378 protein-coding genes, 1 rRNA gene, 10 pseudogenes and 1 riboswitch (1 of these 390 running past the window's edge) are annotated in these 440,654 nt (G+C 49.8%); of the genes and pseudogenes, 328 read left to right on the top strand and 61 right to left on the bottom strand.

Features of this window, described 5'->3' with window-relative positions; genetic code table 11:
• Both I8J30_RS09505 and I8J30_RS09500 read left to right on the top strand, forming a co-directional pair.
• A 23S ribosomal RNA gene (locus I8J30_RS09505) occupies positions 1-123 on the top strand; the annotation flags it as partial.
• A gap of 290 nt (positions 124-413) precedes the next feature.
• Positions 414-890: a DinB family protein gene (locus I8J30_RS09500; protein ID WP_210657486.1), complete on the top strand. Its 477-nt coding sequence runs from the start codon at positions 414-416 to the stop codon at positions 888-890.
• A gap of 14 nt (positions 891-904) precedes the next feature.
• Here the strand turns inward: I8J30_RS09500 and I8J30_RS09495 are convergent, their stop codons facing one another.
• Together I8J30_RS09495 and I8J30_RS09490 are read right to left on the bottom strand one after the other, a co-directional pair.
• Complete coding sequence (locus tag I8J30_RS09495; protein ID WP_210657484.1) at positions 905-1,384, bottom strand: NUDIX domain-containing protein; 480 nt, start codon at positions 1,382-1,384, stop codon at positions 905-907.
• Positions 1,385-1,477: 93 nt separating this feature from the next.
• The gene (locus tag I8J30_RS09490) at positions 1,478-2,353 is read right to left on the bottom strand and encodes an NAD-dependent epimerase/dehydratase family protein (protein ID WP_210657482.1); all 876 of its coding nucleotides are present in this window, start codon (positions 2,351-2,353) and stop codon (positions 1,478-1,480) included.
• A 288-nt stretch (positions 2,354-2,641) separates the two neighbouring features.
• Between I8J30_RS09490 and I8J30_RS09485 the strand changes: the two genes are divergently transcribed.
• Positions 2,642-4,834 carry an ABC transporter ATP-binding protein gene (locus I8J30_RS09485; RefSeq protein WP_210657480.1) on the top strand — a complete coding sequence of 731 codons (2,193 nt, stop codon included), beginning with the start codon at positions 2,642-2,644 and terminating at the stop codon, positions 4,832-4,834.
• Complete coding sequence (locus I8J30_RS09480) at positions 4,834-5,340, top strand: DUF1854 domain-containing protein (RefSeq protein WP_210657478.1); 507 nt, start codon at positions 4,834-4,836, stop codon at positions 5,338-5,340. Before I8J30_RS09485 ends, I8J30_RS09480 begins: the two co-directional genes overlap by 1 nt.
• Before the next feature lie 55 nt (positions 5,341-5,395).
• Here I8J30_RS09480 and I8J30_RS09475 read toward each other — a convergent pair whose 3' ends face one another.
• Complete coding sequence (locus tag I8J30_RS09475) at positions 5,396-6,394, bottom strand: GntR family transcriptional regulator (RefSeq protein WP_210657476.1); 999 nt, start codon at positions 6,392-6,394, stop codon at positions 5,396-5,398.
• Positions 6,395-7,040: 646 nt separating this feature from the next.
• On the opposite strand from I8J30_RS09475, the gene I8J30_RS09470 reads away from it, so the two are divergent.
• From I8J30_RS09470 to I8J30_RS09390, 17 genes are all read left to right on the top strand, one after another.
• Positions 7,041-10,370 (top strand): S8 family serine peptidase, encoded by a 3,330-nt coding sequence (locus I8J30_RS09470; protein ID WP_210657474.1) that lies wholly within the window; start codon positions 7,041-7,043, stop codon positions 10,368-10,370.
• Positions 10,371-10,415: 45 nt separating this feature from the next.
• Positions 10,416-14,591 carry a S8 family serine peptidase gene (locus tag I8J30_RS33615; protein WP_210657472.1) on the top strand — a complete coding sequence of 1,392 codons (4,176 nt, stop codon included), beginning with the start codon at positions 10,416-10,418 and terminating at the stop codon, positions 14,589-14,591.
• A gap of 89 nt (positions 14,592-14,680) precedes the next feature.
• On the top strand, positions 14,681-15,244 hold the full coding sequence (locus I8J30_RS09460) for a TetR/AcrR family transcriptional regulator (RefSeq protein WP_210657470.1): 564 nt from the start codon (positions 14,681-14,683) through the stop codon (positions 15,242-15,244).
• A gap of 746 nt (positions 15,245-15,990) precedes the next feature.
• Positions 15,991-17,538 carry a response regulator gene (locus I8J30_RS09455; RefSeq protein WP_240548007.1) on the top strand — a complete coding sequence of 516 codons (1,548 nt, stop codon included), beginning with the start codon at positions 15,991-15,993 and terminating at the stop codon, positions 17,536-17,538.
• Positions 17,535-19,256 carry a sensor histidine kinase gene (locus I8J30_RS09450; protein ID WP_210657467.1) on the top strand — a complete coding sequence of 574 codons (1,722 nt, stop codon included), beginning with the start codon at positions 17,535-17,537 and terminating at the stop codon, positions 19,254-19,256. Before I8J30_RS09455 ends, I8J30_RS09450 begins: the two co-directional genes overlap by 4 nt.
• 181 nt (positions 19,257-19,437) lie before the next feature.
• Positions 19,438-20,379, top strand: a complete 942-nt coding sequence (locus tag I8J30_RS09445; protein ID WP_210657465.1) for an ABC transporter permease — start codon at positions 19,438-19,440, stop codon at positions 20,377-20,379.
• A gap of 28 nt (positions 20,380-20,407) precedes the next feature.
• Positions 20,408-21,304, top strand: a complete 897-nt coding sequence (locus I8J30_RS33945; RefSeq protein ID WP_091222792.1) for a carbohydrate ABC transporter permease — start codon at positions 20,408-20,410, stop codon at positions 21,302-21,304.
• Positions 21,305-21,373: 69 nt separating this feature from the next.
• The gene (locus tag I8J30_RS09435; protein WP_240548005.1) at positions 21,374-23,026 is read left to right on the top strand and encodes an extracellular solute-binding protein; all 1,653 of its coding nucleotides are present in this window, start codon (positions 21,374-21,376) and stop codon (positions 23,024-23,026) included.
• Positions 23,027-23,098: 72 nt separating this feature from the next.
• Positions 23,099-25,462, top strand: a complete 2,364-nt coding sequence (locus tag I8J30_RS09430; RefSeq protein ID WP_210657461.1) for a hypothetical protein — start codon at positions 23,099-23,101, stop codon at positions 25,460-25,462.
• Complete coding sequence (locus I8J30_RS09425) at positions 25,459-28,881, top strand: endo-alpha-N-acetylgalactosaminidase family protein (protein WP_210657458.1); 3,423 nt, start codon at positions 25,459-25,461, stop codon at positions 28,879-28,881. The genes I8J30_RS09430 and I8J30_RS09425 overlap by 4 nt, the downstream gene beginning before the upstream one ends.
• 22 nt (positions 28,882-28,903) lie before the next feature.
• Complete coding sequence (locus tag I8J30_RS09420) at positions 28,904-31,501, top strand: GH116 family glycosyl-hydrolase (protein ID WP_210657456.1); 2,598 nt, start codon at positions 28,904-28,906, stop codon at positions 31,499-31,501.
• Between the two features lie 134 nt (positions 31,502-31,635).
• A complete protein-coding gene (locus I8J30_RS09415) occupies positions 31,636-32,337 on the top strand; it encodes a copper homeostasis protein CutC (RefSeq protein ID WP_210657454.1) in 702 nt (233 codons plus the stop codon).
• A gap of 35 nt (positions 32,338-32,372) precedes the next feature.
• Positions 32,373-33,380 (top strand): asparaginase, encoded by a 1,008-nt coding sequence (locus tag I8J30_RS09410; protein WP_210657453.1) that lies wholly within the window; start codon positions 32,373-32,375, stop codon positions 33,378-33,380.
• Between the two features lie 27 nt (positions 33,381-33,407).
• Positions 33,408-34,280, top strand: a complete 873-nt coding sequence (locus tag I8J30_RS09405) for a sugar phosphate isomerase/epimerase family protein (protein ID WP_210657451.1) — start codon at positions 33,408-33,410, stop codon at positions 34,278-34,280.
• A gap of 74 nt (positions 34,281-34,354) precedes the next feature.
• Positions 34,355-35,617, top strand: coding sequence for an alpha-L-fucosidase (locus tag I8J30_RS09400; protein ID WP_210657449.1), 1,263 nt, complete (start codon positions 34,355-34,357; stop codon positions 35,615-35,617).
• A gap of 15 nt (positions 35,618-35,632) precedes the next feature.
• A complete protein-coding gene (locus tag I8J30_RS09395; RefSeq protein WP_210657447.1) occupies positions 35,633-37,132 on the top strand; it encodes an arylsulfatase in 1,500 nt (499 codons plus the stop codon).
• 310 nt (positions 37,133-37,442) lie between these two features.
• Positions 37,443-38,591 (top strand): acyltransferase domain-containing protein, encoded by a 1,149-nt coding sequence (locus I8J30_RS09390; RefSeq protein WP_210657445.1) that lies wholly within the window; start codon positions 37,443-37,445, stop codon positions 38,589-38,591.
• A gap of 326 nt (positions 38,592-38,917) precedes the next feature.
• Here I8J30_RS09390 and I8J30_RS09385 read toward each other — a convergent pair whose 3' ends face one another.
• A complete protein-coding gene (locus tag I8J30_RS09385; protein WP_210657443.1) occupies positions 38,918-40,990 on the bottom strand; it encodes a copper amine oxidase N-terminal domain-containing protein in 2,073 nt (690 codons plus the stop codon).
• 207 nt (positions 40,991-41,197) lie between these two features.
• Here I8J30_RS09385 and I8J30_RS09380 point away from each other — a divergent pair, with 207 nt between their 5' ends.
• From I8J30_RS09380 to I8J30_RS32975, 3 genes and pseudogenes are all read left to right on the top strand, one after another.
• Entirely contained in the window at positions 41,198-42,946 is a 1,749-nt protein-coding gene (locus I8J30_RS09380) for a class I mannose-6-phosphate isomerase (protein ID WP_210657441.1), read from the top strand.
• Positions 42,837-43,835: pseudogene (locus tag I8J30_RS32980) on the top strand (ROK family protein); the annotation flags it as partial. The gene I8J30_RS09380 and the pseudogene I8J30_RS32980, both read left to right, overlap by 110 nt.
• Positions 43,836-43,910: 75 nt before the next feature.
• The gene (locus I8J30_RS32975; protein ID WP_240548004.1) at positions 43,911-44,297 is read left to right on the top strand and encodes a nuclear transport factor 2 family protein; all 387 of its coding nucleotides are present in this window, start codon (positions 43,911-43,913) and stop codon (positions 44,295-44,297) included.
• A gap of 67 nt (positions 44,298-44,364) precedes the next feature.
• On the opposite strand, the gene I8J30_RS09370 is transcribed toward I8J30_RS32975, so the two are convergent.
• Positions 44,365-45,876 carry a peptidase G2 autoproteolytic cleavage domain-containing protein gene (locus I8J30_RS09370; RefSeq protein ID WP_210657438.1) on the bottom strand — a complete coding sequence of 504 codons (1,512 nt, stop codon included), beginning with the start codon at positions 45,874-45,876 and terminating at the stop codon, positions 44,365-44,367.
• A 137-nt stretch (positions 45,877-46,013) separates the two neighbouring features.
• Here I8J30_RS09370 and I8J30_RS09365 point away from each other — a divergent pair, with 137 nt between their 5' ends.
• The 14 genes from I8J30_RS09365 to I8J30_RS09300 all read left to right on the top strand — a co-directional run bounded on the left by I8J30_RS09365 (position 46,014) and on the right by I8J30_RS09300 (position 59,005).
• Positions 46,014-46,703, top strand: coding sequence for a formylglycine-generating enzyme family protein (locus tag I8J30_RS09365; protein ID WP_338044840.1), 690 nt, complete (start codon positions 46,014-46,016; stop codon positions 46,701-46,703).
• A 269-nt stretch (positions 46,704-46,972) separates the two neighbouring features.
• The gene (locus I8J30_RS09360; protein WP_210657436.1) at positions 46,973-47,869 is read left to right on the top strand and encodes a phosphotransferase; all 897 of its coding nucleotides are present in this window, start codon (positions 46,973-46,975) and stop codon (positions 47,867-47,869) included.
• Between the two features lie 167 nt (positions 47,870-48,036).
• Positions 48,037-48,753 carry a hypothetical protein gene (locus I8J30_RS09355; protein ID WP_210657434.1) on the top strand — a complete coding sequence of 239 codons (717 nt, stop codon included), beginning with the start codon at positions 48,037-48,039 and terminating at the stop codon, positions 48,751-48,753.
• Between the two features lie 181 nt (positions 48,754-48,934).
• Positions 48,935-49,750 carry a class I SAM-dependent methyltransferase gene (locus I8J30_RS09350; RefSeq protein WP_210657433.1) on the top strand — a complete coding sequence of 272 codons (816 nt, stop codon included), beginning with the start codon at positions 48,935-48,937 and terminating at the stop codon, positions 49,748-49,750.
• 137 nt (positions 49,751-49,887) lie between these two features.
• The gene (locus tag I8J30_RS09345; protein WP_210657431.1) at positions 49,888-50,427 is read left to right on the top strand and encodes a sigma-70 family RNA polymerase sigma factor; all 540 of its coding nucleotides are present in this window, start codon (positions 49,888-49,890) and stop codon (positions 50,425-50,427) included.
• On the top strand, positions 50,420-51,763 hold the full coding sequence (locus I8J30_RS09340) for a DUF4179 domain-containing protein (protein WP_210657429.1): 1,344 nt from the start codon (positions 50,420-50,422) through the stop codon (positions 51,761-51,763). The genes I8J30_RS09345 and I8J30_RS09340 overlap by 8 nt, the downstream gene beginning before the upstream one ends.
• A gap of 120 nt (positions 51,764-51,883) precedes the next feature.
• Entirely contained in the window at positions 51,884-53,473 is a 1,590-nt protein-coding gene (locus I8J30_RS09335) for a stalk domain-containing protein (RefSeq protein ID WP_210657427.1), read from the top strand.
• 30 nt (positions 53,474-53,503) lie between these two features.
• Positions 53,504-54,421, top strand: coding sequence for an aminoglycoside phosphotransferase family protein (locus I8J30_RS09330; RefSeq protein ID WP_210657425.1), 918 nt, complete (start codon positions 53,504-53,506; stop codon positions 54,419-54,421).
• A 41-nt stretch (positions 54,422-54,462) separates the two neighbouring features.
• Positions 54,463-55,476, top strand: a complete 1,014-nt coding sequence (locus I8J30_RS09325) for a phosphotransferase enzyme family protein (protein ID WP_210657423.1) — start codon at positions 54,463-54,465, stop codon at positions 55,474-55,476.
• 356 nt (positions 55,477-55,832) lie between these two features.
• A complete protein-coding gene (locus tag I8J30_RS09320; protein ID WP_210657421.1) occupies positions 55,833-56,063 on the top strand; it encodes a hypothetical protein in 231 nt (76 codons plus the stop codon).
• 340 nt (positions 56,064-56,403) lie between these two features.
• Positions 56,404-57,237, top strand: coding sequence for a VanW family protein (locus I8J30_RS09315; protein ID WP_210657419.1), 834 nt, complete (start codon positions 56,404-56,406; stop codon positions 57,235-57,237).
• A 37-nt stretch (positions 57,238-57,274) separates the two neighbouring features.
• On the top strand, positions 57,275-57,544 hold the full coding sequence (locus I8J30_RS09310) for a hypothetical protein (protein WP_210657417.1): 270 nt from the start codon (positions 57,275-57,277) through the stop codon (positions 57,542-57,544).
• 154 nt (positions 57,545-57,698) lie between these two features.
• A complete protein-coding gene (locus tag I8J30_RS09305; RefSeq protein WP_210657415.1) occupies positions 57,699-58,229 on the top strand; it encodes a DNA topology modulation protein in 531 nt (176 codons plus the stop codon).
• A gap of 38 nt (positions 58,230-58,267) precedes the next feature.
• On the top strand, positions 58,268-59,005 hold the full coding sequence (locus I8J30_RS09300) for an AAA family ATPase (RefSeq protein WP_210657620.1): 738 nt from the start codon (positions 58,268-58,270) through the stop codon (positions 59,003-59,005).
• 52 nt (positions 59,006-59,057) lie between these two features.
• On the opposite strand, the gene I8J30_RS09295 is transcribed toward I8J30_RS09300, so the two are convergent.
• Positions 59,058-60,068: a LysM peptidoglycan-binding domain-containing protein gene (locus I8J30_RS09295; protein WP_210657414.1), complete on the bottom strand. Its 1,011-nt coding sequence runs from the start codon at positions 60,066-60,068 to the stop codon at positions 59,058-59,060.
• Positions 60,069-60,359: 291 nt separating this feature from the next.
• Between I8J30_RS09295 and I8J30_RS09290 the strand changes: the two genes are divergently transcribed.
• The 10 genes from I8J30_RS09290 to I8J30_RS09245 all read left to right on the top strand — a co-directional run bounded on the left by I8J30_RS09290 (position 60,360) and on the right by I8J30_RS09245 (position 72,517).
• Positions 60,360-60,782 (top strand): MoaD/ThiS family protein, encoded by a 423-nt coding sequence (locus I8J30_RS09290; RefSeq protein WP_210657412.1) that lies wholly within the window; start codon positions 60,360-60,362, stop codon positions 60,780-60,782.
• 18 nt (positions 60,783-60,800) lie between these two features.
• A complete protein-coding gene (locus tag I8J30_RS09285) occupies positions 60,801-65,771 on the top strand; it encodes a DUF4132 domain-containing protein (protein WP_210657410.1) in 4,971 nt (1,656 codons plus the stop codon).
• 64 nt (positions 65,772-65,835) lie between these two features.
• A complete protein-coding gene (locus tag I8J30_RS09280) occupies positions 65,836-66,762 on the top strand; it encodes a phosphotransferase family protein (RefSeq protein ID WP_210657408.1) in 927 nt (308 codons plus the stop codon).
• A gap of 36 nt (positions 66,763-66,798) precedes the next feature.
• The gene (locus tag I8J30_RS09275) at positions 66,799-67,623 is read left to right on the top strand and encodes a GNAT family N-acetyltransferase (protein ID WP_210657406.1); all 825 of its coding nucleotides are present in this window, start codon (positions 66,799-66,801) and stop codon (positions 67,621-67,623) included.
• Between the two features lie 31 nt (positions 67,624-67,654).
• Positions 67,655-67,990 carry a hypothetical protein gene (locus tag I8J30_RS09270; protein WP_210657404.1) on the top strand — a complete coding sequence of 112 codons (336 nt, stop codon included), beginning with the start codon at positions 67,655-67,657 and terminating at the stop codon, positions 67,988-67,990.
• A gap of 21 nt (positions 67,991-68,011) precedes the next feature.
• Complete coding sequence (locus tag I8J30_RS09265) at positions 68,012-68,227, top strand: GNAT family N-acetyltransferase (protein WP_210657402.1); 216 nt, start codon at positions 68,012-68,014, stop codon at positions 68,225-68,227.
• Positions 68,228-68,629: 402 nt separating this feature from the next.
• Positions 68,630-70,081, top strand: coding sequence for a spore germination protein (locus tag I8J30_RS09260; RefSeq protein ID WP_210657400.1), 1,452 nt, complete (start codon positions 68,630-68,632; stop codon positions 70,079-70,081).
• Between the two features lie 10 nt (positions 70,082-70,091).
• Entirely contained in the window at positions 70,092-71,204 is a 1,113-nt protein-coding gene (locus tag I8J30_RS09255) for a Ger(x)C family spore germination protein (protein WP_210657399.1), read from the top strand.
• Positions 71,205-71,216: 12 nt separating this feature from the next.
• Positions 71,217-72,320, top strand: a complete 1,104-nt coding sequence (locus I8J30_RS09250) for a GerAB/ArcD/ProY family transporter (protein ID WP_210657397.1) — start codon at positions 71,217-71,219, stop codon at positions 72,318-72,320.
• On the top strand, positions 72,317-72,517 hold the full coding sequence (locus tag I8J30_RS09245) for a hypothetical protein (RefSeq protein WP_210657396.1): 201 nt from the start codon (positions 72,317-72,319) through the stop codon (positions 72,515-72,517). The genes I8J30_RS09250 and I8J30_RS09245 overlap by 4 nt, the downstream gene beginning before the upstream one ends.
• 56 nt (positions 72,518-72,573) lie before the next feature.
• Here the strand turns inward: I8J30_RS09245 and I8J30_RS09240 are convergent, their stop codons facing one another.
• Together I8J30_RS09240 and I8J30_RS09235 are read right to left on the bottom strand one after the other, a co-directional pair.
• Positions 72,574-73,041: a DinB family protein gene (locus I8J30_RS09240; RefSeq protein ID WP_210657394.1), complete on the bottom strand. Its 468-nt coding sequence runs from the start codon at positions 73,039-73,041 to the stop codon at positions 72,574-72,576.
• 96 nt (positions 73,042-73,137) lie between these two features.
• Positions 73,138-73,407 (bottom strand): annotated as a pseudogene (locus I8J30_RS09235) (aldo/keto reductase); the annotation flags it as partial.
• Between the two features lie 254 nt (positions 73,408-73,661).
• Between I8J30_RS09235 and I8J30_RS09230 the strand changes: the two are divergent.
• From I8J30_RS09230 to I8J30_RS09220, 3 genes are all read left to right on the top strand, one after another.
• On the top strand, positions 73,662-74,192 hold the full coding sequence (locus tag I8J30_RS09230; RefSeq protein WP_210657392.1) for a GNAT family N-acetyltransferase: 531 nt from the start codon (positions 73,662-73,664) through the stop codon (positions 74,190-74,192).
• A 45-nt stretch (positions 74,193-74,237) separates the two neighbouring features.
• The gene (locus tag I8J30_RS09225; RefSeq protein WP_210657390.1) at positions 74,238-75,218 is read left to right on the top strand and encodes an aldo/keto reductase; all 981 of its coding nucleotides are present in this window, start codon (positions 74,238-74,240) and stop codon (positions 75,216-75,218) included.
• Positions 75,219-75,323: 105 nt separating this feature from the next.
• Positions 75,324-75,881, top strand: a complete 558-nt coding sequence (locus I8J30_RS09220) for a DJ-1/PfpI family protein (protein ID WP_210657388.1) — start codon at positions 75,324-75,326, stop codon at positions 75,879-75,881.
• 164 nt (positions 75,882-76,045) lie between these two features.
• Here I8J30_RS09220 and I8J30_RS33610 read toward each other — a convergent pair whose 3' ends face one another.
• Entirely contained in the window at positions 76,046-76,174 is a 129-nt protein-coding gene (locus I8J30_RS33610) for a hypothetical protein (protein ID WP_276316095.1), read from the bottom strand.
• Between the two features lie 257 nt (positions 76,175-76,431).
• Here I8J30_RS33610 and I8J30_RS32970 point away from each other — a divergent pair, with 257 nt between their 5' ends.
• From I8J30_RS32970 to I8J30_RS09185, 7 genes are all read left to right on the top strand, one after another.
• Positions 76,432-76,725, top strand: coding sequence for an MFS transporter (locus tag I8J30_RS32970; protein ID WP_240547919.1), 294 nt, complete (start codon positions 76,432-76,434; stop codon positions 76,723-76,725).
• 352 nt (positions 76,726-77,077) lie between these two features.
• The gene (locus I8J30_RS09210) at positions 77,078-78,583 is read left to right on the top strand and encodes a malate:quinone oxidoreductase (protein ID WP_210657386.1); all 1,506 of its coding nucleotides are present in this window, start codon (positions 77,078-77,080) and stop codon (positions 78,581-78,583) included.
• A 579-nt stretch (positions 78,584-79,162) separates the two neighbouring features.
• The gene (locus I8J30_RS09205; RefSeq protein WP_210657383.1) at positions 79,163-80,005 is read left to right on the top strand and encodes a methyltransferase domain-containing protein; all 843 of its coding nucleotides are present in this window, start codon (positions 79,163-79,165) and stop codon (positions 80,003-80,005) included.
• Positions 80,006-80,019: 14 nt separating this feature from the next.
• Positions 80,020-80,547, top strand: a complete 528-nt coding sequence (locus I8J30_RS09200; RefSeq protein WP_210657382.1) for a GNAT family N-acetyltransferase — start codon at positions 80,020-80,022, stop codon at positions 80,545-80,547.
• 169 nt (positions 80,548-80,716) lie between these two features.
• Complete coding sequence (locus I8J30_RS09195) at positions 80,717-81,199, top strand: DUF2975 domain-containing protein (RefSeq protein WP_210657380.1); 483 nt, start codon at positions 80,717-80,719, stop codon at positions 81,197-81,199.
• Between the two features lie 10 nt (positions 81,200-81,209).
• Positions 81,210-81,419 carry a helix-turn-helix domain-containing protein gene (locus tag I8J30_RS09190; protein ID WP_091222640.1) on the top strand — a complete coding sequence of 70 codons (210 nt, stop codon included), beginning with the start codon at positions 81,210-81,212 and terminating at the stop codon, positions 81,417-81,419.
• Positions 81,419-82,201, top strand: coding sequence for a DUF817 domain-containing protein (locus tag I8J30_RS09185; protein WP_210657377.1), 783 nt, complete (start codon positions 81,419-81,421; stop codon positions 82,199-82,201). Before I8J30_RS09190 ends, I8J30_RS09185 begins: the two co-directional genes overlap by 1 nt.
• A 42-nt stretch (positions 82,202-82,243) precedes the next feature.
• Here I8J30_RS09185 and I8J30_RS09180 read toward each other — a convergent pair whose 3' ends face one another.
• Entirely contained in the window at positions 82,244-82,948 is a 705-nt protein-coding gene (locus tag I8J30_RS09180) for a protein-glutamine gamma-glutamyltransferase (protein ID WP_210657375.1), read from the bottom strand.
• 160 nt (positions 82,949-83,108) lie between these two features.
• On the opposite strand from I8J30_RS09180, the gene I8J30_RS09175 reads away from it, so the two are divergent.
• Both I8J30_RS09175 and I8J30_RS09170 read left to right on the top strand, forming a co-directional pair.
• Positions 83,109-83,738 (top strand): hypothetical protein, encoded by a 630-nt coding sequence (locus I8J30_RS09175; protein WP_210657373.1) that lies wholly within the window; start codon positions 83,109-83,111, stop codon positions 83,736-83,738.
• Between the two features lie 167 nt (positions 83,739-83,905).
• A complete protein-coding gene (locus tag I8J30_RS09170; protein ID WP_210657371.1) occupies positions 83,906-84,148 on the top strand; it encodes a hypothetical protein in 243 nt (80 codons plus the stop codon).
• 228 nt (positions 84,149-84,376) lie between these two features.
• Here the strand turns inward: I8J30_RS09170 and I8J30_RS09165 are convergent, their stop codons facing one another.
• Positions 84,377-84,850: a hypothetical protein gene (locus I8J30_RS09165; RefSeq protein WP_210657369.1), complete on the bottom strand. Its 474-nt coding sequence runs from the start codon at positions 84,848-84,850 to the stop codon at positions 84,377-84,379.
• A gap of 47 nt (positions 84,851-84,897) precedes the next feature.
• On the opposite strand from I8J30_RS09165, the gene I8J30_RS09160 reads away from it, so the two are divergent.
• Positions 84,898-85,401 carry a hypothetical protein gene (locus I8J30_RS09160; RefSeq protein WP_210657367.1) on the top strand — a complete coding sequence of 168 codons (504 nt, stop codon included), beginning with the start codon at positions 84,898-84,900 and terminating at the stop codon, positions 85,399-85,401.
• On the opposite strand, the gene I8J30_RS09155 is transcribed toward I8J30_RS09160, so the two are convergent.
• The gene (locus I8J30_RS09155; RefSeq protein ID WP_210657365.1) at positions 85,356-85,829 is read right to left on the bottom strand and encodes a hypothetical protein; all 474 of its coding nucleotides are present in this window, start codon (positions 85,827-85,829) and stop codon (positions 85,356-85,358) included. The genes I8J30_RS09160 and I8J30_RS09155 overlap by 46 nt on opposite strands.
• 257 nt (positions 85,830-86,086) lie before the next feature.
• Here I8J30_RS09155 and I8J30_RS09150 point away from each other — a divergent pair, with 257 nt between their 5' ends.
• The 4 genes from I8J30_RS09150 (at position 86,087) to I8J30_RS09135 (ending at position 87,841) form a co-directional block, all read left to right on the top strand.
• Positions 86,087-86,242 carry a hypothetical protein gene (locus tag I8J30_RS09150; protein WP_210657363.1) on the top strand — a complete coding sequence of 52 codons (156 nt, stop codon included), beginning with the start codon at positions 86,087-86,089 and terminating at the stop codon, positions 86,240-86,242.
• Positions 86,243-86,404: 162 nt separating this feature from the next.
• Positions 86,405-86,782, top strand: coding sequence for an IolE/MocC family protein (locus I8J30_RS09145; protein ID WP_210657361.1), 378 nt, complete (start codon positions 86,405-86,407; stop codon positions 86,780-86,782).
• A 14-nt stretch (positions 86,783-86,796) separates the two neighbouring features.
• Positions 86,797-87,204, top strand: a complete 408-nt coding sequence (locus I8J30_RS09140; protein WP_210657360.1) for a hypothetical protein — start codon at positions 86,797-86,799, stop codon at positions 87,202-87,204.
• Positions 87,205-87,277: 73 nt separating this feature from the next.
• Positions 87,278-87,841 (top strand): GNAT family N-acetyltransferase, encoded by a 564-nt coding sequence (locus tag I8J30_RS09135; RefSeq protein WP_210657358.1) that lies wholly within the window; start codon positions 87,278-87,280, stop codon positions 87,839-87,841.
• A gap of 197 nt (positions 87,842-88,038) precedes the next feature.
• Here the strand turns inward: I8J30_RS09135 and I8J30_RS09130 are convergent, their stop codons facing one another.
• Entirely contained in the window at positions 88,039-89,229 is a 1,191-nt protein-coding gene (locus I8J30_RS09130) for an MFS transporter (RefSeq protein WP_210657356.1), read from the bottom strand.
• A 108-nt stretch (positions 89,230-89,337) separates the two neighbouring features.
• On the opposite strand from I8J30_RS09130, the gene I8J30_RS09125 reads away from it, so the two are divergent.
• On the top strand, positions 89,338-90,282 hold the full coding sequence (locus I8J30_RS09125; RefSeq protein ID WP_210657353.1) for a helix-turn-helix transcriptional regulator: 945 nt from the start codon (positions 89,338-89,340) through the stop codon (positions 90,280-90,282).
• A gap of 390 nt (positions 90,283-90,672) precedes the next feature.
• Here I8J30_RS09125 and I8J30_RS09120 read toward each other — a convergent pair whose 3' ends face one another.
• Positions 90,673-91,590, bottom strand: a complete 918-nt coding sequence (locus I8J30_RS09120) for a helix-turn-helix transcriptional regulator (RefSeq protein WP_210657351.1) — start codon at positions 91,588-91,590, stop codon at positions 90,673-90,675.
• A gap of 223 nt (positions 91,591-91,813) precedes the next feature.
• Between I8J30_RS09120 and I8J30_RS09115 the strand changes: the two genes are divergently transcribed.
• The 11 genes and pseudogenes from I8J30_RS09115 (at position 91,814) to I8J30_RS09065 (ending at position 106,628) form a co-directional block, all read left to right on the top strand.
• Entirely contained in the window at positions 91,814-92,770 is a 957-nt protein-coding gene (locus I8J30_RS09115; RefSeq protein WP_210657349.1) for a sigma-70 family RNA polymerase sigma factor, read from the top strand.
• Positions 92,771-92,836: 66 nt separating this feature from the next.
• Positions 92,837-93,262 carry an SRPBCC family protein gene (locus tag I8J30_RS09110; protein ID WP_210657347.1) on the top strand — a complete coding sequence of 142 codons (426 nt, stop codon included), beginning with the start codon at positions 92,837-92,839 and terminating at the stop codon, positions 93,260-93,262.
• Between the two features lie 370 nt (positions 93,263-93,632).
• A pseudogene (locus I8J30_RS09105) lies at positions 93,633-94,535 on the top strand (IS110 family RNA-guided transposase); the annotation flags it as partial.
• Positions 94,536-94,939: 404 nt separating this feature from the next.
• Positions 94,940-95,710 (top strand): nucleotidyltransferase domain-containing protein, encoded by a 771-nt coding sequence (locus I8J30_RS09100; protein WP_210657344.1) that lies wholly within the window; start codon positions 94,940-94,942, stop codon positions 95,708-95,710.
• A gap of 163 nt (positions 95,711-95,873) precedes the next feature.
• Positions 95,874-96,851, top strand: a complete 978-nt coding sequence (locus tag I8J30_RS09095) for an IS110 family RNA-guided transposase (RefSeq protein ID WP_240547918.1) — start codon at positions 95,874-95,876, stop codon at positions 96,849-96,851.
• Between the two features lie 880 nt (positions 96,852-97,731).
• Complete coding sequence (locus I8J30_RS09090; RefSeq protein WP_210657342.1) at positions 97,732-98,763, top strand: LacI family DNA-binding transcriptional regulator; 1,032 nt, start codon at positions 97,732-97,734, stop codon at positions 98,761-98,763.
• 115 nt (positions 98,764-98,878) lie between these two features.
• On the top strand, positions 98,879-100,336 hold the full coding sequence (locus I8J30_RS09085) for an extracellular solute-binding protein (RefSeq protein WP_210657340.1): 1,458 nt from the start codon (positions 98,879-98,881) through the stop codon (positions 100,334-100,336).
• Between the two features lie 114 nt (positions 100,337-100,450).
• A complete protein-coding gene (locus I8J30_RS09080) occupies positions 100,451-101,326 on the top strand; it encodes an ABC transporter permease subunit (protein WP_210657338.1) in 876 nt (291 codons plus the stop codon).
• A 5-nt stretch (positions 101,327-101,331) separates the two neighbouring features.
• The gene (locus I8J30_RS09075; RefSeq protein WP_210657336.1) at positions 101,332-102,201 is read left to right on the top strand and encodes a carbohydrate ABC transporter permease; all 870 of its coding nucleotides are present in this window, start codon (positions 101,332-101,334) and stop codon (positions 102,199-102,201) included.
• An 8-nt stretch (positions 102,202-102,209) separates the two neighbouring features.
• On the top strand, positions 102,210-103,688 hold the full coding sequence (locus I8J30_RS09070) for a CehA/McbA family metallohydrolase (RefSeq protein ID WP_210657334.1): 1,479 nt from the start codon (positions 102,210-102,212) through the stop codon (positions 103,686-103,688).
• Between the two features lie 477 nt (positions 103,689-104,165).
• Positions 104,166-106,628 (top strand): discoidin domain-containing protein, encoded by a 2,463-nt coding sequence (locus I8J30_RS09065; RefSeq protein WP_210657332.1) that lies wholly within the window; start codon positions 104,166-104,168, stop codon positions 106,626-106,628.
• A gap of 550 nt (positions 106,629-107,178) precedes the next feature.
• On the opposite strand, the gene I8J30_RS09060 is transcribed toward I8J30_RS09065, so the two are convergent.
• The gene (locus I8J30_RS09060) at positions 107,179-108,198 is read right to left on the bottom strand and encodes an IS110 family RNA-guided transposase (protein WP_240547917.1); all 1,020 of its coding nucleotides are present in this window, start codon (positions 108,196-108,198) and stop codon (positions 107,179-107,181) included.
• A gap of 402 nt (positions 108,199-108,600) precedes the next feature.
• Here I8J30_RS09060 and I8J30_RS34195 point away from each other — a divergent pair, with 402 nt between their 5' ends.
• The 4 genes from I8J30_RS34195 (at position 108,601) to I8J30_RS09040 (ending at position 112,279) form a co-directional block, all read left to right on the top strand.
• Positions 108,601-108,990, top strand: a complete 390-nt coding sequence (locus I8J30_RS34195) for a WG repeat-containing protein (protein ID WP_420831219.1) — start codon at positions 108,601-108,603, stop codon at positions 108,988-108,990.
• 93 nt (positions 108,991-109,083) lie between these two features.
• A complete protein-coding gene (locus tag I8J30_RS09050) occupies positions 109,084-109,968 on the top strand; it encodes an NAD(P)-dependent oxidoreductase (RefSeq protein ID WP_420831218.1) in 885 nt (294 codons plus the stop codon).
• Between the two features lie 85 nt (positions 109,969-110,053).
• Positions 110,054-110,566, top strand: coding sequence for an AAA family ATPase (locus I8J30_RS09045; RefSeq protein WP_210657326.1), 513 nt, complete (start codon positions 110,054-110,056; stop codon positions 110,564-110,566).
• A gap of 216 nt (positions 110,567-110,782) precedes the next feature.
• Entirely contained in the window at positions 110,783-112,279 is a 1,497-nt protein-coding gene (locus I8J30_RS09040; RefSeq protein ID WP_210657324.1) for an aldehyde dehydrogenase family protein, read from the top strand.
• Positions 112,280-112,390: 111 nt separating this feature from the next.
• Here the strand turns inward: I8J30_RS09040 and I8J30_RS09035 are convergent, their stop codons facing one another.
• A complete protein-coding gene (locus I8J30_RS09035; RefSeq protein WP_210657624.1) occupies positions 112,391-112,579 on the bottom strand; it encodes a hypothetical protein in 189 nt (62 codons plus the stop codon).
• Positions 112,580-113,087: 508 nt separating this feature from the next.
• Between I8J30_RS09035 and I8J30_RS09030 the strand changes: the two genes are divergently transcribed.
• The 3 genes from I8J30_RS09030 to I8J30_RS09020 all read left to right on the top strand — a co-directional run bounded on the left by I8J30_RS09030 (position 113,088) and on the right by I8J30_RS09020 (position 115,883).
• Positions 113,088-113,393, top strand: coding sequence for a WGxxGxxG family protein (locus I8J30_RS09030; RefSeq protein WP_240547916.1), 306 nt, complete (start codon positions 113,088-113,090; stop codon positions 113,391-113,393).
• 519 nt (positions 113,394-113,912) lie between these two features.
• Positions 113,913-114,578, top strand: coding sequence for a GntR family transcriptional regulator (locus tag I8J30_RS09025; RefSeq protein ID WP_210657322.1), 666 nt, complete (start codon positions 113,913-113,915; stop codon positions 114,576-114,578).
• A 207-nt stretch (positions 114,579-114,785) separates the two neighbouring features.
• Entirely contained in the window at positions 114,786-115,883 is a 1,098-nt protein-coding gene (locus tag I8J30_RS09020) for a mandelate racemase/muconate lactonizing enzyme family protein (protein WP_210657320.1), read from the top strand.
• A gap of 101 nt (positions 115,884-115,984) precedes the next feature.
• On the opposite strand, the gene I8J30_RS09015 is transcribed toward I8J30_RS09020, so the two are convergent.
• Both I8J30_RS09015 and I8J30_RS09010 read right to left on the bottom strand, forming a co-directional pair.
• Positions 115,985-117,568, bottom strand: coding sequence for an extracellular solute-binding protein (locus I8J30_RS09015; RefSeq protein ID WP_210657318.1), 1,584 nt, complete (start codon positions 117,566-117,568; stop codon positions 115,985-115,987).
• An 8-nt stretch (positions 117,569-117,576) separates the two neighbouring features.
• Positions 117,577-119,895, bottom strand: coding sequence for a helix-turn-helix domain-containing protein (locus I8J30_RS09010; protein ID WP_210657316.1), 2,319 nt, complete (start codon positions 119,893-119,895; stop codon positions 117,577-117,579).
• 280 nt (positions 119,896-120,175) lie between these two features.
• Here I8J30_RS09010 and I8J30_RS09005 point away from each other — a divergent pair, with 280 nt between their 5' ends.
• From I8J30_RS09005 to I8J30_RS08980, 6 genes are all read left to right on the top strand, one after another.
• Entirely contained in the window at positions 120,176-121,105 is a 930-nt protein-coding gene (locus I8J30_RS09005) for an ABC transporter permease (RefSeq protein WP_240547999.1), read from the top strand.
• Positions 121,106-121,114: 9 nt separating this feature from the next.
• Positions 121,115-121,996 (top strand): carbohydrate ABC transporter permease, encoded by an 882-nt coding sequence (locus I8J30_RS09000; RefSeq protein WP_210657314.1) that lies wholly within the window; start codon positions 121,115-121,117, stop codon positions 121,994-121,996.
• Positions 121,997-122,125: 129 nt separating this feature from the next.
• The gene (locus I8J30_RS08995; protein ID WP_210657312.1) at positions 122,126-123,772 is read left to right on the top strand and encodes an extracellular solute-binding protein; all 1,647 of its coding nucleotides are present in this window, start codon (positions 122,126-122,128) and stop codon (positions 123,770-123,772) included.
• Between the two features lie 78 nt (positions 123,773-123,850).
• Positions 123,851-126,100, top strand: coding sequence for a glycosyl hydrolase family 95 catalytic domain-containing protein (locus tag I8J30_RS08990; protein WP_210657310.1), 2,250 nt, complete (start codon positions 123,851-123,853; stop codon positions 126,098-126,100).
• Between the two features lie 247 nt (positions 126,101-126,347).
• Positions 126,348-127,343 carry a Gfo/Idh/MocA family protein gene (locus I8J30_RS08985; protein ID WP_210657309.1) on the top strand — a complete coding sequence of 332 codons (996 nt, stop codon included), beginning with the start codon at positions 126,348-126,350 and terminating at the stop codon, positions 127,341-127,343.
• Between the two features lie 444 nt (positions 127,344-127,787).
• Entirely contained in the window at positions 127,788-128,165 is a 378-nt protein-coding gene (locus I8J30_RS08980; RefSeq protein ID WP_210657307.1) for a hypothetical protein, read from the top strand.
• Positions 128,166-128,302: 137 nt separating this feature from the next.
• Here I8J30_RS08980 and I8J30_RS08975 read toward each other — a convergent pair whose 3' ends face one another.
• Positions 128,303-129,313, bottom strand: coding sequence for a LacI family DNA-binding transcriptional regulator (locus I8J30_RS08975; protein ID WP_210657304.1), 1,011 nt, complete (start codon positions 129,311-129,313; stop codon positions 128,303-128,305).
• A 341-nt stretch (positions 129,314-129,654) separates the two neighbouring features.
• Between I8J30_RS08975 and I8J30_RS08970 the strand changes: the two genes are divergently transcribed.
• From I8J30_RS08970 to I8J30_RS08885, 18 genes are all read left to right on the top strand, one after another.
• A complete protein-coding gene (locus I8J30_RS08970) occupies positions 129,655-130,722 on the top strand; it encodes a glycoside hydrolase family 130 protein (protein ID WP_240547915.1) in 1,068 nt (355 codons plus the stop codon).
• 35 nt (positions 130,723-130,757) lie between these two features.
• Positions 130,758-131,741, top strand: coding sequence for an ABC transporter permease (locus I8J30_RS08965; RefSeq protein WP_210657303.1), 984 nt, complete (start codon positions 130,758-130,760; stop codon positions 131,739-131,741).
• 31 nt (positions 131,742-131,772) lie between these two features.
• Positions 131,773-132,666: a carbohydrate ABC transporter permease gene (locus I8J30_RS08960; protein WP_210657301.1), complete on the top strand. Its 894-nt coding sequence runs from the start codon at positions 131,773-131,775 to the stop codon at positions 132,664-132,666.
• 97 nt (positions 132,667-132,763) lie between these two features.
• On the top strand, positions 132,764-134,494 hold the full coding sequence (locus I8J30_RS08955) for a DUF3502 domain-containing protein (protein WP_210657299.1): 1,731 nt from the start codon (positions 132,764-132,766) through the stop codon (positions 134,492-134,494).
• Positions 134,495-134,601: 107 nt separating this feature from the next.
• Entirely contained in the window at positions 134,602-135,390 is a 789-nt protein-coding gene (locus I8J30_RS08950; protein WP_210657297.1) for a phytanoyl-CoA dioxygenase family protein, read from the top strand.
• 40 nt (positions 135,391-135,430) lie between these two features.
• Complete coding sequence (locus I8J30_RS08945) at positions 135,431-136,378, top strand: DUF1861 family protein (protein WP_210657610.1); 948 nt, start codon at positions 135,431-135,433, stop codon at positions 136,376-136,378.
• Between the two features lie 92 nt (positions 136,379-136,470).
• The gene (locus tag I8J30_RS08940) at positions 136,471-136,833 is read left to right on the top strand and encodes a hypothetical protein (RefSeq protein WP_210657295.1); all 363 of its coding nucleotides are present in this window, start codon (positions 136,471-136,473) and stop codon (positions 136,831-136,833) included.
• A gap of 8 nt (positions 136,834-136,841) precedes the next feature.
• Positions 136,842-137,429, top strand: a complete 588-nt coding sequence (locus tag I8J30_RS08935) for a hypothetical protein (protein WP_210657293.1) — start codon at positions 136,842-136,844, stop codon at positions 137,427-137,429.
• A gap of 16 nt (positions 137,430-137,445) precedes the next feature.
• Positions 137,446-138,081, top strand: coding sequence for a discoidin domain-containing protein (locus tag I8J30_RS32960; RefSeq protein WP_338044837.1), 636 nt, complete (start codon positions 137,446-137,448; stop codon positions 138,079-138,081).
• A gap of 179 nt (positions 138,082-138,260) precedes the next feature.
• Positions 138,261-138,524, top strand: coding sequence for a 50S ribosomal protein L33 (locus I8J30_RS08925; RefSeq protein ID WP_210657291.1), 264 nt, complete (start codon positions 138,261-138,263; stop codon positions 138,522-138,524).
• A 261-nt stretch (positions 138,525-138,785) separates the two neighbouring features.
• Positions 138,786-139,466, top strand: a complete 681-nt coding sequence (locus tag I8J30_RS08920) for a serine/threonine protein kinase (protein ID WP_210657290.1) — start codon at positions 138,786-138,788, stop codon at positions 139,464-139,466.
• 530 nt (positions 139,467-139,996) lie between these two features.
• A complete protein-coding gene (locus tag I8J30_RS08915) occupies positions 139,997-140,956 on the top strand; it encodes an ABC transporter permease (RefSeq protein WP_091222520.1) in 960 nt (319 codons plus the stop codon).
• 40 nt (positions 140,957-140,996) lie between these two features.
• On the top strand, positions 140,997-141,911 hold the full coding sequence (locus I8J30_RS08910; protein WP_210657288.1) for a carbohydrate ABC transporter permease: 915 nt from the start codon (positions 140,997-140,999) through the stop codon (positions 141,909-141,911).
• 69 nt (positions 141,912-141,980) lie between these two features.
• Positions 141,981-143,672: an extracellular solute-binding protein gene (locus tag I8J30_RS08905; protein WP_210657286.1), complete on the top strand. Its 1,692-nt coding sequence runs from the start codon at positions 141,981-141,983 to the stop codon at positions 143,670-143,672.
• Positions 143,673-143,829: 157 nt separating this feature from the next.
• Positions 143,830-143,988: a sigma factor gene (locus tag I8J30_RS08900; RefSeq protein WP_210657284.1), complete on the top strand. Its 159-nt coding sequence runs from the start codon at positions 143,830-143,832 to the stop codon at positions 143,986-143,988.
• Between the two features lie 2 nt (positions 143,989-143,990).
• A complete protein-coding gene (locus I8J30_RS08895; RefSeq protein WP_210657282.1) occupies positions 143,991-144,251 on the top strand; it encodes a hypothetical protein in 261 nt (86 codons plus the stop codon).
• A 102-nt stretch (positions 144,252-144,353) separates the two neighbouring features.
• Entirely contained in the window at positions 144,354-145,229 is an 876-nt protein-coding gene (locus I8J30_RS08890; RefSeq protein WP_210657280.1) for a phosphotransferase enzyme family protein, read from the top strand.
• A gap of 44 nt (positions 145,230-145,273) precedes the next feature.
• The gene (locus I8J30_RS08885) at positions 145,274-145,678 is read left to right on the top strand and encodes a hypothetical protein (RefSeq protein WP_210657278.1); all 405 of its coding nucleotides are present in this window, start codon (positions 145,274-145,276) and stop codon (positions 145,676-145,678) included.
• 20 nt (positions 145,679-145,698) lie between these two features.
• Here I8J30_RS08885 and I8J30_RS08880 read toward each other — a convergent pair whose 3' ends face one another.
• Positions 145,699-146,226 carry a hypothetical protein gene (locus tag I8J30_RS08880; protein WP_210657276.1) on the bottom strand — a complete coding sequence of 176 codons (528 nt, stop codon included), beginning with the start codon at positions 146,224-146,226 and terminating at the stop codon, positions 145,699-145,701.
• A gap of 123 nt (positions 146,227-146,349) precedes the next feature.
• Here I8J30_RS08880 and I8J30_RS08875 point away from each other — a divergent pair, with 123 nt between their 5' ends.
• The 25 genes and pseudogenes from I8J30_RS08875 to I8J30_RS08745 all read left to right on the top strand — a co-directional run bounded on the left by I8J30_RS08875 (position 146,350) and on the right by I8J30_RS08745 (position 178,192).
• The gene (locus I8J30_RS08875) at positions 146,350-146,541 is read left to right on the top strand and encodes a zinc ribbon domain-containing protein (protein WP_210657274.1); all 192 of its coding nucleotides are present in this window, start codon (positions 146,350-146,352) and stop codon (positions 146,539-146,541) included.
• Between the two features lie 378 nt (positions 146,542-146,919).
• Complete coding sequence (locus tag I8J30_RS08870; protein WP_210657272.1) at positions 146,920-147,324, top strand: hypothetical protein; 405 nt, start codon at positions 146,920-146,922, stop codon at positions 147,322-147,324.
• A 59-nt stretch (positions 147,325-147,383) separates the two neighbouring features.
• On the top strand, positions 147,384-147,557 hold the full coding sequence (locus I8J30_RS08865) for a hypothetical protein (RefSeq protein ID WP_210657271.1): 174 nt from the start codon (positions 147,384-147,386) through the stop codon (positions 147,555-147,557).
• A 150-nt stretch (positions 147,558-147,707) separates the two neighbouring features.
• Positions 147,708-147,851: a hypothetical protein gene (locus I8J30_RS08860; protein ID WP_210657269.1), complete on the top strand. Its 144-nt coding sequence runs from the start codon at positions 147,708-147,710 to the stop codon at positions 147,849-147,851.
• A 114-nt stretch (positions 147,852-147,965) separates the two neighbouring features.
• Positions 147,966-148,057, top strand: a pseudogene (locus I8J30_RS34190) (HAD family hydrolase); the annotation flags it as partial.
• A gap of 314 nt (positions 148,058-148,371) precedes the next feature.
• Positions 148,372-148,463 (top strand): annotated as a pseudogene (locus tag I8J30_RS34185) (HAD hydrolase family protein); the annotation flags it as partial.
• 23 nt (positions 148,464-148,486) lie between these two features.
• On the top strand, positions 148,487-149,926 hold the full coding sequence (locus tag I8J30_RS08855) for a serine hydrolase domain-containing protein (RefSeq protein ID WP_240547914.1): 1,440 nt from the start codon (positions 148,487-148,489) through the stop codon (positions 149,924-149,926).
• Between the two features lie 334 nt (positions 149,927-150,260).
• Positions 150,261-151,067: an EcsC family protein gene (locus I8J30_RS08850; protein WP_210657606.1), complete on the top strand. Its 807-nt coding sequence runs from the start codon at positions 150,261-150,263 to the stop codon at positions 151,065-151,067.
• Between the two features lie 527 nt (positions 151,068-151,594).
• Positions 151,595-153,259: a response regulator transcription factor gene (locus tag I8J30_RS08845; RefSeq protein WP_210657266.1), complete on the top strand. Its 1,665-nt coding sequence runs from the start codon at positions 151,595-151,597 to the stop codon at positions 153,257-153,259.
• Between the two features lie 65 nt (positions 153,260-153,324).
• Complete coding sequence (locus I8J30_RS08840; protein WP_210657264.1) at positions 153,325-155,079, top strand: cache domain-containing sensor histidine kinase; 1,755 nt, start codon at positions 153,325-153,327, stop codon at positions 155,077-155,079.
• A 68-nt stretch (positions 155,080-155,147) separates the two neighbouring features.
• Positions 155,148-156,557: an ABC transporter substrate-binding protein gene (locus I8J30_RS08835; RefSeq protein WP_210657262.1), complete on the top strand. Its 1,410-nt coding sequence runs from the start codon at positions 155,148-155,150 to the stop codon at positions 156,555-156,557.
• 183 nt (positions 156,558-156,740) lie between these two features.
• The gene (locus I8J30_RS08830; protein WP_210657260.1) at positions 156,741-158,144 is read left to right on the top strand and encodes an ABC transporter substrate-binding protein; all 1,404 of its coding nucleotides are present in this window, start codon (positions 156,741-156,743) and stop codon (positions 158,142-158,144) included.
• Between the two features lie 75 nt (positions 158,145-158,219).
• On the top strand, positions 158,220-161,192 hold the full coding sequence (locus I8J30_RS08825) for an extracellular solute-binding protein (RefSeq protein ID WP_210657258.1): 2,973 nt from the start codon (positions 158,220-158,222) through the stop codon (positions 161,190-161,192).
• Between the two features lie 28 nt (positions 161,193-161,220).
• The gene (locus tag I8J30_RS08820) at positions 161,221-162,171 is read left to right on the top strand and encodes a carbohydrate ABC transporter permease (protein WP_210657257.1); all 951 of its coding nucleotides are present in this window, start codon (positions 161,221-161,223) and stop codon (positions 162,169-162,171) included.
• Between the two features lie 14 nt (positions 162,172-162,185).
• On the top strand, positions 162,186-163,049 hold the full coding sequence (locus I8J30_RS32955) for a carbohydrate ABC transporter permease (protein ID WP_210657255.1): 864 nt from the start codon (positions 162,186-162,188) through the stop codon (positions 163,047-163,049).
• Between the two features lie 12 nt (positions 163,050-163,061).
• Positions 163,062-164,489 carry an SMP-30/gluconolactonase/LRE family protein gene (locus tag I8J30_RS08810; protein ID WP_210657253.1) on the top strand — a complete coding sequence of 476 codons (1,428 nt, stop codon included), beginning with the start codon at positions 163,062-163,064 and terminating at the stop codon, positions 164,487-164,489.
• Positions 164,486-165,130, top strand: coding sequence for a Yip1 family protein (locus I8J30_RS08805; protein ID WP_210657251.1), 645 nt, complete (start codon positions 164,486-164,488; stop codon positions 165,128-165,130). Before I8J30_RS08810 ends, I8J30_RS08805 begins: the two co-directional genes overlap by 4 nt.
• A gap of 9 nt (positions 165,131-165,139) precedes the next feature.
• A complete protein-coding gene (locus I8J30_RS08800) occupies positions 165,140-167,380 on the top strand; it encodes a DUF5696 domain-containing protein (protein WP_210657250.1) in 2,241 nt (746 codons plus the stop codon).
• A gap of 2 nt (positions 167,381-167,382) precedes the next feature.
• Positions 167,383-168,252, top strand: coding sequence for a carbohydrate ABC transporter permease (locus I8J30_RS08795; RefSeq protein WP_210657248.1), 870 nt, complete (start codon positions 167,383-167,385; stop codon positions 168,250-168,252).
• Positions 168,253-168,271: 19 nt separating this feature from the next.
• Entirely contained in the window at positions 168,272-169,261 is a 990-nt protein-coding gene (locus I8J30_RS32950) for a carbohydrate ABC transporter permease (RefSeq protein ID WP_210657246.1), read from the top strand.
• A 20-nt stretch (positions 169,262-169,281) separates the two neighbouring features.
• Positions 169,282-170,277 carry a Gfo/Idh/MocA family protein gene (locus I8J30_RS08785; protein WP_210657244.1) on the top strand — a complete coding sequence of 332 codons (996 nt, stop codon included), beginning with the start codon at positions 169,282-169,284 and terminating at the stop codon, positions 170,275-170,277.
• Positions 170,274-171,143, top strand: a complete 870-nt coding sequence (locus I8J30_RS08780) for a sugar phosphate isomerase/epimerase family protein (RefSeq protein ID WP_210657243.1) — start codon at positions 170,274-170,276, stop codon at positions 171,141-171,143. The genes I8J30_RS08785 and I8J30_RS08780 overlap by 4 nt, the downstream gene beginning before the upstream one ends.
• A gap of 84 nt (positions 171,144-171,227) precedes the next feature.
• Positions 171,228-173,102, top strand: coding sequence for a heparinase II/III domain-containing protein (locus I8J30_RS08775; RefSeq protein ID WP_210657241.1), 1,875 nt, complete (start codon positions 171,228-171,230; stop codon positions 173,100-173,102).
• Between the two features lie 352 nt (positions 173,103-173,454).
• Entirely contained in the window at positions 173,455-177,663 is a 4,209-nt protein-coding gene (locus I8J30_RS32945; RefSeq protein ID WP_338044836.1) for a fibronectin type III domain-containing protein, read from the top strand.
• Positions 177,664-177,931: 268 nt separating this feature from the next.
• Entirely contained in the window at positions 177,932-178,192 is a 261-nt protein-coding gene (locus I8J30_RS08745; protein WP_210657239.1) for a hypothetical protein, read from the top strand.
• A gap of 518 nt (positions 178,193-178,710) precedes the next feature.
• On the opposite strand, the gene I8J30_RS08740 is transcribed toward I8J30_RS08745, so the two are convergent.
• Positions 178,711-179,607, bottom strand: coding sequence for a LysR family transcriptional regulator (locus tag I8J30_RS08740; protein ID WP_210657237.1), 897 nt, complete (start codon positions 179,605-179,607; stop codon positions 178,711-178,713).
• Between the two features lie 403 nt (positions 179,608-180,010).
• On the opposite strand from I8J30_RS08740, the gene I8J30_RS08735 reads away from it, so the two are divergent.
• The 12 genes from I8J30_RS08735 to I8J30_RS08680 all read left to right on the top strand — a co-directional run bounded on the left by I8J30_RS08735 (position 180,011) and on the right by I8J30_RS08680 (position 194,312).
• A complete protein-coding gene (locus I8J30_RS08735; RefSeq protein ID WP_210657235.1) occupies positions 180,011-180,682 on the top strand; it encodes an O-methyltransferase in 672 nt (223 codons plus the stop codon).
• 168 nt (positions 180,683-180,850) lie between these two features.
• Positions 180,851-181,645, top strand: coding sequence for an SDR family NAD(P)-dependent oxidoreductase (locus tag I8J30_RS08730; RefSeq protein ID WP_210657233.1), 795 nt, complete (start codon positions 180,851-180,853; stop codon positions 181,643-181,645).
• A gap of 11 nt (positions 181,646-181,656) precedes the next feature.
• Positions 181,657-182,097, top strand: coding sequence for a hypothetical protein (locus I8J30_RS08725; protein ID WP_210657231.1), 441 nt, complete (start codon positions 181,657-181,659; stop codon positions 182,095-182,097).
• Complete coding sequence (locus I8J30_RS08720) at positions 182,094-182,324, top strand: RICIN domain-containing protein (protein ID WP_338044835.1); 231 nt, start codon at positions 182,094-182,096, stop codon at positions 182,322-182,324. Before I8J30_RS08725 ends, I8J30_RS08720 begins: the two co-directional genes overlap by 4 nt.
• A complete protein-coding gene (locus I8J30_RS08715) occupies positions 182,308-182,856 on the top strand; it encodes a glycoside hydrolase family 16 protein (RefSeq protein ID WP_210657229.1) in 549 nt (182 codons plus the stop codon). Before I8J30_RS08720 ends, I8J30_RS08715 begins: the two co-directional genes overlap by 17 nt.
• Before the next feature lie 271 nt (positions 182,857-183,127).
• Positions 183,128-184,909: a sensor histidine kinase gene (locus I8J30_RS08710; RefSeq protein ID WP_210657226.1), complete on the top strand. Its 1,782-nt coding sequence runs from the start codon at positions 183,128-183,130 to the stop codon at positions 184,907-184,909.
• Position 184,910: 1 nt separating this feature from the next.
• Positions 184,911-186,536 (top strand): response regulator transcription factor, encoded by a 1,626-nt coding sequence (locus I8J30_RS08705; RefSeq protein WP_210657224.1) that lies wholly within the window; start codon positions 184,911-184,913, stop codon positions 186,534-186,536.
• A 164-nt stretch (positions 186,537-186,700) separates the two neighbouring features.
• The gene (locus tag I8J30_RS08700; RefSeq protein ID WP_240547913.1) at positions 186,701-187,648 is read left to right on the top strand and encodes an ABC transporter permease; all 948 of its coding nucleotides are present in this window, start codon (positions 186,701-186,703) and stop codon (positions 187,646-187,648) included.
• Positions 187,649-187,666: 18 nt separating this feature from the next.
• Positions 187,667-188,629: a carbohydrate ABC transporter permease gene (locus tag I8J30_RS08695; RefSeq protein ID WP_240547912.1), complete on the top strand. Its 963-nt coding sequence runs from the start codon at positions 187,667-187,669 to the stop codon at positions 188,627-188,629.
• 48 nt (positions 188,630-188,677) lie between these two features.
• Positions 188,678-190,255, top strand: a complete 1,578-nt coding sequence (locus tag I8J30_RS08690; protein WP_210657222.1) for an ABC transporter substrate-binding protein — start codon at positions 188,678-188,680, stop codon at positions 190,253-190,255.
• 116 nt (positions 190,256-190,371) lie between these two features.
• Positions 190,372-191,298, top strand: a complete 927-nt coding sequence (locus tag I8J30_RS08685; RefSeq protein WP_210657220.1) for a phytanoyl-CoA dioxygenase family protein — start codon at positions 190,372-190,374, stop codon at positions 191,296-191,298.
• Positions 191,295-194,312 (top strand): beta-galactosidase, encoded by a 3,018-nt coding sequence (locus tag I8J30_RS08680; protein ID WP_210657218.1) that lies wholly within the window; start codon positions 191,295-191,297, stop codon positions 194,310-194,312. Before I8J30_RS08685 ends, I8J30_RS08680 begins: the two co-directional genes overlap by 4 nt.
• Positions 194,313-194,373: 61 nt before the next feature.
• On the opposite strand, the gene I8J30_RS08675 is transcribed toward I8J30_RS08680, so the two are convergent.
• Entirely contained in the window at positions 194,374-195,687 is a 1,314-nt protein-coding gene (locus I8J30_RS08675) for a CBM96 family carbohydrate-binding protein (RefSeq protein ID WP_210657216.1), read from the bottom strand.
• 333 nt (positions 195,688-196,020) lie between these two features.
• Positions 196,021-198,147 carry a heavy metal translocating P-type ATPase gene (locus I8J30_RS08670; protein ID WP_210657214.1) on the bottom strand — a complete coding sequence of 709 codons (2,127 nt, stop codon included), beginning with the start codon at positions 198,145-198,147 and terminating at the stop codon, positions 196,021-196,023.
• Between the two features lie 210 nt (positions 198,148-198,357).
• On the opposite strand from I8J30_RS08670, the gene I8J30_RS32940 reads away from it, so the two are divergent.
• The 4 genes from I8J30_RS32940 (at position 198,358) to I8J30_RS08650 (ending at position 200,830) form a co-directional block, all read left to right on the top strand.
• A complete protein-coding gene (locus I8J30_RS32940) occupies positions 198,358-198,672 on the top strand; it encodes an ArsR/SmtB family transcription factor (protein WP_240547993.1) in 315 nt (104 codons plus the stop codon).
• A 139-nt stretch (positions 198,673-198,811) separates the two neighbouring features.
• Complete coding sequence (locus I8J30_RS08660; RefSeq protein ID WP_210657210.1) at positions 198,812-199,297, top strand: cysteine hydrolase family protein; 486 nt, start codon at positions 198,812-198,814, stop codon at positions 199,295-199,297.
• A 237-nt stretch (positions 199,298-199,534) separates the two neighbouring features.
• Positions 199,535-200,104, top strand: a complete 570-nt coding sequence (locus I8J30_RS08655) for a YdeI/OmpD-associated family protein (RefSeq protein ID WP_210657208.1) — start codon at positions 199,535-199,537, stop codon at positions 200,102-200,104.
• Between the two features lie 138 nt (positions 200,105-200,242).
• Complete coding sequence (locus tag I8J30_RS08650) at positions 200,243-200,830, top strand: RDD family protein (RefSeq protein ID WP_240547911.1); 588 nt, start codon at positions 200,243-200,245, stop codon at positions 200,828-200,830.
• A 22-nt stretch (positions 200,831-200,852) separates the two neighbouring features.
• On the opposite strand, the gene I8J30_RS08645 is transcribed toward I8J30_RS08650, so the two are convergent.
• Entirely contained in the window at positions 200,853-202,100 is a 1,248-nt protein-coding gene (locus I8J30_RS08645) for an ATP-binding protein (RefSeq protein ID WP_210657206.1), read from the bottom strand.
• Positions 202,101-202,250: 150 nt separating this feature from the next.
• On the opposite strand from I8J30_RS08645, the gene I8J30_RS08640 reads away from it, so the two are divergent.
• Genes I8J30_RS08640 through I8J30_RS08625 form a run of 4 tightly spaced genes read left to right on the top strand, consistent with a single transcriptional unit; the run spans position 202,251 to position 204,967 of the window.
• Positions 202,251-202,661: an NUDIX hydrolase gene (locus tag I8J30_RS08640; protein WP_091222993.1), complete on the top strand. Its 411-nt coding sequence runs from the start codon at positions 202,251-202,253 to the stop codon at positions 202,659-202,661.
• A gap of 31 nt (positions 202,662-202,692) precedes the next feature.
• Entirely contained in the window at positions 202,693-203,604 is a 912-nt protein-coding gene (locus I8J30_RS08635; protein ID WP_210657204.1) for a phosphotransferase family protein, read from the top strand.
• 30 nt (positions 203,605-203,634) lie between these two features.
• Positions 203,635-204,081 (top strand): GNAT family N-acetyltransferase, encoded by a 447-nt coding sequence (locus tag I8J30_RS08630; RefSeq protein WP_210657202.1) that lies wholly within the window; start codon positions 203,635-203,637, stop codon positions 204,079-204,081.
• 40 nt (positions 204,082-204,121) lie between these two features.
• Positions 204,122-204,967, top strand: a complete 846-nt coding sequence (locus tag I8J30_RS08625; RefSeq protein ID WP_210657200.1) for a phytanoyl-CoA dioxygenase family protein — start codon at positions 204,122-204,124, stop codon at positions 204,965-204,967.
• Between the two features lie 54 nt (positions 204,968-205,021).
• Here the strand turns inward: I8J30_RS08625 and I8J30_RS08620 are convergent, their stop codons facing one another.
• On the bottom strand, positions 205,022-205,993 hold the full coding sequence (locus tag I8J30_RS08620; RefSeq protein ID WP_210657198.1) for an N-acetylglucosamine kinase: 972 nt from the start codon (positions 205,991-205,993) through the stop codon (positions 205,022-205,024).
• A gap of 281 nt (positions 205,994-206,274) precedes the next feature.
• Here I8J30_RS08620 and I8J30_RS08615 point away from each other — a divergent pair, with 281 nt between their 5' ends.
• The 6 genes from I8J30_RS08615 to I8J30_RS08590 all read left to right on the top strand — a co-directional run bounded on the left by I8J30_RS08615 (position 206,275) and on the right by I8J30_RS08590 (position 210,830).
• Positions 206,275-206,562 (top strand): hypothetical protein, encoded by a 288-nt coding sequence (locus I8J30_RS08615; RefSeq protein WP_210657196.1) that lies wholly within the window; start codon positions 206,275-206,277, stop codon positions 206,560-206,562.
• 160 nt (positions 206,563-206,722) lie between these two features.
• Entirely contained in the window at positions 206,723-207,763 is a 1,041-nt protein-coding gene (locus I8J30_RS08610; protein WP_240547910.1) for a stalk domain-containing protein, read from the top strand.
• Positions 207,764-207,956: 193 nt separating this feature from the next.
• A complete protein-coding gene (locus tag I8J30_RS08605) occupies positions 207,957-208,883 on the top strand; it encodes a phosphotransferase family protein (protein ID WP_210657194.1) in 927 nt (308 codons plus the stop codon).
• Entirely contained in the window at positions 208,880-209,887 is a 1,008-nt protein-coding gene (locus I8J30_RS08600) for a phosphotransferase (protein ID WP_210657192.1), read from the top strand. The genes I8J30_RS08605 and I8J30_RS08600 overlap by 4 nt, the downstream gene beginning before the upstream one ends.
• Positions 209,884-210,117 (top strand): hypothetical protein, encoded by a 234-nt coding sequence (locus tag I8J30_RS08595; protein WP_210657190.1) that lies wholly within the window; start codon positions 209,884-209,886, stop codon positions 210,115-210,117. Before I8J30_RS08600 ends, I8J30_RS08595 begins: the two co-directional genes overlap by 4 nt.
• 140 nt (positions 210,118-210,257) lie before the next feature.
• Entirely contained in the window at positions 210,258-210,830 is a 573-nt protein-coding gene (locus tag I8J30_RS08590) for a histidine phosphatase family protein (protein ID WP_210657189.1), read from the top strand.
• 54 nt (positions 210,831-210,884) lie between these two features.
• On the opposite strand, the gene I8J30_RS08585 is transcribed toward I8J30_RS08590, so the two are convergent.
• Entirely contained in the window at positions 210,885-212,444 is a 1,560-nt protein-coding gene (locus I8J30_RS08585; RefSeq protein WP_210657186.1) for a putative glycoside hydrolase, read from the bottom strand.
• Between the two features lie 96 nt (positions 212,445-212,540).
• Here I8J30_RS08585 and I8J30_RS08580 point away from each other — a divergent pair, with 96 nt between their 5' ends.
• The 5 genes and pseudogenes from I8J30_RS08580 to I8J30_RS08565 form a co-directional block, all read left to right on the top strand.
• Positions 212,541-212,948, top strand: a complete 408-nt coding sequence (locus I8J30_RS08580) for a VOC family protein (RefSeq protein ID WP_210657184.1) — start codon at positions 212,541-212,543, stop codon at positions 212,946-212,948.
• 194 nt (positions 212,949-213,142) lie between these two features.
• Positions 213,143-213,274, top strand: coding sequence for a hypothetical protein (locus I8J30_RS33605; protein ID WP_276316094.1), 132 nt, complete (start codon positions 213,143-213,145; stop codon positions 213,272-213,274).
• A 15-nt stretch (positions 213,275-213,289) separates the two neighbouring features.
• Entirely contained in the window at positions 213,290-214,054 is a 765-nt protein-coding gene (locus tag I8J30_RS08575) for an aminoglycoside adenylyltransferase domain-containing protein (protein ID WP_210657182.1), read from the top strand.
• A gap of 99 nt (positions 214,055-214,153) precedes the next feature.
• Positions 214,154-215,260, top strand: a complete 1,107-nt coding sequence (locus I8J30_RS08570; RefSeq protein ID WP_210657180.1) for a hypothetical protein — start codon at positions 214,154-214,156, stop codon at positions 215,258-215,260.
• A 47-nt stretch (positions 215,261-215,307) separates the two neighbouring features.
• Positions 215,308-215,757, top strand: a pseudogene (locus I8J30_RS08565) (pentapeptide repeat-containing protein); the annotation flags it as partial.
• 72 nt (positions 215,758-215,829) lie between these two features.
• Here I8J30_RS08565 and I8J30_RS08560 read toward each other — a convergent pair.
• Positions 215,830-216,246 (bottom strand): hypothetical protein, encoded by a 417-nt coding sequence (locus I8J30_RS08560; RefSeq protein ID WP_210657177.1) that lies wholly within the window; start codon positions 216,244-216,246, stop codon positions 215,830-215,832.
• A 157-nt stretch (positions 216,247-216,403) separates the two neighbouring features.
• Between I8J30_RS08560 and I8J30_RS08555 the strand changes: the two genes are divergently transcribed.
• A complete protein-coding gene (locus I8J30_RS08555) occupies positions 216,404-216,982 on the top strand; it encodes an LURP-one-related family protein (protein ID WP_210657175.1) in 579 nt (192 codons plus the stop codon).
• Positions 216,983-217,102: 120 nt separating this feature from the next.
• Here the strand turns inward: I8J30_RS08555 and I8J30_RS08550 are convergent, their stop codons facing one another.
• From I8J30_RS08550 to I8J30_RS08540, 3 genes are read right to left on the bottom strand one after another with little or no spacing between them, the layout of a single operon-like run.
• Positions 217,103-218,188 carry a GerAB/ArcD/ProY family transporter gene (locus I8J30_RS08550; protein WP_240547992.1) on the bottom strand — a complete coding sequence of 362 codons (1,086 nt, stop codon included), beginning with the start codon at positions 218,186-218,188 and terminating at the stop codon, positions 217,103-217,105.
• Positions 218,189-218,214: 26 nt separating this feature from the next.
• On the bottom strand, positions 218,215-219,354 hold the full coding sequence (locus I8J30_RS08545; protein ID WP_210657171.1) for a Ger(x)C family spore germination protein: 1,140 nt from the start codon (positions 219,352-219,354) through the stop codon (positions 218,215-218,217).
• Positions 219,351-220,832, bottom strand: a complete 1,482-nt coding sequence (locus I8J30_RS08540) for a spore germination protein (RefSeq protein ID WP_338044834.1) — start codon at positions 220,830-220,832, stop codon at positions 219,351-219,353. Before I8J30_RS08540 ends, I8J30_RS08545 begins: the two co-directional genes overlap by 4 nt.
• Before the next feature lie 263 nt (positions 220,833-221,095).
• Between I8J30_RS08540 and I8J30_RS08535 the strand changes: the two genes are divergently transcribed.
• The 38 genes from I8J30_RS08535 to I8J30_RS08350 all read left to right on the top strand — a co-directional run bounded on the left by I8J30_RS08535 (position 221,096) and on the right by I8J30_RS08350 (position 263,620).
• On the top strand, positions 221,096-222,094 hold the full coding sequence (locus tag I8J30_RS08535) for an aldo/keto reductase (RefSeq protein ID WP_210657167.1): 999 nt from the start codon (positions 221,096-221,098) through the stop codon (positions 222,092-222,094).
• 230 nt (positions 222,095-222,324) lie between these two features.
• A complete protein-coding gene (locus I8J30_RS08530; RefSeq protein WP_210657165.1) occupies positions 222,325-222,660 on the top strand; it encodes a hypothetical protein in 336 nt (111 codons plus the stop codon).
• Between the two features lie 36 nt (positions 222,661-222,696).
• On the top strand, positions 222,697-223,260 hold the full coding sequence (locus I8J30_RS08525; RefSeq protein ID WP_210657163.1) for a DNA-3-methyladenine glycosylase I: 564 nt from the start codon (positions 222,697-222,699) through the stop codon (positions 223,258-223,260).
• 145 nt (positions 223,261-223,405) lie between these two features.
• Complete coding sequence (locus I8J30_RS08520) at positions 223,406-224,155, top strand: phytanoyl-CoA dioxygenase family protein (RefSeq protein ID WP_210657161.1); 750 nt, start codon at positions 223,406-223,408, stop codon at positions 224,153-224,155.
• Positions 224,156-224,642: 487 nt separating this feature from the next.
• Positions 224,643-225,314 carry an ethanolamine utilization microcompartment protein EutL gene (gene eutL, locus I8J30_RS08515; RefSeq protein WP_338044833.1) on the top strand — a complete coding sequence of 224 codons (672 nt, stop codon included), beginning with the start codon at positions 224,643-224,645 and terminating at the stop codon, positions 225,312-225,314.
• A 20-nt stretch (positions 225,315-225,334) separates the two neighbouring features.
• Positions 225,335-225,655, top strand: a complete 321-nt coding sequence (locus tag I8J30_RS08510; RefSeq protein ID WP_210657158.1) for a BMC domain-containing protein — start codon at positions 225,335-225,337, stop codon at positions 225,653-225,655.
• Positions 225,652-227,130 (top strand): acetaldehyde dehydrogenase (acetylating), encoded by a 1,479-nt coding sequence (locus I8J30_RS08505; protein WP_210657155.1) that lies wholly within the window; start codon positions 225,652-225,654, stop codon positions 227,128-227,130. The genes I8J30_RS08510 and I8J30_RS08505 overlap by 4 nt, the downstream gene beginning before the upstream one ends.
• A gap of 30 nt (positions 227,131-227,160) precedes the next feature.
• On the top strand, positions 227,161-227,448 hold the full coding sequence (locus tag I8J30_RS08500; RefSeq protein ID WP_090981122.1) for a BMC domain-containing protein: 288 nt from the start codon (positions 227,161-227,163) through the stop codon (positions 227,446-227,448).
• Between the two features lie 11 nt (positions 227,449-227,459).
• Positions 227,460-228,257 carry a phosphate propanoyltransferase gene (gene pduL, locus I8J30_RS08495; RefSeq protein WP_210657154.1) on the top strand — a complete coding sequence of 266 codons (798 nt, stop codon included), beginning with the start codon at positions 227,460-227,462 and terminating at the stop codon, positions 228,255-228,257.
• Between the two features lie 5 nt (positions 228,258-228,262).
• Positions 228,263-229,099, top strand: coding sequence for a hypothetical protein (locus I8J30_RS08490; protein WP_210657152.1), 837 nt, complete (start codon positions 228,263-228,265; stop codon positions 229,097-229,099).
• 7 nt (positions 229,100-229,106) lie between these two features.
• Positions 229,107-229,400, top strand: coding sequence for a EutN/CcmL family microcompartment protein (locus I8J30_RS08485; protein WP_210657150.1), 294 nt, complete (start codon positions 229,107-229,109; stop codon positions 229,398-229,400).
• Positions 229,400-229,741, top strand: a complete 342-nt coding sequence (locus I8J30_RS08480; protein WP_210657595.1) for a BMC domain-containing protein — start codon at positions 229,400-229,402, stop codon at positions 229,739-229,741. The genes I8J30_RS08485 and I8J30_RS08480 overlap by 1 nt, the downstream gene beginning before the upstream one ends.
• Positions 229,741-230,199, top strand: coding sequence for a EutP/PduV family microcompartment system protein (locus tag I8J30_RS08475; protein WP_210657148.1), 459 nt, complete (start codon positions 229,741-229,743; stop codon positions 230,197-230,199). Before I8J30_RS08480 ends, I8J30_RS08475 begins: the two co-directional genes overlap by 1 nt.
• 9 nt (positions 230,200-230,208) lie before the next feature.
• Positions 230,209-231,669 (top strand): sensor histidine kinase, encoded by a 1,461-nt coding sequence (locus I8J30_RS08470; protein WP_210657593.1) that lies wholly within the window; start codon positions 230,209-230,211, stop codon positions 231,667-231,669.
• On the top strand, positions 231,644-232,210 hold the full coding sequence (locus tag I8J30_RS08465; protein ID WP_210657146.1) for an ANTAR domain-containing response regulator: 567 nt from the start codon (positions 231,644-231,646) through the stop codon (positions 232,208-232,210). Before I8J30_RS08470 ends, I8J30_RS08465 begins: the two co-directional genes overlap by 26 nt.
• Before the next feature lie 12 nt (positions 232,211-232,222).
• On the top strand, positions 232,223-233,761 hold the full coding sequence (locus I8J30_RS08460; RefSeq protein ID WP_210657144.1) for an ethanolamine ammonia-lyase reactivating factor EutA: 1,539 nt from the start codon (positions 232,223-232,225) through the stop codon (positions 233,759-233,761).
• 4 nt (positions 233,762-233,765) lie between these two features.
• Positions 233,766-235,130, top strand: a complete 1,365-nt coding sequence (locus I8J30_RS08455; RefSeq protein WP_210657143.1) for an ethanolamine ammonia-lyase subunit EutB — start codon at positions 233,766-233,768, stop codon at positions 235,128-235,130.
• Positions 235,131-235,151: 21 nt separating this feature from the next.
• Entirely contained in the window at positions 235,152-236,105 is a 954-nt protein-coding gene (gene eutC / locus I8J30_RS08450) for an ethanolamine ammonia-lyase subunit EutC (RefSeq protein ID WP_210657141.1), read from the top strand.
• 213 nt (positions 236,106-236,318) lie between these two features.
• Complete coding sequence (locus I8J30_RS08445; protein WP_210657591.1) at positions 236,319-237,203, top strand: ABC transporter permease; 885 nt, start codon at positions 236,319-236,321, stop codon at positions 237,201-237,203.
• A gap of 13 nt (positions 237,204-237,216) precedes the next feature.
• Entirely contained in the window at positions 237,217-238,092 is an 876-nt protein-coding gene (locus I8J30_RS08440; RefSeq protein ID WP_338044832.1) for a carbohydrate ABC transporter permease, read from the top strand.
• A gap of 150 nt (positions 238,093-238,242) precedes the next feature.
• Entirely contained in the window at positions 238,243-239,847 is a 1,605-nt protein-coding gene (locus I8J30_RS08435) for an extracellular solute-binding protein (protein WP_210657139.1), read from the top strand.
• Between the two features lie 120 nt (positions 239,848-239,967).
• Complete coding sequence (locus I8J30_RS08430; protein WP_210657137.1) at positions 239,968-241,002, top strand: response regulator; 1,035 nt, start codon at positions 239,968-239,970, stop codon at positions 241,000-241,002.
• Positions 240,999-242,864 carry a cache domain-containing sensor histidine kinase gene (locus I8J30_RS08425; RefSeq protein ID WP_210657135.1) on the top strand — a complete coding sequence of 622 codons (1,866 nt, stop codon included), beginning with the start codon at positions 240,999-241,001 and terminating at the stop codon, positions 242,862-242,864. Before I8J30_RS08430 ends, I8J30_RS08425 begins: the two co-directional genes overlap by 4 nt.
• 30 nt (positions 242,865-242,894) lie before the next feature.
• Positions 242,895-243,662: an SDR family NAD(P)-dependent oxidoreductase gene (locus I8J30_RS08420; RefSeq protein WP_210657133.1), complete on the top strand. Its 768-nt coding sequence runs from the start codon at positions 242,895-242,897 to the stop codon at positions 243,660-243,662.
• A 45-nt stretch (positions 243,663-243,707) separates the two neighbouring features.
• Positions 243,708-246,011 carry a DUF4962 domain-containing protein gene (locus I8J30_RS08415; RefSeq protein ID WP_210657131.1) on the top strand — a complete coding sequence of 768 codons (2,304 nt, stop codon included), beginning with the start codon at positions 243,708-243,710 and terminating at the stop codon, positions 246,009-246,011.
• 27 nt (positions 246,012-246,038) lie between these two features.
• Positions 246,039-246,353: a cupin domain-containing protein gene (locus I8J30_RS08410; RefSeq protein WP_210657129.1), complete on the top strand. Its 315-nt coding sequence runs from the start codon at positions 246,039-246,041 to the stop codon at positions 246,351-246,353.
• 240 nt (positions 246,354-246,593) lie between these two features.
• Entirely contained in the window at positions 246,594-247,898 is a 1,305-nt protein-coding gene (locus I8J30_RS08405) for a glycoside hydrolase family 140 protein (RefSeq protein ID WP_210657127.1), read from the top strand.
• A gap of 255 nt (positions 247,899-248,153) precedes the next feature.
• Positions 248,154-249,560, top strand: a complete 1,407-nt coding sequence (locus I8J30_RS08400; RefSeq protein WP_210657125.1) for a glycoside hydrolase family 32 protein — start codon at positions 248,154-248,156, stop codon at positions 249,558-249,560.
• 214 nt (positions 249,561-249,774) lie between these two features.
• The gene (locus I8J30_RS08395) at positions 249,775-250,740 is read left to right on the top strand and encodes an ABC transporter permease (protein ID WP_210657123.1); all 966 of its coding nucleotides are present in this window, start codon (positions 249,775-249,777) and stop codon (positions 250,738-250,740) included.
• Positions 250,741-250,756: 16 nt separating this feature from the next.
• Positions 250,757-251,644 carry a carbohydrate ABC transporter permease gene (locus tag I8J30_RS08390; protein ID WP_210657121.1) on the top strand — a complete coding sequence of 296 codons (888 nt, stop codon included), beginning with the start codon at positions 250,757-250,759 and terminating at the stop codon, positions 251,642-251,644.
• A 93-nt stretch (positions 251,645-251,737) separates the two neighbouring features.
• Positions 251,738-253,501: an extracellular solute-binding protein gene (locus tag I8J30_RS08385; RefSeq protein ID WP_210657119.1), complete on the top strand. Its 1,764-nt coding sequence runs from the start codon at positions 251,738-251,740 to the stop codon at positions 253,499-253,501.
• A gap of 89 nt (positions 253,502-253,590) precedes the next feature.
• Positions 253,591-255,201, top strand: a complete 1,611-nt coding sequence (locus tag I8J30_RS08380; RefSeq protein WP_210657117.1) for a response regulator — start codon at positions 253,591-253,593, stop codon at positions 255,199-255,201.
• The gene (locus tag I8J30_RS08375; RefSeq protein WP_210657116.1) at positions 255,179-256,996 is read left to right on the top strand and encodes a cache domain-containing sensor histidine kinase; all 1,818 of its coding nucleotides are present in this window, start codon (positions 255,179-255,181) and stop codon (positions 256,994-256,996) included. Before I8J30_RS08380 ends, I8J30_RS08375 begins: the two co-directional genes overlap by 23 nt.
• Positions 256,997-257,131: 135 nt before the next feature.
• On the top strand, positions 257,132-259,297 hold the full coding sequence (locus I8J30_RS08370) for an ADP-ribosylglycohydrolase family protein (protein WP_240547908.1): 2,166 nt from the start codon (positions 257,132-257,134) through the stop codon (positions 259,295-259,297).
• Positions 259,298-259,458: 161 nt separating this feature from the next.
• Positions 259,459-261,081, top strand: coding sequence for a spore germination protein (locus tag I8J30_RS08365; RefSeq protein WP_210657114.1), 1,623 nt, complete (start codon positions 259,459-259,461; stop codon positions 261,079-261,081).
• 3 nt (positions 261,082-261,084) lie between these two features.
• Complete coding sequence (locus tag I8J30_RS08360; RefSeq protein WP_210657112.1) at positions 261,085-262,206, top strand: GerAB/ArcD/ProY family transporter; 1,122 nt, start codon at positions 261,085-261,087, stop codon at positions 262,204-262,206.
• Positions 262,175-263,401: a Ger(x)C family spore germination protein gene (locus I8J30_RS08355; protein WP_210657110.1), complete on the top strand. Its 1,227-nt coding sequence runs from the start codon at positions 262,175-262,177 to the stop codon at positions 263,399-263,401. Before I8J30_RS08360 ends, I8J30_RS08355 begins: the two co-directional genes overlap by 32 nt.
• 12 nt (positions 263,402-263,413) lie before the next feature.
• Positions 263,414-263,620 (top strand): CLC_0170 family protein, encoded by a 207-nt coding sequence (locus tag I8J30_RS08350; protein ID WP_210657108.1) that lies wholly within the window; start codon positions 263,414-263,416, stop codon positions 263,618-263,620.
• Positions 263,621-263,709: 89 nt separating this feature from the next.
• Here I8J30_RS08350 and I8J30_RS08345 read toward each other — a convergent pair whose 3' ends face one another.
• Positions 263,710-264,942, bottom strand: coding sequence for an NAD(P)/FAD-dependent oxidoreductase (locus tag I8J30_RS08345; RefSeq protein ID WP_210657106.1), 1,233 nt, complete (start codon positions 264,940-264,942; stop codon positions 263,710-263,712).
• 20 nt (positions 264,943-264,962) lie between these two features.
• On the bottom strand, positions 264,963-265,286 hold the full coding sequence (locus I8J30_RS08340) for a MocE family 2Fe-2S type ferredoxin (RefSeq protein WP_091222235.1): 324 nt from the start codon (positions 265,284-265,286) through the stop codon (positions 264,963-264,965).
• 182 nt (positions 265,287-265,468) lie between these two features.
• On the opposite strand from I8J30_RS08340, the gene I8J30_RS08335 reads away from it, so the two are divergent.
• The gene (locus tag I8J30_RS08335; RefSeq protein ID WP_210657104.1) at positions 265,469-267,766 is read left to right on the top strand and encodes a discoidin domain-containing protein; all 2,298 of its coding nucleotides are present in this window, start codon (positions 265,469-265,471) and stop codon (positions 267,764-267,766) included.
• A 356-nt stretch (positions 267,767-268,122) separates the two neighbouring features.
• Entirely contained in the window at positions 268,123-268,569 is a 447-nt protein-coding gene (locus I8J30_RS08330) for a DnaJ family domain-containing protein (protein ID WP_210657102.1), read from the top strand.
• Between the two features lie 96 nt (positions 268,570-268,665).
• On the opposite strand, the gene I8J30_RS08325 is transcribed toward I8J30_RS08330, so the two are convergent.
• Positions 268,666-268,956: a hypothetical protein gene (locus I8J30_RS08325; RefSeq protein WP_210657100.1), complete on the bottom strand. Its 291-nt coding sequence runs from the start codon at positions 268,954-268,956 to the stop codon at positions 268,666-268,668.
• 102 nt (positions 268,957-269,058) lie between these two features.
• Here I8J30_RS08325 and I8J30_RS08320 point away from each other — a divergent pair, with 102 nt between their 5' ends.
• The 4 genes from I8J30_RS08320 to I8J30_RS08305 all read left to right on the top strand — a co-directional run bounded on the left by I8J30_RS08320 (position 269,059) and on the right by I8J30_RS08305 (position 271,350).
• A complete protein-coding gene (locus tag I8J30_RS08320; RefSeq protein WP_210657098.1) occupies positions 269,059-269,199 on the top strand; it encodes a hypothetical protein in 141 nt (46 codons plus the stop codon).
• A 3-nt stretch (positions 269,200-269,202) separates the two neighbouring features.
• Positions 269,203-269,574, top strand: a complete 372-nt coding sequence (locus I8J30_RS08315) for a VOC family protein (protein ID WP_210657096.1) — start codon at positions 269,203-269,205, stop codon at positions 269,572-269,574.
• Between the two features lie 23 nt (positions 269,575-269,597).
• Positions 269,598-270,371 carry an AraC family transcriptional regulator gene (locus I8J30_RS08310; protein ID WP_210657094.1) on the top strand — a complete coding sequence of 258 codons (774 nt, stop codon included), beginning with the start codon at positions 269,598-269,600 and terminating at the stop codon, positions 270,369-270,371.
• Positions 270,372-270,516: 145 nt separating this feature from the next.
• A complete protein-coding gene (locus I8J30_RS08305; protein ID WP_210657092.1) occupies positions 270,517-271,350 on the top strand; it encodes a phytanoyl-CoA dioxygenase family protein in 834 nt (277 codons plus the stop codon).
• A 110-nt stretch (positions 271,351-271,460) separates the two neighbouring features.
• Here I8J30_RS08305 and I8J30_RS08300 read toward each other — a convergent pair whose 3' ends face one another.
• Together I8J30_RS08300 and I8J30_RS08295 are read right to left on the bottom strand one after the other, a co-directional pair.
• Positions 271,461-273,167, bottom strand: a complete 1,707-nt coding sequence (locus I8J30_RS08300; RefSeq protein ID WP_210657090.1) for a response regulator — start codon at positions 273,165-273,167, stop codon at positions 271,461-271,463.
• Complete coding sequence (locus I8J30_RS08295) at positions 273,164-275,008, bottom strand: sensor histidine kinase (RefSeq protein ID WP_210657088.1); 1,845 nt, start codon at positions 275,006-275,008, stop codon at positions 273,164-273,166. The genes I8J30_RS08300 and I8J30_RS08295 overlap by 4 nt, the downstream gene beginning before the upstream one ends.
• Positions 275,009-275,179: 171 nt before the next feature.
• Here I8J30_RS08295 and I8J30_RS08290 point away from each other — a divergent pair, with 171 nt between their 5' ends.
• The 4 genes from I8J30_RS08290 to I8J30_RS08275 all read left to right on the top strand — a co-directional run bounded on the left by I8J30_RS08290 (position 275,180) and on the right by I8J30_RS08275 (position 279,718).
• A complete protein-coding gene (locus tag I8J30_RS08290; protein ID WP_091222973.1) occupies positions 275,180-276,067 on the top strand; it encodes a carbohydrate ABC transporter permease in 888 nt (295 codons plus the stop codon).
• 2 nt (positions 276,068-276,069) lie between these two features.
• The gene (locus tag I8J30_RS08285; RefSeq protein WP_091222213.1) at positions 276,070-276,903 is read left to right on the top strand and encodes a carbohydrate ABC transporter permease; all 834 of its coding nucleotides are present in this window, start codon (positions 276,070-276,072) and stop codon (positions 276,901-276,903) included.
• Between the two features lie 123 nt (positions 276,904-277,026).
• Positions 277,027-278,367 carry an ABC transporter substrate-binding protein gene (locus I8J30_RS08280; RefSeq protein ID WP_210657086.1) on the top strand — a complete coding sequence of 447 codons (1,341 nt, stop codon included), beginning with the start codon at positions 277,027-277,029 and terminating at the stop codon, positions 278,365-278,367.
• Between the two features lie 142 nt (positions 278,368-278,509).
• The gene (locus I8J30_RS08275) at positions 278,510-279,718 is read left to right on the top strand and encodes a PQQ-dependent sugar dehydrogenase (protein ID WP_210657084.1); all 1,209 of its coding nucleotides are present in this window, start codon (positions 278,510-278,512) and stop codon (positions 279,716-279,718) included.
• An 87-nt stretch (positions 279,719-279,805) separates the two neighbouring features.
• On the opposite strand, the gene I8J30_RS08270 is transcribed toward I8J30_RS08275, so the two are convergent.
• The 10 genes from I8J30_RS08270 to I8J30_RS08225 form a co-directional block, all read right to left on the bottom strand.
• Positions 279,806-280,417, bottom strand: a complete 612-nt coding sequence (locus I8J30_RS08270; protein WP_210657082.1) for a PadR family transcriptional regulator — start codon at positions 280,415-280,417, stop codon at positions 279,806-279,808.
• A 5-nt stretch (positions 280,418-280,422) separates the two neighbouring features.
• Positions 280,423-282,027, bottom strand: coding sequence for an MDR family MFS transporter (locus I8J30_RS08265; RefSeq protein WP_210657080.1), 1,605 nt, complete (start codon positions 282,025-282,027; stop codon positions 280,423-280,425).
• An 889-nt stretch (positions 282,028-282,916) separates the two neighbouring features.
• Positions 282,917-283,141 (bottom strand): hypothetical protein, encoded by a 225-nt coding sequence (locus I8J30_RS08260; protein ID WP_210657078.1) that lies wholly within the window; start codon positions 283,139-283,141, stop codon positions 282,917-282,919.
• Between the two features lie 62 nt (positions 283,142-283,203).
• A complete protein-coding gene (locus I8J30_RS08255) occupies positions 283,204-284,196 on the bottom strand; it encodes a lipoate--protein ligase (protein WP_210657076.1) in 993 nt (330 codons plus the stop codon).
• 15 nt (positions 284,197-284,211) lie between these two features.
• Positions 284,212-285,012, bottom strand: coding sequence for a helix-turn-helix domain-containing protein (locus tag I8J30_RS08250; RefSeq protein ID WP_210657074.1), 801 nt, complete (start codon positions 285,010-285,012; stop codon positions 284,212-284,214).
• 110 nt (positions 285,013-285,122) lie between these two features.
• Entirely contained in the window at positions 285,123-285,800 is a 678-nt protein-coding gene (locus tag I8J30_RS08245) for a C40 family peptidase (RefSeq protein WP_210657072.1), read from the bottom strand.
• A gap of 128 nt (positions 285,801-285,928) precedes the next feature.
• A complete protein-coding gene (locus I8J30_RS08240) occupies positions 285,929-286,669 on the bottom strand; it encodes a phytanoyl-CoA dioxygenase family protein (RefSeq protein WP_210657070.1) in 741 nt (246 codons plus the stop codon).
• Between the two features lie 96 nt (positions 286,670-286,765).
• Positions 286,766-287,065, bottom strand: a complete 300-nt coding sequence (locus tag I8J30_RS08235; protein WP_210657068.1) for a Dabb family protein — start codon at positions 287,063-287,065, stop codon at positions 286,766-286,768.
• A gap of 162 nt (positions 287,066-287,227) precedes the next feature.
• Positions 287,228-288,040 carry a phytanoyl-CoA dioxygenase family protein gene (locus I8J30_RS08230; RefSeq protein ID WP_210657066.1) on the bottom strand — a complete coding sequence of 271 codons (813 nt, stop codon included), beginning with the start codon at positions 288,038-288,040 and terminating at the stop codon, positions 287,228-287,230.
• A gap of 130 nt (positions 288,041-288,170) precedes the next feature.
• On the bottom strand, positions 288,171-289,025 hold the full coding sequence (locus I8J30_RS08225) for a helix-turn-helix domain-containing protein (protein WP_210657064.1): 855 nt from the start codon (positions 289,023-289,025) through the stop codon (positions 288,171-288,173).
• 94 nt (positions 289,026-289,119) lie between these two features.
• Between I8J30_RS08225 and I8J30_RS08220 the strand changes: the two genes are divergently transcribed.
• Both I8J30_RS08220 and I8J30_RS08215 read left to right on the top strand, forming a co-directional pair.
• The gene (locus tag I8J30_RS08220; RefSeq protein WP_210657062.1) at positions 289,120-289,644 is read left to right on the top strand and encodes a hypothetical protein; all 525 of its coding nucleotides are present in this window, start codon (positions 289,120-289,122) and stop codon (positions 289,642-289,644) included.
• 134 nt (positions 289,645-289,778) lie between these two features.
• The gene (locus tag I8J30_RS08215) at positions 289,779-290,711 is read left to right on the top strand and encodes a manganese-dependent inorganic pyrophosphatase (protein WP_210657060.1); all 933 of its coding nucleotides are present in this window, start codon (positions 289,779-289,781) and stop codon (positions 290,709-290,711) included.
• A gap of 728 nt (positions 290,712-291,439) precedes the next feature.
• Here I8J30_RS08215 and I8J30_RS08210 read toward each other — a convergent pair.
• Both I8J30_RS08210 and I8J30_RS08205 read right to left on the bottom strand, forming a co-directional pair.
• Positions 291,440-294,187: an alpha-mannosidase gene (locus I8J30_RS08210; RefSeq protein WP_210657057.1), complete on the bottom strand. Its 2,748-nt coding sequence runs from the start codon at positions 294,185-294,187 to the stop codon at positions 291,440-291,442.
• 125 nt (positions 294,188-294,312) lie between these two features.
• A complete protein-coding gene (locus I8J30_RS08205) occupies positions 294,313-295,461 on the bottom strand; it encodes a LacI family DNA-binding transcriptional regulator (protein WP_210657055.1) in 1,149 nt (382 codons plus the stop codon).
• A gap of 209 nt (positions 295,462-295,670) precedes the next feature.
• Between I8J30_RS08205 and I8J30_RS08200 the strand changes: the two genes are divergently transcribed.
• Entirely contained in the window at positions 295,671-296,207 is a 537-nt protein-coding gene (locus tag I8J30_RS08200; RefSeq protein WP_210657052.1) for a nucleoside/nucleotide kinase family protein, read from the top strand.
• A 52-nt stretch (positions 296,208-296,259) separates the two neighbouring features.
• On the opposite strand, the gene I8J30_RS08195 is transcribed toward I8J30_RS08200, so the two are convergent.
• A complete protein-coding gene (locus I8J30_RS08195; protein ID WP_210657051.1) occupies positions 296,260-296,697 on the bottom strand; it encodes a cupredoxin domain-containing protein in 438 nt (145 codons plus the stop codon).
• A 179-nt stretch (positions 296,698-296,876) separates the two neighbouring features.
• Here I8J30_RS08195 and I8J30_RS08190 point away from each other — a divergent pair, with 179 nt between their 5' ends.
• Positions 296,877-298,145: an alkaline phosphatase gene (locus I8J30_RS08190; protein ID WP_210657049.1), complete on the top strand. Its 1,269-nt coding sequence runs from the start codon at positions 296,877-296,879 to the stop codon at positions 298,143-298,145.
• Between the two features lie 134 nt (positions 298,146-298,279).
• On the top strand, positions 298,280-298,990 hold the full coding sequence (locus I8J30_RS08185; RefSeq protein WP_210657048.1) for a phytanoyl-CoA dioxygenase family protein: 711 nt from the start codon (positions 298,280-298,282) through the stop codon (positions 298,988-298,990).
• 206 nt (positions 298,991-299,196) lie between these two features.
• On the opposite strand, the gene spoVB is transcribed toward I8J30_RS08185, so the two are convergent.
• Positions 299,197-300,744: a stage V sporulation protein B gene (gene spoVB, locus I8J30_RS08180; protein ID WP_210657046.1), complete on the bottom strand. Its 1,548-nt coding sequence runs from the start codon at positions 300,742-300,744 to the stop codon at positions 299,197-299,199.
• Positions 300,745-300,947: 203 nt separating this feature from the next.
• Here spoVB and I8J30_RS08175 point away from each other — a divergent pair, with 203 nt between their 5' ends.
• The 10 genes from I8J30_RS08175 to I8J30_RS08130 all read left to right on the top strand — a co-directional run bounded on the left by I8J30_RS08175 (position 300,948) and on the right by I8J30_RS08130 (position 310,177).
• Complete coding sequence (locus tag I8J30_RS08175; RefSeq protein ID WP_210657044.1) at positions 300,948-301,694, top strand: GntR family transcriptional regulator; 747 nt, start codon at positions 300,948-300,950, stop codon at positions 301,692-301,694.
• Between the two features lie 147 nt (positions 301,695-301,841).
• The gene (locus I8J30_RS08170) at positions 301,842-302,657 is read left to right on the top strand and encodes a sugar phosphate isomerase/epimerase family protein (protein WP_210657042.1); all 816 of its coding nucleotides are present in this window, start codon (positions 301,842-301,844) and stop codon (positions 302,655-302,657) included.
• Positions 302,654-302,950: a Dabb family protein gene (locus I8J30_RS08165; protein WP_210657040.1), complete on the top strand. Its 297-nt coding sequence runs from the start codon at positions 302,654-302,656 to the stop codon at positions 302,948-302,950. Before I8J30_RS08170 ends, I8J30_RS08165 begins: the two co-directional genes overlap by 4 nt.
• An 8-nt stretch (positions 302,951-302,958) precedes the next feature.
• The gene (locus tag I8J30_RS08160) at positions 302,959-303,702 is read left to right on the top strand and encodes a glucosamine-6-phosphate deaminase (protein WP_210657038.1); all 744 of its coding nucleotides are present in this window, start codon (positions 302,959-302,961) and stop codon (positions 303,700-303,702) included.
• Positions 303,699-305,174, top strand: coding sequence for a xylulokinase (locus tag I8J30_RS08155; RefSeq protein WP_210657036.1), 1,476 nt, complete (start codon positions 303,699-303,701; stop codon positions 305,172-305,174). The genes I8J30_RS08160 and I8J30_RS08155 overlap by 4 nt, the downstream gene beginning before the upstream one ends.
• Positions 305,161-306,213 carry a Gfo/Idh/MocA family protein gene (locus tag I8J30_RS08150; protein ID WP_210657034.1) on the top strand — a complete coding sequence of 351 codons (1,053 nt, stop codon included), beginning with the start codon at positions 305,161-305,163 and terminating at the stop codon, positions 306,211-306,213. The genes I8J30_RS08155 and I8J30_RS08150 overlap by 14 nt, the downstream gene beginning before the upstream one ends.
• 47 nt (positions 306,214-306,260) lie before the next feature.
• Entirely contained in the window at positions 306,261-307,868 is a 1,608-nt protein-coding gene (locus tag I8J30_RS08145; RefSeq protein WP_210657032.1) for an ABC transporter substrate-binding protein, read from the top strand.
• A 74-nt stretch (positions 307,869-307,942) separates the two neighbouring features.
• Entirely contained in the window at positions 307,943-308,440 is a 498-nt protein-coding gene (locus I8J30_RS08140) for an Ig-like domain-containing protein (protein WP_210657030.1), read from the top strand.
• Between the two features lie 13 nt (positions 308,441-308,453).
• Positions 308,454-309,341: a carbohydrate ABC transporter permease gene (locus I8J30_RS08135; protein ID WP_210657028.1), complete on the top strand. Its 888-nt coding sequence runs from the start codon at positions 308,454-308,456 to the stop codon at positions 309,339-309,341.
• Entirely contained in the window at positions 309,341-310,177 is an 837-nt protein-coding gene (locus I8J30_RS08130; protein ID WP_210657027.1) for a carbohydrate ABC transporter permease, read from the top strand. Before I8J30_RS08135 ends, I8J30_RS08130 begins: the two co-directional genes overlap by 1 nt.
• 103 nt (positions 310,178-310,280) lie before the next feature.
• Here I8J30_RS08130 and I8J30_RS08125 read toward each other — a convergent pair whose 3' ends face one another.
• Entirely contained in the window at positions 310,281-311,189 is a 909-nt protein-coding gene (locus tag I8J30_RS08125; RefSeq protein WP_210657025.1) for an amidoligase family protein, read from the bottom strand.
• Positions 311,190-311,461: 272 nt separating this feature from the next.
• Here I8J30_RS08125 and I8J30_RS33940 point away from each other — a divergent pair, with 272 nt between their 5' ends.
• On the top strand, positions 311,462-313,711 hold the full coding sequence (locus I8J30_RS33940) for a peptidase G2 autoproteolytic cleavage domain-containing protein (protein ID WP_338044831.1): 2,250 nt from the start codon (positions 311,462-311,464) through the stop codon (positions 313,709-313,711).
• A 562-nt stretch (positions 313,712-314,273) separates the two neighbouring features.
• Here I8J30_RS33940 and I8J30_RS08115 read toward each other — a convergent pair.
• A complete protein-coding gene (locus I8J30_RS08115) occupies positions 314,274-315,254 on the bottom strand; it encodes an aldo/keto reductase (protein ID WP_210657023.1) in 981 nt (326 codons plus the stop codon).
• A 235-nt stretch (positions 315,255-315,489) separates the two neighbouring features.
• Between I8J30_RS08115 and I8J30_RS08110 the strand changes: the two genes are divergently transcribed.
• From I8J30_RS08110 to I8J30_RS07995, 24 genes are all read left to right on the top strand, one after another.
• Positions 315,490-317,316: a sensor histidine kinase gene (locus I8J30_RS08110; RefSeq protein WP_240547907.1), complete on the top strand. Its 1,827-nt coding sequence runs from the start codon at positions 315,490-315,492 to the stop codon at positions 317,314-317,316.
• A 27-nt stretch (positions 317,317-317,343) separates the two neighbouring features.
• Entirely contained in the window at positions 317,344-318,648 is a 1,305-nt protein-coding gene (locus I8J30_RS08105) for a response regulator (RefSeq protein WP_210657021.1), read from the top strand.
• A gap of 140 nt (positions 318,649-318,788) precedes the next feature.
• Positions 318,789-319,661 carry a carbohydrate ABC transporter permease gene (locus I8J30_RS08100; RefSeq protein ID WP_210657019.1) on the top strand — a complete coding sequence of 291 codons (873 nt, stop codon included), beginning with the start codon at positions 318,789-318,791 and terminating at the stop codon, positions 319,659-319,661.
• 1 nt (position 319,662) lies between these two features.
• On the top strand, positions 319,663-320,535 hold the full coding sequence (locus tag I8J30_RS08095; RefSeq protein WP_210657017.1) for a carbohydrate ABC transporter permease: 873 nt from the start codon (positions 319,663-319,665) through the stop codon (positions 320,533-320,535).
• A gap of 130 nt (positions 320,536-320,665) precedes the next feature.
• On the top strand, positions 320,666-322,132 hold the full coding sequence (locus tag I8J30_RS08090; protein ID WP_210657580.1) for an ABC transporter substrate-binding protein: 1,467 nt from the start codon (positions 320,666-320,668) through the stop codon (positions 322,130-322,132).
• Positions 322,133-322,199: 67 nt separating this feature from the next.
• Positions 322,200-324,902, top strand: a complete 2,703-nt coding sequence (locus I8J30_RS08085) for a discoidin domain-containing protein (RefSeq protein ID WP_210657015.1) — start codon at positions 322,200-322,202, stop codon at positions 324,900-324,902.
• Between the two features lie 107 nt (positions 324,903-325,009).
• A complete protein-coding gene (locus tag I8J30_RS08080) occupies positions 325,010-325,612 on the top strand; it encodes a sigma-70 family RNA polymerase sigma factor (RefSeq protein WP_091222139.1) in 603 nt (200 codons plus the stop codon).
• A 286-nt stretch (positions 325,613-325,898) separates the two neighbouring features.
• Positions 325,899-326,951 carry a BMP family lipoprotein gene (locus tag I8J30_RS08075; protein ID WP_210657013.1) on the top strand — a complete coding sequence of 351 codons (1,053 nt, stop codon included), beginning with the start codon at positions 325,899-325,901 and terminating at the stop codon, positions 326,949-326,951.
• A gap of 76 nt (positions 326,952-327,027) precedes the next feature.
• Positions 327,028-328,524, top strand: a complete 1,497-nt coding sequence (locus I8J30_RS08070) for an ABC transporter ATP-binding protein (RefSeq protein ID WP_210657011.1) — start codon at positions 327,028-327,030, stop codon at positions 328,522-328,524.
• Positions 328,521-329,591, top strand: coding sequence for an ABC transporter permease (locus I8J30_RS08065; RefSeq protein ID WP_240547906.1), 1,071 nt, complete (start codon positions 328,521-328,523; stop codon positions 329,589-329,591). Before I8J30_RS08070 ends, I8J30_RS08065 begins: the two co-directional genes overlap by 4 nt.
• Entirely contained in the window at positions 329,575-330,498 is a 924-nt protein-coding gene (locus I8J30_RS08060) for an ABC transporter permease (protein ID WP_338044830.1), read from the top strand. Before I8J30_RS08065 ends, I8J30_RS08060 begins: the two co-directional genes overlap by 17 nt.
• Positions 330,499-330,534: 36 nt before the next feature.
• Positions 330,535-331,209, top strand: a complete 675-nt coding sequence (locus I8J30_RS08055; protein WP_210657009.1) for a sulfite oxidase-like oxidoreductase — start codon at positions 330,535-330,537, stop codon at positions 331,207-331,209.
• Positions 331,209-331,940, top strand: a complete 732-nt coding sequence (locus I8J30_RS08050) for a nucleoside phosphorylase (protein ID WP_210657007.1) — start codon at positions 331,209-331,211, stop codon at positions 331,938-331,940. Before I8J30_RS08055 ends, I8J30_RS08050 begins: the two co-directional genes overlap by 1 nt.
• Before the next feature lie 963 nt (positions 331,941-332,903).
• Entirely contained in the window at positions 332,904-334,784 is a 1,881-nt protein-coding gene (locus tag I8J30_RS08045) for a cache domain-containing sensor histidine kinase (protein ID WP_210657005.1), read from the top strand.
• Entirely contained in the window at positions 334,781-336,187 is a 1,407-nt protein-coding gene (locus I8J30_RS08040) for an ABC transporter substrate-binding protein (protein ID WP_240547905.1), read from the top strand. The genes I8J30_RS08045 and I8J30_RS08040 overlap by 4 nt, the downstream gene beginning before the upstream one ends.
• A 423-nt stretch (positions 336,188-336,610) precedes the next feature.
• Positions 336,611-337,495 carry a GNAT family N-acetyltransferase gene (locus I8J30_RS08035; RefSeq protein WP_240547904.1) on the top strand — a complete coding sequence of 295 codons (885 nt, stop codon included), beginning with the start codon at positions 336,611-336,613 and terminating at the stop codon, positions 337,493-337,495.
• A gap of 28 nt (positions 337,496-337,523) precedes the next feature.
• Positions 337,524-338,633 (top strand): nucleotidyltransferase domain-containing protein, encoded by a 1,110-nt coding sequence (locus tag I8J30_RS08030; protein WP_210657004.1) that lies wholly within the window; start codon positions 337,524-337,526, stop codon positions 338,631-338,633.
• 786 nt (positions 338,634-339,419) lie between these two features.
• Positions 339,420-340,448, top strand: coding sequence for a sulfonate ABC transporter substrate-binding protein (locus tag I8J30_RS08025; RefSeq protein ID WP_210657002.1), 1,029 nt, complete (start codon positions 339,420-339,422; stop codon positions 340,446-340,448).
• A 35-nt stretch (positions 340,449-340,483) separates the two neighbouring features.
• On the top strand, positions 340,484-341,629 hold the full coding sequence (ssuD, locus tag I8J30_RS08020) for an FMNH2-dependent alkanesulfonate monooxygenase (RefSeq protein WP_210657000.1): 1,146 nt from the start codon (positions 340,484-340,486) through the stop codon (positions 341,627-341,629).
• A gap of 12 nt (positions 341,630-341,641) precedes the next feature.
• Positions 341,642-342,439, top strand: a complete 798-nt coding sequence (locus I8J30_RS08015) for an ABC transporter permease subunit (protein ID WP_210656998.1) — start codon at positions 341,642-341,644, stop codon at positions 342,437-342,439.
• Complete coding sequence (locus tag I8J30_RS08010) at positions 342,409-343,233, top strand: ATP-binding cassette domain-containing protein (protein ID WP_210656996.1); 825 nt, start codon at positions 342,409-342,411, stop codon at positions 343,231-343,233. Before I8J30_RS08015 ends, I8J30_RS08010 begins: the two co-directional genes overlap by 31 nt.
• Before the next feature lie 145 nt (positions 343,234-343,378).
• Complete coding sequence (locus I8J30_RS08005) at positions 343,379-344,194, top strand: DUF6492 family protein (protein WP_210656994.1); 816 nt, start codon at positions 343,379-343,381, stop codon at positions 344,192-344,194.
• 48 nt (positions 344,195-344,242) lie between these two features.
• Positions 344,243-344,521 (top strand): hypothetical protein, encoded by a 279-nt coding sequence (locus I8J30_RS08000; protein ID WP_210656992.1) that lies wholly within the window; start codon positions 344,243-344,245, stop codon positions 344,519-344,521.
• Positions 344,522-344,691: 170 nt separating this feature from the next.
• The gene (locus I8J30_RS07995; protein ID WP_210656990.1) at positions 344,692-346,083 is read left to right on the top strand and encodes a sugar phosphate nucleotidyltransferase; all 1,392 of its coding nucleotides are present in this window, start codon (positions 344,692-344,694) and stop codon (positions 346,081-346,083) included.
• A gap of 48 nt (positions 346,084-346,131) precedes the next feature.
• Here the strand turns inward: I8J30_RS07995 and I8J30_RS07990 are convergent, their stop codons facing one another.
• Positions 346,132-347,058, bottom strand: coding sequence for a glycoside hydrolase family 113 (locus I8J30_RS07990; protein WP_210657571.1), 927 nt, complete (start codon positions 347,056-347,058; stop codon positions 346,132-346,134).
• A gap of 248 nt (positions 347,059-347,306) precedes the next feature.
• On the opposite strand from I8J30_RS07990, the gene I8J30_RS07985 reads away from it, so the two are divergent.
• From I8J30_RS07985 to I8J30_RS07970, 4 genes are all read left to right on the top strand, one after another.
• On the top strand, positions 347,307-348,662 hold the full coding sequence (locus tag I8J30_RS07985) for an ABC transporter substrate-binding protein (protein ID WP_210656988.1): 1,356 nt from the start codon (positions 347,307-347,309) through the stop codon (positions 348,660-348,662).
• A gap of 93 nt (positions 348,663-348,755) precedes the next feature.
• Complete coding sequence (locus tag I8J30_RS07980; RefSeq protein ID WP_210656986.1) at positions 348,756-349,640, top strand: carbohydrate ABC transporter permease; 885 nt, start codon at positions 348,756-348,758, stop codon at positions 349,638-349,640.
• A gap of 3 nt (positions 349,641-349,643) precedes the next feature.
• Positions 349,644-350,474: a carbohydrate ABC transporter permease gene (locus I8J30_RS07975; RefSeq protein ID WP_210656984.1), complete on the top strand. Its 831-nt coding sequence runs from the start codon at positions 349,644-349,646 to the stop codon at positions 350,472-350,474.
• Between the two features lie 32 nt (positions 350,475-350,506).
• A complete protein-coding gene (locus I8J30_RS07970) occupies positions 350,507-351,259 on the top strand; it encodes a response regulator transcription factor (protein ID WP_210656983.1) in 753 nt (250 codons plus the stop codon).
• Between the two features lie 54 nt (positions 351,260-351,313).
• On the opposite strand, the gene I8J30_RS07965 is transcribed toward I8J30_RS07970, so the two are convergent.
• Positions 351,314-352,198, bottom strand: a complete 885-nt coding sequence (locus tag I8J30_RS07965) for an AraC family transcriptional regulator (protein WP_210656981.1) — start codon at positions 352,196-352,198, stop codon at positions 351,314-351,316.
• A 144-nt stretch (positions 352,199-352,342) separates the two neighbouring features.
• On the opposite strand from I8J30_RS07965, the gene I8J30_RS07960 reads away from it, so the two are divergent.
• The 6 genes from I8J30_RS07960 (at position 352,343) to lacZ (ending at position 361,225) form a co-directional block, all read left to right on the top strand.
• Positions 352,343-353,122, top strand: coding sequence for a phytanoyl-CoA dioxygenase family protein (locus I8J30_RS07960; protein WP_091222056.1), 780 nt, complete (start codon positions 352,343-352,345; stop codon positions 353,120-353,122).
• Between the two features lie 819 nt (positions 353,123-353,941).
• Entirely contained in the window at positions 353,942-354,658 is a 717-nt protein-coding gene (locus I8J30_RS07955; RefSeq protein WP_210656979.1) for a hypothetical protein, read from the top strand.
• Positions 354,655-356,079, top strand: a complete 1,425-nt coding sequence (locus I8J30_RS33595; protein ID WP_210656977.1) for an efflux RND transporter periplasmic adaptor subunit — start codon at positions 354,655-354,657, stop codon at positions 356,077-356,079. The genes I8J30_RS07955 and I8J30_RS33595 overlap by 4 nt, the downstream gene beginning before the upstream one ends.
• Entirely contained in the window at positions 356,079-356,810 is a 732-nt protein-coding gene (locus I8J30_RS07945) for an ABC transporter ATP-binding protein (RefSeq protein ID WP_210656975.1), read from the top strand. Before I8J30_RS33595 ends, I8J30_RS07945 begins: the two co-directional genes overlap by 1 nt.
• A complete protein-coding gene (locus I8J30_RS07940) occupies positions 356,776-357,948 on the top strand; it encodes an ABC transporter permease (protein ID WP_091222043.1) in 1,173 nt (390 codons plus the stop codon). The genes I8J30_RS07945 and I8J30_RS07940 overlap by 35 nt, the downstream gene beginning before the upstream one ends.
• A 154-nt stretch (positions 357,949-358,102) precedes the next feature.
• A complete protein-coding gene (gene lacZ / locus I8J30_RS07935; RefSeq protein WP_210656973.1) occupies positions 358,103-361,225 on the top strand; it encodes a beta-galactosidase, LacZ type in 3,123 nt (1,040 codons plus the stop codon).
• A gap of 67 nt (positions 361,226-361,292) precedes the next feature.
• Here lacZ and I8J30_RS07930 read toward each other — a convergent pair whose 3' ends face one another.
• Positions 361,293-362,333, bottom strand: a complete 1,041-nt coding sequence (locus tag I8J30_RS07930) for an efflux RND transporter periplasmic adaptor subunit (protein WP_210656971.1) — start codon at positions 362,331-362,333, stop codon at positions 361,293-361,295.
• A gap of 235 nt (positions 362,334-362,568) precedes the next feature.
• On the opposite strand from I8J30_RS07930, the gene I8J30_RS07925 reads away from it, so the two are divergent.
• The 9 genes from I8J30_RS07925 (at position 362,569) to I8J30_RS07885 (ending at position 372,147) form a co-directional block, all read left to right on the top strand.
• Positions 362,569-363,792, top strand: a complete 1,224-nt coding sequence (locus I8J30_RS07925) for an MFS transporter (protein ID WP_240547903.1) — start codon at positions 362,569-362,571, stop codon at positions 363,790-363,792.
• 648 nt (positions 363,793-364,440) lie between these two features.
• The gene (locus I8J30_RS07920) at positions 364,441-364,626 is read left to right on the top strand and encodes a hypothetical protein (RefSeq protein ID WP_210656969.1); all 186 of its coding nucleotides are present in this window, start codon (positions 364,441-364,443) and stop codon (positions 364,624-364,626) included.
• Between the two features lie 130 nt (positions 364,627-364,756).
• Positions 364,757-365,521, top strand: a complete 765-nt coding sequence (locus I8J30_RS07915) for a DUF2087 domain-containing protein (protein ID WP_210656967.1) — start codon at positions 364,757-364,759, stop codon at positions 365,519-365,521.
• Between the two features lie 45 nt (positions 365,522-365,566).
• Positions 365,567-365,983: a GIY-YIG nuclease family protein gene (locus I8J30_RS07910; protein WP_091222029.1), complete on the top strand. Its 417-nt coding sequence runs from the start codon at positions 365,567-365,569 to the stop codon at positions 365,981-365,983.
• 25 nt (positions 365,984-366,008) lie between these two features.
• The gene (locus tag I8J30_RS07905) at positions 366,009-367,283 is read left to right on the top strand and encodes an MFS transporter (protein ID WP_210656965.1); all 1,275 of its coding nucleotides are present in this window, start codon (positions 366,009-366,011) and stop codon (positions 367,281-367,283) included.
• A gap of 223 nt (positions 367,284-367,506) precedes the next feature.
• Positions 367,507-368,442, top strand: a complete 936-nt coding sequence (locus I8J30_RS07900) for a TauD/TfdA dioxygenase family protein (protein WP_210656963.1) — start codon at positions 367,507-367,509, stop codon at positions 368,440-368,442.
• A 234-nt stretch (positions 368,443-368,676) separates the two neighbouring features.
• The gene (locus I8J30_RS07895) at positions 368,677-369,255 is read left to right on the top strand and encodes an RNA polymerase sigma factor (RefSeq protein ID WP_338044829.1); all 579 of its coding nucleotides are present in this window, start codon (positions 368,677-368,679) and stop codon (positions 369,253-369,255) included.
• Positions 369,252-370,802, top strand: a complete 1,551-nt coding sequence (locus I8J30_RS07890) for an ABC transporter substrate-binding protein (RefSeq protein ID WP_210656959.1) — start codon at positions 369,252-369,254, stop codon at positions 370,800-370,802. The genes I8J30_RS07895 and I8J30_RS07890 overlap by 4 nt, the downstream gene beginning before the upstream one ends.
• Positions 370,795-372,147, top strand: coding sequence for an ABC transporter substrate-binding protein (locus I8J30_RS07885; RefSeq protein WP_210656958.1), 1,353 nt, complete (start codon positions 370,795-370,797; stop codon positions 372,145-372,147). Before I8J30_RS07890 ends, I8J30_RS07885 begins: the two co-directional genes overlap by 8 nt.
• A 211-nt stretch (positions 372,148-372,358) precedes the next feature.
• Here I8J30_RS07885 and I8J30_RS32920 read toward each other — a convergent pair whose 3' ends face one another.
• Positions 372,359-372,442 carry a putative holin-like toxin gene (locus I8J30_RS32920; RefSeq protein ID WP_276316109.1) on the bottom strand — a complete coding sequence of 28 codons (84 nt, stop codon included), beginning with the start codon at positions 372,440-372,442 and terminating at the stop codon, positions 372,359-372,361.
• Positions 372,443-372,663: 221 nt separating this feature from the next.
• On the opposite strand from I8J30_RS32920, the gene I8J30_RS33590 reads away from it, so the two are divergent.
• From I8J30_RS33590 to I8J30_RS07865, 4 genes are all read left to right on the top strand, one after another.
• Positions 372,664-372,807 carry a tyrosine-type recombinase/integrase gene (locus I8J30_RS33590; RefSeq protein ID WP_338044846.1) on the top strand — a complete coding sequence of 48 codons (144 nt, stop codon included), beginning with the start codon at positions 372,664-372,666 and terminating at the stop codon, positions 372,805-372,807.
• Positions 372,808-372,893: 86 nt separating this feature from the next.
• Complete coding sequence (locus I8J30_RS33935) at positions 372,894-373,403, top strand: Crp/Fnr family transcriptional regulator (protein ID WP_338044845.1); 510 nt, start codon at positions 372,894-372,896, stop codon at positions 373,401-373,403.
• Between the two features lie 224 nt (positions 373,404-373,627).
• A complete protein-coding gene (locus I8J30_RS07870; protein ID WP_210656956.1) occupies positions 373,628-375,061 on the top strand; it encodes a M1 family aminopeptidase in 1,434 nt (477 codons plus the stop codon).
• Positions 375,062-375,203: 142 nt separating this feature from the next.
• Positions 375,204-375,665, top strand: coding sequence for a DinB family protein (locus tag I8J30_RS07865; protein WP_210656953.1), 462 nt, complete (start codon positions 375,204-375,206; stop codon positions 375,663-375,665).
• A 392-nt stretch (positions 375,666-376,057) separates the two neighbouring features.
• Here the strand turns inward: I8J30_RS07865 and I8J30_RS07860 are convergent.
• A pseudogene (locus tag I8J30_RS07860) lies at positions 376,058-376,466 on the bottom strand (IS110 family transposase); the annotation flags it as partial.
• Positions 376,467-376,595: 129 nt separating this feature from the next.
• Here I8J30_RS07860 and I8J30_RS07855 point away from each other — a divergent pair.
• The 3 genes from I8J30_RS07855 (at position 376,596) to I8J30_RS07845 (ending at position 379,577) form a co-directional block, all read left to right on the top strand.
• Positions 376,596-377,171: a dihydrofolate reductase family protein gene (locus tag I8J30_RS07855; protein WP_210656951.1), complete on the top strand. Its 576-nt coding sequence runs from the start codon at positions 376,596-376,598 to the stop codon at positions 377,169-377,171.
• A 90-nt stretch (positions 377,172-377,261) separates the two neighbouring features.
• A complete protein-coding gene (locus I8J30_RS07850; protein WP_210656949.1) occupies positions 377,262-378,812 on the top strand; it encodes an RNA polymerase sigma factor in 1,551 nt (516 codons plus the stop codon).
• Between the two features lie 42 nt (positions 378,813-378,854).
• Positions 378,855-379,577 (top strand): VOC family protein, encoded by a 723-nt coding sequence (locus tag I8J30_RS07845; RefSeq protein WP_210656948.1) that lies wholly within the window; start codon positions 378,855-378,857, stop codon positions 379,575-379,577.
• Positions 379,578-380,233: 656 nt separating this feature from the next.
• Here I8J30_RS07845 and I8J30_RS34390 read toward each other — a convergent pair.
• A pseudogene (locus I8J30_RS34390) lies at positions 380,234-380,398 on the bottom strand (IS110 family RNA-guided transposase); the annotation flags it as partial.
• On the opposite strand from I8J30_RS34390, the pseudogene I8J30_RS07835 reads away from it, so the two are divergent.
• Both I8J30_RS07835 and I8J30_RS07830 read left to right on the top strand, forming a co-directional pair.
• A pseudogene (locus I8J30_RS07835) lies at positions 380,373-380,633 on the top strand (formylglycine-generating enzyme family protein); the annotation flags it as partial. The pseudogenes I8J30_RS34390 and I8J30_RS07835 overlap by 26 nt on opposite strands.
• Positions 380,634-381,113: 480 nt before the next feature.
• Complete coding sequence (locus I8J30_RS07830; RefSeq protein ID WP_210656943.1) at positions 381,114-385,532, top strand: S-layer homology domain-containing protein; 4,419 nt, start codon at positions 381,114-381,116, stop codon at positions 385,530-385,532.
• A 487-nt stretch (positions 385,533-386,019) separates the two neighbouring features.
• Here I8J30_RS07830 and I8J30_RS32900 read toward each other — a convergent pair.
• Positions 386,020-386,121: pseudogene (locus I8J30_RS32900) on the bottom strand (DNA-binding response regulator); the annotation flags it as partial.
• A gap of 1,695 nt (positions 386,122-387,816) precedes the next feature.
• Between I8J30_RS32900 and I8J30_RS07820 the strand changes: the two are divergent.
• The 9 genes from I8J30_RS07820 (at position 387,817) to I8J30_RS07780 (ending at position 401,259) form a co-directional block, all read left to right on the top strand.
• Positions 387,817-388,080, top strand: coding sequence for a DUF6199 family natural product biosynthesis protein (locus I8J30_RS07820; RefSeq protein ID WP_210656939.1), 264 nt, complete (start codon positions 387,817-387,819; stop codon positions 388,078-388,080).
• A gap of 12 nt (positions 388,081-388,092) precedes the next feature.
• Positions 388,093-388,341, top strand: coding sequence for a restriction endonuclease (locus tag I8J30_RS07815; protein ID WP_210657567.1), 249 nt, complete (start codon positions 388,093-388,095; stop codon positions 388,339-388,341).
• A gap of 329 nt (positions 388,342-388,670) precedes the next feature.
• The gene (locus tag I8J30_RS07810) at positions 388,671-390,977 is read left to right on the top strand and encodes a helix-turn-helix domain-containing protein (protein WP_210656936.1); all 2,307 of its coding nucleotides are present in this window, start codon (positions 388,671-388,673) and stop codon (positions 390,975-390,977) included.
• 204 nt (positions 390,978-391,181) lie between these two features.
• Complete coding sequence (locus I8J30_RS07805) at positions 391,182-392,156, top strand: ABC transporter permease (protein WP_210656934.1); 975 nt, start codon at positions 391,182-391,184, stop codon at positions 392,154-392,156.
• 30 nt (positions 392,157-392,186) lie between these two features.
• Entirely contained in the window at positions 392,187-393,050 is an 864-nt protein-coding gene (locus tag I8J30_RS07800) for a carbohydrate ABC transporter permease (protein WP_240547974.1), read from the top strand.
• Positions 393,051-393,156: 106 nt separating this feature from the next.
• Complete coding sequence (locus I8J30_RS07795) at positions 393,157-394,731, top strand: ABC transporter substrate-binding protein (RefSeq protein WP_210656931.1); 1,575 nt, start codon at positions 393,157-393,159, stop codon at positions 394,729-394,731.
• A 236-nt stretch (positions 394,732-394,967) separates the two neighbouring features.
• A complete protein-coding gene (locus tag I8J30_RS07790; RefSeq protein WP_210656929.1) occupies positions 394,968-398,957 on the top strand; it encodes a fibronectin type III domain-containing protein in 3,990 nt (1,329 codons plus the stop codon).
• 719 nt (positions 398,958-399,676) lie between these two features.
• On the top strand, positions 399,677-400,957 hold the full coding sequence (locus I8J30_RS07785; protein ID WP_210656927.1) for an ArsB/NhaD family transporter: 1,281 nt from the start codon (positions 399,677-399,679) through the stop codon (positions 400,955-400,957).
• A gap of 119 nt (positions 400,958-401,076) precedes the next feature.
• Positions 401,077-401,259: a hypothetical protein gene (locus tag I8J30_RS07780; RefSeq protein WP_210656925.1), complete on the top strand. Its 183-nt coding sequence runs from the start codon at positions 401,077-401,079 to the stop codon at positions 401,257-401,259.
• 80 nt (positions 401,260-401,339) lie between these two features.
• Here the strand turns inward: I8J30_RS07780 and I8J30_RS07775 are convergent, their stop codons facing one another.
• A complete protein-coding gene (locus I8J30_RS07775) occupies positions 401,340-402,029 on the bottom strand; it encodes a hypothetical protein (RefSeq protein ID WP_210656923.1) in 690 nt (229 codons plus the stop codon).
• A gap of 410 nt (positions 402,030-402,439) precedes the next feature.
• Here I8J30_RS07775 and I8J30_RS07770 point away from each other — a divergent pair, with 410 nt between their 5' ends.
• The 26 genes from I8J30_RS07770 (at position 402,440) to I8J30_RS07645 (ending at position 422,705) form a co-directional block, all read left to right on the top strand.
• Positions 402,440-403,798 carry a TrkH family potassium uptake protein gene (locus I8J30_RS07770; protein WP_240547901.1) on the top strand — a complete coding sequence of 453 codons (1,359 nt, stop codon included), beginning with the start codon at positions 402,440-402,442 and terminating at the stop codon, positions 403,796-403,798.
• A 165-nt stretch (positions 403,799-403,963) separates the two neighbouring features.
• Positions 403,964-405,244, top strand: a complete 1,281-nt coding sequence (locus I8J30_RS07765) for an ArsB/NhaD family transporter (protein WP_210656921.1) — start codon at positions 403,964-403,966, stop codon at positions 405,242-405,244.
• 87 nt (positions 405,245-405,331) lie between these two features.
• Positions 405,332-406,267, top strand: a complete 936-nt coding sequence (lgt, locus tag I8J30_RS07760) for a prolipoprotein diacylglyceryl transferase (protein ID WP_210656919.1) — start codon at positions 405,332-405,334, stop codon at positions 406,265-406,267.
• 577 nt (positions 406,268-406,844) lie between these two features.
• Positions 406,845-407,624 carry a sulfite exporter TauE/SafE family protein gene (locus tag I8J30_RS07755; protein WP_210656917.1) on the top strand — a complete coding sequence of 260 codons (780 nt, stop codon included), beginning with the start codon at positions 406,845-406,847 and terminating at the stop codon, positions 407,622-407,624.
• Between the two features lie 10 nt (positions 407,625-407,634).
• Positions 407,635-407,955: a rhodanese-like domain-containing protein gene (locus I8J30_RS07750; RefSeq protein ID WP_210656915.1), complete on the top strand. Its 321-nt coding sequence runs from the start codon at positions 407,635-407,637 to the stop codon at positions 407,953-407,955.
• 18 nt (positions 407,956-407,973) lie between these two features.
• Positions 407,974-408,546, top strand: coding sequence for a sulfurtransferase TusA family protein (locus I8J30_RS07745; protein ID WP_210656913.1), 573 nt, complete (start codon positions 407,974-407,976; stop codon positions 408,544-408,546).
• A 24-nt stretch (positions 408,547-408,570) separates the two neighbouring features.
• Positions 408,571-409,707 (top strand): MBL fold metallo-hydrolase, encoded by a 1,137-nt coding sequence (locus I8J30_RS07740; RefSeq protein WP_210656911.1) that lies wholly within the window; start codon positions 408,571-408,573, stop codon positions 409,705-409,707.
• 12 nt (positions 409,708-409,719) lie between these two features.
• Complete coding sequence (locus I8J30_RS07735) at positions 409,720-409,947, top strand: sulfurtransferase TusA family protein (protein ID WP_210656910.1); 228 nt, start codon at positions 409,720-409,722, stop codon at positions 409,945-409,947.
• Between the two features lie 150 nt (positions 409,948-410,097).
• A complete protein-coding gene (locus I8J30_RS07730; RefSeq protein ID WP_240547900.1) occupies positions 410,098-410,580 on the top strand; it encodes a DsrE/DsrF/DrsH-like family protein in 483 nt (160 codons plus the stop codon).
• A 51-nt stretch (positions 410,581-410,631) separates the two neighbouring features.
• Positions 410,632-410,892 (top strand): metal-sensitive transcriptional regulator, encoded by a 261-nt coding sequence (locus I8J30_RS07725; RefSeq protein WP_090984970.1) that lies wholly within the window; start codon positions 410,632-410,634, stop codon positions 410,890-410,892.
• Between the two features lie 189 nt (positions 410,893-411,081).
• Positions 411,082-411,303 carry a rhodanese-like domain-containing protein gene (locus I8J30_RS33930; RefSeq protein WP_338044828.1) on the top strand — a complete coding sequence of 74 codons (222 nt, stop codon included), beginning with the start codon at positions 411,082-411,084 and terminating at the stop codon, positions 411,301-411,303.
• Between the two features lie 351 nt (positions 411,304-411,654).
• Positions 411,655-411,849: a YgaP family membrane protein gene (locus I8J30_RS07715; RefSeq protein ID WP_210656906.1), complete on the top strand. Its 195-nt coding sequence runs from the start codon at positions 411,655-411,657 to the stop codon at positions 411,847-411,849.
• 332 nt (positions 411,850-412,181) lie between these two features.
• Entirely contained in the window at positions 412,182-412,508 is a 327-nt protein-coding gene (locus I8J30_RS07710) for a hypothetical protein (RefSeq protein ID WP_210656904.1), read from the top strand.
• Between the two features lie 215 nt (positions 412,509-412,723).
• Positions 412,724-413,266, top strand: coding sequence for a cupin domain-containing protein (locus I8J30_RS07705; protein ID WP_210656902.1), 543 nt, complete (start codon positions 412,724-412,726; stop codon positions 413,264-413,266).
• 511 nt (positions 413,267-413,777) lie between these two features.
• A riboswitch (Fluoride riboswitch) is annotated at positions 413,778-413,839 on the top strand.
• A 725-nt stretch (positions 413,840-414,564) separates the two neighbouring features.
• Complete coding sequence (locus I8J30_RS07700; RefSeq protein WP_420831213.1) at positions 414,565-414,912, top strand: ArsR/SmtB family transcription factor; 348 nt, start codon at positions 414,565-414,567, stop codon at positions 414,910-414,912.
• 51 nt (positions 414,913-414,963) lie between these two features.
• Positions 414,964-415,440: an ArsI/CadI family heavy metal resistance metalloenzyme gene (locus tag I8J30_RS07695; protein ID WP_210656900.1), complete on the top strand. Its 477-nt coding sequence runs from the start codon at positions 414,964-414,966 to the stop codon at positions 415,438-415,440.
• Between the two features lie 136 nt (positions 415,441-415,576).
• Positions 415,577-416,008 (top strand): arsenate reductase ArsC, encoded by a 432-nt coding sequence (locus tag I8J30_RS07690; RefSeq protein WP_210656898.1) that lies wholly within the window; start codon positions 415,577-415,579, stop codon positions 416,006-416,008.
• An 11-nt stretch (positions 416,009-416,019) separates the two neighbouring features.
• Positions 416,020-416,334, top strand: coding sequence for an ArsR/SmtB family transcription factor (locus I8J30_RS07685; protein WP_210656896.1), 315 nt, complete (start codon positions 416,020-416,022; stop codon positions 416,332-416,334).
• Between the two features lie 14 nt (positions 416,335-416,348).
• Positions 416,349-417,800 (top strand): arsenic transporter, encoded by a 1,452-nt coding sequence (locus tag I8J30_RS07680; RefSeq protein WP_210656894.1) that lies wholly within the window; start codon positions 416,349-416,351, stop codon positions 417,798-417,800.
• Positions 417,797-418,225 carry an arsenate reductase (thioredoxin) gene (arsC, locus tag I8J30_RS07675; RefSeq protein ID WP_210656892.1) on the top strand — a complete coding sequence of 143 codons (429 nt, stop codon included), beginning with the start codon at positions 417,797-417,799 and terminating at the stop codon, positions 418,223-418,225. The genes I8J30_RS07680 and arsC overlap by 4 nt, the downstream gene beginning before the upstream one ends.
• A 4-nt stretch (positions 418,226-418,229) precedes the next feature.
• Entirely contained in the window at positions 418,230-418,673 is a 444-nt protein-coding gene (locus I8J30_RS07670; RefSeq protein ID WP_210656890.1) for a protein-tyrosine phosphatase family protein, read from the top strand.
• A 121-nt stretch (positions 418,674-418,794) separates the two neighbouring features.
• Entirely contained in the window at positions 418,795-419,103 is a 309-nt protein-coding gene (locus I8J30_RS07665; RefSeq protein ID WP_210656888.1) for a hypothetical protein, read from the top strand.
• Positions 419,104-419,118: 15 nt separating this feature from the next.
• Entirely contained in the window at positions 419,119-419,322 is a 204-nt protein-coding gene (locus I8J30_RS34175) for a Ger(x)C family spore germination C-terminal domain-containing protein (RefSeq protein WP_210657562.1), read from the top strand.
• The gene (locus I8J30_RS34170; RefSeq protein WP_210656885.1) at positions 419,300-419,494 is read left to right on the top strand and encodes a Ger(x)C family spore germination C-terminal domain-containing protein; all 195 of its coding nucleotides are present in this window, start codon (positions 419,300-419,302) and stop codon (positions 419,492-419,494) included. The genes I8J30_RS34175 and I8J30_RS34170 overlap by 23 nt, the downstream gene beginning before the upstream one ends.
• On the top strand, positions 419,487-419,879 hold the full coding sequence (locus I8J30_RS34165; protein WP_210656883.1) for a GerAB/ArcD/ProY family transporter: 393 nt from the start codon (positions 419,487-419,489) through the stop codon (positions 419,877-419,879). Before I8J30_RS34170 ends, I8J30_RS34165 begins: the two co-directional genes overlap by 8 nt.
• A 465-nt stretch (positions 419,880-420,344) precedes the next feature.
• Positions 420,345-422,705, top strand: coding sequence for an immune inhibitor A domain-containing protein (locus I8J30_RS07645; RefSeq protein ID WP_240547898.1), 2,361 nt, complete (start codon positions 420,345-420,347; stop codon positions 422,703-422,705).
• A 122-nt stretch (positions 422,706-422,827) separates the two neighbouring features.
• Here the strand turns inward: I8J30_RS07645 and I8J30_RS07640 are convergent, their stop codons facing one another.
• Both I8J30_RS07640 and I8J30_RS07635 read right to left on the bottom strand, forming a co-directional pair.
• Positions 422,828-424,645 (bottom strand): sensor histidine kinase, encoded by a 1,818-nt coding sequence (locus I8J30_RS07640; RefSeq protein WP_210656881.1) that lies wholly within the window; start codon positions 424,643-424,645, stop codon positions 422,828-422,830.
• Complete coding sequence (locus I8J30_RS07635; RefSeq protein WP_210656879.1) at positions 424,642-426,198, bottom strand: response regulator transcription factor; 1,557 nt, start codon at positions 426,196-426,198, stop codon at positions 424,642-424,644. Before I8J30_RS07635 ends, I8J30_RS07640 begins: the two co-directional genes overlap by 4 nt.
• A gap of 153 nt (positions 426,199-426,351) precedes the next feature.
• Here I8J30_RS07635 and I8J30_RS07630 point away from each other — a divergent pair, with 153 nt between their 5' ends.
• The 12 genes from I8J30_RS07630 to I8J30_RS07575 all read left to right on the top strand — a co-directional run.
• Positions 426,352-427,302, top strand: a complete 951-nt coding sequence (locus I8J30_RS07630; RefSeq protein WP_240547897.1) for an ABC transporter permease subunit — start codon at positions 426,352-426,354, stop codon at positions 427,300-427,302.
• 17 nt (positions 427,303-427,319) lie between these two features.
• Positions 427,320-428,216: a carbohydrate ABC transporter permease gene (locus tag I8J30_RS07625; protein WP_210656877.1), complete on the top strand. Its 897-nt coding sequence runs from the start codon at positions 427,320-427,322 to the stop codon at positions 428,214-428,216.
• Between the two features lie 45 nt (positions 428,217-428,261).
• Entirely contained in the window at positions 428,262-430,049 is a 1,788-nt protein-coding gene (locus I8J30_RS07620) for a type 2 periplasmic-binding domain-containing protein (protein WP_210656874.1), read from the top strand.
• 109 nt (positions 430,050-430,158) lie between these two features.
• A complete protein-coding gene (locus tag I8J30_RS07615) occupies positions 430,159-432,096 on the top strand; it encodes a right-handed parallel beta-helix repeat-containing protein (protein WP_210656872.1) in 1,938 nt (645 codons plus the stop codon).
• Complete coding sequence (locus I8J30_RS07610; protein ID WP_210656870.1) at positions 432,093-432,992, top strand: aldo/keto reductase; 900 nt, start codon at positions 432,093-432,095, stop codon at positions 432,990-432,992. The genes I8J30_RS07615 and I8J30_RS07610 overlap by 4 nt, the downstream gene beginning before the upstream one ends.
• 20 nt (positions 432,993-433,012) lie before the next feature.
• The gene (locus tag I8J30_RS07605) at positions 433,013-434,941 is read left to right on the top strand and encodes a DUF8034 domain-containing protein (RefSeq protein ID WP_210656868.1); all 1,929 of its coding nucleotides are present in this window, start codon (positions 433,013-433,015) and stop codon (positions 434,939-434,941) included.
• The gene (locus tag I8J30_RS07600; protein WP_210656867.1) at positions 434,938-436,536 is read left to right on the top strand and encodes a family 43 glycosylhydrolase; all 1,599 of its coding nucleotides are present in this window, start codon (positions 434,938-434,940) and stop codon (positions 436,534-436,536) included. The genes I8J30_RS07605 and I8J30_RS07600 overlap by 4 nt, the downstream gene beginning before the upstream one ends.
• Before the next feature lie 135 nt (positions 436,537-436,671).
• Entirely contained in the window at positions 436,672-437,031 is a 360-nt protein-coding gene (locus tag I8J30_RS07595) for a hypothetical protein (RefSeq protein ID WP_210656865.1), read from the top strand.
• A gap of 42 nt (positions 437,032-437,073) precedes the next feature.
• Positions 437,074-437,658 (top strand): glycerol-3-phosphate responsive antiterminator, encoded by a 585-nt coding sequence (locus I8J30_RS07590; RefSeq protein ID WP_210656863.1) that lies wholly within the window; start codon positions 437,074-437,076, stop codon positions 437,656-437,658.
• 144 nt (positions 437,659-437,802) lie between these two features.
• Positions 437,803-439,143, top strand: coding sequence for an alkaline phosphatase family protein (locus I8J30_RS07585; RefSeq protein WP_210656861.1), 1,341 nt, complete (start codon positions 437,803-437,805; stop codon positions 439,141-439,143).
• Positions 439,127-439,963 (top strand): HAD-IIA family hydrolase, encoded by an 837-nt coding sequence (locus tag I8J30_RS07580; RefSeq protein WP_210656859.1) that lies wholly within the window; start codon positions 439,127-439,129, stop codon positions 439,961-439,963. Before I8J30_RS07585 ends, I8J30_RS07580 begins: the two co-directional genes overlap by 17 nt.
• A 93-nt stretch (positions 439,964-440,056) precedes the next feature.
• A protein-coding gene (locus I8J30_RS07575; RefSeq protein ID WP_210656858.1) for a 2-phosphosulfolactate phosphatase crosses the window boundary here: on the top strand, positions 440,057-440,654 show its 5' portion. Its footprint extends 113 nt past the window's final position; only the first 598 of its 711 coding nucleotides appear in the window; its start codon is at positions 440,057-440,059; the stop codon falls past the right edge of the window.

Here is a 440,654-nt window from a genome sequence, read left to right as displayed (position 1 = left end):
CCCCTCAAGATGAGATTTCCCAGTATGTAAGACCCCTGAAAGACGATCAGGTTGATAGGTTCGAGGTGGAAGTGCAGCAATGCATGCAGCTGACGAATACTAATCGGTCGAGGGCTTATCCTACGAACATTCAGCTCGGATGTTCAACTTCGGACAAGATCAGCTAAACAAAACCTTCGCAAAGGTTCGTATCCAGTTTTCAATGTGTAACCCTATAGATTTGGAAGCACCCATGCGGGTGCTTTTTTTATATTCTGCTACAAAATTCACGCTTTAAGAAAATACGAGTTACTGATAGTGTTTTCTTATGTCCTATGGCGTACATCTCTATTGTTAGGACGGACTTAGGACAAAGGTAGAGCCGTTATATGCAAATGTCACGGATGATGGGAAGTAGATTGGAGGGGATCGCGATGATTTCAGCAGTAGGTCAAGATCTTATTAACGCCTACCAGAGAGCGCCGTTGGAGCTTGCGCATGCCATTGCAGGATTAAGCGATTCTGATCTGGATCAGGCCAGAGCAGACGGCAAATGGACAATCAGGGAAATCGTCCATCATCTTATTGACTGTGATATGAATTATTTTCAAATTAACCGATATGCTTTGGCGGACACGGGAGCAACCTATTTGTTTAATGATTTTAATGGGGATGTTTGGAGCGCCAAGATGAGCTATAGAAATCGGTCCATTGACATGGAGATGAAACTGTTCGCCATGATGCGAGACTATATCTCCTACCTCTGCAGTACCTTGCCGGATTCATTGGACCGAGTTCTTGTGCATGAGCATGGGAAGGCAACGGTTAGCGATGCCCTGAAACATGATATCCGGCACGCCTCGCATCATATTGGGCAAATCTATGAGACTCGGAGGATCCATAACCTATGAATGGGTTCTAAGTTCTAGTTCACATCGCCAACATAACAACGCTTTGGTTTAGTTCCGTTCGCAATTTCGATCAGCTGGGGAATCAATGAATTTGGATAAAATGGAAAGTTAGCTAATTCATGAAGCGGAATCCAGGCGACTCCGATTTGGTCAGGGTCTGGATTAGGGGAAGATGCAGGGATGGCGGTACCGTCTCCGTCTTTGAACTTGCAGCGAAAAATAGGGCTGATGATATGTAGGCTGCCATTGGTTTGGGCATTATCGTGATTGCTTCCAATAAACTCACGGAGGAATAGCAGCTCTCCGACGTCTACCGCGACTCCCACCTCCTCGAATACTTCACGATAGATCGCCTGCTCCAGGGTTTCGCCAAACTCTTGTTTGCCGCCGGGGAGAATGTAAGAGTCTTCTAATGTGTCGGTGTCCCTTTTATGGATGGTAAGTATAGCGTCGTTTTGAATGATGACGGCTTGTACGCCAACGGTGATTTTCATTTCCTGTTCTCCTCCTTAAGTAATCTCTTCATATTTGATTAAGGGCCGCCTCAAAAGTTGTAACGCATACTTTGGAGGCGGCCCTTGTTATGGTTAAAGATCTGCCGGCAATTCGGATGGTACCCAGAGGCCGGTTACATCGATTCCGCGTTCATCGCGGATCTTGAGATCACGGAGGAACTCTATAAACCCTATTGCCGGTTTCCAGCCGAGCGCTTGCTCCGCTTCGGAAAGGTCGTGCTGCTCGACTGAGCCTGGCAGGCTAATGGCATATTTCTCAATTAGCCGACGTGCACCGGGAACTTGTTCCTCGCACCAATCCGGGCCAAGTTCGTGGAAGTTGTTCACGACTTCCTCCGGCATTCCGTGATTGGTATGTACGATGGTACAGAAAAGCCCGATATCCCGGTTAAGGGCGGCTTTCACTGAGGCTACGGTAGCGGTGGCCACATCTCTGCGATCGATGCCGTTGCGGAGCAAACGTGAGCCGAATTCCAAGTAAGGACGCGGAATGAATTCATGATAGCGGAGCATGGCGATGGATGCGCCGGTCATTTCATGGTAGGACCTGCACAAGTCTTCTCCAATTACTTTCGAAACACTGTATACGGATCCCCAGCCATAGGCCATGGATGAAGCATATACGATGGATTGGATGCCTGCTTGCTTGCAAGCTTCCAGCACGTTGAACGTACCGTCCACATTAACGGCGAAGATTGTCTCGTCACTTACCGGCGGATTATGCGCGCAATGCCATGCAGCCAGATGAACGACGGCATCCATTCCTTCCACAGCACGGCGAACGTCGCCGGCTGTTCTGCTGTCGCAGCGTACAAATTCCACATCGGCGAAATCTGTTCCCGCCGGAGGTGACACATCTGCCATCCGAACCGTGTATCCCTCTTGGATAAGCGCTCTGCTAATCGCTTGTCCGCCGTTGCCTGAAGCGCCGGTAACTAAAACTTTCATATTGGGAATCCCTCGCTTTATGGTCTGATTCTAGCATTATAGCATGAGAGTTACTTTGTTTACCTGGAACTTTAGTTCCGAAGTAGGTAGAAAAAAGTTGGTTGTGTGGTATTGTGCGAAAAGTGGGATTATTTTTGTGCATCGCATAATTCTGGGTAAAGTTTACAGAGAAAGAAGGAATTATAAACCAAATGTAGAACATATATTCGTAGTGGCCGACTCGCCATTGGAATGTCGGGTCCGATTCGAGGTCAGCCCAATACTTGTTTGGAGACACAGGAGGGTACCATGTCTATACAAGACCAGCTTCCCGAAGCGCTGAGGAAGCAACTAACGTCTGAACTGCTGTTCAGCGCTAAGACCGATCTGCTGCAGGATGGCCGATTCGGCGTGCAATGGCTGGCTGTCACGGCACAAGACATCATGGTATGGCAGCAAGACAAGACACTGCTGCTTAAGCAGCCATTAGAAGAGCTGAAGGATGCGCGGGCCGTCAGTGCAGTCGGTGGAGGAACGCTGCTGGCTGACACCGGTAAAGGTCCGGTCGTAATCGCGCGTTATACAGCTGCGCAATCGCCGGTGTTCGGATTTGCAGCGAAGCTGCTCAGCGCAATAGCGAAGAACGAAGAGCGGCCGGTACTATCGGAGCGCGAGCTTCCTCGCAGCTGCCATAGCTGCGGCAATCCGTTATCGGAAGGAACGCAGATCTGCCAGATATGCACGCACAACGGCAAGGTAGCTGCTCGGATGCTGAGCTATACCAAGCCCTACAAGCTGCAGATGATAGCTGCCGCATGTCTGCTCATTACAACAACACTCGTAGAATTGGTACCGCCTTACTTAACGAAGGTCATCATCGACGACGTCCTTGGCCCGAAGGATGTCGGATCGACACTGCTCTATGTTGTACTGGGGCTCGGCGCAACAATGCTTCTCATGTCGCTTATGCAAACGGTTCGCGGTTTAATCGGCGTATGGGTTGGATCTAAGCTGATGGGGGACTTGCGTAAAGATGTCTACAGCTCGCTCATGCGGCTCTCTCTAGCCTTCTTCGACCGCCGTCAAACGTCGCAATTCATCGGCAGGGTCAATAACGATTCAGAAGCGATGCGGCAGTTTATGACGGACGGGGTCGTGTTCATGACCGCGGAGGGACTGCGGATCATTGCGATTTTCATCATTATGTTCGGGCTGGATTGGCAGCTTACGCTGTACGCTATTTTGCCAGTACCGGTCATGGTTGCCGTATCGATGACGATCTGGCCGAAGATTGGACGACGCTGGTATCAGCAATGGCGTTCGATTTTTCGATTGAACACATTGGTCGGTGATTCTCTTCAAGGAATTCGGGTGGTAAAAGCTTTCGGCAGAGAACATGATGAGCTATCCCGTTATGGGGAAGCGAACGTTGAAGTTGTACGACGAAATATCCGCATGGAAGGGCTCTGGTCATTCATGTTCCCGGCCTTTGCCTTCATTGCCGGAATGGGCACGCTGCTCATTTGGTATAACGGCGGAAGCAAAGTACTGCAAGACAACATGCAGCTCGGTGTACTTATGGCGCTTATCGCTTACCTCGGCATGTTATTCGGCCCGCTGCAATGGATCAGCCAAATGATCAGTTGGGCGAGCAATGCCATGGCGGCTGCACACCGTGTGTTCGAGATTATGGATACGCCGCCTGATGTGCCTGACGTGCGTAATCCGGCAGCTGTCGGCGTCATCAAAGGCGACGTCATATTCGAGAAAGTTACTTACGGTTATGAGAAGCATCATCCGGTGCTCAAGGACGTCAATTTGCAAGTGGAAGCAGGCGAAATGATCGGTCTGGTCGGTCATTCCGGCGCGGGGAAATCGACGTTCATCAACATGATTTGCCGATTCTATGACACCGATGAAGGTGCCATTCTTATTGACGGTACGGATCTCCGCGATATTAGCCAGGTTGATCTGCGTAAGCAGATCGGCGTCGTCTTGCAGGAGACATTCCTGTTCGACGGTACGATTGCCGAGAATATTGCGTATTCCAAACCGGACGCAACACCGATCGAGATCATGCGCGCGGCGAAGATCGCCAATGCGCACGACTTTATCGTTCGATTGCCGGACGGCTACGATACTCGCGTCGGTGAACGAGGTCATAAGCTCTCCGGCGGTGAGAAACAGCGGGTTGCCATCGCTCGTGCCATTATCCATGATCCGCGTATCCTGATTCTGGATGAAGCGACCGCATCGGTTGATACCGAGACAGAACGCCAAATTCAAGAAGCGATTTCGCGGCTGGTTAAAGGCCGTACGACATTCGCGATTGCGCATCGCCTATCGACGCTTCGCAATGCCAATCGGCTTGTTGTACTGGATCGTGGCAAAATCGTGGAAGTCGGCACGCATGAACAATTGCTCGAGAAAGAGGACGGCGCATATCGGAAGCTCGTTGACGCGCAGACGGAGCTGTCCAAGATCAAGGGGGTTGAAGGCTGATGACTTCTGAAGTCGACAAGTATGACATTCGCTTATTTACGCCGGATGATGTCTATTTCAGCCGCGGTGAAGGCGGCGTGTTCCAAGGAATTGTAGCAGGCGTAACGTACGAAGAGCTTGAGGTGTACCGCGCGTTTCCGTTTCTCTACACCACGCAATATATTTCCATTCGAAATTCAAAAGGCGAAGAGCTTGGAATCGTTCCGGACATTAAAGAGCTGTATGAAGAGAGTGCACGGGAGCTCGAGAAGGAGCTTCAGTTTCGCTATTTCATGCCGCGTGTGACGCGTGTGGACAGCGTAAAGTTCAAGTCCGACCTCTGGATGTGGGAGCTGCAAACTCATCTGGGCGCGACTCGGATGGTCATGCGGAATCTGCATGAGCATATGCAATATCCCGGTGGCGGCCGAGTCATACTGACCGACATGAGCGGCAAACGTTGTGAGATTACCGATTGGCGAGAGCTGGATGCACACAGCCGTAAGCTGCTGGAAGAAGTATTGTAAGCATAGTAGGAAGAGTTGGGCAGATAACCTCTGCCCGGCTCTTTTTTTAGTTCATTTATGGAGCAAATCCTGTACCGTAGCGGTAGCGCAAGTCCGTGGCAACGAGCTCTCGCAGCATGTTCTCGCTGCTTCGCTCCAGTCGCAGCTTGAACAGTGCGACTTTGTCCGGAGCCAATTGTTTTAGCTCCGAGTATACCGCTTTGGACGTAAAGATTTTCGCCGAGCTATGGAGGGCTTTCTCCAGATTCTCATGTTCATCAATGCCGAGAACCTCCGGGCATAAGTGGGTAATGCCATCCTCGCGAATACGCTGAAGCATCCACTCGCCCCCGGCCAGACCTTGGCTGACAAAGGATACTTGTGAATCTCGTTGAAGCGTGGCTAATTCAAGCACGATGGAAGAATCGACCGTGACTCCGACCACATGAACCTTTTTGTCCAGAGGAGCCAGTATCGCTTTGGCGCGATTCGCCTGATTCAAGCTGGTCACCCAAATATCGTTCGGACGTGCTTCCTTGACCGTACGAGTTCCTTCCAGCAAATCCTCGAGGAAAATCGTACAGACCTCAAGTTCCGTCACTCGCTCGATTTCTTCTTGATAGAAATAGAGATCATGGTCCTTGCTTTCCACGAGCAGAATGCGCGCCGGAACGGTCGGAAGGCCGCTCTGCAGCAGACTATACCCTAGGCCGGCCATGAAGAGCTCCTGCAGATCAAGCTTTTCCGCGCGTGCTCCTTTGATTACACCATCCAGCAGCCTTTTCATGGGGATGCCTTTTCTGCGCAGTCGTTCCGTTGCCGTGCCGCCAAGCACTTGCGTCCCTTTGCCTTTCTGCATGGAGACAAAACCTTCGACTTTCAGCTGGCTATAAACCCCGTTCACAGTATTTCGGTTAAGCCCGAGCAAATCGGCCAGCTGGCTTGCGGCAGGCAAAGGATCGCCGGGCTTTAATTGCCCCGTACCAATCAGCCACTTCAGCTGTTCTTTGATTTGGGTATGAACCCCAAAATTGACTTGATGATCGACAGTTAAACAGAAGCGATTTGAAATCATATGAACACCCTCATTTACCTATATGTCTATGCATGTTGCATATCTCATTTTCTGAAAATGTAAAGATGGAAGACGGGTAGTTAGCAATCGACTTCTCATGTCTTTGGTCGTACAGTCTCTATATTTCTATCAATACGACCATGAACGTAAGATGAATTGCAAGAAAGAAGGGAGTTTAAATGTATAGGCAAGTATGCATTTCTTCCTATACTGGTTTGACTACTCTACGTTAGGTTGATGCCACCTCCGAATCACATCCTCAGTATACAGACGCAAACTTTCTTTAAAAAGTTATAGAAATTTATTAAAATTTAAATAAATAAATCAATTGACTGATTCATTTGAGTAAATATATAATCATCTCAGAATTTGTTGTAATACCAATGTCAGATTAAGTGACATAATCTTTCATATCCATTACATACGACCCGGTGCTCGAATCAGGTCGCAGGAGCGTATTAATGGCAGAAGTGAAAGGGGGCATATGCCAATAAATACGGTTTTATTGACCAAAGGAAGATTGGCATGATCGTTCGCGCTAGTTACCTATCTACTAGTAGATAGACAAGTAAATGAGGATGAATGTAAGCGTTTCCTATGTTTTTTTTATTAACTTTTTATTATTTAAGCGAGGACGTGATAAGGCTTGATCAGAAAAAGTAAGCGAATGGCTTCCGCACTCCTGTCGACGATGCTGGTATTCGGAGTTGTAACACCTGTATTGGCTAAGCAATCGCAGCACAATGATCCGATACGAAAAAGCCAATGGACTGAAGGAGAGATTTCCCTTGCCCCCTCTATCGAAAATCCAACCGCGAATGCCGCACGGCAAGCTTCCATGCAGCTCCCTGCGTTCGGCAGCACGCTGCCTGAAAAACCGGAATATGCCGCTGATCGTGTCATTGTCAGATATCGCACGGAGCAGAAGTCCGTATTTGCCGTATCACTGAGCAATCAAATAACGGGGTCCAGCCCGCTCTCGGTACCCAATGCGGAGCTGTTGAAGCTCGCGGCTGGCGCTGATGTACATAGTGTGATAGAAGAGCTGCTTAAGGATCCGAACGTTCTCTATGCGGAGCCTGATTACAAGATAAATTCTGCATTGGTTCCGCAAATGATCCGCCCGGTCGACTTGTCGAACGAGGCGGCCGTTTCGGCAGCGGACGCGGGACAATCAGCCGCATTGCCTAATGATCCTCTTTTCCATGAACAATGGGGGCTGAACAACACCGGCCAGGATCTCAATGAAGGCTCGGTACCCGGCGGCTTGGAAGATATCGATATGGATTTGCCTGAAGCTTGGGAAATCACGACGGGCAGCAAGGACGTGACCGTTGCCGTTATCGGCACCGGCGTGAAGATGGATGCTCCCGATCTGGTCGGTCAGTTCTGGACCAACGATAAAGAAATTGCTGGCAACGAAATCGATGATGATGGCAACGGGCTCATTGATGACGTGAACGGCTGGGATTTCGCCTACGATGACAACACACTTTTCGATACGAGCGATGGTCTCAATGATACTTACGGCACGACAATTACCGGACAAATCGCCGCTGTTATGAACAATAACGAAGGCATTGCCGGTGTGGCGCCTAATGTAAAGGTCATGCCGCTTAAGGTGGCTTCCGAAGAGCTCGGATACTTCTCGGATGTCGTGGATGCCATCCACTATGCCGATGAGCACGGCGCCAAGATCGCTACGCTCGGAATCGTGTATCAATACAGAAGCAAACTGGTCGAAGATGCGATCAATGCCTCCGACATGTTGTTCGTTTCTCCGGCCGGCGAAAGCTCAGGCTTGACCGGTACCTTAAATACGGATGTTCTGCCGGTGTATCCTGCAGCCTATCCAAGCTTGAACATGCTTTCGGTTACCGGTGTCAATATTCTGGGTGATCCGGCTTTGGGCGCTGCGATCGGGCAGATGTCCGTCGATGTCGCTGCACCGTCCGAACTGGTCATCTCGACAACGCCTGACGTTGATGCCGGGTATGCGGCGCAAATCGATAATGGGATCTATAAAGCGTACTACAACGGAATTGGGTTTGAAGAAATTCCGATTGAGGATCCGCAATATGCCGGTCAACGGCAGGAGATGTTCGATCGCGCGATGGATTATCTCAAGCCGGCGGATGTAGCCGAACCGAAGATCCTACTCGTTAATGACAGTAAGCGCTCCTTCAATAACGGCGATGGAGGCGTAGGTCCAATGTACGAAAGCGATCCTATGGCTGTCTATGAAGGGCTGCTTCAGAAAGCCGGTTATACCTATGAAACATACACGACAGAGGACGAGACCTTTGATGGCCCGGCGCTCACCGGACCGCAAGGGCTGCAGCAGTACGATATCGTGGTTTGGTTCACGGGAACGGCAGCAGTTACCGGTGATAACAAACTGATCACAGATAATGATCAAGCGAATTTGACCGGTTATCTTAACGCCGGCGGCCACTTGATGCTCACGGGACAAGATGCTATTGACCAAAGCCCGAAATCCGCTTTTGTAAGAGATGTCCTTGGCCTTAAGCTCGTCAAGGAAGGCGGCTACATTTTCAAAGGTTGGGGTGTTCCCGGCACGATTTATGAGGATCAAGAATATAGGCTAATGGATTTCTCGTTATTTTACGACACCGTCATTAGCAATAAGCCCGAGATGACTACGGTCAATATCAAGAACAGCAAAGGCAGATACTCCTATTCCCAAGGTACGCTATACGCTGCTGCCTACGCTGCAGGCGTGGCTGCACTGGTTGGAAGCCAGAATCCGGATATGAATGCACTGGAAATCAAGCAGCGCGTTGTAACAAGCGGCAAGCCGATTCCTACCTTAAAAACAATGACAGTAAGCGGTAAGCTAATCAGTGCCTATCGTGCACTGTGGAATAAGGACATCCCGGGGATGTCGTTGATTGATACGTCTGTCACAGGCAAACTCGATCAGGCGAGCGATCCGAATCATGTCTATTCCGTCGAACTGAACGCCGGCGAAACGGCGACCTTCACGCTTACGGGTGAAGAGGGGACGGATTTCGATCTGATTCTATACGATGATTCCGCTACGACCGTGCAAAGCAAAGAAGGCGCGGTAGCCTTCTCCGAAACGGCGGACACGTCATCCGAATCAATCACGTACCGCGCAAGCAAGGCGGGTACGTATTACGTGAACATCTATGCCGTAAAAGGCGCCGGTGCCTACACCTTGAACGTGCAGTACGGTAACTCGTCGAGCCGGGTCGAGGACAGCGACGCATCGCTGATCTACGACGGTAACTGGACCACACTAACGGGCTCTTCCTATTCGGGTGGAACCTTGAAGCAGCTTACCGGAGAGGGCTCCGTCAAGTTTGGGTTTAGAGGGAATCTGTTCGAATGGATCGGTACAAAGAACGATATGCAAGGCACCGCAGAGATCCGAATCGATGGATTGGCTATGGGTTATGCCGATTTGTCCAGCGTGACGCAACAATCGAAGCAATCGTTGTTCAAAATGCTACTGACTAATGGGCATCACGACGTAGAGATTCGATCCGTAAAAGGCGTAAATCAGAAATTGGCAATAAACGTGGATGCGTTCGTGTTCTCCGGATTAATTTCGCCGACACATCCTGCCGCCGATTACGAGGGGCCTTGGGCTATTCGATACGGCAAGAAATATGCTGACGGTGTACAAACCTATACCACGACTCCGGGCAGTTCCGTCGACTTTACATTCACAGGCACGAAGGTTACCGTCTGGTCCTCGACCGGCAGCAACCGCGGCAAAGCGAATATCTACATCGATGGCAAGTCGGTGACGGCAGCGCCTATCGATCTGTACAGTGATAAGATGCGCTATCAGGTACCTGTCTTTACGTCAGGCGAGCTCGCAAATGGCGTGCATCATATCGAAGTTGTTCATGCCGGCGAAGCCAATCCCAATTCGAGCAACAGCATTGTGACCATCGACGGCTTGGATGTCCTGAACTTAAACTAGCCTGCAAAGCAGCTACTATTCTGAACCGAAATGGGGTACCTGAACGTGAAACGATCATTTCTCAAAAAATCACTTTCGCTCGCAACGGTCTCGGTGCTGGCCGGAAGTCTGGTTACGACCGGCTTGCCAGCCGCGCATGCCGCTCCGCTGGACAAGGCATTCATAACAAAAGAAGGGCTGGAAGCCGTAACGCGGCTGCTGCAGCAAGCTAAGCCGGAAGCCGGGATCAATGCGATCCCTGGCGAAGCTTACATTGCCGATGACATCGATACCGCTTCCGCGAAGGAAATGAATGTCATCCTCCAACTAAGCGGCCAACCCGCGGCCGTTGGTATATATGCCGCGAAGCTCGGCTATAAAGCACTGGCAGCGGAAGCAAGTGAAGTTACCGTGCAGTCGGAGCAGCAGGCATTCGTTCGCAGTGCTCAAGCTAGCAGCATTCCGTTTAAGATCAATCGCAGCTTTAATACGGTGCTCAACGGAATGGAGATTACCATCCGGGCTGATCTTATTCCGCAGTTGGCGAAGCTTCCGGGCGTGAAAGCCATTCATAAGAATGTCATCTATTACCCGATTGACGAGCCCGACGGCTATCAAATTGCTGCCGGCTCATCGGATTTCGATCCGGTTCCGCTCGAGCAAATCGGCGTTCTGAAGGCTTGGGATCGCGGATTAACGGGCAAAGGATTGAAGGTCGGCGTTATTGATACCGGCATCGATTACCTGCATCCGGACCTCAAAGGCAATTATGTCGAAGGCGGCTACGATGCCATTAATCAGGACGACGATCCATATGAAGATTTACCGGAAGAAGGCTATGAAGACTCAACAGGCTCTATCCATGGTACGCATGTATCCGGCACGATCGCCGGAACGGCTTCCAACCCGACGTCCGTGCATGTGCAGAAGGGTGTCGCCTATGAGGCGGATCTGTATGCCTATAAAGTGCTCGGCCCGGAAGGCGGCACATCCTCCCAAGTTATCGACGGGATCGAACACGCCGTCGACGACCACATGGACGTCATTAACCTTTCCTTAGGGAGCGATCTGGAGAAAGATCCGGACTCGCCTGACTCCATCGCGGTGAACAATGCCGTCTTAGCAGGCGTTGTAGCCGTGGTCGCGAACGGCAATGCCGGCGGCGGCAATCAGTACTACTACTCCATGGGATCACCGGCCGCTTCGCAAATGGCGATCTCCGTTGGTGCGGTGACAAGCGATAGCAACCGCGTCCAGGGGACGATTCACAGCGCAGTCGGGTCAGAGGTCTATGACACGAATATGAGTTTGATGAGCTGGACGACGGATAAAGAGAGCTTTAACACCATGTTCGGCACCAATCCGATTCAAGGCGTTTACGTCGGCCTGGGTAGGGAAGATGATTATAAAGGCCTTAAACCGGAGTTCCTGGCCGACAAAATCGTATTCATCTCCCGAGGGCTTTCCAGCTTCGACGAGAAAGTGAAATTGGCTGCCAAGCACGGCGCGAAGGCGGCTGTCATCTTTAATGGCAATTACTCTGCCAGCGATCCGAATGTCCCTGACTTATCGGAAGAAATACTGTCTCGTGACGGCGCGATCGGTCCGCTTGCTTTCCTTGGCGACGGCTACGATTATATTCCGACATTCGACATGCCGGGCAAGATGGGGCGTGCATTAGCTCGCCAGCTGAAGGCGCATCCGGATCAAAAGTTGCAGTTCACGATGAAGAACGACTTTAAGACGGTTGTGGTAGCCGGTGACCGAATGGCTGATTTCAGCTCCAGAGGGCCGAACTCGGATGGCAACTACGGCATTAAGCCGGACCTTAGTGCACCCGGCGTTTCAATCTTCTCTTCGATTCCTGCTTATGGACAAGCGAATCCTGACGCTAACTATGACAAAGCCTATGCCAAGCTAAGCGGCACGAGCATGGCTACTCCTCATGTGGCCGGACTTGCTCTGTTGATTAAGCAAGCGCATCCGGATTGGACACCGACCGACATTCGCGCAGCGCTGGCGAATACGGCGGAGGAGATCCAGGACGAGAATGGCACGATGTATGATGTCTACTCGCAAGGCGCAGGGCGCGTCAATGTCATGAACGCCATTGATACGCGTGCCATTATTGAATCGATGGACGAAATTACGCTTCACGACGATAAGATGAACCCGATCGTTATGCCTAGCGAAGGCAGCAGCGTGAGCTTTGGCATGATGAACCCGGGTGCCAGCGAGGCCGTCAAAAAGCCGCTTCGCGTCAAGAATTTATCGAATGTATCCGTTACGTATAAAGCGAAAATCGTGATGCATCCTTCGGTAACGTCCGATCCGCATCATCCGATCCCTACGCCGAATCCGAGCGAGATCATTATGGGACTGGAGGGACTCACATCCAACCAAATCACGGTAGGAGCAGGCGACGAGTTCAATTTCAACCTGACCGCGAAGTCTATCCCGCGCGCAAAGGTCGGCGTATACGAGGGTGAAGTCTTGTTGGAGAGCAATGGACTGCCTTCGCTGCATCTGCCGTTCGTTATTCATATTGGCGATGAGTCCGATGACAACGACTTCCTGATCCAGAACCTGACACTCAGCAATACGACGGTGTCCAAAGACGCGCCGATCGACATTACGGCGTCGCTTCCGACAGGAACAATTAATCACTTCTATGCAGTGATCGTCGACTTAGATAACGAAGTCTTGGGCTTATTGGCCGAAATCTACGATCGGGATGAATCGAAAGACTTCCTAAAGCCGATTCCGTCCAACATCATCATTCCTGAATTCGATGGCTCTTATAATTTAGGTATCCTTGTGCAAGATGGCAATAAATTAAATGAAGATCTTCCGGAAGGAAGGTACAAGCTGGCGGTCGTAGGCACTGTCTATGATAAAAACTACAATGTCCTCGACGAGTCCGTTGCATTCAAATCGTTCTACGTGACGAATGAAGCTGCCGTTGACGAACCTAACCCGCCGACAAATCCGCCATATACAGGGGGACCGATTACTGCTCCTAACGATGAGGCGTACAACAAGGATGTTGCTGCTTCCGTAATCGAGAAGGGGCAAACCGGCATTACGATTGCGCCGCAGTCGAAGCTGGAAGGCACGCAATTGTCCGTGTCCGTCACGGACGCCGATCTGCAGAAAGCGATTGCCGAAGTGAAGCCATCTGTCGCCCTTACCATCGGAGCAGCTTCCAAGGACGCTTCCTCCGCAGAGTTGAAATTAACGGCTGCGCAGGCAAAATTGGTGACCGAATCCGGTCTGAAAGGAACGATCGTCTTTACTTGGAACGATGCATCCGTCGCTTTGCCAATCCCTGCCTTGAGTCAAGGATCCGATGGCTCGGATATCGTTCTTACGATCAAGAAGGATGAAGGCAGCAAATCCGAATTTACGAAGCAAGTGAAAGATGCCACGATTCTGGGAACACCTTATGTGTTCGAAGCAAGCAGCTTGAAGAACGGCGTTGCCTCTCCGCTTAAGCTGAAGGCCGACCAAGCCGTAACCAGATCGTTCCTTGTCGAGAACGGTGTAAGCACGGCAGGCGCGTTGTACCTTGACGGCGACCATGTATATCCTGTACCTGCCAAAGTTACAGCTGCCGGAGAAGGCAAGTCCATCGTAACGATTCGTCGACCGGGCTTCTCGACTTATGCCGCTGCGTCGAGGCATGTGACGTTCTCCGATATCGATAAGTCATGGGCACGCGATCAAATCCAAACGCTTGCGGATAAATTCTTGTTGAACGGCACTTCCGAGCATGCCTACTCGCCGAAGGCTAACGTGACTCGCGCACAATTCGCGTCGATGCTCGCAAGAACATTGGGGCTGCAATCCAAAGCAGCGGTCAATCCGTTCAGCGATGTACGCGGCAGCGACTGGTTTGCTTCCGATGTGACGAGTGCTTACGAGGCCGGACTTGTAACGGGTTCGGATGGCCGGTTCAACCCGAACGCAGCCATCACCCGTCAAGATCTGACGGTCATGCTGGCCAGAGCGATCAAGCTTGTCGGGCTTCAGCAGTCTAGCCAACCTGGCAATCAAGCTTACGCCGATGCTGCTTTGTTCAGCGGCTATGCTCAAGAAAGCATTCAAATGGTAACGGATGCCGGACTGATGAAAGGCGTCGAATCGAAAGGCAAGTTCTACTTCCAACCAGCCGGCGCTACTACGCGCGAAGCTGCGGCGAAAGTATTGTACGAGCTGCTGCTAGCATCCGGTCGTATCTAGGTTTACCTGTATAACGGAAGGAACTGCCGAGATGGTTCGGCAGTTCCATTCCCATTTTGTCTACTTTTACGGATAGCGAGGTGCGCAACATGGAAACCGCAAAACGCAAAGAGCAGCTTCTACATTTGGCCGAATCGTTGATTCGACAAAAAGGGTATACGGCTTTCAGTTACGACGACCTCTCTAAGCATCTCGGCATATCGAAAGCGAGCATTCATTATCATTTTGTGAAGAAGGAAGACTTGGGTCTTGCCGTGCAAGAGCAGATCTATCAAAGACTAGCCGATTTCTCTTCTAAGATGCAACAGTCGGAGGATTCGGTCGAAGCAAAGTTCGTCCAATTCTGCAATCTGCAATCCGAACAGTTAGCCGATAATGAGATTTGCCCGATTTCAGCGCTGCAAGCGGATTTCGAGCTGCTGCCGGAAACGATGAGACAGAAAACGCAGGAGCTCAGCCAATTTGAGCTTTCAGTTATGCATGACGTGATTAATTCAAAGGTGCCTGAATCTCGCGATAAATCCGGGTTTTGTCCGATCGCGCTGGCGGTGTTGTCTGCAATAAAGGGCTCTATTCAATATCGCCGCGTAAGAGGCGGAGATTCCTTGACGGAAACATGGAAGGGACTCAGCCGTTTATTAATCAATCATTAGATCGACGATCCTCCCAATGAATGTCTAAATAACCTCCCATTTAGCAACCTGGATTTTTCAGGGCTGAAGCGAGGTTTTTTATTTGCCCATTCTCCCCCGCGAGGGGGGAAGGGGGGCAGCTATTGCGCTGAAAGTGCAGGCAAGCTCAAGCAGTTGTAAGATGTGTTGACTATGAGCGGTTCAGCTCGGGATGGAGAGGGCGCAGCATCGTGGGGAAAATGCTCTAACGAATCGTAAAGCGCTTATTTCGCTAAAAACACCTCCTTAACAAAAGCTAACGAATCGTAGAAGCGTTATTTGACCGTTTTGGAGTGTTTCGGAGCCATTTGCCCCGAAATAAGACCTCTACGATTCGTTAGATTCTCGGAACCTGCAAATCCGGTCAAATAAGACCTGTACGATTCGTTAGAATTCTCGCGGCACGGAAGGTGGAAAGCGGTATAGTTGGGGATCGGGAAAGTGGAATGCGCAGTATGTAGTTGGAGAGCAGGAAAGTGAAACGAGCGGTATGCACGAATGTAGTTGGAGAGCAGGAAAGTGGAATGCGCGGTATACACGGGATGTAGTTGGGACCACTCAATTGGTTACGATTCATATTGGCGCAAACACGCGATTCAGTTACAATGATGAAATAAGTTTTGGCGCGACCAGCACGGCCATTCAGCGCAGCGATTCAACTCAGCCAGTCAGACAGAAATTTGCCAATAAAGTCTATCCTCACCAGGGGGGCAGTGCCCGTGTTCAAGATGCTCATCGTTGACGACGAACAGTTCGAAAGAGAAGGCGTGAAATTCCTGATCGACAAATATGGCTTGCAGCTTGAAATTCATGAAGCGGACAGCGGAGAGAGCGCGCTTGCGTTCATGAAGCAAAACCATGTGGATATTTTATTTACGGATATCCGAATGAAGGGCATGGATGGCCTTCAACTGGCCGCCGCCGTTCGGGAACTGGCTATCCCGGTTAAAGTGATTTTCATGAGCGCCTACGGCGATTTCGAATACGCGCAGAAAGCTATTGACGTGAATGCGATCCGATATATTCTGAAGCCGGTGCAAGTCAATGAATTTCTGAAGGTCATCTCGCAAGTCATCCACATGTGCGAGAAGGAAAAGCAGGAAGAGGAGCGGCAGAAGCAGCTCGAGGAGGCCTATGGGCAAGGAATCATCCGTCACGAGAAGCAGAGGCTGGTTTCGCAGTTGATCCACGGGGAGAATAACGACCAGCACGAATCATTCGAAGTCCATGCTCCGATTCCGATGTTTAACGGTTCCAAACCGCTGCGCATGGTTATTTTGGACTCCCGCAGTCGTGTCTTCGATTTGTCCGATCTGGATCTCGAAAGCATGATCAGCGAATGCGTACAACGGCAGCATGAAGGGTTCAATCTAAATGAGTATCAGAGCATGCTGTTCATGGAAGTTATGGAAGGGGATACGACTGCTGACATAGAGGCGATAGGCAACCGTATCATACAGCAATTCAAAGAGAAGTACGCTACGGATCTGTTTGCAGCGTTTAGCGGCCCGATTGACAACATTGGCAGCCTTCGGGCCGTCTATAACGAGATTGAATCGATGTTGGAGAGCAAGTTTTTCTACGATAAAGGCGCCGTATTAATTGCAGAAAGCGCGTGGTTAGACGGGCATTCGTCCGACAGCGTGGAAGAGAAGATGTCGGAAATCGCAAGAGATGTGGAGCGCAAAGATTTCCAATCCGCGCGCATGCAATTCGAGAAATTACATGAGCTGCTAAAGGCCGGAAAGCAGATCTCCTCGATCTATTTGAAGTACAGCTGCATGGAAATATTGAAAATGATGTTCGACTATGCGCCGAAGAAAAACACGGAGCAGTTCAAAAAAAACCTCGAACAAATCTATAAATCGAACAAGCTGAGCGAGCTTTGCATGCTGATGATATCCACGCTTGAAAGCTGCGAAACGACGGACGGGCAGACGGCTGATTCGAACAACCGCAAGGTGACGGATTCCATCCTGAGAACGATCCATATGGAGTACAAGCGGGATTTATCCGTCGAAGAGCTGGCGGAGAGCGTTTATTTGTCTCCCAACTATTTAAGTCATTTGTTCAAAAAGCAAGTAGGCGTCAGCATTATCAAATACATCACGTCTACGCGAATGAAGAAAGCCAAGGAACTGCTTGCCGAAACCAACAAAAAAGTGGCCGACATCAGCGAAGAAACGGGATACTCCAATATGGCCTACTTCTGTTCGTTGTTTAAGTCCCATTTTGGAATGACGCCGACGCAATACCGGGAAGAGCTTGGCATATGATCGGCAGAATCGTTCATAAATGGAATGGTCTGCGTCTGAAACCGAAGCTGTTTTTGTCTTATTTGTCGGTCATCATCATTCCGATCCTGGTACTCGGCATCTATTCCTACTGGCAGTCCAAGCAGCTATTGAACACGCAAGCCGAGCAAGCATTAAACCGCAACGTGGATACGATGGCCGGCTATTTTAATTACAAAGCGGAATTGTACAATCATACGGCAAACATCATTCTGAACAACAGCAAGATCCAGCAGATCATTAGTACCCCCTATATGGACTATGTGAATCTGTACTACGACCTGAACCGATACTTCTATCCGAATTTCAACCAAATACGGATCGGTAACAAAGAAATCAACCAATTGACCGTGTATACGGAGAACGACATGCCTGAATCAGGATACGCCATTATGTCTGCTCGGCGATTGCCCTCGTTTGCTTGGTATAAAGAGCTTGGACAAGGCGACGTACGGCCGAAATGGATCCGACACTCGTCCGAGCTGTACTTCATCAGCACGTTTCCGCGTCTGCTCGTGAATGGTCAGAACGACATCCTCGTCATGCAGATCGACATGAAAGATTTATTCGGGCGAGTAGCCGAACTGATGCCGGGGAACGGGGTCATCGTGACCAATGCCAAAGGCGGCGTCCTCTATTCGAATTCCGCGGAATCTGTTAAAGCATTCCGATTAAACGACTTGAACGATATGGATATTATCCATGCGGAAAGCGGAACGGTTGAAATCGGCGATCAGAAATTACTTGTGCTCAAGAAACAAATTCCGGAGTCGGGCTGGTTGATCTACACCTATGTTCCAGTGAAGAACGTTTCGTTAAACGCCGATAAAATTTTGACCGCAACGTCCATCGTCGCCGGATCTTGCATTCTTCTTCTCCTGATCCTCATAACAGCGATGTCCAACAACCTCATGAAGCGGATTCATACGCTCGTATCCTGGATGAAGCGGGTAGAAACCGGGGAGTTGGATCTACAGGTACACACGGGAGCAAAGGATGAAATTGGCGAGTTAATGATCCGGTTCGGGCATATGCTCAAAAGACTCAATGAGGTCATCCAAGAGTCGTATGCGAGCAAAATCATTCAGAAGGATGCCGAGCTGCGCGCATTACAAGCGCAAATCAATCCGCATTTTCTGTACAATACGTTGTCGTTTGTCAATTGGAAGGCGCTGCGAAGCGAGGAGCATGACATCAGTCACATCGTCGTTTCTTTGTCGAAATTTTATCGAACGGCTCTGAACAAGGGCGGGCAGATTATTACGGTCCGGGAAGAGCTTGAGAACATCAGGTCCTATTTGGAAATTGTGCTCATTATGAAAAATTACAGCTTTGATGTCGTGTATGAGATTGATGAACAGGTTTATTCGCATAAGATGATCAATCTCGTCTTGCAGCCGCTCGTAGAAAATGCGATCCAGCATGGCATTGATAAGAAGGAACAAGGCCGAGGCCAAATCAAACTGATTGCTCGTATCGAGGCAGACACGGTCGTATTTACGGTAGAGGATAACGGATCGGGGATTTCGGAGGACATGATCGGAAATTTGCTTACGGCGCAGACTTCCGGCTATGGCTTGAAAAATGTACATGAACGGCTTCAGTTAAAGTTCGGTGACGATTATGGCATCACGATAAGCAGCACAATCGGTGAGGGTACGATTATGAAAGTAACCATACCTCTGTCGGTAGAGGCATAAAGGTTGAAGCATGCTGACTCTGTACCTTTTCCGGGGTACGGAGTTTTTTTATAAAAGTACGTAGAAAACTGATAAGGATCGAAGATATGTGATAATTACGACCCTTGGGCCCGCTGTTATGATAAGTACAAGTAAATATAAGCGCTGTCATGACAACTGGTGCAAGGAGGTTAAGCCCGCAATGGATATCGCCGCTTCGAGGAAATCGGCCGTAAAGAATCAGAAATGGAGCAATTGGAGAAAGTATCGCGTTCTGCTTCTGATGATGATACCTGGAATGATTTATTATGTTGTATTCAATTATATTCCGATGTATGGTGTCGTTCTTGCTTTTAAAGACTACAGATTCATGGATGGGATTCTGGGAAGTCCCTGGGTTGGCCTTAAGCATTTCGATAAGTTATTCGCCGATCCTTATTTTTACACGGTGCTTAAAAACACCCTCATCATTAGTTTTTACAAGCTGTTGTTCGGCTTTCCGGTTCCGATTATTTTCGCATTGTTATTAAATGAAATTTCCAATGTGAGATTCAAAAAAGTCGTGCAAACCGTGTCATACTTACCGCACTTCATCTCATGGGTTATACTCGGCGGTATTTTCTTCTCCATTCTTTCTTGGGAAGGGCCAATCAATACGCTCATCACCTTGTTCGGAGGCACCCCCAGCTTGTATCTGGCCGATGCCCGATATTTCCGGACGGTGCTCGTCGTCACCCATATCTTCCAAAGCTTTGGCTGGGGCTCGATTATCTATTTCGCGGCGTTGTCCGGCATCGACACGCAAATGTATGAAGCGGCTGTTCTGGATGGAGCCGGTCGATTTAAAAGGATGTGGTACATTTCGATACCGATGATTGCTCCTGTCGTAGCGATTATGCTGATTCTGTCCATGTCAGGTATTTTAGACGCCGGATTCGACCAGATTTTCAATATGTACAATGTCAAAGTTTATAATGTGTCCGACATCATTGATACGTACGTTTACCGAAAAGGATTGGTGGATATGAGTTACAGCTATGCTACGGCGGTCGGATTGTTCAAATCCGTAATCGCACTCATCCTCATCTTCGTCGTGAATCGGATCGTAAAAATGATCGGTCAGAAAGACAGCGCGATATGGTAAATGTACGTTGGGTTGGAGGTGCTTCGTTGTGATTGCCGTGAAGAAGACGCCGGGCGAAAAAAGCTTTGATGTCATCCTATATCTGTTCATGTTGGTATTATTGGTGCTTACGCTTTATCCATTCTGGACGCAAGTGATCATTTCGATGGATGGAGGAGGGGCGAAGAGCACAGCATATGCGTCAGGACTCGTGTTATATCCTGCCAAGTTCACGCTTGAAAGCTATAAGCTGGCTTTTCATTACGACGCTTTATGGTACGGTTATAAAAATACCGTTGTGCGTACCGTGCTTGGCGTAGCCTTAGCGGTGGTGTTCACGTCCATAACCGCGTTTCCGCTGGCGAAGAAGGACCTGCCGATGAATCGCATTTTTACCGGGATCATCTTGTTCACCATGTTATTTGGGGGCGGACTTATCCCTTCCTATTTATTGATTAAAGGGCTCGGCATGTATAACACGATATGGGCGCTTGTCGTGCCGGGAATGATCAGCGCGTTTAACGTGCTCATCATCCGCAATTTCTTCCGCTCCCTGCCGGAAGAGCTCGAGGAATCCGCTCGGGTCGACGGAGCCGGATATTTGAGGATATTCTTGCAGATCGTGATTCCGCTATCCAAACCGGTGCTCGCGACGATTGCTTTGTGGGTTGCAGTGGGCCATTGGAACGCATGGTTCGATAGTTTGATCTACATTTCGGATCCGAATCACCAAGTGCTTCAAGTCATCTTGCGCAAAATCATTATTGATAACAATACGTCAGGCTTGATGCTGGCCCAGCAAAATTTAACCCATCATTCGGAATTCTCCGGCAGGCAGCTTCAAGCGACAATGATTATGTTCTCGATTATTCCGATGCTGGTTATCTATCCGTTCGTACAGAAGTATTTCGTAACAGGCGTCATGGTCGGTGCTGTTAAAGGGTGATCCGCTTCTTGCGGATTAAGCCGTTAATAGATAGATAGATACATATCATGGGAAGGGTTGATTGTGAAGATGAACAAGAAATTTAAAGTGCTGGTTTATGGAGGCGCAAGTATTTCTTTGCTGGCGAGTTTGCTGGCAGGCTGCGGTACGAGCAACAACAACGGCGGCGGCAACATCAATAGCAGCAACAACAGCCAGGCCTCGGATTCACCGTCGAACAATGCAGCGGCGTCGAACTCGGCAACAACGGAAGATAAAACGGATCATCTGACCTTCTGGGCGTATTATCCGGATCAAAACAAGGTGGATTCACCCGGAGTAACCGCACTTGCTAAAAAATTCAATGCTGAAATCGAGCTCGTTCCGACAAGCGGCGACACGTACAAAGAAGATGTAAACTTGAAAATCGCTTCCGGCAACATTCCGGACTGGATTAAAGAGCCGGCTCCAACCGACTATATGAAGTTTGTCGATCAAGGCGTCGTGGCGGAAATTCCGCAGGATATGATCGAGAAGTATATGCCGAAATACGTAGAATGGATCAAGCGATTCATCGACAAAGACGATCCGTTCAAATACGTTCGGGTAAACGGTAAAATTTATGGCTTGCCGGGAATTTGGGATATCGGTATCGACGGACAACAGCTGGGATTCCGTGAAGATTGGCTCAAGAAGGTAGGCATTAACAAAATTCCGGAAACGATCGAAGAAGAGGAAGCGGCTTTGACGAAGTTCCGTAACGAAGATCCGGACGGAAACGGCAAGAAGGATACGTACGGCCTGACCGCTACCGCGGAATCGCTGGACATGATGTTTAGTTCCGTATTCGGTGCCTATGACGCTTATCCGGGTATCTTCCGCGAGAAGGACGGAAAAATCGTTCGCGGCGAAATCGAGCCGGGCGCTAAACAAGCTTTGACTACGCTTAACCGTTGGTACGCGAACGGACTGATTGATCCTGAGTTCGTCGTGAATAAGGGTAACAATTTCGAGGATAAAATGTTAACCGGAAAAGCCGGCGCAGCGGATTACTACTGGTGGGTTTATTATCCGGGCAATGCATTCCTCGGAGGCGAAACTTGGTATGACAAGCTTCACAAAGTAGATCCAAACTTCAAATGGCTGACAGAAGGCGGTATCAAAGGACCGGAGGGCAAATTCGGTATTTCCCAATCTTCTCCGAACAATGCATCCGGCCTCATGTTCGGCAAACAGCTTGCGGATGACCCGGAGAAATTAGGGAAATATCTGCAAATTTTCGAAGCGACGCAGTTTGAACCGGAATTCTATGAGCTTCTCAACTTTGGGGTTAAAGGAACGCATTGGCAGCTGAACGAACATGGCGTCGTCGAGTATATTGCTCCTTATGATAATGAAGATGAGCGCAAAAAACTCGGAATCGCAGGCGGATATTCGATGGCCGGATCGTTTAACGATTATGACTTCCAAACCTCGTATACCGCAGATAAAGACCTTCGCCCAATTGCACAAGAAGCAAGAGCGAAAGGCGTAAAAGTATATGACATTCTGAACGCATACCAAAAACCGCTTTATAACGAAAACAAAGACCAGCTTACCCAGTTCACTTTGCAATCCTATATCGATTTCATTACGGGCAAAAAGCCAATCGACGATTTCGATAAATTCGTTGAAGATTGGAACAAAATGGGCGGAGACAAAGTGATGGCCGAAGCTCAGCAAGTTTACGATCAAAACAAATAACAATTGGTTCATGAAGTATGAACGGGCATCGGGGTTCCGGTGCCCGTTCTCTATATTTCGGAAGGGGAATGGATGATGAAAATTAGCGCAGGCGCATGCACCGTTGTACTGAATGAAAGAGGAGAAGTTTCCGGCTTGACCTCAGCGGCATCAAGCAAGACATATATGAACGAGAGTTACGCGTCACCGCTCATTCGAATTTCGATCAACGGTCGGGTTGAACATCCTGTTGCCGTTCAATATGAGGACGCTAAGGCGATGTTTCATTTCGGAGATTCCGGCGTGAAGGCAGAGGTTGAGGTCGTAAACAAAGAGAAATACGTCACATTCGAATTGAAACAACTATTCGGCGATGAAGTGGATGCAGTCATTTGGGGTCCGTTCTTAACGACACTGTCTGAATCGATCGGCGAGTCTGTCGGCGTTGTCCACGATGGTGAGTTTGCCATCGGCATCCAAGCCCTGAACTGGAAAACAATTGGCGGTTGGCTTGTGGAATTAGAGAACCTCGAATTTGCCAATCAACCGTTTGAAGATAGCAAGTTCGAATACGATAAAAGCACCGCATGGCCGATAATCGGAGGAAGCCTCTTACAGGCTTTTACGCGAAACCGCACGAAGGCAGCGCGTCGTCCGGCGTGGAACTTGAAAGAAGTCGAAGTGCCTGCACTAAGCGGAGAAGAAGCGCTAATTTGCGGGTCCAAAATCGCGTTGTTCGGCTGTGCGGCAAGTGAAGTGCTGGATACAATCGAGGCAATTGAGCTTGGCGAAGAGTTGCCGCATCCGATGATTGAAGGCGTCTGGGGCAAGAAGTCGCCGGCGGCGACGCAGTCTTATTTGATTACGGACTTCTCTGAGTCCTCCATGGAACAAGCGGTGAATGCTGCGAAGCGAGCGGGTCTGAATTATGTGTATCACCCGGATCCATTTGCGCAGTGGGGACACTTTGTACTGAAGCCGGGAAGCTTCCCGAATGGCGACGAGAGCATGAGAGCTTGCGTTGAACGGGCTGCAGGGGAAGGGGTTAAGGTCGGCGTACATACACTCTCCAACTTTACGACGCTCAATGATTCGTATGTGACTCCGCTACCGGATCCACGTCTTCAAACAGTCGGTACTGCGCGATTAGTCGAGGCGATTGATGCTTCAATGACGGAATTGACGATCGACAACCCGGAGCCGTTCCGAATGGGTTTGTTTCGGCAAACCGTCATCATTGGCAATGAGTTGATCGAATACGAGAGCGTTTCGTCGTCGGCGCCGTGGAAATTACTGGGCGTTAAGCGAGGTGCAAACGGTACTTCAGCTTATGCACATGAGAGCGGCTCTGAAATCAGCCGGTTGTGGGATCATCCCTATGACGTGTTTTTCCCCAATATGGAGCTTCAGGAAGCATACAGCTTAAGAATTGCTGAGCTGTTCCAGAGGACGGGACTGCGGCAAATCTCATTCGACGGACTTGAGGGCTGCTATGCGACCGGTCATGACGATTATGGCGTGAACCGCTTCGTCAAGCGTATTTATGATGGCTGGAATGATGAAATCATCAACGATGCAAGTATCGTCGTTCCGAATTATTTATGGCATATTTTCACGCGTTTCAATTGGGGCGAGCCATGGGGAGTGTCGACTCGCGAAGGTCAGCTGGAATGGCGGCTTAGCAATCAGCGTTATTTCGCTCGCAACTTTATCCCGTCCATGCTCGGTTGGTTTCTCGTGCGTTCGGCTTCGGATCGGTTTGAGGCGACAACGCCGGACGAAATCGAGTGGGTGCTGTCGAAGGCGGCAGGCTTCAATGCGGGCTTCGCTCTCTCGGCTGATCAGGCGGTGCTGCGGCGCAACGGAAATATTGACGTCCTTCTGAATGCGGTTAAGCAATGGGAAACGGCTCGTCATGCCGGTGCGTTTACGTCGGAGCAGCAAGAGCGGATGCGCGATCCGAAGAGCGACTGGCATTTGGAAGCCTTGGGGGATGGAAGCTGGCAGTTGTACCCTGTCCATATTTCGAATCCACTCGTCTGCAGTACGGAGGAGCTGCAGCCCGGTCAGCCGGGCGGCTCAGATTGGGCGTTTTACAATAAGTTTTCGGAGCAGCCGATGCGGTTCTGCCTGCGCGTATCGCCATCCTATGGCAACGTGGACGCATCGGTAAAACGGCCAACCTTCTATACAGGCGGGGAGTACATGACGTTCGACACCGAGGTGCGCGCGAATCAGTATCTCGTGTGCGACGGGAATCGGACCGGGAACATTTACGATATGAACTGGAATTTAGTGAAGACGGTGGAAGCTTCCGCAGATGCGCCGCTTGTTCGAAAAGGCGGACAGACGGTGTCGTTCAGCTGCAAGTTCGAAGGGGATCCGAAGCCGGTCGTAAGCGTCAAAGTGGTTACATGGGGGGAGCCGGAATCCGTGCGGAGAGGACATACGCAATGATGACAGACACCTTAACTCAAATTGTGCTTGGCAACGGCATCGTATCTCAGCAACCGGATGCCTGCACCTTGGAAGCGAATGGCTCCGATACAGTGGCCCTGGTACAAGCTAGCCCGATCTTGGGCGACGGGGAGCTTGCGTTTACGTTGACACCGCTGAATCCCGCAGGCAAGGTCGGGGCAGTTATTCGCTATATGGCACAGGATAATTGGATCTTCATCGGCTGCGACAAACCGATGGACCCATTCGGCAAAAGCACGTGGATATGGGCGAAGCCTTGCGGCAAGCAAGGGGTGCTGTTTAAAACGGATCCGTTATACGAGGGGAAATCGTATCGGGTAGAGATCCGGTTTGTCGGTACGGTTCTGACGCTCTCCTTGAATGGCTATCCGGAATATCATGGCGATATTCCGGATTTGCATACCGAAGCGGGAGCGATCGGCTTTCGTGCTTGGGCGGACGAAGAAGGAGAAGAAGGGCATGCTCGTCTTCATGAAGTGAACGCGACTGCCCTTGACGACAAGTACCGTTCCGACAGCATCGTACAAGCTGAAGATGAAGAGGCTGCGCCATCCCACACGTTGGTATCCGATCAGCTGGAAGTGGAATTGGATACCGCCTTCCCGCGCGTGCTGCACTATCGTTGGACAACAAACGGCGCCGTACTGTTCGGGCAAGAGGATCGGTTACTCTATGTCGATCTGAACGGAGAGAGGTACACACCTGCCGTTTATTTGGATTCGAAGTCCCGGACCGCTGCTTCGTATCAGCTCGTTTTCGCATCCATTCAGGTCGAAATGACCGTATCTTTCGCTCTGTCCGGCGCAACGCTTGAGATGAAAATAACGGATATCCAAGAAAAGGGCTTGTTCCGCATTCGCACAATCGCCATCCCTAATCACGGGCTCGTTTCGGTTCGCGATACGCAAGCATGCGCGCATGTTGCAGCCTCCGAAGGGATCAAAGGCGACCATTTTGCAGGTGCATCCGAATGGAGCGCGTCGCATGCACCTGCGTATCGCGCCATTGCGATTGTGAACACGAATCAATTGGCGGCGAGCGTAGTCGGAAACATGCTGCACAACCGCAGGCGATTGTGCGTGCAAACCGTGCAGCGCAACGGTTACAAACGGACCGCTGTCTGGAACGCCTATTGGACTTATCGGGGACCGGATATGGAAGTGATAGGCGAGCCTTGGTCCAAGGTCATCCTAACGGATGACCGGAACAGCGATGGCATCGTCGATTGGCAGGACGGCGCGATTGCCACGCGGGACATGCTGGGACCAATCCCAGGGGCCGACCGGATGAGAAGCAGTTACGCGCATATTGTTATGAATTTTGCCAGCATGGCCCAATTTCCGTTTCTCCGAATCTTGGACAATATTAAGAAGTTTTACTTATACACGGATGGATTCGGACAACTCATTGAAGTGAAAGGCTATCAAAGCGAAGGGCATGACAGCGGGCATCCCGATTACGGCAACAACTTCAATGAACGGGCCGGGGGATCGCAGGATTTGAATGTCCTGGCCGAACGCGCTCGTGATTTCGGCGCGGTTATTGGCGTGCATATCAATCATAGCGAAGCTTATCCGGAGGCGCGCTCCTACTCGTCTTCGCTCGTTACGAGCACGCCGGGGTGGAAGTGGCTGGACCAATCCTACTATATCGACAGGGAACAAGATATTCGATCCGGCGATTTCGATCGGCGTTTGGATGAGCTGAACGAACATGCGCCTCATCTTGGTTTCGTTTATGTGGATACTTATCGGGATGAACATTGGGCTGCTTGGCGGCTGGCGAAGAAGCTGCACGGAAACGGGTGGACGATCTGGACGGAGGAAGCGGATGCGCTGGATTCCGACGCCGTATGGACACATGATTCCACCGGCGATAGCCGCATTTCCCGGTTTATCCGTCATACGGACAAAGACGCTTATGCGGAGGATATCTTGTTAAAAGGCGGCTATGCAAGGTACGGGGATAACGGCTTTATGGGGTGGCAGCGGGAGCGGGATTTAAAGGCGGTCATCCGTTCCTTCTTCACGAAGCAGCTGCCATATCGCTACTTGATGCATTTCGCAATCCTGAATTGGAAGAACTCGGAAGAGGTTGTTTTGGAAGGCGGCGTTTCGTCGACGCTGGAGGAAGGCGTTGCGGTTCTGCGCAGAAACGATCGAGTCCTCGCGGTCGGCGATACCGTCTTTATTCCTTGGGATCCGATCGGCGAAACGAAAATTTACCACTGGAATGCCTCCGGCGGGGAAACCGTCTGGCAGCTTCCGGATAGCTGGCCTGTCGACGGGGAAGTGAAGCTATATCAATTAACAAATGTAGGACGGGTATTTGTTCGTAATGTTCGGGTCGTTTCCGGTTCCGTCGCAGTAACAGCCGAGGCTTGTACGCCTTATGTTCTATATAAGACGGAAGCGCCCCCGGCTCCTAAGATGGCATGGAGCGAGGGCAGTCCGGTGAAGGATATGGGCTTCGACAGTCACGGGTTCGAATGGTGGTCGAAATCATCGCAGACGGATAATACGGATCATATCAAGATTGCCGAAACGAGCTACGGTCAATCTTACCTGCGAATTAGCGGGAATAACGGTGCCGATGGACGGGTATACCAATCGCTCTCCGGACTGAAGAAGGGCAGACGTTATTCCGCTTCGGTATGGGTAGAAGTGTCGGCGGGAAGAGAAGCGGGCATTCGCATCGATGGCTACGGGGGAGTGGAACTAATACGCAGCATTAGTCGGACCGCGGTCGTCAACTGCGATGTGGATTCCGACAAGCGGGGCACGCACTATCAGCGGCTGCAGCTTCGATTTGAATTGCCGCATTCCGCAGATGAGCATGTGCCGGTGCTATTGCTTCTGGCAGAACAAGGAGAGCCGGATTCCTTCGTTCATTTCGATGATGTGCGAGTAAGAGAAGTAGAATCGCTTAATCAGACGGATCATTACTTCTACGAAGATTTCGAGCATGTCGACGAAGGCTGGGGGCCGTTTGTCAGCGCCAATCCCAAAATAGGCAAGACGCATCTCGCCCAACTTCATGAGGGTTATACGGAGGATACCCTTGCAGGAGAATGGTCGCTCAAAACGATGGACGAAATCCCCGGAGAGCTGTTACGAACTTTGCCATCCGGGCTGCAGTTCATGCCGAATCGGAAGTATAAGGTAACATTCGATTACCGGTCAGACAATGAAGCTCAATATTCGATTTGCTTACGCACAACGGATGGAGGCCCATCGAATGAAATCTACGCGGAGCCGCTCCGGAAGGGATTGCACCAATTGACGGCCGAGCTGGCAACCGGTCCTTTCACCGATTACTATTTGGCCATCGTGCGCAATGACGCCAATAAAGGTTCATTAGTGATCGATAACGTTACCGTCGATGAGCTAACGGAATAAATATGTAGTAGAAGGTGTATATATGGAACGCTTTAGCTATAAAGACGCCAAATTAAAAGAGATCATCTTTCCTCTTGGAGGGATTGGCAGCGGATCGATCGGACTAGCCGGCAATGGCCGGCTAGTGGATTGGGAAATAAAAAATCGACCGAACAAACAGAGCATGAACGGCATGAGCCACTTCGCAGTCAAAGCGGAGTCGGAGGGGAAAGTGCTGGATGCGCGAGTTCTGAATGGCAAGCTGCTGCCGCCTTATATGGGAAATAAACGAATTAAAAATCATAGCGGGTATGGATTCGGACCGAGCGAGGCTACAATGGGCGGTTTTCCTCATTTTGAGGACTGCACCTTTGTTGGCGAATTTCCTATCGCTGATCTGCAATTTCGCGACAAGCGCTTCCCCGGTGACGTGAAGCTGACGGCTTACAATCCGTTCATACCGCTCAACGACCAGGATTCCAGCATCCCGGGCGCATTCTTCGAAATCGAGTTTCACAATCCTACCGATAGCAGCATTACGTATACGGCATGTTTGTCCGTTGCCAACCCGCACCATGAAAGTCCGCACTGGAATCGGTTCGAACGAATCGGATCCGTTCGCGGCATCCGCATGGGATCGGACGCTTATGGCCCGAATAGGCCGGAATTCGGTGAATTGACCGTCGCGACGGACGCAGAGGAAGTGAACTGCCAATGGTATGAAGGCAGAGAAATGTATTGGCGAACATTTAGCTCTCCGGGCAGATTCGGGAGCAGCTTGAGCGAACCGACTTCTACCAAAGATTTGGGACAGCTATCCGCTCATGTGGAGCTAAAGCCCGGAGAAACGCAGCGCTTCCGTTTCTTGATCACCTGGCATTTTCCAAACTGCCATAACTATTGGAATCCCGAGACAAACGGCGGCTCCGGCGCTTTGTGCCATGCACAGGATGCTAGTCAGCCTGCGATATGGAAGAACTACTATGCCACATTATTTAACGATTCCTTTGCCAGCGCTTTATATGCGTTCGAACACTGGGAACGATTATACCGGGAGACGCTTCTGTTCAAACGGTCTTTATATGCTTCTCATCTCCCTGAAGAGGCGCTGGAGGCAGTAGCGGCAAACCTTTCGACACTGAAATCGCCTACGGTCCTGCGTCTGGAGGATGGCTCCTTATATGGATTCGAAGGCTGCATCGATACGGAAGGCTGCTGTGAGGGTTCATGTACGCATGTATGGAACTATGCCTACGCAGCTCCGTTTCTGTTTCCGAAGCTGGAGCGATCCATGCGGGACTTGGACTATACATACAATATGCGCGCAGATGGACGGATGTCGTTCCGCATTCAGCTGCCGCTTGGCCGGGCCAACGACTTGTATGCCTGCGCGGACGGCCAATTCGGCGGCATTATCAAAGTGTACAGAGAGTGGAAAATATCAGGCGATTCCGATTGGCTGCGATCGCTATGGCCTTCCGTTCAACAATCGCTGGAGTATGCTTGGGCCGAGACGAACGAGCATCGCTGGGATGCGGACCGAGACGGCGTGCTGGAGGGCAGGCAGCATAACACATTGGATGTGGAGCTGTTTGGACCCAACGCCTGGTTGAATGGGTTTTACTTGGCGGCGCTTAAAGCCGGAGCGGAGATGGCGGCTTATTTGGATTACCCGGAGAAAGCGGAGGACTATCGCGCACTGTACGAAAGAGGGAAGTCTTGGACCGATCAGCACTTATTTAACGGGAACTACTATATCCAGAAGATCGACTTGTCCGACAAGTCGCTGTTAGAGACATGCGATGAAGAAGCACTCGAATACTATTGGAATGATAGATGGAATGAGATTAACTACCAGATTCTGGACGGATGCTCCATCGACCAAGTCGTGGCGCAATGGCACGCTAATTTATGCGGTCTGGGCGAAATTTTTGATCCTATCCAAACACGGCAAGCGCTTAAGTCTATTTACGAGCATAACTTTAAACAGATGTCCGATTTCACGAATCTATGGCGATTATATAGTTTGGACGATGAATCCGGACTCATCATCTGCTCATGGCCCGAGGGCTCGCGAAAGCCTGCAATTCCGATTACTTACAATTCGGAGACGATGAACGGATTTGAATATCAAGCCGCGATTCATATGATTCAAGAAGGAATGGTCGAGGAAGGCATGTCCGTCGTGCGAGCGGTTCGTGAGCGATATGATGGCGAGAAACGTAATCCGTGGAACGAAATGGAGTGCGGCAGCCATTATGCCAGGTCGATGGCCAGTTATGCGCTCTTGCTTACTTTCAGCGGCTTTAATTATGACATGGTAAACGGTCATGTCGGATTTAATCCCATCGCTCGTCGCGAAAGTTATGAAACCTTCTGGTCGCTGGAGGCCGGCTGGGGGATCTTTAAGATAGAGACCGGGAAAGCAGAACTGCATGTCCAATACGGCGAGCTGTCCCTATTATCGTTTGGTCTGCCTTTCTTGTCCGAGAACGATATCGCAGAGATCAGAGTCGATGGCTATAAGGTAGATTGGAAATGGGAGAATGGGAATATCGTATTCTCGCAACAACGAACCATTTCGCAGGGGAACAGATTGGAGATTGAACTGAAGCATATAAATGCGATGAGAAAAATGTAGAGCGAAAAATGGTAAATGAGCAAAACAGTCTCTTGGGAGGAGATTGCCAAAGCTGCTAGAAGTTATAGTACAAGCACCGGAGAAGCTGGGCATGCCAACACTTCCGGCGCAGATCGAATTGAAGGAGATTGTCTATGCTACTGGAAGTTATTGCTCTATCGCCGGAAGATGCCAAGCTTGCCGCTAGGGGCGGCGCTGATCGTATAGAGCTGGTCTCGGCCATCGAGGAAGGCGGGCTCACGCCGGCAATGGCTGTTATGGAAGAAATCGCAGCGGAAGCCGCGATTCCGGTTCATGTCATGATTCGTCCGCACAGCAGAGATTTCCACTATTCGGAAGAAGATATGGGGCAGATGGTTCGTGAGATGAAGTCGCTGCGCTTCCCTTGCATCGGGGCTTACGTGCTTGGCGTATTGACCGCAGAGCAGAAAGTCGACGAAGAGAAACTGAAGCGGCTTCTGGATGCGGCAGATGGCGTTCCGGTTACATTTCATCGGGCATTCGATGAGGCGCGCAATCTGGAGGAAGCCTACGAGACGCTCTCCCGTTATCCGCAGATCCGCACGGTGCTGACGTCCGGCGGGAAGCCGAGCGTATTGGCTGCGGTTGATCCCATTAAGGAGCTCGTCCGGCAAAGCAGGAAAGGGAGCGGATCGTCCGGACCGGAAATTATGGCGGGAAGCGGACTGACGCTGGCTTCGGTCTCCGATTTCGTGAAGCAAACCGGCGTGCGTGCCGTTCATTTCGGCTCGGGCGTGAGGCAGAATGGACGGTCTCAAGCTCCGATTGATCCGGCGAGGCTGGCTGCACTTCTGGCTGTTCTTAAACCGCAATAACCACAACAACGCACTAGGGTAGGAGGAGCAAACAGATGTCTGAGGTATTGGTTAACGAGTATCGCGGAGGTTATGTGGAAAATGTACACTACGGCCATATTTGTGGTGTAGATGCCAATGGTATCCGTTACGGTACGGGGAATGTTCGTCACTTGACGTTTCTACGCTCTTCCGGGAAGCCGATTCAGGCGCTTCCTGCACTTATACATGGCGCAGATGAAGCATTCGGGTTGTCGGAGAAGGAAACCGCGATCATGTCAGGCTCCCACTGGGCGGAAACGTTCCATGTGTCGGAGCTGGAATCGATGATGGTGAAAATCGGCATAGCAGAGGAGCAGCTGGTCTGCTCGCCTACTTATCCGCTAAACGGAGCAGCCAGAGATGAGCTGTTCGTCAGCGGCTCCCCGAAACGGAGAATTTATCACAACTGCTCCGGCAAGCATCTTGGCATTCTGTCGTTATGCAAGCATAAAGGCTATGATCTGCAAGGCTACACGGATACCGATCATCCTGCCCAGCAAGAGATTGCGGCAACGCTTGCCTATCTGGCAGCTATGCCGGTGGAAGAAGTCGTGACTGGCGTGGACGGCTGCGGCTGCCCCGTGTTTGCGATTCCGCTCGACCGTCTGGCAACGGCTTATTTGAAGCTGGCTCTGCCTGAGCTTATCGAGGATCACGCGGTACGCCGCGCAGCGATTAAGATTGCGGGGCTCATGAACCGCCATCCCGAGATGGTGTCCGGATCCGGACAAATCTGCTCGATTCTGCTGTTGGACGATAATATCGTTGCCAAAGGCGGGGCGAAGGGCGTCTATTGCTTCGGTTTGCGCGAGGAAGGGCTTGGCTTTGCTTTGAAGGTGCTTGACGGTTCGCAGGAAGAATGGCCGCTCATTATCGCATCCATCTTGGAGCAGATCGGCTATTCCCGTCAGGAAACGATCGACCGGCTGCGCGCCTTGGCGCCTGCCGATATGCTCAATGACAACGGCATCGTCGCGGGCCGCAACGAAGCGGTCTTCAAGCTGCAGCGCTACGAATCATAATTGAACGCAAACGAGGGAGTTAAGAGGATGCAAATCGGATTAAGCACATACAGCTTGTTAAACGCGTTAAAGTCGGGCGAAATGACGGTACTGGACGCGATTCAATGGATAGCGGATAACGGCGGGGAGCATATGGAGATCGTTCCGTACGGCTTTACTCTCGTAGATAATCCGGAGTTGGCAGATGCGGTTCGCAATAAAGCGGCGGAGGTTGGCATTGCATTATCCAACTATTCGATGCCCGCAAACTTCGTGCAGCCGGATGTAGAGTCTTTCGAGGCAGAGATGGCACGCGTGAAGGAGCATGTCGATTTGGTACACCGTCTTGGCATGAAGCATATGCGCCATGACGTGACGGCTTTTACGATTGCGAAGGAGCAAATGACGATTGCTTGGTTCGAGGAGAACCTGCACCTCATGGTCAAAGGCAGCCAAATCATTGCCGATTATGCGGCGCAGTACGGCATTACGACGACCATCGAGAATCACGGCTTCAGCGCGCAAGCAAGCGATCGCGTGCAACGGATCCTGCATGCAGTAAATCGTCCGAATTTCAAAACCACGCTGGATGTCGGCAACTTCATGTGCGTAGACGAAAATCCGGTTATCGGCGTTATGAAGAATCTTCCTTATGCATCGCTCGTTCATTTCAAGGACTTCTACTTCCGTCCGTTCGACGAGCCGCCGGGCGGCGGCAATTGGTTCCGCACGAGCCATGACAATTACTTGCGCGGTGCCATTGTAGGCCACGGTGAAATCCCAATTCGCAAAATTACGAAGCTGATCAAGCAATCCGGCTATGACGGTTATATTACGGTGGAGTTCGAAGGTATGGAAGAGTGCAAAGAAGCGTCGCGGATCGCGATGGATAATCTGCGCACGCTGTGGCAAGAGGCGTAGTAACTGCGGGATACGAGAATCATCAGAGGATCAACAAGCATAAGATCGACCTATTGAGAGAGGCGGTAGTAGAGATGCAAACGATTCAGAAGCCGGTACCTTCAGCGAAGCAGCTGGCTTATCAGGATATGGAATTTGGCTTGTTTCTACATTTCGGACTTCGGACGTTCTATGAAGGGTATGCGGATTTCGACGAGCGCCCGATGTCGCCGGCGGACTTTAACCCCGTAAACTTGGATTGCGAGCAATGGATCCGCACCGCGAAGGAAGCGGGCATGCAATATGCGGTTCTGACGGCGAAGCATCACGACGGATTCTCCAACTGGCCGTCCAAATACAGCTCGTTCTCGGTGGAAGCTTCCCCGTGGAAGGACGGGAAAGGCGATGTCATCCGCGAGTACGTGGATGCCTGCCGGAAGTATGATGTGAAGCCGGGTCTCTACTATTCCCCCTATGACGGTTCGGCGAATTTCTACACTCAGGATGCCAAAGCATACGACGATTATTTCGTGAATCAAATTACGGAGCTGCTCGGCAATTATGGGGAAATCGATATCTTGTGGTTCGATGGCTGCGGTTCTGAAGGCCACACTTACGATTGGAATCGGATCATCGGCGAAATCCGCCGCTTGCAGCCGGGCATTCTGATCTTCAACATGGGCGATCCGGATTTCCGCTGGATCGGGAACGAGGATGGCGTAGCATCGACGCCGACCTGGAATGTGGTGGACTCGACGGACTTCTCGATTTTGACGGACGAGAAAGAGAAGCTTGGCGCGCAAATGTGGCTGCCTGCCGAATGCGACGTGCAATTGCGGTATAACCGGATCAGCTGGTTTTACAGCGATGAGGACGAGCATATGGTCAAAAGCGTGGACGAGCTGATGGGCTTGTACTACTTGTCCGTCGGACGCGGCACCAACCTGCTGCTCAATATCGGACCGAACCGCGAAGGGCTTCTTCCGAGCAAGGATACGCAGCATCTGACGCAATTCGGCGAAGAAATTCGCCGCCGCTTCCAGCGTCCGATCGCTACGTTGTCTGCTTGCACGCAGGAAGGCTCGAAGTGGACATATAAAGCGCAAGAGTCCCATCTAATTGATCATATTATCATTCAAGAGGATCTCACTCGCGGCGAGAGCATCCAGCGTTTCACTGTCTCCGTGATTACTTCCAAGTCTCACGGCCTGATTACGGTCCATGAGGGCAGGAATATCGGGCATAAAGCCATTATCCGCATTCCGGCGATTAAGGCAGCGGGCGTTGTCGTCGAAATTACGGAAAGCGACGGGGAACCGACCCTTCGCGAATTATCTGTGCATTATTCCGGTGAATAGGGAGGGCGGTGCCTCATGAACGGCGGCGGATCCCGGTCTCAGTCTCGGCCCGAGGCAAGGCCTAATATTCTATTAATTACGGTGGATCAGATGCGAGGCGATTGCTTAAGCGCGGCCGGCCATCCGATTGTGGAGACGCCGAACCTGGATCGCCTGGCGCGATCCGGCGTGCTGTTCCGCAATGCCTATTCGGCTACGCCGACCTGCGTACCGGCGAGAGCGGCGCTCCTAACCGGCATGAGTCAGCGCTCGCACGGGCGCGTCGGATACCAGGACTGCGTGCCGTGGGAGTATGAGCATATGCTGGCAGGCGAGCTTGCCGGTGCCGGCTACCATACGCAGTGCGTCGGCAAAATGCATGTCTATCCCGCGCGCAATCTATGCGGGTTTCATAATATCGTGCTGCATGACGGCTATCTGCATCATAACCGCACCAAGCATAATAACACGGTCGATGGACATTTCGACCAAGTGGATGATTACTTGATCTGGCTGCGCCAGAACGCCGGTGCGCAGTACGATATCACGGATAATGGCCTCGACTGCAATGCGTCGGCGGCTGCGCGTCCTTGGCATCTGGCGGAGGAGCTTCACCCGACGAATTGGACGGTCACGCAGTCGATTGATTTTCTGCGTCGGCGGGATCCAAGCAAACCGTTCTTCTTATATACGTCGTTTGTCCGGCCGCATTCACCGCTTGATCCGCCCCAGGTCTACATGGATATGTATAAGGATCTAGAGCTGCCTGAGCCTCCGATCGGGGATTGGGTGGATGTTGAAGCGGCGAAGGCGAACGGCTCTGATCCGACTACGCATTTCGGCATTGTGCCTAGACGCAGGCTGGACCGGGCGCGAGCGGCCTATTACGCGCTAATTACGCATCTGGATGATCAGATTGGCCGGTTGGTGAACGCTTTGCAGGAATATGGTGTATCGCAAAATACGATCATCCTGTTCGCTTCTGACCATGGCGAGCTGCTTGGCGATCATCATTATTACCGCAAAGCGCTTCCGTATGAAGGAAGCGCGAAGATTCCGTTCATCGTCAGCGATTCCGGCGGCAAGCTGGGATTACGCCGAGGCGGCGAAGCTGCGGAAGTGATTGAGCTGCGCGACATTATGCCGACGCTCCTCGATATCGCCAGGGCACCGATTCCGGCTACCGTAGAGGGCAGCAGCGTGCTGCCGCTATGCCGTGGTGAGCAAGCCGATTGGCGGCCGTATCTGCATGGCGAGCATTCGTATGGGGCCTTGTCGAACCATTTTGTCACGGATGGCAAAGAGAAATATCTGTGGTTCTCGCAGTCAGGCGAAGAGCAGCTGTTCGACTTAGTCAACGACCCGCAGGAGCTGGTGAATCTGGCGGATTCTCCGAACCGGCAGAGCCGTTTGGCAGAGTGGAGGCAGCGCCTGGCGGTGGAATTGGATGGACGTGAGGAAGGTTACGTGGAAGAGGGCTGCCTTGTTGCGGGTCGACCGCCGCGTCAGCTGCTAACGAGTGTGTTTCCAGAGTAAGAGGAAGGCGGGGGCTGTCGGGCTCCCGCTTTTTTTGTGCGTAGTTACTGACTACCGGAGATGGAGAGAAGTTAGCGTAATTCATCGCAAGAGAGGTACCAGTTACCACACATGGAGAGAAATTAGCGTGATTCAGCGCAAGAGAGGTACCAGTTACCGCATGCCAACCAATCGTCTTCTAGTAATGTGAATCTCGCATGAGGTAAATTAGTAGCAAGAGACTTATGCTATAATCGACAAAACAACGCAATCCGAGTGCAACATGTGCGGGATGCCGAAGCACCGCCGCGCTATAAGGGGAGATGCAGGAATGAACGGGCAAGGGCGACAAACGATTCAAGATGAATTATGGTTTCTGCAAGATGAAGCGCTTCGGGAAGCGAACCTTGTTGCTGAGCTTCCGGCTGAGGCATGGGATGCTTTGCAGCAGGCAGCGGTTAAGGTAAGGCAGGATGAGAGATTGAGCGCGCTGGCAGTTCGCGGGCATCAATTGCTGTTTTCGGGTGACGCCGGCGAGGCCCCCAGCGGAGAGACGTTCTCCGGCATTCTTGCCGAGATGGGTGAAGGGGCGGAGCTGTATCAGCCGCTTATCCTGCTTAGCGGTTTGAATCGGCTTCAAGGACTCTACGCGGAGCGAGGTATTCCGCAGGACATTCTGAAGCATACCCTCAGCGACATGGCGCTGTGGATGCGCGATTATTACGGCCGGCACAGTCGCTGGGGACTTGGCAACGAGTGGCTCGTAAACCATATGTCCTTCCGACTGTTTCGAGTCGGAAGGCTGCAGTATGAGCGCGGCCGCTTCGGAGGCGGCAGGCAAGTGCTTCGCCACCTTGGCACTCGCGAGGTGGTCGTCTTGGCGGAGAGCGGCATCCGCTTCCGCGGCGATGGTCTTATCGATGGCACGAATGACCGCTTCGATGAAGAAGGAGCATGGGAAGCCGTGCTCGAAATCGGCGAAGGCAGCATTAGCGGACACCGCATCACGGATGGCGGATTCGCCGTTCGTCAGCCGGAGACGTTCCGCGCCGACGAGTGGGAGATCGTGCTGCGCGCCGGCGATCCGGTTCTGGATGTCCATATTGCTGCCGATGGCAAGATGGATCACGCACAGTGCTTGGATTCCATGCATGATGCGGTAGTGTTCTTCAAGCGGTATTTTCCGGAGGAAACTCGACTCGCATTCGTCTGTACATCGTGGCTGCTGGATCCGCAATTCGAGCAGCTGCTGAGCGATTCCGCGAACATCGTCCGTTTCCAGCGCGAGTTCCGGCTCTATCCGGTAGGCGGCGACGGCAAAGAAGGGCTGCGCAGAATCTTCGGCACCTTGTACGACGATTGGACGAAAGCGCCGGCCGATACTTCGCTTCGCCGCGCAGTCCTTGGGCATCTCGCGAACGGCGGCGCGCTGCGTGACATGGGCGGGTTTATTTTGATGGACGATCAGGCGACCGATTAACCTAGGGATGGACAATCAAGTAAAATGCTGCATGACATGCAACATTCTGCCCCGCAGAGTGGGCTAAGACAGCCCGATATTGCTAGAAGTGCAACATTTGGCATTAGAATGGATGCCAGGAGGCTTGTTTGGCCGAAAATGTTGATAGCAAGGCAGCATTTCCTTCGCCAGCCTCCCTATTCGTTTGAAATGATGCGTAAATGGCAACATTTCAATCTGATATAAGGGGTGCCCGCCTGATGAAGTGGCGAATAAAAAATGCCGCACCACGAAGTTACTTCGTAGTGCGGCATTTTTTTGTGCTTCCTGCTGCTCGCCGTCGGCTGCTATTGACGAAGCTGCGGCATTGGCAGGAACGTCATGTTAATCGGCAAGTAGCTGCCGGATGCGAGCGTGAAGACTATGTCGAGCGTTTCCGCTGCGGCACCGGTGCGGTAGAGCACGGCCGTTTCATTTTGCGTCAGGAGCGCGCTGTCGGTCGTAACCGGAACGAGTTTTCCGTTGACGATGAAAGCCCCTGCATAGTGACCGCCTCTGGCATTGATGCCGACAATCGTGTTAGGCGCGACTTGCACCTTCATTTTGTACAAGACGCCGAAGTTGCCATAATCGTACTCGAGCAGACCGGTCATCTCGTCAATGCCATCCACGAGCTTGTCGATCTTGCTGTCTCCGAGTAGGATACTTTGCGGCTTCGCACCGACCGGCTCGGAGGTGCTCAGATCGATCACGCGATCGGCGTAATCGAATGTGCCGCGGACATGCTTATTATCGCGTGGCATAACCGTTAAGGAGTCGAGAATCGGCAGCGGATCTTGTTTATCTTGAACGACAACGATCCGGTAGCGAATGTTTGTCGTCGAAACGACGTCCGCATAAGCGGAGAACACATCCCCCGGCTTAACCGGAACGTTCGACATCTCTGGGAGCAGTATCTTGGATTCGCCCGGAGCGAGTGTCACGTAGGAAGCCGGTACATTTTTGGTAAGTGCATCCATGTAGCGAATCGTGGCCATTTTGCCGGCCATAATGGTGGATTTGTCCGGACCGCCCTTGCCCCATGCGCCGACGCCTACGGAAGCTTGGCCGGTACTGCTTGTGTTAGTTGCAATTAGGTACATTTTCAGCGGGTAGCCTGCTCCGTTCTCGTTATAGAAGAGGAAGCGGGTTGAGCCTGAGAGCTCCGTGTCATAAACAAGACCTGTCGTCATCCAACGTTCAGGACTGTTGCTGTGTACAAGTCTCGCCGGTTCATTCGTGTACGTATAGGAGAGGGTCGGGTAGTTGCGCACAGCCGTGCCATCCATCGTATACTTGCGTCCAACCGGCGTGAAGAGCAGGTTAAATTCATCTTCGGTGTACAGGATTTCCGGAATGACGGTAATCATCTTCGTAACGGTGCCGATCAATTGCCCGCCATCTTTGACTTCAAGCGTGACCGGGAACTGGCCATCACTGAAGAATGCAGGAGAATTTCCCGTGAATTTAGCGGAAATGATGTCATTGCGGTCATCGGTGCTCAGATCGGTGTACGTGACAGGCTCTCCGATGCGATAAGTCGTTTTATCCGTTGTAAAATCAGCTACCGGCGGCTGATTCGGCATCTGCACGTTAACCGTAACGCTGAATGGCTCGCTCCATACGCCGTTCTCCCCTTGAACCCAGTGTGTTACGACATGCATACCGGCTTCCTGGAAGATGGACTCTCGTCCTTCCCAGCGCTCATGGGTGTTCGTTTCATCCACTGCGGTCGGGACGCCGTTTACCAAATAATCCACAACCGTTTGCTGTGCGAAAATTTCAGTAGGCTGCACAGTGAATTCCGCAGATGGCGGCGCTTCCCAGCTAATGACGGTGTCGAGACCGCGCGGAATAATGCGGCTTCCGGTCAAATTCGACCACATGCGAAGCGGTACCATGAGCGAACCCTTCAGGATGAAGGTCGGACCCGGGCCTTTGATCGATTCGCCGTTGCGTTTAATCATGTCGCTGCCCGGCTTGAATCGAAGCTCGATGTCCCCGGCCTTTGCGATGGATTCTTTTGTCTTCGCATCATAGGACAGCTTGTAGCCGAATGGCCCTGCAATCCCGTTCAGCGCGGCGTAAGATGAGCCGTTCTTGATCGTTAACGGCTGCGCGGCTTTCAGCGGCTTCTTGTTGAACAGCATCGCGGTGCTGTTCTTCTTCAGCACAAGCTCGTTGTCCGGCGTGAGCAAGCTGCTAATGGGTACGGCACTCACGATCGGATTAGCGGTCGTTGAGTCGCCCGTCGTCGTTGTAGTTGGTGCATCGGTCGCAGATACAGGTGCATCGACCGTTCCTTCCGCGGATAGCGGCGCTGTTTGAAATAATGTTAGCAGTGCCAAAGTACAGACAACATAGTGCTTAAGTGGTTTCATACGCGACTCCTTCTCTATTTCGAATCGATAATTTAGATGACCACTGTTTAAACGACTATATTTACCATAAAGTTGCGATGCTTGGAAAAGAAAAATTGAAAACGAAAATGGAATAATCGGGAGCAAGGTTCGGCTTGCTGCTTATTTGTGTTAAAATAGGTGAAAAAATCCGGTGGGCTGTAGACGCAAGAAGAGAGGGAGTTAATCATGAAGTCGGGATACAACAAGGAACCGATTGTGACGATTCAGGGCTGGGAGCATGAGGCATGGTCGGGTTATGAAGCAATCGGAAATACAGTACGGGACGCCATCTCAGGCAAAAGCAAATCGAAAGCCGTTGTCGTCGTGGAATGCTATCCCGGCGTAAGACAAGAGGAAATTCTGGCAGGACTGTCTGCGGCATGGACACCTGCACTTATCATAAAAGCTGAAGATGCGGCGCTGGAGCCCGGCGAGATTGACCGCAAGGTCGAGCGCTATATGACGGATGACCGCGTGTTTGGGTATATGGCGCCATTTCGAATGGAAGAATGCTATGATGCGGACAAGCTGCAGCAGCTTCGTGACGACATAGATGCTGTAGCGTCAGGCATCGTTGTCGTAATCGGCTTCGGCGCAACCCTTGTGACAAGCGGCGATGTGCTGCTGTACGCCGACTTGGCGCGCTGGGAAATTCAGCAGCGTTATCGCGCGAAGACGTATAGCAACTGGAGAACGAATATCGTGGAAACGGATATTCTCCGGTTGTACAAGCGCGGCTTCTTCTTCGAATGGCGGATGGCGGATCGACTGAAGAAATCGCTGCTCGGCGGGATCGATTATTATCTGGATACGAATGAGGCGGATGCTCCTAAGATGGTTTCCCGGGAAGCCTTGTTTGCCGGTCTGGCCCAGACGGCAAGTCAGCCGTTCCGGCTCGTGCCGTATTTCGATCCCGGCGTGTGGGGCGGAACTTGGCTGGAGGCCAACATCGAGCTGCCGAAGCGGAACCACCCGTATGCATGGGGGTTCGATGGGGTGCCTGAGGAGAACAGCTTATATTTTCAATACGGTGCGCTTCGGCTGGAGCTGCCTTCGATTAATCTGGTCTTCTTCGAATCCATTAAGCTGCTGGGAGATAAGGTGTATTCGCGTTTCGGGGCTGAATTCCCGATCCGATTCGATTTCCTCGATACGATCGGAGGCCAGAAGTTAAGCTTGCAGGTGCATCCGACGACGGAATACATTCGTGAGCAGTTCGGTATGCCGTACACGCAGGATGAGAGTTATTACATTCTGGAGGCGGTTCCCGGCGCGGAAGTGTACTTGGGGCTGCAGGACAACGTGGATTCGGAGCAAATGATGGCGGATTTGCGCAAGGCACAGCAAGGTGACTTTACGTTCCCGGCCGAGAAGTACGTGAATGTGTATCCGGCCGCTAAGCATGATCATTTTCTCATTCCGGCGGGGACGGTTCATTGCTCGGGTGAGGGCTGCATGGTGCTTGAGATTAGCGCGACGCCCTATATTTTCACCTTTAAGCTGTGGGATTGGGATCGTCTCGGGCTGGATGGCAAACCGCGCCCTGTCCATGTGGACCATGGGGAGAAGGTCATTCAGTGGGAGCGGACGACGGAGTGGACGAAGAGCTGTGTCGGCCGAATTGAACCGGTGGCGGAAGGCGAAGGCTGGAAGGAAGAGCGGACGGGGCTGCATGATCTGGAATTTATCGAGACGCGGCGGCACTGGTTCTCCGCACCGGTTCGCCATGAAGCAAACGGCAGCGTGCATATGCTGAATTTGATCGAAGGGGAAGAGGCGACGGTGGAAAGTCCGGTCGGCGCGTTCGAGCCATTCATCATCCGTTATGCGGAAACGTTCATCGTTCCGGCTTCTGTTGCGGCCTATACGATTCGTCCAAGCGGTCCAAGCGTTGGCCGGACAATCGGCACGATTAAAGCATTTGTCAGAGCTTAGGGAGGCGATCTTTATGAACCCGGGCGTCATTCTGGCATTTGATGTTGGCGGTACGCAGATTAAGGCAGCTGTCATGCGAGACGGTTCCATCATTGAACAGACGATTGGGCAGTATGAGGCAAAATCGAACTTGGGGGCGGATGCCATCCTGGCGCATTTCGTTGCGATTGTGCAGGATATGCTGAAGCGAGGCGGGCTGGATGAGGTTGAGGAACCGATTAGCGGCTTCGGGCTCGCATTTCCCGGCCCTTTCGATTACGAGAACGGAATTTGCCTGATACGCGGGTTGGGCAAATTCGAGTCTCTGTATGGCCTTTCCGTCGGACAGCTGCTCGAAGATAAGCTGCGTGCGAATGAAGGACTTCGGAGGCGGCTGGCGCCGCGGTTCCGCATTGCTTTCGAGAACGATGCCGCGTTGTTTGGACTTGGCGAGACGGCCGGCTCACGGAGCGGTCACGGGGAGCCGGGGCGAGAGCGGGCTGTGTGCCTTACAATCGGGACGGGGCTCGGCTCTTGTTTCTTGGAGAACGGCCGTCTGGTGAAGCATCGCGCAGATGTGCCGGCTAACGGCTGGCTGTATCAGACGCCATACCGAGGTGGGATTGCCGACGCATACATCTCGAAGAGCGGCGTGCTGCGGCTTGCGAAGGAGCTGGGCGTGTTGCCGGACACCGAAGGTGGCAGCGATGTGCGGGAGCTGGCGGAAGCCGCCCTTCGCGGAAATAAGCCGGAGATCGGGCTGTTCGAGGCGTTTGGCGCGCGGATGGCCGTGATTTTGTCGCCTGCGCTGCGGCAGTTTGACCCGGATGTCATCGTCCTTGGCGGGCAAATCTCCAAGAGCGGCAGCTTGTTTATCGAAGCCTTCCAATCGGGGCTCGCAGCGCAGCAGCTGAAGGCACAGGTGCGTATCAGCCGAGATACATTCGCGAGTACGTTTAGAGGCATCTATGAATTTGTAAAGGGGATGATCGCGTTGAATACGGAATTGCTTAAAGAGAAGGCTGTGACGTTTTTAAGTCTGGTAGCCTCGGGAAAGGTGCGCGAGGCCTACGAACGTTATGTAGGACCGGACTTCCGTCATCACAATTCCTACTTCCGTGGCGATGCAGAATCGCTCATGCTGGCGATGGAAGAAAACGCCGCCTTGAATCCGCACAAGACTCTTGAAGTCAAACGCGCCATCGAGGAAGGGGATTGCGTGATGGTTCACTCCCATGTGAAACAAAAGCCTGAAGACCTGGGAGCTGCTGTCGTCCACATTTTTCGTTTCGCGAATGGCCGCATCATTGAACTGTGGGATTTAGGTCAGGCTGTCCCGGAGCATTCCATTAATGAGAACGGCATGTTCTAGCTGTATTACCGGGTATAGAAAAACCGCCAATGGATAGGCGGTTTTTTCTATGCCCACAAATACACCTTTAATAACGGTTGCCCAGCAGCACCAGTATTTGATTGGGGCGCGTTCTTCTCAGCACATAGTACCCTTTGTCTGCGAGAGTGGCGATGCCATTATCGTTCGGCGCACATAATCCGCCAGGCTGGCAGGAACCATCATCGCGTACCAGCAGCTTGCCAACCATGCCGACAGCTACCCATTCCGGACGGCTTGACCGAGGCACGTAGTCTTGAAGCGGGTCCCAATCAGGATTCAGTATAGGCTGCCGTTCTGTGCGTCCGGGTGAGAGCAATTGGCCGGATGCGTCCAGCCGCACCGGAATCTGTACATCCTGATACAGGGTCCGTCCCCACTCATCGGTCATATATTTGCGATGCCAGCCGAGTTCGGCATTTCCGGATAGAAAAGCGGGTTTGCTGCTGGTAATGCCTACGATATAGGGATCCGCAGAAGCAGCGATGCGAACCTTATCTCCTACTAGGGCCAGGAAATAACCCGGTTCGATAGGTTTTCCGTCAGAGGTTTCAAACATCTCCGCATAGTCGGCAGCAGGACTGCTCACCGTTCCGTCGATTTTCACATCGCCATTGCTTAATATTTTCGCTGCTATGCCGGGCGCTTCGTCACTTAATCCATTGGCCAAATACCACGAGTAAGTCAGCTCATTGGCTGAGCCGAATTTCCCCATAATATGAACCCCTTCCAGCAGGTTAGTGGAAGTGTTCAGCCCTTCTGCATGCGAAAACATGCCGTCAGCAACCGTATTAACCCCTTGAGCATGCGAGGAAAATCCGCTTGCGGTCGTTACGGCGCCTTCCGCGTGCGAGGATTGTCCGCTGGCAACGCTTTGGTTGCCTTCGGCATGGGAGACATCGCCGCTTGCAACCGTGCTCTGGCCTTCCGCATGCGCGAACATGCCGGCTGCAAGGTTAAGGTTTCCTTCCACATGCGATGCTCTCCCGCTGGCGGTGTTGCTTTCTCCTTCGGCATGCGCGCATTGTCCGGTAGCGAACGTCTCCATTCCTTCGGCGTGAGCATCCAAGCCGGAAGCTTGGGTCAACTCCCCTTCGGCGTGCGCATTCATCCCATTGGCTATTGTATTCATGCCCTCCGCATGCGAGCGGTCGCCGATCGCCTGCGTCACCTCGCCTTCCGCATGCGAATAGATGCCGGTCGAAGTCGAGCCGCCGCCTTCCGCATGGGAAGCAGGTCCGATTGCAATAGTAAAGTAGCCCTCCGCGTGCGCGGCAAAACCGCTTGCAACGGATAGAAACCCTTCCGCGTGCGAAGCTTCATTGGTGGTAGCCGTTTCTCTGCCTTCGGCATGGGAATAGATTCCCTCAGCGAGTGTACTTCCACCTTCCGCATGGGATGCAGGTCCTTGAGCCGTATTGGCATATCCTTCTGCATGAGAGGCAAAAGCAATCGCCGTTGACTGGAATCCTTCCGCGTGCGAGGCGTCTCCGCTTGCTAACGTATCTAAACCTTCAGCTTCGGAGCATGTCCCCGTTGCTTGCGCATTGCATGGTGCCATGTTGCAACATCTCCTTTGGTAAGACATAATGAGGGTGAATCTATTTCCATATTATTACATGAGAGAAAATATGATTGGATGCTAGAGTTCTTTTTCTGAGCGTATATAGAAATGAGTCATCGTGGGAGGAATTCAGTGTGTCAGCCGATAGACGGAGCAGTATCGAGATTGCGATGGTAGAGATTCCTGCGGGAGAAATGGAGTTAAGGGACGACCGGGTGAAAAAGAAATGGAAAGCGGAGATTAAGCCCTTTCAGCTTGCGCGATATCCGGTAACGGTGGGGGTGTACGGTGAGATTGGATGGGACGCAGCTGTTCCTTCGGATGGCGATTCGAGGCTGCCGGCGGTCAACGTCTCTTGGCTGGATGCCGTGAAGTTCTGCAACCTGCTGTCGGAGAGAGAAGGATTGCAGCCTTGTTACGCTATGCGTCCCTCGGGTGACGTGGATTGGAATCGGGATGCGGATGGTTATCGACTTCCTACGGAAGCGGAGTGGCAGTATGCGTGTAAAGCAGGGACTGCCGGTTATCGGTACGGCGAGCTTGATCAGATTGCTTGGTACGCGGAGAATGCCGGCGGTAAAGTCCATGAGGTAGGTGGAAAGGAACCGAACGCATGGGGATTGTACGATATGTTGGGCAATGTGTGGGAATGGTGCTGGGATCTCTATGATGAGGAAGTGTACGGCCCTTATCGGATTTTTCGAGGCGGGAGCTGGGCCGAAGAGGCCAGAGGCTGCGGAGCCACCTGCCGCCGCCGCAGCCACCCGACCTTTTGCATCGATGACCTTGGATTTCGCCTGGCCCGATCTATTGCGACTAGGTGAATAGGCGGATATACCGCTTACGTCAGCAAGAAGAGGTCGAAGCGGGGCACATAAGCGGATATAGCGCTTAAGATGTGGCACAATCGCCGAAACCAGAGTGAAATTGCTCTTTCGGGCTGCTGTTAGCGGTAATTTTGCTCTCCGCTACCGCTGAGAGTTCACAAATGGAACTCTCAGCGGCGAAATCGCCGAAAGTTCCGGCTGAGAGTACCAGAATCGAACTCTCAGCAGCGAAAACGCCAAATTCCATCTACCGAGGAGGTTCAGCTATGACAACAGACCATCGGCTGCAGCAGCTTTTTGATGATCCCATTGATCAAATTACGGTTCTTGATCCCGGTTATTCCGGGCATGCGAGCGATGTTTGGCTGGTGAAGACCGCGGCAGGGGAATGTGTCGTACGTTCATCCAGATTGAAGGAAGCGCCGACCCATGAGTTTTGGTGGGGGTGTTACGATTTATTCGGGATTGATCCCAGAAGTATGCAGCACTTCGCGGCGAACGCCGCAATGCTGGGTACGCTTGCGGATATCCCGGCACCGCGAATACATAAGCATCAGCTCATTGAGGGCAGAGAGTACCTCGTCGTCGAGAAAATGAACGGGCAGGCATTCGGGTCGTTCGCTACGCAATCCGACGCCCTTCTGCATCAGTTAGGCGTCTGGTTGGCTCGCGTGCACGCGCAGCGATGCGACTATTTTGGCAACCTTGCCGGGGATCCAATCGGACGGTCGGAATCCTTCCATACTCACTTAGCTCGCACTATGAAGCAGCTCGTTGAGCTTGATTGTACAAATGATCCGAAGATAAAGGCGCAGCTTGGTGCGATGCTTCATGCACTGGACGTTCTTTCGGTACCCGCTCATTTCTGTCCTATTTTTATAGATCTGGATTCGTCGCAGTTCCTCATTCATGAGGGGATGTTGTCCGCGGTAGTAGATGTTGAAGCTTATGCGGTAGGCCCGCGCGAACTTGATTTTGTCGGGTTGGAGTATGTGCTTGATGAGCGAGCAGCCATTCCTTTCCTCGAAGGTTATGCCACTGTCCTCGCCCCTCCCGACATAACTGATTATCGCACTGTCTATCGTTATTTCTATCGGCTGTTAGGCGTGCAAGGATCGGCTGATCTGGATCTTTGGCTTGCGCAGCGGGCATTATTTCTCTAAGGTTTTATGAGTAAGCTTTTAGCGGGGTGATCGTTTGCGGATAAGAAGTATGTTTGATACGGGTGATCGAGCAGCAAGAACAATGGTGTTCCTGTTTATATGAACTATGATGGTCGAGGCGGTAATAGAGTCGTATTCAAGAAGTTGCTCTGAAGGGAAAGCATGCCATGAAGAAAAAGAAGACAATCAGAGACATCATCTATGTCAGCCACATGCATCCGAATAACTGCTTCTACTCGTATGGGATAGAGTTTCATGAGTTTATGATAGGCGTGTTTCCCAAACCGGAGAACCTGATTCTGCTCCAGCATCAATTCTCGAATGCGCAATGGAATCCGCGCACGCGATTCGATTATGTGACACGGGAAGAGCTGGATGAGCTGATTGAGGATGATGTTTATGGGTATGGGGATTTTTGTTGGGTGGATCTTGCGAAAGAAGAGGATTTAGATGCATTAAGCAACGATCAAATAGCGGAATTATTATTCTTCGGGCATCTGGCTAGACCTTTGCATCAAGTGCCAAAAGCGAGATTCGCCTATTATGCTCATGATGATGGCTGGTTTAACAAGCTCTATGTAACGGATCTGCACGATTATGAAATGCTTTTGGCTAACGTTATCGCAGAGAAGCTTCGGAAGTTAACAGGTAGAAAGTTCGAGGCTATTCCGAAGGACATCGCAACAGCACTATTGGAATCTACCCGAGATGGATTATTCATCGACTTATCCAAAGCGATCAAGGATGCAGCCGAATATAAGATCCCCCTTACAGCGGTTGGCCACTTCACGGATATGGACAAAATCTATGGCTTGCGAGATGGAATAACGGAATATAACGCTTGGTTGGTCTATTCCGAGAAGGCTTGGAAGCTCGTGAAATAAGCAGATTGAAATGATACCCACTTCCCAGAAACAAGAAGAAATAAGCTTGGCGTCATGACTACGGAGCTCCGCTTCCGGGAAGCCTGCTCCCTGCACGGGATATCCACCGAAATGCCCTATTATCAACCGTCTGCTGCGGATTCAGTCCAAATGAGTTTGTTCGACGATGAGGAGTGTTCCTATGGATGACAAGGACAATGATATGGAGATTGTTCGCAAATTCTACGATGATACGGTGCAGTACGAATGGAGTCGGCTCGAACGGCACAAGGTGGAGTTTGAGCTAAGCAAACGTTATATGAACCGCTATATCAAGCCGGGGGACAGAGTACTCGATCTTGGAGGCGGTCCGGGCAGGTATGCTCTTCATCTGTCGGCGCTTGGCTGCGAGGTGACGCTGGCAGATCTGTCGCCGAACAATGTGAACTTTGCGCTAAATAAAGCAAAGGAGCTCGAGCTGCCGCTTGAGGGGCTATGTGTAGACAGCCGCGACTTATCGGGCATAGCGGACGAGCAATTTGATCATGTGCTGTGCATGGGGCCGATGTATCATCTGAAAGAAGAGAAGGATCGAGCTGCGACCATTCAGGAATGCCTCAAGAAGCTAAAGCCAAACGGTGTCTTATTCGTCTCCTTTGTTTCATCTTACTCCTTCGTCTGGGATTACTTGATCCGGAACCCGGCATTTATCCTGGCAGATGATCGCAGAGCTGAGCTTCATATGATGATTAAGGACGCGAATTTTGCCGGACATGGATTCACGGACAATTATTACATCCGTCCCCGGGATGTAGCGCCATTCTTTGAAGCCTTCCAGCTAGAGAAACTGCATATCATCAACTGCGAAAGCTTCCTGTATCTGCGTGAACCGGAGCTTCTGACGCAGCCGCCCGAAGTGGTATCGGCTTGGCTGGACTTGGCGGAGCAAGTATGCGAACGCGAGGAGCTATTGAGTTTAGCTGAACATTTCATGTACGTGGGCAGAAAGAACGAATAGTTGATCATGACGAGGAGGGCTGCCGACCAGGCAGCCTTTTATCATTTATATCCGTGAATTTGGAATGGACCAAAACCGTTTGCCGTTCTGCAGAGTCTAACTAATAGAAGAAGCAAAATGGCAGGAGAGGGAAACGCATGGAGGATGAATTGCTGGCCCTTGCAGCTAAGCGCGGTGACGATGCGGCCTTCTACAGCCTCATTACGCGACACAAGGATAAAATGTACCGGATTGCGTATTCGTATTTGAAGAATGAGAACGATGCGCTTGAAGCGGTGCAAGAGGTGACCTGCCGGGCGTACATGCAGATACACAAATTGAAGGAACCCGGTTATTTTGGCAGCTGGCTGATTCGCATTCTGATGAACTATTGCGTGGACGAAGCCAAGAGACAGGCGCGCCGGAATGAGAAACAGCAGGTGGCAACAGGCGCCGGGGAGCAGCATGTGGCGAGCGGTGAATCGGCTTTGCTGGAGAGAGTCGTGCTGGAATCCGCGGTGGAACGGCTGGATGCCAACTATCGCACCGTTATTGAACTGAAATATTATCATGATCTGACGATTACCGAAATCGCCAGAACGTTAAGGAAACCGGAAGGTACGATTAAAACTTGGCTGCACAAAGCACTCGGCGGACTGCGGCAGCGGCTGGAGAAGGACGGTGAGCCCCATGAATGAGTTTCGTGATTCGAACGAGCAGGATTGGCCTCAATTGGAGGCGATGAAGGAACAGATTAATCAGATTGTCGTTCCTTCGACGGTCGAGGAACGGATTAGGAATGGCATGCGGGTTGGCCGGCAACGCAGAAGGCGCCGTACAGTAACCAGATTTGCTTCATACACAGCATGTCTGCTGCTTCTGATCATGGTTGCTTCCGTGCGTTTCTCGCCGGTTGTTGCGGCCTATGTGGGTGATCTTCCCGGACTTCGGTCACTTGTTGAGCTGATTAATGATGACAAAGGGCTGGAGCTTGCAATCGAAAATGATTTCATGCAACCGGTCGGCCTATCCGAAGAACATGATGGAATCAAGGTGACAGTGGATGGCGTGCTTGCTGATGAATCGAGGGTGATCGTCTTCTACACCTTGACGAATATGGACGGAAGAAAGCGGGTCGTGAATCTTCAGAAGGTCGATCTGGCGACGAAAGAGCAGATGTCCATCTCGCATGGTTCTTCCGATTTCAGTGAAGAGTGGGTTAGCAAGCAAGGCACGGTCGATTTTAATTTCCATAATGGAGCGGAAGTTCCGGATATTCTCCGACTGGAGCTTAAGGTCGGTAAGGATGAGAAGGCGGTCGCTGGCCTGCCGTTTTGGCAGTTCGCGATTCCTATAGATAAAGCCAAGTTCGAAGGCTTGAAGGAAACCTACGCGATCAACAAAACCGTTACCGTGGAAGGTCAGCGTATTACCTTTGGGACAATGACCGTTTATCCTACTCGGATTGGGCTGGAGGTCGCCTACGATCCGGCGAACACGAAGAAACTGTTCTACTTTGACGATATCCGGATCGAGGATGAACACGGCGAAACGTTCGGGACGATCAATAACGGCGTATCCGGTTCGACCATTGACGAGAACAGGCAAATTCTTTATTTCCAAAGCAACTATTTCCGCAAGCCGGACCGGCTGTATCTGCGGGCAAATAGCATTCGGGCATTGGACAAAAACAAGCTGGAGATTCAAGTGGATCCGGATCAGAAGAAGCTGCTTTCAAGCCCGGACGGCCACCTTACTTTAATAGATGTCGGCACCAGCAAGGAGGATGGTCAGCGCATACTTGTCTTTAAACTGACAAACGATAATCCGCTTGATGAGCACCGTCAATACAACATCCTAGACATGAGATTCAAGGATGCATCCGGAAAATCGTTTGAATCGGGTATGACGGGATCGTCCGGCGATGAGTTCCAATATTTCATTAAGAAGGCGAAATATCAGAGCCCGTTGACGCTCACTATCGTTGATTATCCAACACGAATCGAAGGGGATATTAAGCTGAGAATGAAGTAAACCATCGTTGATAGGCCGCCGGTTATGGCGGTCTTTTTCACCGTCCAGTAACCTTTTTGGAACGTAAACGTCTAAGATCTATGAAGATATCCTAATTCATGGTACTGGGGTGGAGTGGAAGTGAGACATTCACGTTTACTAAAGCTGATCTTGCTCGTTAGTATGGCTGGTTTCATGATTCCGGTAGGCGCTTCGGCGGAAAGCTTGCAGGAGCAGCCGATGGCTTTTGGAGGAAAAGGGATTACGAACGTCAAACAAGTTGCTGCAGGATACGCAAGCACGCTTGCGCTGAAGAATGACGGTACGGTCTGGGCATGGGGAGGCAACCTGACGACGCGCCTGACAACGGCCGCCGTTCAAGTTCCGGGATTATCGGACGTGGAGTCCATTACGTATTCTTCCGCCTATGCGGATACGGCTGCTGTCGTAAAGAAAGATGGGACGGCATGGATGCTGGGGTATTTACGTTATGGCACTTTCGACGGTGTAACTTATTCATCCAATAATACGCTATTCACGAGTGTTCCCAAACAAATTGAAGGACTGCAAGACGTGGAAGATATTCAATTCGGTTATAATGCTGCGTTCGCGCTGAAGAAGGATGGGACGGTCTGGGCATGGGGAAGCAACGAGTATGGCGAATTAGGGAATGGACAAGTCAAAACCCTTGCCGCACCGGCTCTAGTAGCGGGTTTGCCTCCAATTACAGCCATACATAGCGATGGCATTACAGCCTTCGCAATCGACAAGAATGGCAAGCTTTGGTATTGGGGATCGCCGTATTGGTATTATTACCAGACCGGGAAACAAGCTGTCGTTACGAAACCGAGATTATTTGATAAGCTTGATCATATCAAGGCGATTTCAAGTTCGGGGAGTGCTACTTTACTGCTGCGTTCGGACGGTACAGTATGGTCGTTTGGCGATAATTACGGCGGCGTGCTGGGTAGAAGCAAAGATCCGTTGGAAGGGCCGATCCATCTGGAGCAGATCCCGGAGCTCCAATCGATAGAGGAGCTGTCTTGCAGTTATTTGCAATGTTTGGCGCTCGATGAGCTTGACCACGTATGGGTATGGGGTAATAACTCTTACCGCCAGATTGGAGACGGTTTGCAGCCGCATCGGTTTGATCATCCCGTGAAGCTGGCGCATCAGCAGGCAGTGAAGGTTGTCAGCGGCTTTCGGACTTCTTTTCTCATTAAGAAGGATGGTACATTATGGGGGGCTGGGTTAAACGGAGAGGGTCAGATTGGACGTGGGCTGCTAGGTGCATGGGGAGGAGAGGAAGGCTTCGGCGTTCCGCCTTACTCCTATGAACCGTATTCATGGGGGACATTCTCGGTTACAAAATATGAACCCGTATTGGAAGCCCCTCGCGTGGCGGTGAACGGGAAGCAAATTGCCATGTGGTCGATGCAGATTGATGGGACCGTGTATGCCTCGGTTAGAGGGATTATGGAGGCGCTTGGCTATCGAATGACGTGGAACCCAACGGACAAAATAGCGGTTGCTCTCAAGGATGGCAAGGAATTCGCCTTTCATACGGAAGAAACGGGCGGAATTTATAAGAATGGGCAGTCTATCGCCGTGGGCAAGGAAGTATACAATGTAAGAGGGGAATTGCTGGCACCTGTCCGCGAGCTTGGTTCGGCCTTTGGTTGGACTACGGTATGGGAACCTGAGCGTTATACAATACATGTAACGGAGTAGAACCGAGCTAAGTGGAGGAGAAGCCTAACGATGAGCAAGCATTATCAGTTCCGTCAAAATGAAATCGAACAAATCGTGAAGCAGTTTGGGCAAGCGTTCTATGAGAAGGTATTGAGGGATCTCGATACCTTTGCCGAACAATGGTCGCTGAGCGAGCTTCGGCTCATCCCTTCCTACTCTGCGAATCTGGTATTTAAATGTGAATCTGCTAGATTCGGAAGCGCGGTACTGAAGATAGGGAGAATTTCTTCCGCAGAGATAAACACGGAATATAACACCTTGCTCCGGTATGATGGCAGACGTTTCTGCCATGTTTTTGATGCGGACGTCGTTCGGGGCGTGCTGCTTGAAGCGTGCGTTAAGCCGGGAAATCCGCTAAGGGAAGTGACCTCGCTTGCGGCAAGATTGGATGTATTCAGCTCGTTGTTCAAAGGCTTGCACATATCGGTCGATAACGCAGCGCAATACCCAACTTACGTAGACTGGGTCCGTAAAATAACCGACTACATGGCCAAACGTCAGGATTGCAGTGAATTAGCAGCCTATATGAAGCGAGCGGAAGCGATCTGCCTAACCCTATCTGAGGCGTATACAGGGCAAATGCTGCTGCATGGCGACTTCCACCACGATAATATTTTGCTGGGACAGGATGGTATCTATCGCATTATTGATCCGAAGGGCGTAATAGGCGATCCTGTGTTTGATGTTCCGCGGTTTATCTTAAATGAATTTGATGATGATTATTCGGAAGCAGGTTATGCGAAAATCAGCGAGATTATCGCCGTATTGGAGAAGAAGCTGGGCATTCCGAGCACCATCTTAAAGCAATGCCTCTTCGTCGAGACGGCCATGAGCTCATGCTGGAGCATGGAGGATGGTGCGACAGCTGAGGAATATTGGGAGCTGATCAAACCGGTTGCTTTTGCAGAATCGATCATGAATGGTTGATGGCTTACTTGAATGCAGGTTCAGGTTAGGGGGAATTGGTTGTGGAACATATCATTACGGACCTCTTTCATCGTCATGGCGTCCTTGCCCTTGCGGCGGAGAGATATGGGCTTAGCAGCGACGAGGTCACTTTAATCGGTGGATTTCAAAACTTTGTATACGAGTACGAGCGCAATGGCCGCGCTTGTATTCTGCGAATAACGCCGGGAAGCCGTCGGACGGTCGGTGCGGTTAAGGCAGAGCTGGAATGGATTCAATATCTGGTGAGCCACGGGATATCAGCTTCGATGCCGATTCCGTCTGCAGCCGGCGAATGGGCCGAAGTCATTGTGACGGCAGAAATGTTCTTTACTGCGGTTTCGTTCGAGAAAGCTCATGGGCAGAAGGCGAATTATCCGGCGTGTCTGGATGACGACGCATTGTATGAAGCTCTCGGACGCATCACGGGTAACATGCATGCTCTATCGAAGAAGTATAAGCCTGAGGACAGCAGCATCTGTAGGTTGGAATGGCGTCAGAACGATTACTTGAAGGACATCGATCTCCTTCCTCCGACACATCAACGCGTGAAAGACAATTACAGCATGATGGTAGAGAAGCTAAACCAGCTGCCAACGGATCGGGATGCTTATGGACTTATTCATGGGGATATGGGCGTCGGTAATTTTGTCATGGACGGGGATGGGCGGATTACGTTATTTGATTTTGACGAAGCGCAGTACAGCTGGTTTGTTGAAGATATCGCGATCCAGTTGTACTATCTGGTTTATGTCTATGGAGGCGATGACGGACGGGCGTTAAGAGAGGATCAGGCTCGCCGATTTATGCGTTCTTTTATGAAAGGCTATAGTCTTGAAAACACTTTAAGCGAGCAGGATCTGAAGCAGATTCCGTTATTCCTCATGCTGAGAGAATTGATCGTGTACATCGGGGCGTTTCGCAATTATGACGGGGATGAAACGTTCAGCAGCTCGGATAATCAGTGGTTTAAGGATTGGATTGCCGAGAGTAAAGTTCGGTTGGAGAATAACGTTCCTATCGTGGATATTTGGTAGGGGAAGCATTGGTACGGGTGGGAGGAGAGGATTGTTATCGTACATGAACCTGAATTAGTCGTGAAGAATCCCGTGAGAACGAATCCTTGTTTCTGCATAAGCTTGCGGTTCGGCGAGCATATGCAGGAACAGGGTTATCGAGCGAAATGCTGCGATGGGCCAAATCCTATGCGACTTTAGCGGCATAGGTTTGATGGTTCGCTGGATTTCTTCTTCTACAGTCCCACCGATAATACGAATCGCTCTGTTCGATTAACCTACGATCGGCCTTCCTACGAGGAAGAGCGAAACAACCTGCGAAGCCAAAATCACTCCGCGAATTGGATGCCGTATGCAGTCCGGATACCGTGGTATCCGTGAATCTACAAGACGGGGATCTCGTCTATATCCCATTGAACAGTACCAATAAAGCCGACCACGAATCGATTAACAAGGTCTGCCGTATGCTGAAGAAATTCGTTAAGAGCGGCGTCGAGGAAGCTGCTTCCATTGCGGAAGTCGAGACCTTTTTCCATGGGATGTCGATTAGCTTCGCTGACGGGAGCTATTTACAAGTTCAAGAAGCGGGGCAAACAGACTGTCCATAGCAACGGGACGAGGGAAACAGCTTGTACTGGACGACCCGGAGGCTTATAAGGATTTCAAGCACCTGAAAATCCTTCCGCCGAGAAGCTAACTACCATGATCCCCCTGCCATGGAAGCTGAGAGTGCGAAATATGAACTCTCGGCGCCGACAATACAACGAAATGATGCCGAGAGTCTCGAAATAATACTCTTACGAAGCAAAACGTATCGCCCAATTGATAGACCGCCGATGGAAAGTGATCGGTGGTCTTTTTTGCGGTTGCAACTTTTTCCTGTGACACACGTCTTATTTAAGTGTAAAAAAATAGAAGTTGAGATCATATAAGGAAGGTGCAGTGTAGATGAAACCGATTCAGAGATCTAGGCTGCGACTTATGGTGGGGACGGCTTATTTTACATGGCGCAGATATGCTCGGTGGCTCTTCGGAGGTATCTCATTCGCTCGAACTTTCTCAGAAGAACCGCTGGAACATGTTGTTTTTCATCATGCAACGCCGACGCTGCGGAAGCTTAAGGACGTGGATATGTGGCTGCAGCATAATAAAGAGATCAATCTGGCGCTTGCGATAAAGCAACTTCATGGACTCGTCATTGCCCCGGGAGAGACGATGTCTTACTGGAAACTGATCGGGCGAACAACCGCGCGAAAAGGCTATGTGCCGGGAATGGTTTTACACTATGGCAAATTCAAGTCAGGGTTAGGCGGAGGGCTGTGCCAGCTATCGAATTTAATTTATTGGATGACGCTTCACACGCCGCTTACTGTCATGGAACGGCATCGACATAGCTATGATGTATTTCCGGACGCGAACCGTACACAGCCTTTCGGCAGTGGAGCGACTTGTTCCTATAATTACTTGGATCTGATGATTCAGAATCAGACGACAATTCCTTATCAACTAGTGCTTGAGTTGAAAGACCATGTTCTGACGGGGGAGTGGCGCGCAACCGATAAGCCGCTTCATACCTACGAAATCTATGAGAAGGAGCATCGCATTGAGCAGCAGTATTGGGGCGGCTACGTTCGGCGTAACGTGCTTCATCGGCGTGTCTATAATCAAGCTAATGAAATGGTAAAGGATGAGTATATCACTGAGAACCATGCACTCATGATGTACGCACCTTTATTGACAGAGCCTGTATCTCACGGGGATAAGACGGAGGTAACGGTTTGAACAGACATGATGGCTATAAAGGAGGTTCGAACGGTAAATGGGCAGCATCGGCTTGGGGATTTTAATTGTATTCGTGGTCATTGTTACCTTGATGTTTTTTGCGGGGGTCATGTTGGATTTTATCAGGCCCAGTGTTCTTCAAGTACAGCTCTTAGGGATTCAATTCACGTTGTTCGGAATCTTAATCTTATTCGCTTTCGATGGGGCAACAGGATATGGCGTGACGATTGGTATAATCGGATTGCTTACAGGGATCTTCGGGTCATTCCGAGATACGGCAGATGTAACTAATAGCAGCGGCGGGTGATGGTGTGAAGAAGGCAGGCGAGGAGAGCCATCCATGAAAAAATGGTTGCATGCGATCGGATTCAGCGGTGCACTTTTTGCTGTTACAGCGGTCGACGGAGGATTTCATAGCAAGTTCGTCTTAGCAAGATCTGCACGCTTTTGTGGAGGGTAACATGAAGAAAATGATACTAATCGGCTCCGGCGGTTCCGGGAAGTCCACGTTAGCCCGCAAGCTGGGAGAACTTCTGTCAATCGAAGTTCATCATCTGGATGCACTGTTATGGAAACCAGACTGGATTGCTGTCTCTAAAGAGGAGCAAATAACGATTCAAGATGAACTGCTCGGTCGCGACAGATGGATTATCGACGGAAATTATGGCGGCACTTTGGATAGGAGAATAAAGGCGGCAGACACCGTCATTTTTGTGGACCTGTCCAGGTGGATCTGTCTTTATCGGGTATTAAAAAGAAGATTCCGGCACCGACATACGAAACGGATAGACATGGCAGAAGGCTGTGAAGAGAGAATTACCCTCCATTTTATGAGATGGGTCTGGGCGTATCCAAGCAAACATAAGCCGAAAATTATGAAGCAGCTTATGGAACTGTCAAATGATAAAAGCATTATTGTGCTGAAGACGCGAAGCGAAGTTCGAACGTTCCTGGAGCGTATAGAGCGGGAGGCGAGCAGGCGGCAGCACTAGCTTATGTGAACCAAGTAATGGTATTGGAGTTGAAATCGATGTACCTGCGCAGTCTCGAACTGATTAGGAATGAAGAAACAGATCCGAAGCGCTATCCATTCTCGATACCGGCTTTGAAGTATTTGAAGTCATTGTCTTTCCGGACAAACGTGACCTTTCTGGTAGGGGAAAATGGTTCGGGAAAATCGACGCTTCTGGAAGCGATCGCGTTTCAATGTGGATTTAACACGGCCGGCGGTGGACGGAACAACAATTATGATGTGGATGCCTCGCATTCCATTCTTGGGGAACATATTCGATTGTCGTGGATGCCGAAGATTACGAATGGTTTCTTCCTGCGCGCCGAAACGTTCTACCACTTTGCCTCGCATATCGATACGATGCCGGATAGTTTCGGGTCTTACGGGGGTCGCTCTTTGCATAAGCAATCGCATGGCGAAGCGTTCCTGTCGCTGTTTCAGCATCGGTTTGGCAAGAAGGCGATCTATCTGCTCGATGAGCCCGAGGCAGCGTTATCGCCTGCAAGGCAGCTGGCCCTAATGCGAGTCATTAAGGATTTGGAAGAGGATGCGCAGTTCATAATCGCGACGCATTCCCCGATCCTTCTCGGCTACCCGGATGCGCAGATCGTAAACTTCGATGTACATCCCATTGAGGAAATCAAGTATGAGGATACGCTCCATTACATCGTCACAAGGCGGTTTCTTGAAAATAGAAGGACGGTTCTGGACGAGTTGTTCTCGGATTCGGATTCGGATGAAGATGACGACGAGTGATGGCGTTTCTGAACACAAGAAAGAGCTGCCCGTATAGCGGCAGCCCTTCCGTTTAAACTTTAAGAGAAGGAATTTTCAACACATCGCCGGCTTTAATATCGTCGTTGTTCTTCAGATGATTGGTCTGCGCGATGTTTACGGCGTATTTGGTGGAGCCGTAGTGTTTCCGTGAAATGCTGGAGAGCGTCTCGCCTTGCTTCACCGTATGATTGGCAATCGGCTTCACGACAGGAACCGCCGGAATAATTAATGAACTTCCCGCAATCAAATTCTTGTCAGGATCCAGTTTATTTTGCTTCACGATCAACTCTACGTTTTTCTTCGTTTGATAGAATTGCAGAGAAATAGTAGACAGGGTATCGCCTGTGCGAACCAGATAGGTTGCCGGCAGCGTGACCTTGGAGTAGTCCATGTTCTGCGGCTTGGAAGCCGACGATCCGGCAGCCGATGATAGAGCTGGAATCTTGATGACATCCCCTGCGACCATATCATTGATAAACACAATATGGTTGTACTCCGCCAAGCGGGCGACGTACTGCTTGGAATGGTAGAATTTCATCGATATCGAGGAAAGCGTGTCCCCTTCTTTGAGAACATAGGTCATCGGGTATTTTACGGCAGGCTTAGAAGCTGTGCTCGATGAAGGCTTACTAACCGGTTTACTGGCTTGCACGACCTTAATCTGCGGCTTCGAAACGGATGGTTTGTCCGGCGTGACAACAGGCTTCACGGCAGTTTCTTGATCATCGTTGACCGAAGTTTCCGGCTTCTCAGTTGTCGTAGTGCCGGAAGATTTCCCCGGAGCAGGCGCTAACTCATGAACAACCTTGTCTCCGTCATTCTTCGTAGTAGATTCGGTCTTGATCACCTGCATGCCTACGGGATCATTCCCTGTCGCCGCTTGCTTCGGATCGGATCCGGATTGTGCTGCATATATGCTATACAGGATTCCGCTAATCAGTAGGATGCCGGCTGTTGCCTGGACCATTAGCAGAGTGCTTTTCTTCTTTTTCGTACGAGCGGCTCTGGGCTGCAAATCGCTTCTTTTCGAGTCTTTGTTCAAAGCGCATACTTCCTTTCGTGTTCAGAATCTCTTTCATTTCCTATATCTTACTATACTTAACCGTCTCGAAACGGAACATTAGCGAAATCAGGTGATTGGCACTAGAGCGGGGCAGGAGAAAGCACCTAATTGGAGTACGGACCTAGGATTCTGAAGCCGATACTCGTAAGGAGAATGGCGGACAATCGGGCATTTGAAGTAGTTCATACCGTTCATGGGAGAGGAAAATATCTAATCGCTGCGAAATAATTAGAAGGCCAATTTTACGAAAAATGAGACTGGGGCAATGTGATGCAAATACTCATACTGGTAAAGCAAATCGGAAAACGCAAACCAATCCTTGGCGAAATGGCCCTGCCATTGCCTCATTCGCCGTCAACGCTGGAAGAGCTGATTACGCTGATCGTAACGCTCGAGGTAGAGCGGTATAACAGCGGTGATGCTGCTCAATCCAAGGTACTGACAGCGTTGACGGAGGACCAAATCGCGGATCAGCTGGAGTCCGGCAAGGTTGGATTCGGTGCGAGGTATAACCCGAATCAGCAAGACGTAGTCCTGGCCATAGAGAATGCTTGTCTTAGCTACAAGGACGGTCTCTACAAAGCATTTATTAATGATCGGGAGATCGGGAATCTAGATGAACGTATTGAGCTGCAAGACAATGACCGAGTTATGTTTATACGATTAGCGATGCTTGCAGGACGAATGTGGTAGTGAGGGGGAGAGGGAACGATGCAATGGACCAAAGATCGAATAGAGAAAGTGAAGGACTATGTGGCTCAGAAGCGGGATAACTTGAATAGTTTGCCTGCTGCATTACGCGAGATGGCATCCGTCATTATGGATTGTTATAGAAGCGAGTATGTTTCATTCGATAAGTACGCCAAGCTGAGAAAAGTATTGCTGTCAGAGTCGCACACCGAGTTAACGGATGTGTTCTCAGGCGATCAATTTGAGGTGCTGCGTTTTCTGCTAGGTGATGCAAATGCAGCGAATTTCAAGAAAACATGGGACCGCTGCACGCTGTATCCGTTCTCGATGGGTTATCTCAGACGATCATTCCGAACGAACCGGGCATCGGGCGTCTATCTCGAGTCGAATTTGGATCGGTTAGGTTATGCGCTGCGTTTTGTTGGGATGGGCTATTCTATCTCCCGGCCGGAAGTGGCGGCAGTTGATTCGGAGACAGCTGACTATCCGTATCTGCATAACTATATTGCGCTGGAGATTGATGAAGGAAATGCCGCACTGCTGCGGCAACTGAAAGAAATCATATATAGCGACAACAATACGGCTGTCGTTACCCGCAACATCATCAAGGGATTGCTCATGAGCCGTAATCCGGAAGCGCACGGACTCATAGGTGAATTGCTGCTCGCCGCCAAGCTGCAAGAAGGTTTGCGCCAGACGATCACGGAATGTATGGACGAAGCAAGCAGAGAAGGATTTATCTACATACTGGGTTTGATTATCGAGCGTGATTTAAGCCGGTTCTCTTCCATTATTCGCGCGTTCGATGTGTGGACAGGTTTAGCATTGGAAGCGCAAAAGCCGGCCGTCATCAAGAAATGTCTGAAGGCCGCTTACGATTGTTTAACGAACGAGACAGCCCTTCATGAATGTCTGAAGAGTGAAGACAGCCAGCTGCTGTACATCGGTTTGTGGGCGACAGCCGTTGATGAATTGATGGATACCGAAGCGACAATCATGGCGCTGAAGCAATCCGGCTCCAAATACAAACAAATTACGGCTCTGCAATTTGTAGCGCAAACTCAGTTTGCTGCCTTTCAACACCGGATCGCCGCAGCTTTCCTGGACAGTCCGGATTTGGAGGTCGTTGCTTGGGCACTGCCCAATTTATTCAGCCAGGTCTCAAGCTACAGCTTGAACCATCGTCAGCTCGGACCTGAGGATTTTGACATGTATGGCGTCACCGACAGATCGTTGTTTGATCAATTGAAGTACATTCTCGATCGGATGCCGAAGAAGGAAGTTAGCTATTCAAACAGTGCTCTGTCCTTCAGCCGGACCGTGTCAGCCGATCAACTATGCGGCCTTATGCTAATCGTTGCTTATATTCACAATGACCAAGCGATGTTCGACGTCATGCTCGATTACCGGGACAAAATGAATGCAGATACACGTTCCACGCTCGTACATATTTGCCTGGTTAATCCGCAGAGCGAGAAGCAGCGTCAAGCGTTAATTGAGGCGTTAGGCGATAAGGGAGCGGAAGTTCGTCAGGCCGCGCAGCGCAGTGTCGAGAACTTGCAGCTGAGCGATGAGGAATATGTCTGGGTAGAAGGATTACTTCAGTATAAAGCAGGCGACCTCCGAAAAGCGGCCATTCAATTGCTGCTCAAGCAGGAGCCGGAACAGCTGAAGCATACCATCGAGCGTTTGCTGTCGGACAAGAAAGAGGATAAGCGTCTGGGCGGACTCGATATGGTTCTGAATTTGAAGGATGATGAGCAGAGACGGCCTGTTTATGCGCAATGCGTCGCGTTTCTGAAAGAGAACAATGCGATTAAGCGTTCATCGAGGGAGCTTGTTCTGATTGAGCGGATTACGGGGACGGTTGAGGTGGAATATAGTCCGGAGAATGGTTTTGGACTTTATGACCCGCAGCAGCACCAGCAGCTGCCTGACCTAAAGCCTTGGCCGGGGGCGCCGCTTCAGGAAATCTTGACCTCAAGCGCCGAAGAGATTCAATCCGTGCTGCAGAGCTGGAGTGATCTCATTCATGAGTATCGGGAGTATGAATATGAGATCGAGGAGTATGATGGCAGCCGCGGCAAAATCGTACTTGGCACGCAACAGTGGGGCATGCGCGCTCTGGTGAACGCCCATAATCAGGGTCCTGCCGCATTAAAGGATTACCCGCTCGCAGATGTTTGGCGCAGCTTTGCACAGGACAAGGGGCTGGATACGAAACGAATTCTGGAGCTGCTCTTCTATTATGATGTCTGCTCCAGAAGATATCGGATGTCTTTGCGCGACTTTTCGTCCCATTTTCAAATCTCGCATGTCCTTCGGATGCTCTCGCCATCCGTCATGATCGAAGTAGGCAAGTGGCTGGAGGAAATGCCGTATGGGCGCCTCATCCACAGCCTTCTTAGAGTGATGTTCAATGAATGCGATTCGCGGGAACGGTTCGCGCTAACGTACAATGCGTCGCTTGCGTTATATGAAGGCATTCTGATCGATCAACAAAGTGAGTTCGTCAAGCAGCATCCAAGTTTGGAGATTCAGCAGCCTTACATGGTGCAGATTGTGACTTTCGCTGAGATTATGAAGACGGAGGAAGTGTCGTTCTGGTATTCCTCAATGGCCGGCGTGTATAACGACGAGGAGGACATGTTCCGGGCAGGATTTACGTTGCTGTACCGTTATGCACGCTTGGGTGATCAATTGGAGCAGTTGGGGTTAGTTCCTTTTGCAAAAGCCTATGAATCCGGATTCATAACCGCCAATGAATTGTATAAGGAGCTGCTGGGTAGAAAGAGCAGTCCGGATCACATCAACACCGTTACGAATGAACATCGACATCACCGCGAACAGCTGCTTCTATATCCTGGGGCGGAGCTAATCGGCAGATTGGCGGTAGAGCGGATCGTTGAAATCGAGCTGCAGCGCGGGGACAGCGACACAGCAGTCAGCTATCTGGCCCAGCGGATTAATAAATACGAGGGCATGCAGTATTTCGTCGGCTGCCTGCTCAGTTTAGGGAACAAGGAGAAGCTGGCACGCGGGTATTTCTATAGTTGGGGAAGCGGGCAAACGAAGAAGGATATGATCAGCCATCTGCTGAAGTGCTGCTATCCGAAACCGGACGACGACGCCAATACCTTGAGAGGGCTGCTGGAAGGACGCGATATTTCAGATACCAGACTGATAGAAGCGGCCATGTATGCCCCTCAATGGGTGGAAATTATCGCCGACTACTTAGGCTGGGAAGGGTTGGCCGCTGCTTGCTGGTACTTCCACGCGCACGTGAATCAGCATTTCTCCTCGGATAAAGAAACGATGGTCGCGCGGTATTCGCCGATCTCGTCGATTGATTTTAATGAAGGAGCCTTCGATATCAATTGGTTCTTCGAGGCGTACGAGACCTTAGGGGAACAACGCTTCCAGCTTGTCTATGACAGCGCCAAATATATCGCCGACGGCGCAAACCATAAGCGCTCTCAGTTATTTTGCGATGCTGTTCTTGGCAGGTTGGATGCGGGAGTTATCGAGAGCGAGCTGTCCGGTAAACGAAATAAGAATCATGTGCTGTGCTACGGCTTAATTCCGTTCATGACGGATAATCGGAAGGCGGAGCTTATCCGCCGGTACGAGGTGCTGCAGCGGTTTGCCAAAGAGAGCAAGCAGTTCGGGGCACTGCGGCGAGACAGCGAGTCGAAGGTCGTGAGTATTGCGCTGGATAATTTGGCCCGCAATGCCGGTTATTCCGATGTTATTCGCATGACATGGAACGTGGAAGCGGAGAAATTCAAGCAAATTGCAGCCAGCTTCGAGCCGGTTACGATACAAGAGTGGGAAGCTTGTCTTGTGATGGATGAGAGGGGCAAAGCTTCGGTAGCCATTACGAAGGACGGCAAGCCGGTGAAGACGATTCCGTCGAAACTCAAGAACGATGAGACGCTTGCCGGTTTGAAAGAATTGCAAACCTCGTTGAGGGATCAGCATAAACGCGCGCGTTCCGCACTGGAGAGAGCGATGGTGCTGGAAGAGGCGTTCACCGCGGAAGAGCTGAGTCTCATCCAAACCAACAAAGTGATTGAGCCGCTGTTGAAGGATCTCTTGTTTAAGTCTGCGAATGCGATTGGATTCTTCGAGCAGGGGAAATTGCGGGATATTAGCGGGCATGTCATTTCATTGGAGGCTGCGGAGGAAGTGCTGATCGCGCATCCGGTTCATTTGTACGAGAGCGGAGAATGGGCTGCTTATCAGAAGGTTGTGATAGAACGGCAAATCGTGCAGCCCTTCAAGCAAGTATTTCGTGAGTTGTACCGTCCGAATGAGGATGAGTTGCTGGAGGGAATTCGTTCCGGACGTTATGACGGGCATCAAATCCAGCCTAGAAAAGCCGCTTCGCTGCTGAAATCCCGTCAATGGACGGCGAGCTATGAAGAGGGCTTGCAGAAGGTGTACCATAAGCAAAATATTGTAGTGACCCTGTATGCCATGGCAGACTGGTTCTCGCCGGCCGAGGTAGAAGCGCCGACGATTGAAACGGTAGCGTTCTACAAGCGGAAAACAGGCGAGCCGATGCAGCTGGCTGAAATTCCGAAGGTCATTTTCTCCGAGGTGATGCGCGACGTTGATCTGGTTGTGAGTGTGGCTCACGTCGGCGGCGTGGATCCGGAAGCGAGCCTATCTACCGTGGAAATGCGGGCGGCTATGGTACGAGAGCTTGTTCCGATTTTGAAGCTGGATAACGTCGAGATCAAGGGCTCCCACGCGCATATTAAAGGAACCTTGGGCGAATATACCGTTCATCTGGGCAGTGGCATGGCGCATCAAATGGCGAGCGGCAGCTTGCATATCTTACCGGTGCATGCGCAGCATCGCGGCAGGATCTTCCTGCCCTTCGTCGATGAAGATCCGCGGACAGCGGAGATCATGTCGAAGGTGCTGCTGCTTGCTGAGGACCGCAAGCTGAAGGATCCGACTATTTTGGAGCAGATTAAGAGATAGGGAGAGATAGAGGAGGCAGCAGATCGGAAGGATTTGCTGCCTTTTCTTTAAAGGAGGTTGTAACGTGACTGCATACGAAAAGCCAGCTCTGGCTATCGCCGAGATAGAGGAAGTATTGCGAGCGCAGATGGGAGCAGGCGTGAGGGAAATCACGCCGATGTCGGGCGGCAACTTGAGCAGTGTGTTCTCTTTCGTTCATGAAGGAAAGGGATATGTCATTAAATTCAGCGACATGGCAGGGGCTTATGAAACGGACCGCTACATTTCGAACTTGCTCACCAGCCAGGGAATCCCTTTCCCAAGGTTTCTTGGGCAAGGGAAGGTTGGGCATCTGGGCTACGTGATCATAGAGCAGATCGACGGCGGCAATCTCGCAGATTGTTCCACGGAGCAGCAAATTCTCCAGCTTCCGGAGCTGATACGGATTTTGACTCGCCTCAACCATGTCGAGCTGGGCGCAACAATCGGCTATGGGTGGATCAAACCGACCGGAGATGGAACTTATAACACGTGGAAGGACTATCTGGTCGATGTGTTCACGGAGGATCAAACGGGGAACTTCTGGGAGAACTGGTATGACCTCTTTCAAACGACCTGCTTGGAGAAAGAGGTGTTCGACGAATGCTACAGCAGGTTGATGACGTATTCGGTCTACAACGAGCCACATCGGCATTTTATCCATGGGGATGTTCACCAGTGGAATATTTTATCGGACGGCAAGCGCATTACCGGAATCATAGACGGCAACTGCGCTTACGGCGATTTTCTCGTAGATCTCGCCATTCTAGACCGACACATGGCGGGTCTTGAAGTGGTAGAAGCTTATCAAGCTTACCAAGAGCAAGCCGGGATCCTGATTCCGGATTTCAATGAGAGATTGCTGGGGGCGTATTATTTTAAAGGCATGGATGGACTTCGGTTCTATGCGAAAATGGGATGGAACGATGCCTATCAATCGACGCGAGACTTTCTTCTAAACTTGAGTAAGTGATAGCGAGCAAATCTGCGGATAGACAAAGGAGACAACATGTTAACGACCGGACAATTATTGGCTATCGAACAATTGCAGATCGAGTGTGAAGCTCATGATCATGTACAGTTGAAGCTCAACTGGGAAATGCTTAGAGAACGCGATGCCGGCCAACTCGGCTTGTTTCATTATGAAAATGAACGGCTTGTAGCTTTTATAGGCTTGTATGCTTTTGGCTCAACGGTCGAAGTATGCGGCATGGTGAAACCCGGTGAACGACGGAAGGGGCATTTCCGGCGCTTATTCCGGCAGGCGATGGAGAAGGTCAGGCAGAACGGATGCAAGAGAATCTTGTTGAACGCGCCTGCGGGATCAGATACGGCCAAAGCTCTCATGAGAAAACTGGGCGCCGAGTATGCATTCTCGGAGCATCAAATGGAGTGGCAGGAAAGACCCCTTGGCGAAACGGACGGCATTATGTTGAGGCCGGCGACGCCGGAAGATTACGAAATGCGCGTACGCATATCCGTTCTTGCGTTCGGAGATGACGAAGCGGATGCCCGAGCGATGGAGAGTCACGTCTATGCGGGGAACACCGATGTGTTCATGATTGACGTGAACGACGAAGAAACGGTAGGGAAGATCCGGGTGAGTCGCGAAGAGGGGCAAGCGTGGATTTATGGATTTGCCATTTTGCCTGAGCACCAAGGTAAAGGGATAGGCAGCAAAGCGCTGCGCAAAGTCATTCAAGAGCAAAGCGCTGCCGGCTGCTCGATACACTTGGAAGTCGAAACGAAGAATGACCATGCACTACGGCTGTATGAATCGGTCGGGTTCAAAGCGGTGCATGCGCAGGATTACTATAGCTACCACGGCGGTTAGTTAATTAGGCAATTGATTCGGAGGTAGTCAATTGAAGAATGGCCTTCATGTACTTGGTTATGCAGCCTATCTACTCGTATTATCGACCCTATCCTTTTTATTTTACTGGGTCATAAAGATATGGATAGCGATGGGACGCTTCACTGCAGCTGATGCGCCTCCGGGTGACATCGGCGAAACAGAAAAATTATTTTATAGTTACGTTGTTCCTGTCGGATACGGCGTCATGATGACCTTACTTTCCTTTGCGTATCGACAGTTTTTATTGAAATCTCCCGTTAGTCTGAGTGCGCTATTTATAATCGCAATAAATCTGCTCATAACCGTTTATTTCCTTGCGCAATTCAGAAGCTTTTCTTTTAGTTGATATCGCGGCTGTACATGCATTATGTTTGAGGCAGAGTATACGGGGCAGGGAAACGGAACTTCGTTTCTAAGCTTTGTTCTTAGCTCTATGGAGAAAACCTGCGGAAGTCTCCCCAAGCGGCTGACTGTGGCAACGTTTAATAAACGAGCTATACATCTATATGATAAATTCGGATTCTGCCGGGAATCCGAATTCACAAAAGGAATCACCGAATTTACTACTATGATTCAGAAATAGCTATCGTCATGAACATACTTTAACGGTTGTCAGCGTGGCTATTTGTTGAAAACAAGCCCTTTTGAAATTCTAACGGTTGTGACAGACGTTATTTGCAGCAGATTGGTCGATTCCCTGTGGAATACGTTCAAATAAGCGCTGTGGCAACCGTTAGATTATTAAAATGGTAAAATTATTCGAAATAACCACTGTCACAACCGTTAGAGCCGCAATGCGACGTTTCTCGATACACAGAACAGGCCACCAATTCATATTGGTGGCCTGTTGCGTTCTTGAACGGTAGATCGTGTACTGATTGACCAAGATTGCGTCCCGACAATACGCCGTCTCTCCATAATAAGGAATGAATATCCCACTTTCTGGACAACCTGACTGGAGCAATTGCAGGAGGGGAAAGTTTCCATGACGGAGCAAATTCAGGATCTTGCGGATCGGATAACGGAACGGCTGGGAGTCTCTCCGGATGTTGTGCGCCGCCATCTGCGGACAAAGGCGGGGTTCGAGGTATCCTGCTTTTTTCTTACATCGCTGGCCGATCAAAATCAGGTAGACGAAGCGATTATTCGTCCGCTCCTTCACGCTACGCAGGCGATGGATAACGAACAGCTCGAGATAGAGCCTGTTGCTTGGTTAAAGATGAGCATTTCCCATGGTCAAATGAAGGAAACGGAGGGACTGGATGAGTGCGTGGAAGCGCTTCTGGGCGGTCATTGCCTCATTCTTGTCCCGGGGAAGAATCAAGCGCTTGCCATGGATGTTTGCAAGCGGGAACAACGGAGCGTCGAGGAACCTAGTACGGAGTCGACGATCCGTGGGCCGAGAGAAGGGTTCGTGGAGGATTTGATCCGCAACCTGTCCCTTATCCGTAAGAGGGTTAAAAGCGATAAACTGGTATTCGAATCCATGGTGATTGGAACGGAAACGAAAACGATGGTTTGCCTGGCCTATATGCGAGGGATAGCCTCGGTGAAATTAGTGGATGAATTCCGCACGCGGCTGCAGGCTATTCATACTGACAGCATTTTGGAGAGCGCCTATATCGAGGAGTGGATCCAAGACAAGGCTCTGACGCCATTTCCCCAATTAATTGCAACTGAAAGACCGGATGCGATCTCCGCGAAATTGTTGGAGGGTCAAGTGGCGGTCTTAACCGACGGTACGCCGATCGTGCTAGCGGGACCCTTGACGTTTTTCCAGCTGTTCTCCGCTCCGGAAGACTACTACCAGCGGGCCGACATCGCGACGCTGCTGCGCTGGCTTCGGTTGGTCGCCTTTTTTCTCGCCATTTTCGTTCCCGCACTGTATATTTCGGTCGTCAGCTATCATCAGGAATTGCTTCCGGACCCACTCTTGGTCAATCTAGCTGCCCAACGGGAAGGGGTGCCTTTTCCGGCTTTCATTGAAGCGATCATGATGATGGTCACGTTCGAAGTGTTGCGGGAGGCGGGGCTAAGGATGCCGCGGATTGCCGGTCAGGCGATCTCCATCGTCGGAGCGCTTGTGCTTGGGCAGGCGGCAGTGGAGGCGGGTATTGTCTCCGCGGCCATGGTCATCGTCGTCTCGATCACCGCGATATCCAATTTCGTATCGCCCATGTACAGCTTTGGTATCACGCAGCGGATCATTCAATTTGCATTCATGATCCTTACCGGCACGATGGGGCTGTTCGGGCTCATGTGCGGCGTATTTTTTCTGCTGATTCATCTTGCTTCCCTCCGTTCGTTCGGCGTCAGGTACTTCGCGCCATTCGCGCCGATGTACCTGCCCGATTGGAAGGATACGTTCGTACGGGTTCCCAGGCCGAATTTGAAGAGTCGTCCGAAAATGTTTCAACAGGGAAAGTCCGGAAGGTGATCTCATGATAATGAAAGGGTTACAGGTTGCCGCTCTGCTGTTAATGTGCACGGGTTGTTGGGATATGAGAGAGATCAATCATCTGGCCTTGGTGGACATGACCGCGGCGGACATCGATCCTAAAACCAAACGTATAACGGCTTATTACCAAGTCATCAATCCGACGGGCATCTCCCCCCGGCAATCCGGGCCATCCAAAGCGTCCGTCTATACGTATGTAGTCTCGGAACAAAACCCCGGCCTGTTAACGGAAAAAACGGGCACGATCATGTCTCGGATGTTATTCACCGCCCACATGCAGTGCTATGTGTTCACCGAACGCTTCGCGCGAGAGGGGCTGCTCGAATTAATCAATTATTTGGAACTGAATACGGACCGTCGAACCAACGTGTACGCCGTCGTAACGGATGCGCCCATTCAGAATGTCATGGAAAACTTCACGCCACTCGACCGGGTACCTGGGCGTAATCTCCGGTTGTTGATGGACTGGCAAGCGAGTACATTCGGGATGAGTAAAAAACTGACTCAATTGGAGGATATCGTGAAGGGGGTTCCGCTGAGCCGTCCGACGATCATTCCGATCCTGCATTACTACGGAAGCAGTCCGGTAACCGAATCGGATCGAGCGGAGACCATAAAGGCGACAGAAACAGGGTTTCAAATCTCGGGTGGCGCGGTATTCATTCGGGCGAAAATGGTGGGAGAGATCGATCAACACACGAAAAAAATGTATTACGTTCTGAACGGCGATGCCCGCAGATGCTTGGAAAGCATCAAAGTAAACGGCGTCCATGTAGATTTGGAGACAAGGAACATCCAAGTCAAACGAAATTGGGGACCGTCCCGACTCCATATCACCATCCACGTCAACCTTCGAGTTCTGTACAATCAGCAAATGAGACCTCTCACGCTTCAGAATACGCACGAAATCGAGCAGGCCTTCAACAGGACCTTAAAGGAGCAATCGGACCAATTTGTCCGACTCGCGCGAGAAAAAGACTGGGATCTGCTTGGAATCGGGGATACGAAACAAGGACGCGGAAAGTGGCGAGATTTCGACGTTTCGTTCGAGGTGATCTCCAAAGCTTCCTTGTTCGGAAACACGAGAACCCCTTACCAATAAGGAGAGATGGCATTGGAAAAACCGCTACAACTGGGTGGGTGGCAATTATTCGCAATGACTGCCGCGTTCGTCGCGGGGACGTCGTTCATCTTGCTGCCCGTCGGACTGATTTCCGCTGCTCGGCAATTCGCATGGCTCGTCCAATTGTGGAGCACGCTGTTTGGCGTTGTCGCCGGAGCGTTCTGGCTGTACGTGGCAAGCCGATATCCCGGATTGTCCCTTGTCCAAATCTCCCAAAAGGCGCTCGGTAAATACGTGGGAGGCTTCGTAGCCCTATGTTATATCGTATTCTTCGTTCAAATGGCGGCCTGGGTGACGCGAAACATGAGCGACTACATGCAGGTTAACCTGATGCCAAGAACCCCGATCAGTGTGTTTAACATCCTGGCATTGCTTGTATGTGCCTATGCGGTGATCAAAGGAATCGATTCGATCTCTATGGTGAGCGTAGTCATTCTCCCCATTCTAATGATTGCGTACTGGACGCCATTTACAGTCATGCTTAGAGAGTGGGACTGGGGAAACTTTGACTATCCGGGTACCTTTGAATTCATGCCGACCCTGGCAGAGACGAAATACGCGCTCGGCTTTCCGTTCATGGAGACCGTCGCGTTCATGATGGCATTCCCGTTGGTACGCAAAAGGCTCAATATCGCCTTCCTTGGAGGGATCGCCTTCATGGGCTTCCAGCTTGCACTGGGTATTTTCTTTACCGTCGGTATTCTCGGCGTTTACCGGGGTTCACACTTGGCATACCCCATCTATATCATCTTCCGCGAAATGCAATTCTCTAATTTCGTCGAGCATCTCGAAGCGATCATATCGGTGAACGCTCTTCTGCTCGTGTTCCTGAAGCTCAGCGTGCTATTTTATTTCGCCGTTTCGGCGATCTGCCAGCTGTTTTCAATCGAGAACAGAGCCTTCGTCGCTTACCCGCTCGTATGGGTCATCTCAGCCTACGCTTTGTTTTTCGCGAATATCGTCGAGAATGCGGAATGGGTCCAGAATTATTTGTTCGTCTATTACGTTCCGTTTGGAGTCGGTTTTCCCTTAGTGTTCCTTGTCGCCGCTTGGCTTCGCAAAGGGAACGCACGTACGAAGGAGGCCGCGATATGATCTGGCTGATATTATTGTATATCGCTTTCCTAATCTCCGGGTTCATCATTATGAAAGCAGAGAATAGTGGCCGGAAAGAAAAGACGGTGTTCGTCGCGATTACGACAATCGGCTGCATCTTATGGGGGAGCTTGGTTGTGCATCGGCCTCTTGATTTGAACAAATGGATCGGTATGGCCATCGATTTCATATTTTGAGCAACTAAGAAGGGCTGCCATTCGGCAGCCCTTCTTATGCTACTTGGAGCTCGCTATCAGCCCTCGCCAAGTCGCGCGTATAGGATGTAATCCACAGGCTTCGGATCAGCCCCGCTCTGGCGGAGCAGCGTGTTGATCTGGCCGCGGTGGTACTGACCGTGCAAGGCGACGTGGATCAGAATATCCCGAGTCGACGTCTCAAACGGTGCCCCGGCTTGACTGCGGTATGCGACCGGCTGGTCTAGTTCCTCTTCGGGCAAGGCGTCAAGCCAAGCCTGAAATCCACTTCCGTTCGCTTCGATCAAAGCTGCGCAGTCGAGCGAATCCGTATCGTCCACCCACAGCCGGATACCTTCACTGCTCTCGCCGCGCAGCCGGGTCAGCCAGATGCGCTCCGCTTGGAGCACATGCAGAAACAGCAGCGTTGCTTGACTCGCTTCATCCTTCGGCGCAGCTTGCAGCGCCTCGAGCAGCTGGCGGTTCGCCCAATCCATATGCGCGAACATCGTTCGAATCGTTTGCATGAAATCGACCTCCGTAGTGCCTGGTTATCGTGCCACATTCTGCTTCTATTGTATAACAAACGCAGCGAATAATTTTCACATAGAGACGAAAGAGGGTTAAATATCGAGTTTTCTTGTACCGAGGCATTTCACCATTTCGGGATCGCGATGAGAGAAGAACAGGTTCTGCTTCGTATCTAACGCAGCAATCGACTCCATATCCTCCTGACTTAATTCAAAATCAAAGCTGCTTATGTTCTCGACAATTCTATCTTGGCGTACAGACTTTGGAATGACAACGACGTCTCTTTGGATCAGCCAAAATAAAACCACCTGAGCGACGGATTTATTATTCTTCTCAGCTATGGCTGCCAGTTCCGCATTCTGTGAATGTCCACTACGATGTATTATAACGGGTCCATACTAGGAAGGTTATTGGGGAATTGGGGCGGCGGGATCATTGCTCAGTATGCGGGGTTACGCGACGTTTATTTGGTATGTCCTGGCCGTATTGATTGTCTCGCTCTTTATCTTAATGAGAAGCCGGAGAAGTTCGGTGTAACGCTGACAATGAATTGTAATAATGGTACAGTTTGAGGGAGTGAATACCTTAAATCAGCAATGGACCCGGAGGAACGATCATGGAAATCACAGGTGAGAAAGTGTTGCTTAGAGAGTACACGGCGGACGATTTTACTTTTTACAATGAATTGGAACAACACAGTCTTACTTACAAATACGAAAGCAACCGTCCGGATCTTGATCAAATCAAAACCAATTTTCAAACGATTTTGGCCGATAGGGATGCCAGTCCGCGTGTCGTATATGCATTTCTGCTCTGCGATAAATTCGATTTGCGTCCGATTGGCAGAGTCAGAATTCGCTTAAACTGGGCAGAAATAAAGGAATGGGAGATTGGGTGGGCACTGCATCCCGATCATTGGAAAAAAGGCTACGCAACCGATGCGGCAAAAACGCTCATTGGTTTTGCTTATAACGAACTGCATGTTCATCGTATAGTCGCTTATGCCAACGCGGAGAACGAGCTTTCCGAACAAGTCATGATTAGAGCCGGCATGATAAAGGACGGTTTACTGAGGGAGACCAGGTTGTGTAACGAGAAGTGGTGCAATGAAGTGATTTATTCCGTTCTTGAAAGCGATCTGACTTAGGAACAGAAGTCGGAGCGCATAAAAATTAGGGGAGTGGTGAATCAAATGGAATATGTGAAACTTGGCAATACGGGCTTGGATGTATCGAGGCTTTGTCTTGGCTGTATGAGTTTTGGGGTTGCTGAGCGGTGGACGCATCCGTGGATTCTCGATGAAGAGAACAGTCGTCCCATTATCAAGAAAGCGCTCGAGCTTGGCATTAATTTCTTCGATACGGCGAATGTATATGCGGATGGAACAAGCGAGGAAATTGTGGGACGGGCACTCAAGGAATATGCCAATCGAGATGAAATCGTGCTGGCGACGAAGGTTCATTTTCGCATGCATGAAGGACCCAATGGTGCAGGACTTTCGCGCAAGGCGATCATGAGTGAAATCGATAAGAGTTTGAAGCGGTTGGGAACGGATTATGTGGACCTGTATCAAATTCATCGCTGGGATTACAATACGCCTATTGAAGAGACGATGGAAGCCCTTCATGACGTTGTGAAAGCGGGAAAAGCAAGATATATCGGCGCTTCAGCGATGTATGCCTGGCAATTTCTTAAGGCGTTACATGTAGCGGAAACCAATCGATGGACTCGGTTTGTATCGATGCAGAATCATTTGAACCTTCTTTACCGTGAAGAGGAGCGGGAGATGCTGCCGCTTTGCAGAGAAGAGAAAATCGGTGTGATACCCTATAGTCCGCTTGCATCCGGAAGATTGACGCGCGATTGGTCGGAGACGACGCGACGCTCTGAAACCGATCAAGTTCAGAGATCCAAATACGATGCGACTGCAAGCACAGACCGTTTGATTGTCGATCGGGTCGCGGCAATCGCCGAACAACGCGGCGTCCCTCGCGCTCAGATCGCGCTCGCCTGGTTATTGCAGAAACAGCCGGTAGCGGCACCGATTATCGGGGCAACGAAAATCGCTCATCTTGAGGATCCGGTAGCTGCGCTGTCGATTCGATTAACAGCCGAAGAAATTGCGTCGCTGGAAGAACCCTATGTTCCTCATCGGGTGGTTGGTGCAATCTAATCGATGATCATTCAACAGAATTCAACAATTTACGTCCCTTTACAGATATTTCCTCTTCATGGACAATGAATAAGGGTTCTAATATGTTCATGGAGTGTGATCCAGTTGTCGAAGAAGATTCTTATCCTTACCGGTGATGCCGCTGAGTCGTTGGAAGTGTATTATCCTTATTTCCGCGTATTGGAGGAAGGGTTTGAAGCGGTTATCGCTGCTCCAAGCGTGAAGACGCTGCGAACGGTCGTCCATGATTTTGAAGGCTGGGATACGTACACGGAAAAGCCGGGTTATCAGCTGAATTCGCATATCGCATTCTCCGAGGTCGATCCTTCTGAATATGCGGGCCTTATTATCCCGGGCGGCAGAGCTCCTGAATATATTCGCTTAGACGACAACGTGCCTCGTATCGTCAGCCATTTCTTTGAAACGGATAAGCCCGTTGGCGCGATCTGTCATGCGGCGCTAATTCTGGCCGTTGTTAACAACCGCAGCCATTTCGAAGGCCGATCCATGACGGCTTACTCGGCATGTCGTCCGGATGTGGAGGCGCTTGGCGCGACCTACGCGAAGGATACGCTTTGTGTAGACGGCAATATCATTTCAGGTCACGCTTGGCCGGATTTGCCGGGCTTCATGCGGGAATTCTTGAAACAAGTGAAAAAGTGAAATAGCAAATAAACAAGGAGCCCCTGCGGGCACCTTTAATTTATCGAAAAATTAGCTTTCGGCTCGGCATGAGAAGGTTGAGCAGGAATAACCGATTACCTACATCAAGCGGCAGTCCGAGACGATCATTCGTCTAGGACTGCCGTTTGAATTTGAGCTCAGGCTCAAGATTGCGGTAAGAAGGTCAAACGAATCTGTTCCAGAAACAGCTCCGACGAGTAGCCGCGCTCTTCCTTCTGGTAGGAGTACGATTCACTGCTTAGCGCCATTAGGAGCATGTCCGCTTTGAACACGCTGTTCGGCTGCCGGGATGGATCTGCCCTATATTCGGTGGAACCGATTCTTACCGTTTATATTACCCAGTTAACCTACAATTTCAGTCATGTTGCATGGATTGCCGGGATTATATTTTCCGCATCGGGACTTGCCAATATTTTTGCGGCGCCACGGTTGGGTAAGTGATGTTGTTTTCGCTGGTTGCAGCCGGAGTTATTTTCATCCCTCAAGCTTCCCTCAAGCTTTCGTCCGTAATCCGTGGGAGTTAATGATTTTGCGATTCTTATTGGGGCTTACCGCTGCCGGGTTGACGCCTACAGTGAACATTTTGATCAAAAAAATTACACCTGCCGCGATAACGGGCAGAGTGTTTGGTTTTACGATGTCAGCAGGTTATTTGGGCGTATTTGGAGGCGCGGTCCTTGGCGGACAAGTGACAGCCTGGTTTGGCAGCCGCTACGTATTTATAGTTACCAGTGCGCTGCTGTTGATGAATGCGGTGTGGGTGTATTTTAATGTATATAAGAAGCTTCAAGGCCATAAGGATTTGAAACCAATCCAATCGTAATCAGAAAAGGAGCTCCCCTATGCAAATCAAATGGTTCGCAGATACATTTTAACTGCAGCTAAAATGCGGACTAAATTAGACGTGAGAGATGGGCAGAATTGGCTTTGTTATTTGATAAGTAGAAATGGTTAAGCTAATACGGGGATGGAATAAGTTTGTTTTATTGGTACACGAATTTGTAAAGGAATATTGAACCCCATTATTTTAATCTCTAATTAATAGTGATACACTAGGATAGAGAAAAAAATGACCGGAAAAGATGTGTGATAAGGTTTTACCCTGGCTTGCTGTGGCGCTTTAGCAGGAACGCTCACATCCTTTCTGCAAATCGTAGAGTAGAAGGACGGTAAACATGAGCAACAGACAAACGAATACAGACGTTATCTTAATTGGTGCCGGAATCATGAGTGCTACCTTAGGTTCGCTGCTTAAAGAATTAGTACCGGACTGGAACATTACCGTGCTCGAGCGGCGTGCAACCGCCGGTGAGGAAAGCTCAAACGAATGGAATAATGCAGGAACAGGACATTCTTCACTTTGCGAGCTTAACTACACGGTTGAGAAACCGGACGGTTCCATAGATATCAGCAAAGCTATTAAAGTGAACGAAGAATACCAGGTTTCCAGGCAGTTCTGGTCTTATCTGGTGAACAGCAACTTGATTCGTAATCCACAGGACTTTATCGTTCCGGTCCCTCATATGAGTTTTGTTCAAGGGGAACAAGATGTTAACTTTTTGAGGAAACGGTATAAAGCATTGGAGCACAATCCGTTGTTTGACGGCATGGAGTATTCCGAGGATCCGGCGAAGCTGAAGGAATGGATTCCGCTGATGATGAAGGATCGGAAGCTGGATCAACCTATTGCAGCTACAAGAATCGAATCGGGTACAGATGTTAACTTTGGCGCTCTAACTCGCATCTTGTTTGATCACCTGAAGAGCGAGAACGTGGATATTAAATTCAACCATAACGTTGATGATATTAAGCGTGCTAGAGACGGTTCGTGGGAATTGAAAGTCCGCAATGTCGAGACGGGTGCGGTAGAGCGCCAAACGGCGAAGTTTGTCTTCATCGGCGGCGGCGGCGGAAGCCTGCATTTGCTGCAGAAATCCGGCATTCCTGAAGGAAAAGGAATTGGCGGCTTCCCGGTAAGCGGTCTGTTCATGGTGTGTCAGAATCCGGAAGTGGTCGCGAAGCATCGTGCCAAAGTATACGGACAAGCTCCGGTCGGTGCGCCGCCAATGTCCGTTCCGCATCTGGACACACGCGTGATCGACAAGAAAGAGTCGCTGTTCTTCGGACCGTTTGCCGGTTTCTCGCCGAAGTTCTTGAAATTCGGTTCCATGTTCGATTTGTCGTCTTCCGTGAAAGGGCATAACCTCGTTACGATGATGGCAGCGGGCGTGAAGAACGTTTCCTTGACCACTTATTTAATTAAGCAAGTCATGTTATCCAAGGAAAAACGCATGGAAGCGTTACGGGAATTTGTTCCGAATGCAAACAGCGAGGATTGGGAATTACTAGTAGCAGGCCAGCGTGTTCAAATTATTAAAGACACCGCGGCCGGCAAAGGAACACTTCAATTCGGTACGGAAGTTATTAGTGCCGCAGACGGCTCCATTGCAGCATTGCTGGGTGCATCTCCGGGTGCTTCCACTGCAGTATCCGTTATGCTTGAAGTCATCAAGAAATGCTTCCCTGGACATATCAAAGAGTGGGAGCCGAAGATCAAAGAGATGATTCCTTCTTACGGCGTGTCCCTGCTGAAGAACCCTGAGTTAATTCGTCAACATCAGCTTTCAACGGCGCGGGCGCTTGGTCTAAGCGAGAAAGTATCGCTGCAGGCATCGCACTAAGATCCTATCGCACTAAGATCCTATCGCACTAAGATCCTATAATGAAGCAGCCGAGATGGTTCGGCTGCTTTTTTGCGTTGGTTAGGGAGAGTGGGAACGGTATCTCGTTGTGCGTTTGTGGCTGGACAGGTGGACTGCTCTAACGAATCGTGGAGGTCTTATTTGCCTCCTAATAGCCTCGAAAAAATGCTAACGAATCGTACAGGTCTTATTTGACGTTTTTTGTGTATTTAAGTGCCGATTTTCCTGAAATAAGGCTCCTAGGATTCGTTAGATTTTCTGTGCCCCCAAATTCAGCCGAATAAGGCCTCTACGATTCGTTAGAATCTCGGAGCCTCAACATTCAGCCCAACTCCACCAACTCCGCCCAACTCCACCCAACTCCACCAACTCCACCAACTTCGCCCGACTCCACCTCCGGTTCCTTATCTTTTCCGGGAAAGTGAGATCCATGACAGATGTAAATAGGGAATTATAGACAAACAACTTTCTCTTTTTTAGGATATTCATGTAAAGTATGATGGCTGGTAGGAAAGGTCATTCCCTTCCATTATTAATATGGTACTCCTGGAGGTACATATGATCGAGCGGAATTCAACTTACGATATCGAGAAGTCCGTATTGGGTTACACAGGTGAAATGGCGCGCCTGCAGGTTCAGGTGTTGATGGGGTGGGAGAAAGAGTTCCGTAACCTGCAGTGGTTTGGCTTACAGGACGGGATGCGGATTCTGGAAGCGGGCAGTGGCCCCGGGTTCTTCACGGAACAGCTGGCCGGGCAGGTGCCTCATAGTGTAATTACCGCTTTAGAGGTTGATTCCACACTTTTGAACGAAGCCCGTAATCGATTAGATCCACGATTCGCGTCGCAATTGGAGTTTGTCCATGCCTCTGTCTATGATACCGGGCTGCCGGACAATTCCTATGATTTTGTTATTGCAAGACTGCTCTTCCTTCATTTGAAAGATCCGCTGGCAGCGGCCGGAGAACTCTATCGTGTGTTAAAGCCGGGAGGAAAGCTGGTTATCATCGATGTCGATGATGGAATATTTGGTGCGCTGCATCCGGACTTGCCTGTGCTGCCGTCCGTATTACAGAAGGTTGCAGACTATGTAGCTTCGAATGGGGGCAACCGATTGATTGGCAGAAGTCTGCCAAGGCTGTTGAGGCAAACGGGTTTTACCGATGTAGATATGGATTCCATTCTGCAGCATAGCGATTTACTTGGCATTGAAGGCTTCCGATACCAGTTTGATAGCAGACGATTCATGGGTTTATGCCAGAATGGCGTGATTACTCAGGAAGAGCTGGATCAGATGAAACTAGCATCGGAGAGGCTGAGCAATTCATCAGAGGCTTATGCCATGCTGAACTTTGTTATAGCTTGCGGCACGAAACCACGTACTTCATTCATGCAAACTTAGGAGGGCAGCAAGCAATGATTACGTTCAAGCAAATGAAGCTCGAAGATTCATCTTCCATACGCGATATTGACCGCTCGGAAACCATCCATTTGGTCTATACATGCAAGGACGGCGTTCTTAACGCGATCAGATCGGAGCATGAATGTCCCAATTGGGAAGAAGACGATTATGCAGCAATCATTTCTCGCTTTGAATATGAACTTCAAAACGGTGGGACCGCATTTGGCGCTTACGATCAGAATAAACTCGTTGGATTCGGTGTCTTGGCTCATCAGTTCAGAGGCCAGGCAAACAATCAGCTGCAAGTCGATCTGATGTATGTTACACGAAACTACCGGAGGCAAGGAATTGGCCGACGTATCTTGGATGAGCTAAGCAATGAAGCCATCATAAGAGGGGCTGAATATCTCTACATCTCCTCAACCGAAACGGAGTCCGCGGTCAAGTTCTATTCCAGCTGCGGCTCGATGAATACGTTAGAGGTGGATAAGGAACTGTTTGAAAAAGAACCGCATGATATCCATATGGTAAAGAAGCTTTAGCACTCCTAATCGCGAGGGGATTCCCGAGTCAAAAAGGCAGCCGGATTTTGGCGGCCTTTGTATTTTGAGTTAAACAATATAAATAGATCATATAACGATTTATATTTATTGCAAAACGATAAATCTTATGGTAAATTCAATATGAGAATAACGAAATGAGGTGCATGTCATGGAACGAGGCTCAACCCTCTTCTTAAAGGTAACTGTTTTTCTGATTGGTATTCCGGTTCTGGCTATATGCATATTTGTCATTCCCGAGATCGCGAATTATATTGTAGAATTATATCCGGATCATACGTATCTGAAATATTTTGTGTGTATTGATCTGTATGCAACGGTGATCCCTTACTACATTGCTCTGTATCATGCTTTCAAACTGTTAGGCTATATTGACAAGAACCAAGCTTTCTCGGATTTAGCTGTTACTGCTTTGAAGCATATCAAAACTTGTGCGCTCGTAATCAGTGCCTTGTTTGTCTTAGGAATGCCGCTCTTTTACCTCTTTGCTGAGAGGGACGATTCCCCCGGTGTTATTGTAGTCGGGATGGTGTTTATATTTGCTTCGATGGTCATTGCCGTCTTCGCGGCTGTTCTTCAGAAGCTGTTGAAAAATGCCATAGATATCAAGTCAGAAAACGACCTAACGGTCTGAGGTGAATAACATGGCGATCATAATTAATATTGATGTGATGTTGGCGAAACGGAAAATGAGCGTAACGGAGCTTTCGGAGAGGGTCGGAATTACGATGGCGAACCTGTCCATTTTGAAGAATGGGAAGGCTAAAGCGATTCGGATTTCCACTCTAGAGGCCATTTGTAAAGCTTTAGATTGCCAGCCGGGAGATGTCTTAGAATACAAAATGGACGAATAATGAGAAGGGCATTGCTGCAGCTGGTTCGTTTCGGCTGGGAGCAGGCATGGTCTTGTCTGTTCCCCGTTGTGATCTTCGCATCGCTGGCTTTAACGCAGCTTGTTCAGATTCCTTGGCTTCCGAGGTACGATTTGCTGCTGCTTATTTGCCTTACGATGCAGTGGTGGATGGTTCGTTCCGGTCTTGAATCGAGCGATGAAGTTAAGGTCATTACCTTGTTTCACTTGATTGGCTTGGCACTTGAAATCTTCAAGGTGCACATGGGTTCATGGTCGTACCCCGGGGAGGGGTATACGAAGGTGTTCGGCGTTCCGTTATACAGTGGCTTTATGTACGCGAGTGTTGCAAGCTATCTCTGCCAAGCCTGGCGGCGGATGGACGTTGAATTGGTAAGATGGCCGCCGTTCCCGGTGGCGGTCGCACTTGCCGTTATGATTTATTTGAACTTTTTCACTCATCATTATTGGATCGATGCTCGTTGGTGGTTGTCGGCACTTGTTCTACTCGTATTTTGGCGGACTTGGGTCACCTATATGGTTGGCGGTACACGTTACCGGATGCCGCTCGCGCCATCATTCGTATTAATAGGATTTTTTATCTGGATCGCAGAGAACGTCGCAACGTTCTTTGGCGCGTGGGAATATCCGGATCAAGCCGAATCATGGCGGTTCGTACATGTTGGGAAAGTGAGCTCATGGCTGCTGCTTGTCATTGTTAGTTTTCTGATTGTAGCGACTTTGAAGCTGGTGAAGGACCGGCAAGTCCCTAGTGGGACCGACTAATAGAAGGCCGGGAAGAGCATAGCTCTTCCCGGCCTTTGTGTGTTAATGCCGGATGTATCTTCTCACGCCGATGCTTGCACCTACTGCCGCGTACGGGGTTGGCCATTTCGTATTGTAGTACAGGCGGATATCGGCGGGGGCGTATTGGGACAAATGATAGAAATCGGGATAAACGAACCGATCTTCCAGGTAAGCCGATTTCGTTGCATTTTCAATACGGCGTTTGTTTAGCGAGGCTATGATGCCTTCTCCGCTCTTGATGCCAATTCCGTGCCCGAAATAAAGGTCGTCTCCCAGCTTAACGACATTTTCGCCTTGCCACTCCATTTTTTCCGGATTGACATCCGGGTTCTTGAAGTACAACACGTCACCGGGCTGCGATTTTTCGCTTGGAGCGTCTTCCGTAATGAGTCCGAGGTCACTGTCTGCTTGCCAGGAGTGCAGGTACAGATTCTGAAACAACCGATTAAACGGAGTTTCTCCGAGCGTATCCAGAACGGCTTTGTACAACACGATGATGATGGCTGTCGCGCACTCGAAGCCGTATTTTTTCCCATTCGAAAAAATATCCTGTATGGCTTCAGCCGGCATAACGCTGTCCCTGAGCTGAAATCCACCTTCACTCGTCAACGTCCAGTACTTCTCATTGCAAAACGACTTCTTAAACGTAGCGAATCCCGCGGGGCTGCTGTTCAAGTCCCTGGCTGCCGCAATAATATTCGACCTTAAGGTCGGTTCGAACTGCATGTCGGCTCTGCCTCCTCATCATTCTCCATATGCCTATTCCATTGTATGGGCAAAGGAGAATGCTTGTGCGTAAGCGCAACTATAGATGCTTATTTTCGTCTGTAGAGTATGGATGTTTTTGTCATTAATGGGGGGTGTTGTAGTGATTGGAAGGTGCTTATTGCTGGCAATAGGATTAGTGATGATTACGGGATGCGGGAATGGGGAAAATCCGGGCGTACATGCAAGCAATGAATCGAATGCGGATTACATTGATTTTGGAGAGAAGCGTTATCTTAACGCCTGGGAGCTATCCTTGCTTAAATCCACGAAGATCGATAAAATCGGTGTCGTTGAACGTGGCTCGAGGATTTCCGGTAACAACGCCGTGTATGAAATCGAGGGGTATCCCGATCGAGATGTGATTGCTGTTCAAGATAACAGTGCAGCTATTGCTACTATCGAGAATAGAACCGGGTATAGCATTTATGTTTTGTTCGAGGGGGCAGATCAACCCAGTCATTACCCGAATCTATTGGATTTGCCGGTGGAGAAAGTAAATATATATCGCGGAACCTGGTTGCTCCATTCCTATGAAGGGGAGGATGTACGCACGATCCAACGCCTCCTGGACCGGAAGGGGCCGGATAACGAATTTCAAACGGATGCAGCGGCTAAGCTATCCGTCTTATTTATTACAGCTAACACGCTGGGATATAACTATGGGATTACAGAGAAGGACGGAGCGTATGGGTTGGCCCATCGCGAAAGCAAACTGCCTGCGGATATTGCGCGATTCTTTGTTGAATAGGTGTGGGTGAATGAATGCGAACTGGAAAACCGGAGGTTTTGCATGGATACTCAACTAAATACGGGATTGATTAAGATCTTCATCGTAATAGCTATATTATGTGTTGCTTCAGTTCTTTATCATGTGCGAAAAAGCAAGAAGTAGGCGCTTCGAGGAGGAAATTCAGCATGTTCAAGTTAAAAGAGATTATGGTAGGTTTAATCATTTCAGCATTGATCCCCATTTTGCTACTCGTATTCTTAAACTACAACTCGACGACAGTTGTGGAAAATGCGGATGGTTCCGTTACGCAAACGGCTACTTGGGTAAGCTTCTCGGTTACATCTTACTTATTTACCGTGGTATGTATGTTGATCTTGTACATGATTATAAGTACGGCGATTAAGCTGTTAAGGAAGAAGTGGCGTTAACGGTGGATAAGTGGCTAAATACGAAGTAAGTGGAACAATTTGCTTCTATTCCATGTATATCGTTCATTAAGCTAACCGAAACACGATAATTAGAAAAAACACGACGAGGCAGCCGGCATTAACCGGTTGCCTCGTCTATGTTAAAACCAGCAAAACGGACTTAATTGACCATTGTGCCTGGGAATGTTCTCTTGGTAAAATCATACAGAAGAAAATTGCAGCAGGAGATTATTCGCTCCTTTTTGGTCCGAAGCGTAAGCTAAGCAAGACGCCAACCCATAAGGCAAAAGCCAAACCACCAACGAAAGTATATCCATTAAAAAAGAAAGTATTTGTATACTGGTTCAGTAACGAGAAGCGATACAGCTTGGATTCAGGGTCGTCCCAGTCACCTAGTATATTCAGTTGTTGATTAATAAAATGAATCTCCCCATAAATTGAAGTAGAAACAATGCAACAGCTAAATAATACGATCAGCCACCGTATGGCGGCTTTGCGTTGGCGAAACCGGGTATAGCTGAGAGTGACTGTGAGCAGCAGCAAGGGGATATAGACGGAGGAGGCTAACGCAACCGCAATCAGCCCCGGATTTCCGTTTCCCGAACTATGTCTTGTTCCATCCATAGTGAACAAATCTACTCCATAGAAAAACAATGCACTTAGCGCAAGTAAGATAACCAGGGCGATCGGTTTTTGTCTCATCTTAGCCTCCCATTACGGTGATGTTCAAAGAGAAAGGGGTTGTACGATTGAGCAAAAAACAAAAGGTAATAGTAAAGATCTCAGTTGGATTGAATATCGCTTTAATCGCATTAGTGGCATGGGGATATATGAGGATTAATTTTGTTAAACAACAGATACTCGTTACCGAGGTACAAACGAATTTAGTCGAATTGGAAGGCTTAATTTCAAACCAAGTTGCCCATAATTGGTCGGAACCGAACCTGGTGACTGTTGAACTGGGAGACGTATTGAACGGTATATGGCATGGTATCACATCCGGTGGTCAATTGGGAACGCTCTCTAACCATGATAAGAATATCCTTAGTAAATTGTATAACAAATTGAGTCAATTTCCTCATGATGAGCTATATAAATTTGCCGATTTAACCAGTGAGGATAAAGAAAATTATGAAGAATTGCAAAAGAAGCTTCGTGAAGTTGGCTTAGGTTTAAATATTGCAGTCAGCGGTGATCTTTTCATAACTCAGATTGCGGAATTGGTAGAAAAGATAGAGGTTCCATTACAATAGCTTGGCCAATGATCTAAGCGCAGAATCCGACCGCAAACATCGAAACAATTATTGATATGCCATAAAGCATAAAGCCCGATTACTTCAAGTCTTGATTTAACGAAGAAAACCAACTTCGGATGTAGGATTCCGAAGAACAAGAAGATCATGCTAATGAACAATGTTGTCATGGGAATCGAGATGAGGTTCTTCTCAGATGCAAGGTAACCAATAATCCCAAACAGAACTGTAGCAGCAATGAGAATAAACATAGCAACTCTAATGATACGGAACAGGTTAAAACTATTTCTTATTTTCTTCTCATCATAGTAAGTCTTTATGACATCATCTGCGATATAACTGTAAAAAGCAGCAGTTTGAACTTTTGAGGCCTCCCTTTGAACCTTCCTCATCTGTCGCTGAAAATTACGCTGGGTTTTTGTAGTCACTTCGTATTCCTCCTTTAGTCCTATATCTTCAATGATAAGGGAGGAATTTCCTTCCGAATAAGAAAGAATTGTAATTAATTGTTACATTACTTCTGAGATGAGTTTCTAATTTCTGTTAAGGAGCGGTTTACTATTATTAGAGTGATACTGGAGTTACTTCGGATTATTATATTAATTGCGGTTCTTGGTGCGATTTTTGGATATTTGATTAAAGCAATCTACTCTGAGTTAGGTGTCATACGGAAGAGATATTGCCGGTGTTTACGCATGCGCTGCTCATAAGAGGCGGCGAGGTAGTGCGCAGCGGGAGAACGGAAGACGTCCTGACGACGAACGGTCTCAGCGAGTTTTTCGAGGCGCCTGTGGTGGTAGAAAAGCATGGTGATCGGATATATGTGCGCGTTGCGGAGTAACGGAACGATTCATCAATCATGTAAAGAAGGCATCCGATTATATTTAATCGGATGCCTTTATTTATCTATTCAGCCCCAAAACGCAACTTCCATGACTGTATTTCGTCTTATATGGAGTGGAAAAGATTTCATAATTTAAGATGAATAGGAGGTAATAATTTGATGAATAGAATGAACCTGTTCATCCTCTCGATAATTCTATTAGTTGTAACAGTCGCTTGCAATGAAAAAACAAACATAGATATAGGCGATGCAGTCGGGAAAACGGAACACGATTTCAGACAACTCCAGGAGATCGAAACTACAGCGTCATCATTTGACGGTAAAAAGACTGTGAAATTCAGGCTTATGGTTGAGGGACATCCGACAGAAGCTGAAGCCTCCATTTTATTCAATCGTATATTGGACACTGTTGCTAAGTATTCCAATCGTCCAGATGTTTGGGAGTATTATGAGGGTTATTTTGATATCAAGAATTATGATGAAGGTGTCATTTATGAAGGTATAAAGCTAATTGGTGAAGACTTAAAAGTCCAGTAAAGGAGGAGTGAAAAGTGAAAAAACACGCAAGAAAACTTTACTCTGTTATTTGGTCAATCGGAGCGATTTTACTAATCTATTATTCAAGTACGTTACTTGAATTTGCTCATGAATGGTCATCAAATACATTTAATATTCGGGGATATCATTTATGGATTCCGATATTAGTTTCTGTATTCTCTGGCATGTATTTGGCTTTTATTCATGGAATTCCAAAGCATGTTCGTTTAGATAGCGGCAAGCTTGCTGTATTTGCAATCAGTTTTGTTATGTTATTCTATTTTGTTCTCGCATTCTATACTAACTTACCTCTAGTCCAACCATTTCTAAAGGTAATGAGTAATAACGGCCAGTTTTTCGTAGGTTTAATATGCGGATATTCGATGATTTCATGTCTGTTTAAAGTAAGGTATGTGGAATAAGTTTAGCAAATTTTTCGGTGCATTAGGTTATGGGTGTTTTGTATGATAGAAATAAACCAAAGGGGGGGATTTTATGAATCCAATTATGATTGATTTTCCAGATGAGTTTCATACTGATCGATTAGTAATTAGAATGCCGAAACCAGGGGATGGTAAGGTTGTGTTTGAAGCCGTTACTGCTTCGATAGATGAGTTGAAACCTTGGTTGAAGTTTCTACAGAATGAACAATCCGAATATGATATTGAACTTGCAGTTAGAGAGGCGCATGCAAGATTTTTAAGTCGCGAGAATCTAAGATTCCTTGTCTTTTTGAAAGAAACGGGACAATTTGTTGCTACGTCAAGCCTACATAACATAGATTGGGATGTACGTAAATTTGAAATTGGGTATTGGATAGATACTCGTTTCAGTAGCAATGGGTATATGACTGAAGCAGTTAAAGGTATTTGTGATTTTGCTTTTAGTCAGTTGAATGCCCGAAGGTTGGAAATACGTTGTGATACAAAAAACACGAAAAGTAAGTTAATACCTGAGCGATTACACTTTGAACTAGAGGGTACAATCAAGAACGAAGATTTATCGGTTGACGGAAGCGAATTGAGGGACACATTCATTTTTGCAAAGATTCAACGATGACATGTTGTAGTAAACGAACGGACACGATAGTTGAACGAACCAAGGAGTAGTTTGCCGGCGGCAGCTGCTCCTTTATTTATTGAGAGAAACCTGACGTATAAACCGTAGGTTTCTCTACAATTTAAGGGCATTTATTCTTAGAATACCCTTTCTTTTCGCTTCCAATAGACGAGTCTAGCGATCGAATTCCTATTGGCTTAAGAAGCAGAGGCGGACTCCGTGTCTGAACGAACCGTTTTCCTCCCGAAAACGCCGCCTAACAGGAGCGTTCCAAGCGAGAGCGCCATACATACCGCGGAGAACATGCCAATCGACGAATAGCCGCCGAACTGGACATAGAGCAAGCCGGCAACCCAAGCGCCTAGTGTGTTAGCGCCGTTCATCGTCGAGTTGGTCAGACTGGAGATTGTTCCTCGGATGGAAGCGTTGAGCGAAGTGAGTACACCTATAATGATCGGGAAAACGATCCCGAGAGTTGTGAAAATGATCAGATAGACGATTCTCACGGATGTGACGCTCGTTAGCTGGGGCACGACCGCGTACAATGCTACGAGCAGCAGCATTCCCGTGGCAATCGTATTCGTATTGCCCAGTTTTCGAGAGAAATAAGAACTGATCATGCTTCCGAACAGATTGCCAAAGCCGAGGAAGATCACCACGGTACCGATCTGCCCGACTGAAAGCGCGAAGGTATCGGCCATCCATTTACCGACGAAAGCGAACGAGGTGCCGACTGCTAAGTGAAGGAGCAGGTAGGCAACGAAACCGCTCCTTGCCTTGCCGCTTGTGATCAGCGGGACATACCGCCTAAGAATCGATGTCCGCTCCCCCATGGTCGCGCTTGGCTTTATGTCGGGCAGCAATAAGAATGCGAAGACGACGAGCAGCAGCGAAGCGAATCCGATCGTCCAGAACGGAACGGACCAGTTCGAGGTTGCAAGCCAGCTTCCGATCGGCACGCCAAGCGCTTGGGATGCGGCGATTCCCGAAAAGGCAATGCCCATTGTCTTCGCTATTTTGGCCGGAGATACGACGGTGGGGATGGAAGCCCACACCTGCGGTGCAGTAAACGCCGCGCTAATGCCCGCAAGGAAACGGAACAGGCACATCGTCCAGAAACTATCCGCGAATCCGCATAGAGCCGTCGAGATGGAGAATCCGAGTAAGCCGCAAAGCAGAACGGTTCTCCGGTTCCAGCCGTCGGACAGAGGCCCGGCGATTAGGGCGAAGACGGCCGAGCTTAGCGTGTAGGCGCCAAGCATCCATCCGGCGCTCCCCGTCGACACGCCGAATTTCACTTGCAGCGTCGGGAGCAAGGGAGAGATCATGAACGTATCGGTTCCGATCATGAACATGATGAGAAAGAAGAGTACGGTATACTTACTCACTGTAGATCACTCCTATAGATTAGTGTTGCTTTCTGTCATTATCGTAAAACATAATAGTGACAGAATATGTCATTGAATCATTTAAACATTGCTAAGAAGGTGATCAGGATGTCCAAGTCCAAAAGATTGATGGAAATGATGATGACCGTTAACCGGAAGCGGCGGTTCAAAGTTCAGGAGCTTGCCGACGAATTCGGCGTCTCCAAACGCACGATTCTAAGGGATTTGCAGGAGCTTAGCGAGCTGGGGGTACCGCTCTACTCGGAAGTAGGGCCGCATGGAGGGTATCAGGTTGTAAGGGAGCGGGTGCTGCCTCCGATCGCTTTCACGGAGGAAGAGGCCGTGGCGATGTTCTTTGCGGTGCATGCCCTGCGCCATTACTCCTCGTTGCCGTTCGAAGCGGAATCCGCCTCGGCGCTGAGCAAGTTCTACCTTCATATGCCCGGGGACGTCCGGGATCGGATCGACGGCATGAAAAACCGGGTCGACTTCATTACACCGACAAGGCGGGGAGACGCGCCCTGCTTGGCCACTCTTCTTGACGCTGCCGTACACCGGAAGGTACTCGCAGTCAAATACGAGTCGAAGGAAGAAGGGGAGAGCAGTCGCCGGATTCAGCCGGTCTGTATTTACGCAAACAACGGTTTTTGGTATTGTACGGCTTATTGTTTCCTGCGCCAGGGGTTGCGCGTGTTCAGATGCGACCGAATTGGCGAGGCGGCTTATGACGAATCCGGCACTGCGCCGCTCGATCTAGGCGACGTAAGCCTTAGCCGTCGTGCGTCAGCGGAGCCGAGAGAGCCGATACGCCTTCGCGCGGAGCTGAGCAGAGCCGGTGTCCAGCGGTGCGAATCCGAATTGTGGCTCGCTCCTCTGCTCCGCGTGCGCGAAGACGGAAGCGGTACAATCGATAACAAAGTGTCGCGCGGAGACATTTCTTTTTACACGGATTTCTTCATCGGACTAGGAAATGAAGCTGAATTGGAAGAACCGGCAGAATTAAAGAATTCGATTCGGCGGAGGCTCTCGGAGATGTTGGCTCGCTATCAATGAGCGGTTTTTCCCCATTCAGCCTTTTTTCCAACGAAAACTGACACCTGCAAGGAGCAGGTGTCAGTTCACATCACGGCCTCTTCTTTAATTGGCTACTGATGCCGGCGATAAACTCCACACTCTTTATCTCCGAGTAAAGATTTTATAGTTTCCGCTTTTGAAAGAAAGCCAGCAGCGAAATCATATGAAACAGAGGTAGCTTAGGCGTCTTCTGTTCAATCTGATAATACTTCCAAGCATGTTTATCGATTTTTTTAAGCTCCCAATTTCTCAGTCTAGTCTGTTCTTCATAAAAAAAAGAATGATCTAACAACTAAATCACTTCCCTTTAAATAAATGGTGATCGATCGAACGGTTTTATTATAAAAAAAGAAGTATGACAGCATAGTGTCACACTTCTTCATAGCGATTTAACATTTTCCCAATTTTATCTTTTATCCTTTGCCTGAGTGATTGAGGTTCAAGTACAACTGCGTCCTCGCCAAAACTGAGCAATTTCTCAATTAGCCAATCCGTGTCAATTGCCTTAACAATTGTTAACAAAAGAGAACCGTCTTCATTAAACTGCTTCTCATCCAAATAAAATTCATCCAACACGGTTGCAAGCGAGCCAGCAGTGAAATGAATGACGGCATATTCGGTTTGCTCCTGATTCTTGCCGCCGCCGGATAAAATATCCTCGGTGCGGATATTATGATGCCGCTCGAACAATTCCGGTAAGACAGCAAGCTTCGACATTCTCGTTAATTTGAACACCCGATAATCGTCCCTGGAGCGGCAGTAGCCATACAAATACCAGGCGTCGTATTTTAGCAGAAGACTGACAGGCTCGACTATGCGATCCTGACGTTCGTCCTTGGCATTCATATAATGAAAGTGGACAAGCTGGCGGGCATTAATGGCAGAGTGCAGCGTACGGAGATGGGAAGTATAGGATCTCCAACTGCCAAGATCCATCGTCAGGCTCGGTGCTCTGCTGTTCTCAGTCTGAACGGTCTTCAGTCGTTGTATCGTATCATGTGCCCGCACATCTTCAAATACGGTTGTCGTGGACTTGAGCAAGGTGATTAAGGAGGCAATATCGTCGGAGCTGAGTAGGCTTTTATCCATCTTGTATTCCTTCATGATTCCATACCCGCCGTTTACGCCTTGGTAGGAGACAACAGGAATGCCCGCCGCACAGATCGCCTCAATGTCCCTGTAAATTGTTCTTTGCGAAACACCGTACTTGCACGACAATTCAGATGCAGATACCACATCATTATTAAGCAGCATATAGATAATTGATATTAATCTCTCTAACTTCAAGGAAGTCACCACCTTTAGTATTGCACTGTTTTGATAGTAGTGTACATTGATAGGTTCGGCAAGAAATTCTTATTTAACAAACTGGATTTAACTAAAGGAATGCTAAGGTTGCCGTTTTCTCAACTAACGACAGGCGGCGTAGCCGTTTCGCCTTGTGGCTGCCGGATGATTCGAATATGATGGATGGAGGACGTTTCAAGTAGATCGACCTTAGGAGGCGAAGATGAACGAAGCCGCTTTTGATATGAAGTTATTTGAGAGCTACAAGCCGGGGTTAACCTCGTATTGTTATCGAATGTTGGGATCCATTGATGATGCGGACGATGCTGTACAGGAAACCTATATTCGGGCATGGCAGAGCTGGGATCGTTTCAGGCAGGACTCATCCATTAAAACATGGATCTACCGCATAGCGTCGAACTTATGCCTGGACAAGCTGAGGCAAGCGAAGCGCCGTACGCTTCCCGTTGACCTGTCCGATCCGGCGGTCAAGATTGTCGAACCGAACGAAACGCTGCCAGATTCGTCCTGGATTTGGCCCTCACCTGAATTCGGAGAAAATCCGGAAGATGCTCTCGTTCGCAAGGATACCCTTCAGTTCTGCTTTATCGCACTCTTGCAAACCTTGCCGCCTCGTCAACGCGCGGTTCTTATTCTGAGGGATGTCTTTGAATGGTCTTCGAAACAAATTGCGGAAACATTGGGAATGTCGCCGGCAGCGGCGAACAGCGCCTTGCAACGAGCCAGGGAGACGATGGACCGAACGCGGCTTCGCTCCGACGAATTTAGCAAGATGGATGTCAATCCCGACCAAAATCTTCTCTCGCGATATGTGGAAGCGTTTGAGCAATTCGATATCCAAGCGCTTGTGTCGTTGTTCCATGAGGAAGGTTGTATGTCCATGCCGCCTTTCGCCATGTGGATAAGCGGGCAAGAAGATTTGTCCGCGTTTTTTGCGCTTACGCGCTGGCATTGCGAGGGGTCCAAATTTTTGCCAACGACAGTGAATGGTGGTTATCCCGCTCTGGCGCAGTATGTGCCAGGTAAGGAGACATCCGTCCTGGTGCCTTGGGGCATTCACGTGATTGAAGAGAAAGATAATCGGATCTTCCATGTTCAAAATTTCATAAATGCAAAATTATTTTCCCGATTAGGGCTTCCGGAACAAATAGACCGATGAATTCGGAGATTGGCGTTCGTCTATATTAGTGAGAAACAAAATTCCCGTAAAGAGGTGTCCTTCACAATGGAAACAAGCAATCCAACGAAAGTAACCGTAGAGACCGTCGTTCAAGCCCCTGTAGCAAAAGTATGGAGCTATTGGACCGAGCCTGACCACATTACGAAGTGGAATCAACCATCCGAGGAATGGCATGCGCCAAGAGCGGAGAACGACTTGCGGGTCGGAGGCGAATTCCTGACAAGGATGGAAGCGAAGGATGGCAGCATGGGTTTTGATTTTAGCGGAATTTACGACGAAGTGGAGCTGCATGAGACGATTGCCTACACATTGGGAGACGGACGGAAAGTGGATATTGCGTTCGTCGATCAAGGCGAGGCCACTAAGGTCGTTGAAATCTTCGACCCCGAGAGCACTCACCCCGTTGAATTCCAACAGGCGGGCTGGCAAGCGATTATGGATAGTTTCAAACGTTATACGGAAGCATCATAAGAATAATCGAGGCGCCCATAAAGGCGCCTTTTTCACATATAGAATAGAGACGATAAATCAAAAACCTGAAGCAGCTGGCTAGAATGCTCGGCTGCTTTTTCGTTATAGGAAGGGAGATGCAAAAAAGCCGTGCTTCGCTGCTTTTCTAGTTGAGGTAATGAACCTGTAATGCTTACATGCTACTGACGTCTACGCCTGTTTGCCCGTTGTAGCCATGAGAATGCGGGTTGCGGCCATCGACCGTCGTAAAGCCTTCAAACTGATGGTAGTGTCCCCCGCGAGTGTCCGTCGTTCACAGTGGTCATCCCGGACAACGAATGAATATGAACTTGACGAGGGCTGCCGCCCCATGAAGTGATAAAGAGCTTGTGGGCGTTCAATTATGTTTGAAAATAACCTGGCAGGCTTCGAGTTGTTTGTGAGCTGGTATCATAAGATCTTAACGGAACAAGGTTTCCAAGACGTTATTGTTGGCATGGAACCAACCGGTCACTACTGGCTGAACCTTGCTCATTTTCTGAGAGAAAAGCAAGTTAAGTACGGTGTTGTGAATCCGTTGCACGTAAAGAAGAGCAAAGAGTTAGACGACAATTCTCCAACTAAAAATGACATTAAAGATGCGAAGGTCATTGCACAACTGGTCAAAGACGGGAGATACGCCGTACCAAGCCTTCCTCAGGGCATTTATGCGGAACTGAGGGAAGCGATGAAGATTCGCGATCACCTAACGACTGACCTTTGCGTGGTCCAAGCACGTGTCCATAACCGGCTAGATCGGTACTTTCCAGAGTTTCTAACGGTATTTAAGGATTGGGAATGCAAGTCTGCCATCCAAATGCTGAGCCTCTATTTACTGCCGCAGCTTGTTCAAGTGCCGGAAGAATCCTTGCTACAGCACCTGAGAGTAGTTGCAAAGCGTCTCGGTCTAGGTCGGATCAAAATGGAGCTTAAGCTCTTGCTTACCCAGTATGAGTGGCTTCATAACAAGCTCGAAGAGTTGGAAGCAAGATTGGATGAATTACTCATACAGATTCCTCATGTGCCGCAATTACTAGCGATGAAGGGGATTGGAAGAGACACCGTCGCAGGGTTCCTTGCGGAGGTAGGTGACATTAGCCAGTACCGTCACCCCAAGCAGATTTCGAAGCTTGCTGGATTGAATTTGAAAACAAATTCATCCGGCACACACAAAGGACAGACCAAGATAACGAAGAGAGGCAGAAAACGCCTACGAGCTTTGCTCTTTAGGGTAATGATGCCGTTGGTTGCTAGAGGGAGGATTGTTCAATAACTTCGCGAATACTTAAAAATTGATAATTTTCTCGAAGTTCGTAAATACACTGTTAGCCGAAACTTCCTAGGTCAAGAACATATGGGTAAACCCTCAAAGCCAGAAGCATCTAAGGTCAAGTTCGGATAAGGGCATATGAAGGTCAAGGTCGGATATGGGCATATAAAGGTCAAGAATGGATAAGGGCATAAGAAGATCAAGACATATTCGGTGGGTAACTCTAAGAAGAGGAAGCATCGGCTAACACCGCAATCACGCTTCGGGCTACGCCCTCGAAGTTGAGAAGCCAGGTAGTAGATTCAGCCGGACACATCCGACTCCGTCGGACGTCGAGAATTCAAGAACGTTAGCCGAAAGAAGTTCTTACATGTTTAGGAGGAGTCTATATGATATTAGAAAAAGTTATAAATAGAATTGTAATACAAAGTGAATATAAGGATTTTGTTGATAAGTATATAGATAATATACTTACCGAATTTAAAGGTAAGATTCATAGCATTTATATGTGTGGCTCGATTCCAAAAGGAACTGCTAAACCTTTTAAGTCAGATGCAGACTTTACTATTGTATGTGTAAATCCCAAAGATATTGATTACGAAAGATTGTCAAATATTAAAGACAGGCTGTTGGAAGAATATCCATTACTAACTAAGATTGATACGATAATTTGCACGATTGACGATGTATTAAGCAAACCAAATGAGTGGGGTTTTTGGATTAAGATAATTTGTGTTTGCATATATGGTCATGACGTTGGTGAAAAAGTACCACCGATAATTATTTCTCCAGAGTTCATTTTAGACTTAAATACAGAGACCAAGGAGGAAGTAGATCGTGTACGTAGTTCACTTTCTAATACTAGTGATAACACAATGAAAACTAGATATATTAAAGGTTACTCTAAGAGATTAATTCGTGCATTATACTCTTTAATTTTAGAAGATACAGGTGTATGGCAAGATGACATTATTAAGATGAAGAATGCCATATTAAACTATTGTGAGATTGACTCCGCTTTAGTTGATTATCTCTATGCTTGTTACTTGGATAGTAATAATGTACTTGTTGAAGAGTTTCTGGGAATTGCAGATGAAGTATATAGCTATTTTAAGAACGCGTTAAATGCAATGGCTGCTTCCAGAACTTCCTTCGACTAACACCATATTGACGCTTCGGGTCACTCTGAGAAGCGAGTGACCACATTCAGCCCCCTAAGCCCGTAGGGACGTCACTGCATTAGGTGTTTGGCAAGCCTCACAACTATAAGCAGCGGCTCTAAGGGGCCAGGACGTCGTCAATACAAAACTTTAACACGTGGTCATGGTTAACCCTGCCACTACGAAGCGAAACAAAGAAAATAGAGATAACAGTCCATCAAAAAATGACCCTAAAGATGCTCTTGTTATCGCTGACTCCGTCAGTCGGGGGTTCTACTACGAGTACACGCGCCAATCGCTTGAATTCCAACGATTGCGGACGATGATGAGCGATCGGGAGTTCTGGGTGACAAATAGTGTACGACTGCAGAATCGGATCATACGCTGGATAGATATCCGTTTTCCCGAATATCCGTCCGTATTCAAAGATTGGACCTGTAAGCGATCATTGGCGACTCTCAAGACATTCCCTTGTCCACGAGATTTGGAGACGTATACGGTACAGGACATCGTCGATTCATGGCGAATCCATATGCAGCGCGCTGGAGGATACACGGGGATAGAGAAGGCAGCGCAGCTCATTGCACAAGCGAAACGAAGTGTGGGAGAACGAACTGCTGTAGAAGAAGCAAAGGCAGATTTAAAACGGCTCATAGAAGAATATGAGCGCATTACCACCATGCTTGAACAGATTGAAAAGGACATCGAAGTTCTACTTTCTGAGATTCCTATGGCTCAGCAGCTTCGTACCATAAAAGGTCTCGGAAAGATCTTTACCGCGGCTATTTTAGCTGGGACAGGGGATTTAAGGCAGTATGCGCACGGACGTCAGGTACTACGAAAGGCTGGCTTGAATTTGGCTGAAAGTACGTCGGGAAAACGAAAAGGGAGCATTGTTCTTTCGAAACGAGGAGACTCTTCCTTGCGAAAATATCTCTATCTTGCAACCGTTCAGCTCGTTTGGAATAACCCAGTTTTTCGGAAATTACATGAGCACAACTTGCAAGAAAAGAAGATGAAAAAGCAGCAGTCCATATTTAAGTTAATTGGGAAACTAGCGCGGATCCTAGTTGGTATTGTTCAGCGAGGAGAACAGTTTACACCTGAGAAAACTGTCTTGGATTGGACAGAAGCAGCTTAAGTTATGAAGAGGCATCACGTATTTTGACTCATTCGCGGGATTTCACAAAGAAAGCACGGAGGACCGAGTTCGTGTCCCAAAAGGGCTAAGACCCATCCGCTAAACGCTATCGGTCTCCACACCTTGGACAGGTATAACGAAGGAATGTCAGGGCAATGACCCGTCGAGTCGTGGGAGGGTGAACCTCCAGGGATTTGTGGAGTATGCGCGCAGTAGAGACTAACTAGGGAATTTTTCCAGGTGGTTCCTCTGTTTCCGCATGCCCAGCCCACCATCTCAACCGGTATTATCTGTGCCGATTCCATAGAGTCATCTGATCATAGGTGATGAAATCCTGCGAATGAGTGAGTATATGTGAGATAAACCCTTAAAACCGAGGGACGGAGAACGATAGTCCAATATACATCTATGGAAGCTGCCGGCATGATTGGTAGCTTCGTTACGTTAAGGGCTGGTTAGTTTACTAAACAAATGACTTGAGAGGCAACCAAATGAAATTGGTTGTCTTTTTTTATTAGGATGCAGATGGGAATAGGGCTGGGCAGCCTTAAGTCCAACTAACGGAGAGAAAAGCGGAGTTTCATTTGCGCATCCTATCTGTATGATGTTGGCTACTATTTTAACATCGTCATTTCATTTGGAAAGTGATAGCTTTGTTAAAGCGGTTTAATGGGTCTTTATTCCTAATTAGTGGGAAATAGTTACTGGATAAGTTACTTGATAACCGTTGTTAAATAAGAATTAACGAGAAAATAACGACATTTACAATAACTAATCATGAGGTTGAAACGGAATTTACAAAACCGGTTTAAGCTTGTTTTCGGGTCCGGTACCGTTCCCACATCGGATCACCATGGGAGAAAGAGAGGTTTGACGATTCTTGGCAACCATCGACGACGTCGCGAAGGCATCCGGCGTATCCAAGAGCACGGTTTCAAGCGTGTTCAGTAAGAAACGGCCCATCAGCAAAGAGGTTACCGAGCGCGTTCTCGCCGCGGCCCAATCGCTGCACTATAAGCCGAATTATTGGGCGAGAAGTCTCGCCAGCCGCACCACTCGCATTCTCGGATTGAATATTCGGGGCGAATCGCTTGAATTCGGACAGTTTCATCATTCTTTGCTTAACGGTGTTTTGCGCGTCTGTTACGAGAACGGTTATCGCCTGCTGGTCAATACGCTGTCACCGTCTTATCTCAGTCAAGTCGAGAATATCTCCTCGGATCCGGTGGATGGTGAAATCTTGTTGGACCCCATTGAATCGGACGGCAGGATTGAGGATCGGCTTCAGAGCGGCATGCCCATCGTCATTATCGGCCGTCCGCCGGAGCCTTATGAGGCGCAGGTCAGCTACGTCGATAACGATAATGTCGGCATGGCTGCTCAAGTCACCCGTTACTTAATCGGACTGGGGCATACGGAAATTCTGTTTCTGAACGCGCCGATCTCGAGAACCGTGTCGGGAGACCGCGGCGAAGGATTTAGGAGCGCGTTCAAGCAAGCGGGCCTTCAGCCGAAGCCCAATCTGATGCTGCACAAGCCGCTGAAGGGCGAGTCGGCGCATGCTTTCGGCTACGAGTCGGCGCTCGCCAAGCTGACGGCTTCGTCGGACATTACGGCGGTCATCGCCGATACGGACATGATGGCGCTAGGCGTCTACAAGGCGGCGGAGCAGCTGGGGCTGCGCATTCCAGAGCAGCTGTCGGTCTTCGCGTTCAGCGACGACACCGTGCTCTCGCCGGAATTCTCTCCGCCGCTTACCGGCGTACGGCTCCATGCCGATCGGTTAGGCGTCGAATCGCTGAAGCTGCTGCTCGAACAGCTGAATGCGGATCAGAAAAGCGCCAAACGTGTGCTTGTCCCGACGGAGCTCGTAATTCGCGGCTCTTGTGCGGCTCCGGGCGCGCGCGGTTAATTAGGCAGCCATTCCTTCTATATCTCTTTATTTAAAGTTTTTGTACAGGTTGACAGTCGTTTAGTCGCTCCGATCAGTATTCCAAATTACGTTAACATATAGGAGGTTTTAACGAATGAGAAAAGTATGGATGACGATGTCGACGGTTGCCGTCGCAAGTACGATGCTGCTGTCCGGCTGCGGTACGGAGAACGGAACGAATGATGCGGCAAATACGAATGTGCCGGCAGGCAATAGCGCGAACGCCGGTGGCAATGCTCCGGCCGAGACGCCGGCGGCGGACATGAAGCTTCGTATTCTCGACGCCAACGTCGGTGGCAAGACACCGGAAGAGAACGCGAAGTTCGAGGCGGAGATCAAACGCCTGACGGGCATCGACGCTTCTATCGAGAAACCGGCAAGCGACTACGACCAGAAGGTGCTGACTGCGCTTGGCTCCGGCGAGAAATACGATCTGATCGAGCTTAGCGACCTGGGCAAGCTGGCTACCTTCGTGGATCAGGGCGTCGTCACGGATCTGACCGATTTCGTCACCGGTTCCAACGTGTTATCCGATCCGAAGGTCGTCCCGACGGCAGAATGGGATCAACTGAAGGACAAGGACGGCAAAATCGTCGCCGTGTTCAGCAAGTTTCAAGGTGGAACGATGCCGATCGTGCGCAAGGATTGGCTCGACAAGCTCGGCCTGAAGGAGCCCAAGACGCTGGATGAGTATTACAACGTCCTCAAGGCATTTAAGGAGAAGGACCCCGACGGCAATGGCAAGAACGATACGTACGGCCTCAGCACGTCCGATCTTTACGATATTCAAGGCTTCATGAGCGCGGCCGGCCTGAAGGCGCATTATGTGATGAAGGACGGCAAGCGCATGATTCCGTACGCGACGGAAGCAGCCGTTCCGATGTACGAATGGTTCGCGAAGCTCGTGAAGGAAGGCATAATGGATCCCAACTTCGTAACGAACGATACGGGCAAAATGCGCAATCTGTTCCTCTCCGACCGCGTCGGAATGGTCACATACTGGGATGCTTGGGTCGGCATGTTCAACAACACGCGTAAACAAGAGGATTCGAGCACGACATTCCAAGCGAAAGCGCTTGAAAGCATTCCTAGCGCGGATGGCACGATTCTGATGCGCCGCGGAGACCCGGATTTCTGGATCATTCCGGCTAACGCTGAGCATCCGGACGCCGCGAAGAAATTCCTCGAGTTCTGGCATACGGAACCGGGCATTACGCTCGGAAGCCTCGGCATCGAAGGCGAGGATTATACCAAGGAAGGCGACGTGTACAAACTGACGCCGGCCGGAACGGAGCACAACATGGATCACGGGGTGCCGTTCTGGTACAACCAGAACGTGAAATACCCTTTCGGCAAGCTGCCCGGCGTTCAGGAAGCGCAAGATCTCGTAACGAAGAACGCGACGCTCGAATTATCGCTTCCAGGTTGGCCCGATGCGGAGAAGATCGTCAAGAATTACGCGCTCAAAGCGATGTCCGGCCAAATGGATGCTGCGGAAGCCGTGAAGAAAATGCATGATGAGCTGCTCTCCAAAAACCTAATCGACGAGTAAGCCGTTCCGAACGCATTCGAATGACAAGCAGGCAGGGGAGAACGGATCCCCTGCTTGCCTTGTTTTTCATCCAGATAATGGTACCCTTTGCCGGATAAGGACGTGGATAAAAGCATGAGATTGTTAAAGAAATACGGAGCGCTTTACGTCATGATGGTGCCGGTAATCGCCTATTTTCTCGTCTTCGCCTACTACCCGCTCGTGAAAGGGCTGCAGACCAGCTTTCAAGACTATAAGCTGATGGGCGACCGGCCGTACGTCGGGTTCGCGAACTACAAAGAGGTGCTGCACGATTCGCTGTTCTGGGAAGCAATGGTCAACACGCTCGTCATCGGGGGAGGGATTCTCCTCTTCGGCTTCATCTCGCCGCTTGTGATCGCGCTGTCGCTTAATGAAGTGCTGCGAACCTGGTTCAAAAAGATGGCGCAAATGATCCTCTACGTGCCGCATCTGCTCTCATGGGTCGTGGTCGGCGGGATATGGATTTTCATGCTATCGCCCGACAGCGGGATTGTGAATATGATTCTGGTCCATTTGTTTCACCGAACGCCGATCAATTTTTTGGCGGATTCCGGTTATGCGCGCTGGATTATGATTCTCCTCTCGACGTGGAAGGAGATGGGCTACACCTGCATTTTGTTCCTTGCGGGGATCGTTTCGATCAATCCGTCGCTGTACGAGGCGGCACGCATGGACGGCGCGACGCGATGGCAGCAGTTGACGTACGTGACACTGCCGCAGCTTAATAACACGATGAAAGTCGTCTTCCTGTTGAATACGCTCGGCATCTTGCGGATATTCGACCAAGTGTTCATCCTCCGCAATCCTACGATTGCCTCGAAGGTGGACGTACTCATGATGTATACGTTCCAAAAAGGGATTCTCGAAATCAAGCTCGGCCCCGCGGCGGCGGCCAGTTTCTTCGTCCTGGTTTTGACGCTCGCACTGACGCTCGTCGTGCGGCGAATGACAAGATTTGATGAGGTGTAACGACAATGTCCGATCGATTCGAACGGCTCGGCTGGAAGAATAAAGCTTTCGATACGTTAAACGGTCTTTTTCTATTCGCGCTGATGCTGACCATGATTATTCCGTTTATTAACGTGCTCGCGCTCTCTTTCTCTGCGGGCATCGCATCCATGCGACCGGAAATCGTGCTGTGGCCGAAGCAGTTCAGCGTGGAAGGCTACGAGATCGTCTGGAAAAGCCTCGATATTTGGCGGCCGTTGCTGAACAGCGTCATTGTGACCGTAATTGGCACGGTGATGCACGTGCTGCTGTCCAGCCTGGCGGGGTACGTGTTCATCTATCCTCGCCTGCCGGGGAAGAAGCTGATGCTGACGTTTGTTCTAATTACGATGATGGTGCCGCAGGAAGCGATTATGATTCCGCTCTACGTGGTCAACAAAGACTTGCATCTCATCAATACGCTGAGCGCACTCGTGCTGTCGGGTCTCGTGTCCGGCTTTTCGATCCTGCTCATGCGCAGCTTCTTCTTGAATGTGCCGTACGAGATGTCGGAATCGGCGAAGATCGACGGCGCCGGCGAGTTCCGCATTTTCCTGACGATGTACCTGCGGCTGGCGGCCGCGGGCCTTGCGACCGTGACGTTGTTCGAGTTCGTTGGACGGTGGAACATGTTCACGGCGCCGGTTATGTTTATTAACGATTCCATGAAATACACACTTCAGGTCGCGCTGAAAGCGATGATCATCGACACAAGCAGCAATTCCGGCACCTATTTGGTGACGACGAACGTGCGGATGGCGGGTATCGTTATCAGCATCCTTCCGCTGCTCGCGGTGTATCCGTTCGTTCAGAAGTATTTTATGAAGGGCATCCTGCTCGGAGCTAGCAAAGAATAGGAGGACGCATGATGGATATGAAGAAACAGCGGCTCACGCTGCGCAGACGGATCGGCAAGAACGAGGAACGGACTTACTTGGAGGTGCCGTTTTCGTTAGAAGGATCGGTGGAGCGCATCAATATCTCGTACCGCTACGAACGCGGTGGGGAGGAGACGGTCGTCGATATCGGACTACGCTCGCCGGAGCGGATCGTCGGCTGGAGCGGTGGCGCCCGCGAATCGTTCTTCGTTGGCTCAGAGAAGGCGACGCCGGGTTATTTGGCGGGACGGATTGCCGATGGAGAGTGGGCCGTGCTGCTTGGGGCGTACAAGATCCCCGAAGGCGGCTCGGATGTATTCGTCGAAGTGGAGCTCGTCCGGCCGCATGGGCGCTGGATGAAAGGCGACCTCCATATGCACAGCGTGCACAGCGACGGCAGCTATACGATCGAACAGGCGAAGGATTCGTGCAAAGCCCGCGGGTTGGAATTCATGGCGCTGACGGATCACAATACGTCCTCGCAAAATTGCACGGTGTTTGCTCCCGACGAGCAGTTGCTGCTCATTCCCGGCGTGGAGATGACGAGTTATTTTGGGCATGCGAACGTGCTCGGAGCTTCCGATGCGCTGCAGGATTTTCGCGTGACGACTTCAGAGCAAGCGGACGAAGTGCTCGGAGAAGCGCGGGAGCGGGGTGGGTTAGTATCGCTGAATCATCCGTTCTGTCCGTCCTGCCCTTGGGAGCTCGGCTTTGACGTACCTTATGACGCGATTGAAGTATGGAACGGTCCGTGGCGCGCGTTGAACGAGCGCGCGCTGACTTGGTGGCAGGAGCAGCTCTCACAGGGACGCCGGGTGATCGCCTTGGGCGGCAGCGACACGCACCGGGTAGACCGGTTCGTGAAACACGGGCGTCCGACTGCCTCCGTTTGGACGGAAACCGATACGGTGCAAGGCGTGCTAGCGGGTATTCGCGAGGGCCGCGTCGTGCTGCAGTTCGATCCCGACGAAACCTGTATGGCCCTAACCTCGGGCGAATACGGCATTGGTGATACGATACCGCGGGTGGCCGTCGAGGAACTGGGCGGCGTTCCGCTTACCATCGACATCTGCGGCGCCAAAGGCGACCGCGTGGCGTTATGGTCGGACCGCGGTATTGAAGCTGTGTGGGACATTGCCGTTCAGGCGGCAGCTGTCGAGGCTGGCGAGTGGGAGACGGAAGTCGCGGAAGCCGGCGAATGGACCGTTCACCGGGAAATCGCTGCGATCGTGGCCTTCGACGCATCGGACGATAAGAGTTGCATGCCCATGATCTCGACCGAGGCTGCTGCAGAATCCGATGTCGCGCTATATAAGTTGGAGGCGGAGAACGGTCAGGTTCGCGTGCAGTTTCAGGGCTCGGGCGACCGGCTGTTCTATCGGCTGGAGGCACGCCGCGCCGTGGAAGGGCTGGAGCAGACAGTGATGACCTGCATGACGAATCCCATATACATCGCAAGGACTTAGGATACGGGGGCCTGAACGGGAACTAGCCGGTGAAGCAACCGGCCGGCCGCGAGGCGTTAAGTAACCGTTTCTGTGTTTGCCATGAAAATGCGCAGTTCCTCGCAAGCTTCCGGATGGAATCGAATATATTATAATCGACGCCACCGCACCGATCGCGCACGTCGTTGACGAGATCGTCTGTCAAAGCGAAGCAAAACGGAAGACCGCTATCTGGCCGCCATGCGGGATCTGATGGGGCAGACGGCTTGGCGGAATCAGCAGACAACCTAACACTTCGTGAGCGATCGGACTGGGTGGTTCTCTCCGATTCGCAAAATAGGTAAGGAAGGTTTCGCGTCCCGCATGCCTTCCTAGTCGTTGGGGTACCTCGGACTCAAGCAACGTTGGGTCCGGGGTACCTTTTTCTGTTTTAAGGTAAAATAATTCTAAGCATATCCGTTGCAGGGGACGATACAGGAAGAAAGGAGGTTGGAACGGATGAAGAACGGGGTAATGATGTATACAAGAATTGTGTTGGCGTTCCTAATGGCAATGACCGCCTTGGCGGCATTTATTCCAGTCGGTCATGCTCGAGGTGAAGGAACGATGCTCAAAACGGGCAATTATGTCTATAGTGTCTCTCCGGATGGAGGCAATTCACCGGATCTGCTATCGACCGGTCTGATGGCGGCGGCGAAAGGCGTATTGTATGACGGAACAACCGCCTATGCAGGCTGGATGGGGAAAGCGAAATCGCCGATGACGGTGCATGTGGTGATCGACTTGCTCAGGGACTATCCCCTTGATCAATTGCGTGTGGTGATGAACTCACCGAACAAATACTGGGGCTTCAAAGATATGACCGTCAAATACCGCACGGAAGCGGCGACGGGTTATTACATCGCAACCAGGCATATCAGACAAGGCACCGAGCTGAACTATACGGTCAACGTGCCGATGGCGGGCGTGACGGCCAGGTTCATCGTGCTGGACATCACACGCACGCAAGCCTTTCAGCATATCCCTCTGACGGAAGTTGAAATCACGCAAGGCAGCGGCACGCCGGGGCAAAATCCGAAGCCCTCGTTCACCGCGGAGCAGCTAAAGGCCGAGCTGAACAAGGACGCCTTGCTGGCGGATCGTTACGGCCAATGGATAAACGATGCTTGGCCGGGTAAAATCACCTCCGACGCGCAGCTGCGTCAGAACTATACGGACGAAGCCGTCGCCTTGGCGAACGTCGCATATGACCCGGCAATCTACGATCCTTACGGCGGCATCAAGCGTATTGGGAAATACGAGAGTACCGGCTATTTCAGGCTGGAGCAGGTCAACGGCAAATGGTGGTTCATTACGCCGGACGGGTATCCTTTCTTATTGAAAGGGGTGGATGCCGCAAGTTTATGGGAAGCCGGCTACAAGACGCCGACGCAGAAGCCGGACGGCACGCCAAGGCAAATTTTCGAGCAGCTGCCCGACCGGACGCTCTACGCGCCGGCTTATACCAAGGACGAGAACGGCGAGTACGTCAACTTCATAGTCTCGAATGTAATGAAGAAGTACGGCAGCGATTACGAGGCGAAATGGGGGGATATCACGCGCAAACGCCTGATACAGTGGGGGTTCAACGCCTTCAGCAAGTGGACCAAGCCGAAGGGCGTCGCTTTTCCGTACGTTCAGGTGCTGCAGGACCCTGCTAACTTGCGAAGAATCCTATGGTCGTACGACGTGTTCGATCCTCAGACCGCGCCGATCATCGAGAGTTCGCTAAAGACGCAGCTGCAAAACGCGCGTGCCAGCAAGTGGTTAATCGGCTACACCTACGATAACGAAGCCGGCTGGACAACCGATATCGTCAAAGAGCTGCTGATGTACGGGGCGGATTCTCCGGCGAAGGGCGCCTTCGTCGATTATTATGCCACGCGGCACGGCAGTCTCGATAACGTCAATATGCTGCTCGGCATGAACGCCGTTTCGTTCAACGCGCTCAAGGACACTCCGATCGCAATCACCAAGGTATCCTCTGCGGACGTATCCGGCTTTATCACCTTGGCATCCGAGACGTATTACGCTATGATCCGCGACATCCTGAAGCGGAATGACCCGAATCATTTGTTTCTCGGCTCCACTATCGTCCCTACTTGGCGAACGAGCTTGGATTGGGATCGGGGGGCGATGCCGTATGTCGATGCCTTCTCGGTGGACAGTTATACGAGGGATGGCAGCTGGATGGACGAATACGAGGCTTTCGGGAAGCCGCTGCTCAATCTCGAGCATTCCTTCGGCTCGTCCGACCGCGGTTTGTCATATATCAGCGCCCCTACGAAGACGACCAGTACCGTTGAGCGGGGAGTAGCCTACCGGGCATTCGCGGAAAGCCAGGCACAGAATCCGCTGTTCGTCGGCTCAGGCTGGTATGCTTATTTCGATCAGGCCGTCACCGGACGCGTGGACGGAGAAAGCTACAATATCGGACTCGTTAATCAGCAGGATCAGCCATACACGGATATGGTCAGCATTATGAAGATGGCTCACGCGGGATTGGAAAACATCCATCTGTACGGCATTAACCTCGCCGCCGGTGCTGCAGTCGCGGCCAGCTCGACCCATGTTGCAATGCTTGCGCCCGCTAACGCGGTCGACGGCGACGGGGCGACGCGCTGGGGCTCGAACTATACCGACAACGAGTGGATCTATGCCGATCTCGGCGCGGTCAAGACGGTGAACCGGGTTTATCTGAGCTGGGAGGCAGCCTATGCGAAAGCCTACAAGATCCAAGTATCGAATGATGCCAAGACCTGGACGGATGTATTCGCGACCACTTCCGGGGACGGGGGGATCGACGATATCTCGTTCTCAGCCAAGAGCGCAAGATATGTACGGATGCTGGGTCTGAAGCGGGGTTCGGCTTACGGGTACTCGTTATGGAGGTTTGAGGTATTTGCTCCAACTTCTGGTTAGTGGAACTGAAGTGAGCGGAAATAAGGGAAGCCATTTTTTAAACTAAGCCGGAGCTGCGTTCCGTCATTATTTTGAGCAAAAAAAGTAATAGACTGGACCCAAAAACAACAGCAGGCTTTGAACGAGAAACAAAGTCCAAGACTGCTGCTGTTTAATTGAACAAACGTTCCCCGGTAGTTGTTCGAACAACTAAAATCAACTTCGTCATAGAATAGACTAAGCTGAGATCAATCGAAGCACGCGACATTTAATTATTAATTGTCGGGTGACAAGAACATTATCTCATTAAAGGCGGGGAACTTCATGTGGTATGACAATTTAAGTGAAAATACATTTATCAATATGTTATACAGAGATGTACCTCCACTAAACTGAAAAGTATGGGTTGGGATGACGAGGGTTACCAGGGAACTCCAACAAGTTACTTTTATAAGCCTGAATGGCTTAGGAAAGTAGAAAAATTTTTAAAAAAACAATATCAAAGAAAGGTGCAGTTCTTTAGATTTTCAAAGGAGCAGCACCTAGTTAATTAATCCTCGAAAATAGTAGATCAAGAAACCTCTGTGATTGAAACGGAATATCCTAAGCTTTCAAGTCTTCGAACGGAATTCCTAACAACAGCTGCTTGTTTATGCCTTTCAAAATAGTCTTCGCCTAAGTCTACATACATTTCTTTTCTATATAGCAAACAGTAAGCGATTCTTAACATGGCATGAGCAACTATAATAGCGGCTCGTTTCCTGCCTTTTTTAGCGAGTGCTCGGCGATACATTGCACCAAGGTAGTTTTTGGATGCGCCTACTGAATGTGCAGCTTCTGTTAAAGCGGATTGTAAATATTTGTTTCCCTTCTTTCCTTTGGAAGACTTCCGTTTGCCTGCGCTCTCATTATGGCCAGGAACTAAAGCTGCCGAAGAACATAGATGAGCCGCACTAGGAAACTGTTTCTCAATGTTTGTTCCAAGTTCAGCTAAGATCTGTTCCGCCATTCGAGGAGCTATACCTGGTATGGAGTCCAGGCGTTCTACATCTTCCTGAAATGAGCTAACTCTCTTGGCAACCTCTTGATCTAACATCTCAATTTGTTCCGACAGAAAATCGATGTGGGTTAGAATGGTTTTGATCATTAGACGTTGATGAGGGTTTACGTAGCCGCGCAGAGCCAGTTCAAGTTCGGATTTCTTCTTTTCTAGTGTGCGTCGAGCTAGGTTTGCTAGTTTCTCAGGATCGTCTTCGCCATCTGCAATTGCACGAAGCATATCTTTAGATGAGACGCCCATAATATCGGAAACAACGGACCCGAGTTTGATGTTTGCGCCCTCTAAAACCTTTTGAATTCGATTGTGCTGCCTGGCACGTTCTTCAATGATGCTTCGACGGTAGCGAACTAATTCCCTGAGTTCGCGTTGAGTTCGGTTTGGAATAAAACTAGCCTTCAGCAGTCCGTGGCGAAGTAGTTGGGCAATCCACTCCGCGTCTTTGACATCGGTTTTTCGACCTGGAAGTGCCTTCATATGTTGGGCATTCACCACTAAAAACTCAATGTCTTCGCGTTCAATGAGAACATCCATTGAAAGGTTCCTTTCTACGGCTCTGTAATTGGAGCTGGTGCAACAAACCAAATAGGATTAATCTACCATGAGTGCTTCCCCAAAGGGGAGCGACATTCTGTGATGCACCGTGGTCGTCGGAGTCAGACTAACGGATGGGCTCTAACGCACCATAGTTGATCGACCTTCTTCTCCCAGCCGTAGTAGCATTATTGACGGCATTTCTATTTTCATGCTCTGTGGTGCAGCGCTGTTACTTGCGCTGCATGTATGGCTAACGGGACACTATCGCTCAATACAATACGACGGCAGCTGGCTTGATGGTCAGCTGCCGTTTCCATTGAAGTAATGGGGAGGATTTGTTCCAATTTGTGGTATTATGTATCGGAAGATTTTCGGAAAAATATAAAGTGAAAGTGGTGGATTAGACTGAATGCTAAATACGGATTTATAGATGAAAGTGGGGAATTGAAAATAGAAGCAATATATGACTCAACTGGCTATTTTAGTGAAGGTTATGCGCCAGTTGTTCGCAATGATGTTTGTTCTTTAATCGATTACGAGGGGAATGAGGTTCTCCGTACCAATTATTTTTGGCTGCGAGAATTCCAATGTGGGTTAGCTATGTTTAGCCAAAATAATCGATTTGGGTTTATTAATAAAATAGGAAGTGAAGTCATTCAGGCTAAGTTTCTCAGATGCTACGCATTTCGAGAAAATAGGGCGGTTATTTCGAAGGTTTATCGAGCTTTTGCCCAGCTAACGGGACACAATAGCACAACAAAGAAAATTGATCAAATGGCAGCCTGTTGAGCTGACGGCAGTTTAGTTGAATGGAGAGAAATGATAAAATAAAGAAAACTAAGGACGTTTTGACATTCTCTAATTTAAAGGAGCGCACTTATGATGCTTAGTAAAGATAATACTGTAATTGGTTTTATTGGTACAGGCGTAATGGGTAAGAGCATGGCCGGTCATCTGTTGAAGGCAGGATATTCTATAATCGTTTATAATCGGACAAAAAGTCGGTCAGATGAACTGATCACTCAAGGCGCAGTTTGGAAGAATACTGTAGCGGAGGTAGTTTCACAAGCAAATGTTGTTATTACTATGGTGGGATATCCTAAAGATGTGGAAGAAATCTATTTTGGACAAGACGGAATCATATCAAATGCAAAAGCAGGCACATATGTCATAGATATGACAACATCTACACCATCATTGGCGAGAAGAATTTATTTGGAATCGAAAAAGAATGGAATTTACGCAGTTGACGCGCCGGTTTCCGGCGGCGATATTGGGGCAAGAGAAGCCAGATTAGCGATCATGGTTGGTGGAGACGCTTCTGCTTTCGAAGCACTGCTTCCGATTTTTCAAATCATCGGCAAGAATATCCAATTGCAAGGCGATTCAGGTGCCGGACAACATACAAAGATGTGCAACCAAATTGCAATAGCATCCACTATGATTGGTGTCTGTGAAGCGATCGTATATGCTGAAAGAGCAGGACTTGATCCTGATACCGTATTGAAAAGCATAGAAACCGGAGCAGCCGGGAGCTGGTCATTAAGTAATCTGGGACCGCGAATGATCAACGGAAATTTCGAGCCCGGCTTTTATGTCAAGCACTTCATTAAAGATATGGGGATTGCTCTTGATGCTGCCAAAGAAATGGGATTATTAACACCCGGGCTTGAATTAGCCAAATCATTATATGATGAGCTTGCAAGCAAAGGAGAAGAGAACAGCGGCACTCAAGCATTGTACAAGCTTTTGGCAGGAGAGGTTTAATATTGCGAGTACTTTATTTCTGTCGGTTGACAGGAACATTGTCCGAAAATTTATTGTGCTTTTCCAGTCGAATGGAGGGTCTGTCATGGGTATTAGGAATTATCTGATTGAAGGCGTTTCCGGCGCCGGCAAAACTACGGTCTGCAACGAATTGCAGCGGCGCGGCTACCATGCCATTCATGGTGACCGTGAATTGGCTTATCAAGGCGACCCGGAAACCGGTACCCCGACGGATGGCTTCAAACCCGAACACCACATTTGGCATGTAGATAAAGTAAAAGCTTTAGTCGCCAATCAAGATGAGGCGGTAACGTTTTTCTGCGGTGGTTCGCGGAATTTCCCCAAATTCATTGATCTATTCGACAGTGTGTATGTCCTTGAGGTCGACCTGGAAACCTGTCTTCGGCGGATTGATGAGCGAGTGGCACTGGACCCAACTGACTGGGGTGGCAGACCAGAGGAACGGGAAATCGTTCGGCGCTTGCATCAAACGAAGGAAGGCGTTCCCCAAAACGGGATTTTAATCGACGCCACCGCACCGATCGCGTACGTCGTTGACGAAATCCTCCATCAAATCGAAGCAAATGAACGCCAATGACAGTAACTTGCGGGCGCTCAAGGACAGCCCAATACATCAGTGAACTTGGATACGAATAGAACCATCCACTGCGTTAACGGGCATGATATTTCAATGAACAATGGAGCAGTTTGCGATCCGCAGCTGCTCCATTTTCGTTGCGCTACGTTTTTTTGCTCAGTTATTAAAATGGACATTCCCCCATATATTTGTGATTGTAGTGAAAACAAATCTCAAATGGAGGGATGTCAACTGACACAGGAAGTTAAAGTAAACCAAACGATCGAAAATCAACTCAAGCAGCCGCAACAACTGTTCATCAACGGTCAATTTGTACCTTCGGCAGAAGGCAAAACGTTCGTAAGTTACAATCCGGCAACCGGAGAGCTGCTTGCTCAGGTGCATGAAGGCAAAGAAGAGGATATTAACCGCGCCGTTTCTGCGGCAAGACGCGCCTTTGAAAGCGGTCCGTGGCGTACGATGAGCGCCTCTGAGCGTGGTCGCCTCTTGTTTAAACTTGCCGATTTAATTGAAGCAAACCGCGAAGAGATTGCGCAGCTCGAGTCGTTAGATAACGGTAAGCCGATTCGCGAAACTCGCGCAGCCGATCTTCCGCTTGCGATAGATCATTTCCGCTACTACGGCGGATGGGCAACCAAAATTACCGGACAAACGATTCCCGTTGCCGGTGAGTACTTCAACTACACCCGCCACGAGCCTGTCGGCGTTGTCGGACAAATCATCCCGTGGAACTTCCCACTTTTAATGGCAGCATGGAAACTCGGTCCCGCTCTTGCCGCGGGCTGCACCGTCGTTTTAAAACCGGCAGAACAAACGCCGCTGTCCGCGCTTTATTTGGCAAGGCTCATTCAAGAAGCCGGTTTTCCAGACGGCGTCGTTAACATTGTCCCAGGCTTTGGCGAAACGGCAGGTCAAGCGCTTGTCACTCACCCCGACGTGAATAAAATTGCCTTCACCGGATCCACGGAAGTCGGTAAGCTCATCGCGCGTCAAGCGGCGGACCATGTCAAACGTGTCACCCTTGAGCTTGGAGGTAAATCACCGAACATTATTTTGCCTGATGCGGATCTCTCTCGAGCCATCCCCGGTGCGCTTTCAGGCGTGATGTTTAACCAAGGGCAGGTGTGCTGCGCAGGCAGCCGCGTGTACGTTCAGAAAAAAGCGTATGACAACGTGGTTGCTGACATGGCGTCCTTCGCAGCAAAAATTAAGCAGGGACCCGGCATTCACGCTGACACAGAAATGGGTCCACTTGTGTCGCTGGAGCAGCAGCAAAAAGTGCTTGGCTATATTCGCCAAGGACGTGTGGAAGGTGCGGAGCTTGTTTGTGGCGGGGAGGACCGCTTTGATGCGGGCTACTACGTCAAACCGACGATCTTTGCCGCCGTTGACGAGTCGATGACCATTGCCCGCGAAGAGATCTTTGGTCCGGTTGTATGCGCGATTCCGTTTGAATCCATCGATGAAGTGATCGATCGTGCCAATAACAGTGAATACGGACTTGCTGCCGGTCTTTGGACCGAGAACCTCAAAAACGCGCACTACGCAGCCAACCGGCTTCGCGCCGGCACGGTGTGGGTGAACTGCTATAACATGTTTGACGCCGCTTCTCCGTTTGGCGGATACAAACAATCCGGCATAGGGCGCGAAATGGGGGACTATGCTCTTCGCAACTACACCGAAGTGAAAAGCGTTTGGATTAATATGCAATAACAATAAAGCTTTGGCGAAGCCGCCAAAGCTTTTATTCTACTAACTGATTAAGGGCCTTGATTATTAAACAAATGTAACCGGTTAGGATCCGGGCATTTTGCTTTATATTATTTAGAATTCATCCAGAACTTCTTTTGCTGATGCGTTAGCTGCAGCTTCATTCGCTTCAGGGTTGTGCTGCAATACTTCAGCTGATTCCTCGGAAGAAAATTCCGTATCCGCGGCTCCTGCAACTGGAAGTTTATTCAGCTTAACGGATTGCACATCAGCTTTAGACACTTCATGTTGTTCATTTTGCATACTGCATCCTCCTTATTAAATTTAAATGACAACAAAATCTATATTGCCCATGGGAGGATGATAAATATGTATTTACATCAAGAATGTCCGATGATGATGGACGAGCAAACGTCCGATTTACTTAAAAAAACTAAAATAAGGGGCAGTTATCGGGTTATGTAGATCCAAATATTAACGAACTTGAATGGTTAGAGTCTTCCTCCATCGATTGGGCTCTAATGTGATCCCGTGGTAGTAATGGTTCCAGCGGTTCTCAAGGTAGCAACGGTCCCGTGGAAACAATCGCTAAATATAATTGCTATATCTCCTCAAAGGCTCCTTTCTAGGGAGCTTTTGTATTTAACCAATAAAAAAGCTGAATTCTCAGGTGCAGAAGGGAATTATTTACTACCTCGTTCCTGGCAGGATTGTTACATTGTATGATTATTTAATCGATCGAATATTTCACTTACATACAGGGAAAACAAAAGTAAGACAGACCAAAACATCAGCAGAGGAGTTAATTCACATGAGAAATTTGAAATATCTATTCACATTTTTGCTGCTAGGCTGCTTCACCTTAATGATGGGTGCCGGAATCTTAAGCGCTGCAGGCAATATGACCTCACCATCTACACAAAGTAACCAGTCTTATGACAACCGTTCAATAAATACAAATAGCTACAATGCGACATCAACTGCAGCAGGTAACTATCGCGCTAATGCAGTAAATGATGATAATGACATGGATTGGGGCTGGTTAGGACTTTTAGGTCTAATCGGTTTAGCTGGATTGAGAAGTCGTAACCATGACCGTAATCCTGAGCGTTCATAACTAAAGATTGTTATTTTATAACAAGACCGTGGCAATTGCTCAAGCCATGGTCTTGTCTTGTTACTTTACTTAAAATTATTCGAGTTAACAATTTTCGATTTGAAGGGCTCGGCGCTGTCAGGTTTTGAAGGAGGAATAAAGTGTTCTTTTTTAGTAATATATCCGGTAGAGGTTGTTTATATAGTTTGTTTTTTACCATTGTTGTCAGCGGCTTATTCCTACTGATCAGTAAGATGTTCGGTTTTCCTTTTTTTCTCTTCGTTCCTTTCGTCTTTCTGCCCTTCATGTTTAAAAGAAGATAACGGTTTATGGGTTAAAGTTCCACAAGCCCCGTCTCCAAGAAATAATGGAGGTGGGCTTGTTTTGATATCTATTTGAAAAACCGGAGCACAAGGGGCAACCGGAGCACAAGGATCTACCGGACCGCCAGCCTGCATGTTGTATGATTTGATCTTGTCTAATGACCAATCCTCTTATATAATAAATCGTGTATGATATATTAAAGGGTCGGTGATCACTATGAAAAAGGGTTTAAGCCGATATGTGCTTACCGATGAGATTTATGCTTTGCTCAAGAGACAGATTATGAATCACGAAATCCCTCCTGGCGAGAAGATCAATATTGATCAATTGGCTCGCGAGCTGGAGGTCAGTAATATCCCAATTCGAGAAGCGCTGTCCCGATTGACAGCTGAAGGATTAGTTCACATGGTGCCTTTCAAAGGCATGTACGCGACTGAGATGACGCTGCAAGAATTGGATGAAATTTTTGAAATTCGAATGAACCTGGAAACGCTTGCTCTATCTAAAGCAGCACCTCTCATCCCCGACAACAGAATTAGAGATATCGTCCGGGACATGGAAGAATGGTCTAATAACAAGCCAACGGAAAACGAAGAGAAGCTTCAGCGGATTGCGGAAATGAATCGGAACCTTCACGGTTTACTTTTGCAATACTGCGATAACGAAACGCTAAAAAAGCTAATCAACATGTATATCGAGCGCATACATAGATATTTATCGTTTATCCATAAAGAGATGGAGCTTCAAGTCATTGAAGAAGAGTGGGCGGAGCACATGCTTGTCGTCAATGCTTTGGTGTCCCGCGATTTTGATGGTGCAGCAAACCACCTTCTTCAGCATTTGAAAAACTCGCATATACGTACGAGAAACTTCTTCCTATAATTTTTTTGAAATAAATCATACATGATAAATGATTAATTGTTGTGGGGCGATTAGACGAGTTAGTGGGGAAAACGGCTATCGTGACCCGGGGAGGTCCACTCCTCAATCCGGTTTCATTACGGGCGTAGCTCTTCCAGTAGATGGGGGAGCGTCACTCGGTTACTAATAGTTTCATACTTTCATATCCAATGAATGGAGCGGTTACCAATGAAAATTACGAATGTAGAAACGTTTGTCCTGCACGTACCGATCACACCTCCGATTACTGATGCCATTAACGTCGCGACGCATTGGGGCTTAGCCGGTGTCCGCATCTATACGGATGAAGGCTTTATCGGATATGGATATACGGGAACTTGCGCCCATGGCGACGATATGATCGCCGATACAATTGAAAAGTATTACAAACCTCTATTAATCGGTAAAGATCCGTATATGGTAAAAGAGCTGTGGGACGAGATGCGCTTTGGTAAAATGCACTGGATTGGCAGAGCTGGAGTTACGCACATGGCACTCGCGGCGGTGGACATTGCATTGTGGGACATTATGGCAAAAGCATCGAATAGGCCGCTCTGGCAACTGCTTGGCGGAGCGAAGTCCAAGCCGATTAAAGCGTACAACACGAACGGCGGATGGCTCAATTGGTCGAAAGAGCGCCTGCTGAAGGATGTGGCAGCGATCGTCGAGTCGGGCTTTACGGGTATCAAAATTAAGGTCGGAAAGCAGGATCCGCGCGAAGATTACGACCGCTGTAAAGCGGTTCGCAAGTTAATCGGTGACGACATTATATTTATGATCGACGTCAACCAACAATGGAACATCAATACAGCGATGACGTGGGGCAAGAAGCTTGAAGAATTCGATCTGTTCTGGCTCGAGGAGCCGCTCAATCCGGACGATATCATGGGTCATAAGAAGTTGGCCGATGAACTGAACGTACCGATTGCGCTTGGCGAGCATGTTTATAACAAATACGCCTTCCGCGATTATATTCATCAAGGTGCCGTAGAATACTGCCAAGTAGATGTGACGCGCGTAGCCGGCATTACCGAGTGGCTGCAGGTTGCGGGACTGGCTGCATCTTACGATGTACCGATCTGTCCGCATGTCGGAGATATGGGTCAAATCCATCAGCATCTCGTTGCCTCCACTCAGAATGCGATAATGCTGGAGTATATCCCTTGGATTCGTCACATCTTTGAAGAGCCGGCTACCGTCAAGGAAGGATTCTACGTGCTGCCTGAAATGCCAGGTGCTTCAACGACTATTTTGCCGATGTTCTTTGATGAATACCGAGTAAGGTAAAACGAAAGAAAAATGGATAAGTTCCGGATGGCTTCCTTCATCGGGAACTTTCCTAGATGGAAAGAACCCGAACAATGGGAAATTGTTCCGGGTTCTTTTAGTTACCTAATGGTCTTATTCAGCTTTTTCTGATCTTCCGGCAGCTTTGCGAACTTCTCGCGGTACATGTCCAACACGCGTTGGTAGCCCATTCTGCCAAGTTCTTCTTGAAACGAGTTCCAGTCGCTATCCATGTTCAGCTCGCCGGTGACGAACTTGATCAGCTTCCCCGTTATAAATTTGTCTAACGGGGTCATAATCTTCGTAATCGTGTTTAGCTCATCCTGCTTGAACGGAACAGCCGGCCCATCGAAGAAACCGATCCGGCTTGCGTTTTCGTTATAGGACTGCTGCGCTTCGAGCCCCAATGCTCCCCAGCTTCGCTTATACTCCGCATCTTGATCGTAGGGCACCCAAATACCGGTTCGGCCGTCGATACCTAGCTGCTGCGGCGGAACTGTCCCCTTCGGATTCAATTTCGTTTGAATCTTGGACGTATACGTACGCTCCCCGTTAGCCCAAACGAACGTATCTCCTTCGATCCCCCAATTGACAAGCTCCATCATTTCAGCCGAATATTGCGCATCAAGCAAGCGGATCAATTCGTCGATATGTTTGGATTTAGCGTTGATCGCGATGACCCAAGTTCCCTGCGTATTCGGGTACTGAACTTTCTCGAGTGCTTGCAGGCCGGTATCGGTAATGAAAGGGAGGACTGCTTTCAAGTTAAAGAAGGAATCTTGTTTTTTTCCTTTTTCCTGCCACCCGTCCATCTCTATAAAATAATCGTTAAATATAGCGAATGTTTTGCCGGATGTAATGTTCTCGAAATACTGCGACTCCGCGGTCGTTGCAAAATCGGGATCAATCAGCTTCGCCTCGTAAAACTTCCTGGCAAGCTCAACCGCCTTCTTGTAGTTGCTCTCCACAGGTCCGAACTTATAACTCAAATCTTCGTTATTGAAGTAAATGCCGTAATGCGTGTGATAGGCCATGAAGAAGCTTTCCAAGAGCCGGTTCGGCCCCCACCGATTCGAAATCGGCTTCGAATCCGGATACATGTTCTTGAGCTGCTTGAGCGAATCGTATAACTCATCGAACGTCTTCGGCAGCAGCATTCCGTTGCGATAGAAGATATCCGCACGCAGCATATAGCCGACCGGCATTTGCCCATACGTGTTGAAGCCGTCAATCCCATACAGCTTGCCATCCTCGGTGACGATGCTGCGGTAGATTTGCGGGTACTTGCTTATCCAGCGCTGCAAATTCGGCATCCGATCCAAGTAGGGCTGTAGATCGAGCAACATCCCTTGTGGACCGAACCGCTGCACCATATCTTTATCGATGATGAAGATATCCGGTTTCTCTCCGGACGAGGCCAGCAGCTGCTTGATGCGTTTGATATAATCGTTCACCGGAAACTGAATCCAATCGAACTTCAACTGCGTAAGCCGCTCGTACTCGAGGTCGATCATCGTATTCCGTTCCCTAGCGAAGGAAGGGACGGCCGCTTTAATTACGATCGGCGGCTCAGCTTGCTTGCCTTCAGCCTTCTTATCGAATACGACGAACAGACAAGCAGCTGCAAGCAGAAGTACCGCGGTCAGAAAGGATACTAGGATGATTGTTCGATGTCTGTACAGCATATGTCTCATCACCTCTCTGCTGCTGCTTGTTGATGCAGCGCTTGGTTGCCCTTGCGGTACTCGTTAGGCGTCACGGCTTCGAGCTTCTTGAACATGCGAATAAAGGCGTTCGCATTATTGAAGCCAACCTGCTTGCCGATGTCATTTACCGTAATAGCCGAGCCAACCAAGAGTTTCTTCGCTTTATCGATTCTTAGCCCATTAATGTAGTCGGTAAACGTAACGCCTAGCTGCTTCTTGAAATATTGCGAAACATAGTTGGCATTCATGTTGAAACGATCGGCAATCATCGTCAAATTGGCCTCCGGCAAATGCTGCGCAATATAATCCAGCATCCCATTAATCGTCTTCGACGATTGGAGCTGGTTCTGGATATGAACGGATAGCGCGCGATAGATATCTCGGCATAAGGACTCCAAGATCCGGGGATCTTGAACGGTGCCGATGTAAGGGATGACTTCGTCGGCAGGCATGTCAAATAAAGATTGATCGTCTATGCCGCGAACATAGACGATCTCGACCGCGAGATAGAGCAGATCGCTCGCCAGCTGTTTGAACAGTTTAAACGGCATGTCCTGATTGCGCGCCTCCCCAAGCAGCTGTTCCAACAAATGAGCGGCGCCCTCCACATTACCGTGATCCAAATGCTTGTATAGCATTTCTTTCTTGTCTGCCGCGAGATAAGCGCTAGCTCTGCCGCCTCGGGATTCATCCGCGTCCGTAAATAGGACGCCCTCTTTGTTCACGCTTCGCAAATCCAAGACAGCACAAGCTTCTTTATAGGCCTTCGAGGTTTGCTCTAATGGATGAAATATCGGGCTGATACCTACAGCTAGATTTACGCTAGCACGATGATCCTCTAGGAATGCCGCGAATAAATCGCCTAACCGCTGGACACTAGCATGTATGTCCTCCGCGTTATGTTCCTGTAAGAAGAGAACGCTCTCATGCTCTGAAATATCAAGCGCAGGCTTGTTGAAGTCAGCTAAAAGCCGTTTCAAATCTGCAGGTGATCGCTCGCTCCAAGCGGAGAAGCCGACTCTGACGACCGCAAGGGCGAAGCAGTCCCCGCCACGAAAAAAATCGTATTTCTGCTGCAGGCGGTCGATGTCTGCCTGATCAATCTGCTGATTCAGCGCACGGTAAAGCAAGATTTGCAGGAGCGAGGGCATGCTTTCCTGATGAAACTGCTGCAATGACGTCATATTTTCTTTTATATAATCGTATTCTGATCCGCCATGCTCGAAAGGGGACATTGCAAAGCGTTTCATCTGAATGACGATCTCTGCCAGCGGCGAATAGATGCCCCGCGTGAATACGGCCGAAATGAACGTCCCGATCAGCATGAACAAGACCATTACACCGATGGTCCAATATAGAAAATGGTTCGTTGGGCCGGTCAGCATGTGCTCCGGAGTCACGATCAGGAATCCAAGATTACTCCAGGTCGAATGTTGAAAAGACAGCATGTACCGTTCACTGCCGATTTTCACGGTCGATTCGGTGCTGCCGTCGGTCACATTCAAGGGGAGTGACTTTGCATCGAACGTTTCGCCAAGCTTTTTGCGGTCTGTTGTGCTAATAAATCGGTTATGAAGCGTATCGACGAGGTAAATATCTCCCTTTTTCGTAATGTTCATGTCATCAATCAATCGATAGATTTTTTGTTCGTCTATATTAATGGTCATGTAGCTGCGCGCACGAGCAAGGCTTTCGATGTTGAGAAGAAGCGGAACGATGCTCTTATATCGTTTCTCTCCGGAGTCGCCGCTCTGCGTCGTTACGTCGGTAGCGGGGAAGATGGAAGAATCGCTGCCACTCTCGGGCGCGTTGTTCCAGAAGGCTTGCGGGTAGTCCTTGTAGCGATAATGTCGATTGAAATAAAAAGTCGGATCGTAGGATCCGGAACCGGCCAGTACAGTATTAAGGTTCTGGAAATAGATAAAGGCATCATCGACTACATCATCGCTAATATACAGATCGTACAGCTTATTGCTCAATTCGAAAGAGGTGGAGCTATAATTCTTTTGCGATTTGTCCGTCATGGCAACCAGATTGAGAAAATCGGTATCGGAGGCAATGCTATAGCCTTTGTCTTTAAGCTTGTTGAACAAGCCATCAAGCGACGAGGAGACAGCGCGCAAATAGTTCCGGTTCGATTCTTTCGCGTCGTCGATCATCCGGTAGTTCGAATAAACAGCTATCGTGGCGGACGAAACCATCAGCAGCACAGTCAGCACAAAAAAGCGCAGGAAAATGCTAACCAGCGTCTTCTTCTTCATGCTGGCCGTCGCTTTGCGCGGAATCGACTTCAACAGTTGTATCATGGTTTCCTCCTAGGACGAATAAAGGACAGGCATGTAGGTTTCACCTTACATGATAAGAACGGATAGCGTCAAGAAGCTTATTTCGCCTAAGGTACCTAACAAAAGTTATATGGCCGAATCTAACATTTTGATGATGATCTAACATCTTTTAAATTGCGGTTGAAAGCGGTTTCTCCTATCGTTAGGTCAGACAGCGGACGTTCGAAATGAACGATAACGGGTCTAAGCATAGAGAAGGAGGAATCGCGTCGTGAATCAGACGGCATCTGAGAAAGGCATAATGAAAGCGCGTTCCGGCACAAGCGGGCCAAACCGATTTTTGCGTGAATGCATGCAGCAAAAATATTTGTACCTCATGGTACTCCCCGGCTTTTTGATCGTGCTGGTGTTTGCCTACTTTCCAATGTACGGCGTGCTTGTAGCATTCAAAGATTACAACGTGGCAAAGGGAATATGGGGGAGCGAATGGGTCGGTCTCAAATACTTTAAGCAATTTCTGGACAATCCAATGGCGTTGCGAACGATCAAAAACACGCTCATTCTCGGCGCTTACGGACTCGTATTCGGATTTCCGGCACCTATCATTCTAGCGCTGCTGCTTAATGAGATCAGGCATACGGCGTTAAAGAAGTTCGTGCAGACCGTCTCCTATTTCCCGCACTTCATATCTACCGTCATTATCGTGGGGATGCTCAAAGAGTTTGCATCGCTTGATGGCTTGTTTAACCAGATTACGGGGCTGTTCGGCCTAGAACCAATTAACTTTATGACAGAATCGAAATACTTCCGCACGTTGTTCATCGGCTCGGGCATCTGGCAGGGGATCGGATGGGGAACCATTCTATATTTAGCCGCTCTCAGCAATGCGGATCCCACGCTTTATGACGTGGCATCGATCGATGGAGCGAATCGGTGGCAGAAGATCAGGAATATATCGATTCCGGCTATTATGCCTACGATTATCATTTTGTTCATTTTGTCCGTAGGTGGAATTCTAGGTACCGATTTCATGAAAGTGCTGCTCATGTACAACCCGAGTACTTACGAGAAGGCTGATGTAATCGATACGTATGTGTACAGATTAGGGATTGAAGGTGGACGATTCGAGTATGCGGCAGCCGTCGGATTGATGTTATCGGCGGTATCCTTCCTATTCGTCCTCATTACGAATCGACTGTCACGCAAATACTCGGAAACGAGCTTATGGTAGGTGAATCGCATGGTATATAAATCAAGTTTGGGATCCCGTATTTTTGATGCGGTTAATATCGGACTCATGCTGCTGCTAGTGGTTGTAACGGTATACCCGCTGATCAATGTAATTTCGGTTTCCTTAAGTCACTCCGATTATATTTCGCTAGGGAAGGTAACATGGTTCCCAAGAGGGTTTAACACGATGGGATATAGCGTCATCTTCGAGAAGCCGATGCTCTACATCAGCTATCGCAATACGGTGCTTTATGCCGCGGCGGGTACACTGTTGACGCTGTTTCTGACATCGCTGATGGCGTATCCGCTCACGATTTCGAAATTTCAGCTCAAGAAAAGCATCACCGTATTTCTAGCCATTACGATGTTCTTCAGCGGAGGCATGATACCGACCTACTTGATCATCAAACAGCTGCATATGCTGAATACCTTCTGGGTTATGGTCGTGCCTGGCTGCATCAGCGCCTATAACGTCATTATTTTTCGGACATTCTTTCAAAATATTTCATCGGAGCTTCGGGAATCGGCTTATATCGACGGAGCGAATGACTTGGTCGTACTGTTCCGCATCTATTTGCCGCTGTCCAAGGCGCTGCTAGCCACCTTCGCCTTGTTCACTGTCGTGGCGCACTGGAATGTATGGTTTAATGCGCTGATTTATTTGAAGGACGAGAATCGGTATCCGCTGCAAATGTTCCTGCGCTCCATCATTTTCACGCAGCAGGAAGGGCAAAGCTCGCGGGTAAAGGAGATGATCCTGAACCGGCAGATCAATCCGAAAAACATCCAGATGGCGGCGATCGTCATCACCATGGCTCCGATTCTATGCATCTATCCGTTCGTGCAAAAGTATTTCGTCAAGGGCGTCATGGTAGGTTCTATCAAAGGGTAACGAGCTTCATCTCTGATTCTGTTGCATGCCCCATGAAAGGAGGTGAACGTTTCAACGAGGTTTGCGGCAGGGATAGAGAGTTGCATTTGCATTCCAAACCATTTCGTTCAACTTAGAGGGGGATCTAGTATGAAAAAATCGTTTTCGATCTTGAGAGTACTGATACTGATTACGCTAATATCGACTGTATTTCTAAGTGCATGCAGCAAATCGAATGATGGGAATACCTCTTCATCCAATAATTCCGAAGCGAACGCTCCCGCGAACGAAGCTTCCGCACCCGAGGAATTGAAGCTCAAGGTTGTGATCCCGCACTTCGGAGGCGATCCGACGGGAACGCTCATCCAGCAGCAATATGAGACAGAAATCGAAGCCTACATGGGGACTAAAGTCTCGATCGAGTGGACGCGCATTCCATGGGGCGAGTACAGGGAAAAAACGCAAATCATGCTGACAAGCAGCGATATTCCGGACGTTATGCTCGTGCTCGGCAACGATAATATTGTCAAATACGGCGAGCAAGGTCTTTTCCTTGACCTGAACAAATATATCGATCAAGAAGAGAACTACAAAACCTTCGTCGACGCTACCGAGAACAAAGAACAATACTTGATGACCGAGAACAATCAATTGTTTGCCTTCTACGACGGTTATTCGAATCCTTCTGATGTAGAGCCAAGCCAATACGCTGCCGCCTACCGTCTTGATGTATTCGAGAAGAACAACATCAAAGTACCGGCTACGCAAGAAGAAATGTATGCGGCCGCGAAGCAGCTGAAGGCGTTGTATCCGGATTCTTATCCGATCGGTCAAAGCGAACAGTATTTGGGCTACGACGGCATTCTGAACGCCAACCATACGTCGAGCGGCATTTACTGGAATGGCACGCAGTATGTATACGGACCGACTGAAGATGCGTACAAAGAGGGGCTCATGTTCCTTAACAAGCTTTATTCCGAGAAGCTGATCGATCCGGCCTTCTGGTCGGACGAGATCGATCAGGCGAAACCGAAAGCAACGAGCGGCAAAACGTTCATTTATCCGCAGCTGTGGTCTGGTTACGTTGCTGATTTCAATGCGAATAAGGAAGCGGGCGTAACATGGACGCTTGCGATGACGGCAGATAATCCAACATACGGTAAAGCGTGGAAGTACGACAGCGAGCCTAAAGGAAAAGGGCTGCGAAACGGCGCTGGCCTCGTCATTTCCGCGAAGACGAAACATCCGGAACAGGTCGTGAAACTGCTTGATTATCAATACAGCGACCAAATGATCGAGCTGTTGATGTGGGGGATCGAAGGCAAATCATACGAAGTGAAGGACGGACAAAAGCAGTATCTGCCAGCGCTCAAATCCGCTCCGGACTTCGTAGACCAGCTCGCGAAGATGGGGGTTTCCGCATCCATGAGCACGCGTCCTGGCATCGTCTTTACGCCGCAAGAGAGAATCGCCGTTTATACTTCGATTCCGGATGTGCTGTTCTACCACGACGGCAAGGCGCAATTGGAAAACTATTATATGGCGTCGAATAACTATGGCGGCAGCGAATCGATCTCGCCGAATGACAGAGCGCCGAAGGTGATGCTGTCTAAAGACGAAACCGATGAAGTAGCGAATACGATGACGCCGATCGACACGTATGTCAAAGAATCAGCGGTTAAATTTATTAAAGGCGAGATGGGCTTTGACCAGTGGGATAACTACCTGGATACGATCAAGAAAATGGGAGACTTGCAAGCGATTCTCGATTTGCAGAATAGTAAAGTGAAGAAATAATAAGGCAAATAAACCATTTCCTCCTTTGATGCTTCCGAACAAAGAGGGGATGGTTTATTCATACCGGAGGCTGAAGCGATGAGCAAGCATGACTTGATAGTTGATCAACCAATCGCCAGATGGGATGAGGCGCTGCCTCTAGGCAACGGATTGACCGGTTGCCTCTTATGGGGAAATGGGAAGCCGCTCCGATTCAGCTTGGACCGCGGCGATATTTGGGATTTACGGCTGGCGCCTGAGGTGCTGGATAACGGGTTCACCTATGCGGAAATGATCGATTGCGTGCGCCGCGGTGATCAAGAGTCGCTTCTTAACCGGTTCGACAGCTTCTATGAGACTTATCCTTACCCGACGAAATTGCCAGCGGGCAGTCTGGAACTGCGCTTCAGCAAGCACGCTGACAAGATGAGGAGTCATCTTGCCTTAGAAGAAGCTTGCGCGCATGTCCAGCTTACGTTCGGCGATCAGATGGTTGGCGTATCCAGCTTTCTGCACGCCTTGAACGGACTCGGTTATATCAGAATGACCGGGGCTGCGGAAACAGATGGATTTTTGGAAGTTCTGCCTCCGGATTACACGGGAGCGTTTCAGGAAGAAAGCAACGACCCCGTCTTTGCTACAAGCCTTACTCGGCTGGAGTACCCGGCCGCGGCTAAACACTCGGAAGGCAGCTTGCAATGGTTCTATCAGCGGACGTGCCATGAGCTGGAATATGCCATTGTCGTTGCGCAGCGGAAGACCGATGACGGTACGCGGGAATGGGTTTATGCGATAACGGCCAATCATGACGAAGAGAATTGGTTAGAGAATGCCAAGCGTAAAGTAACGGACGCGAGTATGGAAGGATTCGATCATGCGTTCCGCGAGCATGGTACTTGGTGGGGGCGTTATTGGGCGAAGAGCTCTATCTCGCTGCCGGACGCAGAAGCGGAGAAGCAGTGGTATTTGAACAACTATTTATTTGCTTCATGCTCGCGCAAAGGGGCGCCGCCGATGCCGCTGCAAGGCGTATGGACGGCGGATGAAGGGCTTCTGCCGCCGTGGAAAGGCGATTATCATCACGACTTGAATACAGAGCTTTGTTACTGGCACTATTTGAAGGCGAACCATCTGGAAGAAGGAGAAAGCTTTATCGATTTCTTGTGGGATCTGCGGCCTCAGGCCCATCGGTTCGCGCAAAGCTTCTTCGATGCCCCGGGTCTCAACCTGCCTTCGGTCATGACGCTTACTGGCGGAGCAATGGGTGGTTGGCCCATGTATTCCATGAGTATAACGAATGTCATCTGGGTGTGCCAGGCGTTTGATCATTACTGGCTTTATACAGGAGACCATGATTTTCTGCGCGATAAAGCTTATGTCTATTTCAAGGAAACCGCTGACTGCGTGCAGCGATGGCTAGTACCTGGCGAAGACGGCAAGCTGCGTCTGCCGGTATCGAGCTCGCCCGAGGTTCACGACAATTTGCTTGAGGCTTGGTTTGATCCCATGAGCAACTACGACCTTGCGCTTCTGATTTACTTGTTCCGTCGATTGAAGGATATGGCTGATTGGCTCGGTCATGAAGCTGATGCCGACAGATGGGCGAACGTGCTAGCGGGTCTTCCAGAGCTTGCCGTTAATGAGCGTCATGTGCTGATGCTGAATCCGAAAGAATCGCTTCAAGAAAGCCACCGGCACCACTCGCACATGATGGCGATTTATCCGCTGCAGCTGCTTGACCATCGAGGGTCTGAGCGTGATCGCAAAATCACCGATGCAACGATTGCGAACCTAGAGCGTCTCGGCAAAGGTCAATGGGTGGGCTACAGCTTTGCTTGGGCAGCTGCTTTCTATGCGCGGCAAGGCAATGGAGAAGCGGCGATTTATCATCTTCGGCAAATGTGGCAGCATACGTGCTCGCCGAACGGTTTTCATCTGAACGGGGACTACAAGCGAGCAGGCGTCTGCATGTTTCATTATCGTCCCTTTACACTGGAAGGCAACTTCGCTGCCGTTAGCGCACTGCAGGAAATGCTTTTGCATACGGACGGAGAAACGATTCGCGCATTTCCGGCTATTCCACGCGATTGGGCAAAGCGAAGCGTCGAATTCCGCGATTTTCGCGGCGAGATGGGCGTGCTTGTTTCGGCTAGGCTTCATGCAGACAAGCTTGAATATGTCGAACTTCGTGCCGAACGCGAAGGAACCTTCCGCGTACAGAATAGTTTCGCTGGAGAAAGGCTGATGTTGCGAATAGGCTCTAGCGGTCAAGAGGTTCATTGCAGCAGGAACGAGATATTCACGATCGCGCTGGAAGCGGGCGAAACGTGCATGATTACTTCACTCTAAGAGCGTTTGGACTATTTTCAAAATGAGTGGTGGTTTAGGAGTGTAGGTAATGTAGTTTTAATACAAAAATGTTCTGTCAGTGAACTGAGGTCAGATGCCTTTTCTCAACTATCGAGTAGTAAACACGAGGTACGAAGGTTTAAATGACAACAATAATGAATGTGAATTAACTTTGACAGAAACGCTTTGCAATCGTCTTCGAATCGGTTAAGGTGGAGTTATCTGAGAGGAAAAGGGGACTTTACTTATGGCGGAACAACGCATCGTGAAATGGGGCATCATGGGCCCGGGAGGCATCTCGGACAACTTCGCTACGGAGCTACCGCACGCGCCGGGCGCTGAGCTAGTCGCCGTCGCGGGACGCTCGCTCGAGAAGGCGCAAGCATTCGCCGAGAAATTCGGCATCCAGCGCGCTTATGGCAGCTGCGAGGAGCTCGCGGCCGATCCGGACGTCGAGATCGTCTACGTTGGCACGCTGCATCCGATCCACAAAGAGAACGCGCTGACGCTGCTGCGCGGCGGCAAGTCCGTGCTCTGCGAGAAGCCGTTCACGATCAACGCTGCCGAGGCTAGCGAGATTGCGGACTTGGCCCATCAGAAGGGTCTATTCCTAATGGAAGCGATGTGGACGCGGTATCTACCTGCAATCGTCAAGGTGAGGGAGTGGCTGGACAGCGGCGTGATCGGCGACGTGCGCATTGTAAAGGCCGAGTTCGGCTTCGACGCAGGCTGGAATCCCGAAGGTCGGCTGCTGAACAAGGAGAAGGGCGGCGGCACACTGCTCGACGCCGGAATCTACCCGGTTTCGTTCGCGTCGATGGTGTACGGCGGAGAGCAGCCTTCCACGATCTCGAGCTCCGTCCGGATCGGCGAGACAGGCGTGGATGAGCAGTTCTCGCTGCTGTTCGAATACAGCGGCGGCCGCACCGCCAGCCTGCACAGTTCGGTACGACTGTCCATGACCAACGAGGCCGTCATCTATGGCACGAAGGGGCGGATCGAAATTCCGAGATTCCTATTTGCCAAGGCCGCTACGCTGCATGTAAGCGGGGAGGAGCCGGTCGTCTTCAAACACGAGCTCGAGCCGTCGGGTCACTTCTATCAGGCGATCGAGGCGATGGATTGCCTGCGCGAGGGCCGCAAGGAGAGCGAAGTCTTGACTGTCGACGAGACTGTGCGTATCATGGAGACGCTTGACCGGATCCGTGAGCCATGGGGACTTAAGTATCCGAGCGAAGCGTGATAGGTCTAGCCGGATTCGGTCTTTCATAAAGCTAACGGGCACTATAGGACAACAAAAACAGGCTGCCAATATTGGCGGCCTGTTGCGCTATCCAACCCGATGCTTCAATCGGTCGGCTGAACTAAGGGCAAGTTATTTGGAGCCATAGTAAAATTGACAGGTCGCCTTCCTATACTGCTCGTTTGTGGTAGAGGTAACTATAGTCTCATCATGCGATTGAATGATGACTCCTGAGCCTAGAAGTTCGCCTTCTTGGAATATGACGATTGGACGAGTAAATATTCGCATTCTTTCGAAGTCTGCATGTGTATTCAGTTGGCGTATTTTAGGCATAAGTCCTCCATCGAGTATGACAATAGAACCAATGTATATTGTGATGAGATAAGAGTCAAGCGAAGTCTCCTCTGACGACGGCCCATCCATAATTAAAAGACCGAGGTGATCATGATGGAAGAGTTACTTTCAAGAATGAAGCATAAACACGGAAGGATAATTGACGGCAGGCGACATGTCTGGGATGTAGAGAAGCTGTGGGCGTTATCAATGAACTTACCCGTTCAGAAAATCCAGCTTGATTCCATCAAGGAGCTTGATCAGGATTGTTGGTTTACCGGCAGCAGGAATACACCAATCCCATCTATACGGAATGTCGCTCTTCACTGTCAGCGGATTATCAATGCAAACATGGAGTACCCCATATTATTATGTTCAGACGGACAACTCATTGATGGGGGGCACAGAATTGCACATGCATGGATTCATGGGCAAAATGAAATAGATGCCGTCTATCTTGCATTGCCGCCGGCGGATGTAATTCAGTAGTGGAAAAGGTTTACGTGGACGCCCAAACCGGAGAACAAGTGGATATTGAGTATGAACGTAACAACTAAAGCCCTAAACACAGGAAGGCTGCCGAGCAAATTGCTTAGGCAGCCTTCCTGTGTTTAGGGGCATTGCATTTACATCCGTTTAACCGAATCTCGTTCAATTAACTTGCTCTGCAGATACGTCGTCTTGCTATGCGCACTGTCATGCTTAATACGCCACAACATGCGGTGAACGGCTTCGGTCGCAAAATCATGTTTGCTGATATTCATGGAAGTAAGAGCAGGAGTTACGCTCTGGCTGAGGTCCGTGTTGTCAAAGCTGATAAGAGATACTTCGCCAGGCACGGAAATACCTTCCTTCTGCAGCTTGAGCAGCAGCTTGTAGGCAGCCATATCACAGTGACATACGAATGCGGTTGGAAGCTCAGCCGGAAGCTGGAAGTCCATCACATAGGAATTGTTGATATCATTATTTACGATTCGCCAGCTCGGATTAATCTCAAGCTGATGATAGGTAAGAGCTTTAATATAACCGCAGTAGCGGTCCATCACGCTGGTTGTGAATTGAGGATTGCCAACGAAACCGATCCGCGTATGTCCGTTCTGGATCAGGTAGTTCGTTACGGTATAGCCGGCTTGATAGTTATCCGCCAGTATGCAATCCAGAGTCATGCCCGCCTTGTAGAAATCAATGACTACTATGGGAAATGGACAGTCCAGCAGCATCTTCATGTAGTCTGCTTCAACCTCTCCGGCTACGAACAGTCCGTCCAGATCGCTCTGATCTTGAACGAGTGAGAGCGGAAGCGAGGCGCTCTGCTCCTGCTCGGGATCAAGAACATATAAAGATAAGCTGATATCCTTCTTAGCGCATTCCTGATTGGTATAATAATAGATTTTCGTATAGAAGTTATCCGATTCCAGAAAGAATCGCTTGGGTACAATGAGTCCCAGTTTGGAGACTGCAGTAGAAGGTTTGACGTTCCCCTTCTTGATATATCCCAGCTCACGGGCAGATTGAACGATACGTCGCTTTAACTCTTCGCTGACACCCGGCTGGTTGTTTAGAGCTTTAGATACGCTCACTTTCGTAATGCCGAGCTGCGCGGCAATGGTGTCTAGCGTAACTTTACCCACCTGCATGCGAATTTCCCCTAATAATGTCATTTTGACTGCTAACTAGATAGTATAAAAAGTTACTTAACAAGTCAATTGTAAAGTTATAAGTTTCCAGGCGACTTATCGGAATTTCAGCATAAAGTTACAATAAAGTTGGTTTTCAACATTACTTTACTTCATGAAAACCCGCGTATTTACTGGGTTTAATCGGTATTTCCAGCTGTTTACAGTCGCTTTTGACGAAGAATGAAATAACTTTATTTTAACCGTTGACAGGAAATAATAACCTAATTTATAATCGCTTACATAAGGTAATAAATACCTAGCGAAACAAATAGAGAAGTATTGGACAGGAGAGAGTGCCCTTGACGAAACCGAGGCGGTCACCGAGTAATCCTATTATTCAACCTCAAAATGTTAACGCTTCCAATCCGAATATGGAGGTCATCGGAGTATTCAATGCAGGAGTTACCCGCTACCTGGATGAAACGATCCTGCTGCTCCGCGTTGCTGAACGTCCGATTAACGATAATCCCGAGGTTTACGTAGTCCCCCTGTATCATCCTTCCGAAGACCGCATCGTGCTGCAAGAGATTGAACGCAAGCCGGAATACGATTTCTCCGATGTAAGAGTCATTCGCACGCCTGAACGAAATTACTTAACGTCTATGTCGCATTTAAGAATAGCGCGGAGCACAGACGGCATTCATTTCACAATCGAGTCCGAACCTACACTTCTTCCCAGCGGTCCGTACGAGAGCTATGGCATCGAAGATCCTCGCATTACATTAATAGACAACATCTATTACATCACCTACTCTGCAATTTCTGAATTGGGCATCTGCACCTCCATGATTACAACGGAAGATTTCATTACCTTTACGAGACAAGGAAACATTTTTCACCCCGATAACAAAGACGTTGCAATCTTCCCGGCTTCGATCGGAGGCAGTTACTATGCGCTTCACCGTCCATCTTGCTCCCATTACGGTCAACCGGAGATGTGGATTGCAGAATCCGGCGATCTCAAGCAATGGGGCAACCATCGTCACCTAATCGGCGTAAGGCCCGGTTTCTGGGACGACGGCCGAATCGGAGCAAGCGCAGTCCCGTTCGAAATCGAAGAGGGCTGGCTCGAAATTTATCACGGTGCCGATAAGTCCAACCGCTACTGCATCGGGGCGCTGCTGCTGGATAAGCATGAGCCATGGAAAGTCATTGCACGCAGTGTGGAGCCCATCATGGAGCCGGAGACGGACTATGAGCTGGAAGGATTTTTCGGGAATGTCATCTTCCCTTGCGGCGCTCTGCATGAAGAGGGTCTGGCGAAAATCTATTACGGGGCAAGCGATACCTCGATCGGTTACGCAGAGGTAACAATAGAAGCCATTAGAGCCAACCTTGGGCTCAAGCAGCTGAACAATCAACTATGAGTGTACACAAATGATAGACCAGAGGAGGAACAACCATGCCAGCTCCCCTAACGCTTGAGCGGCAAACGCAGTCGAAGCCACCGGCTGAGAGAAAGAAGAAGGACACGTTTTTGCGGGAGATCATGAAGAACCGGTATCTGTACTTGCTCACTTTGCCCGGCATTCTGTTTCTCATTGTGTTCAATTACTTGCCTATGGCCGGTCTGTACATGGCATTCGTGGATTACAATCCGATGGCAGGACTGTATGGACTGAAGAGTGAGTTCGTAGGGCTGATGAACTTCAAGTTCTTCTTTACCTCCAACGATTGGATTACGGTCACGATTAATACGATCTATCTGAACATCTTGTTCATCATTACAGGGCTCGCTGTTCAGATGTTTATGGCGATTGGTCTTAACGAAATTGGCAGCAAGACGGTGAAGAAGATTGCGCAGTCCTTTATGTTTCTGCCGAACTTTATTTCGTGGACGGTAATCTCGATCTTCTCGATCGCACTCTTCTCCACGGATGCGGGTGTTATCAATCATGTACTCGGATTATTCGGAATGGAGCCCGTCAATTACTATCAGGACGCATCTTGGTGGCCGTTCATCCTAGTCATGCTTCGACTGTGGAAAGGCGTTGGCTTCGGCACGGTCATCTACTTGGCAACCATTAGCGGTCTGGATCAAGAGATGTATGAGGCGGCTCGGATTGACGGGGCCAACCGGTTCCAATCGATTACGCGCATTACATTGCCAATGCTGAAGACAACTACACTGATGCTGTTCATCTTGTCAATCGGCGGTATTTTCTATGGAGACTTTGGCATGATCTATGCACTTGTGGGCGATAACCCGGTTCTGAGACCGACTACAGATGTCATTGACACGTATGTGTACCGCGCACTTCGCATGAACAACGATATTGGGATGTCGTCGGCAGTTGGCCTCTTCCAAGCTGTCGTCGGCTTCATCCTCGTACTCTCGGCTAATGGCATCACACGCAAGCTATCGAAGGATTCGGCACTGTTCTAAGCGCTGGCCTTGAAAGGAAGGAGGAATCGCCATGCACCACAAGACGATGGGTGACCGGACGCTGCTTACCGTCTTCTACATTACCATCATCGGATTCGCGCTCATCTGTATGCTGCCGTTATGGATTGCACTTGCCGCTTCGTTCACCAATGAACTGGAGCTGATTCGCAATGGATACAGCTTATGGATATCGCAGTTCGACCTGACCGCCTATAAGCTCATATTCACGGGAACGCAAAGTGTATACCGCGCTTATTCCGTTACCATCATCACGACCATCGGCGGCGTTATACTGACGCTCTTCCTTACGAGCTCGCTGGCTTACCCGCTGACTGTAAGTACCTTAAAGTACCGGCATCGGATTACTTTCTTCACGTATGTAACGATGGTGTTCAATGGTGGTTTGGTCCCGACGTACATTCTAACGACTCGCATGCTGCATTTACATAACAACATTTGGGTGCTGATCATCCCGGGTGCCTTGAACGGGTTCAACGTTTTCCTGATGAAGAATTACTTCTCTTCTCTCCCGGAGGCGTTGTCAGAGTCGGCGAAGATCGATGGGGCAAGCGAAATCTATATCTATTTCAAAATCATTCTGCCTCTATCGGCGCCAATTCTCGCGACTATCGGCTTATTCTCGGCAATGGGCTATTGGAATGAATGGTTCCGCGTTCTCCTGTTCATCGATGATCAGAAGCTGTTTACGCTTCAATACTTGATTATGCGGCTGCAGCAGCAGGCTGAGTTTCTGAACTCGTCGCTAAGTGCCGCGGCAAGGGCGGCGCTTGGCGGTGCGACGGTACCGACCATTGGCATTCGAGTAGCGACAGCGATGGTATCGATTGGTCCAATTGTTTTACTCTATCCATTCCTGCAGAAGTATTTTATCAAAGGCTTAACAGTCGGGGCTGTCAAAGGATAAGTGGAGCTTGACCAGATTCATATAGGCGTTCGTTCAGGCTATTACCGGGAGGCCGGTTAGCATATAGCGTTCCAATCAGATCGAGAGGGGTATACAAATGAGAAAAAAGTTGCATAAAAACGCGGCGCTTCTTGTTGCAGCGACATTGTCTCTTTCAGCATTGGCAGGTTGTTCAGGCAACAATTCGGAGGATAATGCCAATAAGGCCGCAAACACCACGAACAAGGCAGCCGAGACGAATACGGCGGCAACCAACGACACTTCTAACGCAGCAGAAACAACCGAGAGCACGGCTCCCGAAGAAGTGACGCTTGAATTCTACATGCCTTCTCCAACTGCGAACGTCAACGATCTGGAAGCCGTGCTCGACAAGTTCTACGAAGAAACGAAAGATACGCTGAACACCAAGATTCATTTTAACTTCACGACATTTGATGACATCGGCCAGAAGGTTTCCTTGAAGCTGGCAGCCGGCGAGCAAGTGGACAGCGTATTTACGGCGCAGTGGACGAATCCGAATATCAGCGCGATGATTTCGAAAGATCAGCTCGTCAATTTGGACTCTTACTTCAATAATGATAAATACCCGGGTCTGAAGAAAGCTTTTACGCCGGAATATCTCAAGAACAACAGCTTCGCAGACAAAACAGGCAGCTCGCATGTATATGGCATTCCGTTTACGCATGCTTTCAGCGGCGGCGCAACCATCTATTACCGCAAGGACATGGCTGAGAAATACGGCATCGGCGAGATTAAGTCACTTGCTGACTTGGAGAAGTTCTACGATGCAGTACTTGCCAATGACAAAGGGATTGTTCCATTTACGTTCAACGGCAGCACAGATTACGTTTCCGATTTGCTGCTCACGATGACGCAGCCGCTTACATCAAAGCATAACTACATGGTGAACATGGGCGGTACAAGTGTCAGCGTCGCCATTAAGCCGGACGGAACGGCTTATGCAGCAAAAACAATCGATGGCTACAGTGATCCGGAATTCTTGAAGCTGCTTCCTGAGCCGATGAATACAATGGATCCGCTGAAAGGGTTCAAAATGGTTCGCGAATGGTACAAGAAAGGTTACTTAGAGAAGGATATCTTGGCACAGAAGGATCCGGATGGCCAATTTATGTCCGGCAAGGCAGCATCGGTGTTCCGTACGCTTGATATTTACTCTTCGGAAAGCCAACAGCTTGAAACATCCATTCCGGGCGCGAAGATCGGTGCATACGTCATTACACCGGGCCTTATGGATGGAACGGCGAAAGCGGTGGGAAGCGACTTTAAAGCGTGGAACTTCGCGGCTATTCCTGCAAACTCCAAAAACGTTGACCGCACAATTGCATTCTTCGACTGGTTGTTTGCGAACCAAGAGAATCATGACCTGTTCGAGTTCGGCATTGCAGGCAAACACTGGCAGGCAGAAGGTACAACGAAGTACTCCTACCCAGCAACAGTTGATGCAGCAACGAACTACAACTTCCCGGGCTTCACGCTTACTTGGAACCCAACAATGGTTCGTTATGACAGCAAGACACCGGATAACATTGTAACGATGCTGAACAACATGGGCGATACAAACTTCTTCTACAAGATGCCGAATGCCGGCTTTAGCTTCGTGCCTGACAGCGTGAAGACAGAAGTTGCGAAAGTAAGCGAGGTTCGCACGCAGCTTTACACAATCGGTCATGGCGTAGTGGATGATGCAGCAGGTAATCTGACTAAAATCCAGAAGGCACTCGATAAAGCAGGGTACCAGAAGGTAGTCGCTGAAGTGGAGAAACAATTTAACGAGTTCTTGAAAACAAATCCATACGAAGGTCAATAACATAAGCAAATCGCATGAAAAGGCGAATAGGCTCTCGATTCCTTGGGAGCCTGTTTGTTTGTCATTAATGAAGAGGAGCCATGAGCTCTCCAAAGGAGGAGATCGAAATGCTGGAACCCGTCGTCAAACCGGGCGAATTTACGGAGCTTGACCGATTCATGTTTGAATCATGGGGGTATTTTGTCATTCCGAACGTACTGAGCCCTGAAGAAGTTGCCGCATGTCTGGAAGCTTCGCAGCGTCTGCATGCCGATCAGCCGAAGAAAGTGTCCCATCAGGTCGGCGAAGGCTATGCCAGCGAACCGGCATTGGAGCGGCTAATTGATCACCCGGCTGCCATGCCCAAGGTGCGCGGTTTGTACGGATCCGATAACATCATACTTCAATCCGCATGGTGCACGGTTCAGCCTGCAGGGGGTAAACATGGCGGCTGGCATCAGGATGGATCGAGCGCATTTGATTTTAAGCTGCTAGGGCATCCGATTCCGCTTCTTCAGCTCCGAGTATCGTACTTGCTGACCGACCAAAGCGAGCCGGGCAAAGGAAATATGGAAATGATTCCGGGCAGCCATCGCAGCCGTGTCCCCATGCCGGATAGTGTTCGGAAGGGCACGGAGGATTGTCCGCTGCGTCATGTGGTCTGTGCGCCTGCAGGTTCGGCATTGGTGTTTCATAACGCGGTGTGGCATCGTTCGCACGAGCATAATCACGACTATGACCGGTACACGATGCATTATATTTACAGCCCGCCGTGGCTTCGTTATTCCGATCGGTTCGAGAATGATACCGAGCTTATGAATCGGACGACGCCTCTGCGTCGCGGCATTCTAGGCGACTTTGCCAAACCGGATTCGACTTATGCCGGAGGTTACCGGACACCGCCTTACGAAGAGTAGCACTCTTCATCCCCATACAGGAGGTACTATTCGAATGTTCATGTTACACAAACATACAACGGCGCAGAGCTGCGCGGAATTGCTGGAGCAGTTCGAACGGCAGCCGAAGGGGATTCAACCCGGGGTGCAGCTTCAATTTGTAGGCGTCGGTCCTCGGGACGTTTACAATATTTCAGCCCCTTTCTTGGATAAAGGGGAACCCATCATCGCGGGACGCGTCGAGAGCCGCGAAACCGAGCTATCCGAAGTCGTCTTCTTCCATCAGCGGGGTGAATCGTGGGTTCCGCATCCTTCCCATGCGCCATACCAACTGCAAGATCCGTTCTTTACCCGTATTAAGGGGGAGCTGATTTTCGGTGGCGTGAAGCTCGTGATGGATCCGGCTGACCCGGACAAAATCATCTCGTGGGTAACGGAGTTTTATCGGGGGCAGGATATCGCAAGCTTGTCGCTGTTCTTGACGGGACCGGATCATATGAAGGATGTGCGCCTGATCGAATTGGCGAACGGTGAAATCGGCGTACTAACGAGACCGCAGGGCGAGAAGGGCGGCCGAGGCAAGATCGGCTTCTTCAAATGTGCGGAGCTGGAAGACATTACGGCAGAACGAATTGCGGATGCGCCTGTATTTCAAGATCAGTTCTTGGAACTGGAGTGGGGCGGAGCGAATGAACCCCATCTGCTCTCCAATGGTTTAGTGGGCGTGCTGGGGCATATTGCTTCCTTCGAAGGCGAAGACAGGCATTATCAAGCGATGACGTTCGCCATTCATCCGGATACGTTTGAGAAAACACCGATGAAAATCATCGCAAGGCGGTCCAGCTTTCCGGAGGGCGCAGCCAAGCGGCCGGATCTGACGGATGTTATTTTCAGCGGGGGGATTGTAAGGAAGCCGAACGGCCTTGCTGATCTTTATGTGGGGGCGAGTGATGCCGAGGCGTATCGCATTGAAATCGGCGATCCTTTTCTGGAGTACGAACAGTTATAACACTCGATAACCGCTCCGTCTCCTTAACGGTCTTTCCGGATACGACCCATGCCGCTCCGATCGCACAGGCGAGCATCGGTTACGTAGATTCATTGCCGAATCAGCCTGTCAATTACAGTATGATCGATTGGAATCAGCGGGCAAGGGACTTTGACTCCGTTGTGTTTGATTTCGCGTCAACGGGGACTTATAAGCCGCTTGCATTATGGGATGTCGCGCATCTGAATATGACGACGACGACCTTTAAGCTTCCTGCTTATGTTGGACCTGCCAGCGTAATCCCTGATGGCAAACAAGAGGCCATTGCAGGAATGGCAGCTGTTCTGGGCGGCGCACTTACAGGCATTAATAAGAGCAATCAGACCGGCAATGGCTACTCCAATGTCAATTGGGGTATGATTTTACGGCCAATGCTCCTTTTACCGGCAGTCGCACGGAGCCGGATGCAGCAATAGGAGCGGGCTTGCTGCAATATTGGGCTTACAAGAAAATCGGAACGGCGAACTATTTGAACGCGGCAAAATGGAGCATGAACTTCCTGCAAAATCAAACGAGCAATCCATCCTACGAAGCGCTCGAATACTGGGGGCCGCTGCTGGCATCGCGGTTAAATGCGGAGCAAGGCGGAAACTACGATGTGACCAAGCTGATGAATTGGGCATTCGATACGAATTCCGGCCATCGTCCGAGCTGGGGCGGGCTCAAAGGCAGCTTTGGCAGTTATGCGATGGATGGACTGATGGGCTCCAATAATGACAATGGCGGGAATTATGCGTTTGCCATGAACACCTTTGCCGCGGCGATGGGAATCGTTCCCGTAGCGAGATACGACCAGCGGTATGCACGCGCAATCGGCAAATGGATGCTTAATGCTGCGAGTAATGCCAGACTCTACTACGGCGATCAAGTAAGGGCAACTCTGCAAGATAGCGCATTTTGGACAGGCGACCCGAATCATGGCATTCCGTATGAAGGCTTGCGTTACCGGAAAATCGGTGACAGCACGAAGGCACCATTTGCGACGGGAGACCCTTTGACCCGCAACGAGTGACCCGCAATCGATCTATGTGGATTTAGGAGCCCCGAAGACGATAGGCGGCGTCAAGCTGAATTGGGAGGCGGCTTATGCGAGCAGCTTCAAAATACAAGTGTCGACGGATGCCGCGAACTGGACGGATGTTTATACGACAACGACGGGGACCGGCGGGATACAGAACGTCACTTTCAACCCGGTGAATGCTCGGTATGTAAGAATGAATGGAACGGCGAGAGGGACGCAATATGCTTACTCGATCTATGAGTTCGAGGTCTATGCGCCAACTAATCTGGCATTAGGGAAGACGGCAACGGCAAGCTCCGTGCAAAATGGCAATGCAGCGGGCTATGTTACGGATGGAACGACAGCAACGAGATGGGAATCCGCAACAAGTGATCCGCAGTGGATCTACGTTGATCTTGGCTCATCGCAATCGGTAGCGCGGGCCATTATCAGATGGGAAGCGGCTTATGCCAGCAGCTTCAAAATCCAGACATCCCCCGACGGCAGCACGTGGACGGATAAATATTCGACGACTACCGGAACAGGCGGGGGATCGAACATTACCTTTGCCGCGACGAATGCCAAATTCGTAAGGATGTCCGGCACCGTGCGGGGAACCACATATGCGTATTCGATTTATGATTTTGAAGTGTACGGCAACTAGGTCACGGCTTTGCCCATTTGTTCACCCCCATTTATCCCCGAGAATTTGCAGCACTTCGCATATATGCGGAGTGCTGTTGTCAATTTAGACTTTGCAATTCTATGAAAATCCCAAACATCCTCCGGTGCACTTGAATAGAGTAATAGAGTAGTCAAGCTGTTGAGAGGGAGGAATGACGAATGGCTGTCAGCAAACAACAGATTTCAAAGTATTACGGTAAGAAGATCTATGCGGTTAAGAAAGACGGAACCGTAGTTACAGGGACACTGTCGCAAATTCAAGGGAACCGTGTGATCCTTACGCAAGAAAAAGGCAAAACAGTAAAAGTGAAATTTCTTCTCCCATTGTTACTGTTCGATTTACTCGCAATTGGTCTATTCACAGGCTTTGGCGGGTACGGCGGTTATTATGACGGATATGGCGGATACGATTATTTCTATTAAGGTTTGATTGGAGGCTCATCTTTCCGCGCTCGCTGCGGGAAGGTGGGCTTTTGTTTGTTCTTGTGCGTTCATATTAAGGATATAAATATACGACAGATAACTTTATGGCTTTAACTATAAAGATATAAAGAATAGTTTGATAAACCAGGAGATTGGTGAAGAATACAGAAGTTAAAGCTTCTACAGGGAATTCTTTTAAAATTGAGGGGAAGAATGATAGTAGGGATTCATTGATTCAAAAAGTAGAAGGGGAAGATCGGTATGGTAGCTGACTGGAAACAAGTTGAGGAAGCATTGAGGGAAATTGAGGTCGTGGGACATGAGAACAATAAGCCTGTTTCCGTCATTGGTTTTTCGGAAGATTTGCGCTGCATCGGCATCGGCACGGATGCGGCGGTCTTCTATTACCCGAACACTCCTGATTACGCATTTAAAGTCTATTCCGCTCAGTCATTGGAGAAGAAGGAAGTGGAAGCCGAAATATACAAACGCTTAGAAGGATCGCCGTATTTCGCCCACTGCTACGGATCCGGACCTAATTATTTGGTATTAAGTTTCGAACAAGGCATTACCTTATATGATTGTCTTCTGCAAGGCGTCCACGTTTCGGAACAGGTCATACAAGATGTGGAACATGCCCGAGAGTTTGTCCGTAGTCTGGGGCTGAACCCCAGGGATATTCATTTGAAAAATGTTCTTTTGCAAGAAGGTAGAGGGAAGGTTCTTGATGTATCGGAATACATCAAGGAGGGAAACGACAGCCGGTGGGAGCACTTGGTATGGACATACAAACATTTTTATCCCCTGGTCAGCGAAGTACAGATCCCTTTATGGATCTTGGAAACGATAACGAATTGGTATAACCGGATCGATACAGCAAGTTTTGGAATAGAAGATTTCTCTAAACGAGTGAGCCAGCTTTTCTTTGGGAAACGCAAATGAGAAAGAGTTTTCAAATATCCTCTCATTAAAAAGCGCCATATGCTATATAAGCAACCACATTGGTTATAGTCCAATGTGGCTTTTTTTATATGAATTTGAGACGGTATTTTTCAAAGCCCCTACTTTATACCTGGGTGATTCAAGTATGAGTCTCCATCATCGTCTCGATTGTTCGTTGTGAAATTAATTAATATATTGCGACAAAAAAACATATTTAATATGTTTTAATTTTGTAAAAATCCTTAATTCCGTTCGGAAATCTGGGGAATTCGTCCTATTTGGTGCAAAACACAGAAAATAAGTCGCGATTTCGTAAATGTCGAATGCTGACGAAAAGAATTTTCTTAATAAGGCTTGATTAAATATATTAAATATATTATGTTTATATAAATTAATGAAAACGCTTGCTAGACGAAGTGGAACAGGTTTGGCGAACACCAAATGCCTTTGTTCTGCTGGCAGTCCTATCTATCGGTTCATTAGTTGAAAGCGCTTCGCTTGGCAATATCCTGTAGAAGGTGGGAGGAGTAATGATTGCAAAAGATGCAAGAGTCGAAGTCATGCCCGAAGTCGTCCGGTTAAATAAGAACAATGCTTGGGCCAAAGTTTGGAGTTTCAGGCATATCTACTTATTTATGCTCCCAGCTTTTATCTGGTATATCGTTTTTTGCTATTATCCGATGTACGGTATTCTGATTGCGTTCAAAGATTTCAAATACAACCTGGGGATCCTGCACAGCCCTTGGGAAGGCCTGCGGTATTTCAAACAATTCTTAGGCGACTCCAGTTTCTATTCGGTGCTTTACAATACGCTATCCATTAGCTTCCTGAAGCTGTTGCTTGGATTTCCGGCGCCGCTCATCCTTGCTTTGATGTTGAATGGCGTTATGCACAACAAATTAAAAAGGATCTTCCAAACGATTTCCTATCTGCCGCACTTTGTATCTTGGGTCGTTGTTGTGACGCTGATGCAAAAAATCCTTTCTCCTAATGTGGGACTTGTCAATGACATCAGGGATCATATGGGGCTAGAGCCGATTTTCTTTATGGGGATGCCGTCATTATTTTATCCACTGGTTGTCATTTCGGATATTTGGAAGGGCGTAGGTTGGGGCTCGATCATTTACTTGGCCGCTTTGACCAACATCGATCCGCATTTGTATGAAGCTGCGGAAATGGACGGGGCAGGTCGGTGGAGCAAGCTGTTTAAGATTACGCTGCCGTGTCTGACGCCTACTATCGGTATCTTGCTGATCTTCTCTCTCAGCGGCGTTCTGAACGCCGGTTTTGACCAGATCTGGTTGATGCAGACGCCTGCTACACTCAGCGTCTCGGAAATATTGGACACGTATGTATTGAAAACAGGTATTCAGCAGGGGCAATTTGCTTACTCCACGGCCATCGGGTTGTTCAAGTCACTGATCTCCCTTCTTCTCATTGTGGCTGTTAATAAAGTTTCCAAAAAAGTGAGCGACGTATCGCTATGGTAATCAGGCCGAATATAACTTATGAACCTAAGGAGGTGCAGGTATGGGTGTGAGAAAACTGTCGGCAGCTGATAAATTTTATTCCTCAGTGAACTATACGCTGCTGCTCATATTCTGCCTGACGGCACTCTATCCCTTTATCTATTTTTTGGCGCTATCATTCAATGATGGCTATGACGCCATGAAGGGTGGCATCTACTTCTTCCCGAGGGTCGGTACGTTTGAGAACTACAGCAAAGCATTCAATAACCCTCACATCATTCAATCGTTTTGGATCTCCATTTCCCGAACGGTTATCGTAACCGTAGGTTCTACGCTGCTGACGGCCTTACTGGCCTATGGGCTTTCTCGAAAGGGCTTGCCGGGCAGAAAGTATATCGTCTTCTTCTTTTTCTTCACAACTCTGTTCAGCGGGGGACTTATTCCGACCTTCATTCTGTACCGTGAACTGCATATCCTGAACACGTACTGGGTGCTTGTCCTTCCATCGCTGTATAGCTTTTTCAATGCCATCATTATGAAGACGTTCTTCGATGGGATCCCATTAGGTCTATCGGAATCGGCGCGAATCGACGGCGCAAGCGAGTTAAGCGTGTTTTGGAGAATTATTCTTCCGCTTTCGATGCCGGTAATGGCTACCATTGCATTGTTCGTCGGGGTAGGCGTCTGGAACGACTGGTTTACCGGGCAGTTCTTCATCCAGAAAGAAGATCTTCAACCTGCAGCTACGTTCCTGAACAAAATGATCAGTGAAGCATCGTTCCAGTCCATGACGGGTTCGAGCAGCGGATCGTCCATTAAAAACATGAACGAGAACCAGATGGCGCTGCGAGGTGTAACGCCTGAAGCACTCAGGATGACCTTCGTTATCATTATTACGGCGCCGATCATCTGCGTGTATCCATTCCTGCAGAAGTATTTTGTTAAAGGCGTACTGGTAGGTTCGCTCAAGGAGTAGTCGATTACCGAGTATAGAAGGCACTGCCTTTTATATAAAAAAAATTAGCAACAGAAAGGGGCTTGTCTAATGCGTAAGACCAGACTAAAAAGTTCTCTTAGCTTGATGCTTGCCATCCCGATGATTGCATTATCCGTAACGGCTTGTGGAGGAAACAACAATGATTCCGGCACGACCTCCAATACGGAGAACTCGGGGAACAACGAATCCACCGGACCAAAGGAGGCTACTCTATCCTTCCTAAGCGCTTGGAACGGCGGAGGTGCGGGATTTCCGCAGGATCAAGAAAACAATCCGGTTGCCAAAGCGGTTAGAGAGAAAACCGGCGTAACGTTAAAGCTGGAATCGATCACAACAAGCGAAGTTGAGAAACTGAACACGATCTTCGCTTCGGATACGGTTCCGGATATCGTAAATGCGCCGTACTGGTCAACGACAGGCGGGGAAGGACAAGTCATCAAGAAAGCGGCTTTGGAAGGCCAGCTTCTCGATTTAACCCCTTATCTGGATAAATATCCGAACGTGAAGAAACTGATGACGCAAGGTGTAGCGAAAGACTTTGCAGAATTTGATCTGAATAGTCCTGATCTCGAGGGCAAGCAATATGTCATTCCGATGCAGACGCCGGACGGCACGCCGGAGAGCATTCACAACTGGAACTACGGCCTCTATGCCCGTGGAGATATCTTGAAGGCGTTGAATGTAAATGCTGCAGATATCGATACGGAAGAGAAGCTCGCGGAGCTGCTAACTAAGATCAAAAACGGCGATTTCAAAGATATTAGCGGCAAGCCGGTTATCCCTTCCGGTACGATGCATAATGGATGGGACTATAGCCAATTCTTATCCGGCTGGTCTGATTACAACATTTCGGACTTCCGTCAGGAAGATGGGAAGCTGATCCACTGGACGCAATCCAAAGACCAAGAAGCTCGCCTGCTGTATATGAGAAAGCTGATCACAAACGGTCTCTTTGATCCGGAGGCGTTCAGCAATACCGATACGACTGCGAAAGAGAAGCTCGCTACGGGCAAGCTGGCTGTATTCGGCGCTCAAAGCATGATCGGCGATTTGCAAAAAACGCTCTATAAAACGAATCCGGAAATGCAATACGAGTTGCTTGGACCAATGAAGAACAAGAGCGGAAACATCGTGACGCAAGTCGAGAAGCCGGGCCGTTCCGGATTCCCGGTTATCTTCTTGAGCGCGAAGATTAAAGATCCGGACGCGGCGCTGCGTTTGATCGATTACTTGAACAGCGACGAAGGCCGCCTGCTCGCTTATTGGGGTATCGCAGGCAAAACGTATAACATGGTCGATGGCAAGCCGCAATGGGTTGCGGACGTGAAGAAGCAGTTCGACGACAATCCGGATGTGAAGCGCGACGAAGGTCTCAACTATCTCTCCGGCAGCTTCATGGGCGCGTTCTCCTCTGAAGTCACTTGGCCGATTCCGGAGGACCAGAAGACGCAATGGGAGAAGCTCGAGGCTAGCTACTCGAAGAGACTGCCGATCCAAATTATCGACAAGGTCAGCGCGACGTATCTAGTAAGAGATTGGCCTAAATACCAAGAGTTCAGGGATAAAACGGCAAGTTTGAACTTTGACGAAGAATTCCGCAAAGCCTGCTACGCGAAATCCGATGACGAAGCGCTCAAGATGCTGCGCGGCATTCAAGACAAGTTCAAATCTGCCGGCGTAGAGGAAATGGCTGCGTATGTCGGCGAAAAAGCTGCATCGCGCGATGATATCGGCTGGTAATACGAGGTTGATTGCAGGATAAGGAATAAGTTGAACAGACCAAACCGCATGATAGTGCGGTTTGGTCTGTTTTATATATAGGGAACTGCTGCACGGATGGCGACAGGGCGACGGTATTCATGCCTTATTTGTGTCTTATTAACGAAGGGGGACCTCCATGGAAAATAAATGGTTGGTTGAGCGTTTACTGGGCGGTGATTTCGAAGCATTCTCGGTCATGGTGGAGAAGTATCAAAAAGTACTGTATGCAGTGGCTTTCAACGTGTTAGGCGATTTCCATCAGGCTCAAGACATTACGCAGGAGGCATTCATTTGATTATGTCTACGCAAACACCGTCAAAGGCGGTAATAAGCCCGATAATAAAACGCCACCTCACCGCCAAAGCCACGTTTGAGGTTGCTACCGCTTCGGACGCCATTACAATCTCAGACGAACCCGGAGCAGAAGTTTTGCTCGGAAGAGGAGATATGTTATACGAGGCTAACGGTGCAACTAGGGTCCGTTTACAATCCGGCTATGTATCAAATGTAGAAATCGAAGAGCTTGTTGAGAAAATGAAGATAACATATGGAAATTAATCGCAACTTTCCAATCGTTGGAAGAGTATATCCTATCGAACGCATTCAGGATTTCACTGGTATTGTATAGATTAATGAATCTGCTCCAGAAGGGGATGCATAATGGATAACATACCGAACGACGAGGTAACGGAGAAGTTCGGAGTTCGAGTAATCGCTCCGCTGGGTGGAACCAATAATCTGCATTGGCTTGTAGATAATGGAGGAGAACGACTTGTCTTGAGACGGTGGTGGTCCACATCGCCTGCCAATATCGACTATGAGTTACGCCTGCTAACGAGCGTAGCGGCACTGGGATGGCCTGTCGCGCCTGCTGCCCAGGCACCGATCAGGATAGGCGGTCAATTTTGGTGCCTGTTCCCTTATCTTCCCGGTGATCCGCCGTCCGTAGAGGATAGGATTCTCGAACAACGTGCTCGAGGACGACTGCTGGCTCAATTCCACGATGATTTGGCGAAGCTGTCCGGGTTCGGGCAGCGTGACGGTTGGCGGCGCTGCGAGAAGATGCTGGATGACCCGGCATTGGACGATGTGCTGTCCGAGCAAGAGCATAGGCAGCCGGAGGAGATCCGAATCCTACGCTGGCATCTCGAACGAGCGCGTGAGAGGATTGCAGGGCTTAATCTACTGAAACGGACTGGTATCATTATTCATGGTGACTTCACACCGTGGAACCTGCGCTTCTCAGAAGGACGCCTCTCGGGCATCCTTGACTTCGATCTTTCCCATTGGAACCATCGAGTCGCGGATTTCGCACTTTCGTGGCGCGGCATGCATGATGATATTGTCCTTGCGTATAATGAAGTTTCACCGCTTGAGCCGGAGGAATGGGAGCTGCTCACGCCAGCATGGTGGGCATGGCTCATTGAAGGTGCCTGTCAGGATATTTCGAGGGGCATCTTAGTAGACGAATGGACGATAAAGCATATATTGAGACGCACTCCGTTGATGGGACGGGATTCTGTAGAGTTCAGGTAGAAGGAGCTCCATGACGATAAAGCAGGTGGGAGTTGATGGAGTAGATGGCTGCATGTATCGAAATCGAGAGAACATCCCAATGGGTCAATCTCATTCGTGATTATGTTATTCTGTTGAACGACGTTCAGGTGGGGACAGTCAAAGATGGAGGGAAGGTACAGTTCGGTATAGAGCCCGGCGAGTATGAGCTGCGCTTAACCATCGACTGGTGTGGAAGCAACCGGCTGTATTTTACGATTGCCGATGGGGAGAAACTTCGGTTCCTATCTAGCTGCCAAATTAGAGGAATTGACTACTTTCACCCGTTTATGATGCTTTATTATGTTTTGTACAAGAAGGATCAGTACCTTTATGTGAGCCAGGTGCAAGAGCCGGCACCGGAACCGGCACTGCCACGGCAGAACGAGAAGATAGAAATATATATTGCGGGGCAACGTTATGAACCCTAAGTGTGGGATATAAGCGGCTTTTATTCAACCAATAGTGGGAACACGCAAACTTTGGTAAAACCTAAATATCGATATCGAATCGTTACTTCTTGAATGGCTTCTTCGCTGAACTTTATAATAATTCCGTAATGTATTGGAGTACGATGACCCGAGCTCTCTTTGCCAGTTAGAACGGCGTGTACCTCTTCTCCAAATAATTGCGGTGCAATAGATGCGTCGTGCAAATCCATTACTTTAGTGGCAGGGTCTGTCTGATCCCCCGCAAATTGCACCAAATGGTTCGAATCATAGGTAATGCCAAGTTGAGCGGAATCCGGCACCTGTTTGCCATTGACAGTTACGCTTTGAATATCGATATTCGTTTGGCTTTTATTTACAACTTCAATCGTATAATACTTATCCTTGCTTACGGCATCGGTAAATACGGTAAAACCAGTGTTCATTAACGGTTCGGCGCGCTGATACCAGATGGTTCCCGCAACTATAACTAGAATAATGAGAGCGCCAATTATCGGAACAATTCGTGATATTTTCAGAAGTCGCTTCAATGGTACCCCTCCTATAACTTTAGCTTATCAGGGTCGGGAGTGCATGCACACCCCCGTGGTTCTCGGTACTACTTCAAGAAACGGGATTTAGATCAAAATAATAACATCCGGGAGTGTTGGCATATGAGTGAAAAGGGTTGTATCAAATGCGGAAGCAGAGATGCAAAGATGAAAGATATAGCCATACCCGCGACAGGTTTTGCCATTCTTCCTAATCAATTTATCGTAGTGTCCTGTAACAATTGCGGGTATTCCGAGTTCTACAATAAAAAAGTTTCGTCTGGTTCAAACGTGCTTGATTACTTTTTCAGTTGAAATTTGGAGGCGTGCGATGGATTATCAAATTCAGATCGCGAATCGGGTGATGGGCTTGCCGATGCAAGTAGCTCAGAAGGAGAAATCCACGATTAAAGCAGAAAACATTCCTATCGGATCGAGTAAGTTGCCGTTGATAATAAGTTCCTGAATTATGACATGAGCCTGGTCTTAACCAATGATCAAGGTAAGACGAAGGAAGTTAAGATAACAGGTGTACTGACTATGCTCAAAGATAATAAGAAATGGAAAGTTCTTTATGATTGGAATCGCAATCAGAAGGAACTGTCCAATATGGCAAGTTGACGGGGGGAGTCACAACTGGAACTCACACAGCATACTGTTAAAAATCCTTCTGGAAACAGAATCCTATTTTCCATGACGATGATGATTACCCTATCACTTTACCATTTGATCGACTCATTGCATGACCAAGAGAACGTAACTACGATAGCGATTACGGCTGCATATCTGCTCCTGTGCGTAGTTATTGTGCTGACAACCTTGGTTCGTACATTAAAGAAACCAACCGAGCTCTATTTTCAAAGTGAGCAGCTTGCATTGAACGGCCGTACCATTCATGCGAAGAATATTAAGGTTATCCTTATTATGGGGTATTTCAGGCCTACGATTGGAATCAAGCCGCACGGCAAAAACATCGTCCCCCTTCATATGTGTTTTAGGTTCGCTAAGGATGAAGATCAAGGCATCTCGGATTTAGGCAAGTGGGCAGCGCAGAACGATGTGTTGTTGGTCCATAAGCGATTTTTGCGGTGGATATAAGCCGAGGTCCAAGAATGATCAGCTACCTCTACATAACTTACGTTAGGGAGGTGGTACACTTGGCTTTAACCCGGCGGTATACCTTGTCGGACTTGAAAGACGAGGTCTATTACTTTGATAATAATTGGAGAAGAATTTTCGCGAATGGCCGCGCCGTCTGCGTGGCAACGAAGAATAACGCTTCGCTCGGGCTTGCCGTACATTCGCCGCCACATACAACCATAAATTTGTAAAAAGGATAAAGAGACAGCTGATTCGAGATTTCGATCGGCTGTCTTTTTCGTGTTTATAAAGCGGAGGCTTGCCATTGAAGTGAACACCGCAACTTTCCAGTATATTACAGCGTATCAGGGGTGATGAATTTCTAAAGGAGGATGCAAGCGATGAAGGTCCTGATTATCCAACCGAATGGGAAGGTCCGGAACATGGCTGGGATACGTTCCTGCATATTGGTTGGGATGAGCTGGATCAATTTATTGAAGAAGTTCGCGCGAATGGCGGCCATATCGCAGTCGGACCGTTCATAGGGTCGCACGGCGGCTGGGATTTTGAGAATGCGCACATCCTTGATCCCCATGGATACAATCTTGTATTAGGTGCAATGCGAGAGGCAAGGTAGGAGGCATAAAAGGCTGTGCGTTGTAAGTTTTCACGGTTATGTGATGAATGTGCTGGAAGAATCAATGGTTTCCAAGTCAACCGCATGAAGAAAGTAATGGAGCATTACAATTTAGGTGAGGCAAGCCTGTAATGGTCATTTTTGACCGACACAGGTTTTTATCGCTATTAGTCTGACTGTAACGGTCACTATTGTCCATTACAGCTGATTTATCAGTGTTTTGAGCAGGTTTTCGGTTCTAACGGACATTCTTGACAGTTAGAGTTCTTGTTTTGGATTTTCTGGCTTCTAACGGACATTCTTGACCGTCAGGACGCTTTCATCCAAAATCAACATTACAACGGGGTCAAGCGGGTCTTACATACTGGGAAATCTCATCTTGAGGGGGGCTTCACGCTTAGATGCTTTCAGTGCTTAATGCCATCGCGTCCATCGCGTTCGGCGACGGAGGAATGAACTGGATATGTTAGAGCTGGCCGGTCTGGGAATTGCCATGGGAAACGGGGATGGACGGCTCAAGCGCAACGAGAGGGGGCTAATTAAATGGAAAACAGAGTTCAGCTGCCAAGATCGAAACCGGAGGAGCAAGGTGTTTCTTCTAAGGCAATTATGAGGTTCTTAGATGTTATCGGTGAGAACAACTGGGAGGTTCACGGCTTCATGCTGCTTCGTCACGGGCATGTAATTGCTGAAGGCTGGTGGGCGCCGTATCGAAGTGATATTCCGCATGCTTTGTATTCAATGAGCAAAAGCTTCGTCTCCACGGCAATCGGCTTCGCTGAAGCGGAAGGGTTGCTCTCCTTGGACGATCGCATTGTCGACCTCTTTCCCGAAGAGCTGCCGGAGACCGTATCCGAGAACTTGTACGTGTTGAACATCCGCCATCTGCTTATGATGGCGACCGGACATGCCAGCGGAGTGGATTTCTGGGCATGCGCTGACGGCAACTGGGTGCGATATTTCCTTGAAACGCCTATTGAACATGTACCCGGCACGTACTTTGCTTATAATACCTGTGCTACTTATATGCTGTGCGCGATCATAAACCGGGTCACCGGTCAGTCCATTGATGATTTTCTTGAGCAGCGTTTATTCGTTCCCCTCGATTTGTCGAAGGTGACATGGGATGTGTGTCCGCGCGGAATCGCTTACGGCGGGATGAATTTCACCCTAACGAACGAGGATATCGCAAAGTTTGGGCAGCTTTACTTGCAGCGCGGGGAATGGAATGGCAAGCAGCTGCTGCCCGCGAGCTGGATTGACGAAGCCACGGCCTATCACGTATCCAATGGTGACGACGGGGATAACGATTGGACGCATGGGTACGGCTATCAATTTTGGCGATGCAGGCATAACTCGTATCGGGCGGACGGTGCATTCGGGCAATTTAGCCTTGTCATGCCTGAACAAGATGTCGTGCTTGCCGTTTTCTCCGGGACCGAATACAAGCACGAACTGGTCAGCTCCGTGTGGGAGACGCTGCTGCCGGGGATTTCAGAGGGGATATTGGATCCGGACGAAACCGCTTATCAGGAACTGGGCGATCGATTAAAGGACCTTCGAATTGATGTGCGACTCGAGGAAACCCATTCCAAGGTCGAGCGGCTGATCCAAGACAGGTTCTATGCGTTGGAGTCCAACCGTGAGCATATCGAAAGGATCTCTCTGCTGTTCGATAATGGAGAGGCCGCACTGGCCATTCGGAAAAACGCCTTGGACCAATCCATCCGATTAGGGCGTGGCTTCTGGGTCATGAACGATTTGTCAGGCTCGGAACAGGACAAGGCTATGAAGGTCGCGGGCAGTTTCAGATGGAGGGAGGATGCAACGCTGGAGATCAATTTGGCTTGCGTGGAGATTTCGTTCCGATATCGGCTGGTTTGCCGGTTTGAAGAGGAGCGGGTCGAACTCGATTTTTCCGCGAATTTGTATTGGGACTGGCTGCCTCAAGAGGGAGTACTTATTCAAGGGCATTGCCGATGAATCCCTAATGAGAACAGGCTGCCAATCGCCGGCAGCCTTAGAGTGTGTCGAGTTTGTCGCGTTCCTCCGTAAAAAGGCTTATTTTCAGCAAATAGCCATGCGGGCAACCGTTAAAGTTATGTTCATGAAGCATAGACAAGATAAGTGGCTGCCGACGCTTTCTCGGGCGGCCTGTTTCTATGTGCAGCAGCTTAGATTAGTGTTACATATTTATGTTAGTTGGATAATTAGGAAGTGGGCCAATGGATGTGGTATGAATAAAGTTGAAACGTCGCGGTGCTTTTTACAGTATGTATGGCAAAAGAAAAATTCCAGACGAGGTGTCCACTCCATGATGACGAATATAGAAACGGCAGAATATTTAAGAACGGAATTAAAGCAAATTGAACGATGGGAGCAAGATCAGAAAGGGCTTTTCTTCTGGGAGAAGCTCGGCAGGCTGCCCTTTGCGATCTTGGACCGAATCACGCCAAAGTTCATTCAGGATAAAATCGGAACTGCGCTCGATGAGCTCGGAAGCTATGTCCAGAGCGGCGGTCGATATCTGATCAGCAAGGAGCAGATGTACCGCAAATTTTTCCCGAATGCAGAGCGGGATGAGGCCGTTGCCTTAGATCGAATCGGTCATCTTCCGCTAAGTCGAATGGATGAGATGGCCGATCGCATTATCCAATCCGGCAGCAAGACGGCGACGGTGCAAGGTGCGACAACGGGATTCGGCGGGATTTTCACGCTTGCCATCGACATTCCGCTCCTGCTCGGCATTTCTCTGAAGGCATTGCAGGAGGTTGCGATCAGCTACGGCTATGACCCGACCGAACAGACAGAGCGGGTCTTTATCGTCAAATGCTTGCAGTTTTCCTCCGCCGATATCGTCGGCAAGAAAGCGATTCTGGATGATCTCGCCGTGTTCCAATCCGGTGAACGGAGCGGTCAGGTCATGTCCCAGCTGCAAGGCTGGCGCGAGGTCATGCTCACGTACAGAGACAATTTCGGCTGGAAAAAGCTGTTCCAGATGATTCCGATCGCAGGTATGTTATTCGGAGCTTATCTGAACCGATCGACCTTACAGGATGTCGCCGAAACAGGCAAAATGATGTACCGGAAGCGTAGAATACTGGAGAAATTGAGCGAGGGTTGAGGATTTATTCACGAGGATTTTCCTGTTTTTCTGAAGCGGGTAAGTACAAACAAAAGCGGGACATACGCGTAAATGAAATAAAATCCGGCTGATTCATAGAAGTCGGACATGAGTCATCATGGCGTTATTATGCACAGAAAAAATTGGTTAATTCATAGCAGAGCCTGAGCGATCATGCAGACACGTTGTTCAAGAACCCAATAGGGATTGCTTAGCATTCCGCGGAAAATAGCATTGAAAGCTATGTTAGGTCAACCAGGTACTTACCCCGGGTTGGCCTTTTTGTGCTTAGTTTTCGCTAAAGAACACTTCAAGATTCCGACAAATAACGACCTCTTTGTAATGTTATTGTATAATAATGTGATGGGGATTATTTCAATTTAAGGAACTTATGCGGAAGAATCATGCTAGGTAAAAATAATACACCAAATCCAAAAATAACAACCTTAAATTACTTCCCCTGCTTCGGTAATATGAGAGTCAAAGTCCGCTTAGATGTGGGACGTTTGATCGAAGGGGGCAATAAAGTGATAAAACTGATGGTCGTTGATGATGAGCGCTGGATTCGTGAAGGATTGAAACAGACGATCGACTGGGGCTCGCACGGCATTCGATTCATCGGCGATGCCGAGGACGGATGCGAGGCGCTGAAGCTGATCGATTCGAATGTTCCGGACATCATCATCTCTGATATAAGAATGCCCACCATGGACGGAATGGAATTAATCGAGGAAATCGAGCGAAGAGGCTTGGACATAAAGGTTATATTTATCAGCGGGTTTAGTGACTTCGTTTATGCCCAGAAAGCAGTGAAGCTGGGTGCCTTCGATTATATTCTCAAGCCCATTGAGGAAAAGGTGCTCATGGAGATTATTGAGCGATGCATTTACGAGATTTTGAAACAGAGAGAGCTCGTCTTCCGGCTGGAGGAGCTTTCGGGTCGTGTCAGAGAGAGCTTGCCCCTTGCCCGGCAGAAGCACTTGGAAATGTGTTTGACCCAGCCCATGACAGATCAGGATGTAATGTCTACATGGAAGGCGCTTCGAATTGATTTGAACCCGAATCGACTTCTTGTTCTGTCTGCCGTTGTCCATGATTGGGGGGAGCGGGACATGTGCGAGAGAGACTGTTCCCTGCTAAGATACGCGCTTGGAAAGCTCATGGAGGAGGTCTTCCATGAAGCGGGCCTATCATGCGCGGCCTGTCTATTGCAAGAGAATGAGTATGCGGATGTAGCGCTTATGATCTCTTGGGAGAAGGAGACGGCTAACCCGGATAGGGAAGCATACCGCTGCGCAGAGCTGGTTATTGAAGGCGCGCTTGAAGTACTGGGCATTCAAATCAGCATTGGCATCAGCAGCACGGGAGAGAGTAAACAACTGGTTTTCGCTTTTAGGGAAGCGCTTACAAACAGTGCGAAATATGTAATAAACGGTCCTGGTCTTGTTTATGGTCCTGCGGGTTCGGATGTCGGAGCCGCTATAGGAAAACAAACGGTCTTGTTTACCGCCGGCGTACCTTCCATTGCGATGAAAGCCGAGGCTCTCGATGCGGCGTGGATGAATCGTATTCTTCATACCATTAAGCTGAAGGACGAAGGAAAACTGACCGATCTGCTTGACCAGCAGACAGCGCTCATTCAAGAGCTTGTTAAGCAGACGTCCGCCCTTGCCGTTAGATGTGAGATGAACATGTATATCGGAGCACTCCTATCCAAATGGCAAGAGCTGTTCTTGGCGAGAGAGCATGCGGAAGCAAGCATCGTTACCCATCAACAGAAGCTAGAGCTGTACCGCTGTACGCTTGCTAATTGGAAGAATGCGATAATCAGTGCCTTTCTGAAAAGAGACAGAGCTCCGTCCGGATCCGGGCAGCGCAATACAATCGAGATCGCCCTGCGCTACATACACGATAATTACCATCATGGCATCAGCCTCAATAAAGTCGCCGAAACGATCTATATGAATCCGTCCTATTTCAGCAGGGTATTTCACGCTGAGGTTGGCGAAACGCTGAGCCGCTATCTCATTCGCATTCGAGTTGCGAAAGCGAAAGAGCTGCTCGAGCAGACGCCGCTTAAGATTTACGAGATTGCGGAATCGGTAGGCTATAAAGACTTTCGTCATTTTGTCAAAACCTTTAAGGAATCGGAAGGGATCACCCCTGCCCAATTTCGAAACTACGGCGCCTAGAAGCGAGGGATTTCATCATACGGCCACTCATTGGAAAGTTGAAGCTCCCTACTGTGGGGGTGAAAGTGTTTGTGTTATTCGTAGCCAGCGTGCTGATTATTATTACCGTGATGGGCTATCTCTTCTATGATAAATCCGCTGAGCTGATGGAGAACAAAATCGGTGGAATGGCGCTTCAGAACGTGCAGCAGATGAGCAAACGGATCGATAATCTCTTGGAAGGATACGAGGATCGTTCCCTTCAGGTCGTTGGCAACGAGGAGATTCAGAAACAGCTGATCGGAAAGTTCCCGAATGAGACAGAGCAGATCCGGAATAATGATGCGAATACGGCTTTTCTATCGAATCTGGTGAATTCAAGAAACGACGTCAATGATATCTATTTGCTGGGCGAGAAGGGCTTCTCCTATCATTATTCGCCCAAGACTTCTTTTCCCGCGTATAATGCTTACTCGAATAACTTTATGGAGGAAGACTGGTATAAGCAAATTCGGGAGGCTGACGGCGAGGTCGTATATTTTGGCATCCGTCCTTCCCTCATTAGAAGCGGCGACACTAATCCGGTATTCAGCTTTGGCCGAGCGGAGAAAACCTTTACGACCCGCGGCGAAATCATTGGCGTGCTCGTCTATGAAATCGATCCGACGGAGATCATCGAGATTCTGTCGGAAATCGATTACAACGGATCGGGCATGAATGTCATTGTCGATGCAGAAGGGGAGATCATTGGAGATAAGGATGGGAACCGCCTCTCTAGCATGCTTGGTGTTCCGCTGGGGGACGAGAATCAAGGGATAATCAGCACGCCCATGGACGGGGAGCAGATGCTGGTTGTTTACAATCGCTTGGAGTCGAGTAATTGGACGCTGGTTGGCATGCTGCTTGGCGCCGATTTAATAAAGGAAGCAGGCAGTTTGCGGTGGTATATCCTTTCTCTTGGGCTGGCGTTCGCCTGCATCGGCATCTTGCTCGCAATCTTTATTGCTTCGACGGTCCATCGGCCGCTCCAGAAGATGATCCGTGCCATGCGCAGAGCCGAAAACGGTGATTTCGACGCTCGCATCGAAGACAAGCGCGAGGATGAATTTGGCTATCTGTTCACTCATTTTAACCGAATGGTCGCACGCATCAAGGAATTGATTAATGAACTCTACGTGCAGAAGCTGCTTGAGCAGGGGCTTCAGCTCAAGATGCTGGGTTCTCAGATTAATGCTCATTTCCTATACAATACCCTGGATTCGATTCATTGGATTGCCCGTATTCACAAGGTGGACGACATTAGTACGATGATATTCGGATTGTCCAAGTATTTGCGGGTCAGCTTGAACGAAGGCAGGGATGAGGTATCCGTCAGCGAGGTCGTACAGCTGCTGGACAGCTATATCATGATCCAGAAGATTCGCTATCAGGACAAGTTTTCGCTTCATTTGCATGTAGACGATTCGCTTGAGAAGTATACGGTGTTGAAATACATTTTCCAACCGCTTGTGGAGAACGCGATCTATCATGGGCTGGAGAAAAAGTCGGGTAAAGGCCGGCTTGATGTCGCTTTTATCCATGAAGACGACTGCCTGAAGTTTAAGGTAACGGATGATGGCGCGGGAATTGCGGCAGACAAGCTTTCCGATCTGCAGCTGATTCTGGGCGGCAAAGGGTCCGAAGAATACAATAATTTCGCCTTGCGGAACATTAATTCGCAGATTCATATCGCTTACGGCGCTCAATATGGAATCGAGATACAAAGCAAGTTTGGCGTTGGCACCGAAGTCATGATGACGATCCCGCTCACCAAGAGAAATCAAAACAAACATGCCGGCTGAACGCTCGAAGCAATAGGGCAGTGGAAGTAACTGATTTCGCGAGAATGGAAGAGAGGATGTAGGTCACGATGAAAATGCTTTTAAGCCATAAGAAGCTTGTTTCGTTCATGCTTGCCCTCATGATCATCGTCATCATGTCGAGTACCTTATTTATCAAAGGGACCAGATTAAGTTCGGAAGCCATTTCGGGGCTGACGGATTCGCAGCGCGATTCCAAAAGCAACGTAAAGCATGGCAGCGCCCCCGTAACGATAAGCTTCTGGTTCCCCTGGGGAGGGGGATTTCAGCAGGAATTTCACGATACGGTCGTCGTGCCGTTCGAGAAGGCGAACCCGGATATCAAGGTCAAAATGAGGTTTGTCGAGAATTCGGATAATTCGCAGGCATCCGATAAACTGCTAACGGCAATTGCAGGAGGCAGAGCACCGGATGTCGCCATGATCGACCGTTTCCTGGTCAGCGAATGGGCAGCGATGGGCGCTTTGGAGGATTTGTCGAGCGATGTGATTCGCGATGACATGGCTCGGATCTACTATCGGAACATATGGCCGGAAACGCAATATAACAATAAAACGTTCGCCCTGCCATGGAACGTGGACAGCCGAGCGATGCTTTACAATAAAACGATGATGGAAGAAGCCGGCCTTGATCCCAATAAGCCGCCGACGACGATTGCCGAGCTAGATGCCATGGCGGAGAAAATGTTCATCCAAAATAAAAAGGGCACTTACGAGCAAGTGGGTTTTGTCCCTTGGATGGCACAAGGCTTCTTATATGCGCATGGCTGGAATTTCGGCGGTCAATGGGAGAAGAATGGAGAGTTGACACCGAGCGATCCCGAGAACATCAAAGCATTGGAGTGGATGCAGGGTTATGCCAAGAAGTACGACGCGAAGAAGCTGGCAAGCTTCTCGGATGCGATCAGGCAGTCCGGCGCAAATCCATTCACATCCGGCAAGGTCGGCTTCATTTATGAAGGCAATTGGCTGCTTAACGATATGGATGACGTGAATTTCGAATGGGGCATTGCGCCGATGCCTACCGAGCAAGGCGACCAAGCGGTGACTTGGGCAGGAGGTTGGTCGTTCGCCATGCCCAAAGGAGCCAAGCACAAAGAACAAGCTTGGCGGTTTATCAAATATGCGGCGGGGAAAGAAGGAGGGTTTCTGTGGGCAGGCCGCGGCCAAACCTATGATCTGAGCAGCATTCCGGAAGTGAACAAGAAGTTGGGCTTGGACAAGAAGAGTAACCTGGAGGTATTCGTCAATCTGCTTGAGCATGCTTATATTCGTCCGGTATCGCCGATAGGCGGTTACATGTGGGAAGAGCTGTACCTGGTGCAGAAGCTGGCTGTCAATTTGCAAGGGGAGCCGAAAGCGCTGCTGTCTGAATTGAAGCGACGACTCGATGCTCACATGATTGAAGTGAAGTCCGAGGAACGCAGCAAGACGGAGCATCCGGAGCCTAACACGTTATAAACAATTGAACGGAGAGTCTATCGAACGAGATAGCCTCTCTTTTTTTTACTTAAAAAACCAAATGAAGTCAAAATAGTACACCAAATGCAAAAGCTGTCTCGTTACGACCGGAAATAAAAGCGTTTACACTGAGAACGTGTAGCGAATATTCAGTAAAACGAGTTAATAGGAGGAGACAAGCGTATGGAGGCTCTAGCTTTGAAACCGGGCATGATTAAGTTTTTCATTGCTGCACTTTCGGTAAGTTTGGTATTGACAGGCTGCGGGGGAACGAATGGAGAGAATGGAACGGACACCACGAACACAACCGAGGCGAACAACGCATCGACAACAACAAGTCCTGACAATACGGAAAGCCCGGACAATACGGCAAGCCAAGACAGCGGTGAGAAAGTAACACTCGATTTCTGGGGCTGGGGCGGCAAGTTCCAGACGGATTACACGAAGATCGTACTCAGCGAATTTGAGAAGCAGCATCCGAATATTAAAGTGAAATACATTGCCGAGCAAGGAATCGAGAAATTAACGACATTGATTGCCGGAGGCACGCCGCCGGACGTAGCGCTTCTTGATCGTTTCATGGCAGGCGCTTGGGCGGCAAAAGGCTCGCTGGAGAGCTTGAATCCCTACCTTGAAATCGATGGCGAAGTAAGCGCAGACGATTATTATCCGAGCGTCTGGGCTGAAGGCAATTATAAAGGCGAGCTATATGCGATGCCGTTCGGCACGGATAACCGCGCGATGTATTACAACAAAACATTGATGAAAGAAGCAGGCCTTGATCCGGAGAAGCCGCCGACTACGATCAGCGAGCTTGATGCGGCAGCAGAGAAGATCTTTAAGAAAACGAGCAGCGGATACGAACAAGTCGGCTTTATTCCATGGATGAATCAAGGCTTCCTATATACGCAAGGCTGGAACTTCGGCGGAGAATGGGCAAAGGGTGAGGAGTTAACGCCAAACGATCCGCAGATCGTGAAAGCACTGGAGTGGATGGCCGGCTATGCGAAGAAGTACGACATGGCTAAAATCAACAAGTTCAATGACGTAATGGGCAAAACGGGAATCAACCCGTTCTGGACAGGCAAAGTCGGATTCGTGTTCGACGGCAACTGGATCCTGAACGATTTGACCAGTAACGCCAAGGTTAAACCGACCTTTGAATGGGGAGTCGCGCCTATGCCTTCCGAAGACGGATATGCGCAAACCACTTGGGCAGGCGGCTGGTCGTGGGTCATGCCGAAGGGAGCTAAACATCCGAAAGAATCATGGGAGCTGCTTAAATTCATCGCCGGTTACGACGGTACGCTGCTCTGGGGGAAACGCGCAGATGCAGGCAACGATATAACGGCGATGCCGAAAGTGAACGAGGAGCTCAAGATCACGGAAAAAGAAAGATTGAAGGTATTCGTCGGTCTGATGGAAATCGCGCATACCCGTCCGGTTACCCCTGCAGGTCAGAAATTGTGGGATGAGACATTCAAGGCTTCGGATGCGGCGCTAAACGGGAAAGGCGAGCCGAAGAAGCTGCTGGATGAAGCGAAGAAGAATGTAGACAACGAACTCAAGAAACTGACAGGCAAATAGATGCATAGGAACGTTTGGGGCAGGAGCCGGTGCTGCCCCTTCCTATTGAACTGAATGACAAAGAGGTGAGCATTGTTGAAATGGCATTGGAATGATGCACGGAGATGGAAGAAAGTCATGCTGATATGGATCACCTTTCTTGTTCTTTCGGTCACCTTTGGCGATACGATGCAATCTTATGCCAGCGAGCGATTACGGGATCGCAATCAGAATCAGGGCGTTCCGCAAGCGGATTTAACGGATATGTCCGTTGACGATATCTTGCAGCCAACCTATGGAAAAACGTTGGATGTCTATAAGGAGAAAGGCTATAAGCCGGCCGAGTCATTCGAGGTCAGCCTGAAAGCCGATCACTATTCGGCGTTCGGCGGCAGCAAGCCGAGTAATCAAGCGGTCGAAGGAAATTCATCCGCCCTGGTCTGGGAGAAGGATACGGAGTGGCTGGAGTGGACCATTGAGGTTCCGCAGGATGGACTTTATAACCTCGCAGCGAGCTATTATCCGCTAGCCGGGAAGAGACTGCCGATTCAGCGCGAGCTGCTCATCGATGGGCAAAGTCCTTTCCGCGAGGCGCAGCGAATCTATTTTACCCGCAACTGGATGGATCAAGGCAATCCGCTTCAGAACAATCAAGGGGATGACGTTCGGCCGAAACAAATCGAGAAGCCGATCTGGATGGAAACCGCGATTACGGATGGAAACGGTCTGTACTCGGAGCCCTTTCAATTCTACTTCGGGGCAGGCAAACACGTTATTCGCATGAATTATTTGGTTGAAGGTATGGCACTGGACGAAATACGAGTGAAGTCGCCGGAGCAATTACCGGGTTATCACGAAGTCGAGCAGGCTTACGAAACACAAGGCTTAGAGCCGGTCCAGCAAGTAAACGTGAAAGTGCAAGCGGAGAACAATCCGATGAAATCCGATCCGACGATTCGCAGAGAATCCAATGGCGATCCTTTAATGGAGCCCGCCGGAAACGGTACGAAACTACTGAATGCATTCGGCGACTGGCGCTGGAGAAAAGGCGGACAGAAGGCTTCGTGGACGTTCTCGGTCCCGAAGGATGGATTATATAAGATCGGCATGAAATTTGGACAATGGTGGGGCGATGGATTACCGTCTTATCGCCAAATTCTTATAGATGGGAAGGTTCCGTTTCAAGAGCTGGCGGAGTATCCGTTCTCTTACTCCCGAAACTGGCGAATCGAGACTCTTCATCAAGACAATGAAGACGGAGAAGCGCAGCCCATGCTCATGCATCTCACAGCAGGCGAGCATACCATCACGATGGTTGCGGTTGTCGGACCCTATCAGTCGATTGTCGAGAACTTAACGGCGGATACGCAGAAGTTATCCGATCTTTACAGACGCATTATCATGGTCACCGGACCGACGCCGGATCCCAATTTCGAATATGAGCTGGGGAAGAAGATACCCAAGCTTGTTGAGGATTTGAAGACGATTGCCGATGATTTGCTGGTTCAGATGGATGCACTGAATGCCATATCGGAGAAAGAACCGAGTACGGTAAACAGTCTTCGCATGATGAATCATACGTTCGAGAAAATGATCAACAATCCCGATTCGATTCCTAGGCAAATTTCGGAGCTCAGCAACAGTCAGACCAATTTAAGCACGCTGCTGATGGGCTTGCAGAATGTGCCGCTCGTTCTGGACTACCTGCTGATCAGTTCGCCGGATACGAAATATCCGAAGGTGAAATCGAATTTCCTGCAAAAGTCCGTCAGTACGCTTAAGAATTTCATCGCCTCCTTTACGAAGGACTACACCGGCGTCGGCAACGTCTACGACAAGGACCAGCCGGCACAAGAAACAGGCCCGGTTATCGAGGTATGGGTTTCGCGGGGTAAAGAGTGGGCGGAAATTATGAAGGAAATGGCGGAGGAAGAATTTACGCCGAAGACCGGGATACACATCAACGTGAACACGCTCCCGGCCGGACAGCTTAATTCAGGTTCCGTCAATACGCTGCTGCTTGCGGCTAGCTCCGGCAAAGCGCCGGATGTCGCAACCGGCGTCGATTCGCATTTACCCGTTGAATTTGCGATTAGGGACGCTGCCGTGGATTTATCCCAGTTTCCGGATTACGAGGAAGTCAGCAAACGGTTTCTTGCGGGCTCGCTGATTCCGTTCCGCTACAACGGCGGGAATTATGCGCTGCCGGAAACGCAGGATTTCAACGTACTGGTCTATCGCAAGGATATCTTGAAGGAACTTGGCGTGAACGTTCCCCAAACCTGGGATGAGACGTATGCCATGCTGCCCATCCTGCAGCAGAACGGGATGCAGATGTATTACCCGATTTCATCGCTCGGCTTCATGCCGTTCCTCTATCAGAACGGCGGCGAATTCTATCAAGAGAGCGGAGCGAAGTCTGCGCTTGATTCTCCTGAAGCCTTCCAAGCCTTTACGGAATGGACGGAGCTGTACACCAATTATAAATTTCCGGTTGCCGCGAACTTCTTCAACCGGTTCCGTACCGGGGAAATGCCGATTGGGATTGCCGACTACCTGACCTATGTCTTGCTGTCTACGGCAGCGCCTGAGCTAATCGGCCGCTGGGGCGTGGCGCCTTCGCCGGGGCATGTGAATCAAGAAGGCAAGATTGACCGTACGAGCGGCGGGGTTGCGCAATCGGTAGCCATCTTCAAGCAATCCAAGCATCAGAAGGAAGCATGGGAGTTTCTGAAGTGGTGGACGAGCAAGGACAGTCAGGTGCAATTCGCGCAAGAGCTGGAAGCGCTGCTCGGCGTCGAAGCCCGCTGGAACACGGCGAATATGGAGGCGTTCTCGCAGCTGCCTTGGCCGGAGGATGACTTGAAGGCCTTAACGGAGCAATTGAAGTATTACAAGGAACAGCCGTATGTGCTCGGCGGATACTTTACGCCGCGGAACATCGACAATGCTTGGAACCGCGTCGTTCTGGGCGGCATGAATATAAGAGAGTCGCTGGAGCAAGGCGTTAAGGATATCAACAAAGAGCTTAGAGCCAAGCAAAAAGAGTTCGGATTCACGCCGGACTAGCGGTGAAGGCTCGAGAAGGAGGAGCGGTATGCAAAGCAGTGTGGAAGTGAATCGTCCGCTTCAGCTGAAAGCGCAGAAGGTAAGCCGGTTCAAATTAACCTCGGCAGGCAGGAAGGCTGCGCTGGGTTACTTATTTCTAAGCCCATTCCTCATTCTGTTCATCGTCTTTACGGTGATTCCCGTCGTTCAATCGGTCTATCTGAGCTTCACCTATTACAACATGCTGCAGCCGGCGAAGTGGATCGGACTCTCGAATTACAGCGTCTTGTTCCTGGAAGACGATATTTTCATCAAATCATTGAAGAATACGTTTATATTCGCGGTCATTGCAGGTCCGCTGAGCTACTGTCTCTCCTTTCTGCTCGCGTGGGTCATCAACACGCTGCGGGCCAAAATGATCTTCTCGCTCGCCTTCTACGTGCCGTCGATCACGAGCGGTATCGCGTTATCGATCGTTTGGCTTTATATTTTCTCGGGTGACCGTTACGGATTGTTGAACAACTGGATGCTCAGCTGGGGCATGATCAGCGAACCGATCCTGTGGACGACCGACCCGGATACGATCATGCCGGTGATCATCATCGTTTCCTTATGGATGAGCATGGGGACCGGCTTTCTGGTCTTCCTTGCGGGCTTGCAGAATGTTTCGCCCGAGCTCTACGAAGCGGGATCCATTGACGGCATATCCAGCCGATTCCAAGAGCTGTGGTTTATTACGCTGCCCTTGATGAAGCCGCAGCTGCTGTTCGGCGCGGTCAATTCCATCGTAGCCGCCTTCGGCGTATTCGACATCGCCGTGGCGATCGCGGGCATGCCAAGCCCGAACTACGCAGGACATACCATTATCTCGCATCTCTTTGATTATGCGTTCATTCGGTTCGAGCTCGGATACGCGTCTTCCATTGCGGTATTCCTGTTTTTCCTAACCTTCGGATTAGGGCGAATCGTGATGAAGCTATTATCATCCAAGGATCAATAAGGGGGCCAAAGGACGTGACGGTAAACTATGCGAAATTTGCGGCCCGCTTTAATAGGGGATTGTTGTACCTGGTCATGATCGCACTGGTTGGCTTTACGGCCATGCCGATCATTTACATGGTTTCAACCGCCTTCAAGCCGCTTGATGAGCTGTTCCTATATCCGCCGAGATTTTTCGTGCAGAAGCCTACGATGCGCAGCTTCTATGATCTGCTAACCGCGACGGACAGCTCGATTGTGCCCTTCTCCCGATATATCTTCAACAGCGTATTCGTTTCGATTACCATCGTAGCGGCAAGTTTGTTCGTGTGCAGCTTGGGCGCCTACGTGCTGTCCAAGTTTAAGCCTCCGGGAGCGGGCTTCATCTTCGCCGTTATCCTCTCGGCACTGATGTTCTCGCCGCAGGTGACGCAAATCCCGACCTACCTGATCGTATCTAACCTAGGTCTGGTCAACACGTACTGGGCGTTAATACTGCCGAAGGTCGCGGTTGCCTTCAATATCTTCTTGATGAAGCAGTTCTTCGATCAAATCCCCGATGCGTTAATCGAAGCTGCGCATATCGACGGAGCATCGGAGTGGAAGATCTTCTGGCGCGTCATCATGGCGGTCAGTAAACCGGCTTGGGCAACCTTGATCATCTTCACCTTCATCGGCAACTGGAATGATTATTTCTCCGCGCTTGTTTTTACGACAAGCGAAACCATGAAGACGCTGCCGCTGGCGATCCAAACGCTTGCCGGGGGTCCGGGGGTTGTCGCGCGATCCGGCGCACTTGCCGCAGGGACCTTCTTGATCACGCTTCCGCCTATCTTAATCTTCCTGCTCTTTCAGAAGCTTATCATGAACACGATGGTTCATTCCGGGATCAAATCTTAGGGGGCGGACACGATGATCAAACGTATATCAGCAAGCATAATCGGCTGCTGTCTGCTTATTCTGCTTGGAGCTTTGCCCGCCGCCAATGCACTGCCGCAAATGTCGTATACCCTTGATCCGATGTATGGCTATAAAATTCCGATTCCGCTCACCTATACGGTAGACAATGTCATTCTGGATGTGGGTGAGCCCGGCTTAAATAAACCAAGCGATTTGTTTATCGACGAGAAGGGGCAGCTGTATGTCGCGGATACGGATAACAATCGGATCGTGAAATTAAGCAGCGACGGGAAAGTGCTGGGCATATTCGGCAAGGAGCAAGGCGTCGAGCTTGACCAGCCAAGCGGCATATTCGTCGATAGCCTGGGCGATATGTTCGTAGCGGACACCGGCAGCGGCAAGGTCATCCATTTGTCGCCGGAAGGAAAGCTGGTCGAAGAATTCGTCAAGCCGGAGTCGTCCTTGCTAAGCGAGGATTTGGAATTCGCTCCGGATAAAGTCATTATGGATCGGCGCGGTTACTTGTACGTGCTGAATAAGACCGACTACAGCGGCTTTATGATGATTGACGCCATGAACCGGTTTCGAGGCTATATCGGAGCCAACCGCGTTCCTTTCGATTGGAAGAAGCTCCTTATTCGGCTACTGGCCACGCCCGAGCAGAGGGAGCAGCTGAACAATGCGGTCCCGCAGCAGAATTCCAATATGACGATGGACAGTAAGGGATTCATCTATGCGCCAACCGTGCTGAGCGATGGGGATCAAATCAAGAAGTTCAATGCCATGGGCGAGAACATCTACACCAAGAAGTTTTTCGGTGAATCGTCGATTGAAAGCGGAACATTGGAGCGTCCCTATTTTGCCGATTTAGCCATCGATCAGTACGGCATTATCAATGCGCTGGATGCGATGTCGCGGAAGATCTATCAGTACGATCAAGAGGGCAACTTGCTGGCCGTATTCGGAGGACAAGGCGATGCGAAGAGCAGGTTTGAATATCCGTCCAGCATCGTCGTCGATAAAGCGGGCACGATCTACGTGCTCGACCGGGATCGGAACAACATTCAAATGTTCAAGCCGACGCGATTTGCGGAGCTCGTCCATGAAGCCAGTCAGCTGCATTACAACGGACGATACCAAGAAGCATTAGTCCCTTGGAAAGAAGTGCTGAAAATCGATGAGAACTACCCGTTAGCCCATCGCGGCGTGGCCAAGGCGTTGATGAAAGAAGAGAAGTGGAAAGAGGCCATGAAGGAATTTAAACTGGGCGAAGATCAGGATGGGTATTCAAAGGCATTCGCCGAGTACCGGCATGACTTCATGCGCCAATATCTCGGATGGATTCTCATCGCCGCCGTTCTCATCGTCTATGTGATCTATCTGATAGTGAGATTCATGATTCGCATTACAAACACCGTCATAAGGAGGTATGGCTATTGAATGCAACAGCTGTGAAACAGTCCGGAATGCGTTCGCTGCGGCTCGGGGTAGCCATCCTCTTTCATCCGGTGGACGCCTATGAGGAGCTTCAGAAGAACAAACATCTGATGTCGGCTTTTGTGCTCATTCTTCTCACCTTGTGTGTCCGAATCGTAACGATCTATATGACCAGCTTCCATATTACGTCCTTACAGCCCGAATACGCCGATTTGAACTTGGAAATCATCCGTTTCGTGGTGCCATTGCTATCGGGGGTTATCGCTTGTTATCTGATTACGGCGATTATGGACGGCGAAGCGTATTTCAGCCAAATCTTAACGGCGATGTCCTACGCACTCATTCCGTACATCGTATTTGCGATTCCGCTCGCTGCGATTTCCTTAGTGTTATCAAGAGGTGAGCTGGGTCTCTATAACAGCATTAATCTCCTCATTTGGTTATGGGTCGCGCTGCTCATCTTCATCCAGCTGAAGGTGCTGAATGATTATTCCTTTAAGAAATCGGTTGGCGTTCTCCTGCTGTCTATATTTGCTTTCATTACCTTCTGGGGAACGGTTGGTCTCGTCTTCTCCCTGACGAATCATGTCCTGCAATTCGTACGTGAAGTCTCCATTGAAATCCGATACTTATGGGAGAATTAAGGGGGTACCATGATTACGAGAATAGCCAATCGAAGAATGTACTATACAGCATTTGTTGCCGTCCTTGTGGTGCTTCTGGTCATCCTTGCCCTGCCCTCGCTTAAGAGCGCCATAGCTCGCGCGCAGCTGGAAATGAAGCCGAAGAATGAAGTCGTGGAGGCTGCGTCCGATGCGCCTGCCGGCGATGCAGCGCCGCAGTCACCGACGGCGTTCGAGAAGGTTGCGGAAACCGACCGGCTTGAGCTGCTGTTCCGTTCATCCGATTCCGCGATTGCGGTCAAGGACAAGAGCAACGGCTACTTGTGGCAATCGGCTGTTCCGCTTCAGGATGCAGCAGCGGAAGGCAATGATCTATGGACCGCCAGCAGTCAGTCCATCTTCCACATGACGTTTACGGATCCGAATTTGCCGGCGCTTGAAACGCAGGAGACGAACTCGGTTATCGAACAGCCGAAGATTAAGGCGACAGAGCTCGATAACGGAATATCCGTCCACTACGAGCTGCCAAGACTTCAGATCAGTTTCGATATGATCTTCGAATTGAAAGGGAATGCGCTCGAGGTCACCGTTCCCGGCCAATCCATTCAAGAGGCCAAAAACAATTGGCTGATGGCGATTTCGCCGCTTCCGTTCTTCGGAGCCGCCATGGATCATGAGCAAGGCTATGCGATATATCCGGATGGTCCCGGCGCGCTGTCGACCTTTAAGTCCAACCATCCGAATTATTTGAATCCCTATCGCGCGAGCGTATACGGTTCGGATACGATCTCATTCAACAACTATCAGCGGCAGCAGAATGCACTGCTCCCTATATTCGGCTTGAAGGTGAACGAGAATGCGTTCCTCGGCATGATCACGAAGGGCGAGTACGATGCGAACATTCTTTATTCGCCAAGCGGGTACTTGATCAATATGAACCGCGTATCCTCGGAGCTTGTCTATAGGCGCGAATATGAGGCGGTTAAGAAGGATGGCAACTTAACCAAGAAGCCGGAGAAGGAGCTGCTGCGGGAGGATCATACCATCCGTTATGTGTTCTTCAGCGGCAATGAAGCAGATTACAGCCATATGGCTTCAGCCTATCGGCAATATCTAATCGACGAGAAAGGGATCGCTCCGCGCATCAAGAAGGGAGAACCGATTCCGTTCGGACTGGATTTGCTTATGGGCATTAAGGAAGGCCAAATTCTGTTCGATCATTTCATTCCTACGACGACCTTTGAGGAAGCGCGGCAAATCATGGAGGATTTGACGAAGCGGGGGGTAAAGAACATCTCCGCCAATCTGCTGGGCTGGACGAATGAAGGGTACTTGGAGTATCCGTCCGGCTATAAACCATCCTCGAAATTAGGTGGAAAGAGCGGATTGAAGCAATTAAGCGAGTATACGAAGGCGAATAACTACCAGCTGTTTCTGCAGGACAATTACATCATGGCCTGGAAGGGCGTCGACGGCTTCTCCACGCGCAGCGATGTCGTTGTCGGAGCCAATCATTTTGCGGTCACGGATCGGTATAGCGAGCTCTTCTACTTGAACGCGGGCAAGCAAAACGAACGGTTTCAAGACAAGGTGCTGGATCCTCTCGGCAAACTGGCTGTTACCGGCATTAATTTCGACGGCATCGGGTATACGGACTACTACGACTACAATAAGGCTTACCCGCTGACCCGAGAGGGAACGGCTTCCAAGTGGCTGGAAATGATGGGCAAATCGGTCGATCAGTTTGGCGCGGCAGCCGCAATCGGGGGCAACGGATATACGATCCCGTCATCGTCCCGTTTGTTCAGCATTCCAATGGAAGACAGCGGCTATTTCTTCACCGATGAAACGATTCCCTTCTATCAAATGGTCGTGCACGGGCTGATCCCTTATTCGGGCGATGCGCAGAACTTATTTTATGATCCTAGGCTGCAGTTCCTGAAGATGGTGGAATACGGCTACATGCCTTACTACCAATTCACGAAGAAACATTCCGAGGACCTGAAGGACACGTACTACAGCGATTTGTTCAGCTCAGCCTATCACAACTGGGTCGATCAAGCGGTCGATCAGTATAACGAGATGAGCGAGAAGCTTCAGCCGGTATGGTCGCAGACGATGATCGAGCATCGCAAGCTGGAGAAGGACGTGTATGAGGTCGTTTACGAGGATGGCAGCCGATTAATCGTCAATTATTCGCCGCGAGAGGTCAAGATTGACGGTCATCTTGTGCCGGATAAAAACTTTATCGTCGTACCTAAGGGGGGATAAGCATGAGCGAGCGGAGGATGAGTTTAGAGAAGAAGAAGATGCTGGCTGGCTATGTTTATATCGCCCCATGGGCAATCGGCTTCGCATTGTTTATGTGTTATCCCTTGGTCTATTCCCTTTGGCTTAGCTTTCATGAGGTCGTCGGCGTCGGAAACTTCGAGCTGCAGTCTGTGGGCTGGGACAATTTCAATCGCGCTTTCGTGCTCGATACGCAGTTTATTCCGCTGTTTATCTCGGTCATTCAAGATGCGGTCATCAATACGCCGCTGGTTCTCGTGTTCTCCTTGTTTATCGCGATCTTGTTGAATCATAACATTAGAGGCCGCGCGTTCTTCCGGGCGGCATTCTTCCTGCCCGTATTGATCGGTTCCGGTCTGGCCATGCAGCAGCTGCTGTACGCCGGGGTAGGCAAAGATACGCTGGTCAACGGCATCGGCGTTCCGGATGAAGTGTTTCTCTATATGGGACCTACTTTTTCTCAAATCGTCTTTGATATGTTAAGCCGCCTGACCGTGATTTTCTGGAAGACGGGCGTGCAAATTCTGCTATTCCTAGCCGGTCTTCAAGGCATATCCGTGTCCCTGTACGAATCGGCAAGATGCGACGGCGCAACCGAATGGGAGATGTTCTGGAAGATTACCCTGCCGCTGATGACGCCGATTATTCTGCTTAATTTGGTTTACACCTGCGTCGATTCCTTCACGGATATTAACAACAGGATGATGGTTTATATCAAAGATACGGCCTTCACCGACATCCAGATGGGGTACGCATCCGGAATGGGCTGGATCTACTTTATGTTTATTTTCGCGCTGCTCATTCTCGTATTCGTTTCTACCAAGCGCTTTGTAGTGTACACAGGGGAAAAATAATACAGGAGGTGATTGCAGCGTGAAGTCGATTCCCATTCCGAAGTCCAAGCAGCGTGTTGCTGCCGTTACGCAAACCGAGGTGGGCAGCAAAGTCAAGGCGATCCGAAACCACAGCTTGGTAAGCCGAATCGGGAGCAAGAGCCGCTGGATCTCGCTCATCTATCGTACCTTCGTCTATGTCATTCTTATCGATTTGGCCTTCGTGTTCCTCTATCCGTTTATCTACATGGTGACGACAGCGCTCAAGCATCCGGTGGATTTGATGGATTTTACGATCAAGTGGATTCCGACGAGCCTGGCTTGGGAAAATTTCTATTACGGAATGAAGGGCTTGCAATTTATGACGCACTTCAATAATTCCGCTCTGATCGCCGTCTTGAGCGTGGTCGGACAGGTGCTGTCCTGTTCCTTTGTCGCATATGGCTTCGCCCGTATTAAGTTTCCCGGCCGCGAGGTGCTGTTCTTCCTGTGCATGTTCACCATGATTATACCGCCGCAAACGATCATCGTTCCGCTGTTCATGCAGTACAAAACAATGGGATGGCTGGACAGCGTGCTGCCTCTCATTGTTCCGTCCTTCTTTGCGGGCGGGCTTCGCGGGGCGCTGTTCATCTTTATCTTCCGCCAGCTGTTCCGCGGGCTTCCATGGGAGCTCGAGGATGCGGCCCGAGTGGACGGATGCGGCAGCTTCAAGGTGTATTGGAAGATTATATTGCCGCTTACGCCGCCTGCAATTGTCGTAACGATGCTGTTGTCGCTCGTATGGCACTGGAATGATTTCTTCGAGCCGTCGATCTTCCTCACCTCGGAAGAGAAGTTTACTTTGCCGATGATGCTGCCTCGTCTCTATCAATCGCTGGATACGTTAACGGGCAGCAGCTTTGAAGTATTCAGTTTACCTGTCGTAATGGCCGCTACGTTCATGGCTCTGTTGCCGATGCTTCTGGTTTATTTCTTCCTTCAACGCTATTTCATTCAAGGCGTGGAGCGTTCCGGTTTGGTTGAGTAAAATTATTGGGAGGTATGGACATGACTAAAGTGCGCGTTGGTTTCATTGGAACAGGTGGCATTGCAGGGTGGCATGCAAGGCAGCTGCTGGAGCTGCCGGAGGCGGAGATTAAGGCCGTAGCCGATACCAGCAGCAAGAATCGGGACAATTTCATCACGAAAAACAGCCTGATCGATGTGCAGCAATTCTCGGATTATCGAGACATGCTGGAGCAGGCGGACATTGATGCCGTTATTATTTGCTCCCCGCATACGCTGCATTTCGCTCAGGCGCAGGATGTGCTCCGCAAGGGGCTGCATGTGCTGATCGAGAAGCCGATGACCTGCTCGTCCGAGGAGGCGGAGCAGCTGATTCGAGTAGCGGAGCAGTCGGGCAAAATCATGCAAGTTTCTTACCAGCGGCACTTTCAGCCGGAATTCTTATATATTCGCGATGCCATCGCAAGCGGCGAGATCGGTAAGCTTACCTCGATCACGGCATCGCTCTATCAGCAATGGAGACAGGGAACGCCGGGCTCTTGGCGGGCGGATCCGGCGTTATCCGGCGGCGGCTTCCTTATGGACTCGGGCAGTCACATTATCGATGTGCTGCTGTGGACGTCCGGCCTTACGCCGATTGAAGTGAAGCCGCAGCTGCACATGCATGGCGCCACGGTGGAGATCGACACGTTCACGTCGATTCGGTTCGCGGAAGGAGCCGTTGCCGGTTTGAACTTGGTCGGTTACTCCCCATGCTGGCATGAAACCTTCGTATTCTGCGGCGAACAAGGCGGAATCTTCTACGACAACGGCAAAATCACGCTTCGCCGCCTCGGGCAGGATCCGATCGTGCCGGAGCTGCCGGAGCAGACGACCAACCAAGATAAAAGCTTCATCGATGCCATTCTTGGGCGACATGAGGTGCTTGTGCCGGGCGAGTTTGCCTTGAAGGTCGTGAAGCTGTCGGAGATGATCTATCAAGCTGCCGGCTACGAGCCGCAGGCAGACGCGGAAGCGAAAGGGGAACAATCGGCATGACGATCCAATTAGGAATGCGCATTCCGCCTAAGATCGGGGCGGAAGGAATCGCGAAGACGGCCGCGTGGGCGGCAAGCATTGGGCTTGATGTATTGGATGTTTCCAATCTGACTCCTGAAGTGAAGGCCTCTTGCGAGGAAGCTCGTATTGGCATCGGATCGATTGATGCCCATCATACGTCGCGACTGTTAAGCCGTGACGCAGGTCGCCGCGAGGAAGCGCTGGAAGCGGCGAAGAAGCAATTGAGTTCGATTGCTTCACTGGGCGGCAGCGTGCTGTTTATGTGTCTTGTGCCGGAGGATCATACGCTCCCGCGGAACGAAGGTTTTGCGATCTGGAAGGAAACCTTTCCGGAGCTCGTGCGTCATGCAGAACAGACGGGTATCTATATCGCGATTGAAGGATGGCCCGGTCCTGCGCCGTATTACCCGACGCTTGGCTGTACGCCGGAGATGTGGAGAGCGATGTTCGAGGCGATTCCCTCTAAGCATTTCGGGCTGAACTACGACCCTTCCCATCTTGTGCGCTTGGGCATTGATTATCTTCGCGCGTTGGACGAATTCGGAGAACGCATCAATCACTGCCACGGCAAGGATACGGAAATACTCCGGGAGGAGCTGTACGAGAGCGGCGTTATTACGCCGACCTTCGGTGCGAAATACGGATTCTCCGAAGGCTCTTGGCGTTATACCATCCCCGGACACGGGGAAGTCGAGTGGGGGAAAGTAGCCGTTCGTCTTGATCGACTCGGATATGCCGGGGCTGTAAGCATCGAGCTTGAGGATCACCGGTTCTGGGGTTCCATCGAGGCCGAGAGACAAGGGGTTATGAAGGCGACCGAGCATTTGGCGAAGTATTTTAAATAACAAGAAGAGGCAAGCTGCGGGCTCTCCGTTTGCTTGCCTTTTCTATGAATTAAGAGACAGACGGGTGAGGAGGTCGGCGATTCGATGCTGGCACAGAAATATGGTACGCCTAAGCTGGGAGAGATGCTGCTCCCGCGGGAGAATTTCAGGCCTTATCCAACTATTGAAGACCGTCCAGAATGGGACGGATTGCCGCTTCATCTGCGAACCTATTGGATGAATAAGGGCATTGCAAAGCTCAATCATGCATGGAATCCCTTGCCGGCTACCGCGTACATGGATTATAGCCGAACGGGTAATCGGGAGAGGTACGACAAGGCTTCATGGGAGCGAAGAAGGACTTTGGCTTCGTTGGTCATAGCGGAATGTATGGAGAACGAGGGGCGATTCCTGGATGACATCGTGAATGGCATATGGTGTATCTGCGAGGAAACGTTCTGGGGAATTCCCGGACACGGCTATATGATGAAGCGTCAGGACTCTCTTCCGGATATGGAGGATCCCGTTATTGAGTTGTTTTCGGCCGAAACCGCGGCGCTGCTCGCTTGGACGCATTATTTGATGAAGTCCAAATTGGATAGCGTAAGCAAGATGGTCTGCGAGCGGATCCGGCAGGAGGTGAAGAGAAGGATTCTTGATCCTTATTTAACTCGTTTCGATTTGTGGTGGATGGGCTTTAATCAAGAGAGGATGCTGAATAATTGGAATCCGTGGTGCAATTCCAATTGCTTGGCGGCATTCCTGCTGCTCGAAGACGATCCCGAACGCCGTGAAGCTGCGGCAATGAAGGCAATGCGAAGTTTGGACCACTATTTGGAACGGCTCCGTTCCGATGGAGGCTGCGAGGAAGGTCCGAAGTATTGGTTATACGCCGGAGGCATGCTTTTCGATGGATTGGAACTGCTTTACAGCGTCTCGGCCCGCCAAATCCATGTCTACGACGAGCCCCTTATCCAACAGATCGGGCGTTACATATACAGAGCTTTCATTGATGATGCGTACTATGTCAATTTTGCAGACAGCACGGCTAAGGTGCAGATCCCGGCAGAGCTGGCCTATCGCTATGGGCGACGTATCGGGGACGATAAGCTTGCCGGACTGGGAGCCATGGTGCTCAGGAAGAAGCGGGAAGAAACCACAGACCTTGAGTTTCCTGCCATGTCCCGCCTGCTGCCTGCGTTATTTCACTATTCGGAAGCAGAGCGCTATGTGGGAGAAACGCCTTATGTCCGAGATGCTTGGCTGGACGGCATTCAAGTGATGGTGGCCAGAGAGCGGCAGGGGACGTCCAAGGGGTTATTCGTTGCAGCTAAGGGAGGCCATAACGATGAAAGCCATAATCATAATGACATTGGTCACTTTATCGTGTATTGCAACGGCTCGCCGATGATTATTGATCCGGGGATGCTGACCTATACCTCCCAATCCTTCTTCGAGGAGCGTTATTCGATATGGGCCATGCAATCCGCCTATCACAATGTTCCGATCGTAAATGGGATACAGCAACGGAACGGAAGCTCCTATCGAGCTGCCGATGTCGATTGTAAATTTGATGATCGGTCAGCAGCATTATCGCTGGATATCGGAGGCGCATATCCGGACTTGGCCGAGATCAGGAGCTGGTTACGGACAATAAGTCTCATTCGAGGTTCGTCACCTTGCATTGAAATTAAGGATGAATTTCTCTTGCAGCATAGGACGGATGAAATTACGCTGCATCTGCTGTCGCCTCACCTGCCTCGAAGCGAAGGAGATGGGAGCTTTGTTGTGGAGGATGAGTGCCGCAACCGGATAAGCATTCAGTTTAACAGTGCGATGTTCGCAGGCTCGGTCGAGACAATACCACTGGAGGATGCCATCATGCAGGAGGTATGGGGAGAGCGCTTGTATCGCATTCATCTGAAAATAAGGACTCCCCTTGATCGGGGTGAATGCATGATTAGAATAAGCGAGGTTTAGTTACTCCTAAATGAAGGGTTGTAGGGAAGCATCCCCTACAGCTCTTTTTTGAGTTGAGATGGATCTGAATTTGATCATTTTATAGGAAAAATTCAAGAAAGTGCATGAATTCGAAAAAATCATAATCGGCGGTGAACCCCGCAAAGAGGCTTTCCATTATTGTACACTTTCGGGCTCCCCTGCCAGCCTGTAGCATGTAATACAGGCGTCTGGCAAGCGCTTACATTTCGGTGTGCGAGAGGAGTTGATTATAGCTTCAGAAATCATCCGTCACATGCAGCATGATTCGCGCAGAAGTTCGGCAAGGGAATCATCGTGCAGTACACATGATGAACAAGGGAGTTGTGATGAAGTGAGAAGATTCAAATTCCGTAAGCGAAAATTAGTCTCAAGCGTAGCCCTGATTGTGCCTGTTCTTTCCATGCTGCTATCAGCCGTATCCATACCTGTAGCCAGCGCAGCGAGCTACAATGTTACCTCATTCGGGGCTAACGGCACCGATACCGCGGACGATACGCAGGCCATCAACAATGCCATTACGGCTGCGGCCAGCGGCGATACGGTATTCTTCCCGTCCGGCACGTATTATACGTCCGGATCCATTGTCGCGAAGTCAGGTGTTAAACTGATCGGACAAAGCAAAACGACTGCCATTATCAAGTATAACGGAACGACAGACAACAATATGATCACGCTCAGCGGGAAAACCGGCGTTGAGATTGCTCAGCTCACCATCGACGGCAACAGCAACAACCATGTTGTTTCCGGAATCTGGGGCGAGCCCGGCGGCAGTCACTATATTCATGACAATATCATTAAGGATCTGACCAAATCGGATGGATTTGCGCCGTTTGGCATCCTGTTGTCGGCTTCCTCGGACTCCGTTATCGCCAATAATACGATCTCGAATATCGGTATCAATTCCGAATGGGGCGCAGGCATTCGCGCCGGCTGGAATTCGAACAACACGAAGTTCCTGAACAACACGATCTCGAACACGGGCCGGGGCGGAATTTTTGCGAGCGATGGCTGCAACGGCGTAGTGGTGAAAGGCAACACGATCACGGGATCGGGCGTGAACGCGCACGGCCTCTCGATTGAGCTGCACACGAACTGCAACAATTCCGTCATCGAAGACAACAACGTGGATCACTGGATTAGCGCCGTACGATCCGAGTCTATCGCGGTTCGGCGCAATGTCGTCCATACCACGGCCGGCACGGTCAAAGGCATGGGACTCGAGGTTATGGTGACGCACGGCGTCACGACCGACAACTTAGTCGATGGCGGCCAGCAAGTCGGCATGCAGCAATCCCCGGGCACCGGCTACCAATACTGGGGCTATAACACCGTTCAGAACATCGTCATGTGGGGCATGCAGCTTCAAGGCGAAGGAACGGGCGAGACGGAACAGTACCAATACTTCTATAAAAACACGTTCAAAAACGGACCGAACAACAACCCGGCCGCCGCTTATCCCGGCTATGCCGGCAACGCGATCCGGATTCACGGCAATTCGCGGAATCTTACCTTCGACAGCAACATTATCACGAACAACGGAGGCAAAGCGATCGAAATTACGACGGCCTCCGGTACGGATCGAATCAGCTTCATCAACAACACGATTACGGGCAATGCCGGAGCGTCCATCGATCAATATCCATCCGCGGCGGCCGATCTCGAATGGTCGGGCAACACCGTTAGCGGCAACGGAACCAACACGCAGCTGACGAGCCGCGGCTTCAGCGATCCGAAGCCCGTCGCGAATTTCAGTGCTCCGCTGTCCGTGCAGCTCGGTCAGCCGGTTACGTTCACCAACTCATCTACGGACAACGGCACCATCGCAGAGAACCTGTGGGATCTGGGCGAAGGTCCGCCGGTTACGTCAACAAGCCCGACGTATACCTATCAGACGGCAGGCAACTATCGCGTGACGCTCGTCGTATGGGACAATACGGGCCGCGCAAGCCTGAAGGAGCAGATGATCAACGTCTATGCCGGTCCGCCGGATACGCAAGCGCCAACGGCGCCGACGGTGACCTCCCCGTCCAAATCGAACGTAACCGTGGATCTGTCCTGGTCCGGCGCAACGGATAACGTCGGCGTCATCGGCTACGATGTCTATAAAGGCGGCACGCTTTACAGCTCCACGTCCGGGACGTCCTTAACGGTCAACGGATTAACGCCTAGCACGGCTTACAGTTTTACCGTTAAGGCGAAGGATGCGGCAGGCAACGTGTCGGCTGCGAGCAACACGCTGAACGTAACGACGGATGTAGGCGATACGCAAGCGCCGACGACGCCGACGGGCTTGACGATCACGGACGTAACGGATACGACCGTAACCCTCGCCTGGTCCGCATCCACCGATAACATGGGCGTAACCGGCTATGACATCTACAGCGGAACGACAGTGGTCGGATCGACGACCGGCGCAATCAATACGTTCAAAACCGTAACCGGGCTGACGCCTAGTACGGCCTATACGTTTACCGTCAAAGCGAAGGATGCTTCGAACAACGTATCGGCGGCGAGCAATACCGCCTCCGCCACTACCGATCCGGCCGCCAACTGGACCGCTTGCGCAGGAGAGAACCAGACATGCAGCTTTACCGGCACCAAAGAGGTTCGTTATGGCGCTAACGGCAGTTATAACTACGGCATTTTCACGAACTCGGTCGTTTGCTCGAACAACCAATTCGGCGATCCGGCTCCGGGAGCCTACAAGTCCTGCGAAGTGAATCTAGCGGGAACCGGCAGCAGCGATACGACTGCGCCTACTGCTCCGGGCAGTCTGACGTCGCCATCCAAAACGAGCACAAGCGTTAACCTGTCTTGGGCTTCCTCGACAGATAACGTAGCCGTAACGGGCTACGATGTGTACAACGGCTCTACGCTGGCCGGCACGACGGCGGGAACGACTTTCACGGTAAGCGGTCTATCCGCGAGCACCGCGTATTCGTTCACAGTCAAAGCGAAGGATGCGGCCGGCAATGTCTCTACCGCGAGCAATACATTAAACGTGACGACGAATGCCGCAGCAGACACAACGGCACCGACTGCGCCGGCAAGCCTTTCCTCACCGTCCAAAACAAGCACCAGTGTCAGTCTGACATGGACGGCATCGACGGACAACGTCGGCGTAACGGGCTATGAAGTCTATAATGGCGCTACGCTGGTTGGTACGCCGACGGGCAACTCCTTTACAGTGACCGGCCTGGCCGCAAGCACGGCATACTCGTTCACGGTCAAGGCCAAAGATGCGGCGGGGAACCTGTCAGCTGCGAGCAATACGCTCAATGTAACGACGAACGCCGCGACGGATACGCAGGCGCCAACCGCGCCGACAGGCCTCGCTTCGCCATCGAAAACCTCCACAAGCGTCAGTCTGTCCTGGACGGCTTCGACCGACAATGTGGGCGTAACGGGCTATGATATTTACAACGGTGCCGTACTTGCCGGCTCTTCAACCGGAACAACGTTCACCGTGAGCGGCTTGACGGAGAACACTTCCTATACGTTCACCGTCAAAGCGAAAGATGCGGTCGGCAATTTCTCCGCCGCAAGCAGCGCGCTTAATGTAACGACGAGCAGTTCATCCGCTGCAAACTGGACGAATTGCGCCGGCGAGAATAACACTTGCTCCTTCAGCGGGACGAAGGAGGTTCGTTATGGAGCCAATGGCGTTTACGCATATGGCACGTTCACGAACAGCGTATACTGCGGCAACAGCACGTTCGGTGATCCAATACCGGGCGCGTACAAAACCTGCGATGTGAACCTTGGCGGTGGCGGCGGTGCCGATACGCAAGCGCCTACTACACCGGCTAATCTGACATCGCCTTCGAAAACCTCCACGAGCGTTAGCTTGTCCTGGTCGGCTTCGACCGACAATGTCGCTGTGGCGGGTTATGACATCTACAGCGGAACGACACTGGTCGGCTCCGCGACAGGGACAGCTTTCACCGTTAGCGGACTATCGGCGAACACCGCCTACTCCTTCTCTGTGAAAGCCAAAGATGCAGCCGGCAATATTTCTTCTGCAAGCACGTCCGTTAATGTGACGACGAATGCTTCGGGAGGCGGCGGTGCGGGCAGCGTCATTCAAGAGTACTGGACCGGCGTATCCGGAACGAGCGTCAGCAGCATTCCTACGGGTACGGCGCCATCGGGAACAAACGTGTTAACCAGTCTTGAAGGAGCGACGAACTGGGCGGATAACTACGGGGACCGTATTCGCGGTTATATCACGCCTGCGACGAGCGGTACCTATACCTTCTACATTGCCAGTGATGATACATCGCAGCTGTGGCTCAGCACGAACAACAGTCCGTCGAATACTTCCATGATTGCCAGCGTTTACGAGTACACGGGCGTGCGTGAATGGAATAAACATAGCTCCCAGCAATCGGCATCGATTACATTGACTGCGGGACAGCCATATTATTTTGAAATCTTGCATAAAGACGGCGGCGGCGGAGATAATCTGGCTGTCGGTTGGACCGGACCGGGCATCTCAACGATTACGGTCATCGGCTCCGGTTATCTGTCTCAGTACTAAGTGGATTGAAGCTCCGGTCTCGCCTCGTGGCGGGATCGGAGTTTTTTCTGTCTCCCAAACAATGCCAATGGTATGATTGTCATATCAGAGACGCAGCTGATTCGCCGTAAGCATTTTAGCTAACCACTATTTGATGTAAGTAACACAGCTGTCGGCTAATGCGGCAGCTGTTCTGTTACCAAAGACTGAATATATTACCAGTGTATCTATTGGTAAGTAAGCTTATAGTAGAGTGAAAAGTTACATAATAGGGAGAACGCAGGGGCACATGAAGGAATCTGATTTTTGGTTAGCGTTTATTATTGCAGGGATTATAGCAGGCATTTTATTTATCATTAAATATGGTTTCCCGGTTGGTTATAAGGTAAGGATCTCATTAACGTATGGCGAGGCAAAAGATTATTTCTTCACTAAACGCTACTGTAAGAAGTGCGACTCGCAGTTAAGCAGAGTATCGCAAAAGGAGTTCAAAGGGAGAGGTTGGTCCAAATCGATTACTCCCGGCGATCATACGTATGGTGACAGTTAGGAGGTGAAGTTTAGCCTGAAGTGCCCTAACTGCGATACGGAGTATACATCAAAGGATTTGTGATTCGGCGAGCTGAGCGTTCCATATTGGAACGCTCAGCATTATTTTTCGGTGGTTTGGGGAGCCGAGAGTTCGATTTTCGAATGCTCGGCTTACGGTGTTGGTTGATTAGGGTAGTTTGTTGAGCCGAGCGTTCCATTGTGGAACGCTCGGCTTTAATTTTCGGCGGTTTGGCCGCGGAGAGTTCCATTTTCGAACACTCAGCTAGCATAGTAGGCTGATAGAGGTAGTTTGGTGAGTTGAGATTTCCATTGTGGAACTCTCAGTTTTGTTTTTCAGTGTTTTTGCTGCTGAGAGTTCCATTTTCGAACTCTCGGCTCACGGTGTAGGCTGATAGAAGTAGTTTGGCGAGCTGAGAGTTCCATATTGGAACGCTCAGCTTTATTTTTCGGCGGTTTGGCCGCTGAGTGTTCCATTTTCGAACTCTCAGCCTGTGTTTCTCAGCCGCTTTCTCGTCTCTATCCTCGCACAGGATTCGCACGAATCATCCGGATGAAATTCATCGTGGAGGCCGAGAGCGGCTCGTGCTTGCGCGTACAGATCGCAATGCTGTTGGTTAAATGAATGCCCTCCACATATACGCGGCATAGCTCCCCACGCTTGACGTAGTCTCGAACCACCAAGGAAGAAACGAAATTGGCGCCATAGCCTGCGATGACAGCTGTGATCGCTTCATGCAATCCATTGAATTGCAGGGAAATTGTCGGTGTCGAGGAGTTGTAGGTACGGCATAACGACAGCAACCGCTCGCGTGTGGAACTCCCTTCTTCCCGCATAACGAAAGGCTCCTTCATCATGTCGGACAGCGAAACCTGTTGATTCGCATAGCGATGGCCGGGGGCAACGACGAACCATAGCTCATCCCGAAACAACTCCTCCGTCTGAATCGAATCCGGGTAAGCCTCGGGCATTCCGCCGTAAATCGCGATGTCGACATCTACATGCAAGAGCTGTTTTAAAGCATCATTGGAATTCGTTGTTGTAATGATCATCTCGACTTGTTCGTACTGCTGTTTGAAGGTTGCTATCCAGGTGGGGATCAGGAAATGAGCCGGCAAATACGTTGCAGCCAAACGAATACATCCATGCGAGCCGTTACGGTACTCCCGGGCATATTGTTCAATTTGTTGTTCCACGGCAAAAAGCCGCTTAGCCAGTAAAGCAATCTCCTCACCTGCATCCGTTAAAGCGATCCCTCTTCCTTGCGGCTTGAGCAGCGGGAGGAGCAGCTCTTTCTCAAACTTTTTAATCTGCGCGGTAATGGCGGGCTGACTGATATTGAGCAGCTCCGATGCACGGGTCACGCTCCCCGTACTCGCAATCACATGAAATAACCGTAAGGCATGTAGATTCATCTCGAGCGCCTCCTTGCGAACAAATCATATATGAAATGTATAGATTCATTTTAAACATATATTATATTTATGATTATATCTCGAATACACTGAAAGCAGAAGTTCATTAGGAGAAGGGAAATGATCATTTTGCGGATAACGTAACGTACCGTAATTTCTAACGAATTGTACGCGCCTTATTTGATCAAATAACAGCGATATGAAATTCTAACGAATCCTACAGGTCTTATTTGCTCGAAAACTCATGCATTTCTGCCTATTTGGATCAAATAAGGCCTCTGTGATTCGTTAGAATTTTAGAAGTGCTATTTTCTCCGGAATAAGACCTCTACGATTCGTTAGCGTGAAAATCAAGCCCAGCTTAGTGCATTTCGGTTCATTAGGAGAAGGAGAAGTGATAAGTATGAATCAAGGAACGGTCTGGAATGAGGTTGATCAGTATATCGCGGAGCGGTTGATTGAGCAGGATGCTGTTCTCGCCAAGGTGTTATCCACCAATCAAGAAGCGGGGTTACCGGCAATTGATGTCTCTGCTGCGCAGGGCAAATTCTTGAACTTGCTCGTGCAGCTTCATGGCTCCAAACGGATTCTGGAAATCGGAACACTCGGCGGTTACAGCACCATATGGTTAGCGAGAGCACTGCCGCCTTATGGCAAAATCGTTACGCTGGAGCTCGATCCCCATCATGCGCAGATTGCTGCAGCGAATCTAGCTCATGCACAGGTGCAGGATAAGGTTGAAATTCGAGTCGGCGAGGCTTTGGAGCAGTTGGCTCTCATGCGGGACGAGGGCGTGGAGGCGTTCGATTTCATCTTCATTGATGCCGATAAACCAAACAATCCACATTACTTGAAGTGGGCTCTTCATTTCTCCCATCCCGGGACGGTCATTGTGGGCGATAACGTTGTTCGCGGAGGCGAAGTGTTGGACGAGAATAACTCCGATCCGCGTGTTATTGGGGTGAGGCAGTTCTATGATCTCTTGGCGGAAGAGAAACGAATTACAGCCACTGCGATTCAAACCGTCGGCAGCAAAGGCTACGATGGATTCATGATTGGTATTGTGACAAACTAATCGCACAGCCCGCATAGCTCACCCAAGACTACCCTCGCGGTAGTCTTTTTTATAAAGTCATATTTCGTATATTTTGAGTCTACTGTGATCAATGACGCATATCTGAACCTATTTTACAATAAAGGTTAAGTATTTCATCATCCGCATAATCGTATGGGAGAGGATCATATGTCGGAAGCATCAAGGCTGCTGGATGGCAAAATCGCGCTTGTAACAGGTGCCGGAAGCGGGCTCGGGCGAGCAATTGCGATTGGTTTGGCGGAACAAGGAGCGAAGCTCGTGCTGGTAGGCCGCAGAGCGGCGAAGCTGGAAGAAACGGCAGCAATCATCCGTGAACAAGGCGGAACGGCTTATCCGATTGCGGCGGATATTTCGAAGCTGGATGAAGTCGAGGCGATGGCGCGGCAAATCTTCGCAAGCTATGGCGTTCCGGCCGTAGTCGTGAATGCGGCAGGCGTGTTTAAAGAAATCGGCCCCATTCTCGAAAGCGACCCGACAGGATGGATGGACACGATCATGATCAATGCGGTCAGTCCTTATTTCATCTGCAGAGCACTGGCAGGGGAAATGGTGAAAGCGGGATGGGGACGCATCATTAACGTAACCTCCGCGGCGGCGTTGGCCGAGCCCGAAGGGACCAACAGTGCCTACGCTACGAGTAAAGTGGCGTTAAATCATTTTACAAGACAGTTGGCTGCTGAACTTAGCGGCACAGGTGTGACTGCGAACGTGTTCCATCCCGGTGAAGTGAAAACGGAAATGTTCGAAGCCATACGCAATCATGTTCGCGTGCCCGGTGAACTGCAGGACTGGGTAGCTTGGGTGGAGAGGACAGGCGGCGATTCGCCGGCGAAGTCCGTTCAGCTCATTGCCGATTTGCTAAAACCGGAGTCGGACTCCATTACCGGCCGATTCCTATGGATAGAAGATGGGCTGAAGCAACCTAAATATAGCTGGGATTAGGAGCGTTGATCATGACAACCTTACAATCGCATCTGGATGAGTTCAATCGGCAAGGGTTTACTGTATTTCGGGGGGCCATTTCGGAGTCGTGGGCGGATCAGCTGCATGCCGGGTTGCTGCATTATTTGGAAGAACCGCCTCTGCCGGGGCAATGGGACGGATTCCGTACGCGTATGTTTGAGCGGGGCGAAGCGTATATCCGCTTGATCGAAAATGAACCTATCGTCGACTTCGCGGAAGCGCTGCTTGGCGAGAAATGCCATATGTTCTGCATGAATGCTTTTACGACTAAGAAAGGCAAAGGCTTTGATACCTGGCATGTGGATGAGGAACTGTTCTTTCCGTTGCCTGACGGGACACAGCTGGATGAGCGTATTCCAATCCCGACTTATCTCATAACGGAACAGGTGCCCAGAAATGGACGATTACCCCGAACTCGGACGGCACAGTGAAGATTCTCAACCCGAACAGCGGCAAAGTATTGGACGTCAACGGCGGGGGACAAGCAGATGGAGCAAAGGTGCAAATTTGGTCCGATTGGGGTACGGTCGGGCAGAAGTGGCAGCTTGTCAATATAGCGCCTACGGAATCGAGCAATCTGGCCCTCGGCAAAACAGCAACGGCCAGCTCAGCCGAAGCAGCTGCCTATGGCGCTTCCGAACATGGGAGGCATTTCTAACGGCGGCATTAGCAGCGGTCAAATTGTAACCAAAGAAACGTTCTATCCGCGAGATGGGAAAACGTATATCTTCCAGCTGCGGGCCAAGATTCCGACAGGTGCGGGCACATGGCCGGCTTTCTGGATGTATTCGCCCGGAGGGGCGGGATCGACCACTTCGGAAATCGATATTTTCGAGTACTTTAACTCCCCGACCCAAAATACGTACGATTGGACCGGCTTCGATCATGGCGATGGCGTTGGCACGGACTACTACAGCATTATGACGAATCAATGGGTATGGCATCCGGGCTTCGACTTCGCTGCTGACTTCGCTGCTACCTTCCATACCTACACGCTGATCTGGAAGGAAGGCAACATTCAGAAGTGGGTGGACAATACGCTGGTGAAGGGAACGAACTTTGCTTGGTATGGTCCGGATCCGGAAGTGTTGATTAACTTGGCTGTAGGCGGAACCCGAACTCTGTGCCGTCCGCAGGTGCAACACCGTTCCCATCTAAATTTACGCTCGATTATTTCCGTGTCTATGTAAAATAGCCTCATCCCAAAGCCGTTGTTTTGCTGCCTTATGCAGCAGGGCAGCGGCTTTTATTCTTTGCGCGGTTTACGCAACAAGCGATAAAAACCGTAATCATGTCATAACAATTCGTATATTGCGTCTATTCCTTCCATTATGATTAGAAAATCCGGGGAAGTTGTGCAAACCGAATCCAAGTATCGACATTTTCTTAGGAATCGGGTTACAATTTTGACGTGTAAGACCGGATTGAGGTCGATTGATTGACGCAGAGAGAGGTTAGTTGATGAACCAGAAGAGAACATTGCGTTTCAAATTCATCCTCGGTTTTTTTATCGTAACGACCCCTTTGATCTTTTTTCTGTTCTATAATAATTTCTATGCCATGAATGTCGTCCGTGCGGAGGTATCCCAATCGTACTACAATTTCCTCGAAACGCAGGTCTCCTCTCTCGATCAGACGTTGGAGGAAACGAACAATTATATTCTGCGCCTGGGAAGCAGCGATTTCTCCTACACCAATTTGATACCGCTTACTTTATATCCGAAGGATAACGGCGATTATTTTATGGCCAAGCAGTGGTTGTTGCGCAAGTTCGATGACGATCTCAGCGTCTATAAAGGAATCAAAACCTTCTTCGTCTATTCGAAGAAAAATAATGATATGATCAGCGTCAAAAAGAGCTATGAAGATACCCAGGAATTTGACGGCGTCCTGTATTCCTTCTTTGAACAGCATAAGAATGACATGGATACACAGAATTGGACGGTTACTTCATGGAACGATAAATTTTACTTGGTACGTGTCATTCCGATCAGCCCGAATGAAATCAATCGGGAGCTTTATGTAGGCGCTTTAATCGATATCAATCACTTAATTCAACCGCTTAGACAGTCGAATTTCGGGAACAGCGGGAAAGAATTGCTGCTGATGTCGAACACGGGCACTTCCTTAATTGAAACCACCCTCTCTTCCGATAACGTCAATGAGATTGTGAAGAAGCTGGAACACAATGAGATGAAGTATGTTTCCTTTACGAAGTCGTCGAGCGGCAGCAAATATATGCTTGTCGGCCTTCCGTTTCAATATGCGCCGATTAGCCTGGCCGTCTTCATTCCGGAGAAAGTCGTGCTGCAGAAACTGTTATATTTTCAGCGCCTGCTCTTCTTGCTTCCGATTGGTTTGATTATCATTCTTGTTTTCTACTTGTTATTCGTAAAGAACGTGCTGCTGCGACCGATGAACATTCTGATCAAAGGGATGCAGAGCATCGGCCGGGGGAACTTGGATGTAAGGCTTGGCGACCATTCCACCAAAGAATTCTCCTTCCTGGTAGAGACGTTTAACAAGATGGCTTCGCAAATTCAAAGCCTGAAAATTAACGTTTACGAGGAAATGCTGCGAGCGCAGAAAGCCGAATTTAATCACTTGCAAGCGCAGATTAACCCGCATTTCTATTTGAACTCTTTAAATATTATATTTAGCCTCTCGGTGCTGGAAGAGAATCTTCTGGTTCAGAAAATGACCCAGCATTTAGGCGATTATTTCCGCTTCATTACTCGCTCCCATCGGGATACGATTACACTGGCCGAAGAGATTGGACATATCGAGAACTATTTGGAGATTCAGAAGCTTAGATTTCCGGAGAAACTCACCTTTCAGATTACAATCCCGGGCATGTATAAGACATACAGTATATCGCCCTTAATCATTCAACCCTTTGTTGAGAATGCGATCATACACGGGATGGATAAAGGCAAAGCGGTCTTTCATATTGCCATCGCGGTGAGGCAATCCGAAGCGTCGAGCGTTTGCTATGAAGTGTGCATCAGCGACAGCGGCAAGGGGTTCGCTCCCGACAAATTACAGATGTTCCAAGCCGGTCAATATGCAGAAGGCCAAGGCTCAGGGGACAAACATCTTGGGATTTGGAATGTACACCATCGCTTACGGATGAAGTATGGCGAGGCATTCAACATTCTGTTCGAGAATGGTGCCCGGAAAGGGGCAGTCGTACGCTTAATCATTCCCAAACAGTCACCATACGAGGAGCAGGGGGATCTCTAACATGTACAAGTTACTTATCGTAGATGATGAAGTCTATGCGATTAAAGCTTTGTTAAAAGGGATCGATTGGAACGGGTTAGGCTACAGCGAGGTTTATAGCGCGTGCGACGCAGATGAAGCGATGGAGATTATCCGGACCGTAAACATCGATGTTCTGCTGTGCGATATTGAAATGCCTGACAGCAATGGGCTTGATCTGGTTGGGTGGGTTAGAGAGCATAACACGTCGATCGTGCCTGTTTTCTTGACCGGCCATGCCGATTTCGCATATGCCCAACAGGCTATTCGCCTGGGCAGCTATGAGTATTTACTGAAGCCCGTTAACTATGATCAATTAAGATCGGTCATGGTGAAGGTGCAGGAGCGGGTTGAGGAATTGAGGAAGGTCGAGCAATTCGATGAACGCTTCCAAACCTATGAGAAGCTTTGGGAGAAGCAGAAACCCTTACTGACCGAACGATTCTGGCAAGATATATTAGGTCAGCGCCTCATTCCGACCGCGGACAACTTGCTGCAGCAGCTGCCAGCGTATAATGTCACGTTTGCCCCGAATACATGGATTTTGCCTATTCTGCTTAGTGTCGAGATGTGGAGCAAGGAGTTCAATCTGCGCGATGAAGAAATTATGGAGTACGCGCTTCGCAATGCGGCAGCTGAGCTGTTTCTGCAATCACAAGCAGGTGACGTTATTCAAGATCGCAACGGTCTTCATTTCATTCTCATTTACTTGACGAACCCTGCAGAAGCCGATATGGATGGTTGGCTTACCAAATGTCAGGACTATATAGACGTCTGTTCACGACTGTTCTATTGCAGCTTGTCTTGTTATATCGGACGACCGGTAGGGATAGGCGATCTGTCTGACAGCTATCATGCGTTACTGGAGCTTGAGGCTCGCAATATCGTAAATACGAAGGTTGTCCAATTCCAGCCGGAGCGGACAGGCAGCGTGCCCGCGAATCCGATCAAAGCGCCTGTCCATATTGAATGTGCGGACTGGGTCGTGCTGTTCGAGCTAGGGAAGAAAGAGGAACTGACGAAGCGGCTGGACGCCGTGCTTGCAGAGCTCCGGGAAGATCAATTCAGTGCGGCTGAAACGATCGATGCCCTCTACCACTCGATCTTACATATGGTGTACCAAGTGTCGCATAAGCATGGCCGGTCTGTGAAAGAAATGCTGGGTACGGGAAAGTGGTTCGGCGATGCTTCGGCAACCCGTTCCATTGCGCAGTTTAAACAATGGGCTGCGCGTGTAATTACAGCGGGAATCGATTATATGCAGGTGATGCGGATGGACAGCTCTGCAATTATCGAGAAGATCAAGCAGTATGTTCAAGCGAATTTGAAGGATGTGATGAGAGAAGAGATTGCCTCTCATGTGCATTTAAACTCCGCCTATTTATCAAGGCTGTTTAAGAAAGAAACAGGGCAAACCTTGATGGACTACATCATTACAGTCCGAATGAATCAAGCCAAAATTATGCTCATCGAGACGGATTTTAAAATTAGTGAAATCTGTGAATCTATGGGATACGAAAACTTCTCGCATTTTAGTAAAGTTTTCAAAAAACAAGTCGGTGTTCATCCGCAGGAATTTCGCAAGCGATATCAATTGCTGGATAAATAAGTGCAACAACAAACCCTCGGTGAGCAATTCATTGTTCATCCGAGGGTTTATTTTATTGCTGTCATAATAACGGCAATGATGTCATTCCACTTCGTAGAAAGCCTATATTTGAAACTCTATAATAAAGATAACAGATGGGGATAACGAGAAGGAAGGTGCTGAATATGGGTAATAAACCCATTAATAATCAATACAAAACGACTTTTATTAAAAAAGTATATCAAAATCGATATTTATTGCTCATGTTATTGCCAGGCGTACTTTACTTGATCATTAACAATTACATTCCGATGCTTGGGTCGGTTGTCGCTTTCAAAAGCATCAATTACGCGCTGGGTTACATAAAGAGCCCATGGGTTGGATTCGACAATTTTAAGTTTCTGTTTAACTCAACCGATGCCTGGGTCATTACGCGAAATACGATCTTATACAATCTCGTATTCATCGTTCTTACTCTGGTCAGCGCCGTGACATTCGCGATTCTGCTGAATGAGCTGCGGAACCGCTTCTTCTCCAATTTGTATCAGAGCGTGATGTTCCTCCCCTACTTTTTGTCAGCGGTTGTCGTAGGGTATCTTGGCTACTCGATGCTAAGCCAGGAGTTTGGTTTCATCAACACCATCATATTGGCTCCGCTCGGCATTGAACCGATTTCGTGGTATAGCGAACCGAAATACTGGCCGTTCATCTTGCCGATCGTCTACATTTGGAAGAACGTTGGCTACTCCATCGTCATTTACTTAGCCGCCATTATCAGTATCGACAAGGAATACTATGAAGCTGCCATAACCGATGGCGCAACCAAGTGGCAGTTGATCAGGAACATTACGCTTCCTTCCATCAAGCCGATGATGATCATTCTGACCTTGCTCGCGGTCGGTCATATCTTAAATGCAGATTTCGGTTTGTTTTACCAATTGCCGCTGGATGCGGGAGCCTTGTACTCAACGACGAATGTCATTGATACGTACGTGTACCGGGCCTTGATTCGATTGGGAGATACCGGGATGTCATCAGCAGCGGGCATGTATCAATCCGTAGTCGGATTCGTTTTGGTTGTTAGCGTGAATTTCCTAGTACGCAAAATAGATAAAGAGAATGCACTCTTTTAGAAAAGGAGGAGGAGAAGCTTGGAAACTACAACTTCGGTAAACTATACCTTGCAAGATGAACCTTCGGCTGCACGAAGGAAACGGCGAGACGTGTTGGCTGTCTCAACAAAATCCAATATCATTCTGAACATCATTTTTATCCTATACGGTTGTCTGTGCCTCCTTCCCATCTTGTTGGTCGTAGGCGTATCCTTCTCGGATGAGAAATCAATCGCGCTCCACGGCTATAAATTAATCCCTGAGAAATTCAGCTTGTCCGCTTACAAGTATTTGTGGTTCGATATTCACAGCATTATAGCGGCTTACGGGATTTCCATTCTGGTTACGGTTGTAGGCACCATTGCCGGAATCATGATGACTGCGTTGTTTGCTTATCCGTTATCGAGGAAAGATTTCCACTTTCGCGGGTTCTTCTCTTTCTTTATCTTCTTCACGATGATCTTCAGCGGCGGTCTGGTGCCTTGGTACTTGGTATACACGAATCTCCTTCATCTGAAGGATACAATCTTCGCCTTGATTGTACCGGGTCTGCTGATGAACGCCTTCTACGTGATTATTATGAGAACGTTCTTTCAAACGACGATTCATCCCTCTATTATTGAATCCGCAACGATGGAGGGGGCGGGCGAAGGGCGAATTCTCGTTCAGATTGTTGTCCCGTTATCGCTTCCTGTCTTTGCAACAATCGGATTATTCTACTCGCTCGGTTATTGGAATGGCTGGTACAACAGCTTGATCTTCATCAATAACGACGACATCATTAATCTCCAGTACATGATGTATAAAGTGTTAATGAACCTGCAGTTTTTGCTGGCAAACGCCCAAGCCGGCGGTCCCAGCTCCACAGAGATTGCAAACTTACCGAGTGAATCCGTTCGTATGGCCATGTGTATAGTTGGCACGGGGCCGATGGTGTTCGCCTATCCGTTCTTCCAGAAATACTTCGTAAAAGGATTGACTGTAGGCGCTGTAAAAGGCTAAAACTAGCATTGCTAGTTAGCATAGATAAATATACTCAGGAGGGTTTGTATGAAGAAAATGAAAAAAGCAGCTCCACTCGTTGTAGCGTCTATTGTTTCAGCATCTCTGTTGTTGTCAGGCTGTGGAAAAAATAACGATCAAAGCGCAAGCAACGAGAAGCCGGCTAATGATACGAAGCAAGAAACAACGGCGACCAATGAAACCCCCGCGACTAATGAAGCTCCCGCGGCATCTGAACTGGCGCCATACAAGCTCAAGATGGTTGTTCCCGGCGGAGCGGTGCCGAAGGACCTGGCATTGGTCAATGAGGAAATAAGCAAGTATCTTAAAGATAAAATTAACGCATCATTCGAATTGGATGTCATAGACTGGGGCAGCTGGCAGGACAAAGTGAACTTGAAGTTTGCATCGAGCGAGCAGTTCGACTTGCTCCAGACGATGAACTGGGATAACTTCGGCACGAAGATTCAACAAGGCAACATTATCGACTTAACCGATCTAATCGATAAGAATGCACCGGATCTGAAAACAGTCATTAACCCGGCGCTGCTCGAGGGCTCCAAAGTGAATGGACGCAATTATGGCATCCCTATCAATAAAGAGCTGGCCAGCCAAGCAGGTGTCATGCTCCGCAAAGATTTGGTAGATAAATACAAAATCGATATTACGAAAATTAAAAAGGTTGAAGACTTGGAACCGATCTATCAAATGATCAAAGAGAAAGAGTCCGGCGTCGTTCCGCTCTACTTGAACAAAGATACAAGCGTGGATTGGATTTATAATCCGATGAATTTTGAAGATCTGGGAGACAGCAGCCCTGGATCGGTAGTACGGGGAGCCAACGATTTTAAAGTCGTGTCCAGCATTGAAACGCCTCAAGTGAAAGCAGAATTGGATCTGGCACGCAAGTGGTTCCTAGCCGGTTATGTGAATAAGGATGCGGCAACGGCAGCAGACATCTCGGGAGCTCTCAAAGCGGGTAAAGCCTTCTCCTACGTGCAACAGCTGAAGCCGGGTAAGGATGCGGAAGATAGTTTGGCTAACGGCGTTGAATTCGTGCAGGTGGAGTTAACAAAACCAATTGTTAGAACAGCAGATACAACAGGTTCGATGACGTCGATCTCCAGAACCTCGAAGGATCCGGATCGTGCAATGATGTTCCTGAATCTTCTTTACACCGACAAATACCTGGTTAACCTGCTCGCATTCGGTATCGAAGGGAAACATTTCGTGAAGAAAAGCGATAACGTAATTGACTTCCCGGAAGGCGTAGATGCTGCAACATCGGGTTATGTGCTTAATGGAGCATGGATGTTCGGTAATCAGTTTAACGATTATCTGTGGGCCAATGAGAACCCGAACAAGTGGGACAATTTCTTGAAGTTTAATGAATCCGCGGAAAAGTCGAGCGTACTTGGTTTTGTCTTTAATCCGGAACCGGTGAAGAATGAAATTGCGGCGTTCAACAATGCGAAGAAGGAATTCGAGCCTGCTTTGTTTACCGGAACCGTGGATCCTAACGAATTCCTGCCGAAGTACATCAATAAATTGAAATCCATTGGCGTTGATAAAATTATTGCAGAGAAGCAAAAGCAACTGGATGAGTGGGTAAAAACGGCGAAGTAATGCTGATTGGTTTGCGTGAACGATCGCAAGATCGGATATGCAGCATTCAGCAATAACCATTACAAAGGCTGACGCTCTACGGAGCGTTAGCCTTATTTATACCAAGGAGGGATACGATGCATAATCGTGTGCTTAACTTCGAGCAAATCGAGCATTTCAAGGAATGGGGCTGGGTAAAGGTCGAGCAAGCCTTTCCGCGGGAAACGGCAGTCTCCTGTCAGCAGTTTCTGTGGGAAAAGCTCCGGGAGAGAGGGGTCTTGCAAGAAGATCCATCGTCTTGGACGAAACCGATGATTTACATTCAGGAAGCCTATCGGAGTCCGGAATTTGATCAATGTAACACGCTGAGAATGGCCAATGCGATAGAAGAGCTGATCGGCAAAGAGAGATGGACAGATAAAGGTGTGTACGGCATCGACGAGATTCATTCTACATGGGGCTGGTGGCCGGTTAACTTTGCGCTGGGAGCGGAGCAAGAGTGGACCGTTCCGACGGAAGGCTGGCATTGGGACGGCATTCACTTCCGTCACTATGTAGATAGTCCGGAGCAGGGATTGCTCTGTCTCTGCCTGTTCTCCGAAATCGCTCCGCGTGGCGGCGGTACGTTAGTGCTTGAAGGTTCGCATAAGCTGGTTGCTCGTTTTTTGGCACAGCATCCCCAAGGACTTGAATCACAGGCTGCAATAGACGCGCTAAATATGCAGCATCCCTATCTAGCCCAATTGACCGGAATCGCGAGCGGGCAACATGCTTCTACTGCGGAAGCCCGCATTCATACCTTTATGAACACGCTGCATAGGGATTCAGAGGGAATTCAGCTGCGTGTGATTGAAACGACCGGTTCTCCGGGTGATGTCATCCTCTGTCATCCGTTTCTGTATCATACGGCATCGCCCAACCATAACGGCGTTCCGCGCTTCATGTGCAACCGGACGACCCCGTTAAAAGAACGCATGAACTTGAATCGAGATGATCCTCGTGACTATTCGCCGTTAGAAATGAGCATACGGCAGGCACTCAGCGATAGGGAGACCACATCATGACGGCTAACCTTGAAGGCGTAATAAGCTGCAAGGATTCTTATTTTAAGATTAATGGCAAGAGCAGACTGGTGATTTCCGGGGAACTGTCCTATTTCAAAACGGATCCGATCGAATGGGAGGATCGAATCCGCAAATTAAAAGCCAATCTCTTGAATTGTATCAGCACCTACGTGCCGTGGGGGTTACATGAGAGAGAGAAGGAACAGTTCGACTTCTCGGGCCGCTTAGATATCGCCGGGTTTGTGGAATTAACGAAGCAGAATGAAGTATTAGGCATAGTAAAGCCAAGCGGATATGTTTGCGACGAAATTTCCGGTGGGGGATTCCCGAGCTGGATATGGGCGGAAGGAGTTAGAACGAGAACCGGTGATCCCGGATTTCTTCACTATTTACATCGCTGGTTGGATACGATTACCCCCTTGTTGAAAGGCACTCAAATTACGGAGGGAGGCAATGTGATTCTTTGGCAGGTGGAGAATGAGTTCGGTTTTGGGAATAAACCTTATCTGCTTCAGTTGGTCCATAAAGTGAAAGAGCTTGGCATCGAAGTGCCTATCGTGCTGAATAACGGGGATTATTATGCTGAAGAGGGACTGCTGGGGGCTGTTGATTACTATCCAACACCTGGACCGGATCAAATACGGGAAGTCTCTGCTTACTTTCAGAATTATCGTAAGACACATCCAGACAAGCCGATCTTTAGTCAGGAATTTGAAGCCGGCTGGTTAAACACCGCTGCTAGCTCAGACGTGACGACAATGGGACATTTACCGCGCGTATGGCTGGAAAGCTTGCCGAAGCTTGCGTTTATTAACGGCTGCGCAGGGCTGAACTATTTTATGTTTGCCGGCGGAACGGATCCCGGGATGCAGCCTGCTAAATTTTTTCCGAATCGCTATTATAATGAAGCTGCCATCGAAGAGTGGGGCGAGCTCGGAGAATTGTATTATCGCTATAAGACTACGCATGCTCAGCTGCTTAGCTTCGAATCCTTATTGGTAGATGAGCCGGAAATCGTGACAGGCGCAGAAGTGAATGTAGAGGGTGTTCCTCCCGAAGTGCTGGTCAACCTTCGCGGGATGCAGCTGCTTTCTTTCAGCAATGCTTCCGATGAAACACAGGCTTTTACTTGGGAATCCGCCATGCTGGGCGTCGTTCCTACCAGAACCGTGCTGCTGCCGATGGAAACGAAGCTATATCCGCTGCATGTTCATTTACATGAGGGCTTGAAATGGATTCATTCCTCGGCTGAATTTCTCTATAGGGATTCGAGCGTTTGTATCGTCTATGGGGAGATTGGCCAACTAAATGAATTGAAGCTGATGTGGAACAGCGAGCAGCTGCCGCATGTAGCTGATTCAGGAGACGTGCAGACAGCGTGGTGCGACAAGGAATTAACCGTTACGTTCACCCATCGGCCGGAAGATCAATGGATCCGCTTGGATGCCTATCGCATTATGATCATTTCGCGGGAGCGGGCTATGCGTACCTGGTTCGGACCGGAAGTCTGCGGCAGAAGGGATCTGCTTATTTCGGATCTTTATTATGCGGAATGGTTGGAAGCTGCCGATCTAATTTGCGTGGAGGCTGAACCCGGTGTTAGCCATGAGTTGACCGTGATTCGCAGATCAGATGCATCGATGCAGCAAATCACCTATACGGCTCCTCAGCATGGCGTTCCTGATCTGCGGGCGACTGAAATCATGAAGTGGGACATCTGCCAGGATTGGGAGGCGCAGTTTGTTTCCTCGAATGCCGCAGCCAAGATAACCAAACTAGGGATCCCCTACGAGACAAATGGGCATAACGATTGCGGATATGCGGTCTACGCAAGCGAATGGATCAGTGATGGTGAAGTGCAGCAATTACTGATACCGGAGTTGAATGACTATTTTGATCTGTTTATTAATCATAAATGGGTTGCTTCGGGCAAACGCACAATGAAGGTTCAACTAATCAATCTAGTAAAGGGGAAAAATCGTTTAACGCTTCGCTGCTACTCCACGGGGCATGACAAAGATATGGCTCTGGATCCGGCTTTAAGCGGAATGATGCTGCCTTTGTATGTGGGTGCCGTTCATTACGAAGAACTGGTGAGCTGGGAACAGAAGATGTTGTTCACCAAGGAGCAGAAAGACAAGATGTTTGAGGAAAGGGATCAATTACTCTCCTTTCACGATGATGGTTATGCGCAGGAAATCGGTATCGACATTGCAGCGCTTGGTAAGGAGACGGAGAATTGGTCACCGTTCGAGTTCGGCTCGGAAGGCTTGCTGATCAAAGACGCCAATATCGACTATACGGGCTCGGGTGAAGTTTTAAACCGAACCCAGTTTTATGCGGATGCCAAATATGCCGGTAATCGGGTTCTGCTGGAGATTAGAGATGCGGACTTAATCTACGCCCTTTATGTGAATGGCCAGCGGATCGCTGCGATCTGGCAAGGGTGGAGCAACTGGGGATTCGAGAATAGCCCGAAATACTGGGATATTACACCTTGGATTCAATTCGGAGAACGAAACCAAATTCTGCTGCGTTGTCTAATGGGGCCAAGAGGCGGCGGTGTCTTTCAGCCCGCGAGCATTTCCTACTATAAAGCCGCAATCGAAGGGGAAGCGAGCTTTATTCCTTTAGCATCAGGAATTCAGGCTGCAATTGAAGGTGAGCTCGGAACGTATGGGCAGGAAAGCTTGAAAGGTTTTGCAACTAAGCAGGAGGGCTCCCTAATTATCGCTAAGAGTCCATTTACTTACTCAGATCGGTCGGATGTGGTACATCCGATGTACATCGAGCTTGAGGGCGTACATGATTTCACTTTGATATATGTAAATGGCGAGTTGATCGGAAAATATTATCCGGGCGGCTATCAACGGAGATTCTATGTATGGCGTTCTTGGCTCAAGGAAGGCGACAATGAGCTCGCGCTTGTCGGTAAACTCGCGGCTACACCGCTGCCTTGCATTACGATCGGCCGTTATCATGTAAAAGTAAAAGATCAAATTCAATTAAGCTAAATCCCAACATCGAAGAAATTGGTAAAAAACCTCCGTCAGCTGAGCTGATGGAGGTTTTGATTTACTTGACGTAAACGCGGAAGTAATCCAAGGAGAAGACGGCCGGAAATGAAGAAGCTACGGGATTATTGTTCGTATTTCCGCCCATGGCCAGGTTAATGAGAACTTGCGGGGCAGGCCCATCCCATCTAAAGAGCGTTCCTTTCACGAGTGTGCCGTCCACCCACTTCTGGAGGTTCCCTTCCTTCCAAATCAGCGTGTAGAGATGATAGTCATCTGAAAAATCGAATCCGGGATGCCATACCCATTGATTCGTCATGATACTGTAATAGTCTGAAAATACGCCATCGCCATGATCGAATCCCGTCCAGTCATACGTATTCTGCGTCGGCGTATCGAAGAATTCAACGATATCAATCTCGGAAGTCGTTGATCCGGCACCGCCCGGAGAATACAGCCAGAATGCCGGCCAAGCTCCGACCTTTTTAGGGATTTTTGCCCTTAGCTGAAAGATATATGTCTTCCCGTCGTAAGGATAGAAGGTTTCCTTCGTAGTAATTTGACCGCTGCTTATTCCTCCGTCATATACGCCGCCTAAGTTTGCGGTTGCTGTTAATTCCAACGTCGTAGAGGTTAAATGGTGGTTGGTTGCATTAATCGGCTGATATCGCTGCCATTCATTGTTGATGACCGTTGTTCCCGCGACACCATACGCATTAAATGAATTGGTTAGGGCGGTAAGACTGTTCGTGTTGCGCGAGGTACCGAACGAATAATCTCTTAATAAGGTGTATCCGGTAAGGTCCGGTCCGGTTGGGGGCGGCGTTGTTGTAGTTGTGGTAACTACATTTGGTATCGTAGTTCCTTCTTTCGTGGAGAAAGTTACCTCACTTCCGGAGATGCCCTTTAGGATGATCGAATAGGTTCCATTGGCATTAATAAGCGGCAGGACGTTGAAAGAATAAACGGTTCCCGCAACAAAGGTTGTATTCTTGGAATCAAGTAAGGAACCCAGTGCAGGTTGGTTATTCCATGCAAGGGTAGTTTGATTCCAAGTCGTATTACCCGTTCCTGCGTATGCACCAATATTCGCGGTACCGCCTGTGATACACTTCACATTCAGAACGGCGCTGGTAATCGTACCTGAGTTACTGACATTAAATTTCAAGTACGATCTTTTGTCTTGGCCAACATTAACGGCCATCGTGGTTGCGGTAGGGCCGATTAAACTGGTTCCCCACATGGTTGCATCATCGGAAGCGTTGCTGGTTACAGTTGCCGCATCAGCTTCTTTGTTATCCACCATCAAGAATGTGGAGAGCACCATTACCATGACCAAAAAAGATGACAATAAAGATGATTTCTTCTTCTTCATAATCCGACCTCCAGTTTGTTCAAGCTTTAATGACAACGCTTACAATATAACGATCGTTTTCTATTCAATTCAGGTGATTTCCTCCTTTCCAATGAGTTGTTCCATTCTCCGGACTGTACATGGTGGAAGAGAGAAATCGCTAATTCGTGATTAGCATACCTAATATATCCCAGTGATCCGAGTCCCAACAACGACCTGGTGTGACCTGAATAACGTAATTATGACGATATTATCTAAACGGACTTACGATCTTCGAATCCATGTGCGCGCGGACGGTAAATAGGCTACCCGAGAGAGTCTCGGTAGCCTATTTACCGTTAGCATGACGGATGTTCATCGTTTATTTGGACCAATCAGCACGGTAAAACTCACTAACGTGACGAAGATCGTAGCGCCCATATCGGACAGGATAGCCATCCATAGGGTTAGCCACCCGGGGATGGTAAGCAGCAAGGCGACTAGCTTCAATCCGAGCGAAACGCCGATATTAAACCGAATGATCGAATTGACCCGTTTAGCCACGGATACGGCTTCCGGCAGTTTGCCTAAATGATCCTGCATGAGCACGATATCCGCGGTTTCAATCGCACTATCCGTTCCTTTTCCCATTGCAATCCCCAGCTGAGCGGTGGCCAATGCAGGCGCATCGTTAATGCCATCCCCAATCATAGCGACTTTACCGTGAAGGGAGAGTTGTTTGATTCGATTCACTTTATCTTCGGGCAGCAGATTACCGAAGGTTGAAGTAACTCCAACTGATTTCGCGACCTTCTCAGCGGTTTTCTGATGGTCTCCGGTGAGCATGACGGTCTTCCGAATGCCTGCCCGATGGAGCTCTGCAATGACCGTTTTACTCTCATCGCGAATTTCATCGGCAATACCGAACATGCCCAGAACCTGCTCCTTATCTGCCAGGAGAACTAAAGTGAGACCCTCATTCTTTAAATCATCGATTTGAGTCTGGACATCAGCCGGAATAGTGAGATGCTCCATGCCTTGTTCATTCCCAAGCCAGTATGGTTTGCCTTGTACGACAGCTGTAATACCGCGGCCGGAAATCGTCTGTATTTCATCCGGTGCCATGAAGTCGACGCCAAGCTCTGCCACTTTCTTCATGATAGCTTTGGCCAGTGGATGAGAAGAGGTGCTTTCGATGGACCCTGCGACCGCTAAGAATTGCTGCTCCCGGTATACGATCATCTTCTCGACGTGCGGTTCCCCTTTGGTTATCGTCCCCGTCTTGTCGAAGGCTATGGTATCGATCTTGCCTAACTGCTCCAGAAAGACGCCGCCCTTGATTAATATCCCGTTCCGCGCATTTCTGGTTATGCCGGATACAATGGCTATTGGCGAAGAGAGAATGAGTGCGCAAGGGCATCCGACGATTAAGACGGCTAAGCCTTGATACACCCATTTGCTCCAATCTCCGCCTACGAGAAGGGGAGGAACCAGAATGACGAGCACCGAGACCATCATAATAATCGGCGTGTAGTATTTTGCGAATTTATTAATGAATAACTCCGTCGGTGTTTTGGTTTCTTGCGCTTCTTCAACCAAATGCAGAATCTTCGCGAGCGAAGAATCTTTGTAGGCTTTCTCGATTCGGATGTGAAGGACGCCTTCGTTGTTGATGCTTCCGCCAAAAACAGGCGCTCCGTTTTCTTTCTCAATCGGTAATGCTTCTCCTGTAATGGCAGCTTCATTAACCGAGCTTTTGCCGCTCATTACAACTCCGTCGGAGGGGATCTTCTCGCCGGGCTTCACGATTACGAGATCGCCGATCGTCAAGGATGAGATGGGGACGACGGCTTCGCGGCCATTTTCAAGTTTCACCGCTTCTTTGGGGGCTGCTTTAAGGAGCGTCTCCATGGAGCGACGGGCTTTCTCCATCCCAAGTCCTTCGAGCAGCTCATTCAAGCCGAAGAGAACGGCCACGAGCGTTGCTTCTTTCCATTCCCCGATTGCCACAGCGCCTGCCAAAGCGATTGTCATGAGGGTATCAATGTTAAATCGCAAGGCAAACAGATTTCTAAGCCCTCTTACAAATGTCGAGTAGCCGCTCAGGACAATTGCTGCAGCATACATGCCGATTTGGATGCCGCTGTATACTTGATCGCCGGAGATATAAGCGACACCATAGAGAATTGCTGAGACAATCAACAGCTTCACCATCTTGGAATTCCCGTGTTCATGGGAATGATCATGCGTATGATCATGATTGCTTTCGTGAGCATGTTCATGCTTATTGTGTTGAGCGGGATGGCTGTGAAGATCGATATAGGCGTGATCCGATTTTAAAATTTGCTCGACATCAGGCAGCGATACTCGGGGGTCAAGCTTCAGTTTGCCTGAATTATAACTAAGAGAAGCGCTCTCGCCGTGTTCCAGCTGTTTGATTTGCTGTTCGAGTCCTAGCGCGCAATTCCCGCATGAGAGTCCTTTGACGCGATATTCATTCATAAGCAGCCTTCTTTCGTTAATATATGAGCATCTATTCATATGATATGTTGGAATTATTTTTCTGTCAAATGTAATTCGTCCATCCGGAGTGCTGCAACAATCGGCTGCCGGCTATGTTATAATGAAGGACATAATAATCTATGGTTGGTGGAACAGTTGGACGATAAGCTTACGATAGAAACCTGCGACGATTCATGCAGCGGCACGCAAATGGACTTCAAAACCGTGAAAGAAAATTTAGTCGATGAGTCCGCGGCTAATGCGATGGCTGATTTATTCAAGACACTTGGGGATCCGACCAGGGTTAAGATCATTCATGCCTTATCACAGAGCGAGCTATGCGTACATGATTTGACGCAGGTGCTCGACATGGGGCAATCAGCGATCTCCCATCAGCTTCGGTTTCTTAGAAACTTGCGTATCGTAAAGAGACGTAAAGTAGGGAAAACCGTATTTTACTCCTTGGATGATGATCATGTGGAGCAAATATTTATCCAAACGTTACAGCACTTGAGGCATGATTAATTACCGCTTAGTTTTATTCAACGACCGTAAAGGCAGACGATCACTTGGATCGTCTGCCTTGTTTGTGTATAGATCGAGAAGATGATTTGGTATAATTGGAAGGGCATCAGGATTCATATAAATGGAGGGAGTATCATCAATGAAAATTGGATTCCTAATTATTGATATGCAAACAGTCCATCTGGAAGGTTTAGACAAGCCGATGATAGAACGAGCCAGTGAGTACATTAACTATGTGTCCGATTCGCTGCGTTCCAATAATCACACAGTCATACACGTTCACGACATTGAAGGTATTTCGGAGTCAAATCGAGAAGCATTCAACTCGGTTCCGGAGATTCAAGTTCAGGACACAGACATCATTGTAAGCAAGGAAAGCTCGAATGCCTTTTGGCAAACAGAGCTGGAGCAAGTTCTGCACAAGCATGAAGTGGAATTAGTCATCCTTGCAGGGTATGCGGCGGAGCAATGCGTGTTGTTTACCTATAACGGAGCCAGCGAGCGAGGATTCAAACCTGTCCTATTGCAAAACGGGATTCTAAGTAAACACGCCGACATCATAACGTCGACTTACCGAGATCGAAATCTAATCTCTTATCCGGTCGTTAACTACTTACTCAAATAAATCCGGTCCAATAGCTCGATTGGGTGGTGTTTATTGTGCAGGTACTCCGGTACTTCATGCAATGGCTGATAGTCATATTGGCGGAATCATGATGTTTATTCAGTTGTATGATGATCTATTTATTCAGGAATATGGTCTGGATAGGAGCACGGCTATGCTGCTCTTCGGAGCCGTCGGTGTTATATATGCGCTGTTGGATCAGTATCTTCAACATCGCAGTCAAGGGAGAATGGTCTGATGGAGATGCAAAACGTACTTCCGGCACGAACGAGAGAAGAGTTGCGGGCATGGTTACTGGAGAATAGTACGAGTGAAAAATCGTGCTGGGTCGTGGTTAGCATGACACCAACTCCCGATGCAGTGTTATATTTGGATGCCGTCGAAGAATCGTTGTGCTTCGGATGGATTGACGGCGTGAAGAAAAAAATATCCGAAACCGGGCTGGCGCAGAGGTTGTCCCCGCGAACCAAAAAAAGCTCATGGACGGAATTGAACAAAGAACGCGTCCGCCGGCTCGAACGTTTGGGATTCATGCGTGACGAAGGGAGAAAGGTGCTTCCAGATATGAGCCCGGATTCCTTTCGGATTATTGAGGCTATAGAGCGCAGGCTCAGAGAAGATCAGCAAGTCTATGATAACTTCATGGCTTTCCCAGATCTGTATACAAGAATTCGAATCGACACGATACAAAGTTATAAAGATCAGCCGGAATTATTTCAGAGCAGACTCGATAAATTCATTGCAAACACGAAAGAGAACAAGATGTACGGTCAATGGCATGATAATGGCCGCCTTTTGTGTGAATAGGGCACCATTCAGCCTCCATCCGGACAAAACTCGAATAGCGACTATCTGTCTTATGCAGATAGCCGCTTATTTTGCATGCAATGGTTGGAAGTTAAACGAAAATCAAAGCAGATTTGTAATAATTTGGTGATATAATCAATGAGAGAAGAGGGGCTTAATAATGGCTTGATTTTGGTTAAGAGGGGTAACGTTATGCAGCGGCGTGGAAATGCAAACAGTGCATCTGTAGGTACTCGGCTCATCGCTTTTCTGTGGGATTACGCGATCATATCGGGCTATATCATTCTGCTGATCGGCATATCTTTTGTGATTCGTCCTTGGCTGACTCCATTGTTTTCGACTTCTCCGTTGATGGCGGAGATCAGTGGGTTTCTATTCATCACGCTTCCAGTATATCTTTATTTTGCACTATGTGAGGGATCGGCGGCGCATGCAACATGGGGAAAACGAAAAATGGGAATTGTGGTGACCGGCGCAAATGGGAAATCAATCGGTCTCGGAGTTTCCCTTCTCCGTTCTGCTCTAAAATTCGCTCCTTGGGAGCTGGCCCATTTTACGATTTGGCATATGGTTCTTCCTACTGAATACCCGGACTCATTGATCTACTCTTTATTGGGGACGGTCTATGGTCTGGTGCTCCTCTACTTGATAAGTCCATTATTAAATAAACAGAAACGAACCGTATATGACTTCATAGCGGGAACTGTAATAAGGTACAAGGATTAAGGATAGAGGAGTATAAGCGTTTTTAAGCTTGCTGCGTCAAGGGCAGCGTGATGAAATACGTAGTACCTTCGCCTTCCTTGCTGCGGACCTCGATCTTGCCGTTCATGCTCCGAATGACGCTGAAGATGACCATGGTCCCAAGACCGGTGCCCTTGTCTTTGGTGGTGTAGTAGGGCGAGCCCAGCCGTTTAAGCTGTTCATCGTTCATGCCGATACCGGTATCGGCGATCGTGATTGTGACGATTTGGTTAGGCATGTTGACCGTATATGTCAAGGTCAGCATACCCCCGCGGGGCATCGCCTCGATGGCGTTCTTGCCGATATTGATGATGGCTTGCCTGAACTTGGACTTGCTGCCGTATACCGTTGCGGTGAGCTTGATGTCCGTGATGATCTCGACGTTCTGCAAATTCGCGTAGGAGCTCAGGATTTGGGATGCTTTAGCGAGCGCATCCTCCAGGACGATCGGTTCGAGTCTCTCGATCTGCGGTTTGGCGAGCGATAAGTAATCGGAAATGATGGCCTCCGCTCGGTCCAGTTCCTCGAGCGTAATGGAAGAGAACTCTCGACGCTTCCTATCGTTGAGTGCCGGATCGGACAACAGTTGGATAAAGCCGCGGACGGACGTTAACGGATTGCGGACTTCATGTGCTACGGACGCCGCGATTTCGCTGACGACCTTCATTTTCTCCGCTTGGATGATGTCCTCTTGCATCCGATTTTGCGTGCGGATCATTTCGATTATGAACACCAGCATCACTGCCATGATACATTGAACGATGATGATGGGAAGAGTCGGAACAAATGACGCCATAAAGAAGGAAGTGTTCCCTTCGAGCAGGGCGTACAAATTGACGACCGTCACGCGCAAAAAGAGGCATGTACCGGCAACGAGCAGCATTCTCCGCTTGGCTTCGGCTTTCTCGTACTTCTTGACGAGCAGCAGCAGCAGCACGATCGACGGCAATAGAGAAAGGAAGTAATGAAACAGATCGATACCGCCCAAGATCTGGCGGTACGCAAGCAGGCTGCCGAATAAGAGCAGCATCGTATACAGGCCGCCGTAGAGAGAGCCGATTACGAGCGGAATTCCTCTCAGGTCGAGCACGGAATCGAAAATTTTGACCGGAAAGGTCATTGTAATGATCATAGGAATCAAAAACAACACGTACACGAAGAGCGGGTGCTTGCGTTTATAGGTATGACGGTAAAAAATCAAAGGCAGGAAAATAATGAACGCGTTGAGTATGAGGGCAGATTGAGAGAGCATGAGGTTGCTCCTTTTCTGAAGGCTTGCCATTGTTTTCGAGAAGAGAGCGGTTGTTTCCTTCAAGGGGAGGAGAGAATTTTTACATTATCGTCGTCTTGTGGCTACTTTTGTAGTAACAAGCAGCGTTTAATCGAAACGGGGGATGATGACATGGCTCCAAAACATTTTGTATCCGCGGCAACCATTGTTCTTAACGAACGCAATGAACTATTGTTAATTAAAGGACCTGAACGGGGCTGGGAAATGCCGGGAGGCGTGGTTGAAGAAGGCGAATCGTTGAAAGAGGCGGCAATCAGGGAAACTAAGGAAGAGAGCGGAATAGAAATAGAGGTAACCCGGTTTTGCGGTGTTTTTCAAAATGTAAGCCAGTCGATTTGCAACACGTTATTCTTAGGCACACCGGTCGGAGGGGAATTAACTACATCTAATGAATCTTTGGAAGTAGGTTTTTTTCCAATCGAAGCAGCGTTAGAGATGGTGACTTGGGGGAACTTCAGGGAACGAATCCGGTTGTGTTTAGATGCAGAACAGCAACCATTCTATGTGGAATTTCGGCTATAGCTTTTCGATTACATGTACAGGAGGGAGCACTATGGAAGATTTCAAGCAGCTAGCGAACCGTTTTGTGCAAGAGCACTTCGGCAGTCGTGCCGATGATCTTGCACCTCTGGCATCGGGCGATTGGTCGAGAGCCTATTCCTTCGTGCTTGATGGGCGTGAAATGGTTATTCGTTTCGGCGCTTATGTGGACGACTTTAAGAAGGATCGTGCAATGGGAGCATTTTCCTTGGCATCGTTGCCGATTCCGAAGGTTATCGAAATCGGTGAGACGGAGAACGGATTCTTCGCCGTATCTGAACGCGTTCGAGGAGAAAAGCATCTCGACGAGCTCGCCGAGTCGGAAATGCGGGTTGTTCTACCCCAATTGGTTGATGCGCTCTATGAGCTTCAGACGCTGGATCTCACCGGTACACAGGAAGTCGGTCTGTGGCGCCCGGAAGGAACAGGACCGAGCTGGGGAGCTGAGCTGTTAGCGGTGGCCGAGCCCAGAGAGAGGCTTGCCGGCTGGCGCGAACGGCTGGACACTTCGCCGCGCGAGGCAAGCATCTTCGATGCCGGAGTAGTAAAGCTCCGTAAACTCGCAGCGCAGCTCCCGGAGATCCGAGGGATCGTCCATAATGATCTGCTGAACCGAAACGTGTTGGTGGACAATGGGAAACTAACCGGGGTATTCGATTGGGGGAACGCGTTCTATGGCGATCCTCTCTACGACCATGCTTGGTTTCTTTATTGGTGGTCTTGGTATCCGCAATGGCAGGGGATTGACTTACAAGCCATACTGGACCACCACTGGGACAAGCGCGGAGGCCCGCCTGCACAGATGAAGGAACGCTTACTCTGTTATCTCATTCACATTGGACTTGACCATATTGCCTACAGCGCTTTTAGGGAACGCGCAGAGGATAGGAAACGAAATGCCGATCAAGTGTTGACCTATATCTAACCGTTGAATAGCAATGGAGGGATTTCACTGATGCAGCACCAAATTATCCTGATTCCGTACAACCCCAAGTACGCCGAGCAAACCGTAGACATGTGGAGGGCGAGCAAAGAAAAGGCGATTGGGCAGAAGGCTCTCCACAGTGTGAAAGATCACATTTACTTTTTGAATTCGATTTTGCCGGAGCGGTTTCATGTTGAATTAGCACTTCGTGGCGAGGAAGTGGTTGGCATCATTGCTTACAATGAGAGCGAAGTGAGTCAGCTCTATATTCATATCGATCACCTTGGAAGCGGGATAGGTCAAACGCTACTAAATAAAGCCAAAGAGCAATCAAGCGGCAGATTACGCTTATACACGTTTGAAGTGAATGCAATCGCGCAGCGATTCTATGAGAAGCACGGATTCAAAGTCATTGCCAGAGGCCATGAAAATGAAGAAAATTTACCCGATATTCTGTACGAGTGGGTATCGCCATAATAATCATCTTATAAGGCTATGAAAGAGAGGCTGATGGTTTATGGGTACGAACGCTGTTCAAACGACGAAAGAAGAGGTTCTGTCGCATTACAAGGCTAATGGCTTTGCCGTCATACCGAATGCGTTGTCGCAGGAGGAACTGGACTACTTGAACGGATTGGTAGAAGCATCCTTGAAAGAATCGCCGGAGCATTGGCATCAACCGATTGAAGGCGCGGTCGGCACAGCCAGCTTCCTCGAGAAACATCCGCTTGCGATGGATCCATTCATTCGTCATCCCAAGATCTTTCCGCTCATTCAGGAAGTGCTGCTCGGAGAAGCGCGTTTCGCCCAATTTGATTTCCGGGATGTTTCCGCAGACCGGGCAAGCGCCAGCGAGATGAATTTCCACCGCGATATCAGCTATTATGGCACGATCGGCGGGAAGATTTACGATCCGGAGAATCCCTATATCAGCACGTATGCTTGTGTCATCTATTACTTGTCAGACGTTCACGAGTGCTGCCCGGCATTCTGCTTAGTACCGAATAGTCATATGTACGGAACGCTAGATGAAGCGAAGGAGAAGCAAGGGGAAGCTTATCAGGAGATTCCGATTCGCGGTCAAGCCGGTACCGCCGTGCTCTACAATATTACGACGTACCATACGCGTAAGGGTGGAAGAGCGGATTGCACGCACGGCCGGCGGACGATGCATAATTACCATTCCCGGGCGTCGAGCTACCCGCTGACCAACTGGGCGACGGTACCTGAGGTGCTCGCGCTCAGCGATGATCATGACACTCGCTTGTTCTACTCCCAATGGACACCCAACCAAATCAAATTCGCAAGAGAGAATTATACGAAACCCATTCCGGCTTATTATCCGGTTCATATGGTGAAGTAGCGATTCGGGATGCATTGAAAAAACCGCCCTTTCAAAGGGCGGTTTTCTATTGGGTTAATAACGATATGACTGCAGGTTGTGAATGTTGTCAAGAGTAATCGGAAGCTTTAGCCGGTTCATTGCATATAGTACAGCTCCGGCAACGGGAGGTAGCTTCGGTTCTACAAGGGTATAGCTTTTGTTTCTTCCAACCGAAAGCATTTGCCGTAACGATTTAGAGAAGTAAGGACTGTTTACAACGCTTCCGATAAATGTAACCTCAACCGTATCGCCTGCAAAAGATGCAGCCAGCAGCTCAATGCCGACTTTGATTTGGTGCATGGCTCGGTCACAGACAGTTACAGCGACAGCACTTCCTTGCTCGGCTGCTTGAGTAATCGCCGGTGCGAATTGACCGAATATCTTGTCGCGTTCTTGACGGTCTTCCGTGAATCCTCCTCGCGCCAGCTTGGAGAATTCAGCTACCGATTGTACCTTCCAATGTTGGAGCATGGACTGAATGAGTGCTTCGTCAGTTTGACCGGTCTGGCCGGCAAGAATTTCATAGACGGCATCGTAAGCAATAAATCGGGCAGCACTTGCTGCATAATGATGGAAGTCGTAATTTCGTGAAAACCGGCCATCTTCTGCAATGGCCACGATAATAGAGCCGGTGCCCGAGATGACTACGATACCAGGCTTAGCTAATAATGCGCCATAGTGAGCTACCACGGCATCATTGACATGCCATTTTGGACCGGATAATCCGGGGACCTCTGTTAAAGGCGCGACCCATTCGAGATCGGAATCCGAATCGAACCCGGCAATTCCGGCGGCTGTTCCCATCACCCGTCGGCCCTCTTTATTGGCAAGCTCCAGTGCTTCTGTGATGGCGGCATGTACATTCTGTGTAGCTAATACATCTTTGCGGATGGAAGCCGCCCCTTTCTCGCAATAAGAAAGAACGTTTCCTTTAAGGTCACAGACCAACACCCGAGTGTTTGTCCCGCCTCCGTCAATTCCGATGAGAACATCAGCTGCATTCATCTTGAATCCCTCGCTTCTGCAGTTCCAGCAGCATCGACAGATGTCCGAAAATCTTCGTGAGGAATAAGATGAGAAATAGATAAAGTATAAACTCCATTAAGCCGCACACCTCAGTAACCGCACATCTTCCAAATCGATGTAAGGTATATTTTGAATTAGTATCCATCATATACCTTCCGGGATAAAAGAATCAAATAGAGCACATATTTTCACAACTGCACGAATACAATGCAAATGAGTCGGGATTATCATTTCGATTTCAAACCAGGAGGTTGAACAATTTGCTGAAAGCAGTGGATGTCAACTTGGACGCGGGGGAAATGGTGTTGAGGCTGGAGAAGGACAGCACTCCCAAAAGAATCGAGTATAGCAAGCTCGAGCGGCTGGAACTGGTAAGAGAGCCGGTGAGAAAACTGCTCAGGACCGTTCATGTGAAGGTAATCAGGGTGCATGTCAGAGGCATGGAAAATGCAGTCGTCATTGCCAGTGACAAGGTAGGCGATTTTGATTACGTCGAGCAATATTTAAAGAAGGTTGCCGAGAAATATGAGATCGCTATCGAGCAATAATAGATATCCTAAATCGCCTCAGCCTGGCTCTACGGCAGGATGAGGCTTTTTTTCGTGAATGCCAGATCCTTTCATTAAGATAAGTTCATAATTCAGACCAGAACAAATGCCCTCTAATCCGCGTCTAATAAGTACTTCATAAGGAAAGGGTGTCATTGATTTGGGCAATAATTCCATTAAACGTGTGACGATTATGTCTCTTATTGCATGGATGACGATGATTCAAGCTAATAGCGTGTTGGCGGCGCCGAATGAACAATCGCCTGCCTTGTTGCTGGATGGGAAACCGCTTCAACTGCCTGTTCAGCCTGTAATTGAGAACGGAGTCAGCTATGTTCCGTTACGTCCGATATTCGAGGCGCAAGGTGCCAAGGTTAGCTGGGACGAGCCTAATCACACAGTGACGGCTACGAAAGACAGCAGCCTCATAACCTATCAAATGGGTGACAAGTTCGCCTACAAGAATAACGAGAAGCTGACGCTTCCGGCGCCCGGCAAAGTCATCAACGGTTCTTCCATGGTGCCGCTGCGGTTCATCAGTGAGCTGCTGGGCAATGTCGTCCAGTGGCATGCCTACTCTCAAACCATCACGATATCGTCCGCCGATTCGTTTGAAACAGAGATTACATACGGTGCTAATCTGAGGACGCTGCCGAATGCAACCGACGAGAAGTCTGTTATCCGAATGCTTCCGAAGGGCCAGCGGATTCATGTCATTCGTGAAATCGATGCGAACTGGCTGGAAGTGCAGACGGCAGATAAGACGATCGGATTTATTTCGGCTAAGCCTAAATACACGACCTACACGAGCCCGAGCCTGACCATGAAGCAAGCCGATCAAATCATCGCTTTCGGCTCCACATACTTCGGCACGCATTATGAATTCGGCGCGGATCCCGGTCAAACCGATACCTTCGATTGCTCTTCTTTCGTGAAACACGTGTTTAACCAGGTCCTCTCCGTCGATCTGCCGCGCCTCTCTTATGACCAGGCGAAGGAAGGGAAGGAGATTAAAGTAGAAGATTTGCGAAAAGGAGACCTGATGTTCTTTAGCGCACGCGGACTCGACATCGGACATGTAGGCATCTATGCCGGGGATGGCAAAATCCTTCACACGTATTCGGACAAGCTTGGCGTCCATATCGAGGATTTTGACGGGCAGTGGAAAGATCGGTTTGTTACGGCAAGACGCGTATTTTGATGCTTTAGCCTAGTTGAAGCTTAGCGGAAAATTATTGTTTACATGGGAACAAATGCACGATAATCTATTAGTAATAGATGGAAGGTTTTGGAACCAATACAGAAGGCAGCGATCGTTTCGATCAGCTGCCTTTGCTTACTTCATGGGCGGATTTCTGCCGGCAGATGAATAGGTACTCGAGAGGAGCGTCCCGATGCATATAAATGAAATTATAGAACATATCCCGCAGCTGCGGCAGGCGGCGGCTGTTTCGCAGATTCATAAAGGCTTCTCATACGATGGAAAATATCTCGTTTACGAAGATGGCGACAAGCCGGCTTACGTACTTCGTACTGCCACTTACAGTCAGACCGAACAGAAACGCCGCGAATTTGAGGCGGTATGCCTTATTCATAATCGCGGAGTACGCACCTCTGAGCCTGTTGCATTCGGTACGATTGAAGCGCTGGACGTGTGTTATATGGTTTTGCGCTATGTCGAGGGTGAAGATGCGATGGAAGAGCTGCCGCGGATGACAGCCGATCAACAGTACAAAGTAGGCGTCGAAGCCGGGCGGGAATTGCTTATGATGCACGAAGTGGAAGCGCAGGAAGACATGGAAGCGTGGTCCGCGCATAGGGCTGCGAAGCATAAACGTCACATGGATGAGTACTTCCGCTGTGGCGTCAAGCTTCCTGAGGAGGAGGCCGTTATTGCTTTTATCGAGAAGCGTTTACCGCTGCTGGAGGGGCGTCCGAACAGGTTTCAGCACGACGATTTTCATCCGGCCAATCTGCTCGTTCATAATGGGGCGTACGTCGCGGCGATCGATTTCAATCGGTACGACTGGGGAGACCCGTATCATGATTTTTTAAAAATCGCTTACTTTAGCCGCGAGGTCAGCATTCCGTTCTCGATTGGGCAAATCGACGGGTATTTTGACGGAGAAGTTCCGGAGCAGTTCTGGAATCTATACGCGTTATACGCAGCTATGACGATATTTGGCTCCATTACGTGGACGCTCAAGGTCGTGCCGGAGCAGCTCGATTCGATGATGGACCGTATTCGCATTCTGCTGGACGATCATAATCATTTTGAAAGCGTGGTACCGAATTGGTACAGGCAAGGTGACCTTCGATGAACAAGATCTTCGAGAAACTCTGCACGCAGTTACAGCTGGGAGAGATGGTCGGTCAGCCGGTAGTGGTGACGGGCGGGCTGTTGCATCGCATGTATGCTATTGAAACAACCACCGGGAAGTATGCCGTTAAAGCCTTGAACCCGCAAGTCATGCTGCGACCTGCCGCGATGTCCAATATGATTCATTCCGAGAAGATTGCGGCAATCGCAGCCAATAACGTGCCTGCTCTTCCGGCTAAGCGATATAACGATGCTTCCGTGCAGCAAGTAGATGACCATTACTTTCTCGTATTCGATTGGGTGGCGGGAAGAAGTCTGAAGCCGCATGAAATCACCATAGCTCACGCTGAACGAATCGGAGAGATTCTCGCAGCTATTCATAAGACGGACTTCTCCGCGTTAGGCATCGATGTGAATGAGACCTTCGGCGATGCGCAAGTAACGAATTGGGATCACTATGTAGAATTAGGTGAAACCAATCAATCGGCGTGGGTTAGTTTGGCGAAGGAAACGGTGGATCAGCTCTACGACTGGAGCGCGAAAGCGAACCAGGCTGCGCAATGGCTGGCATCAAGCACAGTGATCAGTCACATGGATTTGGACGCCAAGAATGTGATGTGGAACGAAGACAGACCCATTCTCATTGATTGGGAAGCCTCCGGGCCGATAAATCCCATGCAGAACTTAACCGAGACAGCTGTATACTGGTCAGCGGATGAAGCCGGAAATCTAGATCGCGAGAGATTTCGAGCTTTCTTAAGGGGCTACAAGAAGAAAGGCGGAACCCTCGAGGCCGAATGGAATGTGGTATTAGATCAAGGTTTTGCCGGGATGCTGGGTTGGCTGGAGTATAACCTCAAGCGGTCGTTATGGCTGGAATGCACGGATGAACATGAGCAGCAGATGGGGACGGAGCAAGTGCTGGCAACGATGAACGCCTTAAGGCGGTATGCGGAGCAACAAACCGTTATCGAAGGTTGGTTGAACGAGGAGGAAGTAGTATGAATAACAAGTTCGGCGATAGCTCCGAGAAAGAAACCTCCACACGCGACGCTGCAGATGTCCCCGTATTTAACAATGTCACGGAACACTACCAGACTATTATGGGAGTTCCGGGCAAGCAAGCAGACCTGAAGAGCATGCCCGGAGTACTGCGATGGTTTGGTTATTTCTTTTACGCTGCGATTGTTCTGGGTGCGTTTGCGTTTGTAGTTTCGTATTTCATGAATCGCTAATTTATAACGAAGGTGAGTAAGCCCAATATAGAGAAATAAGGGCGGAATCAGCATGCTCATCATAGGATTAATAGCTGCACTGCTGGAGCCTATGCACCGGAGATTGCTGTTTTTCATATGGGTCAAGGAAGGAGATAAGCATGACTACAATCGGACTTATCAGGCATGGCGTGACGGATTGGAACGTGCTGGGCAGGGCTCAGGGGATATCGGATATTCCGCTGAATGAAGCCGGATTAATCCAAGCGAAGGCCATAGCCGACAGGCTTTCGGGCGAAAGCTGGGACATCATTATCTCCAGTACGCTGACGAGAGCGAAGCAAACCGCCGAGGCGGTGCGCAGCTCCTTGGGGATCGGCAATTTAATTACAGAAGATCGAATAAGAGAGATTAATTGCGGGCAAATCGAAGGAACGACAGAGGAAGAGCGAGTTGCAAAATGGGGCGACAATTGGAGCTCACTCGATCTTGGCATCGAAGCGTTCGAGGACGTGGCGAAGCGGGGAGCAGCTTATATCGAAGAAGTGGCGGCAACGCACCGGGATAAACGAGTTCTTATCGTAAGCCACGGAGCGCTAATCGGACTATCGCTGCAGCGACTTCTGCCGCAGAGATTTGAATCCACCTACATCAATAATACATCCTTAACGATCATCGCTCATCGCAATGACGAGTGGGCGTGCATGTTATTCAATTGCACGAAACATCTGTAACCCGCGGGCCGACAACAAGAATAGCCCCGCTCGGATTGAACGGGGCCTTATTCGCTAAGGGGTATAGTTAACGCCGGCCGTATATTTGTTACCGGCATTCCATAGGAGATATTCATGGATGCCAGCGTCGTGGAGTGCCTTAATCTGCGCATCCACCTGCTCTTTGCCGTAATGGACGTAGCTGCCTTTGGCTAACCATGAGGCTGTAAAGTCTTGAATCCATGGCCTTGATATCGGAGGGGATTCAAGCGCGCTTAGCTTTTCCTTCTCGCGTTTGGCATATTCTTGGACAAGACGGTACGGCTCGGTATCCGGGTGCTTAATGCCGAAATATCCATCGCTCCAATGGCTCGGATAAATCATGGAGGAGATGACGTCGACATTCTCCGAGATACGGCTGAAGTTCTGCCCAATGCCGGGTGCCTCGGGCAGCGTGGCGGAATAGCCAAAGATATCGACCGATACTTTGACCCCGTAAGGCTTTAACTGCTCCCTCGCAAAATGAACAAAGTCCGTAATGGCATCAACGCGGAGCTGTGTAAAACGAGCTTTCTCGCTGAAATCCGGCGCTTTCGGCAAGGTTTTCTTGTAGTCGCTGAGCGCCTTCTTGGCAGCATCGAGTGCGCTCTTGTTCGCATCGGTTTTGTCACCGTTATAGGTTGTAGTTGCCGTGTCGTAAGCGCTTTGCAGCGGTGGAAGACCAGCCTCATAAGCAGCCGTCTCTTCTGCATAAGCCTTCTCTTGCTCGATGAATTTGGTTGGCTTCTTATCTTTGTACTCTCCCATAGAGTAGGCAAGGACTTTATCTTTCTTCTCAAACCCTTCTGGGAATCGAACGTAGTCGAACTGAATTTCCTGAAACCCGAGCTTAGCAGCCAGAATAGCGACATCCACATTGTATTGCCAGTTTGATTTTAAGAATGGATTGATAAAGCCATCGCCGTTTCCATTTCGCCACACCTTGCCGTCCAGCTCATAAGAAAGCTCCGGATGTTTTTTGGCCAGGACTGTGTCCTTGAAGGCCACAATACGTGCAATCGGATAGATGTTGTGGTCATGCAGCGTTTTGACAATGGCGTTCGGATCACGCATATAGTTTTGCCCGTTTGCGTTTAATTCCCCTTCGGGTTTGAAGGTGATATATCCGTCGTCGTCTTTGATATCGATAACCATGGCATTCAATTCAGTGTCATCCACGAGCTTCAGCAGTGATTTCATACGCTCACCGCCGGCTGACCACCCCGTAACATAAATGCCGCGTACGGCATCGGGATATTCAAAGGCGTAAGGCGATTGGAAGGCCGGGGGCGAGTCTGGATCCGGATCCGGATTAGGCGTTGTTGCCGGATCATCCGGAGTGGTTGCCGGATCATCCGAAGGACTGGTCACCGGGTCGTTTGTACCCGTAGACGATGAATCATCAGCGGGTTTGACCGGTTCCGTATTCGTCGTGTTGTCAGAAGGACTTGTCGTAGGTTCATTGTTGGTACTGGGAGTTGTGCTTGGTGCTGTGTTCGAACTCGGCTGATCCTTGTTTGTAGAGGATTCTGAGGTACAGGCGGACGTAAACAGCAGCAGTGCGCACAACAAGCTTACAGCAATGTGTTTTTTCATAGCATGTGAACTCCTTCGCAGTCATGTGGCGTCCTTACATAAACTATATGGCTTTTGCTGAATGGCAATGCTTCGTTAACAGGAACTAATAAAAAAATGGAGGCAACAATCGCTATGGGCGTAAAAGGACTTGTACTGGGCATTCCGGTTACAAAATCGGGCAGCTTCGACGACTATGAGAAGGCAATCGAGTGGTATGTGAATGTGCTGGGATTTGAGCTTCTCTGGAAGTCGGGAATCGCTAGTCTTAAATTGGCATCCGGGTCTGAGATCCTGCTTTATGGTGAAGAAGATGAGGAAAGCAGCATGTGGTACTCAGGTAACATTAAACAGAATCCGCATTATTCGATTCAGTTTGAGACGAACAACATCGAAGGACTGCGAGCGGATTTAATCAAAAGCGGGGTTTCAGCCGGTGAAATTACCATCGGCGTCGTCGGCGATAAAGTGATGATGTTCTTTGATCCTTATGGGAATCGGTTCTGGGCGATTGAGGAGCAATAATACTTCGGATAGGTTTAGGATCCTGCCCTCCGGAGGCGACACTTCACATGTAGATACCGAATTGGGTGAAGTAACTTAGAGTTGTACCATTCAATTACTTGGAAATTAAAGAAGGACAGATTACCTTGGGGAATTATGTAAATGAGATACAGGGAGATCGTACCGTCAAAATAGTTAAAGCGTCAGTCACCACTATGAACTATGAATGGAAGTCGGATCGCGAAATTGAAATTAACAATGCCAATTACGAAATCGAATTGAAGCAGGATGAAATGATCTTAAAAAATGAGAATGTTGAGATTCACTATAATAAAGAGAAGCAATGAATTGGGGGGAGAGCGATGGAGACTGACGTATACTTACACAAAATAACCACTATGTTTCAAACAGTGTTGAAGGAAAATCTAGCAGGTGTTTACTTGCATGGCTCTTTGGCAATGGGTTGCTTTAATCCGAAGAAAAGCGACATAGACTTGCTTGTTGTTGCAACAGACAAACTAACCGGAGCGCAACAAAAGGAAATCATAAACAGACTATTAATCCTTCATGATGATCTGCCAAGCGGACGTGGGATTGAGTTAAGCATTCTGCTGGAAGCTCATGTACAGGAGTTTGTCCATCCTTCTCCCTTTGAATTGCATTACTCGGATGATCATCGGGAAAGGTATCAGACTGACGAGGACTACATTTGCGGTGGTTTTGCTGACGATGACCTAGCGGCACATCTAACGGTTACGTATCAGCGAGGAATCACTCTGTACGGTCGACCTATTCAGGAAATGTTTCAACCCATCGACAGAAGTTATTATTTACAATCAATTCTAACTGATATTTCATCGGCAGCTGAGGATATTAGTGACTCCCCTACTTACTTCACCTTAAATATGTGCAGAGTTCTCATGTTTTTACGTGAAGATTTCGTTGCTTCTAAGAAAGAAGGCGGCGAGTGGGCGCTTCAAGTGTTACCTCTTAAATTTCATCCTGTTCTCACTTATTGTCTTGAAGATTATAACGGCATCACCAATGAATTTGTAGGTAATAAGGAAGCTTTCGTTGCGTTTGCTGATTATATGTCAAATGAAATAAACCGGTGGAGGGAGCTGTGAAATCGTAGTCCATTCAGTCGGAGCTCTGTCTGGCTCTGTAACCTTGCAGCTGGCTTACACGTCTAGTATGGCAAAAGATGCTGTGAGGGGGACCTTACTATGAGCAAAAGATACCCTATGGCGATCAGCGCCTTTCTGGTACTGTTGCTGTCTATGACCGGATGCGGGTCAACGACGTCGAAGCCTGGTGATTTAGCGAAAGGTGACTCCTTCCAACCACTGGAGAAGCGCGAAATATCCGGTTGGCAAGGCTCGCTTGACGGAGATCGCCTGGTCACAAGAGACAAGGGAGAATTGACGGTAACCGATCTTCTCGCGAATAAGCAACTGGCATCGATTCCCGTCCAGGACGATGCGGGCTTCGATATTTCGGGTAACTTCGTGGTTTGGTCGGATTTGCGGAACGAGAAAACGCCGCTAGGCGATTTGGGTAGTTACGATGCTGCGAATGCCGATATCTTTCTCTACAATCTGTCCACGAGAGAGGAACGGCAGTTGACAACGGATCCATCGGCGCAGATCAACCCGAAGATTTGGGGAAACTACATCGTTTGGATGGATAACGCTACCGACGCGATCAAGGAATATCCGTCCCACTGGCAGCTCGTCTTGTATAATATCGACACCGGTGAACAGAAGACGATTACTTCGGAGAGCGGCGGTCATACGAATCCGGATATCGATGCCGGAAATGTCGTTTGGGAGAACGGGCATCGCGTGACGAAAAGGGTGCTGCGAGCCGGCGAGAATGTGCCGGAGAACAACACGGACATTTATCTATACCGTATCGAAACAGGAGAAACCACCCCCATCGCTGCGGAAGACTATAAGGAAGGTCGGCCTCAAGTATCGGGCAGCCTCGTAACTTGGGAGGTTTTTAACGGTTCCTATGCAGGCGATGTTTTCGTCCATGATATAGGTACAGGAAAAACAACCCAAGTGACCCATTTGGATGCGGCTCAACGAACCCCCGTCATTAACGGTCATTTCGTCGCCTGGATGGATGAACGAAACGGTTCATCTACGCATGACGTCGGATCCGAATCCCACAACTCAGACATTTATTTAGCAGATCTGGACATGGGAACCGAAACGGTTGTTTCTGGAGAAGGGCCGCAAATTAATCCCCTCATTTCGGATCATTGGATCGTATTTGGTAAATCATCGGACGTAGAGGCCGTGCTTACGGCTGTTCGTTACAGATGAAAGAAAAATAATACACTTGACTAATCATGGGGAACAGACAGGTCCTTGACTCCCGAGGAGCCCTGCTAAATGGTTCCATTCATAATGAGACCGCATTTGAGAATTGCAACTTCAACGGAGCTAACCTGTTTGTATCGAAATTCGAGTCATGCAAGATGACAGGCTCAGATTTCACCGGCTCCACTATGGATGGAATCTCGATTATTAAAGGTGACTGGTCCTATACCAATCTGAGACACGCCTCCTTGATCAGGCAGGATTTGCGCGGAGTTAAATTCTATGAAGCCGACCTATCCGGAGCCAACTTGGAAAAGGCCGACTTAAGAGATAGTGATTTGACGATGGCGATATTGGCCAAAGCGAAGCTGCAGGGTGCGGATGTAAGAGGGGCCAAGATGGAAGGCGTGGATTTTAAATCGCTCAACCTAGCGGGATTGAGAATGGATAGGGAGCAAACGGTCATGCTTGCCCTTGCTCACGGCGCCAGAGTAGGTTGAAGGGATGCGTACAAAAGGGACCGCGGAGAAGTGCTCCACGGTCCCTTTGTTAATTAATCATCACCGCAGCCTTTACTCTTTATCGATTGTGGTAATGGTGTCTTCTTTGTACTCAAACTTTACATTGATGCCTTTTTCCCACTTGGATACTTTGTCGGCAATCTCACTGCTGACCTGATAGGAGAGCGAGCCGACGCCGGTTTCAATTTCAATGGTCTTGTCGCCAACCACTCCGTTGAATACACCGGACATAACGACGGGCGCGTCTTCCTGCGTAACCGTTTCGTCTGCTGAGGAGCCATTGTTAGCGGCAGCCGAATCCGTCGACGCAGTGTTGTTATCAGCGGTTGAAGAATCCGTTGCCGAAGCGTTTACCGAAGAGTTCTCAGCGGAATTGTTGGTGTTATTACTCCCGCACGCCGTGCCGATCATTGCTAGTAATAGGATGATAGCAGTGATCGGTAAATACTTAACGATTTTGTTTTTCATGATTTTCACCTCCGAAAGGGTTAAACGTCCGAGCAGTGGGGAAGTTTCGATGAATGCTTGTTAAGATTATGTAAATCGCTTCAGGTATCCATATACCGGAAAATCACAATAGCTGGTACAATCATTGAGAGTAGGTACACTTATAGGGGGCGAGGACTTGAATCCGAAATTCAATCTTCAGCAATACGTGGTTAGAAAACAAATCCTTTCTCTGGTTGGCGCTAAAATCGATATTTTCGACAACAATGAGAAACCGGTCCTGTTCTCGAAGATGAAAGCCTTCAAGCTAAAGGAAGACATCCGGCTTTACGGGGATGAAACGATGCAAGATGAGTTAGTTACCATTCACGCGCGAAGCGTCATTGATTTTTCCTCCATCTTCGATGTGGTCGATGTCGAAACCGGGTATAAAATAGGTTCTCTTCGACGTAAGGGGATGAAGTCGATATTAAAGGATGAATGGGCGATATTGAGCCCGAGTGAGGAAGAGATCGGCTTGATTAAGGAAGATAACGCGCTGCTTGCGCTTCTGCGAAGATTCCTGACGAATTTAATTCCTCAGCATTACAACGTAGTGGTGAACGGGACGAAGGTCGCTGAGTTCAAACAAAACTTCAATCCGTTTGTCCAGAAACTAAACCTTAATTTCTCCGACGATCATAATGACAAGCTTGATCGCCGTCTGGGCCTCGCCGCCGCGGTGCTGCTAATCGCCGTTGAAGGCAATCAGGGCTAGACCTGTCAGAGTTAAATGGGAACCGCGGAGAGGATAAGTCATGCAGAGAGAGTGGACATCCTCCGGATCTCAGAATAAATGCAAATGTAAAAAGTCTGCCGACGATTGCGGCAGACTTTTTTACATTTGCACCGTCTTCTTACGAAAAGCCGAAACGAGCAGCAGCAGCAGAGGGATCCCGATCGAACAGATAGGGTATGCGATCGTTTGCCAATAAAAATTCACGGAATTCATGATGGCCTCGTTCGGAATGAACAGTGCCATAATATACATCGCTGGCGCTCCGAACCAAATGAAGGTCCGCCAACTCTTCACGCGGAACCAGCGTGCCGCCTCATAGCTCGTGATGAACAAATATAACGATATCCGGGCGAACAAGCCGAAGACCCAAATGAAGATGACGAAGATATCCATGTTTTGGATGAAATCGAGGAGATTGATGGAGCGTACGAGCATAAAGTACGGATATCGCATCCTAGCCGACACATCCGGTCCGAAGACGAGCAAGACCAATGTCGTTGCAAGGCAAGCCAGCACAGCAGTCATGCCAACGGCAATCAGCGATTTCGAATAGGCTTGTTTCGGGTGCTCCAGAAATGGAAGGATGCTGAAGAAGATCAAGGATTCGCCAAGGAACGAAGCAGGCTGAATAGAATGCTTCATAATGGCGCCCCATCCGAAATCATTGATGATCGGTAGAATATAATGCCATTTAATATCGACGATATTCAGACTAAAGCCGACAAGCAGGGTAAGCACCATAATTGGTCCGGCGATTTCGCAAAACCTTCCGATGCCCATAATGCCAACGCAGTACGTAATGTAGATCATTAATGCGGTCATGAGCAGCATGATCAGCCAAACCGGCGTTTTGTCGAGCATAATGAGATGGATAAAATCGCCAAACAATCGAAGCGCGGCAGCATTCAGCCCAAACCATACCGCGAAATAAGGAAGGACGATTGCCCTTCCCAGCCACTTTCCGAGAAGGGCCTGACTAAATTCGACCAGTGTTTGGCGAGGATGCAGCATGCACAAACGGACGACGATCGCGGTTAAAGCCATTGCCACTGCGCCGCCGGTTAACATGGTTATCCATGCGTCTTGTTTGCTTAGATTAATCGACGGCGTTATCATTCCCCAGATGAACAGCACGACTTCAACCGTCGCGAAAATCCACATGACCTGCACGCCTGACAATTTCATCTCTTTCAAGTGCATCCCTCCTGACATTAGCGGTAGATTGTAGAGTTGGTTTCACCCAAATCTTTGCATTTAAGATTGACGCGTACCGACACCTCGATTTGCGGAAATATCACGTTCCATTTCGTCCGCAGCGCTTTCCATTGGGCGGGATGCTGATGATGTACAATTTCGCCAAACCCGAAGAAATCGAGTTTGATTTGCTTTTGCGCTTTTTCTACCAACTGTTCAATGATTTTCTTGGAACTTTCATTCATCGACTTCTGAATCAGCAAGAGATGGCTTTCCGTGGACGGATCCAAATTCGTATTATTTTCAACGAGAACGCCGGCTCCGGACAGCTGAATATCGACTTTTACTCGATTACCCCGCACGCTCGTCTGAATTCGCCGATTCAGGGATCTCAGCTTTATACTGAAGGTTCCCTCGAATCCGGATACGGTGGAAGTCATGAAGTAATTATTGACTCTTCTCTTCATCCAATTCGTATAGAAGGATTCCTCTGGATTCAAATATGCCGCCAGCTTGAGATCGTTATCCTTGTCCAAGATCGCGAATCCGGAATAGACGTAGTGTTTCTTCCGATTCATAGTGAGCGCCGGCAGCAGGGGCTGTGTGCCTTGGCCCAAGGCATCGTACATAAAGGCAGCGAAATAAAAGTTTCTCAACCCTAGCGTGGCTTGCTCGTCATAGAGCGTTGACGTGATATAGGGATCGAACATGGAGTTGATTTCGAAGACGTTCTTCGCCTGCGTGCCTTTCACGACAAAAATTTTGGATCTGGCTTCCGACTGGGGGTTGCGGAAAAATTCATCGACCAAATCAGCTATCCCATGCTCGGCCATCTTCTCGCCGATCAGAACGATTTCACGATGGCCGATGAACAAGCTGCGCGATAATTGGGCTTGCAGCTTCTGCGCCGCATCCGAGTTGTTTTTGCCCGTAGAGGCCAATACCCGGAAGCTCTTCTGGGTGGTATTCCCCTCTTCTACGCCAATACCTGCCGGTATTGCGATCAGCGTGCTGAGCATGTATTTGCCATCCTTGTTCAGGTCCATCCCCGTCCCCATAACGAAGGCGCGTTGATCCGGTTCCTCGAGATTCCAACAACCGGTTGCGATTAGGACCGTGAAGAGCATAACGAAACCAATTTTGGCTGCCTTGATCATGGGTGGTCCGCCTCCGGAACGGGTTCGGATTTTCGGGTCAGCTTGTGGGGCCAACGCATCAATACGTCCTTTAGCTTACCTTTCTTAAGCGGTGCAACCGGAGACAGATAGGGCGTACCGAACGGCTGTAAATGAATCAAATGGATGAGAATGGCGATAATCCCGATCGCGATCCCGAACAACCCGAACAAACCGGCGAGTATGAGCATGGGAAAGCGGAGGATCCGCATGGGGAAACTGAAGCTGTACCTTGGAATGACGAACGACGAGATGCCTGCAGCAGGTACGATGATGACGATCGGTGCGGAAATAATGCCGGCCCGAACGGCTGCTTCACCAATAACCAGGGCACCGACGATGCTGACGAGAGGACCGATCTGCCGTGGGAGACGGATTCCGGCCTCCCTCAGCGCTTCGAATACGAATTCCATCATGAACACTTCGATCACTGTCGGGAAAGGCGCTTTCTCGCGCAGCGCGGCGATGCTTAGCATGAGCTTGGCAGGAACCATCTCCGGATTGAAATCCGTCAGGGCGATATAGATGGAAGGCAGGAAGACCGAGATAAGGACAAACATATAGCGAATCCATCGGTTTAACGTGACGAAGAGGAACCGTTCAAAATAATCATCCGGCGCCTGCAGGCCAGCCCAGAAGGTCATGGGCACGATAAGCGCGATCGGCGTTCCGTTCGTCAAGATCGCTACTTTGCCTTCCAGAAGTCCGGCGGCAACGACATCGGGTCGTTCGCTGTTCAGGATTTGGGGGAAAGGAGAGAAGTGGGTATCCTCAATGGATTCTTCGATATAACCCGATTCCAGAATGCCGTCTATGCGGATGCGTTTGACCCTTTTGCGAACTTCATCCAGAACGGATAGGTCAACGACGCCTTCGAGATAGGTGATGACGACTTCGGTTTTCGTATATTTTCCGAGCGTCAACTGCTCCATTTTCAAGTCCGGCGTGGCGAAAATGCGGCGCATCATCGTCGTATTGGTGGTCAACAGCTCCGTGAAGCTTTCTCTGGAGCCGCGAAGAGTTGCCTCTTCCGAGGGTTCGCCGATTGTACGGGTTTCGAAGTTGGTCACATCTGCCACTATAGCTGACGCTTCGCCGTCAACCAAGATCGCCACATGTCCCCGCAATACGCATTCCACGATCCCGCTAACATTCGAACTAGTCATAACATGCAAGACGGAAAACCGCGATTGTTCGAGCATTTGGGAGATGCTGTTAACGGAGTCCAAACCTTGCGGCAGTCCTTCGTAGAAGAGAGGTTTTAAGATATTCGTATTGAGTTCTTCCGCATTCACCATGTTGGCCACGTAAATTAAGAGCAGTCTTACCTTGCCGTCCGTTGTAATTTCCCGGAACGAGACATCCGAGCAGTTCAGAAAGACGCGTTTAAAAAGCTGCTCATTTTCTTGAATGTCACTAAATAAGTCTGCATGCGCGTCTCCTGTGGGCGATATTTTCACGGTTGAATTTCCCCCTCTTACTGAACAATGCAGATCGGATAAGATGCTTGATTTGCATATTTTATCCATAAGAAGGAAATTCATACGAAACTGTCGCTGTAAAGCCCTGTTCGAAACCGAAGGGAGTTTTATTAGTAACGGGTAGTTACTTTAAGGGAAGTAGGTGAACATAATGTGCGTACTTCCTAGCAGTCTATAACTTGTATATAGTTTCTCATGAAGGTGTTCATCCAATTCAAACCATCATAAGGAGTTGTGATCTAGTGGAATATCGTGTTCTTGGGCGTTCCGGTTTACGGGTAAGCGAGGTCAGCTTAGGCTGCTGGGCAATTGGCGGACCTTCGTGGCGTGACGGTGAGGCAGTAGGTTGGTCCGGTAATGATGATGATGAGTCCATCGCCGGGTTGAACCGCGCTTTTGAGCTGGGGATCAATCATTTTGACACGGCGGATGTCTATGGGGACGGCCATTCGGAGCGTGTTCTCGGACGGTTTCTAAAAGAAGTTCCGCGTGATCAAGTCGTGATTGCGTCCAAAGTTGGCTGGTTCCGCGGAACAGCGCCAAACGCGATGCAGCCCATTCACATTCGTCATCAGCTGGAGCAATCGCTCATGAATTTAGGAACGGATTATTTGGATCTTCATTTCTTCCATAATACGAATTTTGGACCGAACGATCTCTATCTGGAGGAAGCGGCCGAAACCATGCGCGAGCTGCAAAAGGAAGGCAAAGTGCGTGTCATCGGTCAGTCCGGTTACGGCTACAGCGACTTTATGCGTGTCTGCCCGGTTACGCGTCCGGATGTTCTGCAGTTCCACTATAATGCGTTTGGCAATTCTTTCGATAAGCCGGACACGAATCTGTTTCAATGGGCAGATGAGCAAAATATCGGGATGGTATTGTTCGGGCCGCTTGCACAGGGGCTGCTGCTGGATAAATTCGATCCGGAAAACCCGCCGAAATTCGGCGAAGGGGATGTTCGGGCTTCCAACTCTTCCTATACCAAAGAGCGACTGCTGGAAATACGCGAGCGTCTGCAACCGATCAAGGAACGGTTCGGCACGGAAGTCCAAGACTTGGTGCGGGTAGCGATTCAGTTTGCGCTTGCTCAATCTCCTAATGCTTGTGTCATCCCGGGCTTTAAGAATGCGAAGCAAGTAGAGTCCAATGCGCAAGGAGCCGGCAACCCGTTGAATGCGGAAGAAGTAGCTTTCATTCGCAACGTGATTCAAGGCGCCTTACAGAAGAAGGCTTTGTCATAGCGGTAGAAGCCATACCCGCCTGATTCTGGCGGGTTTTTCTGTAACTTTTTGGCCAAGTCTGCGTCTCTGAATAGGAAGACATCCGAAGTTATGCGGGGGAGAGAGAATGGGGCGAAAATTGTTCTTGCTGCTGTATGCTTTTTTACTGGTTATCGTACTGACCGGATGTACATCCGGCTCACAATTTCCGGACGAACCTGTGAGGCCTACGATTACTGTAGAAGGGTTCAATGTCGACTATTTATTGGCGCATTATTGTTGGTTCGGTTCGCGGGCAGAAGGAGTCTGTGCGGCCTCCGGAGCCGGCAGCATACAACAAGATGATCAAGGATAAAGCAATCGAGGCCATGCGCGGTGATCTAATCTCCGTTAAGTTTCCGATTAATCCCGAGGAGTTTACATTAACTATGTACACGGACGATGACAAACAAGAATTGATAGGTGAACCCAATCAATTCCGTTTTGACCTTCCAAGCGAGCCGGGATATTATAAATACCGTCTGTCGGCAGTATGGTTGGAGAAGAATACGGCAGATTATGATTTTGGCATACAGATCAATGGCTGACTGCACGGAGCCGACTACGAGAGGAAGCTGGAACCTATGACAGCACGCTGCGCCTGGGTCAATGAAGACCCTTTATATATCGATTACCACGATCATGAGTGGGGAGTTCCTGAGCATGAGGATCGTAAATTGTTCGAGATGCTGGTACTGGAAGGAGCACAAGCCGGATTAAGCTGGTATACCGTGCTGAAGAAACGCGAGGGGTATCGGAGAGCATTCGACGGCTTTGATCCCCATAAGGTGGCGGCATACGACGAGGCGAAGGTAGAAGAGTTGATGGCTAACGACGGTATTATTCGGAATCGGCTAAAGATCCAAGCTGCCATTACGAATGCAACATGTTTTTTGAAGGTTCAAGAGGAGTTTGGCAGCTTCGATGCGTACATATGGCAATTCGTCGGCGGCGCGCCGATTCGGAATCATTGGCCCACGAAGAGTGAAGTTCCGGTAACCACTCCGCAATCCGATGCCATGAGCAAGGATTTGAAGAAGCGCGGCTTTAAGTTCGTCGGTTCGACGATTTGTTATGCCTACATGCAAGCCTGCGGCATGGTGGATGACCATTCGTTGGATTGCGATTTTCATAGTAAAGTCCGATAACAGTCTATTAATCGGCCAATCCTATCTTATGAACTATTGGCAGAACTCCGCCAGTCCTTTATGATGATTATCGAGGGAGACATGTATAAATCTGGAAGAGAACTCGACCTCGTGAAACGAATCGCGATAAGGAGGAACTATCGTAATGAAGCTCACGTACGAACAGAAACAGTCCATGCTCACCAAAGGTTATATTCATATCAAAGGCGCCATTCCCAAAGTCATGATCGACCACGCGTTAAAGCATATTAATCACTCCGTCGGACAAGGGATGCCGCTAGAGATGATGCCTACTTTTCGCGCGCAATCCTACTGCCCGGAGCTCTCCGACAAGCCGCCGATTACCGGGTTGTTTAACGACACGCCGATTAAAGCTTACGTAGAGGAGCTGCTCGGCGAAGGGATGTCCCATCCGGTCACGGGCGGCCAGATCGCCTTGCGATTTCCTTTGCTGCAGGATCCGCCGGTCATCAATAAACCTCACCTAGACGGCATGTATACACCGACCAATGGGGTGAAGGAAGGCACGATTGGCAATTTCTCCATGCTTGTCGGCGTACTGCTAAGTCCGGTGCGTGAACCCTTTGCCGGTAATTTTACGGTCTGGCCGGGTACGCATACGATTTATGAGCAGTACTTCCGCGAGCATACACCGGATGCTTTGTTGAATGGCATGCCTCCGGTCGAGCTGCCCGAACCGGTTCAGACTTTAGGAGAGCCCGGTGACGTGTTCCTCGTTCACTATCAGCTTGCTCATACGGTAGCCATGAATGCATCGCCTAACACGAGATACGCGATCTTCTTCCGAGTCTCGCATCTCGAGCACGAGCAGGATTGGAGAGCTCCGATGACCGATATTTGGAAGCATTGGCCGGGTATTCGCGCGATTCAATAGCTAAGAAAGCGAATAACCATGCTCACTACCGTTAGACTTGCAAAAGCCGTTCAATAGCCACGCTGACAACCGTTAGAAGAAAATTGCCCCTATACAAACCCGCAAACCAAGAAGAAACCCGCCGTTTTGAAAACGGCGGGTTTCTCTATCAAGAAGTCCCCGAGCGCTTCCGCCAGTCTATCGCGAATCCCCTCCGCTGTCCAACAAACTCAGGCCATCCCGATTACCAACTTTTACGGCTTCTTCCAATCGCTTTTTGAGAAATGAATCCGATTCGGTCCATGCACGAACTGATCCAACTACTTGTCAAAACAATGGGCTCGGTGAAGGAATAGGGCAGCAGGCGAAGGCATATCTTGTTAACAAAAGCATAGACAGTTAGGCAATGGAGCCTAGGCAGGGAGCGTGCGGGGCACGCTTTCAACCTAGGCTTTTTCTGTCTGCCTGCGACTTCTCGGCAAGCAACGATGGGAGTGGGGGGATTCGGGTGATTCGGCAAACGCAGCAGCGACGACCGCTATACGCAATTCCGCTGTCTGTCAGGGTCATTCCGAATGTGGATTCGGGACTGGCTGCACAGCTCGGTCTGAAGCCGAGCACGCGGAGCATCGGACTCCTTACTTCGACCATTGATGATGTCGGGTATACCGCAATTGACGAAGCGACGAAGAAAGCGGCTGTTGAAGTGGTGTATGCCAAGTCGTTCTACGCCGGTTCCTCACATGCATCCGGCCCGTTGTCGGGGGAGTTTATCGGCATGATTGGCGGGGCTTCGCCGGCTGAAGTGACGAGCGGACTGGAAGCGGCCGTGACGCTGATGCAGAGCGGAGCCTGCTGCTTTTATGCCCTGAATGAGGAAGGGACACACGCGTACTATGCGCATGTCATCTCCAGAACCGGCTCTTATCTATCCGGCGTTGCCAATATAGCGGAAGGGGAGCCGTTAGCTTACCTCATCGCGCCGCCGCTTGAAGCGGTCTGCGGCTTGGATGCCGCGCTGAAGGCTGCGGATGTGAGGCTATGTACGTTCTACGGACCGCCGACGGAAACAAACTTCGCCGGCGGATTATTGACGGGCAGTCAATCCGCTTGCATGGCTGCAGCCGAGGCCTTCGCCGAGGCGGTGGCGGAGATCACCGGGAGACCCATCAAACTGTGAGAAAGCAAAGGTGAGCGGATATGGAACAGTCCTTGCAATCACTGGGGATGATTGAGACCTATGGACTTCCCGCGCTCCTTGCGGCTGCAGATGCTGCGGCCAAGACAGCCGATGTGCGGGTGACGGCGTATGAGAAAATCGATGCCGGCATGGTCACCCTCTGCATCCTCGGCGATGTCGCGGCGGTGAAAGCAGCCGTAGATGCAGGCGGACAGGCAGCACGGGCAGTGGGCAAGCTGCTTGGCGTCCATGTCATCGCGAGGCCGGATGCTGCAATCGCCCAATTCATAGATTCGCTGCTGCCTCCGGATTTGGCAGGAGGAGGTGAACATTCGGCATGAAGCTGGACGTGGATTTGCAAGCGATCCAGGAAGTGCGCTATTGTCTGCAGGAAGCGAAGGAAGCTCAAAAGCAGTACGAGTCTATGACACAGCTTCAAGTAGATCGCATCGTGGAGGCGATGGCTTCTGCTGCCGAGGAGCATGCGGAACGGCTCGGCAAGCTGGCCGTTGAGGAAACCGGCTTCGGAAACATCCCCGACAAGAAGGCGAAGAACCTCTTTGTGGCGCGCGATGTTTATGAGGCGATCAAGGCTATGAAGACCGTCGGCATCATCGGCAAGGACGAAGAGCGGGGCGTATGGGAAGTGGCGCAGCCTGTCGGCGTCGTCGCTGCCATCGTTCCATCAACCAACCCGACATCAACGGTCCTCTTCAAAAGCTTAATCGCGCTCAAAGCAAGGAATGCCGTCGTCATTTCCCCGCACCCCGCTGCGCTGCGATGCTCGCAAGAAGCGGCGAAGCTCATGCGGCAGGCGGCGGAGCAGGCAGGCGCTCCGGCGGGATTGATTCAATGTTTGTCGTACCCATCGGTCGAAGCGAGCATGGAGCTGATGAAGCATAAGCTGACGGATGTCATCCTTGCGACCGGCGGCTCTGCGATGGTGAAGGCTGCCTACAGTTCAGGCAAGCCTGCGTATGGTGTCGGCCCGGGAAATGTTCCCGTCTTTGTGCACCATAGCGCGGATCTCGTGCGTGCAGCCAGTCAAATTGTGCAGAGCAAAACCTTCGATTACGGCACGATCTGCGCCTCCGAGCAAGCAATTGTGGTCGAGCGGCAAGTGAAATCGCAGCTAGCCGATGACCTGAAACGGCACGGTGCGCACATGCTGAGCGGGCAGGAGAAGGAGAGAGTCGCTAGCATCATCATGTCGGCTAACGGTAAAAGCTTGAATCCGAAGATCGTAGGTAAATCGCCGCAAGTCCTTGCGGCGATGGCCGGTATCTCAGTCCCGCAGCATACAACCGTGCTGGTTGCGGAAGAAACCGGCGTCGGACTGCAGTATCCGCTGTCGGTGGAGAAGCTGACGCCGATCCTGGCGCTGTACGCCGTCGACGATTGGCAGGAAGGAAGCCGCCGCTGCACGCAGCTTCTTGAGCTGGGAGGACTCGGACATACGCTCGGCATCCATTGCGAGGATGAGCGAATTATCGAGGCATTCGGGCTTATGCTTCCCGCCTCGCGTATCATCGTCAACGCGGGGACGACCTTCGGCGGAATCGGTGCGACGACCGGCATTCAGCCATCCATGACGCTCGGCTGCGGATCGCTCGGGCATAACATTACATCGGATAATATCGGGCCGCAGCATGTGATGAATGTGAAGCGGGTGGCCTTCGGCATTCGCGAGAGGCCATCCTCGGAACCCGCTGCCGCACAGCTCGCCGAACAGGTTGCGGGCAGCCTCGCTGTCGGTATTTCCAGAGAAGAAGTGTTAGCGATCGTGAAGAGCGTGCTTTCCCAGATGAAGCTCTAATTGAGCTCAACCAATAAGGAGGAATGAACAATGGCAGGCGAACTCACGGCCCTTGGCATGATCGAGACGAAAGGATTGATCGGCTCCATAGAAGCAGCGGATGCGATGGTGAAGGCGGCAAACGTAAGACTGGTCGGCAAAGTCCATGTTGGAGGCGGACTGGTTACGGTGCTGGTCAGAGGCGATGTCGGCGCGGTAAAAGCGGCAACGGACGCCGGTGCGGCCGCCGCCGAGAAAGTCGGCGAGCTCGTCTCGGTTCACGTTATTCCGCGTCCGCATTCCGATATCGAATTTATTCTGCCGAAGCTTGAAGGCTGACCCCGCTCACGATGAGACTCATTACGGAAGCGTCGCTGCGTGCGAGACTGGCCCGGGGACTCCCGAACCCTTATCCGGTTGAACAAGGTGACATACTGACGCCGGCCGCCGCCGATTTCTTGAGAGCAAGAGGGATTCCGCTGCTTAAACAGTCGGACGCCTTGAAGGCGGCAGCTAATTTGCTCGAAGGCGGCGCGATAGATCGAGTGATCCCTGTAGGCGTGTCAGGCCGCCATGTGCACCTCTGCCAGAAGCATCTAGAAGTCCTGTTTGGCACCGGATATCAGCTGCAGCTGCTAAGAGAGCTGTCTCAGCCGAAGCAGTTCGCTGCGAAAGAGACGGTCACGATTGCCGGTCCTAAAGGAGCCATTCCGAATGTTCGCATTCTCGGCCCGATTCGAGCTGCCACGCAGGTGGAGATATCTCGCACGGATGGTCATACGATGGGTCTTCAGCCGAAAGCGAGATTATCCGGCGACCTTACCGGCACATCCGGTGTCACGGTCATCGGGCCGGTTGGTACCGTCGTCCTTCCGGAGGGACTGATCATCGCGAAGAGACATGTGCATATGTCGGTGGCGGAAGCGGCGGATTTTCAGGTTGCTCACGGCGATCGCATCATGCTGCAGACGGACTCGGAACGACCGCTTATTTATCCGGATGTTATCGTACGGGTGGATGCCCGATTCGCGCTTGAGCTGCACATCGACCGGGATGAAGCGAATGCTGCCGGATTGGAAACAGGCGATATGGTGAGGGTCATCGGGAAAAACGGCATCATTGTCCCAGGCGTTGGTACGAGGAGGTGAGTCAAGTGGAGATAAAGCAGCTGGTGGAAGCGATCGTTCGTGAGCTCGTAGGCACGATGCAGGTACAAGAGGCCAAGCGGTCTCCGAAAGTGCTGTACATCTTCTGCGACAGCACGGCCCACGAAGCGTATCGGGATCATTTTATCCTGCTGCAGAAGAATGGGATTCATTATGATCGGCTGTTTCTCGATGGAGTAACATCGGGATGGCTTGGCATGCATAAAGTAGAGTCAAGCGGGCTTGGCAGAACGATCGCCGTCGACGAATCTGCACCTGCTCCGATTGAAATACCATTGGACTATGACGGCATCGTTATCCCGGAGATCGACTTAGGCGATGCCGGACGGGTTGCGCTTGGCATGAAGGGAACGGTGAGGTCGGAGATTATTTTCGCGGCGCTCGTGATGGGGAAGTTTGTGGTGGTGGGCGACGACGGTTCCGGACTCTCGCGTTCTGACCGGCGCACGCTGAAGGAATTGACTTTGCCGGTGCCTTATCAGAAGCTGTTCAGCTACTACAAGAGCGAAATGCACATGTACGGCGTTGAATTCGCTCCGGCAAAAGAACTGGCGGAATGGGTTCTACAACGAGCAGGTCGCGCAGCTGTTGAGATGAATGGCAGCATAAGCCGCGAGAAGGTCGAAGTCGCCGCCGCCGAATCGCCGCCGGCGTGTACCGAGCTTTTCGATGGGAAATTCCTATCCGCCGATTGGGTCAGTCAGCAGACAAGAAACAGGCGCATCACGGCCATTCTCGTGAACAGAGGGACGATTGTATCGCCGCTTGCCAGAGATGTGCTGAGAGAGAAAGGCATCGTTGTCCAAATCCGGGATGAAGGGTGAGCAGCCAATGTTCTACGGGAAGGTGATCGGAAGCGTCTGGGCGACCCAGAAGGAGGAAGGAATGGATAATCTGAAGCTGATGGTTGTTCAGCCCGTTGATTTTGCCGGCCATGCGCAAGGGTCTGCGGTTATCGCCGTTGATCGGATCGGGGCTGGGGTAGGCGAGCGTGTCATTATTTCTCGCGGGAGCCCGGCAAGAGCGCTGTTCGGCGGCAAAAATGTCCCGATCGACGCCATGGTTGTCGGCATTGTCGACAGCTTCGACGTTGTAACGCCGCAAGACGGATCGGAGGATGAATGATGGAGTCACCGAAGCAGCGCGTCATCCAGGAATATGTGCCGGGCAAGCAGCTGACGCTTGCTCATGTCATCGCGAATCCCGATCCGATGCTGTACACGAAGCTCGGCATTGAGGAAGCGAGCGCCATCGGCATTCTGACGCTGACGCCGACGGAAACCGCCATCATCGCCGCAGATATCGCGACGAAGGCGGCGCATGTCAGCATCGGTTACTTAGACCGATTTACCGGGTCGCTCGTCATCGTCGGCGAAGTATCGGCCGTCAGCATGGCAATCGAAGCGGTGAATATATTTCTGGCTGAGAAACTGGCGTTCACCATTGCGCCTTTAACGAGATCCTGATGATGACCGTCGCGAAGAAGATTATGATCATCGGCGCCATTGGCTCGGGCAAGTCCACGTTGATTAAGAGGCTGTTCGGCGAGCAAGATCCCGCACGGAAGACGCAGTCGCTCGTTTATCGTGATTGGCTGATCGATACGCCGGGCGAATACAGCGAGAACCCGCTCTTTTACCGCGCTTTAATGGCTACATCGCATGAGGCATGCGCTTTGGTGCTCGTTCAAGATGCGACGCGTCAACGGAACTATTTTCCACCCGGATTCTCCGGCGGATTTCCTATTCCGGCTATTGGCGTCATCACGAAGATGGATGCGGAAGGAGCGGATGGCGACAGAGCCGTCAAGCTGCTGCGGCAGTCGCTCTCCACGGGGAGCGAAATCTTCTTCACCTCATCGTTGCAGCTTCAAGGTATCGAGGAGCTTCGCGAGAAGCTTCGTTCAATTGCGTTTAAGGAGTGACCGGCGGTGATGGGTATGGTAAGGGAGCTATGCGGCAGCCATACGACGATGCCAATCGATGACATGGAAACGATTGAGGATTTGGCGCGCCATCTGCAGTGGATTGCCGATGCGTCCCAATCCGATGCTTTTATAGATTGCCCGCTCGCCGATGAGCGCACGGCGCTCGTTGTTGCGCAGGCGCATCCGACGACTGCGGCTTCGCTGTACAAGACGTCCGTTATCGGTCAATTTGCCCATTTCCACAATGAGCCTGCCGTTATGTTCTGCCTCTTGTCGGGGAAACCGATGCTGGGCTCGCGCGGCACCTCGCAGGAAGGAATCGCCATGCAGCAAAATGTCGTGCCGATCCGCTCCAAGCGAGGCAGCGTCATCGGCGCGCTAATTCTGGAATCGGATATATCCAAGCATGTCGAGCAGGAGCGAAATGTCGAGCGATTGCTGGAGTCGAATGAGCAGTTGGGCGAAACGCTGCTCTCGCTTGCCATGTCCGAAGGCGGGATGCAGTCCTTGATGCAAGAAGGAATTGTGCTGTTCGATGATCGGCTCAAGGTGACCTACACGAACGCTCAGGCGCTCAAGCTGCTACAGGAAATCGGCTGTACCGGCTCTATTGCGGGTAGACCAATAGACGAGATGTTCGACGGCCAGTTAAGCAGCATCGCAAAGCAGGAGCATACCGGCGTCTTCCGCAGCGAATTCCAGACGAAGCATGTGGCACTGGAGTTGAAAGCCGTATCGCTGCAGCGGGATCATGGCATGGTAGGCGGCTTTATTCTGATTCGGGATTTGACGGAGCTGAAGGAGAAGGAGAAGCAGCTGCTCGTCAAGTCGGCCGTCATCAAGGAAATACATCACCGGGTCAAAAATAATCTGCAAACGGTAGCGGGCCTTCTGCGGCTGCAAATGCGAAGAACGAAACACGAGGAAATTCGGCATGTCTATCTGGACAGCATCAATCGGATCAACAGTATTGCCGTCATTCACGAGATGCTGGCTTTCGAAGGGATGGAGACCATTCCATTCCATGACGTTGCGGCTCGAATCGTGAAGACGATCATCTCCTCTTCCGCCAAACCCGATCAGCGGATAATAACGAATGTAGTCGGAGATGAACTGATTTTAACGGCAGAGCAGGCGATGACTCTTGGACTTGTCCTGAACGAGCTGGTGCAAAATTGCGTCAATCATGCTTTCGTGGAGCGAAGCACAGGCGAGATTGAAGTTTCGCTGCAACGGCTTGGGGATGATGGACGAGTTCGGGTGTCGGATACAGGGTTAGGGATGCGTGACGATGGAGCTGCTTCGGCAGCGAGAAGCGGACATATCGGCCTGCAAATTTCCGAGACGCTGGTGAGCGAAAATCTTGGCGGTACGTTCGAGCTGTCTTCCGGTCAGTTCGGAACACAGGTTGACATCACATTTCCGCTTGGGAGGATGAACGGTGAGCAGAACGATTGTTATTATTGACGATGATCCGATCATTCGGATGGATATTCGCGAGATGCTGGAGGAAGAGCATTATTCCGTTGTCGGCGAAGGGAAGAACGGGCAAGAAGCGATTGAGCTTGCGGCGAAGCTAAAGCCCGATCTTGTCATTATGGATGTGAAGATGCCGGTGATGAACGGGATCAAAGCTTCGGTGATCATTCGCAGCATGCAGCATTCTTCGGTGCTGCTGCTTACGGCGTACAGCCAGAAGGAGCTGGTGCAGCAAGCGCGCGACGCCGGCGTGATTGCCTATCTGGTCAAGCCGGTGTCAGAGGCGGATTTAATTCCGGCCGTCGAAATCGCGTTAAGTCAGAAGGCGGCGTTAGACGGGCTCAAACAAGATATCCGCCGGCTTCAACGAACGCTGGAAGAGCGCAAGCTCATTGAGAAGGCAAAAGGAATCCTTATGAAGCGGCATGGACTGGATGAGCCTGCCGCTTATCAGCGCATCCAAGCCCACAGTATGACGGAGCGAATTCCGCTGCCGGAGCTGGCTGTACGCATTATCGAAGGCGGATAGGGGTGAGCCGGCATGGAGGATCAGTGGATCACGAGTGTCGGTATCGATATCGGTACGAGTACGACGAAGATGATCGTAAGCCGGTTGCGGCTGAAGCGCATCTCGAGTTCGGTTTCGATTCCGCGTTATGAAATTGTGGAGCGGCAGCTGGTATATGCCAGCCCGATGTACAGCACACCGCTGATAGGTAGGGATCAGCTCGATGCGGAAGGTGTCTGGGCTTTGATAACGGCGGAGTATCATCATGCCGGCATTCGTCCCGCTGAGTTGAAGACAGGCGCCGTCATCATTACGGGTGAGACAGCGAATAAGAGGAACGCGCGCGAGATTGTTCAGCGGCTTGCGGAGCGTTCCGGGGATTTCGTGGTAGCGGCGGCCGGCGCGGAACTGGAAGGACTGCTTGCAGGACGGGGAGCTGGGGCGGATCTGCGTTCCATGCAGATCAAAGGAGCGGTAGCGAACCTGGATATTGGCGGCGGTACTGCGAATGTGGCGATATTTCGGCGGGGGAGGCCTATTGGTACGGTAACGTTTCATGTCGGCGGCAGATTGATAGAGCTTGATAGGAACGGGATGGTTACGGCGATATCGCCATCTATTCGACCATGGCTCACAACAAGAGGGTATGCGATTCAACAGGGACAATCACTCCGCTTCGGCGATGTGGCGGAGCTTTGCCAAGACATGAGCCGCAGCATGCTGGATTATTTGGCAGGCGGCGGTTTGACGCACCAAGCGAAGGATGGGGATGCCGCGCTGAAGGAGCTCCTTGTTGGCGGTGGTGAGCCGATGGATGGAAGCGGCATGCCGCAGCTCGAGGAATGGATGGTTTCGGGCGGCATCGGAGGATTGACGGAGCTTCCGAAGCCGGCAACGATCGCCGAGGTTGCCGCTTACGGCGACATCGGGCCTTTGCTCGCGCATGAGATCAAGGCAGCAATGGCTCATTACGATATCGCGCTGGGCAAGCCGAATCAGACTGTGCGAGCCACCGTCATCGGTGCAGGCATGCAAAGCACGGAGATAAGCGGAGCTACGATCTATCTCGAAGCACCGCACTCCCTTCCGATTCGGAACTTGCCGGTTTATCGGCTTGATGAGTTGACCGATGAGATGCTCGCGAATCAGGACGCGCTTATGGCGATGCTGGCATCTGCAATACGAGTATGTGCAGGGCTTTATGACAAGGAAGCTTCGATTCCTTTTGCGCTTGCTATGAGGGGGATGAACGGGATCTCCTATGCTTCCGTACAGCGATTGGCTGAGGCGATATCCCGAAGTTATTTGGACTATTTCGCTCCTGCTGAGGTGCTGGTCGTCGTGTGTGTTCATGATATGGCGCAGGCGCTCGGACAATCGCTCCGGAAGCGGCTGGAGAAACGGATGTCCGTTATTTGCATTGATCAAATTCCGGTGATGCATGGCGATTATATCGATCTGGGGGAACCTCTGCCGGGTATGATGCTGCCTGTGATGATCAAGACGCTTGTTTTCCGGCCCGAGTCTGGACTTGGGTCTGGGCCTGGGCCCGGCGGCTCCGAGGGGGGATAGAAGGATGAAGCTGAAGACGAACCTGTTCGGCAGGACTTTTCAATTCCATGATTTGAAAGCCGTGATGGCGAAGGCCAATGAGGAGAAGTCCGGCGATCAGCTGGCGGGAATCGCTGCGGAGGATGCCAAAGAGAGAATGGCCGCGAAGCTGGTGCTCTCCGAGCTGACACTCGGCGATATTCGCGATCATCCGCTTATTGCTCCCGAGGAGGACGAGGTGTCCCGGGTTATCGAGGAAGCGGTTAACGAGCGGATCTTTGCCGAGATTCGCAATTGGAGCGTCGGCGAGCTGAGGGAATATCTGCTGCGGCAGGATACCGGTCAGGAGCAGCTCCGTCGCCTGAGCCGAGGTATGACGAGCGAAATGATTGCCGCCGTTACGAAGGTGATGAGCAATCTCGATTTGATCCAAGCCGCTTCGAAGGCGGAGATTATTACGAGCTGCAACAGCACGATGGGGCAGCGAGGCGTTCTCGCCGGGCGGGCGCAGCCGAATCACCCCGCGGACAGCATTCAAGGTGTAAAAGCTTCCTTATTCGAAGCGCTAAGCTACGGTATCGGGGATGCCGTCATTGGCGTCAATCCGGTCATCGATACGGCGGACAGCGTGAAGAACCTGCTCGAAGCGACGAAGGAAGCGATGATTAAGTGGCAGATTCCCACGCAGAACTGCGTCTTGGCCCATGTGAAAACGCAAATGCGCGCCATTCGCGGCGGCGCGCCGGCGGATCTGATGTTCCAGAGCTTGGCCGGCACGGAGAAAGGGAACAGCGCGTTCGGCATCAGTGTGGGGCTGCTCGATGAGGCGCATGAGCTGATTCATAAGGAGGGGACGGGAGCGGGGCCGAACCTGTGGTATTTTGAAACCGGGCAAGGGTCGGAGCTCTCCGGTGAAGCTCATCATGGCATCGACCAGGTGACGCTCGAAGCCCGTTGTTATGGGCTCGCCAGAAAGTATCAGCCCTTCATGCTCAATACGGTCGTCGGGTTCATCGGCCCGGAATACCTCTACGATAGCAGGCAGGTGATTCGGGCCGGGCTTGAGGATCATTTTATGGGGAAGCTGCATGGGCTGCCGATGGGCGTCGACGTCTGTTACACGAACCATATGCGGGCGGATCAGAATGATATGGATAATCTGGCTGTGCTGCTGACGGCTGCCGGGGTGAATTTCATCATCGGTGTCGCGATGGCGGACGATTGCATGCTCAACTATCAATCTACGAGTTACCACGATATTGCAACGCTGCGGGAGACGCTGGGGCGAAGGCCGGCACCGGAGTTCGAGAGGTGGCTTGTTCGAATGGGACTGATGGAGAACGGCAGGCTGACGCCGCTGGCAGGCGACCCCAGCCTCTTCATGATTTGAGCGCAAAAGGAGGAAGCGGGCATGCATTCGAAACTATCCGTGGAGCAGCTGGTTGATCGCGTCATGGCAGAACTGGAGAAGCGCATCGCTCCGTCGCCGTCGACATCGCCGACAATATCATCGCAGTTACAGCCAAAGTCCCCATCCCAGTCCCCATCCCAGTCCCCATCCCCATCGCAGCCTTCGGAGGATAGAGAATCTGTTGGTGATCCAGTCGAAAGCTCAAATGTGGAAGAAGCATTCAGCGGCCTTCGTACATCTCATGTACCGAACCCCAAATGGGAGGAAGGGATGTCGGAGCTCATCGCGAGCACGCCTGCACGTATCGGCGTATGGCGGGCAGGCACTCGTCCTCTTACGAGAGAGCTGCTCCATTTTCGCTGCGACCATGCTGCTGCGGTGGACTCCATCTACGGGAGCGTCAGCCAGTCGCTGCTGGATGAATACGGGCTGTTTACCGTCGAAAGCTGCTTCGTAAATACGGAGAATTACTTGAAACGACCAGACATGGGCCGCGTCATTACCAATGAAGGAGTGCGCGCCATTTTGGAGCATTGCCAAAGGAAACCTCAGGTTCAAATCGTCGTCTCCGACGGCCTGAGCGCAAATGCGGTAAATGCTAATTTTGCCGACGTCTATCCCTCACTACTCGATTCGCTTGGCGAATTGGGTCTTTCCACCGGGACACCGTTCTTCGTACGCGGAGGACGAGTTGCGGTGATGGATCCTATTGGCGACCTGCTGGAACCGGAGGTACTGGTCTTGCTAATCGGGGAAAGGCCAGGGCTCGTCTCGTCGAAGTCGATGAGCGCCTACATGTGTTACCGCCCGCGTGCGGGAACGATCGAGAGCAGCCGAACCGTCTTATCCAACATTCATGCCGGAGGAACAGCACCGGTTGAAGCGGGAGCCCATATGGGTACAATCGTCCGTAAAATGCTAGAGCAGCGCACGAGCGGCGTGCATCTGGAGTAAAGAGCCTTCGACCCACTGAACCAGTGGTGTCGAAGGCTTTTTTACTGCGCTTATCGGAATAGTGATATCATCGGCACTCGGCTCGATTCGGCAACCTAAAAAAAACACAAGCGCTATTAAAGCGATTCCATTGTTGGCTCCCGCGGTGAAACGCTAGGATGAGAGTAGGCAGAAACGATAATCACGAGGGAGGGACGGCTATTGTTCGGTTTCATGTGGAAGTACCGGACGTTATATCTGATTTCAATTCCGGGCATCGTCTATTTCATCGTCTTCAAGTATGTGCCGTTGCTCGGCTCGGTCATTGCGTTCCAGAACTATAATATCTTCTCCGGATTCGGCGGAAGCCCCTGGGTCGGATTCCGGCATTTCGAGCGCATGTTCCAGCATTACGACTTTCTGCGGATTTTGAAAAACACGCTCATTCTGGGATTTCTAGATATTCTGATCGCCTTCACGGCACCGATTATACTTGCGCTGCTGCTCAATGAAGTCCGGCTCGTCGTGTACAAGAAGATTGTCCAGACGATTGTTTACGCGCCGCACTTCCTGTCTTGGGTCATCGTGAGCGGGATCTTCGTTGGCATGCTTTCTCCGACTTCCGGTATCGTGAATGTCATTATAGGCTGGTTCGGCATCGAGCCGATTTACTTTCTGGGTGAGGATTCCTATATACGGGCCATCTTGGTCGGCTCGGGGTTGTGGCGCGACGTAGGCTGGGGGACGATTATTTACTTGGCTGCGTTGACCGGGATCAATCCGGAATTGTATGAGGCGTCGGAAATCGACGGCGCTGGCCGTTGGAAGCAGACGATCCGAATTACGCTGCCTTCCCTGCTGCCTGTCGTCACGGTACTGTTTCTGCTCAAGATCGGGGATTTCATGGATTACGGCTTCGAACGCGTCTTTGTTTTCCAGAATCCGCTGAATATTACCAATAGCGAAATCTTGGACACGTATATTTACAAAGCCGGCTTGAAGCAAATGCAATACAGCTATGCGACAGCAATTGGGCTGTTCAAATCGGTCGTTGGTTTGGTCTTGCTTGTTATCGCCAACACATTAAGCCGCAAGGCGACCGGAGAATCGTTGTATTGAAGGAGGGGTGGCCGTGATTCGGCGCGAGCATTGGAGCAGGAAGCTGTTTCTCATCGCTAACTATTTGGTATTAACAGGGCTGTCGCTAACCATGCTGCTCCCTTTTCTAAACGTGATTGCTCAGTCGTTTAGCGGCGCGGCGGCGATTGACCGCGGGGATGTCATGTTCTGGCCGGTCGACTTCACCCTCAATTATTACCGCTACGTCTTCGATGACGTCTCGATCTGGCGGGCATTCGGGATTACCGTCTATATCACAGTCCTCGGTACACTCATTAATCTGGCAGCTACTTCATCCTTGGCCTATCCACTGTCGCGGGCGGAATACGTTGGACGCAAATACGTGCTTCTGTTTGTCTTGATGACGATGATCTTCACGGCACCGCTGATCCCGCAATTTATTCTGATGAGGGAAATCCATCTGATCAATACGTTATGGGCGCTTATGATTCCAACCGCGATCAGTGCGTTTAATATGATCGTCTTGCGGTCGTTCTTCGTCCAAATTCCGACGGAGCTGATCGACAGCGCGAGGATTGACGGCTGCGGCGAAATGAGGATACTCTGGAGCTTGATGCTCCCGTTGTCCAAGCCTGCCCTGGCGACAATCGGCATTTTCTATTCCGTGACGAATTGGAACAAGTACATGGACGCACTGTATTATTTGAATGACCGTAGGCTGTACCCGCTGCAGGTGAAGCTGCGGGAGCTGCTCATTAACGATGACCTGGTCGATACCGGCAATTTACCGTTCGACATCGCATCCCAATCGGTACAAGGGGTCCAGATGGCCGTCATTCTCGTTGCGACCTTGCCGATCATCATGCTGTATCCGTTCATGCAGCGTTATTTTATTAAGGGGATGCTCATTGGATCGATTAAATCTTGATTGTGCAATGCTGATTCGGAAATATAAAAAAATGACAAACCGAGCCAAACAAACTCCATTGTGACCGTGGAGCGTTCGTACCTATACTGAGGTTGAGTTTTGAAAGCGCTCTACGGAGCGGATTTCGACTGAGGAGATGAGGGGGATTTTATGAGAAAGCTTGTCGTACTGGCCACGGTTGCCGCACTATCCATCTCGATGCTGTCATCCTGCTCGAAGAACAACAACAATGAATCATCCCAAGCTACGAATACCCCTGCAAACACGGCGACTACAACGAACCAAACAGAAGAAACGCCTGCAGCGGAGCCGACCAAATTCTCGATTTCCATGCGGACGCTGAACGTGCCTTACGTGGAGCAGAATCCGGACATCAACAAAGACAAGTACGTGCTCGCAATGGAGAAAATGACGAACACCGATCTCGATATCCGGCTGATTCCGCATAACGAGTATCAAGACAAAATGATTCAAATGTTCGCGACGAATGACATTCCGGACGTTGTTCAAGGCAGCGGCGGCATTAGCGGCCAAGAACTCGGCGGCGCCGTACAAAGCGGAGTGTTCCTGCCGCTGAATGATCTGCTGAAGGAGAACGGCCCGAACCTGCTCAAATTCCTTCCGCAGGCAGCCTGGGACCGACTGACGGATGCGAAGACAGGCAACATTTACGGAATTCCGGAAGTACTGAGCAATCCTTCGAGACGGGCAACTTGGATCCGGACTGACCTGCTTGAGAAAGCCGGCAAACCGATCCCTAAGACGGTTGAAGAAACACTCGATGTGCTGCGGGCGTTCAAAGAGCTTGGCGTCGAGCATCCGTACATGGGGCGCAAGAACTTCAAATACGCGGACACCTTCTTCGGCTCCTATGACGTATTCGGTTATTTGAACCAATTCAAGCAGTTCCCGGACGGTAAAGTAAAGCCTAGCTTCTTCGATGCCGATCCGATGAAGAAAGCGATTCGGACGTACAAGACGATGTACGACGAAGGTTTGATCAGCAAAGAATTTGCCACCATCGAAAGCGCGGACTTCAAGAGCATCATTACCAGCGGCAAAGCGGGCATGTGGTCCATGAACGCTAACGAGCTTCCGATCTGGGGCACGCAGCTTACGACGAACGTTCCCGGCGCGAAGGTTGCCCTCATTCCGTCTCCGGTCGGCGATGACGGCAAAGGCGGCTACGCGCACTATAACCCGGTTACGCGGTCCTACTTCATCAATGTGAGCGCGAAGGATAAAGCGGCAGCAATCATCAAGTTCTTCGATTGGATGGTCGGCGAGCAAGCACAGGAGTTCTTCAGCTACGGCATTCAAGGCGAAGATTATACGAGTAACGGAGGCACGATCAGCTATACGCCTCCTACGGACGAAGCAGGCACGAACAAACAGCGTTTCTTGAACTATTGGCTGTGGATGGTGCAGGATACGACGTACAACAAACGCATCGCCGAGCTTTCGGAGCCGGGCAAACAAATGGTCGATGCATTTGATAACCTGCTTACGAAGGAAGGGCGCAGAGGCATCGAGTTTGATCCAAGACTGGAAGCGTTCATGAATTACCCTGATTTGAGCCCGCTATCCGATCAGCTTCCGCCGCTGGTGCTTGAGCATGTGCTCAAGATGGTTTATGGCAAAGAGCCGATCGACAATTACGGCAAGGTGCTGGAGGAGTATCTTTCCAAGGGCGGCAACGAAGTCATTGAGGAAGCAACTACCCGGTTTAATAGTAAAGAAAACGCTTTCGAGTAAGGCTCGCGATGCACTAAAATGACAGTAAGAGACTCGGATGCTCCTTCTGCTTGGCTGGGGGAGCATCTTGCTCCATAACCGGATTGCCGACTGAACTCGGTAATCGAGGAGGACACATCTATGTACCGCATCTTAGTCGTCGATGATGAACCGATGATTCGCAAAGGATTGCAGAAGCTGATCGGCGAAGCCGATTCTGCTATTTGCCATGCCGAAACGGCAGACAATGGCCAGGATGCGCTGGACAAAATAGCGGCGAACCGTCCCGACCTGCTGTTTACCGATATCAAAATGCCGAAGATGGATGGCTTGGAGCTTTGCCGCCAGTTAAACGAGCAGTATCCCGACCTGCCGGTCGTCATTATATCGGGTTACGGCGATTTCGAATATGCCAGGCAGTGCATGTCTTTTGGCGTGAAGGAATATTTGCTGAAGCCGGTAACTAAAGCAGCTGTAAGCCAAACGGTTGCGAAGATGATTGCCGGCCTCGAAGCGCAGCGGCAAGCTGCCTATATTCCGCTGAAGCTGACGGAAGAATGGCTGGATCGGCTGCAGGACAGCATCTGGTTTTTGCGCTCCGAATCGATTCAGGCCGTGATCGCGAGCATGGAACAGTACTGCGCGATGTGCAAGTTCGATGCCCAGATGGTTGGAGAGCTGATGCAAGAGCTCTCAGGCAAATTGGCGGATCGATTGAACGCGCGCGACGTGTATCCGTTCGAGCGGCCGCTGCGGCCGGCGGACCGGGACTCGGCCGCGATCACCTGGCTTGGGGAATCGGCGACCTTGATGATGGAGCAATTGCGATCGAAACGAAAAGGCAATCTGAAGGATCCGGTCGAGGAAGCCAAGCGCTATATCGAGCAGCATCTGGGCCGTGAATTATCGCTTGAGGAAGTGGCCGATAAGCTGGGCTTGAATGCTTCGTATTTCAGTCAGCTATTTAAGCAAATGACGAATGAGACGTTCGTGCAATATCGGACGAAGCGGCGGATGGAGCGGGCGAAACGGCTGCTATCGCTGCCGCATCATAAGATTACGGATGTATCTGCCGAAGTCGGATTCGCAGATCATCCGCATTTTACGAAGACCTTCAAGAAATACAGCGGGCAAACGCCATCCGAATACCGGGAATCGCTGGGGATTCGCGGATGAAGCTAAGTTTATCGCGAAAGCTGTTTCTCTATTTTCTGATCGTCATCCTGTTCTCTCTGTCTACAGTCGGGATCTTCACGTACCTGAAATCGTCGGCTGCTATCGATAAGCAGGTCGAGCGCTATATTTCTACGGTAATCGAGAATGCAGGGGCACAAACCGACCAACAGCTCGAAACGTTCGAACGGGTAAGCAATTCGATTCTATCCCAGCAATCCGTCAAACGGTTTCTGGATATGGACCCCTCGGATAGCTACGAGTATTACCGGTTTGCCAACGGCATTCGTCAGGATGTGTTTCAGAAGATATTCATCACGTATCCGACTCAGATTCACATGATTTACATATTGGGAGAGCATGGACGGTCTATCTTCGATCAGAATCAAAGCTTCTCGTCGCTAACGGTCGACCCGACGAATCGGTACGAGGAATTGAAGGCGAAGACGCCGGATAATGGCGAGATTGCGATACTGAACACGGCGATGATGAACGGTGAGCGAGTCGTTACGATTGCCCGCAAGATTAGAGGCTATACGTCTTATGCGGTGAAGGGCATTCTCGCGATCGAGCTGAACGAAAGTCAGCTGGCAACGTTATGGAACAACGTGGATCTGGGCGAGAACGGCTTTTTCTTTATTCTCGACTCGGAAGGATCCATTGTGTATGCACCCGCTGCCGGTACGAGGTCTGAGTTGGCGAAGACCGACCTTGGGAAGCGAATCGCAACCGGCGAGAATACGCGCTTCATCGAGAAGATGAACGGGAAGAACATGTTAATCGTTTCGCATAAGTCGACTTATTCGGGGTGGAGCCTCGCAGTCTCGATGCCGCTTGATGAGCTGCGCGAGCCGATCTCCGGGATTCGTTCCACGACGGTAACGGTCGGTCTTGTCACGCTTGCAATCGCTCTGTTCCTTGCTTTCCGGTTTGGCAATTCCATCGTTCGTCCGATTCGAACACTGAAGAACGGGATGCGCGAGACGGAGAAGGGAAACTGGATCAGCATCGAAAGCAAACAGCGGGATGACGAGATTGGCGGACTCATTCACAGCTACAACCTGATGGTAAGCCGGCTTTCTCACATGATTGAGCGGGTGTACGATACGGAGCTTAGCAGCCAGAAGACGAAGCTGCAGCTGCAGGAGATCGAGCTGGAGCGGCATAAGGCAGAGTTCCAGGCGCTGCAGCTGCAAATCAATCCGCATTTTCTGTACAACACGCTGGAGACGATCAATTGCTATGCGATTGTACAGGATTCGGACGAAATTTCGGAGATGGTCGAGGCGATGGCCTTCATGCTGCGCTACTCCATTCAAACGAACCTCGAAGAAGTGACCCTAGCTAACGAATTGAATCATGTGCGCAATTATATGATCATCCAGAAGCATCGCATCGGACATGATTTCGAAATCGAAGTGGCTTCTCCGCCATCGCTGCTGCTGTCGGGGATGGTGAGGCTGACATTGCAGCCGATCGTGGAAAATATTTTTCAGCACGCGTTTGCAGATGGGTTTGAAGCGAAGCATTTCATCCGCATCGATACCTGCTTGGAAGAAGGCGAGCTGCTTGTCATTGTGGAAGACAACGGAGTGGGGATGACGGAAGAGAAGCTTGCCAGATTGCGCAGGAGATTGGATCGGAATCGTTTGGTAGAGGTGGAGACGGCAAGCGGTGGACGGCGCAGCGGCATCGGACTGGTGAACGTTCACCGGAGGATTCAGATGGTGTATGGCGATGCATTCGGTCTTCGCATCGACAGCTCGCTTGGCGAAGGGACGCGGATCGTGCTGCGAATGCCGCATGAGGTTCGCTCGCTTACGAAGCCGGAGCTCGCGGTCGTGCTTAAGCAAGAGCTTGCGTAGGCTTAACGAGAAGAAGGGAAGGCGATGGGGATGGCAATCGATTTAGCGGGGAAAGTCGCGCTCGTAACGGGAGCGAGCGGAGGAATTGGGCGAGCGATAGCGATCTCGTTGGCCGCATCCGGAGCGAAGGTGGTTCTGAACTATCTGAACAGCAAAGAGGCAGCTGAAGAGGCAGTTGCTGCGATTAAGCATAAAGGCGGAATGGCGATTGCCATTCAGGCAGACGTATCAAAGGCGGAAGAAGCGCAGCGGCTGGCAGCCGAATCGGAGCAAGCCTTCGGCCGGAAGGTCGACGTGCTGATCAACAATGCGGGACATCTCGTGCAGCGTGTGCCCAATGAGGACATGACGGAGGAAGTATATGCGCGCATCATGGATGTGAACCTGAAGAGCGCTGTGTTCGTTACGAAAGCGGTCATTCCAGGCATGAAGGCTGCAGGCGCCGGATGTATCGTAAACTTAACTTCGGTAGCCGCTCACAACGGAGGAGGGCCGGGCGCTTCCATCTACGCCGCGAGCAAAGCGGCCGTGCTCGCTTACACGAAAGGGTTGGCCAAGGAGGTTGCGGCTAGCGGCATCCGCGTTAACGCGATTTCGCCCGGATTTATCGGCAATACGGCGTTTCATGCAACGTTCACGTCTGCTGCAGCAAGGGAAGCGACGATTCAGAGCATACCGCTTCGAAGAGAAGGGACGCCGGAGGATGTGGCAGGAGTTGCTCTGTTCCTCGTTTCCGACTTGTCAGCCTACCTGACCGGCGAGACGATTGAGGTTAATGGCGGCATGTTCATGCGTTAAACGCGTTTCGAGTCCATCAACGACGAGCGAAAGTGAGGGATTGTCATGTCCAAGCTATTCGAACCGGTCAGCGGCTTGTTGACCGTACCCTATGAACCGAACGAGTCATCCGAGCTTCGGGAGAATCCGCCGCGATTCACGTGGATGCCGGCAAAGCCGGATGAAGACCGGTATATGCTGCAGGTTTCTGCTTCCGAGCGATTCGAAACGGATCAGGCGGAGACAATCGGCCCTATCCCATATAACTTCTATACGCCTTCTCATGTCTATGAGCCGGGAATCTATTATTGGCGTTATGCTTTAGCGGCAACAGGGGCGGCCGTGCAGTCGGAATGGAGCCAGGTGAGGACGTTTACAGTCCCGGCTCATATTCCGGAGACACCGCTGCCCGCGCCGCAGACAAGATATGCCGAGACGAGCGCCGCTCATCCTCGACTGTGGCTTGATGGCCAACGAGTGGAAGCACTCCGAGGCCGCATCCGAGAGGATGCTGCAACCTGCGGCTTCGATGTCTTCTTCGAGAAGTCAGTCAGGCCGTGGATGGAACGGGAGCTCATCTGTGAACCGGAGCGATACCCGGATAACAAACGCGTGGCGAAGCTGTGGCGCCGGATGTATATGGACTGCCAAGAAACGCTGTATGCGATTCGTCATCTGAGCGTGGCGGGAGTGCTGCTTGAGGATGCGCATATCGTGGAGCAGGCTAAGCGTTGGTTGCTGCACGTGATTTCCTGGGATCCGCAAGGAACGACTTCACGGGATTATAACGATGAAGCTGCTTTTCGCATCGCGCAAGCAGTAGCTTGGGGATACGATTGGCTGCATGGATTCTTGTCGGAGGAGGAGCGGGCGGCGGTTCGGGCAAATTTGCTTGTCCGCACGGAGCAGGTTGCTTTTCACGTCATCGAACGATCTCGCATTCATCGGGTACCCTATGATAGTCACGCGGTGCGATCCCTGTCTTCCGTTCTTGTGCCGGCATGTATCGCGATGCTGCATGAAGAGCCGGAAGCCCGGGAATGGCTGGATTACACGCTGGAATATTACGCATGTCTGTACTCCCCTTGGGGCGGTCAAGATGGGGGATGGGCGGAAGGGCCGATGTATTGGACGACAGGCCTGGCCTATCTGATCGACGCTTTTAATCTCATTCGTCAGTATGTCGGAATCGATTTGTATAAGAGGCCTTTCTTCACGAGTACCGGCGATTTCCCGCTTTACGTACACAGCCCGGATACGGTGCGAGCCAGCTTCGGCGATCAGTCCACGCTTGGCGAGCCGCCGAGCCTGAAGACCGCGTATAACATTCGCCAATTTGCAGGTTTAACAGGCAATGGGCTGTACCAGTGGTATTACGAGCAGGTCAAAGAGCGGGATAAAGACGCCGACAGCAAGTTTTATAATTACGGCTGGTGGGATTTCCGGTTTGACGATTTACTCTATGCTCACGACTATCCGGCGGTCGAGCCGTTGTCTCCTGAACCGGGGAGAATTGAGCCGGTCAAGTGGTTTCGAGATGTTGGCTGGGTCGCCTTTCATCGGCGGATGGACGATCCGAACGAGCATATTCAGTTGATCGTGAAAAGCAGTCCCTACGGGTCGATCAGTCATAGCCATGGAGATCAGAACGGCTTCCTGCTCCATGCCTACGGTGAACCGATTGCCATCGACAGCGGCTACTATGTTGCCCACGGAAGTACGATGCACCGCAACTGGCGTAGGCAGACGATTTCGAAAAACAACCTGCTTATTGATGGCAAAGGTCAATACGCCGGCGCGGATAAAGTGCTTTGCAAGGAAGCCTATGGCGTCGTGGAGGAGGTTTCCTCGAAGCCGGGATTTGCAAGCGTCCGCATGAACGCGACGGAGGCGTATCGGGAGACGGTACCGTATCTGAAGCAATTCGTGCGCGAGGTGTATTGGCTGGACGATACGTATGCCGTCATCGTGGACGCCGTTGACCTGGAGCAGCCGGGCCGCGTGAGCTGGCTTATGCATACGCTTCATCCCATGGAGCTGAAAGGACAGACGTTCCGTACTATCGGCGCTAAGGCGGAAATGGATGGTCGATTCGTGTATGCCTCGTCCGGCGACCTGATGCTTCGTCAGCATGATCAGTTCACCGATGTGGATCCTTCCGAATACGAAGGGCTCGCAAACCAGTGGCATCTGATGGCTGAAACCAAGGAAGCGAAGAGTCATCGTATCGTAACGCTGCTGGTGCCGATGAAGAAGGGGGAGGACAAGTTCGTCTCCTATTTCATCGATGATCAGGATCATGGCATTCATCTATACTTCACGAATGAAGACGGCATAACGCGCATGATTGCGGTGAACAAAGCATACTGATGAGCCGAAGGAGGGACAGAAGCGATCATGGGCAACATCGGAATATGGGAAGCGGCAGAGCCGGGCGTGACTCGCAAAATATTACGTGCCGCAGGCGGGCTGATGATGATGGAAGTGCATTTCGAGAGCGGTGCGGAGGGGTATGAGCATGACCATCCGCATGAGCAAATGTCCTATTGCCTCAAAGGGGCAATGGCCTTCACCATCGATGGAATAGAGACGGTGATCAGACAAGGCGAAACGATCTATATCCCCAGTGGTGCCAGGCATGGCGCAAAGGCGCTGGAGCCATCCGCGCTGCTGGACACGTTTACGCCGATTCGTCAGGATTTATTGAAATAATACCTATACGATAAGGTGGAGGAAGCTCGGTGTTCGCGGCAGGTAGCGTGAATGCGGGGCTTCTTTTTGATGATAAAGAGAAGTGAGTTGTTTACTCTACTGATCTCTCTATTAATCGCTCTACTAATCGTCCAACCAAACTATTGTATACATATTGTGTACAGATTTAATATATGATAGGCTGGGGATACAGCTAGATTATGCCGATCAATAACCTATACCAGGAGCGTGAGTAAGAAGATGTCGAGCACGTTGCAGCAGTTGAGGGTCAGCGATAACAAGAGGTTTTTGATGCAAGCGGACGGTACGCCGTTTTTTTGGCTTGGGGATACGGCTTGGGAGCTGTTTCATAGATTAAGCCGCGAGGATGCGGATGAATATTTGAAAGGCAGAGCAGAGCAGAAGTTCAACGTGGTTCAAATCGTTGCACTGGCCGAGTTTGAGGGGCTAACTGTTGATAACGTTTACGGTCGCCGTCCGCTGAAGCAGAATGCTGAGGGACACTATGATCCGACTTTGCCTGATCTAGACGGTGACGATAACTACTGGAGCCATGTCGATTATGTTGTGGATCGTGCGGCAGAGTATGGCATCTACGTAGCTTTCCTGCCTACTTGGGGCGATAAATACAATGTTGCATGGGGCAAAGGGCCGGCTATCTTCAACGGGGATAATGCGAGAGTATACGGACAATGGCTGGGCGAGCGGTACAAGGATCGCTCGAACATCATTTGGGTGCTTGGCGGTGACCGTCCGCTGCAAACCATTGAGCATTTTGAGGTCAATAATTCACTTGCCGCGGGCTTGCGAGAAGGCGATGGCGGGCGTAATCTGATTACCTTCCATCCGAGCGGCGATTCCTCCTCTTCGCGCCATCTACACGATGCATCGTGGCTTGATTTCAATATGATTCAATCCGGCCATCATGAGCTGATTCGCGTCAATTATAGGCATGTGAAGGCGGATTACGATAAACTGCCGGTTAAGCCGACATTCGATGCGGAGCCATGCTACGAGGATCATCCGATCAATTTTAAAGCGGTTAATGGTTACTTCGATCAAGCGGATGTGCGGATCGGGGCATATTATGCGGTGTTCTCCGGCGGCTTTGGCCATACCTATGGGCATCATTCCATTTGGTCGATGACAACGAAGCCGGAGCCCTATTTTATTATGAACTGGAGACAAGCACTCCATCGTCCGGGCGCTCAGCAAATGCAGCATGTGCGGGGGCTGATCGAGTCGGTGTCCTTCTTCGACCGCGTGCCGGATCAAAGCTTGATCGCCGAGAACTATGAAGGCGCCAACTATATGGTCGCTACTCGCGGCGAGGATTATGGCTTTATCTACAGCCCGAACGGCCTGCCGTTCCGAGCCGCGCTCGGTATCTTGGGAGGAAGCCGCATCGAAGCTTCCTGGTTCGATCCTCGGACAGGGGAATACTCGGCCATCGGCGAATACGACAATAGCGGCGAAGTCACATTCACGCCGCCGATCAGCGGCAGAGGGAACGACTGGGTGCTGGTTCTGAAAACCGTGAAATAAAAGTCAGTCCGGCACTGCTATTCCTGCACTCTTATTTCTAATCTATTAAACGCCTGTCATTACGCCTCTGCGGCGCGGTGACAGGCGTTTTTGGCGTTTCGTAATTATTTTAGCCGGATCGATTGATCGTTCGAAGTAAAAGGAGCAAATGGAACGGAAAGCAGCATGAAAAATCACATTTTAATATAGTCGCGTCCGAACGACGTGCTCTATGATGGTGGTGTCTCACTATTGAAATAAGGGAGCCATGAACATATGAACCTCTATCGTCCGATCTATCATTTTCTGCCGCCGAGCAACTGGATGAACGATCCTAACGGCCTGCTTTATTATCAAGGCGAATATCATGTGTTCTATCAATACAATCCGAACGGAGATACATGGGGAACGATTCATTGGGGTCATGCGAAGAGCAAGGATTTGATTCATTGGGAGCATCTTCCTGTCGCTCTGTCCCCCTCGACTGAACGAGGGGAAGAGCATTGTTTCTCGGGCTGCGCCGTGATCGGACCGGAAGGCGTTCCGACCTTGTTCTACACAAGCATTGGCAGCGGAGAGCGGGGATACGAAGATGGAGCAGAGCAATGGATGGCTACGAGCGCGGATGGGATGATGACCTGGAACAAGTATCCGGGCAATCCGGTCTTATCGAAGGACGTTCATGGAGAGCTGAATATCCGCGATTGGCGCGATCCTTACATTTGGAAACACGAGGGAAGCTGGCTGATGGTACTCGGTGGGAAGCATGACGGCAAAGGCTGTGCCATGATCTATGGTTCGGACGATCTGAAGTCATGGAAGCTGCTGAACAAGCTGATGGAAGCTGAGCGCACAGAAGAGTATCTGTGGGAGTGCCCGATATTCTTCCCGCTGGATGGCAAATATGTGTTGATCTACTCGCCTAAGGACGCAGTTCGCTATTATACGGGCACGTTCAACGATGACTTTACGTTTTCGCCTGAGCGGCATGGGATACTCGACCCCGGCGGTTGGGAAGGTTTCTATGCACCGAATGTGATGGAGGATGGCGATGGGCGAAAATTGCTTTGGGCGTGGATGCCGGAATTCGCGAGGGGACAATTCGAGGGCTTGAAGGGCTGGGCCGGGGCATTAACCGTTCCCCGGGCGCTGTCGCTGACAGAGGACGGAACGCTCCGCATGGAGCCGGCCAAGGAACTCAAGCAGCTCCGCGGAGCGTGCGAGCGTGTTAGCGGTCTGACTTTGGACGACGGTGCCAAGGAGTGGAGGCTGAAAACGAGGGGACGGGCGTTCGAGTTGCTTGCGGAAATCGAGCTGACGGATCCGGACGCGACGTTCGGATTCAAGCTGCTGCATGGGGAGAATGATGAAGAAGCCACGCGCATTCTGTTTGATCCAAGTCAGCGGCGGTTTATTCTAGACCGCTCCCGTTCAAGCCTTTCACCTTCGACACATCTCATGGAGCTGCAGGGTGAGATCAATTGGAAGATCGGCGATACGGCGACCGTTCATATTTTCCTGGATCATTCTTTGTTGGAGATATTCGCCGGCTATGAATCCTGTCTGTCTGCACGGATGTATCCGCTGCTGGAAGACAGCGATCGAATTAGCATCTTTGCTGGCAGCGGCAGCGTCACGTTTCGTTCGCTGCAGGTCTGGACGCTTCATTCGATATGGCCCTAGCAGCAAGAACCCGGATAACGATCCGGGTTTTTCTATTTCCCCCGAATGAAAGTCGCCCAATGACGGCGACTGCTGTTCATCTTAAAAAGAGCGTTTTCAAACATGAATGTCCGCTAATTTGGATATTTCCCGAGAGAGGCGTGAGCTATGATGAATACAGGAAATGAATCCGCTTTCAACGCAGCGAGGAAAGGCCAGAAAGGATGACCAGAATATGAATCATGTCCCGGGAGAATTATTGCCGGCAGCTTCCCCTCCTATTCATCAAAGAAACCACATCTGGAGGAAGATCAAGAGGCAGAAAATACTGCTGCTCTTCAGCGTCCCATTTGCGATTTGGGCAGCCGTGTTCTGCTATGCTCCGATTTGGGGCTGGATCATGGCTTTCCAGGACTACAATCCCGGTAAAGGAGTAACGGGAAGCCCTTGGGTGGGCCTCAAGCATTTTCAAGCTTTTTTCCAAGAAGAAATGCTCTATACGCTGCTTCGGAACACGATTGCGATCAGCGTCTTGAATATCGTGGTGGGTACGTTCGGAGCTGTTGCCCTTGCGCTGCTGCTGAACGAAGTGAAGGGTGTTTTCTTCAAGCGGACGGTTCAAACCGTATCGTATTTGCCTTATTTCATTTCGTATGTAGTTGTCGCCAATCTGTTCCTGACGCTGCTCTCTCCTTCAGATGGGACAGTTAACCGATTGTTATTGAAGCTTGGCCTGATCGATAAGCCGATCTTCTTCTTCGCCGAGCCGCATCTGTTCTGGGTGCTCGTCGTACTCATCAACGTTTGGAAAAACATCGGCTGGGACGCGATTATCTACATTGCGGCAATGTCGTCCGTAGATACGGAATTGTACGACGCAGCCAGCGTGGACGGGGCGGGCCGCTGGCGGAAAATGTGGCATATCACCTTGCCGTGTATCCGTCCGACCATTGTGGTGCTGCTCGTGCTTAGCGCAAGCGGAATCTTGAATGCCGGCTTCGATCCCTCCTACTTGCTAGGCAATCCGATGGTTCACGACTATTCCGAAGTCATCGATACGTACGTTTACCGCATGGGACTAGGGAATGCGATGTATTCCTACGCAACTGCGATCGGCCTGTTTCGATTGGTGGTATCTCTGGTGCTATTGTATCTTGTAAACCGCATGGCGAAGAGGCTCGGAGAGGACAACGTGCTATGAAAAGAGGGACAAGACGATGAGACAGAGATGGCAGGATGCTGCGTTCGATTTCTTTAACATTGGCGGCCTTACGATATTGATGGTGGTTACTTTATATCCGTTCCTTCATGTGCTTGCATTCTCTCTAAATGATGCCGTAGATTCCATGCGGGGAGGGCTGACGGTGTGGCCTCGTAAATTCACTTTTGCGAACTATGGCGTCATCTTCCGCTACGATGCATTAATCGATGCTTCCATCATGAGCGTGCTTCGGACCGTCGTCGGGACGGTGACCTCCGTCATATGCACGGCGATGCTGGCTTATTCGTTATGCAAGAAGGATCTGATCGGCTACAAGTTTTTCAATTCGCTGTTCATTATGACCATGTTCCTCTACGGCGGCTTGATACCCACGTTTATTTTGTTCAAGACGATTCACATTTACAATTCGTTCTGGGTCTATATTGTCCCGGGATTGATCAGCGCCTTCAATATGATCTTGCTTCGTACCAATTTCAAATCCATTCCGGATTCCCTGATTGAATCCGCCTATATAGACGGGGCGAACGATGTGTATGTGTTTTTCCGAATTATATTGCCGCTATCGACGCCGATTATCGCCACGATTGGCCTGTTCGTTGCCGTTGGCCAATGGAACTCCTGGCAGGATACGCTGTTTTTCACGGTCAACGGCAAGCTGCAGACGCTTCAATACGTGCTCATGAAGATTTTGAATCAGACAGAGGCCGGCGCGATGATCAATCAGATGAAATCCAGCATGGCTCGCCGCGGTATGGTCAAAGTAACGCCTGAAGCAGTCAAGATGGCGATTACAATGGTCGCAACGGTGCCTATACTGTGCGTGTATCCCTTCATTCAGAAATATTTCGTCAAAGGCATGCTGCTCGGCTCGATCAAGGGTTAATGGTTTAGGCTGGTTCGGGGCTGTTCGTCCTCCAAGAGGATTTGTAATAGCAAAATAGGAAAAGAGAATTTACACTAATGGGGGAGGTTTCAAATGAGAAAAGCAAGTGTTCGGAAAGTACTTGGTGTCATGTTGAGCGTTTTTATGATCATTTCCGCAGCGGCCGGTTGCTCAAACAACAATAACAATACGGCGGGCGATTCTACGCAGCAGGCGTCGGAATCAAACGGGGCGGCGAATACGGAAGGAAACACAGCGGCGCAGGCAGGAGATATGTCTGCTTTGCCGGATGCCGAATTCAGCGTCATGCTTGGCTGGAACGTGCCGCAGCTTGCGTCTCAGGATGCGCCAGTCGTGAAGCAGGTCTATGATAAAACGAAAGTCCGCCTTAATCTTGAATCGCCTCCGGCTAATGTGGATGAGAAGCTGAACATTATGCTGGCAAGCGGGGAAATGACGGACGCGATCGTTATTAACAATCCCTCGATGGCGCAAAAGTTCATCGACGCCGGATATGTAATACCATTAGACGAATTGTTCGATAAATACGGCGGACAAATCAAGGAAAATTTAAACTCGGTATGGGGCCAGCTGAAGAACGAAGACGGCAAGATCTATAAAATCCCTTCGGGCTACATTCTTCCGGGTGCGGATAGAATGCTCGAGACCGGCTACAGCTTTCAGTTTCTGACCAACGTTCTGGAGGCTAAGGGCTGGTACAAGCCGCAAACGTTCGACGAACTCACGGCGCTGCTCAAAGAAGTGAAGGAAAAGTATCCGCAATACATTCCGATGTCTCTTGCGCTCGGAACAGAGAGTTTCTTTACGAACATGGTCAAAACCTTGGCAGGAGCTGAGGGCGTAAGGCTGTACAACGATTACGTCTGGACGCCTGACGATAAGCTGATTTACAAATATAAGGACGCCGGCATCCGCGATTCGCTGAAATGGCTGAACCAACTCTATCAGCAAGGACTGCTCGACGAGGAGTCTGCCGTTCAGAACATCGACGGGTTTAAGGCGAAGATGGCTTCGGAGAAAGTGTTCTCATCCATCGGATCTTGGTTCGACAACATGTACGAAGCGAACAGTATCTTCACCCAAGACAAGAAGCCGTTTCGCTTCAAATACTTCCTGCTGAAAGGGAATCCGGAAGTTGCAAAGACGACTTATGACGCTTACGGAGCAAACTACGATTCGGGCGTCTATATTTCGAGTAAAATGAAAGATCCGGAGCGGTTTATGCAGTTCGTTAATTACTTGAATACGCAGGAAGGAAACTTGCTGCAAAAGGGTGTCGTTAACTTTGACGGTGAAGATAAAGATGGCTATGATTACTTTATTACGGAAGAAGAAGGCAAAAAATATATAAAGAGCACGACTTTCCAAGTGAACGGCTGGCAGAATGATGAGCTGTTTGCATCGAAGCGCGGATTGAACACATTCGGGTTTCTGACCTTCAGCACGGATATGAACGATCACCCGAGCTTCACGTACCAAATGTCGCGCAAAGAACTGGATTTCTCCATGTGGTGGGACGACGAGACAAAGCGGGCCAACGAGGGTTACGGCGAGAAAGGGACGGATTGGATCGAGGAAGGAAGAAGCACGGGGTGGGACTACACGGATATCGCCGGACTTAACTTTAAACCGGAGAGCGCGGAGTACATCGCTACGACTAAAGTGAATCAGTTATCCTACAACACTATCGTTAAGCTTATCCTATCGGCGTCTGATGCGGAATTCGATAAAGGCTACGATGAATTCTTGAAGAAAGCGGATGATATGGGCATCGGCCAAGCGGAAGCGGCGATGAACCAAATGTATCAGGACCGCAAAGCAGAATGGAAGCAATAAGAAGATAAATTCGGAACGGCTCCGGTTGCCACAACGGGAGCCTTTCCGAATTTCTCTCTCATGGGCAATTTCGGCAAGGAGGAATCATCATGATCAACTTGTTTATCGTGGACGACGAGGATATGGAACGGGAGGGTATCCGTTCGCTCTTTGACTGGAATCAGCTCGGCATCACCATCATTGGCGAGGCGTGGAACGGGCAAGCCGCTTTAGAGGCTCTTGTCGATGTGGAACCGGACATCGTAATTACAGACGTGAGGATGCCGGGCATGAATGGTCTGGAGTTCGCGAGCCGGCTGAAGCGGCATTATCCGAACGTTAAATTTATTTTCATTAGCGGGTATGAGGATTTCGATGCGGCAAGGAACGCGGTGGATGTGAGCGCGGTTGCTTATTTAATGAAACCCATCAATAAAGAGACCTTGATGGATACGATTGCCGGGGCGATCGGCCGGATTCAGGAAGAGAAACATCGCGAGAAAGAGGAGGTCCAGCTTAAACATCAAGTAGAAGAAAGCCTGCCCTTGCTGCGAGAGCAGCTGTTGCGGGATATTCTGCTCGGCATCGAACGGATCGACGACGAACGGACGATGCAGCGGGCAGAGTCCTATGGGTTGTCGCTGCCTGTGATCCCTACGGCTGTCATGATCGTGAAAGCGGAGGAGCTTGGGGCTGACCGCGAGGATTCGGAGCCCTTGAAGACGATCGCTGTCTATCGAGAGCTCAGCGGGATGATCGGGGAGGAAACGAGCTTGCCCGTCGTCATGACCCGGGAGGGTGAATATGTCGTGCTGATTCCTTGTTCTCCGATTCTTGCGCAGGAAGACATGGAAGAGCATCTGGAACAGACGGCCGCGAGCTGGGTTCAGCAGCTGCAGAGGTCAACGGGGGTGACGCTCGCGATCGGCATTGCGCTGGCAGAGGACGGGATTCGAAGCTGCCCGCGCTATTACCGCATGGCCAGAACGGCAGTCGGCCGCAAGTTTTATTCAGGCGGGCAAAATGTGCTGTGGCACGAGGACGACGAAGGCAGCCGGGATGATTTTCCGATTCTCGTTCACCGCTCGAAAGATGAATTGGAGGAAGCGATTATCGCCTTCGATACGTCCAGGATAGAACAAATCGTTAAGACCAGTTTACAAGGCAAATCGATGAAGAAGGAGCAAGCCTGGTTCGTCGCGATCGATCTTCTAAATACGGCTTTGCAAACGCTTGCGGAGAAGAAAGAGCTGGTGAAAGCAGCGTTCGAGCAAGAGAAGGCACCATGGGAGAAGTTGATGTTGATGGATACAATCGATTCGCTGGCAGCTTGGGTCGTCGCTTACATTCAAGGCATCGCTGAATTAATCAAGAAGAATCAAGGCAACCGAAACGAACACATTGTGCAAACGATCAAGCAGTGGGTGAAAAGCGAGTACATGACGGATTTAACGATCAATTCCATAGCTGGCCGAGTATTCCTAGCTCCGGGTTATGTCCGGAAATTATTCAAGAACCACACGGGCATGACGTTGAAGGAGTACATCGTGCAAACCCGAATGAAAAATGCGAGCGAGCTGCTTCGCCAACCCGAGCGTAAAGTGAATGAAGTCGCGCTTGCTGTCGGCTACGAGAACGTTTCATACTTCTGCGCGGTATTCAAAAACTTTTACGGCATATCGCCGGGGGATTTCAAAGATGCCTATCAAATCCTGGCTTAATGATTTACCCAACCTTACCATTAATCGGATCAGGCTGAAGCCGAAATTAATCGCTTCGTATATGATTGCCGCCTTTTTACCTCTCCTGTTCATGGGCTTCTTTCTGGTGCATAAGGCGAATCAGATCATCGAGAACCAGACCAACCTGACGTACGGGATCTCGATGCAGCAGTTGATGTACAATATGGAAACCCGGCTTGCTTCGTATGAGGAGCTGTCCAATCATTTCTACTTCGATACCAATTTGAACCTGGATCTCCAGAAGGATTACAGCAAAAGTTCGAACCTGGACAAATACGAGGTCGAGAGCGATTTTATCGAACGGGTCAAAGTATTGCTGAAATTCAAAAACGATGTGCGTACCGTCGGTATTTATTTTCATAATGCGACCCTGTATAATGCCAAGCCCTATTTGACCTATGCCGACGACAAAATCGCGGGTCAGCTGAATTTCCAGAGAGCCTCGGCATCCAAGTATAAAGGATATTGGGGGAAGGTGAAATCCGTACCGGACGGTAATTTGTATTGGGACGTGGAATTACGACGCAACGCGCCGAATACCCGGGTATTCAGTTATAATCGGCCCTTGGAATTTTATACGGATCATCATTCGGTAGGCTTGCTCACGATAGAAATCAAGGAATCGGAGTTCTATCAGCTGCTTTCCAAAGAGGGAACAGACAAGGCGATCTACCTCGTGGAGCCGGATGGAAATATCATTACGTCCAATGACAGGGCCAGCTTGGGCAATAACCTGGAAGCGGACGTGCTGGGCGAAATCGGGAGGCAGGCTAGCGGCGATTTTCTGCTGCAGCGGAGTGAGGATCATTTCAAAGTCATGTACAGCGAATTGTCGAACGGCTGGAAAATGGTTTATATGATTCCGGTCAACCGTCTGCTGGAAGAAACGAAGAACATGCGAAATTACGGGCTGTTGTTTATTCTTGTCAGCGCAGCCGTGTCGGTAGCTTTGCTGGTCATTTTCTCGAATCTGATTCTCGCCCGTATGACCATTCTGCTCAAGCGCATCCAAAGAATGAGGAACGGAGAAATCGAGACGGGACGGTTTGTGAGCGGGAAGGATGAAATCGCCGTTCTGGACCATAGCTTTAATCAAATGGCGGAACGCATGAAATATTTGATCGACGAAGTCTATACGCTCACGATTAAGAGAAAGGAAGCGGAATTGACGGCGCTCCAAAGCCAAATCAATCCGCACTTTCTTTACAATACCTTGTCCACGGTCAGCTGGCTTGGGCGGAAGAACGGGAATGACGACGTATGCGAGATCGTGGAAAGCCTGGCGAAGTTCTACCGTATTTCCCTGAGTAAGGGGAAGGATGTTATCACGATGCGGGAGGAGTTCGAATGCATTAAAGCTTATATCGATATTCAGCGATATCGAATGAAAAATCGCATCCGCTCGATCTATGCGCTCGATGAAGGCATTATGGACGCCACTGTACTGAAGCTGATTTTACAGCCGATCGTCGAGAACGCGATTCTGCACGGACTCAGTCATGAGAAGGAACAAATCTCGATTTTGATCAAAGGCGGGTACATCGGGGGTATCGTCCAGCTTGAGGTGAGCGACGACGGAGTCGGCATGGAGCCAGAGGTATTAGCTATGCTGCTGGATGCAAATTCACAGTTGAACCAAAAGGGCGGTTATGGCCTGCGAAACGTGAACGAACGGATTAAGCTCCAATTCGGACACGATTACGGTGTAGAAGTAAAGAGCAAGCCCGGTTTGGGTACGTCGGTATTCATCCGATTGCCGTACCAAACGGTATAAAGGAACGTTTTCGAGCACAAATGTCCGTTTATTTTGATATTTCGATGCGGGTGCCCTGATGTATGATGAGGACAATTCCTCTGGTGCGGACAACACGGCTGGATTGGAAAATGATAAAACGGAGTGTGAAAGGGAATGATGGGGAATTCCGAAAGATCGGCTCTTGTGAATCATACAATGCCTGAGGATTATGTGGAACGCGTATATGCGGGATGGGTGGGGAAAACGATCGGCGTCCGCCATGGCGGTAACGTCGAAGGCTGGTCATACGAGCAGCTGGAGCGTACGTTCGGGGAAATGACCGGCTATTTGCACCAATTCAAAAATTTCGCGGCTGACGACGACACGAACGGCCCGCTGTTCTTCCTGCGGGCGCTTGAGGATTATACGCATACGCCTGACATCTCCGCAGAGCAGATGGGGCTGACTTGGCTCAATTATGCGCCTGACGGACATGGTTTCTATTGGTGGGGCGGCTACGGTAAATCCACGGAGCATACCGCGTATCTGAACTTGAAGAACGGTATCATGGCACCGCGTTCCGGCTCTACGGCGTTAAATGGAAGCGCTGTCGCCGAGCAAATCGGCGGGCAAATTTTCATCGACGCATGGGGATTGATCGCGCCTGGCAACCCAAGACTGGCTGCCCATTATGCGGAGAAAATCGCCAGTGTATCGCATGACGGCAACGGTAAATACGGAGGCATGTTCATTGCGGCCTGTATCGCAGCCGCTTTTGCGGAGCGGGATATCGAAGCGATTATCAAGGCAGGCTTGGACGTTATTCCTGAGGATTGCGAATATACCCGGATGACGAAAGACGTCATCGAGTTCTATCACCGAAATCCGGAAAATTGGCGGGATGGCTTCAAGTTCGTATTCGACAACTACGGTTATGACCGCTATCCCGGCGTCTGCCATATTATCCCGAACTCCGCGGTCATCGTCTTATCTTTGCTATATTCCAGAGGCGATTACTCCAAGGCGATTAATATATGCAATATGTGCGGATGGGACACCGATTGCAACGTCGGTAACGTGGGTACGATTATGGGCGTGATGGTCGGCTTGGACGGCATCGATCCATCGTGGCGCAAGCCAATCAACGATTTCCTCTGCTGCTCAAGCGTCATCGGTTCCTTGAACGCGATCGATTTGCCGTGGTGCGCCCAGTACGTGGCCGATTTGGGCTATCGCATTGCTGGTTCGGAACCGGCAGAGAAATGGAAGCCGATATTGAACGGCAAGCAGTCGCATTTCCATTTTGAATTTCCGGGCTCTACGCATGCGTTCCGGACGGATTGGGACGACCGGAGCCATCATGTCACGAGCTTCGTGGAGAACACGACGGAAGCCGCGGCAAGCGGAGAGCGCTCGCTCAAAGTCGTATTCGATCGTTCCCACGGCGGACAAGGCTATCGGGCTTACCGACAAACCTATTACCGGCCTGAGGATTTCAACGACAGCCGCTACGATCCATGCTTCTCGCCGAATCTGTACCCGGGGCAGTCGATTGCGGCGAAGGTAATGCTGCCAAAGACGGAGAAGAGATCGATCCAGGTAAGGCTTTACGTACGCGATCGTAATGCCGACGTTCGTCATTACGGCGAGAAAACGACGTTGACTCCAGGGCAATGGACGGAGCTTGCTTATTCGATCCCGGCAATGGATGATGTCTGTCTGCTTGAAGCAGGCATCGAATGGATTCCCGAAGGAGGCTGGGGACCGCTGATCGCTTATGTGGACGACATGCGCTTCGCCGGAGAGCCTGATTACGCGATCGACTTTGCGCAGGAACGTCTGGAGAAGTGGACCGGCACGCATATTGAAGTGAGCCAGCTCACCTATTTGCGCGGCTTATGGACGCTGGATGAAGGTAAGCTGTGCGGCAGCTATTATGGCGAGTCTGCCGAGAGCTATACGGGAGATCTGCAGTGGAAGGATTACCGCTACGCAGCTTCGGTCATCCCGCAATCCGGCAGTGAACACCGTGTTCTCTTCCGCGTGCAGGGCGGTATTCGCTCTTATGCCGCAGGTTTCTCCGAAGGGAATACGTTCCGCTTGTACAAGAACGAGAACGGCTATCGCGAGCTCGCAGGAGTCGACTTCGAATGGGCTTGCGGTCAGGAGTATGAGGTGGGAATTAGTGCAATTGGCAGCGACTTCGAAGTGACCGTTAATGGAGATACTGTGATTCGATATAAGGACGAGGCTGCGCCTTACTTAAACGGCATGGTAGGCTTCGCGAACGATAAGGGCAGCCGTACGCAATATTCGGCTTTCCGTGTTAAGGGACTATAGTACGTTGTGGGATGTGTAAGTTAAGGAATAGCGGCGATGCAGAGGTTGATCATCTGCACCGCCGCTTTTTGATTTAAGCCTGTTGCATAATAGTCTTGTACATTTTAGGGTAAATTACTACTATTATCCATTGGACTGGTGAGAGTAGGCAGCGGAGAACGATGAAGCAGGCACAGAGCACAAGCAAATCGAGATACATAACGAAAGCGTCAGCCCCCATATTGGACGCCCAATTAGATGTCGGCTTTTCAGGCAGCCTTGAGGAAGCTATCGAAGCCGTGCAGAGCATTATGAAGGATGACGGCGATTTTATCATGCGCCGCTTTCATCTGTTCGGGCGCTATGATGCGGTATTGTTCTTCTATTGCACGATGTCAGACCTCGCGACGATAAACAATCATATCTTAAAACCGCTCATGCACTTGCCTGCTCACTTGGAAGGCAGGAGCGTCGACATACAAAGTTTGCGTGATATCGTGATCGATGACGTTCTATATCACAGCGGCGTTGAATCGGAAATAAAGCTTTCCGGACTTATCTCGTGCATCCTGCGCGGAGATACCGCTTTGGTCATCGAAGGATTGGAGGAAGCCTTCTCGATTAGCACAAGCAGCGTCGAGAAGCGCGCTGTCGATCAGCCGGCAACAGAGCAGGTTATTCGCGGTCCGCGCGAAGGCTTTATCGAGATGCTGGAGAAAAATATCGCCTTGATCCGGTACCGCCTCCAAACGCCGGAGCTTCGGATTCATTCATTAGAGATCGGTCGCAGAAGCCGCTCGAAGGTGTCTGTATGTTACCTGGATGGGGTCACCAACACAGAGCTTGTGGATGAAGTGAAACGCCGGCTCTCCTTAATCGATATCGATGCCGTCCTGGATTCCGGTTACCTGGAACAATTTATCGAGGATAACCACGTAACACCGTTTCCACAAGTACAGTATACAGAGCGTCCGGACAAAGTCGCCGCGAATTTGCTGGAAGGCAGGGTAGCCATCCTAGTGAACGGATCGCCGCAAGCGCTCATCGTTCCCACGGTGTTCAGCCAGTTCTATCAGACCGTCGAGGACTATACGGAACGGTTTCTGCTCATGAGCGCCATTCGGCTGGCGAGATTGGTAGCGCTTGTTTTCTCGCTGGTTTTCCCTGCAATCTATGTCTCCATCATCTCCTTCAATCCAGAGTTGATTCCGACGGAATTTGCGGTAGCGGTGGCCGGTGGGCGTGCGGGGGTTCCTTTTCCAGCCATGGTTGAGGTCATCATCATCGAGATCTCGATGGAGGTATTGAGGGAGGCGACGATTCGGCTGCCGCAGCAGGTGGGCGGAGCGCTGTCGATAGTCGGTGTTCTTGTTGTCGGCCAAGCTGCGGTAGCAGCCGGCTTCGCGAGCCCGATTACGGTTGTCATTATTGCACTGACCACGATCGGTTCGTTTGCAACGCCGGCCTATAATGCCGCGCTCGCCTTGCGGCTGCTGCGCTTCCCTCTTATTATCATGGCGGGCATATTCGGTCTGTATGGGGTCGTGATTGGACTCATCCTGATTGCCAATCATCTGCTGTCCTTAAAGTCTTTCGGTGTCCCTTACCTAAGCCCGCTTATTCCGGGAAACTTCAAGGGGATGAGGGATCTCATCATTCGCAGCCCATTGAAATGGATGACGGATCGGCCCGCCTCCTTGCATACTCAGGACAAGAAACGGGTCTCCACCGGCAATTCAGCCGAGGAGCAGCCGAAGAATGTGCTTGATCCCAGTGAATTCAATCCTTCTGTTGAGGAGCAATAAGGCATGCAGAATACCCGTTCGATTACAACGATTCAGTCAGCTGCCATTCTGGTCAGCACCATTATCGGTGTAGGCGTGCTCCCGCTTCCTTTGTTTGCAGTGCGAGCGGCAGACGCAGGTGCGCCGCTTGTTACGTTATTAGGCGCCTTGGTTGGTTTCATCGGGCTTGCGCTGATCAGTATATTGGGTATGCGGTTCCCGAACCAATCCTTCGTGGAGTATAGCGAGGCTATCATAGGCAAATGGCTGGCCGCCGTCGGAAGTCTAATGATTATTGCCTTCTTCGCCGTTCTGACTTCACTTGCCGCACGCGAGTTCGGTGAGGTTGTCGTCACCTCCGTACTCAAGAATACGCCACTTGAGGTGACTGTCATCGTGATGCTGCTGCTTGCAGCCGTTTCCACGCGCAACAACCTGGTGACCTTCACCTATATCCATCTGTTCTATTTCCCGTTTCTCCTTGGGCCTGCGCTGCTCATTATCGCGCTCTCCTTAAAAAATGCGGACGTTATCAATCTTCAACCGATATGGGGAAATAACCATGCTCATATGCTCCCTGGTATTCTGACTGTTGCTTCCTTGTTTCAAGGCTCCTTCATCATGACAATCATTATTCCCGGCATGCATAATCCGAAAAAATCGATGAAGGCAAGTCTGGCAGCGATGGTCGTGTCTGGCGGTCTTTATGTCGCGATCGTCGTTGCGGCGGTAGGTGTATTCGGCGCCGAGGAAATCCGTAATTTGTTGTGGCCGACACTGGAATTGGCAAAGGCTACTTCGCTGCCGGCCAATATCTTGGAACGGCTGGATGCAGCATTTCTGGCGGTTTGGGTAACGGCGGTATTTACGACGCTGTTTTCCAGTTATTATTTAATGATTCGCTTTACCAGCTATCTGTTTCGTTTGAAGGACCATAACATGTTTGCTTTCTTCTTTCTTCCTTTTGTTTTCGTAATGGCGATACTTCCTCAAAATATTTTGCAAATGTATCAAATTATTGAAGACATCGGACGAATCGGCTTGTTTATCACGATTGGATATCCGGCATTCCTGTACATCATCTCACTCATTCGCAGGAAGAGAGGCGAGCGCAATGAGCCAGAACCCTTGGATCCGGTCGGTTAAGACCTTGCTTGTTATGGTGCTGACAGTACCGCTCCTAAGCGGCTGCTGGGACCGGCTTGAAATCGAGGAACGCGCCGTCGTACTGGGGATATCGATTGACGAAGCCGGCAAGCGAACGCAGGAGGAGAGGGAGTCCCAGGTTACGCAGACAGCGCCTCAGACGGACTTGGTTCGGGTAACGGTTCAAATCGCCCTGCCTGGCCGGATTCCGCTGGGACCGGGAGAAAGCGGGGGCAGCAGCGGCGCGGGCACGCAGGAAACACTCTGGGTGCTGGATTCAGTGGGACACTCCGTCGATGATGCGTTGATGAACTTGCAGCAACAGCTCTCCAGCAGGCTGTTCTTCGGACATTTGCGCGTCATCGTCGTGTCAGAGAGCGTCGCGAGAAGAGGACTTGAAAACGTCAACGATTTCTTCCACCGTAATTCGGAGGTTAGACGATTGGCCTGGCTCATGATTTCGGAAGGCAATGCGAAGGCGCTCATGAAGGCTGCGCCGAAGTTGGAACGAGTGCCGACGCTTTATTTAATGGCAACGCTGGATGAAGGCACTCGAATGGGAAAGTTCCCGTCCGATTACATCGGTAATTTCTGGAGCAACTCGGTAAAGCTGGGCGAGGAAGGTTTCCTGCCTTATGTCGCTATTCGTAAGGAACAGAACGTCCAAATTGCCGGCCTGGCCTATTTTAAAGGCAATAAGATGGTTGGCCATACAAATGCGAGTCAAATCGGAGCCTACATGGGAATCAAGGGCATTAATCCTGCTGGCTACCGCATCTTTGTCGATCTTGGCGGACCGAAGAAGAACGTCATGACGACAATCACGCACCGAGACAAGAAGATCGTTGTGCGCATTGTAAATGGGCTTCCCCGATTCACCATCCATATCGCCCTTGAGATCAATGTGGAAGAGAAGCTTAGCGAAGCAGTTGCCATCGATGATTCGAGTATTTTGAAGCGAATTGAACAAGATGAGCAGGAGAAGGCGATTCAGATCTATAGAAAATTTCTCGGGCAAACGCAAGCAGATGGCTCGGATATTTTCGGTTTTGGCGAATATGTGCGCGCGAAAAAGCCGGGATATTGGAATTCAAGGGTTCGCACGAAGGAGCGCTGGCAGGAGATGTACAAGGAAGTCGATTTCGACCTGGATGTCCAAATTAATGTAAGACGTGTCGGCATGAAATCCAGATAAGGGGGAGAAGTCATGTTCGGTGGAGGCTTTGTCGCCATTAGCTATATCGGTTACTCCATCCCCTTATTCTGGTTAACCGGCATTTTGATTCTGCAATTCGATATTAAGGAATATCGGATCAAGAAAATGGAGAAAGAGCGCAAGCTTTCCAAGGTTCTGGGATGGACGAACCTCGGATTAGGAGTCGTAATGCTGATTGGTGATTACTTTTTCTTGTGAAAACGCACATCGAGTCATGAGATTGTTTACACCGGCACAATAAAATCGCCCGCCAATATGCATGTCTGCATAATGGCGGGCGATCTGCATTATTTGAGCAGCGATTTCAGCTTCGTGCTCGCGCTGGCGAGAACGGCCGGGTCGATGACGGCTTTGCGCTCGATGAGCATCTCCGCCAGACGGATGTCCTTGGCGATGCCGGGACCGATGCCGCTGGCTGCTGCCAGTGTGCCGTCTTCCGCCAGATGGAAGAAGAAATGAACATTGTCGGCCGATTCGCGTTTGATCTTGTTCGCGCTGCCGAAGTCGACAAGGCCTGCTACCTGCAGCGACTCGTCGTATTGATCCGACCAGAACCAAGGAATCGCTTCATACGGCTGATCCGCGCCGAGCATATTTTGCGCGGCATGGATGCCTTGATCCTGCGCATTGCGCCAGGATTCAAGACGAACGCGCGTGCCGCCGTACAGCGCAAGCGGGAAGGAGCAGCAGTCGCCGGCCGCAAAAATATCCGGGTCGCTTGTTGCGAGCTTCTCATCCGCACGAATGCCATTCTCGATCGCAAGGCCGCAGCCTTCAGCAAGCGCAATCTCAGGCACAGCTCCGATGCCGATGATAAGGGCGTCGCAGCGAATGACAGTGCCATCGGCCATTTCGATAATTTGCGAGCCGTTATCGTTCGTGATGCGGCTGATTGCCGTGCCGATCTTGAACGTAACGCCGGCTTCGCGATGTCTTGCTTCCACGACATTCGCAATTTCTTCCGGTACGCCGCGCGTCAGAATGCGCGGTCCTACTTCAAGCAGAGTAACGTCGCAGCCGCGCTCGCGAGCGCTCGCCGCAACTTCGAGGCCGATGAAGCCGCCGCCGACGATGACGATATGTTTCCCCGGGTGCAGCCGCGAACGAATCGCAAGCGCATCGGAGAATGTACGAAGGTACAGCGCGCCGGATGTGTCGGAGCCTTCCATGTTCAGCCTACGCGGGCTTGCACCGGTTGCAAGCAGCAGCTTCTCATAGGAAAGCTCTCTTCCGTCTGCCAGCAGAATCCGGTGTGCATCGCGATCGATGCTCGTTACATGGCTATCCGACAGCAGCTGAATATTTAGCTCTTCGAGCTTAGCCGCATCCAGCATGAATGTCGGAGCCGGCGCTTCTTCTTCGAGCAGGACGCTCTTCGATAGCGGCGGACGCTCGTAAGGCGTCCGATTTTCTTTGCCGATCAGCGTAATGCTGCCCGCGTAGCCTTGATTACGCAGCTCCATTGCCGCGTTTGCACCGGCCTCGCCGGCGCCGATAATAACCATTCCCGGTTGTGTCATCTCTATATAATTCCCCTGTCTTAGTCGATTTTAATATAGATTTTACCCGATTCCACTTGAACCGGATAGGTTTTGAGATCTTCACATATTGGGGCTTTCTTGCCTTGACCCGTCGTATAGTCGAATCTGCCGTTATGTTTCGGACACTCAATCGTATGCCCCATTACTAAACCGTCGGATAAGTGAACCTTCTCATGGGTGCAAAAGCCGTCGGTCGCGTAAAATTTCCCTTTATCGGAATGGTAGACGGCAAACGTCCGGTCTTCATGATCGAAACGGATGACATCCTCCTCATCAATATCGTCAACTTCACAAACTTCAATCCAGCCTTCAAGTGTACTCATGCGTTAACTTCCTCCTGTTCGTAATGGTGAAACGTTTCACCTTCATCATTCCATTATAATCATTGCTCTATCTGCTGTCTATTGACAGAACCTACATCTATTTATGTAAGGGCTTTCATATATGTGATCTAAAGGAGGACATTGTCCGACTGATTGATTTTACCTTAAGGGAGGAATTAGTAATGATTCGACAGGTAAAAAAGAGCGTGATCGCAGCGCTGCTGACAACGCTCGCAGTGAGCGTAATAGCGGTGCAGCCCGCCGCAGCGGCGACGACGGTGATCGTCGATCCGGGTATCCGGTCGCTGCCATTTGGCGGGTGGGGCACCTCGCTTGCGTGGTCGGCGAATTACACAGGCAATTGGACCGGCAAGGATACGCTGGCAGATTTGCTCTACAGCACCACGAACACGGATGCCAACCCGAGCACGATGTTCAACATCGCGCGTTACAACATCGGCGGCGGCAATGATCCTGCTTATGTTAGCTCCATGAGAGTCGGTGCTGCGGTGCCGGGGTATAAGGCGACTTCGGCTTCTGCCTATGACTGGACAGCGGATGCGAACCAGCGCTGGTGGCTGCAAGCGGCGAAGTCCAGAGTGCCGTCAGCCGATTTCAAGGCGGATGCCATCTCCTATTCGGCGCCGTATTGGATGACGAAGAGCGGGCAATCGACCGGCAACACCGATCCGAGCCAGGATAATTTGCTGAACGGGTACGAGGCACAATTCGCGGATTATTTGACCGAGGTGGTGAAGCATTTTCGCGATAGTTGGGGGATTACGTTTCGGACGCTGAATCCGATGAATGAGGCTAACTCCAATTACTGGGCGGCAGGCGGCAAGCAAGAGGGAATGAAGGTTTCGGCAGGCGCTAAGCAGGTTGCCCTTATTAATGCGACCCAGTCGGCGCTGCAAACGAAGTCGCTCACAGGCACAACGATCAGCGGTCTGGACGAAACGAGCATCGCGATGTCTCACAGCTCCTTGGACAGCCTTGATGCGACGGCAGCAGGTGCAATCACGCAGTTCAACACGCACACGTATAGCGGCGGGGATCGCCAAGGTTTATATCAGAAGGCCGTCGGCAACGGCCGCAGGCTGCAAATGTCCGAGGTGACCACCTCCTCGGGGACACATGATCATAGTTCGGTTTCAGCCTATCTCGGCTTGGCATCCGCCATCTCGACCGATCTGAAAGACCTCGCGCCCCAAGAATGGGTGTACTGGCAGGCGCTTGAATCCGAAGCGGAGTCGCTCGCGGGGAACGGCAATTGGGGCTTGATCCATTTTGCCTCAGACGGGACTCAGAATTATTGGATTACGAAGAAGTTTCATGTGATGCGGCAGTACAGTAATTTCATTCGTCCGGGGTACAAAATCATTGCCAACGACGATGCCAAGACGATTACGGCGCTCGATCCGGCTACCGGCAAAGTCTCCATTATCGTCTACAATGACACAGCCTCTGCCGCGAGTTACACGTTTGATTTGAACAAATTCGGCACTGTGACCGGCTCCGTTCAAGCTTACCGGACGTCATCGACGGAGAACCGTGCCACGCTCTCGACCATTGCATTGTCAGGAAAAACGTTCACGACCAGCCTGCCCGCCAATTCGGTATCTACATTTATCGTTCAGACAACCGGCGGTACAAGCAACCTCGTGCAAAATCCGAACTTTGAGACCGTCGCCGGCCAGAACATACCGGGCTGGATTACGTGGGGCGGCGACTACAAAGGTACGAATATCGATGCCGACTACACGCAAGCAGGCGGAATGAGCGGAGGTTCTTACGAGGCGGTACACTGGAAAGCGACAGCTTACAATGTGTACACCAGCCAAGATATCAGCTTGCCGAACGGGACGTACACGCTCAAAGCGAATGTGAGATCAAGCGGCGGCCAAAGCCAAGCGAGAATGGTTGCGAAGAATTACGGAGGGGCAGAGCTGTCTGTGAACATGCCGGCGACCTCCACCTACACGACGGTCACGATACCGAGCGTTCCGGTCAGCGATGGCAGCGTGCAGATCGGCTTCTATTCCGTCGCTAACGGAGGGAACTGGATCGCTTTTGATAATGTAAGTTTAACGCCGGTGAACTTGGGGCTGAACAAGACGATTTGGGGCTCGAGCCAGTGGGATGCGAACTATGCGCCTGCAAAGGCCAACGATGGCGATTCAGCGGGAACGAGATGGAATTCGGCTTCCGGAACGAGTGCGGGGGAGTGGCTTCAGATTGATTTTGGCAGCAGTACGACGTTTAATACAGTGGTGCTCAAGGAGTTCGATACGCGGATTACAAACTTCAAAATCTCTTACTGGAATGGATCGGCTTGGGTGGATAGCGCCACGGGAACAACGATTGGTGCGAGCAAGACAGTGACCTTCGCGCCGGTAACGGGTACGAGCGTCAGGCTGCTGATTAATTCGGCGACCAATACGCCATCCATCTATGAGTTTGAGGTTTATAATCAGTAAAAAGAAGGGAAGCACCGACCTCTGAAGGTTGGCCGCTTCCCTTTTCTGATTTCTAAGAATTTATAAGTTTCACATCTATAAATGAGCTTAGAAATCTCCGGATTGAACCGCGCTACGCCATCAAAGGACGGCGTCAGCCGTTTTACCTTGTGCGCGGAATTTCCTTACTGTTCAAGGAATCTACAAAGGTGCAAGGTACATGATCGCGTCGTTATTTGTAAACTAGTAGTAGGAAGTATTTCTTCGTTTACTAGTCTATTATAGGTGGTGAGCAGGAGATGGGTTTTTGGTTCAGAAAGAGCAAAAAACAATCCATATCAGTCGATACTCCCCAAGCAGACGAAAAGCCGAATGTGATGTCCGAATCTAAGGTGGAATCTGCTGCGAAAACGGAAACGGAGCGTCCGGAAGCTGCGGTCGAATCGAGGCAATTTTGGAACTCCGGGCTGTCCGCGCAGGATTGGATCGGCGAAATGTACAAGGAGCAGGAGCGAAAAGGCGCATTCGATCATCTGCCGGGCAAAGGGAAGCCAATCGAGGTTCCTTCCGGCGATATGACGAACAGCTTCCTGAAAGAAGCCAATTTCTTGCCTGCTTGGCTCATGCTGCAGCACGAAATCCGGGATCAGCTGCAGAAGCTGATTCTTTCATCGGATGGTGGCAGTAGCGGCAGCCCCGAATCGGAGCTTGCTGAAATCAACAAGAAAATCATGAAATACAACAACATGGTACCGAGCGCGATTTTGCAAAAGAGGCGCATAACGAAGGACACGATGGAGCAGCAGCTGGAGCTTTGGAAATAACAAAAGCAGCCCGGGCGGGCTGCTTTTTATTTTGGTTGACTTCCCATCGGCGCCAGCTTAATAATCAAGGTACAGATGGAAATAACTAGGGCAAGGTTAGTCCTTCGGCAGATGCTGCTTAAGCGAAGCTTTCTTCGTGACCAGCTCTTTAGCCAGATCGGCTTGCTTGCGCGTGCTTGTCTTGATCTCTTCATTTAGCTTATTCAGCCGTGACATCTTGCTGCTTAAATCACTGGCGGATTGACTTAGCTTCATGTCGCGCTGCAGCTGCTTAATTTTTGCTTGCGCCTTATCCGTCTTGGCTTTCTCTTGCGGGATCTTGCTCTCTATTTCAGCAATTTCGCGTTGCAAACGATCGACAATTGCTTTGGTGAAATTAATGGACATGTCGGGCACCTCATACTCGTTTAGTGTAGCTAAGTCCTCATTTTACTATAGTTCACCCGGTTAAGCGAGGGATGGAGGCGAAGGATTGGAGGAGGTCATGAGATGCAGGAGCTGGTTGGGCAATGTGAGCAGTGTAAGAAGGACATCTACTGCAAGGATGGATTTCTGGAAGGTTTGATTTTGGACGACGGGAAGTTGGTTTGCTTAGACTGTTCAAATCCGGAAGAGAAGGAGCGACTATAATAAATGCCGATTCAATTAAAGAGCACGTACCTGACCGTTCCGGTAAGCAATTTCTCGCAGTCTGTTGAATGGTATAGTGAACAGCTGGGATTTCGCGTGGTGAAAGAGGATCCGTTTTATATCGAATTAGTGAATGAGTCGGGGATTCGCATCTTATTCCAGCAAAATGAGCATAACCTGCATTCGCATTTCGTTTATCCGGATGGCGCGCTTCAGTCTTCGTATGGGTTTATGGTGGACGACGCGGAGGCGGCTTACCATGAGTTTGTGGAGCGAGGCATTAAAGTCGGCCAGCTCTTCGATTATCAAGGCAAATCGTTCTCGTTCTATGATCCGGATGGCAATTTCATCGAAATCTGGAGTCCGGCGCAATAACGGATTGTGGGAGGTCATCATCGTTGATCAAGCTTCATAGCTGTTATGCGAAGGATTTCCATGGGAAATGGGAGATGGGCAAAAGCGCTACGCAGTTTCATATCCTGCTCGTCGTGACGAAGGGCAAAATCATCTACTACGTCAATGAGGAGTCCGTCTTGCTGCAAAAAGGGGATGTTCTCTTCATGCCTGCCGGCACGGTGCGCGGGGGGATTTCGAGTGAAGAGCATCAACGGTATGCGACGCATTTTACGCTGGATGATAATGATCGCATGCTGCTGCCGCTTCTGGCGGAGAATCGTTATTGCAAAACGACGATCAGCGGGTTTGAATATTTCAAACAGCGGTTCATGTTATTGAAGCATCATTGGCTCATGAGAGGACCGTATTCAGAGCCGACTTGTTATGCGATTCTGCTGGAGCTGCTTAGCATTATCAATTATGAGCGGGATAAGTGGAAGCTTCCGGCCAAGAAAATCGAGATGACGGAGGATATCAAAACCTATCTGCTCGATCATTATAAGGATTCGGTTTCGCTGGATGATCTGGCCGAATTGACGGGGAGAACGCCGAATCATGTCTCGCATTTGTTCAAGTCGGTCACGGGCTTGTCGCCGATCGATTATTTGCATCATGTGCGGATCGTGAAGGCGAAAGAGCTGATGATCGATAAAATGATGTCGATCAGCGAAATCGCGGAGGAGACGGGGTTTTGCGATCAGGCGTATTTTAACCGGGTGTTCAAGAAAGTGACGGGCTGCTCGCCTACGGCATTTATGAAGGGGAGGACGGGCTGAGCGGAGTGGCAGCGGAGTTTGTGGTAGCGCTATCAATGAAATCGTTGAATCGTCCAAAAGATAACTAGATCGTTACTCGAAAGGAACCCGCAAACCATCTATGATGGAGTCAGGTTGATTACCATTCATACGGAGGGGATTATGCGTGGATCCATCATGCTTGCAGTATGCGTTGACCGAAGAAGAACGGAAACAGTTTAACGAATTGGGTTATCTGATTGTGGAGAATGCGCTCTCGCCGGAGCAGGTTGCTGAGCTGACTGCGGAGTTTGACCGTATTTATGAAGATAAGCTGAGCAGCGGGCATGATCCGAAGACGGCATTGTTTTATCCAAACTTCATTCCCGATCATTCGTCATTTCTAAACCTTGTGGATTACGATAAAGTGCTGCCGAAGGTATGGGACATTCTCGGCTGGAACATCTATTTGTATCATGCGCATATGATTGCAACTCCGCCGTCCGGGAAAGCGAAGAGCGATGCGACGTTTGGCTGGCATCAGGACAGCGGGCGCGTCAACATGGAGATGGAGTCGCATCCGCGTCCGCGTTTATCGCTGAAGGTGGCGTATTTCCTCTCCGATGTGTCCGAGCCGGACCGCGGCAACTTCTGGGTGGTGCCGGGCAGTCACCTGAAGGATAATTTGGAAATGCCGGCTGATCGGCAAGGCCAGCCGGAAGGTGCCATCCCGGTGTGCGTGAAGCCGGGGTCGGCGGTATTCTTCGATCGCCGCACCTGGCACGCCGGTTCGCCGAACTGGTCGGACTACACGCGCAAGGTGCTGTTCTACGGCTACGGATATCGTTGGATTCGCACGAAGGACGATATGACCGTGCAGCACCTGTGGGAGAGTTCCGATCCGATTCGCCGCCAGCTGCTCGGCGCGGGCGTCAATTGCAACGGCTACTACAGTCCGACGGACGAGGATGTGCCGCTGCGCGGATGGCTGAAGGAGCATCAGCCGGAGCTGGTGCGATAATAGGAAAGCTGCCGATCATGGGATCGGCAGCCTTTTTTTGGTTCTGTGGCGCGCAAGGAGCGCACGTAGGGATTCACATGAGCGGGATGGCCGGGTTTTCGGCGATCCATCTACTCCATCCCATACTGCCGCTTGCGGAACTCGCTTGGCGTGCAGTCCATGAGCTTCTTGAACACCTTGCTGAAATACTTCTCATCCTGGAAGCCCGACATTTCGGCGACTTGGGTGATTTTTAGATGGGCGCTGGCTAGCAGGATCTTTGCCCGATTGATGCGGCAGGCGGTGATGAAGTCCGAGACGTTCTGGTTCAGCTCCTGCTTGAATTTGCGTGAGATGTACTCTCGGCTGAGATGAAACTTGTCCGAGATGCTCTGCAGCGTCAAGTCCTCATGAGCGAACTTCTCAATATGAGCGGCGATGTCGCGAATGGTGCTGCCGCGCTCGCTGACCGCGTTCAGCCTGGTTCCGATCTCGCATGCTTCGCGGACGAAGGCTTCCTTCCACGCTGCATACTGGAAGGCGCCGCCCGCATCTACAGGCAGGGAGCTGCTTCCTTCTCTCGAATAGGGAATGTCCGCCTCGACGACATTTCGGCCGCCCTCCCAGATCGCGGCGGCGAGCTGGAATTCCCGCTGCCAGAGCAGCAGGTTCTCCGGGGTAAGCCGGGTTCGCTGATCGAGGGCATCGAACCACAGCTGCAGCGCGCGGCGGATGTTGTCCGGACTGCCGCTTTGCACGGCATAGCGCACTCGCTCCTCGTAAGGGCTGAAGAACAGCGCAGACTCAGCGGACACAGCCGATCCGGCATCAAAGCAGTGAATGCATTTACCCGTCTGCAGCAGATTCCGCTGCATCAGTGCAGTACGCGCTTGCCGATACGATGCGGTTAGGCCCGATGGGAAAGCAACGGGCAAGCCAACGCCTATGGCCAGGCGCGCTTTCAGCGCGACGAACAAAGCATCGTTGCACTCCACCAGTAACCCGGGAACATCAACACAGCTGTCCCAGAAGAGCAGAACGATCTCCTGCTCAGCGCCGGCATGGTGACGGAAGGCGTGACCCGCGCCGCGATTGCGCAACATCTCGTTCACTATGTTGGCGACCGCATAGGCGAAGAGATCCCGGCCGGAGGAGCCGAATTTATCCGCTACGGCAGGCGGAGTGGAGCTTAGCTCCACAACGGCAGTCCGGATCATCGTCTCAGATGCAGCCGAAGTTGAAGCGCCAGTCCCGCCTCCGGCAGTACCGACCCCACCAACGGCCCCTGCCCCGCCGCCATCAGCCGCCGCTCCATACCTCATCCCAAACGGCTTCATCGCCATCGCAAACTCCTGCGCGGAACCCGTCCCCTTCATCAGGGCCGCTAACAGCTGCTCCGTATAGAGCGGCTTGAGCTGATTCAGCTCGATATCTTGACCGCGCGCACGGGAGCGGCTCGCATCCTCGCTCCGCCAGCTGCTGACCGCCCGTTCCACGGCACTTGTCAGCTGTTCCGCATCGATCGGCTTCAAGATATAGTCCATGCCCCCGAATTTCAAGGCCGTGCGGACAAAATCAAACGTATCATGCCCGCTGATGACGATGATTTTGCTCTCCGGCGCATGCTCCGCCATCCACTCCATCAGCTTGTCGCCGCCCATGACAGGCATCATCATATCCGTAAATACAAGCGCAGGCCGCTCCGCCCGAATCATCGCCATTCCGGTCGTGCCATCGTCGGCCTCCAGCACCGTTTCGATGCCGAATTGCTGCCAAGGCACGAGCAGGCGGATCGCCTCGCGAACATGCCGTTCATCATCTACAATGAGTGCTTTCATAAGGATGGGTCCTCCAATACATGTGGAATGTGAAGCGTCACCGAAAATCCGTGCGGGTGCAAATGCTGAATACTGAGCGCCGCATCCTGCTTAAAGTAAAGCCGCAGACGGAACAGGATGTTCCGCAGCCCGATAGCCAGCCCTTCTTCCTCATCGTGTTCCACCTCATGATCTTGCATAAGAAGCCGGTTAAGCTCCGCCATGCGTGCAGCAGATATCCCTTTTCCATTGTCCGACACCACGATCGTAAGTGCCCCGTCATCGCCAAGCGAACTGGCAATAACCAGCTTCGCCGGCTGCTCCGACGGCAAGAAACCATGCTTGAAGAAGTTCTCCACGAGCGGCTGCAAAATCATCTTCGGCAGCCTTATGCTGCGAGTACGCTCATCGATCATCAAGATAATATCGAGCGAGCTGTCGAAGCGCTCTTTTTGCAAATCGAGGTAAGCCTGCACATAATCCAGCTCACGGCTCAGCTCTACCCCAACATCTGCCATGTCCATTTGATAGCGCATCATCTTCCCAAGAGAGGTTACAAGCTGATATACTTTCATGTTGCCATGCTGCAGCGCTACGGTCCCAACGGATTGCAGCGCATTATAGAGGAAGTGCGGATTCACTTGTGCTTGCAGCGCTTTAAGCTGAATGGTTTTGTTTGCGAGCTCGAGCCGATACTCTTTCAAAATCAAATTGTTGATCGTCTGCATCATGGATCGGAATCGCTTGGCTAACAGCCCGATTTCGTCATTGCTCTGGATATCGATTTGGACGTTCAAATTACCGGAATCGATCTTATTGACGTAACCGATCAGCGCGAGCAGCGGCTTCGTGAAGCGATAAGAGATGAGCAGCAGGGCAATGACCGCAATGGCCAGGAAAGCTGCGCCAACCCAGGTATTAATTAAAGCGGTTTCATTGGCAGTCGCGTATAGATGGCTGTTCGGTGTCTGCTTGATCAGATACCAATTCATGTAGTTGGTCTTCACCTGTTGGTAGAAAATCATACCGGAGAACGCATTCCCATCCCAGTCGAAATGCCCTTTCGTCGTCGAAGCGTTCCGTACAGTATGAAACCATTCGCTAACCAGCCGCTTGCCAATTTGAGCTTCATCGGAGGAGATCAAGACACCGCCGTCGGCGTCGACCAAATAGAAATTCTCATGTCCGGCATCATAGAGCTGACGGTTCAAATCATTCAGCACGGAGGTCTTCACATCTATCGTAAGCTCAGCCAGCTGCACATCGCTCGGAGCCAAGAAGATCGGACGATGAAGGGTGAAGACTTGTTCTTCCTTCACGGGAGACTTGATCGATAACCCGTAATTGTGGCTCAAATGCGTCGGTTCGATATAGGTTTTGGATGCCATCGCTATGGAACCGTTCTGATGTTTGCCTACTTTGATGTCGTCATTCCATAGCAGATAGCTTGTATTCTGACCTGCTACATAGAGTCTGATTTTATAAAATTCCTGCACGCTCTGATAGATGTTATAGAGATGATCCTTGAGCAAATTACGGTTCTGGATGACATCGCTGATTTGGTTGGGGAACACTTCGTTCTCCATATTGTGCTCCAAAATATAGTAGAGCGAGCGGGGGACATTCATCGAATTGTAGACGGCAAGCGACTTCTGGTTGATATTGTTCATATAGTTGATGATATTCGTGCCGCCGAGCGCGAGCAGCCGGTTGTTCTTCGAGATGGCCTCCTTCGTAATCGAGGACTTCGTCTGGTGATACGAGATTGCGATGGAAGCTGCGATCGGAAGTATGGTGGCGATTAAGAAGAGGATCATCATCTTTTTGCGGATTGTCGTGTTTTTGAACAAGGTTGTGGTCAAGGATGCGCCTCCCGAATCGATGGCGTGGATTTTGGTATAAACATACGCTATGAATTGTGAGTTGGTCAATATATTCCACCATGAAGTTCACGATCGTCTGTCGATTGCGGTTATGGAGAGCCGCTATACTGAGGTACGAGGGTTAAGAAAGGGGACATCTGTGTGCAGAGCGTGAATCGCAAAATCAAATGGCATGAATGGCTGCAGCAAACCGTATTTGTCGGACCGGGACTACTGATATTTCTGCTTATCGTCGCGGTGCCGTTCTTTATGGGTTTCTATTATACGTTTACGGAGTGGGACGGGCTGGATCTGAACCATGCGAAATGGGTCGGCTTTCAGAATATTCATCGCATCTTTACGGATGATGAACGGTTCTGGACCGCTTTCTGGTTTACGGCAAGATTTACAATTGCAGCGGTTATCCTGACGAATGTGATGGGGCTGCTGTTGGCGATGCTGCTTACGCGTAATCTGAAGAGCCGAAATGTGCTTCGCACCATTTTCTTCCTGCCGAATGTAATCGGCGGCTTGCTGCTTGGCTACATTTGGTACTTTATCTATGTTCGCGGATTTGCAGCCGTCGGGGAGGCGACGGGGCTGGAGTTCTTCAGTCTTCCTTGGCTAGGCACGCCGACTACTGCATTCTGGGGAATCGTGAACGTGTTCGTATGGCAGACGGCCGGCTACATGATGATCATCTACATCGCAGCGATTATTGGGATCCCGAAGGATTTGACGGAAGCAGCCCGTATTGACGGTGCTAGCCCATGGCAGATTTTCCGCTCGATCACCATTCCGCTCATTATGCCGGCGATTACGATTTGTCTGTTCCTGACGACATCGAATGCATTCCGGATGTTCGATCTGAATTTATCCTTAACGGCCGGAGGACCGGGCTATGCATCAGAGTCGATCGCGCTCAACATCTATCGTGAGGCGTTGACGAATAATCGATATGGACTGGGTACGGCCAAAGCGATGATCTTCTTCTTCGCCGTCGCGCTGATCACGGTTACACAGGTTTGGTTCACCAAGAAGAAAGAGGTGGAAGCGTAACGATGGAAGACAAACAACGATATACGCCACTCCTTTTCGTATTCGAGCTATTATGCGTCCTATTGGCGCTGCTCTTCCTGACGCCGTTCTATTTTTTGGTGATAAACTCGTTCAAAAAGCTTGGCGCTATTCTCTTGAACGCAGCAGAGCTGCCGACAAGCTGGGGGTTTGGGAACTTCAAACGGGCATGGATCGCAATTGATTTTCCGGTCGTGTTCATGCACTCCCTGGTGATTACGGTACTGAGTGTAGGCTGCTTGGTGGTTGTTGCGAGCATGAGCGCTTACCGCTTGGTGAGAAAACCGACAACCTTCAATAAGTTTCTGTTTACCGTCTATGTGGCGGCGATGATTATTCCGTTCCAATCGGTTATGCTGCCGCTGATGCGCATCACGTCCATGTTTGAACTGCGGGGGCATGTATACGGAATCGTCATTTGCTATATTGGCTTCGGGATCTCGCTTTCGATGTTTCTGTTCCACGGCTTTATCAAATCGGTACCGCTCGAGATTGAAGAGGCGGCTGTTGTGGATGGCTGTTCGCCCTATGGCGTGTTCTGGCGCATCGTATTCCCGCTGCTCAAGCCGATTGCCGTTACGGTCATCATTCTGAACGTGCTGTGGATTTGGAACGACTATCTGCTGCCCGTGCTTGTCATCAACGACAACTTCACCACGATCCCGCTTGCGGTGCAGAAGTTCTTCGGGCAATACTTGCGCAAATGGGATTTGGCGATGGCGTCGCTGACACTGAGCACATTGCCGATCATTGCATTTTTCCTTTTTCTACAAAAACATATTATTCAAGGCATTACCGCGGGATCCGTTAAGGGGTAATAAATTGATATTTAACTAATTTAATCAAAATATTACACTACCTAGTTCAATTTATTCGGTGTATTAGCAGAAATATGCACTCTATAATTGGAAATGTAACCAATACCATTTGGGAGGCCAATCATGAAAAAAAGATCGATATTCGCACTTACGCTTGCCACTGCGCTGATCGCAAGCGGATGTTCCAGCACCAATAATAACGGGGGCAACAGCACGGACGGGGAGAACGCAAACGCGAAAGCAAACAACACCGCTGCAGCGAACAATTCGGCGACTACAGAGACAACAAACGCGCCGAAAGAGCCGGTAACGATTAAAGTATTCCAATTCAAAGTTGAGATTGCAGCCGCGCTTGCCAAGATGGCAGAAGCATACGAAGCAGAAACAGGCGTGAAGGTTGAAATCGAAACGCATGGCGGCGGCGAAGATTACAGCGCATTGCTGAAGGCTGAGCTAGCAGCAGGCGAAGAGCCCGAGATCATTACATCCAGCGGCTGGGCCGGCTTCGATCCTTATGTAGATCGTGCGGTTGACCTCTCCAACGAGCCTTGGGCGAAGGATCTGGTAGAAGCTTCCCGTGCCCAAATTTCGCGCGACGGCAAATTGCTCGGCATGCCGATGACGCTTGAAGCGTACGGCTTGACGTACAATAAAGATTTGTTTGCAAAAGCAGGCATCACAACGCTTCCGCAAACACTTGACGAACTGGAAGCAGCTTGCAAGAAGCTTCAAGAAGCAGGCATTATTCCTTTCGCATTGACGAACGAGTGGTGGTCGCTAGGTATTCATACGTTTAATATCGCGAACGCAACGCAGGCTGATCCTGCTGCATTCATCGATGAAATCAAAGCAGGGACGAAAACTTTCAAGGACGATGCACTTACGAAACAATGGGTTCGCCTTGTTGACATCATGTTCGCTAATGGCCAAAAGGCTGCGCTGACAACGGACTACAACACGCAAGTAGCGGAGTTTGCCGCCGGTAAATACGCGATGATTCAACATGGTAACTGGATCCAAGGTATGGTGGATGAAGTGAATCCGGAATTGAACCTTGGCATGATGCCGGTACCGCTGGAAGGCGCTCCGAACGTATTCACAGGCGTGCCAAGCAACTGGGTCGTTAACAACAAATCCGCTCATCCGGACGAAGCAAAAGCATTCCTGAACTGGATGGCGACTTCGGAAACAGGCAAGAAATTCGTAGCAACGGATTTCAAATTCATCCCGTCGATCACTTCGATTCCGGCTGATCCGGCTGCAATCGGCAAAATCGCGGCAGACTTCGCAACGTTCTCCCAAGAACACCCGGACCAAGTGAAGGGCTGGCAGTGGGATCGCTTCCCTGACGGCATCACGCAACAATTCGGTGCTGCGATGCAGGAATACATGGGCAAACGCATCAAATCCGACGAGCTGCTTGGCAAGTTTGATAAAGCTGTAGCGGACATCGTGAAGAAATAAGAAGAATGGCTGAGCAGGGGCGACCTTGCTTGGCCATTTTTTTGTTGGCGGTGGGCCGGTTGTGGCTGCCTTCGGCTTGAATTGGGGTTTCCCACTATGAGATGATCGAATCAGAAGAAAGCAGAGGAGGATGAGAAAGAGGATGGGGACATGGCCGAGAGGAATTTCCGCAGCTGTATGGCTGCTCGGACTTTGTTTGCTGCTCACTGCTTGTAAAGGAAATGAAGAGTCGGCGGTGATGCCGTCTAATGAAAGCGGGCAAGCTTCATCTGATGTAGAAAAGCCCGTAGCATTAGAGGCTGTTGTGCCGGAAGGGACGCTGGATAATCCGGTTGGGATGGTCAGTGAGTACGGTGTAACCGCCGCGCTGCGGAATAAAGGATTCGTGATCGAGCAGCCGGGACAAGTGGTAATGCTGGATCTTGCGAACCCCTCGACCGAGCCGCAGGTTGTGCTTGATATCCGGGATCGTGTGTACAGCGACGGTAATGAGCAAGGGCTGCTCGGATTAGCTTTTCATCCGAAGAAGCCCGGTGTCGCTTACGTGAATTATACGACGAAGACCCATACGGTCATCGCCCGTTTCGTGATGAAGGATCCGGGAAATCCGGAGATATTCGATCCCGCGAGCGAGGTGAAGCTACTGACGTATGAACAGCCTTTCTCGAATCATAAAGGCGGACAGCTTGCTTTTGGACCGGACGGTTACTTATATATTGCGGCAGGAGACGGGGGCAGCGGCGGCGATCCGCATGGCAACGGACAGAACAAGCAAAGCTTGCTCGGCAAGGTGCTGCGCATCGATGTGAATACAGGCGTTAACGGCAAACATTACAGTATTCCGGCGGATAATCCTTTTGCAGGCGGTAGCGGAGCACCGGAAATCTATGCGTTCGGGCTGCGTAATCCTTGGCGCTTCAGCTTCGATACCGTTACAGGCAAACTGTGGGCAGCGGATGTCGGGCAGGATCGGCTCGAGGAGATTAATCTCATCGAGAACGGCGGCAACTATGGGTGGAACGTTATGGAGGGGAATCTCTGTTTCAAGCCTAAGGAGGGCTGCAAGAAGGAGGGACTGATTGAGCCCATCTTCACGTATGGCCGCGATCAAGGCGTGTCCATTACAGGCGGATTCGTGTATCGGGGCAAGGCGCTGCCGGAGCTGATCGGTTGGTATGTCTATGCGGATTATGCGATGGGCACGATCTGGGCGTTAAGGCAGAGCGAAGATGGCAGTGTTGAAAATAAAGTGCTGCTCGAATCCGATCATTTAATTACTTCGTTTGGCGTTGATGCGGACGGGGAGCTGTATATTTGTTCGCAGAAGGGCAGCCTGCTGCGACTTAGCTAGCGTTTGCTTCATGGAAAAAGCCGCTCGGCAATGTGGGGGAACGGATATCGTTCTACTCTCACACTGCTTAACGGCTTTTTCTTGTTCCTATTCCGACGTTGGCAACTGCTTATACTTTATGAAAGCTTCCCACTGTTCCGGCGTCAGTTTATGTCCTTCGAAGAGACTGCCGGAGCGTGCTTCCTCCAGCAATGTAGTCAGCCACTGCTTCTCCGTTTCGCTGAATTGGATGAAGCCTTGAATCATCAACGAGGAGCCGCGAGGCAAGAAGTTTCCTTTGAGCTGGAGTACCGCATGCATGCGCTCGATTCGCGATTGGCAGGCTTCCAGCTGTTTGACGATATTCTCTTCTACCTTCTTCGGATCGCCGTGCCGGACGAACGCCATCGCAAGAAACAGCGGATGCTGCGGATAAGAAATTTGTTTGAACTGTGCGTTAAGCAGCTCTTGGAATGCTGCTCGTCCGGAATCCGTAATGCGATAGATCGTCTTATCCGGTCGATTCTCCCCAGGTACCGAAACGACCTCAGCCGCCTCGATCAGTCCGTCCTCGCGTAGCTGGTCTACCGCATAATACAGTGATCCGTCGCGAAGCTTGAAGCATTCGTTCCAGTTGCGGTCTTTGATCGTCTGGCGAATTTCGTAGGGGTGGCGTTCATATTCCATGAGCAGCCCTAAGATTAAGAGCCTCATTGACATGGAGGTTATCCTCCGTGGAACGAAGGCGCCGGTTTGCCGTCGCCTTGAGGACCTTGTTGTCCTTCAGCGGCTGGTTTGCCGGGTGCGCCATGCGTTCCTCCACCGGTTTTGGACACTTCCAGCCTTGCGCGACCCATCAAGATCGCGAAGATGAGCGCAAGTACCGGCAGGATAATCGTCCATTGGAAAATAAAGATGATGGAGTCGCCCAGCTTGCTGATCAGCTGTGAAATGAGATCTGCGGGCAATCCCAATTTGGCTTGAATATCCGGGTTAAGCAGCGCTTGACCGCCTTTAATTTGGGAAGCGACTTCCGGATTAATATTCGGTATCTCTTTTACGCCGGATTGGAATGCCGATTTCTGCATCGCGCCGAATACGGTAATCCCAAGCGCGGAGCCGATTGTACGGAAGAACGTAATCAAGGACGAAGCCGAACCTTTATACTGCGGCGGAACTGCGTTCAATGTCGAGATGTTGAGCAAGGAGAAGGAAACCCCAATGCCAAGACCGACGATGATCATAAACAATGTAATCACGAGTCTGGATGTTTCTTGATCCATTACATAACCTAGAAGCAAAGTGCCAACGAGGAGGGTCAGTGCAGATACGACCATGACGTCACGGTATCTGAGCTTGCTGACCACGCGGCCGCCGACTTGGCTGCTGAGCACGACGCCAAGCATCATCGGTGTAAGTACGCTGCTCGTTTCAGTCGCTGTTTTGTGGAATACACCTTGAATGAACAGCGGGATGTAGGTTGCAGCCGCAATCATAATGCCGCCGTAGAGCACGCTGATGGCCATGCTGCTGGTGACGACTTTGTTTTTGAATAAGGATAGCTTAATAATCGGATCTTTGGCAGAACGTTCGATGAACAAGAAGGCGATCAGCAATACGCCGGCCGCAACGAAGAGCGAAATGGTTTTCGCCGAATCCCATGCCCAGCCGTCCGAGCCGCCAAGCTCCAGTCCGAACATAAGCGTAAGTACAAAGCCGGTTAACGAGATTGCGCCCAACCAGTCGATGATTTGTTTGCGCGGGTTAGATTGTTCATGATAAGCCTGCGCGATGAACAGCACCGCCAGAATACCGATCGGTACATTGATGTAGAAAATCCAGCGCCAGCTGAGATTGTCGGTGATCAGTCCGCCCATTACCGGGCCGAAGACGCTGGATACGCCGAATACGGCGCCGAATAGACCCATCATTTTGCCGCGTTTCTCGGCTGGGAACAGATCGAAAATAATCGTGAAGACGATTGGCATGAGCGCGCCGCCGCCGATCCCTTGAATCGCGCGGTAGATAATGAGCTGCTCCATGTTTTGCGCGGTTCCGCAAAGGATGGAACCTACCATGAACAGGATCAATCCGGCGAGGAAGAATCGCTTGCGTCCGTACATATCCGATAACTTACCGAAGATCGGGGTCGATACGACCATCGCGATCATGTAGGCGGAATACACCCAGATAAATTTATCGAAGCCTCCAATCTTCTCGATAATCGTAGTCATTGCCGTCGACACGATCGTTTGATCGAGTGCAGCCATAAACAGACCGAGGAGCAGGCCAGCAATTACGAGCTTAACATTGCTTCTTTTGGCGTCCACTGCGTTCATTCCTTTCCTTGTTGAGCGTACATACTCAAATTTGAATACCACTCATTTTATTATACTCAAATTTGAGTTAACAACAAGAAAAATTTGGGTGCGCCATTCGCGGACGAGTAGTGGAATACAAAATTCCGTCAAAGTAGATCTCTCGGTGATCTACATTGATGGTAAATCTGAGAATTCCGCTAAAGTAGATCTCCCGGTGAGCTACTTTAGCCCAAAACCTGGGAATCTCGTCGATGTAGCACTCCTGGTGTACCTCAACTCCAGCTATTGGCGACTGTTCCGCTATGAGAGCGGTATATCCGCTTACAGCCCCAGAAAGAGCGAGATTAGTTGGGTTTCGGCGATTGATCAACATCGAGAGCGGTATAGCCGCTTAAGCGGAGCTATTCGGCCGCGTTTTGGAGCAGTAAGCGGTATATTCGCTTACTGCTCCCGGAAAGGGCGAAGTTAGAAAGTTAGTTGGGTTTCGGCGGTTAATCAACATCGAGAGCGGTATAGCCGCTTAAGCGGAGCTATTTGACCGCGTTTTGCTTCTGTAAGCGGCATATCCGCTTACTTGCTCCAGAAAGGGCGAAGTTAGTTGGGTTTCGGCGAATGCTGGGGCTATACAGAGAAGCTGAGAGTCGCAAAATGGGACTCTCAGAGGCCAAATGGCCAATAAAACATGCGGAGAGTCGGAAAACCCGACTCTCAGCATGTTCAAAGGTCCGGATTCGCCATTGGCGAGAGCTGAGAGTAGCAAAAAGCGACTCTCAGCAGCCATATGGCCAATAAAAAAAACTGAGAGTCGGAAAACCCGACTCTCAGCACGTTCAAAAGCCCGGATCCGCCTACAGCAGCGGACAAGCTACCGTCGCTTCCTGCAAAACATCGCCTCGCGTCAATCGTTCTCCACGACGCGGGCGACGGGGCTGGCGCAGGTGCGGCATTTGCCGGTTAGCAGCAGCGCGTGTTTCTCCTCGCGGATGCTGTAATCGACGATTTCGACGGCGCCGCTGCAATTCCCGCAGAAGACGTTGCGGACGAGTTTGTCCCGCAGCTGCTGCGGGATGGATTTCCATGCTTGCAGTGCTTTAAGAGAAGTGACATTATCGGCCTTGTTCATGCGATTCTCCACTCCCATTCGATTCGAATTACTTGAGCGAGCCAACGAGTCAGTCAGTACAATCAGAACAACAGGGCAAGCCATTCCTCACGGTCAACCGGACCGAAGTATTGCGTCAAATCGACGTCTGCGAGTGCTTCAGCGACCGCTTGCGGATTATATTTCACGCCGGCGAGCCGATCGGTCACGAGGGATACTTCGGCCGTTCCGAAGAAATCGCCGAAGACGGAAGCTTCGGTAATGACGCCTTCCTGCACGTTGAGCCGAACGTCGAAGGTGCCGGCAGTTAACCGTTTGACCTGACGTACGTTGAATGCCGGCGAGCGGCCGTAGTTCCAGTCCCAGCTGCGGTAGCGTTCTTCCGCAAGCTGCTGCACGGCGGCGAGATCCGCATCGGTCAGCTTGTACTCCGGAATTTCGGAGCTGCTGCCGAAGATGGATGCCAGCAGGAACCGGCGGAATTGCTCCATCGTAAGCGGCTCGCGCAGAAATTCGGCAATGTTCGCGACGCGGCTGCGTACGGATTTTGTCGCTTTGGATTCGAACTTGGCCGGGTTGACGTTCAGCGCCGACACGATGGAATCGACTTCGGAGTTGAACAGCAGCGTGCCATGGCTGAACATCCGGCCTTTGGATGCGAACTGTGCGTTGCCGGAGATTTTGCGCTCACCGACTTGCAGATCATTACGCCCGCTCAATTCTGCTTCGACGCCCAGCTTGCGAAGCGCCTCTACGACAGGCTCGGTAAACTTGCGGAAGTTATGAAAGGATCGCCCGTCATCCGAAGTGATAAAGCTGAAATTGAGATTGCCGAGATCATGATAGACCGCGCCGCCGCCGGATAAACGCCGCACGACATGAATGCCATGCTCCTCCACGTAAGCACCGTTTACCTCTTCGGCGGTGTTTTGATTTTTGCCGATAATAATGGAAGGTTCATTGATGTAGAAGAGAAGATAATCTTCTCCGTCGCCCCCCAGGTTACGAAGTGCGTATTCTTCCAGTGCAAGATTCCACGAGGGATCCGTGTTGTTGCCGTTATCGATAAATCGCATCGCATGTCCTCCAAGTTAATTCGTCGTTCCCCACGCGGCTTTGCGGATGTCCGAAGGGGTGCTGCCCGTCTGCTCCTTCACGAGCCGCGAGAGATGAAACGCAGTCTTGAACCCGCATCTTGACGCAATTTCGCCGATGGAAAGGCCGGATTGAGAGAGCAATTCGGTTGCCTTGAGCACACGGTATTGCCATAGATAGCGGATCGGTGTCAGGTGTTGATGAACGTGAAACAGTCGGACCAGATGCTCCGGAGAAACACCGGCGGCACCGGCCAGATCAGGTAGAGAGAGTTCCTCGGCGTAGTGCTGCTGAATATAGGTTAATGCTGCTACGATGCTGGGATGAAGCTCTTGCTGCTGCTTGGTTTGCGCGATTCTGGCGGTAAACAATTGAAAGGCGGAATAGCCCAAACTTAGCATGAGCTCGTCCTGCTTTAAATAATCATTTTGCAACGAAAGCAGCATATCGGTCACCGAATTGAGGGCCTCCGGAATTGGCATGCTAAAGGGCAGGCCGTCCAAATAATGGAGCTCGGCTTCCGTAAGGGCAGAAACGGATAAGGTAACCCAACGATGCCAAGACTCTTGCGACTCGGCAAAAGCAAAATATTCGTGCTGCTGCGGTTTCAGCAAAACGACTTGTCCGGCTTTGACATGATGCCGAGTGTCATCGATCGTCAGATCGAGCTCGCCGGTATGAAGCAGCACAAGCTGTACATCTTGCTGCACGCGCGGACCATAAGTGCCTTTCGGCGGATAGACGATGGTGCCGGCGTAGGCGGAAGTGATTTTGTCGTAAGGGAGTCCAGAGCTCATACCAATCGTTCCTCCTTCCTTTCATTATAGCTCCCGAATTGCAAAACAGGAACATGACGCAGCCCAAAAAAAGAACAGCCCGACGCGGCCGCCGAGCTGTCTCTATCCCACTAATAAACTCGTCTTGCACCTGCGTAGCGCGGCCCCCAGTAGGAGTTGTCCAACTGCTGAACGTAGATTCCCTTCGAGGACAATGCCGAAATAAACGAACCGCCTCCCAGGTAGAAGCCGACATGATCCACTACCCCTGTGGACGGACTATTATGGAAGAAAACAAGATCTCCCGGCTGCAGCATCGATTTGTTCACGGCGTAGCCTTGGGTAAATAGGTTCGAGGAGGTTGTCCGCGTCTGCGAAACACCGAATTTCGTGAACATATAATAGATAAAACCGGAGCAGTCAAAGCCGCTTGCCGGACTCGTTCCGCCCCACGCATAAGGAATGCCGAGGTAAGAGGACGTATCTGCGATAAGCTTTTGCTTCAAGATCGCACGACTAACGGCGTCAAGCGTTAACGGGCCGGTAATGCCGTCGGCGATTAGTCCGTAGCTGCTTTGAAAAGCGATGACGGCATCGCGAGTAACAGTACCATAATAACCGGTTGCAGTAGGATAGTTGAAATAGCCCAGCTTCTTCAAATCCGTCTGCAAAGTCGTCACAACGCTGCTCGAAGCACCAATCGAATAAGTGACAGCGCTTGCATGAGTTTGTCCTGCGAAGGCCGTCGCTTGCACGGTACCTGACAATAGCATAAAGCTTATGGCCGCCAGTTTGGTTTTCTTTCTCATCCTGAATGTCCTCCATCCCTGTTTATGTATAGGCCACCATTCCAGCATACCAGCATCTAAAGAGAGAAATAACCTGTGTTTTGCTGGAAAATAGAGAAAGCCCGGCATCCACAGCCGGGCTTTCTGTCTTAATAGAGCGGAAACTTCTTCTGCAGATCGCTGCGTGAAGTCGTCGCATCCTCGCGGATATAGTGGCATACATAAGAACGGCGCCAGCGGTCTGTGCTCCGATTGCGAGTGGAAGAATGAATGAGCAGCTCATGGAAGAACAGGATGTCGCCTTTCTCCATAACGACCGGTACCTGCTGCTTCAAATCAATGCCTTCCGTTTCATCCGTCCAAGGTTCATGCTCGTCAAGATTCTTAACGGCGCCATGCGGCAGGAGGCCAAGGCGGTGAGACTTCGGAATGACCCAGAGACAGCCATTCTCTTCGTCAACGCTCTCCTCCATCGCGATCCAAGCGGCAATCATCGTCATCGGATCGTTCTTAATGTAGTAGAAATCCTGATGCGCCGCTTGCCCGGGGGAACCGGGCTCTTTGTAGAAAAACATGCTCTGCACGCACACGGCTTCACGGCCCATGAGCTGAGCAAGCGTTCCGCGTACGAGCGGCAGCTTCATCATTTGTCGCGCGAATCCATCATGAAGGTGCGGGTTAAACAAGCGAATGGAATATTTCTTGCTCTCTTCGCATGCGGCCCACTCCGGCATCGGCTTCTCGTCGCGCAAATCGTAAATATGTCCGTTAAAGGCATCGATTAGGTCGGCTGAGCAGCCGTTCTTAATCAGCAAGAAGCCCTCTTCATTGAATTGATCTATTTGGGCTTGTGTAATCGGCGTTGTTAGGCGCGGGACTACTTTGTTCATCGCTCTCATCCTCTCGCATTGATTAGCTCAAGCTTACTGCGAAGGAGAGGCGGCGACAATGGCTGACATTATCAGATATATATCTGAAATTGATATTTAGATGTGATAGTCGACGACGACTACACTTTCAAGCAGACCATCGAGCGATTTCACGAACGCTTGGTGAACAGGATGCGGGCCGTAAGCGCGCAACGCATCGCGGTTCTCGAAGGTCACGCGAAGTCCAAGGGAGTAACCGTGGATATTGCCCGTTTCTTCCGTAATGTTTTGTCCCGCAGTGAGTTCAACGATGCCCGGAATAGCGCCTTTGAACGCAAGCAGGCTGTTTACCAGCTCTTGTTCCTTCTCGGGCGTGACGGTGGCGTTCATTTTGAAAATAACGATATGCTCAAACATGGGGTTCGCTCCTTTAATAGTTGAATGTATAGCAAGTGTTTCGTCGATGATTGTCCAATACAAAATTATAGCAGAATCATTCGTGATAATGGAAACGTAGTCAGAAAGTTAAATGTGCGAGCGCAAAATAAAAGGGTACCGGCAACCCGGCACCCTTGCTTGTTAACCCATCATCATTTTGCTGCCGGACGCTGCGGCATCTTCTTCTTCGAAGGCTTTCGCATCGGTCATCCACGGCGTTACGCCGAGCAGCATCTTGCGCATATTCGAGGTTGCACCGGCTTTGAGCTCTTCGGAAGGCTCGTAACCCGGCCATGTGCGAAGGCAGGATTGGGCGTAGTTATAAATGAGTGAGCGGCGAGTGACATCAGAGAAATTGTTCAGCGCCGAGTGGTACGTATAGCCATTGAAGATTACAGCCGTACCGGCCTTCACGTTCATTCGGACATGGCCGGGCAGCTCCTCTTGCTTCTCCACTTTAGGCAAATCTTCATCCTTCATGTGAATGCTGCCCGGCAAGAACGCGAGGCAACCGCCGTCGTACGGCACATCGGAGAGGAAGTAGAACACCTTAACCATGAATGGGGCTTGCTTGTCGCCAAAGAAGATCCGCGTAGTCGTGTCACGGTGCCAGTTGGTGTGCGAGATTTTGCCAGGTGGTTTGAGTAAGGCGTCGTTATCGATCATGACGAACTGATTGCCGATCATATCCCGCAAAATATTCATCATGCGCTTATGCTCCATGAGCCCGGCGAAGGTCTCGCCATACTCGATAATGCCGCAAATCTGCTTCACATGGTTCAGTTGGCCGGTAGCCGGGTTGACGCGATTGTTGACTTCGAATTCATGGAAGGCCTGATCCATGTCTTCGTTAATGGAAGCGACCTCTTGGCTGCTCAGAAAATCCTCAATCACCAGAAAACCGTCACGATCCCACATCAATTGCTGTTCGCTCGTTAATCCGTATAGGCTCATTCTTAGACCCTCCTAGTTAGTAAACGCTTTATTTGACTTTAGTTTACGATAAAGGAAGAAGAGATTGAAGCTAGCGAATTGCCGAATACACTCAATAAATTGCTGTTTGTAAGAAGAGAGGCCGGAGTTATTAGAGACGGCGCAGGCTTCGGCGGAAATCACGCGGCGAATCATGCTGCACTTTCAGAAAAGCATGCAGAAAGGCGTTATAGCTGGCAAATCCGCTTTGCATGCTAACCTCTCCGATCGAGAGAGAGGTGCTGATAAGCAACCGCTTCGCGTGATGTACCTTCTTGAGCAGCACGTATTCCTTCGGCGTGACGCCGTATTGCTTCTTAAATTGACGGATAAAATGATACAGGCTGAGGTTGGCGATTTGTGCCAGCTGCGAGACTTCCTCGACCTCCAGATAGTTCGCATCCATATACGCCCGCGCACGCTGCAGAGGCTCCGGTTCGGTGCCTTGGCTGGTCAGCCAAGAGCCGCCTAAGTCTCGCTGCTTCCGGAAAATCTCCATCAGCAGCTGATAGATATGCGCAGACAGAGGCATCTCATAGGCAGGATGCTGCTCGCTCATGAGCTCCGCGATCTGTTCCAGCAGACTGCGGATTTCATTGACGGCCGGAAGATTTTGCACGATGGAATAGGAAGGTTCGCCGAACAGCTTCGGCCAGAAGTGCTCCATGTCGATGCTGTCGAATACCAAATAGTACATTTCGAAAGCATCCTTCGCTTCCGTCTTATAAGCATGAGGCATCCGCATGTCATGCACAACGCAGTCGCCTTCAACAATTTCGATCCACTGGTTGGCATGCTTGAATGCGCCTTTGCCTTTTGTAATAAACAGAATTTCATAAGCCGGATAATAGTCGCGCGTGTAGAGGAAGTCCTTCCGCGGTGCATCATATCCGCCAATTAATCCAAAGAACAGATGGCTCCGCGCAAATTCGCTTGGCGTGCCGACAATTTCGAACGAATTCATCATGCCCCAATTTCTTCCTTTCGGACTAGCCAATGATAGGTTATCCTCATTATATCGCGATCGTGCAGAATGCTGCATGCAAAAGGAGATGATAGAGGTGGAGAAACAGGAAGCAGCCGTGCTCGCGGAATGGATCGAGCGATCAAGCATTGGGCCGGTCGGCGCTTACGACGTAACACGCATCAGTACGGACGGATTGCCGCTATCGAGTTTCCATCAATGGTCGAACGGCAAACCGCTTGTGAATGCGTATCATATTGCCCGAACGATCGGCGGCGCGCTATATGTGCTGTTTATCGATTGGCATCGGAACGACAACTATTATATGGTCATATATGCAGGGGATAAATCGACTACGCATGCCGAGATTCAGAAGCTCGCGTACGATCGCGAAGGGAAGCCGTCGCATCTGCGGTGGACGTACAATCCGATGAAACGGGATGGAGGGAATGCCATTCGCAAAGCTTATTTCAAGCAGCAGTGGGGCGAGCTCACCTTGACCATTCCGGTTCTGGGAACACTGCGGGAGAACGAGACGGATTTGTTCTGCGATGCGCTCTTCGAATTGGTGGATAAGCGTCTTCGGGCGGACAAAGCACCTGAACTTTTTGACGAAATATAGAACTGTTTATGAATTTGCCTGTAATGGAATAGGAATTCACGGCAATAAACGGTATAATACCGATTAGGGATTTATTCTTACCGGCGTTCTTATGGTCGCCAGCACCCAATAAACAGCGAATAAGGAGTATGAAGATGTCAAAAACATTGATTTTCGGACACAAAAACCCGGACACGGACACAATCTGTTCGGCAATTGCTTATGCAGACTTGAAAACAAAGCTTGGCCAAGAGGTTGAAGCGGTTCGTCTTGGCGAAGTGAACGGCGAAACGCAATACGCGCTGAATCAATTTAAAGCGGCTGCGCCTCGTTTGGTTGAGACCGTTTCGAACGAAACAAGCAACGTTATTCTTGTTGACCACAATGAGCGTCAGCAAAGCGCTAGCGACATCGATAAAGTGCGCGTCCTTGAAGTTATCGACCACCACCGTATCGCTAATTTCGAGACAGCACACCCGCTCTACTACCGCTGCGAGCCTGTAGGCTGCACGGCGACCATCCTTAATAAAATGTACAAAGAAAACGGCATCGCGATTGAAAGCGGCATTGCAGGCTTGATGCTTTCGGCAATCATCTCTGATTCCTTGCTGTTCAAATCGCCGACTTGCACGCCGGAAGACGTTGCAGCCGCTCGCGAGCTGGCAGCAATCGCAGGCGTAACGCCTGAAACGTACGGCCTTGAAATGCTTAAAGCCGGCGCTGATCTCAGCGACAAAACAATCGCGCAATTGATTTCGCTGGATGCGAAAGAATTCGCAATGGGCAGCTACAAAGTGGAAATCGCGCAAGTAAACGCGGTTGACGTCAATGATGTCCTTTCCCGCCAAGCAGAAGTGGAAGCGGCGCTGAACACGATCATCGCTGACAAAGGCCTTGATCTGTTCGTATTCGTCGTAACTGACATCTTGAACAACGATTCCGTTGCGCTGGCGCTCGGTAAACAAGCGGCAGCGGTTGAGCAAGCGTACAACGTGAAGCTTGACGACAACAAAGCGGTTCTGAAGGGCGTAGTTTCCCGCAAATCGCAAATCGTTCCTGTGCTGACTGAAACACTTAGCAAACTGTAGGATATAGATGAACTAGGACATAGGAAAGAGGCGGATGAGCAATCATCGGCTTCTTTTTTTGTTTGCGTCCGGCAGCTGAGAGTCGCCAAGTGGAACTCTCGGGGGCAAAACCAACGGATCGAAGAAGCTGAGAGTCCGGAAACCGACCTCTCAGCGTTCAAACTAACCCTGAATCTCCCGTCCCGGCAGCTGAGAGTCGCCAAATGGAACTCTCAGTGCCAAAACCAACCGAAAAAGAAGCTGAGAGTCCGGAAACCGACCTCTCAGCGTCCAAACTAACCCCGAATCTCCCGTCCGGCAGCCGAGAGTCGCCAAATGGAACTCTCAAGGCTAAAACCAACGGAAAAAGAAGCTGAGAGTACGGAAACCGACATGTCAGCGTCCAAACTAACCCTGAATCTCCCGTCCCGGCCGCCGAGAGTCGCAATCATGGGCCTCTTTTTTTTGCTCTAACGAATCGTACAAGGCTTATTTGCCCCAAAATACCGCTGAAAATAGTCTAACGAATCGTAGCGGTCTTATTTAGCGGTTTACTTGGATTTTGGAGCGGATTTACTACAGATAAGGTCTCTACGATTCGTTAGAATTTCGTAGAGCCCAAATTCGGCCCAATGGTCTCTACGATTCGTTAGAATTTGGGACACCCCAAACTCGGTTAATATCGCCACAACAAAAAGGCAGTTTAGGATGCTTGCATCCCAGACTGCCTTTTCCAGTTTCACATGCTATTACCTAGCGCTCATTCCGATGCTGATGATCTTATACCCTTGAACCGGCACGGCAGCGGAGCCGTCAGTCCCTAAGTCACCGGCGCCCGCGGCATTCGCGTCTTCGAGCACAGTGCTCTCGTAAAGCCGGCCATGCGATTGCGAGCTGACGGTCAGCTCAGCCGGCTCACCGGAGAGATTATACCAGCGGGCTATCAAATCGCCGCGATCTTCGTTGATTTTCACGCTGGAGAGGGCGAGGCCCGATCCTGCAGCGCTCCATTCGAGCAGGCTTTGCTGCGCGGGCAGCGATCCTTCGTGTACGCCCGTTTGGCTGACCTGCATCGGCACTTGGAAACCGTAAGCTTGCTGATAAGCGGTGAACCGTGAATCCCCGCCTCCGTGGGGGAGAATCATCCATTCCGCATGATTAGGGCCAAGGCACTGCGCATCCGGCGTTAGGAATACGCCCCAATCACCGAGCTCGCCGGTCGATCGCAGGATCGTCACCGCAATCGTTCCGCTGCCGTCACGCAATACTTCATATTCATTGAGGCCTTTATTGGCAATGGTCAAACCGCGGCCGTTCTCATGCACATCGACGAAAGCGCTCTGATGCTGACAGTTGCTCGGATTGACCCATTCCTCCGTCGGAATGGTAGCTCGTTCAGCGACCTCGAATATGGAGTCGGCGTAGTGTTTCGCCGTTGTAACGCCGGATGGGAACAGAACGCGCAGACGCTGATCCTTCGCAGGATTATGGAATGCAGCGTGAACGCGGACGCCTTCCTCGGAACGGCTGAGACTTACGCGCGTCACAATCGTGATCGGCACACGTTTCTCAGAACGCTGTGCTTTCCGGTCCAGGAAGTTCACCATCGTTGCGATTTCCTGCTTCAGCCGTTCATCGGCTTGCTCCGGAATGTCGAAGGTATGCGTAATTTCGTACGTTGCCCGGTACGCAGTGTCTTCCACAAGCGTTACTTGCGCCGCAAGTCCTCTGGTTGTAATGGCGGTGTCGCCGTCCGGCTGCTTGAAAATATATTCGTTGCCGATATCGCCGACATTCTCGTAAACGCCAAGTCCGTCAAAGGTCTCGCCTGTTCGTTTATCCTTAATCGTCAGGCTGCCGTCACCAGCGACCGTAACGTGGAGGTAGGCATTCTCCATCGTGTTTTCCTCAGCGACCAGCGATGATGGCTGCGCCACTGCCGATTGAGCCGCCGGAATCCATGCGAAGCTGGAATACCCCATGGCAGGCAGCGCTCCGGTTTCGAACGTTACCGTAATAACGCGGGCAAAATACGGCTGCCTAAACTTATCGTCCGGCAAATCGTAGCCGAATCGCACGCCAAGGTCCACGCTTGTGCAAGCCAGTTTCTCGCCTAGATAATTCACGAGGTAGCCTTCAGCCGTCGTATGCTCTAAGACATATTTCGAATTGTTCATCGGGCTCTCGTTCGGTTTGAAGTAGCGGCGGCCCAGCTCCAATTCCACCGTTACAACGCCGCTCTGTGCGTATCCACTCGTGCTGTATACAACGAATGGCGCACTGTCCGAGCTAATGGAAGCGAAGCTCGCCGTATCGATCTGTGCGCTCAAGTGAGCCAAGCTGTCGGCGATAACGGCAGCTGCAACACCCTTGCTCTTCTCGAAGCGGGTTTTCATTTCATGGTAAACCTCATCCACGCTGCAGCCGCAGATGCTGTCATGAGGGTGATTTTGCATTAACGTTTTCCATGCATAATTGAGCAGTCCATGTGGATAAGGGCGGCCATTCACATGGGCGAAAGCAGCCAGAGGTTCGGCGATCTTCTCCAGCATCGTCTGATTCTCTTGATTGAGCTGCTTAATATAGACACGCGATGAGGCTGTATTAACAAGGGAGTACCAGCCATCTGTACGCTGACCGCGAAGTTCGCCATTGATCGTGCTGAGCGTCTCCGGCAAAGCAGACTGCACGGCTGCGACGTAATCATCATAATTGGAATGAATGAATTCATAGTCAGGGTACAACTCGCGCGCCGTCCGAAGCGCAGCGGATAAATTCGCCTGAGCAGGCTGGTGATCGCAGCCGTTCATGAGCAGCAGATGCGGCGTAGATGCATACTTAGATGCATTCGCGATGGCATTGTCCCAGAACTTGCGCGCTGCAGCCGGCTCCTCAGGGATTTCCATGCCGTTGTTGTACCAATTGGCGAACAAGATGCCGAGAACCCGCGAGCCATCCGGCGATTCCCAGTGCAGCTCCGAGTATGGCGATTCGAGGTCCAATGCTTCCGATACGCTGTTATTGAAGCCGGTGGCCTTCACGCCGCGGCCGAACACGGCTGTTGAAATCCCTGCCTGCTGCAGGATTTGAGCGGCCTGGCCCATGTTGCCGAAGGAATCGGGGAAGTAGCCAAGCTTAGAAACGGGACCATACGCCTTAGCGTCGCGATGTCCGATTTGCATGTTGCGAATATTCGCTTCGCTGCTGGTCAGAAACTCATCCTGCAGAATATACCAAGGGCCGGCAGAGAGCTTCCCTGCTTGGACCAGCTCAATGAGCTTCTCGCGTTTCTCGGGATACACTTGCAAATAATCCTCGAGCACGATCGTCTGACCGTCGAGATAGAAGCTGAGAAACTCCGGATCTTGATCCATAATTTCGAGCAGACCGTCCATCGTTTGAATCAATTTGGCATGATGCGCCTCGTAAGGCATATACCATTCACGATCCCAGTGGGTATGCGAAATGACATGTATGATTGCTTTTGGAGTCGACATAGCGAGGGCAGACCTCTTTTCCATTGGAATATTAAAATATACTTTAATCATAAATCGATCCCTAATTCTTGTAAATCCGTATTTATTAAAATATATATAAAAAAAATCCCACGACCGCTCAACGGTCATGGGGAGGTAGGTTCGCCGGTCGATTGCCGAACAATCAACTTGGTACCGAGCACAAGCTTGGAGCCGCTGCGCTCCTGTGCCGGAGCTAAGACGAGCTTCGCCGCATCCCGGCCAATACTGTAGAAGTCCTGCTCGACAGTCGTGAGCGGTATCTCGAGATGTGCGGTGAAGGAGTGGTTATCGAAGCCGGTGACCGACAGCCGCTCCGGCACCGCGATTCCTCGTTGGAGCGCAGCCTTGAGCAGGCCGGTCGCGGTAAAATCATTCACGGCAACGGCAGCTGTAGGCGCTGGCGTAATGGCAAGCAGATGGTCGAGCAGCACATCGTAAGGGTTGCCGGCAACGTTGTTAACCTCAAGCTTCTCCATATTAACCAGCCATTCGGGCTGAGGCGGAATGCCCGCTTCGATGAGCGCATTGCAGTATCCTTTGTAGCGGTCACTGACGGATACCGCTTCTTTCCACGATTGGCATACGAAGGCAAGCCGTGTATGACCAAGCTGGAGGAGGTGCGAAGCCAGGCTGTAGCCTGCTTCAATATTGTTTGAAACGACGAGCGGTGCTTCCAGTCCTTCGATGTTCCGATCAATGAGCGTGAACGGAATGCCCTCGATGGCAAGATGGCTGAAGACGTCGATGTTCTTGTAGCTGGACACCGGATAAACGATGATGCCGCTGACACGATCCTTCGCCAGCTTCTGAATAATGCTGCGCTCGACAGCATCGTCGTATTTGGAATTATGAAACGTGACGTATAGTCCTTGTGCAGCGCATTCTTCCTCTACACCGCGGAAGATCTCATAGCCAATCGTTTCGCTAAACGGCATCACCAGCGAAATGACGGGGATGGGCAGCGTTGCGGCTTGTGCAGCGGATCCTGCCGCAGCTCTTGATTCGGCAAGAGAGCGAGCCGGCGATTGCGGCGTTCTATCCGTTACGAAGGTTCCTTTTTTCTTAATTCGCTTAATCAGACCGTCCGTTTCCAGCTGCCGCATGGCATGGGTTACGGTAATGGCGCTCACGCCGAACTGTTCGGCGATTTCCGGACCTGTCGGCAGCTTATCGCCTGCACGCAATTCCTCCGATGCAATGCGGTCCGTATAATAGTCGATTAAGATTTGATAGCGGGGTCTATGATCTTTCACGCTGATCCTCCAAACCGATCCGTCTCATTAATATATATTTTATTAGTATAATGCAAGTTGGAGGGACTGTACAATAGAGGTCATGCACGGCATGCGGCGCTTATGAAGGGATTGGAAGCCCATTCCAATTCGGGGCGGATGTGTTATGCTAGCAAGGTATGGGAAAAATGTTCCATATGGGAACATGAACACAATTTTGGAGGACAACGATGGACGAAAAACCTTTCGTAATTGCCATTGCTGCTGTATCCGGAGGCGGGAAGACGACCCTGACCGAGCAGCTGCTTGAACGATTAGCTCATGCGCAAGCTTTATATTTTGACGATTATGACTTTGAGGAAAGCCCGGAAGACATCTGTGATTGGGTGGAACGAGGAGCCGATTATAATGAATGGAATCTTACTTCATTCAGGCATGATATCGAGCTCTATTTGCAGGATGCCGAGCTCCGCTATCTTATTCTCGATTATCCTTTTGCCTATTTGAATAACGATATTCGTGAATTCATTGATCTGACGGTATTTATAGATACCCCATTGGATATTGCGGTAGCCCGAAGGATATTGCGCGATTATAATTATCGGTCGATGGATGATTTGCGCCATGAATTAGCCAACTATCTATCCCGCGGCAGGGATGCTTACCTGGAGATGCTGAGAAGCGTCAAACCAAACTCGGACATTGTCATCGACGGTACACAGAGTACGACAGAGATGGTCGATCGCATTCTGCACGCCTTACAATAAAGATGGCTGCGCAGCGATGCGCAGCCATTCGTATTCGGTAAATCAATCTTTGTTAGGCTTCGTCAACGATTAGCTTGCCCACCATATCACGATGACCGGAACCGCACATGACGGAGCAGTGGAATTCGAAAGTGCCCGCATTCACGGCATCGAATTCACCATCGCCATCGCCCTTGATGTCTACATTGTAATCCGCAATTGAGAAACCATGCCCGGCGTCGTCGCTATGAAGAGTGATTTTGACATGATCGCCTTTCTTCACGTGAATTTCCTTCTGATCATATTCGAAATCTTTGGCTTCGAGCTTGATCTCTACCGTGGATCCGCTATCCGGTTCCGCGGTTGTCGTGTTCGCGGAGGTTTCGTTAGTCGCCTTGCTTTCATTCTCGCCATTGTTGCTGTTCCCATTGCCGTTGTTGTTCCCGCAGGCGCTGGCTAACGCTGCAATGAGCAGTAATGCTGCCGCAAGGGTTACGATTTTGGCTTTCATGTTTCTATCACTCCTCTTTTTTGGAATCATTACCCATCCTAGCATAGAAAGATTAAAGGAATATGAAAGAAGTGGAATTCATTTCAAAGTCAGCTTAACAAGAACTACATATCCGGAAAACATCCTCTTAACCTACTACTAGTATTCTGATATAGAAAAGATCACTAGGAGGTAGGAAAATGGTTTCGCAAAAGAAAATCGGCTTCAAAAGCACACTTACTGTAACTGCAGCTGCAGCACTTGTTGTCACCAGCATACTGACTGCGCCTTCGCATGAGAAAGCGGAAGCAGCTTCCTCGCAAACGAAAAATGTCATTTTGTTCGTTGGCGACGGCATGGGGACCGCAGCGCGTAACGCGATTCGTTTGGCAACTGTCGGAGAGAAGGGCAGTCTGGCAATGGACGCTATGCCGTTCGTAGGACTTATTCATACAAGCTCCACTGTACCTGTAACAGACTCGGCAGCATCTGCTACGGCTTATGCCAGCGGAGTGAAAACGTATAATGGCGCCATCGGAATGGATGCCGATAAGAAGTCGGTCAAAACGATCATGGAATACGCGAAGGATGCAGGCAAATCGACGGGTGTCGTTACAACGAGCCAAGTAACGGACGCTACCGGCGCAGCGTTCGGCGCCCATGTCGAAGACCGCTCCAAGCAAAGCGATATCGCGCTGCAATATTTGACGAAGAGCAAGATTGATGTACTTCTCGGCGGCGGCGAAGATTTCTGGTACCCAGCCGGCGAGCCGGGTAAATTCCAGGACGAGCCTGCTGAAGATCCGTCGGAGAAAAGCAAAGGCACACAAGGCAATCTGATCAATAAAGCGAAACAATTGGGCTACAGCTATGTTTCGAACAAAACGGATATGCAAAAAGCTAAAGGCGGCAAGCTTCTTGGACTGTTCGCCAACGAAGAAATGTTCCAACAGCGCGCTGAGGGTGAAGGGGATATCTACAACCCGGTCGTTTCCCTTCCGGATATGACGAAGAAGGCCATTGAAACCTTGTCGGCTAACAAAAAAGGGTTCTTCCTGATGGTAGAAGAGGAAGGAACGGATGAGTTCGCTCACCAAAACAATGCCAAAATGACGATTAAAGCAGGTCAACAGCTGGATCGCTCCGTGCAAATCGCGAAGGATTTTGCCAAGAAAAATCCGGATACGCTTGTACTGGTCCTTGCCGACCATGAAACAGGCGGCTTGTCCATTGAAGAAGTGGATGCTAATGACGAGACCGGTGACGGCATTTCGAAGGAAGACGGTCCTTTCGCCATTGCAAACTCCAAGTTTAACTTTGTTGTAGACTGGACGACTTCCGGCCATACGGCAGTGGATGTTCCGGTGACGGCAACCGGCAAGAACGCGCAAATGTTCGCAGGCAGCTTCGAGAACACGGAAATTTTCACTAAGCTGATGCAGGCGCTTGGATTTAAAGCTCACCGTTAAGAGGTTTGTTACGAGGAAAGAAGCTAGCTGCGGCAATCGCGGCTAGCTTCTTTGTTTGGATTGACAGGCAGGATGGGGGCATTCAGAATAGGTGTATATCCTATAAATTAACAGTCCTGGGAGGTGGAAAGCCAGTGTCTAAAATAACGGACTTTGTTTTGACCTCAGACATGATTGAACAATTTTATCGGGAAGGTTATTTTTATGCCCCGGGCTTGCTGTCAGCTCATGCGGTGGACGCCATTAATGCCGAGAATGCTGAATTTGCTAATCAGCAGGGAGACGGCAAGTGGAGAAGCCAGGCCATCATTGATGTGGAGAAAGAGAAGAACAGGTTTCCCCATACGACTGCTTTTCTGACGGACCCGGACATCGCGCGCATCTTCGAAACTATACTTGGCGACAAAGTGCGGATATGGATGGGCATGTACGCCGTTGTAGCGCCGCATGGCAGCGGGCTGGAGTGGCATCAAGACAATCAGTATACCCATATTCTGGGGCATATGCTGAACGGGTTTATTGCGCTTGATCCGATCACGCAGGACAATGCGGGCTTGTGGCTTGCGCCCCGATCGCATCGGCTGGGACGGCAGCCGAACTTGAACGCGGAGGGCGGCCATAAGCGGGCCGCTGATCCGGAGAACGGCATCCCATGTAAACCCATGGCACCGGGGGATGCGGTGTTCTTTCATCGCGAAACGCTGCATCACAGCAAGCAAAATCATACGGATAAGCCGCGCCGCGCTTACGCTTTCCAAGTTGCTTCGGTTAATTGCAGGTATGCGGAAACCGGGAAGCTGCTTGAGGATCGCATGGTATTGTCGGACTATGGCCGACGCCAATAGCGGGGTATTAATGAAGCCGTCTCGATAGGTTGCAGGTGCAACGGTCGAGACGGCTTTTTTGTTAGGCAAAATGTTGATTAAAATGCTGCATTTAGATGAAATTTCCGTCATATACAGCGCTTTTTAACTTAAATGTTGCTTACCGGACAACATTTTCGGAATGTCTCGCTGAATTCTTCGCAAATGTTGCCGAGTGTGCAACATTCTTACCTCGGGATCAAAATGGATCGGCTTGCCTTTAGCAAAGCATCCATCGATAGCAGAGCAGCGAAGTAAATCAGCAGCGCGCAGGAGATGGAACCGGCAACGCTCCAGAGGAGCGGTATCCCTTGGACGACCGTTAGGTAATCAAAGGACCATCGCCCGCAAATCGCCATCAGCAGCATGCAGATGCCCACTTTGAGATAAGGTTGAATGTTCATATAGATTCCGATCGAGCCGGATATGGAGAAGAAGTTCAGCAGCGTTTGCATGACGATCCCGATTCCGATGCCGAAGGTGATGCCTACAATGCCGAACTGGCTGCCAAACACGAATATGGCAATGGCCTTGAACGTTGTGGACACGATGTAGTTCCAGAGCGTTGCACTGGCCCGGCCAAGTCCGAGTAGAATCGCATGGAGCGGAGCATCGAAGTAGTGAAGGAAAAACATCGGCGCTAATATTTTGAGCAGCAAGCCCGCTTCAGGCGCATTATAAACAAGCTTGGTAAGCGGAGTCGCCCACTGAAACAGGATGACGGTAGCCGGTGCACCGATCAGTAATCCTAAGTTTAGCGCTTGATTCATCCGTTCATGCATAAGCCGGTCATTCTTATTCGCTGCCGCCTCTCCAATAGCCGGAATCAGCGCGGTAGACAAGGATTGCGTAATAAAGCTTGGCATGTAGAGCAGCGGAAAGGCGTAACCGGCCAGCATTCCGAACTGCTTCGTGGCCAGCGCCGTGCTTATGCCCGCCAGCGCGAGGCTTGTAGCAATAAGTAAGGGCTGAAACGCACTGTATACCGAATGCACGATACCCTGACCGGTTGTCGGCAGGCCGATCTGAAGCAGCTCGGTGAGCGTCTTTTTGCCTTGTTTGAGATGGCCGGTCCATGTCTCGCCCGGCAGCTTAGCTTCACCGCGCACCTTATAGCTGACCACTAGGAAGGAAAGGCTGATGGCTTCGCTTATGACAGAGGCGGCCATTGCGCCGGCTGCTGCGTAGGCTACGCCATAAGGCAGCAGCAAATGAACCAACGCGAGAACACTGGCAATCTGCACCGAATACTCGAGCACATCGGAAGCGGCGATCACCTTCATGCGCTGAACGCCTCGGAAGTATCCTTTTAACACCGCGGACACGGCGACAATTGGCGCAATCGGCGTAATCGCGAGCATTGCATAATAGGCGCGTTGGTCACTCAGCAGGATGGATGCGATCCAGTGGGAGCCGAGCAGGGAAAGTGTCGTCAGCGCCACGCTTAGGAAGCCGGTTACCGCCAGCGATACGTGCAAGATACGCCTGACTTTCACTTTCTCATCGCGAGCATAAGCTTCCGCTACCAGCTTGGATATCGCAACAGGCAGGCCGAGTTCCGTTATCGTAATGACAAGAGGCACGAGAGGGTGTGCCATCATTAACAAGCCAATTCCTTCCGCTCCCAGTGCGCGAGCGACAAACATGCCGCTGATAAAGCCAAGAATACGGTTGATGAAAGCAGCGACAGATAAGGCCATCGTCCCTCTCATGAACGATTCCTTCTTATGTGCCATGTTTCGTTCCTCCTGATCCTCGAATACTTAAATGTATTCATCATTCGGAAAAGCATGCGAACGAGCTGGGGGCTGTACCACCTCATAGATTCATAAGAGATGTACGTATGAATATAAGTGAGATTTGCAGAAAAGACGTTGCGAGAATGTGGATTAACACTTATCATTAGCAATAATACTACATTTTAGGTGGGATTCGGCAGATGACACGTATAAATAGCGATAGCAAGGTTCCGTTGTACGTACAAATTAAGGAGAAGATTCTGGGAGATATTCAGTCTGGATTGCTAAAGCCTGGAGAAGCCATTCCGCCGGAATCCTTGCTTTCGGAAACCTATTCAGTCAGCCGCGCTACGATCAGACAGGCGGTGACCGAACTAGTTTTTGCAGGATTTTTGCAGAGACAGCAAGGACGAGGCACTTTCGTGAATAAGCCTAAGATCGAAACAGGCTTAAGAAACTTGTATAGCTTCTTTCAAGATATGACTAGCAGAGGTATGCGTCCCGAATCGCGAGTCATCGAATTTGAGATCGTACTGCCTAAAGCAGATGTGAGGGCCAAGTTGAATTTACCCGAGAATACACTAGTCGTGAAGTTAATCCGATTACGGCTAGCCGATGATGAAATACAGATGCTCGAAACGACATTTCTACCTTTAGAGCTATATCCGGGCTTAACCCAAGAGGATGTCATAACATGCAACTCGCTATATTCATTGCTTGAAAATAAATTTTCCGTTAGTTTGGATCATGTGGTGGAATATTTTGAGCCTGTACTTGTAGACGATTTCGCTTCTAAAATGCTTGAAGTGCCTAAGGGGTCGCCGGCTCTATATATCGAAAGAGTAGGTTACTTGCAGGACAATCGTTTAGCGGAGCTGTCACAGTCCATTGTACGTGGCGACAGATGTCGATATTATGTTGAGCTTGTCCGTAAAAAAGAAGATTGATTATTTTGAATAGTCTAATGTATAATTCAGTCATGCAGACGTCCGTACAAATTTTTGATAATTATAAGTATAAATTATTGAAAAGGAGGGGCATCTATAAAAACAGGTATATTCACGCAATATCTTGAGGCAGGCTCCATTGAAGAGTTGGCCTTTCGCGCAGGCGAGCTTGGGTTTGGGTATGTTGTACTTGATACATTTCCGGGTCTGAAGCTGCAAGATGGGAGGCTGGTAGAAGCTGACTGTAAACGAATCTTGAAAGCGTTCTCTTTCGAAAAGGTTCAGATAGCGGCAGTCGGTGGATATCGTAATCTAATTCATCCCGATCCACAGATTCGTGTCTGTCTCCAAAATGAGCTGATTGGTCTGATACAGTTGTGTGAAGCAATCGGAGCACCGATGCTTTGTTCGGAAACGGGATCGTATCATCCCGATGGTTGGACCTGGGATCCTGCCAATATGACGGAGCAGGCTTTTCAACAATTGATAGACAGCCTTGAACCTCTCGTTCGCGAAGGACAGAAACGCGGGGTATGCTTGGGTTTGGAGCCTTATGTAATGAACGTGGCGTATAACACAGAACGGCTTGCTCGAGTGATCAAGCATTTTGGACAGCAAAGGATTAAAGCGGTATTCGATCCAGCCGGTCTGCTGACCAGGATGACGTCTCAAGTTCAGAAGGATGCCCTGCCTGAGATGCTAGCATCGATCGTTGACAGTATCGGTCTTATTCATGTTGAGGATTTCATTCCAGCTTCAAGTCTGAATGATCATTTTGAATGGATTGGGGCAGGTCAAGGTTTACTAGATTATGTAGTATTTATGAATGCTGTGATCCAATCAGGGTATGAGGGACCTATGATCTTCGAGCACTTGACGCAATCGGATATTCCGGCAGCCGTTCAATTCGTCCGCACGAAATGGGAGCTGGCTCAACGCCAAGCGATGGGGGAAAAGAAATGATCAGACATTTAATCGTTTTCAATCTCCGGGAGGGACTGGGGCATCAAGATTGTTTAGACATGATTGACGAAGGACGCAGGGTATTAACTTTGATTCCGGGCGTCACCGACTATCATTTCGGAGAGGCGGTAGACTTAGCTGCAAAATATCGTTATTACCTTGCTATTGATTTTACCGACGAAAGTGTTATCGAATTATATAAATACCATCCCCTGCATGTGAAATTTGCCGATGAATGGTTTCGTCGATCTGCGACGGACCGGATAACTACAGATTACAACTTATATCCATGAGGACTCATATGAGGCTGATCATTGTCGATGATTACGAACAAATGAGCAAAACAGCCGCAGCTCTTGTAGCCGATGTAATTCGGAGCAATCCGCACGCTTCGCTCGGTCTTACAACCGGCAATACACCAATCGGCATGTATGAGGAACTATCTCGCATGTATCGCGCTAATATGCTCTCATTCCGACATACTAATATTTTTTGCCTGGAAGAATATTTAGGAGTTGGGCCGGAAGATGAAAGGAGCCTTTTTTCTTGGCTTAGCCGTATGTTCATTACCCCGAATGAAATTCCCGCAGATCACATTCACCGTCTTCGTGGAGAAGACATAGAACCGCAACGCGCCTGTGAACGATTTGATGACACCATACGCCGAATTGGCGGATTGGACCTGATTGTAGAAGGAATTGGTGTCAACGGTCATGTCGGCTTCAACGAACCCGGATCACTCATGGAATCCCGCTGCCGGGTTGTTGCATTATCCAAGACAACACTTGATTACAATACAAGCTATTGGAATGCTGAAGTTCCTCATTATGGAATGACTGTTGGCATCGGTAATATTTTGGAAGCGAAGGAAGTCATTTTAATGGCATCAGGACATGCCAAGGCATTGCCGTTATATCATTCCTTGCAGGGCAATGTTCATGCCGATGTGCCCGCTTCCTACTTGCAGCATGCACGTCATTTGACGGTTATTGCCGATAAAGAAGCAGCTGCTTCACTCGCATTTATATCGGAGGAGTCTTCATGAAGGAATTATTCATTGGGCTGGATATCGGCACATCCGGTATAAGAGCAGTCGCTTATACAGCAAATGGAGTGTGTATCAACGAAGCGAGAACCGGCTTTGCAACACGTTACAGTTCAAATGGCGCAGCAGAGCAAAACCCGAATGATTGGTTAAGAGGCGTTAAGGTTGTGCTGAAACAATTGGCCGATCGATTGGGAGACAATTGCCGAAATATAGCCGGAATTGGTCTTACAGGGCAATGTCCGACCTATACGATGCTCTCGCCGGAAGGGGAAGCGGCAAACTTTGCGGTCATCTATCAGGACAATCGCGCCATACAGGAAACGGAATGGTTGATACGTCAGTTTGGACTGACATGCATACGGAACAGGACAGGGCAATCTCCCACTCCTTTCTATCTCGCTCCCAAAATAATGAGTCTGCTTAACGAGCATCCCGGCGTTTTTGACGGATGGTCGGTTGTCCAGCCGCGCGATCTTGCTGGCCATTATTTAACTGGCGTCCTTGGTACGGATCCGACACATGCGGCATGCTCGATGCTGTACGATTTGCACCACAACGATTGGGCAACGGATTGGCAATCGGAGCTTGGGCTTTCCGTATTGGAATGGCCGGAAATTTTACCTTCTTGCAGTATTCTTGGCTACCTAAACCCTGAAATTGCTCAAAGTGTTGGCATGCCATCAGGAATTCCTGTCATTGTAGGGGCTGCTGACAGCTTGTGTGCTGCATACGGAGCTCGAGCAGTAGTTCCCGGAAATTTATGTGATGTGACTGGGACATCCACTTGTTTGCATGTGATTGTTCCGAAAGCTGCAGCGACTGAGCAGATGAATGTTTATCCTCATATTGTTCCTTATACTTGGTGTGCGGATGCCGGATTAAATACGACTGGCGCAGCTGTACAGTGGTTGTCCAAGGTTGCATCGCAGCCTGTAGAGCAATTAATGGAGTCAGCTTCAACAATTGCCCCAGGCTGCGAGGGACTTCTGTTTCTTCCATATCTGTCGAATGGGGAAAGGAATGATGCGGGATTAATGGGAGGTTTTGTAGGGCTGCAGCTTTATCATAGCGCTGCACATATGGCACGTGCAGTACTGGAAGGAACTGCATTTGCAACGCAGAGAAGAATAAACGCTTTAAATGAAGCAGGCTGTTGTATTACTCGCATTACCTTATGCGGTGGCGGATCATCAAACACGCTTTGGAATCAAATAAAGGCCGATGTACTTCAGCTTCAATTGAAAGCGTTATCACCTGCAGATACAACCGCATATGGCGCAGCTTCAATTGCGGCGGAAGTGCTTGGATTTCCTACATTAAACGGAGACAACGGATTTGAAGAGGTCCACTATGAGCCATCTGCAAGCACTTCAAATCACTACACGGTTTATGAGCAAGCATACGCGCGTTTTTGCGAAGCGGAACAGAAATTGACAAGCGGGAGGCGTGCAGGGCATGAATCCAATTAAAGTAGCCATTGTCGGCTGCGGCCATATAGCCGGGGCCTATGTAAGGAGTATTCAGCAGAGCCCGTATTCTCAAATCGTTGCCGTGTGTGACAATAGAATTGAGCATGCTGCTGACTTTGCAACGAAGAATGGAATACGGGGCATTTATGGAGATTTTGCTCAAATGCTGCGTGATGAGGCTATCGATCTGCTCGTGAATATAACGCCACCTTACTTGCATGGAGAGTTGAACCGTCAAGCGCTTAAAGCTGGAGTCAATGTTTGGTCGGAGAAGCCGATAGCGACTGAAATGTCGGTCGCTCAAGAATTGCTTGCTCTTGCCAAAGAGCACGGTCTAGGCATTTGGAGTGCTCCAATTACGCCGCTATCTCCAAGTTTCCAGTATATGGCGGAGCGAATCGCCGATGGTTCTCTTGGCATTGTGAATGCCGCTCACGGAATATCGGGGCATAGTGTGCCCCTTTGGGATGCTTGGTTTTACCGCGAGGGCGGAGGTACCCTGTTCGACATCGGTGTCTATACCATTACCACATTAACTGGACTACTTGGACCTGCTAAGTCGGTGACAGCGATGGCGGGCATTGTTATCTCTGAGCGGTTGGTGAAGGGAGAGAAAGTCATGGCGGAAGTGGAGGATAATGCTGCTCTTGTGCTTGACCACGGTAATGCCTGCTATTCCGTCATACAGTGTGGCTTCACTTATAGGGCACAGCAGGATGATTGGACGATACAGGTTATTGGCACCGAAGGCAGCATGGCGATGGAGGGCTACGATTGGGAACCGAAAGGGGTCCGGGTCTTTACAAGCAAAGAGTCTGCCTGGACTCGGCAAGCTACGGATCAAGGTGATTACGAGATGGTCGGAGGGGCTGTTTATATCATTGATTGTCTCGCCAACGGCAAGGAACCCATACTGCATGCCGATCATCCTGTTCATGTATTAGAAATTATGCTTGCGGCTAAGGAGTCTGCGAGAACCGGGGCTCGTATCGCAATCCATTCATCATTCTCGTGGCCATTAATCAGCACGACAGAGTGAGTACTGTGCAAAGTGCACAACCAACAACCTAAAGTGAGGGATATTAAATGGAAAATAAAGCACCGGTAAAAAAGCTATTCATTGCCAGTCTTATTGTTCTATTCATTTTCTCCATTATTGCATCCGGTTGCTCCTATGACAAGAACGATATTAACAAGTCGGCAAAGGCTGAGAATACGAAAGCCACAAACAATTCGCAAACAAAAGAAACTGCAACAACAGAAACGAATACCACAAAAGCTGAAAAAACCTCGGTAAATGAAGCGAGCCAACCTGAAGAAAAAGCAGTTACGATTAAGATTGCCCCTCAGTTCTTCACACCTACCGACGACAAGACACCAACCGAAAAAACACCTATTCCACGAGTCGCGCTTGATAAAATCGCAGAGGATTTCCATAAGCTGTATCCCCATATTACAGTCGAGATTATGAAAGGCGTACCGAACGCCAGTGATGAGTTTGCTACCTGGTTTACTACTCGCATCGCATCCGGCGAAGCTCCTGATATTTCATTCTCCTCCAATACTATCGCATCATGGGTCGAGAAAGGCTGGGCGCTTCCACTAGACGCTTACTATAGCACGCCTAATCCTTTCATAGAAGGAAATCAGCACTGGATGGATGCGTTTACGAACGAAGAAATCATTCTCAAATCGGCAGACGGCAATCATTATCAAGTACCGCTTGCCCAGCCACCCGGATCACCGGTTACGTTCTATTATAATATCGATATTTTCAAAGCATTGAACCTGTCTGTGCCCAAAACATGGAAGGAGTTCGTCGAGGTCGTGAAGAAAGCGAACGAAGCCGGATATATCGGATCCGCTCCTGGTGTTGAGAACAAAGGACCAACGTTGTGGCCGCTAGATAACGTAACGATTCCTCTCACATTGCCCCTACTGAATGATTACAACTACACCGGAGCGTCTGCCTATGCGCAGCTTAAAGGTGACGAGGATATTCGAGCCGTCAAGATAGGCATTATCGATATGAAGAAGCCGGAATTCCAGGAAGCATGGAAGCAATATAAGGAATGGGCATCCCTTTGGCCTAAAGGCTGGAATACACAAGACTTGAAGGCACAGTGGAAAGCAGGGAAAGTTGCTATACGCGAAGGCGGTATGTGGGAGCTCCAGCAGGAATTGAGTGATACGAAACGTACGTTCAAATGGGGCGTATTTCCAATGCCTTTCGTTGGTACAGATTCGACTGAACTGGCTGCTGATTTACCTCGAAAAACCGGATTTCCGAAAAATGTATACTCATCCTTCGATCTTGCACTAATTAAGCCATCGTTAGAGAAGAACGGAACAGAGAAAGCGGCAGTTCTATTTCTTCAGTATTTAACCTCACCTAAAGTGAATGAATATTTGGTTAATGAGGTACCATTCGCACGGCCTGCAGTTAACGATGCAGCATCGTTGCCGATCTTCGATGCACTTAAGAATGTGGAGCATGCTGAGTTTCCTCCGGTTTATGTGACGATGCCGGCTTGGTTGAGTCCTGAAGTGACAGAAACAATCGGCAGAAACGCTACGATGTGGTTCTCGAGTGAGATTAGCGATGACAAGTTCTTTACTACTGTGGAGAAAGCCATGCAAAAAGGCGCTGATGAATTGATTAAAGGGCAGGGGATTGATACGTCCAACTGGTAATATAACGGATGGGCGAAGCGGAAACGTGATTTCGCTTCGCTCTGATCTGTTTGCCACCAGACGGGAGGACAAGAATGAAGCGTAAATTAGGGGTGTTACTGTGTTGTGCTGTTATCGCTGGATTTCTGCTCATCATGTGGAGAATGGATTCCAATCGCGAGGTTTTGTTTTCAGTCAAGCTGTCGAAAGACGAGTTGAAGGCCAACGGCAAAGATGAGATTCTAGTAGAATTTACGGTTACGGATAAAGACGGGAAGCCACGCTCGGGCGATGATGTGCTCGTCATTAAAGCTAAAGGGTACGGTTCCACGAAGGTAACTCGCGTAAAGACCGATGAGAACGGACGAGCGAGCTTCGTGTATTATTCCTATAACGAAAATGAGTTTCAACCGGCTGTCCTCAATCAAATTCTTTTATCGGACGTTTCTGTAGGTAAAGTGATCGGTGTATATAAACGAGCGATTGTAGATATTCCTGTCATTTCGGACGATTCTTTGGATAAAGCATCTGAGCATGAAGATGATGGGAAAGATAAGAACAGCGAAAACGACGAATACATTGAATTAAATTGAAGGGCGGGGGAGTATGAGCAGACAATGGCGAGAAAGCTTAACCGCCTATTTGCTGTTATCACCAATCGTAATTGGGTTGCTGCTATTCAGTTATTACCCGCCGATTCGCGGACTCATCATGGCATTCTTCGAATGGAATGCAGCGGGTAATGTCTGGACGTTCATCGGCTTGGATAATTTTAAGACGATGCTCCATGATGATGTGCTGCTTGCCTCGGTGCCGAATATGCTGTTTCTGGTCGTCGGCGGACTGATCATTGGCGTAACCGCGCCGCTTGTGATGGCAGAGATGATCTTCTTCGTCAAAAACGAGAAGTTAAAATACTTATATCGTGTTCTGGTGCTGGTTCCACTCGTTGTACCTGGCATCGTCGGCCTGCTTGTATGGCAGTTTGTATACGATCCCAATGTAGGTTTGCTGAATTCGCTGCTTGGCGCATTGGGCTTGGATGATTGGAAGCACGCCTGGCTTGGGGAGTCGAATACCGTACTTTGGGCCTTGCTATTTCTTGGTTTTCCGTGGGTTTCAGGGATAGGGCCTCTCATCTATCTGGCTGGCTTGATGAACATCCCGACTGAGGTGATCGAGAACTCCCGATTGGAGGGAGCTTCTCCGGTTAAACGCATTCTGTATATCGATATCCCACTTATCATAGGACAGGTCAAATTCTTCGTCGTTACCGGCTTAATTTCAGGACTTCAAGCATTTGGGCATCAACTCGTCTTGACGAATGGAGGTCCTGGCTATTCCTCCATGGTTCCCGGCTACCACATGTACATGCAGGCGTTTACTTACAATCGTTTAGGCTATGCAAGCTCAATCGGACTCATACTCTTTATTGCAGCAATGGCCATTACGCTCCTCAGCATGAAGCTAATTAAATCACAGGAGGCTTCATAATGGTGAGAAAGTATTGGGGGCAAATTTCGCTAAATGTGATTATCGCCGGTGCAGTCTTGCTCAGTGTGTATCCTTTGAGCATATTGTTATTCGGCTTTTCCAAAGATACCTTGACTTGGGAATACAATAAGTGGCTGCCCGTGCTTCCGCTATGGTTCAACAATGTGAATTATGCCTGGAGCACCATCCATGTAGCATTTTGGAACACTGTGTTTGTTGGCGCGATTTCGGCTGCAGGAGGAGTGTTTTTATCATCGCTTGGTGGCTTCGTGTTCGCGAGGTTGAAGTTTTATGGGAAGGAAATCATCTTTTATTTTATTATCGCTTTAATGATGATTCCGGGAATATTAGGTTTAGTTCCCTGGTATTTGCTGGTGAAGGAACTTGGGATGCTCAATTCATTATGGGGTCTCATCTGGCCCAATATATTTGGCACGCCGATCTTCGGTATCTTCCTGCTGCGCGGATTTTTTGCTGCTATCCCGGAAGATTTGTTCGAAGCGGCGAAGATGGATGGATGCGGCACCTTCAAGCTCTACTATAAAATTGCTGTACCTGTTTCGGTGTCTATTCTGGCAACTCTTGCTGTTATGCAGATCGTAGGGGTTTGGAACGATTTAATCGGCCCTTCTATTATATTGACAGACCCGGATAAGTACGTAATCACACTTGCCTTGCGAAACTTTTCCGCCCAGGTTATCTCGGGAGAGGACGCAACGAATTATCCGGCGTTATTCTCAGCCTACATCCTTGCATCGCTGCCGCTGATTCTGCTATTTATGTTCGCCAGCAAATATTATGTGGAAGGCTTGACCTCATCCGGGCTTAAGCTGTAAATAGTTGCAAGTGTCGGGCTTTTTTGCGTAACAATTCCATACTCGAAAAGAAGAAGCTAGCCGACGTTATCGCGGCTAGCTTCTTCTTCCTATACGGCTCAGCTCAGTCTGGGAGCTGACGCTTCACTATCCAACCTTCGGCTGGCGGTTCGATCAGGTACTTCATCCGCTTGCCGGAGCTGTTCTCAATCGCGAGTACTAAACCCTCTTCTACAGGTAGGATGTCGTGAACCTCACCGTTCGGCACAAGCTTTTGCACGATCGGCTCTAAGAACGGGAGTAGAAGTTCTTCGAGCCAAATTCGCTCCTGATACCAACGAGGAACAGGAATCGAAGCGGGATATCCACTTGCCGGTGCTTGGAGGGCAGCGGCGAATTGCTGTGGATCAAGCGGCAGCTCCGTTCCGGCTCCGATTGCGGCAACGAATCGAAGGCATAGCTCAATCGTGTGCAGCACCTCATGGACAAGCACGCTGCCATTGGCGTAGCGAATCTCTACCGTACCGATATCGAACCAAGAGGCTGTGTTGATCCCGCACCGGTGAGATTGCGGGCGGCCGGCGTTGTGTACGGCTTGGGCGGAAGGATCTAACGCGAATCGCTCACGCATCGCTGTCGTTACCGGCGGGCAGAAGAGCAGGCGATGCTCGCTCGTACGAAGCAGGGCTTGCAGCGTATCCTGATAGGTCAGCGCCGCATCCAGAAGCGGGAGCACCATTTGTTCTCCCCATGCTTCGAGGCCGACATGCACATGAAGGCCGCAGCTCCAATTCGCAGTAGCACCCTGTGCTTGAAGCCGGCTCAGCATGATGCGGATCTGATCCCGCTCCTCCCATAACATCGGAGGAGGCTTCAGCTCACTGCCGGACTCGATGCCGGTTTCATCCAGCTGATGCTCATTCAAAGACATTTCCCAGCCGGGCAGCAGCTCCAGCTCTGCGGGTTTACCGCCGATAAACTCGATTTCCACGCCGAACTTAAGTTGTTTCCAATCTACTGTTTTGGGCCACATGGCGATCTTCCTCTCGTTTGTATGATGGGTCTATCCTGTTCATACTTCCGAAAGGGAGAAGGCGGCCCTCGGGCTTACCGGGGAATTTTCAGTTTAGGCATGGGGAGCTCGCCTCCTGATGGATTTGGTTATCGCTAAAGTATTCGCGCATTCGGAGATACATTCCTCCAATTGTCCAAGCTAGTTGGCGCATTCCACATAGATTAATAGATGAGAGGATTTTATCCATCTCGATGTTAAGTTGATTTTTCTATGGAAAAGGAGTGAATGCAGTGGCGGATTGTAATCAAAATCCTGTCGGTGAATGCTCGGAGGCGGAAGGTCGTGATACAACCGCGAACGGCATGGCTTCCCATGCTGAGGGGCTTCAAACAACCGCGAACGGGGATGCTTCGCATGCCGAAGGAAGCGGGACGACGGCAGGGGGAGGAGCTGCCCATGCGGAAGGCTATCAGACGCAAACGTTGGCGGATACCGCCCATGCGGAAGGAACGGCGACTTTTGCGAGCGGAGTTGCCTCTCATGCGGAAGGAAGCTCATCCGTAGCCAATGGAGATGCTGCCCATGCGGAGGGTTATCTGAGTGCAGCCAATGGTCTTGCTTCGCATGCGGAGGGGATATCATCGGTGTCGAATGGTTCCGCATCCTATGCCGGAGGCAGGGAAACCACTTCGAATGGTGCAGCTTCCCATACAGAAGGGTATCAAACGACGGCTAATGCGGATACCTCCCACGCGGAGGGTTACCAATCTACAACGGCCGGCGATGCTTCGCACGCCGAAGGCTATCAGACCTTAACGTCTGCGGCCGCGGCTCATGCGGAAGGGTCTCAGACTGTAGCCGGCGGCGGTTCATCGCACGCGGAGGGCAGCAATACGCAGGCGCTTGCTTTGAATTCGCACGCGGAAGGGGAAGGAAATACGGCAAGCGGTCGGGCTTCCCACGTAGAAGGCGGCGGCTTGGATCTGATAGGCAATCCTGCACCCAACCAAGCCATCGGATCTTCTTCGCATGCCGAAGGGATAGGTACTGAGGCAAGCGGAGACGGCTCCCATGCCGAAGGCGGAACGGTAGATTTCACGATTGCTCCCGGCCCTCGTGCGACGGCATCCTTTGCCCATGCGGAGGGACAAACCACTGTCGCGAGCGGAACGGCCGCTCATGCGGAAGGTTTCCAAACGCTCGCCAGCGGGCCCAGTGCGCATGCGGAAGGCGCGAACACGACTGCCGGAGGGAGCTTCTCCCATGCCGAAGGCATAGGAACAAGTGCAAGCGGCGTTTATTCGCATGCGGAAGGCGCGGATTCGATTGCGAGCGGTCAAGCCTCCCATGCCGAGGGAGAGAGCAATACAGCAAGCGGCCGAGCTTCTCATGCGGAAGGTGGCGCGGTGGATTCCCTTGGTAATTTTGCGCCAACCGTTGCATCGGGTGACAGCTCCCATGCCGAAGGGATAGGCACGATAGCGATCGGGTTTGCTGCCCATGCGGAAGGCGGCACGAACGATGTGATGGTTGCGCCCGGACCTAGGGCGATCGCTGCATTTTCACACGCCGAAGGTCAAACAACGACAGCTATCGGTACGGCTGCTCATGCGGAGGGCTTTCAGACGATTGCGAGCGGCCCGGGGACACATGCGGAAGGCGCAAATACCAGTGCGAGCGGGCCGTTCTCCCATGCAGAGGGAATCGGTACAAGCGCGAATGGCCCTTATTCGCATGCAGAAGGAGCCGATACGCTTGCAGGCGGTCAAGCATCGCACGCGGAAGGCTCCGCTACCAGAGCGTTTGCGGCGTCCTCTCATGCGGAAGGCGAAAACACGATTGTCGATATGGTTCATACCGGCGCTCACATTATGGGACAAAATGGGACAACCAGATTCCCGTTTTCCTGGCACTTGGCTAATGGACTGATGGTGGGGCCAACCTTGAACTCGGCCGTTATTGAAGGGCTGACCGGCAATTTGTACCTGGATGGCACAGTCAGCTCGCCGAATGCAGCCGATTATGCCGAAATGTTCGAAACGGCAGATGGGCTTGGGATCGACGTCGGCTATTTTGTTACGTTTGACGATCAGGCATGTGATAAAATCCGCCGAGCAAACGCTCTTGACGATTATATCCTGGGCGTAGTCAGTGCCCGTCCGGCCGTCTTAGCGGATTCCAGCGATTTGCGCTGGCACAAGCTGTTTGTCACGGATGAATGGGACCGCATTCAGTACCAGGAGGTGGATGTACCCGCAATGCTTGATGCTGCGGGCAATGTATTGCGACCAGCCGGCAGCAAGACGGAGCCGGTGCTGAACCCGGATTGGAACGATGCGCTCAACTATGTGCCGCGTTCGCAGCGTCCGGAGTGGGTAGCTGTCGGCGTGGTCGGCAAGCTGCTCGTTCGGGATGACGGCACATGCGTGCCGGGGGGCTACTGCATGCCTAATGACGAAGGCGCAGCAACAGCAGCCGCTGCGGGTTATCGCGTCATGAAGCGGACCGGCCCGAATCAGGTGCGGATATTTGTGAAATAAGGGATAGGGAGTCGAGTTAAGATGCCGAATAAAAGGAAGCTGTGCTTTGTACGCGGCTTCCTTTTGTTATTCTCGGTGGTTTATGGCGATTGGTACTAGGAATCGTGGCTAACTACGGTGGGTTAGAGGCTGAGAGTAGGAAAACCCGTCTCTCAGAGTAGAAATCCACGCGAAATAGAACCGAGAGACGGGAAATCCGTCTCTCAGTCCCTCGACAGTGGCTAACTACGGCGTGCTAGAGGCTGAAAGTTGGAAAAACCGTCTCTCAGAGTAGAAATGCACGCGAAAAAGAACCGAGAGACGGAAATCCCGTCTCTCAGTTCCTCGATAGTGGCTAACTATGGCGGGTTAGAGGCTGAGAGTAGTGCCATCATAAGCGGCTATTCCGCTTATAGATCCGCAACCCCGCCAAAATGGCACCATGCCGCGTGCATTCATCTCGCCATAAGCGTCTATCCCGCTTATAGCCCCCTCCCTTAACCTCCCCCCATACAAAAAAAGCCCGAGAAGAACCGAGCAGCACACTATCGTGCGGCTCCGTTCCTCTCGGGCATCCAATCGCTTAAGGCAAGTTCACGCCGCGCGAAGCGACGTACAGGCGGTACCAGTCTTCGCGCGAGAGGCGAAGGGTGGCCGCGTCTTTGCAGGCGCGGATGCGCTGCGGGTTGATCGTGCCGATGACCGGCTGAATGCCGGAGGGATGCGTCATCAACCATGCGAGCACGATGGACTCGCGTGTCGTGTTGTGTTTCTCGGCAAGCTGAGCCACGAGCGCAGCGGTTTGCACGACGCTTTCGCTTTGGCCTTCCAAGGAACCGCCGGAGTAGCGGCCTTGCGCAAGCGGTCCCCACGATTGCAGCTGAATGTTCTCCAGGCGGCTATGCTCCATCGTGCCTTCCGGGAACACGTTGTTGCGCCAAGCTTCTTGGTTCACGCTGACGGCGGTGTCGCAGAAGCCGATTTTGTGCAGGCTCATTTCGAGCTGGTTTACGATGAACGGTTCGTCGCTGTAAGCTTGCAGCAGACGAATTTGACCGTGGCTCATGTTGGACACGCCGAAGTGGCGGACTTTGCCGGATGCTTTCAGCGCATGGATCGCACTGGCTACATCTTCCGGCTCAACGAGCGGATCAGGACGGTGCAGCAGCAGAATATCGAGGTACTCCGTGCCCAAGCGCTCCAAGATGCCATCGACGCTGTCTAAAATATAATCAGACGAGAAATCAAAACGATGCGGATTACTTTCATCACCGAAGCGAATGCCGCATTTGGACTGAATAATGATCTCCTCGCGAAGCGAAGGACGCTCCTTCAGCAGCTGCGAGAATACGCGCTCTGCTTTGCCGGACGTATAAATGTCGGCATGGTCGAACATGTTGATACCAATCTCAAGCGCGGCATCGAGCGCTTCGTTGCCTTCTCGGTAATGCTCGGCTGTAATGGGGCTGTTGGCATTCCAATCGCCTCCAAGTCTCATGCATCCGAGTACGAGCTGGCTTGCGTTTATATTACGGCGTTGTAGCGGAATTAGCTTCTGTGTCATAGGATCCTCCAAAGTTTCATATGGAATGGTCAAGCTCCTGTTTCATTATGATGCAGCTACATGCAAAATAAAAGTAGTGAAAATATTGATACGTAATGATACAAGGTATATATAGTAATCAAAAGTATAGTGTTGATCTCGATAGATCTACACCTAACATCCATAAGAATAGCCATACGCGCGCGAGGCGCAACTTGTTATAGTACCAGTAACGCGAGAAGGAGAGACTGTTCCGATGGCCCATATGACGAACCCGCTCACACGGATGAACGTGAAGCAGCAAATTATTTTACTTTTTATTATCATGGTCAGTCCGATTCTACTGCTGCAGTGGTACGGGAACACGAGGGCGGAGCTTATTCTGAAGCGCCATGTGACCAATGCCTACGTGGAGCTGAACAAGCAGAACATGGCTCTCTTGAGCCGCGATATCGATACGGTCAATAAGATCACCACGACAATCATCCAAAATCCGCTCACCCAGCAGCTCGTCCCATCGTCGGGGGACACCGTGTTCGAACGAGTGCAGGAGTATTCGAAGCTCGATAAGCTCATCGCAGGTTATTCGATCAGCGTCAATGGCGGCGAAGCGGTCTACTACAGCCTCTACGTCTACGACCCGGAGGACTACTATTATTTTGCGCCGAAAATCCCCATGACGCAGACGGGGGTGTACTTCTTCTCCGATCGCGACAAGCCGGAATGGTTCGGCGAGGCCGTGAAGAAGAAGGGGGAGGGCTACATGAAGCTGATTCGCAACAACATCGGCTTCTCCACGCAGACGACGCTGGCCTACGTGCGCTCCGTCAACAACATCTCGAACGGCCACGGCGTCATCGGGGTATTGGTCGCAACGAAGATGGATAAGAAGATCGGAGAGTCGTTTCAGAGCGTGACGCTGCCCGATGGCGAGATTTATTTTACCGATTCCACCAATCGGGTGCTGACGGCGACCACGCCGGGCATGATCGGCACGACCTTGCAGCTCCCGCCCGAGGCGGCAGGAATCAAACGGGGGGAAGCCGATGGCATGAGCAACATCATTACGCCGGAATTTATCTACGTCATTAACGACAATCATCTGCTGCAGCAGAAGCTGGTTTATAAGATCCCGGTCAATTCCCTGCTCCAGCAGCAAAATGAACTCAAACGCGTCATCCAGCTCATTTCGATCGTGTATACCATCTTCGGCATTATCGTCATCCTTTATTTCTGGCGCTCGCTCATGACTCCGCTTCAGCGGCTGGCTTATTTTGTCCGCTCTTACGAGCCGGGCAAGCGGGTGCCGGAGACGCCGGGCAAAGGACGCAAAGACGAAGTCGGCGTTCTGATCTCCTCCTTATACGACATGGCACGGCGGCTCAATGTGCTGATTCATTACAAATACCAGATGGAGATCAAGGAGAAGGAGTCCCAGCTCCAGCTGTTATATCAACAGATCAACCCGCATCTCCTGTACAACACGCTCGAGAGTATTTATTGGAAGAGCACGCTGGAAGGCAACTCCGAATCCGCGGAAATGATCAAGGAGCTGTCCAAGCTGATGAAGATCAGCTTAAGCCGCGGACGCGAGCTCATCTCGCTTGAAGACGAGATGGAGCATGCCAAGGCGTACATCAGCCTGCAGCAGAAGCGGTACGAGTACGGCTTCCAAGTCATCTGGAACATCCCCGATGAGCTGCTTCACAACCTGATTCCGAAAATCACCTTGCAGCCGTTAATCGAGAATTCGATCATTCACGGCGTCCGCAATATGGGCGAGGACGGCGAAATCACGATCTCCGGCGCCTTGCTGGACCATGACAAAATCATTATCCGCGTCGAGGATAACGGCTATAAGAAAGTCGACTTCGAAGCGATCCATAGGCTGCTGAACGAAGAGAAAGGCGACCCGGCAATCGGATACGGCATCCGGAATTTGGATCAGCGCATTCGGCTTCATTTTGGCAAAGGCTTCGGAATTAGCTACGAGGAACGGGAAGAGCGGGGAACGCGCGTAGTCATCATACTGCCGCGCAGCCACGACGAGAGCGGCGATGCGGCTGCGGGACCGACTATATAAGCAAGAGCAAGGAGGGAACCACACGAGATGTATTCCATATTGGTTGTGGACGACGAACCGTTAATTTGTAAAGGACTGAGCAGTCTGCTCATGTCATCAGGTCTGGCCATATCCCAGCTGTACATTGCGCATAACGGGTACGAAGCGATGGATTATCTACGGCTGGAAGATATTGATTTGCTCGTAACCGATATCCAGATGGGCGAAATGAACGGCATCGAGCTGATGCATCAGGCTAAAATGATCAAGCCTTGGGTGCAGACGATCATCATCTCCGCCCACGAGACGTTTCAATACGCGCAGCTGGCCATTCGGCTCGGCGCGAAGGATTACCTCATTAAACCGCTGAACAGCGACCAGTTCCTCGACTCGGTTCGCAACGTACTGCTCCATACGAACAAAACAAGCCCTTCGCAGGATGAGCTGCTGGCAGGCTTTCGCGAGCAGTTCCACATGGAGCAGCCTTCGCCGAAACGGATGGAGCTGCTGAACAAGCTGCTCACGGATACGACGGAGTCCGAGGCGCTCGCAACCGCCGTACTCTTGAAGTATGAACACGCCACCGTTCTCACGGGGCCTTATTTCTCCGTGCTGCGGGTGAAGCTAAGCCGCTCGTCGGAGCTACTGCAGTATGCGGCGCTCAACATTGCAATGGAGCTGCTCGATCAAGCCTGGAATCCGGTTGCCTTCTATTCGCCGGAGGATGAGGTCAGCATTATCATTCAGTGGGACGACAAACGATTCGAGGATAGCGGCACATCCCGGATCAATCAGCTCGACATGCTGGGTCGCAGCTTGCAATTCAATATTACGAAGTATCTCGGAATGAGCTGCGTTATCGGTATCAGCCAAGTGTTAAGAGGCGTCGAATTCTTAAGCGAGCTCGGTGAACAGGCGGAGAAGGCGATTAGATGGAACCATGATCAGAAGGATCTGAGTGTCTTCTATTATGGCGACTTCAACTGGAGCCGTTATGGCGCGAAGCAGGATCCGACGGTTGAGGAGCTGGATGCGCAGAACAACATCATTGTGGATAAAGCGAAGAATTATATCGATGAGCACTATGCCCAGAAGGGGCTTACGTTACATGAGGTGGCGCAGAAGAATCATGTCAGCCCGAATTACCTCAGCTATCTGTTCAAGAAGAACACCGGCCACAATTTATGGGAATATGTCATTAAGCTGCGCATGGAAGAGAGCCGGAAGCTGATCCTCACGACGGATCTTCGCAGGTACGAGATTGCGGAGCGGGTGGGCTATGAGTCGCCGGAGCATTTCAGCAAAATTTTTAAAAAATATTTCGGCGTCAGCCCAACCGAGCTGAAGAAGTAATATCGCCTATGATCCCCATAGAACTGCACATGTTCAGCCATGATCCGCTTCTCTAGAATAAAAGTAGGCAAGTAGAAACGGCGTGCTTCCCGGCGGGGGCTGCCGTTTCTTCAAGGCTACAACATGAAAGAGGGGACCATATGGGAACGTCCGCGCGGTTTAAAAAACATATTTGGGGTTATTTGTTCATCGTACCGGCAGCTGTCATCTTTATTCTGTTCTTATGGATGCCGATCGTGAAAGGATTCGTGTACAGCTTCTATCAAGTCGATTTCGTCAAAGGCAATACGTTTGTCGGCCTCGATAATTTCCGGACCGTGCTTCATGATCAAGATGTATGGACAGCGGTCAAGAATACGCTGTATTATATGCTGCTCTGCCTATTGATCGGCTTCTGGGTACCGATTGTGTTCTCGATCGCAATATCGGAGCTTAAACGGTTTCAGGGTTTCGTGCGCGTTGCGGCGTATTTGCCGAACGTCATTCCGGTTGTGGTCTTGTACGGGCTATGGCGCTGGATGTACGATCCGGTAGGCCCGATCAACGCGACGATTGCGCAAGCCGGTTTTGAGCCGATTTCCTTCATGACCGATACGAAATGGTCGATGATATCACTCGTCTTCATGGAGACGTGGCAGCAATTCGGTGCGGCCATGCTGATTTATCTCGCGGCGGTGCTTAGCATTCCGCGCGATCTCTATGAGGCGGCCGAGATCGACGGTGCCGGCGTATGGAACCGAATTCGGCATATTACGCTGCCTTTCATTCGCAATCTGGTCATTCTCCTGCTTATTTTGCAGCTTATCGCGACCTCTCAAGGCTTCCAGTCGCAGTTCGCCATGCTTGACGGCGGACCGAACAACGCAACGCTGACCTATGCGCTGCTCATCGTCAAATACGCCTTCACAAGGCTCGATTACGGTGCGGCATCCGCGCTTGGCGTGCTCATGTTCCTCGTGCTCGGCGGACTTGCCGTCCTCCAGCACCGACTTTCCAGCAGAGAGGTGAACTAAGATGAAGAGCTATGACCGCGGTATACTATCCCGCTATGATTTGCAGAAAACATCCAACAAGCTGGTATATGGCTTTATGCTGCTCGTCATCGCGGCAATGGTCTGCTCCATGCTTTATCCGATATTGGTTACGCTGCTGAACAGCTTTAAATCCAATGTGGAGGTCAACTCGTTCCCGCCGCATTTTATTCCTCAGACCTGGCAGGCGGATACGTACTCCAAAGGATGGAACTACATTCAGCTGCCGCTTTTCTTCCGGAATACGATGATTATCTTCGGCGGCAATATGTTTATCACGGTTCTTGTGCTCGGCTTGGCTTCCTTTAGCTTGTCGAGGCTCAATATTCCGTACAACAGGGCGATTAACTTCTTCTTTCTTGCGGCCTTGTTCATCCCGCCTACGACGTATATCATCCCGAACTTCGTCAACCTGAAGGATTTGGGCTTGCTCAATACGTTCCAAGCGTTCTGGCTGCCGGCCGGAGCGAATGCTTTCTTCCTGCTGCTGCTCAAGAACTTCTTCGATGGCATCAGCCATGAGCTGTTCGAAGCTGGCCGCATCGACGGGGCATCGGATTTCAGACTGTTTGTATCGATTGCGATTCCGCTGTCGGTGCCGATCTTCTCGACGCTTGCGATCTTCGTCTTCTCTACGGCATGGAACGACTGGTTCTGGCCATCGCTCGTGATGCATACCGACCAGAAACGTCCGCTCGCCACGGCGATCTACAATTACGTCATTAACGTGCGCAGACTGGATACGAACGTGAAATTTGCGATGCTGACGATGGTCATGCTGCCGCCGATTGCCGTGTTCCTGATTTTCCAACGGTTTATTATTCGCGGACTTCATATGGGCGGAGTCAAAGGATAGAAAGGATTCCATCGTAATCGTAGACCTGCACATGATCGACATAGGAATACACATTCTGCTTTCCCGGCGCCTCTATTATGATGAGCGTGTAAGGTAAATAAACGCGAGAAGGGGATAAAATATGCGTAAGATGCGTAAGGTTTCATTCATTCTGGCCAGCATGTTTCTAATGACAGGCGTCCTGTCGGCATGCGGAAGCTCGAACGACAACAACACCAGCGAGAACACCGGAAAGACGAACAATGCGGCCTCATCGAATACGAGCACGAACACAGCGGCAAACACGGGCGATAACGCAGCTGCGGAAGAAACGCCTGCTGCTAAAGTAACCATCAGCATTTATTATCCGACACCGGATTTGGTGGAGAAGCGAGCGCTAGAAGACGACAAAATCAAACGTTTCACAGAGAAATATCCGAACGTTGAGATCGTGAAGAGCGAATGGCAGTACAACCCGAATGAAATCGGGATCAAGATGGGCGCGAACGAAGCGCCGACATTGTTCAATACTTACGCAACAGAAGGTAAATTCCTTGCTGAGCGCGGCTGGGCAGCTGATATTACGGAGCTGTTCAACAACTATGAGTTCAAAGACCAAATGAACCCGATTCTGCAAAATCAATTCATTATCGGCGATAAAGTGTACGGGATTGCGCAGCAAGGTTACGTAACCGGCACAGTCGTGAATAAGAAAATGCTGACGGACAAAGGCGTTGCGGTTCCCTCCTTCGACTGGACTTGGGACGACATGCTGAATACGGCGAAAGCGGTTGCGGAGCCGAAGAAAGGCATTTCCGGCATCGCTCCAATGGGGAAAGGCAATGAAGCAGGCTGGAACTGGACCAACTTCCTGTTCGAAGCAGGCGGCGAAATTCAAACGGTTGACGGCGGCAAAGTAACGGCAGCCTTCAATTCCGAAGCAGGTCTTAAAGCGCTTGAGTTCTACCACAAGCTGGCTTGGGAAGCCAGCGCAATTCCGAAGGATTTCGCGCTTGGCTGGGGCGACGCGGTAGGCGCATTCGCGCAAGGCAGAACGGCCATGGTTATCGCAGGTCCGGACGGCCCGGTTGACCAAGGCTTGAACCAAGGCGGCATGAAACCGGAAGACATCCTTGTGTACCCCATGCCTGCAGCGGAGAAAGGCGGCAAGCACACTGGCGTACTCGGCGGCGACTTCCTTGTCATCAATCCGAATGCTTCCAAAGAAGAGCAAGAAATGGCGTTCAACTACGCAACGTTCGACTACTTCTCCGATAAAGGCTTGGAGTCCGTTGAAGAAAGCATCAAACAACGGAAAACGGACAACAAATTCTTCATTCCGCCGGTTATCCAGTACTACAACGATAACTCGGAATACGGCCAGAAGGTAAAAGCGGTTTACGACAAATACGACAACGTATATCAATACAGCCCGGAAATCATGAGCTTGCTTGACGGTAAACCGGAAGCACAATTCAATACGCAAGATTACTACGCAGCCATGACGAATGTCGTGCAAGAAGTCTTCTCGAAGAAAGACGTCGACATGAAAGCAGAGCTGGATGCGGCCGCGAAAAACATGCAAGAAAAGTTCTACAACACAATCAAGGTTGAATAGGTCCCGTTCGATGCAGGCCTGGAAACCGGAATCCCGAACGAGACTCTTCCTCGCAGCAGCGCTACTTATGGTAGCGCTGCTGTCCCTTATCTCCCTCCGAAAAGATCTGTTTACCTCACGCCCGGTAAGCTTCAAGGAAACAGCCGGCTTGCTGGTGCTTGCCAATGACAGCTATGAAATCGGTTTTCAGCGGGAAACCGGCGGAATCGCCTACATCAAGGACATGAGCACAGGCAGCAAGGTCATGCAAGGCAACCGCAAAGGAGCGTTGTGGTGGGCTTTTCTGAAAGACAATTCATCGATCAACAGCTTAGGTGCAGCGAAGTTTGACTATGAGTGGAAGAGCGGACGTTCCGAGCTGCTGCTGCATTATGGCGGCAAGCTTGCAGTGGATGTGTCGGCAACCTTCGACGAGAGCAATCGCATCGCGCTTCGCGCCGAGGTGCAGAACGGCACGAACGACACGCTGCAGTCGTTTCGGTTTCCCTATGAGCTGAAATTCGCGGCGGATGATGTGGTTGACGGACTGCTTCCGATGCTGCCGGGGGTCAAGCTGAAGCCTTCTTTCTTTACGGATAACAATGCTTATGAAGGGCAATATCCCGGCGTTATGTTTGCTTCGTATACGGCGCTGCGCACAGCCGGCGGCAATGTCGCGCTATATGATTTGAACGCGGATGCGGGTGGCAAGCCGGTCGTGACGACAGAGCTTGGATTCAAGAATCAGACGGATGATGCCGGCAAGAGTGCCTTCGTGCATCAATATAACGTTTGGACGGAATCGGGAGCGAGCTGGCAAAGTCCAACCGCGGTGCTTGAAATCGGCGGAGATTATCCCGACTCCATCGCAAGCTATCGCACGCTTAACGGGATAGACCGGTATCAATCGCTGGATGACAAACTCGGCAGCGCTAAGGCGCACACCGCTGAGCTTCCGCTCTTGAAGCTGGATATTGCGGCATTGGGCAAAGAAAAGTGGAGCACGCTGACGAGCAGCTATGTGGATGCTTTGCCGTACAACGGCATGCTGCATCTCGTAGGCTTTCAGAGCGGCGGTCATGACGAGAACTATCCGGATTTCTTGCCTGCCGATCCGAAGTGGGGCGGCGAGGATGCTCTTGAAGCTTTCATTGCGGATGCGAAAGCCAAAGGCAATCAAGTTGTGCCGTATACGAACTTTTCTTGGTGGGGCGTGCATTCTCCGACGCTGGCGGCATTGCCCGAAAGCGTGAAGCTGGATGACATCGTTGTGGAGCAGGCGAATGGTACGCTGCTTAAAGAAGATTACGGCGAACACAGCGGCTATGTGATGAACATACATCATCCCTTCGTGACGAAGCGGATTGCAGAGGAACATCAGAAGCTGATTGATGCAGGCGTGGATGGGATTTTCGAGGATCAGTGGGGGATTCGGAATGCTCCATTCGCGGCCGGAGGCTTACGCCCTGCGGATACTGACTCCTGGTCAGCCTATTTCGAAGGAGTTCGGCAATATTTTGCCTCCTCCAAGCATCGCATGTATACCGAAGACGGCATTGATGTGCTCGCGGGTAACAGCATCGGATTTATGGGAACGAACTACTTGTGGGATTTGCTTGGCTACCGGAAAAATACCGCTTCTTACACCGACTACTATCCGCTTGCCGGCATGCTGCTGCGCGATAAGGTGCTGCTCTATCAGCATGACCTTGCTGCGGAGACGATGACGGACAATAAGGATATGCTCCGCTGGAATGCGGCGATGGGCTATAACTTAAGCGGCGATTTGTATACCGGAACGACGAATCCATGGATTGGTCTGATCGGCGTATTCCAGAAGTATGTGCTCGCGGACTATGCCGATGCTCTCGTTCAGCGCTATGATGCGGTCGATGCGACCACGACGAGGACCGATTTCGGGACGCATATCGTGACGGCAAACTGGGATTCCGAGAAGCCTTATGCGATGGATGAGCAGACGACGCTCACGGCGGGCGGGTTCGATATTGCCTCGGTGTCCGGAGAAGTACGGGCAGGAAGCTATGCGAGATATAATGGTTTCGAGCTTGATCCGGGCGAGCATTATTTGGCCGAGATTCGGGATAAGAAGGATATTCGCGTCTATCAGCCAATCGGTGCCGATACAACGCTGCGGATTAAGCCGATGAAAGGCTGGACGCATGCTCATGCCGCTGCTTACGAAGCAGATGGCACGAAGATCGCCGATTTGCCTGTAGCTGAAGAGGGAGAGTGGCTGATGGTTGACTTCATTGCCGACATGGGCGGCAAGAAAACAGCTTATGTCTCGCTTACCCCTTCGGATAATGCGAGTCCGGTTAAGGATCCGCCGTTCAAGAAGGTGAGGGTGCTCGAGAATCTTGCGCAGGGGCATGAGCTTCAGTCGAGTACGAACACGAATACGGAGCTGACCGCGAAGCTGGCAGGAGACGGCGATCCATTCACGTATTGGGAAAGCGTCTCGAACAAATTTCCGCAATCCCTGTCCGTTGATCTGGGCGACACGGAGCAGATCAAGCGAATCGTATTGAAGCTGCCGCCGCTTGATGCGTGGGCAGCGCGCGATCAGTCCATTGCGGTGCAAGGCAGCGAAGACGGTGAGCACTATACCGATATTAAAGCGCTGAGCACATATACCTTCGATCCTGCAAAGGAGAACACGGTTGAAATTACGACGGATCTCGTGAGCGCTCGTTACGTGAAGCTCATCGTAGAGGGCAATACGGGCTGGCCGGCGGCACAAATTTCCGAATTTGAAGTGTATGGACCGTGAAATCGTCAGATATCGTCACAAAAACGCATGCTTTTACAGATGCGTTTCTTCTTTTTCCTGTTATAATAAGAGATAAGACGGATGACGGGTGGCAAAGGAGAATTGCCGTGAATGAAGCGCAATTAGTGATGTTATCGAGGCAAGGCGATGAAACGGCCTTTAACAAATTGGTCGAGCTCTACAAGGATAAATTATCCCGTATGGCGCATCGAATCCTTCGCAGCAAGACGGATACCGAGGATGTCGTTCAGGAAACGTTTCTGAAGGTGTATTTGAACCTGAACCGCTTTGATGAGAATAAACGTTTCTCGACGTGGATATTCCATATCGGGAAGAACATTTGTCTGGATCTTCTTCGCCGCCGCAAAACCCCTCCACTGCCGCTGGACCAGCCTGTATTAGCCCAGTCCGATCAAGCGCTCTCTCTCCATGATGTCATTCCGCATGCATCGCTCTCTCCGGAAGGTGAAGTGATCGAACGCGAGCTTTCGTCGAAGATGGCGGAGCTCATCGATAAACTGCCTGATAAGTATAGAAGCGTTGTCTATCAGCGTTATGTGCTGGAGATGTCGATGGAGGATATCGGCCGTGCGAATAATATACCGGTTAATACAGTGAAGTCGCGCATCCATCGCGGGAAAGATTTTATGAAGAAACGCTGGGGCAAGACGCTTCTCATTTATTCTCTGCTGTTGTTTAGCTTCTTCTAAATGATAAAGCGTGTCTGAATGGAACGACTCATTCGCACGCTTTTTTTGTTGGTTCGATGCGGGTTAGAGGTGTGAAAACGAACCGTTTGTATAGGGGGCATCCACTTCTGGGATACTATGGTTGCTTTTTGCCTGTATTGCTTAATATTTACATATCGGAAAGTCGTATTTATGGATAGCCAATTCTGGTACATAGCGGTATAATATCCATACGGATTGCGCGAAAATTGTCGATTTTTGATAGCAATTTAGAGAGAGACTACACATAAGACTAGGAGAGAAACAGATGAAAAAAGGGATTCTGCTTGCTGTAGTACTTATTTTAATGTCTTCATTGTTTGTCGCATGTGGCAAGAAAGAGAACAACACGGCCGGTAACTCGACGAACACGAGCAATTCGGGTAATGCAAGTGAACAAGCTCCTACTAAGAAAGTCGCACTTGTTCTTCCGGAGAAAATCGGCGTTAACGCCTTCTTCGTACAAATGGACGAGGGCTTCAAGAAAGCAGGCAAAGAGTTTAACGTTGAAGTAAAAACGATCGAATCGACTGACCCTGCCGCATTCGAGCAGAACCTTCGTTCGACGGTTGCCGAGAACTACGATATGATCATTACCGCTACTTTCCAAGCGGAAGATGCACTGAAGAAAGTTGCTGCTGAGAATCCGGACAAACCGTTCGCGATCATCGACACGGTAGTAGACCTTCCGAATGTACGAAGCGTTGTATTCCGTGAGTACGAAGCCTCGTACCTCTTGGGCGCAGCTGCAGGTCTTTCCACGAAAACGAATAAAGTCGGCATGGTTGTTGCAATCGACGCGCCGCTATTGAAGAAATATACAGAAGGCTTTGCGCAAGGCTTGAAATACACGAACCCCAATGCAGAAATGCTTATCAACTATGTAGGCGGATTTACGGATCCGGCGAAAGCGAAAGAGCTTGCACTGCTGCAATTCTCCAAAGGCGCCGACTTCATCGCAGGCGCATCGGCTGTAGGCGACCTTGGCGTGTTCGAGGCTGCGAAAGAGAAAGGCTTCTACACTTCCGGTCAAGACATCGATAATACCGGCGTTGACCCAGAGCACGTTGTCCTTGCACAGCTGAAAGGTACGGACACAGTTGCATATGAAACGGTTAAATCTTTTGCAGAAGGCAACTTTGCATACGGAGCAGTTGATTACGGTTTGAAAGAAGACGGCGTTGGTCTTACTTATGTAACAAGAGACAGCCAATCTCCTCTGAACCCGTTCATCGGACAAGCAACCGTTGATAAAGTAAAAGCAATCAAAGATGATATCGTATCCGGTAAACTGGTTGTTAAGAACCCGCTGAACCCATAATGTCACCCTGCCGGCTGTATGAACATACAGCCGGTTTCTTCCTATTTAGACGGTATGAGAGGAGAAGAACGGCCGAATGTTGCTTAGCATGGAGAATATTACGAAGGCTTACGGTACTGTAAAAGCCAATACCGATATCCATTTTACGCTGAACAAAGGTGAAATTCATGCGCTCGTGGGCGAGAATGGCGCCGGCAAAACTACGCTTATGCGCATTCTGTACGGCATGGAGAAACCGACCAGCGGCTCCATTCAGATTAACGGCGCCGAGCAGTCGTTCTCCACACCATCGGATGCCATTCGCAGCGGAATTGGGATGGTGCATCAGCATTTCATGCTGTTTCCCTCCTTCACGGTAGCCGAGAACATCGTCATCGGAAGGGAGCCGAGTTCCGGAATTGGCTTTAACCGCAAAGCTGCGATTGCAGAGGTTGAAGAGTTGTCACGCTTGTATGGGATGCCGGTTGATCCCCGCAAGAAAACGTCGGCTTGTTCGCTTGGCGTTCAGCAGCGCGTTGAAATTTTGAAGGTGCTTCACCAAGGTGCGGACATTATTATTCTGGATGAACCGACGGGCGTACTGACGCCGCTTGAAGTGAAGGAACTGCTACTATCGATTAAACGGCTTGCCGCACAAGGGAAAAGCTTCATCATCATCAGCCACAAGCTGCAAGAGATCATGGATGTTGCGAACCGGATTACGGTGCTTCGCGATGGCCGCGTGACCGGTGTGGTCGATGCCAAGCATACCAGCGTTGAACAAATTTCCAGGCTGATGGTTGGCCGCGATTTGGTGGAAATGACCCGCACTGAGCCGGAGCTTGGCGCGGCTGTGCTTGAAGTAAAGTCGCTTACGGTCAATGGCGATAAAGGGAAGCCGCTTGTCAATGATGTTAACTTATCGGTCAGAGCAGGCGAAATCGTGGGCATTGCCGGGATTTCCGGCAACGGTCAATCGGAGCTGATCGGCGCGATCGCGGGACTCGTAGATATCGGCAGCGGTCAAGTGATGCTCGCAGGCAAGGAGATTACCGGAGCCCCGGTTCGGAAGATTCGCGAGCTTGGACTTGCGCATATCCCCGAAGATCGCTATCAATGGGGCGCGGCTAAGGATGCGACCGTCGTTGAGAACGGCGTAATGGGACATGCTCGCAGAGAGCAGCGTTACGGCATGCTGCGTGGACGGAGCATTCGTTCCATGGTGGAAGGCTGGATCAAACGGTTTGAGATTAAAACCGGTTCGCCGGACACGAAAGCGCAGTTTCTATCGGGTGGTAACCTGCAGAAGCTGATCGTAGCCAGAGAGCTGGCGCAAGGCACGCCGTTTCTTATCGCCGCAGAGCCAACGCGCGGTGTTGATGTCGGAGCGATGGAGATTATCCATGGCGAGCTGATTAAGAAACGAAATGAGAAAGGCGCCATTCTGCTCGTTTCGTCGGAGTTGACGGAGATTCTGAAGCTGTCTGACCGGATCCTGGTCATGAATGAAGGCCGGATCGTTGGCGAGCTGACTGCAGAAGAAGCGACAGAAGAACGGATTAGTTTATTGATGGCAGGAGGTAAGCAGGCTTGAAAAGTAAACTCACCCAATTTGCAGGCGCGCTCTTCCAGCCGGTGATTGCTGTCATACTTGGCTTGCTGATTGGTGCCATTGCCATCTCGCTTGTTGGCGGATCCATTATGGAGACGTACTCCGAGATGTGGAAGGGTGCATTCGGCAGCTTCTACTTTGTAACGAATACGCTGTCCCGCGCAACGCCGATTATATTGGTCGGACTTGGCGCGACGCTTGCCTTCCGAGCGGGGTTCTTCAACCTCGGCGCAGAGGGACAAATGATTCTTGGCGGGCTTAGTGCGGCATTGATCGCCCTATATGTTCCGGGTCCCGGTTGGTACAGGCTTATCATGGCACTGGTTGCCGGTATTCTGGCAGGCGGGATTTGGTCTGCTTTTGCCGGTTGGATGGATGCGAAATTCCGCATGAATTTGCTAATTACGACGCTTCTGCTCAACTACATTGCGTCCTTGTTTGCCGGTTATTTGGTGGCTTATCCGCTGAAGGATACATCCGGTTCGGCGGCGATGTCGCAAACGAAGATGATTGATCAGAGCGTCTGGCTTCCTAAATTGTTTCAAGGCATGAGTCTTCATGCCGGATTTATTATTGCGATTCTCGGCGCGGTACTGCTGTATTTGTATATGAAATATACGGTGAGCGGCTACGAAACGCGCATGCTTGGCAACAATCCGCTGTTCGCTGCTTACGGCGGTGTGCAGCGCGGCAAGCTGATGCTCTACAGCATGATTGCCAGCGGCGGCTTCGCAGGCTTGGCCGGTGCAGTAGAGGTGCTCGGTACGCAGTACCGCTATTTGGATGGTTCGTTGTCTACGCCGGGGTATGCTTGGTCGGGGATTATGGCGACGCTTCTAGCAGGCTCGCATCCGCTCGGCACGGCTTTCGCATCGTTATTGCTCGCTGCCTTGCAAACCGGAGGTATGGGCGTAGAGCGCAATACGGAGGTGCCGCTTGAGATTGCGAGCGTCATCCAAGCTACGCTGATTCTCTTCGTCTCAGCTAAATTAAGCTACGTCTTCTTAAAACGCAGGAAAGCGAGGGCTCAAGGTGGAACAATTGCTTGATGCTTCACTGTTTAACTCTGCCCTACGAATGGTAACACCCATTCTGCTTGCCGCACTCGGCGGCGCGATTTGCTCGCGCGTTGGATTGTTTAATGTAGGCTTGGAAGGGCTTGTGCTGTTCGGCGCTTTCTTCGCAATCGTCGGCAATTACTTGATGGGCAATGTATGGCTGGCTGTTGCTTTTGCGGTCGTATGCGTCATGCTGTTCTCGATGATATTTGCTTATTTAAGCATTCAGCTTAGGGCCAATGTCATCATCGTCGGGATATCGCTAAACTTCTTGGCGCTGGGCTTAACCTCGTTCAGTCTGCGCGCAATCTTCAATGTGAAAGGCGCTTACTACGATAAGAACATGCAAGGTTTGCCGGGCTGGGACATACCATTGATTAAAGATATACCGTGGCTCGGCGACGTTCTATCCGGGCATTCGCCGCTCGTGTATGCTGCATTCCTGCTTGTTTTTGTTTTTCAATATTTCTTGTTTAGAACGGTATCCGGCTTCCGTTTGCTGGCTGTCGGCGAGAATCCGGTTGCTGCGCGCAGCATCGGCATCAAGTCCAAACGGATTCAATATGGCGCTGTCCTGATCTGCGGCATACTATGCGGATTAGCCGGCGCACAGCTGTCGCTTGGACAAGTGACGATGTTCACCGAAAATATGACCGCTGGCCGAGGCTTTATCGCTCTTGTGGCGACGATGCTCGGTCAATCGAATCCGATTGGCGTTGGCGCATCCAGCTTGTTGTTCGGGTTTATGGATGCGATCAGCATTCGGCTGCAGGGCTTGGCGCTGCCGACTCATTTTACAATGATGCTGCCTTATGTGGTGACGCTTGTGATGATGTTCTTCTTCAAGGATAAGAGCTATCTTGCGGAAGCGCGCAAAGCGAATGAAAGCTCCCGTTAATGAAATCGAATGGCCGAGGCTCAAGGAGGTAATCAAGTGAACAATAAAGCAGAACGCCTGAAGAAAGCGAAACCGATCACGCAGGTGGAAGTGGATGCAGCGCTGGCGCATCGTCTGCCGCCGGGCCAAGCGCTGACAGAGCGCTTCCCGATCTTGCACGAAGGGGAAGTGCCGAATTATTCGCTGCCGGACTGGAGGCTGCGCATCTTCGGTGAAGTGGAGAACGAGATGGAATTCTCGCTGGAGCAGCTGCAAACGATGAAGCAATCTCAAGTGCTGTGCGATATTCACTGTGTGACGCGTTGGTCGAAGTTCGATACGACATGGGATGGCATTCTGTTCAAGGACTTGCTGCCGTTGCTCGGCGTGAAGCCTGAAGCGCGCTATGTCATGATCCATGCGGATAATGACTATGAAACGAACCTGCCGATCGAAGATATGCTGAACGACAATGTGCTGCTCGCTTTCTTGTTTGACGGAGAGCCGTTGACGCCAAAGCATGGATACCCGCTCCGCCTTGTTGTACCGCATTTGTACTTCTGGAAGAGCGCAAAGTGGATTACGGGGATCGAGTTTATGAAAGAAGATCGTCCGGGCTTCTGGGAGCGGAACGGCTTCCATAACGTCGCGGATCCCTTCCGTGAAGAACGGTTCTCCGGGGAAGATTTAGGTCTCCCGGAAGATTTGTGGAAAGATGTGGACTTCGACTAATGACACTTATGCCTATTTTGCAAATTCATAGCGAGGATGCGGCGGATTTCGCGATTGTATGCGGGGATCCCAAGCGCGCCGAGCTGATCTCAAAGAAGCTGGACAATGCCAGAGAGCTGGCATTCAGCCGTGAATATCGGACGTTCACCGGTGAAATCGACGGTGTACCTATCTTGGTTACAAGCCATGGCGTGGGTTCCGCCGGAGCAGCGGTCTGCTTTGAGGAGCTGATCCGCGCAGGCGTGAAGACGCTGATCCGCGTAGGCACGGCCGGTTCGTATTCGGCTGACCATCCTGCGGGCAGCCTCATCGTCAGTACCGCTGCGGTGCGTGCAGAGGGACTGACTCGCCAGCTGGTGCCGGACGGCTTTCCTGCCGTCGGCGACAGCGATGTTGTTAGCGCTCTGTACGCCGCGGCGCAGGAGAGCGAAGGCATCGTGAAGAAAGGCATCACCGTTTCGCTGGATGCGTTCTTCACCGGTGTGGAAGAGATTCCGCACCGCAAGTATAAACAAGCGGGTGCGCTCGCCGTGGAGATGGAGATCGCGGCGCTGTATGTCGTCGCGACGCTTCGCGGTGCACGAGCCGGCGCCATCGTCGCACTGGACGGCTACGCCGACAGCGACCTCGCGGAAGTGTACGACCCGCACACGAACGTGGTAGCGGACGCCGTCGAGCGAGAGATCGCCGCGGCGCTGCGCGCTGTTGTGATGCTGGCGGGGCAGAAGTAAAAGATGGAAGCCGTCTCAAAATTTCGCTGTGCGACATTTGAGGCGGCTTTTTTGCTGCCCGCTTGTCGCGTGCGATGACTCGCTGATGATCTCCGGTATGCTTCTCGGATGAACCCCTGCGGGCTTCTATGGTAATCTCCCCCGCATACTTCGCGGATGATCCTCCGGCAGGCTTCGATGATAATCCCCCAGCAGGCTTCGCCGATGATCTCCCTGCGGGCTTCGCGGATGATCCCACAGTAGACCTCGATTGTGATTTCACAGCTGGCCTCGACATTGATCCCCCTTCAGCAGATATCGCGGAGAGGCGTGGCGGAGCGCAAGCGTCGACGCTAACGAATCACAGAGGTCTTATTTCCGCCAAATGGCTCGTTTTGAAATTCTAACGAACCCTACAGGTTTTATTTGGTCTTTAAACGCCTCATTCCGCCCCGTTTTGCCTAAATAAGACCGCTACGATTCGTTAGATTTGAAAAGTGATCATTTTCCCCAAAATAAGACTCCTACGATTCGTTAGAGCGATATCGAGGCAGCAACAGTTAGCCTTGGTAACGAAATCCTACTAGCTGGGTCCCCCGCTGAAGTAGCCGGTCACCGGGATTTAACTTTGTTGAACAACATACCGCATTATCTATCTCCACGAACGAGACTGCTACCAAGCTGCACACCTCTAATTGCGAGTCACTTGGCAGTTCAACTAACTAGTTTATTAGATCTGTTTTTATGGTACTCGATGGCTACAATCCATAGTGGCGGGACTGGACTATGGCTGGTTATATGATTGGTTGTATGATCCGAGTATGGTCGGTCTATGGTTAGAGCAGGTACGAGGGTCCAACTTGAGTACGTTCTGCGCGGCATGTCTCAAGCCCATCTTTTTGTTTGTCCGCTTCATCCCCTCTCTGGTATATTGAGTGAGGTAGTGCATCAGGTAGTAAAGCAGAAGGAGCGGTCAGCGCGTACATGAATCCCATTAGGCGGTTCTCACAACTATTCTCCGCATTTAGCGATATGCCGATGGAGCGCAAGCTGCTGCTTGTTTTCCTGGTGCTGATTACATTGCCGCTTACGTTCATTGGGGCGGTTTCCTTTCGCAATTATTCCGATTCGATTGAACAGAACACCATCGCCTATTCCACTACGATGCTGGGCAACATGATGGACCGCGTGGATGATTACATCGACGATATGAGCCGGATTTCATCCATTCCCGCCTATCAGGATGATATTAAGCAAAACCTGATCAAGTCCGGCAAATACCATGAACAGCGCGCGCAATATTCTTCGGATGAGAACAGCGGCACGCCGCCGATGGATTTTGATTTGCTGCTGGCGATTCAGCGCGGCATAGAAGGGAATATTTCGTTTATCAATACGATCAAGCGGGGCGCTACGTCGGTCTATATTTTCGATCAATATGGAAACGGTTACTATTCGACGAAGTCCGGCGGTATCCGCTTGAACATTAAGGAAAGCTATCAATACTGGATGGAGCGTGCAGCCGATTCCAAAGGGGAAGCGCTGCTGATCAGCACGCAGAAATATACGAGTAATTTGAAGAGCACCCGCTACGCGTTTACCGTCGTCCGCAAAATCATCGACAAATCGCTGCATGATATCGGCCTCATCGCCGTGGATGCCAACATCAACGTGATCGAGGATCAAATCGTCAAATTCGATGGAGTCACGCATGGCAAGTCGTTCATATTCGATACGCACGGCAATGTGATCTATGACAGCGATAAGAAGCTGTTGGCCACGAATGTTAGCAACATGCCGATGGTGAAGATGGCGCAAGGGGAGAAGGGGAGCTTCTATCTGGAGGAAAATGGTGAGAGACATCTCTATATCTTTACCACTTCACCGCATACGGATTGGAAGGTAATTACGTCCATCCCGGTAAAGGAGCTGACGCGCAATACGGCTGTTATCCGCAATGTGACATGGATTCTTACGTTTCTGACGATCGGCATCGCGCTGCTTATCTCGATCTTCTTCTCTTTCGCGCTGACGAAGCCGCTGCGGAAAATGATGAAGCTGATGAGGAAGGTGCAGGAAGGCGATTTTAACGTTCAATTCCAAGTCAAACACCGGGATGAAATCGGACAGCTCGGCAATCAATTTAACCGGATGATTCTGCGCATCGATGATCTCATTCGAGACATCTACTTGATGGAAACGAAGAAGAAGGAAGCGGAGCTGCATGCGCTGCAAAGCCAGATCAATCCGCATTTCATGTACAACACCTTGGAGTCGATTCGGATGGCTGCCGAGCTCAATGATGATACGGATGCAGCAGATATGCTGGCGATTCTCGGGAAGCTGCTGCGTTACAGCATCAGCGATCTCAATGAAGAAGTCATACTTGGCAGCGAGATCAATCATATCCGATACTACGTAGACATTCTGAATTACCGTTACCCAGGCCGATTCGAGCTGAAGGTAAACGCATCGGATGAGCTGCTGAACTATTCGCTGATTAAGCTGGTGCTTCAGCCGATTGTAGAGAACGCGATCTATCACGGCATGGACGATAACAAACCGAAGATGATCATCGAAGCATCGGCATGGAAGACGGAGCAGGCTGTCTTCGTTCAGCTTACCGACGATGGAATCGGGATGGACGAGAAGACACTGGAGCGTTTGAACGGTACTTTGCACGGCGTGCTTTCACATGAGGGCAATGATTCGAATTCGTATGGAACCGGAATTGGACTGCGGAATGTGAATGAACGCATTAAATTGCATTACGGTGCCAACTATGGCATTCAGGTGACGAGTCAGCCCGGCATGGGGACACAAGTGATGCTGCAGCTGCCTACCGTGGGAGGAGAGAAGGAATGAAGATGCCGGTGCTAACATCCAAACGTATCACTTACACCTTGGCAGCTGCTGCGCTCTGCAGCTCCATGCTGACAAGCTGTGCATCCCATCAAACCACAGACAAGATTCCTTCGCCTTCTCCGAGCCAGAAGGAGGAGAACACCGGGGAACAGAAACAACTTACGGTTCTGACCAATCGGATCGACCTTGTGGAGAACGGCGTCTTTCAGAAATACGCGGACAAATTCGAGGCAAAACACCCCGGTGCACATGTTGAGTTTGAAGGGTTGACCAATTATGCCAGCGACATTATCGTCAGACTGTCGACGCGGAGTTTAGGCGATGTGCTGCTGCTGCCGAACAATCTGCCGAATGAGGATTTGATCAATTATTTTGAGCCGCTGAATGACAGTCTCTTCGAGCACACGCGGTTTGCTGATTTCAAGTCCTATCGCGGTGAACGGTATGGGATTGCAACGGGGGCTTCAACCGACGGAATTGTGTATAACAAAACGGCCTTTCTGAGAGCCGGCATTACGAAGGTGCCTGCGACTCTGGAGGAGTTCTACGCGGCGTGCGCCAAGCTGAAACGGGTAGGCATCGTACCGATCTATTTGAACTATGGCGCGCAGTGGCCAATGTCCTCCTGGGGTGAGAATTTAGTCAGCTACATGACCGGGAATGCGAATTACTTGAATCAGATGACAGCATCCGATCAGCCGTTCACCAAGGAGAACCCATGGGGGCAGACGATTGCGATTGTCAAAACACTAATCAATAAAGGCTACGTCGAGAAGGACTTGTTCACAAACAACTGGGAGTTGTCCAAAGGCGAGGTGGCTAAAGGAAATGCGGGCATGTATTTCCTGGGCAATTGGGTCATCAATCAAGTTATTGCAGCTGGCGGAAGCTCCGAGGATCTCGGTTTCTTCCCGTTCCCGTATGATAATACGCCGATGCGGTATGCGCCGCTTAGCCCGGATTGGTTCTTAGGCGTTAGCAAATTCAGCGAAAATAAAGAGCTTGCCGAGGCGTGGGCGAACTTCTTCGTGAAGGAGTCCGGATATGTGGACGATTCCGGGTTCCTGCCGGTAGATACGACGAAGACGTCTCAACTGCCGCAAATTCGGCAGTTTCTCACCTTCGATCCGACGTTCGTCGAAAGGCAGCCGCCGAGCGACGATTTCTTGAATATCTCGGCGAAGGCGCAGATGGCTTTCTGGTCCGGGGATTATATTCAGGAGTGGATTGCAGCGCCGGATCTGAAGACTTCCTTCCAGAACTACAATGTGAGATGGGCGGAAGCGCGGAAACTTGTTCTGGGTCTGGAAGCGTCGAATCAGAAGCAATCGAATGAGCATTCGGCGAACAATGCAGCCGCTGCTGAATCGGATAAGAAGAAGCAGCAGCAGTCTCGCCACTAAATAAATTGTAATATTTTACCTTGTTTACTATAATGGGTGTAACTTAAAGGAATGGTGGGATTAGGGCGTTGTTGATGGCATAGGTTCCAAGGCAGCAGTTATCGCTTCATAGCGAACTGAATAACCATGAACGAGAGTGGTGGCTAACCTCCTGCAGAGTGAGGTTAGATTAGCTATGCGGTCGTTCGTGGTTGCCTAGATTGAACCTATTGATCATCACCGCTCCTTGTGGATCGTTCTGGCGAGAGACGTTATTTGCGTCTGGTTAGGGCTGTCTATATTCGAGAAGCCGTGAATGAGCAATATTCATTCACGGCTTTTTGTCGTTCCTGTTCCGCACTTTACGTTACCCAAACTAGATTTCATTATCGGGGGGGATTTACATGAACGAATGGTCCGCAGATGTACCAAGGTTTCATCTGGATGAGCATTACTATTTGGAGCAAGCGGACGCGATGGATTGGGGAATCTATTATTCCCTATTACAACATGGAATATAACGGTTTCTTTAAAGACCAAGGCTTGACGATGGACAACGGCCGGAGGAAATTCTGGATTACTAAAGGAGATACGAAGGTTGGCGGGGTTGTAATTGCGCCTAATATTATTTTTGGCCTATTCTTCATTCCGCCGTTCCATGAGGAGACGAAGGCGTTCAAATTACTCAAGCAAGTACTCCTGTCTTGGTCAGATCGATCGAAACCGATAACGGCCTACGAAATTTTACCGAATCAAATCGATCTTTTTGCGAAAGCAGGCTTCTGGCCGGGGGAATTCAGATGCCGCTGGATGCAGCGACCGACCGAAATGTTGGCGACCGAATGGGACGAAGCGCTGGAGGTAACTTCGCCTCCATTAACCAGGGACGCCGAGGCAATAAACGAGCTCTCTTACAGAACCTATCGGGAAACAATAGACGGCGTGCGAAGAAAGCAGACATCACGCGAAGATCATGATGCTTGGATGGAGCATTACCCCGGGCAAACGAATGAACGATTGCTGCGGGCTTCGAGCTTAGTCTATGATCGCGCAGCATCGCAGTTAGTCGGCTTCTGCCTGATCTCGTCACAAGACGAAATGCCGGCGGTCTATACCATCGCGGTTGCTCCATCGCATCAAGGCCGAGGGATTGCAACGAAGATGCTTCGACGTGCACTGACGGCATTAAAGCAGCAAGATTACCCTCTTCTTCGCCTATATGTGATGCAAGGCAACGATGCGGAGTCTGTTTATCATCAGCTTGGTTTCATCGCAGGTCCTCTGGAAGTTCAAACTTGTCACATTCCCGCACTTCCCGGAACGCCCTAAACCCTACCATAACGAAGGAGGCTATACCATGCTCAATGTATTCGACGTTGCACAAACGCTTGTCAATCATATAAGGGAGCGTTACTCAGAGGATGTTGCTCTTATTGCCTATTACGGATCGTACGCACAAGGGACGGCGACGCCCCGATCGGACTTGGATTTCTTCTTTATTCCCGCCTCGGAGAGAGGCAGCGATGCCAGCGTTCAGTTTGTGCTTCATGATATCAGCTTTGATTTCTGGCCAATTAGCTGGGAACGCGCGGAGCGAATGGCGAAATTCGAAGAGCAGAACACGACGATTATCGCCGATTGCGAAATCTTGTATGTACGATCCGAGGAGGATCGAACGCGTTTTCTGCAACTGCGCAAGATTATCGACGAGCTCCCTCAGCAGGAACAGACATTTATCGGAAAGGCTGAATCCCAGCTGCGCGAAGTTTATGTGCATCTCTATAAAATAAGTCTGCTGCATGAGGACGACATTTCCGGCTGCCGGACCGAGGCACATGGTGTGTTAAATAAGCTGGTTTATACGCTGGCTCTGCTCAATCGAACGTATATGACAAGGGGCTGGGGGAAGAATCGCGAGCAGCTGCTGCAATTCCCGCTGCGTCCAGCAAATTTGGAAGAACAGATCGAAACGATATCGAGGGCCAGCTCATGCAGGGAAATTAGGGAAGCCTGCGGGCAGCTAACAGCGGATACAGTTGCCATAGTAATGGAGCAGCGAAAGACGCACGCAAGCGGCCCTTCTTATCCGGATCGGGCGAAGGGGTTCTATGAAGAGGTAAAAGGGATCTTCGATAAAATCCGTACGGCGTGCGAGAAGAACGATTATACCACGGCTTCCTACTGGTCAATCGGCGTCCAGGATGAAGTCGCTGCCTTTCTCTGCTACTTCGAAACGGGGCTTTGGCCTGGCTCATTGGAGGCTGGCGCAACCTATCACTCCTCCTATACCGAAGCAGGCTTACCCGACTTGCCGGCACATCTGGACCCGCTTAATCTAGTCCCGCTTCATGATGCTGTCGTGCGGTTGGATCAGCTTCTCGAGCGACACCTTCAGTCCAAAGGGGTAGCGATTAACCGCTTCAACGATCTCGCTCAGTTTGAACAATTCCTGAATGAGCGAGTTTAGATTACTCGCCTAACGAAATGAATCCTAGGGGCACTGCAAGCCGCGGTTGTTTGGAATATTGGAGTTGATTTTGCTCATAATGACGCCTTTACGGTTCGTTAGCTTTTTGCGGAATGCTCTAACGAATCGTACAGGGCTTATTTGCCACAAAATAGCTCGAAAAAAATTTTAACGAATCGAGGAAGCCTTATTTGGCTGTTTAGGGCTAATTATGAACCGAATTTCCCGAAATAAGACCTCTACGATTCGTTAGATTCTCGGAGCCGAGAAATCCGGCCAAATAAGGTTTCTACGATTCGTTAGAATTTCGGGGAACACGGGAAGGGGGGGCGAGGGGAAGTGGAAAGCGAGATATGAGAAGCGGGGGACGGAATGCGGAATAAAAAGTGGGGGGCGGGTGCGGAAGCGGGGAGTGTGAATTGAAAGTGAGAAGCGAAAGCGGGACTCGGGAAGCGAATGAGTGATGCGGGAATTGGATCGCGGTACTGTATACGGAATACGGACCGCATTATGTGAGCATACAGCTGCATCGCTAGTTTTTGCCAACTGTGAGGTGGCGCAGGGTGAAAGCTACGCACGCCATCTGCATTTTCAAAAAAAAGGCTTGCTCATCTATAATTCATAGTTGACTTATCGGATTAATATGCTTATTATAAAACCAACAACAAATAGCAAGAAGCCTACCGGACAACCGGAGGTTTCCAGAACCGATACTCCTTCTTGGGGATTGGATTGTGGAAACCTCCGGTTTTTCGTATGGAATCCAAGAAAAAGGGGTTTTGAAAGATGACAACATCAACTTTTAAATCGATTCGAGCCATCACGCTGCTCGCGATCTCACTTCTAAGCTTCGTCCTTATCCTATCTGCATGCGGCAACAACAATTCCAACGGGGCTGCGGAGGGGAACAAATCCACGACAACGTCGGCTGAGACGACAACGGATACTCCTAAAGCATCCAAAGAAATTCGGATCGGCTATCAGAAATACGGCACGGTTAATATTCTCAAAGCCAAAGGAACGCTAGAGAAACGATTTGAATCCGAAGGCTATAAAGTGACGTGGACGGAGTTCCCGGGCGGGCCGCAATTGCTTGAAGCGCTCAATGTTGGCAGCATCGACATCGGGCATACCGGGGAAGCGCCGCCGATCTTCGCGCAGGCAGCCGACACGCCGCTCGTCTATTTATCGCATGAACCTGTTAGCCCTAAGAGCGAGGGAATTATCGTGCCTAAGGATTCCAAGATCGCGACACTTGCCGATCTGAAAGGCAAGAAGATTGCCCTGAACAAAGGCTCCAACGTTCACTATCTGCTTGTCAAAGCACTGGAGAAAGCCGGCGTCGACTACAAAGATATTACGACGGTTTTCTTGAAGCCGGGCGATGCCCGAGTAGCTTTTGAGAATGGAAGCGTAGATGCATGGGTCATCTGGGATCCGTTCCTGGCCGCGGCTCAGACGGCAACCGGAGCGAAGCTGCTTACCGATGGAGAAGGACTCGTATCGAATATCGAATTCTATCTGGCTTCGCGTACATTCGCGGAAGCGAATAAACCGGCTATCGATTCGTTCATCGACGAGCTGAACAAGGTTGACGAGTGGTCCAAAGCCAACCAGAAGGAAGTGGCGGCGCTTCTGTCACCGCAGCTGGGCATCGACATTCCATCGCTTGAGCTTGCATCGGCTCGCAGGGATTACGGCGTTCTGCCAATCGATGATGCCATTATTGAAGCACAGCAGAAGATTGCGGATACCTTCTTCGACCTGCAGTTGATCCCGAAAGAAATTACCGTCAAGGATGCCACATTGAAATAATCGAACATTCGAATGTAGATGAAAGGGTGATTGAAATGGAAGTATTCTGGTTTATTCCGACACATGGAGACGGGCGTTATCTGGGTTCTGCCGAAGGAGCGCGCGCCGTTGATGCGACTTATATGAGGCAAATCGCGCAAGCAGCGGATCGTCTGGGCTATGGCGGCGTACTGCTGCCGACAGGAAGTTCCTGCGAGGATGCATGGGTGGTGGCTTCTTCGCTCATCTCGGTTACGGAGAAATTGAAATTTCTCGTCGCGCTGAGACCGGGCTTGATGTCACCGACCTTATCGGCCAGAATGGCAGCCACGTTCGATCGACTTTCCGGCGGGAGACTGCTCGTCAACGTCGTGACCGGAGGAGACCCGGTAGAGCTGGCGGCAGACGGTTTATTCCTCGGACACGATGAACGCTACGATCTGACTTCCGAATTTCTGGACGTGTGGCGCAGAGAGCTCGCGGGAGAAACCGTTGATTACGAAGGCACTCACTTGAAAGTGGAAGGCGGCAAAGTTCTGTATCCGCCGGTGCAAAAGCCTTATCCGCCGCTCTATTTCGGCGGATCGTCGCCGGCTGCTCAGGAGGTTGCAGCAGACCACATCGACGTCTATCTGACTTGGGGCGAGCCCCCGCAAGAAGTAGCCGAGAAGATTGATCGCGTTCGGCAATTGGCCGCTGAGCGTGGCCGTGAGGTTCGTTTTGGCATTCGCCTTCATGTCATCGTTCGTGAAACGTCAGAGGAGGCTTGGAGAGAAGCCGATCGCTTGATCAGCAAGGTTGATGATGAAGCGATAGCCGCTGCGAAGAAGGTATTTGCCCGTTATGATTCGGAAGGGCAGCAGCGAATGACGCGTCTTCATGGCGGAGATCGAAGCCACCTTGAAATCTATCCGAACCTCTGGGCAGGCGTAGGCCTTGTCCGCGGCGGAGCTGGAACAGCGCTGGTAGGCAGCCCCGCTGAAGTGGCGGCACTGATGCAAGAGTACGCCAATCTCGGCATTGATACTTTCATCCTATCGGGGTATCCGCATCTCGAAGAAGCGTATCAATTCGCGGATCTGGTATTCCCGCTCCTACCCTTAAATCGAGCAGCAACGGTGCAAGGCCCGACATCGACCAGTCCGTTCGGCGAACTTATCGCGAACTCGATCAAGCCGTCGGAACGCGCGCCGGTGAGCTAGGAGGGGGAGCAAATGAAAAGTCCAGCAGATAACAAGTGGAAAACCAGAACGCTATCCGTAGGACTTGAATGGGCTATTCCGCTTCTGATCGTGGTGCTGTGGCAGTGGCTTGGCAGTGTGGGCTGGATATCCTCCCGCATCTTGCCGACGCCGGTATCCGTCATTGAGGCAGGCGCTAAGCTCGTGCGAAGCGGGGATTTGTTCATCTATATCGGGGACAGTACACGGCGTGCGCTTATCGGTTTCGCCATTGGGGGCGGCATCGGTTTTATACTGGCGATTCTAAACGGCTTGCTTCCGCTATCGGAGAAGCTGACGGATTCCAGCATCCAAATGATCCGTACAATCCCGCACTTATCTCTTATTCCGCTCATCATCGCTTGGTTTGGCATTGGCGAACAAGGCAAAATTTTTCTGGTCGCGCTGGGCGTGGCTTTTCCGATATATCTGAATACGCTCCACGGCATACGGTCTATCGATCCCGGCTTAATTGAAATGGGCCGGACCTACGGTTTAAGAGGGTATTCCCTTTTCCGTACGATTATTTTTCCGGGTTCGCTGCCGTCTATCCTGGTAGGCCTTCGATTCGCGCTCGGCATTATGTGGATTACGCTGATCGTATCCGAAACGATATCCTCGAACAGCGGCATTGGCTATATGGCCATGAATGCCCGTGAATTTTTCCAGATGGATGTCGTCGTGCTCAGCATCGTCATCTATGCTTTGTTAGGCAAGCTCTCGGATTGGCTGGCAAAGCTTATGGAAAGGAGCTGGCTGAAATGGCATTCGCACTTCCGTCCAGGAAAATAAGCACGGAACCCGAAGAGAAGACGCCGCTTGTCGTGCATGAGGCGCCTCGCGGTCTTCAAGTGGACGTTCGGAATGCCGGCGTTCGCTTCGGCGATCTCGCCGTTCTGCGGGATTTGGAATTAGCCATCCCATCCGGGCAGTTCTTAGCCGTAGTAGGCAGAAGCGGCTGCGGCAAGAGCACGCTGCTGCGGCTGCTTGCCGGATTGGAAGCCGCATCGCAAGGCTCGGTAACGTTTGGCGGCAAAACAACGTCCGGACTAAGCTCGGATGTGCGCGTCATGTTCCAAGACGCTCGCTTGCTGCCTTGGAAATCCGTGCTCGATAACGTTCGGATCGGCGTGCCGGGCGGCGACCGAGGCAAAGCCTTGGATGCCCTTGAGCTCGTTGGACTCGCGGATCGTGCGAAGGAGTGGCCGTCCGTGTTGTCAGGCGGTCAGAAGCAGCGCGTTTCGCTGGCCAGGGCGCTCGTCGGAGACCCGAGTCTGCTGCTGCTCGATGAGCCGCTCGGTGCGCTCGATGCGCTTACTCGAATCGAGATGCAGCAATTGATAGAACGACTGTGGAGGGAAAGGCGGTTCACTGCCGTTCTCGTGACGCACGACGTCAGTGAGGCCGTCGCCCTCGCCGATCGAGTGGTGCTCGTGGAGAACGGCACCATTGCCCAGGATGTCCCTATCGCCTTGGCGCGCCCGCGCGAGAAGGACAGCGGATTTACCCACTATGAGAACACGATATTAAATCGCGTACTTGCGAGGCGGCCGCCGGATGGCGATCGCAACGGATTCTCGATTTAACGATTCATCCGAAGACTGGCCATGTGGAGTGCAAACTCGCATGGTCAGTTTTTTTGTTGGTTTAACCCTGCTGAGGCGTAAGCCCTGTTTCTCGCTCCCTTGACTGCATATCATGATCACATTACTGCTAACGGGAGTTGAAGCGATGCCAAGCCTCATGCGGATCAGAAGCAGCAAGGTGAAAATAGATGTGTTAATCCCGGCGATCGAGAAGGATCTCGTTACGCTCCCCTATGTCATTAATGCCGTCCGAAAACAGGTAAAGCATCCGATCGGCCGGATTAACATCGTGTCGCCGAACAGCAGACGCATTAAAGCGCTGTGCAGGCGCAAGGGCTGCAGGTTCGTCAACGAGAACCGCGTGCTGCCGATTACGAAGAAGCATATCAACTACCGCTCCAAGAAATGGGAGCGTTCGGGCTGGATGTTCCAGCAGCTCTTGAAGCTGGGCGGCGACAAGGTCTGCTCGTCGAGTCATTTTCTCGTCATCGATGCGGATACCGTGCTCATTCGTCCGCATGTGTTCCGGTCAGGCGGCAAAACGCTGTTCTACTGCCGAAGCTGGAGCCAGCCGGAATATTTTCGCACCTATAGCAAGCTCATGGGGAGGAAGGCGCCTCGGCCGGCATCCTTCGTCACCCACTACATGCTGTTCGAGAAATCGAAGCTGCGCCAGATGAAGCGAACGATTGCGGCGAAGCACGGCACAAGCTGGTATAGAGCGATCTTAAGAAGCATGGACAAAACAAAGCAGTTTGCCTTCTCGGAATTCGAAACCTACGGCAACTATCTCTACTCCCGAAATCCGGGCGGCGTCGGAATCAGAAAGGCGCTGAACAAAGGCTTGAATATGAGCGTGACCCAGCTGTCGCCGCAGCGGACCAGGTCGCTCGCCGGCAAGTTCCGGTCGGTCTCGTTTCATAAGCGCAAAGGCTATTCGCGCAGGACACGAAAGCAATGACGCGTTATAGCGTCGTTTGGCGCGGACCCGTCAAGAAGGCTTCCGGTCTTGGCATTGCGAACAGGAGTATGTCCGGCCATTAAGAAGACGAGGCGTCCGCGTCACCGTCGAAGCATCGAGAAGAGGTCGGCCGCCTCTATCGCGTGGAACAAGCGGGTACGCGAAGATGCCTTTCTTGTCCCTTATAAGCTGGGGGCTCCCGTCAACAGCATGAGGCGTGCTTCATCCATCTCGCGTACCTTTCGCCATTTGTTCTCGGAGAAGGGACAGCGCTGGGCCGAGGTCGATATGTCCGGGTTTAAGGAAGCAGATGAGAGCCGCTTATAAGAACCCTAAGCTGTGCAGGCAGAAAGGCCGGCAGGGGAGAATGGACGCGCGAAGACTGTCGTGGGATCGGTCGGGCCGCATGCTGAAGCAAGCCATAGAGAGGGTGATTCGAAAGCGGAAATAAGGCTCGCCTCGCGCGGGCTTCATTGGATGTTCGAGGGGGGATGGACTTGCGAGTTATACTGCTCAGCGGAGGTTCAGGGAAGCGGCTGTGGCCGTTATCGAACGGAGTCCGGTCTAAGCTCTTTCTGAAGCTCCTCCCGGACGAGAGCGGAAACGGCGGCAAACAATCGATGATTCAGCGGGTATGCGGCCAATTGGAAGAAGCGGGATTGCTTTCGGCTACCACGATTGTCGCGCATGAGAACCAAGCGGAAATTACGGCCAATCAAGTGGGCGACAAGCTGTCTTTTATTGCCGAGCCCTATAGAAGAGGAACCTTCACGGCCGTCGCGTTGGCAGCCGCCTATCTGCATGACAAGCTTCAGGTTGTGCCGAGCGAAACGATCTGCGTGATGCCGGCGGATATTTATGTCGAGTCGGCATTCTTCAAACTGCTCATGAAGTTTCCGGATGTCCTGTCGCAGTCGGGCACGAATTTGGCGCTGCTCGGAACGACGCCCAGCCATCCCTCCAGCCAATATGGCTATATCGTTCCGCATCCGGTCGACGGCGCTGCGGAGGACGCAAGCTCAAGCGAGTTTCTCTCCATAGCCAGGTTCGTGGAAAAGCCGGATGAAGAGGTTGCCGCCGGCCTGATCGACAGCAATGCCATGTGGAACTGCGGCGTTTTCGCGTTTCCGTTATCCTTCATGCTTGCTTGCTTGACGAACAAAGGGCTGCCTACCGGGTACGAAGATCTGCTGAGCTGCTACGAGCAGCTTCCGGAAGCTAGCTTCGATGTGGAGGTTGCGGAGAAAACGGCGCAAGCGGTGGTCATTCCGTATGACAAAGGCTGGAAGGATCTTGGGGACTGGCGGGTATTTCCGGACTATTTTGGCGGGAGCGTCATCGGCCTTGGAGAACTGACGGGCGATTGCATGCAATCGCATATCGTGAATGAGCTGGACTGCCCGATTCATGTCATCGGCGTTTCGAATGTTATTGTAGCGGCGAGCACGGACGGCATTCTTGTGGCCGATAAAGGGAAATCCAATCAGATCAAACAGCTGCTGAGCGGTTCGGAGCAGCCGAGGTCCGGGGAGAAACGCTGGGGGACCTACCACATCCTGGATCATTCCGAGGCAGATGCCGCTTCGGAAACGTTAACGAAGAAGATCGACATGCTGCCCGGGAAGCATACAAGCTACCACCTTCACGCGAGCAGACAGGAAACGTGGGTCATTCTCTCCGGAACGGGAACGTTCATATTGGAGGGCGTGCAAGCTCCGATTCGTTCCGGCAACGTGCTGCAAATTCCCGCAGGCGCGAAACATGCCGTTCTGGCGATTACGCGGCTCGAATATATGGTCATCCAGATCGGCACCGGCTTGGCCGAGGAAGATGTCCGGCGTATCGCAGTAACGTGGAAGGATACGATCAGGCTGTGCACGAATGGCTGATGGAGCGACAAAAGGCAAAAGGGACCCCGCAGGCGAGGTCCTTTTCTATCAGCTATAAATAACCGTCTTCGCGTTATAGTAGTTTCGAACGATAGCTTCGGCTTTCTTGCCGTACATACAGTAGTCCTTGTTAGCCGCAGCGTCCTCCGGCTTGTACAGCTTGGCCGGCCAATCCCACAGCATGAAGCCCTCTACCCAGTCCCGCTTGTCGCAATGGCTGAACATGGCTTCGTAATACCGCGCTTGAACATCCTCGCTGGCTTCGCCCGGCAATCCCCAATCGTTCGGCAGATGCTGCGAACCCTCGCGGCTTGGGCAGCCTGCTTCCATGAACATAAACGGCTTGCCGTGCTGCTTCACGACAGCTTCGATCCGGTCAAGCTGCTCCTCCCAAGTGTCGATCGGATAATAGCCGCTGGACGAAATAACGTCCACCGCATCCCACCAGCTCACTTGGTTCTCCTGGTATTTGTCGCAGTTGTAGGTAATGACGCCGGAGTAGACACGTCTTACCTCGGCGATCAAAGCGCGCCACTCCGCGGCCCGCCGATCCGTTTGCACCATTTCGCATCCGATGCAGAGCATCTCGCAGCCGGTTTCTTCCGCGATCTGCGCGTAATGGAGCATGAAGCGGGTATACGAAGCGAACCATTCCGACCACTTCGGCTCGCACGGGACATCCACATCGAAGAAGTTAATATGCGCGCGCCAAGTGCCGTTCGCGCAATTGACGACCGGCTTTAGACAGACCTGTAGACCAAGCGATTTTGCTTTCTCAATGGCCCAGCGTACTTCCTCATCCGTCACAGTAGGCGCGTCCCCGTACTTAATTTCCGTTGCCTGCGGATGTGCTTGCAGCGCCGCGAAGGTGATTGCCGTCCAGTTAAGAGCCAGCCCTTCTTTCATCAGCTCCATCGAGCGTTCCGCCTGCTCGGTCTTCCAAGTTCCTCTAATTCCGGTCCAGCCCCAGGTCATTCCGCCATAGTAGTTCGTCGACTTCTGCACGCCGTCTCAGTCTCCTTTTTGGTTCGCAGCCAAATAGTTCCTGCTTCATTGCTCCAGTAAAACAAATACTATGGAGTGCAGTCAATAGACATTATAGGCGCCGGCCATAAAGTCAATTGAAGACTACAAATCACAATTGAAACCATTTTCCCCCCTTCGCGATTGGCTTATAGTTACACATGTAAGCGATATCATAACCGAAACAGGGGGAACAACAAATGAAAAAAACGATTTCCTACACGATGATTTCACTTCTTCTCGTCACTTCGCTGGCTGCTTGCGGCAGCAATAATGAAAGCGCAAACACGAACGCCAATGCGGCAACGGACACGGCAAACGCAGACACTACGAATAACGCAGCGGCTACAAACGATGCAACCACGGACAACGCTGCAGCGACAGAAGGCGGAGACACGAAGGAACTGAACGGCAAAGTCGTGTTCCTAACGAACCGTACAGATATGGTAGACAAGGAGTACACCGATTACGAGAAACGGTTCGAAGCGAAGTATCCCGGCGTAGACCTGCAATTCGAAGCCATTACCGACTATGAGAAAAACGAGAAAATTCGCATCGCTTCCGGTACTTACCCGGATGTCGTGCTGCTCGGCGGATTGATTCCAAACTCCGATTACCCGAAATATTTTGCACCGCTGGATGATATCAAGTTCTCCGGCGACATCTACTTCAAAGACTTCAAATCCTTCGAAGGCAAATCATACGGTATTTCCTCCGGTAACAGCACGGTGGGGATTGTGTACAACAAGAAAGCTTTCGAGAAAGCAGGCGTTACGGCCGTTCCGAAAACCTACGATGAATTCCTGGCAGCCTGCCAGAAGCTGAAGGATGCCGGCATCGTGCCGCTCGCATCGAACTTCAAGGATAAATGGCCGCTTGGCGCTTGGTCCGGCGATGTGCCGACCATTATCGGCGGAGCCGCAGATCACCAGAACAAACGTAAAGACACCGACACGCCATTCACAATGGATAACGTATACGGCAAATCGTGGATCATTATCCGCGAGCTGAAGGAGAAAGGGTTCCTCGAGAAGGACGTAAACTCCACGAACTGGGAGCAGTCCAAGAAGGATGTAGCCCAAGGCAACTTCGCGATGTACCTGCTTGGCAACTGGGTCATTAACCAAGTTATCGATGCCGGCGCACCGGCGGAAGATGTAGGTTTCTTCCCATTCCCTGCCGACAACTCCGGTCAAGCGAAAGCACCTCTTAACCCGGATTGGTTCTATGGCGTCAATAAAGACGGCAACGTGGAAGCAGCCAAAGCGTTCGTGCAATGGATGATCGAGGAGTCCGGCTACGATGAGTTCGCAGGTTTCATTCCGACATTGAAGGACAAACAACCGAAGCTTGCCCAGCTGGCAGAATTCAACACGTACAACCCGACTTATTTCGAAGCTGTAGCGGGCGACGACGCAGCGACGCAAATTTTGAATAAAGCTCAAATCGATCAAGACGCGGTTCTTCAAGAGTTTGTTCTCTCCAAAAACCCGCAGGCTGTTCTGGATAAAGTGAATGCAGAGTGGGCGAAAGCGAAGAAACAAATCGTGAAATAATCGATAAGCCAGGGCGATTTTGCCTGGGCGGAGCGGCTCTCGCAGGTCGGGGCCGTCCGCCTAAGGTGAAATGCGGAAAGGAATGATCGCATCATGCTAAGCAACCTCTCTTTTAAGAAACAGCGCATCATCATCATTACATCTTTCACGATCATACCTCTGCTGCTGCTCCTGACCTTCTCCTATTATCCGACCTTAGAGCTGTTCCACCTTAGCTTCACGAGCTGGGATGGGCTGAGCCCGGATAAAGAATGGATCGGCTGGGACAATTACAAGGAAGTATTCACCGACCCGGATATCTTCGGCGTGTTCAAGCACAATTTTGCCTATTTCGCTGTAGGGATCGTGCAGAACATCGCGGCCATTTACTTTGCAATCGTCTTGAACGGCAAGCTGAAGGGACGGTATTTCTTCAGACTGCTGCTCTTTTTACCATATATCCTAAACGGCGTGGCGGTGGCATACCTGTTTGGTTATGTGTTTGACACGACGCAAGGCTCGCTTAATACGCTGCTTGCTGCGATTGGCCTGGATGGCGAAACCAGCTGGCTCGGCAGCGAATCCTTCGTCAACTACACGCTGGCTTCGATCGGCTTCTGGCGGTTTATGGGCTTCAACATGGTCATCTATTTGGCGGCGCTGCAGTCGATTCCATCGGATCTGTACGAAGCGGCGCAAATCGACGGGGCGAACTCGTGGAAACAATTTCTGTTCATTACCTTGCCTAATATATATAAAATCATCGAGCTTAACCTGTTCCTAACCGTCACCGGCGCACTTGAAGTGTTTGACCTTCCGTTTGTGCTGACGAACGGCGGACCGGCAGGCGCGAGCGAGACTTACGTATTCAAAATCATTGCAACGGCATTCCAATTCAATAATTACGGCTTGGCATCGGCGATGAGCGTCGTGCTTTTATTAATAGTAGTGCTTGTGTTATCGATTCAACGTCTGCTCTTCAGCAAAGGAGGGGACTAGGGCATGCGCACGCATAATCCGATTGCATCCGCTGTGAAATATTTGACGCTGCTGTTCGCGGCTTTCATGATCGTATTCCCGCCTTATGTCATTATCGTGAATGCCTTCAAGACGAAGGAAGAGTTCCAAACGAAGTCGACGATGTCCTTGCCGGATTCGTTCTTCCATTTCGGCAATTTCGTGCATGCGTTCCAGCAGGCGAATATGACGAAGGCTTTTGGCAATACACTGGTTATTGTTGCGGTAACGCTGATCCTGAATATCGTGCTCGGCTCGGCGTTCTGTTACGCGGTTGGGCGGTTCACGTTCAGGTTCAAAGGATTCCTCGTCGGTCTGTTTCTGATGGCGACGGTCATCCCTTCGATTACGACGCAGGTCGTCAACTTCAAGACGATTCAATCGCTTCATCTGACGAACAACCTGATGGGGCCGATGCTGATCTATATTGGCGCTGATATTTTGCAAATCTACATTTATCTGCAGTTCATTCGCAATGTGCCGTATGAGCTGGATGAAAGTGCGATGATCGAAGGCGCGTCACTGTTCAAAATCTATACGACGATTATTTTCCCGCTGCTTGCACCTGCAACGGCGACGATCGTGATTCTGAAGACGATCAGCATTTATAACGATATTTACACGCCATTCTTATATATGCCGACGCCTGAGTTGGTCGTTGTATCGACCTCATTGATGCGATTCTTCGGCGTGAACAGCGGGGATTGGCAGAGCATCTCGGCAGCCATCATCATCATCATGATTCCGACTTCGCTGCTGTACTTGTTCCTGCAGAAATATATTTTTGCCGGCGTGACGAGCGGTGCGGTAAAATAAGGCTACTTTCGCTTGGGCGGTGAGGAAAAGACATGAAAATCATGATCGTGGACGACGAGCAGTTCATCCGTCTTGGCCTCGAGAAAATCATTTCGAAGAGCGATGAAACGCATGATGTGATCGGTTCTTTCAGCAACGGTCAGGAGGCGTGGAATTTCCTGCTTGGGCATGGGAGCCAAGAACCGGATGTGCTCATTACGGATATTAAGATGCCGATGATGGACGGGCTGAAGCTGAGCGAGCTTGTGCGGGAGAAATATAAGAACATCACCCTCATTATTCTGAGCGGCTTCAGCGATTTCGAATATGCGCGGTCCGCCCTGCGGTTTGGGGTGAGAGACTATTTGCTGAAGCCGGTGGACAAGAGTGCGTTGTTCGACTTGCTCGGCAAAATCCGCTTGGAGAAGGGCGCTGTGAGCGAGGTTTCGGTGGAAGACGGCGCGCAGCTGGAAAGCGACCATTATATCATCGAGCAGATGAAGGATATTCTGGACCGGGAATATGATAAGAACTTCGAGCTGGAGCGGCTGGCTGACAGCATTGGGATGAATGCGAGCTACATCAGCAGGCTGTTCAAGCATAAGACGTCGATGACGATTACGGACTATTTGATTCAGCTCCGCATGGAGAAGGCGAAGCAATTCCTGGCCGATCATCCGCATTTGAAAAATTACGAGATTTCGCATCTCGTCGGCTACAGCGATCCGGTTTATTTCAATAAGCTGTTTAAGAAAATGGTCGGCGTGACGCCGAAGGATTATAAAGATAAACATCGCTGGCCATAGGGTGGCGATGCTTGATTATAGGCTAGCCGGACGATTGGGTTCGGCTAGCCTTCTTTAGTCATGGGAGCGTGAATCGTCGCGGAACTTGGCCGGCGTTACATGCATGAGCGAGTGGAAGGTACGCGTGAAATAATGGACAGAGCCGAAGCCGGTCCGTTCCGCGATTTCCTTGATCGTCAGCTCGGAGTAGCGTAACAGCTCGGCTGCTCGGCGAACGCGCTGCTGGCGGACGTAATTGGTGTAGGATTCGTTGACGCCGGAAGAGAACAGGCGGGACAGGTGGCGCGGCGATAGATTGATCTGGGCTGCGACCTTATCGAGCGACAGCTCGTCATCGTTTAAGTTATCTGTGATGAAGAGCTTCGCCTGCTTCAGCAGTGCTGTAGAGCTTCGGCGCGGCATGGCCGGCAAATTGGGCTGCATTAACGGCTTGCAGAATACGCCGGGCAAGGCAAGCAGAAGCGACGCCGCGAGCTGAGGGAGCACGGAATCCGGCAAAGAGGGCGAATCTCCGGAGCGTCTCAGCAGCGACCGCCACAGCTCGGCGGCAGGCATATCGTCGGTGTTTTGGACGACGCAGGTTTCCGTTTCCGCCAGCGCTTGGAAAGCATCGCGTATCGCCTCGGAGCTTCCTTTCTCGTCGAGCTCGAAGGCGACGAAGAGCAGGCTGTTCTCCGGCTCCCCTTGGATGAAGTGCGTGATGCCGGGGCGGGAGCAGAACATCGTCCCCATTTGCAGCGGGTAGGTGATGCCGTCGTCGAGATAGGAGCCTTTACCGCCGAGCACATAGCAAATTTCGAAGAAGGAATGCTTATGCAGAAAATTGGAAGTATGGCGCTCGTGCACGCCCCAGTAATGAACGGTAAATGTCGCTTCGGCTGTTTTAAGCCGCAAGGCGTATTGATTCAGCCAAGTGTCGCTTTCTTCCCACAGATACATGACAAACAGGCCCTCCCATACATGGTTGATATTGAATGGCGTGAAAAGACAAAAAGCTGGCTTCAACGGCTAAAGACCGAAACCCCTTGATTCTACTACAATAAGGTCATAGGAAAGCGAATTCATTCTTAGGAGGATTGTAGCATGATAACAGCTCAGGATGTAGAATTTTACAAAGAAAATGGTTATTTGCTAGTGAAAGGCGTATTCAACAAAGAGGAAATCGTACAGATGCGTAAAGCGGTTGACGGGATTATCGATCGCGCAGCAAGAGCGAATATGGACCACAATGCGCAGTGGCAAGGCGACTTCCTGCCGGCCGAAGAATTGAAGAAGCTCGTTCTGAAAGGCTTCCATGATGTACATTACCATGATGCTTCCTTCCTTCGCGCTTTGTCGCACCCGAACATGACCGATGTGCTGTCGCAAATCATTGGACCAAACGTGCAGCTGCACCATTCCAAAATGCTGGTTAAGCCGCCTGAGAACGGTGCCGCGTTCCCAATGCACCAAGATCACCCGTACTTCCCGCATGAGCAGCACACGATGCTGGCTGCAAGCGTCCACCTGGACGATGCAGACTTGGAAAATGGCTGCTTGCACGTTATGCCGGGCTCGCACAAATGGGGCGAACTGCCTCACATGGGCAGACATTACCTGAATGCGAAGGAATATCCGGTATCCGATGGTGTGCCATGTGTGGCAGAAGCAGGCGACGTGCTGTTCTTCAACTACTTGACGATCCACGGCTCACCGGCGAACCGCAGCGAGCGCACTCGCCGCAACGTACTGTTCCAATACCGCAGCGCAACAGACTTCCCATCCAAACAAGAGCATATCAACTGGGGCATGGGCCTCATGGTATGCGGCGAGAACCCGAACTTCAACAAAGCAAGACCGGAATATTCGGTTATCTCTATTTAATAAGCGGCCGGACAGGGGGAAATCCTGTCCGGTTTTTTTTGTATCCTCCGCAGCACCAATCGCCTCGACCGCACCGACTACCCTCACTTCCCCCACCAACACTGCAACCACAGCAAATATCCGCACCGACTGCACTGACCGGACCCGCACCCGCACCGACACCGACACCCACACCGACACCGACACCCACACCCACACCCACACCCACACCCACACCCACACCCACACCCACACCCACACCCACACCCACACCCACACCCACACCCACATCCACACCTACCAACACTGCAAACTCAGCAAACATCCACACCGACCACAAACCTGCGTAACTTTGGCAACAGCCTTACCTATCGCAAACCTGCGTAACCCTAGTTATCTTACGTCCGGCACCTTGCACCTCATAAACCTTCAATTTCATGCTAGCCTTACTCCGCTAACAGTATCCCAATCCCACAGATTCGCTCCATTCTCGAGAGTTGGAAAACCCGACTCTCAGCGGCAAAAACGCTGCAAAAACAAGCTGAGAGTCGTCAAATCCGTCTCTCAGCAACCAAACTAGCCGAATGCCGTGCTCGCTGGAGGCTGAGAGTTCGAAAACCGGACTCTCAACAGCAAAAACGTTCGAAAAAGAAGCTGAAAGTTTCAATATAGAACTCTCAGCAACCAAACCAACCGATTTCGCGCACGCCAGCCATGACCGAGAGTCTGGAAACCCTCCCCCACCGCGCCGCCACCAGTTCATGTCTCTTCACATGGACTTCATTTATGGGTGCTATTGTGAATAGCGGAGAACAAATAGAGAGGTGGAATCCTAACCTTATGGATCGTTCCAGTTTGAAATTAATGGCCGCAGCAATGCTGCTGACGGCGATGCTGACGGGATGCGGCGCGCAAAACGACGAGCAGCAGCCGACTAATAACGGACAAGCGGCTGTCGGCGGGTTTAATGGCGGCGGTGTGAATCAGCCGGATCGGACGGCGGACTTTTTGGCTAAAGTGGTGAAGGTGTCGGGCGATGCGATTATCGTGCAGAAATCAACGTTATCTCCGGCGGATATGCCGCGCGGCGGTGGCGGGTTCGGAGGCGGCGGTGGCCAACGTCCGAATCGGGACGGGCAAGCCCAATCCGGCGAAGGCCGAAAAGGCAACGGCACGGCAGCCGAGGGCGAAACTCCCCCAGCCGGCAACGGCAACGCACCGCAAAGCGATGCGCCCCCAGCTGATGCCCCTCTAGGTGATGCCGGCGCAGACGGCGCACAAGGAGGCAAGCGCCAAGGCGGCCGATTTGGTGGCGCAGGCTTCATGGATCAAATGAAATTTGAAGATGCGCAGACAGCGGTAGCGGTGGATGCCGATACGGAGATCGTAACGATGAGCCGCGGTCAAGATGGCATGACTACGAATGCGCTTAAAGCCACTGATCTCAAAGAAGGCGACATCCTTACCGTATGGCTGTCCTCCGATAACAAGACGGCGCAGTATATTACGCTACGGTTCAATCCGGGAACCCAAGGAAAGGCAGGAAACGGGCAATGAGAAAATGGTGGCTGCTCGGAATCGGTGTGCTGCTAGTTGCGGCCGCAGTTGTGGTTTATATGAAAATGGGAACGAAGGAGGAGCCGTTGGCACAGGTGCAATCTACGACCCAGGTAGTTAAAGGCACTATTGAGGTCCATGTGAGTGGAACCGGCAGCTTGGCCCCGCTCGACAAACAAACGGTCAAAGCGTCCGAGCAAGGTACGGTCGAGAAAGTTAACGTGAAAGAGGGCGACATCGTCAAGAAAGGCGATGTATTGCTTACAATCGAAGGCGTCGACAACTCCGACAAAATCAAATCGGAAAAGCTTAACCTCGAAAGCAAGCTGCTAGACTTGGAGGATACGCAGTCCAAGCTGAAAACAGCGACAGAGGAAGGCGACATTTCCAACATTAAACTGAGCTTGAAGAAACAGCAGCTGGCGATCGAGCAATCCAGAACATCGATTGCCGATTTGGTGGATGACCAAGAAGGAAGCGCCATTACAGCGCCAATCGATGGCACAGTTACAACGTTATCGATTGCCGCAGGGGACTCTTTGAATCCTTCGACTGAAGTGCTAACCATCGCAAATTATGCCTCTTTGCAAATGGTGGTTGGCATTGACGAGCTCGATATTGCCAAGGTAAAAGCAGGCCAAAGCGCAACAATATCCGTTGAAGCATTGGCTGATCAGACCTTCACAGGCAAGGTGGTCAAAATCGCGGACGAAGGTACGGCAAGCAACGGAGTAGCATCATTTGACGTTACAGTTGCCTTGGATAAAGCGCAAAATCTCAAAAGCGGCATGTCCGCGGAAGCCAGCATCGAGATCGAGAAGAAAGAAAATACGCTGATGCTGCCGATTGATGCCGTTCAATCGTTAGGCAAACGTTACATGGTTATGCTCCCGGCCGGAACGCAAACGGCAAGTACCGGCGCTGCAGGCGGGCAAACCCCTCCAAGCGATGGCAAAACAGACGCGACGACGGATAAAGCAGGCTCCGGCGCCGGTCAGCAAACGCAGGGCCAAGGTCAATCCAGAGGCGAAGGCCAAGGCAGAGGCCAATTCAGCGGCCAGACAGGAGCAGGCGGAGGTCAGTTCGCCGGTCGCGCAGGCGGCAGAAACGGCGCAAGCAGCCGCTTCGGTAACGGTATTCCAACAATGATTGAAGTCGGCATTCATAATGAAGACTTCATCGAGGTTTTGTCCGGACTTAAAGAAGGCGACAAAGTCGTCGTGCCGACAGTTGTAGCTTCAACTGGTACGAGCGGAGCGCAAGCAGGCTTCGGCGGTGCTGCCGGCGGCTTCGGTGGTTTTGGCGGCGGAGGCGGCTTCGGCGGAGGCGGTGTTCGAGTCGAACGCGCAGCAGGCGGCGGTGGAGGCGGCGGCTTTGGCGGAGGCGGCGGAGGCACCGGCGGTGGCGGAGGATCACGCTAATGGAAGCCAAACGCGAGCCACTCATTCATATCGAGAACTTGTCCAAACTGTACAAAATGGGCGGTGAAACCGTCCACGCACTCAGCGATATTTCGCTGAAGGTCGATGATGGCGATTTTATCGCCATCATCGGACCATCGGGCTCCGGCAAGTCGACGCTGATGAACGTCATCGGCTGTCTGGATGCGCCGACCGAAGGCAAGTATTGGCTGGATGGCGAGGAAGTGAGCCGGCTTCGGGAGAACAGGCTCGCTGAAATTCGCAACAGCAAGATCGGATTTATTTTTCAAGGCTTCAATTTGCTCAATAAGCTGTCGGCGCTTGAAAATGTGGAGCTTCCGCTTATCTACCGAGGCATTCCGGCCAAGCAGCGCAAGGAGCAGGCCATCGAGGCGCTTACCAAGGTGGGACTCGAAGAGCGCGTCAAGCATAAGCCAAGCGAGCTGTCCGGCGGACAGCAGCAGCGCGTAGCCATTGCAAGAGCATTGGCCGGCAACCCGCCGATTCTTCTGGCCGATGAGCCGACCGGAGCACTTGATACCCGCACGGGGGTCGAGGTTATGGGGCTGATGAAGGAATTGAACAAGCAAGGACATACCATTGTCCTCATTACGCATGATACGGCGATTTCGCAGCAAGCGCGGCGGGTTGTTCGCATTCAGGATGGTCAAATCAGCGAAGAAGGCGGTGAGAGACGTGAACGTCAGTCAAGCCTTCAAAATGGCGGCTAAAAGCATCCTATCCAATAAAATGAGATCGCTGCTCACGATGCTGGGCATCATTATCGGGGTAGCGGCCGTTATTGCCTTGGTCGGTGTCGGCCAAGGGACCACGAAGCAGGTCACCGATCAGGTGGAGAGCTTAGGCACCAACCTGCTCACGGTCAATATTACGGGGCGCGGCTCCAAGACGACCGTGGATTATACGGAAGCGGAAGAGATTACGGCGAAGGACGACATTGCATTCGCCGCTCCGATTAATCAGTCGAACGCTACCGTTAAGAACGGAAGCGAGAGCACGTCAGTCAGCGTAGTAGGCACGACGGAAGACTACCTGGACGTGAAGGAGTATCAAGTAGCGGCAGGGCGGTTCGTAGCCCAGATCGACCTCGATTATTATCAGAAAATCGCGGTGCTCGGATCAACGACGGCGACGGATCTGTTCGGTACGACGAACGCGGTCGGGCAAACGTTTCTGATCAACGGGGTCAGGTACAAAGTGGTTGGCGTGCTGGCTTCCAAAGGGAGCTCGCTGACAGGCTCCAACGATGAGGTTGTCGTAATCCCGATTACAACGGCGGAGAGGTTGTTTAAGTCCAAAGGGGTCAAGACGATCAACGTGCAAGTGGCGGATGCGGACAAAATGGATGCAGTCGTGACGGAGCTGGAGACGGCGCTGACGAAGAAGTTCCGCGGGGATACGGACAGCTTCCGCGTCTTCAACCAGCAGGATCTGCTTGATTCCTTCAGCAGCATTTCGGATACGCTGTCGCTCGCGCTTGGCGGCGTTGCAGCCATTTCCCTGCTCGTTGGCGGCATCGGCATCATGAATATTATGCTCGTGTCCGTCACCGAACGGACGCGGGAAATCGGCATTCGCAAAGCGATTGGCGCGAAGAAAAAGGATATCCTGACTCAGTTCCTGATCGAGGCCATCGCCTTAAGCGGTCTGGGCGGTCTGCTGGGTGTGGGGATCGGCGTCGGAGCCTCGCAGCTGTTATCCAAGGCGATGAGCATGACGGTCGTCTTGTCGCTGCCGATTATCGGCCTGGCATTCGGATTCTCGGTCTTCATCGGTGTGGTGTTCGGCCTGTTCCCGGCGAACAAAGCATCTAATCTTAGACCGATTGAAGCATTGCGATTTGAGTAGCTCACAAGAGGAGTACGCAGGTGAGAGGGGAGGCCTTCTCGTCAGCGCTCCTCTTTTTTATATCCTCCCCGTCCTATTTATTATATTTACGATAGGAGTTCAACTCCGATAAAGTAGCCTTATAGATGTCTACTACTAGAAAGAGGTGCTCGCGTTGAAAACGAAGTTTACCTATACACCGCCGGCTAATGGTTACCCCGAATGGAACAATAATCCCGAAATTTTTGAACTGAACCGAATGAAGGCGCATGCTACTCTGATGCCCTTCGATTCTATAGAAGAGGCACTGAACGGCGATCGCCATGCCTCTCGCAGCAGCTTATCGCTGAACGGCAAGTGGAAATTCGCTTTCGCCGAAACGCCCGAGAAGCGAATCGCCAACTTCTACGAAGAGAACTACGACGTGAGCAGCTGGGACGAAATCGCAGTACCGGGACATTGGCAGCTGCAAGGCTACGATTACCCGCAATATACGAATATTCGTTACCCGTGGGAAGTATCGGAGCCGGACCTGAAGCCCCCTTTTGCACCGACCAAATATAATCCTGTCGGCTCCTATGTACGCAGCTTTACGGTTCCTGACGAATGGCAGGGCCAGCCTGTATTTATCAGCTTCCAAGGTGTAGAATCGGCTTTCTACGTCTGGGTGAACGGTGAGTTGGTCGGTTACAGCGAGGATACGTTTACGCCCGCTGAGTTCGATCTTACGCCTTATCTGCGTGCGGGGGACAACAAGCTGGCCGTCGAAGTGTATCGGTGGTGCGATGCCAGCTGGCTGGAGGATCAGGATTTCTGGCGGATGAGCGGTATTTTCCGTGAAGTATATTTGTATACGACGCCGAAAGCGCATATCTACGACTTCTTCGTCACGACAGAGCTTGACGATGCGTACCGCGATGCCGAGCTGAAACTGAAAGCAACCATCATGAACTACTGGGAAGCGGATCTCGGGACGGTAACGGTCGAAGCGCAATTGTATGACAGCAAGCGGCAGCCGGTTCTGGCACAGCCTATCGTCGTAACCACAACGCTTGGCAGCAGCGAAGCGGAAGTCGAGATCGAAGCCTCCGTACAAGTAACCGATCCGCTCAAGTGGAGCGCAGAACAGCCGAACCTATACACGCTTGTCATCAGCCTGAAGGATGCCGAGCAGAAGCAACTTGAGACGATCAGCACGCAAACGGGCTTCCGTAAGTTTGAAATCAAAAATGGGCTCATGCTCATTAACGGACAGCGCATCGTGTTTAAAGGAACCAATCGTCATGAATTCTCCTGTCATACCGGCCGTGCGCTGGGGCTGGAGGATATGATTACGGACGTCAAATTGATGAAAACTCATAATATCAATGCGGTCCGCACTTCGCATTATCCGAACCATCCGCTTTGGTATGAGCTGTGCAATCAGTATGGGTTGTACGTCATCGACGAGACGAATCTTGAAACGCACGGCAGCTGGGCATACGATCAAATGGAGCTGCTGCCGCACAACGTGCCGGCTAGTAACCCGGCATGGACAGCGAATGTGCTGGATCGGGCCAACTCCATGATGCAGCGGGATAAGAACCATCCGTCCATCGTCATTTGGTCGCTCGGGAACGAATCTTTCGGCGGCGACAACTTTGTCAAAATGCATGATTTCCTTCGCGAAGCAGATCCGTCGCGTCTGGTTCATTATGAAGGCGTAACAATGTGGAGAGAATCGGCAGATGCGACGGATATGGAGAGCTTCATGTACGCGAAGCCGCACAAGCTGGCTGAGTATGCTCACGATCACCGTCCGAAGAAGCCTTATATCCTATGCGAATACAGCCATGCCATGGGCAACTCCTGCGGCGGCTTGCATATTTACACGGAGTTGTTCGACAAGCATCCGGTGCTGCAAGGCGGATTTATTTGGGACTGGGTTGATCAAGCGATCTGGACGACCGGCGAAGACGGCGTCTCCTATATGGCTTATGGCGGCGACTTCGGAGAACAGCCGCATGACGGCAATTTCTGCGGAAACGGGTTGATTTTCGCGGATCGTTCCATCTCGCCTAAACTGATGGAAGTGAAGAAATGCTACCAAAATATTGATATTACCGAAGTGGACGGCAATCAAGGTCTGTACCGGATTCAGAACAAGAACTTGTTCACGAATTTGGATGCCTATTCGTTGCAGTGGTCGGTTGCAGTTGATGGTGTACGTTCAGCTGAAGGCAGCCTGACCGTATCCGTGGCGCCGGGCGAAGCTGGGGAGATTACACTTGCGTTGCCGGCTCGTGAGGATCAAGCAGGGGAAGCTGTGCTAACGATCAGCTTCGTCACGACAGCGGCTGCAGAATGGGCCGCCGCCGGTCATGAAGTGGCGTTCGAGCAATTCGTCCTTGCCGCTTCGAAGCCGGCCTTTGCGGGTCCTGTACGCGCGGAGAGCAGCGGTGCTGCTGTGGAAGTGAAAGAGTCCGGTGATGTGTTGGAGGTAAAAGGGGCCGGTTTCTCTGCCGGCTTCGATCAAACAACCGGCAGCCTCGTATCCTACAAGGTTGGTGGAGCGGAGCTGCTGAAGAGCGCGCTTGCGCCTAACTTCTGGCGCGCATACACCGACAATGATCGCGGCAACAAGCATCACGAACGTTGCGCGACTTGGCGGAGTGCCGGCGAAGATCGCGTGCTGCGCGCGCTCCGTTATGAGGCGCTGGCCGACCGCGTAATCGTGCATGCGGAGTATCTGCTTCCGACGACAGTGGAATCGGCTTGCTCCGTTACGTACACGGTCCTGGGCAACGGTGCGATTCAAGTGCTGCAGCAGCTGGCGCCGGGAGAGGGCCTTCCGGAAATTCCGGAAATCGGCATGATGCTCGTTATGGACGGCTCCTTCGAGAACCTGGAGTGGTATGGCAAAGGGCCGCATGAATCGTATTGGGATCGCCAAGGCAGCGCGAAGCTCGGCTTGTACCAAGGCACGCCGTCCGAGCAATTCGTTCCCTATCTGCGTCCGCAAGAGTGCGGCAACAAGATGGGCGTACGCCGTGCAGCAATCGGCAACGGCTCCGGAGCGGCGCTCCATATCACCGGCGCACCTTCGTTTGAACTGAACGTGCTGCCATATACGCCGTTTGAGCTGGAAGCGCATGACCATGTTTATAAGCTGCCTGCCAGCGATAAGACGGTTGTACGAATCAACTACAAGCAAATGGGCGTAGGCGGGGATGACAGCTGGGGCGCGATGCCGCATCCGCAATATTTGCTGCAAGCGAACAAGACGTACGCATTCTCCTTCACTCTGCAAGGCAAATAAGTAAAAAAGCGTCCCGTGCTGCAAGGTGTATGAAGTTCTACACCAAGCGCACGGGACGCTTCTGTTATTAATTATCGACGATGACCTTCGTGCCTTCATCGATCCCTTTCTTAATTTCGACCTCAGCACTTGTCTTGAGGCCGACTTCAACGTCGACTTCTTTAACCCGATCATTCTCGATGATCTTCACGTAATTTCGCCCGAACATGCTGTTTAAGCTGCCGCGCGGGATGATGAGGACATTACTGCGTTTCTCGATAAACAGCTTAATGTCAGCCAAAGTACCGATCTCAACCTGTGGCTTCGGTGCATCAAGCGCGATGATGAGCGCCCTTGCATTGCGTCGTTTGATCGTATCGACATCGCTCTTAGGCGCAGTTGCAGGCGTTTGGATTACGGTTCCCTTGTAGGTCTTCTTATCGACCGTAACGTCAACCTCAATGCCCTTCTTCACAGCGGCGATCTTGGAAGCGTCCGTTGCCTCGTAGATGAAATTGACTTTATTCGGATTGGAGATGATTGCCATCGTTTGCAGCGCTTCTACCGTCTCACCTGGCTTGAGCTCATTCAGATACGTAATGATTCCGTCTGCCGGAGAAACCAGAAGGGACTTCTCATACTGCTTACGCAGGGCATCGAGCTGAAGCTGTTCTTTCTCCAAGTCGATATGGGCGAGTTTGGCTTCTTCCTCATCGCCGCCCTTTACGGCATCTGAGTAACGCAGCGAACGCTGCTCGACGGTAAGCTCCTGTAGTTTGATCCGGAGCGGCAAATCCCCGGTATCGAGCTCGGCAATCGGTGAGCCGGCTTTCACGGTATCTCCGGGCTGCACGTACAGCTTCTTCAAGCGTTCGCCGGATTCCGGGAACGAGACGGATTGATTCGTATCGGAAGAAGCGGTTGCGGTAGAGGATAAATAGAGTTCCATATTGCCGCGTTTGACGGCTTCTGTTTCGTGAATTTCTTCTTTCTTGCTTAAAATAGGGGGCTGGAGCGACTCTTCTTCGGCAGGAAGCAAGGAGCAGCTGCTGAGTATCAGAGCGGCTAGCGATCCCATGAGTGACATGCGCAGCAATGAAATGGAAGTACGATTACGGAACTTCGGCACGAGATAATCTCCCCTCATAATGGGCACTTATTGGAAGGACAAGCGTCACTACTATGTAAAGAATAACGGCACTGTATAGCGATGTCAACGATTACATTTCCAAATATTAGTTGGGAATTTTGCTTAAGAATGGATAATTGTCACTTCGAAGCGATTATGCTAAGGTTTGCAGGTAGACTAAGTTTCAACTTATCGCATCGCGGTAAGGTTGCATGGAGAAAGGTGGTTGGCGAGTTTGGCTACAGCTTCACCACGTACGGCTGTTTTGCAAACCGGTACGCTGTACATCATTTTGTTTGCAATCAGTGCTGTGCATTTATTGAATGATACGATGCAGGCCGTCGTATCCGCACTGTTTCCTGTCTTTGAAAAATCACTTCATCTAAGCTACGGGCAAATGGGCTGGATTGCCTTTACGCTGAATATGACTTCCTCCGTCATGCAGCCTGTCGTGGGATACTTCTCCGACAAGCGGCCGATGCCTTGGATGCTGCCGATCGGCATGGGGCTTAGCTTGCTCGGAATGGCCGGACTAGCTTATGCGCCGAATTTCCTTTCGGTAATCGCAGCCGTAGTGTTTATCGGCTTCGGCTCGGCGGTCTTTCATCCGGAAGGCTCGCGAGTCGTCTATTTCGCAGCCGGAGGGCGCCGAGGGCTGGCGCAATCTATCTATCAAGTCGGCGGCAATGCAGGAAGCTCGCTGGCTCCGCTGATGACGATCTTTATCTTCTTGCCGCTGGGTCAACCGGGCGCGATCTGGGGGACGTTACTGGCAGCTGCGGCTATCGCCATTCTATTGCGTGTTGTCCCTTGGTACAAAAGGCAGCTGGATCAGCATGGGAAGCCGGTTAAGAAATCTGCTAAAGCAGCGACTCAGAACGGCGCGGCAGGTCAAAGCCGTAGAGTCATTATTTTTGCCATGACGATATTGATTCTGCTCGTATTCTCGCGTTCATGGTATTTCAGCGGCATCTCGAACTTCTACAACTTCTTTGCCGTAGAGAAATATGGGCTGTCGACCAAGGCAGCGCAAGTACCGATCTTTATCTTCATGGCAGCAGGCGTGCTCGGCACCTTCTTCGGCGGCGTGCTCGCCGATAAGTTCGGCCGCAAGCGGATGATTATGTTCTCGATCGGCGGTGCTTCACCGTTCGCGCTGCTCCTGCCCCATTTGTCTATTGGGTGGGTGTATCCGGTGAGCTTCGTGCTTGGCTTCATCCTGCTGTCCGGCTTCTCCGTCAGCGTCGTGTACGCGCAGGAGCTCATCCCGAACAACGTCGGCATGGCGTCAGGGCTCATTACGGGACTTGCCTTCGGCATGGGAGCGCTCGGCGCTATCATCCTGGGGCATGCGGCTGAAGCTTGGGGGCTGACGAAGGTGATGAATTACTCCAGTGTCCTCCCGATGATCGGCTTATTGGCGATCATGCTTCCGCCCGATCGGCGCGAGGCGGCGTAAGCTAGTATAGCGATGCCCGAGGGGCATGAAGGAAAAAGCGGTAGAAGAGTATGCCCGAGGGGCATAGAGAAAGCAGCGGTAGAAGAGTATGCCCGAGGGGCATGGAGAAAGAAGCGGTAGAGAGCATGCCTGATGGGCATGAAGCTGCAATGGTGAAAGAGTATGCCCGATGGGCATGAAACCAAGCTGTCTCACAGGTGAGCAATGCGACTTGTGGGGCAGCTTTTGTGTTGAAAAATTGGTCACATGAATGATGTACGTGAACACGAGTTTACTATGCCTGAATCCCAGTTGCTGCCGCGCTTTTCGCGCTAACGAATCCTACAGTTCTTATTCGAGCGAAATTAGCCATTTATTAACTCTAACGAATCGTAGAGACGCTATATTGAGGAAATGGAGCGAAAAAGGGCTTATTGACACCAAATAAGGCCTGTAGGATTCGTTAGAAATACAAACCTCGTCAATTTGCTGAAATAAGACCTCTACGATTCGTTAGTGCGGGAGAACAATTAACTTTGGCTACGTACAGTCATCCCTACATCCGCCCCTTGAAACATAGCGTGCCAATCGTATAAGCTAGAGAAGAGCCGCAGGTTGCTGTTAGCAGCGGCGGCCATAACTTCATAATAAGAGGAGCGTGCATATCGCATGGCGAAGAGTACGGCGCGGAAGCAGCGAGATAAGAAGCTGCAGCAAGGCGGAATGGACCCAAGAATGCAAAGGGGAAATTGGAACGGTGTGAAGCCTGTGACGAGGGTGAAGCCGGATAAACGGAGATATGCGTATCCGAAGAATGACGATGATCGAGGCTTTAAGCATGCGGCTGCAGCTTAAAGATTGGATCATCGTCATTCTTTTTTATATCGATTTCCAGCTTGTTGCCAATCAAACGTTTATTGAAATAAACCAAACAAAATGATATATTATCTAGGTAATTATTAAACGAACGATGGAGTTGTTTGTTATGGACATTTCAGAATCCTTTTATACAGCATCGCTGAGCGAGCTGAAGCAAGGATATGTGTACCACGCGGAATCCGACAGCTATTACTGCTTAGTTTGCGGGGAACAATTTGAAGAGGGAATCATCTATACCGTCGATAAACGGATGATGGAAGCTCACAAAGCAGTCGTGAAGCATATTGGCAGCGCACATGGATCCATGCTTCAATATCTGCTCGAGCTAGACAAGAAAGCAACGGGTCTAACCGACTTGCAGAAGCAGCTCATCGGTGCATTCGCCTCCGGCTCTTCCGATGCAGATATTGTGAAGCAAACCGGCGGCGGCAGTGCGTCAACCATACGCAATCACCGTTTTGCGCTGAAAGAGAAAGCGAAGCAGGCCAAGCTGTTTCTTGCCATCATGGAGCTGATGGACGGCGGTCTTGCGCAAGGTGCTAAATTTGTGCCTGTGCACCGTACAGCACCATTGGTGGATGAGCGTTTTGCCATCACGCATGACGAATATAAAGCGCTGCTGAACAAGTATTTGCCGCAAGGGTTGGCTGGGCCGCTCACGGGTTTGCCGCGTAAAGAGAAACGTAAAGCAGCGCTGCTCCGCCACGTTTCAACCAGCTTCAAGAAAGGCCGCAAGTACAAGGAAGTTGAGGTCAACGAGCTGCTTAAGCGGTTCATGGCGGAAGATTACGTGACGTTAAGAAGATACTTGGTCGACTATGGTTTTCTGGACCGCGAGAGCGACGGAAGCGTATATTGGCTCAACTTGTAAGAAGACACCGAGCATGAATGGGAATGACTGAAGGAGGAATTTACAATGATGAACAGACGCAAGGAATTACAAAACGAATACGGCATGAAGCAGCGCGCGATGGGCGTGTTTCAAATCATCAATGACCGGAATGGCAAACGTTATATCGCCTCATCGCCGACACTTGATTCAGCATGGACCCGCCAGAAGTTCTCGCTCGACATGAACGGCCACATGAACTCCGCACTCCAAGAGGAGTACAGAGCGCAAGCAGGCGCAGATTTCAGATATGAGGTATTGGAGCAGCTCAGTCTTGGCGAAGAAGTGCGCAATGATTATAAAGATACGCTCATTCCCGGCACGGAGATCGTCGATCGCAATGCCTTAATGAACTACCGCGATTCCCTCAAGCGACTGGAGAAGAAATGGCTTGATCAATTACAGCCTTACGAGCCGAACGGTTACAACCGTCCGCCCAAATAGAACCGAATAAGGAGTTATGAACCAGATGAATACTAATCAAGCGGCCGGAGCAGCTGCGGGTGCAACAGCCCAAACTCCGCTGCTGCGGAACCGCTTTTTTCAAACGATCCTCATGTCGAATATTATGCTGCAAATCGGAATATGGGTGCGAAATTTCGCCATCCTACTATATGTGACCGATCAAACGAACAACGATCCCATAGCGGTATCTCTGATCTCCGTAGCGGAATTTTCACCGATTTTTCTATTCGCCTTCATTGGAGGCACCTTCGCGGACCGGTGGCTTCCGAAGCGAACGATGATTTGGTGCGATTTGATGTCGGCCGCATCCGTTGTGCTGGTGCTGGTCGCACTAGTGTATGAATCATGGGCCGCCGTCTATTTTGCCACCTTCTTATCTGCAACGTTATCTCAATTCTCGGCGCCCTCATCGATGAAGCTGTTCAAGCAGCATGTGCCGCAGGAGCAGCTGCAAAGCGCGATGGGAATCTTCCAAACGCTTATGGCGGTGTTCTTGATTGCCGGGCCATCCGTAGGAACAATCGTGTACCAAAACTTCGGCATTCATGTCTCCATTGGCGTTATGGGAGTTGCAAGTTTCTTATCCGCGCTTATCCTGTTCCGACTCCCGCAAGATAAAGCGATCACGCGGCGAGATCCGGAAGCGAAGCCAACCTCCGTCATGACGGAAATGAAGGAAGGCCTTCGTTATGTATGGGGCAGCAGAGTACTTCGGACCATGTGTATTACCTTTGCTCTGGCAGGCTTGTCGGGCGGTATTGCGCAAACGTTGGGGCTGTTTGTCGTGACGGAACGACTCGGACAGCCGAAGGAATTTTTGCAATATGTACTCATGATTAGCGGAATTGGCATGTTAATCGGCGGTGCTTTTATAACGGTCGTTTCGAAGAAGATGTCTCCGGTCAAAATGCTGGCGCTCGCCTTGGGCGTAAGCGCGGTTGGCACAGTCGGCGTTGGTTATTCCATGAACGTACCGTTTACGCTGAGTCTTCAGTTGATCATGGGCATGATTTTCCCCATGGTCCACATTTCGATCAATACGATTATGCTAAAATGGTCGGCGCCTGAATTTATCGGACGCGTCAGCGGTACACTAGGTCCAATGTATATGGGAGCTATGGTGCTCATGATGGCATTGGCCGGACCACTGAAGACAATCCTTCCGTTGACCACGATTTATACGTTGTCCGGATTATTAATGCTGGCCGGCGTGCTGTCGCTGGTGCCGCTGTTTAAGCGGCAGGCTCCTGAGCCGGCGGCAACAAGTATTTCGGCCTGAAGAAAAATTTCTCAATTACCTGTTGACATCGAAAGGGTCAACAGGTAATATCATGTATAAATCATAGTAAATCGATAGGAAAAGAATAGTTTGTTCCACCGGATTACCGGAGAGACCAATCATCGAGAGATGAGTGCGTCTCTTTTTTTATCTCTATTCCCTGTTCAGATTGAAATCCGATGGAGGTTCGAAAAATCCAAATCCAATCCAAGGAGGCAATACCATGAGCAAAGTAGAACAAAATGAAATCATTGGTCAATCATTCGAGGTACGTCCGGTAGCAGGCAGAATCGGTGCAGAGATTAGAGGGGTTACACTCTCTTCCCAATTAGAAGAAGAAACGGTCAGCTTCATAAGAGAAGCGCTGCTGAAGCATAAGGTTATTTTCTTCCGCGGGCAGCATCAGCTTGACGATGCGGGGCAGGAAGCTTTCGCTCAATTGCTGGGTGATCCGGTAGCTCACCCGACGGTGCCGATCAAACAAGGAACCGATTATGTGTTGGAGCTCAATTCCAATCATGGCGGTCGTGCCGATTCGTGGCATACCGACGTTACTTTCGTGGATGCTTATCCGCAAGCTTCCATACTGCGGGCAGTCGTTGTTCCGGAGTTCGGTGGCGATACGGTCTGGGCGAACACGGCAGCAGCCTACGACAATTTGCCTGCGGAGCTGCAGAAGCTCGTCGATGGCTTGTGGGCAGTCCACTCCAATGAATATGATTATGCAGCTTATCGGAGTAAGCCTATTGATGAGGAGGCGGAGACGAGATACCGCGAAGTTTTCGTGTCCACTTTATATGAAACGGAGCACCCGCTCGTTCGGGTACATCCGGAGACAGGGGAGCGGACGCTGATTTTGGGTCATTTTGTGAAACGTATCCTCGGGTTGTCTTCCACAGACTCGGCCCAATTGTTCTCGCTGCTGCAAAATCATGTGACAAAACTTGAGAATACGGTACGCTGGCGCTGGGCGGAAGGCGATGTCGTCATCTGGGATAACCGGGCAACGCAGCATTATGCGGTTAACGATTACGGCGATCAGCACCGCGTTGTGCGCCGCGTCACGGTTGATGGCGATGTGCCGGTCAGCATTGATGGCCGGAAGAGTGTTACCCGCAAGAAGGTGGGACCGGCAAGTCAAGCGGGAGAGTCTGCGTAAGAACCGATAGCGATTAACACCGATTGAAGTCTGGAAGCCTCGGATGGCGAGAAGCTGGAAACAGCTCTCGCTGCCGCGGCTTCTTTCTGTTTGCAGAAAATATACTCTACTTGCCGCTCATAGGTGTGTATAATGTGATGGTACTTTATACCATTTTCGCGTGCAAAATCATAGATTTCTATTTTCCGGATTGGATAGGGAACCTTTCTGGCACTCTATCGTCTACTTGGTGAGGTGAACGACTTGCAGTTTGATTACTTGAAGCATGTAACAGGCGGCTTAGACCGGCATGCGGTGCTGAATGAGCTTATGGCGGCGTACGGCAAGGACGTTTGGAATTTCGCTTTTTTCTACACGCGTTCCAGAGAGCTGGCCGATGATATTTCCCAAGATGTATTCGTAAAGGTGTTTCAACAGCTCTATGAATTTCGCGGGCAATCGTCGATCAAAACATGGCTGCTGGCCATTACCCGCAACACGGCGCGCGACGTGCTGCGGTCGGCATGGATCAGACGTGTGACTTTCTTTGGAGGGCTCGTCCGTCCACAAGAGCAAACTTCGCCCTCGGCGGAGCGGGAAAGCTTCGATAAGCTGATGACCGAGGAAATCTGGGCGGTTGTCTTGAAGCTGCCGCAGAAGCTGAGGGAAGTGCTGCTGATGAACAGTCATTATGGACTTTCGATGCAAGAAATGGCGGACATGCTCCACGTATCAGTCGGTACGGTGAAGTCGAGGCTTCATCGTGCGCGAGCTGCGGTTAATCGCAGTCTTACCCAAGAAGCGAAGTGGACTGGGGAGGAAGAATGGACATGAAAGAACCGTTAAACAGCTGGGAGCATAAGCTTGCAGGGAAACCTCCCGTGAAGAATGGGTTCACCTCAGAACTGGAGCATAAAGTGAGGGAGCGCATTCTTATGCAAAACGAGAAAAGAAGAACGCCGTTTCGCGCGGTTGCAGCATTCATGAGCATCATTGTATTGCTTGGTTGTGGCTGGTGGTTCCGCGATGATGTGTTGCAGCTGCTGAAACCGGATTCGGGGGAGAACATTCCGGCCGCACTTCGCGGTGATCCGCTGAGTGACGGGGAATATACGATCAACATCCATCAGTTTGCGCAGGATGGCAGCATAGAATATCAGATTAAGCGGCCGTTTATTATTCGTCACCCTTCCGTGAAGCTGAATATGATCGATGCGCCAAGAGATTTATATAATGATCCCGCTATGTTTAAAGCCTGGATGGATAAGGAGCAGCCGGACATGCTGCAGCTTCCGTTGAAACTGTTTAAGGAGCTGGCGGCAGACGGAAAGCTCAAGTCATTGGATACGATTGTGAAAGAACATCAATTTGAGCTGGGTACCCTATATGCGCCAATCGTTGAACTGCTGCGGCAGCTTGGCGGAAGCGGCGAGTTATACGGATTGCCGGCGGATTTTAGCACGATGGCTCTCTATATTAATGAAGATGCTTTTGCGAAACAGGGGATTCCGCTGCCTGAAGGCGAGATGTCGCCGGAGGAAATATTGCAGCTTGCCAAACGATTCCAAGGTACGGGGATTAGCGGACTCGACGCATTGGATCGTACGAATAAATTTGCGTTGACCGAATTCTTTGGACAAGTATCCGGGCTGCAGACCTTAAGTAAAGACAGTGGAGGCAAAACGGAGGCTACCGTCAATTCCGAGGCATGGAAACAAGTTTGGCAATCGGTTGCGGATGGATACCGGGAAGGCTGGATTACGCAGCAGAAGATCTTAGATATCGGCAAGAGCGGCATCACCATGAAGGATATGGGCAAGAATGATGCTTTTGCTCAAGGCAAAATAGCGATGAAGATTGCACCGAGCTACTACTATTCGAACTTGGAGAATTTTAAGTTTGAAGGCGTTATGAAAGTAAATTGGTCGACAGTTCCGCTTCGCGTGGACGCGTCCGCCACGAACCAACAGTCATTCTTGGGCACGAATACCGTGTACGCGATCAATGCGGCTTCAACCCAAGAGGAAGCGGTCTGGGAGCTGATTTCGTTTATTATAAGCGGCACTTGGCGCAGTGGTCTGGAGAATGCGCAGCTATACTCTACTTTATTAGCTGATCAGTCGGTCATGGATGAGAAGGACAGCAAGCACTGGAAAGCATTCTATGAGAATAAGGTAGATCCGGCAAAAGCGGCTGAGGGTTATAGAATTGCTTTCGACAATCGAGCGAAGGTGGAACTGGACGCTGCCTTGTCCACGCTTGGCGGCGAACAGATGGAAGCCGTTGTGAAAGGATCGAAGTCGGTTGATGCAGCGCTTGACGAAATGCAAAGCACGCTGGAAGCGAGGCTGGCAGGAAAAGGGGAACTATCACATGAGTAGTCGAGTGCGTCGCGCTTCATTCGCGTGTTTCATCTTCCTGCTGGGGGTTAGTTTTCTGCTAAGCGGCTGTATGGCGGATGATCGGACTGCAGGCGGTAACGAGAAAGAAGTCATTCGTATAGCGCTGTCTAGTAAGAGCAGCTATTCCTTTACGATTGGGGATTTTGTAACCGCTGCTTTTCCGAATTTCGAGGTTGAGCTTATCGAGATGGAACCGAATTATAAGTCCATATCGGAGGAGCAGTATGAGAAGAAGCTGAAAGAAGAGAAGCCGGACCTTGTTTTGCTCGGCTACTCCGGCCAATATCCCGGATTGGCGGCTCACGGCGTCTTGGAAGATCTGTCGGTGCGGCTGCAAGCAAGCGGGATGAAAGCGGATGACTTCTATCCCGGGATGATCGATAAAATCAAGCGCGAAGGAGGCGGCAATTTATATGCCTTAGCTGCTTCCTTCCAAGCTTCCGTTCTCTATTACAACGCGGACTTGTTTCACAAGTATAGGGTAGAGCTGCCTCGGAACGGCATGACCATCATGGATGTCATGCAGTTGGCCGGCCAATTTGCGAAAGCAGGAAGCCGCAAGGACGGGGTAGTAGGCTATCATCAGCCGTTTAGCAGTATGCCGCACAGCCTGCTCCTCAGTCTGTCCAGCTCGGAGGGGCTCCAGTCTTACAGCTTCCAAACCGGTAAAGTAACTGTGGACACGCCTGCTTGGCGCAGTCTGTTCGCAACCGTCGTGAATCTCTATAAGAATGGCACCTTCATGATGCAGGATGTCCAAGGGCATATGATCGACGGTACCCTGTATTTTACCGAAGATGATACGAATGAAGCGGATTTGTTTAAAAAAGGAAAATCTGCGATGACGATCGACAGATACAACAGCATCAAAGGAATGAAGTTCGAAACGGGTAGGGTTACGCCGCCGGTTAGCTCCATCGATACGAGCAGATCTGTCCATCTTGGCGTTTATGATTATATGGCGATCCCGACTGGGGCTCGGAATGCCGATGCGGCATGGCAAATTATCGAGTTCATGCTGAGTGATTATGTGGCGAAGGCCAAATCAGGCATTCAGGACGAGTACAGCATGCCAACGCGCAGGTCCTATATGAGCTATGATCATGACCCGGTGCTGGCGGAGCTGTATGAGACGCTTCCGAGCATCGATCGGAGCTATTCGCTCGAAGGGTATGATCCTAAATTCTTGGAACTGTTTCAGCAGCTTCAAGATCGTGAAGTGAAAGCAGCCGTTAATGGCGAGAAGAGCGTAGACGAATGTATCGCGGCCGTGCAGAAGGAAGGACAAGCATTATTGGAAGCGGCGAAACCGAAAAGTCAATAGCTATTCAACTCGCTCAATTAAGCGGTCTCATTTACGAAATGCATATGTTCAACTCCTGAGCAAATATGGTATTATATTGGCAAAGAAACGTAACAGGCAAAGAGAGTCGGCGGCAACCGACTCCCGGCGCGATTACCCGCTTTTAAGGGCGGAAGGCTGTATCAGGATATGAGATTATAGAGTAGACCGCATTCCTTCGCGAGAGGGCGGTCTATTTTTTTTTGAGGTAAGTGAGCATCGCGATAATAAACATGCCGAACGTGAACATCAGCGTCATCGCGTCTTGAACCTCCATGGCGTCACCTCCCTTCCGGGAGACTAGCCGACCGCCCTTGCAAGCCATTCATCGCTTCTCTATTATAAGCGAACGCTTGTTCGTGTGTCTATATGTAATTTGGTACAAGTTGGGAGGGGGATAACCATCCATCTTGTTGTGATTTTTCAGCATTGGCTGTAAATGTTTCAACATAAGCTGTAATTTTTGTTTCAGGATTAAAGGGGTATACACAAAAATGAATATTTATACATGGGGCAAATGTATACCCTCATCGCTTTCGCCATACTTATGCATGCCAGCTCCTAGATAATGGAGCACCTTTAGATTTTATTCAAGGCATGCTGGGTCATGAAAAAGCATCAACCACTCAAATATATGCATAATTGCGTGGAGAACGTCGTCGAGAACTATATCGTCGGTTCTTTTAGATGGCTTTGCATTTGGCTAACGGTAGAAGACACTTAAAGGCATACGATTATATAAAAACAATGCTACCGGCAAACAACATACGGTTTGCATTATTAGCGAGGGCGAGATGTTTGGAGAAGTAGAATCGTTTTCGCTCGGAACAAATGGAACATACGCGGAAACGATCGAGGAAACGATGATTTGTTCAATATCTAAAGAACAATTCGAGCCCCTTTTAAGGGATTATTCAGAGCTCTCTCTAAGATGTTTATCGGATTTGAGTATGAGATTGCGAGAGCAGGATGAATTTGTGGAAAAACTTATTTTTAGAGGCCTTCGCGATCAAGTACTTTACTTTCTAAGAACGCTTTCTAAAAAATGTAGCGTAGAAGAAAACGGATACCTAAAAATCGACATTCTGCTGACTCATCAAGAATTGGCTAATATGGTCGGTGCTACGCGAGAAGCGGTATCACTTATCTTAAGGGAACTATCTAACGAAGGTATTATCGTTACCAGTCGAAGAATGATTAAGATTCATCTTGAAAAAGCGATGAAAGAATTGTCATAAAAACTTTAGAATAATCGAGGTTTTATCGCGTAGGCTTGACCCTCATTACGCTTGGCATGCGGCTGAACGGGAGAATCCGTACATCTCGAATGTTAAAAGCAATGTAGATTACAGAACTGCTACTTGCTGATAAGGTATATTAATTTAACGGAATAAAATAAATAAAGATTTTATGCAACTTTAATCAGTCATTCGATAAAAATAATGGATGGGATGATGAATGAATGTCGAGAAATATCTGGATTCGCAAAAAACGTTTTATTTTTGTTGTATGTATTATGATCGCCATTATTTTCGGAGCAATAACATTGTCGAATTCAAACAAAAACGTGGATTCAGTCGTTCAGGAGACTGGAAACCTCCAGGCAGAAAATGCAACTCCACCAAATGCCCCGCCCGCCGTCACACAAACAAGCGATATTCCCGGATTTGTCCCGAAGCCTTCTCTAAACGGCAGTAAAGCGTCATACGATCTATCGTTGAAGATGACAGATGATCATTCTTTCATTGCGATTGCCAACATTACAGCCACGAATGTATCCTCTGATTCGTGGGACAAGCTGGAACTTTATATGATTCCGAATTTGGGAGGGGATCTAAAGATGGGTGAGGTTCTTCTCGATGATAGACCGGTCCATTATTCATTGGATAAAGCGGCATTGACGGTGAAACTTCCCGAAAAGCTGCCACCGTCCGCAACGACCCATCTAAAAATTTCATATCGTATAAAGAATTACAGTTATTTTAGCAACGATGGCGATACTTACGTCTTGGCTCAGTGGTACCCCATGCTTGCAACGTATCGTGGTGGTTGGAATTTAAATTATAATGCAAACAGTGAATTTGCCGACACGGATTTTAGCGACTTTACGTTGAATTACAGTTTATTCTCCGGATATCATCTTGTATCTTCCTCTCCGTCCGATGCAGATGGTGATGGATCTTCCGGGCAATTAAAAGCCGATCATATTCTCGAAATGTTCGTAGTGGTAACGAAGGGCATGAAGTCCGAATCCAAACTTGTAGGCGATACGAACATTCGCGTTTGGGGTTATAAACTCCCTCAGAGTACCAGTGACACCATTAAGCAAACAGCCGGAGATTTGCTTTCATTCATGAATGAGCACGTCGGACCTTACCCATATAAGCAGTTGGATATCGTAACAGGACAACATTTTGGGAACATAGAGCATCCGGGAGCCGTTACGATCGGCTTAGTCAGGCCGGAACATCTGAAGCAGAGAGTCGTCCATGAACTGATTCACCAATGGTTCTATGGCATGGTAGCCGACGATCCATACTATGACGGCTGGCTGGACGAGGGAATTACCGAATTTGCGACTTCAAGTTATTTAAAGCAGGATTCCTATTTATTACATTACTTAAATCTAAAGGGAAAGCCTTCGAATTTGCCGTTGGATGAATACGCGGAAAACGAGTTTATAAATAGTTTGTACGTGATTCCAAATTATAAGTTGAGCCAGTATTTCGATCAAACTCCCGACGATAAAACAGGATTTAAATTCCTGCACAGCTACTTCGAAAAGTATAAATTCTCGCATGTCACGACGCCTGAATTTGTGCGTTTCATGAAAGCATACTTCCGGATGAAGGACAATAGCTTCTTCCAAAGTTGGATCGTTAATGAATCAAGGTGAAAACAGATTCAGTAATCTAACTTAGTCCAACTGAATATACGATTCAAAGCGAAGCCGGAGAAGAGAGAGGAATAACGAAACGGCCCTTGCGACGATACGATTGTTCCCAAACGAGGCTTAATGCTGCAAGAATAAAATTTTGATGGAGGAAAAGCTAAGGTATCAAAATTATGAGTTTTCACGCAGCTATTTTTTGGCAATGATAGAGAAACTTGATGAACGTATGATGGATATTCAACCTAAGGGCTTCAATAATAACATTCGCTGGCATATAGGTCATGTTCTTACTATTTCAGAAAGTTTTATTTTTGGGGATTTGCAAAACCTGCCTGCCAATTATAAGGAATTATTTTATACAGGAACTAAACCTGATGACTGGAATCGTGACGTGACAAGTCTTCAGTTGTTGATAAAGCAGCTAAAGGAACAGATAGATCGGATTAATCGTATTCCTGAAGAACAGCTTCAGAATCCACAGGACACATACAAAGCTTTTGGCATGAAAACAATTGGTGAACTCATAACCTTTACATTTGCTCATGAAGTTTTTCATCTTGGACAAATTCATGCCATGAAGCTGCTGTTGCAGCGGAGTACGCAGTAAACAGAAGCAAGAAACATTATCTCTTGGTGAAGCCGATATAGCCGAAATGAGGAGAATGTCCCGACATTTGTGTCATTTATGTCGGGACATTTGTGTCGTTAGACAACTGTCGGGTGACAAGAACATTATCTCATTAAATGCCGCGTAAATCGTGGCTTTTTGCATTTATGGGATCAAGTTCTTGTCAAAATCAAATGACAAGAACTTGATCCCATTTCCGAAATTGACAAGAACTTAGTCTCATTGCCGACGAGAGACAGGGAATCCCATATTTAAGGCAGTCAGCCAGAGGTGACCCCGTCTGCACTTCGTTTTACATAATCAACGAAGTCGCCACGAAGGGGCTTGTTTGCCGATTTCATGCTGCGAAAGTGTAGGTCTCAAGAATACTTTTTCCACTTTTTTAAGAGCTCGGGAAACACAATGTCTACCCAGTGATGAATCTGATTAACCGTGCTGTTAAGACGTTTGGTAACCTTCTCACGGTTGGCCATGAGAATGCGCAATTCCTCGTAGGCTTCCGGATGGAAACGAACGGGGGAGTAGTACCCGTTTTTGATCATATCTGCAATGACGAGAGCGTCCTTGCGATCGCTTTTAGATGGGGTGTTGTCTCGGTTTTCCTTGTTCTTTTTGACAAGATGAGGATTAACCAAATCAGCTTCAATGCCTTGAGAGCCAAGCCAACCAGCCAGGCTGAAACAGTAGTGACCGATCGGTTCTATGCCAACGATGAAGTTGCTCAGTTTGTGGGTTTTGAGCAGATCCCTGAATCCAACGTTCGTACAACTTGGCCCCTTCATAAAAAAAATTTAGACGCCTGTGATAGAAAATGAAGTCCCCCTGTGTCTATAGGTTGAATCCCTATCGAAAGCTTCCCTAGCGGGTTCCTACGATTAGGAAAAAACCACATCAAAGGAGAAATGAACAATGAGAAAAGTTGTACTCGCCCTGCACGCATCGCTGGATGGCATCGTCGAAGGACCGAACGGAACGGGGGACATCCAATGGATTTCCTATGACGACGACTTGGCGAAACACGCCTATAACCTCTTTAAAACGGTAGACACAATTTTGTGGGGACGCGGGACGTATCATATCATGAAGGACTATTGGCCGACCGTGCCTTCGAATCCGTCGGCCAAGCCGCGCGATGTCGAACATTCAAAGTGGTTGGATCGCACGACCAAAATCGTGTTCTCCTCCACTTTGGACAACATAGACTGGGTCAACTCCCGATTGGTGAAAGACAATGCGGCGGAAGAAATCATGAAACTGAAACAACAGCCCGGCAAGGACATCATGATCCTCGGCAGCCCCGGGTTAGCGCACACTCTTATGCAGCTCGACTTGATCGACGAATATCAGATTACGGTGTCGCCTGTCGTTGTCGGCCGCGGTTTGCCGTTATTCAAGGGGATCGACGACAAGCTCCGCTTTAAACTGCTTGATAGTAAAACACTGCCATCCGGCGTCGTCTGCCTCCATTATCAGGTGCAGCAATAATCCGGCAGGAAAATCCCGCTATTCGTCGAATAACTTGGTTATCTTGATTGGGTGAGCATGCAGCAGGTTTCACCATCACAAGGAGGCATCGTGGATCATTCATTGGATTTGAAGGACTTGTTAACGCGTATCCGACAAGGCGACTATGCGGCATATGAGACGATTTTCAACCGATATCGCGCGGCGGCGATGTCGTGGGCGCAAAGTATCGTACGCGATCCCTACTTGGCCGACGATATCGTGCAGGAAGCGTTCATCCGCATGAAAGACAAGCTGCACCAGTTGAAGGACGATCATAAATTCGGCGCCTGGTTCCGTTTGATGATCCGCCGCATGGCGATCAATGAGATCCGCGGAGGGGACAACCGGCGCACGATCGCCATCGAGGAGATACTCGAGGCGGGACCTGCGAATCGCGGCCGGTCCGACGAGATCGGTGAGTGGCAAGAGCAGGAGGCCAGCGCCGAGCTGGTTCGCCGCTCGCTCGCCAAGCTGTCCAAGCAGGCGCGGGACGTTCTGGACGCCGCCGCCAATGAAGAAGCTACGCCGGAACAACTGGCGGACCGTTACAATATGAAGAAAAGCAATGTCTACAACATCCTCTCCAGAGCCCGGCTCAAAGTGAACGACGAGCGGTTCCGGGAAGAGATTGCCGCCTATTTACTGGAAAGGGAAACGCACGGTCACCCGAGCTCCTGTTTGCTGCCGGCGCCGACCTATCCGAGGCCTTATGCGTTCATCTCGGCCATGATCGGCGAAGCGCTGGGCACGGCCGAGATTACGAATATCACGTATACTGAACTGATGGGAATTTCGGCGGAGGCTTTCCGCGTCAATATGCCGGAAAATTGCGATTGGCAGGGCATACTGACGTTCGACTGGAGCTATGCGGCTTACCGGACCGTCGAACGGCTCGGCTTCAGCGGAGTTTGTGTCGGGAGGCCGCAACAGACGACGATGACGCCCGACATGCAGGTTCGAATGCTGTCAGTCGTCCACGGATCGGTCGATCGGGGGATTCCGGCCGTTATTTGGAATATGGAGCGGAACGAAATGGGCTTTGCCCACGGGTACGACGATCGTTCGCAGGAGATCCGGTACAAGGGATACAACGGGGAAACGTGGGTTTATCGTTATGACCAGTTAGGACGCCAAACCGACGAACGGCCGGTCTTCGTCTTCGGATTGCGAAGAAGGGTGTCGCCGCCTTCATCAGAGGATACGGTGCTTTGCGCGATCGTCGATCATGCCCGGGGCAAGGAGCCGCCGCTCAAGGGCTACGTCTTCGGTCTGGACGGTTATCGCGTCTGGCTGGAAGGGGCTCGGCGCAACACGCTCGATCTGAACGGACATGCTTACCAGGTCGCTATTCTGGCCGAGGCGCGCCAGCAAGCCGCAGCTTTCCTGGAGCTGCTGGCGGATAGATCCCGCGGTGCAGATCGCAGGACTCAGCTTCTGGCGGCGGCCGATTGCTACAAGCAAGTGAGCAAGTGGTTCGTGCGGCTCTACCCGCGCTTCCCGTTCGGCTACGGCGGCAGCCCCGCGAATCGGTGGCGGGATATCCAGGAGGGGCTGCAGGCGGCATGGGATGCGGAAGAAGAAGGCATCTCGCGAATTGAAGCCGTCATCGCCGGATCATGATGACAAAAATCCCAATATCCCAATTGAAGGAGGAAGTTCAACATGTCTCACCCGATCTCGCCTCGCGTGCCGTCCGTGTTCGTGCCGGTTCGCGATCTGAAGCTGGCAACCGAATGGTACGCCAATTTGCTTGAACGGCATATTATCCCGAGAGAACATGAAGACGGCATATACATCTTCGACTTCGACGGTACGGAGGTCATCCTCGACAGCAATGCCTGGGGGTCTCCGTCCACCATCATGTTCGATACGAAGGATATCGCCTCCGCTTACGATTTCTGCGCCGGTCAGCGGTACGACACATTGACCGACGTGTTCAGCGACGAGTATATCTCCGTCTTTACCGTCAATTCGAAACTCATTTGCCAGGCGCACCGGCTGACGGAATCGGCCAAATCGAAGCCGGCGCATGCGCTTCTGTCGAAGATCGGTCATGTGCTGATCCATACCGATACGTTGAATGAAACCGTGGAATGGTACGAAACATTTTTCGCGCGAAGCGCTGAGCCGGATTCCAGATTCCCCGAGCTCCACTGCATCCGGCTAGAGAAGGGCGCGCACCTGCTCTTCGACGACAAGCGGCTTTGCGAATCCGGCAAGCCTGTCGGCATTATCGAGACCTTTGACCTGGATGCGGCTCTGGCTCATGTGCAAGCCAAGGGAGCGACCGTCGCCCGCGGCATGGAAACCCGGATGGGCGTCCGCTGCTTCGTTTTCGGCGATACCGACGGCAACGAGTTTATCGTGTGCCAGACCGATGTGTGACGGAATTGCCGGCACCTGCATCCGCCTTAATTCGAGTAGGGTAAGACGGGGGATTAGTCCCCCGGAATCCCCGTCAAACCGTGCATGTTTACGCGCATTTTATAGGTTTTGACACAATAAATCAGAAGTATTGTCCAGGGCAGTAGAAAAACTGTCCTTTTTACGTTTCACATCTATTTCAGAAAATGAAATTCACAAGGCAAAGTGGTCACTTCAAATCCTGAAATCCAAACATTATCGTTCATGTGGATGAATTTTGGAGCATTTATCAGTAGACTAAATGCGAAAGAAGCGGTTTCGGAAGAACAGTCGGAGGCCGGGTTAAGAGGGACCTTGTAGTAGAGCCGGACAACATGAAGGCGTGAGGAAATAAAGGGGGGAGATTGCAACCCCATATCCTTCCATATACTGCACGCATTCTCCACGCCGCCCCTGGAGGTTTTCACTCCCATGTCTCAACGGGTCTATGCCCTCTCATTCCTTCGTTACGCCTTTCCAAGGGGTGGAGGCCGGTCTTGCTAACGGTACGGGTCGGTGCCCTTTGGTTCAACTGCATCCGGTACTCCGTGCTTTCTTTTGAAATCCCGCGAATAAGCCAAAATTCGTACGACGAAACGGTTGGATGTGCTTAAGCAGCTAGCTGTAGTGGCATCGTTTTTTTGAGGATTGTACGCTTCACGGCTGCGAGCCATGCCAACGAGTATGCGTGCTAATTTACCAAACAGTTTCATAATGGACCTCATTTTCTTCATCTTCTTCACCTGCACATTATGTGCGTGCATCGCTTGAAATTCCGGATTATTCATGACCAAACTCATCGTATGGGAGTTTTGCTCGGAATGGTTCGGCAGCTCTCACGTCAATGGCAACGCGTCGGGGGAAAGCTGCGTCAACCCGCGAGGACCTTCCAAAGGGATTAGCAAAGTAATGAAAGGCGGCTCCTACCTTTGTCATCGCTCCTACTGCAACCGGTACAGGGTTGCGGCAAGAAGCTCTAACACGCCGGACAGCACGGCCGGCAACATGGGCTTCCGTTGCGTGCGCAACGCGCATTGAACCGTGCGCCCGTCTAGTCTAGGCACATGGCTTAAGAAGCCGCTTTTCATCACAGAGGATCGAACGCACGTTCTTGCCAAGTGGTGAAGTCATGTCGGTTGACAAGAACATTATTTAGAGCTGGAAAGTAATACGTAAGAGGCAAGGGGATTCCCCTTTGCCTCTTTTCTGTTTATCGGCGCAGGTAAATAACCTAACGTCAATATGTGATAAATTATTACACAACATTGCATCGAAATACCTAAAAGGAGCGTAAAAACTAGTTCTATGGCAGTTAAATGATAAGTTTTAGCAAAGAAATGATTGATAAATGGAAAATGTTCGAGTATTATGTACCTGACAATATATCAGAAAATTAAGTTTTATGTCTTGTTTCATTTAATAAATCTATCTACTAATAGATAGAATAACAACTTTTTAGTTGTATATGAACCTTTCTTTGAAAAGGGTTACATATAAAATTGATTTAGGAGGAAAGTCATGCATCATCGGAAGGTTGTCAGACAAGCTCTATCATTATCGCTCGTATTAACAGTACTCATTGGTTCGTTGTTCGGCAGCATGGCTTTTGCCTCGCCAAGCACGAGTATCGGCGTCGAGCCGGGAACCGCGCATGAACAACCGGCCGTTCAGGATGCCGCGTCCGCGCAGTTCGACACGCTGACGCCAAGCGAGTCGAAGGTTGCCTTCGCCTTGTCGGAGGGAAGCCATCCGGTGACGGTCGAAGCGAAGTATAAGGACGGTTCGGCGAAAGACGTGACGACGCAAGGCGCTTGGATGTCCATGAATCCAGCCGTCGCCGTCGTCGACCGGGGCGTCATTACGGCCAAAGCGGCCGGAACGACGGAAGTGCGCCTCAATCTCGGCGACGCCGTCGTCAACGTTCCTGTTACGATCACCGCAGGCGCCGGAGCGCCGGAAGCGGCAGAGCCTTCGGAGCCGACGCTTGTCACATACCTGCTGTCCACGCTGAACGTGTTCGTCGAGGCGGATACGAACTATCCGCTTCATCTGCATGGGACGTTCACGGACGGGTCGACGCGGGATATTACGGCCGATGCCGTCTGGAGCACGGACGATGCCGCGGTTGCGACCGTTTCGCACGGCATGATCAAGGGCATCAAGGGCGGGGCTTCGACGTTCATCCGTGTAAAATACGGCAGCATGCCGACACTGTCGATCGCGGTCACCGTTCAGAAGGATCCGATTCCGTTTCAGTTGTTCGGTCTTATGATGTCGGAAAGCGTACTGAAGATCATGGAGACCGACGCGCCACATAAAATCTATGCGGACCTGGAATATCCCGATCAGGATCTTTACGAGGTGACGAATCTTGGCAAATGGTATTCGTCTAATGAATCCATAGCCACTGTCGACCAGAACGGCGTCATTACGCCGGTCGGCAAAGGCATGGCCTATATTTACTTCGAATATAAGTATACGGCGCCGTCCGGCACGGAAGGCGAAGAAGGCTATGACGACGGCCTGCTTGTCAATGCCGTGCAGGTGTTCGTCGGCGGACCGTTCAAGCTGGAGCGCTATACGCCGGACATGATGGCGCAGCTGGAGCTGGACACGCCTATTTCACTCCCGCCGCGGAGCTATCAGGAAATTACGATCATGGGCGTTTACTCCGAGGATCCTCGGACTGGCCAAAACTATAACGAAGATGACGTCACGGGCGATATCGAATGGACTGTCGCGGATAAATCCATCGTGTCCATCAACGACTCCGGCCGTATCTTTGCAGGCGGCAAGGAAGGCACGACGACCATTACAGGCCATTATTTAGCGCTCGAACCGTTCACGTTCAACGTGACGGTGACGAAGGCCGCTGCTGCAAACAAGGTGCTGAATTTGGTAGCTGAGCCGACCTTCGTGGAAATTAAGGATGGCAAACCTGTTCAGCCGCCGATCATCAAAGCCATTTACAATGACGGCACAGTTGAAGACGTCACGTCAAAAATCGCCGACAGCGATTGGCTCGCTTCCGATGCATCGGTAGCGTACCACAGCGACAACGGTACGATCGTTGCTGAATCCGTCGGCTCGGCCGTTCTCGGCGCGATCTACAATAATGAAGTTGCCATTATACCTGTTATCGTGAAGCAAGCAGATCCGAAGACGGCGGTCTCCCTTTCCGTTACGCCAGATTCGCTGAACTTGCAGCTCGGCAAGCATGAAGCGTTGTCAGTCGAAGCGGTCATGTCCGGCGGCGAGACGCTGAATAAAACACAGGCAGCTGTCTATCGCTCGGCCAACCTGCAGGTGGTCTCCGTTAACCGCAAGGGAGAGATCACAGCTGTCGGTAAAGGAACGGCAGCTATCGAGGTGTCGTACGGCGGACAGAAGCAATCGGTCACGATTGAGGTTGCTGCTTCCGAGGGATTGCCGCCGGTTGCAGAGACACCGAAGCAGATTACCGGTATTACTGTAAGTGATCCGAAAATAACGCTGGATGTTACGGCTGGCCCTCGCCCGGTTACCGTGCAGGCTGACTACAGTGACGGCACGAGTGCGGACGTAACCGCGCAAGGCAAGTGGTCGACGCAGGATGCCGGCGTGGTTACGGTTAAGGACGGCGTCTTGACGCCGGTGGCTCCGGGCTCTACCCGCGTGCATCTGGTACTGGACGGCGCAGTCATTGCAGTTCGCGTCACCGTTAAGGAAGGCGACTACTCCTCCAACGTCAGAGTGGCAGACGAAGGCGCGGCAGCGGAACCGACGGTTGACGCGCTGCTTCTGTCGACCACAAAGATTTTGGTGCAGAAAGGGGCTAAATTCCCCGTCCAGCTGCTCGCTGTCAAGAGTGACGGCACGACGGAGGACGTGAGTGACCAAGCAGCATGGTCGGTCTATGATACCGAAATTGCCGACGTGGTGAAGGATAACGGCGCAGTCAGCATCCTCGGAAAATCGACGGGTGACGTTAATCCAGATCCGGGCTATCAGAAGTTTGGCAGAACGACACTTACCGTCGGATACGGCGATTTTACGCCGACGATCGTGAACGTGTCCGTTAGCGAGCAGCCGGATCAGCCCGACGTGCTCGACATCGGCTTCCGGACTTCCGACTATTCGTGGAACTTTGACGGCGCGTCCTTCAGATTGTACAACGGACAATCGCCATACGAGTTGAAGCCATTCGCTTTGGATACGACGGGTGATACCTACCCGGTGGAAGACGGAGCGTGGACATTCTCGCAGCCGGGCGTCGTGAACGTCAACACGGACAACGGCTTTGAGGCCGTAGGAACCGGGGAGACGGATGCTGTGTTCACGTACGAGCGTTACGGCGTGACCTATAAGCGTACGCTTCACTTCGAGGTTGTCGACCTGGAAGGCATCGCAGCCGATGCGGACGAAGCGGCTGGCGTCTATTCTGTCGACGTTCATCCGCAAGGTTCCTCGCTCGTCGGCTTGAATGAAACGTATACGGATAAAGACGGGCAATCGTATACCGACCCTCTATCCGGGTTCGTCGATTGGCAGATCGATGATCCTGATCTCGTCGCCGTTTACAACGAGCAGCCTTATGTTCGTTTTGTCGCTGGGACGAAAGAGGGCACGACGCGGGTGACTGGGGAGTACTTCGGCCATACGATCGCATTCGACGTGACGGTGACGAAGAACCCGATCAAGCCGAAAATCATGACGCTTGTCGCAGATCCAACGTATTACGTGTTCGATGATGCCGACGATCAGCCGGTTGTTCCGGTGGTCAAAGCCATCTATAGTGACGCGACCGTTCAGACACTGAACAATGCGGATCTGACGTGGTTCAGCGGCGAGCCGACGATTGCCGATCTTACGGAGGACGGCAAAATTACGCGGACGAACCGTAAAGGCGGAACCAACGTCGTTGGCCAATACAAGGGTATCGGAGTCAGAATACCGGTAATCGCGACGTATTCGGATGCGACGCCGGTGGCTACAGGCTTGACAATTACGCCTGACTTGAATTCGATGACGGTCGGCGGAACGCAACAGTTGAAGGCAACGGCAACGATGAGCGATCTAAGCGAACCTGTTGTGACGGATCTCGCGATGTTCGAATCGAAAAATCCGGACGTGGTTACCGTCAGCAACGATGGTCTCGTAACCGCCGTTAAGCCGGGTACGGCGAAGCTGCGCGTTTACTATTGGGGTTTCAATGAATACCTGACGATTACGGTTACGCAAGCTAATACGGGCGGTTCGGGCCCGATTGTAACGCCTCCGTCGCCTCCAGTAACGGATCCGGTTACGGATCCGACACCGGTCACGCCGACGCCAGAAACCCCTGTATTGAACGCTTCCGTGGATGGTGCGGCGGTGAAAGATCGGATCGGCAAAGCAAAGGCCGATGCGACGTCCGTTACGTTCAGCGACGTTCCGTCTACTTCTTGGAGCGCTTCGTCCATCGAATTGGCTTCGAAAGCCGGGTTTGTCCAAGGTTACGCGGACGGCTCGTTCCTGCCGAAGAAGAACGTGACGCGCGCCGAATTTGCTTCGATGCTTGCGAATGCGTTTGGCCTGACTGGATCGGCTAAGGTCTCGTTCACAGATGTGAAAGACGACCACTGGGCACATGGCGCGATCAGCGCACTGGAAGCCTTGGGCTTCATTAAGGGCTACGGCGACGGCACCTTTAAGCTGAACCAGCAGATTACCCGTGCAGAAATGATAACGATTCTTGCTAAGGTCATCGACTTTGGCAAAGCCACTCATACCAGCACGTTTACCGATTTGAATAATCATTGGGCAGCTAAAGCGATTGATGCATTGACTGAAGCAGGCGTCGTGAAAGGCAGAGGGGAACATACCTTTGCACCGAATGCGAATGCAACGCGCGAAGAGGCTGTTGTCCTCATCCTGCGTGCGCTGAATGCGAGCTTGGATTTAGGGTTAACCGAATAAGCAGCTTGGCAAGGAGAGAAGGAAGCGCAGATGCGCTTCCTTTTTTCTATGTAACGGTTCCGTCAAATGAGGACCCCTGAAAATTGAAAATACGTTCGCGATAACGCTGGAATTACTGTAACATTTAGGAAAATAAAATCGTCTATGAGTCTATGGATTGAAACATGCTGCTTTTAAATTACGCTATGAAGGAAATAAGCCCTATGCACGGTTGGATATCGATATTTGGAAAGACGGCAAGAAAACAGCCTCAGCCAGCTCCATCGGGGATTTGTTCTATAGTTCGGATGGCCGCGGAGGCCGTCAGATCGAAGTGATGATCGCCGTCGATACCGTTCCCGTCGAAGGAAAGGAAGAGCTCCGCATCGTTAAAGTCAATACGATTGATGACAAGGGCTCAAGCCTGGCGACCTTTACGGCGACATGGGATAAACGGTTAACCTCACGAGGATTGCTTCAGACTGCAGAACGGACAGCATTCAAAGCGGATGCGGCTGTTCATGTAGAGGTACTTGAGCAGCTCGTATTCCGTAGGCGACAGCTCGAGGAGCCGATCCTCATAATGGATTTCGCCGCGCCTGTCGTCGATGACCCCTGTCAAGTAGACAGCTGAAAAAAGCTAAGCAGCCAACGCGCATCGGTACTCAATCGGTGCGCGTGAAGCTTAGACCTTGTCATTACGCTAACGGGCACGTTAGTTCAGAAACACAAAGAAGCGGCGTTGTTCGTCACTTTCGACACGTTCGCCGAGCTAAACTTACCGGCCGATAATACGTTACTCACCGTCACTAGGGCAGGTAAAATAAAAAAGCTGAGATTACAATTAATCTCTAGTGAAGTTGAAGGTGCGGGATTTGAAACCAGTTCTCAAACAGCTGCCTTATTTGGCTTTAGAACCGGCGATAGATACGCTCTGAGGTTTAATCAAGTGACTAATGTCCTCGAAATTCGAAGCGTCGGTGGCAAATAGAACATTTCTTACATGGATAAACCAACCCCAGGAATGGAGTTGGTTTCTTTTATGCATAGTCATAAAATCGTCACGATTCCGATCTCGGGCGAAGCGAAGCTTAAAGCGGAGCATGGTTGTCGGGTGACAAGAACATTATCTCAGAGCAATTGGATAGCACGATTAACAGCGTCGTGGAGGACAGCAAGTCGAAGAAGTCATAGCAAGAAGTGAGCGAGGCAACCCAAGCTTTATTTATGGGAACCGCTTTATTTCTGGTTGTCGATACTATATATCCTAATGTTAGAGGACAGCGGTTATCGAGACACGAAACTGCTGTACCAGCTATCATAGTTCCACCTTTATACCTTGCCAAATTCATGTTTTCGGCATTAATTGAATGGAAACGAGTAGCCACAGAAGGAGTTGGCGGTTATGTCCTGTTCATGTCAAGCTTGTCGGAAGCTGCCTAGATATCGCGGAAAGAGAGCAACCAGACGTGGAACCATGGTTCGTGCGAGAATCGGAAACGGGACGCTAAGCGTTCCAGCCATTATCTGCAATGGATCTAACCGAGGACTAGGGTACAGCACGAAAGGTGAAAGAAAATTAACGAACACGGGCTCGATGCGAAGCGCCAGAATCGGGAGAGGAATGCTAAGCGTGCCTTCCTTAGTCTGTACGGGATGTCCAGTAGGACACTATTGTGGAACGAATGAGTTGATTGATAACCATGGTCTCAATTTGTACGTAGATTATGACTTCAATCCAGGTACATTCGTAGCTGAGCTCAGTTTAAGATTAAATAATACAACAATAGCAGCACGTGCCCTAGACCCGAGAAATCCAAGGTGGGCCATCTATGGCGACGTTCGTTACGGCAAGCTGCATATCACCGATTATTTAATTTTCTCTCTGGAGGAGGCACGCCCTAACTTCGTCACACTTGTCGTGAGCGGACTTGGTGTTTGTCTGCCAAACCCGAATTCCGGCAATGAAAATTGTGAAATTATCCGTACGACGGAGATTGCAAGGTTCCCTATCTTCTCAACTGGTGGAAGGCATAGAAGGAGAAAGTGCTAAGCCGCGATTACCGCGGCTTTTTTTGTCGGGTGACAAGAACATTCAGTTTCAAGTGTAAGAGGACAAGAACATATATGCATTAGAATCCGCGTTTTACGCGGTTTTTTTATTTTATGGATACAATTTCTTGTCTTTCCAAAAGACAAGAAATTGTATTGTTTCCCAATAAAGGACACAAAGAAGATAGTTCAATCATTTCGCGAATATCTTAATTCATAGCTGATAAGGAGAGACAAGGGGGGCTTTATCGACATGGGCGACCGCATTATTCTTGCTACGGTAATCGCAGTAATACTAATAGTCCCAGGAATACTCTCAATAATAAAATCTGAGATAATGTACAGGTCCTCAGCGACATACGTATCTCCAAAAAAACCATCAAGAGCTGCAAAAAAGAGATTTAGAATAAGTGGATATGTAAGTGCATGCTTAGGGATTGTTTTAGTAGTAATTGAACAACTAGCCTCTTTGAGATTGTCATTTATTAAAATGGTTAGTACTAATGATGATGTGTGAAAAACTTTATTTATTGGTCTCTGTTATAACTATCCAGTTGGCTTTGAGCCAATTGCCATTATCCATTCACAGATGATTAAGCAAAAGGCAGCCGGCGGATATGTTGTGACAACAAGCAGTTTTACTCAAAACGCAGTTGATTACGCCAAGGGGTTAAATATTGAGTTAATTGGCGGGCAAAATCTTGTTGAATTATGGATCGATAGCTTAGAAAAAAAGGGTGCTTTGTATTCTAAGCTTATACAACCATCTACAATATAAATGAATTTGAAAATAACGCCTCACTCATACATGAGTGAGGCGTTATTATTTGATTTTCATCATTTAAATGACATTTCTACATACGAGTAGTCATTGAAACGAGCTGCAACCGTAACCGTATCAATTTAATCTGATTTACTAAACGAGGGACTATTGAAGGAGCCCTTCTTTCAGGACAATTGAGCTTAGGGAAAACGCGAGTATTGTTACAAATAGCCGGAAATAGGACTTTGTTTTTACAGATATCTTTGTATTATATAATTAAGCGTAATTTACTTCGTATCCTAATCAGACATTCATATCGTTAACATGAAAGGAATAAGCTCCCCATGAGATTCCTTAATTTCTACCGCTCGAAGAAGTATTTGCAACGAATAATTCTTTCGGTTACTTCTTTGATCATCATTCTCGTTTCGATATTCTCTTATATCGTGTTTCAATATGCACAAAATATAATTATAGGGATCCAGAACGAATCCAATACCAAGGTTTTATCTCAAATTCAATACAATATCGACTACATGAACGAAGTGGTCCGAAATATAGCGACTTCCCTTTATTTTGATAACGATGTCATTCCATTGATGACGGCCAGTAAGCCGGATCAGGTAGACTTATTGACGCGTAGAATGAAAATCGATAAGTTTGCGGATTATACTCCGTTCATTGATTCCATCATTGTTTACAACGGGCAGATGGATAAATTCATATGGGGAGGAAATGCGGAATTGCAGAATTCCGCGGACATCCGATATGCCAAATTAAAGGAACTTCTGAACGGGCAGCATGAAGTCCCGAAGATGAGGCTGTTTTCGCTGAAAGAAGATGTCTTCTCCATCGTTAACTATGATGCTTTCCCGTATAAGAAGGGAAAGAGCGCACTCTTCATAAATGTGAAAACACAATGGTTGTTTGAAAATATTCAAATCATTAACCGGTTGGCGGGACAATTGAATGAAAATATATTCATCGTCGATGAGTTAGGCCATTCCATTACCCCGCACAAGGATGCAGCAATCTCAGCGCCTGAAATTCAGCAAATCATTACTCAATTACCTGCCACAGAGGGAGAAAGCGGTTATTACCGTTTTGGGTCGGGCAGCAAAGAGAAAATGATCAGTTATATGAATATTCATGAGAACGGCTGGAAAATCATCAGTGTCGTACCGCTGGAGATGCTGATGGGAAAAGTCGAACGGCTAAAAACGTTATTGATTCTCGTGACAAGCGGATTCTTATTTATATCGATCCTTTTTGCACTCTGGATCTCTCACCGGCTTTACCGGCCGGTAGGCAATTTGCTTAATCACGTTAAACCTTTACGTGCCGTAGATCAGGAGCAGGGGCAAAAAGGCGACGAACTGGCTTATATTTCAAGTGAGTACCATCGCGCGCTTGCTCAGGTCAGCAAGGCAGAGAAGGATCAGATTTCGATGCACAATATAGCTCGGCAATTTTATCTGCGTAAATTGATTCACGACAGCCAGACGATTTCGGACATTCAAATTCAAGAGTATATCCGGGAGAATGAGCTGAACATAGGTTTAACCGGCGCATATTTGCTCTGTATCATTAAGATCGATAAATCGCAAACGTTCATACCGATAAGGGAGAAGAAGCTCGTTTATTTCGCGATCTCCAACATCGCGCAAGAAATCGTCGCGCGCAAATACCGCTGTGAAACCGTTGAGATGAAGCAGGATCATCTGGCGATGCTCATTAGCATCGAGTACGCGGGCGATGAAATGTACCGAGAGCTTATAGCAGAACTCCAGCATGTACAGGAGGTCGTACTCCGAATGTATCATGTCACGTTCTCGGCTGCGTTCAGCGAGGCGGTGGACAATTTGGAGAAGCTGTCCCATTATTACAATGAAGCCCTGCACGATTTTCAATATAAGTACATTTTCGGCCCCGGAGCTGTTATTGTCCCCGGCATGATTAGCGTGAATCAGAGGAATCATGAAGCGAATCTTCCGGTCGAGCTTGAGAAGAAGCTGATTGAATCGATCAAGTTAAATCAATCGGAGTTATTTGGAAAGACGCTGGACCGCACGTTTAAGCATATTTCTTCCCTGCATTACGATTATATCGAATACATGATCATGCACGTTCTATTATTGATGAAGGTCGCAATCAAAGAGATTAACCATAATCGGATTCATCCGGTTTCCATCGATTTAAGCGATACGAATCGTAAGATCTTAGAGTCGGAGACAATGGAAGAGAGCAAACTCGTATTTCAAGCGATTTATGAGGAGCTATCCGACAGGCTGAATCATCAAGAAGCCGACGGACGCAATGAGGTATTGATGGATGCCATTAAGGAAATTATCGAGACCAAGTATACGGATGTGAATCTGAGTCTTCAGGAAATCGCGGATGCGATGAGAATGTCGCCGACCTATATCGGCAAGTTGTTTAAGAAGTGGCACGGTCAGTCGGTTGCGGAGTTCATTAATGAAATCAGGCTGCGTTACGCCGTTCAATACTTGGAAGAAAATAAGTACAATATCAATGACATTATCGATAAGGTCGGATTCGGCAACAGAAGCATTTTCTTCCGCTTATTCAAGAACAAATTCGGAACGACACCTAAGGAATATCGCATAAGTAAATCGATCATGGACAATTAAATCGTGCGTAAAACGGAACCACCCACTGCATAGCAGCAGTTTGGGTGGTTTTTTACTTTTAACTGCTTTTGAGACTGTGAACGACGACTAAAAACCACTTTTGTGACTATACGCAGAGGATCGATTTTTGCAAAGATGAGAGCGTAAAGGGAAACAATCGCAACCATCAAATTCGCTTGTGATAGGAGAGCAGAGGAGACAAATATGAAACAGGCTGCAGGTACGGAAATCCATCTTGAAAGGAACAGATCAAGGTTACTGGTGAAGAACAAATCGCTCTGGAGACAGCTCGTGCAGAACTTCGAGCTCTTTACATTGTCACTGCCGGGCGTCCTGTTCTTGTTCATTTTCGCGTATATCCCGATGTTCGGAATCATTATTGCCTTCAAAAATTACAGGTTCGATAAAGGCATCCTAGGCAGCGAATGGATCGGGTTCAAAAACTTCGAATTTCTGTTTGCCTCCGATACGGCATGGCGGATCACTCGCAATACCATCTTGTACTCAAGCGGTTACATGCTGATCGGCACATTCACGGCATTGCTGCTCGCGATCTTCATGAACGAATTAACGAAGAAGTGGATTAAGGTCCATCAGACGATTATCTTTCTGCCGCATTTCGTTTCTTGGGTGGTTGCCGGTTACTTGGTCATCGCGTTTCTGGACCACAATGCGGGGTTTCTCAATCAAATGCTGGAATCGATCGGTTGGAGGCCGCACAAATGGTATTTTGAATCGGCGCCTTGGCCCTATATTCTGAACTTGGCCAATCTGTGGAAAGGAATCGGGTTCGGGACGCTGATCTACTATGCGGGAATTGTTGGCATCAATCCGGAGTATTACGAAGCGGCGAGGATTGACGGGGCTTCCCGAACACAGATGGCGGTTAAAATCACGCTGCCGATGCTTAGTTCTCTGATTACGATTCTGCTCATTCTTTCGATCGGCAATATGTTCAGAGGCGATTTCGGACTTCATTATTTCATTCCGAATGATTCGAAATTCGCGCTTCCGACGACGGATATTATCGATACGTATGTGGTTCGGGCACTTCGCTCGCTGGGGGATATCGGAATGTCTTCCGCGGCCGGCGTATACCAATCGGTTGTTGGCTTCATCCTTGTTGTGCTCGCCAATTGGATCGTCAGACGAATCAATAAAGATAATTCATTGTTTTAGGAGGATAAAGGTGTGACACAGAAACAGCTTATGCCGCGTATCGTGAACTTGTTTTTCATAGGACTCAGTACCCTCATGATAATACCGTTCCTTCTTGTCATCGCCGTGTCGTTCTCCAGCGAGGCTTCGATTAAGAAAAACGGGTATGCTTTTATTCCGGAAACGTTCAGCATGCAAGCGTACAAGTATATTTTCGACATTCCGGAGGTGGTGATCCGAGCCTACGGCGTAACGATCTTTATTACGATTGTCGGTACTGTATTCAGCCTGCTGATTACAACCATGTTGGCTTATACGATCTCGCGCAGTGATTATAAGCTTCGAAATGTGACTTCCTTCTATGTGTTCTTCACGATGCTGTTTGGCGGGGGCTTAATTCCATGGTATATCCTCATGACCCAGTATTTGCACCTGAAGGACACTATTTGGATCTTGATCGTGCCAGGCTTGTTCAATGCTTGGAATGCGCTGGTATTAAAAGGCTTTCTCTCCAAGATACCGATGGAAATTATCGAATCGGCCAAGATGGACGGCGCGGGAGAGTGGCGGATATTCTTTACGATCATTATACCGCTGTCTACGCCTGCGCTTGCGACGATGGGACTTCTGATTGCTTTTGGATACTGGAATGAATGGTTCAATGCACTGCTTTTCATTGATAATCAGAATCTCGTACCGCTTCAGCTACTGCTTGTTCGCATGATGAACAGCATTGAGATCATTACAGCGAATTTGGATCGCTTCGGATTGCCGAGCTTAGATACATCCAAATTTCCGACGATGTCTGTCCGTATGGCGATGGTTGTCGTTGCGGCAGGCCCAATGATGCTCGTATTCCCCTTCTTCCAGAAGTATTTCGTGCAAGGTTTAACGATCGGTTCTTTGAAAGGATAATTTCGAGACTATATGGAGGGCTTGAACCAAAGGAGGTAGAATGGAAAAGATGAGCCCTTCAGTAGTTTGAAATAGAGTCATCCATACCATTTTGGGAGGGTCAAGAATGAATGCGATTAACAGACAAACAGGAATGAAAGGCATGTTAGCTCTTATGTTTGCCTTATCAATTGTGATTAGCGGCTGCTCGTCCGACGACAACAAGGAAGGGGCTTCCACTAACAAACAGAATGAGCAAACGCCCGCAGCAGACAATACGGCTACTAACGCGGATACCAAGGGAGAACCGACCGAGGCCGAGTTACCGCAGGTCGAGCTGACTTGGCATTACGGAACAGGAGCTCTTCAGCCGGATCAACAGGAAGTGCAAGATGCCGTAAATGCGTACCTCAAAGACAATACGAAATTAAATGCAACGATAAAGCTGGTCCCGTATGATTTTGGCAGCTACGATCAGAAGATGAACCCCATGATTGCAGCCAATGAGAACATGGATATCGTATGGACGACAGCATCATGGCTGCTCAGCTACTCGCAAAATGTGTCCAAAGGCGCTTTCCTGGCACTTGATGACTTACTGCCGAAGTATGCTCCCAAAACCGCAAAAGAGATGATGCCAGATAAATTCTGGGAGGATATTAAAAACCCTGCGGACGGTAAAGTGTATGCCATCCCGAATTATCAAGTAGCCGCTACGGCAGCGGGCTTCGTATTCCGCAAAGATCTGGTGGATAAGTACAACTTTGATATCACTTCGGTTAAGAAAACAGCGGACTTGGAGCCGTTCCTGAAGACGCTGAAAGAAAATGAGCCGGATATTATTCCGTTCGCTTTCCAAGACTACCGCAACATTCCGGATTACGGTAATGAATTAAGGAACAGCGGCTGGATATGGTACTACAAGAATAATCCATTCATACCAGTCGATACGAACGCTTCACCGGAGCGCCTTGCGTATTGGAACTTGATTCACAGCTGGTATGAGAAAGGGTATGTGTATCAAGATTTGGCAACAGTGAAAGATTTCGATGCCTTTATTAAAGAGGGCAATGTCGCGGTCTCGACGGACGTCACCTTTAAACCGGGCGGAGAGTTCGAGATGAAAACAAAAAACGGCGGGCATGAGGTCGTCAGGCAGCAGCTTAAGGAGTCATCGTTCACCGGGGTAAATGCTACGATGAATGCCATTAGCAAAAACTCCAAAAACCCGGAAAGAGCTTTGATGTTCTTAGAATTGGTCAACACCGATAAGACTTTATACCACCTGCTTTGCTACGGAATCAAAGGCAAACACTACAATGAAGTGGATGGTTATTATCAAGCTATCGAAGGCAGCGGCTACAACCCAGGTATCGATTGGGTGTTCGGCAATCAATTCAATGGCTTGCTCAGAGAAGGGCAGCCGAAGGATTTGTGGGAGCAAACGAAACAACTGAATGAGTCGGCTGAAGTTTCGCCTCTATATGCCTTCCATTTCAATTCGGAATCCGTAAAAACCGAAGAAGCCGCAATTAACGCAGTGAACGATGAATACTTGCCGATGCTGAATTTCGGTGTCGCAGACCCAGCAACGATGCTGCCGAAATATAAGGCTGCATTGGAGAAGGCGGGGCAGAAAACTGTTGAAGCTGAAGTGAAGAAGCAGCTTGACGCTTGGATGGCCGCAACAGGAGCTAAATAAAGTTATCTTCTTATGGGGTCCGTCGGCACATCGCTGACGGATCGCATAATAGGTTAGATTTAACGAGGAACATAGTCCATTTCGATACTTTTCTCCAAAATTGTTACTATTCAAAAGACAGTTTCCACAATTATTATCGAAACCGTACTCCATTAAAGTTGAATATGAAAGCGCTTTATTTACTGGTTGGAAAATGGATCGTGTTAGTATTCGTGCACTAACAAATTGGAGGGGAAATGATGTTCAGAAGGTACTATTTGCTCGCATTATCGGTTCTGATTGCTTTAAGCGTGTATGTCACGGGTCCACAAATTGCAAATGCAGCAACCTCCTACTATGTCGCGACAACAGGGAGCGACACCAATTCGGGCACGCAAGCATCGCCTTTCAAAACCATTCAAAAAGCAGCAAGCATCGCAGTCGCAGGAGACACAGTCATAATCCGCGGCGGTACTTACCGGGAGACAATAACGCCCGCCAATTCGGGTTCGGCCGGCAATTTGATTACCTATCAAGCTTATACGGGGGAAACGGTAACGGTAAGTGGAGCGGATGCGGTGACAGCGGGATGGTCCGTCCACTCGGGATCTGTGTACAAAGCGACCACAACGCTAGGACTGGGTGCGGAAAATCAAGTCTTCGTGAATGGGGAAATGATGATCGAGGCCAGGTGGCCGAACATTACGGACCAAGACGCTGTACTTAGCAACCCTCAGTTTAGAACGGCTGCCGGAGGCTCGGTTACGCAGGTTTCCGATTCCGGTCTTACGCAAGCGGCCGGTTATTATACCGGAGCCCGGATTTGGGTAGACGCACCGAACCACTGGGTTGCCCAGACAAGCGTAATTACGAATTCCGCCGTCGGTTCCGTTACGTTCAATACGGTTCCTTCCGATGCCGTTCCGGGAGCGGGAAGCCGGTATTATCTATACGGCAAGCTGAATTTACTCGATACAGCCAAAGAGTGGTACTATTCGGCAGGGACTTTGTACCTCCAAGCTCCGGGTGGAGGCAGCCCGACGAATGTGGAAGTCAAAGCTCGTCAGTACGCATTCAATCTTGCTAACAAATCGTACATTCAGATTAAAGGATTGAAGCTGTTCGCGAGCTCGATCAGCACGAACAATTCAAACAACAACATCATGGACGGAATCGATGCTAAGTATGTGACGCATACCAATACGCCTGGATACGCTTGGGGAGACGATACAACTGGTATTCAGATCAAAGGGAACAATAACGTGCTCAAGAACAGCCAAGTGGCTTACAGCTCCGGCAACTGTGTCGTCGTTACGGGAAGCGGCAACAGCGTCGTGAACAATGAAATCCACGAATGCGATTACAACGGAACGGACGATGCGGGTATCTATGTCAGCTCGTACTACACCGCTCCCAATACGTTGCTGGCCTACAATACGATTTATAAAACAGGACGCGGCGCCATCCTGCCGAAAACAACGAGTGCAGTCCGCATTACCTATAACGATATCTCACACTTCAGTACGCTGATGGACGATGCCGGCGCGATCTATGTATTTCGTACTGATGGGGCAGGTAGCGAGATTGACCATAATTATATTCATGATGGAGATGAAGGCCTAGTAAGCGGCATTTACTTGGATAATGGATCTTCCAATTTCTTAATCCACCACAACGTGATGTGGAATCTGGCATTGGGATTTGCGATGAATCCGCCAAGCCATTTCAATTTGATTTATAATAATACACTTTATGGCATTGAAGGCATTATGGGCGGCGACGATTATTACAGCTTCCAAATCTTCAACAATATTCTTGAAATAGCTGCGCCAAGCAATTATGCCGTCTGGGGCAAAAATCTGCATGCCGACGTTTCCGATCTTCGATTCGTGAACTCAGGAGCAGGCAATTTCCGCTTGCAGAGCGGCTCCAAGGCGATTGATGCCGGACAGGTCATTGCCGGAGTTACGGATGGTTATACGGGTTCGCTGCCCGATGTAGGCGCTTATGAGTATGGGGGAGCAGACTGGACTCCGGGACGAAACTTCGCATCTCCTCCTAGCGCAAGCTTCTCTTTAACAAATACGAGCTATAAGAACCTCCTGGCAAACAGCGATTTCGAGAATGGGCTGAATTCCTGGACGAAGACGAACGCTCAAACGGCAGTAACCGAAAGCTCGAGCTTCTCCGGTTGGTCAAGAGTGAAGCTCGGAACGTCAGCGGATGGCGTGCAGCAGGTGATCACGGGACTTAGCCCAAATACAACCTACACCTTGTCGGGCTGGGGAAGTGTTGGTGCTTCGGGGACGACGGTCAGATTGGGCATCAACTCGTACGGGGGCTCAGATCAGTATGTGACGTTCGATACAACCTCGCAAACAAGAAAGTCGTTAAACTTTACTACGGGTGCGGCTAACACTAGCGCAACGATCTATTATTTGCGGCCGGCAGGGGGCAGCGCTAACGCATATGGAGATGCGTTTGGCGTTACCTTGGTTCAACCCGCGGCTGATACGCTTTTTATCGAGCCAGTGACAAGCGATTACTTGGCCAATTCGCTCACGAACCCCGGTTTCGAATCAGACTTTACCGGGTGGCCTGTAGATTGGACGAATACGTCGATCACAACGACAGCGGCTAATGTACACAGCGGTACGAAGGCGATGCAGCTGGGTACGGGTACAGCGGGACGCGTGCAATCTTTTGCGAGTCCGGTAGTTGGAGCGGTATACCGGTTAGGTGGCTGGGTGAAGGTCACGAATCCTTCCGAGACTGTATTTATAGGGATTGGATTCGTCAACAGCGGAGGCTCGACGTTCCTCGAGCACAAAATGAATTTCCACAGCACCGGTTACGAGTACAAGGAAATATTGTTCAAAGTTCCTGCTGGCACAACCTCCTTTAATGTATTTCCTTTCATTTTGGGGGCGACAGGACTTGCATACGTGGATGATCTTACGCTTAATCGCGTACAGCTATCAGGCGGCGGTTCAGGAGGGACCACGACGACCGTATACGAAGCCGAGAATGGCACCTTTGCAGTCGGTGCTCAGCAACAAAATGCAAGCAACGCTTCAGGGGGCAAGGTGGTCGGAAATATTAACAGCGTGGGCGCATACTCTCAAATCGCCAGCGTTAATGGGGCTGCGGGAGGAAATGCGAGCTTGGTCATCCGTTATGCCAATGGATATGCAGACAATCGGAGCTTAAGCTTGTATGTCAACGGCGTGGATGTGCAGCAGATTACGTTTGCTCCGACGGGAAGCTGGAATACGTTTGCCGATACTGCGGCAATCACCATTCCTCTGAATGTAGGCACTGGCAACACGATTAAGCTGCAAAGAGATTCGGCCGACGTTAACGCTGCAGACATCGATAAATATACGATTACGACATCAGGTGGAACGAGCGATACGACAGCTCCCTCTGCGCCGACCAATTTGGCATCGCCTTCGAAGACCGATACATCGGTGGATTTGACATGGACCGCTTCTACCGATAACGTATCCGTGACCGGATATGATATTTACCGCGGAGGAACAACATTGTGCGGCTCGACGACGACAGCAACAAGCTTTACTTGCACCGGATTGACGGCAAACACAGCATACAGCTTCACCGTGAAAGCGAAGGATGCCGCTACCAATGTATCGGCAGCGAGCAGCGCGCTTAATATAACGACGAATGCTGTATCAGGGTTGCCGAGTCCGTGGCTCAATCAGGATATCGGAAGTGTTGGCATAGCAGGAAGCACAACATATGCGAGCAGTACCTTTACCATAAGCGGAGCCGGCATCGATATTTGGGGAACGGCGGACAGCTATCAATTTGCATACAGGACAATGAATGGAGACGGTGAGATTGTTGCCCGCGTTGCAAACGTTCAGAACACGGATGGTAACGCTAAGGCGGGAGTCATGATCCGCGAATCGCTGGCGGCCGGCTCCAAGCATGCCATGATGAACCTTACGCCGGGAGGAGAATCGCAGTTTATCAGACGTACATCGACGGACGGAACTAGCGTATATACATCGGGAGGCGGCCATCCGGCTCCATACTGGGTGAAGCTGGTGCGCAGCGGAACTACGATTAGCGCGTATACATCCGCGAACGGATCGAGCTGGTCTTTGGTAGGCGCGGAAACGATCTCCATGACCACGGACGTATATGTTGGATTAGCGGTACTCAGTAAGGTTAATACAATGCTTAACACGTCAACAATTGACAACGTAAGTGTGATTCCTTAATAGTATTATGTTAAAAAAGCCTCTGCCGGTTTAGTCCCCTCCGGAAGTGACCTACGTTTCGTAGACAGTCGCGGCTGAGGCTTTTGGTAGAAGCGAGGCTTGTCCGATGCATATTGCTCCGAAACCGATCGCGGTGCATAAGCCGACGGCCATTATTTTACGTAGAATAGGCTTTGCAAACATGTGAATCCCTCCATTGTTTGATATCGGGATTCACTCTATCACAAATCCGAAAGCCTAATCTTTTCCTCTAAGAGAGAAAATTCCGTCAGATCGGCTGCTTCGACCCTTTATTAGAAATTTATGGGAATTTATTAAGGCATGCTAGGAAGTGTGATCTATACCGATTGGCGATTCTGCAATTGGCTGTTACTGGTTTCGAATATCGTAATAGTTTACAAAATTAAGCTTCTCATGTATGATCTATGAAGAAATTGCATATTCGTTGTTTTATCGGAGGAGCCTGCCAAAAGCGGGCTCTTTTTGTCGTTTTTTAAGCAAAAATGGAAGATGCGAGGGCTGCTTATCCATTGTTCTCGCTCTAAACTTACCTGCGTCTTTTGACGGGAAGGAAGGTGTGCTCGTATTGACGTGCAGTGTCGCATTATTCTTGTTGCTCGTTCAGTGACTTACGATAAAACCGCTTATACTAAAAATTAAACGCTTGAGAATAATTGGAAAAGGGAATAACCTAAATATACGATATCGCAGGAGGAATTATGGAAGTACAAGCTTACTGGGCCATTGGCATTTTTTTAGTTATTTATGCTTTAATCATCTCTGAGAAAATACATCGCACGATAATAGCCATGCTTGGCGGCGGTTTAATGCTTGTTTTCGGAATTGTGGATCAGGAAACGGCATTGCATCATATCGATTTTAATACGCTAGGACTCTTAATCGGGATGATGATTATCGTTAGTATTACGGCTGAAACGGGGTTGTTCAAATATATCGCGGTTTGGGCTGCCAAAAAGGTAAAAGGAGAGCCGATTCGAATCCTGATCGCGCTAGCACTGATAACGGCGACGGGATCAGCTTTTTTGGATAATGTAACAACCGTATTGCTTATAGTCCCGGTAACGTTCAGCATCACGCGACAACTTCAAGTGAATCCTTTGCCATTCCTCTTTACGCAAATCATCGCGGCCAATGTAGGAGGAACGGCTACGTTAATCGGAGATCCTCCGAATATCATGATCGGCAGCGCGGTAGAAGAACTAACGTTCATGGCGTTTATCGAGAATCTTGCGCCTATTGCGGGAATTATCATGCTGTCTTATATCCCGATATTTGTATTCATGTTTAGAAATCAAATCAAGACTACGCCGGAATTGAAAATGAGCCTGCTCCAACTGGATACCTCACAGCTCATCACAGATCATAAATTACTTCGCAAATGCTTAATCATGCTTGGGTTGACGATCATAGGTTTTTTCCTGCACCAGTCGTTACATTTAGAGTCTGCAACAGTTGCACTGGTCGGTGCCTTTTTGCTGCTCCTGATGACAGGTGAGCATACGATGGAAGAGGCCTTTACGCGCATTGAATGGACTACGATATTCTTCTTCGTCGGTCTCTTTGTACTTGTATCGGGCCTTGTCGAGACCGGCGTCATTGCTGAATTGGCAGCGCGTGCTATAGAATGGACTGGTGGTGACGTTTTAGCTACGTCCATGCTGATTCTATGGCTAAGCGCCATTGCTTCTGCATTCCTTGATAACATCCCCTTTGTGGCAACGATGATCCCTATGATTCAAGAGATGGGGCACATGGGGGTATCGAATCTGGAACCGCTGTGGTGGAGTTTGGCATTGGGCGCATGTCTGGGGGGGAATGGCACTTTAATTGGTGCAAGTGCAAACTTGATCGTGGCAGGCCTTTCCGGAAAGGAAGGACATCCCATTCGGTTTACCGCCTATCTGAAATTTGGCTTTCCTTTGATGCTGCTATCGATCTTGTTATCTAGCGTGTACATTTATTGCCGCTATCTTATTTAAGAAACGGAGGGCTACAAATGCTTAGTTATCAATTCGATAATAATATAATGGTTCTAAAAGAGACCAAGGAGGGTTCCGATTTTGAATTTCACATTCAAGTTTTAACGGAGAAGCCATATGTGGAACGCATCAGACAGGTTTGGCATTTCTTTGATCAGAATAAGGACTATACGGACGTTCTCTTCTATGCTTACCCGAATCATGAATACAGAGTTATTGTACGGCAAGAGCATTACGTGGATTTCCTAACGGAGCTGTTTAAAGCGCAATTATTATTGCGGTTGGAATGGAGTACCATTTAAGAGTTTGAATCAACTACTAAAACGTCAAATAACCCACATCATGTTTACATGATGTGGGTTATTTGACAAAGACATATGTATTAAGGAATCACATGTCCCATTAAAGCATGTACCTTGGTACGAGCCAATCCAGCTGAGTCTGCAGGTTGAAAAGTAACTTCATAAATAAGCTGGGTTCCACCGCGCAAAGGGTAATAATATAGTCGCACGTCCGGTTCTTGCTGGACATATGCGTCTTTGTCAGTCAGATGCTGTAAGGCGATTTGCTTGGCTTGTTTGGGAGATAGCGCGGGGTGCGTTGCCCGATTGAACAAGGTTCGTTCCAAGTGTGGATATATCGTGCCTTCTACTAGGCGAACAACACCCGAATTATCGATCCGAACAGTAAGTGTTGCTCCATATACAGGGGTATTAAAGAGCAACTGCTGCAATTTCAGGTTTGTGTTAAGATCAGATGTACGCTCAAGATCCACGATTTGCAAATCGCGTTTAGGGTCACGTAAACCATAGGTAGACCGAAGTTTATTAAAGAACCCGTATGCAATCCATTGGGGAGAATGTGCCGATGGAGAGCTCAAGGAACCCTGTAAGAGGGAGGGGGTTCCTAATCTTTCGTTCCAATGAATCGTAAATTCATTATTCTTAATACCAAGCTTTTTTGTAATCGATTGTGTGGTCTGCGGCTTTTGTGGAGAAGGGCTAGCTATGGTACTTATAGGCGTTAAAGCAAACCACACAAGTAGGATATTTGCAGCAATTCTCATATACACTTTATTGATACGCCTCCGGATAATAGGATCCCTTTCTCTTATATGTTTTTTCCTATGATAACTATTTTATACAAGAAAGGGATGCTTTTGATCTCGGGGAATCACTTGTTTTTTTACTTGTCGTATATCCAACAATAAATGATGGGAGAAGTAAGATCGTGGTCCGCGTCTTATCATGCAAGTGCTGGTCAAGCGAAACAACGAGAGGAAGCTCGATGCAAACGCAATTTGACAACTATATATTGTTTAAGTACAGTAATACCAGATTAGATTTTGGGACTAATATCGGAAAACAGAAAATCCAATTTTTGGGATGGAATCGGTCTGTCTTTATATGGCCCCAGCATGCAGTGTTTATTTTCTGTTCATGCAAGGGGCTTTTTTATTTTATAAATCAGGGGGGATTGATCATGAGAAGCACTATTGTTGGAATGAAAAGGCAAAGAATAAAAATTTCGGCACCAAGATTGATTGTGTTCGGTTTTGCTGTATCCATTCTGATTGGGATGTTCTTGCTTGCCCTCCCAATATCATCAGAAACTGGAGATAGCATTGGGGCACTGGATGCATTATTTACGTCAGCATCTGCGGTTTGCGTAACAGGACTAATTGTGCTCGATACACCGTCGACGTTTACAACATTCGGGGAAGTTGTCATCATGATTCTGATCCAAATTGGCGGACTTGGTTTCATGACATTTGGTGTATTCATTGCCGTTTTGCTTGGTAAAAAAATTGGTCTCAAGGAACGCTTATTAATTCAACAATCTATAAATTCCCTGTCATCACAGGGAGTAGTTAAGTTAGCATTAAGTATATTTTTTATTGCTTTGACTATTGAGTCTGCTGCTGCTCTCTTACTTACTATCCACTGGATGGGGGAATATGGAGTTGCGAGAGCCTTATATTATGGCGTTTTCCATTCCATCTCCGCATTTAATAACGCTGGTTTTGCATTGTGGCCGGACAGTTTGATGAGATACGTTGGTGACCCTGTAGTTAATATTGTAATTTCCTTATTATTTATTCTAGGCGGTCTTGGATTTACAGTTATATTGGACCTCATGAAGAAGCGCAACTGGAAAGAGTTGTCTCTACATACCAAAATAGCAGTATCCACAACACTCCTTTTAATCGTTCTGGGGGTTGTAGTTACATTTGTTATTGAGATGACCAATTCAAAAACATTCGGGCATCTTACATGGCTAGAAAGATTTTGGGCGAGTTATTTTCAAGGCGTAGTGCCCAGAACGGCGGGCTTTAATTCAATTGATGTCACAATAATGATGCCCGCGTCACAATTTTTCATGATCTTCTTAATGTTTGTCGGGGGCTCATCTGGTTCAACGGCAGGTGGAATTAAAACGAATACCTTTGCTGTGTTGGTTTTATCCGTAATCACGATAGTCAGTGGCAGAGAGGATTTTCAAATCTACAAAAAAAGAATTGCAACAAGCCTCATTTTACGCTCGTTGGCGGTTATTATTATTTCACTTGGTGTTGTGCTAACTTCTACATTTTTACTTACAATCACAGAGCATCGTTTAAACAAAGACTTTTTGGAGATATTGTTTGAAGCGACTTCTGCATTTGGAACAGTAGGGATGTCTATGGGATTAACGAGTGAACTTACTTCAGCAGGTAAGATAGTTATTATTACAACAATGTTTATCGGACGATTAGGGCCATTAACACTAGCCTATTCACTGGCTCGAACAGAAAGCAAACAACTTTATCGTTATCCTGAAGAAAAAATAATGATTGGATAATGCAAGGGTTTAAATGGGAGAAAGGAGGAAATAACTTTACAATACGGAGACTCCACCGTATAATCGGGTTAAACGCAAACATAATATTAATGTTTTACCGGAGGAGCCTGCCAACAGCGGGCTCTTTTTGCTTTTTTTACATCATTTCTTCATATGGAGGTTAACATGGAACAACAAGCTATCGTTGCAATCGGGGTATTTCTTGTTATTTATGGGTTGATTATTTCAGAAAAAATCCACCGCACAATTGTTGCTATGATCGGTGGAGTATTGATGGTTGGGTTGGGAATTGTCAATCAGGAAACAGCTATTCACCACATCGACTTTAATACGCTTGGACTATTGATCGGGATGATGATCATTGTGAGTACTACGGCAGAAACAGGATTGTTTAAATACATCGCCGTGCTTTCAGCCAAGAAAGCCAAAGGTGATCCGATGAGGATATTGCTTGCATTAGTCGGGATAACAGCAATAGGGTCAGCATTCCTTGACAATGTGACAACCGTTCTTCTTATGGTCCCCGTAACATTCAGCATAACACGTCAGCTGCGGGTGAATCCGATGCCGTATTTAATCACTCAGATTATTGCGTCTAATGTGGGAGGAACAGCGACACTGATTGGCGATCCTCCGAACATTATGATTGGAAGCGCAGTTGAAGAATTAACATTCATGGCGTTTATCAACAATCTAGCGCCTATCGCGGTTATTGTAATGATAACCTACGTTCCGATTTTCTATTATCTCTACCGCAAACATATTCAGACGAGCCCTGAACTAAAACGCAGCATTATGGAAATGAATGAAAAAGAATTAATTACGGATCAAAAGTTGTTAAAGAAGTGCTTGGCTGTATTGGGCCTCACGATTCTTGGTTTTTTTCTTCATCAGTTGATGCATTTGGAATCGGCCACTGTCGCATTAGCGGGTGCATTCTTGCTCCTTCTTCTCACTGGAGAACATATGATGGAGGGGGCGCTTACTAAAGTAGAGTGGACGACCATTTTTTTCTTCGTCGGTTTGTTTGTCCTTGTCTCCGGACTAATCGAAACAGGTGTCATTGCCAAGTTAGCTGCACAGGCCATTGAATTGACAGGAGGGAATATAATTGCTACTTCGATGCTGATTTTGTGGCTAAGCGCCATCGCATCTGCTTTTTTGGATAATATCCCTTTTGTAGCAACGATGATCCCTATGATTCAAGAGATGGGGAATATGGGAGTCAGCAATCTTGAACCGCTGTGGTGGAGTCTTGCACTTGGTGCCTGTTTGGGTGGCAATGGATCGTTGATCGGGGCAAGTGCCAACTTGATCGTTGCTGGCTTGTCGGCTAAAGAGGGGTATCCGATCAAATTTGTCCAGTTTTTGAAGATTGGATTTCCACTGATGTTATTTTCCATCGTGTTATCAAGCTTCTATATCTATTTCAGATACTTGATGTAAACATACGGAAGGTCAACCGATAGGACAGTTTTTTTGTTATTATAGTAGAGTGAATTAAACTGTATTCAGGGATGTGAGAGCGAAATCGTGTTGAATTCAATTGCTATTTCTTTGGGGCCTATCCAGATTCATTGGTACGGAATTATTATTGGTTTTGGTGCTTTACTTGGGTTAATGCTTGCGATAAGAGAAGGTAAACGGTTTGGTATTTCATCTGATTTTTTTATGGACTTACTGTTAATCGGGCTGCCGTCCGCTTTAATTGGCGCAAGGACTTACTATGTAGCATTTGAATGGAACTATTATAGGGATAACTTATCCGATATTATTGCAATATGGCACGGCGGCATAGCCATTTACGGCGCTTTAATTGGTGCCATTCTAGCAGCTGTTATTTATACGCGGCGGAAAGGGTATGACTTTTGGCGGATTGCTGATTTTTGCGCACCTGGTTTAATAACCGGACAGATGATCGGTCGCTGGGGGAACTTTATGAACCAAGAGGCGCATGGCGGTCCTGTAACGGAGAGTTTCTTGCGAAATACCTTGCATCTTCCAAATTTTATCGTGAACCAAATGTACATTGACGGTCAGTATTACCACCCGACGTTTTTATATGAATCAATATGGAGTTTAACCGGACTTCTGGTTCTGTTATGGATTCGCCGAAGATCGTTCTTACGGTCAGGTGAGCTATTTATGAGTTATTTCATCTGGTATTCGCTCGGTCGTTTTTATGTAGAAGGCGTTCGTACAGACAGCCTTGCCTTTGCAGGTCCTCAATGGTTGGCATCGTTCCTTAAAGCGATATGGAGTCCGATGAGTTCCTTCGGGTGGGGGGCGATGGAAGCAGGTAAAAATATTCGTATTTCTCAGTTACTCGCGGTAGCAATTCTTTTAGCAGCCGTTGCGTTTATTATTATTCGCCGGAAACAAAAAAGCGGTGTACCCTATAGTTCCCCCGTAAGAACCAAATTATCTAATGTTTCAGCCATTCAAGGGCAGCTGCCCCAAGAGAGTTAATATTCCAATATGAACTCCTGCCATACTTTTGGCAGGAGTTCATGTTGTTTTGCTATTACTTTTTTGATTCCATTCAAATCATACGGTGATGAGCGTATGTCATTTCAAACTGTTGATCCCAAATTTTATTAAGGTATATCATGCTTATGGAGTGGGAAACATAAAGCAACAAGCTAGAAAGTAAAGATTATTCTGGAGGAGAACTAATGAAAACGACAAATAAAGTATCAGCTGTTTTGTTAACTACTTCAATCGTTGTTTTAGGATTACTTTTGCTTATTATCCTTTTCAGTCTTATTTTCTGATGTATAAAAAATAATTGAAATTCATTCATTTGCACACAAAACATATCCCAAGGGGTTGACGAAGAAGCACAATTTTATTATAGTATTCACATACCCCAACGGGTATGGGTACAAACTAAAAGGAGGTCTATAAAAAGCATTTCTTTTTAAATTGCAATTGATAAAAATGGAATAATGTCAATTTGTTTTTTTTTGCTCAAAATAATACCCCATGGGGTATATAGTGGAAGTAGAACATACTATATTTTATTTTTTAGAGAGGCAGGAGCCTTATGGATTTGGCATGGATCATGACCATTTTCGCGATTGGCTTCTTGGGCTCATTCATTTCTGGAATGGTGGGAATCGGCGGTTCGATTATTAACTATCCGATGTTGCTTTTTATCCCGCCTGCTTTAGGATTTGCGGCTTTTACCGCGCAGGAAGTATCAGCAATCAGTGCAGTTCAAGTTTTCTTCGCGAGTTTAATGGGAATGCTGGTTTTTCGAAAACGAGGACTTGTTAATAAAACTTTAGTTCTCTATATGGGCGTATCCACTATCACTGGGAGTTTCTTGGGGAGCTTTGTTTCAAACACGTTGCCAAGTTCAGTGATCAATATCGTATATGCCATTTTGGCTCTGATTGCAGCCGTCATGATGTTTCTGCCGAAAAAGGGGAATGATGCGCAAGATTTAAGCAAAGTGACATTCAATAAACGTCTAGCCGTTACTTTAGCTTTAATGATAGGTACTGTTTCTGGAATTGTAGGTGCAGCAGGCGCTTTTATAACAGTACCGGTGATGCTTGTGGTACTTAAAATTCCCACAAGAGTTGCAATTGCATCCTCGCTCGCAATTACGTTTATTTCGTCGATTGGATCAACGACAGGAAAGTCAATGGGCGGACATATGTTATTGATTCCATCCGTTGTCCTGGTTATTGCCAGCGCCATTGCTTCGCCAATCGGTGCAAAACTAAGTAAAAACATCAACACAAAGATGCTTCAATGGATATTGGCTGGATTGATAACAGCAACAGTCATTAAAATATGGATTTCGATCTTATTTTAGGAGGATCTGAATGAGCAGAAAAACGTATAAGGAACAGCTTCCAAATGAAGTTCTTGACCGCCTCAAAAGAAAAGAAAAGCTGAACATTCTGGACGTTCGCGAGCCTGAGGAGTGGGAATCGGGTCACATTCCGGGTGCCAAACATATACCTTTAGGTCAGATCAACAGTGCGCTGAATGAAATTGATCCAAAGCAAGAAACGTTTGTTGTTTGCCGCAGCGGCAATCGCAGCGGAAGAGCGTGTGAATATTTGTCCGGTTTAGGTTATAACGTCGTTAACATGCCTGGAGGCATGTCGGAATGGACTGGAAACATGGAGTATGGTAAATAACACAAGGAGGTTTTATTGATGACAAATTTGCAGGTTAACCGAACATTGGAATGTGAGGGTCTAGCATGTCCGCTTCCGGTGATTCGTACCAAAAAAACGGTAGAGGAGATGAAAACGGGTGAAGTGTTAGAGGTACGCGCAACCGATAAAGGTTCTGTTGCAGATCTTCAAAGTTGGGCGAAGCGTACCGGTCATCAATATATCGGCTTGAAGGAAGATAAAGGTATCTTCCAGCACTATATTCGGAAATCAGATCCTACTGAAACCAAGGAAGAAAGTAAATTTCCGCATACGATTTCCAATGAAGAAATACGAAATAAGCTTTCCGCTGGCGAAAAATTAAACATTTTGGATGTCCGCGAACCTGCTGAATATGCTTTCGGTCGTATTCCTGGAGCCCAATCCATACCATTAGGAGAGCTTGAAAAACGGTTGCATGAGCTTGATCCGGGGCAGGAATATTATTTGGTTTGCCGTAGCGGTAACCGAAGTGATTTGGCTAGTCAAACATTAGCGGAGCAAGGATTTAAAAATGTGAAAAATGCTGTTCAAGGCATGACCGAATGGACAGGCGAAGTTGAAAAGGACTAATAATTTGGAGGGTAGGAGGCAACTATGACGATACAAAAAATGACAGCGAAAGAAGTCGCGAAAATAGTCCTTAATAACGAAGAATTGTTTATCCTTGATGTACGGAATGAATCTGATTTTAATGAATGGAAAATCGAAGGAAACAGCGTTGAAATCATAAATATCCCCTACTTTGATTTATTGGATGACATTAATCCAGCTCTTGAAAGTATCCCGGATGGTAAAAATGTCTTAGTGGTTTGTGCTAAAGAAGGTTCGTCCATATTTGTCGCGGAACAAATTGCTGAGGCGGATAGAAGCAATGTTTCTTACCTTGAAGGCGGTATGAAATCGTGGAGCGAGTACCTCGAGCCTGTAAGAGTAGCCGATCTATCCGGTGGAGGAGAGCTTTACCAATTTGTTCGTATTGGCAAAGGCTGCCTGTCATATATGGTGCTCTCTAATGGTGAAGCCGCAATTATCGATACAAGCCGCATGATCGATCAATACGAGCAATTTATGCAAGAGAAAGGTGTAAAGCTGCTTCATACGATCGACACACATCTTCATGCCGATCACATTTCCGGGGGAAGAGCATTGGCTCAGAAATACAGCGCGACGTATCATTTACCGCCAAAAGATGCGACTGAAGTGACTTTCAACTATGAAAAACTCGAAGAAGGTAATGACATTTACGTCGGTAATGAAACGATTAAAGTGCAGCCTATTTATTCGCCGGGGCACACAATTGGATCGACATCCTTCATTATCGATAATAAGTACCTTTTGACTGGAGATATTCTCTTTGTTGAGTCGATTGGTCGCCCCGATTTGGCAGGACTCGCGGAAGATTGGGTAGGTGATCTTCGTGAGACGCTTTACAGCCGCTATAAAGATCTATCCAAAGAGTTGATTGTACTTCCTGCCCATTTCGGTAAAGTAACTGAACTTGGCGAAGGAGGTCTTGTATCCGGTCGCTTAGGAGCTCTGTACAAAGAAAATCCGGGATTAAATATTCAAGATGAAGGTGAGTTCCGCAAAACAGTAACCGAAAACTTGCCGCCTCAACCGAACTCCTACCAAGAAATTCGCCAAACCAATATGGGGAAAATAAGTCCAAATGAAGAAGAGCAGCGTGAAATGGAAATCGGTCCGAACCGCTGTGCAGTTCATGATAAATAAGGAGGAAAAACAATGAACAGCGATAAAGTGCTGGACGCTAAAGGACTCGCTTGTCCGATGCCCATTGTAAGAACAAAGAAGTCCATTGCAGAACTCGAATCAGGTCAAGTATTAGAAGTGCATGCGACAGATAAAGGTGCTAAAAACGACCTTGCGGCTTGGACTAAAAGTACAGGACACGAATTGCTAAGCCATGCAGAGGAAAATGGCGTATATAAATTTTGGATTAAAAAAGCGTAATAAAACGAAGGAGAAGGAAGAAGTTCCGCGTCCTGCTCCTTTTTAAAACCAAAACATCAATCTTTTTAAAGGTTAAAACAATGTGCATTTTTTTTTTATAATATTGAATACCCATACTTGTATATGTACAATAAAGAAGGGATGAACATCTTGACAGGAAATAATGAAAAAACGACAATTGTTCTTTTTAGTGGAGAATTAGATAAGGCTATTGCAGCATTTATTATTGCAAACGGGGCGGCTGCATATGACCATGATGTGACTATTTTCTTTACATTTTGGGGGCTTAACGCGCTTCGTAAAGATGAACAAGTAGCCTTAAAAAAGGGATTCCTGGAAAAAATGTTTGCAAAGATGATGCCACGCGGCGCGAATAAGCTGGGTCTATCCAAAATGAATTTTGGCGGAATGGGACCTAAAATGATTAAGCATGTAATGAAGAAGCATAATGTTCTAACTCTCCCTGAGCTCATTGAATTAGCTCAAGAGCAGGGGGTCAAATTAGTGGCTTGCACGATGACAATGGACTTGCTCGGTTTACAAAAGGAAGAGCTGATGGATGGTATCGAATACGCAGGGGTTGCTGCATATTTAGGCGATGCAGTAGATGCGAAAGTGAATTTATTTATTTAAAGATCGAACGAAAGAGTATACCCATATACGTATAGAATTGGAGGGTTTCGAATGCAATACGATGATGATGTAAAACGAAGATTAAAGCGTGTTGAGGGACAGATACGCGGGGTCTTGAAAATGATGGAAGAAGAACAGCCGTGCAAAGATGTCGTAGCACAGTTATCTGCTGTCAGAAGTGCAGCAGATAAAGCAATTGCCTACATCGTTGCAGTAAACCTTGAAAAATGTATCTTTGAGGAAAAAGAAGCGGGCGGAGATACAAGCAAATTAGTCAAACAAGCGGTGGAATTGTTGGTCAAAAGCCGTTAGTTCACTCAGAAAAGAGGGTAGCCATGGATTTTAAATGGATCTTAAATATTGTGATTGTTGCTGCCTTAATTTGGTTTGTATATACCCGAATTGCCGGAGTCAAAGGTCTAAAAAATCTTCTGCCGAATCAATTTCAAAATGAATTGAAGAGCAATCATCGTAAAAATCTTAATTGATGTTCGGGAACCAATGGAAATAAAGCAAGGCTATATCCCAGGAGCGATAAATATTCCCTTGTCACAAATGAAAAAAAGAATATCCGAAATCCCGAGAGATAGAAATGTATATCTTTACTGTCGTAGCGGGATGCGAAGCAAGCAAGCTGCAAGAATTCTGCAAAAAAGTGGATATCGCGATCTGGCACACTTGCAGGGCGGCGTCATGTCTTGGAAAGAAAAGATTGCAAAATAATAAAAAAATCATTAGCACATATGGGCTAATGATTTTTTTTTATTACATAGGTTTTATGAATTTGCACATAATTATTTTGTTGGAGTCTTGTAATGCTCGATATAACCCTCTAATGCAGGGATAAATTCCTTCTCATAATGTTCATTAGGGCATGATTTTAAGATATGAGATAAAAGCGAGTTTGATTTATCAGCGGTAAGTGTTTCGTTGCAGATCGGGCATTTCTCTTGAGCAAATTTAGTTAAAAGTCTCAACACTCAAAACCCCCTAAATCCTACTGATATACTATGAATTATAATGCAAAAACAGATGAAATGTAAATAAAGAAATCTATTGGAAGGACGGTATCTCATGAAATGTAACGTCGGTAAAACCGAGCAAATTATAAGAATTTCGATCGGAACCATAATCATTCTATTTGGAATTTATTATAAAAGTTGGTGGGGGTTAATTGGCGTAGCGCCAATTATTACGGGGACTATCAGATATTGTCCGTTTAGCGCAATACTTGGTGTTTCCACATGTAAGCAAACAACAAGAAGTTAGTTCTTATTTAAGGGTATTTGTACACAAAATGAATAATTAAAATCATAAAGCGGAAAAATAAATAAAGTAGTTTAGAGGAGGGATGCAAAAAATGTATACCTTGTTGGGACTCATTGGTGCTGCCGTATGTGTATTCTCATTACTTAGTTCAATTTATTTTATACGTAAACAGCAGCATAAGGTTTTGGATAAAAATACCAGTATGACTACAGTTAAACATCCGGTAATATCCAATCCGATTGTGCTTGCGTATTTCGCACTCCCAGTTCTTATTATTTTAGGTGCGATTATATGGACACTCTTTTTGAGATAACGGTAAAGGAGGATCTTACATGGAAAAAAGAAAATATTATGTTTCGGTTCAGTCAAAAAGTATTATGTATAATCAAGGCGATGCTGCCTATGAATTAGAGATCTATGCGTCTGAAGATGAAGTCGAGAAGTTAAGAAGTTTATTTGAAGAATGGGAACGAGCTGAAGAGCATACTTATTTCCGTGCACATTATCCGGGTATTCCTTACCATCATGACAGTGAAAATGACGAATATGATTTCGTACTAAAGGAAATTTATAAAACGATTAGCGATATAGGCACTGATGAAACTAAGGTCTTTATTGCTTCAATGAATTTACAAATGGGAGCACCTAAAGAGTTCTAACTAGTAAGGAAGCTGTAATCAATCATAAGGTGCAAAGAGCTAAGACCAATTTCCGTTATTGGAGATTGGTCTTTGTTATTGGCTATGTCAATCTGAATAATTGATATCATCTCGACTTTTATAGACTCTTGCCCATTAATTCACATTTGATAATCCCTTAATTAGGCAACTGCATAGGATAAAAGATGAAATACAGTCACGAAGGGAGAACGAGAATGTACCAAAAATCATGCTATCAGTATCAATGGTATAATCCTAGGTATAACAACTGGAATCAGAACAATTGGTGTAATAATTGGAATCCCAATTATTACAATTGGAGCAATATCAACCTGAATCCTTATGGGAACATCATACTAAGAGATTATGGACCGAAACCATTTGTAGTGAATATTGACCAAGCTGCTAAGCAAAACAAAACATACCGCACCGCATTATGGACAGGGAAACACTTTCAAGTGACCTTGATGAGTATTAATGTTGGAGAAGACATCGGTTTGGAAGTTCATCCGGCAACTGATCAATTCATACGTATAGAAGAAGGTCAGGGACTTGTTCAAATGGGTGATAGCAAAAATAAATTAGATTTTCAAGAAAGAGCCTATGACGACTATGCCATTATGATACCTGCTGGAAAATGGCACAATATAACCAATACAGGTCATATACCATTAAAAATTTACGTTATTTACGCGCCACCTGAGCATCCATATGGTACGGTACATGAAACAAAGGCAATTGCCATGGCTGCTGAATAATACTTTTTTCACAATTTTATCCAATAATTTACATCGGTCGATTATTCGATCGTAGGGAACCATCTATCCCGAGTCCGTCAGCTAACCTCGTAAGCTTTGTATGGGTCATGTATTTTTTTACAGGTAACTCTGTATATCAATGACCCTTTTACGGGGTCTTTTTGTGTTTTTATTAGGCCCTTAGCGTGCAGAAAAGGTATTTTTCTGTTCGCGCGAGGGTCTTTTTTATTTTATTTGGAGGTGAGAAGCGTTTCCCGGCAGGAAGAGCCAAGTGATAAATATACCTTTTGGAGGGATTACGAATGGCACAACCAAGGTGGCCAAACTGTTTTGTCTTGCAAAGGAAAGGTATGGAAATATGGCTATCAGCCTTACGTCAATCCTTATGACCGTTGTGCTCTTAATTGTTTGGTTATGTTCTTTTGATGCAGCGAAATGGTTTACAACCAACCCCATTCATTAACAGCGAAAGTGATTGACCAAGAAGGGAATTGCGACTATGACAATCATAAGTTCATAAGGTGATGGAGTTCGCCATAACCGCCGGAAACGGCTAATGACTCCTACCAGTGATTTTTCATGCTGGTAGGAGTCTGTTTGTTTTTCGGCATAAAACATAAAAGGGGCGCAGAGTAAACGTATGGAAAAATTTCGATTGAGATGGCCTAGTTATTCTGAAAAATTTGTGCATGTGGCACTCCTCGGGGGATTTATTAAATGGATGATTCTAGGCAGTTAGCCTGATATATAGTGTCTAACTTTTGGGGGTCACATCACATATCGAACTCTTTCTGAAATGACTAGAGAATTAGATCCAGCCGGTGAAGGAATTCACCCAAACACAATTCGAAAAAACAATGAACTCCATGATATTTTCATTCAATATAGAACGGCAAAGACATGTAAACCCCGTAAGAAGGCTGTTAAGCAACTTATGGAGGATATACAATCGTTCAAACAGATTGTAACTAATAAATCAAATTTATTTGATTTAACTATTGATCTGAACTTGAATAAGTGGTAAATTATTCTCAAGCAAATAAATCAAGAAAAATTGATATACTGGAGGTGTTAACATGCACCTAAATACGTATACTTCTGAGAAGTTGATGATTCATCGTCAAGCTGAAATTGAAGAGCAATTACGCACAGCCTGGATGTTTAATGAAAGCAAGAGTAGATCAATAAGTAATCTGTTCAGCATCTGGAGGAACAAGAAAAATGAGGTTGTAAGCAGAGTAGGCGAGGTATGCTGCGCTAATAACTGTTGTGCAGTCAATGCATAAGAGAAGGTGATCATGATGAAAAAAACAATCCCAGTCAATGAACTAACAACTACACCATTATCATTTGAAAAGTACGAACAAAAATTCAAAGCATTAGCAGATGAAAAGAGACTCCAGATCCTATATGAATTGTGTCAGCGCGGCAATACATGCGTCTGCGATTTAACTGAAATGGTGGAGATGCCGCAATCCAAATTATCGTATCACCTAAAAATACTGTTGGATGCCGGTCTTATTACAAAGGAGACCAAAGGAACTTGGAGTTATTATGAACTTAATGCAGATGAAATTGGATCATTACTTTCCGAGCAACTATGCTGTATTTTCAGACCGAACATTAAACCAAACGGCTGTTGCTAATTTTTTGCTTAAATAATCAAAAAATATTGATTTAAAGAGGAGTGTTTAATCATGAAAATGCACGTGGCTATTAATGTTAGAAACCTGGAGCAATCACTCGAGTTTTACAAGAAGCTTTTTAATGCAGAACCGACCAAAGTTAAAGAAAACTACGCCAAGTTTGAGCTTGATAATCCTTCATTGCATTTTTCGTTAAACGTTCGTCCATACGAATGCCGAGGTGTGTTAAATCATTTTGGTTTTCAAGTACAGAATACCGAAGAGGTGTTGGCAACAAAAGCACGTTTGCAAGAAGCCGGACTGGTTTCTTTTGATGAAATGAATACAACATGCTGTTATGCAGTGCAGGATAAAATTTGGGTATCAGATCCGGAAGGTAATCCATGGGAAGTGTTTTACACCAAAGAGGATAGTGAGTTTGAAGCAGCGGAAGATCACGTAAATACTCAACAAGATGTTTGCTGTGTCACGCCTGCCCCTCAACAAGTGGAACTTACAGATATGCGTGTGAAAAACAAATGCTGCTAATTCGAAGGGCCCGCTGAAAACCGGCGGGCTTATTTGTGAAGTGTTTCATTTACAAAATCTCAATATATAATCCATTGATTATATAAGCAAATCATTATATGATTATGACATGGTTTTCACGATAAGAGGTGATGATATGAGAAAGCCTTTAAGCATTTATTTTTTATCAATTCATAGCCGTTGTCGTACTCAAATGGCTGAAGCATTCGCCAAACACTTTGCGGGGGAACAGATCCTTGTCAACAGTGCAGGGGTAGAAGAAAGTGAAATTCACCCATTGGCAATTGCAGTTATGAAAGAAGACGGGATTGATATTTCTGCATATCTTCCCAAACGAATAGATATGAAGATTTTCACCAGCTCCAATATCGTCGTGAAGCTTTGCGAAAAAGCTAACGAAAGGTGCCCCGTTGTTCCATTTGAAATCCTAAACATTCAATGGGAAATACCCGATCCAACGCGTAAAAATGGCGAGCAAGGAAGTATAGAAGAATTTCGTGCAGTCCGCGATGAAATAAAAGAAAAGGTGCTTCAGCTGCTGCAAGAACAGCGGGTGATTGGTGCATAAGGAGATTCCGAATGGAACAGATTCAAGTGATGGCAGATTATTTTAAATTGCTTGGTGACAAGACTCGTCTTACAATGCTTGCGATGCTGAAAGAACGGGCACTTTGCGTATGCGACCTTGTCGAATTTCTTGAGACATCGCAGCCAAACGTCAGCCAGCATTTGCGCAAGTTAAAAGATGCAGGACTCGTTAACGAATCAAGAAAAGGGCAATGGATATATTATTCACTTAATATCGAGGGCAAACCTTATATCGGTAACATCTTAAATCACATCCCGTCCTTGAAAGAGAAAATCGACAACTTAAAGAATGACTGCTGCGAGTAATTTGGGGGTTCAACATGACGATAATAGCGTTTCTAATTTTTCTGATTACTTTAACGTTTGTAATCTGGCAGCCGAAGGGGCTTAATATCGGCTGGTCAGCAAGTGGAGGTGCAATTCTTGCTTTAATTTTCGGGGTGGTGGATTTCGTCGATGTCGGAACCGTAACAGGAATCGTGTGGAATGCGACACTTGCATTTGTAGCAATCATATTGATTTCACTTATCTTAGACGAAATTGGTTTCTTTGAATGGGCAGCCCTTCACATGGCAAGGCTCGCTAAAGGCAACGGTAAACTTATGTTTGTTTATGTTGTACTCCTTGGCGCAGCTGTAGCGGCTTTCTTTGCAAATGACGGTGCCGCGCTCATATTGACACCAATCGTCCTTGCTATGGTCCGAGCACTTAAATTTGACCAGAAGATGATTTTGCCGTTCATTATGGCTAGCGGTTTTATTGCGGACACGACATCGCTACCGCTTGTCGTCAGTAATCTGGTTAACATCGTCTCTGCCGATTATTTTGGTATCGGGTTTGTGGAATACGCCAGCCGGATGATCATTCCGAATATGTTTTCCTTACTGGCAAGCCTTCTGGTCTTATTCCTGTTCTTCCGTAAGAGCATCCCTGGCAACTATGATCTAAAGCAGCTTAGAAAGCCGTCAGATGCAATTAAAGACAAGAAGATGTTTCGACTTTCGTGGATTATACTTGCCGTGTTACTGGTTGCTTATCTGGTTAGCCAGTTCATACATGTTCCGGTTTCAGTCATTGCAGGTATCGTCGCGATATGGTTTATTATTGCAGCGCGCCGCAGCCCAGCAATTCATACGTGGCAGCTTGTCAAAGGTGCTCCGTGGGCAGTTGTCATTTTTTCAATCGGTATGTACGTAGTTGTTTATGGACTACGAAACGTTGGGCTTACCGATGAGCTAGGAAGTGTTATACAAGCAATTGCAGACAAAGGGCTTTATATCTCCACAATCGGTATGGGTTTCCTTGCTGCAATATTGTCTTCTATCATGAACAATATGCCCACAGTGATGATTGATGCGCTAGCAATAAAAGGAACATCAACGCAAGGTGTAATTCGCGAGTCTCTAGTGTATGCCAACGTAATCGGCAGCGATTTAGGTCCGAAAATAACGCCGATAGGATCGCTTGCAACGCTATTATGGCTGCATGTCCTCTCGCGTAAGGATGTTAAAATCACTTGGGGCAATTACTTTAAAACAGGCATAGTCCTTACAGTTCCAACGCTCTTTATCACGTTATCGGGATTGTATCTGTGGTTGCATTTGATCAATTCAACAAACATAAACGTTTGGATTTTGATCGCCATTGTCGTGGTAATCACAATAGTCATTGCAATGTTGATCAAAGCGCTGGTCGGCACAAGACAAAACAATGAAAACCTTCAAGATGTAGTAAAAATCAAACAAATAGACGAAAAGGGAGATCAACAATGAAGAACAACAAACCACTCGTTTACTTTCTATGTACAGGAAACTCTTGCAGAAGCCAGATTGCCGACGGTTTTTTAAAAGCACTCGGTAGCGATAAGTATGAGGTGAAAAGTGCAGGTCTTGAAGCGCACGGCTTAAACCCTCGTGCTGTTCAAACAATGAAGGAAGCCGGAATTGATATTTCAAATCACAATTCGGATGTCATTGATCCTGAAATCCTGAAAGAAGCAGACTACATTATTACCCTATGTGGACATGCAAACGACAACTGCCCAGTTGTGCATAATGACAAAGCCGAAAGATGGCACTGGGGATTCGATGACCCAGCTAAAGCAACCGGTACTGAGGAAGAAATCACGTTGAAATTCAACGAAGTGCGCGATTCGATTAAAGATCGCATTGAGCAATTTGTGAAAGAAGGCAAATAAATTAATGTCACAGGAAAAGAATTATCACACCCTTCACGACAATATGATCTTCATGGGTGGCGCTGCTGATGTAGAATCAATGGTGAAGAACGAAGGTGTTGAAGTAATCGTCGACCTACGAGCCGAAGCTACGGAGTATGCTTATCCGGAAGCCGATGTAACGTGGATTCAAGTACCACTCGAAGACAACACCGAGGATCTAGAGGAGGAACTTTTCGAGGAAGCCATTAATCACGTCCTGGAAGCATATAAAAGTGGAAAGAAGGTGGGCTTTCATTGCGGTGGCGGCAAAAGCAGAACAGGAACTGTTGCAGCAGGTATACTGATCGCTTTAGGCGAGTCCAACACAGTCAATGAGGCTGAACAAAAAGCAAAAAGTATTCGTTCGATAATAAATATTAAACCACCACAACTCGCTGCACTAAAAAAGATTTTCCCAAATAATTAAAAGTTAAAAAAGGATGGCGCTTGCCATCCTTTTTTATTATACCAACACGTATAATCACGCACGAAGAGAAGTTATCGATTTCTAGTTTGAAACTGAACCAAGCGATTTGTGTGGATAGTGTATGACACTATATTGCATCCCCTATCTTCTCACGATGTTCTTAATGCTCTCCTTCATCGTGATCGATATCGGTTCGTTCTTCAATAGCACGCTGTTAAAGGAAACGAATCCGGCCATCATCCGCGCGCTGTTCTTCTTTCTCGTCGCCGCTACGGCGCGAAGCGGGATCGAAGTCATGGTTCGCATGTTTACGATGCTTATCCTTGTGGCGTTTTTCTTCGTTGTCATCATCTGGTGCATGGCCGCCCCGAATTACCATCTTGATCAGCCTGCAGGATTTTTTCGATTCTCACTAATTGTGACAATATGATCTTTCTGGTGGGAAATTCAATTTTGCAAGTCTCATGAAAGTCACAAAATAAAAGGAAAAATCGTAAATGGTCAGCCTCAGATAGACGTTACCATTCGGGTAGAGGGCAACATTGGAGAAGTAGAATGCATGGTAGATCTAGGGAAAAATCAAACGATAGACATGCTGCAAGAAGAAGTCAGCAAAGAAATAATGAATGCCATCCAAGTTATTGATTGATTCCGCCAAGAAATACCATTCGGATATATTTGGATTCGGAACGGCTATCCATCGTGCGAATTATAAAGCGTGGAATCAACTTAAGGACAATTGGGAACAAGAATTTACGAATCTTCCCGTCCATATTAAAGTGAGTACCCAAATTAGACGTACGGGGGTGCCAGGTGATTGAAAAAGGGGAAATAAATACACGACAATTCACAGGGTTAGTGATGCTTTTCTGTCTAGGCAGCACGATCCTTATCGTTCCATCTGCGCTAACAGCGATTGCCAAGCAAGACGGTTGGATTTCGGCTATAGTGGGATTCGGACTGGGGCTATTACTTTTTTTCATGATTAATGCGTTAGGAACACGTTACCCCAATCAATCCTTAATGGAATACAGCGAAGTCATCCTTGGAAAGTGGCTGGGAAAAGCAATAGGACTATCTTACATTTCGTTCTATTTCATTCTGGCTGCTCTTGTTCTAAGGAATGTTGGTGACTTCATCACGACGATTGTTATCCGGAGACACCGATCCAAGTCATTCATGTCGTCTTTCTTATCGTGGCGATGATGGGGGGTTATTTAGGGATTGAGGTGCGACTGAAGCGCGATGCTCAGCCGATTTGATGCCGACGGAGCGGGCAATTGAAGAGCCAGCCGGGAAGAATGTGGATGATTTTGGCATTTTAATGCGAATAATCACAGGCGCTGTTGCGAATGCAACAGCGCTTTTTTAAATTGGGCATAGTCCCAATGCTATAGTTCTTGAGACTTGTACAAGCATCGACCCTTGCATGCATCACAATTTAATTGCGTCGTCTTCCGTCCGGAGACATAAATTCAGAGGAGTAGGTTGGGGGAATTCGGATGTTTTTCTGAGATAATTGCTTCGATTTATTGGAAGTTCCATTAATAAAGCCGTTACAGTGAAGCATAATTGGGGGATTTATATTCGACATCACACAGCATTTTTCTACAATACATCTACTGTATACTAACCTTGCAGTCTATTTCATATAACCAGGGGGTAAAAGAATTGCCCAAAACAGGATGGAAATTGCTATCGGGTATCTCCGCCAGTGCCATTGTGGCGAGCACTTTATTTAACGTCGGTACTCATGCGGATAAACAGGCAGCCAATGCTGTAATTCAGGAATGGACAACGACTGATTTAGGGGTAGCCAATGACGAAAGATTGATTGAGATGCTAAAAAAGCAAGGGAAGATCGGAAAGGATGCAAGTCCCGCGGAAGCCGAACAAGCGTTGACGGTTTTTTTGAAAGCAAAAAATCAAGCAGTAAAGTCAAAAGGGTTCGACTCCGATGTTCTGGAAGTGTTGAAAGATAAACCGAATTCCAACGCTAATGGATTGGTGAACGGCAAGGGGAATAAATTAGGGCAAGCCCAAAAAACGACGGTCGACTCTGTTGAAGCAGAAGCCTATAGCGGCGGTGTCCGTACGGATAAAGTGCTCGTATTAGCGATCGATTTTCCGAATTACCCGAAGAGCTCCATTACCAAAGAAGAAACGGATATGTTTTATGAAGATTACACCCATGATCATTTTCAAACGATGATTTTCGGACCGAACGGCTATATAGGGCCAAATGGTAAAAAGATGATTTCCATGAAACAATATTATGAAGCCCAGTCGGGCGGAAGCTATACCGTTGAAGGAACGGTAGCGGGCTGGTACACATCCGATTATCCGGCCGCGTACTACGGAGCGAACTATCCAACGCCGGATGGCGACGATATTAACGCCAGGGGCTTGGTGAAAGAAGCGCTTAAAAAAGCAGCTCAAGATCCATCCATTAACTTAGCCGACTATGATGTATGGGACCGCGACGATTACAACGGAAACGGCATTTACAATGAACCGGACGGCATCATTGACCATTTAATGGTCATTCATTCCGGGGTAGGTGAAGAAGCGGGCGGCGGAAGCTTAAGCTTGGATGCAATTTGGTCACACCGTTCGAAACTTGCTGCGGGTCCGGTTGCGGTTCCGGGCGGAAAATCCAATAGCAATCGTTTTGGTGGATTGTTAGGCGCTTGGGATTACACGATTGAACCGGAAGACGGGGCTGCAGGCGTTTTCGCTCATGAATATGGTCACGATTTGGGTCTTCCGGATGAATATGACACGCAATACACCGGTGCCGGTGAACCGGTTGCATATTGGTCCATCATGTCGGCAGGAAGCTGGGCAGGAGCCGTTCCAGGTACAGAGCCATCTGGATTCAGCCCGTATGATAAAGAAATGCTGCAGCATTTACACGGTGGAAACTGGCTTAGCGGAACCACTATCCATGCAAATGATGTAACGAGCGAGGGAACAACCGTTTTATTGGATGAAGCTTCCACTAAAGGAACCAACCATGACGCGGTACGCGTGGATTTACCGGATAAAGAGAATCACGTGAACGTTCCAACGAGCGGAACCTATGAATATTATAGCGGTTCAGGAAATGACATCGACCATTCCATGATAGCAACGGTTAACCTGATCAATGCTGCGCATCCGACTTTAACGTTCCAAGCTTGGTACGACATTGAAGAAGATTGGGATTATGCGTCTGTTCAAGTGAAAGAAGAAGGGACTGGCGCATGGACTTCCGTTCCGGGAAACATCACGAAGGACAGCAACCCGAACAACCAAAATCCGGGTCACGGGATTACGGGGGTGTCAAACGGGTGGGTACCGGCTGCATTTGATTTAAGTGCCTATGCAGGAAAACAAGTGAGCATTAAATTTAACTATTGGACAGATCCTTATGTCGCTCAACGCGGATTCTACGTGGACGATATCCAACTCACATCTGACGGACAACCGATTTTATCGGATAATGCAGAAGGAAATTCAGCGTTTACGTTACAAGGATTCGCCAAAGACAAAGGAACCTACTTCTCTACAAATTACTATCTGTTAGAATGGAGATCCCATAACGGGGTGGATGCGGCTTTAGGGCACATCCGTCGCGGCGCAAGCCTCATGAGTTATGACCCAGGTCTAGTGGTTTGGTATGTGGATGAAACCTTTGACAATAACTGGACGGGCGTTCACCCCGGAGACGGATTCCTGGGCGTTGTCGATGCGGATCAGCGTGCAATGAACTGGAGCGATAAAGCGGTTGCTTCTTCTCGTTACCAAGTCCATGACGCAGCATTTGGATTGAATAAAACAAATGCCATGTTCTTGGATTACAAAAACCTTTTAGGGATTACGATGAAAGATAATTATACTGCTCGCAACCCATTGTTTGATGACCATGAGAACTTCTCGAACCCTGGTCTAATCGATGCCGGACGTAACATTCCAGCTAACGGATTAAAGTTCCGTGTTGTGGGCGAAAGTGCGGATGGCACAGTCGGCAAAGTCTTGATTTTTAAATAATGTAGACAGAAAGGAAGGGTGCCTATCCAGTTAGAATAGGCGCCCTTCTTGTCTTTTGAACACCAAGCAGGCCACTCCTTATCATGGATAAGGAGTGGCCTGCTTGGTGTTGCCTTGACTAATTAAACGTTGCCAATCTCGAGCTCGGCCGCTTTGATCTCATGCGGTTGCCTGCAAGGGATTCGAACGATAATCGTCGTTCCTATGAGCACGGAGCTCTCCATTTCCAATCCGTAGGCTGCTCCAAACAAAAGCTTGATGCGCTCGTTAACGTTATACAATCCTATGCTTCCTCTATCGGAAGATTGTGAAGAGCGGGTCAGTTTTTGCCTGATTTCATTCAATTTCTCCGGTCCAATGCCGCTTCCGTTATCGGCTATTGTGATACGGAGATCATTCTCATTCCTATAACCCTGGATCGTAAGCAGATTGTTCTGACGCTTACGGTCGAAGCCGTGTATGAGGTAATTCTCGATAAGCGGCTGGAGAATCAATTTAATGATGCCATACCCCATAATCGACGGTTCGACTTCGATCTGGTAGTGAAAGAAGTTTTGATATCTCGCATTGAATATTGTGAGGTACATGTTGCATAAGTCGATTTCTTCAGCCAGGGTGACGACCGAATCTGCTTTGAGCGATGCCCTGAATAGAGCAGCGAGCGAATGAATCATTTCTCCGCCTTCGTCATTCCCGTCGATCTCAAGTCTTGCTCGTATCGCTTCTAACGAATTGTACAAGAAATGCGGATTGATCTGGTTCTCGAGAATCTTCATCTCCGCGATTTTTTGCTGCAGCTCGTAGACGTAAGACTTATTAATATGGTCTTGCAGGCTGTCGCACATTTTGTTGAAATGAATGGCGATTTGTTCGAATTCATTATCCTTATTGTTTAAAGGGATCCGGTAAGCCAAATTGCTTTCAACCGTCTTGCTCATTGCTTTGACGATCCGGTTAACCCGCTTGGATATGATGCTAGTCACAAGAAAATAAACCGAGAAGATGAAGAGCAACAGAATAATGGCTGCGATATAAGTGGAGTTGTTAAAAATATTCAGCTGCTTCTTCAATGCTGACTTGGGCAATACGGCAGCATAGATAAATGGGTCTTTATCGGAGCTGGCCATTCTTACCATGCTGTCCTCGGCCAACATCACGGAATCCGATGATTGGCGGAGCTGCTCGAAGTAGGGATATTTTCGCCCATAATAGGTCGAAGACGAGTCGAACACAACCTCTCCATCCCTCGTTAACACAAGCAGATAGCCTTTCATGTCTTTGCCGAACTGATCGATGGTATATTGCAGATCGTCCATCCCGAATTCTACGATGAAACGGCCAAGAAAGAGGCTGGAGCTCGGGTAGTAAAAGTTACTGGCGACGTCAAAGTAGTTCTTGGATGCTTGGGAGGCCATATATTCCCCCGGATGGGCAGGAATGATAAAGCTTTCCTGTGACGCATCCCGTAAACGGGGCATGTTCTGCAGGATCGCTTCCGTATGGTCAAAAAATGCATAGTCCAAATCATACATGTACAAATAAGCCTTCTGCGAATGGCTGTTATAGAAGATGAGGCTGTTAATGTTAGGGTCAAGGCTCAATAGGTCTTCGAGTTTGTAAGCCATGTTCTTTCTCTCATAGGAGTCTAAAGGCGCAGATTCTGACTGGTCTGTAACGTCCATCATACTCATGATATAAGCAAATAACTGTTCGTCGTCGTATATTTTGAGCAGGATGTCTTTAATCGTCTTTGTACGGTCGTTCATCGTATTCTGCAGTGCTGCGATAATTTGCTGATGGATTCCGATTTGTCCTTCCTTCAGCAATGCGTAGGAGTTTCTGGACACATACCCCGTGAAAATATAGAGGGCAACGGATAGAACCAGAATATAGAGCAGCAGGATTCGGGTAAACAGCTTGATACGTATTCGTTTTTTCATTTGAATTCAGCCGGTGACACACCGGTCGCCTTTTTGAAAATTTTATAAAAATGGCTTGGTTCCAAGTAACCGACTTTGGCTGCTATGTCCGTCATTTTCATGTCGGTTTGCATCAGCAGTTCCTTGGCCTTCTCGATTCGCAGATGGTTCAGGTAGCTGCTGAACAAGATCCCGGTTTCTTTCCGGAACAGCTGACCCAAATAAGACGCATTAATATTGAATTTATAGGACAACGTCTTTAGCGATAAATCTTGATTGGAGTGCTGCAAGACATAGTCCAAGATCGGTTTTATCGTCGCGTTGGCAGTGCCGCTCTTATCGCCGAAGAGATCCGAAGCGAGGGCAACAGTGTCATAAACAAGCTTAGCTAGATCATCGAATCGGGTAGAAGACTCGAATCGAAGGTAAAGATGCTTGAACTGATCCGGAACATGCTGCGGATTAACAACTGACTTTTTCACGGTGTTGGCGATTTGAAACAGCAGCTCAAGCAATGCATTCTTGAGCTGTAAAAGCGGGAGATGCGATGCGTCTTGTAGACCTTCTAACGCTGCCCGGGTCAATTCCAAACACTCTTCTTTCCTTCCAGCCAAGATCAGGTTATTAATGGTTTCATAAGGAAAGCTCGGTAGCTGTTCTTGTCCGGAGTGGTTCTTCGTATCATCGTCGGAATCGATCAGACTGTTCGGAGGCAATAGAAAACTGTAGCCTTGCAGCTCTTTGGCGGACTGATAGCTGAAATCTGCGCCAAGCAGATCGGTTGTCCGTTGCCCGATCGTGATTAAGATTTGGAGGTCGTTTCGAGCTTTAATCTCGGAAAGAAATAGCTTTAGCTGGCCAAGAAGGGGAGCGCCGTCGCTTGCTTCAGTGGGTTCAGAGAATATGGCAACCACGTCGTGAGAAGAGTCGCAGAAAGACAAACGCAGCGTTTCGTGGTTAAACCATTGAGCCAGTTGATCGCGGATCATTAAGGCAACCCTGTGCTTCTGCGCGTTATCTTCGCCGCTCAGTACTTTAATTAACGCAATGCGAAAACAATCGAGATTTAGCTCGATTTGAGCGATTTGTGATTTCTCTTTCAATTCGGCTCTTGAGATTGAACCTGTCACCCATCGAAGCAGGAGGTTCTCGCGAAATGCATTCAACTGTTCGGCAAGTCCGATCTGACGGTTCGCGGTATCCTGCAGTTTCTCGACTATCGCTGAGATGCTTGCAACGAATTCGTTCTTATCCAGCGGTTTCAGCATGTAATTCTCGACACCAAGCTTGACGGCTTGCTTCACATATAAGAAATCGTCATGGCCGCTCAGGATAACAATCCTGATGTCCCATCCGCGTTGATGGATGCTGCGAATGAGTTCGATTCCATCCATTTGCGGCATACGAACATCCGTAATCAGAAGATGGACATGGTGTTTCTCCATCAACTCAAGGGCTTCAATTCCGTTGTAAGCGTCTCCAATAACTTCAAGGCCAAAATCATCCCAAACGGTCGATTTCCTCAATGCTTCGACTACGATCGGTTCATCATCTACGATCACCACGTTATACATGTGACAGGTCCCTCCAGTTAGCATCTAAGATAGCACAATTGATGATCGTGTGAAAAGGCTCTAGAGTTTTGACAGTTCGATTGAGAGTTTTGACAATTGAGCGTCATCCTCCATCTCCGTTACCATTAGTGTTAAGGGAGGTGACACTCAACCATGAGCAGCACAGCAAGCAGTAAAACTGTAACCGTTTCCGAGAAGGAAGGCAAGAAACTGTTTTATATGGCTTTGCCATTCATAGCGCTGGTATTTGTCTTCAGCTACCTGCCTCTGTACGGATGGATGTACGCGTTCTTCGATTACAAGCTCGGCCATAAGTTGTTCGATTCGGAGTTCAAAGGGTTCTTCTTCTTCAAAATGATTTTAAGCGATCCGATCACAGTCGACGAAGTGAAACGGATTATGTCGAATACGCTAGGCATTAGTTTCTTAAGTTTGCTCGTTCAAGTATTGCCGCTACTATTCGCGTTATTCCTCGTGGAGATGAAGTTTGAACCGCTGAAGAAAGCCATTCAAACGTTGACGACGCTTCCGAATTTCTTAAGCTGGCCGTTAGTGTATGCGTTCGCATTCTCCATGTTCTCGGAATCCGATGGCTTTATCAACAAGCTGCTGATACAGCTCCATATCATTGAAGATCCGATCAGCTTCTTGGTTAGTTCGAGCCATGTCTGGTTGACTCAAACGGCGTACTTGGCTTGGAAAACGATCGGTTGGACAGCCATTATTTACATTGCCGCCGTTACTTCGATAGACAACGAGCTGTATGAAGCGGCCAGGATCGACGGCGCCGGGAGGTTCCGGATCATGTGGTCCATCACGGTACCGCATTTAATGCCTACCTTCTTCGTACTGATGATGCTTAGCATAGCCAACTTCCTGAATAACGGCCTCGATCAGTACTTGGTTTTCCAGAACGCGCTGAACACCGATTCCATCGAGGTGCTCGATCTCTATGTCTATAATGTCGGCATACGAAACGGCATGTCAGGCTATAATTATTCGTTTGCCACGGCGGTCGGCATTTTGAAGTCGGTTGTCAGCATTGCGCTCTTGTTCTCGGTGAACTTTGCCTCGAAGAAGGTTCGCGGAGAAGGAATCATTTAAAGAGGGGATTGCCCATCATGAAACAAAAGGCATCATTCGGGAGCTTCAGCTTCAGCTTCATCAATAGTACGGCGTTTATCCTGTTCGCGCTGTTATGTATTTTTCCCTTGTATTACATCTTCGTGCTCACTGTGAGCGACAACAAATGGGTAGCTTCCGGGGCGCTGGTCGTATTCCCGAAGGGGTTTAATATCCAGAACTATATTCAAGTACTAAAGCTTGACGGAATTGGCATGGCGCTATGGATTACGATTCTCAAAACGGTTGTCGGTACAGCCTGTACGCTCGCAGGCTCGTCATTCCTTGCATTCTTGTTCACAAAGCCCCACATGTTTATGCGGAAATTTCTATACCGGTTCGTGCTGGTCACGATGTACTTTAATGCAGGCTTGATTCCATGGTTTATCAACATAAAAAACCTTCATCTGATGAATACGTTCGCCGTTTATATCATTCCGTACATCGTTGCTCCGTTCTATATCATTCTGATCAAGACGTTTCTGGAGAGCATCCCGAGCGCATTGGAGGAGTCAGCGCAAATCGACGGAGCCGGTATATTTCGGGTATTCTGGAGCATCTTAGTACCGCTGTCCAAACCGATTCTGGCCACGGTTGCCGTATTCGAATCGGTCAATCAATGGAATAACCTGCGCGATAATTTGTTTCTCATCACAGATTCACGGTTAAACACGCTGCAATTTGTCTTGTACAAGTTCATGTCGGAAGCGGATGCGTTAGCCAGCAAAATTATGGTTAACGGCGGAGCGGGCCTATCGGCCTCGAATTTTACGCTCACACCGACCGCGGTCAGCATGACGATTGCCATGGTTGTTATTCTCCCGATTGTCTGCATCTATCCTATTATGCAACGTTATTTTACCAAAGGGATTATGCTAGGCGCAGTGAAAGGGTAGAACTACAATATAGACGCATGTATACAAATGGGGAGGCACACAAGAATGAAGAAGAAGGTTTCAGCTTTAGCGGCGGTGACAATCGCTACGATGCTCACTGCAAGTTTGGCTGGCTGCGGAAGCTCGAACACGGGGAATAACGGTAATGTTAACGGAAACACGAAGAGCGATACGGCTTCGAACGACAAGTCGAACGCGGCGAATTCGAATAACACGACGACTGAAACTGAGGAGAAGGCGCCGCTTGAACCGGTCAAAATTTCGGCGTTGATTGGCCCAAGCAGCCTTTCCGGCGTTCAGAGCGATGAGATTTCAACAGAGATCTTCGAGAAGAAATTCGGCTTGAAAATCGATCATATCTTCGCCGGCGATAAATTCGACGAAAGGCTCTCCGCAATCATGGCAAGCGGCGATATGCCGGACCTGATCGAGTTCAAGGATAAAAAGCAATTCGAAAGCGCTGTCAAGGCAGGCGTTCTGATGTCCTTGGATGATCTGGTCGCGCAGTACGGCCCGGACATCACGAACAATCTGCCCTCGATGCTTCAATACATGAGAGACAATTATAGCGATGGATCAGGCAAGCTGTATGGCTTGGCATCGCAAATCGGCGTCAGTCAGCCAACGAACCTTCTTCATATGGCTCTCTATTCCAGATATGATCTCTACAAGAAAGCCGGATCTCCGGAACTGAAAACCTTTGACGATCTGCTAAACACATTGAAAACGATGCAAGCGGAATATCCGAAGAATGACAAAGGTCAGAAAGTATATCCATTGCAGCTGTGGAGCGATTGGGATTCCATCAGTATGAGCTTGGTCGACTTTACGATACCGGGATACATGGGTGTCAGCGCAAACTCGGGAACGCTGCAATTCACGGAATACGATCCAACTACCAAACAGCTTAAGAGCGTATTTGATCCTTCCAGCGATTACATGAAAGGCGTGGAATTCTTCCATAAAGCGAACCAACAGGGTATCCTTGATCCGGATTCGATCTCCCAAAAATGGCCGAATGCAGAAAGCAAAACGAAAGAAGGCCGCGTACTGACAACGATGTGGGGCTGGCAATCGCAAATCTTTAACGGCAATGATCTCGTCAAATCCAATCCGATGGCAGGCATGATTCCGCTGTTCCCGAAAGACGAAGCGAAAATGCTTGTACAAGCAGAATTGCCGGTCGGCGGCGGTTACGTATTCGGCATCGGTAAAAATTCCAAAAATGCGGACCGTATTATCCAGCTGCTGAACTATTCCGCAACGGTACAGGGTTCGACTGAGCTGATGAACGGCGTCGAAGGCAAGGCTTGGACGCTCAATAACGGGAAAGCCGAGTATGCGCCCGAATACTTGGAAAAAGTGGCGAAGAACGATCCTTCCACAGCCGGCTACGAAAGCTTCTTGATGCTAAACAAATGGAACATCGATCCAAGAACGAACGAGTCGATCACGCATGAAGGCTGGTCGCAGTTCGTGAAGAAAAACCTGACGTCGGCCGAGCAGGAGTGGGCAACCGCGAATAATTCGTTGAATGTGTATGACTATGCCAAGAAGAATCTGACGGTTGTTCAAGACGATGGCGTAGTGGCACTCGCAGGAGCTCCATCGGATGATATCAAGGTTATCCAGCAGAAGCTGGGTGAAATTCTCAAAACGATGTCATGGAAAATGGTATACGCGAAGAATGACGCGCAATTCAACGAGCTTAAGCAAGAGCTGATCGATAAAGCAACACAATTAGGTGCGGATAAAAACTTCCAATGGGCTCAAACCGAGCTGGCTGCCGCATCTGCAAAAGCATCCAAATATACAGAATATCACGTTCAATAACAGACTGATTTATCCATAAGCGCATTGGGTGCCGCGGCTATATTTGGAATCTACGGGCTCCAAATATAGCCGCTTTCTATTTAAGAACGGGTTGAAGGAGACGTTGAATTTGAATTATTACGTATCTGTTCATGGTAGTGATTGTAATCCGGGTACGGAACAAGAACCGTTCGCAACGCTTGCGAAGGCGCGCGACGGCGTTCGCTCCATTAATGGCCTGATGACGAAGGATATCGTCGTTTATATACGAGGTGGCATCTATTATCTGGATAGCGAGTTCGTGCTTGACGAACGAGATAGCGGTTCAAACGGATTTAACGTACAGTACCGCAATTACCCCGGCGAAACGCCGATTCTTTACGGAGGACAGCGCATTACAAACTGGGAGCACATCAAATTTAGCGTCTATAAAGCGAAGGTTGATCGAAATTGGTCCTTTCAATCCTTAATCGAACACGATGAATGGGGGATTCGTCACGCAAGCAGCGCACTTACGGGTCCGGGGCAGTGGCATTTGGATACACAAGAAGGAGAACTGTTCTATTGGCCAAGAAGCGCAGATATCTCGAACGCGGTAATTGCCGCACCGACCATGACAGATATGTTCCGACTGGTTGGAAGCTCGCCTTCTGCCCCGGTAAAGAACATTCAAGTTATTGGACTGCAGCTTCAATTAACGGATACGATCCAACAATTTGATTATGTGGACTCCATTGATTTTGTAAACGGCAACGCAGAGCGTGAAGAGACAAAGCACGGTCTCATTTATATGGAAAATGCGGAATCCATTAAGGTTGTGAATTGCAAGCTCTTGAATGCCGGCGTGTGCGGAATATGGCTCAACAAGCATGCACAGCATAACGAGATTTATGGAAACTGGATTGAAGGATCCGGTTTAAACGGAGTTTATTTAACGGGTTGGTCCTTTGACCGGGGACCGTTTCTGTCCGCAGAAGATGCTTATGTCAACAAGTTCAATATCGTATCCAACAATTTCATCTTTGACAGCGGCAAATTCGAGCTGACGCGAGGCTCCGGTATACAGCTTCATCAAAGCGGTGACAACGAGATCTCGCATAATCGTATTTTGAGAGCGCCGAGATATGGCATTTCAATGAAAGGCGATCGTTACGGAGTCCTCGAAAATCATGGATCTATCTATGGGATCTCGGTGACTAGAGACAATCGCTATGATTTTCTTTATACCCGAAATAATCGGATCTTGTTTAATGACATCTCCAACGTGATGACGAACTCCGAGGACGGAGCAGGCATTGAATCTTGGGGAGTAGGTACGGGGAATGTATACGATCATAACTGCGTACACGACTTTGTCAATCTCAACCACTGGCGCAACTGGTTCGGCGGCATCTATTTGGATGACTGCTCGGATTACATGACAGTCACGAATAACATCGTATATGGAATACACGGCGGTCATGCTTTCGGCATTATGGAGAAAGGAATTGAAAATCGGGTAATTAATAACATTATTGCGAATAACGGTCTGACATGGGCGATCTGGATGCAAGAATTTGCCGAAGTCTCTTATGGTTTGAAGCTTGGCTGCAACATCCTATACAACAATAATACGACCGCGATTTATGGCTTCGAACACCTTCCCGAAGGTTTTGCGGGGAATCCCGTTTATACATCAGTTTATGATGGTGAGCTGCCGGAGAGGATTGCGGGCTTCGATCATAATCTCATTTACGAGCCTATTGGTTCAACAGATGTGCTTATGGGCGATAAAAGTACCGTTTATCTCTCGTATGAGAACTGGAAGGCGGCTTACGGACACGATGCACACACCGTACTCGGCAAGGATCCGCTCTTCGTGGATGCCGAGAACGGCGACTTCAGACTTCGTCCGGACTCGCCGGCTTTGGCGCTCGGTTTTACACCGATCGATCAGAGCTTGATCGGTCTGAAGAGCGATTTCCCTTGGGAGCCAATTCAAACAACGCCTGTCAGCGCGTTAATAGAAGCTAATGGTATTCGAAATCTTCCTCGTTTACATCAAGCAGCGAAAGAGGTAACGCTATGATTTATACAACATTCGGCCGAACCGGACTTAGCGTCTCCAAGCTCGGCCTTGGCGGTGCACCGCTTGCAGGCGACTTCGGCAGGACGGATGAAGCGGAGGTGCAGAGCCTCATTCACGAAGCAATCGATTCAGGTATTAATTTTATCGATACCGCGCCTAAGTATGGCATGGGCGAATCCGAACGCCGGATCGGCAAAGCGCTTATCGGACGCAGAGATAAAGTTATTCTCGCTTCAAAAGCGGTCCGTTCGGATCTTCGCTACGATTACGATAGCACGATCCGTTCCGTTGAAGAGAGCTTACAGAGGCTGCAAACCGACTGGATCGATATCCTGCAGCTGCACGATGTGGAAACGCAACCGGTCGATCTCATTATGAACGAAACTGTTCCTGCGCTCGAGAAGCTGAAACAGGATGGGAAAATTCGATTCACAGGCGTAACGACGCGTGTTCTTCCTCTACTAATGGACTATATGAGAACAGGCAGCTTCGATGCCATTCAATTCTATACCCGTTATATGCTGATCGATCATACGGCTAAGGATGAAGTGATGCCTCTTGCGCAGGAAACCGGTATCGGCGTCATCAACGGCAGCGTTCTTGGACTGGGCATGCTGGCGGATGCTCCCGCTCATTTTCTGGAAGAGGCCATCTCGCGTAAAGCGCAAAGCCGCATCGACCAGCTGCAATTCCTGCGCAAGTCGGAGCCAAAGGGTCTTATTGAACCGGCCATGCGGTTTAGCATAAGCCATCCAACTATTCATGTGACATTAACGGGAACATCCTCGCGAACGTCTCTTCGAACGAACCTGTCCTATTGCGATGGAAAGGGCTTGGAAGAGGAAGAACTCCAGCGCGTCTATGATCTGTTCCAAGGTCAGCCATTGTTTGACTAGTTCTTAGAGGAGTGAATGTAATGACATCAAGCATTAACGTGATGGCTAAAGTACGCGCGGAGACACGTGTCGTTCCTCCGCAATGGGCGCTTCAGGAGCAGCAGCTATTCGAAACCTTGAACAAGGCGGCCAAGGAGTTCGTCGAGCGTTACACGCATTCGGATGGGACGCTCATTTGGTTTGATCATTGGCCGGGTATGGACGGATCGGACGATCCTTACGAGGGCTTCATGAACCTGGCACTGCTCTATGTGCTTGGCGGAAGCAGCGAGCTTTATGAAGTGTCGCGCAAAATCTGGGACGGTATCACCTGGCAGTGGACAGAATACGGTCAACTTCACCGGGAATTTGATGCCTATTATGACTGGATGCATCACGGAGAAGGCTATCTCTATCTCTATTTCCTTGGGTTGGCGGGGCCGGCGACGCTGAAGGACCGCCAGCGCGCCGTTAATTTCGCGCGCATGTACACAGGGGAAGATCCGGAAGCGCCAAACTATGATTCCGATATGAAGCTAATCCGCTCGCCGCTTAATGGAAGCCGAGGACCGCGTTTTGAAGTCGATGAGGAGGATTGGAGCACGCACCGCGGCATCCTCGACGATTATTTAGCCCCATATGAGGATATTCCCGGCGTGGATTTCGAAAGCATGAAATGTGCTTGGTCGAACGACGGCATCTATAAGCACATCATCCGAATGATGAACGAACGAATGAACCGCGGCGATGTTCCGCTTAATTTGAATGCTACGGGATTGATTACGCATGCATTTCTTCACACAGGGGATCCGAAGCTGAAAAACTGGGTGATCGAATATGTGGATGCATGGCAGGAACGGACACGTTTAAACGGAGGCATCATTCCCGACAACATCGGATTGACAGGGCAAATCGGAGAGTATAATGACGGCAAATGGTGGGGCGGCTATTACGGTTGGCGCTGGCCGCACGGGTTCATGACCATTATTGAACCGCTGACGAACGCTTGCATGAATACCGTGTTGCTGACCGGGGATATGAATGGTCTGTGGCTTGCGAGGGAGCAGTTGGACGCTAACTGGAAGCTGGGACGAGAGCAAGACGGCAAATGGCTTGTACCTTATAAGCATTTTGATTCCGGCTGGACGGACTTTCGTGAAGCTCTGCCCAAATATCCGATCTATCTATGGACGATGTCGATGGCGGACGAAGACCTGTACCGCGTCGAGCGAATTGCGAAGGACCATGACTGGAACGAAGTTATTGTGCCGGCATTTTCCGGAAGAGATCCAAGAACAGGCCGCGAAACGAAGCATTACATTGGCAATACGCAGCCTTGGTTTCAATATATCCGCGGACTCAATCCGGACTATCCGGGACGAATTCTTAACGCCAATTCCGAGATGATCGGCAACCAATTGGCCAAAATGCGGTCAACGGAAGGAGATCCGCGCAGTTGGACGGAGCATTACAGCGAAGGGATGTACTCCGCCATTCACATTTGGCAGGAGATGTGTCCGCTCTACTTTGAAGGTCTTGTTCAGCTGACTTTGGGAGGGCCGATGCATATTTCCCACGGAGGACTGCAGCATGGCCGCGTGCGATATTTTGACGCGACGGCTGAACGCCCTGGGTTGCCTGTCGGAATTTCAGCCCTAGTAGAGAAGCTAGAGTCGGATTCCATGACACTGCATTTGGTCAATGCGAGCTCGTTCGACGACAGGGAATTAATCGTTCAGGCAGGTGTATTCGGCGAGCATAGCTTTGGCCTTGGAGAAATAATCGACCAGATAGGCGAGGTTCAGGGATCCGTAGAAGTAAACGGGAAATGGCTGCGCGTTTCGCTGCCTGCTGGTACAGGCATCACGCTGCGTCTATCAATGGAGCGTTACGTGAATGAACCTTCGTACGACTTGCCTTGGTCAAATCCAAGTCCAGAGCAACCGATTCGAGGAAGGAGCACGCCATGATAATCGATGCCAAACAGCAAGTCTTCAATCCGGTACTCCCCGGAGATAACCCCGATCCCTCAATAGTTAGGGTAGGCTCAGACTATTATATGGTGACGTCGACGTTTCAGTTTTTCCCTGGCGTTCAAGTCCTCCATTCCCGCGATTTGGCGAATTGGAAGCCGATCGGTCATGTCATTACGCGGAAGAGCCAACTCGATCTAACAGGGATGCCGGACTCTTTCGGCGTATTTGCGCCGGATATCTCATACTATAACGGCAAGTTCTGGGTAGTCGTTCCATACTACCACGGTCAGCCGCGCTGCACGACGCTGCTATTCACGGCCGACCGACCGGAAGGGCCTTACAGCGAGGCGACTATGCTCAATCATCATTTTATTGATCCGTCGATCTTCAACGATGACGACGGGAAGCGGTATTTAGTGTTCGGCGGCGGATGGGTGCACGAAATGAAGCATGACGGTTCCGGCCTCGTCGGTGAAGCTAAGCAGGTTTGGCCGGGAACGGGAGGCGCTGCCCCGGAAGCGCCGCATATCTTGAAACGAAACGGATGGTACTACCTCTTGCTGGCTGAAGGGGGGACCTTCTTCGAACACATGGAAACGCTTTCGCGGAGCCGCTCGATTTGGGGACCTTATGAGCCTTGCCCGCATAATCCTGTGCTTATGCAGCGTGACTCCGGGAAATCAATACAGCGGGTGGGACACGGCAAGCTTGTTCAAGATGAGGAAGGCACCTGGTGGATGTTCCACCTCGGAGGACGGCCATTAACGCCAGGGGGCTTTTGCCCGCTTGGCAGGGAGACGTTCCTTCAGCCGGTGCAATGGACGGATGATGAATGGTTCACGGTCGGAGACGCAGGTGAACCCTGCGTGTCTGTAGTGCTGCCGCAGAGCGAAGTGGCACAAGCACTGGCCTGCAATCTCGAATATCAGTTTACAGGTACCGAGCTTTCCCCTGATTGGGAATGGGTTAGACATCCTGTTGAAGAGGGGTATTCTTTGTCATCCGAAGGGCTTCGGATAGCTTGCAAACCGTTTATCCCATTCTCTCTGCAATCGACCCTCATATTAACGAGACGCTGGCAGAGTTTTGGATTTGAGGCGACAGCCATGGTGGCCTTCCATCCTGAGAGCAGGGGCGAGGAAACCGGGATGACGATGTATCGGGACTCAGATGCTTTCCTGTTCTTCAATGTTCGGAACGGGCTCGGCCAGACGGCGGGCCAGTCTTTTGACGTGAAACGGTTGCACGAGAATCAAGAACACGAAGGCCTCTATTTAGAGGTGGGACAATATGTGAAAGTGCTAAAGACAACGCTTGGAACATGGCGCCTGTCTATACGGCCTGGCGATCGTCTTTGGCTCAAAATCCGTTTAGAGCCGAAAACACAAATTATTACGCTGCTCTATTCGATAGACGGCCTAGTCTTCGAAGAAACAGGCATCGCATTATCAGCGGATTTTCTGTACCCCGAACGAAGCAACCGCTTCTTGTGCTTCACTGCGCCGCGAATTGGCCTCTATGCCAAAGGGGTATACGGGGAGTCAGAGGGTTTTGCTCAATTCAGCTCCTTTACGATGCAGCCACTCTGATAATAAGTAATACAGCAGCTATAACGCCTCACTCATCGATATATAGTGAGTGAGGCTTTTTGTCTGTTATAAATTTCGGTCCGCATGCTTGTAAGCTAAAATGCTCTTAGATTGTACAAGGGCAATGGTCTTGCTTTGGATGATAGAAACACGAATAAGGAGCACAACGTATATGCCTCGCTGGAAGACCTGGTAGTTAAGCTTCGAGATATCTCGCATATTAAGCAGCACATGCATGAATGGGATCTTAAGCTTCAATTTATCGAGAATGCTCGTCATGGCCAGCTTCATATAGATGGACATTTCATAGAACTTCGGCAAGGCAGCGTGTATGTACTAAAGCCGGGCCAACTCATTGAGGCCACTGTTCATTCGCTAGATGAACGGGTGTTCTATGAATTGGGATTCGATGTTTTCAGCGATGAGCCTGCGGTCTTCGGATTCGCTTCAGAATTTTATTCGCCAACCAGGATGTTGACAAGATTCAGTTCCTAAGATAGGATTTGGTTTGAAAACATATAAGACGAGGGCTGAATAATGCAACTATTATATAAAGTTGGGAAAAACCCGATTATTGCAGCTGTCCGAAAACCGGAAGATCTTGGTGATGCCTTGAGAAGCCCTGTCGACAATGTTTTTTTTATGGGAGGCACCGTTCTGGAGCTTGTTCAGTCGGTTCGTTTAACGAAAGAGGCAGGCAAAGGAGCCTTTGTTCACCTTGATTTGATAAAGGGTTTGTCTAGTACCGACCGTGAGAGTCTGGAATGGATTGCAAAGTACGCTGGAGCTGATGGTGTTATTTCTCCCAAGAGCCATATCATCAAGGAAGCGAAACGATTCGGATTGTATGGCATTCTTCACCTGTTCGTAATCGATACGGTTGCTCTTGAGAATGGTCTGAAGCTGAGTCGACAGGTCGATCCTGACGGCATTGAATTAATGCCGGGTGTTATTGATAAAGTGATCCGCACATTTTCGGAATTGCTGAGTGATAAACTGATTATCGCCAGTGGTCTCATCCAAACCCGTGAAGAGGTAAATACGGCCTTGAATGCGGGAGCGACTTCTTTGTCGGTAAGCAATAAGGAACTTTGGAACATTACTTTCGATCAATTAAATTAATCTTATAACGTGTTATGTTCATCTGTTGGAGTGATGACGAAGAGAAAGCTCCCAACAATGAGGCCATGTACCCTATGTACGTGTGTCTTGTTGCTGGGAGTTTTTTTATTTTCAAACCTAATTACGAGAGGAAGGATTCGACCAGTGAACAATGAGAAACGTAAGATCATAGTTATCAGTATCGATGGGATGGCTGCTTTCTATTTACGAGATCCGCAAGTAAAAATGCCGGTACTACGGAAAATCATGGAGACCGGAGCATCTGCAGAGGCAATGGTCAGCATTGCTCCGACAGCTACATGGGCGATTCATACAAGCATGGTTACCGGTGTTTATCCCCGCAAGCACGGAGTGTTGGGCAATTGGGTTATCGATCGTCCCGCTGGAAGAGTGGGGGAGCACTTCGGAGACTTGACATGGAATAAAGAAGAGAGTGTAGGTGTACCTACAATCTACGACATGGCCAAGGCTAGAGGTTGGAAGACGGCTGCCATTTGCTGGCCTAAGACGCGTCAGGCAATAGCTTTGGACTGGTGCATCCCTGAATTTTATCAGCAAGAGTTATTTGAATCTTACAGCACTCAGGAGTGGTGGATGGAGCTGAAGAATGCTGGTTTTCCAGTAGACAAATATGGAGCTTGGAGCTGTGAGCATGAAAATGCCCCAATGCAGGATTGGCTGACGACTGAAATTGCCAAACATCTGCTGACGAACCACAATCCGGATTTGCTGCTCATGCACTACTTAATGCCAGACACTTACCAGCACGTTTATGGCATTTCTACGAGTGAAGTGTACTGGGCTCTCGAATATATTGATGAACGGATCGGAGACTTAATTGAAACATTGAAGTCAACGGGAAAATGGGACAATACGGATTTGTTCATCGTTTCCGACCACGGCTTTGTGAATACGACACGAACATTTTATCCAAATGTGCTGTTTAAGCAAAAAGGATGGTTTGAGCAGTCCACGCCATTAATCGGGAAAGTGGCGGCGGTATCCAATGGCGGAATCGGTTATGTGTATGTACTGGAAGATCAAGCTGAGGAGCGCACCCGGCTTATGGATGAGGTTCGGGAGCTGCTTCATAGTACGCCGGGCATCGCTCGCATATTCGAGCCTCAGCAGTATGCAGAATTAGGCTTGCCGGCGGAAGGAGAAATGGCGGATCATTGTCCGGACTTCATTTTCGAAGCTGAACTCGATTGTTTCATACATTTCGACCATACAGGCGAGGAAGTATTACAGGAAGGTGGAAAATTTTATGGTATGCACGGATATCTTCCTCAGCACGAACAAATGAAGGCGATTTTTGCTGCTACGGGCAAATCCATTCAGCCTTCCGTTAAGTTGGGGGAAATACAGCTGGTCGATTTAGCGCCTACTTTGATGCGTCTGATTGGAGGAGAGCTGCCGGATACCGATGGTCGTGCTCTTGATGAAATTTGGAAAGCGGGTGTAGCTGATGGGCGGAACCCTTAAGAAAGGGGGAGAGCTGTTTGATCAGGTAAAGGCGTTTTTTTTCGATCTGGACGGCTGTATTTATTTTACGGATACGTTGGCGCCAAGCGCCGGCAAGTTAATAGAAAGACTTAAACAGGAAGGCAAGAAGGTAGGTTTTATTACGAATAACTCCCGGCTTACAGCACGTGAAGTTGAGATGAAACTTCATAAAATGGGCTTGGAAATTCCCTCTGAAGACATATTTACGGCTACCGATTTAACGGGTCTATACATCAAGAATAAATACGGCAACAAGCGAGTGAAATCAGTTGGCAGCGATGGGCTGAATGCCGCGCTAGCTTCAGCAGGACATGAACTGCTCCCGCTCGATTCTGAGAAAGAGTCCGATGTTGTTGTCGTTGGTCGGGATATTACGTTTTCCTACGCAACACTGGAGAAGGTTGCCGGAGAAGTGGATAGAGGGGCGATTCTAATTGGAGCTAACGCCGATGGCTACCATCCCGGCAGCAATGGAAAGCGAGTACCGGAAACAGGTGCTCTCATTGCTGCTATCGAATCGGTGACGGGCCGGAAAGCGGAGTATGTGGGTAAGCCGGAGTCGAATTTGTTTCTTTACGGCATGCAAGCATTCGGTTGTAGTGAAAAGGAAAGCGTTATGATCGGGGACAATTACTATACGGATATAATCGGTGGAAAACATGCAGGCATGCATACCGTATGGATCAGATTGGAAAATGAAACTATGCCAAGGCGAGCAGAAAGTGCAGTTAATGCTTGGCCGATGGCAGATTATGTGTATGCAACGATTGCAGAACTGTTGGAGAGCTGTAATCTGTGAATACAGACAGCAATAAGGCCTAGTAAATTAACGGCCAAACCATATCATTTACACAAAAGTTAACCATCTGCCAGGAAAGGGCGTTGAGAACGTATGGATATTCAGATTTATCATTTTGTTGAAGGAGCCCGGCAAGCGCGAGGCTTGACCGTCATTATCGATGTGTTCCGGGCCTTTTCGGTCGCCTGTTATGTAACAGCGGGCGGAGTTCAGAACTTGCTGCCGGTCGGGAGCATGGATACCGCGTATCGGTTGAAGCAGGACAATCCGGAATATATTCTAATCGGGGAGCGCGGCGGGGTGATTCAACCTGGCTTTGATTACGGTAACTCGCCGTTCTCCATCCAAGCCGTTGACTTCAGTGGCCGGACGATTGTGCATACGACAAGCGCAGGAACGCAAGGTCTCGTCAATGCGGTGAATGCGGATGAGATTATTACGGGCAGTTTTGTCAACGCGCAGGCTATTATCGACTACATTCGCATAAGGAATCCGAAGCATGTTTCTCTGGTCTGTATGGGCTGGGGTGCTCTGGAGGAGGCAGACGAGGATACACTGTTTGCGCAATATGTAAAGAACGCACTGGAAGGCAAGCCGAACGACTTTCAAGATATCGTCCGTTACTTGAGCCTCGAGAGCAAGACCGGTAAATTTCTCGATATGACGGATGCTTCCGCTCCGCCGGAGGATT

The sequence above is a fragment of the Paenibacillus lignilyticus genome, from assembly GCF_017942085.1.
GTDB lineage: Bacteria > Bacillota > Bacilli > Paenibacillales > Paenibacillaceae > Paenibacillus_Z > Paenibacillus_Z lignilyticus.
This window is presented reverse-complemented; position numbering and strand designations above follow the sequence as displayed.

Coding starts and splice junctions, on each gene's coding strand:
- I8J30_RS08830 (WP_210657260.1), top strand. CDS start 156,741: ATGGAGGCTCTAGCTTTGAAACCGGGCATGATTAAGTTTTTCATTGCT.
- I8J30_RS09075 (WP_210657336.1), top strand. CDS start 101,332: ATGTCCGATCGATTCGAACGGCTCGGCTGGAAGAATAAAGCTTTCGAT.
- I8J30_RS08040 (WP_240547905.1), top strand. CDS start 334,781: ATGAAGATGCCGGTGCTAACATCCAAACGTATCACTTACACCTTGGCA.
- I8J30_RS08230 (WP_210657066.1), bottom strand. CDS start 288,040: ATGAGCCTATACGGATTAACGAGCGAACAGCAATTGATGTGGGATCGT.
- I8J30_RS07600 (WP_210656867.1), top strand. CDS start 434,938: ATGATAATCGATGCCAAACAGCAAGTCTTCAATCCGGTACTCCCCGGA.
- I8J30_RS07695 (WP_210656900.1), top strand. CDS start 414,964: ATGAAAATGCACGTGGCTATTAATGTTAGAAACCTGGAGCAATCACTC.
- I8J30_RS08580 (WP_210657184.1), top strand. CDS start 212,541: ATGGAGGCAACAATCGCTATGGGCGTAAAAGGACTTGTACTGGGCATT.
- I8J30_RS08115 (WP_210657023.1), bottom strand. CDS start 315,254: ATGACACAGAAGCTAATTCCGCTACAACGCCGTAATATAAACGCAAGC.
- I8J30_RS08670 (WP_210657214.1), bottom strand. CDS start 198,147: ATGAATGAATATCGCGTCAAAGGACTCTCATGCGGGAATTGCGCGCTA.
- I8J30_RS08435 (WP_210657139.1), top strand. CDS start 238,243: ATGAGAAAGCTTGTCGTACTGGCCACGGTTGCCGCACTATCCATCTCG.
- I8J30_RS07690 (WP_210656898.1), top strand. CDS start 415,577: ATGAGAAAGCCTTTAAGCATTTATTTTTTATCAATTCATAGCCGTTGT.
- I8J30_RS08425 (WP_210657135.1), top strand. CDS start 240,999: ATGAAGCTAAGTTTATCGCGAAAGCTGTTTCTCTATTTTCTGATCGTC.
- I8J30_RS08195 (WP_210657051.1), bottom strand. CDS start 296,697: ATGAAAGCCAAAATCGTAACCCTTGCGGCAGCATTACTGCTCATTGCA.
- I8J30_RS08150 (WP_210657034.1), top strand. CDS start 305,161: ATGAATCCAATTAAAGTAGCCATTGTCGGCTGCGGCCATATAGCCGGG.
- I8J30_RS08160 (WP_210657038.1), top strand. CDS start 302,959: ATGAGGCTGATCATTGTCGATGATTACGAACAAATGAGCAAAACAGCC.
- I8J30_RS07890 (WP_210656959.1), top strand. CDS start 369,252: ATGAAAGAACCGTTAAACAGCTGGGAGCATAAGCTTGCAGGGAAACCT.
- I8J30_RS08500 (WP_090981122.1), top strand. CDS start 227,161: ATGGCAGGCGAACTCACGGCCCTTGGCATGATCGAGACGAAAGGATTG.
- I8J30_RS08355 (WP_210657110.1), top strand. CDS start 262,175: ATGAGCCAGAACCCTTGGATCCGGTCGGTTAAGACCTTGCTTGTTATG.
- I8J30_RS08370 (WP_240547908.1), top strand. CDS start 257,132: ATGATGGGGAATTCCGAAAGATCGGCTCTTGTGAATCATACAATGCCT.
- I8J30_RS08975 (WP_210657304.1), bottom strand. CDS start 129,313: ATGCAGGTGGGTAAAGTTACGCTAGACACCATTGCCGCGCAGCTCGGC.
- I8J30_RS09370 (WP_210657438.1), bottom strand. CDS start 45,876: ATGGCACCATGCAATGCGCAAGCAACGGGGACATGCTCCGAAGCTGAA.
- I8J30_RS09190 (WP_091222640.1), top strand. CDS start 81,210: ATGGCGATCATAATTAATATTGATGTGATGTTGGCGAAACGGAAAATG.
- I8J30_RS08255 (WP_210657076.1), bottom strand. CDS start 284,196: ATGCGATTTATCGATAACGGCAACAACACGGATCCCTCGTGGAATCTT.
- I8J30_RS08525 (WP_210657163.1), top strand. CDS start 222,697: ATGACAGCACGCTGCGCCTGGGTCAATGAAGACCCTTTATATATCGAT.
- I8J30_RS09005 (WP_240547999.1), top strand. CDS start 120,176: ATGAAAGCGCGTTCCGGCACAAGCGGGCCAAACCGATTTTTGCGTGAA.
- I8J30_RS07975 (WP_210656984.1), top strand. CDS start 349,644: ATGCGCACGCATAATCCGATTGCATCCGCTGTGAAATATTTGACGCTG.
- I8J30_RS09390 (WP_210657445.1), top strand. CDS start 37,443: ATGAACGGGCAAGGGCGACAAACGATTCAAGATGAATTATGGTTTCTG.
- I8J30_RS08950 (WP_210657297.1), top strand. CDS start 134,602: ATGCTGGAACCCGTCGTCAAACCGGGCGAATTTACGGAGCTTGACCGA.
- I8J30_RS09455 (WP_240548007.1), top strand. CDS start 15,991: ATGCTCATCGTTGACGACGAACAGTTCGAAAGAGAAGGCGTGAAATTC.
- I8J30_RS08090 (WP_210657580.1), top strand. CDS start 320,666: ATGCGTAAGGTTTCATTCATTCTGGCCAGCATGTTTCTAATGACAGGC.
- I8J30_RS32975 (WP_240548004.1), top strand. CDS start 43,911: ATGATCGCGTTGAATACGGAATTGCTTAAAGAGAAGGCTGTGACGTTT.
- I8J30_RS08960 (WP_210657301.1), top strand. CDS start 131,773: ATGCACCACAAGACGATGGGTGACCGGACGCTGCTTACCGTCTTCTAC.
- I8J30_RS08600 (WP_210657192.1), top strand. CDS start 208,880: ATGAACAAGATCTTCGAGAAACTCTGCACGCAGTTACAGCTGGGAGAG.
- I8J30_RS07710 (WP_210656904.1), top strand. CDS start 412,182: ATGGAAAAAAGAAAATATTATGTTTCGGTTCAGTCAAAAAGTATTATG.
- I8J30_RS08390 (WP_210657121.1), top strand. CDS start 250,757: ATGAGACAGAGATGGCAGGATGCTGCGTTCGATTTCTTTAACATTGGC.
- I8J30_RS08480 (WP_210657595.1), top strand. CDS start 229,400: ATGGAGTCACCGAAGCAGCGCGTCATCCAGGAATATGTGCCGGGCAAG.
- I8J30_RS09460 (WP_210657470.1), top strand. CDS start 14,681: ATGGAAACCGCAAAACGCAAAGAGCAGCTTCTACATTTGGCCGAATCG.
- I8J30_RS07785 (WP_210656927.1), top strand. CDS start 399,677: ATGGAAGTACAAGCTTACTGGGCCATTGGCATTTTTTTAGTTATTTAT.
- I8J30_RS08110 (WP_240547907.1), top strand. CDS start 315,490: ATGGCCCATATGACGAACCCGCTCACACGGATGAACGTGAAGCAGCAA.
- I8J30_RS09480 (WP_210657478.1), top strand. CDS start 4,834: ATGACTTCTGAAGTCGACAAGTATGACATTCGCTTATTTACGCCGGAT.
- I8J30_RS07945 (WP_210656975.1), top strand. CDS start 356,079: ATGGAAGCCAAACGCGAGCCACTCATTCATATCGAGAACTTGTCCAAA.
- I8J30_RS07630 (WP_240547897.1), top strand. CDS start 426,352: ATGAGCAGCACAGCAAGCAGTAAAACTGTAACCGTTTCCGAGAAGGAA.
- I8J30_RS09145 (WP_210657361.1), top strand. CDS start 86,405: ATGAATAGAATGAACCTGTTCATCCTCTCGATAATTCTATTAGTTGTA.
- I8J30_RS07805 (WP_210656934.1), top strand. CDS start 391,182: ATGAAACAGGCTGCAGGTACGGAAATCCATCTTGAAAGGAACAGATCA.
- I8J30_RS08225 (WP_210657064.1), bottom strand. CDS start 289,025: ATGATGAATTCGTTCGAAATTGTCGGCACGCCAAGCGAATTTGCGCGG.
- I8J30_RS09165 (WP_210657369.1), bottom strand. CDS start 84,850: ATGAGACAAAAACCGATCGCCCTGGTTATCTTACTTGCGCTAAGTGCA.
- I8J30_RS08785 (WP_210657244.1), top strand. CDS start 169,282: ATGACTAAAGTGCGCGTTGGTTTCATTGGAACAGGTGGCATTGCAGGG.
- I8J30_RS09045 (WP_210657326.1), top strand. CDS start 110,054: ATGGGTATTAGGAATTATCTGATTGAAGGCGTTTCCGGCGCCGGCAAA.
- I8J30_RS08100 (WP_210657019.1), top strand. CDS start 318,789: ATGGGAACGTCCGCGCGGTTTAAAAAACATATTTGGGGTTATTTGTTC.
- I8J30_RS07965 (WP_210656981.1), bottom strand. CDS start 352,198: ATGTATCTGTGGGAAGAAAGCGACACTTGGCTGAATCAATACGCCTTG.
- I8J30_RS09315 (WP_210657419.1), top strand. CDS start 56,404: ATGAAACCGATTCAGAGATCTAGGCTGCGACTTATGGTGGGGACGGCT.
- I8J30_RS08955 (WP_210657299.1), top strand. CDS start 132,764: ATGAGAAAAAAGTTGCATAAAAACGCGGCGCTTCTTGTTGCAGCGACA.
- I8J30_RS09340 (WP_210657429.1), top strand. CDS start 50,420: ATGAATGAGTTTCGTGATTCGAACGAGCAGGATTGGCCTCAATTGGAG.
- I8J30_RS07635 (WP_210656879.1), bottom strand. CDS start 426,198: ATGTATAACGTGGTGATCGTAGATGATGAACCGATCGTAGTCGAAGCA.
- I8J30_RS08045 (WP_210657005.1), top strand. CDS start 332,904: ATGAATCCCATTAGGCGGTTCTCACAACTATTCTCCGCATTTAGCGAT.
- I8J30_RS08925 (WP_210657291.1), top strand. CDS start 138,261: ATGGCTGTCAGCAAACAACAGATTTCAAAGTATTACGGTAAGAAGATC.
- I8J30_RS08800 (WP_210657250.1), top strand. CDS start 165,140: ATGATTACGAGAATAGCCAATCGAAGAATGTACTATACAGCATTTGTT.
- ssuD (WP_210657000.1), top strand. CDS start 340,484: ATGGAAGTATTCTGGTTTATTCCGACACATGGAGACGGGCGTTATCTG.
- I8J30_RS09245 (WP_210657396.1), top strand. CDS start 72,317: ATGATCTGGCTGATATTATTGTATATCGCTTTCCTAATCTCCGGGTTC.
- I8J30_RS09115 (WP_210657349.1), top strand. CDS start 91,814: ATGAACGAAGCCGCTTTTGATATGAAGTTATTTGAGAGCTACAAGCCG.
- I8J30_RS07820 (WP_210656939.1), top strand. CDS start 387,817: ATGGGCGACCGCATTATTCTTGCTACGGTAATCGCAGTAATACTAATA.
- I8J30_RS07915 (WP_210656967.1), top strand. CDS start 364,757: ATGGACATTTCAGAATCCTTTTATACAGCATCGCTGAGCGAGCTGAAG.
- I8J30_RS08245 (WP_210657072.1), bottom strand. CDS start 285,800: ATGAGAAAGAAAACCAAACTGGCGGCCATAAGCTTTATGCTATTGTCA.
- I8J30_RS08420 (WP_210657133.1), top strand. CDS start 242,895: ATGGCAATCGATTTAGCGGGGAAAGTCGCGCTCGTAACGGGAGCGAGC.
- I8J30_RS09240 (WP_210657394.1), bottom strand. CDS start 73,041: ATGCAAACGATTCGAACGATGTTCGCGCATATGGATTGGGCGAACCGC.
- I8J30_RS09200 (WP_210657382.1), top strand. CDS start 80,020: ATGATTACGTTCAAGCAAATGAAGCTCGAAGATTCATCTTCCATACGC.
- I8J30_RS08855 (WP_240547914.1), top strand. CDS start 148,487: ATGGAAAACAGAGTTCAGCTGCCAAGATCGAAACCGGAGGAGCAAGGT.
- I8J30_RS07870 (WP_210656956.1), top strand. CDS start 373,628: ATGTCGAGAAATATCTGGATTCGCAAAAAACGTTTTATTTTTGTTGTA.
- I8J30_RS09060 (WP_240547917.1), bottom strand. CDS start 108,198: ATGGATGTTCTCATTGAACGCGAAGACATTGAGTTTTTAGTGGTGAAT.
- I8J30_RS08320 (WP_210657098.1), top strand. CDS start 269,059: ATGCAGGAGCTGGTTGGGCAATGTGAGCAGTGTAAGAAGGACATCTAC.
- I8J30_RS08920 (WP_210657290.1), top strand. CDS start 138,786: ATGGTAGCTGACTGGAAACAAGTTGAGGAAGCATTGAGGGAAATTGAG.
- I8J30_RS07605 (WP_210656868.1), top strand. CDS start 433,013: ATGACATCAAGCATTAACGTGATGGCTAAAGTACGCGCGGAGACACGT.
- I8J30_RS08330 (WP_210657102.1), top strand. CDS start 268,123: ATGTCCGAATCTAAGGTGGAATCTGCTGCGAAAACGGAAACGGAGCGT.
- I8J30_RS08005 (WP_210656994.1), top strand. CDS start 343,379: ATGCCAAGCCTCATGCGGATCAGAAGCAGCAAGGTGAAAATAGATGTG.
- I8J30_RS08905 (WP_210657286.1), top strand. CDS start 141,981: ATGCGTAAGACCAGACTAAAAAGTTCTCTTAGCTTGATGCTTGCCATC.
- I8J30_RS09125 (WP_210657353.1), top strand. CDS start 89,338: ATGTCCAAGTCCAAAAGATTGATGGAAATGATGATGACCGTTAACCGG.
- I8J30_RS07580 (WP_210656859.1), top strand. CDS start 439,127: ATGGGCGGAACCCTTAAGAAAGGGGGAGAGCTGTTTGATCAGGTAAAG.
- I8J30_RS08735 (WP_210657235.1), top strand. CDS start 180,011: ATGAATCAAGGAACGGTCTGGAATGAGGTTGATCAGTATATCGCGGAG.
- I8J30_RS07855 (WP_210656951.1), top strand. CDS start 376,596: ATGAGAAAAGTTGTACTCGCCCTGCACGCATCGCTGGATGGCATCGTC.
- I8J30_RS08715 (WP_210657229.1), top strand. CDS start 182,308: ATGGGAGGCATTTCTAACGGCGGCATTAGCAGCGGTCAAATTGTAACC.
- I8J30_RS08875 (WP_210657274.1), top strand. CDS start 146,350: ATGAGTGAAAAGGGTTGTATCAAATGCGGAAGCAGAGATGCAAAGATG.
- I8J30_RS08010 (WP_210656996.1), top strand. CDS start 342,409: ATGGCATTCGCACTTCCGTCCAGGAAAATAAGCACGGAACCCGAAGAG.
- I8J30_RS08650 (WP_240547911.1), top strand. CDS start 200,243: ATGAGAGAAGAGGGGCTTAATAATGGCTTGATTTTGGTTAAGAGGGGT.
- I8J30_RS08240 (WP_210657070.1), bottom strand. CDS start 286,669: ATGAACAAAGTAGTCCCGCGCCTAACAACGCCGATTACACAAGCCCAA.
- I8J30_RS09385 (WP_210657443.1), bottom strand. CDS start 40,990: ATGAAACCACTTAAGCACTATGTTGTCTGTACTTTGGCACTGCTAACA.
- I8J30_RS09255 (WP_210657399.1), top strand. CDS start 70,092: ATGAAAGGGTTACAGGTTGCCGCTCTGCTGTTAATGTGCACGGGTTGT.
- I8J30_RS09355 (WP_210657434.1), top strand. CDS start 48,037: ATGAAGAAAAAGAAGACAATCAGAGACATCATCTATGTCAGCCACATG.
- I8J30_RS09185 (WP_210657377.1), top strand. CDS start 81,419: ATGAGAAGGGCATTGCTGCAGCTGGTTCGTTTCGGCTGGGAGCAGGCA.
- I8J30_RS09400 (WP_210657449.1), top strand. CDS start 34,355: ATGCAAACGATTCAGAAGCCGGTACCTTCAGCGAAGCAGCTGGCTTAT.
- I8J30_RS33605 (WP_276316094.1), top strand. CDS start 213,143: ATGAACTATGAATGGAAGTCGGATCGCGAAATTGAAATTAACAATGCC.
- I8J30_RS08590 (WP_210657189.1), top strand. CDS start 210,258: ATGACTACAATCGGACTTATCAGGCATGGCGTGACGGATTGGAACGTG.
- I8J30_RS08325 (WP_210657100.1), bottom strand. CDS start 268,956: ATGTCCATTAATTTCACCAAAGCAATTGTCGATCGTTTGCAACGCGAA.
- I8J30_RS08870 (WP_210657272.1), top strand. CDS start 146,920: ATGACGATGATGATTACCCTATCACTTTACCATTTGATCGACTCATTG.
- I8J30_RS08835 (WP_210657262.1), top strand. CDS start 155,148: ATGAAAATGCTTTTAAGCCATAAGAAGCTTGTTTCGTTCATGCTTGCC.
- I8J30_RS08335 (WP_210657104.1), top strand. CDS start 265,469: ATGATTCGACAGGTAAAAAAGAGCGTGATCGCAGCGCTGCTGACAACG.
- I8J30_RS09110 (WP_210657347.1), top strand. CDS start 92,837: ATGGAAACAAGCAATCCAACGAAAGTAACCGTAGAGACCGTCGTTCAA.
- I8J30_RS08560 (WP_210657177.1), bottom strand. CDS start 216,246: ATGAAAAACAAAATCGTTAAGTATTTACCGATCACTGCTATCATCCTA.
- I8J30_RS08395 (WP_210657123.1), top strand. CDS start 249,775: ATGAATCATGTCCCGGGAGAATTATTGCCGGCAGCTTCCCCTCCTATT.
- I8J30_RS09180 (WP_210657375.1), bottom strand. CDS start 82,948: ATGCAGTTCGAACCGACCTTAAGGTCGAATATTATTGCGGCAGCCAGG.
- I8J30_RS08405 (WP_210657127.1), top strand. CDS start 246,594: ATGTCGAGCACGTTGCAGCAGTTGAGGGTCAGCGATAACAAGAGGTTT.
- I8J30_RS08690 (WP_210657222.1), top strand. CDS start 188,678: ATGAAGAAAATGAAAAAAGCAGCTCCACTCGTTGTAGCGTCTATTGTT.
- I8J30_RS08605 (WP_210657194.1), top strand. CDS start 207,957: ATGCATATAAATGAAATTATAGAACATATCCCGCAGCTGCGGCAGGCG.
- I8J30_RS08850 (WP_210657606.1), top strand. CDS start 150,261: ATGACGAATATAGAAACGGCAGAATATTTAAGAACGGAATTAAAGCAA.
- I8J30_RS08095 (WP_210657017.1), top strand. CDS start 319,663: ATGAAGAGCTATGACCGCGGTATACTATCCCGCTATGATTTGCAGAAA.
- I8J30_RS09350 (WP_210657433.1), top strand. CDS start 48,935: ATGGATGACAAGGACAATGATATGGAGATTGTTCGCAAATTCTACGAT.
- I8J30_RS09035 (WP_210657624.1), bottom strand. CDS start 112,579: ATGCAAAATGAACAACATGAAGTGTCTAAAGCTGATGTGCAATCCGTT.
- I8J30_RS07905 (WP_210656965.1), top strand. CDS start 366,009: ATGAATACTAATCAAGCGGCCGGAGCAGCTGCGGGTGCAACAGCCCAA.
- I8J30_RS08570 (WP_210657180.1), top strand. CDS start 214,154: ATGAGCAAAAGATACCCTATGGCGATCAGCGCCTTTCTGGTACTGTTG.
- I8J30_RS08400 (WP_210657125.1), top strand. CDS start 248,154: ATGAACCTCTATCGTCCGATCTATCATTTTCTGCCGCCGAGCAACTGG.
- I8J30_RS08130 (WP_210657027.1), top strand. CDS start 309,341: ATGGTGAGAAAGTATTGGGGGCAAATTTCGCTAAATGTGATTATCGCC.
- I8J30_RS09135 (WP_210657358.1), top strand. CDS start 87,278: ATGAATCCAATTATGATTGATTTTCCAGATGAGTTTCATACTGATCGA.
- I8J30_RS08985 (WP_210657309.1), top strand. CDS start 126,348: ATGGCGGAACAACGCATCGTGAAATGGGGCATCATGGGCCCGGGAGGC.
- I8J30_RS08705 (WP_210657224.1), top strand. CDS start 184,911: ATGTACAAGTTACTTATCGTAGATGATGAAGTCTATGCGATTAAAGCT.
- I8J30_RS07810 (WP_210656936.1), top strand. CDS start 388,671: ATGAGATTCCTTAATTTCTACCGCTCGAAGAAGTATTTGCAACGAATA.
- I8J30_RS08980 (WP_210657307.1), top strand. CDS start 127,788: ATGATGGAAGAGTTACTTTCAAGAATGAAGCATAAACACGGAAGGATA.
- I8J30_RS07735 (WP_210656910.1), top strand. CDS start 409,720: ATGAACAGCGATAAAGTGCTGGACGCTAAAGGACTCGCTTGTCCGATG.
- I8J30_RS08485 (WP_210657150.1), top strand. CDS start 229,107: ATGTTCTACGGGAAGGTGATCGGAAGCGTCTGGGCGACCCAGAAGGAG.
- I8J30_RS08630 (WP_210657202.1), top strand. CDS start 203,635: ATGCAGCACCAAATTATCCTGATTCCGTACAACCCCAAGTACGCCGAG.
- I8J30_RS08165 (WP_210657040.1), top strand. CDS start 302,654: ATGATCAGACATTTAATCGTTTTCAATCTCCGGGAGGGACTGGGGCAT.
- I8J30_RS08190 (WP_210657049.1), top strand. CDS start 296,877: ATGGTTTCGCAAAAGAAAATCGGCTTCAAAAGCACACTTACTGTAACT.
- I8J30_RS08900 (WP_210657284.1), top strand. CDS start 143,830: ATGGAAAATAAATGGTTGGTTGAGCGTTTACTGGGCGGTGATTTCGAA.
- I8J30_RS08730 (WP_210657233.1), top strand. CDS start 180,851: ATGTCGGAAGCATCAAGGCTGCTGGATGGCAAAATCGCGCTTGTAACA.
- I8J30_RS07900 (WP_210656963.1), top strand. CDS start 367,507: ATGAGCAAAGTAGAACAAAATGAAATCATTGGTCAATCATTCGAGGTA.
- I8J30_RS08685 (WP_210657220.1), top strand. CDS start 190,372: ATGCATAATCGTGTGCTTAACTTCGAGCAAATCGAGCATTTCAAGGAA.
- I8J30_RS08965 (WP_210657303.1), top strand. CDS start 130,758: ATGCCAGCTCCCCTAACGCTTGAGCGGCAAACGCAGTCGAAGCCACCG.
- I8J30_RS09430 (WP_210657461.1), top strand. CDS start 23,099: ATGATGAAAATTAGCGCAGGCGCATGCACCGTTGTACTGAATGAAAGA.
- I8J30_RS08945 (WP_210657610.1), top strand. CDS start 135,431: ATGTTACACAAACATACAACGGCGCAGAGCTGCGCGGAATTGCTGGAG.
- I8J30_RS09015 (WP_210657318.1), bottom strand. CDS start 117,568: ATGCTGTACAGACATCGAACAATCATCCTAGTATCCTTTCTGACCGCG.
- arsC (WP_210656892.1), top strand. CDS start 417,797: ATGAAGAACAACAAACCACTCGTTTACTTTCTATGTACAGGAAACTCT.
- I8J30_RS08520 (WP_210657161.1), top strand. CDS start 223,406: ATGAAGCTCACGTACGAACAGAAACAGTCCATGCTCACCAAAGGTTAT.
- I8J30_RS07715 (WP_210656906.1), top strand. CDS start 411,655: ATGAAATGTAACGTCGGTAAAACCGAGCAAATTATAAGAATTTCGATC.
- I8J30_RS08300 (WP_210657090.1), bottom strand. CDS start 273,167: ATGAAAGCACTCATTGTAGATGATGAACGGCATGTTCGCGAGGCGATC.
- eutC (WP_210657141.1), top strand. CDS start 235,152: ATGCATTCGAAACTATCCGTGGAGCAGCTGGTTGATCGCGTCATGGCA.
- I8J30_RS09205 (WP_210657383.1), top strand. CDS start 79,163: ATGATCGAGCGGAATTCAACTTACGATATCGAGAAGTCCGTATTGGGT.
- I8J30_RS08510 (WP_210657158.1), top strand. CDS start 225,335: ATGGAACAGTCCTTGCAATCACTGGGGATGATTGAGACCTATGGACTT.
- I8J30_RS08595 (WP_210657190.1), top strand. CDS start 209,884: ATGAATAACAAGTTCGGCGATAGCTCCGAGAAAGAAACCTCCACACGC.
- I8J30_RS08620 (WP_210657198.1), bottom strand. CDS start 205,993: ATGAATGCAGCTGATGTTCTCATCGGAATTGACGGAGGCGGGACAAAC.
- I8J30_RS08675 (WP_210657216.1), bottom strand. CDS start 195,687: ATGAAGAAGAAGAAATCATCTTTATTGTCATCTTTTTTGGTCATGGTA.
- I8J30_RS09195 (WP_210657380.1), top strand. CDS start 80,717: ATGGAACGAGGCTCAACCCTCTTCTTAAAGGTAACTGTTTTTCTGATT.
- I8J30_RS07705 (WP_210656902.1), top strand. CDS start 412,724: ATGTACCAAAAATCATGCTATCAGTATCAATGGTATAATCCTAGGTAT.
- I8J30_RS08260 (WP_210657078.1), bottom strand. CDS start 283,141: ATGAACAAGGCCGATAATGTCACTTCTCTTAAAGCACTGCAAGCATGG.
- I8J30_RS08455 (WP_210657143.1), top strand. CDS start 233,766: ATGAAGCTGAAGACGAACCTGTTCGGCAGGACTTTTCAATTCCATGAT.
- I8J30_RS07590 (WP_210656863.1), top strand. CDS start 437,074: ATGCAACTATTATATAAAGTTGGGAAAAACCCGATTATTGCAGCTGTC.
- I8J30_RS08345 (WP_210657106.1), bottom strand. CDS start 264,942: ATGACACAACCGGGAATGGTTATTATCGGCGCCGGCGAGGCCGGTGCA.
- I8J30_RS09040 (WP_210657324.1), top strand. CDS start 110,783: ATGGAGGGATGTCAACTGACACAGGAAGTTAAAGTAAACCAAACGATC.
- I8J30_RS07670 (WP_210656890.1), top strand. CDS start 418,230: ATGTCACAGGAAAAGAATTATCACACCCTTCACGACAATATGATCTTC.
- I8J30_RS08215 (WP_210657060.1), top strand. CDS start 289,779: ATGTCAAAAACATTGATTTTCGGACACAAAAACCCGGACACGGACACA.
- I8J30_RS07790 (WP_210656929.1), top strand. CDS start 394,968: ATGATGTTCAGAAGGTACTATTTGCTCGCATTATCGGTTCTGATTGCT.
- I8J30_RS08585 (WP_210657186.1), bottom strand. CDS start 212,444: ATGAAAAAACACATTGCTGTAAGCTTGTTGTGCGCACTGCTGCTGTTT.
- I8J30_RS08375 (WP_210657116.1), top strand. CDS start 255,179: ATGCCTATCAAATCCTGGCTTAATGATTTACCCAACCTTACCATTAAT.
- I8J30_RS08775 (WP_210657241.1), top strand. CDS start 171,228: ATGCTGGCACAGAAATATGGTACGCCTAAGCTGGGAGAGATGCTGCTC.
- I8J30_RS08350 (WP_210657108.1), top strand. CDS start 263,414: ATGTTCGGTGGAGGCTTTGTCGCCATTAGCTATATCGGTTACTCCATC.
- I8J30_RS08250 (WP_210657074.1), bottom strand. CDS start 285,012: ATGAGCTCTGGACTCCCTTACGACAAAATCACTTCCGCCTACGCCGGC.
- I8J30_RS07885 (WP_210656958.1), top strand. CDS start 370,795: ATGAGTAGTCGAGTGCGTCGCGCTTCATTCGCGTGTTTCATCTTCCTG.
- I8J30_RS09085 (WP_210657340.1), top strand. CDS start 98,879: ATGAGAAAAGTATGGATGACGATGTCGACGGTTGCCGTCGCAAGTACG.
- I8J30_RS08200 (WP_210657052.1), top strand. CDS start 295,671: ATGGACGAAAAACCTTTCGTAATTGCCATTGCTGCTGTATCCGGAGGC.
- I8J30_RS08725 (WP_210657231.1), top strand. CDS start 181,657: ATGACAACCTTACAATCGCATCTGGATGAGTTCAATCGGCAAGGGTTT.
- I8J30_RS08340 (WP_091222235.1), bottom strand. CDS start 265,286: ATGAGTACACTTGAAGGCTGGATTGAAGTTTGTGAAGTTGACGATATT.
- I8J30_RS08460 (WP_210657144.1), top strand. CDS start 232,223: ATGGAGGATCAGTGGATCACGAGTGTCGGTATCGATATCGGTACGAGT.
- I8J30_RS08280 (WP_210657086.1), top strand. CDS start 277,027: ATGAAAAAAAGATCGATATTCGCACTTACGCTTGCCACTGCGCTGATC.
- I8J30_RS08990 (WP_210657310.1), top strand. CDS start 123,851: ATGAGCAAGCATGACTTGATAGTTGATCAACCAATCGCCAGATGGGAT.
- I8J30_RS08135 (WP_210657028.1), top strand. CDS start 308,454: ATGAGCAGACAATGGCGAGAAAGCTTAACCGCCTATTTGCTGTTATCA.
- I8J30_RS09225 (WP_210657390.1), top strand. CDS start 74,238: ATGGAATATGTGAAACTTGGCAATACGGGCTTGGATGTATCGAGGCTT.
- I8J30_RS09310 (WP_210657417.1), top strand. CDS start 57,275: ATGGGCAGCATCGGCTTGGGGATTTTAATTGTATTCGTGGTCATTGTT.
- I8J30_RS08795 (WP_210657248.1), top strand. CDS start 167,383: ATGAGCGAGCGGAGGATGAGTTTAGAGAAGAAGAAGATGCTGGCTGGC.
- I8J30_RS07740 (WP_210656911.1), top strand. CDS start 408,571: ATGACGATACAAAAAATGACAGCGAAAGAAGTCGCGAAAATAGTCCTT.
- I8J30_RS08270 (WP_210657082.1), bottom strand. CDS start 280,417: ATGTCAATGAGGCTCTTAATCTTAGGGCTGCTCATGGAATATGAACGC.
- I8J30_RS08315 (WP_210657096.1), top strand. CDS start 269,203: ATGCCGATTCAATTAAAGAGCACGTACCTGACCGTTCCGGTAAGCAAT.
- I8J30_RS07725 (WP_090984970.1), top strand. CDS start 410,632: ATGCAATACGATGATGATGTAAAACGAAGATTAAAGCGTGTTGAGGGA.
- I8J30_RS09000 (WP_210657314.1), top strand. CDS start 121,115: ATGGTATATAAATCAAGTTTGGGATCCCGTATTTTTGATGCGGTTAAT.
- I8J30_RS32920 (WP_276316109.1), bottom strand. CDS start 372,442: ATGGAGGTTCAAGACGCGATGACGCTGATGTTCACGTTCGGCATGTTT.
- I8J30_RS08995 (WP_210657312.1), top strand. CDS start 122,126: ATGAAAAAATCGTTTTCGATCTTGAGAGTACTGATACTGATTACGCTA.
- I8J30_RS09025 (WP_210657322.1), top strand. CDS start 113,913: ATGAAAAAGGGTTTAAGCCGATATGTGCTTACCGATGAGATTTATGCT.
- I8J30_RS09415 (WP_210657454.1), top strand. CDS start 31,636: ATGCTACTGGAAGTTATTGCTCTATCGCCGGAAGATGCCAAGCTTGCC.
- I8J30_RS08740 (WP_210657237.1), bottom strand. CDS start 179,607: ATGAATCTACATGCCTTACGGTTATTTCATGTGATTGCGAGTACGGGG.
- I8J30_RS08430 (WP_210657137.1), top strand. CDS start 239,968: ATGTACCGCATCTTAGTCGTCGATGATGAACCGATGATTCGCAAAGGA.
- I8J30_RS09285 (WP_210657410.1), top strand. CDS start 60,801: ATGCAATGGACCAAAGATCGAATAGAGAAAGTGAAGGACTATGTGGCT.
- I8J30_RS07830 (WP_210656943.1), top strand. CDS start 381,114: ATGCATCATCGGAAGGTTGTCAGACAAGCTCTATCATTATCGCTCGTA.
- I8J30_RS07795 (WP_210656931.1), top strand. CDS start 393,157: ATGAATGCGATTAACAGACAAACAGGAATGAAAGGCATGTTAGCTCTT.
- I8J30_RS08415 (WP_210657131.1), top strand. CDS start 243,708: ATGTCCAAGCTATTCGAACCGGTCAGCGGCTTGTTGACCGTACCCTAT.
- I8J30_RS34170 (WP_210656885.1), top strand. CDS start 419,300: ATGCCATCCAAGTTATTGATTGATTCCGCCAAGAAATACCATTCGGAT.
- I8J30_RS09420 (WP_210657456.1), top strand. CDS start 28,904: ATGGAACGCTTTAGCTATAAAGACGCCAAATTAAAAGAGATCATCTTT.
- I8J30_RS08895 (WP_210657282.1), top strand. CDS start 143,991: ATGTCTACGCAAACACCGTCAAAGGCGGTAATAAGCCCGATAATAAAA.
- I8J30_RS08385 (WP_210657119.1), top strand. CDS start 251,738: ATGAGAAAAGCAAGTGTTCGGAAAGTACTTGGTGTCATGTTGAGCGTT.
- I8J30_RS09380 (WP_210657441.1), top strand. CDS start 41,198: ATGAAGTCGGGATACAACAAGGAACCGATTGTGACGATTCAGGGCTGG.
- I8J30_RS09100 (WP_210657344.1), top strand. CDS start 94,940: ATGATATTAGAAAAAGTTATAAATAGAATTGTAATACAAAGTGAATAT.
- I8J30_RS08015 (WP_210656998.1), top strand. CDS start 341,642: ATGAAAAGTCCAGCAGATAACAAGTGGAAAACCAGAACGCTATCCGTA.
- I8J30_RS08545 (WP_210657171.1), bottom strand. CDS start 219,354: ATGATCAAGGCAGCCAAAATTGGTTTCGTTATGCTCTTCACGGTCCTA.
- I8J30_RS07665 (WP_210656888.1), top strand. CDS start 418,795: ATGACACTATATTGCATCCCCTATCTTCTCACGATGTTCTTAATGCTC.
- I8J30_RS07700 (WP_420831213.1), top strand. CDS start 414,565: ATGATGAAAAAAACAATCCCAGTCAATGAACTAACAACTACACCATTA.
- I8J30_RS08050 (WP_210657007.1), top strand. CDS start 331,209: ATGACACTTATGCCTATTTTGCAAATTCATAGCGAGGATGCGGCGGAT.
- I8J30_RS08360 (WP_210657112.1), top strand. CDS start 261,085: ATGCAGAATACCCGTTCGATTACAACGATTCAGTCAGCTGCCATTCTG.
- I8J30_RS07640 (WP_210656881.1), bottom strand. CDS start 424,645: ATGAAAAAACGAATACGTATCAAGCTGTTTACCCGAATCCTGCTGCTC.
- I8J30_RS08410 (WP_210657129.1), top strand. CDS start 246,039: ATGGGCAACATCGGAATATGGGAAGCGGCAGAGCCGGGCGTGACTCGC.
- I8J30_RS08025 (WP_210657002.1), top strand. CDS start 339,420: ATGACAACATCAACTTTTAAATCGATTCGAGCCATCACGCTGCTCGCG.
- I8J30_RS07845 (WP_210656948.1), top strand. CDS start 378,855: ATGTCTCACCCGATCTCGCCTCGCGTGCCGTCCGTGTTCGTGCCGGTT.
- I8J30_RS09095 (WP_240547918.1), top strand. CDS start 95,874: ATGGTTAACCCTGCCACTACGAAGCGAAACAAAGAAAATAGAGATAAC.
- I8J30_RS09210 (WP_210657386.1), top strand. CDS start 77,078: ATGAGCAACAGACAAACGAATACAGACGTTATCTTAATTGGTGCCGGA.
- I8J30_RS07745 (WP_210656913.1), top strand. CDS start 407,974: ATGACAAATTTGCAGGTTAACCGAACATTGGAATGTGAGGGTCTAGCA.
- I8J30_RS08745 (WP_210657239.1), top strand. CDS start 177,932: ATGAAGGAATCTGATTTTTGGTTAGCGTTTATTATTGCAGGGATTATA.
- I8J30_RS08475 (WP_210657148.1), top strand. CDS start 229,741: ATGATGACCGTCGCGAAGAAGATTATGATCATCGGCGCCATTGGCTCG.
- I8J30_RS08075 (WP_210657013.1), top strand. CDS start 325,899: ATGAAAAAAGGGATTCTGCTTGCTGTAGTACTTATTTTAATGTCTTCA.
- I8J30_RS08125 (WP_210657025.1), bottom strand. CDS start 311,189: ATGTGGCCCAAAACAGTAGATTGGAAACAACTTAAGTTCGGCGTGGAA.
- I8J30_RS08575 (WP_210657182.1), top strand. CDS start 213,290: ATGGAGACTGACGTATACTTACACAAAATAACCACTATGTTTCAAACA.
- I8J30_RS09020 (WP_210657320.1), top strand. CDS start 114,786: ATGAAAATTACGAATGTAGAAACGTTTGTCCTGCACGTACCGATCACA.
- I8J30_RS09500 (WP_210657486.1), top strand. CDS start 414: ATGATTTCAGCAGTAGGTCAAGATCTTATTAACGCCTACCAGAGAGCG.
- I8J30_RS08275 (WP_210657084.1), top strand. CDS start 278,510: ATGGGGACATGGCCGAGAGGAATTTCCGCAGCTGTATGGCTGCTCGGA.
- I8J30_RS08640 (WP_091222993.1), top strand. CDS start 202,251: ATGGCTCCAAAACATTTTGTATCCGCGGCAACCATTGTTCTTAACGAA.
- I8J30_RS08645 (WP_210657206.1), bottom strand. CDS start 202,100: ATGCTCTCTCAATCTGCCCTCATACTCAACGCGTTCATTATTTTCCTG.
- I8J30_RS09275 (WP_210657406.1), top strand. CDS start 66,799: ATGTTAACGACCGGACAATTATTGGCTATCGAACAATTGCAGATCGAG.
- I8J30_RS09490 (WP_210657482.1), bottom strand. CDS start 2,353: ATGAAAGTTTTAGTTACCGGCGCTTCAGGCAACGGCGGACAAGCGATT.
- I8J30_RS08550 (WP_240547992.1), bottom strand. CDS start 218,188: ATGAAATTGTCAGGCGTGCAGGTCATGTGGATTTTCGCGACGGTTGAA.
- I8J30_RS09305 (WP_210657415.1), top strand. CDS start 57,699: ATGAAGAAAATGATACTAATCGGCTCCGGCGGTTCCGGGAAGTCCACG.
- I8J30_RS09290 (WP_210657412.1), top strand. CDS start 60,360: ATGCAAATACTCATACTGGTAAAGCAAATCGGAAAACGCAAACCAATC.
- I8J30_RS08910 (WP_210657288.1), top strand. CDS start 140,997: ATGGGTGTGAGAAAACTGTCGGCAGCTGATAAATTTTATTCCTCAGTG.
- I8J30_RS09030 (WP_240547916.1), top strand. CDS start 113,088: ATGAGAAATTTGAAATATCTATTCACATTTTTGCTGCTAGGCTGCTTC.
- I8J30_RS33930 (WP_338044828.1), top strand. CDS start 411,082: ATGGAAATAAAGCAAGGCTATATCCCAGGAGCGATAAATATTCCCTTG.
- I8J30_RS09360 (WP_210657436.1), top strand. CDS start 46,973: ATGACAACAGACCATCGGCTGCAGCAGCTTTTTGATGATCCCATTGAT.
- I8J30_RS07920 (WP_210656969.1), top strand. CDS start 364,441: ATGGCGAAGAGTACGGCGCGGAAGCAGCGAGATAAGAAGCTGCAGCAA.
- I8J30_RS07610 (WP_210656870.1), top strand. CDS start 432,093: ATGATTTATACAACATTCGGCCGAACCGGACTTAGCGTCTCCAAGCTC.
- I8J30_RS07910 (WP_091222029.1), top strand. CDS start 365,567: ATGATGAACAGACGCAAGGAATTACAAAACGAATACGGCATGAAGCAG.
- I8J30_RS09065 (WP_210657332.1), top strand. CDS start 104,166: ATGAAGAACGGGGTAATGATGTATACAAGAATTGTGTTGGCGTTCCTA.
- I8J30_RS07680 (WP_210656894.1), top strand. CDS start 416,349: ATGACGATAATAGCGTTTCTAATTTTTCTGATTACTTTAACGTTTGTA.
- I8J30_RS09425 (WP_210657458.1), top strand. CDS start 25,459: ATGATGACAGACACCTTAACTCAAATTGTGCTTGGCAACGGCATCGTA.
- I8J30_RS08530 (WP_210657165.1), top strand. CDS start 222,325: ATGTCGACTATTTATTGGCGCATTATTGTTGGTTCGGTTCGCGGGCAG.
- I8J30_RS08365 (WP_210657114.1), top strand. CDS start 259,459: ATGAAGCAGGCACAGAGCACAAGCAAATCGAGATACATAACGAAAGCG.
- I8J30_RS08885 (WP_210657278.1), top strand. CDS start 145,274: ATGGCTGCATGTATCGAAATCGAGAGAACATCCCAATGGGTCAATCTC.
- I8J30_RS09010 (WP_210657316.1), bottom strand. CDS start 119,895: ATGATACAACTGTTGAAGTCGATTCCGCGCAAAGCGACGGCCAGCATG.
- I8J30_RS08700 (WP_240547913.1), top strand. CDS start 186,701: ATGGGTAATAAACCCATTAATAATCAATACAAAACGACTTTTATTAAA.
- I8J30_RS08470 (WP_210657593.1), top strand. CDS start 230,209: ATGGGTATGGTAAGGGAGCTATGCGGCAGCCATACGACGATGCCAATC.
- I8J30_RS07985 (WP_210656988.1), top strand. CDS start 347,307: ATGAAAAAAACGATTTCCTACACGATGATTTCACTTCTTCTCGTCACT.
- I8J30_RS09050 (WP_420831218.1), top strand. CDS start 109,084: ATGCTTAGTAAAGATAATACTGTAATTGGTTTTATTGGTACAGGCGTA.
- pduL (WP_210657154.1), top strand. CDS start 227,460: ATGAGACTCATTACGGAAGCGTCGCTGCGTGCGAGACTGGCCCGGGGA.
- I8J30_RS07685 (WP_210656896.1), top strand. CDS start 416,020: ATGGAACAGATTCAAGTGATGGCAGATTATTTTAAATTGCTTGGTGAC.
- I8J30_RS07865 (WP_210656953.1), top strand. CDS start 375,204: ATGGAGGAAAAGCTAAGGTATCAAAATTATGAGTTTTCACGCAGCTAT.
- I8J30_RS33595 (WP_210656977.1), top strand. CDS start 354,655: ATGAGAAAATGGTGGCTGCTCGGAATCGGTGTGCTGCTAGTTGCGGCC.
- I8J30_RS08860 (WP_210657269.1), top strand. CDS start 147,708: ATGAAGGTCCTGATTATCCAACCGAATGGGAAGGTCCGGAACATGGCT.
- I8J30_RS08780 (WP_210657243.1), top strand. CDS start 170,274: ATGACGATCCAATTAGGAATGCGCATTCCGCCTAAGATCGGGGCGGAA.
- I8J30_RS09485 (WP_210657480.1), top strand. CDS start 2,642: ATGTCTATACAAGACCAGCTTCCCGAAGCGCTGAGGAAGCAACTAACG.
- I8J30_RS08625 (WP_210657200.1), top strand. CDS start 204,122: ATGGGTACGAACGCTGTTCAAACGACGAAAGAAGAGGTTCTGTCGCAT.
- I8J30_RS08820 (WP_210657257.1), top strand. CDS start 161,221: ATGCAAAGCAGTGTGGAAGTGAATCGTCCGCTTCAGCTGAAAGCGCAG.
- I8J30_RS09410 (WP_210657453.1), top strand. CDS start 32,373: ATGTCTGAGGTATTGGTTAACGAGTATCGCGGAGGTTATGTGGAAAAT.
- I8J30_RS09445 (WP_210657465.1), top strand. CDS start 19,438: ATGGATATCGCCGCTTCGAGGAAATCGGCCGTAAAGAATCAGAAATGG.
- I8J30_RS08140 (WP_210657030.1), top strand. CDS start 307,943: ATGAAGCGTAAATTAGGGGTGTTACTGTGTTGTGCTGTTATCGCTGGA.
- I8J30_RS08145 (WP_210657032.1), top strand. CDS start 306,261: ATGGAAAATAAAGCACCGGTAAAAAAGCTATTCATTGCCAGTCTTATT.
- I8J30_RS09345 (WP_210657431.1), top strand. CDS start 49,888: ATGGAGGATGAATTGCTGGCCCTTGCAGCTAAGCGCGGTGACGATGCG.
- I8J30_RS08505 (WP_210657155.1), top strand. CDS start 225,652: ATGAAGCTGGACGTGGATTTGCAAGCGATCCAGGAAGTGCGCTATTGT.
- I8J30_RS08030 (WP_210657004.1), top strand. CDS start 337,524: ATGCTCAATGTATTCGACGTTGCACAAACGCTTGTCAATCATATAAGG.
- I8J30_RS09265 (WP_210657402.1), top strand. CDS start 68,012: ATGTTTGAGGCAGAGTATACGGGGCAGGGAAACGGAACTTCGTTTCTA.
- I8J30_RS09435 (WP_240548005.1), top strand. CDS start 21,374: ATGAACAAGAAATTTAAAGTGCTGGTTTATGGAGGCGCAAGTATTTCT.
- I8J30_RS08445 (WP_210657591.1), top strand. CDS start 236,319: ATGTGGAAGTACCGGACGTTATATCTGATTTCAATTCCGGGCATCGTC.
- I8J30_RS08070 (WP_210657011.1), top strand. CDS start 327,028: ATGTTGCTTAGCATGGAGAATATTACGAAGGCTTACGGTACTGTAAAA.
- I8J30_RS08175 (WP_210657044.1), top strand. CDS start 300,948: ATGACACGTATAAATAGCGATAGCAAGGTTCCGTTGTACGTACAAATT.
- I8J30_RS07755 (WP_210656917.1), top strand. CDS start 406,845: ATGGATTTGGCATGGATCATGACCATTTTCGCGATTGGCTTCTTGGGC.
- I8J30_RS09230 (WP_210657392.1), top strand. CDS start 73,662: ATGGAAATCACAGGTGAGAAAGTGTTGCTTAGAGAGTACACGGCGGAC.
- I8J30_RS09475 (WP_210657476.1), bottom strand. CDS start 6,394: ATGATTTCAAATCGCTTCTGTTTAACTGTCGATCATCAAGTCAATTTT.
- I8J30_RS08155 (WP_210657036.1), top strand. CDS start 303,699: ATGAAGGAATTATTCATTGGGCTGGATATCGGCACATCCGGTATAAGA.
- I8J30_RS07765 (WP_210656921.1), top strand. CDS start 403,964: ATGGAACAACAAGCTATCGTTGCAATCGGGGTATTTCTTGTTATTTAT.
- I8J30_RS09170 (WP_210657371.1), top strand. CDS start 83,906: ATGTTCAAGTTAAAAGAGATTATGGTAGGTTTAATCATTTCAGCATTG.
- I8J30_RS07970 (WP_210656983.1), top strand. CDS start 350,507: ATGAAAATCATGATCGTGGACGACGAGCAGTTCATCCGTCTTGGCCTC.
- I8J30_RS09330 (WP_210657425.1), top strand. CDS start 53,504: ATGAGCAAGCATTATCAGTTCCGTCAAAATGAAATCGAACAAATCGTG.
- I8J30_RS09450 (WP_210657467.1), top strand. CDS start 17,535: ATGATCGGCAGAATCGTTCATAAATGGAATGGTCTGCGTCTGAAACCG.
- I8J30_RS08890 (WP_210657280.1), top strand. CDS start 144,354: ATGGATAACATACCGAACGACGAGGTAACGGAGAAGTTCGGAGTTCGA.
- I8J30_RS08085 (WP_210657015.1), top strand. CDS start 322,200: ATGGTAGCGCTGCTGTCCCTTATCTCCCTCCGAAAAGATCTGTTTACC.
- I8J30_RS07625 (WP_210656877.1), top strand. CDS start 427,320: ATGAAACAAAAGGCATCATTCGGGAGCTTCAGCTTCAGCTTCATCAAT.
- I8J30_RS07960 (WP_091222056.1), top strand. CDS start 352,343: ATGATAACAGCTCAGGATGTAGAATTTTACAAAGAAAATGGTTATTTG.
- spoVB (WP_210657046.1), bottom strand. CDS start 300,744: ATGGCACATAAGAAGGAATCGTTCATGAGAGGGACGATGGCCTTATCT.
- I8J30_RS32940 (WP_240547993.1), top strand. CDS start 198,358: ATGGACTTCAAAACCGTGAAAGAAAATTTAGTCGATGAGTCCGCGGCT.
- I8J30_RS07955 (WP_210656979.1), top strand. CDS start 353,942: ATGGATCGTTCCAGTTTGAAATTAATGGCCGCAGCAATGCTGCTGACG.
- I8J30_RS07990 (WP_210657571.1), bottom strand. CDS start 347,058: ATGACCTGGGGCTGGACCGGAATTAGAGGAACTTGGAAGACCGAGCAG.
- I8J30_RS07800 (WP_240547974.1), top strand. CDS start 392,187: ATGCCGCGTATCGTGAACTTGTTTTTCATAGGACTCAGTACCCTCATG.
- I8J30_RS08680 (WP_210657218.1), top strand. CDS start 191,295: ATGACGGCTAACCTTGAAGGCGTAATAAGCTGCAAGGATTCTTATTTT.
- I8J30_RS08035 (WP_240547904.1), top strand. CDS start 336,611: ATGAGCATTACTATTTGGAGCAAGCGGACGCGATGGATTGGGGAATCT.
- I8J30_RS07770 (WP_240547901.1), top strand. CDS start 402,440: ATGAGAAGCACTATTGTTGGAATGAAAAGGCAAAGAATAAAAATTTCG.
- I8J30_RS09070 (WP_210657334.1), top strand. CDS start 102,210: ATGATGGATATGAAGAAACAGCGGCTCACGCTGCGCAGACGGATCGGC.
- I8J30_RS08105 (WP_210657021.1), top strand. CDS start 317,344: ATGTATTCCATATTGGTTGTGGACGACGAACCGTTAATTTGTAAAGGA.
- I8J30_RS08210 (WP_210657057.1), bottom strand. CDS start 294,187: ATGTCGACTCCAAAAGCAATCATACATGTCATTTCGCATACCCACTGG.
- I8J30_RS09300 (WP_210657620.1), top strand. CDS start 58,268: ATGTACCTGCGCAGTCTCGAACTGATTAGGAATGAAGAAACAGATCCG.
- I8J30_RS07620 (WP_210656874.1), top strand. CDS start 428,262: ATGAAGAAGAAGGTTTCAGCTTTAGCGGCGGTGACAATCGCTACGATG.
- I8J30_RS08235 (WP_210657068.1), bottom strand. CDS start 287,065: ATGTTTGAGCATATCGTTATTTTCAAAATGAACGCCACCGTCACGCCC.
- I8J30_RS08915 (WP_091222520.1), top strand. CDS start 139,997: ATGATTGCAAAAGATGCAAGAGTCGAAGTCATGCCCGAAGTCGTCCGG.
- I8J30_RS08660 (WP_210657210.1), top strand. CDS start 198,812: ATGAAAATTGGATTCCTAATTATTGATATGCAAACAGTCCATCTGGAA.
- I8J30_RS09495 (WP_210657484.1), bottom strand. CDS start 1,384: ATGAAAATCACCGTTGGCGTACAAGCCGTCATCATTCAAAACGACGCT.
- I8J30_RS07750 (WP_210656915.1), top strand. CDS start 407,635: ATGAGCAGAAAAACGTATAAGGAACAGCTTCCAAATGAAGTTCTTGAC.
- I8J30_RS09080 (WP_210657338.1), top strand. CDS start 100,451: ATGAGATTGTTAAAGAAATACGGAGCGCTTTACGTCATGATGGTGCCG.
- I8J30_RS08285 (WP_091222213.1), top strand. CDS start 276,070: ATGGAAGACAAACAACGATATACGCCACTCCTTTTCGTATTCGAGCTA.
- I8J30_RS08710 (WP_210657226.1), top strand. CDS start 183,128: ATGAACCAGAAGAGAACATTGCGTTTCAAATTCATCCTCGGTTTTTTT.
- I8J30_RS08655 (WP_210657208.1), top strand. CDS start 199,535: ATGGAGATGCAAAACGTACTTCCGGCACGAACGAGAGAAGAGTTGCGG.
- I8J30_RS08380 (WP_210657117.1), top strand. CDS start 253,591: ATGATCAACTTGTTTATCGTGGACGACGAGGATATGGAACGGGAGGGT.
- I8J30_RS09260 (WP_210657400.1), top strand. CDS start 68,630: ATGACGGAGCAAATTCAGGATCTTGCGGATCGGATAACGGAACGGCTG.
- I8J30_RS09395 (WP_210657447.1), top strand. CDS start 35,633: ATGAACGGCGGCGGATCCCGGTCTCAGTCTCGGCCCGAGGCAAGGCCT.
- I8J30_RS08810 (WP_210657253.1), top strand. CDS start 163,062: ATGATCAAACGTATATCAGCAAGCATAATCGGCTGCTGTCTGCTTATT.
- I8J30_RS07980 (WP_210656986.1), top strand. CDS start 348,756: ATGCTAAGCAACCTCTCTTTTAAGAAACAGCGCATCATCATCATTACA.
- I8J30_RS09405 (WP_210657451.1), top strand. CDS start 33,408: ATGCAAATCGGATTAAGCACATACAGCTTGTTAAACGCGTTAAAGTCG.
- I8J30_RS08635 (WP_210657204.1), top strand. CDS start 202,693: ATGGAAGATTTCAAGCAGCTAGCGAACCGTTTTGTGCAAGAGCACTTC.